Source organism: Aequorivita sinensis (assembly GCF_006346335.1).
Classification (GTDB): domain Bacteria; phylum Bacteroidota; class Bacteroidia; order Flavobacteriales; family Flavobacteriaceae; genus Aequorivita; species Aequorivita sinensis.
Map to the genome: position 1 here is coordinate 1 of NZ_VDMC01000002.1, position 461,373 is coordinate 461,373.

Genomic DNA, 461,373 nt, shown 5'->3' on the forward strand with positions numbered 1-461,373 from the left:
AACTGATTTCCTTTGTTCTTTAAAGAACTTGGCACTAATGATTATTAATTATTATAAAGACCCCGTAAGGTTCATATGTTTATAGAGTATATGTTTTGTTTAGCTTTCGACCCCGTTTGGGTCGAGTGTTTTTTTGAAACCTATTGTTATAAATATGTAATCCCTTCGGGATTTAAACTGATTACCTTTGTTTTTTAAAGAATTTGGAACCAAGGATTATTAACTATTAAAAAGAACCCGTAGGGTCCATATGTTTATAGAGTATATGTTTTGTTTAGCTTTCGACCCCGTTAGGGTCGAGTGTTTTTTTTGAAACCTATTGTTATAAATATGTAATCCCTTCGGGATTTAAACTGATTTCCTTTGTTTTTTTAGAGAATCTGGCACTAATGATTTTTAATTATTAAAAAGAACCCGTAGGGCTCAAATGTTTATAGAATATATGTTTTGTTTAGCTTTCGACCCCGTTGGGGTCTTATATTCACAATCTTGCTATATATTATAATTAAATAAACCTTTGACGATTATTCAACAACCTTCGCAGAAATATAAATGTTTTCTAATGGCCAATCGCCATCGTCTGCTTTTACATTTGAAATTTTTTCCACTACATCCATCCCTTTAATAACGTTTCCAAAAATGGTGTACTTTACATTTAAATGTGAGGTTGAAGACTTAGGGCCGTGGAATATAAAAAACTCATAAGGCGCTGTTCTGTGGTCAGGATTTTCACGGTATTCTTTAGCTCCAGAAACAGTTCCATATTGGTGAATTCTACCAGGAATAATTTCTGCGGGTAGTAAATACTCGTTGCCTATGGCAGCTCGTTTACGAGGTGTAGAAACTAAATCACTATTTCCACCCTGAATTATAAAATTAGGAACCACACGATGAAAAAAAGTTTCATCAAAATACTTTTCCTTTACTAAATAAATGAAATTTGCTCGATGTAAGGGAGTGTCTTTATACAGCTCAATTACAATGTCACCATATCTACTTGTGATTAAAACCTTCGTTTCAGGATTGGTTTTTCCGTATTCGGTTAAAAACTCAACTACGTTTTCATTTGTTATTTTTGGATAATCATTCTTTTTATCATTTTCAACTTTAGTTTCATCTTCAACTTCAACCTCTTTTTTGGTTTTAGTTTCAACTACAGTTTCAGTTGTCTTTTTCTTATCTTCACAACTTGCAAATATTACACAGCCAATAGCTAGATAGGCGAAGTAGACAATAAATTTCTTTTTCATTTAATTAAATATTTGATAAAATTGAAGATGTAATGTTCAAATTATTCATCTTCGTAGTTTAATAATTAATAGGTATTTTATAAATGAATTTCCGTGAGTTTGAAAAACGAATTGTAAAAGTAAGAAAAATGGAACTTCCAGGTGAAGCAGTGCAGTTTAAAATGGCGCCTGAAGAGCGATTAAAGGAGCTAAAAGAAACCGCTAGACTTAAAAATACTGCAAAAAAAGCCGGAGTAATGTCGTTGTTTTATCCTACAGAAAAGTTAGAAACACGTTTAATACTAATACTTCGGAAGACTTATAAGGGGGTGCATTCTGCACAAGTAGGTTTTCCTGGTGGAAAGCTTGAAGCTATAGACAATTCGTTGCAAGATGCTGCACTTCGCGAAACAGAAGAGGAGGTTGGAGTTTCTAGAAATACTATTTCGGTATTAAAAGAACTTACAGAAATTTATATTCCTCCGAGTAATTTTTTTGTGCAACCATTCTTAGGAATTACAACGGAGCCTCCAAAATTTGTAGCTGAAGAAAAAGAGGTTGAAGCTTTGATTGAAGTAACTTTACACGATTTTATGAATGATGAAAATATAATTACTCAAACACTATCCACTTCTTACGCTACAAGCATAAGTGTGCCAGCTTTTAATCTAAATGGTTATATAGTATGGGGTGCTACTGCAATGATGCTCAATGAGGTGCGAGAAATGCTTAAAAAAGCTCTATAAAAGCATATTTTAGTATATTTGCGTTTAATCAACTTGATTGTTAATAAGTGTATTGCAGTATAAAAGTAAACAGTCTATCAACTGTTTTCTGCAATTATTCATTGTTTGCATTTAACGAAACTGAACTGATAAATGAGTCTTTTTAAAAAGAACCCATTCGGGCATATAATTTTTTTTAAACTTTGGCTTATACGCATAGCTGGAGTTTTAACTCATAGACGTTTTAAAGGGTTTAATGAGTTAAAAATTCATGGAAGTGAGATTATAAAAGATCTTCCAGATACTAATGTCCTCTTTGTAAGTAATCACCAAACATATTTTGCCGATGTTGCAGCCATGCTTCACGTCTTTAATGCTAGTTTAAGCGGAAGAGAGGATAGTATTAAAAACGTTGGTTATTTATGGCGTCCTAAACTCAATATTTATTTTGTTGCAGCAAAAGAAACGATGAAGGCTGGATTACTGCCTAAGATTCTTGCTTATGCCGGATCGATTAGTATTGAAAGAACTTGGCGTGAAAAAGGAAAGGAAGTAAATAAACAAGTAAAAATGAGTGATGTTAGCAACATCACAAAAGCGCTAAATGATGGTTGGGTTATTACTTTTCCACAGGGAACAACAAAGCCTTGGAAGCCTATTCGTCGCGGTACAGCACACATTATAAAAAAGAACAAACCAGTAGTAGTTCCTATTGTAATTGATGGTTTTAGAAGGTCTTTTGATAAAAAAGGACTTCGGATTAAAAAGCGTGGTATCCTTCAAAGTATGGATATTAAAAAACCTTTAGAATTCGATTATGAAAACGATACCATTCAAGAAATAGTAGAGAAATTAGAGTACGCTATAGAGCAACATCCTTCATTTCTTAAAGTGATTCCTTCTGAAGAAATTCAGAGTGAAGAAGAACTTAACAAGGAAAGACAGTGGCGCTATTAAGAGAAGTTTTAGGTAGATATTTTTATAATTCTATTTTTTCTAACTCTTTATAATTCTTGTATAATCTTTTCATTAAGATACCATAAATAATTCTGTAGAATAATAGTATTAGTACTATCAGTACGGTTCCAATTAATATTTGGCTTAAAAAAAACATACTCATAAACCTTTCCTGAGTAACATTACTTAAACCAAAATCTTCAACTATATATTTGAAAACTATATCTTGGTTTAGGTAGTAATAAAAATTAACACAGATAAGTAATAATGCTGTAGCAGTCACATTGTAAATTACAAAGTACTTCACAGTTTTGCGTGCCCTTAAAATATTCTGCATCAGCTCCTTAACAGAGTCGGTTATCGATATTTTTCGATAATTTTTATAAAACAAATAGATAAATACTCCAAATACTGAATAATTGAGGATGTTTACAACAATAAGGGTATTGTTAATCCCAATATCATTATTAAACTTAGTGTTCGATTCTGGTACTAAGAATGATAAAATTGTCCAAAAAATAATTTCAGCGATACTGATATAGAAAATCCACTTCACAATGGAAGATGACCTTTTCAACAACATTTTATAAATATCGTTAAAACTCAAATGTGGCAAATCCTGCTCGCGGCTTTGCCATTGTTTTTTTAAAAGTTCTAATTCATCCATTATAATCTACGGATTTAAAATGCTTTTTAATTTTCCTTTTATTCTGTTCATCTTCACTCTTGCATTTACCTCACTAATACCTAGTGTTTCGGAAATTTCTTTATAATTCTTGTCTTCTAAGTAAAGAAAGACAAGCGCTTTGTCTATATCGTTTAAATCTTTAACAGCACGATACATTAATTTTAGTTGTTGTTCGGTAGTATCGTCATAAGGTTCGGAAGAAATTTTAAAACTAACTCCTTCAAAATCTTGTGTTTTTATGGTTCTTTTCGATTTTCTATAAAGTGTAATTGCTGTATTTAGAGCAACTCTGTACATCCAAGTGCTAAACTTACTATCTCCTCTAAACTTTGGATATGCACGCCATAATTGAATGGTTATTTCCTGAAACAGATCGTTGTGCGCTTCACTGTCGTTGGTGTATAACCTGCAAATTTTATGTACAATGTTTTGATTTTCCTCAATTTGAGTGACAAAACTATGTTCCAGCTCTTTGTTCAAAGTTATTTTGTTGGTAATAGGTTAGTATATGCTAGTTTAGCTTTGTTACAAAAGTCATAAAAATTAAATGAAGCATCCTAACAATTTGTAACTTTAATAAAAATTAAAACTATGAATATTCCTAAAACCAAAAAGCAGCGTATAATTGTGATAGGAGGCGGATTTGCTGGAGTTTCCTTTATAAAAAAGCTTAGGAATGAAAATCTACAAATTGTACTTTTTGACAGACATAACTACCATACTTTTCAGCCATTGTTGTATCAAGTTTCTACAGCTGGTCTTGAACCCGACTCTATAGCATATCCACTTCGGAAAATTTTTAGGAAAAATCTTGATTTTCACTTTAGATTAGCTGAGGTCGAACATATTAATACTGAAGAAAATACTATCTACACCTCAATAGGAAGTTTAACTTATGATTACTTAATAATTGCGACTGGTACGCGCACAAATTATTTTGGGAATGATAGTATAGCTGAAAACAGTATGCCGATGAAGACAGTTCCTCAAGCTTTAAATATCCGAAGTTTGATGCTACAAAATATTGAGAAAGCCGATATTACTACGGATGAAAAAGAAAGAAAACGGCTGCTAAATTTTGTGATTGCTGGTGCTGGTCCTACGGGTGTTGAGTTAGCAGGAGCTTTAGCCGAATTTAGAAAAGGTATTTTGGAGTTCGATTATCCCGATATAGACGAAAAAGAAATGAATGTTCACCTTATTGAAGGGCAGGATAGGGTATTGCCACCAATGAGTAAACAGGTTTCAAAGAAAGCACAAAAATTTTTAGAAAAACTTGGCGTTGAACTTCATTTAGAAACTTTTATTAGTAGTTATGATGGGAAAACGGTAACTACAAAAGATGGAAAAACCTTTGAAACTGCAACATTTATATGGGCTGCAGGGGTAACTGGAGCATTAATAAAAGGTATTGATGGAAAAGCTTTAATTGAAAAAGCAAATAGGTATAAAGTAGACGAATTTAATAAGGTTGAAGGTTTTGAAAACATTTATGCCTTAGGAGATATAGCATTAATGGAGACTAAAGACTTTCCTAAAGGTCATCCCCAAGTAGCCCAACCCGCAATCCAACAAGGAAAGAACTTGGGAGATAATTTTAAAAAAATGCTGAATGGCAAAAATATGAAACCTTTTAAATATAACGACAAAGGGACTATGGCTACCGTTGGAAGAAACAAGGCAGTTGTAGATATAGGGAAATTACACTTTGGAGGTGCAATAGCCTGGTTTTTATGGATGTTTGTTCACTTGTGGTTTTTAGTTGGCTTTAGAAATAGAGTGGTAACTTTTTTTAATTGGACCTACAGTTATATCAATTACGATAAAGCTGCCAGATTAATTATTAGGCCTTTCAAAAAATAAAATAACTTTAAAGAATTACTTAACTTTTACAGGAATCGGGCTTCCACTTGTTATCCATCTCCCTCCAACTTCTTTTATATTCACATCTAATGCATTTGAGGTTTCAACCTTTTTTATATTTACTTTCATTTCATCGTAAGTGTCAATGCTCTTTAGATTGACATTAAGTTGGTCGTAAGTATTAATGTCCACTAAACGTACATCCATTACATTATTTATAGGTTCAATTTCTTTGCTTTTGTTAGCATAAGCAGAAGGAATTAGATTCAAATCTTTCACTACGTTAAAAGTTAAACAAATTGCGATGATTGTTAAAATAGTCTTGGTGTAAGTATCTGTTTTCATAATTAATTAGATTAGGAGTTATTTTCTTAGCAATTTTTATATTTATCGTGTAATCCAACGCCTTTTTTAATTAATTCACTAGACTTATCTAGGCGTTTCTGTTGGGTTGCTTCTCGTTTAGCTTCACCGATATATTCAGCATATTCTCTTTGCCTACCAGGGGTTAGTTTGTTAAAGCTTTCTTTTAAGACTTTGTCAGTTGCCAATGCGCTTTTAAGTAAAAGAGGTATTGAAACATTTTTTTTCTTAACAGGCTTTATTTCTTTACCGGCCTTAGCGTTTTCAATTGCTTCTTCTACATATTGTAAAATGAGTTTGGGATTAATTTCATCATCTTGTTTAAAACGCCATTGCCTTAAGGCTTTAGTTACTCCTTCTTGGGCATTAATAAGGGTTTTAGCTTCATCCTTTAAAAACACACCTTGATGAAACCAAAGTGCTAAATGATTTTTGAAATCAGCCATAGCAACTACTAATTTTCCATTAAGGGTGTAAGTTGGTTTGCCCCATTTCACTTCTTCCTTCAATTCGGTTTGTTGAATAACACTGCGTAGAAGTTGAAGCTTATCTTTCCACTTTGTCTGTTTATGGATGAAAATATCTACTTTTTCTGAATCTGTTATTTTAAGATTGATTTAAACCGAAGATACAATAATTCTTTTTTTGTTCGGACTATGGATGATAGAAGCAAAACAACCATATCAGAAATTTGAATTTTACAAAATAGAATAAAGTATTAATTATAAACGTTTTAAGGATAATTCGTAGCTTGTGTGTTGATTATCAATTTAATGTGAATTTTTAAAATCTAAAAAGAAATTTGAATTACAATTGAGCTATGTTTTTTTACAGTTCAGATTGTTTTATTCAGAAATGTCGTGTGGAAAATTCATCTTTGAACCGTAAATCAAAATCCACCATTAGATGAAAGTTTCAGTAGTTTTTTTTCTAATAATTCTCTTTCCATTTTCCTTTTTTGCACAGAGTAAAATTTCGGGAATAGTAACCGATAAAAAAGGTGTTCCAATATTTGGGGCAAATGTTTATTTAACCGGAACTTATGATGGTACTACATCAGATCAAAATGGAAATTGGACATTTGAAACTACCGAAACTGGAGTACAAACCTTAACTGTATCCTATGTTTCATTTGAAACATTTACAATGATAGATGACGTTTCGAAACTAAAAAATCTTAAAGTTGTTCTGCGTGACGATGTAAATTCTTTAGAAACAGTAACAATTTCTGCAGGCTCCTTTTCAGCGGGTGATAATAGTAAAATTTCTGTTTTAAAGCCGATGGATATAGTTACAACAGCAAGTGCGGTTGGTGATTTTGTAGGAGCATTACAAACGCTTCCAGGAACTACAACCGTTGCTGAGGATGGACGCCTTTTTGTCCGTGGTGGAGATGCAGGTGAAACGCAAATCTTTATTGATGGAATTCGAGTTTTTACACCCTATAGCCCTACAACCAATAACATCCCAACTCGCGGAAGATACAGTCCCTTTTTGTTTGATGGCATAACATTTTCTACTGGAGGTTATTCTGCAGAATACGGACAAGCGTTATCCTCAGTCTTACTATTGAACACCATAGACGAACCTGTACAGGAAAAGACAAACATTGCTATTATGAGTGTTGGTGGAGGGGTAGGACACACCGAAAAGTGGGATAATTCATCATTGAGTCTGAATACATCTTATATAAATCTTGCTCCTTACATTGCTGTGCTTCCTGATAGAAACACTTGGGAAAAACCCTTTGAAACAGCTTCTGGAGAGGCTGTTCTTAGACAAAAAATTGGAGACGGATTATTAAAGGTTTATGGCGCTTTCGACTCTTCAAATTTTGAACTAACACAAGAAGATATTAATCAAGCAGAAGGCTTGTATTTTAAGTTGAATAATAAGAACTTCTATACTAATGCTAGTTACTCTGAAAAACTTAATAAAGGCTGGTCAATTTTTGGAGGTGGGAGTTATACATACGCAAATACAAAGGTAAACATCGATAAAGCACATATAAAGGATGTTGAAAATTCGGCACATTTAAAATTAAAACTCAACAAACGTTTTAGTAATTATTTCAAACTGAATTTTGGTGTGGAACAGTTTCTTACCGATTTTGATGAAAAATATAATGCGTCTGATTTTTCAGCAAATATTGGGTTTAAAAATAATGTGTCTGCCTTTTTTACCGAAGCAGATATCATTTTCTCACGAAAACTTGCATTAAAACTAGGAGTTCGTGGGGAGTATAGTGAATTGTTTAAGGAAGTTACATTTTCACCTAGAGCATCATTTGCTTTTAAAACAGGTAAAAATAGTCAGCTTTCATTAGCTTATGGAGATTTCTTTCAACAACCAGATAATGAAATTTTAAAGTTTACTACAGACGTAGAAGCTCAACACACCCAACACTACATACTGAATTATCAATATGCTGCAAACAATAGAATATTTCGTGCTGAGTTGTATAGAAAGCAATACAATAAGCTTGTAACATACAACGAAACCATTCCCGATGTAAATAGTTTATTTAATAATACAGGAAATGGCTATGCCCAAGGATTGGATGTTTTCTGGCGTGATAACGAAAGTATAAAGAATGTAGATTATTGGGTAAGCTATTCATATTTGGATACCGAAAGAAAATATAAAGACTACCCAATTAAGGCCACACCAAACTTTGCAAATACACATAATCTTTCGGTTGTTGCAAAATATTGGATTGACGATTGGAAAAGTCAGATAGGATTTAGCTATCAATACGGCAGTGGTAGAACTTACACCGATTTAAATTCGCCTGGCTTTCTTCAGAAAAAAACAAGAGATTATAACAGTGTAAGTTTAAACTGGGCGTATTTGTTATCGCAACAAAAGATACTTTATTTCTCCATAAACAATGCTTTCGCTTTTAAGAATGTGAATGGATATCAGTACGCAAATACTCCTGATGCCAATGGGAATTTTGCTAGAAGGAAATTACTTCCAGCAGCAGATCAATTCTTTTTTGTTGGTTTCTTTTGGACTATTAGTGAAGACGGGAAAAATAATCAACTAGATAATCTGTAGGAGTTTAATATTACAATTCAGTCAATGTAATCAACATTTCGGTTGTTTCATTTTTAAATAATAGAAGTATTAAATGAAATTTGAATAATAATAAAACTTTAAACCAAAACTAAAATATCAATTATGCAAAACGTACTCACTTACTTAAGTATAGTCTTAACTGCTTTTTTTATGCAGGTAGAGGCTCAAACAACTTCAACAGAAGTTTCGGAACCAACCAAATACCAACAAGGTATGCAAAAAGCATTTAAGATTTGGCAGGAAGATAAATCTTGGGAAGCAGCCAATATGTTTGAAAGAATTGCAACAGCAGAAACAGACAAATGGCTGCCGCCTTATTATGTAGCTCAAATAAATGTTATAAATAGTTTCACAGAAAAAGACGCAGCGAAGTTGAAAGCACAACTAGACAAAGCACAGAATTTTATTAATGATGCTACAGCTATATCAAAAGGTAATCCTGAATTATTAGTGCTGCAAGCACAGTTGTATACCGCCTGGATAGTGTTTGACGGGCAGCAATACGGAATGACTTATTCTCCAAAAGCGGCTGCGCTTTACAATCAGGCTTTAGCTATCGCTCCAGAAAATCCAAGAATGATCTTGGCTAAAGCTGAGTGGGATATAGGAAGTGCGAAATATTTTAATCAAACAATAGATACTTACTGCAAAGACCTTCAGCGAGCGATAGAACTTTTTGCTACTTTTAAACCCGAAGGAGAGTTCTACCCAACCTATGGTGAAGAAAGAGCAAAGCAAATTGTTGCAGAAAGCTGTAAGTAAAACTTTTCCTAATTTCAATATTATTAATTAACTGATATTCTTGTGTATAATTTTTAAAATAATCATTCAATGCGCATTTTTAAAGACATAGGGAAAGCATTTTTTGTAGGGACTATTGTGTTTATCATTCTTGTGATAATTCAACATATAAATGGACATTTCTTTAAAAATGGTCGTCAGCTGCTAATTGCTTTTTCGTACAACCAATTATATTCTGTAATTCTATATTTGGCTAATGCATACTATTTTGGGTTTTTACTCAAGACATTTCCCAATCAAGTCTTTAAAACTAAAAACCTTTTAAAAGGGCTTTTAGGAGGTGTTTTAGTTACATTAGTAGCGCTTTTTGTTATTCGAATAATAACACAAGTAGGAATAGAAGGAAAAGATTTTTCAGTATTTATTTCTTCTGAAAAGATTGATTACTATTATCTCTCATTCATTATTTCTGTAGTAATTACTGCAATATTTTATTCTTTTTATTACTATCGAAATAAACAGCAAACCATTGTAACCGAACAAAAATTAATTGCTGGAACAGCATCAGCAAAGTTCGATGCTCTAAAAAATCAATTAGATCCTCATTTTCTCTTTAATAGCCTGAACGTACTTACTAGTTTAATTGAAGAAAATCCAGAAGCAGCTACTCGTTTTACAACTTCGCTTTCAAAAGTATATCGCTATGTTCTAGAACAAAAGAATAAAGAGCTGGTTACCCTAGAAGAAGAACTAAAGTTTGCCGAACTCTACATGTCTCTTTTAGCAGTGAGATTTGAGGATAGCATCATTTTTAATACACCACAACATTTAAAAAATTCGCAAGCGAAGGTGGTGCCATTATCGCTGCAATTACTGTTGGAAAATGCTGTAAAACACAATCAAGTTATGCCATCGAAAAAACTTCATATTACTATAACAGAAAAAGATGGGGTTTTAATGATAACCAATAACATTCAGCCTAAGCAAGTTTTAAAACAAAGCACAGGTTTGGGGCTGCGAAACATTCGAGAAAGGTATGCGCTTCTTACTAAGCAACCCGTTACTATTAGTAAAAATAAAGAGGAGTTTAGTGTTGCAATACCAATATTAACAAAAAACTTTGAAGTTATGAATTCATCAAAAATATATATTTCAGAAAAGAAATTTAAACAAGCTCAAAAGCGAGTGGAGAAGCTAAAATGGTTTTATGTGCATTTAGCTATTTTCGTGTTTTTTATTCCAGTACTTATTTACTTAAATATAATTTCACATGCAGGATTTCCTTGGGCGTTATTTCCAATTTTTGGATGGGGATTTGGAGTAATAGGTCACGCATCAGAAACATTTAAATACAATCCGTTTTTTAGCAAGTCTTGGGAAGAAAGAAAAATTCGTGAACTAATGAGTAAAGATGAATAAAATACAATTCGTCGCCTAATATTGACGCTTCGGTGTTTTTCTCTTTATAGCGAGCTCAATATTCGGTACTTTTAAGATAAGGTTTAAAATTACAGTTATGGAAATAAATAAGGAAGATTATAAATATATCAAGGCAAAACGACGTGTAGAGGAAATGAAAAAGTTTTACACTAATGTTGCGATGTATGTTATTTTCATTTGTGCCTTAGCGGGACTAAATTACTATGTAAACGAATTTAAAAATCCTTGGTTTTTATGGGCTGCTTTTGGATGGGGAATCGGAATTTTTTTCCAAGCTATAAAAGTATTTAAATGGGCACCATTTATGGGTAAAGACTGGGAGAATCGTAAGATTAAGCAGTATATGGAAGAAGAGAAAAGACGAGAAAATAAAAGCGAGTTTTAATCATATTAAAAATGGAGGTCAAGAAAAGTTTATCCTATTTACGAGCAAAGAAAAAAGTTGAAACTTTAAAAGGATTCTATAGTCACCTTTTAGTTTTTGTAATGGTTAATATCATAATCCTTCTCTTTTCTGCTAATGTATTTAACAGCAAACCATTAGATTTCAAACATTGGAGTAATTACGCAATTGCTTTTTTCTGGGGTATAGGTCTAGTATCACATGCAATTTATGTATTATTTGAATTTAAATTTAATAACGTGTTATTGAAACGATGGGAAGAAAAGAAAATTAAACAGTTTTTAGAAGAGCAATAGCAAGTTAATTTTCAATTAGCATCAATCAAAATTAAAATAATAAATAAAACTAATTTTCAAAGGTGGCTAAGTAATTTTAGAGTGAAAACACGTAAATGAAAACGCTACAATTATCCACACAATTTTACGAAACTATATGAATGTAATAATTATTGAAGATGAAAAACCGTCAGCTCGTTATCTTCAACGTATGTTAGCGAAACAAGATGTAAATGTAAGTGAAATGCTACACAGTGTTGAAGAAGCAGTAGAATGGTTTAAGACTAACAAACATCCAGATTTAATTTTTTTAGACATTCAATTAAGTGATGGACTTTCTTTTGAAATATTTAATATTGTTGAGGTTAACAGTGCGATAATTTTCACCACAGCTTTTGATGAATATGCTTTGCAGGCTTTTAAGCTTAATAGCATAGATTATTTACTAAAACCTATAGATGAAGAAGAGTTACAAGCTGCCGTTAAAAAATACATGTTTTTAAAACCTTCAAATAAAAATCTACAAATCAATTTTGAGGATATTAAAAAGCTTCTTGTCAATCCAGTTGAACGCGAGTATAAAAAACGTTTTACAACCAAAATAGGGCAGCATATCAAAATGATTTTGGTAGATGAGATAGAGTGTTTTTATTCTGAAAATAAAGGAACTTATGCACACACTGTAGATGGGCGAGATTATCTTTTAGAAACAACTTTAGAACAGCTTGAACAAGAACTTTCGCCAGAACTTTTTTTCAGAATTAGCCGAAAATATATCATAAATATAAACTCAATCAAGGATATAATATCTTATACGAACTCTAGACTTCAATTGAAGTTAAATAGCTATAAAGAACAAGAAGTTGTTGTGGCACGTGAGCGAGTGAAAGACTTTAAACTTTGGTTGGAGTAAAATTCAAAAGCTATTTAATTCTATTCTCCTGAAACGATGACGGTAATAGCTTCGGAATAAATTTAACTAATAGCGGTAATAGCAAGCTTCCTCCCGGTAAGAGAAAAATAGTGAGTGAAGGTATAGACTTACAAATGTCTAATAACTGCTCTTTCACTTTATACTTTTCTTCTGCTGTTAGATCACGAATTGTTGAATGTCCAAGTAAAACAACTAATTCACCACTTTCCTCAAGTTCTCTAGCAAGTCTATCTTTATTTCTAAGAATTAGTAATTTAACCGTTGCAGAGGATTGTTTGTAGAATTGCTTTACAGGGTGTGAATATTCAAAAAGTAGAATTTTTTCCGTGTATTTTTCAGCAAAATTTTTAAGAGATAAAAGACTTCCTTTTAAATCGTTTTCAGAAAAATTCAAGGTGACTAATAATTGTTGTAAAAACTGATGTTCAGAGATATCCATAGTAAGATCTTCCCAAACAGTAAGACAACATAAGTCTAAGATAAACTGTTTTTCTAATGAGTTTTTATCACTGTTGAGGTAGTTTAAACTCTCTAAAAAAGTAGCCGCGCCACCTTCACTATAATCTATTATATAATCTGATGATGATTCAAAAAACTCTACTAATAACTTATCGTATTTTGTTTTTTCTTTTTTAGAAACTAAGGTGTAAAAACAAGCAGTTAAGGTAGTGGATTCTAATTCACGATAATAAGATTTCACTGAACTAGGATCTTTTTGCCAATGTTTAAATGCAAGAACATCAAGGTAGAGTAGGGCGTGGGTGAGTAAAGAAATTGTATTCTTCTTTAAAATAGTATTAACCGACTGTAATCGCGCTGTTAGTATATGTTCTAAAGTATTTGACGGACTTTGTGCTATAGAAAACATTTGAAAAAATCCTGTTTTCCCTTTTTCTAAATGATTATAAAACGTTAGAATACTTTTTATGGCATCGTCGTAATTGCCATTTTCGTTGTTTTGAAAATATTGAAAAAGTAAAGTATGGAAGAGATTAATTTTAGTAAGCTCTTCTTTAGTGTATTTTAAATGTCCAAGAGATTTTTTCGGAATAACAGAAACAGTAACACCATAAATAAATCCTGTTTGCTTTAAAGCTTCATAAAATTGATGGTTGTTCTTAAAAGCATCAACAAGCTCCTCCTTTTCAAATAGATTTAAGAATTTTAGTATCCAATCGGGTGCTGAAGGGTTCATCGAATTAATTATAGTTATTTTTGACTGTTCAAGCCTTGATTTTTTCTTGTTTCCCAAAAAATATCGCATTTTTGAAAATCAAGATTGTACATTTAGACCTAAGTTAAAATGAACAAGTAAAATTAATTAATAAAAACTTACTAAAAAGATGAAAAAATCAAAACTTTTTGCAGTTATAGGTGGCCTTGGAATGGTTGCATTATCTGCTTTTTTGATGTCGGCAGATCACATGGATGCTCCATCGGTAAAAGGATCTTCTGCAGATATAGCAGATTTTTACGCCTTTCAAGGTGAAAACAATAATAACTTTGTTTTTGTAGCTAATATTCAAGGATTACTGCCAGCGGGACAGGCTACCGAGCAAGCTGTTTTTGACGAATCTGTGCTAATAGAGTTTAATATAGACAAGGATAACGACCTTAAAGAAGATTTAGTTATTCAAGCTATTAAGCGTGGAGATTCTATGCATTTCTTTGGTCCAGCAGTTCCTGAGTATACGGGGGATGAAGGATTAAGAAGTACTATTTTAACCTCAAGCACAAGAAGAAGCGTAAAAATTTCTACTATAGATGATATTGAAGTTGCTGAAATAGATGGAATAAAACTATTTGCAGGACCTCGTGAAGATCCTTTCTTTTTTGATCTAAATAAGTACAACATTATTCTAGCAGGCGATGCAACAGAATTCAGTTCTCAAGGAACAGATTATTACGCAGGAAAAAATGTTTTAAGTGTAGTAATTGAACTTCCAAAATCAATGCTTCCAGGTGGTACAGTAGGGGTAAATCAATTTTCACCTGATACTCCAATGTATAATGTTTGGGTAGAGTCTAAAAGAAAGATTTAAAACGTGTTAATCAACAAAACAATAAACATGAAAACTTTAAAATATATAACGCTCTTTGCTGCATTAGGTTCCTTATTATTATTCACCCAATGTAAAGACGACGACGATAATATTATTATTAATGCTACTTGTTCCGATGGTGTAAAGAATGGGGATGAAACTGGAATAGACTGCGGTGGAAGTATGTGTGACCCTTGTGATGAAAGTGGTTTAGACTTTAGTGGTGTTTACATTCAGGAAGACCAAATGGGAAGGCCATCTATAAATACAATGTTTGGAACATTAGGTTATAGAGATACTTACAATGTAACGGTACCTTCAAAAATGCAAGTTGAATTTCAGAGTATGATGGAAAGTAAATTGTTATTATTAAACCCAAATTATACAACAAACGTATGGGGATTAGACGCAACTGCTTTTTCTACTTTGTTGTCAAACGATGTATTATGGTTAGCTGAAACAGGAGAAACTACTTATTCAAACGGTGTTGATATTTTAACAGGAAGAGCCTTAGGGGAAGATGTGATGAATACAACACTTCAATTAATTTATGGAGGTGCCGATGGTACAGAGAATCCAGGATTAACTGATGATGGAGTACCTTCCAATGATGCCCAATTCTCCAATAGCTTTCCTTATTTGGCTCCGCCATTTTAATAGAACTATTGTAAAACAAAAAAAGAGAACTCAAGTAGTTCTCTTTTTTTGTTTTATAAAATAGAAATGTTATTACTTAGCTATAGTTCCTAATGTGTACAATTGCGAAAGATTAGGCGTCTCACTACCGCCTTCTTCTTCTAAAGTTATACCAATAGCCTCAGATAAAGAAAAATCTGAAAATTTATATATTCCATCAGCAACGTTGTTTTGAAGGTTGATTAAACCAATGCTTGTTGCGGAAAAGGGTTCCATTTTGAGTGTCCAAACTTGATAAGCCTTCCCATTAGGAGGTGTAGGTAGGTTTTTAATATCTACATAAGCATTTCCTTCTTTTTGGTTTAGATATACCTTAGCAAAAGCGGTAGGTGCTACAGCTTGGTTACCTGCTAATGTATAAGTTTGAACATCTTTAGCACTTAAAATTTCAAGAACCTTATTACTTTCTTTTAATTGATTTTCTGTTTCAGAATTTTTGGTTTTTAAAACTGTATTCTGAACAGTAGCAGTTTGTAGAGCTTTATTCAAATCGTTATTTTGTTTAAGCATCCACAAAATTCCTCCCATAAAAAATATAGCAGCAGCCCATCCTAAAATAGCCGGTAGATTGCGTGGTTTTGATTTTTTGATATCAGAAGCTTTATTCTCGTTCATTTAGATGATAATTTAATTTCTGTAAAAGTACTCATATTGTCGAAACATAATTAAGTATAAAAACTCTTGTTTAAAAATGTTAAATAAATAGGGATGCTAATGTAAAGGTTGTAATAGAACTATTTTTTAATAGCTTTACAAGCACAAATAGTACAATTTATACATATTAATTAAAATCAACCCCCAAAAAAACATGAAAAAAGTTACAAGAAATTTATTTCTGGCAGCCGTCTGTTTGTTTTCAGGCAGTATGATTGCTCAGGATTTTTCAAAGACTATTTCCGACCAACTGAATCAATTTGTTGAGAAAGGAGAATTACTACCTGAAGATCTTCAATGGCAAGTTACAGACGAATCTAAAAGTCGTACAAGTGGAATTCAACACGTTTATTTCAGACAATTATTAAACGATATCGAGATTTACGGTACCGATTCTGGAATTCATACTTTACCAAATGGTGCTGTTATTTCACAAGACAGTAAATTTATTAAAAGTACTTCCGAAAAATTATTTGGAAATACACAACCAGGATTAACAGCTTCACAAGCAGTTCAGGCTGCAGCAATGCAATTAGGTTTTACGCTTAATGAGTCTTTAACCGTATTAGATAAAGCTAAAGGTGCTTCTAAAGAAACACTATTAAGTGATGGAGGTATTTCTTTAAGTCCTATCCCTGCAAAACTCGTGTATGCTATTACCGATGACAATCATTTGGTATTATCTTGGGATATTTCAATTCAAGAGAAAAGCCAACAAAACTGGTGGAGTTTAAGAGTTGATGCTACTACTGGTAAAGTTTTAGATAAAACAGATTGGATGGTTAGTTGTAATTTTGATCACGACCATAGTAATGACGTGAAAGAAGTGAACTTTAACACCAATTTATTTGACGTGCCTAACTATTCAGAATTAGTAGCGAAATCTACTAATACTAACTGTACTGAATGTTATGAGGCATTCGCTTTACCTATTGAAAGTCCATATTTTGGAAACAGATCAATAGAAGTTCAACCAGCACATCCTGTTGCTTCTCCTTACGGATGGCACGATACTGATGGAGTTCCTGGAGCAGAATATACAGTTACACGCGGTAATAATGCAAATGCTTACGAAGACGGTAATAACCCAGGATATCAGCCAAACGGTGGGCCAAATTTAGATTTTACAGGATATCCTTTTAGTCAAACTTATTCAAGCTCTAACCAATATGAAGATGCTGCAATTACTAATTTGTTTTATTTAAACAACATCATTCACGACGTAATGTATATGTACGGTTTTGATGAAGAAAGTGGAAACTTTCAAGAAAATAACTACGGTAATGGCGGTATTGGTGGCGACTCAGTAAATGCTGAAGCACAAGATGGTTCAGGTACTTGTAATGCAAACTTCGGAACTCCACCAGATGGAGGTAACCCAACAATGCAAATGTACATTTGTGGTGATAAAGATGGCGATTACGATTCATTAGTTGTAATACACGAATACGGACATGGTATTTCAAATAGATTAACTGGTGGTCCATCTGCTGCAGGGTGTTTGCAGAATTCAGAACAAATGGGAGAAGGTTGGAGTGACTTTTTTGGAGCTTTACTAACAATTTCTCCAGGTGATGTAAGTACAGACCCTAGAGCTGTAGGAACATACTTATTTGGTCAAGGACCAAACGGGGGAGGTATTAGAGATTATCCTTATAGTACTGATATGAGTGTGAATCCTCAAACTTATGATTTTATTAAAACAGCGGCTGTACCACACGGAGTAGGTTCTGTATGGGCACAAATGTTATGGGAAGTAACTTGGGCATTAATCGATGAACATGGTTACGATCCGAATCCATACAATTTTACTGGTGACGTAAACCAAGACGCAGGAAATGTTATGGCTATGGCTATTGTAACAGAAGGATTGAAGTTACAACCTTGTAGCCCAGGGTTTGTTGACGGTCGTGATGCTATTATTGCAGCAGATCAAGCTATATATGGCGGTGCAAATGAGTGCTTGTTATGGGAAGCTTTCGCAAAAAGAGGTTTAGGTTATAGTGCAGACCAAGGATCTTCAGGAAGTAGAAGTGATGGAACTCAAGCTTTTGATACACCTCCTTCAAGTGCTTCATTAAGCGTTTTAGAAGAAGTATGTGTTTCTTCAAATGTGATGACTGATTTAACTGGTGGTGCCCCAAGAGGTGGTGTCTATAGCGGACCAGGTGTAACAGATAACGGCGATGGTTCAACATTCAGCTTCGATCCTATTGCAGCTGGTGTTGGAGTTCATACAGTTACTTATACTGTTCAAGCTAGTAATTGTACAGTTGCATCGTCTGACACTGATACTATTGAAGTTCTTTCAGTTCCTGATGGACCAACTACTGTAGGAGCAACAAACGTTTGTATTGGTGAAGAAGTTACTGTAACTGCAACTCCTAATGATTCTTCAAACATCATTAGATGGTTTGACGCTCCAACAGGAGGAAACTTTTTACACGAAGGAACAACTTATACATTCACACCAACAGACGATAGCAATGTATATGCACAAGAAAGTGAACCAGGATTATTATCTAAATTGGTTATTTCTGAAATAAGCGTTGAGACTCCAGATAGATTTGAAATTCAAAATATTGGAGTAGCTACAGATTATGTAGGATATAAAGTTGCAGTTAGTGATCAACCATATACAAACATAAACACAGTTAATTCAATTGTAAGACCACTATTCCACATGGATGAAAATTCTGTAAGAGTATTTAGTGATGAAAGTGGATCTGATTATTGGGGTAATAATATTTGGTGGGGTAATTCTGGTACTGGATGGATTATAATTATTGATCCCGACGGAAACGTTGTAGATTCTGTTTTTTGGGGCTTTAGTGCTTCTCAAATTTCAAACCTCAACTTAACAATTGCTGGTTTTAACATTACTGCTTCCGATTTAGATTGGAGTGGTGCAGGTGCTGGCTTTATCAATGATTGTGGTTCTGATTCGTTTAGAAGACACGGAGATACAGATTCAGCAGCTGATTGGTCTGGAATATGCGAGCCTTCAGATTTTGGAGTTCCTAATTCTGATATTAATATTGGCCCAACAGGATGCCAAGCATTAAGAACTTTAACTGAAATTACTGCAGAAACTGAAGCGCCAGTTATTACTTGCCCTGCCGATGTGGAAGTTGAGGTACACCCAGGTACTCAGTTTACATTACCTGATTATACAGCCGACGCTGTAGTAACAGATAACTGTAGTTTAACTCCTACTATTACACAAAATCCTGCTGTAGGAACTATGGTAGATGCTGGGGTTACAACTATTACGTTAACTGCTACAGATGCTTCAGGAAATGAAAGCACTTGTACTTTTACAGTTACAGTAGAAGATACTTTAGGTGTAGATGAAAATGAGTTCTTTAATAATATTGCACTTTATCCAAACCCTACTTCTGGTTATATTACATTGGCTAATAAAACATCTGAGCAGCTTGTTAATGCTGTGATAACTGATGTTAAAGGAAGTGTTGTTAAAAACATCGATTTAAGTAAGTCTGGTGCAGAAACTTCTATTTCAATGGAGAATCTAGCTGCAGGAATGTACTTTATGAAAATTAACACCCAAAACACAAGTATTGTTAAACGAATAGTGAAGCAATAAAAATTTATAATTTCAATAGTTAAGAACCCGTGTCAAACTTGTTTGACGCGGGTTTTTTTCAATAACTTTGTCGCCCAAATAAACTTATAGAATGAGTAAAATTCTTTTCCTAGCAGGTAGTAATAGCAGTACATCTATTAACCATAAACTTGTAAGCTTTGCTGCAACTCACATCCCAAATCACAATACTGAAATTATTAAATTAACAGATTATGATCTGCCAATGTTTGGCGTAGACCTTGAACGCGAAAAAGGTTATCCTGTTAATTTAAAAATGCTTAACAACAAGATACAAGAGTCTGATGCTCTCGTAATATCAGTAAATGAACATAACGGAAATATTTCGGCTTATTTTAAAAATACGTTAGATTGGTTATCCCGTTTAGATAGAAAGTTTCTAGAAGGAAAAAAAGTATTGTTAATGAGTACTTCTATTGGCAAACGCGGAGCAGCTTCAGCTTTGGATTACACAAAAAATACACTTCCTCGCTTTGGGGCAAATGTAGTTGAGAGCTTTAGTTTCCCATCTTATTCTGAAAATTTTTCAGAACAGGAAAACACCATTACCAATGAAATTTTACTTTTAGGTTTTATAGACGTTATTCAAAACTTTGTACATCAAATTGAAATTTAATGCGGACTGTTAAGAAACTTTCTTTTTCTTTAACCGAAGCATCTAAACAAAGCTTCCTTCAATGGGCGCAGCAATATGATGAGGTTGTATGGTTAGACTCAAACAGCTATAAACAAGCTCACGAAAGCTATCAAGCTATACTTGCAGTTGACGCATTTACGGCGATAAAAACCGATGCTTATAATGCATTTGATAAACTAAAAGAGTATCAAACCACAACTCTCGATTGGATTTTTGGTTACCTTTCTTACGACCTTAAAAATGATGTAGAGCCGCTTCAATCCAATAACTTTGATGGCTTACATTTTCCTGACTTATATTTTTTTCAACCTAAAAAGCTTTTTCTTTTTACTGAAGAAAATGTTGAGGTTCATTATTTAAATATGGTCGATGATGAATTAGAATCTGATTGGAAGGAAATTTCAGAATTTCTACATTCATCCAAAAACACTAATCCTCATAAGGCTTTGGATATTAAAGCTCGTACAACTAAAGCTAATTATATCGAAAAGGTAGATAAATTTTTAGAGCACATAAAAAGAGGAGATATTTATGAAGCAAACCTATGTAAAGAGTTTTATTCTGAAAATACTGAAATAGACCCCTTAAATACCTTTATTGAACTCAATAAAATTTCAAAACCACCATTTTCCGTCTTTTTGAAACTGAATGAATTACATGCACTTTCAGCTTCTCCAGAACGATATATCAAAAGAAGCGGAAATACTATAGTCTCACAACCTATTAAAGGAACGGCTAAGCGTCTAGACAATGAAGTTAATGATTTGAATATGATAAAACAACTTCAAAATGATCCTAAAGAACGCAGTGAAAATATAATGATTACAGACCTTGTGCGTAATGATTTATCTCGAATAGCTCAGAAGGGTAGTGTAAAGGTAGAAGAGTTATGCGCTATTTATACATTTGAACAAGTGCATCAAATGATTTCTACAATTTCCTGTGAAGTGAGTTCAGAAACTGCTAGTGTAGATATTTTAAAAAATACATTCCCAATGGGAAGTATGACAGGCGCACCAAAAATTTCTGCAATGCAAATTATTGAAAGTACAGAAGATGCTAAACGCGGATTATATAGTGGTGCCATAGGCTATTTTACACCTTCAGGCGATTTCGATTTTAACGTAGTTATTCGGAGTATTCTATATAATTCTATTGAAAAGTATGTTAGCTTTTCGGTAGGAAGTGCGATTACAATAAATTCTATCCCAGAAAATGAATACGAAGAGTGTCTTCTGAAAGCAAAAGCAATGCGCTTGGTTCTTAACCCTCCCTTATAATCTTAGTTTATTAGCCTTTTAACTGATAAGTTTTGTTTATTAGTGTTTTAGCTTATAAAATACATTTATTAGTATTATGACTAATAAATTTGTATATTTGAATAAATTTATAATGAATGAAATATTCGGTTATATCTGGCGACATCATCTCTTCTACTAGTTTAACAGGGGAAGACCGCAAACTTGTAGAGGAAAAATTAAAGAATCTTCTAAAAGATTTAAAGGAAGAATTTAATGTATATGGTCGTATTATTAAAGGCGACTACATAGAATGTGTAGTGCCAAATGCATCGGAAGGACTACAAGTGGCTTTAGCTATAAAGAGTTTTGTAAAAGCAATTCCAATTGAAGTTAAAACCTATAAAACCTCCGACAGTAGAGTAAAACAATTTAAGATACACGGAATTCGCCTTGCTATAGGTTATGGTGAATTGAGTAGATATAGTCCTAAAGATGGAATTATTGATGGTGATGCTATTTACTTATCAGGACGCGAAATAAGTGGAGAAACGACCTATAATAAGGAGCGAATCGTTATAAAAAACACCTTGTTTTTTGCTTCAAAAGACGAGTCTTTAAATAAAAATTTCCAACCTTTACTAGCACTTTTAGACGTGTTAATAAGTAAAGCAACCTCTAGACAATGTGAGGTTTTATATTTAAAGCTGATGAATAATCAGGAAGATGATATTGCAAAACGTTTAGGTATTGGGCAGTCTGCAGTAAATCAACACTCGACCAGTGTAGGTTGGAATGCAATTGAAGAAGCTGTAAATTACTATAAAATGATAGTTACAAACTAAAACACTATGGGAATAAAGGAATTATTACTCCTCCAATTTATAGCGCATTTGTGTTTGGATTACTTTTTTCAAACTAATAAATTAGCTAAACAAAAAAACACAATAGGCTTTAAAAGTCCATTTTTGTATTGGCACGCTTTACTGTGCTTTGTATTATCATGGCTATTATCATTACAAGTTGAGTTTGTTTGGGCTGCAGCAATAATCACTGTAACTCATTTCTTAATTGATGGAATTAAACTCCATCTTAATAACAGTAAATATTTAGGTAGGTACGCTTTTTTCATAGATCAGGCTTTACACTTAATAATTTTAACAGTAGTAGTTCTTTTATTTGATAAATGGCAAGGAATAGATCCCTTTGTAAACACCTTTATAGATTTTAAATACCTATTAATAATAGCAGGATACTTGGTGTGTTTAAAACCTGCGAATATATTTATTAGAGAAGTGTTTAAAGCAACAGATATACAGGTCTCCAGCGATAATGAAATGCCCAATGCTGGAAAAGTAATTGGGGTGTTAGAAAGAATTCTAACGCTAACATTTATCATCGTTTCACAATATTCAGCTGTAGGGTTTTTAATTGCTGCAAAATCAATTCTACGCTATAGAAATGATGAAACGTTAAAAACAGAATACGTGCTTATTGGTACTATGTTGAGCTTCGGAATAGCAGTAATAGCAGGTATAATTATTAATTTATTTTTATTCATTTAAGTGCTAACTAACTTCAAAAAACATATCGAGGATAACTTTTCATTGTTAAAAGGGAAAAAAAATCTTATTGCTTGTAGTGGGGGAGTAGATAGTGTGGTTTTAACGCACTTAATCAAAAATCTAAACCTTGAAATCGCTCTTGCGCACTGTAATTTTTCACTCAGAGGAGAAGAAAGTGATGGCGATGAGCAATTTGTAGTAGCATTAGCTGAAAATTTAGATGTACCAATTTTTTCTGAAACATTTGACACTCATAAGTATGCGGATGAACAAAAGGTTTCAACGCAAATGGCAGCCAGAACTTTGAGATATAATTGGTTTGAAGAGATTTTATCCAATTTTAATTACGATTATCTACTAACAGCTCATCATCTAGATGACGATTTAGAAACTTTTTTTATAAATCTTTCAAGAGGAACGGGCCTAAACGGACTTACAGGAATTCCAAAAAAGAATCAGAAAGTAGTAAGGCCATTATTGAATTTTTCAAGAGAAGAAATAGTTAATTACGCTGAAGCAAATAAGCTTAAATGGCGAGAAGATAGTACCAATCAAAAAACGGATTATCTTAGAAACAAATTGAGATTAGAGGTTATTCCGCGATTTAAAGAAACTAATGAAAACCTCCTTAAAAACTTTAAAAAGACACAAGACAACCTAATTGCATCTCAAAATTTGATAGACGATTATATGTCATTGGTGTACAAACTTGTTATTTCCAAAAAATCTGATTCATACCATTTAAATATTCAAAAACTACAGGAGTTACCCCATACTGAAGAGTTATTATACGAATTGCTTAAGGATTTTGGTTTTACCGAATGGAATGATGTTTCCAACTTGTTAGATGCTCAAACAGGCAAACAAGTTCTATCTAAAACTCATAGACTTTTAAAAAATCGCGATGAATTGATTCTTACTGAAATTGTTATAAATCCCATAGATGAGGAATACTTAGTTGCTGAAGAGGGAATAAGCGCACCAATTAAATTAGAAATTGAGCAATCTATAGCTATTGGTGAAACAGAAAAGAATACTATTTATTTAGATGCCGAAAAATTGAATTTTCCATTGAAATTAAGAAAATGGAGGAAAGGAGATAGTTTCAAGCCTTTTGGAATGGGTGGATCTAAGAAATTGAGTAAATTTTTTAAAGATGAAAAGCTTTCAGCAACCGAAAAGGAGAAAATTTGGGTTCTTGTAGATAAAAATGAAGTAGTTTGGGTTGTAGGAAAAAGAATGGATGACACCTATAAAGTAACTCAAAAAACAGAGAAAATTATTAAAATTACTTACGTTACCTAAGTGCCTAAAAAGCGAAAATCTCGACTTGTGGTCGAGATTTTCTAACAAACCTAACTTTAGTAAACTTTATTTGCACTTTGAATATTTTCTATCCCCACAAAAAATATAATCAATGTGCATTATCCACTAATTCTATGATTCAAATATACAGCACGTTATTGTAATTTTATATACGTACTAACACGTATTTTTGTTTCTGACATTAATCATTACATATTGTAAACATAAATTGTAACTTTCCAATTATGAAAAATTCGATGAAAATAGGAGTGTTAACAAGTGGTGGAGATTCTCCAGGGATGAATGCTGCAATTAGAGCAGTTGTCCGTGCTTGCGAATATAAAGGTGTTAAATGTGTAGGTATTTACCGTGGATTTCAAGGATTGATAGAAGCAGATTTTAAGGAGTTAAATGCAAGATCGGTTAAAAACATTATTAATCGTGGTGGAACTTTTTTAAAATCTGCACGATGTAATGAGTTTAAAAATTCTGAAGGTAGAAAAAAAGCCTACGATAATCTCACAAATGAAAATATTAATGCTCTAGTAGTTATAGGAGGCGATGGAACATTTAAAGGTGCTACAGCATTTCAAAAAGAATTTGACTTTCCAATTGTTGGTATCCCTGGAACTATAGATAACGATATTAATGGAACAGATTATACAATTGGTTACGATACAGCTTTAAATACAGTTGTAGAGGCTATTGATAAAATTCGAGATACCGCTAATTCTCATAATCGACTTTTTTTGGTGGAAGTTATGGGACGTGATGCGGGAGATATAGCTCTTAACGCGGGAATCGGCGCCGGTGCTGAAGAAATATTGATTCCTGAACAAGATATGGGATTAGAACGTTTATTAGAATCGTTAGATAGAAGTAAAAAATCTGGTAAAACATCTAGTATTGTGGTAGTTTCTGAAGGGGATCAAATAGGGAAAAATATATTTGAATTAGCAGAAAATATCGAGAAAAACTTGAAGGATTACGAAGTAAGAGTTTCTGTCTTAGGGCATATTCAACGTGGTGGAGCGCCAAGTTGTTACGATCGTGTTTTGGCAAGTAGATTAGGAGTGGGAGCTGTAGACGCACTTTTAAATGGTGAATCTAATGTAATGGTAGGGATTGTTCATAATAAAGTAAAATTAATTCCTTTTGCTGAAGCAATTAAATCTAGTAATCAATTTGACGTAAGTCTTGTACGTGTGGCAGATATTATCTCTATATAAGTATTACTTTCTCGCATTCTATTTTTAAAAACTAAACAAATTCGCTAAATTAATTTTATATTAAATAAAAAAACTATGATAAAAACAGGAATAAATGGATTAGGCCGTATCGGTCGTTTGGTTTTAAGAGCAGCATCAAAAAAAAATGATATCGAGGTAGTTGCTGTTAATGATTTACTAGATATAGAGCATTTGGCTTATTTATTAAAATACGATTCAGTACATGGAAAATTTCCGGGAACTATAACCGTAGATAACAATTACCTAGTTATAAATGGCAAAAAGATTCGAGTTACTGCTGAAAAGAATCCTGAAAATTTAAAATGGAATGAGGTAGGAGCCGAAATTATTATGGATTGTACTGGGATTTTTAAAGAAGTAGATTCAGCTTCTGCTCATATTAAAGCTGGAGCAAAAAAAGTGGTTATTTCTGCACCTTCCAAAACTGCACCTATGTTTGTGATGGGAGTGAATCACAAAAGTGTAAAAGCTACAGATACAATCATTTCAAATGCATCTTGTACAACAAATTGCTTGGCGCCATTAGCGAAAATCATCAATGACGAATACGGAATTGAAGAAGCCCTTATGACTACTGTACATGCGGTAACTACTTCACAATCAACGGTAGATAGTGCCTCAAAGAAAAACTATCGTATTGGAAGAAATGCCTTAAACAATATTATTCCAACAACTACAGGTGCTGCAATAGCTGTTACTAAAGTAATCCCAGAACTTGAAGGGAAATTAACAGGGATGGCTTTTCGCGTTCCAACTACTGATGTTTCTGTGGTAGATTTAACTTTTCGCACCAAAAAATCTACAAACTACGAAGCCATAAAACAACTTTTCAAAAATGCTTCAGAGAATGAATACAAAGGACTTGTAAATTACACCGAAGACGAAGTGGTGTCTCAGGATTTTGTTTCAGACCCATATATTTGCACTTTTGATGCTAATGCTGGGATTGCGTTAAACGACAATTTTTTCAAATTAGTAGCTTGGTACGATAATGAATATGGGTATTCGTCAAAATTAGTAGATTTGACAGTTCATATTGCAACGCTATAAACTATGACCCTCATAACTGATGGTGGCTCGACAAAATGCGATTGGGTCCTGCTAGATAATTCAGGAAATGTACTCTTTAAAACTACAACTTTAGGTTTAAATCCAACGGTTGTGCCTAAAGAAGAACTTCTGTTTCGAATTTCTTCTAACGAAGCCTTAAAAAATGTATTTTCCCAAGTGGAAACACTTCACTTCTATGGAGCAGGTTGTGGTACCATAACTCCTAGAAGTATTTTAAAGGAAGTTTTAGAAGAGCTTTTTGTAAATGCAACTGTAAGTGTTTCAGAAGATTTAACTGCTGCGGTTTATTCTGCTACTTCAGTACCTGGAATTGTATGTATTCTAGGTACTGGCAGTAATAGCTGTTACTTCGACGGAAAAGTAATCCACTCACATATTCCTGCTTTAGGCTATATTTTAATGGATGAAGCTAGTGGTAATTATTTTGGGAAAAGATTGATTAGAGACTACTATTACAATAGAATGCCTGTCGAAATTGCATCAGAATTTGAAAAAAACTTCAATTTGAATGCGGACGACATCAAGATGAATTTATATAAAAAAGCAAATCCGAACACATATTTGGCTTCATTTGCCCAGTTCATTTTTAGTTCTTCTTCTCAAAACAATAACATAGAGGGAAATGATTTAGGTAAGGACAAAATAAACTCATATTTTTACGCTCTTATAAAAGAAGGAATTTCAAATTTTATAGAATGTCGTATTCTAAGTTTTGAAAATGCAAGAGAAGTGCCAATACATTTTGTTGGTTCAATAGCACATTTTTCAGAACAAATAATTAAAGAATGTTTTGACGAATACAATCTTGAATTGGGAAATATCGTACAACGACCAATCGATGGATTAATAGCGTATTATAAAAATAGAATTAAGTAAAAACACCAATCACCTATAAAATGCCCTTACCTGCGATAAATCCTACAAAAACAAATGCTTGGAAAGCCCTTGAAACCCATATTCAAGAAATAAAAAATAAGCAAATGCAGGATGTTTTTTTTAAAGAAACTACTCGTGCAGACCGTTTTAAAATAGAATGGAAGGACTTTTATGTAGACTACTCTAAAAATAGGGTTACAGACAAAACAATTTCACTTTTACTTAACCTAGCAGAAGAGGTAGGTTTAAAAGAAGCTATAATCCAACAATTTTCCGGAAAACCTATAAACCAAACAGAAGGTAGAGCAGTTCTTCACACAGCGCTTAGAGATTTAAATAATCTTAAACCTGAAGTGGCTAGTACACTTCAAAAAATGAAGGATTTTTCAGAAGAAATAATAAGTGGAAAGCATAAAGGATTTTCAGGAAAACCGATAACAGATGTTGTAAATATTGGAATTGGAGGCAGTCATTTGGGCCCGGAAATGGTTACTGATGCACTTCAATATTATAGAAATCACTTAAATATTCACTTTATTGCGAATATCGATGGGGATGATGTAGAGGAAGTCTTAAAAAAACTAAATCCTGAAACCACATTATTTATAGTAGTTTCTAAAAGTTTCACAACTCAAGAAACTATCGTAAACGCTACAGTTGTCCGAGATTGGTTTTTAAGAAGTGCCGTTGAAGAAAATATTCAAAGTCACTTTGTAGCGGTTTCTGCTAATATAAAAGGTGCAATAGATTTTGGAATTTCAGAAGATAATATTTTTCCAATGTGGGATTGGGTAGGAGGTCGTTTTTCTCTATGGAGTTCCGTAGGACTTTCTATTTGTTGCGCTGTTGGTTATCATAATTTTGAGGCTATTTTAAAGGGGGCTTCAGAAATGGATGACCATTTTAAAAATGAAGAATTCGACAAAAACATTCCTGTAGTACTTGCTTTATTGTCAATATGGTACAATAACTTTTTTAAAGTAGAAAGTGAAGCAGTTGTAGCATATTCTCAATATCTAAATAAACTTGTTCCTTACCTTCAACAGGCTATAATGGAAAGCAATGGGAAGAATATTGACAGAAACGGGGACAAGATTAACTACCAAACTGGAACAATAGTTTGGGGGAATGTAGGTAGTAACTCACAACACGCATACTTCCAACTTTTACACCAAGGGACCAAACTTATTCCTACCGATTTTATTGGTTTTTCAAAGCCTTTACTTGGTAATTTTAAAAACCACAATATTTTAATGGCTAATTATCTTGCTCAAACTGAGGCATTGTGGGAGGGTACATATAATAAAGAGGTTGAAAAGCCTTTTAAATTTTTCGAAGGAAATAAACCTACAAATTCAATTTTAATCAAGAAACTTACTCCAAACAGTCTGGGAAAACTTATTGCGATGTATGAGCACAAGCTTTTTGTTCAGGGGATTATTTGGAATATCTTCAGTTACGATCAATGGGGCGTTGAATTAGGTAAAACTGTTGCTAAGGGAACTCTAAGTTCTATAGAGAATAAAAATGCTACTGAAGTTAAAAATCCATCCACTCAAAATTTGATTAAAAAATTATTAGACTCTTAATTTAAAAAAAATAAAGGATTCTTTTTCCAAACTCACACACTTTTTATGGTTGTAAGTTTTTAATTGTGAGGGTTTTAAAGATTTTTATTATCTTACTTAAAAATCTATTTTAAAACCTTAAGCATATGCTCACAAAAGTTTACGGAAGTGCCGTTTTTGGTGTAGAAGCTACTACAATAACTGTTGAAGTTAATGTAGATAAAGGAGTTGGTTACCATTTAGTTGGACTACCAGACAACGCTATTCGTGAAAGTAATTATAGAATTGCAGCAGCGCTTCAAAATAATGGATATAAAATTCCAGGAAAGAAGTTAATTCTCAATATGTCGCCAGCAGATTTAAGAAAAGAAGGTTCGGCTTACGACCTAACTTTGGCTATGGGAATACTTATCGCTACAGAACAGATACAAGAACGGAATGCACTTTCAGATTTTATAATAATGGGAGAGTTGTCCTTGGATGGCAATTTACAACCAATTCGAGGAGCACTACCAATAGCTATTAAAGCAAAAGAAGAAGGTTTTAAAGGGATTATTTTACCAAATCAAAACGCAAAAGAAGCAGCTATTGTTGAAGGTTTGAACGTCTATGGAATCGATAACATTAAAGAAGTAATCGATTATTTCAATGAAGATATTCCATTAGAAAAAACTATAGTGGATATGGAAGCTGAGTTCTATAATCATCTAGAACACCCAGAATACGACTTTGCTGATGTAAAAGGTCAAGAATCTATTAAACGCTGTATGGAAATCGCTGCTGCTGGAGGACATAACATTATTTTAATAGGCCCACCAGGTTCTGGAAAAACTATGCTAGCCAAACGATTGCCAAGTGTATTGCCTCCTATGACACTTCAAGAAAGTCTCGAAACCACTAAAATACACAGTGTAGCTGGGCGAACTATGGAAAAAGGTGGGATTATGACTTCTAGACCTTTTCGCAGTCCTCATCATACGATTTCGGATGTAGCCCTTGTAGGAGGTGGGCAATATCCACAACCTGGAGAAATAAGTCTTGCTCATAATGGAGTGTTATTTTTAGATGAACTTCCTGAGTTTAAACGTGGAGTTCTCGAAGTAATGCGGCAACCTTTAGAAGATCGAGAAGTGACTATCTCTCGAGCAAAATTTACAGTTACCTACCCCTCAAGCTTTATGTTGGTAGCTAGTATGAATCCTAGTCCAGGCGGGTATTTTAATGATCCTGATGCCCCTGTGATGTCCTCACCAGCCGAAATGCAGCGTTATTTGAGTAAGATTTCAGGTCCGTTATTAGATAGAATCGATATACATATTGAGGTTACTCCAGTTCCATTTGAAAAACTTAGCGAAGAACGCCGTGGTGAAGCAAGTGTGGTTATTCGAGAGAGAGTTACTAATGCCAGGAAAATTCAGTCTCAACGCTTTTCTGATTTCGATAATATCCACTACAATGCGCAAATGGGAGTAAAGCAAATACGTCAGTTTTGTAAACTAGATGAAGATTCTTTAGGGCTGTTAAAAACAGCAATGGAAAAATTAAATCTATCCGCTCGAGCTTACGATCGAATTTTAAAAGTAGCAAGAACTATTGCCGATTTAGAAGCTTCTGAAAGAATAAACGGCAACCATATTTCTGAGGCAATTCAGTATAGAAGTTTGGATAGAGATGGTTGGTTTGGGTAAAAGATGACTGAGTGATTATGCTATTTTTTTTATTTAATTTTACTAAAGTCTAGATTTTAATTGTTGGTTCGTTTCTTGAACATAAGGTTTTAGTAGTACGTAGTAATAGGAATTAAATCAATTGATTAGGTGATTTTATTTTAAAATAATTTTCAGCTAATTGATGGAAATGTTTATATCCTAGGTATAATCTATTTATCTTGCACTAAACTTTCTTATTTATGAAAAATCACTTGCTATATATTTTTTCAGCTTTAATAGTAATTAGTTGTAATAACCCCTCAAATAAAAATTCTGAAATTTCTAAAACAGAAGTTGTATCAATGGAAAAATTTGAAGATCCATCATTTACACTAGCTGAAGCAAACAAATTAATTGAACTTCCTTTACATTGTGTTGCTACAGAATATCCTTATAAGCCTGGTGAAGTTTTAGAAAGTGAAGCAGATTTAGTAGAACCTATTAAGGTACATCCAATTTTTTATGGCTGCTTTGATTGGCATAGTGCTGTACATGGTTATTGGTCGATGGTTACACTTTTAAAGCAATTTCCAGATATGGACAAAGCCGAAGAGGTAAAGAATATTCTACAAGAGAAGATTACTGCAGAAAATGTAGCTACAGAGGTTGAGTATTTTAAAAAGCCTATCAACAGTTCCTTCGAAAGAACCTATGGTTGGGCTTGGCTATTAAAACTTGCGGAAGAATTACATAACTGGGATGATCCTATGGCTCGACAACTTGAAGAAAACTTAAAACCACTAGCTGATATTATTATTACTAGGTATAAAGAGTTTTTGCCGAAATTAAATTACCCAATTAGAGTAGGAGAACACTCGAATACCGCTTTTGGGTTAACCTTTGCTTACGATTATGCTAAAACAATAGGGGATGATGAGTTGAAACAACTTATAGAAAAACGAGCTAAAGACTTTTATTTAAATGATATAGATTGTCCTATTACTTGGGAGCCTAGCGGCTTTGATTTTTTGTCTCCTTGCTTAGAAGAGATAGATATTATGCAACGCGTACTTTCTAAAGATGAGTTTTTGAATTGGATAGATGCATTTTTGCCAGAATTGGCTAATGAAAATTATCAATTAAAAGTAGGAGAAGTAAGTGATAGAACTGATGGAAAATTAGTTCATCTAGACGGCTTAAACTTCAGTAGAGCGTGGGTTTTCTATGCCTTAGCTCGGGATTATCCAAAATACAAACACCTTAAAAATGTAGCTAATGAGCACTTAGCCTATTCTTATCCTAATTTGGTGGGGGATAGTTACGAAGGTGGACATTGGTTAGGAAGCTTTGCTATTCTTGCTTTAAATACGCTTCATAAATAGTAAGAATAATTCTGAGTTCAAATATTTTGGAGCTCTAAACTATTTACAAACATCCCAAAGCACATCAGTGGGAGTAGGGGCTTCAAATGTGAATTCTTCTTTTTGTACGGGATGAACTAAAGTTAGTTTTCTTGCGTGTAGATGAATGCTTCCATCGGGATTACTTCTGTCGAAACCGTATTTTAAATCCCCTTTTATCGGGCAACCAATAGAAGAAAGTTGTGAACGAATTTGATGATGTCTACCAGTTTCTAACTCAATTTCTAATAAGTAATAATTGTCTAGCTTCTGAATTAATTTATAATGAAGAATAGCTTTTTTACTTTCTGGAACTTCTTTTATGTGAGCATAAGACTTGTTTTGTTTAGGGTTTCGCTTCAAAAAATGGATTAAAGTATCTTCCGTTTTTGGTGGAGCGTTTTTCACAAGTGCCCAGTATATTTTTTGAGTTTCTCTTTTGGCAAACAGTTTATTTAAGCGGGTTAGTGCTTTTGATGTTTTAGCAAATAAAACAATTCCGCTTGTAGGTCTGTCTAATCGATGAACAACACCCAAATACACCGCTCCAGGTTTATTATACTTTTCTGCGATATATTCTTTTACCACTTCGGAGAGAGGCATATCTCCGGTTTTATCTCCTTGAACGATATCGCCAGGACGTTTGTTTATAACTATTAGGTGATTGTCTTCATATATAACTTGAAGATTCTCTTTAGTGCTGTGATTTTTTGAAGTTCCGATTATTAAGTAATTTTAGAATTCAACTTTTCAAAAATAAGGAAAAGAAAATTTACTTAGTTTGTAAAAAAATGAATAATAAATAAAATAACTGTGGTTATAGGACGCTCTTAAGCACTACCTTTGCGCCAAACTATTAAAATGGAATCTTTTAACGACTTTAACCTAAATAAACAACTACAATTCGCAATAGACGATTTAGGCTTTGAAAAACCTACACCTATTCAGGCACAATCGTATTCGGTTATTTTGTCTGGTACAGACATGGTGGGTATTGCTCAAACAGGTACTGGAAAGACTTTTGCGTATATGCTGCCTATTCTTCAAGAATTGAAATTCTCGAAGGATATACATCCACGTGTTTTAGTAATGGTTCCCACGCGTGAACTAGTAATACAGGTTGTTGAAGAAATTGAAAAGTTTGGTAAATACTCTTCTGTACGTGTGATTGGAGTTTATGGCGGTACAAACATAAACAGACAAAAAGAAGCTGTTGCCGAAGGTGCAGATATAATAGTTGCTACTCCAGGACGATTGTACGATTTAGTGATTAGCCGAGCATTACAGCTTAAATCGGTTAAAAAAATGGTGATAGATGAAGTAGATGTTATGCTTGATTTAGGTTTCCGTTTTCAGCTTACCAATATTTTGGAACTGCTTCCAAACAAGCGTCAAAATATTATGTTTTCTGCAACAATGACAGATGATGTGAATGTATTTATTCACGATTTCTTTATTGCGCCAACTACTGTTTCGGTTTCGGTAAGTGGAACTCCTTTAGATAATATTTCACAATACGCATATAAAGTTAAGAACTTTTACACCAAAGCGAATTTGCTAAAGCACATCCTTCAGGATGAAAAAGATTTTAAGAAAGTACTTGTTTTTGTTCCTAATAAGAAGAGTGCCGATTTACTTTTCGATATTTTAGATGAATTTTTTGGAAGTGAAGTAGCCGTAATCCATTCAAATAAAACACAGAATTACAGGCTGCGTTCTATAGAAAACTTTAATGACGAAAAGACGCGTATTCTTGTGACTACAGATGTTATGGCGCGTGGGCTTGATTTAGATAAGGTTTCACACGTTATAAATTTCGACACACCATTGTATCCAGAAAACTATATGCACCGTATAGGAAGAACTGGTCGAGCGGAGCAGAAGGGAACGTCAATATTGCTTTATACGGAAGATGAAAATGAAGCGAAACAAGCCATTGAGAATTTGATGGATTTGAAGATTACTGAATTAAATTTTCCTGAAGAAGTTGAAATATCAAAGCAGTTAACCTACGAGGAGCAACCTAAGGTTTTAGAAATAAACAACCCCAATAATATAGAAGAGGTTGGACCTGCATTTCACGAAAAAAAGGAGAAAAACAGAAAAGAAAACTTAGGAGGTTCGTACAAACGAATAATTAAGCAGAAATATAAAAAACCTAAAACTAGAGGTGATAAAAATTATAACAAGAGGAATAAACGTAAATAAGCTATAACTATTTATCGAAATAGTAAGTTTTGAGTAAATTCTAAAAGGAAAAATCCAACTCACCCATAATTAATTTTAACTGATAACAGAATACTAATTACGAATCCTCGATTAACTTGAACTCAGAATCCCGTAATCCGATTTTAATAATTTTAGCGTTTTTCTCCATATATGTTATTTGGGGTTCTACGTATATGCTTAATAAAGTAGCTGTTACTGAGCTATCTCCGTTTTTTTTAGCTTCCATTCGCTTTACAACTGCAGGTGTACTTATCTTCATAATTGCTAAGGCAATGGGTAAAAGTCTTGCTATAACGCGTAAACAACTATTAAATACCATTATCGTTGGATTTCTTTTTCTTTCCTTTGGAAATGGAGTAATTGTTTGGGCATTAAAATACGTAGATAGTGGTTTTGCTGCATTGGAAATTTCTGCTCAGCCCTTGGTTGTCCTTTTTTTAATGAGAATTTTACAAGGAAAAAAGATTAAACTCATGTCTCTTATTGGGGTGGGGCTTGGTATACTAGGGATAACACTATTGGTTACTCAACAACAGATAGTAACTCAAGAAGGTTCAATAGTTGGAATGATAATGATTTTTGCCTGTATGCTTAGTTGGGCATTTGGTAGCTTATTTGTGGGAAAAGCAGAGTTTCCTAAAAACTTCTTTGTAAATACAGGGTATCAGATGTTTACGGGTGGAATTACACTTGCAATAGCCAGTTTGGCTTTTGGAGAAGCTTGGCTCGCACCAAACGAATGGAGTATGCAAGTACAATGGAGTATGGTATTATTAATAATTTTTGGAAGTATTGTAGCTTTTACATCTTTCAATTATTTATTAAAATCTGTTTCCCCAGATAAAGTTGCTACATCTACCTATGTGAATCCTCTTATAGCTTTATTTTTAGGATGGTATTTTTTAGATGAAGAAATAACCTCGCAGTCTTTAATCGCAGCTGCAGTGTTATTAACCGGAGTTTATTTTATAAATACGGCAAAGACAACTGTTACATTACCACGATTTACTAGTAAAATATTTAATAAGCATAAAAAAGAAGAGTTTTAGTAACGTCATTCACAAGGTCTAAAACTCCCTTTGTAAAAATAAAAAAGTCAGAAAATAATTGAATCATCGATTATTTACTGACTTAATTTTTTAGAAGAAGGTTATAGGTTTTTCTTAAAAGTACTTCGTTCCTTATGCTGCTCTGGTGAATAGTCTTTCCAAAGTAATTGTACAGCAGTATTTTCTTTTAATTCAGGATTTGTTTCAACGGTATGAATTCCTTTTGAATTAAATAAATTTTGCATTTCTTCGAAAATAATGGCTGTAACCCCCTTACCTTGGTATTCTGGATCAATTCCAATTAAGTAAAATGCAGCGGTATCATTCTTTTTCTGAGCTTTCAATATATGAGTCCAACCAAATGGAAAAAGCTTTCCATTGGCTTTTTTCAAGGCTTTAGAAAATGAAGGCATTACTATTGAAAAGGCAATTAGTTTTCCAGTTTCATCCTTAATACAACAAATGTAATCTGGATGAATAAAGTTGAAATACTTTTTTTTGTAATAATCTATTTGATATTGTTGAATGGGTACAAATGTTTGAAGCGTATTATAGGTTTTATTCAATAATCCAAACATCTCATCTACATAAGGTAAAATTTCTTTTTTATCCTTAAAACGAATTACCGAAAGCTTATATCGATCACGTACAATTTTCGAAAACTTAGCAACTTTTTCAAAAATTGTTTCTGGGATTCTTAACCTATATTCTACCCAAGTCGCTTGTTTTTCAAAGCCTAGTTTTTCAAAATGTTCGGCATAATAGGGGTAGTGATACCAAGTAATCATGGTGTTCATTTCATCAAACCCCATTGTTAGTATTCCAGCTTTTTCCATATTGCTGAAACCAACTGGCCCCTCGGTGTATTCTAAGTTGTGCTCTCTGCCTTTTTCATAAACTCTTTCCAATAGCGCTTTGGTAACTTCAATATCGTCTACCATATCAAGCCAACCGAATCGGATTTTCTTTTTTCCTTGTTCGTTAACTTCAAGATGGTTTAAAATTACGGCTATACGTCCAACAACTTTGTTGTTCTTATAAGCAAGGTAATACCAAGATTCTGCATTTTTAAAAACAGGATTTTTAGCCTTATCTAGCGTTTCCATTTCATCTTTAATAAGAGGAGGAACCCAATGCTTACAGTCTTTATATAGTTTAAATGGAAAAGTGACAAATTTTTTAAGATCACTTTTTGAGGAAATTAATTGAGTAGTAATCATATTGATTAATGCTATTTTTTAGCCGTTATTATCAGGAGTGAAGTCGTCTAAACGCTTTTCTTTTTTCTCTTTCTTTTTATCCTTTTTAGATTTCAATTTGTCTTTGGCTTCATCTTCCAAATACTCATCTTGTTTATGCATATCAAATCTATATGCTGCACCAACACGACCATAAAACATAGAAGGAGTGTCTTTTAAGCTATAAGTAAGCGAAAGGTCTACGTGAAAATCTTTATTAACTAAAACTGCTGCTCCGCCACGTATTAGTTGATCTGAGTAGAAATCACTTTTAAATCCTTGGTTTTCTAGAAAGATAGAGAAATATCGGTTGGTAGCGTGTGTAAGGGTAACGATATATCCGTAGGTAGGATAATCTGTAGTAACACGATCTACAATTAAGTTTGTTACAAATACCCAACCTCCAATCCAGTTATTTTGGGTGGATAATACAAACTTAGGGCTTATAGTGTTATCGCGTGGGGGTACAAAAGGATTAACAACATCTTCATCTATATAATCAAAGTTTGCACCTACATAGAGTGCCACAGCAGGAATTAAATCTTCTACTTGAAATCTATTATTCTTTTTCCAGCTATAAAGATTTGGACCTTCTAGTACTTTTTTACGATACGGGTCATAAATAAGGTATTTTAAGCCTAACGTATTACTCTTAAAATTTGCGACACTTCTTTTTTCTTCGGGTGTAAAATTGGTATGAGTGATATTATTTGATTGAAAATCTCCTATAAAGCTCACTTCTAATCGTTCTTTCCAAAACCCATATCTGATAGAATAATCAATATTTAATCCATTAGTTTCGGTATTTAGAAGAGAGTGTTTTTCTTTTCCAAGGCTCATACCTGCTTCAAACTGAAGTACATTTTTACCCACAGCAAAAGCACCTTGTGATACACCTGGACGATTGGTATTTATCATTTCGGTGTACTGGCCAAATGAATATTGACTAATAATTGTCGTGATAAATAATGTAAATAAAAGCTTTATTCGCATAGTGAGTCAGGTTTAAATTCAAAGATAGAAGATTTTACCATTTATTTAATAATCTATATTCGTCTTTTTGCACCCCAATCCTTATTTTTGGAGACAATTTAGATTATTATGATTTCATTTCTTAAAACGATTTTAATCGTTCTATTGATATATTTCGGACTTAAATTTTTATTTAGGCTCGCTACTCCTTACTTAATGCGTTACATTTCTAAAAAAGCTAATCAAAAGTTTGAAGAGTTTTTTAATACAAATTCAACTGCAGCTTCTCATCAACAACGTGAAGGAGATATAAGTATCGATAAAATGCCCTCACGAAACTCTCGAACCGCTAATAAAGTAGGGGAGTATGTTGACTATGAAGAAGTAGAGTAAATTTGGTTACCTATTTCTTTCATAGCAACCACCTAATTATTTATTTTAACTTTCAAGTTTAGCGGAAAGCTCGAACCAACGTTCAGTTTTTTTATCTATTTCATCTATAATTTCCTGAAGTTTAATAGACTGCTTATCTATTTCTTCACCATCCCAATTTTCTGTTGCAAATTTATTTTGAAGCGTTTCTCGTCTGTTCTCTAAATTCGCTATTTCCTTTTCAAGTTTATTGTATTCCTTTTGCTCGTTATACGTTAGTTTAGCAGGACTTGAAGATTGTTTCCAATCTTTTTTTACTTTTGTAGCTGCTTCACTAGCCTCACGCTTCTCTTGAATATTGCTGTCTTCATAAGTCCTAAAATCAGTATAATTTCCAGGGAAATCTTCGACTTCTGCGTTTCCACGGAACACAAAAAGGTGATCTACAATCTTATCCATAAAGTATCTATCGTGGGAAACCACTAATAAACACCCAGGGAAATCTAACAGAAAACTTTCTAAAACATTTAAAGTAACTATGTCTAAATCGTTTGTGGGCTCATCCAGAATTAAAAAGTTTGGGTTTTTGATTAGTACCGTACATAAATACAGACGTTTTCTTTCACCACCACTAAGCTTTTCTACATAATCGTATTGTTTCTTAGGATCGAAAAGAAAACGTTCTAATAACTGCGAAGCTGAAATCTGTCTTCCTTTTTTAAGTGGAATATACTCCCCGAATTCGCGAATAACATCTATAACCTTCTGACCCTCTTTTATATTGATACCTGCTTGGGTGTAATATCCAAATTTAACGGTTTCTCCTATTACAACTTTCCCCGAATCTGGTTTTAAGGCACCTGTAAGGATATTTAAGAACGAAGATTTTCCAGTTCCATTTTTTCCAATAATCCCTACACGTTCACCACGGTTAAAATTATATTCAAACTTGTCTAAAATTTTCTTTTCACCAAAAGATTTTGAAACACTGTGAAACTCAACAACCTTAGTTCCCATTCGTTCCATATTTAGCTCAAGTTGAACTTGGTGGTCGTTTCTTCGCTTACTTGCACGTTCCTTTATATCGTGAAAGTCATCAATTCGACTTTTGCTTTTAGTTGTTCGCGCTTTTGGTTGACGACGCATCCAATCTAATTCTTTTTTGAATAGTTGTTTTGCTTTTCCAGTTTCGGTAGCTTCATTTTCTATTCTAGCATCACGCTTTTCGAGATAGTAGCTATAATTTCCTTTGTAGTTATAAAGTACTCCTTCATCAAGTTCTACTATTTCATTACATACGCGCTCCAAGAAATATCTATCGTGCGTAACCATAAATAGGGTGAAGTTTTCCTTTGCAAATAGATTCTCTAACCATTCAATCATTTCGAGATCCAAATGGTTTGTAGGTTCATCCATTATTAGCAAGTCAGGTGTGGTAAGCAGAGCGTTTGCCAGTGCTAATCGTTTTTTCTGTCCGCCACTAAGCTTGCCAACTTTAGCGTGTAAATCTTCAAGCTTTAATTTAAAGAGGATTTGTTTGTAACGTGTTTCGAAATCCCAAGCTTGATGTGCTTCCATATCGTCAAAAGCTTTTTGATAGGCTTCTGAATCGTTAGGGTTTTCTATTGCGTGTTCGTATCGCTCTATTATTTTAAGAATAGGGTTATCTGAAGAAAAAATAGTTTGCTCTACAGTAAGCTCAGGATTTAAATCTGGTTCTTGAGGGAGATAAGAAATTTTTAGTCCTTTTCTAAAAACAACATTTCCGGTATCGGCTTTGTCATTTCCAGCGATAATATTTAGGAGGGAAGTTTTTCCTGTTCCATTTTTGGCTACGAAACCTATTTTTTGCCCCTCGTTAATTCCGAAGGAAATATTTTCAAACAATACCCGCATCCCAAAGGATTTAGATATATTTTCTACTGAAAGATAATTCACAATTTTAATTTTTCACAAATGTAATGAAATAGCAGATAGGGTTTCATTTTTTGCAAGTCTATAAAACGCCAAACTAAGATAATAAAAGAATATTAAGATTCTTTTTTATTTTTAAGGTTGTTTTGATGAGATACTGTTGTAATTAACTTTCAGTTTCGATATTAACACCTATTTTAGTTATAAATGTAATAATGTTTCATTATTAATTGTGTTAGTTTATATTTGTTCATCAACACTCTAAGCTCTTTATGAAGTTTACATATATATTATTGTTTTTATTTTTGGTTATCTGTACTAGTTCATGTATTTCTACAAAGCAACTTACCTATTTACAGGAAAATCAGTCGAAAACAGACACCCTTTCAATTTTACGTAAAAGACCAGAACCTTACAGGCTGCAGATTAATGATCTATTAAGTATTCGCGTAAAAGCTTTAGATCAAGAAACAGTGGGTATATTTAATCCCATAAGTGATGCTAATCCCAATGCAACTGGTGAGGAAAAATTGTACTATGATGGTTTTGTAGTAAACGACCATGGTAACATTCGAATTCCAAGTCTTGGAGAAATAAATGTATTAGGTTATACAGTCGAAGAAGTGCGTGAAAAGCTCGAAGATAGACTGTTAAAAGATTACTTTAAAGCAGAAGCCAATGTTTTTGTAACTGTAAAATTAGCTGGTATTCGTTATACCATTAATGGAGAAATAGGAAGACCTGGTTCAAATATCATTTATCGCGACCAAGTAAGTATTATGGAAGCAATCGCAAATAGTGGTGATATTTTAATGACTGGCGATAAAAGTGATGTTGTAATAATAAGGCAGTATCCCGCAGGACAAAAAGTACATCATATCGATTTAACTTCTATTGATGCAATGAGCTCGGATTATTATTTTATTAAACCCAACGATTTAATTTTGGTTAATCCACTGCCACAAAAGTCTATTGGAACAGGCACAACGGGGTTACAGTCATTTACAACAATTGTATCCATTACCTCGGCGTTGATAACTACTATTTTACTTTTTACCAGATTATAAGTTATGAACGACGAATTTGAAATAAACGAATCTCACGCTACTTTTGATTTCAAAGGATTTTTAATACGACTATTGCGTCACTGGCCTTTGTTTTTAATTTCGTTAGCAATTGGATTCACAATAGCCTATTTTGTAAATATCCGGAAACAGCCAATTTATTTAATAGATAATGTAATTTCTATCAAAGACGATCAGAATCCATTTTTCACATCTAATACAAGCCTTACTTTTAATTGGGGAGGGACTACAGATAAGGTAAATACGGCTATAATTACTTTAAAATCAAGATCTCATAATGAAAAAGTAGTTGAGCGATTACAATATTATACCAACTATCTTAAAGATGGAAAATACGAGCAGATAGATGCTTATCAACAAACGCCATTTTATGTAAGTGTGGACACGGTAGGCCCACAAATGCTAGGTCATCAAATTCAAATAATTTTTAAAGACTCGGTAAATTTTGAGTTTAGCACTACTTTTCCTGAAAGTGGTAGTATTACAGTGCAAGACTACACTACTAAGGAGAAACAAAATATAGCAGTTACACCAGGTAGTTTCTCGAAAAACTTTAAAATAGGCACTCATATTAAACTTCCGTTTTTTAACGGAACATTTATGCCAAACCCTGAAGTAGGGGTGAACCCTGGTGTTAAATACTATATTTCGTTTGGTGATTTTGATGCTGTAGTAAGAAGATATCTTGGCATTCGCGTAGAACCAGAAAGCAAAGGTTCTTCGGTGTTGAAAATGAGGCTAACAGGTCACAACAAAATGCGTTTAGTAGATTATTTAAATACATCTGTGAGCGTGTTAAGTGAAAACATGTTAGAACGAAAGAACCTTTTTGCAACGAAAACTATAAAGTTTATTGACAGTAGTCTAGCTCAAAAATCGGAAGAATTATCTAATGTTGAAGATGAGTTAAATAGATTTAAAAATAAAAATGCCATTTTTAATCTTGAAGCTGAAGGGTCTGATATTACTGCTAAATTAAGTGAGTTAGATTTGCGTAAAGAATCAGTTAATCGAGAGCTAAATTATTACGAAACTTTAGAAAGTTACCTTATTAGTCGTTCCGACTATAGAGATGTGCCGGCGCCTTCGGTTGCAGGAATTTCTGAAGCGAGTATTGTAAGTGGTGTAAGCAGAATTGTAAATTTAGCGGAAGAACGAAATAAACTTCAATATTCATTTAAAGAAGGAGCACCTATATTCAGTGATATAGATCGAAAAATTGATGCAGTAAAATCAGTTTTACTCGAAAATATTCGTTCATCAAAAAGTTTAAAAAAGGAGGAGTTAAGATATATTAATGGTGAAATAGGTCGCAATGAAGGCAAAATCCGGAAGTTGCCTAAAGAACAACAAGATTTACTTAAAATTGAAAGACGCTATAACTTAAGTCAAGGTACTTACAATCTCTTTCTAGCAAAAAGAAGTGAAGCAGGACTGGTAAAAGCGGCAAACGTTAGTGATGTTATGGTAATCGATTCGGCCAAGGATACTGGTGGTGGGAAAATTGGCCCAAACACACAACTCAACTATATGATGGCAGCATTGTTGGGCTTGCTATTTCCATTTTTGATAGTATTTGCACGTTTTTTCCTAGATACAAAAGTAAATGGCATTGATGAATTAAAACGATTAACTCCAATTCCTGTATTAGGAGTTATTGGAAACAATCCAATAAAATCAAATTTAGCAGTAATTTCAAAACCAAAATCCTCAATTGCTGAAGCTTTTAGAGCTTTGCGATCGAGTTTGCAGTTTATCTATAGAAAACAAGGAATTAAAGGGTCAAAAACAGTATTAATAACAAGTTCTATTAGTGGTGAAGGAAAAACGTTTTGCTCTATAAATATGGCTACTGTTTTTGCATTAAGCGGCAAAAAAACTGTTTTACTCGGGCTAGACCTTAGAAAGCCTAAGATATATGGGGATTTTAACTTACATAATGAGAAAGGAGCAGTTAACTATCTTATAGGTGAGTCTGAAATTGATGAAATAATTCAAAACACAGAATTGGAAAACCTAGATATTATAACCTCAGGTCCAATTCCACCAAACCCGTCGGAGTTGTTAATCGATTCGCCTTTAGAGAGTCTTATAGAAACTTTAAAAGAAAGATACGACTACATTATTATCGACTCCCCACCTTTAGGATTAGTATCTGATTCCCTAGAGCTTATTAGATATGCGGATGCTACTTTGTATGTTGTAAGATTTAATTATACTCATAAAAACATGCTCACATTTGTAAATGAAAAGTATAAGTCTGGTGAAATTAAACATATAAGTATTGTACTTAATGACTATGTTGAGAAAGCAGGAAAAGGATATGGGTATGGTTACGGATATACATATGGCTATGGTGTAGATGGATATCATGAAAACGACAACAAGCCTTCACTTTCTGAAAAAATTAAGAAGACTTTAAAGAGGTAGTAACTCTTAATCTAAATTTTTCCTTTAATTTTGCAGTCTTAAAAATTTATCATAATTAAAACATTGTAAATGATTCAAAATCCCACAATTGCTGTTATTGGCCTTGGATATGTAGGTTTACCACTTGCTGCTGCCTTTGCTGAAAAATATAAAGTAATAGGTTTCGATATTAATGCAGAACGCATTTCGCAATTACAAAACGGAGAAGACCTTACATTAGAACTTTCTTCGGAAGCATTAAAAAACGTTTTATCCAAAAATGACGGCATTGGGTTAACAGTTACAGATAATCCAGCTGACATGGAAAGTGCAACTGTATATATTGTAACCGTACCAACTCCAACAAATAAATACAATCAACCTGTTTTAATTCCTCTAGAGCGCGCAAGTGAAACAGTAGGGAAAATATTGAAAAAAGATGATGTGGTTATATACGAGTCTACTGTATATCCAGGGGTTACAGAAGATATTTGTGTTCCTATTTTGGAAGAACATTCAGGATTGAAGTTCAATAAGGACTTTTACGCTGGTTATTCTCCAGAACGTATTAATCCGGGAGATAAAGAACATACTGTAACTAAAATTATGAAAGTTACATCAGGTTCTACACCAGAATCAGCAAAATATATCGATGAGTTATACGCTTCTGTAATCACGGCTGGAACACATCTAGCATCGTCTATTAAGGTAGCGGAAGCTGCAAAAGTTATTGAAAACTCTCAACGTGATATCAATATAGCATTCGTGAATGAGTTGTCTAAAATATTCCGTCTATTAGATATTAATACAAACGATGTTTTGGAAGCTGCAGGAACAAAATGGAATTTCTTAAAATATAGTCCAGGTTTAGTTGGTGGGCATTGTATAGGTGTAGATCCATATTATCTAGCACAAAAGGCTCAAGAAGAAGGGTATAACCCTGAAATTATTCTAGCTGGACGTCGTATGAATGACGGAATGGGACAATATGTGGCTCAAGAAGTTGTAAAGCTTATGATTCGTAAAGAATGTAAAGTTAAAAACGGAAATATCTTAGTTATGGGTATAACGTTTAAAGAAAACTGTCCCGATATAAGAAATACTAAAGTTATTGACGTAATTACTGAATTAGAAAAATATAACTTAAATATTGATGTTTACGATCCTTGGGCTAATCCAAGTGAAGTTGAAAAGGAATTTGGAATTTCAATGATAACTGATGCTTCTAAATTACAAAAAGATTATAACGCAGTTGTTGTAGCTGTTCCACATAATGAGTTTAGAAGTTTTGAAATTAAAAATCACATGTCTGAACCATGTGTGGTATTTGACGTAAAGTCTTTATATCCTAAAAACACCGTTGACGGCACTTTATAATGAAAGAAAACATATATCACAATAACGACTTATCTTCTTTTTCCTTTTTAGTTACTGGTGGTGCAGGATTTATAGGTTCGAACCTTGTAGCTTATTTGTTAGAGAGTAACGCAAAAAAAGTACGTGTATTAGACAACCTTTCTACAGGTTCCTTAGATAATCTTGCAGAGTTTAATGTTGACTCTCGTTTTGAATTTCTTGAAGGAGATATCCGTGATTTACAAACCTGTAAAGATGCTATGGATGGGATAGATTACGTTTCTCATCAAGCTGCTCTAGGGTCTGTACCTCGTTCTATCAATGATCCTGTTACTTCCAATGAAGTAAATGTTTCAGGGTTTCTTAATATGTTGGTTGCTCAGAACGAAAGTAAGACAGTAAAGAGATTAGTTTACGCAGCCTCTAGTTCAACTTATGGTGATAGTAAATCATTACCCAAGATTGAAGATAACATAGGAAAACCACTTTCTCCGTATGCAGTTACTAAATTGGTAAATGAATTATACGCAGACGTTTTTTATAAAACCTATGGCACACCAACAATAGGGTTGAGATATTTTAATGTCTTTGGACCAAAACAAAGTCCAACAGGCGCTTATGCAGCGGTAATTCCATTGTTTATGCAGGCATTAAAAGATGGGAAATCTCCAACTATGCACGGCGATGGTGAACAGACTCGTGACTTTACATTTGTTCAAAATGCTGTTCAAGCAAATGTTAGAGCATTTTTCGCTGAAGATAAAGCTGTAAACGAGGTTTTTAATATTGCATTTGGTGAAAGAACAAGCTTAAATCAATTATGGGATAAGCTGAAAAGTATTTCAGAAAAAGAAATTGAAGCAACTTATGGACCACCAAGAAGAGGGGATGTAAGAGATTCTCTTGCTAATATTGAAAAAGCAAATAATCTAATGAATTACAAGCCTTTATATTCAGTTTCTGAAGGACTTAAAATTACGTGGGAAGCATTTATGAAGCAGTAAGTTTCTCACTCATTAAATTATAAAATATTAAAGCTCCAAATTTCAAAATTTATTGTTTTGAAACTTGGAGCTTTTACTTTATAGCTATTTGTATTTATTTCTTTTTAAAGTCTAATGAAAGTGAATTAACGCAATATCGTTGACCTGTTGCAGTAGGGCCATCATTAAAAATATGTCCTAAATGGCTGCCACAACTAGCACAGAGTATTTCCGTACGAATCATTCCGTGTGTAGTATCTTTTACGTATTCTATTGATCCTTCAATAGAATCGTCGAAAGAAGGCCAACCACAATTACTTTCAAACTTATTGTTGCTTTCAAAAAGTGGGGTGTTACAAGCTCCACACACATAGGTTCCGTCTTCAAATGTCAGATTGTATTCCCCAGTTCGAGGAAATTCGGTCCCTTTTTCGCGTAGAATGTGATAGCGTTTGTCACCTAATTCTTTTCGCCATTCGGCTTCAGATTTACTAATTGGATATTTTTTTGAATTACTCATCTTTTGGAATAAATTTTAATGCAACGCCGTTAATACAATGTCTTTTACCAGTGGTTTCTTTTGGACCATCATTAAACACATGACCTAAATGACCACCGCAGGTAGCACAATGTTCTTCAACTCGTGTATAGCCTAGTTTTTTGTCGGTAGAAAAAGCAACATTACCTTTTATTTCTCTATCAAAACTTGGCCAACCTGTACCACTATCAAATTTATGTTCGCTTTTAAAAACTGCTGTTCCGCAACCTGCACAAACATAAACACCTTCTTCATCGTTGTTGTTCAAGTCGCTAGAAAATGCACGTTCAGTAGCTTCTTGTCGCAAAACACTATAGGCTAGGGGTGAAAGTTGAGCTTTCCATTCGGCATCGGTTTTTGTTACCTCAAACGGAATTTGTTGCTCCTCCTTACTTTTTTGAGCAGGAGAATTACAACTAATAAGTAATGAAGTCAATATTATTATTGAACTTAATAACTTCATCTTAAAATTCGATTTTTTCAACTTCAGAATCATCTATTTGCATAAGTTCTAATAAATCCTCCATCGATGGATTTGTTTTAGCAAACTCTGCAGGTACAACAGCAATTCGAAATGTTTGATTATCTAATACAGACCCATCGTTTAATGTAGAAAGGTCGAAATTACCCTCAATAATCATTTGAACATCTACAAATGTATTGGTAAAAATATACTGAATGATATCACCATTGTTATAAAATATGTTTTGTGGTAAAGGGCTCCAAACATCAGCCATAGTACCGCCACCAATTCCAGCTTGACCTTCATATCTATAAACCAGAACTACATCACTTTCATAAACTGTAAAAGGAAAACCTATATATGGTGAACTAAATATGTTATTTCCATTTTCATATTGGAAATCCACGGTTGTTTCAAAAACTTGAGCTAAAAAGTCTTGTCCGTCTTGTCCTGGAGGTCCTGGATCGCCTTCACAAGAAGTAAATAAAATGGTTGAAGACAGTGCTAAAAAGAGAAGTAAATTTTTCATAATGCTATATTTTAAGATTTCATATCAAAGTTTACAAAAGTCATTCCAACTTTATAAGGTCTATAAATATAAGGGCTTAAAACGTCTTCATATATTAAAGAAACAATAAAATTTTCATTTGTGGAACAATATTTGAATTTTAGAATTTTTTTATAATATTAATCAATTTTATATATCTAAATTTAACTCTTTAACATAACACTTATATTTATGATACTTAGAAAATCACTTATAACACTCTTATTAGGAGTAGTGGTTGTTGCTTGTAGCACCAATCCATTTACAGGAAAGCAAACATTGGCTTTGGTTCCAAATTCGCAAATTTTACCAATGGCTTTTCAGCAATACGATCAGTTTTTATCTGAAAATAAAGTTGTTAAAGGTACGGCAGATGCTAATATGGTTAAAAGTGTTGGTCAAAAAATGGCTGCGGCAGCAGAGCGTTATCTCAATGCAAATGGCTATGCAGGTTACCTAACAGATTATCGTTGGGAATACAATCTTATTGAAAGTAAAGACGTAAATGCTTGGTGTATGCCTGGTGGTAAAATTGTAGTTTATACAGGTATTCTTCCTGTAACTAAAACCGAAGCTGGACTTGCTGCAGTAATGGGGCACGAGGTTGCTCATGCCTTGGCAAACCACGGACAACAGCGTATGAGTGCTGCACAATTACAACAATTAGGAGCAGTAGCAGGAAATGTTGCCTTGGCTAATAACCCTGAAAATCAACAAATCTTTAATACCGCTTATGGTCTTGGAAGTAATTTGGGTGTAATGCTTCCTTTTAGTAGAAGTCACGAAACAGAAGCAGATCATATTGGGTTGATATTAATGGCAATTGCTGGATACGAGCCTATGGCAGCTGCACAACTATGGGAGCGTATGCAAGCTCAATCACAAGGAGCACCACCAGAGTTTTTAAGCACTCACCCTGCTAGTACTACAAGAATTCAAAATATTAAAGGTTGGGCTGCAAGTGCAAAAGCAGAAGCCAGAAAATTTGGAGTTACAACTTTTAAAAATTAGTATTTAAAATATTTCAACTTAATTAAAATCCCGTTTGTAGCGGGATTTTTTTATTAGTTTAGCGACTTATAAATTTAACCGAATATTTTTTATGCCATATTTACCTAAAGGAAGTAAAAAACTTTTGAATGCTTGGGCATTTTATGATTGGGCTAATTCGGTTTATAGTTTGGTAATTGCCTCGGCAATTTTTCCTATATACTACCAAGCATTATTTAAATCTGCTAATGTAGAGACTGTAAATGTTTTAGGAGGTGCTATCAGAAGCACTCCTTTAATTAGTTACACCACTGCAGCAGCATTTTTAATTGTCGCTTTAATTTCACCCATACTTTCAGGAATTGCCGATTATGTAGGTAATAAGAAGAGCTTTATGAAATTTTTCTGTTATCTCGGGTCTGTTTCTTGCATGGGACTTTATTTTTTTAGTATTGAAAATATTTACATTAGCCTGCTGTTTTATTTCTTCGGACTAATTGGCTTTTGGGGAAGTTTAGTTTTCTACAATTCGTATTTGCCAGACGTTGCATTTCCTGAACAACAGGACAGAATTAGTGCTAGAGGATATTCAATGGGATATGTAGGAAGTGTTATTTTATTGCTTTTTAATTTGGCAATGGTAATGAAACCTGAGCTTTTTGGATTTGGAGAGGGCGGTGAAGCAAGTATGAAAGCTATGAAATGGTCCTTTGTAACTGTGGGGATTTGGTGGATTGTTTTCAGTCAATATTCCTTTTATTTTCTTCCTAAAGGTAACAAAAGTGGAAAAAAGGTTAGTGCCCAAATATTTTTAAATGGATTTAAAGAATTAAAAGGTGTTTACAATTCCCTATCAGAAAATATTCAACTTAAAAGATATTTAGCGGCCTTCTTTGTTTATAGTATGGCGGTTCAAACAGTAATGTTGGTTGCCACGTATTTTGGAGAACAGGAAATAGCTTGGGGTGGCGATGATAATAAAACAATGGGGTTGATTGTAAGTATTCTTATAATTCAATTGGTAGCAGTAGGTGGAGCTACATTAACCTCACGTGCTTCAGAAAAATATGGAAATATCTTTGTGTTAATTTCGATTAATATAATCTGGGTTTTTATTTGTGTTGTAGCCTTTTTTATAGAATCTCCGACACAGTTTTATGTTACGGCCGGAGTTGTAGGTTTGGTAATGGGAGGAATTCAGTCGTTATCTCGCTCTACATATTCAAAGTTTTTACCTGAAACAAAGGATACAACTTCATACTTTAGTTTTTATGATGTTGCTGAAAAAGTTGGTATCGTAATAGGAATGATGATATATGGTTTTATAGACCAAATAACTGGGAGTATGCGTAACTCAATTTTATTTTTAGTTTTATTTTTTGTTACAGGAGTAATTTTACTCTTAAGAGTTCCAAGAAATAAAAACTTTTAAACAATTTTTGTTTAAGTTTGTCTCTATTATATTCCAAACAACCTACCGGATGAAGAAAATTAATTTTTTTAAAGTTGTACTTTTGGCATTACTTACTTTTCAATTTATTGCCTGTGAAGACGAGCCTCTAACTGGAGATTTTCCACAAGATGATGACACAAACGCTGAAATAGGCCAATTTAAAGCTTTAGTGGATGGCAATCAATTTATAGCAGCCACTACAGACGCTTCATTGTCATCAGAAAATGAATTGGTAATTACTGGAACAAAAGTTACTGGCGAAAAAATTAAACTTACGGTATTTAATGCTGCTGTAGGAGTTTTTGATTTAAGTGCAAATCAAAATCTAGGGTCTTACTATGATACTTCTATAAATGAAAGGCCATTTAATTCATCATTAGCAAATGGTGGTTCTGGAGAAATTGAAATCACTGAAATAAATACTCAAGAGTTAACTATATCTGGAACTTTTAAATTTGTTGGGTTTAGAGTAAAAGTGGATAGTAATGGCGAAACAGTTTTAGATGGCAATGGAGATCCTGTTTTAGAAAGCATTGATATTACTAAAGGAACCTTTAATGCCATTCCTTATGTTGACGGCGGAAGTGGAAATGGTGGAAACGGCGGAAATCCATTAGATGAATTCTTCGCAAAAGTTGACGAAGTTGGGTTTATAGCTGATAGCATTTCTGTTACAGAACCTATTGTTGCAAATACTAGAATGCTTAAAATTGAAGCATTTAACGATGAAGGAGCTTCTATACGAATAGACATACCAAAGTCCTTAGGAATAGGAACTCACAATATGGTGAATATATCAAACGGTACAGACTTAATTGGGCTTTACAATGCTGGTGGTGGTTCAGAGTTTTTAACTTCAAACCCGGGAACACTAACAATCACAGAGTTTGATTTAGAGTTAGGTATTTTAAAGGCTAACTTCTCCTTTAGAGCAAATGACCCATTAGGACAAGTTGGTGATGAAGTGCTAGTTACTGAAGGTAGATTAACTGCTCATTTTGAAGGAGTGCCTGGGGGTAACAACTTATTTAAGGCAAAAATAGGAGATGCATCGTATAATCCTTTAGATATTGAGGTAACTACTGATGTTGTTAACCAATATCCTACAATAACCATTACTACAAATATAGAAAGCCAACGTATGGTTTTAACCTTCCCTGCGACTATTTCAGAGGGTACTTATGCAATGGGTACAGAAGTAATTGAAGGAAATGAAATTGTTGGGACTTATACTCCTGAAGTAGGTACATCAATAGATTTTATATCAAATCCAGGTACGCTTACAATTAGTAATTATAACTATCAAGAAAATACAATTCAGGGAATTTTTACATTTAAAGCCAAGGACTTAAATGAAGTAGATCCTACAATCTACAATATTACTGAGGGTTCTTTCTATCTCGAACTAGAGTAATTTCTACATAATATTTTTTAAAAGTCGTTTTTATAATATTTAAAAACGACTTTTTTATTGGTGATTTTTGTGCTTGAACTTCTAAACTTATATCATAGACTGGCACAACTCTTGAATTACTATAGGTGGAAGACTGGAGATAGTTTGATTTTCAGGGTTTTTACGCAAAAAAGTTAAAAAAAATCAATAATAAGAATTGTGTTTGCTTTTAAAAGTGACACAATGTCCTAATACAATATATGGCTAAATCAAAATTCACATCAATAGACAAGTTGTCATTTCAAGATTTACATGAAGATTCTGAGTTCATTCCGTTAATGTCTGCTGAAGACGAAGACGCAATGCACAAGGAGGAACTTCCTGAAATACTTCCTATTTTACCTTTAAGAAACACAGTGTTGTTTCCAGGAGTTGTAATTCCAATTACTGCTGGAAGAGATAAATCTATTAAGTTAATTAATGAAACAAACAAAGGAAACAAGGTAATAGGTGTAGTTTCTCAAAAAGATGAAAATGAGGAAGAACCAGGTGTGTCTGATATCAATACCGTTGGTACAGTTGCTCAAATACTTCGTGTTCTTAAAATGCCTGATGGTAATACTACAGTAATAATTCAAGGTAAAAAACGCTTTGAAGTTGCTGAAGTTATAACTACAGAACCTTATATGACTGCTACAATTAGAGAAGTAGCAGAAGCAAGACCAGAGAAGGATAGCGATGAGTTTAATGCTATTATCGATAGCATTAAAGAAATGGCTTTGCAAATCATTAAGCAAAGTCCTAACATTCCAACTGAAGCTTCATTTGCAATAAAAAACATAGAAAGTCCAAGCTTTCTTATAAACTTTGTTTCATCAAATTTAAATATTGAAGTAGAACAGAAACAGGCGCTTTTAGAAATTAACAATCTAAAAGAACGCGCTTTGGAAACGCTTCGATATATGAATATGGAAATTCAAAAGTTGTCGTTGCGAAATGATATCCAAAGCAAGGTTCAGAGTGATATTAATCAGCAACAACGCGAGTATTTTCTTCAGCAACAAATGAAAACCATCCAGGAGGAATTGGGAGGTTCTTCTATGGAGCAGGAAATCGAAGAAATTCGCGAACGTTCTAAAGACAAAAAATGGAGTGAAGAAGTAAACAAGCACTTCCAAAAAGAACTTTCTAAATTACAGCGAATGAATCCGCAGGTTGCCGAATTCAGCATTCAGCGTAACTACTTAGACTTATTGCTTGAACTTCCATGGAATATATACAGTAAAGATAAATTCGATTTAAAAAGAGCTAGAAAAATCCTCGATCGCGATCACTATGGTCTTGACGATGTTAAAAAACGTATTATTGAATACCTCGCTGTTTTGAAACTTCGAAACGATATGAAGTCACCAATTCTTTGCCTTTACGGACCTCCAGGTGTTGGTAAAACATCCTTAGGAAAATCGGTAGCAGAAGCTCTAGGTAGAAAATATGTAAGAATGAGTTTGGGAGGACTACGTGATGAGGCAGAAATTCGAGGTCATAGAAAAACTTACATAGGCGCTATGCCTGGAAGAATTATTCAAAGTATAAAAAAGGCAGAAACAAGTAACCCAGTCTTTGTTTTGGATGAAATAGATAAGATTTCTGCAAGTAATCAAGGAGATCCTTCATCAGCTATGCTTGAAGTGCTTGATCCGGAGCAAAACAATGCGTTTTACGATAACTTCTTAGAGTTAGGCTACGACCTTTCAAAAGTTATGTTTATCGCTACGTCTAACAGTTTAAGCACCATTCAGCCAGCTTTATTGGATAGGATGGAGATTATAAATGTAACTGGTTATACTGTTGAAGAAAAAGTTGAAATTGCTAAAAGACACTTATTGCCAAAGCAATTAAAAGAACATGGATTAACTGGTGATTCTTTAAAAATCGCAAAACCACAACTTGAAAAAATTGTGGAAGGCTATACTCGTGAAAGTGGGGTTCGTGGTCTTGAAAAACAAATTGCTAAAATGGTGCGTTATGCAGCTATGAAAATAGCAATGGAGGAAGAATACGATGTAAAAGTAAGCAATGAAATAATTGTTGAAGTATTAGGTGCTCCAAAAATGGAACGTGACAAATACGAAAACAACGAAGTTGCAGGAGTAGTAACCGGATTAGCTTGGACTCGTGTAGGTGGTGATATATTATTTATAGAATCGGCACTTTCAAAAGGTAAAGGAGCATTAAATATGACTGGTAACCTTGGGAAAGTAATGAAGGAGTCTGCTACAATTGCATTAGAATACATTAAGTCTAATGCAGAAAAACTAGGAATAGATCCAGAGATTTTTGACAAATACAATGTTCATATTCACGTGCCAGAAGGAGCAACTCCTAAAGATGGCCCAAGTGCGGGAATTACAATGCTTACTTCTTTAGTGTCGTTATTTACACAAAGAAAAGTAAAGAAATCTATTGCAATGACAGGAGAAATTACGCTTCGAGGAAAAGTATTACCTGTTGGAGGAATTAAAGAAAAAATCCTTGCAGCAAAACGTGCTAGAATTAAAGAAATTCTTCTTTGTGAAGACAACAGGCGAGATATTGAAGAAATAAAAGATGAATATCTAAAAGGCTTAACCTTTCATTATGTGAAAGATATGAGCGATGTTTTAGAGTTGGCACTTACAGATGAAAAAGTAAAGAACGCTAAAACACTTTAAGGTAACCTAATAAAAGATGATTAATGTATTTTTGTTTTTATGCAAATGTGCATTAATCATCTTTGTTTTCTTTTCTTTGCAAAAATAAATTACACTTGCATTCGTTTAGACTTTAGTTACGGTAACTCACACTTATGACCCAAAAGGTTTTCTTGGTAATTTTTGTATTAATTTCTCAGCTATTAGAAGCTCAGGTGGGAGGTAAGGCGACTTATCAATTCCTGAATCTAGTTAATAGTCCAAGAATGGCCGCTCTAGGAGGTAAAGTTGTTACAAATTACGATTACGACCCGTCACAAGCATTGTTTAATCCTGCAACTATTAATGCAGAGATGGACAATCAATTATCGCTAAACTACACAAACTATATTGGTGATGTAAATTATGGAACAGCAAGCTACGCTTACCTTTGGGACAGACGTACTCAGGTATTACACGCAGGTGTTAGCTATGTAAATTACGGGAAATTTGATGGATATGATGAAGCAGGAACCCCAACAAATAGTTTTAGTGGTGGTGAAGTAGCTCTTTCTTTGGGTCACGCAAGAAATATTCCTTATACCGACTTTCACGTAGGATTAAATGTAAAGCTTATATCTTCAAAACTAGAGCAATACTCGTCATTTGGAGCTGCTGTAGATATTGGACTTATGTACGTTTATGAAGATTGGGACCTTCAAATTACTGGAGTTGCAAGAAACTTGGGGACACAAATCACCCCTTATCATGAAGAATACGAACCTTTACCTTTTGAGCTAATATTCGGAATATCTCAAACGCTAGAGCACATTCCCATTCGATGGCATCTTACTTTAGAAAATATGCAGCAATGGAATGTAGCCTTTTCTAACCCTGCTAGGGAACAAACCGACCTTGAAGGTAATGTTCAAAAAGAAAACATTAATTTCCTAGACAATGCATTTAGACATACTATAGTGGGAATCGAGCTATTTCCAGAAAGTGGGTTTAATATTAGGTTGGGATATAATTTCAGAAGAGGTGAAGAGCTTCGTATAGTAGATAAACGTGCATTTGCAGGAGTAAGTGCAGGTTTTGGTATTAAACTTAATAAATTTCGCTTAAGCTATTCATATTCCAAATATAGCGCTGCAGCTACATCTAGTTTCTTTGGATTAAATTTAGATCTTCAATAATGAAAAAAATTACTATTGCTATTGACGGTTATTCTTCTACAGGTAAAAGTACAGTTGCGAAACAACTTGCAGATTACTTAGGCTACATATATGTTGATAGCGGTGCGATGTATCGAGCAGTTACCTTATTCGCAATGCAAAATGGAATAATATCAAAAGAAAATTTTGATATTGAAAAACTTAAAAAATTACTTCCTTCAATTCAATTAGAGTTTAAAAAAAAACCAGATTGGAGTAAGGCACATATTTTTTTAAATGGGAAAGATGTGGAAAATGATATTCGAAATTTAGAAGTTTCAGAATTTGTAAGTCCTATTGCAACAATTCCAGAAGTACGCACTAAATTAGTGGCACAACAACAAGAAATGGGTTTGTTGAAAGGAGTAGTAATGGATGGTAGAGATATTGGTACCGTAGTTTTCCCAAATGCCGAACTAAAGATATTTATGAATGCTTCAGCTGAAAAAAGAGCTGAAAGAAGATATAAAGAACTTACAGATCGTGGCGACTCTGTTAAATTTAAGGATGTTTTAAGGAACATTGAAGAAAGAGACAACATTGATACTACTCGTAAGGATTCCCCGCTTAAAAAAGCTTCAGATGCCATCGAAATTGACAACTCTGATATCAATATAGAAGATCAATTTCATACAGTACTCCAATTAGCTAAGGATAGGATAGCAGGGCGTATTTAAATTACAACGGCGTACTTTTTCTGCTATTAAAAAAAATTTCTATTATTACACTTTCCAAAAACAACATAAAATGAGTTTTTTAAAAGAATTTAAAAACTTCGCCATCAAAGGTAATATGATTGATATGGCGGTTGGTATCGTTATAGGAACTGCTTTTAACAATGTAGTTAGCACTATAGTTAAAAAGGTTGTAATGCCTCCGTTATCCTTACTTACGGAAGGAGTAAAGCTTTCAGATAAGGAATACGTATTGCGTGAAGCTTCTGAAGCTTCTGATGAAGTTGCAATTGGTTATGGAGAATTAATGGAGGTTCTAATAGACTTTCTAATAATCTCTTTTACCATTTTTGTGATAATAAAGTTTATCAATCGTTTTAAAACGAAATCTGAAAACCCTAAAGATAAAACCGTAGAAACTCCTAAAAATATTCAACTCCTTTCCAATATTGAAAAGTTACTAGAAGAGCAAAACAGCTACATTAAGAATAAGGGAGCTAAGGACTAACTTTTCGTGCCGTAGCCTTACTAGAACTCGTTTTACCTACTTCTCTAAACTCAAAAGTGTAGGTGTCCTTATCTGTAGTTAAAATCTTAATTTGAATCGCTTTCTTTTCAGCTTGATTCTTAGGGTTTATTTTTTGTAGTACGTATTCACAATCGTTTATCCAACGTATAGAGGAGGTATCAGCTTTCCCTTCATAATAATCTATTTCTATAGAATCGTTACGTGTGATGGTAGTTTTAAAGACCTCAGTTCCTGAAAGTGCTTCGAATTCAAAGGTTCCTGTTTTAAAATTTGAGCAGTTACGCTCTTTTTCATAACAACTACTGAATAAAAACAGCGGTAATAAAAGTAGATAAAAACGCATTTTTAATTTTTTATGCGAATTTCCGAAAAATTACTGAGATGAATTAGTTTTGGTAGGCTTTAAAAGTTCCATCGCGATAAAATATCACAATTTTATCAATCTCTTTTCCCGAGTCAAGATTTTGCTCAACACTTTTTATTGATGAAACACTCTTCTTTTCATCATTCGAAGTGGTTGTCGAAAATAGGTCTAAACTTTTCTCACTCGTATTTGAAGGTTTAAGTTTTTGTTCTTCTTTCTCTTTAGAATTTTCTAAAGTAGAAGGGAAGCTTCCTTTTCCATAGAGCAACCAATTCATTTCAATTTCTGGAAATTCCTTCAATAATTTCATGACAAAATCTAAACTTGGCTTATTTCTACCCGATAATAAATGGGAAATGGTGGAGCGATTAAAATCCATTTTTTCAGCAAAAGCTGTTGCTGAAATACCGTAATATTCCAGAATTTTTTCAAGTCGTTTTACAAAATCTTTACTGTTTACCATTGTAACAAATATTGTATCAAAATAACTATTACAAATGTAAACTATTATTTTAAACTATGCTAATATGTGTCTATAAACCTTATTTTTACTTAAACTGAAGGTTTAAGTATAAGTACGTAACTAATTGATTATCTGATTTGTAGTTGTAGATTATAAGAGCTTAGTGTTCAGTGTGTTATAATTGAGGTCAGAAGACTGGAATTTGTTTACTGATGTAATAGACTTAGACTGCATCTCGTGTTTACTTTTGTAAACAATTCATTGTTTAACTTTGTAAACTTCAAAAATTACTATGGAAATAAAAGATTGGTATACCCGCAATTTTGAAAGTGCTTTAAGTGGTAGATATATTGCATTAAATCACATTAATCCAATATTGGAACTTTATAAAAAGGATTACAATATTACAGTTGTTGGTCAGTCAGAAAATGGTCAAGATATCCCCCTTGTGAAAATTGGAACTGGAAAAAAAGTTGTTTTGGCTTGGTCGCAAATGCACGGAAATGAATCTACCACCACCAAGGCTTTATTTGATTTTTTAAAATTTATAAATCAAAAACATTTTTATCAAACTGAAATTGAAAATTTCTTAAGTAGTTACACCTTATATATAATCCCAATTTTAAATCCAGATGGTGCGCAATCTTATACAAGAGTTAATGCAAACGACATTGACTTAAATCGAGATGCACAAAATTTATCACAAAAGGAAAGTAAGTGCCTTAACAGGCTCTTCAGTGAGCTAAAGCCTGAATTATGCCTTAATATGCACGATCAACGTTCTATTTTTGGCTTAAATACAGGAAAACCGGCTACTGTTTCCTTCTTATCACCTGCTGCAGATGAAAGTAGATCTCTTACAGAGGCAAGAAAATTGGCGATGGAGAAGATTGTAAAGATGAATAATTATCTTCAAAACATTATTCCTGGCCAGGTGGGAAGGTATGATGATAGCTTTAATGCAGCATGTGTAGGTGACACTTTTCAAAAAGCTGGTGTTGCTACTATACTTTTTGAAGCGGGGCACTTCGAGTTAGATTATGAAAGAGAAAAAACTCGTGAGTTTATATTTTATGCGCTTTTATCATTATTCGATATTATTGGTAATGAAAAGGAACTTATTGACTATGAGGATTACTTTAAAATCGGTGAAAATCAAAAAAATTATAATGACATTATTTTAAGAAATGTAAAAATCGAAACCGAAAAGAAGTCCATTGATATCGCAATTCAGTATAAAGAAGTGCTAAAAGGTGATAAAATTCGTTTTGAGCCTATAATAGATGCATTTGGCGATTTGGAAAACCGTAAAGGGCATAAAGAGAAAAATATAAAAAACAAAAATATTTTAACAAAAACCCAACAAAATTTAACAATTGGCACTCAAATTTCAGAATTATTTGATAAAAGTGATGAATTGATGATATTTTTTCAAAAAAAAGCTTCCATAATAAGGTAAAACTACCTAATTTCGCGAAAAAAATATACGAAAATGGGTAAATTCAAATTAGACGAAACGGATCACAAAATTTTAGATCTATTAATTGACAATACACGTATTCCTTTCACAGATATCGCTAAGAAGCTTGAAATATCTGCAGGTACTGTACACGTTAGAGTTAAGAAAATGGAAGATGCAGGAATAATCACAGGTTCTTCATTACAAGTAGATTATCAAAAACTGGGATACTCTTTCATTGCTTATGTTGGAATCTTTATTTTCAAAACCTCTCAAACACAATTTGTTTTAGAACGCATTAGTGAAATTCCATTTATCACAGTTGCTCACGTAACTACAGGAAAATTCAATATTTTCTGTAAAATTAGAGCAAGAGATACAGCTCACGCTAAAGAAATTATCTACGAAATTGACGATATAGAAGGTGTAAGTCGTACAGAAACAATGATTTCTATGGAAGAAAGCATTAATGATAAGAAGAGAATGTTACACTCTATCTTTAATGAGATGTAACCTTATTTAATAAACTGTATTAAAACCTTTACCGTTTGGTAAAGGTTTTTTTTTATTTCAAAAAGTAAGGAGTTGAAATTACTTAAGTTTTTCTAAATTTATAAAAATCAACAATTGAATATGAAGCTATTCAAACTCTTAAAGAATACCTATTTAAGTTGGGACAAAAATGATCCTTGGGCTAAAAGTGCGATTATCGCTTATTATGCATTATTCTCACTGCCTTCCTTACTGATTATTACTGTTCATTTTGCAGGCGTATTTTTCGGTCGAGAAGCGGTAGAGGGAAAAATTACAGAAGAAATAAGTGGCTTAATAGGAAAAGGAAGTGCAGAGCTAATTCAAACGATGATAATAAATTCAGCATTATCTGAAAGTTCTCTACTATTTATAATCTTTGGAGTAGGAGTTCTTATTTTTGGTGCTACCGGAGTGTTTTTTCAGCTTCAAAAAGCTTTGAATAATATTTGGAGTGTTCGCGCTCTAAAAAATAACATTTTAGATACCTTAAAACGAAGAGCAGTTTCTTTTGGAATGGTGCTAATTATAGGTTTATTGTTATTAATATCATTGGTATTAAGTACGGCTGTAAATGCATTAAGTGATTTAATTGGGAACTATTTGAACGAGTTTTCTACATTTTTTATAAAACTGCTGAATTTTGTTATTTCACAAGTTATAATAACCTCTTTATTTGCATCAATTTTTACGTTACTTCCAGATGTAAAAGTTAAGTGGAAAACCAATCTAATTGGTGCGTTTATGACGTCCTTGCTATTCTTAGTAGGAAAGTACTTAATAGGATTTTACTTTTCAGAGTCAGATCCAGCTTCAGTTTATGGTGCTGCAGGAAGTGTTGTTTTGGTTTTATTATGGGTGTATTATACTTGTTTAATATTATTTTTTGGTGCTGAATTTACCGTCAACTGGGCGCTTTATAAGAACATTAAAATTGAACCCAATGAAAATGCAACGCTATCATACGAATTAGAAATGCAGGAACTAAGAGAATATAAACGTAAAGTTGAGGAAGATAAAAAAAAAGCCTTAGCCTTAAAAAATAATACGAAGAAATGAGCATTGTCTATAAAGAAAAAAGAGGCTTTATTGAGCCTCTTTTTTTATAAATGTATTCTAAAAAGGATTACTCCTCCTCATCCATTTTTCTCTTATCTAACATTTCGCTAATTGGTTCGTTGAAGTCTGCTTCTTCGTAATCGTCTTCATCAAAATTAGCCATGGACACTTCAAGTCGAGAGCTTACTTTTACCAGATATATGGCATCCTCTGTTCTTACCTCAACCGCTTCAACTAATTCGTTTTTTGCGTTTTTAAAGGTAATAACATGGTCATCATCATACCCATCAGGGTATTTTTCAACTAATAAAGAAAGTATCTCGGGGGTCAACTTTCGGTAATCTACAATTATGCGCTTCATGTAATTTTTAATCTTTAAATTATGGGATAAAACTATTTAAAATATGATTACTTAAAAATGTTTTAAAGAATTTTTTTACAAATTTTTATAGTACTCGAAAGCTTTGTAAATCAATTCATTGTTAACAGTGCAATTGGTTTGATATGCACCAATGTCCTCTAAAAGTACAAAAAGAACCTTTCCGTTTCTGTTTTTCTTGTCAAACACCAGCAATTTAATGATGTTTTCAATGTCCATATTAGTGAATTCTACCTTTGAAAAATAATTTAAAATGCTTTTAGAAACTTCCTCTAAGGTGTTTTTTGAAAAATTATGTGTTTCCGATGAAATGTAAGTTGCTAAAATAATACCTATCGCAATAGCTTCTCCATGTAATAATGTTTTTTTCTCTGAACTTTCAAGAAAGTAGGATTCTATTGCGTGACCAAGTGTATGGCCGTAATTTAAAGTTTTTCTTAAATCCTTTTCAAAAGGATCTTTCGAGACAACTTCTTTTTTAATGTTTATAGAACCCCAAATTAATTTTTCAAACTCATCTTTATTGTACACATTTATAATCTTAACTTCATTCCAATATGCCTTACTGTGTATAACTCCGTGTTTCAACATTTCAGCAATCCCGGAAGTTAAGTGCTCTGAAGGTAGTGTTTTTAAGAACGCTGTATCAATAATCACCATTTCTGGAGAGTTGATAACTCCAATTTGATTTTTTAGATGTCCTAGGTCTATTCCGTTTTTTCCTCCTACTGAAGCATCAACTATAGCGAGTAGGGAAGTAGGTATATTAATAAAATTTACACCTCTATTATATGTAGATGCCACAAAACCACCTAAATCAGTTACCACACCACCTCCAAGGTTTATCATTAAGCTGTTTCTATCGGCTCCATTTTCTGAAAGTGTATTCCAAACATCCTCACAGGTAGAAATGTTTTTATACTTTTCTCCGACTGGTATCGTAATAATATAAGGAGTAAATTCAAAAATAGTCTTTTCTAAAAAGTAAGGAATGCAGTGTTTGCGCGTATTTTTGTCGGTTAGAATGAAGAGATTAGAAGGATTTGATTTCTTGATAAAATTATCCAAGGCTATCCAAGCTTCTTTGCTGTTGTAAATCAATTCTTTATCCTTTTTATTTGTAGACATTAATTTCTTGAATTTTATGGTGTAAACACAATTCAAATCTAAGTATATTTGTACACTTTATTTCCCCTTTTATGTCAACAAATTCTCTTTTCGATAATACGGAAACTGCATTTCAGTTAAAAAGCGATTCAGAACTAGAACGCGCTTATTTCCTGTTTAAAATGATTTCTAACGAACCTCTAGTAAAAATAGGTTCTGCGGTTACAAAGTTTGCATTAAATATAAACTTGCCTGTAGAAGGGTTAATACGTTCTACAGTATTCGACCATTTTTGTGGTGGTGTGAATGAATTAGACTGTATGCCTACGGTGGATAGACTGCAGGAGGTGGGTGTGTCTTCGGTACTTGATTACTCTGTAGAGGGTAAAGAGGAAGAGGAGCAATTTGAAGCAACTACTAAAAAAGTAATTGAACTAACAAAATTTGCCAAGAATAAGGAAGCAATGCCTTTTTCAGTATTTAAACCTACGGGTCTTGGAATGTTCAAAATTTGGCAAAAGCTTACAGAAAAAGAAGCTTTAACGAATGAAGAGAAAGATTTATGGAATAATATCGTGTCTAGATACGATAGAATTTCTAAGGTGGCTCACGATTGTAATATTCGTATTTTAATTGATGCTGAGGAATCTTGGATGCAAGACGCAGCAGATGATCTTTGCGAAAAGATGATGGAGAAATACAATAAGGAGCGACCAATTATATTTAATACTTTACAATGCTATCGTTGGGATAGATTAGACTATCTAAAAGGATTGCATAAACGCGCTAAAGAAAAAGGATTTAAGCTAGGGTTTAAGGTTGTTCGTGGCGCATATATGGAAAAAGAAAATGATCGCGCCCTTGAAAAAGGTTATAAAACGCCTATTTGTGAAAGTAAAAAAGCAACCGATGACAACTTCAATAATGTTTTAAAATACATTTTTGATAATCTAGATGATATCGAGTTGTTCGCTGGAACTCATAATGAATCCAGTACTTATATTGCAATGGATATAATGAAACAAAAAAGCATTTCTAAAAGTGATGACAGGGTTTGGTTCGGTCAGTTATTTGGTATGAGTGATCATATTTCATTTAATCTTGGTGCTGAAGGATATAATGTAGGAAAATACATTCCATTCGGACCTGTAAAAGATGTTATGCCTTACTTGATTCGTCGTGCTGAAGAAAACACATCTGTGGCTGGGCAAACTAGTAGGGAGCTTACTTTACTTAAAAAAGAAAAAGAGCGTAGAAACCTCTAAGAAATTAAAAAGCCTCTTAATTAAGAGGCTTTTTTTATGTTTTTATTATTTCTGAATTACTTCCGCTTTTGAAACAGTTGCCGTTTTATTGCAATTTTCAATTCTAATCTTTAGCGTTTTCTCTGAAAACTTCTTCTCAATTACATATTGATTACAGGAGTCTAAATTGGTGATACTTTGAGAGAATATTACATCTCCATCAATTAATAAATTAGATACAGCCGAAGTGTCCATTTTGTTTTCGCGAAGGACTCTCAAGCTTTCTTCGGTAAACGCTCGTTCTTTGTTGCGAATGTTTTTTAATGTCCGAGATTCTGGACCATAATCACAAGATGTCTTTTTTCCGCTTAAAATAAAAAACAATAAAAGTATTCCTAATAAGAACCCCCCTGAAAAATAGGCGAATCGGTGTGTTAATTTCATTTTATGGGATTAGAGTTTTGGTATGTGTATTTATTAAAGTAGAATTTTATATCTAAATTTAAAAAATCAATAAATTGATATCGCTATAAGACATATCAAACCAATCGGCAATTGCTTTGTTGGTTAAAATTCCGCGGTAAAAGTACAAACCATTTTTCAAACCGTTGTCAAAACGAACAGCATTTTCTAATCCACCACTTTCGGCAATTTCTAAAAGATAGGGGGTGAATATATTACTAATAGAAATTGAAGCGGTTTTCGGGTATCGTGCCGGAATATTAGGCACCCCGTAATGTATTACATTGTGCTTAATTATTGTTGGGTTATCGTGACTGGTAGTTTCTGTAGTTTCAAAACACCCTCCCATGTCTACGCACACATCTATCACTACAGCACCTTTCTTCATATTCTCCACCATATCTTCTGTTACAATAATAGGGGCGCGGTTGTGACCTCTAACGGCGCCTATCGCCACATCACAACGTCGTAAGGCTTTCATTAAATTCTTTGGTTGTATAGTAGAGGTGTATAATATACGACCAACATTGGTCTGAATTTTTCGAAGCTTGGTTATTGAGCTATCAAAAACTTTAACGTTGGCACCTAATCCAAGAGCAGATCGCACTGCAAACTCACCAACTGTGCCAGCACCGATAACTACAACTTCAATTGGGGGGACGCCGCTAATATTTCCGAAAAGTAAGCCGTTACCTTTTTTTGCGTTTACCATTAATTCTGCAGCTATAAGAACAGAAGCAGTTCCTGCAATTTCACTTAAAGCTTTAACTGCAGGGTAGGTGTGATCTTCGTCTTTTATAAATTCAAAGGCCAGAGCGGTAATTTTCTTTTTTGCAAGAGCGTCAAAATATGATTTTTGACGTGTTTTTAATTGTAGTGCAGATATTAAAACAGTTTTAGGTTTTATAAGCTCTAATTCGTCAAGAGTTGGTGGCTCGACTTTTAATACCATCGGGCATCCAAACACTTTTGTTTTATCTTCCGTAATCTGAGCTCCAGCTTCTGAGTAATCTTTATCTGTAAACCCTGCATCATCTCCAGCGCCTCGTTCAATCAAAACTTTATGCCCGTTGTTAACCATTGCATTCACGGCATCTGGTGTAAGACAAATTCTTTTTTCTTGAAAATAAGCTTCCTTAGGAATACCTATAAGGAGTTCACCCTTTTGTCTGGTTATTTCAAGGGTTTCCTCTTGAGGAATTAATTGAGCGTGTGTGAAAGGAGAAGTGGGATGAGACATAGTACTAGTTTAACCGTCTCAATTTACGAATAATTTTCATTTTTGATAAGGAAATTTCAATAGCAATTAGACTTCAGAAATTTATAAACTATAAGAAGTGAACTTAGTTATCAATCTTTAAAAATCTACTTCCGTCGTCATTTTTGGATAAGTAGACTTTTGTCGCATTTTCAGGTAGTAATGAAGAAATTTTTTCTGGCCATTCAATAAAAACGTAATCTCCAGTTTCAAAATATTCTTCAACTCCCATATCAAAAGCTTCTGATGGATTTTCTAATCTATAAAAGTCGAAATGATAAATTTGTATATCTTTAGCTTGATACTCATTTACTATTGAAAATGTTGGGCTTCCAACTGTGTCTGTGCAACCGAGTTGTTTTATTAATTCTTTAATGAGTGTTGTTTTACCAACACCCATTTTCGCAAAGAATAAAAATATATTATGTGGTGCCTTCTCAAGTAGCTGTTTAGCGACTTCAGCAATGTTTTCTTCAGTATAAACAATCTCCATTATAAATGTCTATTTATCGAGTCAAAAATAAATTAAGGAAAGCAATTGAACACCTTAATTTCATTTTTTTATTTAGGTGTAAATACAGAAAATGGAATTATCATCTCTTCTAAAGAAACACCTCCGTGCTGGTATGTGTTTCGGTAATAACTAACGTAATGATTGTAATTGTTAGGATATGCAAAAAAGTAATCTCCTTTAGCAAAAATAAACGAACTACTCATGTTTATAGTTGGTAAGCACAGTTTCTTAGGGTCTTTAGCTGCTAGGACTTCCTTGTCTTCATAGGTTAAACTTCTACCTGTTTTATAACGTAAGTTTAAACTAGTGTTTTTATCACCGATAACTTTAGACGGGTTTTTTACATTAATTGTTCCGTGGTCGGTAGTGATAATAAGTTTAAAACCTAAACGTGCAGCTTGTTGAATAACTTCTAATAAAGGCGAATTTTTGAACCAACTTTGGGTTAACGAACGGTACGACTTATCTGTAGAAGCAAGTTCCTTAATTACTTCCATCTCGGTTTTGGAGTGTGAAAGCATATCAACGAAATTATAAACTACTACAGTTAGGTCTTCGTCTTTGTGGCTTTTAAAATTTTCAACAAGTTTTTTTCCTTGTTTTAAACTTGATATTTTGTGGTAACTCCAATTTATATTTATTCCCAATCTTTTTAATTGTGCAGTTAGGAACTCTTCTTCCTTCATGTTTTTTCCACCTTCATCTGTATCATTTAACCATAAGTCTGGGTGAAGTTTTTCCATTTCACTAGGCATTAAACCTGAGAAAATGGCATTTCTAGCATATTGCGTAGCCGTTGGAAGAATACTGCAAAACAGTTCCTCTGAAGTTTTTTTGTAAATGTTGGCTACCGTAGGCTCGAAAGCTTTCCATTGGTCAAACCTTAGGTTGTCCACAACAACTAAAAGGGTAGGAGTGCCTGTTTTTAACTCTGGCTGTATTTTATCTCTAAAAAGTGTATGCGACATTACTGGTGCTTCACTTGTATCTTCAAACCAAGAAGGATAATTTTTATCTATAAACTTACAGAACTGATTATTGGCTTCAGTTTTTTGTGATTCTAAAATTTCAAACATCCCCGAATCTTCAATTCCTTCCAATTCTAATTCCCAGTAAACTAATTTTTGATAAAGATCTTTCCATTCATCAAAACTATTTACCATAGAAAGGTCCATCGCAATTTTTCTAAATTCTTGCTGATAGTTTGAAGTTGTTTTTTCAGACACTAACCTGCTGTGGTCTAAGTTTTTCTTAAGACTAAGAAGAATCTGATGTGGATTTACGGGTTTAATTAAGTAATCGGCTATTTTAGAACCAATTGCTTCTTCCATAATATACTCCTCTTCACTTTTTGTTATCATTACAATAGGAATCGAAGCTTGTTGTTCTTTAATTTCAGCTAAAGTTTCAAGTCCACTAAGGCCCGGCATATTTTCATCTAAAAAAACAATATCGAAAACTTGTTTTTTTATTTCTTCTAGGGCTTCCATACCGCTTTGTGCAGTAGTTACTTTATAGTTTTTATTTTCTAAGAAAAGAATATGTGGTTTAAGTAAATCTATTTCATCATCTACCCATAGTACTTTTATGTCGCTCATATATGTATATTTGTGTTGTTGCTCCTTTGCAATTAGCCTATATATTAATTATTATAAAAGATGCTAGCCTAGGAGTGTTGTTAAAATCAATTTGGTATAATTCTCACAAATTTGCGAAGAATCACTTCAAAAATAGCCCCGAATTGTGTCAAAAGAATATTGTAGCTATTAATTTAAAGTTAAAGTTTGAAAACCTTTCCCAAACTCAAGATTATAAACGATCCTATCTATGGTTTTATTACCATACCAAGTAAATTGGTTTTCGATTTGATAGAGCATAGATACTTTCAAAGATTGCGCAGGATTTCACAAATGGGTTTTTCCTATATAGTATATCCAGGAGCCCATCACACTAGATTTCATCATGCATTAGGTGCCATGTTTTTAATGCAGAAAGCTGTGCAAACCCTCAAGTCTAAAGGAGTTGATATTTCCACTAAGGAAGAAGAAGGGTTGTATATAGCTATACTTTTACACGATATCGGTCACGGTCCCTTTTCACATGCTATGGAAAACAGCATAGTAGAAAGTGTGAGTCACGAGCATATTTCACTACTGTTTATGGAAGCTTTAAACAGTGAGTTTAATAATCGTTTAGCTTTGGCTATTAAGATATTTAAAGATGAATACTCTCGTAAATTTTTCCATCAATTGGTATCTGGCCAATTGGATATGGACCGATTGGATTATTTAAAACGCGATAGTTTCTTTACAGGAGTTCCAGAGGGAACTGTAAATGCTCAACGTTTAATTGCAATGTTGAATGTAAAAAACGATGCTTTAGTTGTAGATGAAAAAGGAATATATTCGGTAGAAAATTTTCTTGTAGCAAGGCGTTTGATGTATTGGCAGGTTTATCTTCATAAAACAGGGATAGTTGCAGAACAACTTTTAGTTAGAGTTTTAAAACGTGCAAAACAGCTTACTGCACAAGGAGTTGAGTTGCATGCTAGTAAAAACTTACAGTTTTTCTTAAAGAATAACATAACCTTAGATAGTTTTTCGGAGGAGGTGCTCGATACGTTTTCTAAGTTAGATGATTACGATATTGTTTCAGCAATGAAGGTTTGGGTGGATAGTGACGACTTTGTATTAAAGAATTTATCTGCAATGCTACTTAATCGCGACTTATTAAAAGTAAAAGTTAAGTCGAAACCTTATTTGGATAAAAAAGTAAAAAGTAAAAGAGAGAAGTTGATGGATAAATATCAGCTTTCAGAAGAAGAAGCTGCATACTTTGTTTTCAGCGGTACGCTACAGAATCAGGCTTATAGTATGGAAAAGGAAACCATTAATCTATTGTTGAAAAATGGAAAAATTATAGATGTTGCAAAGGCTAGTGATCAGCTAAACTTAGAGGCTTTATCTAAGTCTGTGGTTAAGTACTATATGTGTTATCCAAAAAACAATACTGATAGCTATAGAGACTAAGCCCTTTTTTTCTATTTTTGCAGGAATGAAAATTAACAACCTATATTTAAATCATTTTATTAATGCTAATTTGCGGTTGATTATTTTCCGAAATTCGGTTGAAGAAAATCCACTCGCATTATGAAATTTACAGCAGCCCAAATAGCAGGAATACTTGACGGAACCGTAGAGGGAAACGACAGTGTAGAAGTTTCTGAATTATCTAAGATTGAAGAAGGTAGTGAAGGAAGCTTAACCTTTTTGGCAAACCCTAAGTATACGCATTTTATATATTCAACAAAGGCTTCGGTAACTATTGTTAATAATGATTTTGTTGCAACCGATAAAATTTCAACTACGCTTATCCGTGTTGAAAATGCCTATAATGCATTTTCTAAACTACTAGAATATTATAATCAGGTAAAGATGAATAAAACGGGTATTGAAAATCCTGTTTTTATTTCAGAAAGTGCCAAATACGGAGAGAACTTGTATTTAGGCGCTTTTTCATATATAGGTGAAAATGTTAGGATTGGGAATAATGTAAAAATCTATCCAAATTCATATTTAGGAGACAATGTGTCTATTGGCGATAATACTGTGATTTTTACTGGTGCAAAACTGTATTCAGAAACTAAAGTAGGCGAGTCCTGCGTTATTAATAGTGGCGTTGTTATTGGTGCTGATGGTTTTGGCTTTACTCCAAATGAAAAAGGGGAATATAAAAAAGTTCCTCAAACTGGAAATGTAATTCTAGAGGACAACGTAGATGTAGGTCCAGGAACGACAATAGATCGCGCTACATTAGGATCTACAATAATTAAGAAAGGGGTTAAGTTAGACAATCAAATTCAGATTGCTCATAATGTTACCATTGGAGAAAATACCGTTATAGCCGCTCAAACTGGAGTAGCAGGTTCTACCAAGATAGGAAAAAATTGTATTATTGGTGGCCAAGTAGGAATAGCTGGGCATATTGTAATTGGAGACAATGTAAAAATACAAGCTCAGAGTGGTATAGGAAGAAATGTAAAAGACAATGAAACCTTACAAGGCTCTCCAGCTCTAAGTTATGGCGATTTTAATAAAAGTTATGTATATTTTAAAAACCTTCCTAAAATAATGGAAAGGTTTAATATAGTAGAAAAAAAACTTGATAATGAATAAAAGTGTGGTAAAACAACGCACCATTGGTAAAGAGGTATCTCTTACTGGGGTAGGCCTACATACTGGCAAGGAAGTTACAATTACGTTTAAACCTGCACCTGAAAACCATGGCTATTCTTTTGTAAGAATAGATTTGGAAGGTCATCCTGAGATTGAAGCAGATGCCAATTTTGTAGTTAATACACAACGCGGAACCAATTTGGAAAAGCGAGGTGTAAAAATCCAAACTTCAGAACACGTTCTTGCTGCATTAGTAGGACTTGAGGTTGATAACTGTATTATGGAGCTTAACGCTTCAGAACCGCCAATTATGGACGGGTCATCTAAGTATTTTGTTGAAGCTATTGAAAAAGCTGGAATTGTAGAACAAGAAGCTGAAAGAGATGAGTATGTCGTAACTGAAGTTATTTCGTATGTAGATGAAGAATCAGGCAGTGAAATTATAGTTATGCCATCGGATGAATACCAAGTAACTACAATGGTAGATTTTGGCACTATGGTTTTAGGTACTCAAAATGCTTCATTAAAAAAGATTTCAGACTTTAAGGACGAAATTGCAAATGCACGAACTTTTAGTTTCCTTCACGAAATTGAAATGTTGTTAGAACACGGCCTAATTAAAGGTGGTGATTTAAACAATGCTATTGTATATGTAGATAAAGAGCTTTCTCCAAATACTATGGAAAAGCTTCGCAAGGCTTTTGGGAAAGATAATATCTCGGTTAAGCCAAATGGAATTCTAGACAACCTTACGCTTCATTATCCAAACGAAGCAGCTAGACATAAGTTGTTAGATGTTATTGGTGATTTAGCGCTGATTGGTACTCGAATTCGCGGGAAGGTTATAGCTAATAAGCCAGGCCACCATGTAAATACACAATTTGCTAAAAAGCTTTCAAAGAGAATTAAAATTGAAAGACGAAATAAAGTTCCTAAATTTGATATCAACCAACCACCAGTAAAAGATGTAAATGAAATAATGGCTATGCTTCCACATAGACCACCATTTTTATTGGTTGACAAAATTATGGAAATGACCGAAACAGGGGTGGTAGGTCTTAAAAATGTGACTATGAACGAACCTTTCTTCGTTGGTCACTTCCCAGGAGCACCAGTTATGCCAGGAGTTTTAATTGTTGAAGCTATGGCACAAACAGGTGGTATTTTAGCATTAAGCACTGTACCAGACCCTGAAAACTACCTTACATTCTTTATGAAAATAAACAATGTAAAGTTTAAACAACAGGTTAATCCTGGAGATACACTTATATTTAAATTAGAACTAATTACCCCTATCCGCCGAGGAATTGTACATATGCAAGGAAACGCTTATGCGAATGGTAAATTAGTTACAGAAGCTGAGCTTATGGCTCAAATGGTTAAAACAAAAAATTTATAAATGAACCAACCACTTGCATACGTCCATCCGGGCGCAAAAATTGCCAAAAACGTTGTGATAGAACCTTTCACAACAATCCATAATAACGTCGTAATTGGCGAAGGAACTTGGATTGGAAGTAATGTAACTATTATGGAAGGTGCACGTATTGGTAAAAACTGTAATATTTTTCCAGGTGCTGTAATTTCTGCAGTTCCTCAAGATTTGAAATTTAAAGACGAAGAAACAACGGCCGAAATTGGTGACGGAACTACTATTAGAGAATACGTTACAATCAATAGAGGTACAGTAGATCGCGGAAAAACCGTAATCGGTAAAAACTGTTGGATCATGGCTTATTGCCACATTGCTCACGACTGCATCGTTGGAGATAACTGTATTTTTAGTAATAACAGTACCCTTGCAGGGCATATTACAGTAGGCGATCACGTAGTATTAGCAGGAATGACTGCTGTTCATCAGTTTTGTATGATTGGTAATCACGCATTTGTTACAGGTGGTTCCCTAGTACGAAAAGATGTACCACCATACGTTAAAGCTGCTCGAGAACCACTTAGTTATGTGGGTATAAACTCGATTGGGTTAAGAAGAAGAGGATTTACTTCAGAAAAAATTACCGAAATTCAGAATATTTATAGACTTCTATATCAGAAAAATTATAACACCTCCCAAGCTACAGAAATTATTGAAGCTGAAATGGAGGCAACTCCTGAACGAGATGAAATCCTTCAGTTTATTAAAAATTCCAAGCGTGGAATTATGAAGGGATATTTCAATTCAAATTAATTCAAACAAAATTACAATCAATTAACCATAAATATAAATAATGGCTACTTCATCAGATATAAGAAAAGGACTTTGCATTCGTTATAACAACGATATTTACAAGATTATAGAATTCCTTCACGTAAAACCAGGAAAAGGCCCTGCATTCGTAAGGACTAAATTAAAAAGTGTAACTACAGGTAAAACCATTGATAACACTTTTTCAGCTGGTCATAAAATTGATGATGTTCGTGTTGAAACTCATAAATTTCAATATTTATACAGTGAAGGTGAAATGTATCATTTTATGAATACAGAGGATTATTCTCAAATTCAATTAATGAAAGGCATACTTGATACTCCAGAATTAATGAAAGAAGGAGAAGTAGTATCTGTACTTATAAATGCAGAAGACGGTGCGCCACTTTCAGTTGAAATGCCTGCGCATGTTGTTTTAGAAGTAACATCAACAGAGCCAGGTGTAAAAGGAAATACAGCTACAAACGCTACTAAACCAGCAATTGTAGAAACTGGAGCTGAAATTAATGTTCCATTGTTTATCAACGAAGGAGATAAAATTAGAATCGATACCGAAAAAGGTCAGTATCAAGAAAGAATGAAAGAATAAATTTTATTCATCTATTAAACTTCAAAAACAGTATTCATTAATTCTATAGCTAACTAAAAGTGAAATTTCCAACTCCACAAACTCTTGAAAATATAGCCATTCTTATCGGCTCTGATTACGTAGGTAGTCCTGATTTTCCAGTTTTTGGAATGAACGAGATTCACGTAGTTCAGCCTGGAGATATTGTTTTTGTAGATCACCCAAAGTACTACGATAAAGCACTACAATCGCAGGCTACAGTTATACTTATTAATAAAAAGGTAGATTGTCCTGTAGGGAAAGCACTATTAATTTCTGACGATCCTTTTCGAGACTTTAACAAGCTTACTCGTTATTTTAAACCTTTTACTAGTTCTAACAGTTTAATTTCAGAATCTGCTGAAATAGGTGAGGGAACAGTGATTCAACCCAATGTATTTATTGGCAACAACGTAAAAATCGGGAAAAACTGTTTAATTCATCCTAATGTTAGTATTTATGATAATACTGTAATTGGAAATAATGTTACGATTCACGCGGGTACTGTTTTAGGTGCTGATGCTTTTTATTATAAAAACCGTCCAGAAAACTTTGATAAATTATTAAGTGGCGGAAACGTTGTAATAGAAGACGATGTAGATCTTGGCGCACTATGTACTATAGACAAAGGAGTGACAGCATCTACCACCATAGGGGAAGGCTCAAAGCTCGATAATCAAGTTCACGTAGGACACGATACTGTTATTGGTAAACGCTGTTTAATAGCTGCTCAAGTTTGTATAGCAGGCTGTGTTTTGGTAGAAGATTTTGTAACACTTTGGGGGCAAGCAGCTATTACTAGTGGGGTGACTGTAGGTGAAAAAGCAATTATATCTGCACAAAGTGGTGTTAGTAAATCACTTCCTGGACATAAATCATATTTTGGTTCACCTGCAGAAGAATTTAGAAAAAAATATAAGGAATTGGCCATGGTTAAGCTAATTCCAGACATAATTAAAAAACTGGATAATTTGCCATGAGTAATAAAGCAAAAGAAATAGTTAGGGATTTTTATAATTCCGATTTATTAAAAGACGAAACAATTTTAGAGCGCTTTTTCCATCCTGATTTACAGTTGATATGGAATAGTGCTGATGGTCTTAATATTTTAAGTTATAACGACTTAAAAAACTTCTTAGGTGAGGTTAAGCGTTCTTATAACGATTTAAGGATTGAAATTAGTCATCTCTTAGCAGACGGGCCACACGTAACAATACGTTACAAGTATTATATCCGTACTATGGAAAATCCAGATGAAGAGTTAGGAATTGCTCATTTCATTGGGATTTGGGAAGTTAAAGACGATAAAATTTACAAAGGATATCAAGTTAGTCAGCCTGTTACCGAAAATGACGACACTACCGAAAGTTATCAAAAAGTTAAGGTTTAATAATTTTTAAATCCGTTGTCAAAAACTGTATCTTTGCAGGAATTCTGAATAAAATTCGAAAGGTTTATTTGAATTTAAATTATATATAACAATTACAAAATAGTTAAAAATGAGCGTTTTAGTAAATAAAGATTCAAAAATAATAGTTCAAGGATTCACTGGGAGTGAAGGAACTTTCCACGCTGAACAAATGATTGAATACGGAACTAATGTTGTTGGAGGAGTAACTCCAGGAAAAGGTGGACAAAAACATCTTGATAAGCCAGTATTCAATACAGTTGAAGAAGCTGTAAAAGAAACTGGTGCCGACACCACTATTATTTTTGTGCCGCCTGCATTTGCTGCAGACGCTATTATGGAAGCTGCTGATGCAGGTATTAAAGTAATTATCACAATTACTGAAGGTATTCCAGTAAAAGATATGATAACTGCTTCAAACTATATTAAAGACAGAGATTGTCGTTTAATTGGTCCTAACTGTCCAGGAGTTATTACTCCCGGTGAGGCAAAAGTTGGTATTATGCCAGGTTTCGTTTTCAAAAAAGGTAGTGTAGGTATTGTTTCAAAATCAGGAACACTTACTTATGAAGCTGCAGATCAAGTTGTAAAACAAGGTTTAGGAATTACTACAGCAATCGGTATTGGTGGAGATCCAATTATTGGGACTACCACAAAAGAAGCTTTAGAATTGCTTATTAACGATCCAGAAAGTGAAGCAGTTGTAATGATAGGTGAAATTGGTGGTCAATTAGAAATTGATGCAGCAAAATGGTATAAAGAAAGCGGAAGCAAAAAACCAGTTATTGGTTTTATCGCTGGTGAAACAGCGCCTGCAGGACGTACAATGGGACACGCTGGTGCAATTGTTGGAGGTAGTGATGACACTGCTCAAGCAAAGAAAAAAGTAATGCGCGAATGTGGAATGCATGTTGTAGATTCTCCAGCAGAAATTGGAAAGAAAGTAAAAGAAGTTTTAGGCTAATCTTTTCAACATATATATTAAAAAGCTCTGTGAAATTCACAGGGCTTTTTTTATGGTGAAGCCACTAGCTTTTGTTATATTTGAAACCCGCCTCTCGCGGTTATCTTGCAAGGTTTAAATAATCTTGAGGGTATATTAGATTAAATATAAATAGACCTTAATATGAAATTACTGGAAGGAAAAACAGCAATTATTACAGGCGGAAGCCGCGGAATTGGAAAAGGAATTGTAGAAGTATTTGCTAATCACGGCGCAAATGTAGCTTTTACCTATAGCTCCTCAGCCGAAGCTGCAAATAATTTAGCCGAAGAAGTTGCCAAATTAGGTGTTAAAGCTAAAGCATATCAAAGTGATGCCGCTTCTTTTACTGAAGCTCAAACATTGGTAGATGAAGTTTTAAAAGACTTTGGAAGTGTTGATATTCTTATAAACAATGCTGGGATTACTAAAGACAATCTTTTAATGAGAATCTCTGAGGAAGATTTTGATAAAGTAATCGAAGTAAACCTAAAATCCGTTTTCAATATGACCAAGGCTGTACAACGTACAATGCTTAAACAACGCCAAGGATCTATCATAAATATGAGCTCGGTTGTAGGAGTAAAAGGGAATGCAGGTCAAACAAATTATGCAGCTTCCAAAGCAGGGGTAATAGGATTTACAAAATCTGTAGCTATCGAATTAGGATCACGTAACATTCGTTGTAACGCAATTGCGCCTGGTTTCATCGAAACTGAAATGACGCAAAACCTAAATGAGGACGCAGTAAAAGGTTGGACAGACATGATTCCACTTAAACGTGGTGGATCTCCACAAGATGTTGCTAATGCTTGTGTGTTTTTAGCAAGTGATTTATCAGCATACATTACTGGACAAGTTCTTAATGTAGATGGAGGAATGCTTACTTAAAGAAAACCTTTTCGGTGGTAAAAATCAGTACCTTGAAATTATAAACTTGAAGCTAATTTAGTGACCACAGAAACCATATTTTATATTTTAATCGCCGGAGTAATTTCTATTGCTCTGGCGGTTTTTATGTATGGATATAAGGCCAAGCAAAAAGGATTATTGGCTTGGATTTTTGGCGCACTTAGATTTATTTCAATATTTTCAATTTTACTTTTATTAATTAATCCTAAGTTTAAAAGTGAAACTTATACCATCGAAAAGCCTAAACTCCCTGTATTAATAGACAATTCAGCATCTATAACTGAGTTAGAGCAAACAGAAAATGTTTCTATATTTCTTGAAAAATTAAAAAACAATAAAGAGTTAAATAATAAATTTGAACTTTCTTATTTTTCTTTCGGAAGCGATTTCAAAGAAAGCGACTCTTTAACTTTTAATGATAAGAACACCAATATTTCAAAAGCGCTTTCATCATCAAATGAAATTTTTAAAAATGAAATCGCCCCATTAATTCTTATTTCGGATGGAAATCAAACACTTGGGAGTGATTACGAATTTTCTTCTGCAACAAGTAAAAACCCTATTTATCCTGTTATTCTTGGGGATTCTGTACAGCATATAGATTTGAAAATATCGCAATTAAATACAAATCGTTATGCTTTCTTAAAAAATCAATTTCCAGTAGAAGTTATTGTCAATTACACAGGTCCAACACCTGTAAATACCGAATTTATTGTTAATCAAGGTGCTTCTTCTGTTTATCGAACTAATGTTTCGTTTTCCAATAATGAAACTTCGAAAACAATAAACTTTACGCTTTCTGCAAATTCAGTAGGACTTCAAAAATATTCAGCACAAATTTTTCCGCTTTCAGATGAAAAAAATAAAACTAATAACAGTAAGTATTTTGCTGTAGAAGTAATCGACCAAGCAACAAATGTTTTGGTAGTTAGTAATATAACACATCCAGACTTGGGTGCGCTTAAAAAGGCAATTACTTCAAACGAGCGCCGAACTATTACTTTCAAAAAGCCTTTTGAAGCTGTTTCAATTTTAAACGATTATCAATTGGTGATTCTTTATCAGCCAGATAGAAATTTCGCCACAGTATATTCTGAAATAGAAAAATTAAACAAAAACACTTGGGTATTCTCTGGATTGCAAACCGATTGGCATTTTCTAAATGCTGCTCAAAACAATTTTATTAAAGAAGCATCTACACAAACAGAAGATGTTCAAGCAAAAGTTAATAGCAATTACGGTACATTTGCGTTCGACGATATAGGATTTGACGATTTTCCACCCTTGCATACTGAATTTGGATCTTTGTCTGTAACTGTTTCAAATGAAGAAATGTTAGCGCAAACTGTAAGTGGAATTTCTAATGGCAATCCACTGCTGGCTACCATGGAACTAAATGGTAAACGCAACGCTATTTGGGATGGAGAAGGCTTTTGGCGTTGGAGAGCACGTAACTTTGTGAATAGTAATAGCTTTAAAGAGTTTGATGATTTTATCGGGAATATTGTTCAGTATTTAGCATCAAATAAACGCAGAACTAGGCTAGAAGTGTCTTCTGAAACTTTCTATTACAACAATAACCCTATTAAAATCTCAGCCCAATATTTTGATAAAAACTATGTATTCGACAATCGTGCTTCATTAAATATAAAGGTGAGAAACACTGAAACTGACGAATTGACGATTTTTCCAATGTTACTTCGTAATAATTATTTTGAAGTGGATTTAAACAGTCTTGTTGCTGGTGAGTACAAGTTTACTGTCTCAACTGCAGACGAATCGATTAAAAGCAGTGGTGATTTTACTATTTTAGATTTTAATGTAGAACAACAATTTTTAAACGCCAATGTTTCAAAATTGCATAGGGTAGCAGTAAACACTAGTGGAAAAGCATACTTCGCATCACAAAGCGATGCCTTGATAGAATTGTTGATTGCAGACACAAACTACCAAAATATTGAAAGAAGCGAACAAAAAGTAGTACCTTTGATAGATTGGAAATATCTTCTAGCACTTATCATTCTAGCGCTCGTTTCAGAATGGTTTATCAGAAAATATAACGGACTTATATAGAAACCCAAATACTTTTTAAAAATGGAAAAACTTCCCAAGTTAACAATACCTGTAATTGTAGGAATTGTATTATTTATTATTTTAATTTCAAAATCATCTGTTACCATTAGCTCTGGTCACGCAGGAGTATTATATCAAACTTTCGGAAATGGTGTGGTAACCGACGAACCACCATTAGGTGAAGGTTTTCATATTATAGCGCCTTGGAACAAGGTTTTTATATATGAGGTACGCCAACAAGAGCTTAGTGAAAAAATGCAAGTTCTTTCTTCTAACGGACTAGAAATAAAGCTAGATGCATCTGCATGGTATCAACCAGAGAGCAACGACATAGCGAAACTTCATCAAGAGAAGGGAGAAAACTATTTACAACGTGTAATTCAGCCAGCAATAAGAAGTGCGGCAAGAAGTGTTGTAGGTCGTTATACACCTGAACAACTTTATTCTAGTAAAAGAGATGCAATACAAGAGGAGATTTTTGAAGAAACTAAGAAAATTTTAGACAAACAATACATTCAATTAAACGAAGTATTAGTTCGTGATGTTACGCTTCCACCGGCAATTAAAGATGCTATTGAGCGTAAGCTTCGTCAAGAACAAGAATCTTTAGAGTATGAATTCCGTTTGGAAAAAGCGACTAAAGAAGCTGAAAAAGTAAGAATTGAAGCACAAGGTAAAGCAGACGCAAACGCAATTTTAAGTGCTTCGTTAACAGATAAGGTGCTTCAAGATAAAGGAATTGATGCAACTTTAAAACTTGCACAATCACCAAACTCTAAAGTTGTAATTGTTGGTTCTGGAGATAGTGGTTTACCTTTAATTTTAGGGAATAACTAAAATCAAATTGAGACCGATACATTCCACTTAGTTTGCAATGGGTAATGTACAAATGCTCAGCTTGTAGTTAAATGGAAATCTATCGAATGTAAATATTTAAAACCTTCCCATGTGGAAGGTTTTTTTATGGAACAATTTCAGAAAGGGTTATAAACATCGATATAACTAACATTGTTTTCCTAATTTTGAATTATGCTTACCAAGGTTATCCCTATAAAAGTAACAGAATATGAAAAACACGAAAATAACTTTCGGTATAATTAGCTTGATAATAGGAATCATCTTATTTATCCTCTTGGTAGATTTATTTTCTAAACCATCAAATCTTACAGTAGCTTTTGATCCTATCGGGAGTTTTCAAACATACTTTTTTAGCTTCGGCTTTACTTTAGGAGTAATTGGATGGATTATTGGAAGTGTATTACTTATAGGGTATTTAATTTTGTTTTACTTTATAGGAATATGGATAAGTAAAAAGATAGCAAAACAGTAAACTATCAAAACGATATGAAAACCACCCCAGAACATAACGAGCGTATAGCCAAAATGACTTTCGCTTCGGTTTACCCACATTATATTACAAAGGTTGAAAAGAAAGATAGAACAATAGAAGAATTACATCAAGTAATAGAATGGCTTACAGGGTATAATGAAAGCGATTTAAATAAATTTATTGAAGAAAAAGCAACTTTTGAAACCTTCTTTAAAAAAGCTAATCTTAATCCTAATGCCAACCTCATCAAAGGTATGATTTGTGGATATCGCATAGAAGAACTTGAAAATCCATTAACAAGACAAGTTCGTTACCTAGATAAATTGGTAGATGAGTTAGCTAAAGGCCGCAAAATGGATAAAATACTTAGGGTGGAATAATTTTTTTAAAAATCAATTTAACCTCTTAAAAAACTCATTTATGAATTCAAAAAAAATAAGTTTATCAATATTAACAGTTCTATTGTCTTTTGGAATTGGATTATATATCAATAATGTATTTGCGAATTTTCCAAAGGAGGATAATCTTACACTAACTAAAATTAATAAAATGGAAGATAACGATATGAAATTAGGTGCCTTTTCAGTTAGTCTGAATGTAAAGGATTTAAAGGTTTCAAAACAATTTTACGAAAACTTAGGATTTAAAGTCTTTGGAGGAAGTATGGAGCACAATTACCTTATAATGAAAAATGGTAATGCACTAATCGGCATTTTTCAAGGAATGTTTGAAGGCAATATTTTAACCTTTAACCCAGGTTGGGATGAAAATGCACAGAACTTGGAAAGTTTTGATGATGTAAGGGAAATTCAAAAAAGCCTTAAACAGAGTGGGGTAGCACTCTCTACAGAAGCAGATGAAAATACATCGGGCCCCGCAAGTATAACTCTTACAGATCCTGATGGAAATATTATTTTAATAGACCAACATCGATAGATTCACTAATTGGATAATAAAGACCTTCTAATTTAGAAGGTCTTTATTATATAGTTTATTCCGTTTTCTGAAAAGATTTTATAACTACCAGTCCGCAGATTAAAGCTACAGTAGTAAGGCTAAAGGCTAAAATTGTATTGCTGTAAATAAAATTCCCGATGGCAAATAGTGTACAGTAAACCCCTACAACCCCTGCAAAAAAGCCTAGAATTTTCATTCCAAACCCTTTAAACTTGGATTCATTTCCAAAAATTAAGCTATTAAAGCTATTTAGTGTTTCAGCATTTGACGGTTTTGTTAATAGCGTTACAAGTACCCATCCAATTGTGGTTATTACAACCCCAAGAACTAATTGCCAATGACCAGCAATTTCAATCATTGGAGTGTCCATTTTTCCATTAACAAAGAAAAAGGCAGCAATTAAAAATGAAATTAACATAGCGGCAATTTCACTATAGGGGTTTATTCTACTCCAAAACCATCTTAGAATAAACAATAATCCAGTACCTGCTCCAATAGAAAGTAATAAGTTGAAGCCATCACGAGCTTCTTCTAGAACAAGTGCTAATAAGCCTGCGAAAATCATCATCACCACCGTAGAAATTCTACCAGCAGCAACTTGCTCTTTTCCAGTAGCTTCTTTTCGAAGAAAACGTACATAAAAATCATTTACAACATACGAACTTCCCCAGTTTAAATGCGTCGAGATTGTGCTCATAAAAGCTGCAATTAATGATGTAATTACAATTCCTAATAAACCGGCTGGCAAGAAAGTTAGCATTGCTGGATAAGAAAGGTCATTTTTTACAAAATCAGGATCTAAATTTGGGAAGGCCGCCTGTAGGCTTTCTATATTTGGAAAAACAACGATGGATGCAAGACCGATGATAATCCACGGCCATGGTCTAAGTGCGTAATGTGCGATATTAAAAAATAGGGTAGCATAGGTTGCGTGTTTTTCATCTTTGGCGGCTAACATCCTTTGGGCAATATAACCACCACCACCTGGCTCCGCACCTGGATACCATACGCTCCACCATTGCACAGCTAGCGGAATTATAAGCAATGGGATTAATAACTCAGGTTTAGAAAAGTCTGGCAGCATTGCTGTTTTTGCTGCTACAGTTGGAGTAGCGAGTAATTTATCTATCCCACCAATTTCAGGCATATTTACTATGTAAACGGTAGCCCAAATACTTCCAACCATGGCGATTATAAATTGAACAAAATCTGTAAGTAAAACTCCTTTTAAGCCCCCAAAGGCTGAGTAAATAACTACTACCGGCGAAGCAATTAATAATACTTCATAGGAAGATAAACCGAACATAACGTGTCCAATTTTAATTGCTGCGAGACAAACGTTCGCCATAATTACAATGTTGAAGAAAACTCCTAAATAGATGGCTCTAAAACCTCTTAAAAAGGCGGCGCTTTTTCCGCTATATCGCAATTCATAAAATTCTAAATCGGTTGTAATCCCACTTTTTCGCCATAGTTTAGAGTAGAAAAATACGGTAAGCATTCCTGTTAGTAAGAAACTCCACCAAATCCAGTTTCCAAATACGCCGTCTTCACGAATAACCCCTGCAACAAAGTTTGGTGTATCTGCAGCAAAAGTTGTTGCCACCATACTAACTCCAAGAAGCCACCAAGGCATATTTCTATCGGAAAGAAAAAAGGATTTTGAATCTTTTCCAGCTTTTTTAGCTACAACTAGACCAATTGTAATAAATATTATAAAAAATGTAATTATAACGATCCAATCGATGGTGGTTAAGTGCATAATTTTAGTAAAATTGGTTGTTTTTAAACTTCGGTTAAAGTACTTATTTTGAAAGGCTTTTTAAAAGTTCGGTAATTTAAATATTCACAAGTTTTTAAACAATTCACAAAGTTCAATCATTGAACATTTCTTTTAAATAAATACCAAGCCAAATTAACATTATGGTTTTAAACCATTTATTGGAACTTTACATTTCATACTAAAAATTCTAATTTCTATTTCCTACCTTTAAAAAAATAATTGATTTTCTATGACGGCAAAACGTAGGAGTAAAGCGAAAACAACTAAAATAGAACCCAAAAGAGCCAGAAATTTATCTCCTGGTACTGTTAAGTATACTGGTAAAAAAGTCACGACAATTACAGAGTTAGATATAATTGATTACTCTAAGGATCATTATCATCGATTTAAAACAAATGATATTAATGAGGCTTTTAACTACGAAGATTCTACAAATATTACTTGGATAAATGTAAACGGACTTAGCAATACCGATGATATTATTACACTCGGGAACCATTTTGAACTACATCCATTAATTCAAGAAGATATAGTAAGTACATATCAACGTCCAAAAATTGATGAATACGAAGAATACTTGTTTATAGTATTTAAAATGCTTCATTACGACAATGATAGGCTTAACAATGAGCATATTAGTATGGTTATGGGGAAGGATTATGTGTTAACTTTTCAAGAAGCCGAAGGAGATGTATTTAGTGATTTGAGGGAACGTTTAGAACACGGTAAAGGTAGGATTCGTGGGGTAGGAGCAGATTATTTAATGTTTGCAATCCTGGACGCAGTTGTGGATAATTATTTTTCAGTTATTGAGTATTTAAGCAATAAGGTTGAGTTGTTAGAGGATAAGCTTTTCGATAAAAAAGAAGACCCAGATATTGCAGAGGAGATTCAACAACTAAAAAAGGAAATATTAAAAATTAGAAAAGCAGTCGTTCCTTTGCGAGAAGTTGTAAATAGATTAGAAAAAATAGATTACACCATTATAGAAGAGCGTACCAATAAATATATTCGCGATTTATACGACCATATAATTCAAGTTAATGAAAGTGTGGAAATTTACCGAGAGATGATTTGGAGTTTGATGGATATGTATATGACGACTATCAGTAACAAGATGAATGAAGTTATGAAGGTCTTGACAATTATGGCTTCTATATTTATTCCGCTTACCTTTATGGCAGGTATCTACGGAATGAATTTTGATAATATGCCAGAACTTCATCTTAGATATGGGTATTATTACCTTTGGGGGTTAATGATTCTTGTTTTTCTGGGCTTACTTTGGTATTTCAAAAGAAAAAAGTGGATATAATTGGCTTCTCTATTTCGATGAAATTTTAAAAATATTTTTATAAAATTAAAAAGACTATATAATGGAATTAATGACAGTTGGCGGTGGATGTTTTTGGTGTATTGAAGCAGTATTTGATCAAGTGAAAGGAGTAGAAAAAGTTGTTTCGGGTTATACTGGAGGGAATGCTCCTGGAAGACCAACCTATCGTGAAGTGTGTTCAGGTTTAACAGGTCACGCTGAAGTAGTACAAGTTAGTTTCGATCCTAAAGTAATTTCGTACGAAGATTTAGTAGTAATTTTTATGACGAGTCACGATCCAACAACCCTAAATCGTCAGGGGGCGGATGTAGGGACACAATACCGTTCGGTAATTTATTATCACAACGAAGCTCAAAAGGAAATTTTAGAAATTATAGTGAAGGAGATGTCGCTTTATTACACAAATCCCATTGTAACAGAAATAAGTCCGTTACAAACATTTTATGAAGCTGAAGAAGATCACCAAGATTATTATGCCAACAATCAAACTGCTGGATATTGTACAGCGGTAATTTCTCCAAAATTGGCAAGGTTACGTAAAATGCACAGTGATAAGCTTAAATAGAATTAAAAATCTAATTTTAAATTTCATTACTTAAAATTCCTTTAAACACTGAGGGTGAGGGTTTTTAGCTGCTCTTTTTTTGCTGTTATTCGTTAAAAATTCAAGCGTCAAAAGATATTATTTTGCATTGTGAAAAAAGGACGTAATTTTGCACCTTCTAAAAAAGGTAGAATTTATGATGGAGGTAACAGACGCACTAAAAGAAAAAAAAACTGATAAGGAGCTATATAGCTATCAAAAAGGGGCAATAGATCAAATTTTTGAAAAATTTGAAACCGCTCCAGACGATTATCACTTGTTGTATCAATTACCAACAGGTGGAGGTAAAACAGTTATCTTTTCTGAAATTGTCCGTCAATATCTTAAACTTCACAATAAAAAAGTTTTGGTGATGACTCACCGAGTGGAGCTATGTAAGCAAACTTCTGAAATGCTTACAAGTTTTGGTGTTGTAAACAAAGTTGTTAATAGTACTGCTAATCTTTCCGATCAAGCAAAATACAGTTGCTTTGTGGCAATGGTTGAAACCTTAAACAACCGTTTGAACGATGATAAACTTGATATTTCAGATATTGGATTAGTTATTATTGATGAGGCTCACTATAACTCATTTACAAAGCTTTTTAAATTCTTTGAAAAATCATTTATCCTTGGCGTTACAGCAACTCCATTAAGTTCTAATAGAAATCTTCCGATGAAGGATAACTATCAAGAACTGATTGTTGGAGAAAGTATTCAGTCGTTAATTGATAATGAGTTTCTAGCTCAAATTGAAGTTTTTCAATACAATATGGGGCTAACATCTTTGGAGATTGGTTCTAATGGTGATTATACTGTAAAATCATCAGATGATCTTTATTCTGGAGTAAATATGCTTGACCGTTTACTTGAGGCGTATAGAACGCATTCCAACGGTAAGAAAACGTTGATTTTCAACAACGGTATTAATACATCTATCCAAGTGTATTATCACTTAAAGGCAGAAGGTTTGCCTGTAATGCACTTAGATAATACAGCTACAAAAAAACAGCGAAAGCAAATTTTAAATTGGTTTCGTGAAACTCCTGATGCTATACTTACATCTGTAAGCATTTTAACTACAGGATTTGATGAACCATCGATAGATACAATTATTCTTAATAGAGCGACACGTTCTTTAACGCTTTACTTTCAGATGATTGGTCGTGGTTCGCGTATTTGGAATAATAAAACTAAGTTCTCGGTTATCGACCTTGGTAACAACTTTCAGCGATTTGGACCATGGGAGGCACCTTTAGATTGGCAGGCAATATTCAATTCACCTGACTTCTTTATGGATCGCTTAGTGAGCGATGAGGAATTAGAAAGTAACTTCCGTTACGAAATGCCAGAAGAGGTGCGCAATGAGTTTGCAAAGAGTGAGAACGTTTATTTTGATATTAAACAAACCTATCAAGACTCTGTAGCAAAAGGTGAATCTAGTAAGGTAATTTTAGAAAGATCTATTGAACAACACGCGCGAATTTGTGTAGAAAACAGTGAAGATGTTTACGACGCACTTGCTTTAGCGAAAATGTTAGGAGATGATATCGATTATCGAATTGAAAAGTATGCGCAGTGCATTAGTAAAAGTACAGGTAACTTCATTAGTTGGCTAAAAGAAGATTACCGTTTAAAATTTAGAAATTATCTTCGAGAGAACTTTGACGAAATCTTTGAAGAAATTCACGGGTATGCACCTGAAGAGTAAGAAGTAAATTAAAACTCTGAATTCTAAAAATCAAATTAGAATTCAGAGTTTTAATTTTTAGACTTAATATTGTTCACTTTCATTAGGGAAATCGCCGCTCTTTACGTCTTTACTATACTGAGTAAATGCATTTTTCATATCAGTATACAAATCTAAATACCTTCTAAGGAAACGAGGATTAAATTCGTGAGTCATTCCAATCATATCGTGAAGCACTAGAACTTGTCCATCAACGCCGCTTCCGGCTCCAATTCCAATAACTGGAATACTAATTTTTTCTGCTACTTGTTGTGCAAGCTTAGCTGGAACTTTTTCTAGAACTATTGCAAAGCATCCAATTCTTTCCAATAAAAGAGCGTCTTCAATTAACTTATCGGCTTCTTCCTCTTCTTTAGCGCGCACAGTGTACGTTCCAAATTTATAAATTGATTGCGGTGTTAACCCTAAGTGTCCCATTACAGGAATACCTGCGTTTAAGATTCGTTTTACCGATTCTTTTATTTCTTTTCCTCCTTCAAGCTTAACTGCGTGTCCGCCACTTTCTTTCATAATTCTGATGGCAGAGCGAAGTGCTTCTTTTGGATCGCTTTGATAGCTTCCAAATGGTAAATCAACTACAACTAAGCTGCGCTCAATAGCACGAACTACTGAAGCTGCGTGATATATCATTTGGTCTAAGGTTATGGGTAGGGTGGTTTCGTGTCCAGCCATCACATTACTAGCAGAATCACCTACTAAAATTACGTCTATTCCTGCACTATCTACAATTTTGGCCATGGTAAAGTCGTATGCAGTTAGCATCGAAATCTTTTCACCTTTCTTTTTCATATCCACCAAAGTTTTGGTGGTAATGCGTTTGTATTCTTTTTTAGCTATACTCATAGTTATATTGAAATTGAATGGTAAAAGTAATAAATTACGACATTAGAAACTTGGATTTTGGATTTGATAATTCCTGGAGTGTTTTTATATCAATATTAAATACTGTGAATTAACAATCGCTTACATTAACTTGTACTGCAAGACCTCCTTCACTAGTTTCTTTATACTTCGATGTCATATCTTTTGCCGTTTCCCACATTGTTGCAATTACCTTATCTAAAGGTACTTTTGCCTTGGCAGGATCACTGTTAAGTGCCATTTCACAAGCGTTTATAGCTTTAATTGCTCCCATTGCGTTACGCTCTATACAAGGAATTTGAACCAAACCAGCAATTGGGTCGCAGGTTAAACCTAGGTGATGTTCCATAGCAATTTCACTAGCCATTAAGCATTGATCTGGCGTTCCGCCCATAAGTTCGCATAACGCACCTGCAGCCATTGATGATGATACACCAATTTCTGCTTGACATCCACCTAAAGCCGCTGAGATAGTAGCTCCTTTTTTGAAAAGACTTCCTATTTCGCCAGCAGTTAATAAATATTTCTGAACATCTTCAAAATTTGCATCGTGGTTTTCAATCACCATATAATACATCATTACGGCAGGAATTACACCAGCACTTCCATTTGTTGGAGCGGTTACAACTCTACCTAAAGATGCATTTACTTCGTTAACAGCTAAGGCGAAACAGGAAACCCATTTCAGAATTTGTCGAAATTTTACTTCGGTATTTCTAATGGCATCTATCCATTCTTCAGCATTATTATATGTGGTGTCCCCAATAAGGTTTTTATTCATTTCGAATGCTCTTCGGGTAACATTTAGGCCACCAGGTAAAATTCCTTCAGTATGTGCACCCACATACATAGAGTCGAGCATTACGTCCCAAATTTCTTTTAAACCATTTGTTATTTCTGCTTCCGAACGCAATGATTTTTCATTCTCGAGAACTATTTCTGAAATACTTTTATTTTCAGATTTGCAGTATGCAGCTAGTTCCGCTCCGTTTTGAATAGGGAAAGGGAACTGTGCAAATTTCTCCATTTTTGCTTTTTCCTGCTTGCGCTCTTCTTTAACAGTAAATCCTCCACCTATGGAATAAAAAGAGGTAGATTCTTTCGATCCGTCTTTAAAGCTGGCATTAAAAGTCATTCCATTGGGATGGAATTCAAGAAACTTTCGATTAAAGATTATATTTTCTTTCGGGACAAACGGCACCTCTAACTCGTTGTTAAGTTTGAGCTTATTTTCCGAAGTAATAAAGTCTATCTCTTTATTTATATTTTCAATGGGAAATGTAACAGGGTCAAACCCCATTAAACCTAGCATTACAGCTATATCTGTAGCGTGACCTTTTCCCGTTAGTGAAAGCGAGCCATATAGATCTACAGTTAGCGATACTACCTCATCAAATTTATTATCATCTTTCAACTCCTCAACCCAACGCAATGCTGCGCGCCAAGGACCTAAAGTGTGGGAACTAGACGGCCCAACACCTATCGACAACATGTCAAAAACACTAATACTTTCCATAAATTTTATCTTGAGTCAAACCTAAGAAATTTTAAAACATTTAGCTAAACAGAAGACGTTAATTGTTAACAATTACTGCTTGAAATTGTTTTTTTCAGGTAAACCTACAAAAATAAAGATAAGACACGAGATAAGTGTTTTTATGCAGCTCCCTAAAATTTTTAATAGCGACTACCTAATGCAGGATTAGTGGGGGCATACTTTAATGAGTGGTAACCATTAAATAGACGGAGGCAAGAAATACTACAAGGTGAGGAGACTGTTATTTTGGGTTATAGATAAACTTTCTATAAATGTATTATGCTTAGAAATCAAGGAATTATAACCATTGGAAAAAGATTTTAAATAAATCTCAATTAAAAGCGGAATCGTTATCCGCCAATTCTAGTAGATTTCAACTTTTACTTTTTTGAAATTCGATAAAAAATAAATGACGCTAAAAATCCTATTACCGAGAAGATTGTCAACATCCAAAATACCTGCTGATGGCCTTTTTCACCAGGAGAGCCATCTAAAAAATACCCGATAGCGGGACCTGCAAAAACCTCAGGTGTATAACCTATAAAGGAAATAATTCCCACTGCAGTTCCTGTAAGCGTTAAAGGTATGTTGCCTTCTTTCATAACGGCGAAATAAAGAACACGAGCAGCGTAAACACCAACGGCTGTAACAATTATAGAAAGAAAGAACAATATATCTGTTTCTTGGTCTAAAATACCAGAGGCAAAAAGTAACCCTCCAAAAAATGAAAGTACAAATCCGATACACAGGTAAATGGAGGGACGAGAACGATCTGCCAGAAATCCGATTACAACACCTACAATAGGGCGAATAAATAATAAGAACGTACCTGTTTTGGCAGCATCTACTTCGCTATATAACATTACGTCCTTGGCATAGAGCGAAAATATATCGGTTATTTTATACCCTACATAGGCACATATTATAATAACCATAAGGAGCCAAACAGAAGGTAATTTTAGGACTGTTTTTATATTTTTAAAAGTGATTTTCTCATGGCTTGTCGCTTCAGTTTCCTTATCAATTTTTAAGAAAAACAATACTATTACTCCAATTATAGCAACCAGGGCCGAGGAGGTATATACTACATAGTGGAAGGCCTTTAATTGAACTTCAGACGATATTTCAGTTTCAGAAACAAACAGAGAAAACACAAATACACCAAGCAATCCAAAGAGTGCGCCTACTAATCCACGCCCTCCATCTAAAAAGCCAAATGCTTTTCCTTGACTGTCATTTCCACCCCAAACGCGGGTGGCTTTTATCATTGCCGACCAAAACAGAAAAATTGTTGTAAACCCCCAAAAACCATAAAGAATTATTAAAGTTTGAAAAGTAGGGGAGCTGGCATAAACAAGTCCGCCTAATGCTGTAAGTATTAAAGCTGTTCCCATCAATTTTCGAGGAGGAAATCTATCTGCTAAAGGACCGCCAAATAAATAAGAGAAGACTGCCACTATTCCATATACCGAAAAACAAAATCCCAATTCTGTGTTATTGATTTGAAAAACTTCAAGAACAGTAGCTCTAAAAACTCGTGCCAATACAAATGGTAAGATAAAGACAGCTTCCCCCGCAAGTATTAATAGGATAATATATGCTATATATTGTTTTGAAGGCTTTTTATTATTCAATTGTTTATTTTATAAAATTTGCTTCTTGTAAAAGTAGTGTATTTTAAAAAGAAGATGTTTTTATTGTAGTTAGAATAGAATTTTACCATTCTGATATGCTCAGGAAGGCAATTAAACCATTATTAATGACGGATTTAAATATATTTATGACATGATGGCAGTACAATTTGGTTGGCACAATCATTGACTTATAGAACTCGAAATTAAGAATACACAACATAAATAATAAACAACAAACAATACTATTATGAGTAAAATAATTGGAATCGACTTAGGAACAACAAACTCTTGCGTTGCCGTAATGGAAGGAAGCGAGCCAACAGTTATTCCTAATGCCGAAGGAAAAAGAACGACTCCTTCTGTAATCGCATTTGTGGAAGGTGGCGAAATTAAAGTAGGTGATCCTGCAAAACGTCAAGCTGTTACAAACCCAACAAAAACCATTAGCTCTATTAAGAGATTTATGGGGAATAAATATTCTGAGTCTTTAAAAGAAACAGAACATTCTGCATACAAGGTAGTAAAAGGCGATAACGATACAGCTCGTGTTGATATCGATGGCCGTTTATATACGCCACAAGAATTAAGTGCAATGATTCTTCAAAAAATGAAGAAAACTGCAGAAGATTATTTAGGACAAGATGTTACTCGTGCAGTAATTACTGTTCCTGCATACTTTAATGACAGTCAGCGTCAAGCTACTAAAGAAGCTGGAGAAATTGCTGGTCTTAAAGTAGAAAGAATTATTAATGAGCCAACTGCTGCTGCACTTGCCTACGGTCTTGACAAAAAAGGAACAGACCAAAAAGTAGTTGTGTTTGACTTTGGTGGTGGTACGCATGACGTTAGTATCCTTGAATTAGGAGACGGAGTTTTTGAAGTACTTGCTACTGATGGAGATACACACTTAGGTGGTGATGACGTTGACCAAAAAATAATCAATTGGTTAGCAGATGAGTTTAAGGCTGAAGAGGATTTCGATCTTCGTAAAGACCCTATGGCGTTACAACGTTTAAAGGAAGCTGCTGAAAAAGCAAAAATTGAACTTTCTTCTGCTGCACAAACAGAAATCAACTTACCTTATGTTACTGCTACTGCTAGCGGACCAAAACACTTGGTTAAAACATTGTCTCGTGCTAAGTTCGAGCAATTAATTGACGATTTAGTTAAGAGAACTATGGTTCCTTGTGAAACTGCAATGAAAGCTGCAGGTTTAAGCAAGAGCGATATTGATGAAGTAATTTTAGTTGGTGGTTCAACTCGTATTCCTGCAGTTCAGGAAGCTGTTGAAAAATTCTTCGGAAAAAAACCTCATAAAGGTGTAAACCCTGATGAAGTAGTAGCTGTTGGAGCTGCAATTCAAGGAGGTGTATTAACTGGAGATGTAAAAGATGTACTTCTTTTAGATGTAACTCCTCTTTCTCTTGGAATTGAAACTATGGGAGGTGTAATGACTAAATTAATTGAAGCTAACACTACAATTCCTACTAAGAAAAGTCAAGTATTCTCTACAGCTGCAGACAATCAGCCAAGTGTTGAAATTCACGTATTGCAAGGAGAGCGTCCAATGGCAAACGATAACAAAACAATTGGTCGTTTCCACTTAGACGGAATACCACCAGCACAAAGAGGTGTGCCACAAATTGAAGTAACGTTTGATATTGATGCTAATGGTATCATTAAAGTAAGCGCTACAGATAAGGCTACTAATAAATCTCAAGACATCCGTATCGAAGCTTCTTCAGGATTAACAGAAGAAGAAATCGCGAAGATGAAAGCTGATGCAGAAGCAAACGCTGAAAGCGATAAAGCTGCAAAAGAAAAAGTAGATAAGTTGAATGAAGCAGATGCAATGATCTTCCAAACTGAAAAGCAACTGAAAGAATTTGGTGATAAATTATCTGATGATAAAAAGAAACCAATTGAGGAAGCTTTAGAAGAATTGAAGAAAGCACACGCATCACAAGATTTAGTTACAATTCAACCAGCTTTAGATAAGATAAATGAAGCTTGGAAAACTGCTTCTGAAGAAATGTACAAAGCGCAAGCAGATGCTCAAGGTGCACCAACAGGTGATGCTGGAGCAGGAGCTGAGCAGGGAAGCAACACTGAAAACAGTGATGTGGAAGACGTTGACTTCGAAGAAGTAAAGTAAGCTGAGATCAATTTTCGCTCTAAGTGAAAATTTATCAATCGCTTATCCCAAGCATAGTCGAGGGATTTTTACAAGCAACATTATTTAAGCTTAATACAAAACCGCAACCTGAAAAGGTTGCGGTTTTTTGTTTTGACTAATTGAGGGGTATTTTAGTTATTAAGACAAATTAAGAAATAAATAGCAGAGTTATTGATCTTCTTAAAATTTTAGATAATTGTAATTAAAATGTGGGAAGGTGTTAAGTTTAGATTTCGAACAAACACACATAAAAAGAACGGCCCGTAAGGGCCGTTCAATTTTAAAGCTTTTTATTTTAACCAATTATTAAGCTTTAAGGTTACATACTTGGAAAGTGGGGGTTTCCAATAGGTAACCGGGGGCCAAAATATAATTTATTAAACACTATCCCAAACCAATTGATGATAATTTTTGAAAATTTAACTTTTAAAGGATTTGTATGTTTATATAGCAATCTCATTTATAAATTTTCGATTAACTTCATGGATTCCATCGAAAACTTTAATTTCTAGTCTGTTATTAAACAACTCGCTTCCTTTTAATTGCTCTTCGGTTTTTCTCGCTTCTGTAATGTATTCATCCTTATCACCATATAAGTAAATAACCCTAGTAGAAGGATTTAAAAATTCAAAATCAGAGACTTTCAGCTCTTTTGGAATTCCTCCCGAATGAAGGATTATTTTATCACAATTTATTTTTCTATTTGCAATCCAGCGTGAAGCAATTGAAACTCCTTGAGAATATCCTAAAACAATTAAATTAGGTATTTCTCTAGTTATTTCTTTTTTAAAAACAGCATCTATATAATTTAATACATTTTCAGTTTCTAGAATTGTATTTTCACGTGTAAGCCAAGAAGCGCCAACGTGTTTAAATTTTCTGTCTTGATAGTATTTTGAAGGAGCCTGTGGTGCTATTATGTAATTTTCTTCAGGATTCAACTCAGAAAAATATCTAATAAAGTATTTGCTTAAATACCCCAAACCGTGAAAAACTATCCAAACATTTTTAGTGTTGTCGGTTAAAGTATTTAAGGTTGAATAAGTGTTGACCGATTTGTAAGAAGCTTCTTTTTCAGTGCTCATTTGTTGTATTCAATTTTGTATTTTTACAAATGTAATTTAATAAGATGAAGTACACTAAAGATCAAATTTTAGCTATGTCCAAAAAAATGTGTGAAAACACATTAATGGAAACCTTGAATATAGAATTTACGGAAGTCGGAGATGACTTTTTAATTGCAAAAATGCCAGTAACTCCTAGAGTTCATCAACCTGACGGTGTTTTACACGGCGGTGCATCTGTCGCTTTAGCAGAGAGTGTTGGAAGTGCAGGAGCCTATTTCTTTTTAAACGCTGAAAACATCGTTGTTCGCGGAATTGAAATTGCAGCCAACCACGTAAAAAGTGTACGTGAAGGTTTTGTGTATGCTCACGCAAGTATTCTTCATAAAGGACGTACAACTCAGCTATGGCAGATAAAGATAACCAATGAAGAAGGCGATCTCGTTTCTCTTGTGAAACTCACAACTATAAGTTTACCAAAAACCAAATAATGGATTTTAATTTATTACTTGAGAAAATTTCAAATCATTATTTGAAGAAATTACCATTTGTAGTATACAGTAAACCAAATAGTAAAGCCTTATCAGCTCTTCTGCAAAAGAATGATTTCTTACACGAAATTAAAGAATTAAATAAAGCTGGATTTGTACTTTCGCCATTCAACTATCACAATTCTTCTTTTTTTATACCTGAAATCGAGTCAGAGATTTATGTTTCTGAATTTGTAAAAGAACCCTTTATAGCAGAAGTTACTTCAGTTTCAAACGATGAAAATGAGGAAGGTAATTATATTAAACTGTTAGAAAGCACAATAGAAGCAATTAAAAATGACATAGCAAGTAAAATTGTTATCTCGCGCTCAAAAAACGTAAAGCTTCAAAGTTTTTCTATTGATAAATTACTAAAACGTTTATTCTCAGCTTATCCTACGGCCTTCCGATATATTTGGTTTCATCCCAGAACTGGTTTGTGGTGTGGTGCTACGCCAGAAACACTTGTGAATTTAGATGATAATATGTTTACAACTATGGCTTTGGCAGGAACCCAACCATATATTAATGATGAGCCCGCAACTTGGAGACCTAAAGAAAAAGATGAACAACAGCAGGTAACCAATATGATTTTAGATAAATTAAAACCTGCGACTTCTTCATTAGAGATTTCTAAAACATATACCCATCGTGCTGGTTCGTTATTACATCTTAGAACAGACATAACGGGTAAATTAAATAATAATACAACGCTCACAGCTATAGCGTCTGCTCTACACCCAACACCGGCAGTAGGTGGCAATCCTAAAGAAATAGCACAAAAATTCATTTTAGAAAATGAAGGATACAATCGCGAATTTTACACAGGTTTTTTTGGTCCTGTATTCAACAATGGGACTTCGGCTAATCTTATGGTAAACTTACGATGTATGAAAATAGAAGATGCCGTTGCGCGTATATTTGTTGGTGGTGGAATAACATTAGAGTCTAATCCAAAAGAAGAATGGCAGGAAACTCAAAATAAAATGCAAACAATGTTACAAGTGTTGCAGCCAATGCTTTAAAATCTACAGTGTCTTTGTACCTTTACACTCCATGAAATTTACAAATAAAATCCTCGCACAAACCCTTATTCAATTATGTATGGATAAAGGAATTAATCATATCGTAATTTCTCCTGGGTCGCGTAATGCACCATTAACCATAGGTTTTGGAGAACATCCGGAATTTAAGTGCTTTAGTATAGTTGATGAACGTGCTGCTGCATTTTTTGCATTGGGAATGGCGCAACAATTAAAAAAACCAGTAGCTGTTGTTTGCACCTCCGGCTCAGCACTAATAAATTATTACCCAGCAATTACGGAAGCGTTTTATAGCGATATTCCGCTTATAGCTATTTCAGCAGACAGGCCTGCAGACCGAATAGATATAGGCGATGGACAAACCATTCGTCAGGAAAATGTTTTTCATAACCATATTCTTTACAGTGCTAACTGTACTGAGGGTGATGAATTTCAACAAAAAAATGAAACCGAAATAAACGTTGCCTTAAACACAGCAATTGAGTTATCGGGACCTGTTCATATTAATATTCCTTTTTCCGAACCTTTATACCAAACCGTTGACAAGCTATTAGTTTCACCACAAAATGTAAAAGCTAGGTTGGATAGTTTCGATTTATCAGAAGATTTAGCACCTTTTCAAACTAAGTGGAATAGTAGTAGTCGCAAAATGATTTTGGTTGGGGTTCTACCACCAAACAGTGTAGAGCAACGCTTTATCGAACATTTAGCAAAAGATAAAAGTGTTTTAGTTCTAACCGAAACAACTTCAAATCTTCATAATGAAAATTTTATTTCTGCTATAGATCAGCTTATAACACCATTGACAGAAGAGGATTTTAAAAATCTCCAACCGGAAGTATTATTGAGTTTTGGAGGAATGGTGGTTTCTAAACGAATTAAAGCGTTTTTGAGAAATTATACTCCAGAAGAACATTGGCACGTAGATTCAAAAAAAGCTTATGATACTTTCTTTGCTTTAACGCATCATTTTAAAACGCCAATAAATAAATTTCTTACTGAATTTCTTCCGAAAACAAATGCTGTAGATAGTGACTATCGGGAACAATGGTTATCGTTAAAATCTTATAGATTACAACGTCATAATATATATGAAACCCAAATTCCGTATTCAGATTTTATGGTGTTTTCTGAAATAATTAAACAGCTTCCACAAAATATTCAGTTACAACTAAGTAATAGTGCTACAATTAGATATGCCCAATTATTTAATTTACCAGCATCCTCAGAAGTTTTTTGTAATCGAGGAACTAGTGGAATTGATGGTAGTACAAGTACAGCAATAGGAGCAGGGTACGCTTCAAACTTGCCAACAATATTTATTACTGGAGATCTGAGCTTTTTCTACGATAGCAATGCATTGTGGAATAATTATATACCGAAGAATTTTAAAATTATTGTAATCAATAATGGAGGTGGAGGTATTTTTAGAATTCTTCCTGGTGAAAAAGATACTAAAGTATTTGATACTTATTTTGAAACCAAACACAATCTAACAGCCAGACATCTTTCAGAAATGTATGGTTTTAAGTATCAATCTATAGCTGAAAATGAAGAATTAAGTAAAGGAATTACTACATTCTTCCAAGCAGATAAAGGGCCTTCTTTGTTAGAGATATTTACGCCTTCGACTATCAACGATAATGTGCTTTTGGATTACTTTAAATTCATTGCCTAAGGCCAATTTATTACATTAGAATTTGTTAAGTTTTCCATAGTTTATTATATTTTTAATTTTCTTTAAAACACTACCTTTGCAGTTATGATAAAATTGGGTGAATACAATACATTAGAGATCCTAAGGGAAACCGAACCGGGTCTATATTTAGGTGATGACGAAGAAAACGTAGTTCTCTTGCCTCACAAATACAAACCAGAAGAATATGAAATAGGAGATGATCTCACGGTTTTTATATACCTTGATAATGAAGAACGTCCTATAGCAACCACTTTAGACCCATTTTTACAATTAAATACATTCGGATATTTACATTGTAGCGATGTTACCGAATATGGTGCGTTTATGGATTGGGGATTAGAAAAACAGTTGTTTGTGCCTTTTAAGGAACAAGCACGCCCAATGAAAAAAGGAAATTGGTATATCGTTTATTTATATATAGACGAAAAAACCAACCGCTTAGTTGGTTCAAGTAAAACAAACCATTTTCTTCAAAATGAAAACCTAACGGTTGAAGCCTATCAAGAAGTTGATATTTTAGTAACACATTTAACTGAAAAAGGAGCAAATGCTATTGTTAATGGTGTTCATAAAGGATTGATTTATATAGAAGACATTTTTGAAGATATCCGTACAGGTGATAAGCTAAAAGCATTCGTAAAGAAAATACGTCCTGACAATAAAATTGATTTAGTTCTTCAACAACCGGGTTATAAAAGCATAGAGCCTAACGCTAATTTTATTAGAGAAGAATTAGAGGCCGCAGGAGGATTTCTTCCACTTCACGACAAATCAGATCCAGACACTATTAAAAATATGTTGGGTATGAGTAAGAAAAGCTTTAAGAAAGCAATAGGAACGCTTTATAAAGACAAACAAATCATCATTAAAGATGATGGTATTGAGTTGAAATAAATCCTATTCAATTCAAATTTCTAGATAGGGTTGTAGATTTCAGTAAATAACTTAGTAATATCTACGCCCTAGTCTAAAAGGTGCACAACGTGCGCATATTCCGTGTGGAGGGCAAGTGTTTGCGTTTAAAAATCCACGGCTTGCTTCATAATATGCTTCGTTTTTAACTTTGGTAGATCCATCTGCACTATAACTGCTATTTCCGCCGTAAACTCCGTATTCTCTAGGGTCTAAAGATATTTTAAGATCCGATTCTACGTACCTTTGGTTTGTAATCATCGCATCAATCATACTTACCGGTTCGCGATAATTTTGTTTATTCAACTTAAAAGATGGGAGTCTTTTTAAACCTTTAGATCGAAAATCTCCTTCAAATAACAAGGAAGTGGTAGTTAAACTTTCAATTTCTGGAAGCTTAACAAAATCTAACTTATATTTATTGGTCTCGTAATCCAATTGAGCCGAAGCCAATAATGGGAATAATAATATAAGAAACAATAATTTTTTCATCGAAACAAAGATATCAAATTTTAAGCCAAGAATAAATAGATAATTTATCTACTAACTTAATCTTTAGCCAGTCTTTTTTATTCTGAAACGAACAATTAAAGCCTGATATTATATACTTATTTTTTTAGCAATTTTTTTTGCGATTGCGTCTTTATGAATAGTTATACTAATAGTTTTTAAACGCATATACGCTTCACTAAAATACACATATCCACCATTTGCAACTCTACTCTCGTCGTCTCCCCAACTGTTTTTAACTTTATAATATTTAGTGCCATTTTGATCGTGAAGGATTCCTGTGATATGCATTAAATGATCATCAGTAGTATTGTAATTTTCAAACTCCTGTTGGCGGTACTCCTGAGTTATCGTTTTTTCAGGAAATATAAAGCTTAGTGCTTTAAGTTTATTTTCATCATCTTCAGGAACAACTGCAATTCCTTCTTTAGATGAAAAGCTACGCTCGCTTACATCACAATCTAATTCTACAGTATATCCGTTTTCCAATGCATTGTCTAAGGTTGCTATCATTTCATCTAATGGTAAGTTGTAAAAACTGCCATTACTCCAGTTGTCAGGAACATTTAAAATAAAGTTTGAATAAAACGGAGCGTGAGTGAAACTAGTTAAACTTAAATAATCTTTTGGCTGAATCTTAGTCATTTCTAAGAAAGATTGTGGTGTATATTGTTTCCCTTCGAAGGTAAAACTGTTTACATTCTTACCGATATATATATCCAAAACAGCATCTATAGCTGCACGCCACTTACTACTTAATTCTCTTCCTGGGTTTTCTACGTAGGTTTTTAGCATGGCTTCCAATACAGCTGACATCTCGGCATGATTGTGTTTGCTTTCCCCGTCGGGCATTCCGTTAAAAGCTAATTGAGGTACTAATCCGTATTTTTCCACAGCATTCATTACGTCGTGAGCAAGTCCACCTTCCCCAAACTGTGCTTTTCCTTGTCTCATGATGTAGTTTTCAGACTTTAGGGGATAGGTATTACGTACCTGATACATTTCGCTTAAATCGATATGTTTCCCAGTTAGGCGAATTATTTCACTTTCTAAAAATGAAATACTGCTAAAACTCCAACAAGTTCCTGTAATTCCTTGACTTAATACAGGTGTAGTTTCAAGGTCGGTAACAGTTGTAAATTTGTATCTTTCTTGGGCGGATAGATTTAATGTAAATAGAATTACCAAGAGGAGTAGAAGGCTGCGCATTGTTTTATTTATTTGAGTATTATTTATTTGAGTATTTTGAGACATCTTTTCTTTGTGAACTCTATGTCTTTACGGTAAATTTGACACCGCAGAGGCGTAGAGCGCGCAGAGATTTTATGTTTAATTTCAAAGAAGATAGAAAATGATACTAAACAATATCTGCTATCTTTGAAAACAAAAATAATAATTATGAATACTCCCAATTGGAAAACAGCAAAAGAATATACCGATATAACCTATAAAAAATCTAATGGTGTTGCGAGGATAGCTTTTAACAGACCAGATGTAAGAAATGCATTTCGTCCTAAAACTACAGCCGAACTACTTGACGCTTTTCACGATGCGCAAGAAGATACATCAATTGGGGTAGTTTTACTTTCAGCTGAAGGTCCTTCCTCTAAAGATGGGGTTTATAGTTTTTGTAGTGGGGGCGATCAAAAAGCACGTGGCCATCAAGGTTATGTAGGTGAAGATGGATATCACCGATTAAATATTCTGGATGTACAGCGATTAATTCGTTTTATGCCAAAAGCTGTTATTTGTGTTGTGCCAGGTTGGGCTGTTGGTGGCGGACATAGTTTACACGTGGTTTGCGATTTAACGTTAGCAAGTAAAGAACACGCTATTTTTAAACAAACTGATGCCGATGTAACAAGTTTTGATGGTGGTTACGGAAGTGCGTATTTAGCTAAGATGGTAGGACAGAAAAAAGCCCGTGAAATCTTTTTCTTAGGAAGAAATTACAGCGCACAAGAAGCTTTTGAAATGGGAATGGTAAATGCTGTTATCCCTCACGCCGAACTGGAAGATACAGCTTACGAATGGGCGCAAGAAATACTTGCAAAAAGCCCTACATCTATTAAAATGTTGAAATTTGCAATGAACCTAACCGATGATGGAATGGTTGGGCAACAAGTGTTTGCTGGTGAAGCTACTCGTCTTGCTTATATGACTGACGAAGCAAAAGAAGGTCGTGATGCCTTCCTTGAAAAACGCAAACCTAACTTTGATAAAAAGTGGCTGCCATAGAATAATTTTTCTGAAGCAGTTAGCATTTAATTTATAGTACAGTTATATAAACGGATTTCAAAAGTATCGATTAAGAATAAATGGAATTTGTCCGAAATCATATTGAAGGTATATCAAAAATATCTGATGAGGATTGGCATTACTTTTCCTCAAGATTAATAGAGCGAAATTTTAGAAAGAAATCCGTTTTTTTAAAACTAGGAGAGATTGAAAACTACATTTCTTTTATTAAATCTGGGGTTGTACGATTTTACCTGCCAAAGGAATTTGTAGAAAAGGAGGTAACCTTTAGTTTTAGTTTTAAAAACCAATTTGTAAGCGCCTACGATTCATTTTTAACTAGAAAACCTTCACTTTATGAGCTGGAGGCTTTATCTGATACACATATGTATAGTATTTCGTACTCCGATTTACAGGATGTTTATGCAAATACTCAATTTGGAAATTTAATTGGAAGATTAACTGCTGAACGTCTATTTCTGTTAAAATCGAAACGCGAGCAATCTCTTTTAAATGAAACTGCTGAAGAGCGGTATTTAAAGCTATTTAAAAACCGCCAAGATTTTATCAAAGATATCCCGCTTAAATATATCAGTTCTTACATTGGAGTGACGCCACAAGCCTTAAGTCGTATTCGGAAACGTATTAATTGATTTAGGTTCATTGTTTGGCTTGGCTATTGCAAGTATGTTTGTAAAAAAAATAGCTAATGACAATATTGATATTTATAGTGGTACTTTGGTACGGAGGACTATTTTTCCAAACCTTCTTCTTACACCGCTATGCCGCTCACCAATCCTTTACAATGTCTAAACTAACCGAAAGAATAACTTTTGTGTTAACCTGGTTTTTTCAAGGATCAAATTATTTAAGTGCTTATGGTTATGGTGTTATGCACAGAATGCATCACGCCTATGCCGATACTGAGAACGATCCTCATTCGCCAAAATACGATGCCAGCGTTTTTTCAATGATGTGGCGCACTAAAAACATATACGCCGATATAAATGAGAAACGCATTGAGGTTGACGAAAAATTCACTAAGAATGTTCCACAATGGGAACGCTTTGACAGTTTTGCAAGTTCTTATTTCTCTAGAATTATCTGGAGTATATTGTATTTTGCATTTTTCTTTTACTTCGCAACAGCTTGGTGGCAATGGCTATTTTTCCCGGTAGCGCTGTTTATGGCACCTATTCACGGAGTAATCATTAATTGGTACGCACATATCTACGGATATGTTAACTTTAAATCTAAGGACACCTCCAAAAATCTTTTGCCTTTTGATTTTTTAATGATGGGTGAGGGGTACCACAACAATCACCACAAACACGCAAGTCGCGCAAATTTTGGAGGCGTTCGCTGGCACGAGGTTGATATTACTTATAAAATAATGCAGGTTTTACACGCCTTAGGAATTATAAAGATTAAACCTATTACCCAAGTGGTTAGAAGAGAAGTGTAACAACTTAAACGTTTAAATAAAACCCGCTTTCTATTTAATGGAAAGCGGATTTTTTATTTCCTATTTTAATTGTCACTGTAAATGGTTTGAAGTAGTAGGTTTTACAAAGCCTAAATGATATGATATTTGTTAAGAGTTTATTTTACTGAAACAATTGTTGTAATATATATGTAGTAATTGATACAATGTAATAATGCTAATACAAGAATATCTTTATTTGCGAAATTTTCAAACTCTTCTGTAGTATTAATATTATAATTGTAATTAAGGTTATTTAATTTAGTATCCATTTCGGCTACTAATAGTTCTCTTTTGTTCGTGTCGGTTAATATGAATTTATTGCTTGAAACTCCTTTAATTCGAAGTAAAAACTTTTCTTCTAATTCATTAAAATAAGTTTTTATTAAAATTCCATTCCAACTAAGTTTAAAATCTAATATAGTCTTTTTGTCGTCTTTTAATTCAACTTTAGAATTCCATATTCCTTTTGGTTTAAGTTGAAACTTATCACCATTAGAGATTATAATTTCTGCATTTGAATCATACCATTTGTTATACAGTAATTCTCCGATTTTTATATTGGCTGAAGTTAAAATAAAAGACAATGAGTTGTTCGAATTTGCTTTGTAATTTGCCATATTATGAATATTCTAAAATTTAATTATTAAAAGTGCGATTTTTAGCTTGACCTATAATTTCTTATAAAGCAATTCTCATATATTTTATACTGGGAAATTTTTAGGTTAACAATCAAATATAGGATATATTTTAAATTTTCAACAATATAAAGGAAAAGGAGTTGTTCAGCTACTTATTCACATTCATGAAAAAAAGCACCCAAAAAAACTCTTAGATGCTTTTTGAATCAATACTCATTATTTGCTCTAATAGGCGTCGTCGTGTACGTTTGCAACCGCCCGTCCGCTTGGGTCGTTCATATTTTTAAAACTTTCGTCCCAATCCAGGGCTACTTGACTACTACAAGCTACACTAGGCACGCTAGGTACCGTTAAAGCTGCGGCATCACTAGGATAATGACTTTCAAAAATAGTGCGGTAGTAAAACTCTTCCTTGCTAGTAGGAGTTTGTATAGGGAAACGATAATGAGCATTTGCCATTTGTTCATCTGTTACTTTATTGTTTACCATTTCCTTTAAAGAGTCAATCCAACTGTAACCTACACCGTCGCTAAATTGTTCTTTTTGTCGCCAAGCAACAGCTTCGGGTAACATATCGCCAAAAGCCTCGCGTAACACCCATTTTTCCATTGCTTGCTTTTCGTGAGAACCTCTTTTACCAGCAATTATCATTTTATCTTTAGGGTTTAGTCGCATAGCCACATCCATAAATTCTTTGTCTAAGAATGGCACTCGACCTTCGATTCCCCATGAAGCTAATGATTTGTTTGCACGTAAACAGTCGTACATATGTAGTTTGTCTAATTTACGCACATTTTCTTCATGAAAATCCTTTGCGGAAGGGGCTTTGTGAAAGTAAAGGTATCCACCAAAAATCTCGTCAGCTCCTTCGCCAGAAAGCACCATTTTTATTCCCATGGCCTTGATAGCACGCGCTAATAAAAACATAGGTGTAGAGGCGCGGATGGTAGTTATATCGTAGGTTTCCACGTGGTATATCACATCGCTGATAGCATCAAGCCCTTCTTGAATTGTAAAATTGATTTCATGATGTACAGTTCCTAGATGATTCGCAACCAATTTTGCAGCAGCCAAGTCTGGGGACCCCACTAGACCGACTGCAAATGAATGTAACCTTGGATACCAAGCCCCTTCGGTATCGCCAGATTCTATGCGTTTATCTGCATATTTTTTGGCTAGAGCAGAGGTAATGGAAGAGTCTAAGCCACCAGAAAGTAAAACACCATAAGGCACATCACTCATTAGCTGTCTCTTTACTGCAGCATCTAATGCATTTCTAAGATCTTCAATACTAGTTTCATTTTCTTTAACTGTTTCAAACTCCATCCAATCTCTCTTGTACCATCTCTTAATTTCACCTTCACGGCTATCTAAATAATGACCAGGAGGGAAGAGTTCAATTTTGGTACACGTGCCTTCTAGGGCTTTTAATTCTGAAGCAACATAAAAGGTTCCGTTTTGATCCCATCCCATATACAGTGGAATGACGCCCATGTGATCGCGAGCAATAAAATAATTATCATTTTCAATATCATAAAGTGCAAAGCCGAAAATACCGTTCATTTCGTCAAGAAAATCTGGGCCTTTTTCTTTGTATAAAGGCAAAATAACTTCACAATCACTTTTAGTTTGAAAGTCATAACCGTTTAATTGTTTTCTCAATTCGGTATGATTATAGATTTCGCCATTTGCTGCCAAAACAAGGTTTCCATCACTGCTATAAAGCGGTTGTTTCCCTGATATAGGGTCTACAATAGCAAGTCGCTCGTGAGCCATTATAGCTTTATCATTGGTAAATACACCGCTCCAATCCGGTCCACGATGACGAATAGTCTTTGCCATTGATAGTATTTGAGGTCTAAGTTCCTCAGAGGGCTCTTTTAGTTTGAATACACATACAATTCCACACATAATTTGAATATTTGGTTAATAGTTGAGTTTCGTGATGTTTGGTTTCCCCGATTCCGTTTGGATACCAATTTAGTTTTGCTTTAATTTTTTTTGACTTCCGAGTGGGGTGGAGTGGAGGCAAAAAAAAAGCCCGTCAGGTAAAAAACCTGACGGGCTATATATCGCGACAAGTTTTTGTTACGGCAGCTCGTTATTATTATTGTTGTTATTTAAGCTAACTAGTGACATAAACTTGTTTTTTTAATAATTATATTGCTAATGTATGATAAATTCTGCTAAAAACAATATTTCCATTGATTTAAATTAAAATTTAGGGGGATTTCCCTTTAGTTATAAATTATCTCAATTTTGGAAACTCAGTTGGATTTGCTTCGTGCATAATGCTATAAACTTTTTCATAAACATCTTCTACTGAAGGTTTGGAGAAGTAATCTCCATCGGTTCCATAAGGAGGACGATGATCTTTCGCTGAAAGAGTTTGCGGCTTGCTGTCCATATATCTATAACCTCCTTGTTCTTCAATAACTTGATTTAAGATATATGCTGAAGCACCTCCCGGAACGTCCTCATCAATAACTAAAAGCCTGTTAGTTTTTGCAACACTCTTAACTATGTCGTGATTAATATCTAGCGGAAGCAATGATTGAACATCGATGATTTCAGCATTAATTCCTGCTTGAAGTAATTCTTTAGCCGCTTCTTCAACTATACGTAATGTACTTCCATAAGACACTAAAGTTATGTCTGTACCTTCCTTAATAGTTTCTACAACTCCTATTGGAGTTTTAAGTTCGCCAAGGTTGTTAGGCATTTTTTCTTTTAAACGGTAACCATTTAAACATTCAATAACCAATGCTGGTTCGTCTGTTTCTAGAAGTGTGTTGTAGAAACCTGCAGCCTTGGTCATATCTCTTGGTACTAAGATATACATTCCGCGTAGTAAGTGGATTAAACCAGCCATTTGAGAGCCACTGTGCCAGATACCTTCTAATCTATGGCCTCGAGTTCTAACAATAAGTGGTGACTTTTGCTTACCATTTGTTCTGTAACGCGTAGTAACTAGATCGTCACTCATAATTTGAAGACAGTATAAAATGTAATCTAAATACTGAATTTCAGCAATAGGACGTAGGCCACGGAGTGACATTCCGATACCTTGACCTAAGATTGTAGCTTCGCGAATTCCTGCATCGGCAACCCTAAGCTTGCCGTACTTTTCTTGCATCCCTTCTAAACCTTGATTTACATCTCCAATTTCACCAGCATCTTCACCGAAAATTAGAACTTCTGGGTGTTTACTAAAAATAGCGTCAAAGTTGTCACGTAAAATTACACGACCGTCAACTTCTTCCGCATCATCAGAATATGTAGCAGGCACTTCTTTTACTGTTTTAGCATTTTCTTCAGCTTCAGAGTAAAGGTGGGCACTGTATTTTGGTTGAATTATTTCGAAGTAATTCGCAATCCAATCTTGTAATTGTTTCTTTTCAGGAGAATCTTCTTTTACAACGTAACGCAATGCTTTACGAGCTGCGCCTAGTATGTCTTTACGCAATGGACTTTTATCAGCCTCTAATTCGTTTTTAATCTTCTCGATGAAGTTTTTATTTGCACTGTTTTCCGCTAGGTTTCCTAATAATAAAACAGCTTCTTCCTGTTCTCTTTTTTGTGGATTTATAAAGGCATCCCAAGCCGCTTTCTTGCCGTCGCGTACTTGTTTTTTAATATCTTTTTCAATCTCAGAAAGCTCTTCGTCTGTTGCAATATCGTTGGCGATCATCCATTCGCGCATTTTTAAATTACAATCGTTTTTCGCTTCCCACTCTAGGCGCTCTTTACTTTTGTAACGCTCATGCGAACCACTAGTACTGTGACCTTGAGGTTGTGTTAGTTCTTGTACGTGAATTAATACAGGTACGTGTTCTTCACGAGCTATTTTAGATGCACGGTTGTAAACCTCTATAAGCTCTGGATAGTCCCAACCATTTACACGAATAATTTCATAACCCTTTTCAGTTTCGGTACGCTGAAAACCTTTTAGTATTTCAGATATATTTTCTTTTGTAGTTTGATATTTTGCGTGAACAGAAATTCCGTATTCGTCATCCCAAACACTCATTACCATTGGTACTTGTAAAACACCAGCAGCATTTATGGTTTCCCAAAAAAGACCTTCACTAGTACTTGCATTTCCAATAGTTCCCCAAGCTACTTCATTTCCATTTATAGAAAAGTTTGTTTTGTCTTCTAAGCCTTCAACATTTCTGAAAATCTTTGAAGCTTGTGCTAAACCTAATAGACGAGGCATTTGCCCAGCGGTAGGTGAAATATCTGCACTACTATTCTTTTGTTCTGTTAGATTTTTCCAACTTCCATCTTCATTTAAACTATGCGTAGCAAAGTGTCCACCCATTTGTCTTCCACCACTCATTGGATCTACAGTTATATCGGTATGTGCGTAAAGCCCAGCAAAAAACTGCTGAATAGTTAATTCGCCTATAGCCATCATAAAGGTTTGATCGCGGTAGTATCCACTACGCCAATCTCCTTTTTGAAATGCTTTTGCCCAAGCAAGTTGAGGGACTTCTTTACCATCTCCAAAGATTCCGAATTTAGCTTTACCAGTAAGCACTTCTCGTCGGCCAAGTAAACTACATTCACGGCTAGTTACAGCAATTTTATAATCGTTTATAACTGTTTCTTTAAAATCTTCAAAAGAAATCTCTGTATTTGTCTTAGGATCTGTCTGCATTACAATAAATTTTAGGAATTGCAAAAGTAGCAAATTTAGGGTGGTTTTACAACGCCATTTTGCTTAGTAGAAGTTAATTAAAATAGTGAATAATTGGTTTATTCTTTTTTAGTCTTGAATCCCTTAACAATCAGTAGTCTAAAGAGTAGTATAAATGGAAAACCGTGAAATAATACATCAAACCAATCTGCAGCCTGCATCCCATTCGCTCCTCCCGCTATCCATTTTAGCTTTCCCCAAAGATGTGGTTCGGGCATAAAAGGAGCTAAACCTAGAGTTAGACAAAGTAAAATAATTATACGCCAGTTGTTTAGGAAATCCATAGTATGAGTCTATAATTTATTATTTCTTGATTGAAGTAATCTTATACAATTTGTTCTTTTGAATAAAAACTTACTTTAATACCATTTTCTAGTAAATAGACCTAGTAGCGTTTGAGGGCTTAAGGTAACTATAAAGCGAACCTTTTCGTCATAGTGGGGGAGGTTAGGTTCAAATCCTAAACTTGAATAAAGGGGGAAGTAGAGTTCGAAATAATCTGCTACCAAACTCAATCTAATTCCACTATCAAAAACTGCGGTAGTACCACTATTTGAATTGTGAACTAACCCCACATCGCCATATGCATATATCCACTTCCAAATATTAGTACTAGTATTTGCTGTTACCATCCAACTATTTGCAAAAGCAGGTTCTAATTGTGATTTAAATCCACCTTCTGCAATTACTAATTGTTGACTAAAAAGTCCAGAATCTTCACTTCTTCCGTAGTAATTATAATCGAATAAATAATCACTAGGACGGTCTAGTGCGAAACTGAAAAAATCTTCATTCTCACGGGTATCGTTGAAAAGAAAAACCCCTGCAAAAAAACGTAAGTTTAACTGTCGATTACTTAGAAATAGCTTTCTATACTCCAAGTTTGCCGAAAGTTTACTGAATTTAGATGAAATTTCATAGTCCACTACAGACCTGAAATAATTAATAAGATTTGGATTTGAATAGACGTACTGAATATTGTAAACACTGTAATTTGGCTCTTGATCGGGATCATTAGGATCTTTATCCTTATAAACGTTAATGTTTCTAAGATTAATAAATTGCTTTTCATTATCTCTTAAATCATCGTTTCGAAAAGAGAAAGTGATATAGGGTGTGAATTTTTTATAGAACAAACCACGATCGTAGGAGTAGTAGTTTCCTGAAAAACCATAGCGCATTTTGTAAAGTTTGTCTTCATCTAAATATTGAATATAACTAACAGAAGCACCACCTACTAATTTCTTAGAACGAAAACCATATTGAGGTTCAAAACTAAAGTGAACTGGCTTAGGAAGCACAGTTTTGTTGTACAGTCTGATACCTGCAGATACTCCGTCGTACAAATTATACTCGAATATTGGCATAAAGAAAAACTGGGTGAAGCTAGGATCTTCTACATCTTGAAAAAGCCTAAACTGAATAGGCTTATTTAATAATCCATCTACCGTTTTATAATTGTTTCGACGATTATACTCAGGGATTTCTCCTTTGTGATTAAGGACTAACTTTTTAATATCCTTAGAAGGGATTGTAATCGTGCTTATGCTGTCAATTGGCTTAGTCCAAGTTTTATAAACAACATTATTATCGTTTAAGCCGTATAAACTAACGGGCAGTTTAGATTTTCTATTGTTTTTTATAGAAACTATAAGGGAATCGCCGTGTTTTTGAACTTTCTTAATTTTGAAATCTATAGTTTTTCGAGTGTTTGCAAAATCCTCAAAAAACCAATTAATAGGAAGGTCAGTTTTTTCAGATAGAAAAGTTTCGAAATCTGAAACTTTTACAGGTTTTAATCTATTTTGAATATAGAATTCCTTGAAGCTTTCACTAAGTATATTATCTCCTAAATAATCATTTAAATATTTGAAACCACTACCACCGTAATAGCCATTGGCAATATTCATATTAAATTTCAACAACGAATCTTTTGAAATAGTAAGTGGTTGTTGAATATTATTACGAGCCATATTTAAGTAGAGTAGCGGATACTGATCATTAAACTCAAGGTTTGCCGCGTGTGCCCAACGTATTACCCACCAATTACTTAAACTTCCAATTATTTTCATATTAGGGTAGTAGGTATCAACATACTCCATCATTAAATAAATCTGCAAAGCATCCTGTAACCAATAATCTTCTCTAGGATTAAAAATTAAAGTGTTGTCTATATAATGGCGGGTAATGGTTTTGAGATGTTCCATATCATATTCAAAACCATCAGGGAAAGGACTAATAAAACTTGGAAGTTGGTTTAAACCGTAAACGGGATTTGTTTTATAATCTGTCTCACTAACTACTATTTTTTCAAAAGGATATGGTCCAAGTTTATTGTGTAAAAATTGAGCGACTCTATCGATTACTAAAGCTTGAACAGGAGGGTTTACACGGCTGTTTTGAATATTTGTAACAATGCTAACTTTATCGGTTTCAATTGTTGTAAAACTTGGATTTTTTTCAATATATAAAACAGCGCTGTTGCGATCTTCCCCTTCTAAATGAATAGTTTTTTCTTTAGTAGAAAGGGTTTCAATTTCGACGTTTAAATCTGACGTTACATTGTATATCCTTGGGATATTTAAGTTTATAGAAATATGAGATGGAGTTAAATATAAATCATCTGTATTTTTATTGCTATAAATTTGCCATTCCCCATCGTAAACAGCAGGAGAAATGTACCAGTACCGCAGTTTGTAGTTGTTGTTTTTGTCTACTCCGTACCGCGTAAACTTATCGTCTGGCACTTTTACTGTATACGCTATATTGAAAGTATAATTATCACCTGGTTTAAGAGGTTTATCAGGAATTATTTTTAGAATATCTACTGCTTTATCACGTTGCCATTGTAGCGGAACAACCGAGTTGTTATAGATTTTGTGAATATCTGTTTTTCCTCGATTTTCTTTTTTCTCGAAGTGAAAAGCACTCTCATAATTGTCGGCAAAACGTTTACCTAGCGGTGTCGTTTTAGCAGAAAAACTATTCGCCCAATCGAAAAAGTAAATTTCATTTAATGTATCCTTAGAAGTATTATTATACGTCACCTTCTGTTCAATCGAAATCGTTTTATTAGAAGGGTTTAGCGTAGCATTAATATTTATTGTATGCTGTGCCATTGCTTGAATAGTCAAGCAAAAAAAAATACAGTATAAAATACTTTTTGCTATCAAGATATTTTAATGAATTTAAATTCTGAACTGCTAGAAGAATATCACAAATTATAAATACTTCCAGAGTTTTTATGGAAAATTAAAAGTTCGGACTTAAATTATATTCGTTATAGAATTCGTTTAAGATAACCAGTACTTCATCTTCAGTATCAACTAAATGAACTAAATCTAAATCTTCAACATTAATGTTTTTAGCGTCAACTAATGTTGTTTTAATCCATTCAAAAAGTCCGCCCCAAAATTCAGTGCCAACCAATATAATTGGGAACTTATCTATTTTGTGAGTTTGAATAAGTGTTAATGCTTCAAAAAACTCATCTAAAGTTCCAAAACCACCAGGCATTACAACAAAACCTTGTGAATATTTCACAAACATAACTTTTCTCACAAAGAAATAATCAAAGTCTATGCTCTTATCGCTGTCAATATATGGATTGTCGTGTTGTTCGAATGGAAGTGTAATATTAAGTCCTACAGAAGTTCCTCCTGCTAAATGAGCACCTTTATTTCCTGCTTCCATAATACCAGGACCACCGCCAGTGATAACACCATAACCGTTTTCAGTAATTTTCTTGGCGATATTTTCTGCTAGCTTGTAATATTTGTGATCTGGTTTAGTACGAGCTGATCCAAAAATAGATACACAGGGTCCAATACGACTCATTTTCTCGTATCCATTAACAAATTCTCCCATTATTTTAAAAATAGCCCAAGAGTCGTTTGTTTTTACTTGGTTCCAGTTTTTAGGTGTTAATTCGTTTCTCATTTATTGAATAGTATTTTAATGTTGTTAATAATTTATACTTCAAGCTATCAGGAATAATCCTCTAAAGTAACTCTTTTTTAAGGAATCGCGCAGTATAACTTTTTTTGTGATCTGCAATTTCTTCAGGAGTTCCTAAAGCCATTACTTTCCCACCTTTTCTTCCACCTTCAGGGCCTATGTCTATAATATAATCTACGGTTTTAATAACGTCGAGATTATGTTCTATAATTAAAACGGTGTTACCCTTATCAACTAATTTATTCAGTACTATCATCAATACGCGAATATCTTCAAAATGCAATCCTGTAGTAGGTTCATCTAAAATGTAAAAAGTATTTCCGGTATCTCTTTTTGAAAGTTCTGTCGCCAATTTAATTCGTTGCGCCTCGCCACCAGAAAGGGTTGTGGATTGTTGTCCGAGCGTTATATACCCAAGTCCAACATCTTTTATGGTTTTTATTTTTCGGTGTATTTTAGGGATATTTTCAAAGAAATCATCTGCTTCATTGATTGTCATCGCCAATACGTCATAAATAGATTTTCCTTTATAGCGAATTTCTAAAGTTTCACGGTTAAATCGTTTTCCTTGACAGGTTTCACATTCCACATAAACGTCTGGAAGGAAATTCATTTCTATCACTCTCAGTCCAGCACCTTTGCAAGTTTCACATCTACCGCCAGAGACGTTAAAGCTAAAACGTCCAGGCTTATATCCGCGAATCATTGCTTCTGGTGTTTTAGCGAATAGATTTCTTATTTCAGAAAAAACGCCTGTGTAAGTTGCAGGATTACTGCGTGGTGTACGCCCAATTGGGGACTGATTAATATCTATAACCTTATCAATATTCTCAAGTCCTTCAATCTTTTTGTAAGGCATAGGTTTTTTTACACCATTAAAGAAATGAGCATTAAGAATAGGGTAGAGAGTTTCGTTGATAAGGGTTGATTTCCCACTACCAGAAACGCCTGTTACGCCAATCATCTTTCCTAAAGGAAACTCAACAGAAACATTCTTTAAGTTATTACCTGTAGCGCCTTTCAGCGTTAATGTTTTTCCGTTTCCTTCTCTGCGCTTTTCTGGAATTTCTATCTTTCTTCTTCCGTTTAAGTAATCTGCAGTAAGGGTATCGTGTTTTTCAATTTCTTTTGGAGTTCCTTCTGAAACTATTTCTCCTCCGTATTTTCCAGCAGCAGGACCAATATCGATTACATAATCTGCGCTCTCAATCATATCTTTATCGTGTTCCACAACTATTACGGAGTTTCCAATTTCTCTTAACTGTTTTAAAGAATAAATTAAACGCTCGTTATCACGCTGATGTAGACCAATACTAGGCTCATCTAAAATATAGAGTACACCTACCAGCTGTGAACCAATTTGAGTTGCAAGTCGAATACGCTGTGCTTCTCCACCAGAAAGCGATTTTGAACTTCTGTCTAATGCCAAATAAGTTAGCCCCACATCAATTAAAAATTGAAGTCTAGAGCGTACTTCTTTTATAATTTCTGAAGCAATTTTTAGCTGCGTTTCTGAAAGGTTTTTTTCTAAATTTTTAAACCAGTCTGCCAACTCTACAATATCCATGTTGGCGAGTTCAGCAATATTTTTTTCATTTACTTTAAAGTAAAGTGATTCCTTGCGAAGTCGGGTTCCGCCACATTCTGGACAAGGTATTTTATCCATATATTCCTTAGCCCATCTTTTAAGCGAAGTAGATTCGTTGGCATCAAATGTATTTTGAATAAATGTTGCTACTCCCTCAAAATCTATTTTATAACTTCTTGTAATTCCAAGTTCCTTTGATTCTACTTCAAACTTTTCATTTCCCCCGAAAAATATGATATCCTTAGCTTTCTGAGGAATACTCTCAAAAGAATCGCTTAATTTGAATTTATATCTTTCGGCAATTAATTCTAACTGCTTAAAAATCCAATTACTTTTTTGCGGTCCGTGCGGAGCCAAAGCACCCTGTTTAATCGATTGTTTTGGGTTTGGTACAAGCTTATTTAGATTTACTTCATAAAGTTTCCCTAGCCCTTTACAATTCGGGCACATACCTTTTGGAGAGTTGAAAGAGAAATTATTCGGCTCGGGGTTAGGGTATGAAATCCCAGAAGTTGGACACATCAAAGAACGACTAAAATATCGCGCTTCATTGGTGTCGTTATCTAGAACAATCAAAACATCATCACCGTGATACATTGCTGTATTTATGGTTTCTGAAATTCGTTTGTCGTTATCTGTTTCTTTAACTGCTGTCTGCTCAGTAAAAGGTGGAACTTTTAGCCTGTCTATTACAATCTCAATATCGTGAGTTTTGTAACGGTCTAGTTTCATTCCTTTTACAATATCTCGCACCTCCCCATCAACGCGTACCTTTAAAAATCCTTGTTTAGCTATTTGTTCAAATAGTTCACGGTAGTGTCCTTTACGCGAACGGATCACAGGGGCTAGGATACTAACTTTTTTATTGGCAAAGTCCTCAAGTATAAGTCTCTTAATTTGTTCGTCGCTATAACTAACCATTTTTTGGCCAGTATTGTAGCTATATGCATCACTTGCACGGGCATAAAATAAACGAAGGAAGTCGTAAATTTCAGTAATTGTACCCACAGTAGAGCGCGGGCTTTTGCTTGTAGTTTTTTGTTCAATTGCAATTACAGGTGAAAGACCTTCAATTTTATCGACATCTGGACGTTCTAAACTACCTAGAAACTGTCGTGCATAAGCCGAAAAAGTTTCAATATAGCGGCGTTGCCCTTCAGCGTAGATTGTATCAAAAGCTAAAGAAGATTTTCCACTTCCCGAAAGTCCTGTAATAACAACTAATTTTTCCCTTGGAATACGAACATCAATATTCTTTAAATTGTGGACGCGTGCGCCCAAAACTTCTATAAAATCCTCATTTTTCGACATAGTTTGCAAAGGTACTATTTCACCGCAAATTAAAGACTTGTGATGCTTGAAATTTTTATTCTGAAGTACTTAGAAATCAAGTAATCAAAGACGTTGGATATCCTTGCCTGTAGGTAACTCAAATACCTCTAAATCGAAGTAGGGGATAGCTGCCAATAGGTGATCAAAAATATCCGCTTGAACATTTTCGTAAGTCACCCATCGCTTATCCTTACTGAAGCAAAATATCTCGATAGGAATCCCTTTGTCTGTTGGTGCCAAATGACGAACCATCAAAAATAAATCTTTGTTTATAATTGGGTTTTCGTTTAAATAAGCATCGGCATAATGACGAAAAACTCCTAAGTTCGTTTGATTACGGCCATTGATAAGCAATTCTTTATCAGCTTCATTTTGTGTGTTAAACTTAGAAACCTCCTTCTCACGGTGTTCTAGATATGGTTTAATTAGCTGAATCTTTTTGAATTTTTCAATATCTTCTGAAGACAAAAATTTTATGGAAGATTGCTTTATATAAATAGATCGTTTTATTCTTCTACCGTCACTTTCTTGCATTCCCCGCCAGTTTTGGAAAGAATCTGAAATTAAGCTATATGTAGGAATTGTAGTATAAGTATTATCCCAGTTCTGAACGCGTACAGTTGCAAGGTTTATTTCGGTAACATAACCATCAGCGCCAAACTTGCTAAAAGTAATCCAATCTCCAATTCGAACAATATCATTTACCGCAACCTGAATACTAGCTACAAAACCGAGTATGGTATCTTTAAAAATAAGTAAAATTACTGCCGAAGCAGCTCCAAGAGTTGTTAAACTGATTAATGAAAAACCAGTTAACATCTGTATGATATAAAATATACCAACTCCCCATGTAAATATCATCATTACTTGAACGTAACTCTCCATAGGTTTGTCCCTAAATCGTTCGGTACCTTGAAGATAGTTACGAGTGGTTCGTAGAATACTTCTAAAAATATAAATTAAAAGAATTACAGTAAGAACCTTAGTAATAACCAATAGAAGATTGGTTATTAGAGGAGATTCTATAAAGATTATAGGGATAAGGTTGTGTACAATTCCCAACGGCAGTACGTGCGCAATATACCTTGGGAAATTACTTTTAACTAAATAATCATCAAAAGTTGAAACAGTTTTATTGCTTAATGCTTTAAAGGTTTCTATGATTAACTTTCTAAAGACAATGTCAAGGAAATAGACTACTATCCAAACAACGATACAGTTTACAACAACGTTTAAGAAAATAGCCCATTGGGGATACATTCCTTCATTTATAAGGAAGTTCTGTAATAAGCAACTATATTCTTGAAGTGTATCTTGATTCATTATAAATATTTACGCTCAACATAAAAAGGTCCGAAAGGAAGTACTGAACACATAACTACAATAAACAAATCGGCAATAGACCAATTAAGTTTTTTGTACATATATATGGCACCACCAACATAAAGCACGAATAAGATTCCGTGCGCCATACCAACAATTTGTACCATTTCTGGCATATCCCAGATATATTTTAAAGGCATAGCAATACCTAATAATACTAAAAATGAAATAGCCTCCAAAGTGCTAATGAGCTTGAATGTTTTTACTGAAAGTTCCACTATACTTATTTTTTCGCAAAGATACATCTTGAAATCTGCTCTGCTAAACTTTAAGACTAATTTAAGTGAAGAATTGTTTATTCATTATTAGTATCTTTAAAAGAAAAAATAAATGCCCTTACTACTACAATCACCTACTGAAACAATTAAGCTTTCACTTCAACAATATTACGAGGAATTTCTAAGAATTTTACCCCGAATTGCATTGGCGATTTTGGTTATAATCCTTGGTGTTTTACTTGCTCAAATGTTAACGAGCTTCTATAAAAGACGTTTTCAGCAAAAATCTGAAGATCCGTTAATGTCGAAATTTTTGGCACAAGCGGTGAAAGTAATTTTAATTATTATAACTATAATGCTTGCACTTCGAGTTGCCGGATTAGATGATATCGCTACGGGATTATTAACTGCTGTTGGTGGTGGAGCAATTATTTTAGGGTTTGCATTTCAAGATATTGGTAAGAATTTTTTAGCTGGAATTATTCTGGCTTTTAACAGGCCGTTTAATATTAATGATACCATAAAAGTTGATGATATTTTCGGAAAAGTAAAGGAGTTGAGTTTTAGATATTCACATATAAAAACTTTTGATGGACGTGATATCTATATCCCAAATAGTGATGTGTTAACTAAACCAGTTGAAAATTATACAGCAGATGGTTTCTATAGAGTCGATTTCACAGTAGGTTTGGGGTATGAAGATGATATTGATGCTGCTAAAAAGGTAATCCAAGATGTTTTAGACAACAACAAAGAAATTGTCCGTGATGGTGAGCATGAAAACTTTGTTATTGAAGATGAGTTGGCCGCAAGTACTGTAAACTTAAAAGTATTCTTTTGGGTAGATACTGTTGATTATAGAAGGGCCTCAAGAATATTACGTGGGATGATAATTAAAGAAGTAAAAGTCGCACTTGCGGATAGAGACTTCAATTTACCTTCAGATGTTGTTGAATTAAAACTTTATAAAAACAGTCCTGATATTCCTTTTAAACTGAATAGAGGGGAGGAGGGTAAAACATCTAATTAAACAATAATTCTTATTCACAAGGCAAGGGGACATTCATTGTTTTATATTTCCTCGTGCTTCCAAAATTAAAATGCCACCATTCTGTACGGATATTTTTAAAGCCAAATTTGCGCATTCCTTCAAAAAGAAGCTTCCGATTTGCAAGCACTTCTTTGGGCAAGTTATAATTGTCTATATGTGCTTCTTTTCCGAAGTAATCGTAATCGCTTCCCATTTCAACATAACATCCGTCTAGGGTTTCTATCGTGATATCTACTGCGGCAGCTTTATTATGGATAGAGCCATTTCCATAAGGATTGCCAACATAGCCAGGGCGCGGGTATTTAGACCACATAAATTTCTGAACATCAAGTGGGCGGTAGCAATCGTAAATTTTAATACGGTATCCTTTTTCACAAAAATATTGATTAGCTAATAGAAGGGCTTCAGCAACCTCTGGTTGTAAAAGGCATTCTGCACAATCGTAAAGTGTTTCGCCAATAAAATTATTTGGAGTGGCATAACGGATTTCATAGTTGAATTCTGTGGAAAGATCTTTTAGATTAACTAACTTCTCTTGTGAATTCATTTTCACTGAAAAAACGAGAAATAAAAGTAAAATTACTGGAAGTTTCATATTTCAAATTTAAGTAGAAATTAATAACAATAGAAATTGCATTTGGTAACTTTGAAAAAAACATTAGACATGAATGATTTAGGAAAAAAATCCGCTCTAATTACTGGCGGTACAAAAGGAATTGGTTTCGGAATTGCCGAAGCATTACTCAAAGAAGGGGTTAATGTAGCAATTACAGGAAGAAATTTAGAAACAGCTGAAGAGGCTGCAAAAATGTTGAATGCACATGGAAACGACAGGGCTCAAGCTATAGGTTTACAAGCAGACGTAAGGAGTTTTGAAAGTCAAAAAAAGGCAGTGGAGACTGCGATTAAAGAATTTGGAGGATTAGATGTTGTTATTGCTAATGCTGGTTTAGGCCATTTTGGTTCTGTTGAAGAACTATCTATAGAACAATGGCAAGAAACAATAGACACTAATCTTACAGGACCATTTTTCACTTTAAAAGCAGGTTTAGAGCAACTGAAGAAAAACAAAGGTTATTATATAAGTATCTCAAGTTTGGCTGGAACTAACTTCTTTAAAGGAGGAAGTGCTTATAATGCAAGTAAATTTGGTTTAACTGGTTTTTCACAAGCAGCTATGCTTGATCTCCGCGATTATGGTATAAAAATAAGTACAATTATGCCTGGTTCTGTGTCTACGCATTTTAATGGAAATGAGCCTGATGAAAAAGATGCTTGGAAGATTCAGAAAGAAGATATCGGAAAGTTGGTGGTAGATTTATTAAAAATGAACCCTCGAACCTTACCGAGTAAAATTGAAGTAAGACCAACTACGCCACCTAGCAAGTAAAAGTTATTTTAACTATTTAAATAAAAAAGGCTGTTCATTTTGAACAGCCTTTTTTGTTGTTTAATCTTTACTTTCTAACATTAGTTATTAGAAAGTAATGCTAAGAATTTATCAAGGTTTGGTAAGATTACAATTCTTGTTCTTCTATTCTTTGCGCGACCTTCTTTAGTTTCGTTTTCGGTTAAAGGATGGAAACTACTACGACCAGCAGCAATTAGTTTTGCAGGATCTACACCGTAATTATCTTGTAATATACGAATTACAGCAGTAGAACGATCTACACTCAATTCCCAGTTGTCTTTAATATAAGCACCTGGCTTTACAGTTTGGCTGTCAGTATGACCTTCAACCATAACTTCTAACGCTGGTTCGCTGTTAATTACATTAGCCAAACGCTCTAATAGGGGATTAGCTTTTCTGTTAACACGTGCACTACCAGAACTGAATAATAGTTTATCAGAAATAGTAATCATTACTACTGTTTCATCAATATCAATTGTGATATCATCTTCTTCACCTTCACCAACTAATGAGTTGTCTAGGTTTTTCTTAAGATTGTGAGAAACAATAAGATTCATAGAATCTTTAAGTGTCTTAGCTTCGGCCAATTCTTGGGGATCTACATTGGCAAGAGCTTTTTTCATTTTTTCCTTATCATTTTCTGAAATCACAACACCTTCAAACTGCTGTAGGCGGTTGTTGTTACTGTCGGTTAATGATTGGATTTTAGAATTGTAGCTAGCAACACGCTCTTCAATTTTAGCGTATTTCGCTTCAATTTCTTCTTTTTCAAGTTGAGTTTTTGCTAAAGTAGAACGAGTATCATTGTATTGATTCTCCAGTTCTACATACTTTTTTTTCGATACGCAAGAGGTAGCAAATAATGCTCCCGCAAGCATGGTTAGTGCAATAGCTTTTTTCATTTTACTAATTTTTAATAGGTTTGTATGGGACAAATATATGTGCCAACACTACAAATAATTAGTTAATAAGTGCTATTGTTTTGTTAAAGAGGTATTAAAGGGTTTATAATACGTACCCTATAAGCCAGTAAAGTATAATAAATACTACAATTGTACCTATACAACCGCACTTACCTCCACCTATTTTTTTAGCACCCCAACCGGCAGCTAATATTCTAAGTAATTTTTTCATAACGTCTAATTTTTGGTTAATTTTTTATTCTTCTTTTTTGGTAGTCATTTGTAGTTTATTCTTTCCAAAATCCAATGTGCGAATAGGGAAAGGGATGTTTATTCCAGCTTCGTCAAAGTTTTTCTTAATCAGTTTAATCGCTTTGTGTTTTGCGGCTAATACTGGCTTCGGACTTTGGCTGTCTATCCAAAACCTAGTAATAAAGTTAATTGAACTATCTCCAAATTCATTAAAGAAGAATTCAACTTCTTCATGGCGGTTTTGTTCAAAGTTAGCAGAAATAATTTTAATTACTAAATCTTCTACTTCTTGTAAATCCTCTTCATAACCAACTCCGCATTCTACAGTGATTCGAGTTCTTTTGGTCCAGGAGTGATTAATAAAGCTGTTTTCCACAAACATTTTATTTGGAACAATTAAGTAATCATTATCTGTTTGTTTGAGCGTGACATTTCTTAAATCAATTTCTTCTACAAAACCACTGCGATCTTGAGTTTCTACAAAATCGCCTATCCTTACTTTGGGTTGAAACGACAGCATAAAACCTGATACAGTATTGCTTAAGGTTCCTTGTAAAGCAAAACCAATTGCCAACCCCATTACACCAGCACCAGCTAATATAGAGGTAAGCATTTTGTCAAGTTGTAAAACGCTTAATGCTATAAAAAATCCAATTAATAATACTACGGCGTAAAAAGATTTTGAGAGTACTTGTTTAATAGACTCGTCGCTTATTTTTCTAAAAAGAACATCGTGGGCAAATTTCCTAACGCCCTTCGCAATAAAATAAAATATAACCATTACAATAATGGCTACAGCCATATTGGGCAGTTTTAGAATAATCGCATCTAGCCATCCGTCAAGTTTATTCCATAAGTTTGAAACTGAATCGCTAACTGAAAAATTTTGTAGTGCCATATAGTTGTTTTATAGTAATGATGAAAGCATAAAAGTACCTAAAAGCCATAAAATAATGGATAAAACTCCTCCAATTAAAAAGAAATGTTTGAACTTATAGATACCCATACCGTAAATTAAAGTATTGGTTTGGTACCCCATAGGAGTGAAAAAACTGAAGTTGGCTCCAAATAAAACCGATAGTATAAAAGGCTTTAATGACAAATCTAATCCAACCCCTACAGCTATTGCTATAGGTGTCATAATTATTGCCGTAGCATTATTGCTAATTGCGCTACTCATTAACATGGTGATTAAAAAGATAAGGCCTATAACCACTAAATTCGACTGTCCACTTAAAACTGTAAGCAGTTGATCTGAAAGCCATTTGTCTGCACCTGTGTTGTTCATTGCGATACCGAGAGGAATCATTCCTGCAAGTAAAAAGATTACCTGCCAGTTTATACGATGATAAACATCGTTTAAATTTAAACAACGGGTTAATAGCATTAAACAAACACCGGTGATGGCACTAATTAAAATTGGTAAAATTCCACTGGCAGCTAAGCCAATTACTAGTAGTAAGATTACAAATGAAATATTTCTCTTTCGAATATTTACTGTTGGTTTGGCTTTATGTTCTTTTAAAACTGCAACATTCTCCAAATCGTAAAGTAGGCTCATTTCATTTTTTGGAATTTCAACCAAAAGTCTGTCACCAGGTTTTAAAGTGATTTGCTCGATATTCTTCCGGATTAATCTTTCCTTGGTGTTTCTAATATTCCTTCGCTTTTTTATTGCAATAGGAAGTGCACTATTAAAGGTTTGTTTTCTTAACTGTTTTAATGTTTTACCTATTAGTATAGAACCAGGCAGAATTAAAAGTTCTACAAAAGTCCATTCCTTCGAAATTTTACTTGTTTCTTTATCTTTTTCTTTGTCGGTTTGTTCGTCATCTCCTTTATCCTCTTCATCTTTATGAATACTTAAACCTTCAGCTTTTTTAAGTTCAGTAAGATTTTCTAAATCACACATTAAAACTAATCTATCACCTTCCTTTAAGGATATATATCTGCCAGGTGCATTAATGGTTTGTTTTCCTCTTCTTAGTTTTAATATTGAAATTTCTGGATTAGAATATAAAAAAGTGTCTTCTATAGTCTTGTCTATTAATTTAGATTCCTCGGTTATAGATACAGTTGTTACATAATCGTCCAATTCATATGCTTCTTGTAAACTTTCTTTAGAGTCGGAGGGAAGCCAGCGTGAACCTATAGTTATTACGATAATCCCTACAATTAAAAAAATAAATCCGAAAAAAGAGAATTCAAAAAAGCTAAAGCGCTCGGCGCCTAAATCCTTTGCAATAGCGTTTACTATAAGGTTTGTTGAAGTCCCCATAAGTGTACAGCTACCACCTAAAATACCTGCAAATGATATAGGTAGAAGTAACTTGGCCTTTGGAAGATTAAAGCGCTTAGCTAATTCTGAAATAATTTTAATAAATACAATTACTACTGCGGTTGTATTTATAAATGCAGATATCCCACCAGTAATAAGCATAAATACGGGGAGTAATAGAAAGAGTGGGAGTATGTGTAAATTTTTAAGAAAACGCGCTAGAGTTGCAATTACGCCGTTGTCTTCAAGGGCTAAAGCGATAATCATTAAGGAGAGCACTGTAATAGTTGCGGGGTTAGAAAAGCCCGAAATTGCCTCTTCTGGTTGTACTAATCCGGTAAGTGCTAATGTGGCTATTACCAACATCGCAATTTTATCTACTGAAAAAACTTCAAAGGCAAAAAGGATAATGGTAATTAACAGAATAGAAAAAACGAGTATTATTTCTGTTGTCATAAGACTTTTGTTATCGTTATAAAGATAACCTCAGAAACAATACTCGTTCTTTAGAAAATGTTAAAAATATTAGAGAACCAATATTTTTAAAGATTTTTTAGCCTAAATACTTTTTCAAGATGTGGCTTTTAGAAGTCTGACGCAAACGACGAATCGCTTTTTCACGAATTTGACGTACACGCTCACGACTTAAATCGAAAGTATCACCAATTTCTTGAAGTGTCATAGGTGGTTGCCCACAAAGACCAAAATTTAATTTAACAACATCCGCTTCACGTGGAGCTAAAGTGTCTAATGCGCGATTAATTTCAATACGAAGTGATTCGTGCATTAAATCTTTGTCAGGATTAGGACTTTCTCCAGAACTCAATACATCATAAAGGTTGTTGTCATTCTCTCCTTCCTGAAATGGTGCATCCATCGATAAGCTTCGCGTTGAGTTTTTCAAAGAACTCTTTACTTTACTTTCACTAAAGTCTAATTCTTTTGCAATTTCAGCCGCAGTAGGTACTCTTTCAAACTTTTGCTCTAGGTGAATAGAGGCTTTTTTAATTTTATTGATATCACCAATCTTGTTAAGTGGAAGTCTTACAACTCGCGACTGCTCCGCAATTGCTTGTAGAATTGCTTGTCTAATCCACCAAACGGCATACGAGATAAATTTGAAACCTCTCGTTTCATCAAATCTTTTAGCAGCTTTCACCAAACCAACGTTTCCTTCGTTAATAAGATCTGGAAGACTTAAACCTTGGTTTTGATACTGTTTTGCCACAGAAATAACAAATCGTAAATTCGCACGACTCAATTTATTTAGTGCGGCTTGATCACCTTCACGAATTCGTTGTGCCAACTCAACCTCCTCTTCAGCGGTTATTAAATCTATCTTACTAACATCCTGTAAATAACTGTTTAAAGATTTGGTTTCTCTGTTGGTAACCTGCTTCGTGATCTTAAGTTGTCTCATATATTCTCCTGTTTTTAATAATAACACGGCATAGTAAGACATTTTTGGGGATTTTCCAAATAGTTAACATAAGTTGTTAAAATTTGATGGTGTGATTTTTAATGTTTATCTTAATAAAAATTATGAATATGAAAGATATCTTAATCCCTATAACTGCCTTGTTGTTTACCTCAATTGCTTGGGCACAAAAGCCCACAGAGGTCCCAAAACCAAGTGATTACCCAATAGACTTATCTAATACAGCCGACTTGATAATATATATAATTATTCCAATCGTGTTTGTGGTATTAATTCTTTGGTGGAGAAAAAGGCAAAAACATAATAAATAAAATTTTACAATTTATTTCTTGTTTATCAAATAGCACACTAAATTTGGTGTAGTTGTTGTTATAGGCTAAGAAATTTTATATGCTATGTTAAAGAAAGTCTTATTTATTGGTTTAATTCTGTTTCACGGGGTTTTGTTTGCACAAATTGAATTCCCGAATAACAACAATGTTCTTTTTGAATCGTCGCAATCAACAATAGACAATCCAACAGGTTTTGAAATACCGGCTGTAAAAACACCTTCACTTACTAAAAATAATAAGTCTAATACTTTTAGTAATTCTGATTTAGGAAAAGAAAAAGAAAAGCAAATCGATATGCAAAATGGGGATGGGCTGATAGACTATACAGGTACAAACAAAGCCCCGAAGTATTTTACTAAAGATAAGGAAGCTAAACCAGAATACGGGAAGGATCAGTATTTAGGTGATTTTAAAACAACAGCAAAAAAAGCTACTATTATGTATCGCGATCACGAGTTTGTGGACGGAGATATGATAAGAGTATGGGTTAACGGACAAATTGAAATTGCTCACGTTAGATTGGAAGGAAGCTTTAGAGGCTTTGATCTTCCGCTTGAGGACGGATTTAATAAAATTGATTTCGAAGCTTTAAATCAGGGTTCTTCAGGCCCGAATACGGCACAAGTTAATGTTTACGATGAAATTGGAAACCTATTAGCTTCTTACGAATGGAATTTGCTTACCGGAAATAAAGCCACTACAATTATTGTGAAGCAATAATTTTTATTGAATAGTTGCCAAACATCCATTTTTAAAAGAAATATTACCGATTAAAGCGAATTTATTCATCATTGTATTTTAACTTTACAAGAGAAATACTATCAGATATGAAAAAAGTAATAATTACAGTTGATTATAACCCTAATTCTGAAAAAGTTGTAAATAAGGGTTACGAGCTAGCAAAAATGATGAATGCTGAAGTTTGTTTGCTTCATGTTCTTTCTGAAATGCGTTATTATGGAATGGAATATCAACCATTTATGGGATATGAAGGATATGCTTTTCCTGTAGATTACAACATTCAAGAAGAATTTGTAAAAGTTGCTGAAGATTATCTTCAACAAGCAAAGAGACATATAGGAGGCGAAAATGTTTCAACAAAACTGGTAGAAGGAGATACCGCAAATGAGATTTTAAAATATTCCAACGAATGGGGTGCAGATTTAATTGTTATGGGAACTCATAGCCACGGTACTTTAGAAAGAATCTTTCTCGGGACAGTGGCATCTAGTGTACTTGAAAAAACTAAAGTTCCAGTTTATCTTGTTCCTACCGGAGAAAAGTAGGAGGGAAGTGAATGCATTTAAAAGAGAAGGGTTTTTAATTAATGCATATTGGATACCATATTTCTTATGCAATCTGGTTTTGTAGCATTTAAATAAAGTTATCTTTGAAAAAATTCAATCTTGATTTATGGCATTAACAAATAACGATATAATGAAAAAATTGCGCGTAGCGCATAAACTTAGAGATGAAGATATCGTAAAAATCTGTGCATTAGTAGACTTCAAAGTAAGTAAAAGCGAACTTGGTGCAATATTTAGAAATGAGAACCACGAAAAGTATATGGAATGCGGCGATCAGTTTCTTCGTAATTTTTTAAATGGCTTAGTAATTCATTTACGTGGACCAATGCCTGAAAAGAAAAAACGACAAGCAAAACCTAGGGGTCAATCTAAGCCAAATCCTTAGAATATTTTTTTTAAATCTTTTCTTTCGTTAGGGATTTAGGTGTCAAAACACTGTAATTCTTTAACATACAATTAACCGTGAATGATTTCATAAATCGTTGTGTCTGAGTATTAATAAAATTATATTTGCAACGTCTTATACCCGCATCGGTTGATGACTATTTTTAAGATAAAAACGATTGAATTTTCACAACATATAATGAACACAGTAAAAAAATCTGAAACTAACAAACTAAAGAGGGTGCACCTGTATTACAAATACACAGGTTTCTATTCTTTTGTAGGGCAAAGTCTTAAAAAAGCTTTTATTCCAATAGTTTTAATTATTGCTGCATTATTTGCCGTAGATAGGTACTTAGTAGATTTTAGTGACCTTTTTACTTATGTTACTGAAACCTACGCGCCGATAAATATTTTGTTGGTCTTCTTGGCTTCAGAATCTTTACTTGGACTTGTGCCACCAGAAATTTTTATTGCTTGGAGTGATAAAATGCCTCAGCCAATACTTTATTTAACTTTATTAGCTGCATTATCATACATAGGAGGTATTATTTCATATTTTATTGGTAGATGGATTTTTACTCTTCCTAGAGTTTATGAATATATGGAAGGTAAAATGAAGAAGCACTTAAAGCAGATTCGCACATGGGGAGGCTTCCTTATAGTTGTTGGTGCTTTATTGCCTATACCGTATTCTATGACTAGTATGGCTGCAGGAATGATTCATTATAGCTTTAGAAACTATCTGCTGTTTGGATTACTTCGTTTTGTAAGATTTTATCTTTACGCTTTAGCTATTTTCAATTTGCTTTAATAAAAAACGAACTTTTATCATTCCTACCATTTCTGAAGTTTGGATTTGATTTAGATCTTTTTCCATAAAAGTTGTGTCCTTAGTTATTCCGAATCTTTTTCTGATTGAACCTTCTTTTGGTTTTAATTAAGCTAAATCTTAAGTCGTCATAAAATAAACTCAGTATTAGGATAATAGCTCCAATTATTAAATTGTTTGTCTTAAACCCTAAAGTTGAATAACAAAAGCCACCAAGTAAACCTCCCATAAAGAAAAACGAAATTATTACCATTCTAAGTTTTATATTCGATTTTACTTTTTGAATGTTAGGGTGCATTTTTGGAAAAAAAAGATGAGCCAATTCAATACCCAAATCGGTGAAAAGTCCTGTAAGGTGCGTTGTACGAACAATTTCGTTTGAAATTTTAGTCACAAAAGCATTTTGCATACCCATTGAAAACAGTAATAAACAAGCTATAGTATTTGGATATTGTATTTCGGTAGATTGAGCCAGGATAGCTGTTGTAACAAGAATTAGCGCTTCTGCTAACGTAGGTAACACAAAAACATTTATATTTTTAGTTTCTCTAAATTTTAAAATTAGAATACTAGAACAAAAAGATCCTAGAAGAAACGAAAGGATAAACAGCAAATAAATAGTTCCCTTCCAAAATTTTAAATTTTCTAATTCATATATAAATTGGGCAAAATGTCCAGTTACATTAGTAGTAAGCTCTTGAATGGCAAGAAACCCAGTAACGTTTACAATTCCAGCAACAAATGATAAAACAGTTGCAATTTGTAGGTTGTGCTTTAAAGTTCTGCTTTTGCCTTGATGCCTAAACATTATATTTTATTTTAAACTTTATAGTAAGCATTATAGGAATTATGTGAACAATTATGAATAAAACAAATTTAACGTTTTTGTTGACATTGAAACTTTGAAACCATACTCAATTTATGACCATTTCATTTTTTGTAATCGTATCGCATTTAAAATGGCTAGAAAAGCTACACCCACATCGGCAAAAACAGCTTCCCACATTGTAGCTATACCTCCTGCACCTAGAATTAAAACAATTAATTTTACACCAAATGCCAAAGCTATATTCTGCCAAACAATATGTCGAGTTGAACGACCTATTTTAATGGCTTGAGCAATTTTGGAAGGTTGGTCTGTTTGAATAATTACATCGGCAGTTTCTATAGCAACATCACTACCTAAGCCTCCCATCGCAATTCCAACATCACTTGTTGCGATAACAGGTGCGTCATTTATACCATCACCAACAAATGCAACTTTTGTGCCCGGGATCTTTTTTAATCTTTCAACCTCATCCAATTTATCTTCTGGTAACAACCCACCTTTAGCTTGATTTAATTTTAACTCTAGACCAACTCTGTCAGTAATTGAAGCTTTATCACCCGAAAGCATAATGATATTCTCAATTCCAACTTTTCTCAGGTTTATAATAGCTTCTTGAGCGTCATCTTTTAATTGATCTGCAACTATTACATATCCCGCAAATACATTATCTATTGCAATCATAACAATAGATTCTACAATAGATTCAGTTTCTTGAGGAACTTCAATATTATTCGAATTCAGTAAGGATTTATTTCCAGCAAGTATAGTTTTACCATTAACATTCCCCTTTAATCCCTTTCCAGCTATTTCAGTAACATTATTTGCTTGATATATGTTTTTATCATGCTCGTACTCCGTAATAGCTCTTGCTATGGGATGCGTTGACTGAGTTTCAATTGCAAGAAGATATTGCATCAATTCTTCCTCAGAATAGGTAAATGCCTTAATTGCACTGATTTTAAAAACTCCTTTAGTCAGGGTGCCTGTCTTATCCATAACTACAGTGTTTATCTTGGTAATCGCATCAAGAAATGAAGCTCCTTTAAATAATATCCCATTTCGAGAAGCAGCTCCTAGTCCTCCAAAATACCCTAAAGGAATAGATATTACCAAGGCGCAGGGGCATGAAATTACTAGAAATATTAAAGCTCTATATAACCAATCTTGAAACACATAGTCATCTACAAAAAAATAGGGTAGAAGCGTAACGCCTATAGCTAAAAAAACAACTATAGGAGTATAGATTCTGGCGAATTTTCTAATGAAAAGTTCAGTTTTAGATTTACGTGAAGTGGCATTTTGAACTAAATCTAAAATTCTAGATATTGAACTGTCGTTAAATAGTTTTGTGGATTCAATTTCGATAACGCCTTCAAGGTTAATACTTCCTGCATAAACTTTATCTCCTTTTCTAATTGCATCAGGTTTGCTTTCACCGGTTAGTGCTGCCGTATTTAATGAAGCCTTTTGAGAAACTAATTTACCATCTACGGGGATTTTTTCTCCCACGCGAATTTGAACTTTTTCACCTATTTCAACCTCTTCAGGGTTTACTGAGACATATTTGCCATTTCGATTTACTAAAGCTTCATTTGGGCGCACATCCAAAAGAGCTTTTATATTTCCTCTTGCTTTTTCAACTGCCGAATGCTGGAATAACTCTCCAACTGTATAAAATAGCATTACAGCAACACCTTCTTCGTAATGGCCAATGGCAAAAGCTCCGATGGTAGCAATGGTCATTAAAAAGAATTCTGTAAAAAAATCTCCTTTCATAATGTTGTCCCAACCTTGTTTCATTACTGGGAAACCCACTGGGATATAAGCTATTCCGTACCATACTAATCGAACCCAATTTTTAAAGAAAGCGGTGCCATAGTAATCCATTACAATACCTGAAATAAGAATTATAAAACTTATTATGGCAGGTAAATATATTTTGAAATTACTTTGGTGATTATCGGTATTGACATTATGGTTGTGACTGCAGCATCCTTCTTCACTTTTTAACTTATTATGAGCTAATTCCTTTTTCTTCATTGCATATATTTATTTCCAATTTTGAAATAAAAATTCATTTCGGCTATTTTTTAAGCCTAACAAATTCTATTACAAATAGCTTGGTATTTAAAGTGGCAATTTAGAAATATAGATAGTGCAACAGAAGTGCATTATTCAGGACACTTTTCGCATCTACCTTTTATCACGAGGTTGGCATCCTCAGCAGTATAGCCATCAGGAAGATTGATATGCGGGATTTTTCTATCGGTTAAGCAAACGGTTTCATCGCAAATATTGCAATAAAAGTGGAGGTGAAGATCAGTTTCTATTTGGCAATTACAACCTTGTTCGCATAAGGCATACTTTGTTGTGCCAGTGCCATCATCTATTTGATGAACAACACCTTTTTCTTCAAAAGTTTTAATTGTTCGATATAGCGTTGTTCTATCAGACTTATCAAAATAATTTTCCAAATCTGTTAAACTTTTAGCAGCTTCATTTTCTAAAAGAAAATTATAAACCAAAATACGCATAGCTGTTGGTCTAACGTTACTTTTTTGAAGTAATGATTCAATTTTTGCCGTTTTCATTTTAAAAAAAATCTTATAGTTTCTTGGCTGTTAAAAACTTATAAAAATAAGGTATTTGTTTGGTCTTTTAAGTTAATATGAGCTAAAAGTTATAACTTATAAATTGGTATTTTTGAAGTAGGTGAAATAACTATTTGCATAAAACAAACTTTCGGATGAACGAATTCAATTTTAAATCTTATTTGATTAACGCTGCAGCTATTTCTGAAGAACAAGCAACAGAATTATATGATAAACTTCAAAAGAAAAAGTATGAAAAAGGCTCTATTCTTTTGAATAAAGGTGCTATTTGTAGTAACTCGTTTTTTGTGGAAAAAGGTTTGCTTCGCTCGTATAGACTAGGAGACGACGGGAAGGAACACATTATTCAATTTGCACCTGAGAATTGGTTTATAGTTGATAGAAGTAGTGTTTATTTCAATGATCCTTCCGATAGTTTTATTGAAGCTGTTGAAGACACAGAAGTTGTATTATTGGAAGAAAATTTTTTTGCTAACGCTAATAAAATTAGTCCAGTGTTCGGTCAGTTTAATGATAAATTGTTGCACAATCATATCCGTCAAATGCAGAAACGGATTAATCTTTTATTAGGAGCAACTGCCGAAAGAAGATATCTGAGTTTTATTGAAATGTATCCAGATTTATTACTTCGTGTTCCACAATGGATGATTGCTTCATATTTGGGTATTACACCAGAAAGTTTGAGTAGAGTTCGTAAAGATTTAGCAAAAAGAAATTTTAAACCCAGCAAATAGCAGCAGTCAAGATCTTAGTTCGCAACATTCCATTTACTTCAAAAGTTTTTACAATTTCAAAACGATAAGAAGTTGGTTCAGTTCATTATACTAGATGTAATTTAAACTTATTGTTACTTATGTAAATACGATTATTGGTTTATAATTTTCCTATTTTTGATACCTACCAAATACAGCATTGGAAAAGAAAAAAGAAAAGAATAAAAAAAATAAGAAATACAGAGTTTTAAGAATTATAGGAAGAGTTTTCTTAGTTCTAATTCTACTGTTTATTCTTCTAGTACTATTTATCAGGAGTCCTTGGGGACAAGATATTATAGTACAGCGTGCTGTTAAATATGTATCCGATAAAACCCGTACCAAAGTTGAGATTGAAAAGCTTTTTATTACTTTCGATGGTAATATTATGCTTAAAGGCGTTTATCTAGAGGATAAAAAAGGAGATACATTAATCTATTCAAAATCTTTAGAAGCAGACGTACCGCTTCTTCCTATTATTCGCGGTAATGGTATAGGGGTGGAATATCTTGAATGGGAAGGGCTTCGCGCAAATATTATCCGGAATGATTCAATTAAAGGCTATAATTTTCAGTTCCTCGTAGATGCTTTTGCTTCGTCTGATACTACCGCAGTTAAAAATGAAACTGCTTCGGAACCTTTAAATATAATTTTAGGGAATATCAGTTTTAAAGATTTTAATGTAGTGTTTAATGACAGTGTATTGGGTATAAATAGCCAATTCAAAATAGGAGCATTAAGCCTAAAAATGAAAAAAACCGATTTAGAAAATATGGATTTTCGTGCTTCGGATGCTACGATTTCTAATGCTCATATTAAATATATTCAATCACCTGTTCCTCCAACACCACCATCAGATTCTCCTTTACCTTATATAGCTTTGGAGGAGTTTTCTCTGAAAAATGTTTTTGTAGATTATCAATCCTATGCCGATAGGATTGCTGCTAACCTAGAATTATCTGATCTGTTGTTAGAATTAGAAAAAGCAGATTTAAGTAATAATGAGATTGTTATTGGAGAATTCAATTTGAATAATTCAATTATTGATATTAACACCGAAACAGAAGTTAACGAGATTACTCAAAAGGCAGAAGAAATAAAGGAAGAAGTAAAAGCTGATATTCAAAAATTTGAGTGGCCCAATTTTAAATTTGCAGTAAATAGCATTGATTTAAAAGGTAATAACATCAGTTATTTTGTTGGTAACCATAAAGTGAAAAAAGATCATTTTAATTCCAATGCAATTGCGTTGCAAGACTTTAATTTAAAGGCAAATGATGTTTTTTTAAAGGATAAAAAGGCAGGTTTACAACTTAAATCTTTAACCTTTCAAGAAGGTTCAGGTTTTAATCTAAATGAATTAGCCTTAGATTTAGATATTACTGATACTGAATTAAACCTTGATAATCTAGGATTAGCGCTAAACAACAACAGGCTAAAGGGAAATGTACACCTAGACTATGTTTCTTTAGCAGATTTAATCGAGGTTCCAGACAAAACTAAAGTAGCTTTAAACTTCCCTGCATTTCAAGTAGACTTAAGAGAAGTATTTAAATTTCAACCAGAACTTCGTAAGAGTGAATATTTACGGACTTTAAGTAAAAAGTATATTTCAGGAAATGTACAAGCTTCAGGCTATTTATCTGCAATAACCTTCCCAAATATGAATGTTAATTGGGGGAATTCTACTCGAATTTCTGCTAATGGATTAATTGAGAATGTTATAAATCCAGATAATTTGAAATTTAATATTCCTCATTTTGCTTCAAATACTACGCGTACAGATTTAATTCAATTTGTAAGTGAAAAAGATTTAGGAGTAAGTCTACCAGAAAATATTTCACTTAATGGTAGTGCTAAAGGAAATTTAAAAGATGTTTACGCCAAAGCTAACCTAACCACTACACAAGGAGTTTTAGCTATAGATGGCCACTTTAAAAACGACTCGCAAATTTCTTTTGATGCCGATGTAGATATAAAAGAGTATAAACTAAATGAGCTTTTACAAAACGATCAATTAGGAACTCTTAGTTTAAACATAAAAACTAGTGGTACAGGTAATGATATAAACACTCTTGACGCAAAATTGGAAGCTGTTATATCTAGTTTTCAGTTTAATAATTATGCTATAAAAGATTTAGCTATAAATGGTAATATTAAAGATGGAAAGGGGAATGTGGTTTCAGCTTATAAAGATGAAAATATCAACTTAGATTTTAATGCTAACGTAATTTTAGATTCTATAGCAACAAATGCTAATGCGCATCTAAAAATTATTGGTGCAAATTTGAAGTCCCTTGGGTTAATGGATCGAGATGTTAGGACAGCTTTTACCTTAGACGCCGATTTTGATATCACTAAAGATGGTCTCGATGTTATTTCAACAATTGGAGATGGAGTAGTGGTATATGATAATAAAACGTACATATTGGGCGATGTATTGGCTACTGCTCACACTAGAAGCGATACTACTTCTGTATGGATTAATAATAAAATTGTTCAACTTAGTTTAGAGAGTAATACAAATCCAGAGTTATTTAGCAAAGCCATCAAGCGACATGTTTCCAGTTATTTTTCTAGAGACATTACCTTGTCTGATACCATAAGCAATCCTATAAAGCTTAATGCTAAAGGGCGAATAGTAGAAGCCCCTGTATTAAATGAAGTATTTTTAGTGAATGTTAAAAAACTAGATACAATTAAACTATCGGTTGACTTTGACGAAGCAGCACGAAAATTAAAAGCAGATATTCAAGCACCACATATTGTTTATGGAAGCAACGAGTTGGATAGTCTTTCATTCACAATGGATACAGATAAAGATAAATTTGTTTTTGACCTGGGCTTTAAAAATATAAAGGGTGGCCCCTTAGATATTCCTAAGACAAAAATTACAGGAAACCAGCAAGATAATGAGATGAATCTAAGCTTCAAGTCGGTATATAAAGACAGTACGCTTATTAATATTCAATCTCAAATTACAGGTACTTCAGAGCAGCTTAGATTTCATATAGTTCCTGAAGATTTAATACTCGATAGAAGTAAGTGGCTTACTCCTAAAGACAATGAGATTCTTATTAGAAAAGATAATTTAGAATTCAACAATTTCAAATTTTCTAAGGGCGATGAGATGGTCGAACTATCAAATAAACTGCCAAATGTGCCTGAAAATCACGCAGCAATTACATTTAATAACTTCAAACTAAGTGAGATTCTAAATTACTTAAATCCATCGGATGAAATTGCTAAAGGAAATTTAAACGGTAGTCTAATAACTATTAACCCATTTGGGGATATGGGGCTTTTGGCAGACCTTACCGTGGATAATTTAAATTTCTTAGATGTTGATTTAGGAACGATGACCATTGACGCCAAGTCGAAAGGTGAAAATAGTTACGATTTTAATCTAGCTTTAAAAGAAGGCGACGTCGATTTAGATTTAACGGGAGATTATATAGCAAATCAAAAAGATGCACAGATAGATTTAGATTTAGATATAAATGAGTTTAAAATGAAAGCGCTCGAAGGGTTTTCTTTAGGTGAAATTAAAAATGGTAAAGGAGGATTTTCAGGAAAGTTCAATGTAACCGGGAGTATAGCGGAGCCCAATTACAAAGGGAAGTTAATTTTTCATAATGCAGATTTTACTATAACAAAGTTAAATGCACCGTTTACACTTAATAATGAAACTTTGTCTATTAATAACGATGGGTTCTTTATGGATGGTTTTACTGTGCGTGATGAAAATCAGAATCAATTGGTTTTATCTGGAGAGGTTGGCACGAAAAACTTTATCAATCCAACGTTTAATTTGAAGATTAACGCAAAAGATTTTCAAGTATTAAACGCAACAAAGGATGATAATGGCTTTTTATATGGAAAGGCATCATTTAACGCAGATGCAACCCTAACGGGAGATATGCTAGTTCCAAAACTAGACGCCAATATAATTGTAAATGATGCAACTGACATTACTTATATATTGCCTTCGTCATCGGTGTCTATTGAAGAACGAGATGGAGTTGTAGTATTTGTAAATCGTGAAAATCGAGATGCAATATTAACGCAAACTGCAGAAAAAACAGCAACATTAACAGGGCTTGATGTTAGGGCATTTTTAACAATTGGGAAAGAAGCTAAAGTCAAAATCATAATAGATCAGGAAACTGGGGATAACTTTGAAGTTTACGGTGCTGGGGAATTCGATTTTACAATGAATCCTACAGGAAGAATGAATTTAAGTGGCGTTTATAATGTGGCAGGTGGTCATTATGAAATGAACTTATACAATTTAGTAAACAGAAGATTTGAACTTGCTCCTGAAAGTAGAGTAAGTTGGTCTGGAGATCCTTTCGATGCCAAACTAGACATCAAGGCTGTATACAATTTGAAAGCCTCTGCGTCGGCATTAATGGCGCCTATAAGTTCTGGAGCTGATCCTTCGGTGAAAAATAGGTATAAACAAGTATTACCATTTAGCGTATATTTAAATATTGACGGAGAATTAACTAAACCAATAATCGCGTTCGACCTTGATATGCCAGAGGATGAGCAGGGGGCAATAGGAGGACAAGTGTATGGAAGATTACAACAAGTAAATAGTCAAGAAGACGAATTAAATCGGCAAGTTTTTTCATTGCTAGTTCTCAATAGATTTTATCCAGAACCAGGAAGTGATGGTAGTGCTGGAGGTTTTGCCACTGTGGCAAGAGATAATTTAAACGACGCTATTTCAGATCAATTAAATAACTTTTCAAATAATTTATTAGGCGGATCTGGAATTCAATTGGATTTTGGACTAAACAGTTATACCGATTACCAAGGTGAAACCGCACAAGAGCGTACACAATTAGATATTGCTGCGCAGAAAAAACTCTTTAACGATAGATTAATAGTACGTGTAGGTAGTGAAGTTGACATACAAGGAAGCGGTTCAAATGAAGAAGAAGCCCCAATTATTGGCGATGTAAGTTTAGAATATTTAATCACCGAAAACGGCAGGTATAGATTAAAAGGATTTAGAAAAAATCAATTTGAAAATGTAGTTGATGGACAAACTATTGTAAGTGGAATTGCTTTAATTTTCACACAAGAGTTTAATAAGTTTGATGAATTGTGGCAAGCTATTTTAAATGGTGAAACCAAAAAGGAAAAGGCTGAAAAAGAAGCATTGGAAAAGGAAAAGGAAAGAATAGAAAAAGAAGAGGAAGAAATTAAAAAGAATATTGAAAATGAAGGGGAAGATGATAAAAACACTAATGATTCAAAAACTAAGGAATAAGTAAAACTGTAATACTTAAACTTAAGCCTCCTAATAGGTTGCTAAGCAAAGTTGGACTATGTATATCAAATTTAAAATAGTATTCATTTTAACATCGGCATTGCTCGTGCTTCAATCGTGTGCAGTAAAAAAGTACATACCTGAAGATGAAATGCTTTATACCGGTGCAACTGTGGAAATTAAATCGGATTCTATTATAAAAAATGAATCTCAACTAAAATCTGTTTTAGAAGAAGCTTTATTGCCTAAGCCTAATAAAAAGTTTTTGGGAATGCGTGTTGGGCTTCATTATTACTACAAAATGCAGAAAGAGAATCCGGGATTTATAAACCGATTTTTTTATAAACGATTTGGAGAACAAAAACCTGTTTATAAAAGTGATGTAAAACCTTATGAAGTTGAGGAAATTCTACTCAATCGTATGGAAAACAGAGGTTTTTTCTATAGTGAGATTACTTCGGAGTTTAAAGATAATGAGGAAAACAAAGAAGCTTCAGTAAAATACACAGTTAAAGCTCCAAAGGCATACACTATTGCTAGTTATCAATTAGATAGTATGCCACATCCTATTTATCCTGAAGTTAAAAAAAGTGTAGCCAAAACAAAGCTTTCCAAAGGAATGCGCTTCGACTTAGCTAATATGAAGATGGAACGTGAACGTATAGATAGAGAATTAAAACAAAATGGATATTATAACTTTAATTCAAGTTTTCTAATATTTGAAGCCGACACTAATCAGTATGACAAAAAACGATTTGATTTATTTCTCGGATTAAAAAAAGATGTTCCTAAAAAGTCTATTATTCCCTATAAAATTTCTAAAATTAATGTTTACGCTAACTATCACGTAGAAGACTCTATTGATAATGAGGTGGAGCGTTTCAATGAAAAAAATTATATAAACAGTTCAAGTTTCTTTAAATCAAAATACCTCGATCCTTTTATTACTTTGGAAGAAGGGCAATATTACAGTCCAGAAAACTCAAGAAATTCAGCAAGAAGACTTTCAACAATTGGAGCGTATAAGTTTGTAAATATTCAATATAAAGAACGAGATACTGTACATAATGACAGCTTGGGAATTTTGGAAGCCAATATATTTTTATCACCCTTAAACAAAAGAGCTCTACGTGTTGAATTGCAAGCAGTATCAAAATCCAATAATTTTTCTGGACCTGGAATAGCATTAACTTACAGTAACAGAAACCTTTTTAGTGGTGGGGAAACATTAAACACTACTGCTAGTTTTGGGTATGAAATGCAAGTAGGAGGTGGGAGCAGTAGTGGTAAAACAAGTGTAGATTTAGGTTTAAAGTCTGAATTGATTTTCCCAAGAGTGATTTTTCCAATTAAAATAGATAGCGACTTTTTTAAATACGATATACCTAAAACAAAGACAAGCATTAGTCTTGATTATTTAAGAAGAACACAACTTTATACTCTATTATCGGGTAGCGCACAATTTGGATACCTTTGGCAAGCAAATAGGTATGTAACTCACGAAATAATACCTATTTCATTAAACTACACAAAACCTTCAAATACTACTGAGGAGTTTCAAAACATTTTAGACGCAAACCCTTATCTAAAACGCAGTTTTGAAAAGCAATTTATTGCAGGCTTGAACTATTCATTTACTTACAACGGAATGGTAAATGCAACTAAAAAACATCAATTTTTTATTAATTCTACCTTAGATGTTGCGGGTAATACCATGAGTTTGTTTGCCAAAGAAATGGATAATGGTAAAAAAGGAATTTTAAATTTAGAATATGCTCAGTATGCAAAAGTTGATGCAGATTTTAGATATCATTTAAACTTCGGAAAAGAACAACTTATAGCTGCTAGATTATTCGGTGGATACGGGTATGCTTATGGGAATTCCGATATAATGCCTTATGTAAAGCAATACTACTCTGGTGGACCTTATAGTGTTCGAGCGTTTAGAATTAGATCTTTAGGACCAGGAACATATTCTGATGAGGGTAATTCTCAAACTAATTATTTCGATCAAACAGGAAACATTCGCATTGAAGCAAATATTGAGTATCGTTTTCCTATTATATCTTTCTTAAAAGGTGCTGTATTTGCAGATGCAGGAAATATATGGAACTCAGATCCTAATCCAGTTTACGAAGGAAAAGATAAATTTACCTCAAGTTTTATCAAAGAATTTGGAATGGGAGCAGGAGTAGGGCTTAGAGTTGATGTGCAAGGTTTTGTACTACGCTTTGATTTTGCCGCTCCTTTTCATGATCCATCAAAAAATAATGGATTCGATTTTAACGTAAAGGAAACTGTATTTAATTTCGGAATTGGATATCCTTTCTAGATTATAGCTTTTTTAAGTGAAAACAAAAACTTTTAGCATAAAGAATTAGGATTATTAATTAAATAGTCAGTCATTAATTATTTTAACACATTAATTATCCGTACCTTTGAAGCATTAGGGGGCAACTATAATTTAAAACCCCAGTAGGTATACCAATAACAATAATTTTTAATATATAATTCATTAAAAAGTCATCTGCCTACAGCGGATGGCTTTTTTTATTCTAAAAACACAAATGGCAAAATCGCAACAGACGTACAGTAAAAAAGAAAAAGAAAAAGCAAAACAGAAAAAGAAGGAGGAGAAACAAAAGAAAAAATTAGCTCGTAAAGCTGAAAAAACTCCAGGAATAGACTTTGTTTATGTAGACCATAACGGTAACTTAACTGATACGCCACCAGATCCTAGTATGAAGCCAGAAATTGAAGCAGAAGATATAATCCTTGGAATTCCACCAAAAGAAGAAGGGGATAGAGAAGCTTTTGACCCTGTAAGAAAGGGAAAGGTTTCTTTCTATGACTCATCGAAAGGATTCGGATTTATTATCGATAACGAAAACAACGAAAAGTACTTTACTCACGTAAGTGGAATTATTGACGAAATAACCGAAAATGATAACGTATCATTCGAGCTTGAAAAAGGTCAAAGAGGAATGAATGCTGTAAAGGTTACTAAAATTTAAAGCATTAAACTTCTTTCAAACAAAAAATCCCGCTTTTAGCGGGATTTTTCAATTATAGTCTAGTTAATTATTAACTAGTTAAGTCTTCAGCTTTATTTTTTAGCTGGTTGGTTTCACGTTGTGCAGCATTTTTAAGTTGATCGTACTTTTCAGAAATTGTATCTTCAACTTCGCCAGCTTTTTCTTTAATTCTTCTACCTGTATCAGTAGCTTTGTCTTTAAGTCTTTGCTTTTCTTCTGGAGTCATTTTGTTATACTTCCATAATGCAAATGCACCGGCAGCTGCACCTAAAACTGCTAATAATCCTTTTCCTTTATTGTTCATATCTTTTTATTTTTTTGTTTATGTGAAGATACGAGATTGGCGCACTATAACAATGTGATATTGTTGACTTTAATATAAATTTAATACTTAGCTTAAAATACTTTTAAAGTATTCCCAAATTTTTAAATTAAAAAGGTTTTTGAAGATTTACACTATGGTTTTTTGGGATTAAATACAGTTGAATTCTTTAAAAGAGAAACGTAAAAATTTAAGATAAGCATAATTACATTTTACAATGTTTCTCTAGCTATATTTGTTAAAAATTAAAAATATGTCTCGAAAGGAGTCTGAGAATGATATCTCAGTTGAAGAAAATAGTTTTTCTAGTGAATTTTCTGATAAAGAAAATAAAGCAATTAATCCTGATGAAATTGCCAAGTGTATTGCTATACTCGAATATTTGAATAACAATACCGATGAGATTTTTGAAATTCCAAAGGAACAACGTACTGCTTTAATAAAAGCTTCTGGGCAACTTTCAAGACCTAATCGAGATGAATTTTCACGTAGAAAGAAAGATGCCAAAAAAGCTCAGAAGCGTAAACTTGCAAATAAAGATAGAACTGCACGGAAAGAAACAGGCATACGAAGTGCTAGAGAGAATGTAGTATTTGTAGCGCCCAAACTTATACAAACCTCTGATTTGTCTTCAAAAGAAACCTTAGAGCTTGAAACGCCTCGTAATTGTTACGTATGTAAAACTCTTTTTACAAAAATGCACCACTTCTATGATACAATGTGTACCGAGTGTGGGGACTTTAATTATGCCAAAAGGTTTCAAACAGCCGATTTAACAGGGCAAATAGCAGTTTTAACAGGCTCAAGACTTAAAATCGGGTATCATATTGCATTGATGTTACTTAGGGCAGGAGCCACTGTTGTTGCAACTACTAGATTCCCCGCAGACTCTGCTTATCGTTTTGGTCAAGAAGAAGATTTTCACCAATGGTCTGACCGTTTAAAAATTCACGGGTTAGATCTTCGCCATATTCCTAGTGTTGAAATTTTCTGTAATTATATCGAGCAGAAATATGATAAACTCGATATATTAATAAATAATGCAGCGCAAACTGTACGTAGGCCAGCTGGATTTTATAAGCACTTGATGCCTAAGGAAGAAATGCCATTTGAAGACCACCCTCAATTTGTAAAAGATTTACTTCAAGACCACTACCATTGTTTAACCGAGTTAAAATCACTTACTGACGATATTGGCAAAGACCCGAATAAAAATTTACCTGTTACTTGGCACGGTTCAGAACCAGGAATTGGAATTAGAGCCTCGGCTAAACTTTCACAAATACCATATAGTTTTGATAATTCATTAAGCGCAAATGAAGTTTTCCCTGAAGGAAAATTAGATGCAGATTTGCAACAAGTAGATTTAAGGAAGACTAATAGCTGGCGATTAAGGTTAGGTGAAATTGAAACTACTGAAATGATTGAAGTGCAATTAGTAAACTCCATAGCTCCTTTTGTTCTTTGTAATCGTTTGGGTGAAATTATGAAGAAAGAAAATACTGGTAAAAAACACATTATCAACGTTTCAGCTATGGAAGGAAAGTTTCATCGCTTTTTTAAGGAAGACCGACATCCACATACAAATATGGCAAAAGCCGCACTTAATATGTTAACCCATACTGCAGCCGGAAGTCTTGCTAAGGAAGGAATTTATATAAACGCTGTTGATACGGGATGGGTAACAGATGAAGACCCTGTAGAGCTTGCAAAGCGAAAAATTGAACTACACGACTTTCAGCCTCCATTAGATATTGTAGATGGTGCAGCAAGAGTTATGGATCCATTGTTTGACGGGATTAACACTGGAAAACATTGGAGTGGGAAATTTTTAAAGGATTATAGACCAATAGACTGGTAAAGGATTAGTTCTATTTATCAACGGCGTGTCCCATGAGTTTATCGGGAACCTTTTTAAATCGAGAGGTTTTCAATACAATTAAATTTTAAAGTTTTAAAACTATGAGTAACGAACAACCAAATAATCCTTTACACGGAGTTAAGCTAGCCGATATTTTAGAATATCTAGTAGAATTTTATGGATGGGAGACCTTAGGTGAAAAAATTAAAATCAACTCCTTTAATAGTAACCCTTCCATTAAATCTAGCTTAAAATTTCTACGTAGAACTCCGTGGGCTAGAGAAAAAGTGGAGAATCTATACTTAAAAACAAAAAAGAACTCATAAATTATTTCTGTAAATTATATATCTTCTCAATTCGCTTTTTAGATTGAACTAAGACTTCAAAAGTAATATCGATGTAAAGATTTTTACTAGGTAATTCAAAATCATAGATGGTATAATTTCTAAGAAGACAGAAACCTATTACTTTATTCAATGAAGAATCTAATATTTATTACTTGTATTATTTTTTCGCTATCTCTTTCAGGACAAAATATTTCTAATGATGATGTGGTAGGAGTTTACAAGGAAAGGAGTAACGACCCTGTAGGTGGGGCAACTTTTATTTTTCTTCCAGATCACACTTATGTTATTGCATATTTCGGTGGTTTTCAAAAGGGAGTTTGGGAATTTAATGGAGAGAAGGTTACGCTTGTTAAAAGTACAGAACCTCAATTTGCTCTGTATGGCAGAAAATTGAAAAGTTTAAAAAATCAGACTCAAATAAATTTTTCAGTTGAAGCAGGTAATGCCGTGGTAGTAGGGCTAGATTCAAATGCAAAAAATAAACTGAAACCCGTATTTAACAATGAAGCAAATTGTTTTAATTATCCCTATATCTTTAAACAAGAAAAGAAAATACACCAACTTCAGGCTGCTCAAGTTTTAATGAAAAATGCAAATTCCTTTTCTAAAAACAATCTTTTTGCACACGTTTTTCACTTTATAATCCCCACTGATTATAATGACCTTATTTTAATAAACCTACCATCAGATTATACAGAGAAAGGTACTTTTCACGCTATATTTAACAATGGAATGTTATTTATAGGTTCTGACTCCAAAGGCATGGAGAAAAGACCTTTACATACTTTAAACGAAGAGGATTTGGCTATGATAAACTATTTCGTCAAAAAAACTTTAGTTCCAAATGAACTTACAATGTATAGTGAGTTTTTTCCATATTTTGAAAATCCTAGTTCAGAATTACTAGCACCTTATTATAAAATTAAGGTTTTCGACAGCTCCAAGGCAGACATCACTATAGAAAGTGAACCATTTTTTCACGCTAGCTGTGAAGATGATTGAAAATCACGTTTTAAGTTTTATTAAATTTTTAAAAGAAAGGAATTAAACTAGTTTCATAGTATGCATTCCAGACAATTAACTTTGCATTAATAAAATTTAAAAATGACATTCCTTATCTTTAACAAAAACGCAAAATTATGGCCAAAAAAGTAGCAGATTTATTAGTTGAGAACTTAGTTAATGCAGGTGTTAAACGTTTATACGCAGTTACTGGTGATAGTTTAAACCCCATTAATGATGCAATAAGAAGAGATGGAAGAATAGAGTGGATACATGTTCGTCATGAGGAAGCAGGTGCTTACGCAGCCTCAATGGATGCTGAGCTTGACGGTATTGGGTGTTGCATGGGAAGTAGCGGACCAGGACACGTGCATTTAGTAAATGGATTGTATGACGCCAATCGCTCTGGAAATCCGGTTATTGCCATTGCCACAACTATTAATACCGACAGAACAGGTTTGGAAAATTTTCAAGAAACCAATGTTGTCAAGCTTTTTGACGACTGTAGTAAATATTGTGTAATGGCTAATACTCCACAACAAGCGGCAAATGCCTTTCAAGCTGCAATTCAACATGCTGTACAACATAGGGGAGTGGCTGTAGTTGGTTTACCTGGTGATGTTTCTGAGGCAGAAGTAGATCATATAACTGTTGCTAATAAGAATTTTTATACCAATCCTATTATTATTCCAGGAATTGAAGAGATGGAAAAATTGGCGGAAGTTATTAATTCACATAAAAACGTAATGCTGTTCTGTGGATATGGTTGTAAAGAGGCTCAAGAAGAAGCTATGCAGCTAGCAGAAAAACTTAAAGCACCAATGGGATACAGCTTTAGAGGAAAAATATTTTTTGATAAAGTTTCAAATCCATACGCTGTCGGTTTAAATGGTCTCTTAGGAAGCAAATCTGGATTTAAAGCAATGCATGAAGCCGATTTGTTAATCCTGTTAGGTACGGATTTTCCATATACCGATTTTTTGCCTGAAGAAAATACAATCATTCAAATAGATGATAAACCCGAACGAATTGGTAGACGTGCTAAAGTTGATTATGGATTCGCTGGTAAAATAAAGGATACATTAGAGGTATTGCTTCCTATGCTAGATGAAAATACCGATGATGAGTTTTTAAAAGAAATGCAAAAATTACATGATGAGCAGGAAGAAAAATACGCTTCTTATGTAGAGGCGAAGTCTAAAGAAAAGAATATTCATCCAGAGTTTGTTGCAGCCGTAATTGATGAAATAGCAGCAGATGATGCAATTTTTACTGTAGATACGGGTATGTCTGCAGTTTGGGCTGCTAGATATATTAAAGGACAGCGTAATAGATACCTCACAGGTTCGTTTAATCATGGTTCTATGGCAAATGCAATGCCCATGGCTATTGGCGCGGGCCTTTCTAGACCCGACCGCCAAATTATCGCATTATGTGGGGACGGAGGTATAAGCATGCTGTTGGGAGATTTAATGACAATTAGTCAATATGAGATTCCTGTAAAAATTATAATTTTTAACAACCGCACTCTAGGAATGGTAAAATTAGAAATGCAAGTAGCTGGATATCCACAATGGCAAACAGATATGAAAAACCCAGACTTTGCTAAAGTTGCGGAAGCTATGGATATAAAAGCATGGAATGTTGAAGAATGTGAAAATGTTAAGGGAGCACTATTAGAAGCATTCGCACACAATGGTCCAGCTCTCGTTAATATATTTACAGATCCAGACGCGTTGGCCATGCCTCCAAAAGTGGAATTTAGTCAGATGAAAGGTTTTGCAACCACCATGGGGAAATTAATGTTAAACGGACAAGCCGCTGATGCTATTGATACGGCAAAATCTAATATGAAATACTTAAAAGAGTTATTTTAAAAAATATTAAATTTAAAATTCCCTTGTTTTATACGATTGTGTTCTTAATTCAATTCTATCAATAAATGTTGTAAGGATTGATTTTAGAACACTTTCTATTTAAGATTAATGTGACCTAAAATCAAATGTTAAAACGATCTCTAATAACAGTCTATAGTAATGTTTTTATAGCTTCAATTTTTAATTAGCGTATATGCATTTAAGGATGAGGCAATTAGTAACCATATAAAGTAAGGAGCTAATAATAGTGATAAAGATCTCATTTCTGGCCAGTAATAAAACATAAAGAATCCAACCACTACAGTAAGTGCTATAATAACAAGTAAAGCTGCTAAAATTTGATGGTAGTAAAAGAAAGTTGGATTCCAAACAATGTTTAAAGCGTAGTGTACAATTAAGGCTCCAATCAATAAATTTCTATTTTCTACTGAAGGCCATAAATATGCTAAATAGATACTAAAACAAATCATTATTACGGTCCAAGAAGCTCCAAAAACCCAGCCTGGAGGCGTCCACGGTGCTTTGTTAATTCCTTCATACCATTCAGATCTAGGGCCTTTACCCGCTAAAAAACTTCCAAGGCCGAGGGCTGCAAAATTTAAAATTAAGAATATTATAAGTCTATAAATCATTCTTGACTATTTTAATGTTATGTTCTTAGCGGTTAAGATAATAGTTTAGTTACTAAATATTTTTTATTTCGATAAGTTTCTTTCAAATGAGAATTTGATGAAGATAGCGTTTAAATGCGTTACAAGTTTCAGTACTCTAGTAAAAATGTTTTAGTAGTTTAATTTTAATTTACTTTATCTCTATAGAGTGGTGATAATTTTGCGCAACAGATAATAATGGTCTAGTCGTTGTATGGAAATAATTCTAGAGGATAATGCCATATACCAACTCGGTACAGCTATACTTATTGTTAAAAAATTAACCCGACAAACTATATTTAACCTGAACAAATTAATAGTGTTCTAAAGCATATTTTTTACCTCAATAGAACAGTAGAATCCATTTGATATTATTAATTTTAAACTTTTAAATTTATTACAAAATAATTTTTTCAATTACTTCTTATGATTAATAAAAGGCTAGAGAATCTGCGTCAACAAATAACTAAGTATCAATTAGATGCAGTTATTATACCTTCAACAGATCCTCATCAATCAGAATATGTTGCTAAACATTGGAAAGTAAGAGAATATTTTACTGGATTTACGGGTTCAGCCGGTGTGTTAGTTTTAAATCAAAATGATGCTGCACTTTGGACAGACTCACGTTACTTCCTTCAATTTGAAGATGAATGTAAAAACTACAATTTAAACTTACATAAACAATCGATACCTCATGCTCCAGAACACGTACAGTGGTTGTGTGATAGTTTAGAGGAAGAAGCTGTTATTGGCGTTGATTTTTTTCAATTTTCAAAAGCCCAAATCGATCATATAAAAGAAGTATCGAGTTCTAAAAATATTGAACTTAAAAACATTCCAAATCTAGTAGATGAAATATGGAAGGATAGACCCGCCTTGCCGAGTTTTCCAGTTGACATTCATCCATTAGAATACAGCGGAGAAACTACTGCTTCAAAAATTAAAAAAGTTCAAAACATAATTGAAACAGCGAAAGCAGATTATTATTTGTTTTCAAGTTTAGATGAAATTGCTTGGTTATTTAATATTCGCTCTAAAGATGTCGACTTTACGCCTTTAGTAACTTCTTACGCATTAGTTGGATTGGATAACACAATTATTTTTTGTGATAGAAACAGGTTTTCCCCTTCAGCTATTGAAGCATTTTCAAAATTGGATATAGAAGTATTAGACTATGATTTAGCTATTTCTGAATTTCAGAAATTAGATTCAAATAAGAAAATCATTACAGATTTATCGTCTCTTAATTATGCAGTTTTTAACGCTATACAGAGTAAGTTTTTATTTCAAAACTCAATAGCAAGAGAATTGAAAGCTATTAAAAACGAAATAGAGATAAGCGGTTCCAAAAACTGTATGGTAAAGGATGGGGTTGCACTTACGAAGTTTTTCATTTGGTTGGAAAATGAACTTGCAACACGAGAGATTTCTGAATATGAAATTGGAGAAAAACTAGAAAGTTTCAGGCAACAACAAGATTTATATACAGGTGAATCTTTTGCTGCAATTGTAGGCTATAAAGGAAACGGCGCAATCATACATTATACAGCACCAAAAGAAGGCTCTGCTATGGTGAAAAATGAAAATATTCTATTGGTAGATAGTGGCGCTCAATACAAAGATGGAACCACTGATATTACCAGAACTGTTTGGTTAGGAGGGACGCCAACTGAAGAATTAAAAACGGCCTACACATCAGTTTTAAAGGGATATATTACACTTGAGCAATTACAATTCCCTAAAGGAACTGTTGGGATGCAAATTGATGCATTTGCAAGATTCCATCTTTGGCAACAAGGCTTAAACTATCCACATGGAACAGGTCACGGAATTGGTAGTTTTGGGATGGTACACGAACCACCACAAGGTTTTACAACAAATCCTGCAACGAGTAGCGGGAGAACAGCACATTTACCAAATCAACTTACAACAATTGAACCTGGGTGTTATAAAAAAGGAGTGTTTGGGATTCGAATTGAAAATATAGTACTGTCTATAGCTAAACAAGAAACAGAATACGGAGAATTTATAGGATTTACCCCAGTTACATTATGCCCGATAGACAGACAACTAATTGATAAGACTTTACTAACCACTACAGAGATTGAATGGTATAACTCTTATCATAAAATGGTGTTTGAACAACTATCTCCTATGCTGAATACTAATGAAAAAGAGTGGTTAAAACGTATGTGTGAAGAATTATAATCCATCAAAATCTAACCAAAAAAATACAAAAGCCCTATCGATTTCAATTTCAAGCAACTGGGCTTAATATCTATTCCTTAAGCCAACTATCTATAATTTTATAAATCTGTTGTTGTTCTGAAACATCAAAACTCTTAATACGAGTTCTATGATCGCCTTGAGGGTTTACAAACTTAAATAACTCTCGTTTCTCAGCATTCTCCGACAACTCTATAGCTGTAGCACTCCAAGCGTCGTATTCGCCGTAAATGAATAGCATCTTTTCGGCCTTAGTGTCTAAGAAAGCTTTTATGTTTTGCATTGGCTTAGGATCGAAAGGTTTTGAGATGTTTTCAGGGAAAGCCCAATCAAAAGTGTATAGTTTATCGGTTTTTAAGTATTTTGCGAATGGGCTGGTTTCATAGGCATAAATTCCTTGTTGTGTTAACGCAGCCCAAAAATAGGGTTGTAAGTTTTCAACTGAACTTTCCTCAAAAAATCCGTAGCCTACAATATCAAATAAATGATCGTATATAGCCTCAACTGATGCTGTTTCTGTTGGAATATCATCAGTTTTTGTTCCCCATTGCCAGTGCGCAAAAGGGTATTCTAAAATTGAATATTCAAGAGCTTTATCTACACCAAACTCCCAAGACATTCCTTCTTCAGTAGCTTTAGTCTTTAATATTTCTAATAATGCTTCTTTATTCTTAAAACTAAGTTCTTGAAAGTTTTTGATTTTTGTCCTGTCTTCTTCTGTTCCTACATTCCTTAAGAATTCAAATATCCTTTCGTCTTCTCTATCAAAATTTAAAGGACCAACGTAACAAACACAGCCGTCAACATTTTTTGGAAAATAATATCTATGTGCCATTACAGTTTGACAACCTTTTGAAATTCCTGTTGAAATAAATTTTGCATTTGGATATAAGGCATTTCTAATTGCATTGATAATAGCAGCTTGATCTTTAGCGGCGTTTTCAATTGTTAGGGTATTCCAATCTATATCTTCAGGTCGAGAATTATTAAAATAACGATGTTCTATGGATATTTGATTGGCATTGTAATGAGTTGCTAATTCCCCTGCTTTTTCTGAACCAATTCCGTAGCCATTAAGTTCAACAATTACAGGTTGCATTGTATTTTCAAATCCTAAAAATACACGCTGTTTAAAGGTGCCTTTAGTTAAGTCGTTATGGTCTATTGGTTGTTCAAACCAAAGCTCATAATTTTCCTCAAAATGACTTACCACAGCTCTTTTTTCAATACTTACAACATTTTCTATAGAAGCTAATTTCTCAAAGTTTGAGACCTCTCTTAAAGTAGGTTCAAGGCTTGTCGAGGTTTTACAACCTACAAATAGAAGAACAAAAATTAAAAAATAATGATAGCGAATTGATTTCATAATAAATTCAATTTTAAAGTTTTAATATCGTCAAGTTAGTGTTATTCAATAATTTCGTAATTAACACTAAGTTTTCGTAAGGCTCGTAATGCAGAACCTGAGTTTTTATCGTCAACATCAATTTCTACTGGGTCACCTTCTAATAATATATCTGTAAGTTCCCTAGCCAAGGACTCATTGTGCTTTGATATTTCTGAAATACATTGAGCTATCGCTCTTCTATCGGGGCGTTGCGCATCGCAAGATATTAAGTTTAATTTCATGAGTTTTCAAAGCATTAAATGTCGATAAAATATTATTCAGCTTTACCTTTATTCAAAAGTATATCGTTGTTCTGCCGCTGAAGAAGCATTGAGCATTTCGTTAAATATTCTAATTGTATTAAAATTACGAGTAATTTCTCCAGATACTGCTAGTCCTGAAATTCCAGTTTCTAGGATTGCGGTTACATCTTCTAAGGTAATTCCTCCCACACCAATTATAGGCGTTTCTGTATTTAAAACATCAATAATTGCAGAATATCCATCTAATCCTAAAACTAGAGGTAGATTTTCCTTTGTTTCTGTAAATCTAAAAGGTCCTAGACTAATATAATCTGCTTCTTTTTCAATTAAGGCTTCGCAATCTTGTAAATTGTTTGCAGTACCACCGATAAACTGCCAAGTATATAAATGTTTTCTAGCAATAGTAGGGCAGGTGTCAGATTTTCCTAGATGTACTCCGTCTGCTTTAATCTCTCTAGCGATTTTATAATTGTCGTTTATTATTAATCTGGTCTGAAAGTGAGCTGTAATATCTCTTGCCTCTTGGGCTAGTTTTAATAACTTTTTATCAGAAATATTCTTTAAACGCAACTGTACCAATTCTGCCCCAGAAGTACAGGCCTTCTGGATATTTTCCAAATGCTCTTTAGGAGAATTCCCTTGAGATATATAATGTAATTTAGGTATCATAGCGTTTTTGTCAATATTTTATTAATCAAGATCGCCTTATCTCTTTTTGAAGATCTCTGTTCTTTTTTCTCTGTTCTTTTTTCTCTACTCTCTTCTCGCGACCATTTATTTTCAAGAAATCTCAATCTTTTTAGCAAACTCCATAAAGTGTGCTTCAAAGCGTTTTAACATTGGGTGTATTTTCTCTGTATACAATACATATTGACACCTTTTGATAGTTTGAGTAACGGCCATGATTGCGGTATAATCAGCTTTTTGAGCAAGAAATTCAGCATCATCAATACTTAATATCTTTAACTGAGAAGAACTAACTCCATTGGTTAAAAACAATTTATTTAATGTTTTAGGCGTAGAAATTAAAATATCTACACCCATAAAGATTTCAGATTTTTGAATATCAATATGAAGCTCCTCGTATCCAACGTAAACTCTTATTTCTTTGTGTTGTGTATATGCTTCAAAAGCTTCGAACATTTCCAATGCTTTTTCTTTGTTTTCTACCAAAACTATTGCTCTAGGAGCATCTCCCACGGTTTCAAATTTTAATTTCTGTAAAGTTGTTAGAATAAGTGTTGTTGTTTTTCCACTTCCTTTAGGAGCCGAGCAATAAACATTAGCACCACTTTTAATAACGGGAATGCTTTTTGTCTGAAATGGAGTAGGAGTAATTATTTCAAACTTTTCTAACTTCTCTTTTATTTCAGGGTTTAGTTTTTTAAAGGGCATAGGAAATAAAGACATGATAAATAGTTGAGATTTTACAATGCAACAAATATACTACCTAATGCCGAGTTATATTGAATCAGATGGGATAACTTAATTTTTATGACTATTGTTTTTAATACTTCCATTGCAGTCTGATTATTTAGTTGATTTTTTGAGAATTAAGATAAAAAACTATTAAAAATTAAAAATGTATTTTTGCCAAAAATATAATTATATGAAGTTCTACCCCACGCTTATAGTGATGCTAATTTTTACAACAACTACTTTTTCCCAAGTAGGAATTGGTACAGTTACTCCAAAGAGTGACTTGCATATTTCAAAATCATCTGTGGACGGAGGAAGTATTCAAATAGATGGAGGAATTAGATTAGGTGGAAGAAGTACAGCTGTAGGGAGTAAAGGTAAAACAGGGCAAGTATTGATGAGTGGTGGACCGACGGGGAGTGCTAAATGGGTCACTTTAGGTAAAACAGAAGGTTATACAACAAATTGCGGTGTTCCAAATAGTATTGCAACGATAAATATCACATTACCGGATGGAAGTAATGGAAATGAGGTAAATGTTACTAGTTTTCAAATGGCCACAGCCTTGAGTTCACTACCAGAAGGAGGGATAGTTTTGATTAGAACTACTACGTCAAATATTTACAACAATGTTAATACACGATTAACAATTCAACTTCCAACAGCAAACTCTGTTTTAAACAAACCCTTTGTAATTGCCTTTGACGGTCCAGTTAATTTTAATAATTCAATAAAACATAACAAAACAATTGAAATACTTGTGAAGGCAACTGAAACCAATTCATTTGTTTATGAATTAGGTACAGTTTCAACAAATAGAAAATTTTTTATAAATAAGTTTCCAGACAATAACAATTTAGATTACAAAATTTCTGAACTTGAAAATAATTCAGGTGAAACTCAACCTATATTATTAATGAATTCCTATACCATAACTGCCATTGATAATAAAACATGGTCTTTTACCAATAGAGATTGTTATATTCAGAATCCTAAATCTTAATTACAGGTAATAATACCTCCCAAACATTTTCAGCCAAAATCTTATGTCCTTCAGCTGTAGGGTGGATTCCATCGGCTTGATTTAGGTGTTTTACACCACCTACATTTTCTAAAATAAAAGGAATGAAAGCAATGTTATTCTCTGAAGCCAAATCAGAAAATATGGCTTTAAATTGGGTGGTGTATTCCGCTCCCATATTGGGTGGCATTTGCATTCCTGCCAAAACGATTTTTATTTCAGGATTCTTTGCTCTTACTGCATCTATAATTGCTTGTAAATTAGCTTTAGTTTCTGTTATTGGAAGACCACGCAGTCCATCGTTGGCTCCGAGTTCTAATACAAAAACATCAATATCTTGATTTAAAATCCAATCGATTCTACTCTTACCGCCGGCAGAAGTTTCTCCGCTTACACCAGAATTCACAACTTGATAATTTAGATCTAACGAATCTAATTTCTTCTGAATAATTCCTGGGAATGCGTCGTTTGTATCATCTAAACCGTACCCAGCGGTAATACTATCGCCAAAAAACATAATCGTTTTGCTAGATGTTTTTTCTGTAGTTTCAGTTTCAGTAGTATTGTTTTCGGTTGAATCTGTTGTGGCCTCAGTTTTTTTATCATTCCCACAGGAAATCATTACAAATGCCAGAAGGATATAACAAAACTTTAAGAGGTTTCGAGACTTGTAAAGGCTTGTATTTAAAAGGCTTTGTGTAATTTTGGACTTCGGCATATTGTTGCAGATAATTATAAAATTGAAATGACAAAGATATTAAAGATTAACGGGCTAGAAAAGACTTATACAAGTGGCTCAAAACAATTAACTGTACTTCAAAAAGTTTCCTTTGAAGTTGAAAAAGGGCAAACATTTTCAATTGTTGGGCCTTCTGGAAGTGGAAAAACCACCTTACTGGGATTAGCAGCCGGTTTGGACACACCTAACTCAGGAACAGTGGAATTATGTGGTTACGATTTAAGTGCTCTAAATGAAGATGAAAGAGCACAATTGCGAAACGAACAAGTAGGCTTTATTTTTCAAGATTTTCAATTATTACCAACCTTAACTGCGCTTGAAAACGTAAGTGTACCTTTAGAGCTACAAGGCTCCAAAAATGCCGCAAGTAAAGCGAAAGAATTATTAGAAAAAGTAGGTTTGGGAAAACGTGTCAATCATTATCCCTCACAACTATCAGGAGGCGAGCAGCAACGAGTAGCAGTAGCAAGAGCATTTTCCAACAATCCTTCTATTTTATTTGCCGATGAACCTACAGGAAATTTAGATGAAGAAACTGGTGAAAAAGTAATTCAGTTACTTCTTAACCTCAATGAAGAAGTAGGGACTACGCTTGTTATAATTACGCACGATTTAGACTTAGCCGCGAGAACTCAACAAATTTTGAAACTGAAAGGCGGAAAAATTTTAACCAATGAAAAAACAGCGGTAATTTGAAAAAGTCAACTTTAAAGTCAAATAGTAATCCTGCTTGGCTGTTTAAAATGGCTTGGCGTGATGCTAAAGCAAGTAGGGCGCGGTTGCTATTATTTATGGCTTCCATTATTTTAGGAATTGCCGCAGTGGTTTCAATACAGTTATTTAGTCAAAACCTTACCGATAATATTCAAAGACAATCGAAATCGTTGATGGGGGCCGATTTTCGTATTGATATAAATGAAGTTCCATCTGAGCGGGCACAGGAAATTATAGATTCTCTTCAACCAGACGCTTCGGAAGTAAGTTTTGTATCCATGGTCGCATTTCCTAAGAACGATGGTACTAAATTAGTTCGTGTGCGTGGCTTGCAGGGTGATTTTCCTTTTTACGGAAAACTTGAAACTGAACCGGTTACAGCTTCCACTTCATATAAAACTTCAGGTGGTGCATTAGTAGATGCTACCTTAATGTTGCAGTACAATCTTCAAGCTGGCGACTCTATTAAAATAGGAGAAATAACCTTACCTATAGCTGGTGCTTTAAATGCAATTCCGGGTAATACAGCAGTCTCAAGTTCTGTAGCGCCATTGGTAATTATTCCATATCGATTTATAGAAGCAACTAAATTGTTGCAATTTGGAAGCCGTAAACGTTATGAATTCTTCTATAATCAGCCCGACACCGATTTAGTTTTATTGGAAGAGCAATTGCAACCAATACTAGAAGAAGAAAATGCCGACTTAGACACTCATATTAGTACTAGCAGTAGATTAGGGAGGCGTTATGATAATGTAGGTTCGTTTTTAAACCTTACTGCATTTATTGCGCTCTTGTTAGGTTGTGTAGGGATTGCTAGTTCAGTTAACATCTACATTAAAGAAAAAATAAAAGCAATTGCCGTTTTAAAATGTTTGGGAGCCTCCAGAAAACAGAGCTTTTTAATTTTCTTGATTCAGATTGCAGGAATAGGATTATTAGGAGGAATTATTGGTACAGCAATAGGAGTAGGGCTTCAAGAGCTTTTCCCTATTGTTTTAAAAGAGTTTTTGCCTTTCGAATTAACTATAAGTATTAGTCTACAACCGCTCATTATAGGTGTTCTTTTAGGGGTTATAATGTCAGTTTTATTCGCTTTACTACCGCTATTGCGTACTTGGTATGTTTCACCATTAGAAGTATTACGAGTTAATGGAGATACTTCAAAACAATCTAGAAAGGCAAGTATTGTGGCCATTGCGGTGATTGTTTTATTCTTATATTCTTTTTCTTATTGGTTGCTTCGCGACTGGATGTTTGCATTGGCCTTTATCGGCGGAATCATGGTAACTTTTGGATTCCTTTCAGGGATAGCAATAGGAGCAATGAAATTGGTAAGAACCTTTTTCCCTAAAAGCGCAGGCTTTACTACTAGACAAAGCTTACTGAATTTATTCCGTCCCAATAATCAAACTGTAGTGCTGTTAGTAGCTATTGGGTTAGGAACTTTTTTAATTAGTACATTATATTTTACAAAAGATATTCTTCTAGATAAGGCTGAAATTGGTCAAACATCAGAAAGTGCAAATCTAATAACCCTCGATGTACAACCAGACCAAGTAGGGGAAGTGGTTAATACTTTTAAAGCAAATGGTCTACAGGTATTAAATAATATTCCGCTGGTTACTATGCGAATGCACAGCATAAAAAATGAATTGGTAAACAACCTTCGCACCGATAGTACAGCTCAAATAAGAGGATGGGTTTTAAATCACGAATTCAGAACCACCTACCGAAATAATTTAATTGATTCTGAAGAAATAGTAAAAGGGGAGTGGGTGCCTTTACAAAAGCCAAGGGAGATTGTTCAAATTTCAATTTCCGAAAATCTTGCTGAAGATGCTAATGTAACTATTGGAGATTCAATTGTTTTTAATGTTCAAGGTGTATTGATGCCAACTGTCGTAAAAAGCATACGTAAGGTGGATTGGGCAAATCTGCAACCTAATTTCACTATCCTTTTTCCGAGTGGTGTCCTAGAAGACGCCCCCCAGTTTTATGTATTATCTACCAACGCACCAACTGAAGCCAGTTCTGCTAAATTGCAACGAGACTTAGTAAGTAAGTTTCCAAATGTATCCGTTATAGATTTACGGCAGATGTTTACTGTAGTAGAAGATATTCTTAACAAGGTGTCTTGGATAATAAATTTCATGGCATTTTTTAGTATTCTTACGGGGATTATTGTTCTGATAGGTTCCGTCCGTACTAGTAAATATCAACGAATAAAAGAAAGTGTTTTATTGAGAACCTTAGGAGCAAAAAGCAAACAGATTTTAACCATTACTGCTCTAGAATATTTATTTCTAGGTATTTTAGGTAGTCTTTTAGGAATACTTTTGGCTTTGATAAGTAGTTTATTATTAGCAGTGTTTGTATTTCAAGAACCATTCACTCCTTCGCTAATCCCATTCTTGATTTTCTTACCTGGAATCTCTCTTTTAGTCTTAGGAATTGGCTTAAGCAACATTCGAGAGGTTTTAAGAAGTTCGCCATTGGAGGTTTTGAGGAAGAGTGGGTAAATAGTAGTTATTTTTTAAAGGATAGAGAGAAGGTTGCGGTTTGATAATTTAAGCAGAACTATAGACCTAATATGTTTTTTAAACCTGTCAGGTTTGATGCGCTTCTTTTGGTTTTATGAATTGTTCTTTACAATATTTCGAGAGTTTTTAAGCTCTGCGTCCTTTACGACTTTGCGGTAAAAAATCACAGCTGAGACGAAAAGGATAAATAAAACACTTAATTAACTAACTTAAATAAAGCTTGTAAGCTAAGTTATTTAAAGAGCCTTCTTCGTTTTCTTACACCAATAAACAACGATTCAAATTTGATAAGCAAGCCGTAGGAACCGCTTGTTGTTTTTCTCTATAGTTTGAAATGTTTTTAAATCATTCGATTGAAACTTTTTTAAGTGTGGTATTCGCATTAAAGGTTGGAAAATACATTAGTTCAATTTTTGCAGGATTCAGAGTGTAATTTCCTGAATATCTCGGCACCAGCTTCACTTCGAATTGGTGTTCTCCAACAGGCAAATAATCACAAAAAATTGTAGATTCGTTTTTAAAGTTTTCTCTGTGGCTTTCAAACCTATTTTTGCTTTGTGTACTGGCATAGGAGCATCCCCCTGGAATCGGAACGTTGATTAATACATAATCGGCATCTTTTTTAATATTCACTTTTACCAACAGAGTAACTTCTTCTCCTCCTTTCAATGTGTTGCTAGTTGTGTCTTTAAATTGGGTGCTTATCTCGAAATCACCTGTTCTTTTATCGGGATTGCCTTCCCAATAGGATTGATGACTTGTAAAGTAAATTGGAAAATCGCTGGTTTTTTTAATCGAAATGTTTTGATTAGGTGCCAAGGTGAAATCGAAAGGAAAAGTTTCAATGACCTTAGAGATATCACCTTTAATGATGAGTTTTGGGGTAGTGGGTTTTGTACCGCCTTGAATGAAATCGTCGAGAATCGTTTCTAGGATTTGAGCCGACTCAAAGGTGTTTCGCCAATATCCGGGCTGGCGTCTTTCAAAAAAGTAGTTTCTCATTTTCGAGAGGTCAGCGGTATGGTCTAAGGTGTCGGCTTTCAGTATTTTGTAGGTTAATAAAGTATTTTGGATGTTGTTGTTCAATATGTTTGAAATGTTTTTGGCATCTGAAAAATATACATTTCCGAAAAGAGTTGTTCTCCTATTTTGAAGGATCGAATCCAGTTGATATTCCATCCCGTGGACTTGTTGAAGCTCGGTGAGCATGAGTCGCTCATTAAATTGGATTTGATTCTTTTCTTCTAATTTTTCGATGTACTTGAGGTAATCCACTTGGGCATCAAACAAATTTAACGTTTTTAAAATTCGGTACGTCTCATCGAAGTTTGATATGGTCTCCAATCTCCAAATCAATTCTTGGACGGTTTTGGTTGGATTTAGTTTTACTGTGTAACCATTATCTTTTGCCAATGCTAAAGCCTCGAGCACTTGCAGACTGATCCAATAACTGTCTTTTGAGTTTTTCCACCATCCCCATAAACCTGAATGTTTTTGATTTTCTAGTAATCGTGAAATGTGCTTTTCGATACGTCTTTCATTTTTAAAAGGCTCTTCATTATAAGTAGCTAATTTTTTCTGCATCAAAAGCATTTTGAGCTTGGAGGCTATTTGCTCGTTGCAGAGGTATTTATAATTAATAACGTAATCCATTTCCTCATCAAGTATTTCTAAGATATCGGCTCGCGCATAAAGTCTAACCGTGCCATAATCGGGATGGAAGGATAAATCGATTTTTTTGTTATCTTCCAATACATAAAACTGACTTTTTGTTTGATGTAGCCCTTGGGGATATACCGGAATCTTTCTCAATTCCCCATCATAATATCCATCGGGTTTTTCTAATGTGTATTTCACCGAAATAGAATCCTTTGGAGCAATCATCAAGGTGTCGATAATAGCATTTTTAAAACGTTCTATTTTTGAAAATTGAACGATATCGTTCAACGAATAAGTAATGGTTGCTTCTTGCTCAGATTCTGTGTAATTGAGAGACTTCCCTATAGCATAAGTGGTGTCTTGCGCTACTAAAAATCTTGGAATAGCAATTTGTGCCATTAAAGGCTTATAGGATTTAATCGATTTTTTTGTTTGCCCTGATTGTTTATTTCCGTTCATGGCTAGATAGAAGGTTTCCCAATTTGTAATATCGTCTGGAAAAGTTACATTAAAACTGACTTTTCCGTTTATGTCGGTCTTAAGCTTTGGTTGCCAAAAAGCGTCATCCAAAAAATTTTGTCTCAACGAACTTCCGCCGAGTGTAGTTTCATAAAATGTGCTATCAAAATCTGCTCCTTTGTCTTGCAACTTCAGCGTTGAAAGCAAAGCCTCATCACTTAGGTCAATAATAACTACCCCATTGGCACCTCTTGCACCATACAAATTAGTAGCTTCCAATCCCTTTAAAATATTTATAGATGTAATTTGATCGCTATTTATTTTAGCGACATCTCCAGAATATATCATTCCGTTGATAATATATAATGGCTCGGTATCGCCTGATAAACTACCCACCCCTCTGATTGTTATTTCCGGTGCAGCCCCAGGTGTAATCTCCAATCCACTCGCTTTTCCAGCCAATGTTTGTTCAATGTCTAAGCCAGAAAGAGAACCCACAGAGCTTCTTGAAATAGAATAACCAGTTACAACAACTTCCTCTAGACTAGCTCCCGCTTCTAGCTGAATATCCATTCTATTTCCTTTGGGAATCATTTCTTGAGAATCGAAACCTACATAAGAAAACATCAACACTTCTCCCTCATTAATGAAGATGGTATAATTACCATCGAAGTCGGATTGAACACCTCGGGAGGTCCCTTTTACAATAATATTCGCTCCAGGCAATGGAAGACCAGAATCATCCATTATAGTTCCGTCCACCCTAATGCTGCCTTGAATACTAAAGTAATTTTGAAGCGTCGAATTAACTTGGTCTAAGCCAGCGGTTCTTGACTGTTCGTCCGATTTTCCTGAGGAAATAATATTTTTTAAAATTTCGTCAAGTGTTTCACTAAAAGCATCTTTTCTTAAGACTTCAGGTTTGTAGACTTTCAAGAAATTGAGGCCATTGATTTCCACAACGACATCATCTAGGATGTGATATTTTTTATCAGAATAAAAGAAAATCAGTTTGTATTTTCCTTTGCTGAGTTGATGGAATAAGCGGGATTCACCTGGATAGACTCTAACAAAATTTGTGTCATCTTGGCTGAAAATAAATATGTTTAAAAGGACTTCTTCTAAGTCCTCTTCATTTTCCATTTCTATGGATAACTTTCCAAAGCCCGGTGTGGTATTTTTTGAATTTTGAAAGTAGTCCCAAGTTGTTCGCGTTGTTCTAATAGAATTTTGGTAAAGATCATTAATTTTTTCCGGTGTCAAGACCAAATCGTGAAGACCTTGATGACTATTGTTATTAAACCTATTGTATAAACGTGTTGGAAATCGCGACTTATTGTAAGACCTCATTTTTATCATACCACCTTGAAAATCATATTCAAAATAAGGTTCATGAACAAACACATTTTTGATGCTATCACGCATTCTGAAAGTTACACTTCCAGAAACAGGTCCCGCCAAATTTTTGTAATTGTAACCCGAATTATTTGACAAGAGTTGTACGTTTTCGATATATTGAATGAAGGCAAATTTTTTGTTAAACGTATTCCGATAAGGAAAAATATATCGATAAAGCAGTCCTTGCTCTTGATTGCTCAATTTGTTTTTCGCTTTTTTCTGTTCAACATCTTCTATAGAAATGGTTTCATCTAGGCTGAATATCACTTTTTGATTTTGAGGAAAATACACGTTGTTTACGGTGAATGTGTTCTTGCTTGTTCGTAGTTTAACCTGATGATATCCCGGTCTAATATTAAAGGAATAAGGACGTTGATTGGTAGACCAATTGAAATAAACAGGCACGTTGTCTACGTAAATAACGTGGATTGGAATTGGTTTTCCATTTGAAAATACAAAGGGCGCAAACTGTGTAATGGAATCTTTAGGGTAAAATGAAGTTCGGTATATGTCATTTCCTGGATAAAGGAATTTGTAGTATTCAATGGTATCCAAACCTGCTTTGTTGTTCCAATATTTGAAATCTAGTTCGCCATTCTTGGCCTGATTCAATTTATTACTGTTTAAACTGAAAGTATTGATGATATTTCTGCTCTTCCTTTTTTTTCCTAAATAGGGTAGTTGGGGAGGGTGGTGCCCAAACTTTTTGGTCAGGGAATAAGCTGTGATATCAACGCCTTTTACAGGATTTCCTTTGTAATCGGTAACAGACAGTTCGATAGTGGAATTTTGGCCAGGATAGACCAAATTGGGTTGATCTACTTCAATAGTTAAAGCCTTGTCCTTGATGGGAACTGATATGTTCTCAGTTTTTACTTCTCCACCCCAAATATATTGTATCGCTATTTGATAATCTTCGAGAGAGTTCAGAGGTTCAGATACTTGAAGCTTGTCGCCATATCCAGATGAAAGCCTTTGGTTCTTTAAATATGTATTGTAGTTGAAAAACAGGTTTCTCGGATTGATAACCTCGAGTTTGATTGAATCCGCCGTCCGATTTCCCGAGATTTGAAGAAGCGAGGACTTATCCGAAATATTGTATTGCAACTCTTCATTTCCAGATTTTAAAATGTAAGTTGAATAGAATGGGTTCAGTTTTAATTTTAAAGGGGTTTCCCCCTCAAAAATCAAAGTTTCGTTGCCAAAATTGTCTTGCCCGAAAACTTGTGTTTTTCTATTTGTTGACAATCCGTTATACTTAAAAGTAATTTTGATGGAATCGCTTTTTAATTCAGCTTCTAAGCTTTCATCTAAATGGTAATAAGTCACACTTTCACTATTTAGTAGTAGCTCGTTGTCTGAGGTTAAGAGTTTTACGTCGAGTGCGTATTCAAAATTGGCAGGCGGGAACAGCGAATCTGAAATTTCGATTTTTGTTTCCGAAGATGGTTCTAACCTTTTTTCAACATAATCGAGGGTGTCTGATATAAAAAGATTATCCTTAAAATAGGATGTCGGTCTTTTGGGTCGTATTAAAATCTGAACTCGTGCATCTTGAAGTACCAATTCATTTTCATCGGTTGCTTTGATGTAAACTTCCAAAGGTTTGTTTCTGTATTGATTTTTTGTGGGCAATCGAAGGTGGAGTTGGTTTTTTGTCAACTCGTAATCTTCATAACTAAATGAATTTGAAATCAAAGTTTGCTCTTTCCTATTCTTGAGTTCAATAGCATAATGCGTGTCAAGTTTGAGTTTGAGGGAATCGTGTAGCAAGAATTGAAATTCATATCCCCCATTGTCATAGGGGTCTAATTTTGTTAAAGCTATATTTTGCCTATTTCCATATAAGGAAACCGATACAGGTTTATCGTGTGGTTTTCCTCTTTTATTAACCAAAAAACTTTTAAACTTAACGGTATCTCCAGGTTTGTATTTAGGTTTATTGAAAACCAAGTAGCCTTTATAGTTTTTTCTTTTAGAATAATAACAATGATAGTCATCAAAAAGACACGCTATTTTGTGATAGATTCTAACAAAAAAGTTTTCAGTCCTTCTGATAGTTCCTTGTGACCAACCATCGGCAATAGATTTTACGGCATCTACGGGCAAATTGACAACAAATTCTACAGGAGTCCAAACATATTTCAACGGAGTGCCGTACAAAACCCTTCTAGAATTTCTTCGGAAGGCAGAATTGTTGTAATTTCTATCTAAGTAGTAATAGGAGGTTTTACCTAAATATGTAATTTCAAGGAGCCCTCTTTTATTCGTCTTTTTTAATGAAAAAGACTGAATGTGATCGTTGAATTTTATCGACTTGTTTTTGATTTTTAAATCTGCATCACGAATTAAATGTCCATCCAAATCATAAAGTTGAATAACTAGGTCTTGATAATTATTTAACAAAAAAACTTCGAGATTCTGAACGGTAGCAATTTCGGTTTTTTGAATATTCTTGTCTAAATATGTTTTTAAATAATGTCCAGGTTTTAAATTTTTGTCGTAGCTGTCTCCGGTTGCGAAAGAATCAATTAAAGTATGGAAATACTCTGTTTCAATGTCGACGTTTTTTTTTGAATATATCTTTTTAGCTTCGTCCTCAGAAATGTTGAAAATATATGTAAATGCGCTATTTCTCCTACTTTCCAATAGCTTTTGTGCCGAGATAGAAGTGTAATAGCAACAAGTGGCGACAATAAGGATAAACTTCAGAATGACTTTAATGGTAAGACGGGGACTATCGCTATAATGCATTTTATAATATAAGTTACAATTTTTTTTGTCGAGAAATATACTCGATGGTTACCGACAAGATAAAAGTGATAGATGTATATTGAAAACAACTATCAGTGTTATCAAATATACCAAAAAATATTCGTGGAAATAATACCCCAAAGTTTTTTAAAACCCGTCTAATAAAACGTAGATATCCTCTATTTTCTTAACGAGAATTAAGCGAGGAAATATCTCACAGGTTATTGGTCTACAGCTTAAACTTATCAAGCGGATATGGAAGATCTCTATGGTCTATTGAACTTAGATTTCCGATATTTACCAATTCCCTAAATAACCATTTACTTACGTCAATGAATAACAAACATGTTTTTTATCCAAATCAAAGATATACTAGTAAAGGTGAGCCTGAATTAGGGGTAGGTATTTTAACGGAAACCAGTAACCGACTAGTAAAAATATATTTCCCGCTTTCCAATGAATATAGAGTTTATGCCATAGAAAGTGCTCCTTTGCGCCGTGTAGTTTTTAAACCCGGAGATACCATTGTTAATTCAAATAAGCAATCTATGCTTATTGAAAGAGTTGAAATGGAAAATGGACTTTATATATATTACGGTAAAGACATTAAGATTTCTGAAGCCGAGCTAGGTGATGTTACCGCAAATTATGGAGTGGATGATAGGCTTTTTATGGGAGATGTTGATTCACCCCGCGCCTTTGCATTACGAAGAGAAACCTTAGAACACGATTATAATAGAAGAATTTCTCCTGTTTATGGGTTTGTAGGCGGAAGAATAGATTTAATTCCACATCAACTTTATATTGCGCAAGAAGTGAGTTCTCGCTATGCCCGGCGTGTCTTACTTTCTGATCAAGTGGGACTTGGAAAAACAATTGAAGCCTGTCTTATAATTCACCGATTATTGATTAGTGGTCGAATTTCAAGAGTACTTATTCTCGTTCCTGAATCTTTAATACATCAATGGTTTGTTGAAGTATTGCGCAAATTTAACATGTGGTTTAATATCTTTGATGAAGCGCGTTGTGAAGCTCTTGACGAAGGTGCACCAGAGGGTAATCCATTTCTTGCCAATCAGTTAATAATCTGCAGTACAGAGTTTTTAGCAACTTCAGAAAAAAGAACTCGCCAAGCCCTAACTGCAAGTTGGGATATGCTTGTTGTGGATGAAGCTCACCATTTGGAGTGGTCTTTAGACAAGGTAAGCCCAGAATACGCTGTGGTGGAGCTGCTGAGTAAGGTGGCGAAAGGATTGTTGCTTCTTACCGCAACCCCGGAACAATTAGGAATTGAAAGCCATTTTGCACGTCTTCGATTGCTCGACCCAATTAGATATAACAATTATGAGGATTTTATAAATGAATCAAATGACCATAAAAACATTGCCACTATAGTTGAAAAACTTGATTTGAATAAAGCCTTAAACTCTAAGGAAACAATGCTTTTAGAGTCTCTTTTTTCCAAGGAACGTATACAGTCTGTGCTAAAGCGTGATGAATTAGCGAAGGATAATTTAATTGAGGATTTACTAGATCAACACGGTCCTGGGCGGGTGTTATTCCGTAATACCCGATCTGCTATGAGTGATTTTCCTAAACGGAAGGCACATTTAATTCCTCTTGAAGTAAAGGAAGACCAATCAAATTGGGTTGAACGGCTTACAAAAGAATTTGTTTACGATATAACTACAGAACATCAAATAGAGAAACAAGAGTTTCGGTTTAAGAACGACCCACGGGTGCTTTGGCTTTTGAATGTTTTAAAGGAAATTTCTCCCGATAAAACCTTATTAATTTGCAAAAGCAAAGAAAAAGTATTGGCTTTGGAGGAAGCATTAACAAAACGTGCCAATTTAAATGTAGCTGTTTTTCATGAAGACCTCACTATTGTACAACGAGACAAAAATGCAGCTTGGTTTACCGAAACAGATGGAGCACAAATTCTTCTTTGTTCAGAAATAGGGAGTGAGGGGCGGAACTTTCAATTTGCTAATCATCTTATACTTTTTGACCTTCCGCTACATCCAGAATTGTTGGAGCAAAGAATAGGGAGATTAGATAGAATCGGTCAAACTAAGGACATCAATATTTATATTCCATATCTTGTTAATAGTCCACAACATAAACTTGTAAGATGGTTTCACGAAGGCTTGAATGCATTTGAAAAAAATATAGAGATTGGTCATAAAATTTTTAAACTATTTGGAGATCGACTGCGTAATATTTGTAACTCCCATACCATCAAAGAGGCAGACCCAGAACTGGAAGCCTTAATAAATGATACAGCGATCTTTCAAAAGAAACTTCAAGAAAAACTTTCAAAGGGACGCGATAAGTTGCTTGAAATGAATTCATTTAGACCAAAGATTTCTAATGAAATAATAAAGCGAATTAAGCTAGAAGACCGTGACAAAACTCTTGAAACATACTTAACCAAGGTCTTCAGGTATTTCAAAATGGAAATGGAAGATTTAGCTTATCGAAGCTATTTTCTACATCCCGCTTCTGTAACTACCGAGGCTTTTTCGTCAATTCCGCGTGAAGGTATTGGAGTTACTTTCGATAGAAATCATGCTTTGAGTAGGGAAGACCTGAGTTTTCTAAGTTGGGACCATCCTATTACCACAGAGTGTATCGATATGGTGCTAACCTCTGGAATTGGAAGTGCTAGTTTTGGTATCCTTCGAAACTCTAATGGTCGCGGACTATTACTGGAGTTTCTCTATGTGTTAGAAACCTCAAGAAAGCTAGGCGTATCTATAGATCGTTTCCTTCCCAATACTCCAATACGTATTGTGGTAGACATTGATGGTAATGAAGTAACCCATAATTATCCTGCTGATTTTATCGACAAGAATTTGACTGCAGGCCAGATGGAACCTTTATTAGACAATGAAAATTTGGTAGAAACAATCCTACCCAAAATGATGGCGGCTGCCACCAAAATAGCTGCAACATACAGTTTAAAAAATAAAGAAAAAGGGCTTCAAAAAATGAACCTTACGCTTAACCACGAAATAGAACGATTAAGAGCATTAAAGAAAATAAATAACAACATCAGACAAGATGAAATTCAAAGAGCTCTTGATGAGCAGGAAGAACTGTCAATTCTTATTAAAAATGCAAGAGTTAGGATGGATGCAGTTCAGTTTATAATAATAGAATAGCGTAGTTAAAAGAAAAATATGGAAGCAAAAACAGAAAACCTGTACAATCACGTAGATTTCTTAACCTCTATATTTCCATATAGAAACTATAAAAATATTGATAGCCTTCAAAAAACAGCCACCTATATAGAGAAGCGACTTAAGGAAATGGGTTTACCTACAGCTAGGCAGAAGTGGGAAGCTAAAGGAAATATATATGAAAACGTTATCGCAACCTACCAACCTCAAAAATCAAAAAGATTTATTATTGGCGCTCATTATGACGTTTATAAAGAAATTGCTGGAGCAGACGATAATGCAAGTAGTGTAGCTGGTTTGTTAGAAATATCACGTATGCTAGCTGAAAGTAGTTTAACCTTAGATTACGGAATTGATTTTGTGTTTTTCTGCTTGGAGGAACCTCCTTTTTTTAAAACGGATAAAATGGGAAGCTATATTCACGCCAAGTCAATAGCAAAAACTAATAAGAATTATATCGGTATGATTGCTCTTGAAATGATTGGATATTATCGGGAAAATAAAATTAAGGATGAAAACAATTCATTTCACAAAAATCAATTGATAGTTTCTGGTATAAAAAGATTTGATTTATTTAATAGAAAAATCTCTCAGTTGTTAAAAGCGAATGGTACAATGGATTCTCGACGTATTTCTTTTGCAGAGCACTATCCAAATAACGGTCCTTCAGACCATCGCAATTATTGGCAATTTAATATTCCAGCTGTAATGGTGATTGGAACTGGAGGAGAAGGCAATCCAAATTATCACACAGCAACAGATACTATTGAAACGTTAGATTTTGAGATTATGACAAATGCGGTAAGTAGTATTGCGAATGCATTATTTAATATTGAGGGATAAGTTAAAATGTTATTTATATATTTAGATTAAACTATATTTAAATATGTTCTAAAATGTTCTGGGTGTGGCCTGTCTTGAGCTTTTTCTTGAAGGCTAACGAGCTTTAATTACAAGATTTTTAATTTATATTATTGAGTTCAAGAGTCTCGCAAACTCGATTTGGCTAAAAGTAAAAGTTGCTAGTACAGTTTTTTAAAATATTATTCTGAAAAATTTCTTTTACGGTGTTAATGAAACCCATCACGATTTTAAAGCTCCAACTTAGCAAATGGGAGAGGAGCGAGTAAGCACTTTTTAAGTAAATCTGTTTCGAGCGAAGTCGAGAGGAAATAAAATAGAAGTGAAATGTATGTAATGGTTTATAAAGTAAAGATTTGTTTTAACAATTCAACCCATTAGATTCTGATTTTATATGGAAAAATAATGTTAATAGTTATAAAAACAGCCAAATGCCAATAGAAAACATACCCGAAATTTATTTCAATGATTTAAAAGTAAATCCAGATGTGTTTGTCTACGATTTTAAAATGAACAATAATGTGGTGAAAAGCAAAGTCAATTTAAGTATGCACATGTTTAGCTTTTTACAAGTTGGAAAAAAACAGGTGCATTTTGCAGATACCGCAGTGGCCGTAAACAAAAATCAGTCTTTACTTCTTAAAAAAGGAAATTGGTTATGGACAGAATTATTGGATACCGATGCCACCTATTATTGCAAATTGTTGTTTTTTTCTGAAAATAAACTTTCAGAGTTTTATAACAAGCATGTAAATAATTTAAATACAAATAAAAATGAGGTTGGTTATTTTGTGATTGAAAATGATAGTTATATCATGTCCTATCTAAATTCTTTAAATACCATAAATGAAGCACCGGCTATCTTCAAGAACAATTTACTCTCGGTAAAATTTGAGGAATTGTTGCTGTACCTTATTAATAAATACGGATCTAAATTTGAATTATTTCTACACTCATTAATCTCAAAACAAATATCTCCGTTTAAAAAGGTTATTGAAAACAACGTGTATTCCAATTTAAAGTTAGAGGAAATTGCTTTTTTATGTCATATGAGTTTATCCACTTTTAAACGGCATTTTGTTAACGAGTATAATACGTCTCCCGGAAAATGGTTGCAGGATAAAAGGCTTCTAAAAGCTAAAGAAATTTTGAAAGAAGGCCAATTAAAAGCTTCCGATATTTATTTAGATTTTGGTTACAACAACCTTTCCAATTTTAGTATTGCTTTTAGGAATAAATTCGGATTCAATCCGAGTGAAATACCGTCGTAATTTTTAAACAACGCTACATCTTGACCTTTTTTCATAAGTTGTTGGGCTTATTTAGTAACTTGATAACGAAAACATCCACCTATATTTGTTTCATAATCAAAAAGATACTTAAACAAAACATTATGAACATTACATTAAAACAAGCAGAAAATGCCATTGCAGCAGCAAAACAAAAAGCAACAGAAATTGATACTAAAATGAATATTGCCGTTGTTGATGCAGGTGCAAATTTAGTAGCATTCGGAAGAATGGATGGAGCATGGCTAGGCTCATTGGATATTTCAATTAAAAAAGCCAAAACAGCACGTTATTTTGATATGAATACTGGAGTTGTTGGTGAATTATCTCAACCAGGTGGTTCTTTATATAACATAGAGCATTCGAATTTCGGATTAATAACTTTCCCTGGAGGTATACCAATTAAAAATGCTTCGGGCGACATTATTGGTGCTATTGGAGTAAGCGGAAGTTCAGTTGAAAATGATCATACCGTTGCAGAAGCTGGAGCAACAGCCATCTAAACTATTCCAATTAATATAGAAGAGGCAGTCTAAAAAGTCAGTTTTTATTCCAAATGTCATATTGAGCGCAGTCGAAGGCCTTTAGTTTTTAGAACATCAATACTTTCAATACACTCAGTTTGACATCGGACTATTACTTTTTAGACAGTCTCTGTTTTTTAATAATAAGCAGAAAGACAGTTTATTGAAACAAGCCATTAACAAGTGTAAAATATGAAAGCAGTACAACATATAGCCTATAGTAAAATTTCAGAAAACATAAAGATTTCTGATATTGAAAAGCCATCCAACAACAAAAATGAAGTGTTAATTGAAGCTTATGCAGCCAGTGTAAATCCACTAGATATAAAAGTGCTTACGGGGAAATTAAAAATGCGTAAAAACTATACTTTACCGGCTACCATGGGGTATGATGTAAGTGGTAAAATTATTGAAATAGGCGAAAATGTTACTAATTTCACTATTGGAGATGAAGTTTATGCCTATGTTGATAAGCAAGGCACTTTTGCAGAGTATGTTTCTGTAAACCAAGATATTGTAAGTTTAAAACCAAAAAATAAAACCTTTGAAGAGGCGGCAAGTTTACCATTGGTTAGCTTAACTGCAACCCAGGCCTTGCGTCGGGGCAAATTAAAAGGTGGTGATAAGATTTTAATCCATGCTGGCTCTGGTGGGGTGGGATCGGTGGCAATCCAAATGGCGAAAACCATGGGGGCGTATGTTTACACGACCACGAGCACCGAAAACGTTCAATGGGTTAAGGCATTAGGAGCAGATCGTGTTATCGATTATAAAACCGAAGATTATAAAGCCATTGTAAAAGATGCTGATATGGTTTTGGACACACTGGGGAAAGAGTATACCGAAGATGCCTTTAAAGTAATAAAAATAGGTGGAAAAGTAATAACTCTTGTGGGACCGGTTGACAAGGAAACTGCAAAGAGAATGAAATTGAACTTTTTTGCCAAAACTTATTTAGCATGGAAAAGAAGGAAAATAACAAAGCGTATTTCTGAAAAATCGGCGTACTACAGCCTCGTACTTTTACGTCCTAATGCGAGACAACTCAATGAAATAACCAAGTTGGTAGAGTCTGAAAAAATTAAAACTAATATCGAGAAAGAATATCCCTTAAACGATGCAGTAAGCGCTGTGCTTCACGTAGCAAACGGCCGCACCAAAGGAAAAGTTGTTATTAATATAAAATAAATTATTAGTATTCTGGCTTTATAGATAAGTTCAGTTATCCAATTTATTAATTTACTGCTCCACGTTCCAATTTTTCTTATGCTAACGAATGTTTCTGGGATTTTTACATAGTATTACATTAGCTTACGAATATTAATGAAACTTAGGTCGTAAAACGGCTGTTATATAAATGCTGACGATATAGACCTAAAGGCGCTATATCTGCATCTATGTAAAATAGAACCGAAAAAGTTCTAATCGCCGTTTTACTCATATATTATATTTGTACTATAATTTATATTATGTAAAATAGCATATTTTGCAACAGGTCTATTCCTCTTCAGATATAATTTTATTCAAAGTATTATCAATCTTCTTCCTTTCCGCCTTAGCTTTCATTTTTTCATCTTTCTCTAACTTCAGTTCTCCGTCACCTTTTATGTTTAATTCATCAGCCTTGTCGGTTTTACCAAAGTTTGACGACTTTCTATAATCATCTTGGAAATCTGCATGCTTCTTTTTATCACTCATAGCTCTATTGTTTGTTAATTTCAAAGTTTCCGTTGAAAGCAAATTTATCTTGTGACATTCTTTCACGCTTTTCTTTCAACTCTTGTTTTCTTAGATCCTCAGGTAAATCTTCAGGGTTGCCACCAAAATAACCAAAAGCTATCGCTGTAGTTACATGATAATCATCGGTAAAGCCGAATTCCTGTTGGGCTTTCTTAAAATCTACACCAGCCATTTGATGCACAGCAATCTCCATACTATTTGCTTGTTGGATAACATTTCCCATAAATAGTCCTAAATCGTGTAAGGCGTGAAAGTTATCCACGTCTCTATTATTCATGGTTTTTTTATATGCATTAATCCATAGTAACTGTGAATTCCCCGCCCAACTACTATTAAATTCGTCTAAGCAATTAAAAATTCGATCATACATTTCTGTACCTTTTAATCCCCATATTACACGCCATGGCTGGATGTTTGATGCGCTTGGTGCCCAACGACCAGCTTCTAGCAATATTTTCACTTGTTGTTCTGTAATTGGTGTATTAGCAAAAACTCTTGGACTCCATCTGTTTTTTATACTATCTGAAATTGGGTAATCGGTTGGTGTAGTTTTGTTTACTTTCATATTTTTAAAGATTTTCATTAAAAATAATCAGTTAGTGATTGTATAAAAAGGATTTAAAAAAGATTTAACGGAAATATTGTTTATTAACATATCAGTAGAACATTTTAATATGATTTAAACTTAATTTTGATGAAAAATTTTCGCTATGTTAGTATGGGGTGTATTTATTGCATTTATAATTTTGTTTCTAGCCTTAGATTTAGGTGTATTTAATCGTACTCCTCATGTAATCAAAACCAAGGAAGCTGCAATTTGGACTTCTATTTGGATAACTATTGCCTTAGGTTTTTCGGGGATTATTTTTTGGTTATTTTCTGAAGGGCTAGTTGATAACCCTACAGGCCTTACCCCAGAAAATGCAGTCCTTAAGTATATCACTGGATATTTAATCGAGCTGTCGTTAAGTATTGATAATGTATTTGTGATAGCTGTAATTTTCTCATCCTTTGCTATTCCTCAAAAATATCAACACGAAGTTTTGTTTTGGGGGATTTTAGGTGCTATAGTTTTTAGAGCCTTAATGATATTTTTTGGTGTAGCTCTCATCAATAAGTTTGATTGGATAATCTACGTTTTTGGTGCTTTCCTATTGTTTACAGCTTTTAGAATGCTAACTCATAAAGAGTCTGAATTCGATCCGAAAAAATCAAAAGTATTTCGATATATGAAAAAACTCTTTCCTATAAGTTATAAAATGGATGGGGATAAATTTTTTATAAAACGTATGGGAATACGAGCAGCCACTCCCCTTTTCGTGGCTTTAATAATCATTGAATTAACCGATATTCTTTTTGCTTTAGACAGTATTCCGGCAATACTTGCAATTACATCCGATCCATTTATTGTTTTTAGTTCCAATATTTTGGCAATTTTAGGATTGCGTTCTATGTATTTTTTAGTTTCTAGAATGTTGACGAAGTTTAGATTCATAAACTATAGCTTGGTTATTATTCTTGCATTTGTCGGTATTAAAATGCTACTATCATATAATGTAGAAATACCCGAATGGCTTTCTCTTGGTGTTATAGGTATATCTTTGGCTGGAGGTGTATTAGCATCTTTATTAATTCCAGATTCTAGTAATACAGTAATTAAGGAAGATTAATTTCACAAAAAGCTATTAAAAGTTTGGAATGGATTTTATGCTATTGTATCTTTAATATTCAAATTTTAAATAAATAAAATATGACTATCAATTTTGAATATCACGAGGTAACCGCCAGTCCAAGGTTAGAAGCTTTATTGACAGAAAGGTTAAATAAATTGGAATCTAAATACGACTCTATAGTAAGTGCAGATGTTTATTTCAAAAAAGAAAATAGCAGCAATCCAGAAAAAGGTAAAATTTGCAGTGTACGTTTAAGCGTGCCTGGCTCTAATATTTTTGCTGAAACATCAGCAGCATCATTTGAGGCCTCTGTAGCAAAGGTTTCAACAGAGCTTAGAACACAATTACAAAAGCGAAAAGATAAACTACAAGCACATTAAGAATATATAAATATGGGAGTAATAGCACGTGACGAAAATCAATTAACACTTATATACAGTAGTAATACACGTGTAGGTACACATACGTTGAGTTATCTTACAGGTATCGAAAAACCGTATTTAGCAATTGATATAGCAAAAACGAAAGTTGGAGATACCCAATGGGTAGAAATAGCAAAAGCTCTTGGAGTGAAAGTTGGCGACCTAGTAGACACTCGTGAGCTTGATCTAAATTCTGAAAACACTTCAGATTTTAATACAGAGGATTGGATAAAAATTATTCAAAGCAATGATTTTGTAATATCCAAACCAATTGCTATAAATGGGAATAGAACAAAACAAATTGAGAATCCAACAGAAATATTAGAGTTTTTTGAAGTTGAATCTGCAGGTTTGGAGCAAAGTCCTTCCAACGAAACTCCACCAAACATTCAACCTACTTCCGAAAACGAAAATTTTATAGAGTAATAAAATTAAATAACTGTTTTTATTAGTATTTAGGAATCTAGTCCTTTACACTAATAAAAACAGTTTTTTTATACCAATTTAAACTCGGTAACTGTTTACAACGAATACCTAATTATTCCGTTTTCTGCTTGATCAAATTAATTACATCATTTAGATTTCTGAGTTTTTCGAGATCTTCATTTTTTATTTCGATATCAAAAACATCTTCTACATCTAGAACAATATCAATTAAATGGGCTGAGTTGATATTCAATTCTTTTGTAAGATCACTTTCTCTACTAATTTCCATTTTAGAAACATCTTCTGGTAGGTAGTTCTTTATAATTGGTTCAATTTTTATATAAATTTCTTCTGATGTCATATTTTATTTATTTTTTTTGAAAATAACACAAGCGTTAACATCTCCAAACCCAAAACTCGCTTTGGCCATTATGTTAAATGTTTTGTAAAGAGTTTGTGTTGGAATTTTATCTATGGAAATATTCTTTAGTATTTCAGGGTGTATAGGTTCACAGTTATTATTTTGAAAAATAAATCCTTCTTTCATTTGTACTAATGCCGAAACTATTTCAATACTAGCACTGGCACCTATACAATGCCCTATTGCACCTTTTAAGGAATTTATAAAAGGAAAGTTATTTCCTTTTCTATTAAGTGCTTTACACCAACTTTCAATTTCGTCTGGGTCTTTAGAAGTTGCTGTTAAATGACCATTTATATATTCAATATCTCTTCCTTCAATTTTTGAATCATTTAAGGCTGCTTGTATACATTTTATAATAGCTTTATTATTAGGAGCTGTCATAGTTCCCTTACCTCTTTGTCCACCGTTATTAACGGCACCCCCTAAAACTTCTGCATAAATAGTGGCTCCTCTTTTTTCCGCACTCGTTAACGATTCTAAGAGGTATGCCCCTGCTCCACTACCCGGTATAAATCCATTTGCGGTTTCACTTAAAGGACCCGGAACTTTTTCGGGAGCATCGTTATATCTATAATTGGTAATTCTTAAGGCGTCAAAACCTGCCCAAATATATGGCCCATGATCACTAGTACTCCCACAAAGCATTTGCTTGGCTTTGCCAGTTTTAATTCTTTCGTAACCTAATAGTAGCGCCTCAGTACCAGTGGAACAGGCAGATGAATTTGTTGTAACAATATTCCCTGCACCAATTAAACCACCTAAATAAGCACTAATTCCGCTAGTCATTATTTGTTGAACGGTATTGCTACTTAACCTACGTGCGTTTTTATCATCTACTTTATGTATGCTTTCTCTAAACTTTTCTACGCTACTTACTCCGGTTCCGAAAATAATTCCTAAATCCCACAAAGGGTCATCATCAATTTTAGATGCTGAAATTTTTGCATCTTTTAGAGCGTCCATTCCTGCAATAATTCCATATAAAATACTACTACTTTTAAAATTTCGTAACTGTAATTCCGTAAGATATTCCCTCTTTTTTTCTTCAGTAACTTCAGGAATAGCACCTAAATGACAAGAAAACTTTAAATCTTCTAATTCAGAATAATAACGAATTCCAGAATTACCATTTTTTAAAGCTTTTGTAAAATCGGGCAGCCCCACTCCTATTGGGGAACAAACACCTAAACCAGTTATTACAACCCTATTATTCATACTTCTTTACCATTCCGCTTAATTCACCATTCGCCACTAGCTCCCCTTTTTCATTAAACATCTTAACCTTGCATTTTAATTTATTAAATCTAAAGTAAACCTTTTCAGAAACTACGTTTACTTTTTCTCCAGGAAACACAGGAATAAGAAAGTCAACTTGAGAACTGCTAAATGCAACAGAAGTTTTTACAGAAACCTCTTCTGAATTTAATAAATAAATTCCCAAACACACAAGCCCGATTTGAGCCATGCACTCTATTAGGATTACCCCTGGTGTTACAGGATTTTCTTTAAAATGACTTTGGTAAAAATATTCGTCCTTTTTAAAAGTATAATAGCCCTCGACCATTTCAGTAGAAATCATAGTGAGTTTGTCCACAAATAAAAACTCGGCTCCGTAAGGAAGTAATTTTATTATATTATCGCTCTTCAAATCTTATTTTTTAATTACCGAAGACTTTCGCCACCATCCACTTTTATAATAGTTCCATTTATCCACTTAGCTTCATCTTTGCAAAGTAAAAAAACCACATTTGCGACATCTTCTGCTTGAGTCATTCTTTTAAATGGATTTCTCATTTTACTCATTTCCGCTAATTTCTCACTACCTGGAATCATTTTAAAAGATGCTGTTTGTGTGGTACCTGCTTGAATACAATTGGATGTTAAATTAAGTGAAGCAAGTTCTACAGCCATGCTTCTCATTAAAGATTCTAAAACCGATTTTGCAGCTGAAACTGCTGCATAACCAGGCCAAACCCTAGTATTTCCTTCACTTGTAAAAGCTAAATTTCTAGCACTATCTGCAAATTTATTCTGTTGGATTAAAGCTTGAGTCCACTCGTACCAACTAGTTGCCATTGCATGTATTGTTATATCTAAATCTTGTTTGTCAAGATTAGTTCCATCGTGAGTCATAGCCTTTAAACTTCCTTTCGCAATACTATGTAATAACAGTTTCACACTCTTTTCCGGTAATTCAGAAATTATTTGATTTCTTACCTCTTTATTTAAAGCATCTTTATTAAAAGTTTTTATATCTACTCCAAACGCTTTTAATTTAGAAACTTCACCTTCAAATTCAGGTATGTTACTTTTTCTATCTCTATGAACAATACAAATATTCATACCTTCAGAAGCTAGTTTTATAGCACTTGCAAGACCTAAACCACTACTTCCACCTAAAATCACTGCCCATTGATTTTTTAAACTCATAGTCCCTTACCTTAAAACTTTAACAATATGCGCTGAGCAGAAAATCCTGGGCCAAAGCTTAACATAAGTCCATAGGATCCAGCTTCAGGATTTCGTGTCATAAATCTTTCTAGAACAAAAAGGACGGTGGCACTACTCATGTTTCCATAGAGCCTTAATACTTCCTTGGTATCGGTAATATTTTTCCCCAATTTACCAAAAAGTTCTTCCACAGTTTCTACAATTTTTCTACCTCCAGGGTGGAAAATAAGGTGGTCTATATTTTCAATTGCTAAACCATTCTTTCTTAAAAATGGGTGAATAATTTTAGGGAAGTGTTCTGCTATTTTTTCAGGTACTTCTTTATCTAGTATCATTTGTAATCCAGTATCTACAAGCTTAAATCCCATCATATCAGTTGCGTCATAGAAATGATACATTTCATCAGCAATTATCTCAGGCCCAGCATCCTCTTCACAAGAAGATAATAGAACACAAGCAGCACCATCTCCAAATATTGCGGTACTTACAATATTTGCCATTGAATAATCATTAATTTGAAAGGTGGCAGTTGGAGCTTCTATTGAAACTAAAGCTGCTCTTTTTCCCGGATTCGCTTTTAAAAAATTTCGAGCATAGATTATTCCAGAAACACCAGCAGCGCACCCCATTTCAGTTACGGGTAAACGCACTACATCATCCCTCATTTTAAGATCATTAATTAGATAAGCATCAACCGATGGAATCATAATTCCTGTACAACTTACGGTAATAATAAAATCAATATCAGTAGGCTTCCAATTTGCTTTATTTAGTGCTTTTTGTAGGCATTCTTTGCCCATCTTTTTTATTTCCTTAATGTAAATGTCATTACGAGATTCAAAACTGGGATTTTCAAATACTTCTACAGGGTTCATAATAGAATAGCGTTTGTCCACCCCTGCTCCTTCCATTATTTTCACTACTTTACGTTTGTATCGGTTATCTTGATCGCTCATCCAATTTTTAACTAGCTCAATAATCTCAGGTGTTTCTCTACCATGTTGAGCTACTTGAGTCGAAACTGTTTTGATTTTTACCATTATTTATTTTTATTTATAATCCATTGAAATCTGTAAGCCCAACACCAACGGATAGTACTTTTTTGATTTGGAATATGCCCTGAAAACCTAACTAGTTCATTTTTTTTAAAACCTCTTGCGATGGATATTAAACCGTCGTGTCTAGCCGTTTTTGTTTTCAGAAATAATTTATGTACCAATTTAAACAAATTAAATGCTAGTTTACTTCTTTCTAAATCATTTATAACTATCCCTAATCGTGACTTGACCAAAAACTTTTTTAATAACTTTTCTATTTCTTCATTTTTGAAGTGATGAAGAAATAATGTACATAAAACAATATCGCTTTCAGGTATTGCTTCTGTATTGTTTACGACATCCATATTAAGAAATGAAATATTTGAATAACCAACGCTTTTGGATTTGGCTATTTCTAATATGTTTTCATTGAAATCTATACCAATAAGCTTAAATCTTAAATTTTGCTTTACAGAATAATCAGCACATTTTCTTAGCATTTCTCCGTCGCCACACCCTATATCAATTATTGTAACGGCATTGTCTCTAGAGTGATTTTTTATTAACTTTTTAACCCCATCAATGGTAATGTGATTGCCCCCCAACCACTTGTTTATAGCTTTTAAGTCAAGCAGTAGATTATTCAATTCATCTCCTTGAAAATCCAAACTGTCCATCACTTCTTTTTGAGAAGATCTATTTTTATGGCTGAAACTAATCATTTAGTAGGATTACCATGTGTTTTTTTAATTAGTATAGGAATTATTGATGGAAATGTTTTGGCTACGGAAAATCCAATTTTTGAACTAAAATGGTTCATCAACAAAGTTTGAATGGCTCTTCCTGTTTTTAGTCTTTTTCCAAATTCATTATTCCATAATCGAGTGTAATTCACTTCTAAAATACCTCTGTTAAAACTATCTTTCTGCATTACTTCTAAAAATAAATTTGAAAATATTTGAGCACTTCTAATTGCCATTGCCATTCCGTTTCCACATAATGGATGAATTAATCCAGCACTGTCACCAATCATAAAGATATGATTTTCTACGGGTTTCTTTTTTTGAAAAGAAACTTGACTAATAGTTAATGATTTCTCGAAAATGGGTTTTGCAGTTTTATAAAACTCTTTTAGAAATGGGTTCTTACTCATTTCGTTACTCTGAAAAGCATCAATATCACCATATTTTTTAAATGCTTTAAAAGTGGTTAAATAACAAGCATTAACAGCATTAGTTTCGATTTTACTAAGGCCGCAATATCCGCCATTAAAATTGTGTAAAGCCACAGTATCGTCAGGAAAATCAAACTCATAATGACCCTTAACAGCAAGCCAAGGGGATTTTTGTAATATAAAATCTCTTTTTAAAAAAGAATCAATATTCGATCTTTTTCCAAATGCTCCCACAACAAATTCCGCTGTAAAGATTTCTTTATTCTGAGTAGAAACTTTAAAATTCCCATCTTGAAAAAGTATTTTCTCAACAGTATCAAATTTTATTTCTATTTCATTCTTTAAAGATTCAAAAATTAAATTATCAAAAGCGTAACGACTAATTCCGAAGCCACCTAATGGAAGATCAGTGTTAAGAGTTGTACCTTCTAAATTCGTGAGATTGAATCTTGTGATTTTTTTCGCTCCAATAGAAAAAGGATCAATGTTTAAGGAAGTTAGATATGGTAGAATTTCATTACTTACATATTCACCACACACTTTATGGTTTGGATATGTATTCTTTTCAATCAAACATATCTTTAAGTTATGATTAGATAAAGATAAAGCAGTGGTAAGGCCTGCAAGACCTCCACCAATTATAATTAAATCCCATTTATTCTTTCTAACCATAATATATCTAATAAAAATAAAAAATCCCGCTCCAATTATGGGCGGGATTTAAAATACTTTCAAATATTAATTATTCTCCAGCTTCGTTCTTTGCATCATTCTTCATTTTTTCATTTGGAACGATAGCAATGTTTACACGTCTGTTTTTAGCTCTTCCTTCTACAGTACTATTGTCTGCAATAGGAGTATCAGGTCCGAACCACTTAGTTGTAATTCTTCCAGAACCAAGTCCTTTTTGAGATACGAAATAATTGGTTACCGAATTAGCTCGATCTCTAGAAAGTGTCATATTAAAATCTCTTGGACCTGTACTATCAGTATGTCCTACTACCAAAATATTAGTATCAGGGTATTCCTTTAATACATTTGCCAATCTATCAAGAGTTTCTTGAGATTGAGTGTTTAAGTTATATTTGTTAGTAGCAAAATAAACACCACTGTTTTCATCAAAAGTAACTACAATTCCATCATCAACTCTTTCTACTTGAGCTCCAGGAATTTCCTCTTCAATTTTTTGTGCTTGTTTATCCATTTTGTTACCGATAATTACACCAGCACTACCACCAACTACACCACCAATTACTGCTCCTAGTTCGCTGTTTCCTCCTTTTCCAATATTATTTCCTAATATGGCACCGAGTACAGCCCCACCAGTAGCACCAATTACAGCGCCCTTTTGTTTATTATTTGCGTTTCTAGTTGCTTCACAGCTTCCTAAGCTTATTACTAGTGTAAATGCTAAAGCAACTAATGCGGTTTGTTTAAAAAAAGTTTTCATAAGTTTTTATTCGTTTATTTTAGAAAAGTTCATATTAATTTTAAATGGTTTACCATCAAGATTTACAGTTTGCTCCCAACGCATTGAATTTTCGTTAAGTTGAGTTAAGCGCAATCTATAACCAGCATTTGTATCTGATTTACCTTTGGCATTTGTAGGTTTAAGTAAGAAATCATACAACCCACTTGTTGGATCTATTTCTTGAATTGTAAAAATAAAGTTACGTTCACCAGTAGGACAATTAGAATTTTCGATATTGTATCTACCAGTATTATTGTTAGGGATAAAACGCCACATACTGCCTTCAAAACATTCTGCAGATGTGTCATTAAACATTGTAACGTTAAATGTACCAGACGAATCGTATGAAACTTCATCTAAATTCCAGTAACCTTTAATTACTTTACGAGATTCTTGTACTGTTTTTGGGGTACCGCAAGCAAAAGCGGTTGCAGCAACTAGTGCTAACATAATTAGTTTTTTCATAATTTTAAAATGTGATTTGTTTGTAAATAAATTGGTTAGAATAACACTATTTTCTAAATAGTCTAGAAAGTAGGGATAGCACTAGTAATACAATAAAAATCCAAAAAATAATCATTGCGATGTCAGTTGCACCATCTGCGATGCCCCCGAATCCAAAGATTCCAGCAATTATTGCTATTACCAAGAAAATAATAATCCAGCGTACCATATTGTTTAGTTTTAATGATTAGTATTTCACTAAAGTAAACAACAATTTTAACGTTTGTATTTCCTTTATCTAAAGTTTAACAGAGAGTGTTAAATGATTAATAAGATAATAAGTTAAATAGTTCTTTTTTAAATTTTCCTTTAGAAAGGTAACCTTTTTCAAGATTTGCGGCAAAAGGGATTGGTGTTTCTAAACTAGCCACACGTTTTACAGGTGCATCCAATTGTTCGAAACAATTCTCTGTAATTAAAGCTGAAATATCAGATGCTATTCCTCCAAACATGGAGTCTTCTTGAAGAATTATAGCCTTCCCTGTTTTCTTTACAGATTTATATATAGTTTCTGTATCTAAAGGCATAAGTGTTCGCAAATCTATTAGGTCTGCCTTAACTTCAGGGTTTTGCTCAAGAGTTTCAAGCGCCCAATGCACTCCTGCTCCATAGGTTATGATAGTAATATCTTCTCCTTCTTTTAGTAAGGCTGCTTTGCCTAATGGTAATGTAAAATAATCAGTAGGAACATCTTGTCGGATACTTCTATACAGTGCTTTATGTTCAAAGAAAAGGACTGGGTTTGGATCTTCAATGCTTGTTGCTAATAATCCCTTTGCATCATAAGGAAAAGCAGGGTATACAACTTTTAACCCTGGTGTATGTGTAAACCAAGCTTCATTTGTTTGACTGTGGAATGGTCCCGCACCTACTCCTGCTCCACAAGGCATTCTAATTACTACATCAGCTTTTTCGTTCCATCGGTAATGACTTTTTGCTAAATAATTAACTATCGGGTTAAATCCAGAACTAACAAAATCTGCAAACTGCATTTCTACAACTGCTTTAAAACCGTTTATTGAAAGCCCCATTCCCGTAGATACAATAGCTGATTCACATATAGGAGTGTTTCTAACTCTGTCTTTCCCAAATTGCTCTACAAAGCCTTCTGTGATTTTAAAAACACCACCGTATTCCGCTACGTCTTGTCCCATTATCACAAGGTTGTCGTGGCGTTCCATAGATTGTTTTAAGCCCTGAGAAATAGCGTCAATCAATCTAATATTTTCTTTTTCTGAATTTTCTTTAACCTCCTGATAATTAAATTCTTTATAAACATCATTTAACTCATTAGTTTCAGAAAATTCGATTACAGGTTCTGCAAAAGCTATCTCTAAATTTTCATCAATTTCCTGTTTAAATTCATCTTTAAACTCTTTAATTTTTTCTTCAGTAAGGATACCTTCAGCTAATAAATAGTTTTCAAAATTCACTAGTGGATCGCGTTCTTCCCACATTTCAATTAATTCTGAAGGAACGTATTTTGTACCACTAGCTTCTTCGTGACCACGCATTCTAAAAGTTTTAAATTCTAAAAGAACTGGACGAGGATTTATGCGCATGTCTTCAACTATACTTTTTAGCTTAGTATAAACTTCAAGAACATTATTACCTTCAATGATATGCGATTCCATTCCGTAGCCCACACCACGGTCTGCTATGTTTTCGCAATTGTACTGTTCATTTGTAGGGGTCGAAAGTCCGTAACCATTGTTCTCAACACAAAACAATACCGGAAGTTGCCATACAGACGCTACGTTTAATGCTTCATGTATATCACCTTCGCTCATTCCTCCTTCTCCTGAAAATACAGCGCAAACTTTCTTGTTGTTTTTTAATTTATTGGCTAATCCTATTCCATCAGCAACACCAAATTGAGGACCTAGGTGTGAAATCATACCAATAATGTGGAATTCTTGTGTTCCAAAGTGGAAACTTCTATCTCTACCTTTGGTAAAACCATTGGCTTTTCCCTGCCACTGTGAGAATAATCTATGTAAAGGAATCTCACGAGAGGTAAAAACCCCTAGGTTTCGGTGCATAGGTAAGATGTATTCATCTTTTTCTAATACAGAGGTTACTCCAATAGAAATTGCTTCCTGCCCTATTCCACTAAACCATTTTGAAATCTTTCCTTGACGAAGAAGAATTAGCATTTTTTCTTCAATTGTTCGCGGCTTTAACATAGCGCGATACAATTTTAATAATGTAGAGTCATCAAGACCTTTTCGGTCGTAATTATAGAATATTTGTGGAGTTGTTTCAGTTTTCATCTTAAAAAGTTATAACTATCAAAATTAGGAAAAAACCTGCATCTAAAAGGATTATTATAGCAAATTTTAACTTCGTATAAACTTTAACAATTTGGTATATTTGTAAATCTAAAATTCATTGAGAATTGTAAGAATTTTAAAGTAGCTTATAATAGTTATACAAAAATGTAGTTGATTATAAATTACAGACTTAGGCTTATTTCCTAAATCTTTAATTTCTAAACAATTAATAAATTCATTAAAAAATTGAAACTATGAATAATATACCAAGTGTTGATTTAGCTGATTTTCTTTCTGAAGATCCTAAAAGAAAACAAAAGTTTGTAGACGAAATTGGTTCGGCTTATGAAGATATAGGATTTGTTTCACTTAAAAATCACTTTCTTAGTGATAATTTAGTTGATGAACTTTATAAAGAAGTGAAAAGCTTTTTTGCACTTCCTGAAGAAACAAAAAAGAAATACGAAATTGAAGGTCTTGGTGGCCAACGCGGATATATTTCTTTTGGAAAAGAACATGCTAAGGGTAAAAAAGAAGGAGATTTAAAAGAGTTTTGGCATTTTGGTCAAGAACCATCTGTAGACGCCAATTTAGATGAAGATTACCCTGAAAACGTGCAAGTAAGTGAACTTCCAGACTTTAATCATACAGGAATGGAAGCCTACAGAATGCTTGAAAAAACTGGAATTTACGTACTAAGAGCTTTGGCATTATATATTGGAGTAGATGAGTTTTACTTCGATCATTGGGCTAATAACGGAAACAGTATTTTAAGGCCAATCCACTACCCTCCTATTACTGAAGAGCCAAAAGGAGCTGTTCGTGCAGGTGCTCATGGCGATATAAATTTAATCACACTTTTAATGGGAGCTTCTGCAGGAGGCTTACAAGTATTGAGAAAAGATGGAGAATGGATTGATGCAATCCCAAATGAAGATGAACTAGTAATAAACGTAGGTGATATGTTAGAGCGTCATACTAATAACAAACTTCGTTCAACTATACATCGCGTAGTAAATCCACCTCGTGAAGAATGGGATACACCTCGTTATTCTATTCCTTTCTTTATGCACCCTCGTAGTGATATGAAATTAAACTGTATGCCAGAGTGTATCGATGAAGATCATCCTAAAGCATATGAGGATATTACTGCAGGAGAGTTTCTTCACCAACGTTTGGTAGAAATCGGACTGATAAAAAAGTAGCCTTTTCGACTTCACTCAACACCCAATTTTTGATATTGAGAATAGCGAAATATAAATCTTAAACTTTACAATTTGAATTCTTTAGAAGACCAATTAAAAAACCTATTTCCAGATCACGAACCAGAAGACGTTCCTGAAACAGAGGAAGAATCAACAATTTGGTTACAAGACGAGCCTCTTATTTGTAAATACGAAAAACGAAAAGGCAAACCTATTACTATAATTGAAGGGTATAATGGTGCAGATTCGGATTTTAAAATACTTTCGAAAGAAATAAAGAAGCTTTTAAGTGTTGGTGGAAGTTTTAAAAATGAACAAATTATAATTCAAGGTGATTATCGCGATAAGATAATGAAGTTTTTGAAGGATAAGGGATTTAAAGTAAAACGTGTAGGAGGGTAACTGAAGTTTAAAGAAATCGACTTGAAGCACCTATTTTTTACACAGTTAACCACAAAGAATTAATATGCAACCAGAATCTATAAAATCTAGTGAATTAATATTAACACCTGAGGGTAAAATTTATCATTTAAATCTTGCTCCTTCCGAGTTAGCTCCAACAGTAATTACCGTTGGCGACCCAGGTCGAGTTGAAATGGTTTCAAAATACTTCGATTCTATTGAAGTAAAAGCTGAACATCGTGAATTTAAAACACATACAGGTAATTACAAAGGAAAACGTATCAGTGTTATTTCAACTGGAATTGGTCCAGATAATATTGATATCGTTTTTAACGAACTCGATGCTTTAGTAAACATTGACTTTGAAAATAGAACAATTAAAAAGAAACTTACTTCTCTCGATATTATTAGAATTGGAACATCTGGTAGCTTAACTGATGAAATTGAAGTAGATAGTTTCTTAATAAGTGCTATAGGTATTGGCTTAGATAATGTTATGCATTATTACAATGATATTGACACTATTTTTGAACGGGATTTTGCCCAAAAATTTATTGATCATACACAATGGAATCCAGATAATTCGGTTCCTTATGCTGTTAAGGCTGATAAAAGTTTATTAGAAAAATTATCTTCAGATAAAACTTTTAAAGGAATTACTATAACTAATGTAGGTTTTTATGGTCCACAAGGGCGTGTGCTTCGCGCTAGATTAAGAGATCAAAATCTTAACGAAAAACTTACTTCATTCCGTATAAATAAAAAGAAAATTACGAATATGGAAATGGAAACGGCAACGATGTATGGTATGTCTAAATTACTAGGTCATAGTGCTATTTCAATGAATGCAATTATCGCTAATCGCGCCACAGGTAGTTTTAGTAAAAACTCGTATAAAACTATCGATGAGCTTATTCAATATACTTTAGAAAAAATTGTACAATGAAAAATTTTTTAATCGGCGGTGTGCCGGAACACTTTAATTTACCTTGGTATATTGCATTGCGCGATAAGGAATTTCACAGGAAAGATATCAATTTGCGTTGGAAAGATTTTCCTGAAGGAACAGGCCATATGGTTCAAGCTTTACGTGATAAAGAAATTGATATGGCAGTAATTCTTACTGAAGGAATTGTTCGCGATATTATTAATGGAAATGACTGTAAGATTGTGCAGGTTTTTGTGAAATCGCCTTTACTTTGGGGGATTCACGTAGCCGCCAACTCAGAATATAACGCAGTGGAAGACTTAAAAGGTACCGAAGCAGCAATTAGTCGATACGGATCTGGATCGCATTTAATGGCTTATGTAAATGCCGAAAATCTAGAGTGGGATTTACAATCCGATTTAAAATTTAAAGTAATCCAAGATTTAAATGGTGCAATAGAAGGGTTGCCTAAAGGTAATGGTGATTATTTTATGTGGGAAAAGTTTATGACAAAACCGCACGTAGATAATGGCACCTTCCGATTAGTAGGCTTATCTCCTACTCCATGGCCAAGTTTTGTGATTGCTGTTAGAAATGATGTTTTAGAAAATGAAGCAGATTGTATTCAGGCTATATTGGATGTAATTAACAAGACTACAGCCAACTTTAAAGATTTACCAGAAATAGACGAAATAATTGCAAAACGCTATGGTCAGAAAATAGAAGATGTTCGTGAATGGTTATCATTAACAGAATGGTCTGATGTGCAATTAACATCGAAAGAACTTCAAAATATACAGCAAAAACTTTTTGAACTTCAGTTAATCAATTCTAAAGTTCAAGAAGACAGCGTGTTACATGAATTCTAAAAAAAATCTTAATATTTACGCAACCCAAAAGTAATACTTGCATCTTATTTATATAAAATCAAGTATTATGACAACTTTTTTAATCATTTTGGGAGCGTTGTTAGTTACAAACTTCTTGTTGCTACAGTTTAGTTGTAATGACGCAAATGCCGATACTGAAGTACCTGAGGAAGAATAGTAAGCTTCGATTCTTCTTTTAAGTTAACTATGTTTTCTGGCTATTTCGCTTAGTAAATTTTGTATTAATTTATAGGGCTTAATAAATTTTAGTCTACCACTCAATTGGACTTTTTCCAATTTCAATCAAATAATCATTTGCTTTACTAAAGTGTTTGTTTCCAAACCAGTAACCCCTGTTTGCTGCTAATGGAGATGGATGTCCGCTATTTAATACCAAATGCTTAGCACTATCGACTTTAGAGCCTTTCTTTTTAGCAGGTCCACCCCAAAGTAAAAAAACAATGCCTTCTTTTTCTTCAGAAAGTTTTTGAATTATAGCATCAGTGAATTTTTCCCAACCTCTTTTTTGATGACTACCCGCTTGATGTGCTCTAACAGTTAAAGTAGCATTCAACATTAAAACTCCCTGCTCTGCCCATCGAAGTAAATAGCCATTATTTGGAATCTCTTTACCAACATCTGTTCTAATTTCTTCAAAAATATTCTTTAAGGATGGCGGAATAGCCACTTTCTCCCCTACTGAAAAACACAATCCGTGTGCTTGACCATCTCCGTGATAAGGATCTTGACCTATAATCACCACCTTAACTTCGTTAAATGGTGTATGATTTAAGGCCGAGAATATTTGATTTTCAGGTGGAAAGCATTTCGATGTTTTATATTCATATTTCACAAATTCCATTAAATCTTTGAAATATGGTTTTTCGAATTCATCTTTTAAAATCGCCCTCCATCCAAGCTCTATTGTTATCTGCATTATACTTACTTTTGTGAACACAAAAATAAGATAACATATTCACGAATAGGTGGGGGTTTGAATTTTTTAATTATTTAAAAAATAAAAGAAAAAGCCTCATTTATCAATCTAAAACTTACTAATAGGTTTCATTCAATCGTTAGCGTTTTAGTTGTTTTGATGTATTAGAATTAAGAAAATCCCAAGAGTAATCTGTATGATTAAAATTGATAAAAAAACTTTAGAGGATCTTGAGTTTCCAACCGTTCTGAATCAGATTTCAGAATTATGTGTTACTGAACCTGGTCGGGAACAGGTTCTTTCAATAAGACCGTTTCAGGAATTTTCTGAAATTGAACCTGAATTATTGCGCTTAAAAGAATTCACGGTATCTTTTGAAGGCGATAATAAGATACCCAATCACGGTTTCGATCCTATTTTTAGAGAGCTTAAACTATTCAGTATAGAAAATAGTACTTTGGAGATTTCAGGCTTCAGAAAAATTCTTTCTATATCAGAAACTACTCGAATTTTATTAAAATTCTTCAAGAAATATGAAGAGTTTTACGTACACCTTAATGCTTTTTCTGAAGAAGTAAATTACACTTCAATTATTTCAGAAGAAATTAATAAGAAAGTTAATAAATACGGCGAGATTAAAGATGAGGCTTCTATCGAATTAGGGACAATTCGCAGGAGGTTAAATGTTGTAAAAGGAAAGATTAATTCTTCTTTTACTAAAGCACTTTCGCAATACTCACAAAACGATTATTTAGACGACATTCGTGAATCGGTTGTTGAAAATCGTAGAGTACTTGCAGTAAAAGCAATGCACCGTAAAAAAGTAAGAGGTGCAGTTTTGGGTAGTTCAAAAACTGGGAGTATAGTTTATATAGAGCCCCAAGAAACTCTAGAGTTTGCAAATGAGTTAAGCAATCTACTGTATGAAGAAGGAGAAGAAATTAAACGAATTTTAAAAGCATTAACTGAATTTGTTCGTCCGTATGCCGAGCTTCTAGCTAGTTATCAAGAATATTTAACTACTATGGATGTGCTTTATGCGAAGGCTAAGTACGCACTTAAAATAAATGGAGTCCTTCCTATTCTTACCTATAAGACTGAAGGAAATAATTCGGAGAAAAAGATTTCTTTACTGGAAGCGTATCATCCTCTATTGTTGATTTCAAATAATAAGAGGAAACAAAAAACTTACCCTCAAAGCATTGAATTAATTCCAGAAAAGCGGATTATCGTTATTTCCGGACCTAATGCAGGTGGGAAAAGTATTACGCTTAAAACAGTTGGTCTGTTGCAAGTAATGCTACAAAGTGGTATGTTGATTCCAGTAGAGCCACAAAGTGAAGTAAGCTATTTCAAACGTATTTTAACCGATATTGGAGATAATCAATCTATTGAAAATCACTTAAGCACTTATAGTTATCGTTTAAAAAAGATGAATTATTTTCTTAAAAAGTGTAATAAGAATACTCTTTTTTTAATTGATGAATTTGGTACTGGTAGTGATCCAGAATTAGGAGGTGCATTAGCAGAAACTTTTTTAGAAGTCTTTTACGAACGCAATGCATTTGGAATTATAACTACTCATTATACCAATTTAAAACTATTGGCAAATGAACTTCCTCATGCTATTAATGCAAATATGCAATTTGATAGTAGGTCTTTAGAACCTTTATATAAGTTACATTTAGGTGAAGCTGGAAGTAGTTATACTTTTGAAGTAGCTCAAAAAAATGGGATTCCGTATAGTTTAATAAATAAAGCTAAAAAGAAAATTGAGCGTGGAAAAGTAAGATTTGATAAAACAATTGCTAATCTTCAAAAAGAACGCTCAAACCTTAGAAAAACCTCTGAATCCCTAAAATCTGAGGAACAAAAAGCACGTATTGAAAGCAAACAGCTTGAAGAAATAAACGCTCGAGTACAAGAAAAATTAGAAAGCTATCAAGAATTATTCGACTCTAACCAAAAGCTTATAAGTCTTGGTAGAAAGGTTGATTCTCTTGCAGATAAATACTTCAATAATAAGAAGAAAAAACAGCTTATTGACGAGTTTATGAAGCTTGTTATGATTGAAAATAGCAAACGAAAAAAGCTTGCGCCTAAGGTGAAAAAAGCTGTAAAAGCGAAAAAACAAAAGGTAATTCAAGAAGTGGAGAAAAAGGTTGAAGTAATTCGAGAAAGAAAGAAAATCGAAAAAGAAGAAGCTAAAAAACTCCCGCCACCAAAACCAAAAGTTACTTTAAAAATTGGGGATAGAGTGAGAATGATAGAGGGAAGAGCAATAGGAACAATAGATACCATAGAAAAAAACAAAGCTTTTGTAAATTATGGGACTTTTACTACTAATGTAAGTTTAACTGAATTGGAGAAAGTATAATTATAAAAATTCCAAAACGTAAGCATCAAACTTCAAAAACGAACCTCTTAAAAATTAGGATTAGTTTTGAATTTGATTTAAGAGCTTATTAATAACGATTATGATTGAATCTCATAAAATAATTTTATTCGACGGTGTTTGCAATCTTTGCAACGGCGCGATTAATTATGTTATTAAACGAGATCAGAAAAACGTTTTCAAATTTGCTGCTCTTCAGAGTGAAATAGGACAAGAACTTACTGCAAAATTCAAAATTGATGGCTTAAAGGTAGATTCTATTATTCTCATTGATGGCGATAAACATTATGAAAAATCTACGGCAGCACTATATATAGCAAAACATCTTTCGGGTGCATATCCCCTACTTTTTGGGTTTATAATAGTTCCAAAATTTATCAGAAATGCCGTATACGATTATGTAGCTAGAAATAGGTATAAGTGGTTTGGGAAAAAGGATAAATGTATGATTCCTACAGCAGAGTTGAAAAATAAGTTTTTATAGGTTTCAAAGGATTAACTGTTAGTTTGCAACAATTGCGAAGTTATCAAAACCTGCAAAGTCTTCTTGACCATTTTGTTTAATCCATATTTTTAAAGAAACTGAATTTGTGCCAGGTGGGAGTATTTCTTCTATTACTCCACTATCTGACACTCCTCCAACGCCATTTTGTCCCTCAATTAGGGTTACTTCAGGTTGTGTGATACCATCAATAATTAAAGTGTAATAAGCGTTATCACCACCGTCATATTCAAAAAACTCATAATAAAAACTCATTGTCGCACCGTTAGAAGCATTTGAAATATCTATAGTCTCAAAAGTTAATGTAGCATAATCTGCAGTGCCATTTCCGTTTTCTGTATCGTTTAAATCCATTATGCCCAAGAAATTATTAGTTAATGTTGTAATTACATTAAAACCTCCATTAGTAGCATCAGTCACTCCAAAAAAACCTTTGCTACCATTATCAAAAAACGGAACATTTGATGTAAACCCCCAACTTGTATGGAGATCAAAGTTATGGTATAAGTTAACAAAAGCTAATGTGTAATTACAATGTACATCTTCCCAACCAGAGCCATTCCACATTTGCAAGCAATTTAAATCTTCAGTAAACACAAGTAAACCAACATCAGAAGTACTAGGATTAATATTATCTCTTGCTCCCACATCAGGTACACGAGGAGGCATAAATCCGCCAAAGGATACACCGTCCGAAGTACTACTTACTTCCAACATAGAGGCAGCTGAAGGGGTAGTTGTGCCAATACCAACTTGGGAATAAGATATCCCGGAAATTAATAAAATACTAAGCAAAAAAAGCAACCTCTCCATAACCAACAGATTTACAACATTAACAATGCAGTATTTCTAAATTATAGACTTAGAAAAATTTATGAGGAGTATGCTAATATAGAAATAAAATATACAACTTCAAAATGTAAAACGCTAATAATCAGAATGTTTATGAATCGTAGTCAAATGTTTCAGAAGGGTTTTTTCTAGCTTTATAGTTTAACATGCCTTCTCCCTTTGCAATTATACTACATACGGTTGCATCACCCGTAACATTTACGATTGTTCTAAACATATCTAGGATTCGATCGACAGGGAAAATTATAGCAATCCAAGCTGGATTTAAGCCAACCGATTCTAAAACAATTATAAGCATTACCAAGCCAGCACTTGGTACAGCGGCAGAGCCAATTGAGGCCAATGTAGCAGTAATTACAATAGTTAGTTGTTGCCCTATGGTAAGATCGATCATGTGTAATTGTGCAAGAAAGACTACTGCAACAGCTTGGTAGAGACAAGTTCCATCCATGTTTACAGTTGCTCCAATTGGTAAAACAAAACTGGTGATTTTTTTATCTACGCCTAAATTTTCTTCAACACATTCCATTGTTACGGGTAGTGTAGCAGCACTACTGGATGTTGAAAAAGCCAATGTTTGTGCTGGCGCCATCGCTTTAAAGAACCCTCTATATGGAATGCTTCGTACGAAAAGCTTCATAAAAAGAGGATAAATAATAAATATCATTAACATTAATCCTAAGAAAACAGTTAATGAATACCAACTAAGACCTTTAAATATTTCGTAAACTTTACCTATATCATCCCCCGCCATTTGGCTCACAACTCCTGCTAATAACGCAAATACGAAAAATGGAGCTGCTTGCATAACCAGGTCTACCATTTTTAGGAAAACCTCCATAGTCCCATCCATAAAGTCGGTTACAGGTTTTGATTTTTCGTTGGGAATTAACAGCAAACAAACTCCGAAAAATATTCCGAAGAATATTATTTGAAGCATTAAACCATTATTAGTAAGTGAGAAAAAGAAGTTTTCTGGCACTATATCTATTAGGGGTTGTAAAGGAGTACTTTCTTTGGTTTTTTTAGCTGTCTCTAATTTATCTGAAACTGATGCATCTTTTAATTCTCCTTTAGATAAGGTTGTTATTTCTTGTGCTCTTTCAAAAAAGGCTGGGTCTTGTAAGTAATTTATTCCATCCTTTATTTGATGCCCCTTAGAATCCGCCCAAAGCTCATAGCTTATACGGTTATCTATTCTACTTTGTTCATCTATCAATTTACCAGGCTTAATAGTATTTACAAGAATTAGCCCTAAACTCACAGCAAACAATGTTGTAAATAAATAAGCTAAAAGTGTCTTACCTCCCATTCTACCTAAGCTAGAAGGATCGCCAATATTTGCAACTCCAGTGATAATAGAAACTAATACTAATGGAACTGCAATTAACTTTAACAGGTTTATAAATATTTTACCAAATGGAGCAATCCAATCTAAAGTAAATTCACTCCATCCTAATTTACTGGAAAGTAATGCCCAAATTATACCTAATACAAGTCCGATTATAATTTTCCAGTGAAGTGCGATTTTTTTCATATTGAAGTTTTGATACTAGATTATTAACTGTGGTAAATTATTTAAAATAGACGGTTTACAAAATTCTAATTTATTTTTGAAATTTTATTCAACAACCAAAAATCAGCAATAACTAAAGCTGCCATTGCCTCTACTATAGGAACAGCACGAGGTACCACACAAGGATCGTGTCGACCTTTTCCCTCAGCAATTACCTTGTTCCCTTTGCTATCTATAGTTTCTTGTTTTTGCATAATAGTAGCAACTGGTTTAAATGCTACTCTAAAATAGATATCCATACCATTGCTTATTCCTCCTTGAATTCCGCCGCTTAAATTGGATTTTGTAGAACCATCGGAATTGAAAAGGTCGTTATGTTCACTTCCTTTCATCTTTGCACCGCAAAACCCACTGCCATATTCAAATCCCTTTACAGCGTTAATTGAAAGCATTGCTTTTCCCAACTCTGCGTGAAGTTTATCGAATACAGGTTCTCCTAATCCTGCTGGTACGTTTTCTATTACACAAGTAATTGTTCCGCCCACAGTATCACCATTTTTTCTGGTTTCTCTAATAAGCTCTTCCATTTTTTGAGCACTTTTCGCATCAGGACATCGAACTAGGTTACTTTCGATCTTTTTAAAATCGAGCGCTTGATAAGGTTTATCTATAAAAATATCTCCAACTGAAGATACAAAAGCGTTAATTTTAATTTCCTTAATTAGTTGTTTCGCAATTGCTCCGGCTACAACTCTACATGCAGTTTCTCGTGCAGACGACCGTCCACCACCACGATAGTCGCGATTTCCGTATTTTTTATCATAAGTATAATCGGCGTGAGAAGGTCTATATACGTCTTTTATATGGCTGTAATCCTTACTCTTTTGATTGGTGTTTTCAATTATGAACCCAATGGGAGTTCCTGTAGTTTTTCCTTCAAAAATTCCCGAAAGAAATTTTACTTCATCTTCTTCTTTTCGTTGAGTGACAATGGCAGATTGCCCAGGTTTACGCCGCTGCATTTCAGAATTAATTGCCTCGAAGTCTATTGAAATCCCTGCAGGACAACCATCTATCACCCCACCAATAGCCTCTCCATGAGATTCGCCAAAAGTGGTGATTTTAAAGATTTTTCCAAAAGAATTGCCCGCCATAGATTGGTTTTGAACAAATGTAAACTTTCGAATTTAATAATTCAAGGATTCAAAATTCAAAATTCAAGATTAATCATTTAAAAACTTGAATTACAGGTATATTTAAAATCTATTTGGTGTGAATTTACTTTAAAGCATTTTTAAGAATTGTAACTGGATGCAAAGCCTTACGACCTGTGCCATCAAAAATCTGATGCCTACAACTCGTCCCATTAGCCGAAATAATAGTTTCTTCGGTAGTTTTTCTAACAGCTGGAAAAAGTTTTAGCTCTCCTATTTGCATACTCATATCGTAATGTTCCTTTTCATAACCAAAACTCCCAGCCATCCCACAACAACCTGAAGTAATTATAGTTGGTTTGAAGTTTTCCGGGATGTTTAGTATATCAAAAGTTACTTTTTGGTTACTAAGGGATTTTTGATGACAATGTGAGTGAATTTTAATGTGTTTTTCTTCAGAAGTAAACATACTAGAAGAAATATTACCTCTTTCAAACTCACTAGCTAAGAATTCTTCTATTAAATAACTGTGTTTTGAAATATTTGTAGCTGAAGTTTTATCAGTTGCTAATCGGAGGTACTCATCGCGAAAAGAAAGAATTGCAGATGGCTCAATCCCTATTAAAGGAGTAGTTGCAGATATCTTTCCTTTTAGCTTATTTATATTCTTGTCAACCTCTTTTTTTGCTTCCTCTAAAAAGCCTTTTGAAAGTAAGGCTCTGCCGCTATCCAAGGTATCAATAATGTTAACTTTATAACCTAAACGCGATAGAAGTACAAACGAATCTACAGCGATGTCTGTATCCAAATAATTGCTAAACTCATCAACAAATAAAAATACCTCCTTTTGAATTAAAATTTTTTTATTTTTCTCTTTTAAAGATAGTTCAACTGTTTTACTTAAACCTTTGGTTGAAATTAAGGGTAGGCTTCTATTAGGATGAACTCCCCCAATATTTTTGATGAAACTGGAGGTCAAATTGTTTGAAAAAATCCAATTTGAAATTTTAGGAAACTTGGAGACTAATCTGTTTAACTGAGTGCTTTTTCCAAAGAGTTTGTTAGAAAATGAAACTCCATTTTCTTTGTTATATTGATATAAAAATTCTGCTTTTGCAGTACTTATATCTACATTACTAGGACATTCATTTGCACAAGCTTTACAGCTTAAACATAAATCAAATACCTTTTTTAAGTCTTCAGAATTGAATTTATTTACGGCCTTATTGTTAGTTAACACTTCTCTTAAAGCATTTGCTCTAGCCCGAGTGGTATCTTTTTCATTTTTTGTAGCATGATAACTTGGACACATAGCTCCGGCAGCTTCAGCGCTTTTTCTACAATCCCCACTGCCATTGCATTTTTCAGATAATCGAAGAATTCCCTCAGAATCACTAAAATCCATCAAGGTTTCGATTTTGGGTTCTACTCTATTCACTTCATAACGAAGCGATTCATCCATTTTAAGGGCATCTACAATTTTACCAGGATTAAAGGTGTTTTGTGGGTCAAATGCTTTTTTTACTTTTTTTAATAGGTCGTAATTCTTCTCTCCAATCATTAAAGGAATAAACTCTGCACGTACTATTCCATCGCCGTGTTCTCCCGAAAACGATCCATTGTATTTCTTACAAAGTAATGCAACCTCAGTGGTGATTTTTCTGAAATACTGAACACCTTCATCTTTCTTTAAATTTAATATAGGACGTAAATGCAATTCTCCTGCTCCTGCGTGAGCATAATAAACAGCTTGTTGATTATATTTTTTCATTAAAGCTGAAAACTCTTTTATGTATGCAGGTAGATCTTCCAAAGCCACTGCAGTATCCTCAATACATGCAACTGCTTTTCTATCACCGACCATATTCCCTAAAAGCCCTAGCCCGGCTTTACGAAGTTCCAAAGCCATAGTTATTTCATCACCTCTTAAAACTGGATTATGATAACTATAATTTGAATTTTTTAAGGAAGCCAACAAAGAGTTTACTTGGTTTTGAAGATCTTCCTCTGAATTACTCTTTAATTCTAATAATAAAATAGCCTTGGGATTATCTTTTACGAAGAAGCGATAAGGCTCATAAGTTTTATTGTTATTAGTGCAACTCAAAATAACATCGTCCATCATTTCGCAGGTGTGCAGATTGTGCTGCATTGTTACCACAACGTCGTTTAAACACGAATCGAGGGATTGATAGTGAGTAGCTATCATTGCTGTATGTATGGGCGGCAATGGTTCTAATTGAAGTGTAATTTCAGTAGTAAAGGCTAATGTTCCCTCGCTGCCACAAAGTAAATTACAGATGTTTATTTTATCTTCAAAGTCACCAAAAACAGATGTATTTATTAAACTATCTACTGCGTAGCCTGTATTTCTACGATGTATTTCAGGTTTTGGAAACTCTTTTCTTATTTCTTTTTGAACTTCTTTAGGAGATAATGCTTTATAAAGCTTTTTATAAATTTCACCTTCTAAGGAATTCAAATTTGTTTTAGCCTGAAACTCTTCTTTTGTTAGTGGTTCAAATATGACTTCGCTACCATCCGAAAGGATAGTTTTCAATTTTAAAACCTTATCACGAGTTGTACCGTATTGAATAGATGTTGTACCGCTACTATTGTTCCCAACCATTCCTCCTATCATACATCGATTGCTAGTTGAAGTGTTTGGTCCGAAGAAAAGGCCGTATGATTTTAAATATTGGTTCAACTCGTCTCTAATAACCCCTGGTTGAAGGGTAACTGTTTTCATTTCAGTATTTACTGAAATTATATTTGTAAAATGTTTTGAAACATCTACAATTATACCCTCCCCTACACATTGTCCCGCAAGAGAAGTTCCGGCTGTTCGAGGGATTAGTGAGATATTATTATTACTAGCGAAATTTACTAATTGATTAATTCCACGTTCACTAGTAGGATATGCTACTGCAAGCGGGATTTTTCTATAAACAGAGGCATCCGTTGCATATAGCATAGTATGTAGTGAATCAATGTTAAATTCACCATTAAATATCTTTTTAAAATCTTGGAGTTGCTTCTTCATATATTAATGTAAATGTAGAAAATTCCTTAACAAAAGTTTGTAAAATTTGAGATGTAGATTGGCACACTGTTAACTAAAAATAACTTGAAATACGTCTATTTTTGTAATGTTTATAACTAAAAAGCAAATTATGAAAAAAACAATTTTATTAGTATTCACAGTGTTTGCATTAGGTTTGCAAGCCAATGCCCAAGAAATAGCAAAAAACGCTATTGGTATTCGTTTAAGTGAAAGTGACGGTTTTGGTCCTGAAGTAAACTACCAAAGAGCTCTTGGCGAAAACAACAGATTAGAGTTAGGTTTGGCAGTTCACAGTAAGAAGTATTGGGACGCTGTAAAACTTACAGGAATTTATCAGTGGGTTTGGAATATTGATGGAGGTTTTAATTGGTATGCCGGACCAGGTTTAGGTGCTGGTGTAGTTAATTACGATAAAAAACATTGGGACTACGATAATAGATACGATGATTCTGAAGCTTTTGCATTTTTAACAGGAGATGTTGGTATAGAATATAGCTTTGATTTTCCATTGCTAGTTTCTTTCGATTTCCGCCCTCAAATTAACTTGGGATATAGAGATGACGTAAGCTTCGACGTAGGTATTAGTGCTCGTTATCAATTCTAAGAATTGTAAAATATTAATATAAGATGCCCCATTTATTGGGGCATTTTTATTTTCATGTAATAAGTAAATTATTATTCAATAGTTTCATAGGTCTTTACATTTTTATAACTTGTACAAAATGAGCATTATGGATACAAGTTATATAGATTTACATTGTCATCCTTCGCTAAAGCCTTATAGTAAAAGTTTTAAATATAAGCCCACAAAGCAAAATGCGCTTGATCCAAATCGCAAAAACTCTATATGGCACTATAGTCCTCCTAATTTCTTAGAGAAATTTGTCAATCGTTTGTTTACGTTAACCAAATTCACTCAAACCGACCTTACTTCCCTAGCCAAAACTAAAACGAAAATTGTAATAATTGCGCTCTACCCTTTTGAGAAACATTTTTTTGGAAAGGAAGTTATAGGGATTAAAGGGGTAACCGATGTTCTAGTAAACCTTGCAGCAAGTATTAGTCAGTCGCGGATGGATAATATTCGAAGTAATGAAAACTATTTTGAAGACCTAGTTGATGAGTATAATTACTATTTACAACTTCATAATCAGGTTCAAAAAATAGAGGGAAAAATATATACTTATCGCATTGTTACAAGTTTCCAAGACATAGAAGCCAATTTAACGCAGGAAACTGAGTCTAAGAAAATTATTAATATCATACTTTCTATTGAAGGAGGACATAGCTTCAACACAGGGCTAGTTATGGCTAAAAATACAGCCAACAAAAATGAAGTTCTAAAAAATGTTTTGGCTGTAAAAAACTGGAAACACCGACCATTGTTTTTAACACTTGCTCATCATTTTTATAACGAACTATGCGGTCACGCTCGCAGTATTTCTATTTCTTTATTAAAGAAAAACCAAAATAGAGGATTAAACTCTGGAATAACAGAATTAGGTTATGAAGTAATTGAACTATTACTCGATAATATGGAAGGAAAGAGGATACTTATAGATATAAAACACATGAGTACAGCTTCTAGAAAGGCTTATTACAAATTTTTAGACGCAAAATACGCTGCTGAGAATATACCTATAATTGCAAGTCACGCCGCTTGTAATGGGAAGCATTCAATTGTACAATGGGATAAAGTAGGTATAATTAACCATCGAGAATGGTTTGCAGATATTGATATTAATTTTTACGACAGTGAATTAATACGCGTTGCCAAAAGCAACGGAATATTTGGAATTCAATTAGACGAACGTCGAATAGGAAGTAAAAAGGAAATAAACAATAGTAAAGTCTATATTCCCAATAAGAGAAAACAACTCAAGAAAAAATCGCTATTAGTATGGAGACAAGTTGTGCATATAGCAGAAGTACTTGATGAGCAAAATCTATTTTGCTGGGGAATACAAAGTATCGGTAGCGATTTTGATGGAATTGTAAATCCAATAAATGGTCTTTGGACTGCAGAAAATATGAAAGATTTAGCTGAAGAAATGCTTAATCACGCTAAAGATTATCGTTCAAATAATTTAAACAACTTGAATGAGTTTAACAGAATTTCCGCAGATTCTATTGTTGCACGCGTGATGAACGAAAATGCAATGCTTTTTATAAAAAGGAACTACTAAAACTTATTTGTTTTGTTTCTGAAGAATAGCTTCTTTATATAGATTTTCGTACAAGGGAACAATTTTTTCTGTATCGAACACCATTGCTGCTTCAACAGCCTGTTTTTTGAATTTATTTAAAGTTTCATCCGATGACAAAATCTTTAAAGCATTCTCAGCCATTTCAGCAACATTACCAACATCACTTAAAAATCCGCTTACTCCATCAATATTAACTTCTGGTAACCCTCCAGTATTACTAGATACAACAGGAACTCCACAAGCCATAGCTTCTAAAGCAGCAAGTCCAAAGCTTTCTTTTTCTGATGGAAGTAGAAATAAATCTGTAAAACACAATATTTTATCCACTTCATTACTATTACCTACAAATAGAACTTTTTCTTCTATGCCTTTGTTCACACATAATTGTTCGCAGGCTTCACGTTCCGGACCTTCACCAACCATTATTAATTTTGAAGGAATTTTTTTCTGAATTCTATCAAATATTTCAATTACGTCGGTTACGCGTTTTACTTTGCGAAGATTACTAATATGCGATATAATACGTTCTTCTGGAAGTGCCATTAGCTCGCGCTGACAATCGGTATAAGTATTAATTTTTTTAGGAATTTCTATAAAATTAGGAACAACGTGAATCTCCTTTCTAATATCAAAAAGATGAAGTGTATCTTCCTTTAAACTTTGAGAAACCGAAGTAACAACATCACTATTATTAATGCTAAAAGTAACAGCTGGTTTATAAAAGGGATGGCTCCCCACCAAAGTAATATCGGTGCCGTGTAGCGTTGTTACCATCGGAATATGAATATTCTCCTCTGCTAACATTTTCTTGGCCATATACCCCGCGTAAGCGTGTGGAATGGCATAATGCACGTGCAAAACTTCAATTTTATGAAGTTTTACCATATCTACTAATTTGCTCGAAAGTGCAAGTTCATATGGTTGAAAATGAAATAAAGGATATTCTGGTACAGAAACTTCGTGAAAATGTATGTTTTTTGATAGCAACTCTAATCTAACAGGTTGTTTGTAAGTTATAAAATGTATTTCGTGGCCGTGTTCTGCAAGAGCTAAACCTAATTCTGTAGCTACAACACCACTTCCTCCGAAAGTAGGATAACATACTATTGCTATTTTCATAATTTTCTATTTTGAAACTAAATTAGACATAATAGAATTATTAAAGTTTATTTTTAATAATCAATAGCGTCGTAAATTGCTTCTTGAATTAAACTTCTTAAGTCACTTCTAATTAGTTTTCTGTTTTCTGAATCTGGAAAGGTTCTGTTTGATAAGAACACATATACTATTTCTTGTTCTGGATCTGCCCATGCGAAAGTTCCAGTAAATCCGCTGTGGCCAAAACTCGTCATGGAAACACAGCCACACGTTGGACCAACAGTTCCTAATTGAGGTTTGTCAAATCCAACCCCTCTTCTTACATTATCTTCACAATAATAACATGTGTTGAATTTATCTAAGACATCCGGATTGAAGAATCTAGTTCCGCCATAAAATCCTTTCCATAAAAACATTTGCATGATTTTAGCAACATCATTACTATTTGAAAATAATCCCGCGTGACCTCCTACTCCGCCAAGCATCGCTGCTCCTTGATCGTGTACATAGCCTTGAACTTTTTGTTTTCTAAAAATGTTGTCTTGCTCTGTTGGAGGAATCTCATTCTTAGAAAACTTTTTCAGCGGCTGGAATAAGGTATAATTAGCGCCTAACGACTCGTAAAGGTTTTCCTGCACAATGTTTTCAAGTGGTTTGTTATATTTTCTCTCTAAATATTCCTTTAGTATATAATATGGTAAATCACTGTATTTATATGATTTACTCGAGTTTAAATCACTTTCACGAATAGTTTTGTAAATCGTATCAATGTAATCACGTCTTAAGTATAGATTTTCTGCAACTTCAACATTGTAGTCTTTATCCGGGCTACTAGCGTAATATTTTGATGATACTCCTGTTTTTTCATCATTTAGCGTGTTTCTATAAAATGGAATCCAAGGTTTCAAACGAGCGTAATGTGAAAGCATTTGCTTTAAACTAACATTAGATTTATTAGTTTGTTTGTACTCTGGAAGCATTTCTGAAAGCTTGGTGTTTAACGTTAGTTCTTTACTGTCAACTAACTCCATCACTATCGGAAGCGTAGCTAAAATTTTGGTAAGAGATGCAAGGTCGTAGATATCAGTATTTTTTACTTCATTTTTTTTGTCGTAATCGTGATAACCAAAGCTTTTTTGATAAATTACTTTTCCCTTGCGAGCTACCAATATTTGAGCTCCAGGATACATACCTTGTTCAAGTCCAACATTGGCAAGCGAATCAATTTTTTTAAGTTTATAGCTATTTACCCCAACACTTTCAGGAGTTCCGTATTGTAATCTTCGCAATGATTTAGTTTGCATAAAGGTATTTAATGGAAAATCTTCTCCTAATGATACTGGAAGTTTACCTTTCCCATCTATAGCCCCAAAAATTAATTGAGCAGACAATTGCTGAGATATCTTACTATTTTGATAAGACATAATGACTCCTTCAAAATTAGCTGTGGTTTTAACATCTAGCATAGCGTAAGGTCGAGCAAATACGTCAAGAATTACAGTGTTTGTACGAGCAATTTCATACATCCAAACTAATTCCTTTTGGGTAAACTTATAGCTTTTCCAAGGGTTTTCATTGCTCTTGTGGAACCCGATTATAACATAATTATACTCTTTTAACTTCTGAATATAATCATCTAAACTATTAGCCTTTACCCAATGTACATTTCCATATTTCTTAAGTTCATTCAAGAAATCTTCACCTGAATCATCACCAAAATTTACATAAGCTATTTTTTTCTTCTGTAAATCTTTAATAGGAAGAATTGCGCGGTCATTTTTAATAACCGTAAGCGCATTACTCATTGCTTCTTCGTAAAGAACATCATCGTTTATAGAATTCAAATCTTCTAATAAATATGCTGTTTTAACAGGTTTATAGTTATTTAGCCCAACTTTATATTTGGCATAAAGAATTTTCTTAACAGAATAAGCCAAACGCTTTTCGGTTATGGTTTCATCATTATAAGAATTTATTAGAAAACTTACTGCCTTTGGAATATCTTCGGAAATAAGAAGAATATCATTTCCAGCTAAGAATGCTGCTAATTCAATTTCACCTGGCTTCTTAAAGTTTGAAGCACCTTTCATATTAAGTGCATCTGTAAAAATAAGGCCGTTGAAGCCCATTTCGTGTTTTAGAAGATCTGTTACCACCTTCGTAGAAAGTGATGATGGATAATTCATTTGTGGCTCTAATGAAGGTACATTTAAGTGTGCAATCATTACACTGTTTAGGCCTTCATTAATTAATTTTCTATATGGGTATAACTCTAAAGTGTCTAATCTTTCTCTTGAAAAGTCAATAGTAGGCAGGGTTTTATGGCTATCCATATCGGTATCGCCGTGACCTGGAAAATGCTTTGCACTTCCCATAACGCCTGCACTCTGCATTCCTTTCATAAAAGCAAGAGCTTTTTCGGTAACATTGTCGCGGTCTTCACCAAATGAACGATTGCCAATTATAGGGTTTTCAGGGTTTGTATTAATATCAACTACGGGAGCAAAGTTTATATGTACTCCAAGTCGTTTAGAATGTTCACCGATTCGTTTCCCTACTTTTTCAACAATTTTATTGTTCGTAATCGCTCCTAATGTCATATTCCAAGGAAAAGCATAGGTAGAATCTAAACGCATTGATAACCCCCACTCTGCATCCATACCAATCATAAGTGGTACTTGGGCAAGTGCTTGAAATTCATTATTCAACTTTGCTTGACGCATTGGTCCTCCTTTAGAGAAAATTACGCCACCTAGATGATACTCAGTTATGAGGTTTTTTATTTTATCTGTTTTTGATTTAGGATCGCTAGAAAATATATCAGCCATAAAAAGCTGACCAATTTTTTCTTCTAAAGACATATTATCATAGATGCTATCAACCCATTTTTTTTGATTTTGAAAATCTTTTTTAACAATTAACGGATTGATTTCTTGTGCTATTGTCGGGAAACAAAAGCATAAAAAAATGCAGGCAAGAAAAAACTTATTCATAGCTACAAAAAAGGTTTAAGATAAAAATCGTGCATGCCAACTTTCAGATGCGGGGACTTCCCAATTCTCAAGGTATTCTGCTTTAGTATTTACAAGATTATTGAAAACTACAGTGTTTTTTGAAACAGATTTATCTTTAGCCATCTTTCTAAAATCTGTAAGCGGTTTATGAGCAATATATTCGCCAGTATAGAAAGTAACGTTCATTTTATCAAGAAGATCTACATCAAACTTTTCCTCTAAGGATTGTATAAAATGAACAGAAGCATCAATACTACAACCAGATGCTGAAGCATTTGCTTGGTTAAGCCCTAACACAATAAATCGGTTGTATTTAATTTGAAGTCCTGCTTCAAGTTCGGCACCGTGAGCAGTCCATTTTGTAAGGAAATCGTTTGTAAGCTCTGTTATTTTGGCAACTTCGTCGTCGCTCAATTTTCTATTCGCCTGATAAATCCAAACTCTGGAATCATCTGGCAGATTTGTAAAATCTGTTAACATTATTGGAAAATTAAAGTGATTAATTAGAATTACAAACAAATCATTCACCAAGTATTCATGGAGAAGATAGTGTTGGAATTCAACTATTATTAATGGTGATTGTTTATTCGGAAAACTTATAGGTCTTCCGCACTTGCAATCATTTCTGCAACGTCCATTACTTGTACGCTGTCTTCAGCATTCTTGGCTTTTACACCATCGGTCATCATTACCATACAGAACGGACATCCAGTAGCAATTATTTCAGAAGAAGTTTCTAAAGCCTGTTCTGTTCGCAAAACGTTTACATCTTTGTCGCCAGCTTCAGGTTCTTTAAACATTTGAGCTCCACCAGCACCACAACACATGCCTCGTTTTTTATTTCGTTTCATTTCCACCAATTCCATCTCTAATTTTTCGAGAAGTTCTCTAGGCGCTTCGTACTCATTATTAGCACGTCCTAAATAACAAGGATCATGGAAAGTGATTTTTTTACCTTTAAACTTCCCGCCTTCTACTTTTAATCTTCCTTCTTTTAGTAATGATTTTAAGAATTGAGTATGGTGCATTACCTCGTAATTACCACCTAATTCTGGATATTCATTTTTTAAGGTATTAAAACAATGCGGACAAGTAGTAACGATTTTCTTTACACCATAACCATTTAAAACTTCAATATTGGTCATAGCCTGCATTTGGAACAAAAATTCGTTTCCTGCTCTTTTTGCAGGGTCGCCATTACAGCCTTCTTCAGTTCCTAAAACAGCAAAATCTATATTAGCTTTGTTAAGAAGTTTTACAAAGGCTTTAGTAATTTTCTTTGCACGGTCATCAAAGCTTCCAGCACAACCTACAAAAAAAAGAACTTCTGGTTGTTTCCCTTGAGCCGCATATTCCGCCATTGTAGGCACTTTTATTTGTTCACTCATTATATTGGTCTTATCTGTTAATTATTAAATGACAATTGGCGTTTACAACTGCATTTAATTATTTCTCTAACTATTTTTTAGTCTTCAAAAACTTCAATCGTTACTTCTTTTTCAACTAAGTCGGTAAATTTTCCTTTGTAACGGGTGGCTTTAACTAGATGGTTATCCACCCAATGGTAATTGCCACCACGTGGTTTCCCCATTAACATACTGTGATATTTAAAACCGTGTTTTTTTAGCCAGGTTTCAGTTATTTCACGATGTGCTTCTGTACGGGATGTGAAAAAGCAAATAATATGACCTTCATCATACCATTTGTTTAAGGTTTTTAAAGCGTCGGGAAAAGGTTTACAGGTCGCCATTCGTTCAGGTTCCTCGTTTGGGATATCGTCTGTAATGGTTCCATCAATGTCAATTAGGTAGTTTTTTACACCTTCTGGAAGAATTGGGCTCACGTGTTCACCTTTTTCAATCTTCTCACTCAACATTTTATCTACTTCTCCTTTCTTCATCCTAACTTTTATTTACTTCTCATCTTTCCAATTAAGTCTGTCCATTTGGTTGTAAGGCCAAGGCGCTCCATTGTTTTCGATGTTTGTCATTGCCACATTCAATTCAGCAGGTGCAGACGACTGCTCCATTACTAGGTATTGACGCATTTCCATTATGATACTTAATGGGTCGATACTTACTGGGCAAGCTTCAACACAAGCGTTACAAGTTGTACAAGCCCATAATTCTTCACGAGTTATATAATCGTCTAATAATTGTTTACCGTCGTCTTTAAACTCACCATTCTTATCTATATTTTTACCTACTTCCTCCAATCGGTCACGGGTATCCATCATAATTTTACGAGGTGATAATTTTTTACCGGTATTATTTGCTGGACATTCATCTGTACATCTACCGCATTCGGTACACGTATATGCGTTAAGGAGTTGAATTCTACTTAAATCCATTACATCACTAGCTCCAAATTTTGAAGGTGCTTCTGTAGCGCCTTCAGCTGGTGCTGCAAATGGATCGATATTAGGATCCATCATCATTTTCACTTCATTGGTAACAGATTCAAGGTTTTTAAATTTACCTTTAGGGACTACTTTTCCGAAATAAACATTAGGAAAAGCAAGCATAATATGAAGGTGCTTAGAAAAGTATAAGTAATTTAAGAAAGCTAAAATTCCTAAAATGTGTAACCACCAAGCGGCGCGCTCTATAATATGAAGCGTTCCTTCTGGAGTGCCACTAAACATAGAAGCTACGTATTTAGAAACCACATTTCCGTTATTCATTTCTTGAAACGGAACATCTGTTGCATTCATTACAAGAAATAAAATCATCAATACCATTTCAAAGTAAAGAATAATATTTCCATCACTCTTAGGCCATCCTTTCATTTCAGATTTCCAAAATCTGCGGATTTTAATAATGTTTCTTCGTATCCAGAATACTATAACAGAAACTAAAACTAAAAGCGCTAATATTTCAAAAGAGCCGATTAAAAATCCGTAAAAACTTCCTAAAGAAGAGAAGATTCGATGTGTACCAAAAATTCCATCGATAATAATTTCAAGAACTTCAATATTGATAATTATGAATCCAATATAAACTATAATATGAAGGAAACCAGAAATTGGTCTAACTGTCATTTTAGACTGTCCAAGTGCAATGCGAAATACATTTGCCCATCTTTCACTTGTATGATCAGAAGCGTCTACTTTCTGACCTAACTTAATATTGCGAATTACTTTTCGAATGTTAAGGGTAAAATAACCTATACCCGCCACTAAGGCAATGATAAAGAGAATGTTTGGAATGTATTGCATGATTATTTGTCTGGGTTGTCTGGTTGCTCGTATTCTTTATTTTTTCTTCCGAAAATAGAAATGTGAACGTATCGTTTAGGATTTAATTTTACATCTTGAAGAAGTTGCTCAAGCTGTCTTGAAGCACCTTCTAAATTCTCGTATAACTTATCGTCATTTAATAATTTTCCTACAGATCCTTCTCCATTGTCAATTCCAGCAACAATTTTATCCATTCTATCAACCATATCTTGCAAATCTCTCACTAACTTACCTGTTTCTAATTGAGATAGTGAGTCTGTTAGTTGCGAAAGGTTATTTGCAGTTCTATCAAGATTGGTGAAAGTATTATCTAATTTCCCTGTATTGTTTCCAAGGACTCTATTTAATTTTTCTGAAACACCTGCAAAAGAGTTTAGGGTCGTATTAAGATTTACAATTGCTTCTTGTAGATTATTACGTGTGTTCTCATCAACAATTGCATTTACATTTAACAATAGTGTATCTACAGTGGCTAGTGTATTGTTAACTTTTCTTTCTAAAGGGCCTAAGGCTTTGGTAACAGCGGTAAGCATTCCATCTTCCACGTCACCTTTTAATGTGTCACCACTTTTTGCTACATACTCATCATACTTTGGAAAAATACCTAGGTTTTTACCTCCTATTAATCCAGAGCTGTAAATTCTAACAATACTATTTTTTGAAAAGTCGAAGTCTTTTTCAACTGTAAATTTCACTACTAAGCCACCTTTGGAGTTAGCGAAAGTAATATTTTGAACTTTACCTACTGTAAGACCATTAATGGTGACAGGAGCGGATTGTGCAAGACCTTCAACATTGTCGTATTTCACATAGAATTCACGATGTTTTTCAAGTAAGTTGGTGCCTTTTAAAAAGCTATATCCAAATATCAATAGCAATATGGCGCCTATGGCAAGAATTCCGGTTTTTACTTCTTTGGATAGTTTCAAGTGTGATGTTTTTTGTTAGCAACAAATTTAAGCGATAAATATAAAGAAAGCACACTAATTTGCTTTGGATTTTAACACTTCTGAAACATTAAGCTTTTTGCCCTTTTTAAAAGCTACGATATATGCAGAGGGAAATCCTTTTTGTTGAGCAAAGGTTTTCATTACTTGAATCTTGTTGTAGTCTGAAGTATTTCCGTAATAAAATTTAAATAATCCACCTTCTTTATCGCGTTCAACATCTTTTAAACCTTTGAAATTATTAGGTCTTGGATCTAATTTTTTGCTAGTAGCCGCCAATTGTACTTTAAAGGTTATTCCTTCAAAAATGTCTTCTTTAGTAGTTTCTATGGCTTTTTCTACTTCTAACTCCTTTACCTCGGGATGTTTTATTTTATCATCGGAAATCGAAAGACTGTTGATATAACTTTTAATGGCATTACCAATTTCTCTGGCCATTTCAGTTTGACCCTTAGTTGAATTTAAATATGCTCCTTCAACCTTATTAGTTAAAAATCCAGTTTCAATAAGCACACTAGGCATATAAGTATTGTGTAGCACCCAGAACCCAGCCTGCTTTACACTTCTATCTTTGCGCTTTAGATTGTTAATGATATTATTTTGCACCAAACTGGCTAATAGAATACTTTGATCAAGATACTCCTCTTGCATTAAAACCATTCCTATAAGTGATTCAGGTGCATTAGGGTCGAACCCACCATACTTCTCTTCATAGTTTTCCTCAAGATAAATTACTTCATTTTCTTTTTTAGCAACCTCAAAGTTTGCTTGACTCTTATGTAAGCCTAAAACGAAAGTTTCTGCTCCGTATGCATCAGAATGGTGTGCATTACAATGTACCGAAACAAAAAGATCGGCATCCGCTCGATTAGCAATTGCAGCACGTTCACGTAATTCAACAAAAACATCTGTTTTACGAGTGTAAATTACTCGTACATTAGGGAGTTTTTCCAATTCAGAACCTACCTTTAAAACTATATTCAGGGAAATATCAGATTCTTTATACCCACTACCCGGTTTTCCTTTGTTACCGTGGTCGTGACCTCCGTGACCAGCATCCAATACTACTACAAAAGGTTTGATAGGGTTTTCTGCAGCAGAAGCTGTAAAATTGAAAAATGAAATGCTTATTATTAATACGAAAGAAGAAATTAGTTTCGTTATCATATTTTTATAAAGATTGTTATTGTTAATTACGTCTAAAACGGTTTGTTTTACGATAGATTTTCAAATTTTTCACATTAAAATTTATCGTTTACATTATAACGATAATATTATGAATCATTATATTAAACCCTATTAATTTTTGGTTGTAAGTTCTTTTTCCTAAAATTTTCATTTAAAAAAACCTACCCCAAAAAATATGTTTATTTTTGACCGTTTCAAATTCTGAGCCAAAATTACAAAATAATAGCATCAGCGCATTGCAGACCAATAGTCAATACTTAACAATTTTCTTAACATTTCTGCTTTTTAGCAGTTCTATTTTGCATGCACAAGACATACCGTCTAATAAAAGTGCTAAACTTCCTAATTCTAATATTCAAGATACGCTCTCAGTAAACTTAAAACCTATAGTTGAAGAGATAAATGAACAAGCTCAGGATACCGTTAAAACTGATACTATAAAACCGCCCAAAGAGACCTTGACAGATATAGTTGATTATTTCGGGGAAGATTATGTATTTCTAAATAGAAAAGAGAATAAAATCTATATGTATAACAACGCTTATATCAAATATGAAGATATGCGTATAGATGCTGGTTTAATTATCCTAGATTACAATAAAAATGAAGTTTATGCCAAAGGAATTGATAGCGCTGGCGTTTACAGTCAGCGACCTGTATTTGTTCAAGGCGCGAATAAAGTAGAACCTGATAGCATTAGATATAATTTTAATTCTGAAAAAGCTCTAGTTTATAATAGCCGCACAGAACAAAGTGGATTTAGAGTAATCGCAGAAGTGACTAAGAAAGTAAACGATTCAGTAGTTTACCTTCGAAATGTAAAGTTTACTACATCAAAAAACATCGAGGATCCCGAATATTACTTTTATACTCGAAAGGCTAAGTTTGTGCCTAAGAAAAAGATTGTAACAGGATTAACCAATATGTACATTGCCGATGTACCTACTCCTGTTGGTCTTCCATTTGCCTATTTTCCGTTATCTGAAGATCGTACTTCAGGATTTATACTTCCTGCTTTTGGAGAAAACAACAGTCGTGGATTCTTCTTACAAAATGGAGGGTATTATTTTGCAATCAACGATTATTTAGATTTCACAATTACTGGTGATTATTATACTAACGGAAGTTATGCCTTGCGTGGAGAGTCTTCGTATGTTGTTAAATATAAGTACCGAGGTAATTTAAGTGCGCGTTACGAAAATCTGGTTCAAGAAGAACGCGGCTTTCCAAATTTTCAACAAAGCAGTATATACAACATTCGATGGACACATACTCAGGATCCTAAAAGCAATCCTAGTTCGAGATTTTCAGCTTCCGTAAACTTAGGAAGTAGTAAATATTTTACTCAGTCTATCAACCAGACTAACAATGCGAGTGCGTTAGTAAACACATTAAGCTCTTCTATTTCGTATGCAAAAACATTTGAGGGAGATCCACAAGTAAACGTGACATTGGCAGCTACACACTCTCAAAACACCAATACCAATCAGATTTCAATGTCGTTGCCTAATTTGAACGCAAGTGTTTCTAGAATTTATCCTTTTGCTCCTAAAAACGGAACTAAAAAAGGAATTATTCAGAATATAAATTTTCAATACGACCTGACTGCCGAAAATAGAATTCAAACCGTAGATTCACTTTTCTTTAAACCTGAAATGTTTAATAGTGCACAGATTGGAGCGCAACACAGCATCCCTATTACTACTAACTTTAAAATTTTTAAATATTTAAGTGCATCTGCTGGTACAAATTTCCGTGAAACTTGGGTTATGAAGAGTACTCGACAACGCTATGATCAAAATGCGTTTGATGGTCGTGGAGGAATTGTAAAAGACACTGTTTCTGGCTTTGAAAGCTATAGAACTTACAACTTCTCGACAAGTTTAGGTACTACCTTATACGGACTTTTCAATTTTGGAAACAACAAGAAAATTCAAGCTGTTCGACACGTTGTTCGTCCATCTTTAAGTTACAATATAAATCCTGCTTTCGACAGGTATTACGATGAGTTTATTATACCTGAAACAGCAGAAGAAGCTGCAGGACAAATTCATCAGTATTCACGATTTGAAAACACGTTATACGGTCCTCCTAGCAAAGTGTATTCTAGCAGTATAGGAATGTCTTTAAGCAATACTTTTGAAGCTAAAGTACGTAACCGCGACACTACTTCTATTGAGCCTAAAAAAGTGATATTACTAAATAACCTGAATTTTTCAACAGCTTACAACTTAGCAGGAGATTCACTTCAATGGAGTCCAGTGCAGTTTTCCGGAAACATTCCAATTATTCCAAAGTTAGATTTAAACTTCAGCGGAACCTTAGATCCATATGCTTTAGACAATAATAACAATAAAATAGATGTCTTTAATATTGACAATGGCGGAAGCTTATTTAGGCTTACCAATGCTAATATCAGTATTAATTATTCGTTTTCTAGTAGAGATTTTCAGTCGAAAACTAGAGATACAGACAAAATCGAAAATGAAACCTTTAGGAATGGTGGGCGTCCTGATGATCTTTTTGGGGATGCGGCAAATATCTATGATGGAAGAATATACGACAATGATGATGATGACACCGATAAAACAAATGTAGATTGGTATAACTATAAGATACCTTGGGATATGCGTTTTGCTTATACAATTACTTACGGAAATGCACGTAGACAAAATGAAATTTCGAGCCAGTCGTTTATGATGAGTACCAATTTAGAACTCGCCCCGCGTTGGACAGTTGGAGTCTCTTCTGGTTACGATTTTAAAAATAAAGGTGTAACCTTAACCCAGTTCCGATTCCAACGTGATTTGGAAAGTTGGCAAATGAGTTTTAATTGGACACCAATTGGAAGTATCAACACTGCTTGGTATTTCTTTATAGGAATTAAATCGTCAATGCTTAGCGATATTAAATACGACAAGCGTAGAGAAAGCGATAAGCGATTATAGCCTCATATTTGGGTTTTAAAGCTGATACAATTATAAATTAATTATATACCAGCGGCTTTTTGTGATATAAAGCTTAAGTCGCCTTAAATTTTAGTTATGAAAAAAATAATAAACACTTCAAATGCACCTGCCCCTATCGGCCCATATAATCAAGCCGTTCTTAGTGGAAGTATGCTTTATACTTCGGGACAGATAGCAATTAACCCTAAAACAGGAGAGTTAGAGACAGATGATATAAAGTCTGAAACTAAACTAGTAATGGAAAATTTGAAAGCTATTCTAACTGAAGCAGGAATGACTTTTGAAAATGTTATTAAGTCTTCAATTTTTATAAGTGATATGCACAACTTTGCAGCTATAAACGAGGTTTATGGTACTTATTTCAATGAGGAAACAGCACCAGCTCGCGAAACAGTAGAGGTAGCGAACTTACCTAAATTCGTAAATGTTGAAATTTCTGTGATTGCTTGCAAATAAGCAGTGATAGAAGTTAAATCAATTTAATAATATTAGAGTAGCTAATTTTAATAATTGGTTACTCTAATCTTCCTGCTCAACCTTTGTAGCTTGAGGTTTTATAGTTTCAGAGTTATTATTTTCCTCTTCGTCATCTTCTTTTTTAACCTCAGACTCTAATTGCATTTTCTTATTGAATAGCTTCTGATAAAGTTCTCTAAAGGTATTGAAATCTACTGAATAAGAGATACCTGTACCCTGCTCGAATATTTGATCTTCACCAATAAATTGAAGATCTGCTTGACGGTTAAAGAATTTCATTCTCAAACTTCCATCTTCATTTATCAACCATTGAACTTCAATATCTCCTGCCACAGCACTTTCATTAGCTCCCCCTACTGGTACTCCTACTTTTCCGTTAATTAAAACGCGTTCGCTAATTTCTGTAGAAAGTGTAAGGCCAATACGGTCGGCTGTTTCTTGATCTGGAGTTCTTGTTCCCACAGAATAATCTAAACCTACACGAAATTTGCCGTCCTCATCTGCAAATAGGTCATTTACTAATCCAGAAACTCTATCTGCAACTGTCCCGGCAAAAGCATTAGTGCCTGCATAATTATCACTTACAAATGATCCCGAAGCGAGTAAAAATAATGCCTGTTGTTGTTTCTGCTCCTCATTTTGAAGTTTGTATTGCAACTCACTTTTAAGCGTAGAACTTACTCTTGGGAAATCGATGTTAAACTTAAGTTCAGGATGTGCTAGTTGACCTAATAAATCAACATAAACTTCTACAGGAATTTTAGTGTTTATAGCTGGGTTATCAAGCAATACAGATGGATTTGCTTCTGTTTTATATACAGCGCTCAAATTCAAGTTTGCTTTTTCGGGAGCTCCATTCCAAGTAATATTACCACCGGGAACAACACTAATGTTTCTTTGTATAATTCCACCGTACCTAAAATCATATTCTCCTTTATATACTTGGAAATCTCCATACATCTGGAATTTCCCATTTGTATTTATTTCAATAAGTAGAATTCCTGCACCTCGACCTTTTAAAGTAGAATTGTTCACTTTATCAACAACAACTTCAACTTCTGCATTGTTGTTAATATCGAGATCGAAATTTAAAGAAAGCCCTTTAATAGATTCGGTAACGACTGTTTCACCTTCAATTCTGGCTTGTTTTTCTTTAGGTGATAGGAAATACACAAAGGAGTCGTCACTTATAGATTCTGTTTCACTAATAGGTATTTTAAAAGTGGTTCCTTTTTCAGTAGTAGCTGCAACATCAATAACCAATTCGTCTATAGGTCCTGTAATATCTGCTCTACCTCGTATAAATGCAGTACCATAGTAAAGAGCGTCTTCATCTGGTGGTGTATCTAATACTAACAACCTATCTGGTGCTTCAAAATGTAAATCTAATTCCCAATCTCCAAAATTATTGTGTTTTGCATTACCATACATTATACCTTCTGTTCCATATTTTGTGTCTTTAAATTTAGAACGGGACATTTCTAATTTTCCTTTTGTGACTAATATTTCAGCATCGTCTTCTATGTTGAAATCAGTATTTAGTTCAGGAACTTTTAAGCCACTTTTTTCTAAAATAAAGCGACCATTAATATCTGGAGATTTGTAGTTTCCTGAAACTTTTGCACTACCTGTAATAAAACCTCTAATATCGGTTAGTACATCCCCTCCAAATGGGCTAAACGCCTGCATATTAAACTGATTTAAATCCACATCCATTCGAATTTGTGGATACTTAGTTGCAACGTCAATTTCACCTATAGCGCTAATAGATTTTATGTTATCATTTGTTAGCGAAGTGTTTATGTTGTATTTGGTTAAATCTTTATTTCCGTCAATATTCAGATTTAAATCTCCAAAAGGAATTTCATTTACGATTACATTATCTATAGTTACTGAACTATTAGGGTAATAAGCACCATCTTTTTGAAGGAAATCAAAACGTCCATTCATATTTCCTTGAAGTCGTAAACTGTCAATTTCTGGTGTGATATTACCTATATTTACATCATTGAAACGAACTTTAATGTCTTTATAGGTCGAATCTCGTAGTACACCCGCTAATTGGATCACCTCATTATTATGGTTTAATACTAAGGAGTCAATTCGCATTTCATTAAAGTTATCATCAAATACAACTTTGTTTAATCTATTGTTGTTTTCGTTGATATACCAAACGTTGTTTTTATAGGTAATGTCAGATTTTTTAACTCCTATAACCGATTTTCCTGCAGGATTAATTGTGTGATATAATGACAGGTTAAAATGGTCTTCTTTCTTTGGTCCTCCTTTAAATTCTGAACGAACATACATAGTGTCGTTCATTGTTTTATTAATTACATTGAATGGCTTAATATTATAAAAACCTGTATAAATAGAATCAGATTCTATATACGTGTTATATAGAGGGTTATCGTTATCTATTTGAATGTTTAGTTTACTTATGTAATTATTGAATAATATAAGTTCGGGAGAACGAAAATCGAGTTTAAATTTTGATTCGTCTGAGTAAACTGAACCTTTCATGCGGGTATTATCACCCAATTTTAACTGAGGAACAAAAATGTCTACAATCTTATTGTGGACTACAAATTCATAGTCAATGTACTGATTGGTAGTAACCTCTTGCGGTATGTAATTAGCGTATATACTTGCGATACCATTTTGAAAAAGATTAGGAATATCTGCTATTAAAAATTCCCCTGATATTTCTCCGTTTAATATATCTGGTGAATTAATTTCAATAGTTCTAACAGGACTATTAAAGGTTGATGCAATAGTAAAATCATCGAAATAAAAATAGTCACGTTCATTTTGGTAAAATGTTTGACTGAAATTAATAGTACCCACAACATCATCTATCGTTCTACCATCCATATCTACAACTACATTACCAGTAAATACAGAAATACTATCTCGCTTAATTAAGTTAAGTTTATTTAATTCTGCATATTCTATATTAGCCTCAAAGTCAAGATGGTTTGTTTCTTTTGATGCGTCTATCAATCCTTTAAAGTCTAATTTAAGGTTTGGGTCGTCTATGGTTAATTCGCCATTAAATAGTGGATTTTTAAAATTTCCAGAAACATCAATATTCTGATAGTTATAATTTTCAAAAGAAAATGATGATATTTTACCTGATATCTCGGTGTTTACAGTTTTTTCATTAAACCCTCGCCCATCAAAATTTAGGTTTCCTGTCATTTTTCCTAAGGAAGAAGTTTTTGCAATCTTACCTAGGTTAAACCCTTTAAAAACAACATTTCCTTTGTAATAAGCATTTTCTATATAAGTGATATTTCCAATTTTTAAATTAAGCTTAGCACTACCAATAGCACTTTGTAGATTACTAATAGTATTGAGTTCATCCCCAACTATTGAAGTATTTCCAACTAAAATAAAATTACCTGCAGGCTTTAACTCAACAGGAATTACATTTCCTAATACATTTGGCATAAACCGTCTTAAATCATAATAGTTTGTTGAAATATTATGATTATCAGCTATTATCACGTAATTCCCTTCCGGATCTAAAATATTTTTAAACTTATAATCTCCGCGTATATCAGTGTCGCTTGTTTGAAATTTAAGGTTATCCGCACTGAAATCGTTTAAGGTTCCGGTTAAATCCACGTCAAGCAGAATCAACTGATCAGGGCCAAATTCATTATAGAAACCATTTAGGTCATTGGTAGATAATTTTGAATCTTTAAGATTGGCAGTAATTACAACATCATTTACAAAGTCTGCCATTCCGTTTTTAGAGTAATCCAAATCGACATCACCAATTAAAAGTGATTCTGAAGTTTCTAACGTGAGGTTTTTTAAGGTGATATTAGTTTCAGTATATGAAAAATCTGCTTGCATATCCAAAATTGTAATCCCCCTTTCAGCAACTAGTGAAAGCTCTTTGATGTTTGCTGTAACATCAACATCGTGGATATTAAAATTATTAGCGAGAAGATTTACGCCATTAAGAACAAATACTTCAGGGTTTTCGAGGTTTTCGTCGGTGATTTTTATTCTACTGTTTTTCAACCTTACATCATTACTAAATAGCTCAAAAGGTGATTTCGGTTCTTTTCCTGTATTAAATTTTTTTGAAAAAATAGATAGGTTATCATTATCCTCTCCTTTGTATGTTTTAACATATAGCTTTGCACGGTCTAATACAATATCACCAAAACCAAGTCTTCCCTTAATTAAGTTACTGAAACTAATAACATTGGTTTGAAGCTCCTTGCTGTAAATTAATGTATCTTTATGATGATCAGCTATATATACATCTCTAATATCAACTTCTCCTTTCCAGTTAAGTCCGAGTCGATTAATAGTAATATCTGTACCGTAAGTTTCGTTTAGTGAAGTAGTAACTTTTTTAGCAGCATAAGTTTGAACCGAAGGAATTGAAAAAATAATAATAACAAGCACAATTAGTAATGCAATGATTACAAAGGCACGAACTATTATTTTCCTAAGTTTTTTGATACGCTTTTAAAGTTTTAATTTTACAACCAATAAATATACCCTTTTGCTTTGACAGAAAAAGAATGTTACATCTTAGGAATCGAATCCTCTTGTGATGATACTGCTGCTGCGGTAATCAACAACGGAAAAATACTCAGTAATGTTGTTGCTACACAAGCTATTCACGAACAATACGGTGGTGTTGTTCCTGAACTTGCTTCGCGTGCACATCAGCAAAATATTGTTCCCGTAGTTCACGAAGCTTTACGCAAAGCAAATATCGACAAAAATCAGTTATCTGCCATTGCTTTTACACGTGGACCAGGACTTATGGGGTCATTACTTGTAGGTACCTCATTTTCAAAATCTTTGGCATTAGGATTAGGTGTTCCTTTGATAGATGTCAACCATATGCAAGCACATATATTGGCTCATTTTATTAAAGCTGAAGGACAATCAGCACCAAATTTCCCTTTTTTAGCAATGACTATTAGTGGTGGACATACCCAAATAGTAAAAGTTACCAATTATTTTGAAATGGAAGTTATTGGCCAAACTATAGATGACGCTGTTGGTGAAGCTTTCGATAAAAGTGCCAAAATACTTGGACTACCCTATCCTGGTGGTCCTTTAGTAGACAAGTATGCACAGGCTGGAAACCCTAAAGCCTTTAAGTTTCCAAAGCCAAAAGTTGGTTTAATGGACTTTAGCTTTAGTGGACTAAAAACATCGGTACTTTATTTTGTAGAAAAGGAAGTTGCTAAAAACCCTGATTTTATTTCTGAAAACATAGAAGATATCTGTGCTAGTTTACAATTTACTATAGTTGATTATTTAATGGATAAACTTAAGAACGCTGTTAAGAAGACGGGGATTAAGGAAATTGCAATTGGTGGGGGTGTTTCTGCAAATAGCGGGATTAGAACTGCTTTAAAAGAAGCCGAATCTAAATACGGTTGGAAAACGCACATTCCAAAATTTGAATTCTGTACTGATAATGCTGCTATGATTGCTATAGTTGGAGAATTAAAATACAAAAATCAAAATTTTGCTGAAAACAATGTGATAGCTTCAGCACGAATGAAATTTTAAAATTATCTCCAAAACGATATTGTTTTAAGTTTTCAGTAAAAAGTATAAGCAGAATTAAATATCTTTTAAATGCAATTATTCTACAATCCAACCATCTCTAGTTCTGATAAAGAAATATCTTTCGATAAAGAGGAAAGTCGTCATATAGTAAAGGTTTTACGCATGAAAGAAGGTGATATTTTTAAAATAACCAATGGAAAAGGTGTTTTCTTTGATGCTGAAATTATTAACGCAAATCCCAAAGGTTGTACAGTTAACATACTTTCTACAGAAAAGCAAGCGCAACTCCCGTACCAACTTCATTTAATTGTAGCACCTACCAAGCTTAACGACCGTTACGAATGGTTTTTAGAAAAGGCTACTGAAATTGGAGTAACTGAAATTACCCCAGTTATTTGTCATCATAGTGAACGTAAAGTTATTAAACCAGAACGCTATGAGAAAATATTACAAAGTGCAATGAAGCAATCTTTGAAAGCCTATTTACCTACTTTGAATGAAGCTATTTCGTTTAAGGATTTTATAGATTCTCAAACCACTTCAGATGAATTAAAGTGTATAGCACATTGTGAAGATGATCCCACAAGTAAGAAATCATTAAAATCTGTATTAGTACCCAATAAAAATACTTCTATTTTAATTGGTCCCGAAGGTGATTTTTCTCCTGAGGAAATAGAAATGGCCAAAAATGCAGGATATATTCCCGTTGCATTAGGCGAAAGCAGACTACGAACAGAAACTGCGGCTATAGTAGCTTGTCATAGTGTAGCGTTTATAAATGAATAAAAAAACCTAACAGATTTACAGTCTAATAAATTCTTATTTTTTACTTTAATAAATAGTCGCAGAACCGCCAATTATAAAGTAAAAAGCGCTTTATAAAACTGAGGGAGTAAACCTGTTAGGTAAAAGTTAGACTTGTTTTAAAATACTGGGAATTAGAATATTAAATATAATTATACATAAAGTACTTTCTTTTTATTTTTATTGTTTTGTCAATTTTTGTAACTATAACTTACATTATAATGCAACATAATTTAATTACGTGATGGTATTGTTTACTTATTTGTATTTTTGACGGCTATGCGACTAATAGTTTTATCATTTTTACTCTTCATTTGCACAACGACTATTCAAGCTCAAGAAATTGCAGTCTTGCAATATGGAGGTGGTGGCGATTGGTATGCAAATCCTACATCATTACCTAATTTGATTAAGTTTTGCAATGAAAATATCAATACAACCATTAACGAAAAGCCTAAAACCGTAACTCCAGCTAGTATTGATATTTTTGATTATCCTTTCGTGCATATTACAGGCCATGGTAATATCTTCTTCTCTGCAGAGGAAGCTGAGAATTTAAGAAATTACTTGTTAAGTGGTGGTTTTTTGCACATAGACGATAATTATGGAATGGATACTTATTTGCGAAAAGAGATTGTTAAGTTATTTCCTAACAAAGAATTAAAAGAGTTACCTACTAACCATCCATTATTTAATTACCATTTTAAATTCCCAAATGGAATGCCTAAAATTCACGAACACGATGGTTTAAGACCTCAAGCATTCGGATTATTTGAAAGAGACAGACTTTTACTACTCTACACCTATGAAACAGATTTAGGGAATGGTTGGGAAAATCCTGAAGTGCATAATGATCCTCAAGAAATAAGATTGAAAGCACTGCAAATGGGTGCAAACATTATTAAATACGTTTTTGAAAATTGATATATCGTACCTAATAATAGCCTTCTATCTATATAATAATCCCACAATCAATCTATCAATTATCATCTTAAATACTTAACAAACATTTAATTTTTCACAATTTGTTTTATAGTATATTTACCGTGTGAAAGTCACCGCAAGAGCAATTACACTAGGTATTTTAAGAGCACTAGCCGTATTGGTTGGGATCTGTATTTTGTTTTGGATTTTACACAAAATTCAGGCGCTTATCCTATATATCGGGTTAGCAATTGTGCTTTCACTAATTGGCCGACCCGTTGTAATTTTCTTAAAAGACAAACTAAAATTCACCAATACATTAGCTTCAATAACTACTTTATTACTGATTATTGGAGCATTCAGCCTTGTACTAAGTATTTTTATCCCTATTATAATTGAGCAAGGAAAGCATATTTCACAAATAAATTTTGATGAAGTTAAACGCGATTTAAACGAACTTAATATTCAGGCAAGTGATTATTTAGGCGTAGATCATTTTCAATTAGTGGAAGCTGTTAAAAGGACATCGTATGCAAAAAATATGGATGTAGAAATTATACCAAGCTTCGTAGATATACTCTTTGGAAATATTGGTTCCACTGTAATAGGATTATTTTCAGTATTATTTATTCTATTTTTTCTACTTAAGGACGAGGGATTGATTGCACGATCTGTATTGTCTTTCGCAAAAAATAAGAATGAAGCAAGATTTAAGAGGATATTGATTAAAATTAAAGAATTATTATCAAGGTATTTTATTGGAATTGTATTTCAAATTTTAATCCTCGCATTATTCTACTCTGTACTTTTATTATACATAGATATAAACGACGCTATTGCTGTTGCTCTAATTTGTGCTTTTTTAAACATTATTCCGTATTTAGGTCCTTTAATTGGTTGGGGGTTGATGTTACTTGTGGTAGTTTCCAATAATTTAGCAGCAGATTTTTCGTCAGAATTATTACCACAATTAATCATTATTACGGTTGGATATTCCATTGCGCAAATATTTGACAATTTTATATCACAACCTGTAATTTTCGGTCATAGCGTACGATCGCATCCTTTAGAAATTTTTATTTCTATAATTATGGCTGGGTTTATTTTTGGTATACCGGGAATGATACTTGCAGTACCTACTTACACTGCAATAAAAGTTATAGCGAAAGAATTTCTTTCTGAGTATAAAGTTGTAAAACGCCTAACAAGAAATCTATACTAATTGTTTAATAAGTCAATTTTAAATACCGAAGTTCAAGATTTCATAAGAAATTTTGAAGGGGAGATTTCTAAACTTGCTTTCAGCGGAAGTCCATTTGAAACTGTTAGTATTCAAGAGTTGCTTCAGCAAATTGAAAGTCGAAGTAGAATAGAAAAGAAATTACCTACTTGGTTTTCTACCCGAGATATATTATACCCTCCAAAATTGAATTTGGAGCAAACGTCATCTGAAATTACTTCAGAATATAAAGCTTCTTTAGTGAAAGGAGAATTAATCGCGGACATTACGGGAGGGTTTGGTGTGGATAGTTATTATTTTTCTGAAAAGTTTCCTGAGGTTCATCACTTTGAGTTAAATGAATCTCTTTCAGAAATAGTGCGTCATAATTTTCAAGTTTTAGGTAGAAATATAAAGTGCTTCAACGAAGATGGATTAAAAACAGTATTAAATAAGAAGTACCCGGTGATTTATGCCGATCCTTCACGTCGTCACGATAGTAAAGGAAAAGTTTTCTTTTTAAAAGATTGCCAGCCTAACATTCCAAACAATATTGATGAAATTTTAAGCAACTGTGAAGTGTTTCTTCTAAAGACCTCCCCGATGCTTGATATTACAGTTGGATTAAACGAATTAAAAGACGTTTCAGAAATACATATAGTTGCAGTTGAAAATGAAGTAAAAGAGCTTTTATGGCTTCTAAAAGAAGGAAAAGATTCTGTGTTAAAAATTAAAACTATAAATTTCACAAAAACCGAGCTTGAAGAATTTAGTTTTAATTGGAATGAAACTGCCAAAGCAGATTACAGTTTGCCACAGGAATATTTATATGAACCTAATACAGCAATTTTAAAAAGTGGTGCATTTGATTTGATTTCAGAAAAGCTCAATTTAAATAAAATTGAAGTCAACACCCATTTATATACCAATGATCATTTAATTGATTTTCCTGGAAGAAGGTTTAAAATTGAAAAGGTAGTTCCTTATAATAAAAAGAAAATTAAATCGGCTTTAGCGTTCAAGAAAGCAAATATCACCACAAGAAACTTCCCGGAATCAGTTGCAACACTTCGTAAGAAATGGAAGCTCTCTGATGGAGGTAATATTTACCTATTTTTCACAACCAATTTGGAAGGTAAAAGAGTAATGATTGTATGCTCTAAGGTGTAGGACAAGATTTTTTAATTTTTTTTCATTGGCATCTGCTTGATTTCAAATCAATTAAAAATTATCTAAAAAAAAAAGCTCATTTTTGTTTGTGGGAATTAATAAGAAGGCATATATTTGCACTCGCATTTCAGGATGCAAGTTCATAAAAAAATTGGAGAGGTGCCGGAGTGGTAACGGAGCAGATTGCTAATCTGTCGACGGGTAACCGTCGCCAGGGTTCGAGTCCCTGTCTCTCCGCATTGACTCGAAAAACTAAAGTTCTTTGTTTATACTGATATTAGTTTTTAAAGTTAGAAATGTTAAAGTTCGCGAGAACTTTTTCGGGGTGTAGCGTAGCCCGGTTATCGCGCCTGCTTTGGGAGCAGGAGGTCGCAGGTTCGAATCCTGCCACCCCGACAAAAAGCCGGACAAGTAATATTGTTCGGCTTTTTTATTTTTTATTGGTCGCGTAGCTCAGCTGGATAGAGCATCTGCCTTCTAAGCAGACGGTCCCAGGTTCGAATCCTGGCGCGATCACACTCAATCCCCTATTAAGGGGATTTTTTGTTTCCAATAATTTCTATTAAATTTTATTCAGGATACTCAACACGCAAATGATAAATATTGTTGAGCTTTTTCTTTAAAACCTTTTTGATTGTTTCAATTTCCTTAAAAGTAATATCGGCATTTAGAAACTGTCCTTGCGCCATTTGATTATTAATAATCTTTTCTACAAACTCATCAATAATGGTTGAAGAAGGCTCTTTTAAACTCTTACTAGCAGCTTCTACACTATCTGCCATCATTAAAATTGCAGTTTCTTTTGAAAAAGGAATAGGACCTGGATAGGTAAAGTCTTCTATATTGGCTTCTCCCTGTAGCTCTTTTTCCTTTTTATAGAAATAATAGACCAAACTAGTACCGTGATGGGTTCTAATAAAATCAATTACTCTGTCTGGTAAATTATTTTTTCGTGCTATTTCAATACCCTTAATTACATGGTCAATAATTATTTTGGCACTCTCTTGAGGGTCTAACTCGTTATGAGAGTTTATTGAATTGGCCTGATTTTCAGTAAACATTGTAGGATTTAACATTTTACCTATATCGTGGTATAACGCCCCTACCCTTACCAACATGCTATTAGCTCCAATTTCGTTTGCAGACGCTTCGGCAAGATTTGCGACATTCAATGAATGGTGAAATGTTCCTGGTGCCTTATTCGACAGCTCTTTTAAAAGTTTTGAATTTGTATCACTGAGTTCTAAAAGTGATACATCTGAAACTAGTCCAAATATTTTCTCGTAAAAGTATATTAATGGATGGGCAAATAGTGTCGCTAAGCCACATAGTATAAAATACTGAAAACTTTGCCACTCTAGAGCTTGGACATTTCCTTCTTGAATTACAAAAAAGGCAAAATAACCAATTATGTAAATCAAGGTTATTTGACCTACTGAAATAAATAAATTAACTCGCTTGTAAAGTTCAGAAACAGTAAGAATTGTCACAATCCCCGCAATGAATTGTAAAAACATATACTCAAAACTATTAGGAACAATAAAGCCTAATAATAATATGGTTAAAACATGTACAAACAATCCAACACGTGGATCGAAAAAAGCTTTCAGAATTAATGGTAAAATACAGATTGGTACTATGTAAACATAGTCCGAATGCACTTTCAATACTAAAGTGGTTAAGAAAACCATTAAAAAGATATTGAAAAATATAAATGTAACTTTGGTGTTGTTGTTATATATATAAGGTCTATATTTTTTCAGGAATAGGAATAGCATTAAAAATACTAATGACACCAATATGGTATATCCCACCAAAAGCCAGAGGTAGTTATTCTTACTCCAAATCTGACTTTCAAATTCAGCTTTTAGAGAATTCAAAATTTGAAATTTTTCTCCTTCAACAACCTCTCCTTTAGCAATCACTCTTCCTCCCTTTTCAATAATTCCTCTATTAGGGTTCAGGGCTTTTATTTCAGATTCAATTGCAGCTTCGGTTAATTTGGAATTCAATTTTACATTAGGCTCTAATACATCGTTTAATATATTATAAAGTAAAGCTTGAGAGTCTTCAGTGTTATTCTTTTCAACTAATTGTCTTACGCTATTGTTTAATTTTTCTTTCTTAAATAGTTGAGAATAGTTGTGTTCTTCAATTTCATTTCCATTTTTCAAATAAATAAGACGATTATCTTCGTAATTAAATATTTCATCGGTAACACCATTCTTATATATTTGAGAAATAAACCTTTCCCCTATTTGTTCAATTTTATTTTTTGGGGTTTTATGCAGACTATCTACATATCTTAACGCGAGTTCTTTTTTAAAGTCTTCAATTACATTTGGTTCTATCCTGCTATTGTATTCAAAATACGGAATAGCTTTAGCTCTAATTTCTTCTTTTTCTTTTTTTAGACTATCCTCAGCTTTTTTAATTGTAAAACTAAATGGAGCATATAAGTTCTCATATTGCCATGGCTTTCCTTTTTGGAAATTGTATTTAAACTGTCCACCCTTAGGAAGAAAGTAAATTACTAAGAGTGTGGCAAAAAGGAATAGAAAAACCTTATAAATAAGAGATTGGTTTTTCGCGAACAAAGAAAAATAGTTCTTCATATATTGATTACTTATAGTAAAGGTATAAATAAGGAATGAGTTATCCCAAAACCTATACCTGCAAAGATTGATTTTTAAGATTGAAATCCGTAATTTCGCAGTCCTTATTTTTAATATTAAAAACAGTAATATGAGCAATAAAGTAGTAATAGTTTCGGCAGTAAGAACCCCAATTGGAAGTTTTATGGGTAGCCTTTCATCTCTAACTGCAACTCAATTGGGATCTGCAGCAATAAAAGGAGCCATAGATAAAATTAACCTTGATCCTTCTTTAGTACAAGAAGTATATATGGGTAACGTGGTACAAGCTGGTGTTGGCCAAGCTCCTGCTAGACAAGCTGCTTTAGGTGCAGGTCTTCCGGATAGCGTACCAAGTACTACAGTAAACAAAGTATGTGCTTCAGGTATGAAAGCTGTAATGCAGGCTGCCCAAGCAATCGCTTTAGGTGATGCAGAAATTGTTGTGGCAGGTGGAATGGAAAGTATGAGTAATATTCCTCATTATGTGCATATGCGTAACGCTACAAAATTTGGACCAGCTACATTAACAGATGGTATGCAAAAAGATGGTCTTGTAGATGCTTACGATCACAACGCAATGGGAACTTGCGCAGATTTATGTGCTACAGAATATAATTTTTCTCGTGAAGATCAAGATGCATTTGCTGTACAATCGTACGAGCGTTCTGCAAAAGCTTGGTCTGAAGGTAAATTTAATGAAGAGGTTGTGCCAGTTGAAGTTCCACAACGTCGTGGCGAACCAGTTGTAGTTTCGGAAGATGAGGAGTATAAGAACGTAAAGATGGATAGAATTGCATCGCTACGCCCTGCATTTACTAAAGATGGAACTGTTACTGCAGCCAATGCTTCTACAATTAATGATGGTGCTGGAGCAATGATTTTAATGAGTGAAGCTAAAGCAAAAGAATTAGGTCTTACTCCTTTAGCTTACATTAAAGGTTATGCCGATGCTGCTCACGAACCAAAATGGTTTACAACCGCTCCTGCAAAAGCGCTTCCAAAAGCAATTGCAAAAGCAGGGATAGATATTAAAGATGTAGATTTCTTCGAATTTAATGAAGCATTCGCAGTTGTTGGACTTGCAAATATGAAAATATTAGGTCTTAACGATAGTAATGTAAACGTTAATGGAGGTGCTGTTTCTTTAGGTCACCCACTTGGATGTAGCGGTGTAAGAATTTTAATTACACTTCTTAATGTTTTAAAACAAAACGATGCAAAAATTGGTGCTGCAGCTATCTGCAATGGTGGTGGTGGTGCTTCTGCAATGGTAATTGAAAGAATCTAAACCGTACTTCAATATATTCTGAATGGATTACGGGATCTGTAATTTAAGCATAGTTCCTCTTCGGGCCGAAGCTAGTGATGCTAGTGAAATGGTTACGCAGGTGCTCTATGGAGAACATTTTAAGGTTTTAGAGTCTCGCAAGAAATGGAGCCGAATCCGTTTAGCTTTTGATAAATATGAAGGTTGGATAGACAATAAGCAGTTTTTAAATATTTCAGAAGCAGATTATTTAAATTTTGATAAAACCAACTTGAAGCTTTCTTCAGATTTAGTTGATTTTGTGACTACTTCTGAAAATCAATTATTTTCAATTTGCTTAGGAAGCAATGTTTCTGCAGCTGAGTATTTAAATCATCATTTTGAAGGAAAAGCAATTATAAAATCTCTTCCAAAAGAACATTTAGTTGAAACCGCCCTACTCTATTTAAATAGTCCGTATTTATGGGGAGGTAAAACACCTTTTGGAATTGATTGTAGTGGTTTTACTCAAATGGTTTACAAACTAAACGGTCAAAAATTATTAAGAGATGCTAGTCAACAAGCCACGCAAGGTGAAGCTTTAAGCTTTATAGAGGAAAGTGAACCAGGAGACTTAGCTTTTTTTGATAATGACGAAGGAAAAATTACTCACGTGGGGATTATTATGAAAGACAATTATATTATTCACGCTCACGGAAAAGTGCGTATTGATAGAATTGATCATAGCGGAATATTTAATTACGACGTTCGTAATCATACTCACAAACTAAGAGTTATAAAACGTATAATATAAATTATGTTTTATAGAGGGTAGTGAAATTCAATTAGTATAGCCCTTCTTTTACAATAGGATATGATAATTAAAAACCCTCTGAAATTTCAGAGGGTTTTGCTTTAATATATGGAACTAACTTATCTTACTTTTCTAAAGTAGCAAGTTTAGCTTTCATTTTTTGATAATTTGCATCATCCGCCAATTGTCCGTAAATGTTCATCAATGTTCTAACAACATCTGGATTATTAGGGTTTAACTCCATTGCTTTAGTAAGGTATGGAACAGTTGCTCTATAAATATCAGCACGTTGTTCTTTAAGCTCATCATAACGAATGTTATCAGCTCTTGAATTTCCTAAACTATTCATTTCTTCAACTAAAGCATCTTCAGTAGATAATTTCAATACAGCAATATTAATTAGAGCAGCCTCGTAATCAGGTTTCAACTCTAAAGCTCTGTTGTAATGCTCTAACGCTTTATCAGTATCTCCTAATTCTGCACTAGCCACACCCATATTGAAGTAAATCTCTGGATTGTCTGGATCAGTTGCAGCAATTTGGTTCATGATTTGGTTATATCGAGTAATATCACCCATTTTATAACTCATATCAGCTTCGGCTCTCATAAGATAGATATCATCTGGGTTTTCTTCTCTAGCAGCTTTCATTACTGAAGTAGCTTTGTCATTATCTCCTTGTTCTAAGTAGATAAGTGTCATATTACGAAGAATTTCACCTTTTCGAGATGCAGTAACTCTAATTTCAGGCTTGATATATTGACCACTTTTAAGCGCTAGGCTTCTTGATTGCTCAGTTTCGAAAGGAATTACTTCACCAGTTTCTTTATCAGTAGCAACAAATTCCTTGGTTTCACCAGTATAACCAGCATCCAATAGCATTTGATAGTACTTTAAACTTGAATCATAATCTTTTGCATTTACCGCATTACCAGCAGCAAAATAAAGATCATCCATATCCTTACTTACTGTATAACTTGTATACAGTTTCTCTGTCGCCAACTCGAAATTACCAGCATTTTGGTCTTTAATTGCACCATTAATTAATCCAGCACGAAGATTCTGAAGTGAAGCTGCTAATTGTGATTCTAACTTAGGATCTAACTCCAATGCTTTAGCAAATGCATCTGCAGCACCTTTTAAATTAGAATAATCGGTAGCTACACCATTACCTAATAAGGCATTACCACGTGTAGCATAGAACTGAGCTTTCATATCATTATCTACAGTTCCTAAAAGAGGTTCAGCTTCGTTTAAATAAGCTAAAGCTTCTTTAAAATCATTGGACTTTAATGCCTTTTCAGCCTTTTTTATTTCTTTTTTTTGTCCAAATGAAATAGCAGATACAAAAGCAAGCCCTGTTATTAAAATTCGTTTTTTCATGTGTTAATTTTTATTCGTTATTTTCGGTTTGTGTGTCGTTATTATCAAGAGTAGTGCCATCATTGTTATCATCAACAATTTCTAACTCATCCTCGTCTTCATCTTTCATTGCTTTTGCAACTGCAGCAATGGCGTCATCTTCTCTAACTTTTATTAAACGAACACCTTGCGTAGCACGTCCCATAACTCTTAGGTCGGAAACTGCCATACGAATTGCGATACCAGATTTATTGATAATCATTAAATCATCCTCATCTGTCACATTCTTAATTGCTACTAATTTACCGGTTTTTTCGGTAATATTAATAGTTTTTACACCTTTTCCGCCACGGTTAGTAACTCTATAATCGTCTATTAATGACCTTTTACCGTAACCGTTTTCAGAAACTACTAATATATCGGAGTCACCATGGTTAACAGCAATCATTCCAACCACTTCATCATTTTCATCTCCTAGAGTAATTCCGCGAACACCAGATGCATTTCGTCCCATAGGACGGGTTTTCTCTTCTTCAAAACGAATTGCTTTTCCTGAACGAACTGCTAACATTACTTGGCTATCACCAGTTGTAAGTTTTGCTTCTAAAAGCTCATCGTCTTCACGAATGGTAATGGCGTTAATACCATTTGCTCTAGGTCTTGAATATTGCTCTAAAGGAGTTTTCTTAACTTGTCCTTTTTTAGTAGCCATAATTACATAATGGCTATTGATGTATTCTTCATCTTTTAAATCTTGAGTACAGATAAAAGCTTTTACTTTATCATCTGGACCAATATTTATTAGATTCTGAATAGCTCTACCCTTAGATGTTCTTGTCCCCTCAGGGATTTCAAATACACGCATCCAGAAACATTTTCCAGTTTGTGTAAAGAACAACATATATTGGTGATTTGTACCAACAAATAAATATTCTAAGAAATCTTCATTTCGAGTAGATGAAGCTTTTTGGCCTACCCCTCCTCTATTTTGAGTTTTGTATTCTGAAAGTGAAGTTCGCTTAATATAGCCGGCATGAGAAATTGTAATTACCACCTGCTCGTCTGCGATTAGATCTGTAATACTTACATCTCCTCCTGCATATTCAATTACTGAACGACGTTCATCGCCATATTTAGCTTTAATTTCCTCAAGCTCTTCTTTTATAATTTCCATTCTACGTTCTTTACGAGCAAGAATGTCTTTGTAATCTTCAATTGTTTTCATTAACTCTTCGTACTCACTGCGCAATTTGTCCTGCTCCAGTCCAGTTAATTGACGAAGACGCATTTCAACAATAGCCTTAGCTTGAATTTCAGAAAGCTTGAATGCTTCAATAAGCTTTTCTCTTGCTTCATCAGCATTAGAAGACGCTCGGATTAGTCTAATTACTTCATCGATATTATCTGATGCAATAATTAAACCTTCCAAAATATGTGCGCGCTCCTCAGCTTTGCGAAGTAAGTATTCTGTACGTCGTACCACCACCTCGTGACGGTGTTCAACGAAATAATGAATTAATTCTTTTAAATTTAATAATTGTGGTCTTCCTTTTACTAGTGCAATATTGTTTACACTAAAGCTAGACTGCAATGCTGTATACTTATATAATGTATTAAGAACGATGTTTGGGATAGCATCACGCTTCAATATATAAACAATGCGCATTCCTTTTCTGTCACTCTCATCACGGATATTGGCTATACCCTCAATTTTCTTTTCGTTTACCATATCAGCGGTTTTCTTAATCATTTCCGCTTTGTTTACTTGGTAAGGAATTTCAGTGACAATTATACACTCTCTACCATTAACTTCCTCAAAAGTTGCTTTTGCACGCATAACTACACGTCCGCGACCTGTATGGAAAGCTTCACGAACCCCTTCGTATCCGTAAATTATTCCTCCTGTAGGAAAGTCTGGCGCTTTAATATACTGCATTAACCCATCGATGTCTATATCGTTATCTTTTATATAGGCAATGGTTCCATCTACAACTTCAGTTAAGTTATGTGGAGGCATATTTGTTGCCATACCTACGGCAATTCCAGAGGCACCATTAATCAATAGTCCAGGAACTCGTGTAGGTAAAACAGTAGGTTCTTTTAATGTATCGTCAAAGTTTAATTGATGATCTACAGTTTCTTTATCGATATCAGCAAGCATATCTTCAGAAATCTTCTGCATTCTTGCTTCTGTATAACGCATTGCAGCTGGACTATCACCATCTACAGATCCGAAGTTACCTTGACCGTCTACCAATAAATAGCGCAAACTCCATTCTTGAGCCATACGCACCATTGCATCATATACAGAGGTATCACCGTGTGGGTGATATTTACCTAGTACCTCTCCTACAATTCTCGCAGATTTTTTATGAGCCCCTGTTGCTCTAATACCTAATTCGTGCATTCCAAACAAAACCCTTCTGTGTACAGGCTTCATTCCATCACGAACATCTGGCAGTGCACGTGACACTATGACCGACATCGAATAATCGATGTAGGCAGATTTCATTTCATCTTCAATGTTTATAGGGATCACTTTCTCACCTTCCGTCATAAAAAATAGAATTAATTATCGTTATTAAACTAATGGAGCAAGATACGCATTTTCGCAGGTTTAACAGGGGTTATTGGTATGGTTTATTCACGAATTTATTAACAAATTTAGGCCTGTTAATCGTTAATAAGTATCGTGAATTATCTTTTGAAATTCCCTTTATATTTTGTCCTTTTACTAAAACGATATTAAAGAGGAACAGTATTTGCCTTAATTTGGTTAATTTAGTACCTAAAAGAAGAGAGGATTTAAAATATGGATGATAATTTTTCACCTAGAGTTAAAGATGTAATTGCATACAGCAAGGAAGAAGCCTTACGTTTAGGCCACGATTTTATAGGCACAGAGCATTTAATGCTTGGCCTTTTAAGAGATGGTAACGGTAAGGCGGTAACTATACTTAATGCACTTACCGTAGATCTTAACCACTTAAGAAGAAAAGTAGAGATATTAAGCCCAGCAAACCCGGGCGTGATTACAAATACTAACGACAAAAAGAACCTTCATCTCACCCGCCAAGCGGAAAGAGCATTGAAGACAACGTTTTTAGAAGCTAAGCTTTTTCAAAGCAATTCTATTAATACTGCACATTTGTTACTTTGTATTCTTAGGAATGAGAACGACCCTACAACCAAATTATTAAACAAGATGAAAGTTGATTATGACGGGGTAAAAAATCAATTTAAACTTATGATTACAAATGATGACGAATATATAGACACACCAAGTGCTGATGCTTTTCCAAATGACGATAATGATTCACCACAGGATGGTGGCAAGGAGAATTTATTTACAGGTTCTTCAGCTAAATCGAATAAAAAATCGAAAACTCCAGTATTAGACAATTTTGGTAGAGACCTAACCGCAATGGCGGAAGAAGGAAAACTCGACCCTGTTGTAGGCCGTGAAGATGAAATTCAACGCGTTTCCCAAATATTGAGTAGAAGGAAGAAAAACAACCCTTTACTTATTGGTGAACCAGGTGTTGGTAAATCTGCTATTGCTGAAGGTTTAGCACTTAGAATTATACAAAGAAAAGTTTCAAGAATTCTTTACGATAAAAGAGTTGTTACTTTAGATTTGGCTAGTCTTGTTGCTGGAACCAAATACCGCGGTCAGTTTGAAGAGCGAATGAAAGCTGTAATGAACGAACTTGAAAAGAATGACGACATTATTCTATTCATCGATGAGATTCACACAATTGTGGGTGCAGGTGGAGCTACAGGTTCGTTAGACGCTTCAAATATGTTTAAACCAGCATTAGCTCGTGGAGAAATACAATGCATTGGAGCAACTACTTTAGATGAATACAGACAGTATATCGAGAAAGACGGGGCTTTAGAAAGACGTTTTCAAAAAGTATTGGTTGAACCAACTACTGTTGAAGAAACAATCGAAATTCTCGAAAATATTAAAGATAAATACGAGTCGCATCACAATGTAACCTATACTCAAGATGCAATTGAAGCGTGTGTAAAGCTTACTAATAGGTATATGACGGAGCGTTTCCTTCCAGACAAAGCAATTGATGCTTTAGATGAGGCTGGGTCACGTGTTCATATTACCAATATTCATGTTCCAGATAGAATTTTAGAACTTGAAAAACAACTAGAAGAAGTTCGCGAACTTAAAAACACTGTAGTTAAAAAACAGAAATACGAAGAAGCGGCAAAACTTCGAGATGACGAGAAAAATCTTGAAAAAGAACTCGCTACGGAACAAGAAAAGTGGGAAGAAGATTCAAAACTTCACAGAGAAACTGTTTCTGAAGACAATGTTGCTGAAGTAGTTTCTATGATGACTGGTGTACCAGTAAATAGAATTGCACAGACCGAAACAACCAAATTAGCCGCCCTACCTGATAGAATTAAAGGTAAAGTTATTGGTCAAGACGAAGCTGTTTCTAAAGTTGTGAAAGCAATTCAAAGAAACCGAGCAGGATTAAAAGATCCAAACAAACCTATTGGGTCATTTATTTTCTTAGGTCAAACAGGAGTCGGTAAAACCCAACTTGCAAAAGTATTAGCACGAGAGTTATTCGATTCTGATAATGCTTTGATTCGTATTGACATGAGCGAGTATATGGAGAAGTTCGCTATTTCTCGTTTAGTTGGAGCACCTCCAGGATACGTTGGTTACGAAGAAGGTGGTCAGCTTACCGAGAAGATTAGAAGAAAACCCTATGCTGTTGTGCTTTTAGATGAAATTGAAAAAGCCCATCCAGATGTATTCAATATGCTTCTACAAGTTTTAGATGATGGATATTTGACAGACAGCCTTGGTAGAAAAATTGATTTTAGAAACACTATTATCATTATGACTTCTAATGTTGGTGCCCGTCAGATTAAAGATTTTGGTCAAGGTGTTGGTTTTGGTACTTCTGCAAAGAAGAGTCAAGAAGAAGCACATACTAAGAGTGTTATTGAAAACGCTTTAAAGAAAACTTTTGCGCCAGAATTCTTAAACCGTATTGATGATGTTATGGTGTTTAACGCTCTTGAAAGAGAGGATATTCATAAAATTATTGATATTGAATTGAACAAATTATTCTTACGTATTTCAGATTTAGGTTACGACCTGAAGTTAACTGAAAAAGCCAAGGATTATATTGCTGACAAAGGTTTTGACAAACAATATGGAGCGCGTCCTTTAAACAGAGCGATTCAAAAGTATATAGAAGATGCCCTTGCTGAAGAAATCATCAACAGCAATTTAGATGAAGGCGATTCTATAATTATGGATCTTGATGAAAGTAAAGATGAGCTTACTATAAAAATTAATAAGCAAAAGAAGACCACCGAGTCGTAAAATAAGGTGGCTTTAAATAATAAACTCTTCGCTGATAAATCAACGAAGAGTTTTTTTATGTAATAAATTCAAATTTTTACTACTTACTTTAAAACTTTAAAAGACTTCTTGGTGTCTCCAAATCCATTTGCTAAAAGTACATATAAACCGTTTTGGTAGGCTGATAGATCTACAGTAATTGAGCCATTTCCGTTATTATTTATATTACTCAACAGTTTGCCGGACAAATCAAAAACCTTTACACTTTTCACATTCTGTGTGTTACTTAAGATGCAAGTATTACTGTTCAATTGTTTTGTAACAACTACTTCTTCCAAATAGTTTTTTGTCACACCAAGATGAATTGGAATACAATCTTGAATAGAGTCTAAATTAGCATAAAAAACTTCTGTATCTTTAAAAAAACAGCTAAGCTCTCCTACTTCATTAATATTTGGTTTCCCTCCGGGAGCATTTATTAACGATAAAGACCCTACACCTTCAACCCAAATAGCATTATTGTTACTAGTAGTATTCCCCGGCGCAGGTGAAAAATAATAATGCTTATAATTGTTTCCATCTTGTAAAGGTCTTGCTATAATAGAATCCACTACAAAAAGCCCTCCATCACGTGGAAAAGGAGTGACAGGGTTTTTCATATCAAAAACATCTCCTTCACTCAATGAAAAATCATATAACAGATACTCATCACTAGGTTCAGAGGTGGCAAACTTTATGTATACTTTTTGGGTTGCTATATCTTCACGAAGTAAAAATGTGCGGGATATATAATGGTATCCATCCAAAATCTTATAATTCTTACCATTCACAATAGTATCACCATCAGTATAATAGGCGTCTGTTAAGCATCCAGAAAAGCAAGTTGTAAAATGCCATTCATTAATATTATCTAACAAAGGCTTATAACTCTGGGCAAATACAGAAGTATTTAAAATTAAAAAAACAAGAATTGATAATTTACTTTTCATAATTCAGTATTTGGTTATATGCTTGCGTTATATTAATCAAATATTATTTCAGAATCAACATCTAAAGATTGAATGAATGCAATCGTTGCATGAATATCGTCTGCCATAATTCTATCGTTCTCAATAAAAGGTACAATAGAACGATATGGCTTTAAGAATGATTCAATAAATGGAGATGAAGATTTTGGTTCTCTAAACTTTAAAGCTTGAGAAGCGTTCATCAATTCAATGGCTAAAATGGTTTCTAAGTTTTCAATTACACGTAAACATTTAGTTGCTCCATTAGCCCCCATACTTACGTGATCTTCTTGACCATTAGATGAAACAATAGAATCTACTGAAGCTGGAGCTGCCAATTGTTTATTTTGGCTTACTATACTTGCAGCAGTATATTGAGGAATCATAAGACCACTGTTTAATCCTGGGTTATTAACTAAGAAAGCTGGTAAATCTCTTAGTCCCGAAACCAATTGATAAGTTCTTCTTTCAGAAATATTCCCTAGTTCAGACATTGCAATTGCTAAATAATCTAGTGCTAATGCTAATGGTTGACCGTGAAAGTTACCGCCAGATATAATTAAATCGTCTTTTACAAAAATGTTTGGATTGTCGGTAACTGAGTTTATTTCAGTTTTAAAAGTTTTGTTTACGAAATGAATTGTGTCTTTTGTGGCTCCGTGTACTTGAGGGATACAACGGAAAGAATATGGATCTTGAACGTTTTTCTTTTCAGATACTCCTATTTCACTACCTTCTAAAAAGTCTAAAATTTGCTCCGCAGTTTTTACTTGTCCTCTATGCGGTCTTACCAAATGCACAAGAGCGTTATATGGACTCATATTACAATCAAACGCATCTATAGAAATAGCACTAATTAAATCGGCTAAATAGGATAATTTGTAACTTTTAAGTAAACAGTACACCCCATAAGCACTCATAAATTGAGTTCCATTTAACAATGCTAAACCTTCCTTAGCTTGTAACTTTATAGGTTCCCAATTAAATTTTTTCAAAATCTTTTCAGAAGCCAAACGCTCTCCACCATAATAAACTTCTCCTTTCCCTAATAAAGGTAGAGATAGATGTGCTAATGGCGCTAAGTCTCCTGAAGCTCCTAAACTTCCTTGATTATAAATAACAGGTAAAATATCGTTATTATAAAAGTCGATTAATCTCTTAACGGTTTCTAACTGAACGCCACTATAACCATAACTTAAGGATTGTATTTTCAACAAAAGCATAAGTTTAATTATAGGTTTTGGAACAAATTCCCCTGTACCACAAGCGTGACTCATTACGAGGTTTTCTTGTAGTTTTGAAAGGTTATCAGAGGTGATTTTCACATTACACAATGAACCAAAACCAGTATTTATACCGTAAACAGGAGTCTCGTTATCCTTTATTTTGTTTACTAAATATTCACGGGATTTATTAATATTAAGTTGGGCTTCTTCAGAAAGATCAAGCTTTTTATGATTATCTAATATATCCTTAATTAACTCTAAGTCAAGAATTTCAGAGCTGATGTAATGTGTGTCTTGCATTATAATTGTTTTGTTTTCACAAAAATACTGATTTTTGCCCGCCTTACCACCTTTTCTATCTTTCAAAAGCCCTAATTTTGTAAGTCATAACTTTAAAATATTATAAATGAAAAAATTAAGTTGGATTATTATAGCGCTTTTCATCGTTTCTTGTAATACTGAAGAAAAACCTACTTATACCGTTATTAATGGTAGCGTTACAAATAACACTGGTGAAACAGCATTTGTTCGTGGCAATGGTTTTGAATCAAGAGTGCCAATCTCTGAAACGGGGAGTTTTGTAGATACTTTAAATATAAAAAAAGATGGGTTTTATGAACTCTATGTTGGTCGCGAACGCACTGAAATATATTTAGAAAGAGGTAAAAACCTATCGGTAACTTTAAATTCAACAGAATTTGATGAAAGCTTAAAATACACTGGAGATTTAGCGGATATTAATAATTTCTTGGCTGCAAAATATCTTTGGAATGAGCAAAATGTAGATTTAAAAGAGTTATTCTCTAAGGATGAAAATGCATTTTTAAAACAAATAGATGAAAACCAGAAAAGTTTAGATTCTCTTTTTAAGGAGAGTAAAATCGCTAATGATAACTTTAAGAAAAGCTTAGCTGAAGAAGACAAATATGCGCGAGCCATTATGATAGAAAATTATAAGAGTGGGCATCGTCATTTCTCTGGGAATAAAGAATTTGAAGTTTCAAAAGAATTTTACAATGAACTTAAAGACATAAACTTTAAAGACACTTTAGCTTTTAGAAATTCTGCAGCGTATCAAAACTTACTTCAAGTACATTACAACAGATTAGTTTCAGAAGAAGCTTCACAAAATACAGATGCGAACGAAACTATTCTTTTCTTAAATAAAATAAACGAAGCTCTTCCAAACGGATATGCTAAGGACAGAATGATGAGTTCTTATTTACAGTTTGGCCTTAAAGCTGATGATAACCTAGAAGAAGCTTATAATATTTATAAGAACAGTAATCCGAATCCTGAGAATTTAGCTAAGCTTACTGAGCAATACAACAAATTAAAAGTAATTACTAAGGGTAACCCCTCTCCTACTTTCAACTATGAAAACCATAAAGGAGGCACTACATCTTTAGAAGATTTAAGAGGTAAATATGTTTATGTGGATGTTTGGGCAACATGGTGCGGACCTTGTTTACGTGAAATTCCTTTCCTAAAAGAAGTTGAGAATGACTATGAGGATAAAAACATCCAATTTGTAAGCATTTCTATTGATGAACCAAAAGACTACGACAAGTGGAAAAGTATGGTTACTGAGAAAGAATTAGTAGGTATTCAACTGATGGCAGATAACAATTGGAAATCGAAATTTGTTGTGGATTACGCTATTCTTGGAATCCCTAGATTTATTTTGATTGATACCGAAGGAAATATTGTTTCAGCTGATGCGCCTAGACCTTCAGACCCTGAATTAAGAAAAATATTTGATGAGTTAATTTAAAAAGAATTTACCTAATTATATTAGACCACGAATAGAAGATTCTAATTATATCTGAATCTAATATTCGTGGTTTTTTATTAGTTGTTTTCCCCTTCAGATTGGTCTTTTGCAAATAGCATCATATATGCTTCACCTATATTATTAATAATATCATTTGCCATAACAGCTTCATATCCCATTTGATTTACAGCTAGATCTCCTGCAAATCCATGCATATATACCCCAAACACACATGATGTTAATGGATCATAGCCCTGAGATAATAATCCTGTAATAACACCGCTAAGCGCATCTCCACTACCTGCCGTAGCCATACCCGGATTCCCTGAGCTATTTAAATAAAGAGTATCACCAAAAATTGTAATTGAATGAGCTCCTTTTATTACAACTAAAACCTCGTGTTTCATTGAGAACTTCTTTACTTTCTCTATTTTATCGTAATCATCTTCCCACTTACCAACAAGCCTTTGTAATTCACCAGGGTGTGGCGTTATAATTGAATTTTTAGGAAGAAGTTTTAGCAATTCTTTATTTTCGGCAATTAAATTTATAGCATCAGCATCTATTACCATTGGTGAATTAAAGTTCCTAAATAGGTTTTTTAATGCTTCAACTGTGTGTTCTCTTTTCCCGATACCCATTCCAACTCCAATCGCAGAGGGTTCAAAGTCAACATTAATTTTACTTATAAATTCTTCTTCTATATCTGTAGCAACCATTGCTTCAGGCACTGTAGTTTGTAGAATAGAATACCCACATTTAGGAATAAAAGTAGTAACCATACCGGCTCCAATTCTAAAAGTTGCAGCTGTTGAAATAGCAGCAGCTCCAATTTTGCCGTAACTTCCAGCAACAATCAACGCGTGACCATAAGTTCCTTTATGTGCAAATCGTTCACGATGTTTGTATAAGTTTTGTGCTTCAGGCTTAGAAATTATTTGGGCTAATGGCTTCGTATTTACAAGAAACTCTCTATCTAATCCAATATCTAATAAGTCAAAACTAGGAGCAAATTGAGCTGTTTCAGGTAAAAAGAAAGCAAGCTTTGGAGTTTGAAACGTTAGCGTATGGTTTGCTCTTAAAACAGCATCTTCATCCTTTAAAGCTGTATTAGGAAACAGACCACTTGGGATATCAATAGCTAATTTAAAAGCAGGAATAGCATTTAAATGTTGAATTAATTTCTTTACCCATCCGTCTGGACAACGGTTTAGACCAATTCCGAAAATAGCATCTACTATTATATCCTCAGGATCAATTTCTGGGAAATCATTTTCACCCTTCATTAAAATTGGCCAATCCTTGGTTACATTTTTAATTAAATCATAATTGTAAAGAAAGCTTTTAGAACGTTTATCGCTACAATTAACCACATACACTATAACATTATAGCCGGATTCAATCAATAATCTACCTAAAACCAAGCCATCCCCACCATTGTTACCAATTCCGCAAAAAATATGAATTGGTACAGAAGCACCATTTAAACGTTCGTGAAACCAATTAAAAATTTGAGCGCCTGCTCGCTCCATTAACTCTTCGGTGGTAATTTGTTGTTGCTCTAAAGTAATTTTATCTGCTTCGTATAATTGTTCTGCTGAGAATATTTTCATATAATATTATAGTTTCATCTTTAGGTTATAGGTATTTCTAAGCCATAAATATAATACCCAAAACCAGAGGAGGTCAAGTTTTCTTCAAATATAATAACATTATTTCCTATTGTTGAAAATACGTTTATAACTAATTGAGAAATGCATCAGTATAGGCTTGTTATTTTATAACTTTAAGAAAAACACATTATGGAAACTCGTGATAGTTTACTGCTTTTAATGCGTCCAGAAATTTCTTCAGCTAAAGTCAATCCTCAAATGTCTGATGATGAATGTTTTCAAAACAAAACAATTAGACCAATTATCAAACTACAAGGCGATTTGCTACTAGCTGTATTTCGCAATTATATTGCCAAGCATAAAAATGTGTTTTATGATCTCAACATCGAAAAAAAACTTGAATACATTGATAACTCCATCAATAAGGATATTAAGTTTCGAAACTCTCTAAAAGGAATTATTATCGGACAATTTACCTTAGATGAATATCAAAAATATATTCAAAATTCATCCGCATTGAATAAGCGAATGATGGATATTGTGAAGGAAAGGATAAAAAGTAATATTCAATTATTAGAATTTGAATATGCTTAAATAATTAATCTGGTATAATAAAAAAGCGCTTCATTTAGATTTGAAGCGCTTTCAATAATATTTTACACAACTTTGTGCTGCCTAATAATTAAGCATGCTCCATCATTCGTTTCGATTTTCTATATAAATAATTTGGATAAATTGTTCGTTTAGCAAAACGGTTTAATTTGTCGCTATTTACCATTTTTATATAGATCGATCTAGTTACTCCAAAGAATTCATAAGTACTACCATCTAAGTAAGTAATTTCTAAAAGCATTCCTTTGTGTTGAAAATCAGCGATTCCAGCGTTTGTAACAGTATCGGTAAATTCTTCTAGGTTTGCAGCTTTAGTTTCTGGTGCTATGCTTACTAAAAAATGATACCCGTCGATAATTTTACGGGAATTTAACTCTGCTTCTTCACGTAGTGGATCACCTTCTTGAAATTTATCGGGGTGCCACTCTTTTACTAGATTGCGGTAACTAGTTTTTAAAGCCTTTAATTCTATCTCTTTTTCAACTCCAAAGAGTTTTTTGTATTCGTTTATGCGTTTCATATGCTCGCTATTTTTGCGGCCGCGAAAGTACGGCTTAATATCTTATAATTAGCATTTTATAAAACTTCATTTTATAAATCTATAATTGAGATGAAAAGTCTAAGGTTAAAACCTGTAAACTAAAGAATATAAATTCTTACTTTTTTCTTTTTAAGTCGGCTGTTGTTTAATTTATTAACTAAATCATTCGCTAGCTCTAATGGCACAGCTACAAAGGCACAGTCTTGTTTTAATTCAATATTCCCCAACTCTTCTTGACTTATATTTCCTTGCTTTATAAATAGGCCCGCAATATCGCCTTTAGATATTTTGTCTTTTCTTCCTCCTGAAATAAAAAGCGTTTCCAGTTGTTGTTGAACTTGCGAATTAACTCTAGGGATTTCTATTGGATCTGTTTTTTCAATAAAATCAGGTAAAAGCTGATTTTTCCATTTTAGCACATAAGCTGTACCCTTCTCATTTACTCTAGCTGTTCTACCGTTTCTGTGTGTAAACTCAACAGCCGAATGCGGAAGCTCATAATGTATAATGTATTTTAACTCTGGAATGTCAATTCCTCTTGCAGCAAGATCGGTAGATACCAGTATCTGACTAGTTCCATTTCTAAATTTTATAAGAGCTCTTTCTCTATCCTTTTGTTCCATTCCCCCTGAAAAACAAGTATGGCTTACCCTATTATCATTAAGAAAATCACTAACCATATCGATACTTTCGCGAAAGTTGCAAAAAATAATTCCTGGTTGATACCCCAAATACTTTACAAGATTCAATAAGGTTTGAAGCTTATTTTTTTCTTCAGAAACCACAGTTTTAATTGAAAGTTTTGGATCTGAAGTTTCAGTTAAAAAATCTAAAACAATTGGATTGATTAAATTCACAAACTTTGGAACTCCAACTCCTTGTGTTGCAGATGTTAGAATACGTTTACTTACACTGTTTAATTCACTTAAGATTTCACTCATTTCACTTTCAAATCCTATCTCAAGAGATTTGTCGTACTCATCTAAAACTAAAGTGTTTATACTTGCTTTAGAAAAGCGGTCATCGTCAAAATGATCTAAAATTCTACCAGGTGTACCAATTAATATTGCCGGGGTATGTTTGAGTTCTATTTTATCTTTACTCTTCGACCTGCCTCCGTAAACTGCATTTACTTTAAAGCCTGAACCCATATTTCTGACTACCTGCTCAATTTGAATAGCCAATTCTCGTGTAGGAACCACAATTAATGCTTGAACTTCTGGATTATCTACATTTAAACCATCTAAAATAGGCAATAAGAAAGCCAAGGTTTTACCTGTACCCGTTGGGGATAAGAGGATTGTATTTGAATTGGTATTTATTGTTTCAATAGCTTTCTCCTGCATAGGATTTAAAGCTGAAATGTTCAGCTTTGCCAGAATATCCTGTTGGTCTTTTATCTCGTTTGCCATTATTTCTTTTTCTGCTTTTTCTTTGTTGGTGCTTCTTCCTTTGGCGCTGCAATAGTAGTTTGAGAGAGTTGATGAGCAAGAACTTTATCAATTAATTCCTCTTTGGTCAAATGATGAAATACAGTGCCTATTTTCTCTCTAAACTCAGGTGAGATTGTTCGGTTTGGTTTTGTTTTAAAAATTTTCTTAGCCCATAGCAAAGTGTTGTTTTCTTCAGTGCTTTGGGCGTCAGGCTTTTTCATTTCGTTAAAAACAATCCCTAATTCTTCTTCAAACTCAGGAATTTCAAACACTTCTTCTTGTTGTAAAATAGTAACCGAAAGCCCCTTTGCTCCCGCTCTAGCTGTTCTACCACTTCTGTGAACGTAAGTTTCATAAGTATCGGGTAAGTGATAATTTACAACGTAACTAATTTCTTTTACATCAAGTCCTCTTGCCGCAAGATCTGTTGCAACAAGTATATCGATATGACCTTCTCTAAACTGTCCCATTACTCGATCGCGAATAGGTTGTGAAAGACTTCCGTGTATAGCTCCTGACGAAAATTTATTTATAGCTAAATTCTTTGCTAGTTTATTTACAGCAGCTTTAGTTTTACAAAATATAATTCCTCGTTCTCCTTCTTTCGAACTTAAAAAGTGAAGCAGAATATCAAGCTTTTCTATAGGTTCTACTACTAAAAACTGATGCTCTATGTCTTGATGCCCCATGGTTTCCATATCCGCCTCAATATGAACTACGTTTTTGTTCATATAGTTTTGAACTAACTGTTTTATAGTTCCAGGCATGGTAGCAGTAAACAATAACGTTCTTCTATTCTTTGGAGTTTCCTGAATGATTAAATCCAAATCGGTTTTAAGTGCACTTACCATCTCATCCGCTTCATCTAAAACTAAATACGAAGTATTTTTTAGATCAATGGCTTTTCTGTTTATTAAGTCTACCAAACGTCCTGGAGTGGCAACTACAATATGAGTTGGGGTTTTCAAACGCTCTATCTGAGGTTTTATAGGAATACCACCACATACTGAGGCAATACTAATTTCAGGGCTATGTGAGCTAAAAGAAACTAAATTAGTGTGTATTTGTTGACCTAGTTCTCGTGTAGGTGCAAGAATGACTACTTGTATATTATTTTTTTTGGAATCTATAAGTTGCAAAAGAGGTAATCCAAATGCAGCAGTTTTTCCAGTCCCCGTTTTTGCTAGTGCAACAACGTCTTTATCTTGACTCAAGATTAATGGGATTGTTTTTTGTTGAATATTTGTTGGTACAGTAATATTTAATTCGGCTAGACTTTGTTGTAGTTTAGTATTTATTCCTAAATCGGAAAATGTATTGGGCATATAATTATTTTCGGCAAAGATACTTTGGGTTTTCTTGGTAAGCGGTAATTCTTGCAGTAAGTTAACAGTTTAATAGTGAATTACTCTATTTTACAGAGAACCTTTCAAACGCAACTTTCTTTATTCCACAATCAGTCTCGAAATACTTAATTGCTTTAAACTCGAATTTATAATAGAGTTCTACTGCAGGAATGTTTTTAGCCGCTGTTTCTACTTTAAAAGAATAGAATTTATAATTGTCAAGTACAAAATCCAATAACGCTCCAGCAATCCCTAGTCTAAAAAAATTTGGATGAACCACTAAGCTATTGATTTCAATAAAGTTTTCTAAAAGTTCTAATTCAATAACGGCAGCTAACTTTTCATTTTTAAAGTACCCGAAAAATAAATTCTCACTATTTTGATAACTTCCTAAAGTTCTTTTTAAAGGAGGAAAATCATCTACTTTTAAAAGTTCAGCCTCAACGACATAAGAATGGTGAAAAATATTTTGAATTAGACCAGCTACCTCTAAATTATTGTTATTTAATCTCTTTATCATTTATAAAGTTAGTTAAATTCAAACACCTAAATGATTCTATTTTTGAAATATACTGTTAAAGAGACTTCAGAATCTACTCTCAATCCTTCTTAAAATACTTATCGCGAAACCAGAATGAAACACGAACTAATAATATTAATACAGGAACTTCCACTAAGGGCCCAATAACTCCAGCAAAGGCTTGTCCTGAATTCAAACCGAAAACCGCTATGGCAACTGCAATAGCCAATTCAAAATTATTTCCAGCTGCAGTAAAAGCTACTGAAGCAGTCTTGTCATAACTTGCTCCTAATGCTCGTGTAAAGAAGAAAGAAATAATAAACATCAAGGAAAAATACAATAATAAGGGAACAGCTATTATAAGTACATCCATCGGTATTTCTACAATTAATTCACCTTTCAATGAGAACATCACTACAATTGTAAATAATAAAGCAATTAGTGTTATTGGTGAAATTGCGGGTATATATTTCTTTGAATACCATTCTTCACTTTTTGCTTTTACCAAGATAAGTCGGCTTAAAATCCCTAAAACAAATGGAATCCCGAGATAAATTGCTACACTTTCAGCTATTGTAGCTATTGATATATCTACTATTGCGCCTTCAAATCCAAAATAAGGAGGTAGAATAGTTATAAATATCCAAGCGTAAAAACTATAAGCAAACACTTGAAAAATACTGTTTAAAGCGACTAATCCTGCTCCATATTCACTACTGCCTTCTGCAAGATCATTCCAAACTAAAACCATTGCAATACAGCGAGCCAAACCAATCAAAATGACTCCTACCATATATTCGGGATAATCTCTTAAAAAAGTAATGGCAAGAATGAACATCAGAACGGGAGCGATAATCCAATTCAGAAATAAAGATATAGACAGAATTTTAGTGTCCTTAAATACCTTTGGAAGCAATGCGTAGTTCACTTTTGCTAAAGGTGGATACATCATTAATATTAAACCTATGGCAATAGGAATGTTTGTAGTTCCGCTACTCAATGAATTAATAATATCTGGAAATGATGGGAAGAAGTAACCCAATCCAACACCAAATGCCATAGCTACGAATATCCACAAAGTTAGGTTTCTGTCTAAAAAACTCATTTTTTTTGATGCCATTCCTTTATAATTTTATTTGAGTGAAAATGTAGAATAATTCAGTTGCAATTTGCAAACTCCTTTCTCTGTATTTCTCAGTTGCTAGTGGGGTATTATCATACGCTTTAGGGTCCTCAAAAGTAATTGGGATTCGAATTTCTGCACCTGAAACAAATGGACAAGCTTCGTTAGCTGAGTCGCAAGTTATAATTGCTGCAAATTTAGATTTCGGATTGAAATCATCTTCCAATGTTTTCGAAAAACCAATAATTGGATGAGAATTCTCTCCGTATTTAATACTATAAATAGGATTCTCCCCTTCTGATATTACACGAATTTGAAAACCTGAAATTTTTAATGTTTCTACTACCTTAGGATAAAGTGCTGTGGCTTCTGTTCCCGCTGAGTAACTGAAGAATTTATTTATGTTAAAATAACAAGCAATTGCTTGCGCCCAAATTTGAGCAAAATGACTTCTGCGTGAGTTATGGGTGCAGATAAAATTAAGACGGATACTTTCATTATTTAAAACTTTTAATTGAATATAATCAACTAAAGGTTGTAAACTTGTTTGTCGCTCTTTACTGATACTAGCTGTATTTAAAGAACTAATTGTTTTTTCAATTTCTGAAAACAACACTAATTTATTGTTCATTTTCTAAGGTTATTTTATAGGTAAAAATCTCGAAATAAAATACTTAAAAGATATTTCGTTTTCTTCTTTATTTATATATCGCAATATTACGATTAATAAATAAGTGATAAAAGAAATTTTTAAAATTTAATAAATTTTATTTGAATGAAATGTGGCCTGAATGAGGTTGAAGAATGATTCCTTCTTAAGTTTTAGCGCTATATATTTTTGGCTTTAAGATTTCTTATCCCCTCATAAACGACTATTCCCACTGCATTAGCAAGATTTAAACTTCGAATATGTGGGCTGTAAATTGGTATATTATAAAGTAAATCCTGATTTTTTGAAATAACTCTTTCAGGTAAACCTGTTGATTCTTTTCCGAAAATCAAGAACATATCATCTTTAAAATCTATCTCGCAGTATTCTTTTGTACCGTGACTTGAAAAATAAACAAAGTTTTTACCCTTATTTTTCGAATAAAATTCATCGATACTTTCATAAATATGAACGGTGATATGCTTCCAATAATCAAGTCCAGCTCTTTTTAAACGCTTATCATCTATTTCAAATCCAAATGGTTTTACTAAATGTAAATTCGACCCAGAACCCAAGCTCAATCGTCCAATATTACCAGTATTTGTAGGTATTTCAGGTTCAAATAAAACAATGTTAAATCCCATTCTTAAAGTTACTTTAGATAATTAAAGTGTAAAAATAGGTTTACTAGACGATTTATAATTATTTGAAGAAACTATTTTTACTAGCCTTGACAAAACTGCATGGGAAGAAGTTTATTTTGTGAATTCAAATTGAATATTTTTAGGCATAATATGAAGTGCTTGAAAGTCGTGAATAACTTTAATTTGATGCCATACGTTTTGCGGTATGATTAAACTATCACCCTGTTCTAAATAATGTTCGTTTTCTGAAAAATTAATGATGCACTCCCCTTTTCTTACCACCACAACCGATTCGTCTGTTGCTTGATGTTTAGGTAATAGTTGCCCACCCTTTGCAGACATCTGCTTTATTATAAATTTTTCACCTTCTTCAATTAACTTTACTAAGGGATTACTTACATTGGACATAACCTATTAATTTTTATATAAATAATATTCCATAAAGATAAATAATTGAAACTGCTTCATTCAAAATTTATATCTGTAAAGTACTCTGTAACAATTAAATAAAATGGTAAAAGCAAGTATCAATTGTTACAACCTAAAATAATTTATAAAGTGTTGTAACTATAACCCCTGGACGGTCTTTTAATTGAATAGCTAACAATTGTTTTTCATCAATTACTTTCATGTTAAATGGAGGCAGCAACAAATTAATTCCACTCTGATTTTTCAGCCTAATTCCTTGTCCTGATATTATATCTTTATTAGGAATGAATTCTCCCTCGGGTAGATGTTCTGTTAAAACAACATATTTATAAGCGCCTAGCTTACTTACTATTTGTTGTACTTCGGAATTCGATAAATGCTGAAGTACTTGCCTAAGCAACACACAATCAGCTAAGGGTAAGTTATCAACAGCAACATCTAAGCAATAAAATTCTAAGTTTTCTGCTTTAAAAAGTGATTTGTTACGTTGAATTAACGCTTCAACAATATCTACTCCTATATATTTTTCAGTTTGTTTAAATAATTCTTTCCCTATATTAAAATCACCGCAACCTAAATCACAAACTGTGATAGGTGCTTCAAAAGAATTTAGAAAAGAAGTTACCACATCAATATATGGATTTACTAAATCTGGGTGATGTGAACCTTCTCCTGAATAAAAATCAGTGTTATTATTTCCCCAAAGCTTCTTTTCATATACCTGAGTCATCGCTGCTTTGGTGGGCCATGGCTTTTTTATTTTCTTATTTTCCTTCTTCAAAATAGATAAGTTAATTCAGCATATTACTTTTTAAAACTCCAATTTAATCTATAAAAATTGATTTATAAACAGGTTATAGTTTCTATATAAAAACTTAAAAGAATTTAGCCTACACGATAAAAAGAAACGCCATCAACAAAATTATCAATGTTAACTTACATTGCATTTAATTTTATTGATGGCGCTTATAGCGGTCCTAATTCTGAAATTAAAGTCGATACTTATATAGTCTCACTATTTAAAACTTAATCAGAGTAATTATTTTTTAATAAACTTTTTTGTTACAGGTCCATTCTGAGTGTCTAACTGCAATAAGTAAATTCCATTTTGTAAATGACTCAAATCAATTTGGTTTGTGAATTCATTGAATTGCTCTAGTTTTTTTCCTGAAATATCAAAAATTGTAAGGCTATTTGCTTCCTCTAATCCACTCAAGTTTAAAACACTTTCTACTGGATTAGGATAAATGTTCCATGAAGTAGCACTCACATCTTGTACACCAAGAGGAGCATAATTTATTGAAATATCGTCGAAAAATGCACTACCCGAAAAATTGTCGTGTGCAAATCTTAAATCATCAATATTGTACAATAATGCACCTTCGTGTTTAAGCTCTCCATTCAAGTAGTAAGATACTACTTCTCCCTCTCCAGAAATTGCAATATCATACCAAGTATCTTCTTGCCAGTTTCCAATTTCTGTAACGATGAATTCATCTCCTGCATTCTCTAGTATTAGGATTCTTCCGTCGTAAGAGAAATAAATTTCTAAAACTAATTTTTCGTCCACAATGCTACCACATTCTAATGCAAAAATAGATGAGTTAGCTCCTGGTGGATTCGCAACATTTATGCTATAACTCATAGAAAAATTTGTTCTGTCTAAAGGTGTATCTAAAGAGTGAAAAGCTCCCATAATAGGTAATGGTTGCGAAGATGCTTGTGGATCGTGATTAATCTTTAAAGATCTTTCTCCAATTTTGGCCAATTCATCTGTAATTATCTGTAGTTCGGTTCTTTCACCATTTCCAAGTCCTGTTGTTGTCCATCCTTGCTGTCCGTCAATATTACCTAAAGTATACCCCTCTTCAGCCTCGAAGGAAAAGTATTCTTGAGCATTAACTAGAGAGACGTTGAGAATAGATACTAATACTAATAAAGTGTAAAATTTTTTCATGATATTTTTTTTGATTTAGCTAACAAACTTAATATTTTTCAATTTGCTCTTAAAATTGTTATAAGGGTTATTTCAACTTTTAACAGTATTCAAATAAGTTTGTATTATTAAAGTTTTAGAATTCTAAATTAAGGGTATGATTTAGATGATAAGATGTGTAAATAAGTCTTTATTTCCATTTAAATATTGATAGGTATATTTTTTGGAATTTAGTTTTTCTTCAATGTGTAATAAGTCTTTCTTATTTTGCAATTCAATTCCTACTACCACTGGTCCAATTTCCTTGTTGTTTTTTTTGGAATATTGAAAATAGGCTATATCATCATTAGGGCCTAAAATTTGATTCATAAATTCTCTTAAAGCTCCTGGACGTTGTGGAAACTGTAATAAAAAATAATGCTTTAAGCCTTCATATAGAAGTGAACGTTCCTTTATTTCTTCGGTTCTTGTAATGTCGTTATTGCTACCGCTTATCACACAAACCACATTTTTCCCTTTAATTTTATCTTTATAAAAATCAAGAGCAGAAATAGTTAATGCACCAGCAGGTTCTACGATTATTGCCTCTTCATTGTACAGCCGTAGTATAGTTGTGCAAATTTTCCCTTCAGGAACAAGAATAATATCGTCTAAAGTGTCCTTACAAACTTTAAAAGTTTTATCGCCTACCCGTTTAACCGAAGCCCCATCAACAAATTTATCTATTTCCTCTAGGGTTGTATTCGTGTTTTTTTCAATAGAATTTTTCATAGAAGGAGCTCCGGCAGGTTCTACTCCAATAATTTTTGTTTGCGGACTCAACTTTTTAAAAACTGTGCTTACACCAGCAGCTAGTCCTCCTCCACCAATTGGTAGAAATAAATAATCTATAGCATTTTCTGAGTCATCCAATAATTCTAAACCAATAGTCCCCTGCTCTGCCATTACTTTTTCATCATCGAATGGATGAATAAAAATCGCATCATTTTTATCACAAAAACGACTAGCTTCCTCAAATGATTCATCAAAAGTGTCACCCTTTAATACTATGGTAACTTTATCTTTTCCAAAGAGTTTTACTTGTTTAGTTTTTTGAAGTGGTGTTGTTACGGGCATAAAAATCGTCGCGCTTATATTTAGTTTATTACAAGCATAAGCAACTCCTTGTGCGTGGTTTCCAGCACTTGCACAAACTACTCCTTTTGGTTTTTCATTTTTGGTTAACGAAACTATTTTGTTGTATGCTCCTCTTAATTTATACGAGCGTACAGGTTGCAAATCTTCTCGTTTTAAGAAAACCTGAGCGGAAAATTCCTCGCTCAAGTTTTCATTTTTCATTAATGGGGTGTGAACCGCAATGTTTTTTATACGTTCTCTAGCTTCGTATATTTTTTCTAATAGCTCCATTATTGTTTTGGTCTTAATTTTCTTACTTCTAATCCGGTTTGCCACAACTCGCTGTTTTTCATCACGTTTAATTCTTCTTCCAATTTTGTGCGATAATCAGGTTTGCTATTGGCTTCAATAACTATCTCAGCTTCTTTTCCTGAAACAACACTGTCATACAATTCATTTAAAACTGGTTCAGTGGCTTCGCGAAACTTTCCTTTCCAATCCAACGCACCACGTTGTGCCGTGGTTGAACAATTTGCGAACATCCAATCCATTCCGTTATCAGCTATTAGGGGCATTAAACTTTGAGTGAATTCTTCTACTGTTTCATTAAATGCTTCACTAGGGGAATGTCCGCGCTGGCGAAGAACAGTATATTGTGCCTCAAAAATTCCAGCAACAGCTCCCATTAGAACTCCGCGCTCTCCAGTTAGGTCGCTATAAACTTCTTTCTGAAAAGTTGTTTCAAATAAATACCCAGAACCAATTGCAATTCCTAAAGCTAAAACTCGCTCTTTCGCGTTTCCTGTTGCATCTTGAAATACCGCATAACTAGAGTTTAAGCCCTGCCCGTTTAAAAACAAACTTCTAAGTGAGGTCCCAGAACCTTTTGGTGCGACTAAAACTACATCCACATCTTTCGGTGGTACTATGCCTGTTTTCTCGTGAAATGTTACCCCAAATCCGTGAGAAAAATATAACGCTTTTCCTTTAGTTAAGTGTTTTTTTATCCCATCCCAGGCCTGGATTTGTCCAGCATCGGAAAGTAAATTCATTACTATTGTAGCTTTCTCACAAGCTTCTTCTACTTCAAATAATGTTTTTCCTTCTTCCCAGCCATCTGCTAATGCTTTTTTCCAACTTCCAGTACCTTTACGTTGTCCTACAATTACATTTACGCAATTGTCTTTTAAATTTAGGGCTTGTCCTGGACCTTGTACTCCATAACCAATTACCGCTACCGTTTCATTTTTTAATACTTCTTGTGCTTTATTAAGTGGAAACTCATCCCTTTTTACTACGTTTTCTAGTACTCCTCCAAAATTTATTGTTGCCATTTTTTCTGTATTTGTTATTCGTTATTTATGTCTCCTCGAGCCAAGTTTAAAGGCTCGACCAGACATCTATTAATCTGTTTATAATTTGTGATTTGATTCTTCTAGTTCTTTTAGATATGTACTAAACTCTTTCATCGGTTTAGTAACCGCCACTCTTCCAGAGCGTGCAAACTCAAGTACTCCATAAGGTTTCAAGTTTTCGAATAACAATTGAGTTTCTGCTACGTGCCCAGTTTTTTCAATAACCATAAATTGTGGATCAACGGTTAGTATTCTAGCATGATGTTCTCGGATTACTTTTTCAACATCACCATTGGTTAAGCTTGCTGTTTTAATTTTGTACAAGGCAATTTCTTGATGTACTACTTCCGAATCTTCGTGTACAAAGGCTTTAAACACATCGATTAATTTTTCCAGCTGCCCGACAACTTTATCGACCTGCTCTCTAGTTGTTCTTAAAACTATGGTATATCTAAACACTCCTTTCACTTCCGATTCTGAAGCTGTAATACTATCGATGTTTAAATGTCTACGCGTAAAGATTATCGTGACGCGATTCATCATCCCGATACTATTCTCTGTAAATACTGATACTGTATATGTTTTTTTCATTTCTTTTTAGTTTAATCGCACTTCTGAAACTGAGGCACCAGTGGTCATCATTGGGAAGACATTTTCTTCCTTTGCCACCATTACTTCCAATAGGTAAGATCCGTTGTGATTTAACATTTTTAATAATCCATTTTTTAAATCCTTTCGGGCTTCAACTTTACTCGCTTCAATACTATAAGCCTGAGAAAGTGCTACAAAGTCCGGACTTACCATATTTGTGAATGAATAGCGTTTTTCAAAAAACATCTGTTGCCATTGACGCACCATTCCTAAAAAACGATTGTTTAAAATGATGACTTTTAGATTGACATCACTTTGCATAATGGTGCCTAATTCTTGCAATGTCATTTGAAAACCACCATCCCCAATTATCGCTACCACAGGTTTATCCGGCGCGCCGAATTTTGCTCCTATAGCCGCGGGAAGTGCAAAGCCCATAGTCCCTAATCCACCAGAGGTTACGTTGCTTTTAGTTTTGTTGTATTGATAATACCTAGCGGTCATTATTTGATGTTGCCCGACATCGGTAACTACTATTGCTTCTCCGTTGGTAAGTTCAGAAAGCATTTTAACTACTTCATCCATTTTCAATTCTTCTGAATGATCTTCTTTTGCACTTTCCTGAAGAGTTTCAACTTCTATTTTTTTAGCATCTCTAAACTCTTGTAACCAAGAGGTATGTTGCTTTGCGTCAACTAAATCAATTAAAATTCTTAAGGCTTCCTTTGCATCGGAATGTACAGCCACATCCGCTTTAATTATTTTATTCAATTCGGCAGCATCGATGTCAATATGAACCACTTTTGCTTGATTGGCATACCTTGAAACATCACCAGTAACTCTGTCGTCGAAACGCATTCCGATAGCAACTAGCACATCGCATTCATTTGTTTTAATATTAGGAGCGTAATCTCCGTGCATTCCTAAAAATCCGACGTATTGCGGGTGGTTATTAGGAAATGCTCCTAGCCCCAAAAGTGTTGATGCCACTGGAATTCCAGACTTTTCAGCAAACTCCAGCAACTCTTCTTCTGCATTAGAAAGCATTATACCTTGACCAATAAGTAAATAAGGTTTTTTGGCTTCATTTATTAATTTCGCGGCTTCTTCAACAACGGACTTATTTAACTTAGGTCTTGGATAATAACTACGGATATTTGTGCATTTTTTATAATCGAAGTCTGTTTCGCTAAACTGCGCATCCTTGGTTATATCTATTAATACAGGACCAGGACGGCCAGATTGAGCGATATAAAATGCTTTGGCAATTGCCTCAGGAATGTCTTCGGCTTTAGTTACTTGGCAATTCCATTTGGTTATTGGCATAGAAATACCCACTACATCAGTTTCTTGAAAAGCATCCGTTCCCAAAAGATGTGAAGCCACTTGTCCTGTAATACAAACCAAAGGAGTTGAGTCTATCATTGCATCGGCTAAACCTGTGATTAAATTGGTAGCTCCAGGTCCAGAAGTTGCGAAAACCACACCTGTTTTCCCTGAAGTTCTCGCGTATCCTTGTGCTGCGTGAATCGCGCCTTGTTCGTGACGCACTAAAATATGATTCACTGTACTTTCATAATCATACAAAGCATCATATATCGGCATTATGGCTCCTCCTGGATAACCGAAAATTGTATCAACTTGCTCGACTAATAACGATTCTACTACAGCCTGCGCACCTGTTAATTTTGTTAAGTTCATTTTCCTTTTTTAAGTAATTATTAATCCGTTACACATCCTGTTGAAGCACATGAAACACATTTGGCATATTTGTATAAAACTCCTTTAGTTGCTTTGAGGTTTGGACGTTTCCATTCTTCCTTTCGTTTGGATAACTCCTCTTCACTTACTTTTAAATGAAGTGTATTATTTTTTGTATCAATAGTGATAGAGTCTCCATCCTTTACCAAAGCAATAGTTCCTCCGTCATAGGCTTCAGGGGTTATATGGCCAACTACAAATCCATGTGTGCCCCCTGAAAATCTTCCATCGGTAATTAATGCCACATCTTTTCCTAATCCTGCACCCATAATAGCGGAAGTTGGTTTTAACATCTCTGGCATACCAGGACCACCTTTTGGTCCGCAAAAACGGATTACTACTACATTGCCAGTTTTTACTTCTCGCGTTTTTATACCTGTAATAGCTGCATATTCATCGTCATAAACTTTGGCTGTACCTTCAAAATAACTCCCTTCATTCCCGCTGATTTTTGCCACTGATCCTTTTGAAGCGAGATTTCCGAAAAGAATTTGTAAGTGTCCCGTAGGTTTTAATGGATTATTTAAGGAATGAAAAACATCCTGACCTACAGTTAAATTTGAGACATCTGCTAAGTTTTCAGCAACTGTTTTTCCTGTAACCGTCAAGCAATCGCCGTGTAGTAAATTATTTTCCAATAAATATTTCATCACCGCTGGAACTCCGCCAACTGCGTGTAAATCCTCCATTAAATATTTCCCACTTGGTTTTAAATCGGCTAAAACTGGAACTTTATCACTTATTCTCTGAAAATCAGTTAAGGTTAGTTCGATATCTACTGAATGTGCCATAGCTACCAAATGAAGAACTGCATTGGTAGATCCGCCGAGCACAGTAACCATTGTTATTGCATTTTCGAATGCATTTTTGGTCATTATGTCCTTTGGTTTGATGTCCTTTTCTAGTAAAATTCTAATTGCTTTTCCCGCGTCTAAGCACTCTTGGTTTTTTTCTACACTTAAAGCAGGGTTGGATGAACTATAGGGCAAACTCATTCCCAAAGCTTCGATAGCCGAAGCCATAGTATTGGCAGTGTACATCCCGCCACATGCACCAGCTCCTGGACAAGCATTTTGTATTACACCTTTAAAATCTTCTGGCGTTATGGTGTTATTGAATTTCTTTCCTAATGCTTCAAATGCTGAAACTATATTTAAAGATTCGCCCTTCCATTTCCCTGAATGAATACTTCCGCCATAAATCATTATAGATGGACGATTCAACCTTCCCATTGCCATAACAGAACCTGGCATATTTTTATCACAACCTACAACAGCTAAGACTGCGTCGTACCATTGTGCACTCACCACAGTTTCTATTGAATCTGCTATAACATCTCGTGAAACCAAAGAGAATCGCATTCCGTCTGTCCCGTTTGAAATTCCATCACTTACGCCAATAGTATTGAAAATCAAACCGACTAAATTCTCTGCTTTAACTCCAAATTTCACGGCTTTTGCAAGATCGTTTAGATGCATATTGCAAGTATTACCCTCATAACCAGTACTTACAATCCCTACTTGAGCTTTTTGCATATCTTCCTCAGTAAGTCCGATACCGTAGAGCATCGCTTGTGCAGCAGGTTGCGACTCGTCTTGCGTTATGGTTTTGCTGTATTTGTTAAGTGATTTCATTAGTAAACTGAACTTAAAGTTTTATGAGATTTCCTTACCAATTTTGAATAGGCTTCTTGTATTTTTTTGCCTAGTGAATCATTCCAATTCAGTGGAAATTCTCTCTCATCAACCGAAGCAATTCCTATTACTTCAGCTGCTGTTCCACAATAAAAAGCACTATCTGCTTCAGCTAATACTTCAGGAGTATAGAGGCCTAATTTTACTTCCATTCCTAGTTTTTCTGCTAATTCCAATACGGTTGCACGTGTAATTCCTGGAAGAATATTTCCTAATTGAGGGGTGTATAACACACCATTTTTTTCGAAGAATAAATTTGCTCCTGGTCCTTCAGCTAAGTAACCATCGCTATCTAATAATAATGCTTCATCAAAACCTTTGTCTTTTGCTTCGTTGGTTGCAAGAATTGAGTTTACGTAATGTCCGCAAACTTTAGCATCAATTTTTATAGATTGTGGATGAGGACGACAATAAGAAGATACTGTTAAACGCAATTGTTTATCTCCTAAATAAGCGCCCCACTCCCAAGCGCAGATCACAACTGAAACTTTATTAGGTCTAGAGAGTGACATATTTGGATCACAAAAAACTAATGGTCGAACATAAGCATCAGTTAAATTATTTTTTTCTAATAATTCATAAGTGGCATCTATTAAATCTTGAACTTCATAATTAAAAGGAATATTGATTAGTTCTGCTGAATTTTTTAATCGGTCATAATGCTCTTTTGCTTTGAAAATACTTGTGCCATCTGTTGTGGCATATGCACGAATACCTTCAAAAACACCATAACCATAGTGCATTGTTTGACTGTATAAGTCGGTTGAAGCTTCATTGGCTCTTACGAATTGTCCATCGAGATAAATAACTGTGTTTTCGTTGTAATACATTTTATATGATTTTTGTTTTTAATTTTTGGAGAAAAAAAAAGCCTTTCTCAAAGTGAATGAGAAAGGCTTAAAATTGGATATACCAGCCAGACTCACTCAAGGGAGCGAATAATAATGCTGATAATAATAATGTTAGTGTATTTTTTCATGATTCGAATTTGTGTTAAATTAAAAAAGCCTTTCTCAACCGAATGAGAAAGGCTTAAAATTGGATATACCAGCCTGACTCACTCGAAGGAGCGAATAATAATGCTGATAATAATAATGTTTGTATTTGTTGTCATTTAGTAATCTTAGTAATAAAAAAAGCCTCCTGATTTCTCGGGAGGCTTTTTAAATATATTGAGTATATACTATAACCTTCCCATTGCAGATGTGATAATCACATTTACAATAATAATAGAAGAAATAATATTTAGATTGTTCATAGTTTCTTTTAATTGCGTGACAAATGTAGATAAATATTTTAGTTCTCAAAATTTATTTTTTTAAAAAACATTTTTTGAACCTTAAAAGACAAGTATTTAAAAATGTTTCAAACAAAAAAAGGAGACCATATAAATGATCTCCTTTTGTACTTTTACTATTCTATCTGTTAAGACAGTATATAAAATTTAGTCTAAAACTTCTACGTTAATAGCGTTTAAACCTTTTCTTCCTTCTTGTGTATCAAAAGAAACTTTATCGTTTTCTCTAATTTCGTGAGTTAAACCTGAATTGTGAACGAAAATTTCTTCACCTGATTCTAATGTAATAAATCCGAATCCTTTAATCTCGTCGAAAAATTTTACTGTACCTTCTTGCATTTTAATTTAATTTTAAATTGTTATTAATTTTTACAATAAACATCCTGTATAAAACTTGCGTTAACTAAAATGCACTCTGCACTTTGGATAAGTAAACACTATTAAAAAGTAATTGTAAAAATTTAATTGGAAAGAAGAGTAAAAACTCGAAATATACTAATTGCACTAAATACTAAAACTATGTAGGTGTTTTATTGAGCTGCAAATATACATCCCTTTTCCACACTCACCTAATTATTTATCAATTATATTTATTTATTTTGATTTAGTTAAATTATATTTCTCTTTATAATATGCTAAAATTGGAGGAAAAGGTCCAAATTTATGTTGCTCTGGAGAAAAATCATCGGCCCATGGTCCATAAGGTGTAGATACTGGTTTTAGCTTTACATCAGGGAAATCATTTTCTTTATTACTCTTAGCTGGTCGGGGCTTACTATTTATGTACCCAGCAACATGATAAGCTTCTTTATCACTTAGTTTTGGATTATCTCTTGAAGCTTCTTCAAAAGGCATATTGGCCTTTATAAAACCTGCCGCGGTTAATACACGATGCATTCCTGCTCCATCGTTATAACTATCATCACCCCACAATGGAGGGAATTCATAACCCAAACTAAAATCAGCTTTTTTCACTCCTTGCCCATCCTCTTGATGACAAACCATGCATTGCTTATTGTAAATTTCCTTTCCGTATTCTAAGTCAACGGCTTCATTTGGAATTTCAATTGTAGTATAACCTTTGTAATCATCCATTATATCTTTAGGCATTCCCTCTCCAAGCCAATCCATATAGGCAACCATTGCTTTCATTTCTCGTGTTTCTTTATCTAACTTTTTACCATTCATACTACGCTCGAAGCATCCATTAATTCTATCTTCAATAGTTCCAACCGCGTTAGACCGACCACGAAAAGTGGGGTAACGACTAGTAACTCCAGCCCATGATGCAGATCCAGCTTGGTTCCCCGATTGTAAGTGACAACTTGTACAAGAAAGATTATTACCTGAAATTCTCATCGCAATATCTTCAGCTTGCGGTCCTAAATACTTTTGAGTTTCTGATAAGAGTTGATATCCATATTGTATTTCTTTAGAAATAAATCCAAGTGCCATCTCCTTTTCTACATCCTTAGGTTGCCATTTTGATTCTTCATCAGTTAAAATTGAGAAAACCTCTGGTTTATTAACGTATACTAATATTCCTGTAAATACTAATAAAATAGATACGATAAAGAATAAAAGAGATTTAGAGAGCTTGCCTATCTGTCGCTTTATTTCTTTCCTTTTTAATTTATGTTTAATATAATTAGTCGTTTTTTTCAAAAGGTTAGATTTAGAGTTTAGTGATAATCTGCTATGGTAATGTTTTACTTAATTTTAAAATGAATTGAGATTAATTCTCGCTTAGAGCTATTATCTTAAAGTTTAATTTATCATCTTCTAACAAGGTGTATTCAAAAATAGCCTTTCCGTACACGTGACCATCTTCAAAATCTGCAATTATCCATTTGTCCCCTAAGAGTTGGATGTTATTATAGTGCATAGTCCCTCCTAATACTGCATCCATTGGAATTAAATCTTTATTTTCTCTAAGCGCCTGTTTAATATGTTTTCCAGGATCCTCTACCCCTAGTTCTAAAAGTTTTCTCGAATCCGTTTCTGGATAATACCACTGTGGAGAATCAGTATTTTCAGTAACAGCTATTTTTGCTGTAAGAACTTCTGTTAATGAGTCATTTTGAATCTGTAAACTGTCAATTCGATTTTGTAAAATCGAATCAGAGCTTCTATAATTATTACAAGCTATTAGAGTTAGTAGCAGAAATGATAAAACTATTATTTTCGCCTTCATTACTTCATATATGATTGATTTGTCAAAAAAGATTAAACCTTATATCAAAAGAAACCTTTATTGATTTCGAACTAATTTACAAGGAATTAAACTATCAAAGTGATTCTTTTAAAAAGTTTTAACAAAAGAATTAACTAACTCACTATTCCAAAAAATATGCAATCTTGATGACAGTGTTTACAGTTAAGTTGAATAAAACTTTTAAATAAATTGTGAATTAGTAATGTGACAAATAATTAAGATTGGGGTTTATACTTGCAATGAATGGTTGGATAACCTTACCGATAATCCTATTAAACTAACGATTCATTTAAGTATTTATTCACCTAAAGAAGGATGTATAAATATAAAATTCTAAAAGCTATTAATTAATATCAAAATAGTTATAACTACATAAAAATCAATAGGGTTATTCCTAGTATTAAAATAATATTTGTTATCAAAAATGAAATCAAATAAAGTTCCAATTTATCATCCTTAATCCATTTTAAAACAAGTAAAATTACACTTGTAATTCCCGTCATAAATGAGATGGTTATAAATGTTGTTAGTAAGTTGATTTCTCTATAAGTATCAGTTAAAAAATGATTACCACGAAGTCTAAAATCTAAAAGTAAATTCAAAGTGATTATTAATACAAATAATGTAAGTAGGTGAAAGAGGGTTTTAAGGATTTTTACTGGCAATATGTGTGAATTTATTTAATATTACTTTCTAAATATAGCATTTTAATTTTTTAGATTTCTAATTTATTTTTTAAGAAAATCCTGAGGTTTTCATGGGTATAAAAAGAATTCAATAAACACTTAATTTACCTTATATTGAATTAATAGATTAAGAAACACCCTCACTTCGCACTCATTATCAACAAGTAGAGATTATAATGAACAATGATGTACTCTGTTCTATTTATATCGGTTCTAAATTATTATATTTGCACTTCGAAAAAAAATTCTATGAAAAAATTACTTTTAGCAGTAGCAACTATTTCTTTGCTAGTTGCCTGTGGAAACGACAACAAAAAGAATGAAAATTCTGCAACAAAAGAATCATCAAAAGATCAAGTTGTAAATATTTACACTCACCGTCATTATGAGCCGGACCAAGATATCTTCAAAATGTTTGAAGAAAAAACGGGCATTAAGGTAAAGGTGATTAATGCAAGTGCAGATGAGTTAATTCAGAAAATGAAGATGGAAGGAAAACAATCTCCTGCTGATGTATTAATAACTGTGGATGCAGGGAGATTAAGTCGTGCTAAAGGGGAAGGTTTGCTTCAGAGTATTAATTCTGATATACTAGAAAATACAATACCAGCGCATTTACAAGATGTCGATAATCAATGGTTCGGGTTAACGAAAAGAGCTAGAATTATTGCTTACGCCAAAGATAGAGTGAAACCAGAAGATCTTTCTACTTACGAAGATTTAGTAAATGAAAAATGGAAAGGAAAAATATTGGTTAGATCTTCATCTAACATTTACAACCAGTCTTTATTGGCATCTATAATTGCTAATAACGGTGAAGAAGCTGCACAAACTTGGGCAGAAGGAATTGTTGCAAATATGGCTCGTTCTCCAAAAGGATCAGATAGAGATCAAGTAAAAGCTGTAGTGGCTGGTGAAGGTGATTTGGCTATAGTAAACTCATATTATATTGGTAAAATGCTAAACTCTCCTGATGCAGAAGAAGTTAAAACAGCACAACAAATTGGTTTGTTTTTTCCAAATCAGGGTGATAGAGGAACTCATATAAACGTAAGCGGAGCGGGAGTTGCTAAGTATGCCCCAAATAAAGAAAATGCAATTAAGTTTATCGAGTTTTTAATTAGTCAGGAAGCGCAACAAGTGTTTACTGAGGCAAATTATGAATATCCAGTGTTAGAAAGCGTAGAGCCTGTTAATGATATTAAGGCTTGGGGAGATTTTAAAGAAGATAATTTAAGCCTAAACAAACTAGGTGAAAACAACAAAAAAGCAGTATTGATTTTTGATGCAGCAGGGTGGAAATAATAACGAAGCTTTCTCTTTAAAAACGAGAATTAAAAGGCTAAAGAGAGATGTAAACAAATGGTCAGTATTTACACTGGCCATTGTTTTTTTCTTAGCCTTACCCATTATATTCATTGGTGTAGAGCTATTTTCTGGTCCTGGAGAAACTTGGGGACATATAGTAGAATACCTTTTACCCGACTATATATGGAACTCTTTGTATCTCGTTTTTATATGTAGTATTCTCGTTTTGATTTTTGGAGTGTCGTCTGCGTGGTTTGTATCGCGTTACGATTTTCTTTTCCGAAAGCAAATGGAATGGCTACTTATACTACCGTTGGCTATTCCTTCCTACATTGTGGGTTATGCTTACGCTGGAATTTTCGACTATGGTGGAAGTTTGGACTTATTATTACGCCAACTTGGCTTGGAGTTTATCCGTATCGATATTATGAATAGAGCTGGGCTTGCATTTGTATTAAGTATTTCATTGTTTCCGTATGTTTACGTAAGCGCAAGAGCTTTTTTCTTAAATCAAGCTAACAACCTGCTAGAAGCTTCTAAAATGTTAGGGGTTGGAGAGCGTAAAACATTTTTCAAATTAATGCTACCCCTCGCCCGCCCTGCTATAGTTGCTGGTTTGGTTTTGGTATTAATGGAAGTGCTCAATGATTATGGGGCAGCCAAATACTATGGTGTAAATACTTTTACTACTGGTATATTTAGATCTTGGTTTTCGTTGGAAGAACCACAGACAGCAGTGTATTTATCGGCTTTATTAATCTGTTTTATTTTCGCATTAATCCTTTTTGAAAAATGGCAGGTAAGAAAGATAAAATTTACCTCTTCAAAAACTAATAGCACCCAAATTCAGCGAAACGAAGCTAAAGGTGCAGTACAGTGGATGATTTTTTTAGTTGTATTTCTTCCTATCCTTTTAGGTTTTATTTTACCTGTAGCCCAATTGATATATTGGGCAGTTATTACAGCGTCTACAGTATTTGATATGGAATTTGTTATGATTTCACTTCAAAGCTTTGCTATTGCTATCGCCTCGGCTATAATAACTGTTTTATTTGCTCTAATTCTTATTTATTTTTCAAAATGGAGTACGCTTAGTACAATTAAAAATATTTCTAGAATTGGAGTTTTAGGCTATGCTATTCCAGGTGCAGTAATTGCTATAGGAATAATGATTCCTACTTTAGCTTTAGACAAATGGTTAATTAATATGTTGGGTAAATTCGGAATAGATACTGGATTAATCATCAACGGGACATTGCTTGCGTTACTATACGCTTATGCAGTTCGTTTTTTAGCCGTTGCCTATAATCCTATAGATTCAACAGCGTTAAAGGTTGATAATTCTATTCCAGATTCATCAAAAGTTTTAGGAGTTGGAAACATAAGAACCTTTTTTAAGATTGATTTTCCTTTGATAAAGACGGGAGTGTTTAGTGCTGTAATATTGGTTTTTATAGATGTAATGAAAGAGTTACCTTTAACATTAATACTAAAACCTTATCATATAGACACTTTAGCCGTAAAAGCTTTTGAATATGCTAGTGATGAGATGGTGATGGAGGCCTCTATCCCTTCTCTTTTCATTATCTTTACAGCTATGATTCCTGTGATATTTTTAAATAAATTATTGATTAAAAAATAAACATGCTAACAATAAACTCTCTTTCCAAAAGCTTTGACAAGGGTAAAACTTACGCCCTTGAGAATGTGTCTTTCAATTTGAAAGCTGGACAAGTATGTGCCATAGTTGGAGAGAGCGGTAGTGGAAAAACTACCTTAGTGCGTTTAATTGCAGGTCTTGAAAGACCAGATCACGGGAGTATTGCGATGAATGATAAAATTATTGCTTCTCTAGATAAATTTATACAGCCGGAAAAAAGAAAAATTGGATTGGTTTTCCAAGAATACGCGCTTTTTCCACACCTAACAATTTTGGAAAATGTTTTATATGGAATTTCCAAAGTTAGAAACAAAAAGAAGAAAGCACAAGAGATGCTCGATTTGGTCGGTTTAAGTGATATGGGGAAACGTTACCCGCATCAATTATCTGGCGGACAACAGCAGCGTGTAGCTTTAGCAAGAGCACTAGCGCCAGAGCCTTCGTTATTAATATTAGACGAGCCTTTTAGTAATCTTGATACCATGTTGCGTACTCAACTGAGAAACGAGATTTTCGAAATTATTAAAAAAACAGAAGTTACTGTGTTATTCGTTACCCACGATACCCAAGATGCCCTTTCAGTTGCAGATGAAATTTTAATTCTTCAGAAAGGAAAAGTAATTCAAAAGGATGTAGCGGCAAATCTATATGTCAAGCCAAATACTTTATACGTAGCTTCATTATTTGGAAGTACTGTACATATCAATAAAAATTTACAGAATGCTTTCCGCTGTCCTTTAAAACAAGATTGCTGTCACGCTATTCGCAACGAGAAAATTATAGTAAGCCCCTCCTCTGCTGAAGCCGATTGTGAATACATTACAGCTGCCCAAGTGATTAAACAAATTCAATTAGGTGATTCTACACAATTGGTTTTAAAACTTGAATCTGGGGAGCAATTAACTGTAATGACACAAGATAAAAATATTGCAGATACTATTTATGTAGGGTTCAATTCTAAAGATATTTTAGAATTTGAGCAGGAGTAATTATTTTGCTCTACAAGTTTAAGTCTATTACTTTTAAATTCCGATTTCGGGTTTTCTCATAGAATCTCTTAATCGAATTTGTAAAACACAAAAACGGTCTGAGAAAAACTCAAACCGTTTTTTATTTATACTCTAAAAGAGAATTTTATTTAATTCTTAAAAACCGTTTCACCGTCTTTAGTTAATTCCAATTTTTCACCTTTTCCTCTTAATTCGTAAGTATCGTTTTTATACCAAATTCCAGATGCTGCTTTCTCAGCAACTAGGTCGATTTGTTCTCCACCATTAAGGTATGCTTTAACCGTTCCTTCGGTATTGTTGAAGGTTAGATCTAGTGTTTGGCCTTTGTCATCCTTTAAGGAAGATTGTACAATATCATCTTGGTGTTCGAAAACAATCTCATCCCCTTTTTTTAATTGGATATCATTGCCCTTTCCTCTTAACTCATAATTTTCATTTTTGTACCAAAATCCAGATGCTGATTTCTCCTGTTGCAAATCGATCGTCTCTCCATCAAAAACAAGAGTTGCCGTTCCTTTTGTATTATTAAATACAATTTCTAATTCTTCACCATCTTTATTTACAGTAGTCGTTGTAACAAAATTATCCGAAACTTGCTCAACGGTTTCTTTTACTTCAACGCTTTCCTGTTGAGGCGCGTCTTTACAAGAGATTAAAGCTAATGCTGAAAACATGGTGATTGTTAAAATATTCTTTGTCATTTTTTAATTTAGTTTTTAAAATTAAGTTTTATTTCTGCCCATATAGTTTGCAAATACTCTGCCAAAACCATACAATTCCATAATGTATTTTTATAAAATAAAAAACGGTCAGAGTTTGATACCTGACCGTTTAAATTAACTTAATTAGAGTGTAATCTATTTATAACTTAAGCTTGTTTTGTAAATTGTACATCTACAACCATTTTTACTTTGTCAGAAACAACGATGCTTCCTGCTTCAGTAACAGCGCTCCAAGTTAAATTGAAGTCTTTTCTGTTAATAGTACCCGTCATTTCAAATCCAGCTTTTGTTTGTCCGTAAGGATCTACAGCCACACCGTTTAATTCTGCATCCAAAACAACTTCTTTTGTGATGTCTCTAATCGTTAAATCCCCTACTAATTTATCACCATCGAATGATTTTGAAACAAATTTCAATTCTGGAAATTCCTCTGAATTGAAGAAATCGTCAGATCTTAAATGTGCATCTCTATCCTTGTTTTTTGTGTTGATAGATGCTGTTTTTGCGGTAAATGTAAATTCTGCATTTTTAAAGTCGTCTCCATCCGTTTTTGCAGTTGCTTCAAAATCTTCGAAGTGTCCTGTAACGGTTGAAATCATCATGTGCTTTACTTTGAATGCTATTTCTGAATGTGCGCTGTCTAATGACCAATTTGTGTTCTTACTCATTTTGTTATGTTTTAAAATTATTAATTCGTTTTTTTTAATCTGTTTACTTTTTTGATATCCAGTTATCTAAAGAATACTTCCCTGCGCCAATTAATGCTATGGAAATATATATTGCTGCATAAAGAAGAGGTAGTTCTTGTCTACCAAAGCCATCATTAGCATGTACTATAAATGCTGCAACGAGCATTGTAATAGCTAATGGGATAGCTGCAAGTCTAGTACTTAAGCCTATGATTAATAGAATAGCACATAATACCTCTGCAAAAACGGCTAGTGCTAGGGAGGCCGATGCTCCTACACCTATAGGATCTCTGAATTGAATTGGTTCTCCACTAAAAAAAGCTTCAAACTTACCTAAACCATGTGTTAACATAAAAGCACCACCTACTACTCTTAGTACTAATAATGCTATACTAATATTTGTATTAGTAACTCCTGAATTTAAAGATTTTATTAGAATTGCTCGCATCTTAAATGGTTATTTTAATACGTCTTGAATATCCTCTAACTTCTTGAACATTGCAGCAGCAAATGGACATAAAGGAGTAATTTTTATATCTTTCTCTCTAGCCATTTCTACAATTTTATAAAGCAATTGCTTACCTATGTTTTTTCCTTTAAACTTTGGATCTACTTCGGTATGGTCGATGATAATGTGATTATCTCCTGCTACTGAATACGTCATCAACCCAGCTCTTTCATCGCCTTCTCGGGCCATAGCATAACCCTTATTGTCTAATTCTTTAATTGTAATTTCCATGTTTTTAATATCTAAAAAGTTAGTTATTACATTGTCATTGGTACGTCCATAAGCAATACACGGGCATCGTCTGTTGCTTTTACATTAATGCTTTCTGTATCCCAAATTCCCATACCATCTCTTTTAGAAAGTTTTTCACCATTAATTTCTACTTCACCTTCTAAAATGAATGCATAAACACCATTTTCTTCTCTTTTAATCTTGTACTCGTCAGATTTTCCTTTTTCAAACTTTCCAATATGGAACCAAGCATCTTGATTGATCCAAACTCCTTGATCGTCTTCATTAGGTGAAAGCACTTGATAAAATTCATTCTCCTTTGCAATATCTCTAATTGAGATTTGATCATACCTAGGCTTTACTTCTCTTTCTTTTGGAAAAACCCATATCTGAAGAAACTTTACTTCCTTATCTTTATTCTTATTGTATTCAGAGTGTGTGATTCCTGTTCCAGCACTTAAAACTTGAACATCTCCTTCTTTAATTACTGCCACGTTACCCATACTGTCTTTATGCTCTAAATCACCTTCTAATGGTATAGATATAATTTCCATATTGTCGTGTGGGTGAGTTCCAAATCCCATTCCAGCTGCTACGGTATCATCGTTTAATACACGTAACACACCAAAGTGCATTCTTTCTGGATTGTGATAGTTTGCGAAGCTAAATGTATGGTGTGAGTTTAACCAACCGTGATTAGCGTGTCCTCTTGTTTCTGCTTTGTGAATTACTGTATTCATAGTATATATATTTTTATTTGGTAAATGATTAAATCCTACTTGTTGCATCAATTTATCGTAAGTCGATTTTATATTATTGTTTTTACCTGCTTTAAGTGCTTGGGGAGCAATCGCGCCAACAGCACCAGTTAACAAAACATTTTTTATAAACTTTTTACGATTCATAGTATTTGCTTTAAGTTTGGTACAAAGATATAACCCTTTATAAGTGTGGGGAATATGAAAAAAAGGGATAGCCTTATGAAAATCCGATATTTACCTTAAAAAGACAAAAACAATGTAGTGATTACACTATTTGACATAAAAATACTATGTGCTATCTGCTACAAATTACAACTTTCAGTTAGGATAGGAAAGTGCTATAAGAATCTCTTAACAAACTAATATTTAATTCTGATTAACCTTGAAGTCTGAAGGAGATACTTTGGTGTTCTTTTTAAAGAAGGCACTGAAGTTTGCCGGAGCATTAAACCCTAACTCGTATGCAATTTCTTTAGTTGTTAAATCGGTAAAACAAAGTAATCTCTTTGCTTCTGTAATTATTCTAGCTTGAATATATTCTTTAGCTGTTTTGCCTATTCTAGATTTAATGGTACGATTTAAATGATCTGGAGTTATATGTAGTTCATTAGCATAAAATGTAGTAGAGTGTTCTTTTTTATAACTTTTCTCCACCCCTTTTTTAAAGGCTCTTATCAAATTATCTCCTGTACTATCAACATCAGATTCTATTGGATTAATAGAACATATATTGTTACACTCTATAAGTAACAACTTCAAAAATGCACCAATAGACAATAATTTCATGTTTTTCTCACTGTTGAATAATTTGAAAATTTGATTGGTATAGTTGGTTATTGTTTCAAATTGTTCTTCAGTTGGAATTAATGGTGGGCTTTGACCGTAATTATTAAAGAGATTTAAACTATCAATAAAAGAAAGTCGAATTAAATTTTCAACTAAAAATTGATTCGAAAATGTCATCGCATAACCATACGATTTTTCAGTTTCAACAACTTGATGTACTTGCCCTGGAGCAACAAAGAATAATTGTTTATCACCTAAGTCGTAAGTATTAAAATCGATTATATGTCTTCCTCTAGCTTTCTTAACAATTAATACAGTATAGTAATCATGTCTATGAGGAACGTCCACTTCCCCATTTCTTCTTGTGTAAATATCTTCCATTCTTGATATTCCAAAACTCACGCTGTGCTGATTGATATTTACATTCTGATATGTTTTTACGCTATCCATTGGAGTATTTTCTACACAAGTTAAATTTTAAGAGACTTCTTCAAAAGTACAATTTTGTATTAAGTCTATAATATTGATTTATGTTTTTGGAGATTTTTTTATGCTTCTTTTTACTAACAAGATTCCCCAAGTAGTTAAAACAAATGGTGCAGTAAGCGTTATTATTCCTGTTGCTCCTAAACCAATATTCACTAATGAAGAGAAAATAATAGCTATTGAAATCCAAATAAAATCACTCCATTTTTTACCAAAAAGCGCAATTGCACAAAGTATGGCATTATATCCCATAAGTCCGGCGTTAATGCTGATTGCAGGTTCTGATAATATCAATGCTGTTAAGGAACCTAAAACAGCGGCATACACTGCATAAGCAGCCATCAATTTGTTGTTTACCAAAATTGCTAGTAGAAAAAAGAGTCCTGTTATTGTGTTTTCTTGAAACATCACTTGCCCAAAACTATTACTTACTGCCGTAACAAAGTTAAATGTGGTTTCACTTACTGCTGAAGATGAAATCAACGGATATTGAAAAACTAATTTCAGAAAATAAATAAGAAACCAAGTTACAATTACAAAGGGTGATGTAAACGGAGGAATGTGCTTTTTTAAGAAATTCATAAATAGAGTTGACAAAACTGAACCCAACACAAGTGCAATAGCAGTAATTAAATTAAACTCAAAAAAGCATAGTACTGCAATTCCAGTAAGCGTTCCATTAAATCCGTAAAGTCCATTTTTAATATCATCTTCGGAGTATTTTAAAGATTGCGCTGTAATAGTACTGATAATAGTTCCGATAAGGGCTGCTAATCCCATTATCCAGGAATTGTAAAAGATTCCAATAATAAATAAGATTCCAGAGTAAATATTATTTTGAAATATTACCTGACCTATACCCCGTAGAATTGAATCTATAAACTTCATTTACAATTGCCGTATTTACTTTTATGGACGAATATAGCTTTATAACTAAAATCCTGATTGTTTTTTTAAAAATACTAATGTAATTTTAATGAACTCAATTTTAAAAAAATAAATATCAATAGATTCTATATAAAAAGAAAAACACCTAAAACAATTTGGATCCCCCAGTTCCAAACCATTCTAAGTGTTTAGAATAAATACTAAGTTTAGTATTACAATTTACGTCTATAGCGCATTATCAATTTCATTTTGAATTTGTCTCCAATCGTAAAAATGAAAAGATTTTCCGTTTGTCATCGCTACGAGCATGCCCTTAGGAAAGTGTTCTCCTAAATTTACATTAGTTGCCTCTGCCCCATCACATTCATCTGTAGAAACAGAAACGGAAGAAATAAGGTTATGAGTGTGTTTATCTTTTGAAGCACCTTCACGTGGATATACTAAAAACTTGTTTGCTTGCTGATCTGAAACCAATATATATCCTGTTCCTTTTCCGGTAGTGTAAATTGCAATTCCCTCGTGATCTCGTTTTGCATCTTCTTGACCAAAAAATGACAATTGAGTATTATCATTTAAATCTGGATCGGCGTAATATTTACGAATTCCCGTGGTTTCATCAGAGTAATACACAAATCCCAATTCATTATCTACGGCTATAGCTTCAATTTCTTTCCTTCCACTATATTCTCCAAATTCTCTTACTTTCATACCTTTTACCACCTTATTTTCATCGGTAGAAAGTTCGTATTGCCATAGATAACTCCCAGATGGCCCTGACTTTCTTCCTACTATGGCATACACTTGAGAGGTAGAATCGGTAGTTTTTGTGTATAATGAAATTCCCATAGGCTCATTGTGTCCTTTACCTTTTTCATTTTCAAAAACTTTAATTCCTCCATCGTCAATTGGCGTTAGATCGGGTAATCGAAAAACTCGAATACTGTTTGCCTTACGTTCGGTAAGTACAGCAATATCAATTTTTTCTCCTCCCCAATTGTAACCATAAGCGATATCAACGTTGTTCGGACGTTTTAAATTAAGAACTTTATTGATAATTTTTCCATCTAAGTCATAAGCATACAGCCCTCCATTCATATCCTTATCGGTTCCTAAAACAATACTTTTCTTAGGATCTGTAGGATGAATCCAAATAGCAGGGTCATCTGTATCATTTGGTGTTTGCTCGGTTATAACAATAGGTTTAAGTGAATTTAAATCTGTAATTTCAGCTTTATTCTTACAAGAAATTAAACTGGAAAATCCAAAACCTAATAGTATAAATCTATTCATTATTTTTATCATCTTATTTCTTTTTTAAATGCATTGTGTGTAATATTTCCGCACTGTTTTCATGTGCTTTTATGGTCTTAATTTCTATGGAATCTCCATTAACTGTAAAGCTCATAAAACCTGGTTCTGCTTTTGAAAAAATGGTGCCTTCCCGTGTTCCTGCTGGGCGCGTTTCACTTCCTCCACCAGACAAAAACTGAGTCGTAAACCTACCCTTTGGTTTTATAATTTGTAAGTCGTGCTCATGACCACAGATATAAGCATCTACTTCTAAAGAATCGAATAAATCTACAAACTGACTTTCAAAATCTTTAGTATCCTTAGCCTCTTTACGCTTTCCACCACTATACAAAGGATGATGACCTACAACGACCTTCCAAGCAATGCTTTCATCTTTTGTACTCAACGTTTCAATAAGCCATTTTTTTTGCTCTTCAGTACCTTGAAATTCAAGATGTGGATACTTTTCAGTTTTACCTTGATAGCTTTGAATAAACGGGCTCGTATCCATTACCACTAAAAGTAACTTTTTTCCGTCGTTTAATTCAAAAGTTTTACTGTAATAAGGAGCCGGCATATTCCAACGACGACTGATATCGGAATATGCTATTTGCGCATCAATATTTCCTCTATGATCGTGGTTTCCTAAGGCAGCATACCAATCAATATAAAGTGATGGATGCGTATAAATATTATTAAATGAAGCATGCCAATGTTCGTCATAAATACTTGCTACACCATTTGGATAAAAATTATCGCCAACCGTAACAATAAATTCTGAATCTAACATTAAGGCGGCGTTTCCCAATTGTTTAGCAACTTCTTTTTGATAGTATTCGCCTACGCGACCAAAATCGCCAAGAACTAAAAAGTTTAAATCTTCATTTTCATTTTTAAGCTCCGGAATAAAGTCGCCTTTATATCCAGCCGTTAGCTTTGATTCTATAAATGACTCTTGCCCAAACATGGTTTGCAGCAAAAGAAAGAAAATAATAAAGTGTAATTTTTTCATGATAATTTTAATAATAACATAATTTTACAAATCGAATTTTAACCCTAAATTAAATTTAGGAAGGTAGTATTCCGCTTGCATGGTACGCTCTGAAACTCCTTGGTAATAGCGTAATGGTTGATTTGTCAAGTTATTTGCTTCAGCAAAAACACGTAGATTTTCTGATAGTTTATACGAAGCATTGGCATCTAAGAAAAATTGTTTGTCGTAGTATCTGTCTTCAAATTCATTCCCTCCTAATTCATCTATATAATCAGAGCTGTAATTTGAAGAAACGCGAATTGAAAACTTATCGTTATCCCACGAAAGTGAAGCATTAAGCATATGAGGAGCAGTACCAGGTAAATCTATTCCTTTTCTTTCTTCACCATCTTCGTTTGTAATTCCCTTCGTTTTAGACTTCGTTAATGTATAGTTTACGTAAACCCCTAAAGATTTAAAGAAATCCACTGGTATGAAATCTAATTGTCTCTGAAGCGCCACTTCAAACCCATATACATCTACATTATCACCATTTCTTGACTGAACAAAATCCCAAGTTTCACCATTTGAAATAGGATTTGATTGGTTTGGAAAATCTAATGCAAATTTTTCTTGGGTGTATTGTGAATCACTTGCAGTATAAATGAAGTTTTTCATATTCTTATAAAAAACGCCTCCAGATAAAATCCCTACAGACTTGAAGTATTTATCCACCATTAAATCAAAATTAGTAGCATTTGTAGCATCTAGTTCTGGATTTCCTGCTGAAATTTCATTGTCTTCAGTATTTACATTAACATAAGGTGCCAATGAATAGTAGTTAGGACGCGCCAATGCTGTTGAAACTGCTGCTCTTAATATTAAATCTTTTTGGATGTCATATTTGATAGCTAAACTCGGCAAGATGTCTGTGTAGGAGTTTGTATTAGAAATTTGTCCTACTAGCTCCTCTTCTTCCTTAACATAATTTCCCGTATAGTCAATATTAGTATGTTCAACTCTTACACCAGTAATAATCGAAAACTTATCGGATAAATCTTGATCCCAACGAAGGTAAACTGCAGAAATACGCTCTTTAGCATTATAGTTTGCAGACAAATATTCTGAAGGATCTAATTCGCCTTCAAATAAACTAACATTTGTTAGATTTAAATTTCCCAGAAAAGATTTATCTACAAAAAATCCAGGAAAATCGTTCGGTCCTGCTTCCCAATTACCACCTCCGTAGTAACTAAGTGGAAGATCTGCTAATGTTCCGAAAGTTGTTATTGGTTCGTACTCGTAAAAGATATTATCTCTTTTCTTCTCTTTGATTCGCAAACGAAGTCCAGTTCTTAATCGTCCTTTTTGTCCATCCACTACAGAAAATGGAATACGAATGTTCACCTTTGCTCCAATTTCTTTTTCTTCAGTAAAATTGTGATTTTCTGATAATTGATTCATCTTGAAAGTATCAAGACCATCACCTGAAGCATTTACTAACGGAAAGTTTAAATCACTTAAATCTTGACTTAAGTCCAAACCTTTCGACTGAAAACTTAAATAACGCTCATTAGGTCTATCCTCACTAGCTGTCGCATAATTTACTTGCCAGTCTAAATCTAACTTAGAGTTAATTAAGTGTTGACCACCAATCGAATAATTTTGAACACGTTGATCTTCTAAACGCGTGTTTTTATTACGATTATTATCAATTCCTCCCTTTGTCTCTCTACGAATATCTCCTGTAAATCCAGTTATATTATCTTGGTCGTCATATAGAGGTTTAATTTTTCTGTAACGAACTCTATATCTATTTTCTCTATCATCTCTCCCATTGTACATGGAATTAAGAAAAAGCGTATTGTTTGAATCTAGATTATAATCTAGTGCTAAAGCAAAACTTCTTCTTACACGTTGCACATCGTACTTTCGGATATCCTTTTCACCTATATATACCTGTCCTTTCTCACCCTCTTTCCATTCAGCTTCAATATTATCAGAACCGAAATTGTTGTTATTATAGGAAGCACTAAAAACTGCTCCTAATTTATTGTCGAAAAAACGATTCCCGTAAACCAATCCTGCGGTGTAATTTCCTTTTTCACGAATTGGAGCATAGCCACCTGCTAATGTTGCTGAAATTCTTTCTCCATTTGGAGAAGCTCGAGTAATCAAGTTTACCGAACCTCCAATAGCATCGGCATCCATATCTGGAGTTAGTGTTTTGTTTACTTCAATAGTAGAAATCATATCGGAAGGAATTAAATCCATCTGAACGTTTCTGTTATCGCCTTCAGCAGAAGGAATTCTATCGCCATTTAATGTCACCGAATTCAACTCTGGCGCTAATCCTCTAATAATTAAATTTCGTGCTTCACCTTGATCGTTTTGAACGGTGATACCAGGAACACGCTTTAAAGCATCCCCAACATTTGCATCAGCAAACCTCCCTACTTGGTCTGAAGATATGACATTAGTAATATTTTGATTATTTTTTTGTTGGCTTAACGCTTTCGCTTGACCTTTAAGTCGTTCTCCAGTAATTATAACTTCATCCAAACTTTCTAAATCGGAAGACATTATAAAGTCTAACCTTGAGTTTTTCCCTATTTCAACTTTAGCTTCCAAAGTATGAGGTAAAAAACCTAAATATTGAACCGTAACTTGGTAAGTTCCTTCAGGAACATTTAAAAACTCATAATACCCTATTTGGTTTGAAATAGTATATCGTTGTCCACTATCAAGAGTTACAGTAGCTCCTGGTAGTGATAAATTTCCTTGTTTATCAATAATTTTACCTGAAATAACTCCACTGCTTTTTTGTGAAAATGCACTAAATGCAATAAAGAGTGAAAAGAATAAAATTGTAATTTTTTTGGTCATTTGATTTATTGTTTTATTTATTATTGCCGCCAAAACTACCTATCAAATGTTACCTCTATGTTATACAATTGTTTCCATATTAAGAACATAATTTGTTGTTGAACGCAGCTGTATTATTAGCAAAAAAGGGTACCGTTTTCATTTTACAATTATATCTTTAGGCCTTTAAAAAAACCGATTTATTTCAACAAAAACTCCAATGAATAAAGCTGAACGAATTAAAAACTCAACAACTACAATTTTTAAAGCTGTATTTCCTAATACCACAAATCATTACGACACTCTTTTTGGTGGAACGGCAATGCAAATGATGGATGAAACTGCATTTATTGCTGCTACCCGATTTAGCAGACAACAGATGGTAACTGTAAGCAGTGATAAAATAGATTTTAAAAAGGCGATTCCAGCAGGAACTATTGTTGAATTAGTTGGATATATTACCCATGTGGGAAACACTAGCTTAAAAGTTAGAGTAGATATTTATGTTGAAGAAATGTATTCAGATTATAGAGAAAAAGCGGTCTCTGGAGAATTTACCTTTGTGGCAATAGATGAGAACAAAAAACCAGTAAAAGTTATTTAAGAATTGCTACACAGAGAGTAATTGTTACAAAATTCTTTTACTCTTTTGCAATCTTCATTTCGTTATTGATTATTTGAGCGACTGCTTGTCTGTATTTTACAGGGTTTGAAGCCTTCTTAATGGCTTTATACGTTTTCTGTGGATTGGAAGTAGATTGTGAAAAGTATTCCCAAAAGCCCAACATTTTCATTTTAATTGGGGTTGGTCCAGATAAATATTCGTCGTACTGCTTATATATTGTGTCGTGAAACTCAGAAAAAATGGCCCATCTGTTTTCGGGATATTCGGTAGTATTGTTTTTAATCATACTTGGTAAAAAAGGATCGGCTATTAAGCCACGACCAATCATGAAATGGTCAAGTGTTGGGAAGCGTTCTTTAATAGCTTTATAAGCTGCAACACTAGTAATATCTCCATTGTAGTACAACTTATGCTCAGTGCCAGTTAAACATCTTTCAAAAGCATCTAAATCTACAGGACCTTTGTAAAGTTGTTTTCCAATTCTAGCGTGAATTGCAATATTTTTTAGCGGATATTTATCTAAAATTGGAAAAGCATCAAGTATTTCTTCTGCATGTTCATATCCCATTCGCATTTTCATTGAAACTACAATATCAGTTTCATTATGTGCTCGGTGTAAAATTTCATCAATTTTTGAAGGATTACATATTAAGCCCGAACCCATTCCAGATTTTGTAACCATAGGATAAGGACAGCCTAAATTCCAATTCAATTCTTTATAACCCAAACTTTGCACATACTTCACAACAAAAATAAATTCGTCTGCATCATTGGTCATCACTTGAGGAATAACCGTTACAGTTTTGTTGTTTTCAGGTTCTAAATCGTTTTGATAAGATTGTTTGATTTTTAGCTTTCCATTCAACCTTATATAAGGTGCGTAAAATGTGTCAATACCTCCAAAATAATGATTGAAAGCATTGCGAAACCTGAAACTTGTAAATCCTTGTAAAGGGGAAGAAAGTAATGTAGAAGCCATCTTATTATTTAGTGGAGTAAAGATATAACAATTGATGTGTGGTTTTTGCCATCGGTTTTCAAAATTTTCTAATAAAAAACACGGGCAGAATACCCGTGCTTTTAGATGAAAAGCTTTTAATTGAAGCTTAAGTAGCAATGTTAATTTTAAATCTATTTCACGAATTTAGAAGAATGCCACTGATTATTCATTTTTAAACGCACTATGTACATTCCAGAATTTAATGCTGAAATGCTTATAAACTCTTTATTGTTGTTTAAGTTTTCAGTTAGTACTAAACTTCCTGAAGCATTATAGATTTCAACCTGCTCCATAGAAGCCGAACTTTGTAAATTCAAGGTATTGCTCTGAATAAAGTGTGTAAATGGAGTTTCTTTAAACTTTCCTATACTCAATACATTATTAGTTTTAAGATTATCTATAAACATATCTTCAAATAGGAAAGCTTCTAAAGCATACTCATCAATTGCTTCCTGTGAACCCCAAAGCGTATCTTGATGGATTTCTATTCCATTTGCATAATATGTAATTGTTTGATTTGTGTAATTGAATTTCAGTTTTATCTCGTTAAACTGTCCTACATTTATTGGAGCCATTGCTATTGGCACTGGGTTAACCACATTAACTTGCGCTGGAAAAACATATTCTTCTTGAATAATGATAAAGGCAGCATATTCATCATTAGACATAATTTTCCAGTAAAATGTTGTATTCCCTCCTGGTGCATATATGTCCATAGAAATTTCTAAATCATCTTGTACAGGAAGTGCTTCTGTGAAATTCCAATCTGCGAAAATTAAAGGCTGATTAGAATCGTAAGTCATTTTTAAAGAATTTTCACCTTCAGAAGCATTTTCACTTGAAACAAAGAAATAGTTTGATGTATCTGAATTTTCTTGCCATCCATTAATTCCGTCCACTAATTCTCCGGGAGTATAACCTTCAGATGTTTCAAATGATGTTTGTTGGGATTGAGCCGAAATTGCTGCCATTACTAAAGCAGCAACTAATGTAATTTTTTTCATAAATTTTCAATAAGTTAGATTTTAAAATGCAAGTATAATCTTATTCCAAATTAATTGCACACCCCACTCTAAAGTTTTTGGAATAAGCCGAATTTTCTATAACATATATGAAAAGTGAAGTAAAAAATTCTTTTAGCGAAGTGAATTCCTATAACGCTTCTTTAATGAGTATTTTTGTCTACTCTACTATTTATCAAAAAATATGCAGCATTTTAAAGAAACCACCAAAAAGAAAGAAAAATCACAGCCAAAAGTTACTATGCTGCAAGCATTCAAGACCATAATTTGGCCAAGACGAAATTTAGTTTTTATAGGTTTAATTTTAATCGTTCTAAGAAGTTTGTCAGGATTAGTCTTGCCCTGGCAAAGTAAAGTGTTACTAGATGAGGTTGTACCCAATAAAGATTTATCTCAACTCTATACCTTAATTGCCATAGTAATTACCGCAATAACCGTTCAGGCATTAACCTCATTTTTACTTACTAGAATACTTAGCGTTCAAGCCCAATATTTAATTAGTGAATTGAGATCGAAAGTTCAAAAAAAAGTACTTTCCTTACCAATTAGTTTTTTCGACAACACCAAATCTGGAGCCTTAGTATCTAGAATTATGACCGATGTTGAAGGAGTAAGAAACCTCATAGGAACAGGTCTAGTACAATTAGTTGGGGGTTCGTTTACTGCAATAGTCTCCTTGATTATTCTAATAAAGTTAAATGCCTGGATGACACTATTTGTGTTTGTCCCTTTATCTATATTCGGTTTTATTGCTTTAAAAGCCTTTAAATTTATCCGACCAATTTTTAGAGCACGAGGCAAAATTAACGCCGAAGTTACTGGTAGATTGACAGAAACCCTTGCAGGAGTTCGTGTGATAAAAGCATTTAATGCAGAGGAACAAGAGAATATTGTTTTTGAAAGAGGCGTTGAAAAACTATATCAGAATGTAAAAAAGAGTTTAACAGCCACTGCTCTTATGACAAGTTCTTCTACCTTCTTAATTGGAGTAGCCACAACAGGAATAATGGGAATTGGAGGTTATTATATGATGATTGGCGAAATGACTACTGGAGACTTCCTATTCTTCACATTAATTCTTGGGTTTATGATTGCGCCAATTATCCAAATGAGCAATATTGGAAGTCAGCTAACCGAAGCTTTAGCCGGTTTAGACAGAACGGAAGAGCTAATGAATAAGATGGCAGAAGAAGACAATCCTGAAAGAAACATTCAGTTAGAGACTTTAAAAGGTGATATAGAATTTACCGATGTTTCATTTTCATATGAAGAAGGAAAACAAATATTGCACAACATTAATTTTAAAGCACTAGCAGGTTCTGTTACAGCTTTAGTGGGAAGTTCAGGCTCTGGAAAATCGACAATAGCAGGGCTTTCAGCTACTTTCTTAACGCCACAATCTGGAAAAGTCACTATCGATAATCAAGATTTATCACAAGTTAAATTAAGTAGTTACCGTCAGTATTTAGGTGTTGTTTTACAAGATGAGTTTTTGTTTGAAGGCACTATTCGTGAAAATATAATGTTCCCAAGGCCCAACGCAACAGAAGCTGAATTGCAAAATGCGGTAAAAGCAGCCTATGTAAATGAATTTACCGATAGATTTGAAGATGGCTTAGAAACTTTAATTGGAGAAAGAGGTGTAAAACTTTCTGGTGGACAAAGACAGCGTTTAGCCATTGCTCGAGCTATTTTGGCAAATCCAAAAATCATCATTCTGGATGAAGCTACATCTAGTTTAGATACTCAAAGTGAAGCATTAATCCAAAAGAGTTTAGCCGAACTAATTAAAGATAGAACTACCATTGTTATTGCTCACCGCCTTAGTACGATAAGAAAAGCAGATCAAATTTTGGTAATTGAAGCAGGACATATTGTTGAACGAGGTACTCACGAACAATTAATTGCAAAAGAAGGTAGATACTATGAACTGTATACCTACCAAGCAAAGATTTAAAAGTTTTAATTTAAGAGTTTTAGCAAGAAGATAATTGCATGATCTTTAGCGATATACTGATAAAAATAATCTAATTAAACCCCAAAAAGTCAAATTGCTAATGGGGTTTAATTAATTGAGGAGATAAAAGCCTAAGCTTAATGCCAAATATAATAATTAATTTCAATTATCCTAAAAAAAATCTTCTCCCTATACTATCAAATTATTTTTTCAACATTCTAACCTCTTCTCGATCTAAAATATTCTTATAAAAAAATTAGAAATTTTATAAAAATTATTTCGCTTCCTAAAATTTTCAATTTCCTATTTTAAGTATTTAATTTATTCTACTTGCTCATCGTCAGATTCAGTATATTTAGCTAAAAGTTTATTGGAAACCTTATATGTTGCGGCATAGGTAAGCCCTTCTTGACGGGATTTAAAAGTTAAAAATGCTTTTTTATACCATTTTGGATCTGTAGCTTTCTTTTTAAAATCGTCGTGTGCTGCATTTTCAAATTCTTCGCCATTGAGCCAAGTATGTATGCTATAAACGCCAAGACCAAAATGCTCTAGACGCTGAAGAATAACTTCAAAATCTGATTCAGAAAAACGATGAATAGTATCTTTATCATCTCCTTCATTCATATTTTTGAAATCTGTAAAAATATTTTTTTCTAAAAATTCGGTTTGTTCCATTGTTGGTTATGTATATGAATTGTTGTGATTATTTATTTTATAAAGATAAGCTTATTAGAATTTAGGATTTGAAATTATAATTGTGTTTTTCGCTTCTACTTACTCACTCTATTTCAGTTCGTAAAAATTTCGCTTTCCCATTTTAATTTTGGTTTCCCCTTTTAAGTCAATACTCATAAATGGATCAGTCATTTTTTGTTCATTAATTTGAACAGCTCCGCTATTAATAAGTCTTCTAATATTCGATTTACTCAACTCCCTATTTAACTCAGAACATAAATCAAGTAAATTAATCGTGCCATTCTCGGTTTGAAATTTATTTAAGTCAACAGGCTCGAATACCTTTTCTTGAAAATTTTTATTCTGAAATTGATTACTAAAAAAAGCTTCTGCCTCTTCTGCTGCAACTTCATTGTGGTATTGTGTAATAATATTTTTAGCAATCAACTTTTTAATGTTCATCGGGTTCTCCCCTTCCTCCATGCTTTTCATAATAGATTCTATCTCTTCTACAGAAAAGTCTGTGGCTAACTCCAAAAACTCATTAATCAAATGGTCTGAAATTGACATCGTTTTTCCAAACATATCGTTGGGAGAGTCAGTGAGCCCGATGATATTATTTAGAGATTTACTCATCTTCTCATTTCCGTCTAGTCCTCTTAACAAAGGCATACACATTACAGTTTGAGGACTCATTTGGAATGTTTCCTGCAATTGCCTTCCCATAGTACAATTAAAAAGCTGGTCTGTTCCTCCCATTTCGATATCTGCTTTAATTTTCACCGAATCGAAGCCTTGTAGAATTGGGTAAACAAGTTCGTTCATTGCAATAGGAGTATTTTCAGAAAAACGCTTATTGAAATCATTTCTGTGCATTAATTGAGCAACGGTAACCTTAGATAGTATCTGAATTACTTCTGTAAACTCAAGCTTATCTAACCACTCTGAATTAAAAACTATTTTAGTTTTTTCAATGTCCATAATTTTGGATAACTGATTGAGGTAAGTTTCAGCATTGTGTTGCACTTCATCAACGCTCAGTGGCATTCTACTTTTATTTTTCCCCGTTGGATCTCCAATACGGGCAGTAAAACTTCCTACCAAAATCACAATTTGGTGTCCTAAATCTTGAAATTCTCTTAGTTTTTTTAAGACCACGGCGTGTCCCAAATGCAAATCTGGAGCAGTGGGGTCGAAACCAAGCTTAATTATTAACTTGCGATTTTCCTTTTCGGCTTGTTTTAATTTTTCCTCCAATCCATTTTCTGGGAGAATAATTTCAACATTTTGTTTTAGTCTTTCAATAGTTTCCATTTTTTCTTAAATAAAAAAGCCCGAGCATTTGCTCGGGCTTTAGATTATAATATAGTGTTTTTAACTTCTTAAATTTTATTTAAAACATATATATAGCCATTCCGAGCAGATATTATTTGGTAATAATAAGTGCTGAAATAAGGCAGACGTAATATGTTATTTAAAGTTTTCATTCTCGATTACAAAATTAAGTCTTAATATTATGCTGAACAAATAAATTTAGCTAGACCAATAATTATGTGCTACTTACATTATTAGTAATCACTTTTAATTATTTCATCCATACAGTATTCTGCAACTGCAGTAATAGTTAGAAAAGGATTTACTCCAATGCTTGCAGGGACCAGGGCGCCATCGGTTATATACAAGTTTTCATACCCTTTAACTCGACCATATAGATCGGTTGTTTTACCTAATACAGCACCACCTAGTGGATGATAACAAATATCTGGACCATAACCACCTTTCCATAACAAACCAGAAGGAGTTCCACCGTTTGCTTTATTCATCTTTTTTATAAAATACTTGGCGTTTTTTACAGTATGCTTGTAATTTTTCTTTTCCCAATTAATTATGATGTCATTAATCTCTGGATTATATGAAATACTTCCTGGGGTTGGCACTTTGTTAATTATTAAATACAGAGCCGTATATACCTCCATTCCCATTGGTAAAGGAGAAATTTCAGCAAAAAATGAATGTTTTTCATCTTCCCAATTGTCAATCCCCGAAACTGGAATTGTAGATTGTTTAACCCCCGTACCTGGTCGGAAATTGCTATAGGTAGCCTCATTTTCTACTCTATTAAAGAGCGTATTTACCATATTTCTTCCAGTCATCACATTTCCATTATTCCCCCAATATTCTCCTAAACTAGGGTCAAAATTGTTCATTTTGCCTTTGTATTTTGAAGCTAATAATAGTTTTGTAGTACCAAGACTTCCAGCGTTTAGGAATAGTTTTTTACAGTTTATAGTTTTCTTTTCAACCACTTCGCCTTCGGTATTAAGAACATTTACATAAACAACATATCCTTTCTCCGTTTGCTTAAAATAATCAACCTGATGAAGATCTTGAATGCTCAGCAATCCAGTATTTAGACCTTTCTTTAAATAGGTTTTTTCAAGACTTTGTTTCCCGTGGTTATTTCCGTAAATCACTTCTTTTGCAAGGGCAGACTTTGGTACTTCTCCTGCTTCTTCTTTCTTCATATAATCGAAAGAGTAAACATTAGGAACTCGTATAGTCTTAAATCCAGCTTTCCTTGCTTCACTTTCACCTACTCTCGCAAATTTATAATAGGGAGTTTCATTGTAATATTCATCCGAAATTTGATTTACATCTAATTCTTTTTGTGCTAATGGGAAATAAGTATTCCAAAATTCTTCGACATCTAAATCTGGAAATATTTCTTTAAAATATTCTTTTTTAGGCTGTACGGCCATTCCTCCATTTACCAATGAGCCTCCTCCTACGCCTCGACCAGCATAAACCTTAACATTTTCAAAATCCATACGATCCAGAACACCGGTAAATTTTTTATTAAATCTAGAAATGTTCATCATTGGGGCTTGAGTGGATTTTCTAAGCCAAGTAGAATTGTTTTTGGGAGTAATTAAGTTTGAAAATGGCTTGTATTTACCTCCCTCTTTTTCCCAATTTAATCCCATTTCTAACATCACCACCTTTTTCCCTGCTTGGGTAAGGCGCAACGCAGCTACTGCTCCTCCATATCCTGAACCAATCACTAGGTTTTCGATATATTCTTTTGTATTTGTTGTCATTAATTCACTTGCTAAAACACTAGGAACCATAAGCCCCATACTTAACCCTGAGGTTAGTTTTACAAAATTTCTTCTCTTCATTATAATTCAACCGATTTCTAGTGGTATTAATTTTTATGTTTTCTGAGCGGTTGCCAACGCTTGATATGCGACTAATATACAAATGATAAAAAAGCTAAGAGATAAGAAAATTCTGAAAATATTCTTAATTATTTCTTGAGGACGGAAATTATAGACTTTTAAAGAAAACGTTTTTGATCATTAAGAAGAATAATAAAAGGTATGTCCCATAATCCACCACTCAACTTCTTTACTAGTTATAAAAAAACCTAACAGAATTTTCACCTTCACTGTTTTGCAATAGTCAAGAAATGAAACCTGTTAGGTTATAATAATTTTATTGATTGAAAATGAAGTAATTTAGAAGACTATCTTATTTGTGAAATAGATTTAATTTCTAAAACTAAACTTCAGTCTAATCACAAGTACCATCCGTGCTACAGCTTTGACCTTGTGTAACTTCTAATTTTGTTTCTGGATTAAGTTTTCTCCATTCGTCAAATGCAACTTCCAAATTTTCTAAGAATGCCTGAGGTGGCTGCGCTCCAGAAACTCCATATTTTCTGTCAAGAACAAAAAACGGAACTCCCTGAACTCCTAGCTGTCTAGCTTCTTGAATGTCTTGATTAAATAAAGAAGCATATTTCTCATCGCTTAAAGCTGCTTTTACGTCTGCTTCACCTAGCTCTAATTCCTTTCCTATTTGAACTAAAGTATCAATATCAGCTATATTTTTACCCTCTGTGAAAAATGCAAGAAATAGTTTTTCTTCTGCTTGATCTCCTAAACCTTTAGTTTTGGCAAATTGAATAAACTTATGAGCGTTTAATGAATTCACCATTACTGCTTTATCAAAATTGTATTCTAAGCCAACCTTTTTCGCGGAAAGGGTAACGTTATCTAACATTCCTTTTACTTGCTCTTGGCTCATTCCTTTATTTTTAACAAGATAGTCTTGGTAGCTATCTTTTGGTTCCTCAGGAATTCTAGAGTCTAATTGGTAACTTTTCCAAACTACCTCAAGTTCATTTTTATGCTCGAATTGTTCGAGTGCTGTTTCAAAATTTCTCTTCCCGATATAGCAAAAAGGACACATTACATCACTCCAAATTTCTATTTTCATTTTGTTTTCCATAATTTATTTAAGATTTTAATTCACTTATTTCTTTCTTACTCCTTCGCAATAACTTAGCCTAAAGCTTTCAATAAAGCAATAAGTTCTAATAAAAGCCTATATGTCGGTTCAACCAATACTTCATTACAAAAGTATCTGCCAAAAGCATAGCCAATTATTAGAAGTGCTTTAATACCTGGGCAGTACCAATACCTAATTCATGTTTATAACCATTTCGCTTTAAAGCAGTTTCAATAGCACCTACAGTTGCGAGTAAATCTGCTTTGTTTACTGAGCCCATATGGCCAATTCTAAAGTAAATGTTTTTTAATTCTGGCAATAGACCTCCTGCTAATACTATACCATTATCACCCACTATTTGTAAAAATGCTTTAGCATCCATATTCTTGGGATATAATGGAGCTGTTAATGTGTTTGCTGCTGTTTCATCATTCTTAGACAATAACTCCAAGCCTAAAGCTTTGATAGCTTCACGCATAGCTTTTCCTGCTCGTTTATGACGATTAAAACGATTTTCTAATCCCTCGTTCAAAATTAACTTCAAACTTTTTTCTAAAGCAATGATAAGGTTTACCGGAGGCGTCCCAAAATATGAGGCCTGCCTGTTTTCGTAAGCTTGCATTATGGGTAACCAGTTTGTCCAATCGGAATAATAGTTTGAAACTGGACTTTTACGATTTTCAAAAGTTTTGATAGCATTTTGAGATGCTACCACAAGAGCAAGTCCAGGAGGAATTCCTACTGCTTTTTGAGATGCGGTTACAACAACATCTATTCCCCATTCTTCTTGCTTAATTTCCTCACCCGCTACCGAGCAAACTCCATCGAGAATTGTCAATACATTGTATTTTTTTCCTAATGCTCCTATGCTTTTAGCATCGTTTAATACCGCAGTGGAAGTATCGACGTGAGTAAATGCTAGAATTTTATAATTATTGGATTTTATTTGCTTCTCAATATCATCTATAGGGACAATATGGCCCACTTCGGATTCAAGAATATCTACATCGGCTCCATAGCGTTTTAAAATCTCAGCATATCGAAGCCCAAAGTATCCTGTAGAAACTACTAGCACTTTATCGCCAGCTTCAACTAAATTGGCTGCCGCCATATCCATAGCAAGTGTCCCTGTTCCAGCTACAATAAATCCTTGTCCAGAAGGACACTGACAAACATCTTTTAACAACTTTAAACTGTTTGCAAATACAGCTATAAAATCAGGGTCAATATGACTAAGTGTAGGAATAGCCATAGATTGTAAAACTTCATTTTCAAACTCTATTGGCCCCGGAATCATTAATAACTTCCTTGAATTCATATACTTTGTTTAAATTTTTTTCTGTAATTAATATAAAATAATTTACATGATGAGATATACCATTAAGTAATTATTAACCTTATATACCCTGAAGGAAACAACATAGAATTTCTTGATTTACGATGTACGGTTTTGGATTCAGAATGAAAATTAGAAATAAACCAATAATCACAGCAAGTTCAAAAGAAATTCTATTGAATGTCGTTAGTATAAATCAATAGAATAAACATATTCTTTTCCTCTTCAAATAATAATGTAAGCAAGGGTTCTTAAAACCTATTTCAACTCATACCGCAATAATCTCAAGGCATTTAATACAACTACCAAAGTTGATCCTTCGTGGAAGACAACTGCTGGTCCAATGGCTATGGTTCCCATAATTGTTAATGGAACCAATATAACCACCATTCCCAAACTGATTATTAAGTTTTGTTTAATGATGCTTTTTGCTTTTCTACTTAAGCCAATTGCAAAAGGAAGATTATCTAATTTATCCGCCATTAGTGCTATATCTGCGGTTTCTAAAGCTACATCAGACCCTGCTGCTCCCATGGCAATTCCTACTGTACTTTTTGCCATTGCAGGGGCGTCATTCACACCATCTCCAACCATAGCCACACCTCCACTTTCTTCTTCTTTAAGTTTTTCTATTGCAGTTACTTTATCTTCAGGAAGTAAACTCCCCAACGGATCGGTTATTCCTATAATTTTTGCAACTGCATTAGCTACTTTTTGATTATCGCCCGTAAGCATAACCATTCGCTTAATACCTATTCCTTTTAAAGCGGTTAAGGTTGAAATCGCTTCAGGGCGGGCCACGTCCATGGCCGCAATAATACCTAAGTACTCATTCCCTTGATGAACAATCATAGCTGTATTTCCTTCTAATTCAAGTTCAGCCATTTTTTGATCTATTTCCTTAGGTACTGCATTTCCTGTTAATTCTTCAAATAGTCTGCGGTTACCAATATGAACAAGACCACCATTCCAATCGGCTTGAATTCCTCTTGCGGTTAAGGCTTTTAAATTTTCAGCTTTCGGAATATCAATATCTCCTAATTCTTTATTTCCTCCATCAACTATAGCTGCCGCTAATGGATGATCACTCAGTGCTTCTACAGCCACAGAAACTTTTAATAACTGTTCTCTACTTATATTACCAAAAGGAATAGCGTGTGTTAGTTTAGGCCTACCTTCGGTGAGGGTTCCTGTTTTATCAAATGCAATTGCACTAACTCCGCCTAAGTCTTCAAGAGGACGACCCCCTTTAATCAATACTCCTTGCCGAGCAGCTCTCGCAATTCCAGCCAATACAGCGCTTGGTGTTGAAATAGCCAAGGCACACGGTGAAGCGGCAATTAAAACTGACATTGCTCTGTAAAAACTCTGCTCGAAAGTTTCGTCTATTACAACAAAAGCAAATAGTAAAATAATAACTAAAATTAATACCGAAGGCACATAGTATTTTTCAAAATTATCTGTAAGATGTTGTGTAGGCGATTTTTGAGTTTCGGCCTCTTTCACCAAATAAATTAATCGCGAAAGTGTACTGTCTTTAGACTCCTTAAGAACTTTAATTTCTAGAGCTCCACTGCCGTTAATTGTACCTGCGAAAACTCGATATTCAGGCAATAAGTTTTTAATTTCGATGTCATCTTTCCAGCTATCGCTTGGGAGTTTGGTTATTGGCATACTTTCTCCTGTAATTGAAGCCTGATTTACTGCACTCGTTCCTTTTGCTACTACTCCATCAGCCGCGATAGTTGAATTTGGTTTTACCACAATTATGTCTCCAACCTTCAGCTCTTCAATGTGGACTTCTTTCAGTTCACCATTTTGTTTTAAAAGTGCGGTTGGAGGCGCTAAATCGGAAAGAGCAGAAATAGACTTTCGCGCTCTTTTCATAGCGTAATGTTCAAGAGCGTGTCCTAAACTAAACAGGAATAGCAATAAGGCACTCTCGCTCCACTTTCCCAATGCAGCAGCACCAATAGCTGCAAAAAGCATCAAAAAGTCAATTTCAAATTTTCCTTTTGATAAACCAAAAATGGCAGAAGAGAAGGTAAAAACACCACCGAATATAGCTCCGATAATAAAAATCGGAGTTACAATGGATTCAGAAACGCTAGAGATAAATGATAAGACAACCCCTGTAACCCAAAATACTCCACTGATTATTGCGAAATAGAGTTCGGTGTTTTCTCCTAAAAAATTGAGGTTAGAATGACCGTGCTCACTATTTTCCTGATGTGAATCCTTACTGGCATCTTTCATATTACTTTTGATTTCCTCGTTTTTATAAACTTAAATATACCTTTTAAATTTCCTTATGCTGTAAAAAAGTATAATGACTGTTGATTATAAGGTTTTAAATGGTAAAACTTTAGTTTTATCAAGCTATTGCTGTTTCTCTTAAGAAAGAAATTAGTTTTGTGTTTCTTAATTAGTTTTTGAAGTTGTATGTTCCTCGAGATAATAATTATCCTCAGAATTTATTGGTCTAAAATCCTGATTAGTGAAAGGAGAAGTTTCAGGAAGTTTTACAACATTAAATTCAAATCCCACTGCTATATGGCACTTATTACACGTATTTGTAAGTGAGATAAAATTTCTTTTAAAAGCTTCTGAATCCTTTTCATCAATAGCTTTTTCAATGTTTTCTAAAGGTGCATTTAACATTCCTATCATTTCACTTTCTTTTCGACCAGCTTGATACTTCTGAATGTCTTCAATAGCTTCTTCTAATTCGTGGATTTCAAAATCGGCGAGATCCCAGTTTTCATTTTGTCCTGCAAACCACAATTTAGCGTGATGTGTTTGTATAGAACCCATAAAATCTCCAAAACCTGGTTTATAAGCGTCTGCAAGTTTACTTTCTAAATTGTTTATGCGCTCTTCCAATTCTTTTGTATTATCTGCTTGCTGATTACAGGCTAATAAAGATAAACTCAATCCAATTAAAAGTAAATGTTTCATTTATAGAAGTTTTATTTATTGTTATCAAAATGATTTTAGTAATCTATTTCCCTTAGAAATTACTCTTAGTTCAAATTACATCATTTTGATATATAATCAAATTTTAAGCATCTAGAAATCTACTAAATAGATTGATTTTAAATATGAAAGGGATGGGGATAAAAGATATACTCCTTCTCTTTAAAAATTAATCAATCTTATTGTTAAACTGCCTACGATAATTTGCGAGTTATTCGATGAGAAATTCGAATGAATTGACTATTTAACCATTCTTTCCTAGAAGTACCTATAAAATCAATTTTTTATTTCTTGTTGAGAATTAATATCCTAATCGCGAAAAAAATTGGAGTTGCAATTAATAATATTGGAAATAAAGGTGTGAGATAGTTGTTGAGGTTATTTTCTACTTCAAGTCCGTCTAATAGAGACAATACTGTGACTGTAAAACATAAAAGCGCTATCAATAATCCTACTATTCGAAGCATTAGTGTTGCTTGCTTATAGTTATACCTAGCATTTTTATCATTAATTTCAGTGGGATAATTAAAAATCCAAGGATATTGATTGAGTTTAAATACTGCGATAGTGATTATACCACAAATTATTGGACTCGTCCAAAGCAAATTTTTTGTTCCAAATCCATTTTCATCTTTTGAAGGCCAATTAAAGTGAATAGGAATCTTTTCAGGTAGTTGATTGTAAAAATATCCTATTAAAATTGCTGACCCTATTATTAGCAGAAATGTAAAAACTTCAATAGACTTATCAATTGTAGTTTTCTCGATTTTAATTTTTGGACGCGTCATTTAAATAATTCAATTTTAAAAAAAGAAAACTTTGATTGCATGAATTTGATATGTGTTTGTAAGGCTTATTAGAATAGCTAGAGTTATAGTTGTTATTTAACTTCTTACTAATTTATTACTAAAATAACATTTTATGGAGTAAATTAAATTTAACTTTATAGAAATCGCTTTAAATAATTAAAAAAAATAAAATGGAAAAGTTGTTTAGTATATCTAATTCCGAAGTTATTAGTATTGTAATAAGTGCCATAGCTGTTTATGTAGCTGTTATCATTTATACTAGAGTTTTTGGAAAGCGGAGTTTTAGTAAAATGTCAAGTTTTGATTTTGCAATGACGGTAGCCATTGGTTCTTTAATTGCTTCTACAATTCTTACTTCTAGTATTTCTATTTCTGAAGGAGTTTTAGGACTATTGATAGTTTATATATTACAATTAACGGCAGCTTATTTTCGGAGATTTGAGTTTTTTGCCAATACTATAGACAACACTCCTTTACTGCTAATGGATGGTTCTAATATACTTCATAAAAATTTAGCAAAGGCTAGAGTAACAGAGGGAGATTTACGAGCAAAACTTCGCGAAGCAAATGTGCTGGAATTATCTCAAGTGCGAGCTGTAATATTTGAAACTACAGGGGATATAGCTGTGTTACATACCGATAAAGAATCACAAGAAGTTGAGTCTTGGCTTTTAAAAGATGTGATGAAATAAATTTCACGATAAATTTTTGTTTGAAAATACAACCGATTAATATGAATCTTAATTTATTTTTTTGAAACTATAATGACTCTAGCTGTTAGTTTTTCAGTAACCAAATTGTATTTATCGGTTATATATTCAATGGTTTTAGAAGTATATATAAACACGTGTGTGGGATCATTTCGGTAATACCAATTAGCGAAGTCTATATCTATGGTATACAAATGTGTCATTATATAAAGTCGTCCTTCTGGCTTTAATATTTTTAAAAGCATTTCAATTTCTTGCTTAGGATTGTAAAAATGTTCGAAAACTTCACAACTAAAAATGTAGTCATAACTATAATTGACGAAATCTTCATTAAGATTAAAGTACGGGTCATGAAGAATTACCTGATACCCATTATCCATAAGTTGTTTTGAGATTACAGGGCCTGTTCCGCAGCCGTAGTCCAAACCAAGTTCCTCTGGACTTTGATTTTCTAAAATAGCAGTTGTAATTGGCGAAGTAAATTTTTGGTAACCAGGATTATCTATATCGTTGTTGTGTTCTTTATAACGCTCCTTCTCTTCTTCACTATTTAAATAATACTTTTTATGCTTAACATAGGCGCCACAACAATCACAAATAAAATAAAATTCATCTACCTTATTGTGTAGTGTCGTATTGCAAAGTGTACATTCCATTTAGCAAATTTTATAATTAACTAAATCTTGCGAGATTCAACGGATAAATTCGAAATTCAACAATTTACACAATTATTTTCACACCATATAGAAAGAAATTAGACACATAGCAATCTGAAGAATACCTTAAGTTTAATGTGACCGATATCTTCAATTATTTTATAAATAATTCATCAAACCTCTTAACTTAATTCAGTCATTTTCTTTCCAACGTGGGTCATTACTTCACCAAATTCTTTTGAAGGACTAAATTCAATTACCTTTAAATCTTCTTGAACAATTGCAGTATGTCCATTTGGTAAATAATAAACATCACCCTCCGAAAGAATTTCCTCCTTTCCATTGTCGTATTTTACGAGTAAATTACCACTTAACACATAACCCCAATGCGGACAATGACAGCTGTTATTATCCAAACCATTAAGTAAAGGTGTAAAATCCGTTCCTTTAGGTAACTCGTTAAAACAAACGGACATTCCTCCTAAGTTTTCTATTGTTCTCATTACAGTACCTGGTCCTTCCATTGTTACAGGAATATTCTTTTTGTTGATTTTCATGGCTATTCATTTATTGGATTAATATTATTAATCACGTGAGTACTACAAACAAAATTGTAGCATCACAGCGAATTAATTTTATATAATATGGGCACTAACTTATTGAGGAATTTTGCACTAGGAAAGGAGAAAAAGCAATTTGCTTATTTCAAATATATTGAAATTATTTTGTTTTTTTATAAACTTTTAGCCTAAAAATTACTGTTTATCAGATATTTACCTTGAACATTACTTATATATTCAATTTTATTTAAAAGTTGAATTTACCTAATCTGACTTGTTCATACAAATTTTACAACAGATAAATTCGTTTCGAAATTGATCTTCCATTTTGATTTTTATACATCTTTTTTGGTTCTCAAAAATTAAAATTTTTGGTGTGAAAATACTTTCCAAAACAATTTAGACTTTATAAATGATGACCTTTTTATAGTTTTTCGATAGTTGGTTGTAATGGATAATTATTGAATACCATTTTCAGTTTGAACCAATTTTTAACCAATAAATTCAATCACTATGAATAATCAAGCCAATTTTCTTTTAATACGTCACATTGCAGGCTCTAAGAAAGGACAAGTAGAAAGCTTCACTATTTCCAAAAACCTAGAAGTTAAAATAGGACGAGGATTAGATAACGATGTAAGTTTTGATCCAGTTAAGGAAGATACTATTAGTCGAAATCACTGCCATATATCTCAAGACAGTGAAAACCCTGAACGTTTCTTCATTTCTGATAGTCAGAGTAAGAATGGGACGTTTGTAAATGAAGTTCTCATTACAAAAAAGACCGAACTATTTGCTGGGGATATTATAAAGCTTGGAAAAGAAGGCCCATCATTTGAATTCGACCTTGATCCTCGTCCAAAACTGCATATAAAAAGCACTCGAGTTATAGACACAACCGTAGCAAAAGAAACCAAAGTTCATACTACTACTAATTTGCCAAAAGCTACTTCAGAAAAAAAACAGCCGAAAAAAGATGGTGTTGGAAAAAATACTATGCAGCATATGATTCGCGAATCTGAAAAGAAAAATAAGACCGGCCTTCTAATCACATTAACTGCTATTTTATTGTTAGTTTCAACTGGAGGATATTTATTATATCAAAAACAGAGCGTTAAGGAAATTGTTCACGTTAGAGAACCAAAAACCACCTTCACTCCTACCGAAATTGCCAAGGCAAATAATGAAAAAGTAGTTTATATAGAATTTGCTTGGAAACTCACGAATACTGAATCTAGTGAAGAAATGTATCACGTTTATTATCCTGTTATAAAGGATAAGCAAATTATTGGACACAGAGGTGCATATTTTCAAAATCAACAAGGACAAATCGAGCCTTTATTAGTTACAAAAGGTGACTATTTAAAAGGATTTGGCAATACTCAAGGCATAGAACTTGACATTATTGCGAGTTCAGGTATGGGCAGTGGCTTTGTTATAGACGAACGCGGGTTTATTGCAACAAATCGACACGTAGCTACTAGTTGGCTTACAAGGTTTCAATTTCAAGAATACGCTTTCCCGGGAGTACTAATGGAGACAGATAAAAACGGACAATTCGCACCTTCTTGGGAGAAACAAGTAACAAGAGAAATGGTAGGTAGCTGGGTTCCTGGGAATGATAGAAAATACACTGGGATAAATACTTATTTAGATGTAACATTTGCCAATAATTCACAAAGAACACCAGCACAGATTGTCCGAATTTCCTCTACTCACGACATCGCTATGATTAAAATTGATTTACCTGAATCTTTACCTAAAGTAGAACTTTATGATAATTATAATGAAATTCAACCCGGTGATCCTGCCATTGTTATGGGATATCCAGGGCTTGCACCTAACCAATTAGTGCTTAAGCGCTCACAAGATTATTTTAATTCCAATCCAAATATTTCAACGGTACCAGTTCCCACTATAAGTACAGGAAATGTAGGAAGAATGGTTCGTGGAAGTGAAAGAAATGAAAAAATTGATGATTATCGGTCTTCCTTAGGTGACTATTACCAGCTTACTATCAACTCTACAGGAGGAGGAAATAGCGGTGGACCTATGTTTGATGATAAGGGACGTGTAGTAGGTGTATATAGCGCCGGAACAACAGATGGAAGAGGAAATGCTATTAGTTTTTCAGTTCCGATTAAGTATGTAATGGAATTAATGGGCCGTCAGCAGGTTATTAAATAACTTCTTTAAAACGACAAACATTAGGTACTTACTTTCACCTTTCCACTAATTCTATTTTAATATGGTGATAGCAAGTAACTGGCAATTAACAAAAATAATTATGAGGTTTTTCTTTTCAAATAATAAAAATAAGGTTGCTAATTCCACTGTAAAAAACATTAGAAATAGTGGAAGTTTTTGCAATGTCTATACTGTTTCAGAAACTGGTCCTGTACGTGACCACAACGAAGACTCCATTGCATATTCTTATCCCGAAAACAACCAAAAAAATCTAATTGCTGTAGTAGCAGATGGTATGGGCGGACATAATGCAGGTGATGTTGCTAGCAAGATGGCGTGTGATATATTGCTCGAATATTGTTTAAAATATTGGGAAAAATATACTCCAGAAAAATTGTTGCAAAAAGCATTTAAAAATGCACATAAAGAAATAGTTGAAACTGGCGAAGGGAATCCAGAACAACAAGGAATGGGTACTACTGCAACTTCAGTGATAATACAGCGTAATGTTTGTTATATCGGCCATATTGGTGATAGTCGTATTTATCTTTTACGTAATGGAAGCTTAACACAATTAAGTAAAGACCATACACTAGTTAACCAGATGTTTGAAGATGGTGATATTACATTGCAAGAACGGGATAATCATCCAATGAAAAATGTGCTATTGCAGGCCTTAGGAACTACAACAAATATACAACCTCAAATTACATCCAATGGCTGGAAAGTATTGGAAGGTGACCGGATTTTTATGTGCTCTGATGGAGTAACAGATGTATTTAGTGATGGTGACATAAAAGATTTGCTTTCAATGAGCCAAGCAGAGTTTGTTTTGGAGTGTTTAAGTTGTACTGCCATAACTAGAAATGTATCAGATAATTTTTCCGCATTGCTCATAGAGATCACTTCTATAAATCGAACCAATCCTTCAAAAACTAAAGAACAAAATGTAATATTATGAGCATACTAGGTAGTCAATATGAGGTTATTCAAAAGCTTGGTGAAGGCGGAATGGGTGTTGTTTATCTCGCAAGAGATACTATGATTCAAAGATTAGTTGCCATTAAGCAGCTTCATCGCGATGGGGGTTCAGAGGACGAAAGTTTAGGTGAACGATTTCAAGCCGAAGCACTAGCGTTAGCAAAACTAAATCACCCTAATATTACTCACCTCTATTCATTTATTCCAAAGGAAGATACCTATTGGATGATTATGGAATATGTTGAGGGAAAAACCCTGGAAGATTGGTTAAAAATTCATCAAAAAATCACACATCAACTCGCAGCTAGTATTGCGGTGCAAATTCTTGATGGTTTAGAACACGCACATCGCAAGGGAATTATTCACCGAGATATAAAACCTGCTAATGTGATGATTAATGAAGATGGAGAAGTTAAAATCATGGATTTTGGAATTGCCAGAATCCGTAATGCCCAACGAATTACCAGTCACGGTAAGTCTGTAGGAACCTTAGAGTATATGGCTCCAGAACAAATTCAAGGCCACGAGGGAGATGAACGTATTGACGTTTATGCTGTAGGTAATATTTTATACGAAATGTTAAGCGGTAGTACACCGTTCCAAAGTGACACCGATTATCGATTGATGAAAGATAAGTTAGAAAAACAAGCTGAATCCATAATACAATATAATCCTACAGTCCCTGTCTCCTTTGAAAAGATCATTTTTAAAGCCCTTCAACGCAATCCTAATAAGAGATACAAATCGGCATTGGAAATGAAAATTGCCATTGAAAAAAATCTTGGTTCCTCTCTTTTAGATCAATCTACACTTACCGAAGTGCTACAAGCATCTCAGGTTTTTACTGAACCTCAAAAAGGAAGTGAAATAATATCTGTAAATAATATTTTAGCTCGTGCAAAATCCATCTCAGGAAGGTTTAAGGTGCCAAAGGCAACCAAAGTAAACAAGTCATTATTATTACTGGGAGTCTCTGTTTTATTTTGTGCAATTTTATTGATTTGGGGTGGTGGTACAGATAAGGAAATAATTGCAGAAGAAACTCCTGAGGCGTCTGAAGTAACCTGGACAGAACCTGAGGAAAGCCCTCAAGAAGTGGTATTAAACCAAGCTTCTAGCGAATTTGAAGAAACACCAAATGATATGTACAAGCGTATTATTAAAAATACAGAAGTAATTCCTGAAGCTAAAGAAGAAATAAAAAAAGATATCAGCCAACCAACGAATCGTAAACCATCAAATCCGCCAAAAAAAAAGAGTGAACCAAAACCATCAACTATTCCTGAAAAAACAGAGAAGAAAGAAAGCAAGGTTGAAAAACCAGTAATTCCAAACACTCCCGTTGATGTTCCTGCAGGAAAAATTATTAGTATTACCTTAAAAGAAGATTTAAGTTCGGAAGAAAAAGAGCGAGATGGAAAACAAATCCGACTTATTTGCAATGAAGATGTTGTTGCCGAAAATAGAGTAATTATTAAAAAAGGAGCCGAAGTTACAGGAAAGATTGTCGATGTTGTTGAATCGACACATAGTAGAAAAAAAGCTTTAATTGGTTTTGTAATTCAATATGTAGAAGCCGTTGATGGTAGTAAAGTTAAATTAAAATCTAGACGCTATCGTTTATATGCCGATACCCCTGGGATTCCTGTGAAATATAAAACTGGTGAAATATTTGAAGCAAAATTAAGAGGTGGCAGAGTGCAATAGATAAATTAAAAGCACAATCTTTATGTCTATGTCGTTACCAATTCCAATGCATATTATTGGTGTTTAAAACATTTGTGCTTTGTTTGTTTCTTAAGCTCCTTCTTTAAAAAGTGTGTTTGTTACTATTACTGCACCACCTCTAAAATGGAATACCCCAAACTCCCCTTCTCCAATTTAATCTGGGTTGTTATCCTTTCTTTTAAGGCACTTACGTGTGAAATCACTCCAACCGACTTATCGCCTTCATTTTGCATTTTCTCAAGAATCGTAATGGCTTGATCTAAGGTTTCAGGATCTAAAGTTCCAAAACCTTCGTCTATAAACAAGGATTCAATTTTTACGTTTCTAGCAGCTATATCAGACAAAGCAAAGGCCATTGCCAAGCTCACTAAAAATGTTTCTCCTCCTGATAAAGTGCGAACAGAACGACGAGCGTTCCCCATATACTTATCAAAAACCTTAAGCGTATCACTTTTTTCTGCTTCTTCAGGTGTTGGGATATCTAGTAAATAACGATCACTAAAATCTGAAAGACGCTTGTTGGCAAAACCTATAAGCTGCTCTAAAGTGAGATCCTGAACAAAATTTGAAAACTTGTTTCCAGTTGCATCCCCAATTAAATCGTTCATAGATTTCCAAAGAGCCAAATCTTTCTTTAAAAGGTTTAATTCGTCAATTACTTTTTGTTGACGCTTCTTGTTATTTTCATCGTCTTCCAAGCTTTGGGTTAACTTCCCAATACTAATAGAAAGTGTATCCCAATGATTTTTAGACTCTTCAAACAAGGAAGTTAAAGCTTCGATTGAAAGCTTAGTATCATCTTTATCAGTCAATTCTTTTATCCTTTTTACCAACTCATTTTCTTTTACAGAAATACTTGTGTGGCGTTCTTTAAGCTCATTTTCTCGTTTTCTAATCTTATTAGCTCGATCTTCTTGTATAATTGATTTTCGCAATACTTCGATATTTTCTAAGCCTTCCTTTACAAGTATTTGTTTTAAATCTGCTTCCCTCTTAGATTTCTCTGAAGTTGTGTTTTTTATTTTGTCATTATTTTCCTGAAGCTGTTTAGCAATTGCCAAGATGTTGGAAACAGCTTGTGTGAGTTGAGTTGATAAAGTATTGGATTCTTTATTGATATCCTGCCCTTTATAGAGTGAACTTCGCTCTTTATTTAGATTTAAATATTGTTTTAAAGCAGTTTCCCATTGATTAAGACTCGTTCCAATATCCTTTAAAACTTCAGCTGCCTGAAAAGCATTTTTCGATGCCTCCATTTGCTTAATGGTTTTAGCTAATGCCATTCGTTTGCTTTTAAGAATTTTAAGGTCGTCCTTATAACTCCAGTCCAAACGATCTGCTAGATTTGAAAGCACTTTCAAATTAGTTGCTTCTTCCTTCTTTAGAACTTCTATATCATTGGTAATATTCGTGATTTCCTTTAAATGATATTTATTCTTTTCGTTTAAAGCAATTAATAAATCAGATTTGGTTTTAAGTGAATCCTTCTTTTGCTTTAGTAGCTCTTCCTTGGCGTCAAAGTACGGCTCCTCAGAAGCGTATGGGTGGTGTATGGAGCCACAAAGTGGACAAGGCTCCTCTGGGTTCAATTGTTGACGGTATTCCTCTAAACTTTGATGTTTGCGCTGTTGCTCTAATTTTTTCTCTAAAATTTCAACATCCTTTTTTAAATCAATTACATCTTTTTCTTGAGAAGTTATAGCATTGTTATCATGCTCTAGTTTTTCCTTTATCGATTTAAGTTTGTCATTCTGACCTTTGATATTAGTTTGAACTTTTAGTAACTGTTCTTTTTTAGTGAGGAATTCTCCAGCTTTCTCGTGATTTTGTCGAGCAGATTCTAAGGTATTATTTAACTCTTCTATACCTCCAACTCCTGAATTATCAATGCTTTCATTTATAGATTTCTCAAAAGCAGTAAACTGTGACTTAAACTGCTCAGGATTATCTGCATTCGAAAGTGAAAAGCCTAATTGTTTTATATTACGAACGTAGTTATTCAGCTGACTTTTATAGAGATTGGCTTCTCCATTTTTCTTTTCTTCTTCATTTTGTAAGGCAGCAATTTTTCCTCGGAATGCTTCCAGTTTACTATTAGCATTTTCTACATCAACCGCTTCAAAAATCAATTCTGATACTTTATGCAAATAAGTTTTCTGTAACGACTCGGCTTCTTCCTTAGATTCCCGTAGTCCTTTTGTATATTCTTTAAGCTGATTTTCTTCTTTAACGATTAAATCAAACTCTCTTAAATTAACTGCGTATTTAGATAGTTTCTCGTGATTCTCTAATTCAACTTTAAAAGGCTTAAAAATTTCAACATCCTTTTTAAGTTCGGCTTTATCGACTTCAAGTTGTTTTTGTTCTTTTTGTGTATTTTGAAGTTCTTGCCTAGTTTTTATTTTTTCGGCTGCATCTTGGTAAGCCTTCTCAATTGCGGGTTTAGTTTTAATTAATGTTTTTAATTCATTTTTCTTCTCTGCAATAACTTCGGGACTTAATAATTCAATTCCTTCAAGGCCAGCTTTTTTAAGTTCAATCTTTTTTTCAACTGACTTATACCGGAAATAAACAGCTTTTCCAATTTCACGATAGGATTTAGCTCCAGTTATATCTTCCAACAACTTGTTTCGCTCATTGCGCGGCGCTTGAAGCAATTTACTAAACTCCCCTTGCGATAATACCATAGCTTTAACAAACTGCTCGTAGCTTAAACCTATAATAACATTGTTTTTTTCAGGGGTTTTAGTGCCAGATTCTAGAATATGTCCAGTAGCAACCTCTACCAATTCCTGTTTTCGGGCATTTAAATTATTGTTTCTATTGCGTTCTATAGACCAATGGCTGCGATATTCCTTCCCATTTACTCGATATTCAACTTCTGCATAGCAACTCTTCATATTTCGAGTCATAATCCCCCCATCGTCTTCCAAAATTGAATTACTCACATTTTTATCAACACGAGCAATTCGATTATAAAGGGCCAAAGTTATTACATCTAATAATGTTGATTTTCCAGACCCTGTAGGTCCGGTAATAGCAAAAAGTCCAGCGTCTGCTAATATCCCCTCCCCAAAGTTAATTTCGTGCTCCCCTTTGAGGGAATGTATATTTTCAAATCGTATTTTTAGAATTTTCATAGCCTATAGATCCAATTCTTCTAAAATTTCACGGAAAGCATTCCTTAATTCTTCCGTGTTTTCCAAACCACTTTGTAATTCAAGTTTCTTTTCAAACATCTGCATTGGCGTTACATCGGCCACGTCTGTTCCTACCTCAAAGGCATCACTAGCACCTCTAATTTTGTTTCTGAAATTTAAACGGGATTTTACAACTTCTATATTCGAATTAAACTGAGAATTGATAAGTGCCTCAAAAGCTTGACGCCTTTCTAAACTTTCAACCTCTTCGTTTACGATAATTTCGGCTAATGAAGTTAAGGTGGTTTCTTCAGAGTATGATTTTAGTTTTTCTTCCACCTCCTGCAAACTACCTTCAAAAGTTACAAGGTTTCTGTGTTTCGGAATAGGAACAATTTCAACGTTTTCTATCTCATTATTGACTACAGTAATCACGTTAATCTGCTTGCGATCTTCCTTTTCAGAAAAACTTAGCGGTACGGGAGAACCACAATAATAAATGTTTTGTTCGCGAGAAATTACCTGCGACTTATGAATATGTCCTAATGCGACATAATCGGGTATTTCTCCAAACATATTTGCCTCTACACCTGCTTGATTCCCTATTTGAATATCGCGTTCACTTTCCGAAAGTTCACTTCCTTGTACATATAAATGGCCCATTACAATAAACAATTCATCAGAATAGTTTTGTTGGTAAAAATAATTGACGTTGGAAAAATAAACTCTTAGTCCAGATTTTATCTGTTCGATTTTAGTGGCATAGCTTTCCCCTGCAGCCGACTTTCGAATATCTCTATCTTTTAAAAACGGTATGGCAGCTACTACAACTTTTTCGTTGTTCTTTTCTACGGTTACAAACATGTCCTCTACTCTTTCTGTAGCACCGCCAACAACTGTAATATCGAATGCCTTTAGTAATTCGGCTGGAGCGTTTAAAACTGCTGAGGAATCGTGATTACCTCCTGTAATAATTATTTTACAATCTAGGTTGATTAACTTCTTTAGTAAATCATAATACTGTTTAAATGCTGCTTGTGAAGGATTAGCTTGGTCGAAAACATCACCTGAAACCAACAGCACATCTATATCTTCAGATTTTATATAATTTATTAACCATTCAAAAAACAGGTCTAAATCTGCAGTTAAATCAAATTTAAGTAGTTGTTTTCCGATATGCCAATCGGAAGTGTGGAGAATTTTCATGCCAATTTATTATTGTGAAATATCCAAAGATATGATTTTTAAAAAGTAGAATTTAAAGAAATCGATTTCATCTTTAAATGTTAAAAAATCATTTAAGAATAAATACTAATCCAAATTAAAAATGAAGAAAGAATTTTCCGAAAATTATTATTCAGGACAGTTCAGTATTAACATGGTTGAATGTTTTAAGCTAAAAATATATTAGCTGTTATTTTGATAAATTGTCAAACTACCATTAACATTTCTTGTTAAACTACAATTAAAAAGTTTTAATAATTGATAATCTATTATAAATTAGAGCAATACTAACTCAAAAACTACAACTTATGTTACGATGGATTATTATTTTTCTAGTTATTGCAATTATAGCTGCGATCTTTGGATTCGGTGGAATTGCTGAAGGAGCAACTGATATTGCTCAAATCATTTTCTATATTTTTCTAGTGCTATTAGTATTATCGCTATTATCCAGGTTATTTAAAAAATAATTCAGGAAAAAAGTTTTTACTAATAATTTAAAAAAATAAAGCTATGAGAATTGAAGCCTACTTAGCCTTTAGAGGCAGTTGCCAAGAAGCATTTAATTTCTATAAAGATATTTTTGGTGGCGAAATTAAGAATACTGAAACCTATGAAGATAAAGAAATCGACATTCCAGGAAATTATCGTTCTAAGTGGCAACACGCAGAACTTCGTGGGAAAAATTTTACGATTCTAGGATACGATGCAGCTCCAGACACTCCACTCACCGATGGTACTAATATACATCTTGGAGTTGATATGGATTCAGCAGAATCGGCAGAATCGGCATTCGATCAATTATCTAAAGGAGGAAGAGTACATACTTCGTTCCAAGAAACCTCTTGGGGCGCTCACTATGGAAGATGTACAGATAAATATGGAATTAGTTGGATGATAAATTTTAAAGAATAATACAACTAAGTTTTAAATTTATAAAAACCCTAACTTTAATAAGTTAGGGTTTTTTACTTAAAGCAATACTTCAATGTAAAGTTTATGCTTTTAATGAAGCCATATCGATTACAAAACGATATTTTACATCTGCCTTAACAACACGATCATAAGCATCATTTATATCTTTTATATCAATCATTTCAATATCTGAAACAATATTATGCTCTCCACAAAAATCGAGCATTTCTTGGGTTTCTTTAATTCCACCAATCAATGATCCTGAAATTCGTTTTCTTCCTCTAATAAGCGCTCCTCCATGGAAAGGTTCTAAGGGCTCAATTGCACCAACCAAAACCATTGTAGCGTCATTCTTTAACAAGGAAATATACGGATCCATTTTATGTCCAACAGGAATAGTGTTAAGAATAAAGTCAAATGATTGTTTTTGCGCTTTCATTGCTTCAGCATCTTTACTAATTAGCACCTCGTGAGCACCAAGTTTCTTTGCGTCTTCAATTTTAGATGGCGAAGTAGTTATCATCACCACATGAGCACCTAATGCATTAGCAAACTTAACACCCATGTGACCTAAGCCACCCAAACCAATTACTCCTACCTTATCCCCTTTTTTAACATTCCAGTGCTTTAAAGGCGACCATGTAGTGATTCCAGCACATAAAAGTGGTGCAGCAGCAGCAGGATCTATATTTTCAGGAATATTTAAAACAAATTCCTTGTCCACAACTATCTCATTAGAATAACCTCCAAAAGTTCTTTGACCTTGAATATGTTTATCCTCACTATTGTATGTATATGTAGCCCCCTTTTCGCAGAATTGTTCTAAATCATTTTTACATTGATTGCATTCTTGGCAAGAATCTACCATACATCCAACACCTACCAAATCTCCAACTTTAAATTTCTTTACGTTTTTCCCTACAGCAGAAACGCGACCTATTATTTCGTGACCTGGAACTACTGGATATTTTGATCCACCCCATTCATTTCTAGCCGTATGTATATCACTATGGCAAACCCCACAGTAAGTAATATCTATCTTAACATCGCTATCACCTACTGGCCTACGCTGTATTTCAAGAGGTTCTAATGGTTTATTTTCTTCCTTTACACCGAAAGCTTTTGTTGCTAATGTCATTATATATTTAGATTTTAAATGTAGAATAATACGCCAACAGATAGTTAGCCGTAACAAGTGTAAAAGTACCTACAGAAACTTGAATTTTGGGTTAAGGTGGTGTTAATAATGTAACCAAGGATGACAGTAAGGGCAGTAAATATAAGAACTAATCTAACCAATCTACTTTCCCATTTTCAATGTTATAAATAGCGCCAATAATTTTAATTTCGCCAGCGTCTTCCATTTCTTTTAGAATTGAGCTGTTTTTTTTAATGTTATCGATAGTATTATTGATATTACTTTCGCAGACTTTAGCAACATACTCGGCATTAGCAGAGGTCTTATCACCATCGTAATCCACATTATCTACAGCTGGTTGAATTTTCTCTAACATAGATGTTATGTTTCCAAGTTTTACATTATCTACAGCCGCTCGAATAGCACCACAATGATTATGACCTAACACAACAATTAATTTTGAACCTGATACTTTACACGCAAACTCCAAACTACCCAACATATCTTCATTAACAAAATTCCCAGCTACACGAGCCACAAAAAGATCGCCTATACCTCTATCAAATATTTCTTCTACTGGAATTCTACTATCCAAACACGATAGAATCACAGCTTCTGGATACTGACCTCCGGCACTGTTTTTAACTTGTTTAGAGTAGTCTCTAGCGGTAAGTTCATTGTTCACAAACCTTTCATTACCATCCATAAGAGAATTTATTATTACATCTGGTGTTAAGATATCTTGTTTTGCTTTACTCATTACATCACCTACCAACTCTACTGAAGGTTCTTCAGCTTCTAAATGAGCAACTGGTTGATTTGTTTTTTGTTCTTGTTTACAACATGTAAAAGTCATAATAATAAATGCTAATACAGAAATTCTAAATGTTACACTCATAATAATTTGACTTTTGGGTTATCTAATCAATCGATGAAGAAAGCGACTAAATAAATGTTATTTTTTTGAATATTTTATAAATCTGAAGGGATATTCCTATAAAAATAAAGTAAATCATTAACAATAACGACCAATATTATGAAAAATGGAATCCTACAAGTAGAAAATACGTAGTAACACGTAGGAGATTTTCAAAGTTCACTTCAATAAATATGTTACAATTGAAGATTATAGCATTCAGGTACTTACAAAAAGTAATTAAATCAGTAAAAAGGGAAGGTGGTAGGATAAAAAAAACTGAGAAATAAGAAGTTATGTTATCAACAAAATGCTGCTAACTATATTATTGATTCACCATTTAAATCTGTGGTTAAAACATCACTCATATAATCAAAGAATGGACGAAGTAGTAAATAGTGGTTAAGGAGTTTATCTTTAAAGTCCTTAGCAAAAACTTCTTCATCAGTAAATTTATGTGTAACGAAAAAGCTTTTAAGCCTGATTAAATCTATATTTTCATCATCTTTATTAAAACCTTTTGGAGCTGTTTTAACTGCATTTTCTTGATTGAAACCACCAAATGCCTTTTTAAATTCTTTTCTGGTTAGTATTTCACGAATTTCCTGAGAATCTAATTCAAATTCTTTTCTAATTCTAAATAAATCTTCTTTTTCTGGAGAAAAGAATCCTCCAGCCATATAACTATTACCTGGTTCTAGCCTTAAATAGTAGCCACCTCTTCTATGAGCTCCTGCTCTACTAAAGCTAACACTGCGATGAACATTATAAGGGGTTTTGTTATTACTAAACCGAACGTCTCGATTTATTCTGAACACTTTTACTCTTGCAATCTCGTCGGTTACATTCAAGTTATTCTCTACTACAGAATAAAATTCTTTTAATAGCTTTTCATTCGCTAAATATTCTTTTTTATTTTCCTGCATCCATTCGCGGTTGTTATTTCCTTTTAGCTTCAAAAGAAACTCAAATGCAGATTTCGGGATAGTTGGATTCATCAGTAAAAATATTTAAAAGATAAAGGTACTGGTGTAAAACAGAAAATCCACCCCTAGGAGTGGATTATTCATAAATATATAACTAAAATAACACTTATTATTTCTCACCCATAGCTTCAGCTACAGCAGCAGAAAGTCTTTTGTAAGTTCCATTCTCCAAACGCTCGCGAATTGAAGAGAAAGCTTCTAAAGTTTCATTAATATCTTCCATTGTATGTGAAGCCGTAGGAATCATTCTTAAAAGAATTAATCCTTTTGGAATTACAGGATAAACAACAATAGAACAGAAAATTCCGTAATTTTCGCGTAAGTCTTTTACTAAAGCCATCGCTTCTGGAATACTTCCTTTTAAATATACTGGAGTTACACAGCTTTGCGTTGTTCCAAGATCAAATCCTCTTTCACGAAGACCACCTTGTAATGCGTTTACATTCTCCCATAGCTTTTGTTTTAGCTCCGGCATAGAACGTAGCATATCTAAACGCTTTAAAGCTCCTTCTACAAGAACCATTTGCAATGATTTAGCAAACATCTGCGAACGAAGGTTATATTTTAAGTAATTGATTATTTCTTGATCACCTGCAATAAAAGCACCAGTACTAGCCATAGATTTTGCAAAAGTTGCAAAGTAAACATCTATACCATCCTGAACTCCTTGCTCCTCACCTGCTCCAGCTCCAGTTTTACCTAAAGTTCCAAAACCGTGAGCATCGTCTACGAAAAAGCGGAAGTTATATTTTTCTTTAAGCGCGATAATTTCTTTTAATTTACCTTGCTCACCACGCATACCGAATACACCTTCAGATATAAGAAGAATCCCTCCTCCAGTTTTTTCAGCAACCTTTGTAGCACGTTGTAAATTCTTTTCGATACTTTCCATATCGTTGTGCTTGTAAGTAAAACGCTGTCCTAAATGAAGACGAACTCCGTCAATAATACAAGCGTGAGCATCCACGTCGTAAACAATTACGTCGTCCTTAGACACTAATGCGTCAATGGTAGAAACCATACCTTGGTAACCAAAGTTTAATAAGTACGCAGCTTCTTTATTTACAAACTCAGCAAGTTCTCTTTGTAGTTGTTCGTGAAGATCGGTATGACCACTCATCATCCTTGCTCCCATTGGGTATGCAGAACCCCATTTAGCAGCTGCTTCAGCATCTACTTTTCTCACTTCTGGATGGTTGGCAAGACCTAAGTAATCATTAATACTCCAAGTGATTACATCTTTGCCTTTAAATTTCATTCTATTAGAGATTGGACCTTCTAATTTTGGGAATACGAAATAGCCTTCTGCTTGATCAGCCCATTTTCCCAACGGACCTTTATCTTTATAGATTTTATCGAATAGATCTCTCATCAAAATTTCTGTTAAAATGCGGGACAAAATTAATTAAATTATAATAAGATTCTAAGATTTGGACCGGAGATTTTCAGTATTGAGAATAAAGGATATAAAAAATCCCAAATACGAATCGCATTTGGGACATTTAAAGGTTTATTTATAGAAATTAGGGGAGATTAATTTTAATTTCACGTATTATTTTACGTATTCTATTTGTTCAATTAACTCAGACTCTGTATCAAAGAACCCTTGCTGATTCATCCAGTCGTCGTTATAAATTTTACTCATATATCTTGAACCGTGATCAGGGAAGATAACTACAATATTACTATCCTCATTAAATTCACCTTCTTCGTCTAATTGTTTTAAGCCTTGCATTGCTGCTCCACTTGTATATCCAACAAATAGGCCTTCAGTTTTAGCTAGTTCACGTGCTGTATGTGCACTGCTTTCATCGGTTACTTTTTCAAATTTATCAATTTTATCAAAATCTGTAGCTGTAGGAATTAAGTTTTTACCTAATCCCTCAATACGATATGGATAAATTTCATTCGAATCAAATTCTCTAGTTTCGTGGTATTTCTGTAACACTGAGCCATAAGCATCAATACCTATAACTTTAATTTCTGGGTTTTGTTCTTTTAAAAACTTTGCTGTTCCCGAAATTGTTCCACCGGTACCACTACAAGCAACCAAATGAGTGATTTTTCCTGCAGTCTGCTCCCAGATTTCTGGGCCAGTAGTTTTGTAATGTGCTTCAATATTTAACTCATTAAAATATTGATTGATATACACAGAACCTTCAGTTTCGTTATGTAATCTTTTGGCAACTTCGTAATATGATCGCGGGTCGTCTGCACTTACATTTGCTGGGCAAACATAAACCTTGGCACCCATTGTTTTAAGCATATCAATTTTATCGGCAGATGACTTTGAACTAACAGCCAAGATACACTTGTATCCCTTAATGATGCTCACCATTGCCAAGCTAAACCCTGTGTTACCACTAGTAGTTTCAATAATAGTGTCACCTGGTTTAAGTATTCCTTGCCTTTCTGCTTCCTCTATTATATGTAGTGCTATTCTATCTTTGCTAGAATGTCCTGGATTGAACGCTTCAACTTTCGCGAAATAATTACCCTTCATATTATGGGTAATTTTTTTAAGCTTTATTAATGGTGTGTTACCTATTAAATCTAACACATTATCGTAAGCTTTTATTTCTTCTTTCATAAAAAGGATGTTCGTTATAAAACAACTCAGCTCTAAAAAACCAAGTTTTAAAAACTCTGCAAAGTTAAGGAAATAATTTTACTACTCCTTAATTCCTTCTAAATCTAGTAAAAACGCATAGTCCATAGCCACTTCTTTTAAAGCTTCAAACCTTCCCGAAGCCCCACCATGACCGGCATCCATATTAGTTTGCATCAATAAGATATTGTTGTCTGTTTTCATATCCCTAAGCTTAGCAACCCACTTTGCTGGTTCGTAATACTGAACTTGGCTATCGTGTAATCCAGTTGTAACAAGCATATTTGGATAATTTTTAGCTTCAACATTATCGTAAGGAGAATAACTTTTTATGTAATTGTAATACTCCTCAATATTAGGATTCCCCCATTCATCATACTCCCCTGTCGTCAGTGGAATTGAGTCGTCTAGCATCGTGGTTACAACATCAACAAAAGGTACCGAGGCTATAACCCCATTGTATAAATCTGGGGCCATATTAACGATAGCTCCCATCAATAATCCTCCTGCAGAACCTCCCGAAGCATATAAATGTTCTTTTGAAGTATATCCTTCTTCAATTAGATACTTAGATGCATCAATAAAATCTGTAAATGTATTTTTCTTCTTTAGCAACTTTCCATCTTCATACCATTGTCTTCCCATATATTCGCCACCGCGAACATGAGCGATTACATATATAAAACCTCTATCTAAAAGACTTAAGCGCACTGTTGAAAAGTACGGGTCTATGGTTGCCCCATAAGAGCCATAGCCATAAATAAGCAATGGGTTTTTACCATCTTTTTTTATACCTTTTCTGTAAATAACAGACATCGGTATTTTGGCTCCATCTGCAGCAGTTGCCCATAGTCGTTCAGTATGATAATTATCCTTATCAAACTTCCCTCCTAAAACTTCAGTTTCTTTTAAAACAGTTTTTTCTTTAGTTTCCATATTGAAATCTATTATGGAAGCTGGAGTGTTTAAAGAATTGTATCCGTAACGTAGAATCTTGGTATCGAATTCGGGGTTTTGAGTCGTAAAGGCAGTGTAAGTTTCACTGCTAAATGGAAGGTAATAATCTACTTCATCTTTCCATTTTTTAATTCTAATTTTTGTCAATCCATCACTACGCTCACTTATTACCAAGAAATCTTTAAAAATATCGATATCCTCAAGTAACACATCATCACGATGGGAAATCATATCTACCCAGTTCTCTTTGGTAGTTTTGTTTTCCGAAGTCATCATCAATTTAAAGTTAAGCGCTTTATCTTTATTTGTAAGCACATACCAATTATTTCCATAATGGGAAATATTGTACTCTAAGCCTCTTTCTCTAGGTTGAAAAACTTTAAATTCTCCTAGAGGCTTATCTGCTTCTAAAATTCTGTACTCTGAAGTTAATGTGCTATAAGAACCAATTACAATGTACTTTCTAGATTTAGTTTTATACACGTAGGTTCCAAAAGTTTCATCTTCTTCGGTGTAAACAAGTTCATCTTTAATAGGGTCATCACCTAAAGTATGGCGGTAGATTCTATCGGCACGAAGTGTGTTTTCGTCTTTTCTAGTATAAAAAAGTGTTTTATTATCACTTCCCCAAGTAGCACCTCCAGTTGTAAGAGGAATACGCTCGGTAAGAATTTCACCAGTTTCAAGGTTTTTTATAAAGATGTCGTATTTTCTTCTACTTAAGGTATCCACTCCAAAAGACACAAGTTTATTGTCTTCTGAAACATTTATTCCTGAAAGGTTGTAATAAGAATAGCCCTTTGCCATTTCATTTACATCAAAAAGAATTTCTTCCTCGGCATCCAACGAACCTTTTTTACGGGTGTAAATTGGATAATCCTTACCTGTTTCGTATCTGGTTATATAGTAATATCCATTCAATTTATATGGAACAGACTCGTCGTCTTCCTTAATACGCGCTTTCATTTCTTCAAAAAGATCTTCTTTGAACTTTTTGGTATGTGCCGTCATTGCATCGTAATACTCGTTTTCTTTATTAAGATAGTCAATAACTTTTTCGTCTTCTGGATTGTTTAACCAATAGTAGTTATCTATGCGAGTATCGCCGTGAGCTGTTAATTCCTTGACTACTTTTTCGGCTTTCGGGGCAGTGATTTTCATATTTTTCTCTGAAGTTTCTTGGTTTTTACAAGCAACAGCAAAAGTAAGACAAGCGAATGAAACAATAATAGAATTTTTCATAATTGAAGGTTGTTGAATAAACTTACAATGTAGTAAATTTGCGGGAAACTAAAATACACTAATTATGTTTGGAGATTTAATGGGAATGATGGGTAAATTAAAAGAAACCCAGGCTAAAGTTGAAGAAACTAAAAAAAGATTGGACACAGTACTAATTGATGAAAAAAGTAACGACGGACTTTTAAAAATCACGCTTACGGCTAATAGAAAAATAAAATCTATTGAAGTAGATGACAGTTTGTTAGAAGACAAAGAGCAATTAGAAGACTATCTAATACTAACGCTTAATAAGGCGATTGAAAAAGCAACAAACGTTCACGAATCAGAAATTGCTGCAGTTGCTAAGGATGGAATGCCAAATATTCCTGGAATGGATATGTTTAAATAAATAATTTGCTAAACTTTTTATAAAATAGAATGTAACTTTTAAAATATTCCAATTTTCCCGATATTGAAAGCTTAAACTTTAAACCTTAAACACCTAATTATGTTTGAACTTAAAAAAAGCGGTGATAAATATCACTTTGTTTTAAAAGCTGGTAACGGACAAGTTATACTTTCAAGCCAAATGTATGCTTCTAAAGCATCTGCTATGAATGGAATTGAGTCTATTCAAAAAAATTGTCAAAACGAAGACAGTTTTGAAATGAAGACGGCTAAAAACGGAAAAATCCACTGGAATATTAAAGCGACTAACGGTCAGATTATAGGCTCTAGCCAAATGTATTCCTCTGAAAGTGGTGCAAAAAACGGAATAGAATCTGTTCGAAAAAATGCTCCTGGAGCAGAGGTTAAGGAAGTAGAATAACTTTCTTTTTAGAATAAGATTTAATCACGAAATCACGGATATTTAAATATTAATATCCGTGATTTCGTGTTTTTTGCTTTAGTGAAGTGAAATTATTTTGTTTTTATCCAATTCTAAGTATCACCTCCAGTAATTATTCGCTGCGGCGATTGTAGCAAATTCAGTAGCGACAACTTGCCCTACAGAAATTAACATAGCCGCATCTTCAGAATAGATTGGACGTAATTTTTCTCGAATTGCTGAATCAGGTTGGGTGGCTTTAATTACCAATCTTGCCATTTTTACTGCAAGTTGTCTCCCCTCTTCTGGAGTTTTCGTAATAAGTGAGTTTCCTGGCACCATTTCAAATTGTTCTGACATTTTCAATAATTTTAATTAATCAATCTTTTAAGTTTAAGTTTAATTTTTTATTTAAGTTTCTTTAGCGCTAATCATTTTTACTCCTAATTTCACTAATTCTTTCTTTTGAAATTTAAAAGTAGCGGCATCTAATGGTTGTGATGCGTCTTCAATAAAAAAGCACTCAAACCCTTCTTCCATAGCATCTTTCACAGAATAATACACACAAATATCGGCAGCTAAGCCGCAGAAAAACAATTGGGTAGCTCCTTTTTCTTTTAAATACCCTGTGAGTCCAGTTGATTTTAAATGACCATTATCGTAGAATGCACTGTAACTATCGATATTCGGGTCGGTACCTTTTCTAAAAATGGTTTCCCAACTATCAGTTCTAAGATCTGGATGAAACTCTGCACCTACGGCGCCTTGAACACAGTGGTCTGGCCATAAGGTTTGCTTTTTACCAAAAACTTCAATCTCTTCGAAAGTCTTTTTACCTTTGTGATTTGAAGCAAAACTAATATGATTCTGTGGATGCCAATCTTGTGATGCGACTACTAAATCAAATTTATCCTGTATGCCGTTGATAATTGAAACGATCTTATCTCCATCGGGAACTGACAATGAGCCTCCAGGTATAAAATCATTTTGAACATCAATAACTATTAGTGTTTTCATAATTTAAGACTTATGTGCTGCAATTAACTTATCACGTTGCGATTTTAGCGCTTCACTTAAACCCACCTTATATATATGTGGGTTTTCAAAACGTTTGTATTCGGCTGGTAATAACTTTAGACGTTCCTTAGTAAATGCAGCTATTTCGTTTATTGTTTTTTTGCCTATTGTACTTTCCCCATTTACCATTACAGGTTTTAATAAAGCCTCGTGTTTAAAATCTTGCAAATCCATTTCCTTATTAAAATCAAATGGGTGGTACATTCTTTTAATTTTATCTTCTGAAGCAATTCCAATAGCATCTGCTCCTAAAAACATTTCATTATCATCAATCATTCTATACACTTGTTTTTTACAAGGCAAGGATACTTTAATGATGTTTTCTGAAACTTTTATTCTTGGATCACCATTAAACTCTGAAAGTTTATATACACCACCTAATGATGCATCTGGTTTACCAGTAACCAGATTAGTTCCCACTCCAAATATATCGATAGGGGCATCTTGCTCATTCAAACTTTTAATTACATATTCATCTAGTTGATTAGAAGCTACTATCTTTACATACTCCAGTCCTGCTTCATCAAGTTGCTTACGTGCCTTTTTAGCTAAATAGGCTAAATCCCCACTATCTAATCGCACTCCCATCAACCTATCTCCTCTCTCTTCCATTTCTTTCGCTACGGTTATAGCGTTTGGAATTCCACTTCTTAATGTATTATAAGTATCCACTAAAAGCACACAGTTTTTAGATCGTATTTTTCCGAAATCTCGAAATGCCTGAAGTTCATCTCCATAACTTTGAATAAAAGAATGTGCCATAGTCCCAGAAGCTGGAATATTGAAATCCTCAGCCGCTTTTACATTACTAGTGCTATTAAAACCACCAATTGCTGCAGCTCTTGTTGCAAAATATCCTCCCGTAGCGTGCGCACGACGTAAGCCCATATCAAGTAATACCCTATCACCGGCACTGTAGCGAATTCTACTTGCCTTTGTTGCTATTAACGTTTGGAAGTTTAAAATGTTAAGCAATACAGTTTCAATAATCTGAATCTCTATAATATTACCTTCAACTTGTAAAATCGGACTCGTAGGAAAAACTATATCACCTTCACTAATTGAATTTATGTTTCCTTGAAATTTATAGTTTTTTAAATACTCGAGAAAATCATCTTCGAAATCGTGTGTCTTTAAATATTCAATATCGGCCTCCGTAAAACGTAAATTTTCAAGGATTTCAAGGATATTTTGAAGTCCCGCAAAAATCGTGTATCCACCTTTAAAAGGGTTGCTTCTAAAGTAATAATCAAACACAGCTGTACTATCTGGTTTGGTTTTGAAATAAACCTGAGCCATTGTCAGTTGATATAAGTCGGTATATGATGCTGAAATATTTAGCATAAGTTGAATTTTATTATGAATAATTATTTATCGTTTCTAAAAACCTTGAGTGCATTTGGTCGGTATAATCTAAATGAGTAACGATTCTAAGTTTCCCCTGCCCCATCGCACTTATTTTTATATTCTTCTGAAGCAAATCGGCCATAAATTTTTCTTCTGAAATCGCTTCAGAAAGATAAAAGATAACAATATTTGTTTCAGTAGGCTCCACACTCTTTACAAATGATTGTTTTGACAGGACTTCCGCTATTTCTGAAGCCTTCTTATGATCTTCCCCTAAGCGTTCCAAATGATTGTCTAAAGCGTATATTCCAGCGGCTGCCATAAATCCAATTTGCCTCATTCCTCCTCCTAAAACCTTGCGGACACGCATTGCTTTTTTCATTATCTCTTTATTACCGAGTAGCACACTTCCTATAGGCGTTCCTAAGCCTTTACTTAGGCAGACAGAAATAGTATCAAACACTCTTCCATAAGCTTGAGGATCTTCATTTTTAGTTATTAAAGCATTCCAAATTCGCGCTCCATCCAAATGAAAACCTAAATTGTGCTTATCACATACTTGTTTAATTTTTTCAATTTCTGAAAAGTTATAGCAGGCACCGCCACCTTTATTCGTTGTATTTTCTAAACAAACCAATGTGGTTAAGGGACTGTGATAAAAATCTGGAGGATTTATACTTTCTTCTACTTGTTGGGCTGTTATCATGCCTCGGTGTCCGTCAATCAATTTGCAAGAAACACCGCTATTAAAAGAAGCACCGCCTCCTTCATAATTATATACATGAGCCCATTTATCTGCAATTAATTGCTCTCCTGGTTGTGTATGCATTTTAATAGCTGCTTGGTTTGCCATACTTCCTGTAGGAAAAAATAACGCAGCATCCATCCCGAACAATTCCGCTAGTTTTTGTTCCAATTTGTTAACTGTAGGATCCTCTTTGTAAACATCGTCTCCAACTTCAGCATTCATAATGGCCTGCATCATTTCCTTTGTAGGCTTTGTTACGGTGTCACTTCTTAAATCTATTATCATATTATAATTGTGAAATTCTTGGGTTCAATTAGCAATCTTCAGAAAAGTATAAAATTAGCCGAAATATATATCCTACTCACGAAGTTAATGGTATTTTTGTTGAAATTCTTAATTATTATATGACTTCAACAGACCAAATAAAAGACCTTAAGACACGGTTAGATGCCTTGAGGCGCTATCTTTGACATTGATGGCAAAAACATAGAAATTACAAACGACGAAGAAAAAACTTTTGACCCCAACTTTTGGAATAACTCTCAGGAAGCAGAAACTTTTATGAAAGTACTACGAACCAAAAAGAAATGGGTTACTGACTACGAAACAGCAAAATCACTTACTGAAGAAGCTGAAATCCTTTTAGAGTTCTATAAAGAAGGTGAAGGTACTGCTGAAAATGTTGACGCTATTTTTGAAAAAGCCGAAAACGCCATCGAAGACCTTGAATTCCGTAATATGCTAAGCGAAGAAGGCGATGATATGAGCGCTGTACTGCAAATTACCGCAGGAGCAGGTGGAACAGAAAGTTGCGATTGGGCACAAATGCTTATGCGTATGTACTTAATGTGGGCAGAAAAGAATGGTTTTAAGGTAAAAGAGCTCAACTTTCAATCTGGTGATGTTGCTGGAGTAAAAACTGTAACCCTAGAAATTGATGGTGAATATGCCTTTGGATGGTTAAAGAGTGAAAATGGTGTACATAGATTAGTTAGAATTTCACCATTTGATAGTAATGCCAAAAGACATACAAGTTTTGTAAGTGTTTACGTATATCCACTTGTTGACGATAGTATAGAAATTGATATAAACCCTGCCGATATTTCTTGGGATTTCGCACGTAGTGGCGGAGCTGGAGGTCAAAATGTTAACAAGGTTGAAACAAAAGCTATTCTTACTCACCACCCTAGTGGGATTATTATTCACAATAGCGAAACCCGTAGCCAATTAGAAAACCGTGAAAAGGCTATGCAAATGCTTCGATCGCAATTGTACGAAATTGAGCTTCGCAAACAACAAGCTCAACGTGCCGAAATTGAAGATAGTAAAATGGCAATCGAATGGGGTTCACAAATTCGCAATTACGTTTTACATCCCTATAAATTAGTAAAAGACGTTCGTACAGGACATGAAACAGGAAATACAGACGCTATATTAGATGGTGAGATTGACGGTTTCTTAAAAGCCTATCTAATGATGACTGGACAGGAAGAAAAGTCGGACGAATTATAAGAATTAAATTTCTATAGAAATCTCATTATAGAAAAAAAACAAAGGGAACAAGATTTGAATCTATGTTCCCTTTGCAAATCATATTCCTTCTGCTAGCATTACCTATCTCGAAGTTTTACGGGTATAATCTCAGCTGTTAATTAAAACTTTAAGCACCCCGATATGATGTTTAGTAAAAGTATGAAATTAATTTGAAATAAATACTATATATCAAAACATTTAACGTATTAAATAAATTATAATCTTCTTTTTCGTTTCTTTCCTACAAAATCGAAAACCCATAAAGACATTAAGAGAACTAAAAATATTGCAAAAACAAATTGTGCAGGTTCTATTGGTCCATCTCCAATGCCTATAAATCCTATTACGCCGAACACAATAGATAAAATAATAAATATTGCTTTCCAGTGAAGCATGATAAAAAAAGGAGGTTTGATGTTAATATTAAATATGCTCCTTAAAGATAACAAAATATTAACATAAATACACAATAATTTAACATTTGTTTTAATGAATTACCATAAAATTGTTTGTTGAATAGTGAAACTCCCCATTAACCCCATATCCTTCAATAGAAATTTGATAGGTTCCAGGAATATCTGAGGTAAAAAAACTATCAATAAAGCCATCATTTAGCCTTTCAATTTGCGAATTCCATATTAGCTGTACTCTATAATCTGGAATTCGAGAAAGCTTATTCGCTCCTGATTGGTAATTAGGTTTATAATATTCCTTCTCTGCCACTGCTGGAATTAAATCGAAAACTTTTATACTTTTATCTGTGCTATTCGGTGTAAAATCACCTTTTATAGTTTCAACAGCTATAATCCCGCTGTAAATTTTTGGTCCATATCTATACGGTTCTGTAATCACTCTTACACTTTTAATTTGGCGGGGATTGTAGTTAATGAGATCTTCATTATTTATTATTTCAATTCCGTCTAACAAAACCAAAGGTGGAATATCATTAAATTTTGCAATTCTATTAGGATCATAAGCGTTGTAAATGATAAACCTGCCATTTTCTTCGTTTCCACGAATTGCTGCAAGTGTAATAACTTCTACAAAGGTTTCTCTTAAGGTAGAAAAGCGAGTATAATCGTCTAAATTATATACCGTTCCTAAGTTGTTATAAAATCTTGAAGTGGTTTTATGTGGTTTCATACTATCTCTTTTGGTTTCGAAATAGGCATTTTCAATTTGTAATTGCACACTTCTTTCTTGTAACCAATTCTTCAATTCAGGATTTAAACTCAAAACCCTCCTTTTAAAGCCATTTAATTTCAAATGTTTTTTATCAATATTTATAGTGTAATTTTCTTTTCTTGAATCTTTAGAGCTCAATTGAATTATTCCTTTATCAGAACTGTAGCCTTCTGATACTGAAAAGAAAAATCGCCCGTTTGCATCAGTAGATGTACTTTTAAAAATGAAATCTTCTCCAGGTATCGTTAATGAAACTATTTTATTTTTAACAGGAACATTTCCATCATTGTTTAAAATAGTACCAGAAACTAACTCTCCCCGTACCTCGGGTATATGGAAAACATCGGAAGAGTTCTCTTTAACCGATTCAGATGTTTTTCCTGAGATTTCTATTGGATTCAGTTTTCTGACAGATAAAACAAAATTGCCATTTATTTCATTCGAGATTCCTTCTAATTTTAAACTCACCTTTTCACGAGGGCCATAAGTAGCTTTATCCGATACAATTTTAATTTGCTGATTACTTTCATCCGAAGTAGAAACTCTGCTGAATTTTGTAGAAAAATTTAAGTGAATAGAATCTGAAGCATTCTTCACTTTATCCATTTTCATAAATGTATTTATTACGTAAATCGTTTTTAAAGCATAAGCATCTAACCTGTTATTTTTAGAGAAATTTGTATAGGAAATAAGTCTATAAATTCCAGATTTCAAAGTTGCAGGAATAAAGAAATCTCCATTAGCTCTTCCGTTATAAAGTTTTAATTTATGATGAAAAACAACCGAATCGTTTTCATTTCGCATAGAAACATACACTACTTTGCTCAGTTTACTTTTCTTACTTGCTTCATTTAAATTTAAAGTGCTGTATTGCAATAATTCCCCAGCTAATAGTATGTTAGAATTAATTGTAAGCGCTAATTTTTCTTTAGGAAAAACATTAGGCTCTACCGACAAATCTTGGTTCGGGATTTGTGAAAAAGTGGCGTTTCCCAAAAGAATGAGTAATATTATAAATATGCTTTTTTTCATAATTAATCTATCCAAAAATCAGGTCTTACATTAGAAGAAAAATAAGTACAAACACTACATTCAGGTTGAACAACTCGATATATTAAAGTAGTACTCATTGAAAGGACTTGATAGTCATTATAAGTAATAAGTTGATATAGTGCTTCGCGTTCATTTGGGTCGTCATCCAAGACAGTAGCGTCGTTATAATCTAATGTTAAAACCTCACAATCCACAAAATACGGCGGCTCTTCAAGACCAACATCTTCGTAGTTAAAATAAATCCTTTTAGATGTCATTGATGAGGCTTCAAAGAAACCTATTACTTTAGTGTCTAGATTATCTTCTGAAGTTATATTACCTGCCACATAACCAGGTTGACTCTGTGAAAGCAAACTCTCAATGCTGCCTAGCTCTTTAATTACTTTATAAAATGTAAAAGCTTCAACGCTCTGTACGTACTGCTTTACCAAGATACTATACCGAGTTTGCATTTTGGCATCATTTTTAGAAAGGTATTTCACTGGAAATCTATTGACTCTATTATCGTTAAGTTCGGTAGTGGAAGTTTGTATGATTCCTGTTGAATACTCGGTAGTATAACATATTTCTTCAGGTTCTCTAGGCGTAAGGATAACTTCATAAGTACCACGAGTAAAATCGTAATTCACAATTTCGGCATAATACGGGGATGGATTTGGTGCAACAATTTTATAAGTTTCCTCGTATTCATACCTAAAGTACTTTGCGCTTCCTGTAGGATCTTCTGTGTTCACCAGAACATGAGCCCCATCTTTATTTTCTGCTGTATTAACTACGCGTTCTGTATAAACTTCAGTCATTTCAACTGATGGCGGGAGAACAACTTCAGAAGAAGAATATCGTTTCCCGTCCTGGGTGATTATACTTAATGTATATGCAACATTAGGCTCAGCTTTAAATGGCATCTCCGAAACGTAATAATTTTCAGAAGCGTCCCATATAAAATCAAAGGTGCTCCCAGTATTTGTATTGACTACAACAGTTGCATTGTTTTCAAATAATATTTCAGGATTCTCTAAAGTTGTTGTCTTGCTTAGTTTTACGATTTGAGGTTTAAATTCATCAGTAATTGTACTTTCCACAACTAAAACACTTTCAAAATCTACTGTCTCAATTTCATACGGCTCAGTACAAGCCCATAGATTTAAAAATATGGCGAAAAGAACGATATATAATAGGTTTGCTTTCATAATTCCTAAAACTTAAAGTTATATGTTATTGTAGGAACTGGTATCGAAAAAATAGAAGTTTTATACGCTTTAATTTCTCCCGCTTCATTTACAAAAAACACTGAATACGGATTATTTCTACCCAATACATTATAAACTGAAATATTAATAAAGCTATGTGCTAGCTTATTTAGTTTATGATTCCCTTCTATGTTTACGCCTAAATCTAATCTGTAATAATTTGGAATTCGAAATTGATTTCGGTCGCTGTATAAAACTTGTTCTTCTCCTGCAAAAACATAACGCCCTATTGGATATGTAATTGGTCGGCCAGTTTGGTAAGTAAAGTTTCCAGAAAAACTAAAACGCTTAGTTAATTTATAATTGGCAACAATTGAAAAGTCGTGAGGTTTGTCATAATTAGCTGAAAAAAACTCGCCATTATTTACACGCTCTTGCATAAGTTGGCTATCTAATTTCACTTGTGAACGAGAGTAACTATAACCAACATATCCATTAAACCTTCCACTATTCTTTTTTACTAAAAATTCAACTCCATACGCTTTTCCTTCACCTTGCAGTAACTCGGTTTCCAATTCATCATTCATTATTAATTGTGCGCCAATTTTATAATCTAATATGTCGGCCATTGTTTTGTAATACCCTTCTAGACTAAACTCAATGTCTTTTTCTGATAGGTTTTTGAAGAAACCTAAGCTGTATTGATTTGCACGTTGAGGCTCGATATTTAAATCTGAAAGCTTCCAAATATCTGTAGGCGATTGTGTGGTATTGGTAGATAGTAAATGTAGATATTGAATGGTTCTATTAAATCCAGCTTTCACTGAAAAATCGTTTCCTAGTAAATATCTTGCTGAAAATCTATATTCTAAGCCTCCGTAGGTTTTGATAGATTCATTATTGCCGAATTCTTTAACCTCTTCTATTGAGCTATCACTTTTAGGAACCCCAGAAGAATAAATATTTTGAGTTGCAGGGCCTAACGCTGAATAAAAAGAATAGCGCAACCCTAAATCTAGAAGAAACTTTTTATTCACTTCAAACAAATCGGCTAGATAAATTGCAGACTCTAACCCTTTCTCTCTGTCTATACTTTTAGCCAGTACATCAGAGTTTTCACCAATAGGATTAATATTTCCAGGGTCTATAGCATACAATTTACTGCTTAAACCGTAACTCAATCTGTGCTTATTATTAAGCTTATAATTGAAGTTTAACTTCGCTTGATACTCGTTTAACTGATAATCAAATTCAAAATCTTGATTGGCATCAGCCTCATAATTTACTTCGTATTGATACTGACTATTTACTAAAATAAGTTCAGCTTTACTCTTTTCACTAAAGGCATGATTGTATTTTAATGAAATCAATCGGTTAGAATAATCAAAAATTGAATCGGAAGTTATGCTGAATCGATCTTTACTGAAATAAACTGTCCCTTGAATTGAATTATCATTATCTATATTGTGTTTATATTTTACAATTCCATCGTAAAAAGAAGCTTCGCTATTTTTTAATTTATCTTCATCTAGACTTCTTAAAATCCAATCGGAGTACGTAGCTCGAAACCCGGCTATTAATGAAGCTTTTTCTTTTACCACAGGTATTTCAAGCGCGAGGTTGGCGGTTATAGGCCCTATAGACCCTTCTCCAGCAAACTTTTCCATATTACCCGATTTGGTTTCTATATCAAAAACTGAAGAAAGTCGGCCACCGTATTCAGCTGGAATACTAGCCTTATAAATTTCCATGCTTCCCGTTGTAAAAGGGTTTACTGCCGAGAAGAACCCTAAAAAGTGAGAAGGATTGTATAAAACAGCATCGTCTAATAAAATTAGATTTTGATCTGAACGTCCACCACGAACATTAAACCCACTAGACCCTTCACCAGCGGTTTTAATTCCTGGCATAGTGGTAGCTACTTTTAAAACATCACGCTCTCCTAATACCAAGGGAATTGTTTTAATCGACTCAATGTCTATATTAGTTACACCTACAACAGCATCGCGAACATTGGCATCTTTATTAGACTTTACCACCACTTCTTCTAATGATTCGGTGTTTTCGAGTAATTCGATATTAAGCGAACCATCTCCATACATAATTACATCTTGACGTATTTTTTCGAACCCTAATAAGTTTGTTTCTAACTTATTTAAACCATAAGGAAGCCGAATACTATATTTTCCTTCAGAATCAGTAATAGCATATTTACTTCTATCTACTGTAGAAATTGAAAGATTTGCAAGAGGTTCCCCTGTATTAAAATTTTTAAAAACTCCTGAGAGTACATATGTGTTATTAGAAGTATTTGGGCGTTGTTTCCCTATAGTTACCATTTTTCTTTTGTGAACAGTATGACTATTGGCATATTCTTCTTGAAAAATAGGAGCGTTGCTTTTGACTTCTATCGAATTTTCTTTCTGTGTCACTTCATTGAAAAAATCTGGAGGCAATTCAGTATAGACATAGGTATTATTAAGAAGAATAACTTTGTTATCCTTAAGCACGTAATTGATGTTTGTGTTACTAAAAAGTCCTTCTAAAACCTCTCTTAAAGATTCATTTTTAAAAGTTTTTGTTACATAATATCCCTTCAGCCAAGTTTCTTCAAAATAGAATTCTTTATTAGAAATTGATTCCACTTTAAGAATGGCTTCTTTTAATGGTGAATTATTAAACGTAGCTGTAATATTCTGTTCGGTTTGACCAAACAAGCCTACAGTGGAAAGTAATAGCATAAGAATTGCCAGGAAATTAATTTGCATAAAGCGCGGCTTCAATATTTAAATTTTAGAGGGTTTTGAGAGTCCTTCTATATGTGTTATAAGTTTAATCATAAAATTATCTGGGTTAGACTTATAGAGTTTTTTATAACTTTTATAATATTTTCGGATATCATCCTCTCTTTCCGGCAAGGCTCTTCGCAAGTCTTTAATCGAATTTATTACCATGTAGTTTCCACCTACCTTTAACAAGTAATAATTGTTTATAGAAAATTGATACTGAACTCCACTATTTAATGCCTTATCTTTTTTCCTTTTACTGTGTTTAATGTAAAGCTTGAACTGGTTTCCGAGATAAGCCTCTTCAAAAAAACCATTTCCAGGTAACGGTAAGTTTATATCTACTAACTTCACAAAATTCCGGTTGTAAATTGAAAAGGATGTGACAAAATCTGGGAAAAGTTTTACATTGAAAACACTTAGTTTACCTTCAGAATGAGTAATAAGATTATCCTCTAACAAATCGTATTTCAACAATACATTGCTGTAAAACTCGCCATTATAGCTTACCGCTCCTCTTACATAATCATAACCTTTAAAGTATCTATAAGTTCCATTAGTATTTAAGAAAAGGTCGGTAAATTCTGTCCCGTTAAATAATCCAGTGTTTTCTACACCAATAATATTATCATAGGTTTCATAAACTTTACCTTCTGCAACCGTTTGAGCATGTATAAAATGAGTTGTAAATAAAAGAATAGAAGTAACTGTAATTGTTATTTTCAAAATTGGATATATGACTTATAAATTCACTTTAAAATTAACAAAAAAACTATACTCTCACTCAAATTTTAAGATAATCGTAAAACCCAATTAAGATTAATGGGGATATTTCTATAAACCCTTGACCACTAATAAAGTATCATCAAACGATAATTATAAATAATCTGGAATTAATGTAACCTAAAAGTTTTAATGGCATCAAACCAATACTAACAATTAAAGGTTAAATCTAAAATCAGACACTATGAAAACACTATCGATTATTAAGACACTTGCTATAATAGTATTTACCTTCATTACTTCTATTAGCATTTATGCCCAAGAAACTCCACAATTAAATGATGCCGAAATTGCAAATGTTGCGGTTGTAGCTAACCAAATCGACATCGATTATGCAAAACTTGCTATTGCCAAATCAAAAGATGCAGCCGTACGTGAATTTGCAAATACCATGATTAACGATCACCAAGCAATTATAGATCTTGCTGTAGAACTTGTTACTAAACTTGGCGTTAATCCTAAAGACAATCCTGTAAGTAAGTCCTTGTTAAACCAAGCCGATGAAACCACTAAAAAATTAAAGTCGGTAAAAGGAAAAGCTTTTGACGAAGCATACATAAATAATGAAGTGGCATATCACAAAACAGTGATTGATGCTGTAAATACATTGTTGATTCCTCAATCTCAAAACACAGAGCTAAAGGCATTACTTAAAACTGCTGTTCCAATCTTGGAAACACATTATCATCATGCTAAAATGGCCCAAAGTAAAATTCTTAAAAAATGAAAGCTCTTAAAATCTTTTCGCTAAGAAAAACTGTATTAGTTTTAGGAACAACGATGATTTTTCTATTGTTTTCTAGCTTAAGTACTACTGAATCTAATTCAAACACACCTACAAGGCATGTAGTTAATATTTATCAGATGAAATTTGTCCCAGAAAAAATTCAAGTAAAAAAAGGTGATATAATAGAATGGGTTAATAAAGACATCGTTCCTCACGACGTAACAGAAATCAATAAGAAATGGGCTTCTAAAACATTGAATAAAGGAGATTCTTTTTCAAAAAAGATTACCTCTAATTTTGATTATTTCTGCAGTATACATATTGTAATGAAAGGTTCGGTAAGTATTAAGAAATAGCACTCCTTAGTTCAAAAGAAGCTCATAGTTGAAATTGTTTCCTTATTCCGCAATAAGTTTCTTTATTTTAAAAATGTTTAAAATCTTAAGGAGTTTTAATTTCTCCAAATCCAATGTACCTTTACTGCAAACTTTATTATGAAAGCAGCCAGCCTAAAGGAAATCAAAACCGAACTTAATCATCGTTCTACTCAAGAACTACTAGAACTTTGCCTTAGGCTTTCTAAGTTTAAAAAAGAAAATAAAGAGCTACTCACTTATTTATTATTTGAATCTGCTAATGAAGAAGCTTTTATAAGAAGTATAAAAACCAAGATAGATGAAGATTTTGAGAGTATAAACACTAAAACCTTCTATTTTATTAAAAAAAGCGTTCGGAAAATCCTAAGAGAGATTAAAAAGTTTATTCGCTATTCTCAGAACAAAGAAACTGAGGTTGAATTATTGCTTTATTTTTGTCATAAACTAAAAGATTTTAAACCCTCTATTAAACGAAATACAACACTTATCAATCTTTATAATAGACAAATTGAATACATACAGAAAAAAGTATCTACCCTTCACGAAGACTTGCAGTATGATTATGAAATGGAAATAGAAGAGCTACTAAACTCAGATTTTTAATTCAATTTGAACTTTTATTTCTATTATTTTTACAAAACATTAAAATATTAAATCCTAAAGAAAAAATGACCACTCTATATCACAACCCACGATGCAGTAAATCTAGACAAGCATTGCAACTTCTTGAAGAAAAAGGGGAAACCATTAATGTTGTAAAATATCTTGAAGACATACCTTCAAAACAGGAGTTAAAACAAATTATAGAATTGCTAGGTATTAAACCAATTGAACTTGTGCGCACTCAAGAAAAGGAATGGAAAGAAAATTTTAAAGACAAAGATCTTTCAGACGAGCAGATTATTGATGCTATGATTAAAAATCCAAAACTAATTGAAAGACCTATAGCTGTAAAAGGTACAAAAGCAGTAATCGGTAGACCACCAGAAAATATCCTAGAGTTACTTTAATCTAGGTCCTCTATAGTTTAACATTAACGGGCTTTTCAGCGGGTATTATTAACAGAAAATTAGCAGAATTCAATTCTAACAATACTATTTTCGTGAGTTAATTTTTTAACTCTACTCATGAAATACTTATTGCCCTTTTTATTTTTAATTATTAGCTATAATGCAGTAGCTCAGTCCCCTGAAAAAAAACAAGTTACAATCAAAGGAACCATTCTTGAAGAAGGTACAAACTACCCTTTAGAATATTCTACTGTTTCTTTCATAAATAGAGAAGGTAAAACTGTAACAGGTGGCATTACCGATTTAGATGGAAACTATAAAATTGATGTTCCAACTGGAGTTTATACAGTGAGGTTTGAATTTATTTCATATAAAACTAAAGAATTAAAAAATCAAAATTTTACAAAAAACACCACACTTCCTACAATAAAACTTGATTTAGACGCAGCAAGTTTAGACGAAGTAGTTGTGCGTGCCGAAACAACAGAGGTACAAATAAGGCTAGACAAAAAAATATACAATATCGGGAAAGATCTTACTGCGGGAGGTGCTTCAGTGAGTGACGCACTAAACAACGTACCATCTGTAACTGTAGATGTAGATGGAGCAATCGCACTAAGAGGAAATGAAAACGTTCGTATTCTTATAAATGGAAAGCCTTCTGCTATTGCTGGTTTTGGCTCTACCGATGCCTTACGCCAATTACCTGCTGAAGCTATTGAAAGAGTTGAAGTTATTACTTCTCCTTCGGCTCGTTATGACGCAGAAGGAACTGCAGGTATTCTAAACATCATTCTTAAAAAAGAAAAAACGTTAGGTGTTAATGGTTCTATAAGTACTACTATAGGTGTACCTACAAATAGTAATGCCTCTGGAAACATAAATATTAGAACCAACAAATTCAATATTTTTAACACTACAGGTGTTTATTACAGAAAAGCTCCAGGAAAAGCACATTTCGATAATAATTATTTTTCACGAAATTTTATTGATGGTGATGGAAATCCTGTAACTGTTGACCCAACTTTCGATCAAGTTATTGAACGCAGAGATTACGACAGGATGGGTAAAGGTTTTAACACCAACCTAGGTATAGAGTACTTTATTAACGACAAATCATCAATCACTGCAAGTGGATTCTACAGAAAAGGAACTGGAGATGATGTTACAACCAACAACACTCTTAACAGAAACAACAATGAAACTGAAGAGAAAATAAGAAGAATTGAATACGAAGGAGAAGACGATTCTAACTATCAATTCTCTTTGAATTATGTAAATAACTTTAATGACAACGGACATAAACTAACTGCCGATTTTCAGTATGATTACGGAAAGGACGATGAAAATTCATTAATTACTGAAGATCGTTTATTCCCAGAATTTATTACACTTCCTTCTGAGAATATTCTTCAAAAAAGAACAGATAGAGAATACTTAGCACAAGCGGATTATGTATTACCTATAGGTGAAAATGCACAATTTGAAGCGGGATACCGTGGAAGTTTTGAAGAAACAATCACAGATTACACCTTATTACAAGAAGACGGTATTTCTGGTGTTTATCACAGAAATGATAGCCTTTCTAATATTTTCAACTACGAAGAAAATGTACACGCTTTCTATACTCAGTACGGAAACAAGTTTGGAAAGTTCTCTTTTCTATTAGGTTTACGTCTTGAAAACACCCAACTAAAAGGTAGTGTAGATGCTGAAAATGTTGATACAAATTCACCTATTAACCTAAACTTCGACAAGGATTACACAGGGCTTTTCCCTACAGTAAACTTAACTTACGAGTTAGGTGATCGTGAAAATATTACACTTGGTTACAACAGACGTATTAACCGTCCAAGACACTGGTTTATCAATCCTTTCCCTTCTCGTTCAAGTGAAGCAAACGTATTCCAAGGAAACCCTAACCTAGACCCTGCCTACTCTAGTGCATTCGATTTAGGATATTTAAAGAGCTGGAAAAAGCTAACATTATCGAGTTCTGTTTACTACCAACACGAAACAGATTCTTTTGAAAGAGTTCAAGAAGAAACTGGAGAAACTACAAGTAATGGAATTCCAATTATCCGTACCCTTCCTATTAACCTTTCTACTAACAAAAGATATGGTTTTGAAGCAGGTTTATTATACAACCCTAATAAGTGGCTTACACTTAACGGAAGCTTTAATTACTTTATGTTTAAGTCTGAAGGATTTTTCAACGGTGTAGATTACGGAACAGAAGATGTTAGTTATTTTGGAAGATTTAGCAGTAAGGTAAAATTACCTGCGAAAATCGAATGGCAAACAAATGCTTTCTACCGTGGTCCAAGAAATAATTCTCAAACAGAAAGCGACGGAATCCTATCTGTAGATATGGCTATTAGTAAAGATATCATTAATGACAATGGAACTTTATCTTTAAATGTTAGTGACTTACTTAACACACGTAAAAGAAATAGTTTAACTACTACAAGCTCATTTACTAGTGAAAGTGAATTTCAGTGGAGAGCTAGACAAGTTAATTTAACCTTCACCTATCGCTTCAACCAGAAGAAACAACGTCAACGTCCTAACGGAGGCAGTGGCGGTGGATTTGACGAAGGTGGGTTTGAAGGATAACCTCTAACTTCCAAGTCTAATACAATAAAAAAGGGAACCAAATTGGTTCCCTTTTTATATGGTGTAAGTTCTAATTAGCTTATAATATATGCATTCTACTATTCAATTAATGGTTATCTAATTCACTTTTAATATGTAGAACAAAAAAAGGGAGCTATTTTAAAGCTCCCTTTTAATTATATTGTATAGAAAAACTACTTATTTAATTGTTTGTTTTTCTTTTCTTCACGTTTATTTTTAAAATTCTCTTGAAGTGCACCACCAATCCAATAAGGAAGTATTCCCATCAAAAAAATCATCAACCAAAATCCGATGGTAACTACAGTCATAACAGCGATGAATCCTAAAAATTGCTCAAAAGTAAACATGGTATATTATTTTTAATTGAAAGTTCAAAGATAGTACGTTTTTTTTTAAAACAACAACAAAACTTTTAGTTTTATTCACAGGAAATAAACAGCTGTGCGGGTTGACCAACTTTTTGCTTTTCGTTATCTTTGCGGCAGTTTTAACCCCCTTATTCGATAGGGTTAAAATAAATTCAAAATCAAGTACTTAAGGAGTTAGTTGTAACTCTGCTATTTTAAATAATAATTAATTCATTATAAACATTATTACAATGCAGTATAGAATAGAGAAAGACACTATGGGCGAGGTAAAAGTACCTGCCGATAAACTTTGGGGCGCACAAACAGAGCGTTCATTCGAAAATTTTAAAATTGGCCCACGTGCTTCAATGCCTCTAGAGATAATCTACGGCTTCGCATATCTTAAAAAGGCAGCAGCATACACTAACTGCGAACTTGGAGTTCTTCCTGAAGAAAAAAGAGATCTTATTGCTACAGTTTGTGATGAAATTTTAGCAGGAAAACACGACGATCAGTTTCCATTAGTAATTTGGCAAACAGGAAGTGGTACGCAAAGTAATATGAACGTTAATGAAGTAATTGCAAACCGCGCGCACCAATTAGCAGGTAAAACGATTGGTGAAGGAGAAAAAACACTTCAGCCAAATGACGATGTAAACAAATCGCAATCATCAAACGATACTTTCCCAACGGGAATGCACATTGCGGCTTATAAAAAGTTAATCGAAACAACAATTCCAGGTGTTGAGCAACTTCAAAAGACACTTGCTAAAAAAGCAGACGACTTTAAAGATGTTGTAAAAATTGGTCGTACTCACTTTATGGATGCTACTCCTCTTACCCTTGGACAAGAGTTTGGTGGATATGCAGCACAATTAGCACACGGAATTAAAGCACTAAAAAACACGCTTCCACATTTAGCTGAACTCGCTTTAGGAGGTACTGCTGTTGGAACTGGATTAAACACACCAAAAGGATACGACGTAAAAGTTGCAAAATATATTGCTGACTTTACAGGTTTACCTTTTGTTACTGCTCAAAATAAATTTGAAGCTTTAGCGGCTCACGACGCATTTGTAGAAAGTCATGGTGCATTAAAACAATTGGCGGTTTCATTAAACAAAATAGCTAATGACGTTAGAATGCTTGCTAGTGGACCTCGTAGTGGAATTGGAGAAATCAACATTCCTGCAAACGAACCAGGTTCTTCTATTATGCCAGGAAAAGTAAACCCTACACAATGTGAAGCTTTAACAATGGTTTGCTCTCAAGTAATAGGTAACGATATGGCAATTGCCGTTGGTGGTATGCAAGGTCAATTTGAACTTAACGTGTTCAAACCAGTTATGGCTGCAAACTTTTTAGAATCTGCTCAACTTATTGGAGATGCTTGTGTTTCATTCGATGTAAATTGTGCACAAGGTATTGAACCGAACCACGAAGTTATTAAAAGACAATTAAATAACAGCTTAATGCTTGTTACAGCCTTGAACACAAAAATTGGTTACTACAAAGCAGCAGAAATCGCTAATACAGCTCACAAAAACGGAACAACTCTTAAAGAAGAAGCAGTTAACTTAGGTTATACCACGGCTGAAGAGTTCGACCAGTGGGTAAGACCAGAAGATATGGTGTAGTATTCACTACAAACACCCTAAGTTTTAAACAACAAACCCCGCATTATTTGCGGGGTTTGTTTTTAGGCTTAAACCATTTTTGAAATGGTATGGTTTTATTTAGCTAGTCTATCTTTAACAAATTCAATTTGTGTTTTTCCGTGTGGTGTTGGCACCCCGTTTTCGTCTAAACTCACCATTATAATTTTTTCAATACTAATAATTACTTCGTGATTCATTTTGTTACGAACCTCGCAGGCAAGCGTTAATGAAGTTCTTCCAAAAGATTTCGGCTCTAGCCCTATTTCAATGATATCACCTTTTTTGGCAGAACTCACAAAGTTTATTTCACTCATAAACTTGGTTACTGTTCTCGGGTTTTCTAACTGTATAATTGCATATAAAGCCGCTTCTTCATCAATCCATTCTAGTAAACGACCGCCAAACAAGGTCCCGTTTGGATTTAAATCTTCTGGCTTAATCCATTTTCGTGTGTGAAAATTCATTCTTTAATATAATTTAGGTTGGTTATTTAAATAAACCTACAAATCAAATCTAGTAGGCTTTTATTTTTTGATATATACTGTTTTCCTATTTACGAATTCTTTTATTCCATCGGCACTTAGCTCTCGTCCGTAACCACTTTCTTTAATTCCACCAAAAGGTAAACGCGGATCACTTTTTACTAATTCATTTATAAAAACAGCACCTTCATCAAATTTATGGATAATCTTCTCTGCATCTTCTATATTCTCAGTAAATAGCGAAACTCCTAAGCCAAATTGAGAATTATTAGAGAGATCAATCGCTTCTTCAATAGTTTTAAATGTAGTAACAGACAAAGCAGGCCCAAAGGTTTCTTCCTTAAATACCGCCATATTTTCGGTGACATTTGTCAAAACAGTTGGTTCAAAATACGCACCTTGTCGCTTACCTCCTACTACAAGCTTCGCTCCAGACTCAATAGAATCATTTACTTGCTTCTCAATATCTTTCGCCAAGTCCTCTCTAGCTAAAGTTCCTATATAAGTTTCTTGGTCTAAAGGATCTCCACTTTTTAATTCTCTAACCTTAACAACTAGTTTCTCAACAAATTCTTCAGCAATAGATTCATCTACAATCAATCTTTTTCCGGCTATACAACTCTGCCCGGTATTTTGAAAACGTGCTTGAACACAAGTTTCCAAAGTCTTTTCAATATCACAATCTTTCATTACAACTAATGCGTTGCTACCCCCTAATTCTAGTACTGTTTTTTTAATGTTCTTACCTGCTAGGGATGCAACCGAAGATCCTGCTGGCCCACTTCCAGTAAGCGTAACAGCTTTTACTTTTTTATTTTCAATTATTTCTTCTACGGCATCACTTCCTATTAATAATGTAGTAAAACAGTTGTCTGGAAAACCAGCTCGTTTAAATATCTTTTCAATATTCAAAGCACTTCCAAATACGTTAGAAGCGTGTTTTAAAACACAGATATTTCCAGCCATAAGAGCAGGAGCGGCAAATCGGAAAACTTGCCAAAACGGATAATTCCACGGCATTACAGCAAGAACTACACCTAAGGGTTCATAGCTCACATAACTTTTATAGGCATCGGTTTTAATTACTTTATTTTGAAGTTGATTTTCGGCATTCTCAGCGTAATATTCGCAAACCCATGCACATTTTTCAACCTCTGCTTCTGCTTGAGAAATAGGTTTTCCCATTTCCAAAGTCAGCATTTCAGCATATTCGCGCTTATTAGACCTCATTTCTGCAGCCGCTGCAAGCATTATTTTTTGGCGTTCATTAAATGGAACTTCTCGCCAGCTATAAAAGCGTTTATCCGCTTTGTCTATTATTTCAGAAACTTCCTTTTTGCTGTGATTTTTATAGGAATTTAATTCATCTCCATTATATGGATTTTTGGAAACAGTAACGGTCATTGTTTTTATTTTAAAAGTATTGAAAACATAGAGAATGAGTAAGCGATTAAGACTATTTTAACGAGAAAAATATTGAAAATAAAGCATTCAAACTTTCATTACCTTTGCGCCTATTATAATACATTTGTGAAAAATCAATTATTAAGAATAATATTAAAAAATTTATCAATATCTCTATCTAAAGCTATGCCTTAGGATAAAGAAATAAAAACATTTTTAAAATGAAAAACACTGCACTTACACACATACACGAACAATTAGGCGCTAAGATGGTGCCATTTGCAGGTTATAATATGCCTGTTTCATACGAAGGAGTAAAAGCTGAGCACGAAACTGTGCGAAATGGAGTGGGTGTATTTGATGTTTCGCATATGGGCGAATTTTTAATTACAGGTCCAAAAGCCTTGGATTTAATTCAAAAAATAAGCAGTAACGACGCTACTAAACTTGAAGATGGAAAAGCACAATACTGCTACTTTCCAAATGAAGAAGGAGGTATAGTTGACGATTTAATTATTTACAAAATTAAAGACGAAGAATATTTACTTGTAGTAAATGCATCTAATATCGACAAAGATTGGGCTTGGATAGAAAAACACAACACTATGGGTGCCGAAATGAGAAATATCTCTGATGATTATTCACTTTTAGCTATTCAAGGGCCGAAAGCAATTGAAGCCATGCAATCGTTAACTTCAGAAGATTTGAGCGCTATTAAATTTTACAACTTCAAAGTTTCTGATTTTGCTGGAATTGAGCACGTAATTATCAGTGCTACTGGTTATACTGGAAGTGGTGGATTCGAAATTTACTGTAAAAACAGTGAGGTTGAACAGATTTGGAATAAAGTTTTTGAAGCTGGAAAAGAGTACGGTATCAAACCAATTGGTTTGGCTGCCCGTGATACACTTAGATTAGAAATGGGCTTCTGCTTATACGGAAATGATATAGATGAAACAACTTCTCCATTAGAAGCTGGATTGGGATGGATTACAAAATTCACTAAAGACTTTATCAATTCTGACAATCTGAAAAAAGAAAAAGAAGAAGGTGTAAAAAACAAACTTATTGGTTTTGAATTAATAGACCGTGGAGTTCCTAGACAAGGGTATGAAATTGCCGATAAAGATGGAAACATCATCGGTAGCGTTACTAGTGGAACAATGGCACCTTCGTTAAATAAAGCGATTGGATTGGGATATGTAACTGTAGAAAACAGTGCTCCAGAATCTGAAATATTCATTCAAATTAGAAATAAACCAGTTGCAGCAAAAGTTGTTAAAACTCCGTTTTACAAAGGTTAATGTTGGATTATCAAGCAATTTTAGAAGAAATATATTCATCACTTAAAAAAACTAAAGATACTGGTGAGGTAGCTAGCTATATCCCAGAATTGGCTAAGATTCCAAAAGACAAGCTAGGAATTCACCTACAGTTAATTACGGGAGAAGACTATGCTGTTGGCGATGCTTTGGAAAAATTTTCAATTCAAAGTATTTCTAAAGTATTCTCTTTATCAAAAGCATTTCAGCTAGTTGGAAATAAAATTCTTACTCGTGTTGATGTAGAACCTTCGGGGAATCCATTTAATCATCTTTCTCTTTTGGAACTTGAAAATGGAATTCCTCGAAATCCTTTAATCAATTCGGGGGCGATTGTAGTGGCAGACATTTTGCTTTCAAATTTAAAAAACCCAAAAGAAGATTTTTTAAACTTTGTTCGCGAATTAGCTCACGACGATTCCATTAGCTATAATGAAAAAGTTGCAGAGTCTGAAAGAGAAACAGGTTTCAATAATTTTGCAGCTGCCAACCTTTTAAAGTCCTTTGGAAACCTTGAAAATGATGTTGATGATGTATTAGATTTCTATTTTCATCAATGTTCAATAATGATGAATTGCAAACAACTTACAAACGCTTTTTTCGTTTATGCCAATAGAGGAAAGTGTTTAAAAAACGTACTACACTTAACTCCTAGTCAGGTAAAACGAATTAATGCAATTATGTTAACCTGCGGTTTTTATGATGAAGCAGGCGAATTTGCCTTTGAAGTTGGATTGCCAGGAAAAAGTGGCGTTGGTGGCGGAATAGTGGCACTTCTACCCCATTGTTTTACAATCGCAACCTGGGCACCAGCCTTAAACCCACAAGGAAATTCATATTTAGGAATGCAGGCATTAGAGCAGTTTACCACAAAAACAAAGCTTTCTATATTTTAAAAAGAAGTTGAAGCGGAATTTAATGAGGAAAAAAGAAGGAAAAGAACGTATTTTAATTCTTGGAGGTAGCGGTTTTATAGGTTATGAAATTTATAAAGAACTTCTCTCCTATTACGAAGTGTATTGTACTTATTGTAAGCAAGAAGGCGCTTTTTCTGAAAATCAAGTTTTCTTTAAATACTGTGTGGAAGAGGATTCCTTATTTTTATTGCTAAATGAAATAAAGCCTACTGTAATAATTTCGGCAATTTCTGGAAATTATAAGAAACTGTTTGACGCCTATCAACAAATGGTGAACTACACCTTGCTTCACGAGGATTGTTCAGTTTTATATATTTCTTCAGCAGAAGTTTTCGATGGAAAATTTTCACATCCATCGTATGAAAATGATTTAACACTCTCTGAAACTCCTTCAGGGAAGTTTAAAATTGCAATTGAAAAGTTGTTATTAGAAACTATTCCGCAGCAAACCGCAATTTTAAGGCTGCCAATGGTGTTAGGGGTTAATTCACCGGAAGTAGTTCATTTACGTCAGTGTATCCGACATAAGGCTACATATGAAGTTTTCCCGAATCTTATAATTACTACAACTACTATAGATAAGGTGTGTCAGCAAATTCACTATATCGTTAATCACTCATTGGTGGGAATATTCCATTTATCGAGTAATGACATGGTACATCACGAAGATCTCATCAGAGAGATAACTTTAAAAATTAGTGATAAAATGCCTATCTTTAAAAGTGTATTTAGCAGTAATGAAGACCGCTATAACGCAATTCTTCCAAAGGTAAATCAATTACCTGAACCCTATCAAATAGCTGTATCAGAAGTAGTTGAAGAATCTGGTTTAAACGAAGAGATTATGTCTATACGATAAAATACTGTACATTGATTTTAAATTAAAATTACAACTATGAAAGCATTATCAGAAAATGAAATATTAGAAAAGCTTAAAGAATTTGAAGGCTGGGAATATATTGAAGGAGCCCTTCACGCAATTTTCGAATTTGAAAATTTTAAAGAGGCTTTTACTTCAATGACAAGAATAGCTTTTGAAGCTGAAAGATTGAACCATCACCCTGAGTGGAGTAATGTATACAATTCGTTAGAAATCTATTTATCTACTCACGATGCAGATGGTGTAACCGAAAAAGATTTTGAGCTTGCTCGAATAATTGATGAACTTATTGGTTAGAAATTCCAAATCTCAAGCACCAAATTCCAGATAATAATTCAAAAAATAAATATCAAAATTCAAAGTCAAGACCTTTTGCTAGTTGAATTTTGAAAGTTAGAATTTATTTATTATTTGAGTTTTTGAATTTTGGAATTATTTATATTTGAAGTATTAATTTTTCGATTCATTCTTATGGTGAATTAATTAAAACACAATTTAAAGAAGTAAAGAAATGGGAAGAGCTTTCGAATTTAGAAAAGCAAGAAAAATGAAGCGATGGTCTGCGATGTCCAAAGCTTTTACTCGTATTGGAAAAGATATTGTAATGGCTGTAAAAGAAGGAGGCCCTGATCCAGATTCCAATGCTAGACTTCGTGCAGTAATACAGAATGCCAAGTCTGTAAACATGCCTAAAGACAATGTAGAGCGCGCTATTAAAAGGGCGAGTGACAAAAGCTTAGGCGATTACAAGGAAGTTCTTTTTGAAGGATATGCTCCACACGGAATTGCAATTTTAATTGAAACAGCTACCGATAACAATACTAGAACTGTTGCAAATATTCGCAGTTACTTTAATAAATGTGACGGTAGTTTAGGAACTTCCGGTTCTGTATCGTTTATGTTTGATCACACTTGTAACTTCCGTATAAATCCTGAAGGAATGGATATTGAAGAACTTGAGCTAGAGTTAATAGATCACGGTCTTGAAGAAATTTTTGAAGATGAAGATGGTATTTTAATTTACGCGCCTTTCGAAAGTTTCGGTGCAATACAATCGTATTTAGAAGATAAAAATATAGAAATTCTTTCTTCTGGGTTTGAACGTATTCCACAAGTAACCAAAAAATTAAATGCCGAAGAAGTTGCCGATGTAGAAAAACTTCTTGAAAAAATAGAAGAAGATGATGACGTTCAAAACGTTTATCACACCATGGAAGAATCTACTGAAGAATAATTTTTTCCATATAAATTAAACATTAAAAAAGTCGAGAGCACTAAAATTAATAGCGTTCTCGACTTTTTTATAACTAATTGATAAAACTAAAACATCAATTAAGGTGTTTTATTTAAGACAACTCAGGCTCCTTCCCTACCACGCCGTCAAAGTATTTTCTAAGGTGAATCATATCTGCATCTAAATCTCCTGTTGGGTAAAAAGGTTCATTAATAGTTACTGTTTTCTTACCCCAATCAAAAGGAACACATATAATAGGAACGTTTGCTTTCATAGCGATATAATAGAATCCCGTTTTCCATTCTTCAACTTTTTTACGAGTTCCTTCGGGTGCTAACGACAATCGAAATTCATCCTTCTTTTCGAAAATTTCTGCTATCGCTTCAACTTTATTCTGCCCAGGAGTTCGGTCTAATGCAGCCCCACCAGTCCATTTAAAATACCAACCAAATGGCCACTTAAAAAGTTCTTTCTTGGCTATATAATTAATCTGAACCTTGGTTATTCTTCTTATAAATAAACCAATATAGAAATCGTGCCAACTAGTATGTGGTACAACAATAATAACGGCTTTTTTAACTTTTGGGTCAAAGGCACCGTCAATCCTCCATCCCATTATTTTATAAAAAACAAATTTTGCAATTCCCATATACAGGTGCTAAAGTAAGGTTACATTTTTAAGTATAATTCTTTCAATTTTTCTGAGGTAACAATAGATTGCCATTCTTCACCAAAAGCATTTTCCCAAAGTGGTACCATGCCCATAGCAACGTTAATCATTGTTTCCATTTGTTCATCAGTGAGGTTTGCACATACACCTTGAGGAATTTCTATTCCGTGTTTTTCAACCATTTTCTTGAAAAGAACAACATCTTCACCGTAATATTCTTCCAACTGATTAAATACTATACAATTTCCGATGCCGTGTTTAGTTCCTAACACATAACCTAGCCCATAACTCATTGCGTGAGCTACACCCACCTGAGAGTAAGCTATACTCATACCACCGTGCCATGAAGCCATCATAAGCTTAGCGCGAGATTCTGCTTCAGAAAGTGAATCTTCTTTTAAGAAAATCTCCATACAAAGGTCGTAAGCCTTTTCGCCATAACTCTGACTAAAAGCATTTAAAAAAGTTCCATTCAACGATTCTACACAGTGTATAAAGCAGTCCATTCCTGTATAAAACCACTGATTTTTAGGAACTCCTTGAGTGAGTTCGGGGTCGAGTATTACTTGATCGAAAGGAGTGAAATCGCTGTTAATTCCGAGCTTACGAACAGGCCCTGTAAGCACTGTTGTACGAGAAACTTCGGCTCCTGTTCCAGAAATAGTTGGAATTCCTACGTGGTAAACAGCCTTTTTCTTAACTAAATCCCATCCTTGATAATCGGCTGCGCTACCTTTATTAGTAAGCATAATTGAAACAGCTTTTGCTAAATCTAACAGGGTTCCTCCTCCTATTCCAATAATTCCAGAAGGCAAATTGGTAAATTCACTTCTAATGTCTTTCACCAGTTTATCAACTTGAGAGGTTTTAGGTTCTTCAGCTGCTGAAACAAAGATTAATTTATCATTAAATCGGAGGTTGATTCGGTCTATAAACTCAGTATTTGCTTCAAAAACATCATCTATTAAGTATATAAATGGAGCCTTGTCTTTTTTATGAGAAGAAAGAATTGTAGTTAACTGATCAAAACATCCTTCTCCAAAGACTACTTTCGGCACCATTGGGAAGTTTCTAAACTTATTGTTTACGCTAACTTGTTTATTTTCTAGTAGGAGTTTATTGGCTCTAGCTAAATCTTCTGGGGTATCTATTTCAACTCCTGAAGTATTTGAAATAGCCATTTTTATATTTTTCCCATATTCTAAGTATCGGATGCATTCAATTTTTTCTGCGGCTTCCAATGAGCGCATTGGCAATCGGTAAAAATCGAGTATTGCTTGTTTTCTAAAAGCGTAAATCCCTTTATGTTTATAATATTGAAGCGCTACATTTTTATCTCTAGGATATGGAATTGGAGAACGTGAAAAGTAAAGTGCGAAATTATCTTTATCTACAATTACCTTCACAGTGTTTGGATCGTTGATTTCTTTCCAATCGTGGATTTCAGTCATTATAGAAGCTAAGTCGATCTTCTCGGCATCAGGGCCATCAAAAACGGCTAGAACTTTTTCTAAAACCTCACTATTTGTAAATGGTTCATCACCTTGAACATTCACAACAATATCGATATCCATATTTTCAACCGCTTCGGCAATTCTATCACTACCACAGTCGTGTTCTTTAATACTCATTATGGCTTTTCCGCCATAACTTTCAATTTCCTGAAATATAATGTCACTATCGGTAACTACATATACTTCATCGAAAAGGTTTGTAGCCTTTGTAGCCTCATAAGTTCTTACAATTACAGGTTTTCCACCTAAATCTTGCATTAATTTACCAGGAAATCGGGACGCACCATATCGTGCGGGAATCATCGCTATTACTTTCAAATTGGAAGTTTTTTAAAATGAAATCAAAAATAAGAAGTTTATGTTCGTGGCAGATGTTTTTTACGAAGCTTTTTATAAAATCTGAAAATTATAAAAAACAAAAACACCACTAACACAAATGCTAAAATAGGTAAGAATATGGAAACCACCGCCATAACAACAGAAGTTCCTGTCTCCACAGTAGTTAAAACTGGATTTGCTATTCCGCCTGTTGTTGTACTTGAAGTAAGCCTTACCGCAGAAGTATTTCCTTTTATGGCAGCTGCAGTTCCTCCTCCTGCAATAATTGCTAAAGCCCAAGTAATCACCGGACTCAAATCTGTAACTGTAGCAACCATTACCGCAGTACCAGCTAAAGTTGCAAGTGGCAAAGCTATTGTATCTAGTAAATTGTCTATCCAAGGAATGTAGTACCCGAAAATTTCGAATAAGGTTGCAACACCCATTGTTATAACTGCTGTAAGGCTTCCTGCCCATTCCCAACTCTCATTTAGAGTAATAATGTCAAAGTATCCAGCCAAACTTAATACTAATAACGGCAAGAAAACCCGAAACCCAACAGCTGCTGCAAGGCCGACCCCTAAAAAAGCACTTAATATAATTTCAAAAGTTTCCATTTTTAATAATATCTAAAGTTCTTGAAATCAAATCACAAACACTAAATTACAAACATCAAAAACTTAATTTCTATTTCTGAATTTATAATTTAAAACACTTCATCCTCAAAAAACTCATCCTTAAAGCCTATCAAATACAATTTATCCTGTGCTCTAGTAACTGCGGTGTATAGCCATCGTAAATACTCTTTATCAACACCATTAGGCAGGTATGGCTGTTCTACAAAAACCGTTTTCCACTGTCCACCTTGCGATTTATGACACGTGATAGCATAACTAAATTTCACTTGTAAGGCATTAAAGTACTTGTTTTTCTTTACAGCTAAAAATTTCTTGTATTTAGAGCTTTCATTTGCGTAATCCTTCATCACTTCTTGATAGAGCTTATTAGACTCATCATAGGTTAAGGAAGGAGATTCAGATGTTAGCGTGTCTAACAATAACACAGTTTCAATAGGTTTCATATTTGGATAATCAACCATTCGCATTTTTACTTCAGCGAAACGGAAACCGTATAATTCTTTAAAAGCGAAAATTTCTAATACTTCAACAATATCTCCATTAGCTATAAATCCGGCTTCACTAGTATTATCTACCCAAAAATAATTATTCTTCACCACCATTAAGTAATCCCCTGCTGATAATTCGGAATCTTGAAATAAAATTCGTTCGCGAATACTTTGATTATAAAGGTTTGCACGTTTATTTGAACGTACAATTATTACTGTATCTTCATTTCCTAAGGCTGAATAACTATCGTTAATAGCATCCATAATTTCCTGCCCGTCTATTGGGCGAATTACATCTGGGAAACTCTCACCAGAAAATTTAAATGCTTCGTAAAGTTCATCGTCTAGTCGTTCACGAATTTTTGTTGCATTTTCTAAAATACCACTATCCTTTTGTTGTCTTACAACTTCGTCCAGTTCTATCGAAATTACTTCTCTATCGTATTGCATCTCCAACACTCGTGCATCCAAAGCTGGGCTTATAGAGAGGTGTACAGGAGGCAACTGGGCAGAATCACCAATTAACAATAGCTTACAGTTAGCTCCACTATAAACGTATTGCATTAAATCGTCTAAGAGAGAACCATTTTCAAAGAGTTTAGAATCCTGATTAATATCGGGAATCATTGAGGCCTCATCTACTATAAATATGGTATCGCGATGTTTGTTTTGTTGTAATGTAAAAGAAACAGAGCCTTTATTACTTTTAGGAAAGTATATTTTTTTGTGGATTGTAAACGCTTGTTTCTTGGAGTAATTACTAATAACCTTAGCAGCTCTTCCTGTTGGTGCCAAAAGTACCGCTCGCTTTTTAACCTTTGAAAGATTTTTTACTAATGCACCTACTATGGTAGTTTTCCCTGTTCCTGCATATCCTTTGAGCAAAAATGTTTCATTTTTGTTCGTACTTAGCACGAATTTTGCCAACAATTGCAGCGCAATATCTTGTTTTGGAGTTGTATTGTGTGGAAAATCGCTTTTTAAAAAATTGTAATATTCTGATACATTCATTGTTCACTACTATCATTGAGAGTTTCAAAGATAGGTATGATTTTTTGGCAATATACTTTTACGAACAAAAAAAAATTGTAGATTTGCGATAGACCTTTAAATAAATCAACATTTAATATTATCAATAATGAAATCAGTAATTCAGATTGTTCTTTGGATTGTAATCGTGTTCCTTGGTTGGAAATTATGGAGCTCTATTATGGGACCTGTAGAATTTAATAAAATTAAAGAAGAGCGTTATGCCAAAGTAATTAAAAACTTGAAAGATATTCAGGCTGCAGAGCTTGCACACAAAGAAATTACTGGGAACTTTACAGGAGACTGGGACAGTTTGGTTAGTTTTATTGATACTGCAAAATTTGCAATTACTCAACGTCGTGACACCAGTTATGCCGATGTTGCTAAAAACAAAGCTTTTGGTATTGAGTCAGGATATTTCATCGAGAAATCATTGATTGACACTTTAGGATTTATGCCTGTTAAGGACTCACTCTTTAAAAATTCAGATAGATACAAAACTATGATGAATGTACCTGTAAAAGGTGTAAACGCAAAGTTTGATCTTAAATCTGGAACTATCGTTAAAAACGACGCATCTTACTCAGTGTTTGAAGCTAAAGTTTCTAAAGATGTAATTTTAGGCGACTTAGATAAAGACCTTTTAATTCAGGAAAAACAAACACAATCTGTAGATGGTGTAAACGGTCCTGATATTAAAGTAGGATCATTAGAAGATGTTAATACTTCTGGAAACTGGCCGAAAATTTACGATGCTGGAACAGACAGATAACATACAAGACAATTTACAATATAGACTGTCCGTTCAAGTTTCTTTGAACGGGCTTTCTTTTTTGGTTACAAATCCCAAAAGTGAGGAAACTGTTTTCTTTATCGAAAAAACGTTAGACTACAGTACCACTCCAGAAGAATTGTTAATGGATATCGAATCCATTATGTCACAAAACAACATTTTAAATTCTTTATTTTCCGAAGTTACAGTGGTTTACTCCACTCCTATCTACAGTCTTGTTCCTGCGCCTATTTTTGATGAAACAAAAGCTAGTGAATACCTGAAATTTAATTCAAAGATTCTAGCGAACGATTACATGGCTCACGATGTAATAGAAAAACACGACATTGTGGTGGTGTATGTTCCGTTTATGAACATCAACAACTATTTTTTTGAAAAGTACGGGAGTTTCAATTACTACCACGCTACTTCAATTATGTTAAAGGCTATTTTAGAAAAGGAAAAGTATTCCCTTCCAAAAATGTTTCTACATTTTCAAAAAAACAATTTCGACTGCATTGTTTTAAAAGATGGTCAGCTTCAACTTTGCAACAGTTATAATTATAGAACTCCAGAAGACTTTATTTACTACACGCTTTTCTGTATGGAGCAATTAAAGTTAAATCCTGATACCATACCAGTAACACTTTTAGGTGAAATTGATGAGGAAGATGACAATTATAAAATTGCATATACCTACATTCGAAACATCGACTTTGCCAAAACAGAAGCATCAAAAATTAATTTAGATTCAGAGATTAATACACACCGTCATTTTATCTTACAAAACACCTTATAATGCGAATAATTTCAGGAACTCATAAAGGAAGAAGATTAACCGCTCCCAAAAACCTTCCCGTTCGTCCTACAACGGATTTTGCTAAGGAGGCACTTTTTAATATTCTTAGAGTTCGTTATTATTTTGATGAACTAAACGTGTTAGATTTATTTGCAGGAACTGGTAATATCAGTTTTGAGTTTGCATCGCGTGCTGTGCCTAATATTACCTCTGTAGATGCACATCAAGGGTGTATTCAATATATAAACAAAGTATCAGAAGAATTTGAATTTCCTATAAATGCTATTAAATCTGATGTTTCTAAATATTTAGAATCGGCATCAGGGAAATTTGATGTGATTTTTGCAGACCCACCTTACGACTTTGAGGTTTCAGATTTAGAAAATATAGTGAAAGCTGTTTTCGAAAAAAATCTCTTAGCTGAAGAAGGGGTTTTAATCATTGAACATTCAAAAATGAATGATCTTTCTAAAAAAAATAACTTTACTGAAGCTAGAAAATACGGTGGTAATGTATTTAGTTTCTTTAGTTAATACCACCCTAAGAATTTAAATATTAATTGCTACTGCCCTCTAAAGAAAATCACCGTACTCAAGGTTTTTACAAGCGTAGCAATATCTAGAAACAAGCCTTTGTGTTTAATATAGTAAAGGTCGTATTGGAGTTTTTCTAATGCATCTTTATCAGAAGAACCATACCTTGCGTTAACTTGTGCCCATCCAGTAATTCCCGGTTTTACAACGTGTCTTACTTCATAAAAAGGGATACATTCTTGTAATTTTTCTACAAAAAAAGGACGCTCCGGTCGAGGTCCTATAATCGCCATATCACCTTTAATTACATTTATAAATTGTGGGATTTCATCTATTCGCGAACGGCGTAAAAACCTTCCAAATTGGGTAACCCGACTATCTTTAGCTTTGGCAAACTGTGCACCTTCACTTTCGGCATTAATTACCATACTTCTAAATTTATAAATCTCGAAGTGCTCCCCATTTTTCCCAACTCGAGTTTGGGTATAAAATAATGGGCCGCGATTCGCTAGAAGATTTCCTATTAATATAAAAGGCAATATTACAAGAGCACAAAGCAATCCTAAAATTGAAAACAATAACTCTAAAATCCTACTAAAAAAGAGATACAATTTATTCTGATTACTTCGGCTAAATGGAAAATACCTATAAAAATCTCTATCTACATATTGTACTGGAATTCTTTGAGTAAGCTCTTCATAAACTTGGTTATAATCCCTAATCGGCACATTATTTTTTAACAACGAAATAAGTTGATTGTTAAGTGCTACTGAAATTCCATAAGACAACGGAGTAGCCACAACTATTTCTGAATAGTTCTTATTCAGTTTTGAAGGTCTTAAATCTTCGAGTTTATAGGCATCAATCTGCAAGTGATCTAAATTAATTTTGTTCGATTCATCTGTGTTGTAATATCCTATCACTCTATAATTTGGATCAGATTTGTGAAGCGATTGAACAATCGCATCTATATCCTTGGCGTGTGCAATTAGGATAACATTTTTATTAAATCTCGGAGATGTTATTAATGCTATGTACGCGTATCTCCAAAGAAGTAATGCTATATTAATCGCCAAAAAGAAATACACTATTTGCAGGCGATTATTGGGAAGCATTGGAGTATAAAACGGTGTAAGTAAATAGAACAACACCGTAATTGAAGTTGTCAATAAAACATTCTTAACAACAACATCTAGTTTACTTGCTTTCTGCAGATTATAGAGTTCGAAAATGGTTGCAAATACTGTCAGATAAATAGCTAGAACTATAGACCAAATCCAATTATCACTTGAAACTTTAAAGTAATCGAATTCAAAAATAAAACCAACTAAGTACAGTCCAGATATTACGAATACAATATCAAGAATACGCAGCAGTATTTTTCTTTCAGATATTACAAAATGAATATTATTCTTAGACATTAATGATTGGTATTGTTGGTAATTTGAGCCTTTTTGAAAGCTTCAAAATTGAGTATAAAACGCATTATTTTACGCATTCCATCATTTTCACAATTATAATTAATAATTATCAATTATTACTAGCAAAACTATAGCTTTTAATACCGAATCTAGCGTTTTTGAATAAAAACATAACTATTCATTGTCCTAATACAGAGTTCCATTTATGCTTGATAACCTGCCAATCAAGCGCTTCAATTTTTGAGCGAGCATTGTTGCTTAAAGTATTTACTAAAACTGGATTTTCTCTTAGTTTATTTATAGCATTTACAAAAGCAGCAGGACTATTGGGAGGAATTAAAATCCCATCTATTTCGTGATCAATTAAAAAGGATAGCCCACCAACATTGGTAGAAATAACCGGTAGCCCTAGAGCCATAGCTTCCATTACGCTAACTGGCATATTATCAAAGTTGGTTGTATTGATAAAAATGTCATAGTCTTTGGAAAGTGCTATCCACTCTTTCTTTTTTAGCATTCCTGTAAAAGTTATTGGCAGGTTTAGCTCAGCAGCTACTTTTTTACAACGTGTTAAAGAACCGTCTTTGTCAGGACCCACCATACACAGTGATACTTCTACACCTTGTTTAAGTAATAATTCTACAACCTCCAATGCCAATAAAGGATTATATATCTCAGAAAACGAACGTACCCAAAGTAGTTTTGCCGTTACTTTATTTCGCTGTAGAAATTTATAGTTTTCAATTTCAAGAGTATTTGGAATGTGGGTAAGATTATGGATTCCATAAGTTTTAAACTGCTCCGCTAAATACTGCGATGGTACTACATTGGTAAGTGCATTATTAAAAAGCTGTTTACTTAATCTTCTACTGTTTTGTAGTCTATTTGGTAGGTTTCCACCGTGTAAAATAGGGATATACGGAATCTTTAAAAACCTACATAGACCTCCAATAATTACAGCGTAATAAAAATTTTGAGTACTATAAGTGTCGATTAATGCTATATCTATAGTTTTTCGATGGCGAATAGTTTTAGAAACCATATCCAACAATCTCGAAACTTTATTTAGTTTTGAAGATGATGCATAAACCTCATAACCTTCCTCTTGAAATTTTATAGACAATAGATCAATCGCAGTTGGGGGCTTACCATGAGCTGCTAGTTTATTTCCTATGTAGAGCAGGTTTTTTTTTGGAATCATAATCAATATTCAATAAAGATAAAGCGTAAATAAATGCTGGTGCAGCAATACGCATAGAGGAGTGAGCAATTGTAAGCCCCCAGAAAATAAGAAAAGGATAAAAGTAAATGTTTTTCCTACCATTTAATTTTGTGACTAAGGGTGCAAATATCAGTACTAATAATGCAAAGATCCCTAAAACACCATGTTCTGATAGCATCCGAGAAATTTCATTATGTGTTGGTATTGAAATACCTAATTCTTCTTTAAAATGAGATTTTACTCTACCTACTCCCACTCCTAAGAAAGGATTATCTTTAAAAGCTTCAATTTCGGTAACTAATAATTCAGCTCTTCCTGTTGTTATATCTGATTTCTCCCGTCCTAAAGCATCCTCATTTGCATATCGGTTTTCAATAAGTCCGCCGGTTTGAAAAATAGCAAAAGCCCATACCGATAGTGCAGCGGCTATTAAAAAAAGCATCTTTAAACTTATTTTTGCTTTGTACTTTAAATTTGTAGAAAAATATAGAATTACAACAAAAGCAATAGACATAACTACAGCTACAATAACCCCACCTCTCGAAAAAGTCAATAAAGCTCTATACCCCATCAAAACCAAAAACAACATCATAACTCCCTGTACTAATGTGTTTTTATAAGGGATTAAAAGTCGTGTAAGTAAGATAAACACTCCTAAACCTAAAATAGTTGCAACTTGATTAGGTCCATAACCACCAGATACAGCAGAATTTGAAGCAGTATTAGTTATAACTTCACGAATATCAGGGGAGTATAAAATGATATAAGTAGTCATACTAATTATCGGATAAATAATATAATCTAACACTTTCAACAACTGATTAAAGCTTATTGTTCTCCCAAAAATGAAAACTGAAGCGACAGCTAAACAAATTGGTCCGCTGAGATTAAATAAAACTGATTTTCTGAAGTCCATATCATATGATATAATGTCATATGAAACTAAAATACCAGGTATTAAAAGTAGAAGATAGATAAGGTAAGGGTAAGAATTTCTTTTAAAACCTAAAAAAAACATTCCTAAAAGAGAAAACCATATTACAGAATATTTTCCTACTTCATAGAAAACATATGACTTTGTCATTCTTAAAAAAACCTCAGCCCCTGTAAAATAAGCACACGCTAATAATACGTTGAACGCTTTATTTTTTTTCTGAATAATCTGCCAAGTAAAATACCCAAAAATTAAAGCCAAATATAAAAGCATTGCATTTCGATTAATCGATGCAATAACTCCTATACCTACGTGAAGGAGTATAGCGCTTAAAGGTTTAATATTTTTAAACAGTCTAATCTTGATGATAAAAGTATTTTAAGGAGTTGACTTTTTTAAAATTTCTGTTTTAATTCTATGGCGATAATTCTCAAAGGTAAAATCTTTAGCAACTTTATAAGCTTTTGAAGCTTTTACTTTTAATACATTCTCTTCAATTTTTAAAATATCCAAGACTAATTCTCTTAATGCGTCAGCTGTACAAGGATCAACTACAAATCCGTTTGATGAATTAACATATTGTGTAATACTTGATACCGAAGAAACGATTGGCAAACATCCAAAATTCATTGCTTCTGCTATAACCTTAGGAAAACCTTCGGAAGCAGTACTTGGTAGCATTAAAAAATGAGATTTCTTATAAATTTCAAAAACTTGAGCACGGTCTAAAAATCCGTGAAATACAGCAGGTAATTGCAGTTCTTCGCATTGCTTTTTATACACTTTCATTTTTTCGCCATTTCCAATAAAATGAATCGTATTTACATTCTTCTTATTTTCCAAACTTCCAAATGCATCAATAATACGTTGTACTCCTTTTGCATCTTCCAACCTCCCAACAAAACAAAATGTATATGGAGGTTTAAAAACCTTTGCATTGGTTATTTGCAATCCAATTAGGCGTTCTTCTCCTGTGAGACAAGGGTTCTCAAAGCTTATACAATGGCTTTCCTGCTGGGGCCATCCGCCATTGATAGTAACTTTTCTGTGTTGTTTTTTCAACATCCACCGTTGCAATGCATAACCAAAGGGTGGTTTATCCTGATTCCAATTCCCTGCATATTTATACCAGCCTTTTTTTTTACTGAAAAGTGATAAATACGGTATCAAAAAAACACCTATTCCTGTAGGAGTACGTAACTGAAATACATCAACTTGTTGTAACACCTTATTTACAGAATTTATTACTGATGGAACATTAGCAATAATTTTAAGCTTCTCTCCTATTCCTTTTCCGCCAAGAGGCTTCATGGGGATGAATTTAATTTTAGAAGAAGTATAAGGCAAAGAACTGGGTGGTGGCATTTCAGGGTGTAAAAAAGCTAGATGATAAATTTCATCAAAATCCTGAGCCAAATGATTTAATTCACTAATCGTTGGCCCCCATCCCACAATAGTTCCATCAGGCAATTTGTAATGTTCAGTATGCGAGATTATAGCGAGTTTCAATAGTTCTTTTTTCTTAGTTCTTGCTTCTAGCTTCTAGCTTCTAGCTTCTAGCTTCTAGCTTCTAGCTTCTAGCTTCTATTATCTAGTCTCTAAAATGTGTTATTAACCTTATTATTCTTTCAAAATTGTAAGATATTTTTTAATTACTTTATCCCAAGTATAGTTTTGCGACCAGCTTTTCGCGCCTTGTGAATATAAGTCATAGTTATTTAGAATTTCTTCCAGAGCATCAGCCAGCTGATTAATATTTTTATTATTAATTAATTTACCTGAAATTCCATTATTTATAGCGTCTTCTATACCACAGTCAAAGGATCCAATTGCAGGAACCCCAAGGGCGTTAGCCTCAAGGATTGCTATACCAAAGCCTTCAGCATCGCCTGTCTTAGTGGTTTCGCTTAACATTATAAAGACATCTGCTTCTTGTAGAAGTTCAAGTTTTTCTGTTTCAGAAACTTTTCCGAAGAAAACCACTGAATCTTCTACTTTTAAGTTCAGCGCTAGTTTTTCCAGTTTTTGTTTTTCCGTAGGAATTCCAACAATATGGTATTTTAAATCGGGGTATTTTTTTAAAAGCAAAGGCATAGCATTAATGATATTGTGCTGCCCTTTTCGCTTGGTAACGTTACCAACCGTAATTAACACCGGTACGGGTTTGGTATTGGTTTGTAGAATTGTAGGTGATTTTAATTGAAATCCGTTAGGGATAACAACGATATTGTCTAATTTTAGGTGAGCAATTAAAGACTTGGTATAATTACTTACTGCTACTATTTTATCAAATCTTTTTAGAGATAGTTCTGTAAGTTTTCGAAGGAAAATATTCGGAAGTTTAAGTTCACTACCATGGATAATCGCTACAAAGTTTTTATTAAAAAATAATGAAAGGAAGGCTCCTAACCATAAAGAAAACTTACCTGAACATACAATCAATTCACTATTCTTAGCTAGTGCGATTGCAGCTTTTACTCGAGCTATATAACTAAGGAAAACTAGATCTTTTCTTGGAATACGTTTAACTTTAAAAGGAAGGATTTTATCGTATTCGTTTTCAGATTCTGTGTTTTTAGAGCGATAATCACAAAGCAAGTTTACCTCATAGCCATTCCCTTGTAATCCCTTAGCTAAATTCAAAGCGTGATTACCAATCCCCCCCGGTTGAGGCGGAAATTCGGAAGTTAATATGAGGGTTTTTGTCATTAATTTTAAAAATAGTTTTTCTTAATCAAATTTCAAGCACAAAACTATAAAAGTAGCAATGTCAGTTACATTTACAATATCCAAATTCTATATTAAGGACTTAAAACCATACTGCATCTAGAGTCTAGAGTCTAGATTCTCAAGTCTCAAGTCTCACCTCTCACGTCTCACCTCTCACGTCTCACGTCTCACGTCTATCATCTCACGTCTAACCTCTCAATCATCTCCCCTTCTCTAAGTTTCTTCGATGCCAATCGCCAGGATATTATTACTTGAATTAGTATAAATGGTAATAGAAATACAGAAATTAACGCACCCAGGATTAGCATTTTTTTGTTTTTCTTATAGCGGTATGGAATTATTGATAGCGGTACACTTTTAAAAAGTGCCAATACAGCTCTTTTGCGACCAAAGTATTTTCTGAAAAAATATAATACACTAGGGATAGGACGTGGTGCAAATAGTGTTTTGGGACGAAAAGCATCCCAACTTCCCATTTGTCTTAATCCTCCAGTAGCAGCTTTTACATCAATACAAGAGGCATGAGGATTAGAAATACTTTTATAACCGTTTAGGTAGGCTCTTAATCCAAACTCACCATCGCCCATACGTTGCTTTTCAAATTGACGATCAAACAATCCTATTTTTTCAAAAACAGATTTATAAAGCATTGCATTCCCTGTAGCAAATTGTGAGGCTACGGAAAAAAATGAACGTTCTTTGGGAACAGAACTTCCTTCTGGGTAAAAAACTCCTGCAGATATATCTGCCTTAAAAAAGTCCAAACATCGCAAATGATTTTCAAGCCAATCAGGCTCTATCCTAACATCATCTTCTGAAAGGGCGATAATTGTCCCTTTGCTTTTCTTAATTGCTGAATTTCTAGCCAACCAAAGTGCAGGTTCAGATTGTTGTATGTGACGTATATTTAAGTTAAAGCCTTTGCAGAAATCCTCTTGAAACGGTTTCGACTGATCTATTATTAATATTTCAAAATGCTTATAGGTCTGTTGTTCAAAGTCTTTAAGAACGTCTTTTAAGTATTCATAGCGGTTTAAGGTGGGAATTACTACACTCACTAAAGGCTTGTTAGATACCAATTTAGAATCAAAGGAAAACCAATTTTTATAAACTATAGGTTGCTTTAGATAATTACTTCTTACTGTATTATAAGACTTTTTAAAAGCTGTAATTTCATTAATCGGATTATTAAAAGAAAACAACCGAATCAGCAGCACATAAAAAGCCCAAGCGGGGTGAAAATATTTTCGGATAAATCGGTATTCATCTTCTAAAGGCAACTTTTTAAACGACGTGTAGGTTTCTGCTGTACCAATATATCCTTTGTTTATGGCCTGCCAGCTAAGATCGTAAGCTCTTGCTTGCTCACTTTTAAAGCCAAAATCAGGGGATAACTTATCGAGAATTTCACTAGGTAGTTTCTCTGGAAGTGGAAAAACAGAGCTACCGTCCTTTTTGCAAAGTTGGAGGTAATGGGTAGGTTGGAGGTATTTAAGTAATAGAAAATGCATTATTCTTTAGTGGATTTATTATTGAAAAATGAATCAATAAAAACTTCTGTAAAAAGCTTAGCACCTTTTTTATTCACATGACTAGGATCACTAAACAATTTCTTATCATTTATTACATTCGAGAAATTATAATACTTCGGAAGATGGTTAGATATTATTTCAAAATTACCTTCAGGTCTATATATTGGTGAAGTAAAATAAATAACTTCAATGTTAATTGCATTACAAATTTTGTTGATTTCTAAAAAATGAGAGTTTGGCGTATCTACTAATGAAAACTTATAGGGCTCATCTTTTTTTAATGTACCGGTAGATTCTGTATATCCCTTAGACTCTGAGTAGTCTAGACCTTTATTTAAACTACTTAACAAAACATTTCGATATCCTAACCGAGAGTCAAACATTAAGTATCTATAAAAAGGTAAATATTTAAAAAGTTGATATTCTTTTCCATAGGGCTTAAAATTCTCATAAACCTCATCATCAACCATATAAGGAATCCAACTCAGTTGCCCTGTCTTATCTGGTTTTTCTGTGTTGTACGAATGATCTACTTGTATAAATATCCTTTCTGTATAATTATGTTTTAAATATTCTTTAATAGCGACTTTTATTTCCAAAGGACCAGATGCTTGAATAGCTAAATTTAGCCCTCTTTTCCCTGTTTTTTCATGAATAATATTCGGAATCACATAATTATTTGCTCTAGAGGACCCAAAAACAATATAGTCTAAGTTTTCGTTTTTGAGGTCATGTATCCACATTACTTTATTCCTATAGGCTCCATTTTGATACACCCAACTATACAAAGAATCCAACAAGTACATAGAGCCAACTAAAATAGAGGCCAAAACAATTATGTATTTTATAAATTTTCTCATTAAAATTGAAAGTATATAAAGTCTTGAGCTATAGAAAAACTTCCAAAAACTAATATCATTATAATTACGACACCAACCTTAATATAGCTTGGTTTAGCTGAACATAATGGAAATTCACTATTTCTTGAAAACCACTCTATCCCCAATAAAATTAAGATTAACGGTAAAAGTTCAAAAGAGAACCTCTCTAATCTTAGCATTTCGATACTAAAATCACCTTTAAAAATTCCCTCAATATATTCAAATGCAGTTTTTATAGAATTGGCCCTGAAAAACACCCACCCAAATAAGGCAATACAATAAGTTAAAAATAGAGAAGTTATTTCTCTAAACGTCGGAAAAACACTATTAGCAGCAATTGTATCCGTATTAACTCTATTCTTATTTGAAAGTAATAAAGGAATAAAAAACAATGCATTTATCGCTCCCCATACTATAAAAGTCCAATTGGCTCCATGCCAAAATCCGCTGACTATAAAAACTATAAAAACATTCCTAATTTGTTTAGTTCGTGTAACTCTACTTCCACCTATTGGAATATATACGTAATCGCGAAACCATGTAGTTAATGAAATATGCCATCTTCGCCAAAACTCAGCTATATCTCTAGAAAAGTACGGATACCTGAAATTAACCATTAATTTAAAGTTAAATAAACGTGCTGTTCCTATAGCAATATCTGAGTAGCCTGAAAAATCACAATATATCTGAAAGGAAAAATAAATAACACCCAAAATTAGAGTCGCACTTGAAAAACTAGTGTGATTTGCAAAAATTTCATTCGCGAATTGAGCACAGTTATCTGCGATAACTATCTTTTTAAATAGCCCCCATATAATTTGTTTAACACCAATGATCGCTTCATCTTTATTAAATTCTCTTTTCTTAAAAAACTGAGGTAAAAGATTGGTAGCTCTTTCAATAGGACCTGCTACTAGTTGAGGGAAAAAAGCAACAAAAGCAGCAAACCCTATAAAATCCCTAGTTGGCTCTAGTTTTTGCCTATAAATATCGATTGTATAACTAAGTGTTTGAAATGTATAAAATGATATCCCTACAGGTAAGATTATTGAGAGCGAATTAGGTTGAATTGTTCCACCAAAAAATGTAAAAGCTGTAGTAAAATTGTCAATGAAGAAATTGTAGTATTTGAAAAAACCTAATAAACCCAAATTCACTAACAAACTGAGAAAAAGAAGCAATTTCCTACTTTTCAGATTACTTGTTTTATCCATTTGAAGCCCAATTGAATAATCTACAATCGAGCTAAATAATAATAGTGATAAAAATCGCCAATCCCACCATCCATAAAAAACATAACTAGCCACCAAAATAAGTATATTTTGGTATTTGAGCTTTTTATTAAATACAAACCAATATAATATAAATACTATTGGTAAAAACAACGCAAAATCAATAGAATTAAATAGCATCTAATCTCTCAAACTAATTATATTATTATCGATTAATAATTTGTAGAAACCTTTTAAAGTCAATTTACTTTTCCATAAATTTCTATTGTCTTTCTGTAGCTTTATAAATTCGTCTTCAGTTAATGCCTCATGAAATTGTTTTACCTTTTGCGCTACTTTGTGTCTATCTTTATACTCTACCCACACGACATGTTTTTTCCACGAAATGGTTTTATCTAAGGGTAAAGAGCAGTCTGTATTTATAAATACAGGAATTCGCCCCATGGCCAAAGCTTCATAAAACCGAATGGAAAAATTTCCTGCACCTCTTACACAAACTATATAGGGAGAGTTTTTAAGATTATCATAAAACTCTAAAGTGGTGGAATGAAAGTCTTTATTATTGGTAACTCCAGCTCGATATTTATTTCTTAAAATAAAGTTTGTTGTAACTACATCCGAATTTTGTAAAACATTCAAAACCGATGCTCTTAAATAAGAGGTGGAAACAATTTGCTGAGGCTCATTATTAGATATTCTAAAGTGATATTTCAAGTTTCTGAGTGTAGTTTTCACAATCTCTTTTACTGCATTTAAACGCGACAAATTTGCTTGACCACAAAAACCGACAACAGCTTTTATCTCATAAGGTCTAAGAAAAACTTTTTTAGTATCGTAGTATTTTTTTAAAGGATCTTCGATAAACGGCGGAATTGTATACTCATTATCCTTAAACTTACTTTTATAACCTCCAGAACGTAGTAAAACTAAATTATTAAAACTGGGAACTTTAACTCCAAAATCCCCAACAGTTACAGCAACAACCATCTTGTTTAATATTGCACAGTTTTTGACAAAATCAACTGCAAGATTTTCCTTATTTGTTTTTAGATAATAGTTCCACGCCATGGTCAGAATAACTAAATCCGCCTCTTCCAATTTATCAGTGAACTCAAAATCTTTTTCTGAAACCCCATAGACTTGTATTCGCTCAGCATCGGTAAAATCATCACCTTTAATAAATGGTTTTAATAAAGGGAATACCTGTCCTCTTGAAGATTTATCATAATGAGATTTTGGGTAATATAATTTCAATTTAGATTTTCTTAAATTATAATGTTTGACTTTTTATTAATCACAATGGACTCCAAGTAAGCACTAAATCTACAGAGAAGTTCCTTGTGCGCTCTGTGGCAAATCTTCGCTTTTTGTGGTTACCCCATAAAACTCCAAAAACTCCCTTTGCTGTTTCTGTACATGAAACTCTTCTCTCACTCGATTCACAGCATTTTGAGTTATTTTTGATTTTTCATGATCTGCCATTAAAAGTACTTTCTTAATTTGTTCTGCCAAAAGATAAGGCGAATATTTAGGCACTACCCACCCCGTTTTACCATGCAATACATTTTCCGTCAACCCCTCTGCATTACTAACAATACATAATTTCCCCATTGCCTGGGCTTCTAACACAGCATTGCAAAACCCTTCTTGAATACTGTATTGAATATAAATACTAGCTTCTTCCAATTCCCTCTTCACCTCAGCCTGCGGCAACTTCCCTAAAAACTGAACGCTATCTTTAAGCCCAAGCTGATAGGCTGCAAAAGCTATGCGTTCATATTCTTTTCCTTCACCAATTATCTTGTAAGTAAAGTCAACTCCTTCTTCTTTAAGTATAGCTAAAGCTTCTAAAGTAGCCACCAATCCTTTTTTCCAGTGAAGACGCCCCGTTGTCATAAAAACTGGAACATCGAGTTTATGCTCATCCTCTTTAGAGGTTTTAAACACATTAACATCGATAGCAGGTGTGATTTTTTCTACGGGTACATTTTTAGAGAGCCCGTATTTTAAAGCAAGATTTAGAAGATCATCGGAAATAGAGTGTACCTTATCTACATGTTTCCATAGAAGCCTATAGCAATTAGGATTTTTAACGGGATATACAGCAATATCAAATCCTCTAAAGCTTACCGCCATTTTAGCACCTATTGCCTTAGCCACTGTTTCACTCCCTAAGGCCATTGTAGCAAACCCAAAGTGTAACCAATCTAATTTTGCTTTAAGTAAGTGAGCATTGAGATACACCTTTTTAAAAATTTGCAACCATGCTGTACCCTCAGAGCGCTCCAATTTCACAAATCGTATTACCGTGGATACGTATGGCAAAAGCAATACCAACTCTTTTATAAAGAACCATAGTTGCAGGAATGGGTTCTTACTTACTCTCGGGCTAACTATAACGGGACAAATTGTAAATTCATCGTTTATAACCTGACAAAATAAGCACACCTCTACTCCATTCTCCTGAAGCCCTCGAATTTTGGATTGAAAGAAAGTTTCTGAGTAACCAGGGGGTTGAGAAAGTACAATTCCAATTCGCATGACTAAGCTTGAATTCGTGGGTATAAATTACAGTTAAAAATGTTTAGCAAATTATTTATTTCATCTAGTTCTTCTACCGTAAATTTTGAGGAGTCTTTCCCTTCATTTATAATTTCGCTTTTGGGATGTGTTTTAGATGAAGGACGCTGATACTCTTTTTCTATATTAGGTAAAGGTTCTATATTAAATTCATCACATATCTCAAGAAACAGATCTAAGTCATTACGTAAATCCTCATGTTTTACAATCCGATGTTTATATTGATATGGCTCCAATATTTGTAAGGGCAATACATTCTCCAAACACCACCGCACCGTAAGTATTTGCAAAGGAGTAAAAGCTTTAGTGTCTTCAATAAGGTCGAATTTAAAATTTTCTTTTACCACTTGAACTAAATCTTTTTGTTGCTTGAAGTGCTCTAAATTATATAGCCATGGAAACTTAACCCGTTGTTGTGAAGCGAGAACATCGTAGGGATTTCTAATGATATGTATAAGGGGCACCTTAAAATTTTCATTTAAGTATTTAGCCGAAAGATTAGCTCTTACAAATTTGATAATGTACTTCTTAGGAATAAAAGGCCACAAGTGCATTTTGTATTTCCTATTACTTATCTGCCCTATCCAATCACTATCTACTTGGTTGTTTAATACTTTTTTTAAATAACGATTAGCGTCAACAGAACTTGCTTCAGTCCGAAGCCATTTATCGCAAATTAACTTTCCTTTCTTAGTATTAAATTCATGCTCTGGTTCAAAAAGCATTCTATAACGGAACTGCCTAGCGATTACTTCACTTAACCAACTAGTCCCACTTCTAGCTGAACCAACAATAATAATATGTTTATTGAACCTACTCACTATTACTTTGTATTTTTTAAATATACTTTTTCATAAGATGATATTTCATTCTGTACTGAAAAATTTGCTTTTATATTTTTTATTCCTTCTATAGAAAGTCTTTTCATTTCTTCTTTATTTGTAGCCATCCTCTTAAGATTATCTACCAAGCTATTAGGATTATCTAAATCAAATATATACCCACCACCTTTTGATAGAATGTATCTTGCACCACCTCCAGAGTCTGAAGATAACACTGGCAATCCACAAGCTAATGCTTCTAATATAGACACAGGTAACCCTTCTTGATAGGAAGCCAACACAAACAAATCCATCTCTCTATAAACTTGAGGTATTGTCACATTTTCTAAAAATCCATGAAAATGAACCCGCTCCTTTATATTGTTCAATTCTATAAAGTCATCTAGTTTTTTTCTGTATTCTTTATCTTCCTTACCATATAAATGCAATACTATATTATGTGGTAAATTTTTCAGTGCTTTTATTATAAATAGCTGATTCTTATTATCTCCAATATTCCCTACACAAACAACCTTAAATGTAGTACGTTCAATTGGTTCTAAAGGCTTAAACACTTTTGTATCAACCCCATGTGGAATGAAGGAAATTTTATGCCTTAAAAGCATTGATTTAAAAAATCGAGTTTTCATTTCGGGGTTATCATACGCTATATGGCTAGACAACAAACTTTTCAACATCCAACGCTTAGACCAAGCATTATTCTTTTTAGTATATAGATATTTAACTCCTGCTAATCTACATGCAAGAGCTTCTATATAATTAGATTTATAGTCCCAAGAGTGTAGTACATCAATTTTATAATCTTTTAAGATTTTCCGGAATTTTAATATATCAGATGATTTTTTTCCTGTCCAAGTAAATTGTATCCATTCGTCATTCAAAATATCATTCGGAATTGCTTCTGGAAATTTTTCAATGCATATATAAGGATCAAAAATATCTCTATCAATATTTCTAAACAAAGACAACAAGACATACTGACTTCCAGCCGTTTTAAAATTTGGAATCGTATATAGAATCTTGATTTTTGACATTTTGTTTATTAGCTATCTGTAATTTTCTATTGTGTATGTGTGTTTCTCGCAGAGACCGCAGAGGACAACGCAGAGGCCGCAGAGTTTTAAATACTCTCAGCGTACTCCGTGCGTCTCAGCCCACTTCGTACTTCCAACTTCCTACTTCTAACTTCCTACTTCTAACTTCCTACTTCTAACTTCCTACTTCATTCTTCCACCAAACCGCCAATGTAAGCAACATACTCACTGGATGCGAATATTTTACCCGATCATCTGTGCTAAACTTATTATAAAATCGCGTTATCAATTCTTTTGGGAGGAAGGGATGCAGGTTTTCACCAAAGATACGTTCTTGAAGCTTTTCATCATTTTCCATTCCCAAAAATTGTAGCTCCCAATTACGTTGAATATAAGGTTTTCCCAACTTTGCATTAATAACCCGTTTGGCTTTATCTACAATGCGATACGGTAAGTTATGTGGAACCTTGTTTTTATGATAATCATAGAGGTTATACGGTCTTTGAGCTTGCCAAGTAATCCTTGCTACTTCTGGGCTTTGTTTTTTTAAATAGGCTATTTGTATTTTTCTACCGGCTAAGTACTCCTCTGGAATAGTACAGATAAATTCCGCCATCCTATTGTCATAATAAGGAGCTTCAAAAGGATTTGTGGCTTCAAAAATGGCAAAGCCCAGATTAGTCCATCGCACTGCGCGAGTACTGCTATAATACGCACGAGCTTTAGCACCTACATCGTCTATTTTAAGTCCGTTCCATATTTCCTTGGTGCGTTGCCTAAGATATTCCATAAACTCGCCTTCTAACTCCCATTCCAGCCATAAGGCTTCGGCTAACTCTTGTCCGCCTTTTACTATAATCTTCTTTAACATCCATTCCTCTGCATCTTCTTCCCTTAGATCTTTGGGTGCTACGGCATCAAAAAGCACATCACCCCAATGGCCTAAAGTGAATACACCATCCATTTTTCTAAACTCATCAATAACCGCCATTTGTCGTGGATGGGTAAATTCAGTGCCGTACTTTAAAAGCTTCGCTAATTCATCAACCTTATCCCACAGATAACCATTAGGAATGGTCAAATCTCGGTACTCATATCCTAATTCTTTAGCAATTTGCCTTGAAATCGCGCCTTCTTTATAACCGTTGTGAAACGAATAACTATAGGAAATTACGGGGTTGTTTAGTTTGGAGTAAGCAACTGCTTGCGTCCTGCTATCCAATCCTCCAGAAAGTGGAAGCAATACAGTTCTATCCCCTGCTTGTTCTTTGCAGATGGTATGGAATAGGTCTGTGAATTCTGAGACTGCTTGGTCAAATGAAATATCCCGCGGCTTGTAATACCATTCAAACCAAGGCTTGCTATCTACCCAATATCCTTCATCGTCAATGGTGTTGATTGTTCCAGGGGGGAGTACTTTTTCATCTTTCCAATAGGTGTCTGTGCCGAGGAAGTAACTAGTGGCTGCAAATATGCAAATGGCTTTTTTATCTAACTCGTGAGGCGCACGGATTTTTACGTATTGAGGATGGGTAGGAAGTATTGAGGTTTTGATAGTTTTCATTGAGATTTTGGCTTTTAGGTTTCACGCAGAGAACGCGGAGGAAACGCAGAGAACGCAGAGAGTTTTCGAATCATTCCTTAAAGTTATTAACCAATCGATGAAGACCATCCTTCAAATATTTGGAATTAAAGTTAATCAGCAAACCTACTGGTTTATTATATAGTTTCAAATAAGTAATCAGTTGAGAATAATGAACAGGAGCTAAAATCTCTACCGATTTAACTTCGATAATGACAGTTTTTTCAACCAACAAATCCAATCGATAGCCTGTATCAAACGCAAAATTTTTATATTTTAAAGGCACTCCAACTTGTGATTCTACCTCGAGTCCAGCTTCTCTAAGATCCATTTCGAGACATTTTTCATATACGTTTTCTAATAATCCCGGGCCCAGCGCAGAATGTAGTTTGAAAGCCGTATCGATTATCTTTCCTGTAATGGCATTAATTTCCATATTTATTCAAATTGAAAAGACTAATATACAATTATTTCCTCTCCGCGCCCTCCGAGTGAAACCAACGCAGTATCCACTATTCCCCCCATAATAACATTAATTTCCATATCAATTATTCCTCTCTGCGTACACCGCGCTACTCTCAGCGCCCTCTGCGTGAAACCTATGCAGTACTTCATTATAAAGCCTTTCCATCCCCTCAATCATCCTCTCTTCATTATGCTGCCTCTCCACCTTCTTCCGAGCAGCAAATCTCACCGCCTCAATTTTCTCCAAGGACAACTCTCTAAAGTTCATTACCGCTACCGCCATAGCTTCAGGATTTCGAGTTGGGACTAGCCACCCATTTACTCCATTCGCTATCAACTCAGGAATGCCACCGCAATCGGTGCTTACTACCGGCAAGCCAATTGCCATAGCTTCTACTACTACATTTGGGATACCTTCTTCTAAGCTAGGCATTAATAATAAAGAAGATGAACGCATTAAATCGAAAACTTGACTTTGAGATATAGCTTCTGTCAAGCTCACATCACCTTTTAATCCTAAATCAGCAATAAGGAACTGTAACTCTTCATTTCCCGCACCTCCAATTATAGTATAATGAAAAGGAACATTTTTATCTTTTAATAGCTTACAAGTGTGTAGCGCATAATCGTAACCTTTAATCCAATGTGGCCTCCCCACGGATAGCAATTGTAACGAATTTAAAACCGTATATTTTTCAGCAAACGGGGTGATTTCTAGCGGTAACCCTGTATAAACTACTTTATCAATCTTTGAGCTGTCATTCCAAATCTTATCTCCATTACGTGAAATAGCTTTCGAAACAGAATGAAAACCTGCCATTTTAGGGTACCAATGCTGTAAATAGCTAAAATTGTTATCGTTAACAAAAGGACGAACATTAACATGAAACCCCAACTGACTTAATACTACTGGTGTAGTTTGAGCAGATAGCACTTCTTCAAACCAAGGTATTACCGAAAGCCACTGCAAATGAATAACATCGGGCGCTATTTTTTGAAGTACAAATCTTAGATTCTGTTTGTGTAGTTCATTACGACGTCCTAAAGCTATTTTTTTTAAAGTTTTATAAACAAACTTTATAGAGCCCGATTGTAAAGCATATTGTAATGTTGTTTTTACAAATCGAATTTTGCTTTGATTACTTCCAAGTGGTATATAGTTTACTTTTTCTAGCCTATTGGGAAGGGTTTCATTAAAACCTAAAATATAAACTTGATGTCTCTCCGTCAATCCTTGCGCTAAACGATTGATAAACGACCTTGTTTTAAAACTGCCATCGAAGATAATTATGTTTAAAGGCTGCGTCACAACGAATTGTTTAATTGTTTAAACGTCGATACAACAGATTCCACAAGTTGTATAGGCTTTGGATTTATTTTAATAAAAAAATACTTCCTCCCTTTTTTAAACTTCCTGACTTGCTTTTCCGTAAACATTAAATTCTCTTTAAAATAATGTTTTAGCTCCTTACGGCTCATTCCCGAGTTGTTAACAACATCCCGTAATAATAGTTTTAAATCTTCAACTTTATTGCCTGATAAAAACACATCAGGATGGTCACTAAAATTAGTGAACTTTTTTATAAAATCTTCCGCATCATAAGCATGATAATGCAAGACATTACCCTTTACAACCCTTTTTGGGGATGTACCATCTATATGTTTATATCGATGTACATTATGTGGAATTAGATTTGCAGCAACACGAATAGCAGATTTCCCCATGGTATGTCCATACCACCAAGGAAACTTCTGATTTAATTTAGTAAATGGATTTCTTATTGATAGGTAGAATACTTGTTTATTTACTTTAAAATTAGATTCTTCCGCAAAAACATTATTATATCTTTCCTTTTGCTGAAGAACTTCCAATGTTCTAAAATCAACCAATTCGGTATCATTAGGGATGGTATTAAAAAATGATTTTAAATCTGATTGGTTTTGAAAGTCTGTACAAATTAATTCATCTGCATCTATAGATATAAGCCAATCGATACCTTCTTCCTTACATTTTAATTGAGCATCATAGGTGTTTAAACATTGTCTCGCTGTATGGTGTTCTACTGCTTGTGAAGTAAACTTTTTTAAATAAGACAAAGAAACATACTTATCTACAGCAACGGAATTTGAAATCTGTACAAAGTTTAAATCGGCAATACTTTCTTTTCCATTATCTGAAGTGTTGTCGAAATAAACAAAAGCTTTATCCACCCCAATTGTCTTATGATAAAGCAGATTATTTCGCAATAAGCGAACTTCATTTTTAACGGTAATGACTAAAGCTATTTTCACAAGAATTAAAGTAATTGAATTCGATAATAAATATATAGGTTATGAAGAGCCTTTAAAACTAATTGCTATACTTTTCTTTAAAAAGCGAAACTTCTTCTAAAATTTTTTCCTTGGCAACTGCACTTACTTTTATATCACTTAAATATGGCTTTGTTTTCAATATTTTTTTAAGCTGAAAAACAAAGAGCTTATTTTTTATCGACTCCTTTAAACTATTGTGATTATATAATCTATGTAATTTATTTATTTCGATTGATAGTGAAAGTGATTGACTCCAATCCTTCCATTTAAAGTTATTAAATGATTCAAAAGAAGAAACTGGAATCCAGGGTATTCTATAAGCATCTGCTACAATTGCACCATGCATAGCTTCACAGATTAATACTTCTGAAGCATTAATATCTTCAATAATCGATTCAACAGAGTTACGAGGATCAATATAATTAATTCCTAAACGCTCTACAGCTCTTTTATAAGAATGGTTAGCAACACTAAAGTGTGGTATATAAGAATAAGAGTGTTTTTTAATTGGATTATTAAAAGGAAATACTTTAGGTGTTAATATTGCGGGATCTGTAATAAATTTGGCATTATTTAAAAGTGCTGAACTTAATGGACCTCTTACAAATATTGTTTGGAAATTTAAATTTGGCTTTTGATCAACTCCATGGGCACCAGCCCCAAATACAATAATTTCAGAATTAGGATAGTATTTTTTGGCAGCCCTTAATATAGTTCCGATTCCAAAAAACACTCGATTATCATTGTCATCAAAAAAATTTGGTAAAAAATGTTTCCAAATATGGACATTTAGTTCATCCCCAAAATTTGAAGTCCCATCAGGTGGTTTAAAATAATGTAATTTCATTCTATATATTATTTTAAATAAAATAACCCATTGTTCATTTTATGATTATTTAAAATTAACTTCCAATAATTTATAGCCCACCCCAGTAACTCTATACAGAATACCAAAAAGCAATAACTTTAGTATAGTTATTCTATATTCTTTAAATGTTTTTAAAAACAGAAACTTAAAACTATAATTTATACCATTCTTTAAACTCTTGTTCTTAAACGAATTACTTAATTGTCTCATTCCCATTTTAACCAAACTTTTATTAGTCTTCTCATTTAAATCTAAAGATTTATCTGTTAAAAGACTGTGTGCAATTTTTAATTTATAACGAGACTTGTTTTTTAATTCATTTAGTCGTTTATCGTGAATTCTTAATTGCACTAAAACATCTTTATTAACATAAGGAGTCATGCCTTTATTTAAAGCTTTAATATGAAAAACATAATCATCTCCCGTTATTAATTCTTCATCAAATCGTAGGTTGTAATGAATTAAACATTCTTTTTTCCAAAGGGGAGAATTTACACCCCACCCAATTTTTTTTATAATAAAATCATTAATTGGGTCATCACTCCACAATTCGTTATTCCAGAATTCTTTAGTTGGTTTTTCTTGTAAATTAAAAAACTGTGATTGACTAATTGTGAAATCGTAACTCCCAGAATTAATATTTTTTAAATCTATTTCTAACTTTTGAGGATGCATTAAATCATCACTATCAAAAAAATTGATATACTCCGCTCTACTTTGCTCAAAGCCATAGTTTCTTGCTGCCGAGGGGCCTTTAGGCAAATGCGAAGGCTTCTTAAAGTATTGTATGCGGTTATCAGCTTTACTAAATCCTTTTATTACCTCTTCCGAATTATCTGTACTCCCATCATCCACAACAATACACTCCCAGTTTTTATAAGTTTGATTTTGTATAGAAACAAGAGTCTCACCGATAAGGTTGGCTCGGTTATAGGTTGGAATTATAATGCTGATTAACGAATTATTTATCAAAGTTATATGGATATTGTTACACCTACAGTAAAAGTGAAAACTATTTAATTGTTTTAATTATAATACTTGGTTTTTTTAAAACTTTAAAAAATCCTACTTTTAAAAATGAATAATTTATAATCTTAATTCTTAATTTAACAAGTCTTAAGGTCTCTGAGTAGAATTTATGTTTTAGACATCGTTTTATATACAGATTTATATAATTGAATAAATATTTTCTAATTTCAAAATCTTTAAAAGTATCTGTAATTGGTTTTTTAGCATATAAATCAACAATTTTAGAAATTGCAATTACTTTATTTACAAGTTTAAATTCTGTTATTTTACTTCTCTTACCGTCTGCTTCGTTTCTATATAAGTAAAGTACTTGATTAATTATCTCTAGCCTTGGACTCGAAATTAACAATCGAGAAAAAAATTCCCATTCTTGGCTTATTTTTAACTCTACGTCAAATAAGGGCTTATTATCTAAGTATTGTTTATTGAATAAAGGTCCATTAGTTCCAAAGACTAAATTTCCTTTTATATGTTCCAAAAGTGCAACATCAGTTTCATAAAGTTTCCACTTTTTCACATATGTTAGATTCTTCTCATCAATTATCTCAGCTCCTTCACATACAACAAAATCTACATTGTACTCAGAAATCACTTTTACTTTTATTTCCAGTTTTTCAGGCAACATCAAATCATCACTATCAAACCACTGAATATACTCCCCCTTACTCACCTCAAATCCATAATTCCGAGCCGCATTCCCTCCAGGCAATCTATCTTTTGGTCTATGGTGATATTGAAAACGAGTATCCTTGGCCTTATATACTGTCATCACCTCATCTGTATTATCCGTACTCCCATCATCCACCACAATACACTCCCAGTTTTGGTAGGTTTGTGCTAATACCGAGTCTAGCGTTTCACCAATAAGGTGCGCGCGATTATAGGTTGGAATAATAATAGAAACTAAGGGACTGGAACTTGGCAAGGTATAAAGCTGTTTATTATCAAAAATAAGAAAAAGGTTAAGCTAAGCAACAAAATAAAAGCCTCAAATTCTAAAACATCTGTTTTAAAACTTGAGGCATAAATTTTAAACTAAATTCGAAGGCGGTTATCCCTCAAATGCATTAACAATATCCATAAAGCTATCTACTTTTAAAGCTGCACCTCCAATTAGTCCGCCATCAACATCGGCTTGAGAGAAAATTTCAACAGCATTGTTAGGTTTTACACTACCTCCATATAAAATTGAAACTTTATCTGCGATATGTTTTGAGTACTTTTCCGCTATAGTTTCTCTAATAAACTTATGTATTTCTTGTGCTTGCTCTGGACTAGCAGTTTCTCCTGTACCAATAGCCCAAACTGGTTCGTAGGCTATAATAATATTCTCCCAAGCTCCACTAGAAACATGGAAGAGTCCTTCTGTAAGTTGATTTTTTACTAGATTAAAATGATTTCCGCTTTTTCTATCTTCAAGCTCCTCTCCTATACAGAAAATTACAGTCATTTCATTTTTTAAAGCTGTATTTACTTTTTCTGCTAGCAACTGGCTATCTTCATTAAAATAAGCACGACGCTCACTATGACCTAATATAACAGTGCTTACTCCAACGCTTTTAAGCATTTTTGCCGACACCTCACCTGTAAAAGCACCTTCTTCACTTTGATGCATATTTTGAGCAGCAATCGATACAGGATGTTCGCGCATAGAAGTAAATGCGTGACTTAAATTGGTAAAAGGAGGGGCTATCATTACCACTACATCTTCTGGAAAAACTTGTTTTTTAAGATCTACTAAAAATGTTTCAGTCTGTGCTAAATCATTATTCATTTTCCAATTCCCAGCTACTATTTTCTTTCTCATTATCGTATATGTTTGGTATTTTGTATTTTCTTTTGGTAAAACTATTTTTTAAGTTTAATTCAAATTTCTAAATTCATAATTCTGCATTCATAATTCATAATTATCTACTGTCTACTAATTTTCGGGTCTAGCCAGCCGTAAATTATATCTACAAAAATATTGATTATTATAAACAATGTCGCAATTACTAATACTGCGCCCATTATTACGGGTAAATCTAAGGTGTTTAAAGCGTTTACAATTTCTTTTCCTAATCCGTTCCAGCCAAAGATGTATTCCACGAAAACAGCTCCTGCGAGCATAGAAGCAAACCAACCAGAAATAGCCGTAACTACCGGGTTTAGTGAGTTTTTTAAAGCGTGGCGTTTAATGATTTGATAAAACGAAAGTCCTTTAGCTTTTGCAGTGCGTATGTAGTCTTGATTTAAAACTTCCAACAAGGAATTTCGCATTAACTGACTAACAACTGCAAGTGGACGAATACCTAATACTACGGCAGGTAAAATCAAATTTTTCCACTGAATGTATTTACCATTACCAAAATCGTCAACTTCATACAGGCTTCCTGTCATATTTAAGTTTGTGTATTCGTGTAGCAGAAATCCGAAAATCCAAGCGAATATAATCGCACTAAAAAACGAAGGGACACTCATTCCTAAAGTGCTTACCAATTGAATCATCTTATCGATAAATCCATCCTTGAACAACACTGAAATAATTCCCAAAAGCACTCCGATAAAAATTGCAATTACAATGGCTGAAACTGCAAGTATAAAGGTGTTTGGGAGGGTTTCAGCAATTACCTGACTTACTTCTTTTCCATTTTTTTGAAAAGATTCGCGTAAATAAGGCGTTTTAACTACAACACTTGTATTTCCTACGTTGAACAAATGAGTAGCATTGTACTTTCCTTTTTTTAGAAATGTATAATCATCAGGATTATTACTGTGAAATGAAACGGGTGATAAATCGTTTAAATACCGTACATATTGAACAGAAACAGGTTGATCGAAACCGTATTTCTTTTTAACGATTGCAACTTGTTCGGCGGTTTCATTTTGACCCAACATCATTCTTGCTGGATCACCAGGAAGTATTGTGAAAAGTAGGAAAATAACAGTAACAACCCCAAAAAGTGTCAATACTGCATAACCCAACTTTTGAAGAATATACTTTACCACTAACCTTGATTTATTTGGTCCATCGTTTTAACCTCGTAGATAAAGTCGTCTCCAAAAAGAATTTTTGCATACTCTTCTATCGTCTCTGTAAAACCAGCTTCTTTTCTTCGTTCATTAACAGTTTCAGGCTTTTCGATAGGCCAAATAAAAGAACCTCTTGCATCGTCATAGCTCATTCCCTGCGTACCGTAAACTTGTGGTTTCCCTTCTAGCATTAAATACCTGTCTTCCATCATAGCTGCAGCGGTCTTTGGAATTTCACCTGCATCAGCTGCTTTTTTTACAAGTGGCAAATAATTTGGAATTTTATCAGGATTATGCTGAAGTACATTCCAAGCTACTAAACTAGACTCCTCTCCCACTACTGATTTTCCTGGATATCCTTTTTCAATAAAATATTTCTCTACAAAAATCATATTAACGCTATCCAAAACCTTTTGCATTTCTGAAAGATCGCCGCTGTATTCAGCTTCAGTCAATCCCATACTTTCACCAAGTTGCTTTCTTTCTTCCAAAGATCTAGTTTGCATTAGGCGTCTGTATTTTTGATCTAAGTTTCCTATGCTATCAAGTCGCTGTTTTAATGATAAATCCAATTTAGGTTTTGAATTTTCAACTACAGGTAACTCTAGCTTATGAGCGTCATTCCAATGAAGTTTTTGCTTTATCGTTCCCTTATCCAATTCTAAGATTCCTGGATTACTTCTTACAATAGTCTTTAAAGTAGTTTCATCGCAGAAATAAAACTTGAAGTTTAGTTTGTAAGTATCCGTTAGGCTTTCAGTCATTTCTTGTGAAGAAGCAGATAGTCCAATTACATTATAACCGTTTTTAATAGCTCTATCTGTAATTTCTTTTACAGAAATATAACCGTCTTTTTCAGTGTTTGTCAAGCTATAAGCTACAATTACAATAAGATTTTCTTCATTTAAGAACTGATCGGTAAAGTCTTCGCCATTTCTTTCCATAGTAAAGTCGTGAATTGGCGGTACATAACCTTCCTGAATCATTTTAGTTTCAGTATTCACTAATTCTCCATCAACCTGTGGGTATTCCCCGTTTGTAACGATAGTTTTTTCTTCACCATTAATATTAAAAGTCCATTTATATTCATAAATAGGACCTGGAGCACCTTCTGGAACAGTCATTCCATCCTTAATATTTGCACCAATTTTATAAGGTCTGAAGTCAATAATGGGAAGGTGTTGTAATACGTGATAAGTAATGGCCATACACCCTACAAAAGTTGCGAAAATGATGATGCTACGCGTGCCTTCAGCAAAAAATGGTTTGATGTATTTACGCCCTATAAAAAGAATTATAATTAGAACTAAAAGAATAATGTCTTTGTAAAACGATTCCCAAGGAGTTAAAGGAATTGCATCTCCAAAACATCCACAATCTGTTACTTTGTTGAAATAAGCCGAATAAAAGGTAAGAAAAGTGAAAAACACTATCATTAGCATTAATGCCCATAGCGTAAACTTTTTTAAATACCCTAAGAGAAGCGCTACACCTACTAGCACCTCAAAAATCACAACGAAAATTGCAATTAGTAATGAATAAGGCACCAAAAACCCAAGGTCTAAAACGTCTGGGGCAAAGTAGTCTTGTAGTTTAAAAGCAAACCCAATAGGATCGTTAAGTTTCACCAAGCCGCTTATAATAAACAAGGCTCCAACCAATACTCTAGATATTCCAACTAATATTTTCATTTACTTTATTTTAATTAAATTAACTTTAGATATATATATAAAATTTGTTTTCTTAATTAATATCATTATATCTTAAACAAATAAAATCCAAAATTTTAAGCACCAAATTCCAAAACTAAATTATTTTAAAATTTTTGCTCTCTTCTCTCTATTCTCTACCCTCTACTCTCATTTTCATTTAAATGAATTAGCGCAAAAATTGCATAATTTATCATATCCTGATAATTCGCATCAATCCCTTCCGATACTAAAGTTTTCCCGCTATTGTTTTCAATTTGTTTTACGCGAAGTAATTTTTGAAGAATCAAATCAGTTAACGAACTCACTCTCATATCACGCCAAGCTTCGCCATAATCGTGATTTTTGTCCATCATCAGTTGTTTGGTTTCGGCAATGTGTTTGTCGTAAAGTTTTACAGCCTCATCTACTAATAAATCAGGTTGATCTACAACACCTTTTTCAAGTTGGATAAGCGCCATAATCGAGTAATTTACAATTCCGATAAACTCACTCGTTTGACCTTCGGCAATTTTTTGTTCTTTATTTTCTTGTAATCCGCGAATGCGTTGTGCTTTAATAAAAATTTGATCGGTAAGTGAAGGAAGTCGAAGAATTCGCCATGCACTTCCGTAGTCGTGCATTTTATTGATAAACAGCTCCCTACATTTTTCTACTTGTTCGCTGTATTGTTTTGATGTCTTTGCCATTCGTAAATTGTAAGATTTTGCGTAAATTTCGGGTAAATAAATCAATTTAGAAAATTGCAGACCCTTAATTGCCGCGGCAAACTCATAGACCTTAGCATCCCAAAAGTCATGGGAATTATAAACGTTACTACCGATTCGTTTTATGACGGTGGAAAAACGACTACTGAAAACGATATCCTAAGTCAAGCCGAAAAAATGCTTTTGGATGACGCAACATTTTTAGACATAGGCGGTTACAGTACCCGACCTGGTGCAAATGAAGTTACAGAAGCTGAAGAAATTAAAAGAGTTACCGAGGCAATAAACCTTATTCTTAAGAAGTTTCCTGAAGCATTAATTTCAGTGGATACTTTCCGAAGTGAAGTAGCAAAAAAAGCTGTTGAAGCAGGAGCCGCAATAGTAAACGACGTTTCTGGTGGAACTTTAGATTCAGAAATGTACTCTATTGTAGGAAAATTAAAAGTGCCTTATATTTTAATGCATATGCGGGGTACTCCTAAAACAATGAGTTCACTTACCGATTATGAAAATGTAACTATTGAAGTTATAAAAGACCTTGCGTCAAAAATTGCCTTAGCTCGTGCAGAAGGCATAAACGATGTGATTTCCGACCCTGGATTTGGTTTTGCAAAAACACGAGAGCAAAATTTTGAAGTTTTAAACAACCTTGAACTTTTCCAAAACCTCGAAATTCCACTTTTATCGGGAGTTTCTAGAAAATCTTTTATTTACAAAACGCTAGACACCACTCCAGAACATGCCTTGAACGGGACTACTTTTGTAAATACCGTTTCACTTATGAAAGGAGCATCTATTTTAAGAGTTCACGATGTGAAAGAAGCTGTGGAATGTGTAAAGCTTTGGTGTGCAATTAATGGAGTTGAACATTACTGATAATTAGACAAAATTATCCAGGTTTTCTGTAATGAAGTATTATAAATTTTCTAACTTTCAAAATGTACTTAAGACTGAAACATAAAATCAATTTTTAAAGTACTTTTACAAAAAATACAGCCCTTTGGATTTTCTGGATATTCGAATTTTAGACATTGTAGATATAGTACTGGTTGCAGTGCTATTATACTATATCTATAACCTAGTGAAAGGCACTGTTGCCATCAATATTTTGGTGGGTATAATTATAATTTATACCATCTATGTTGTAACTCAACTTTTAGAAATGGAGTTACTCAGCCAAATATTAGGAGGATTTTTAGGTGTTGGGATGTTCGCCTTGGTAGTTGTTTTCCAACCTGAAATTAGGAAGTTCCTTTTAATGCTTGGCTCTACAAATTTTAAAGCCCGCCGGAAGTTTTTCCAACGATTTAATTTTTCTTCTGCCGATTCTGGTCCTTTTATAGACATCGATGCTATTGTAAAAGCTTGTAAAAAAATGGCAACCACCAATACGGGGGCTTTAATTGTAATTCAGCGTAACAATAGTTTAGATTTTGTAAAAAACACCGGAGACAAAATGAATGTTGAAGTTAATCAGCCTATTATAGAAAGTATTTTTTACAAAAATAGCCCCTTACACGACGGCGCTATGATAATTGAAGAAAACAGGATTACGGCAACACGTGTAATTTTACCAGTTTCCAACGACCGTACTATACCTTTGCGATTTGGATTGCGACATCGTGCAGCTGTGGGTATTACCGAAAAAACAGACGCTGTTTGCCTAGTTGTTTCGGAGGAAAACGGCCAAATTTCTTATCTAAAAGACGGTGACTTCGTGCTTTACGAAAACACTGATGATTTGAAAAAACTTCTGAAAAAAGATTTAAGCTAAAAAGCAAAATCTAAGTATAAAATAAAAAAGCAGGCCTATAAGCCGGGTTCTGTTACTACTTCGATTAAATCAAAATAGCACCTTATCATTTATCTAGACGTTTCGTTACCGAAACGCTCAATCTGTCTACCCTCCTGCATCGGGCGGGTACCCTTATCCGAAAACGGAACGCAGGTTTACGTGACATTTCACCGCATAGAGTTTACCTGGTTTCACTACAGCATTATCTGTACATACTTTCTGTTGCACTTGTCCTAAAATTCTTACTCGCGCAAGAATAGTGACGGCTGTTAGCCGCTATGCCTCCCTGTGGTGCCCGGACTTTCCTCCCTCCCGATTAAAATCGGGACGACGATAAGGCGGCCTGCTGCGCAAAAGTACTCCAATGTTAATAAATATGAGAAAATACGAGCATCTATTTTTTTAAAACCCGATACACATCTTTATATTTGCTACCAAGTCATAATTTACAATTCAGAAATTTAATACTGAATTTTGAAAACGACTATACTAACTATGGAACACTTCATTGTATCAGCCCGAAAATACCGCCCTGCAACTTTTAAAGATGTAGTTGGGCAACAGGCCATTACCAATACTTTGGATAACGCCATAGAAAACAACCACCTAGCACAAGCATTACTTTTTACGGGACCAAGAGGTGTTGGTAAAACTACTTGTGCGCGTATTCTTGCCAAGAAGATTAACCAAGACGGCACAGAAAAAGAAGATGAAGATTTCGCTTTCAATATTTTTGAATTGGATGCAGCTTCAAATAACTCGGTTGATGATATTCGTAATCTAATAGACCAAGTACGCATTCCACCACAAGTTGGAAAATACAAGGTTTATATTATAGATGAGGTTCATATGCTGTCTTCAGCAGCTTTTAACGCGTTTTTAAAAACTCTTGAAGAGCCGCCAAAGCACGCTATATTTATACTTGCTACTACCGAAAAACACAAGATAATTCCTACCATTCTCTCTCGTTGTCAGATTTTCGATTTCAGAAGAATTGGGGTGAACGATATTAAAGGTCACTTAGCCGATGTAGCCAAAGCTGAAGGAATAGACGCAGAAGATGATGCCCTTCACATTATTGCTCAAAAAGCAGATGGTGCACTACGTGACGCACTGTCAATTTTTGATAGGGTAGTAAGTTTTGCAGGAAAAAACCTAACGCGTGAAGCTGTAACCGAAAACTTAAATGTTCTTGATTATACGTGGTATTTTCAAATCACCGATTTGCTATTGCAAAATAACATTCCACAAGTTTTAGTTACTTATAATGATATTCTCGCAAAAGGGTTTGACGGTCACCATTTTGTAATGGGGCTTGCATCTCACTTTAGAGACTTGATGGTTTGTAAAAATCAAGAAACAATACAACTCCTTGAAGTTGGAGAACAAGTAAAGGAAATGTACCTAGAGCAGTCTAAGAAAACAAGCGCTCAATTTTTGATGGATGCTATAGAAATCGCTAATACCTGCGATTTAAAGTATAAAAACAGTCAAAATCAGCGACTCCTTGTTGAACTCTGCCTAATGCAACTTGCTTCCTTGACTTTTCAGGGCGAAAAAAAAAACTCTAGTAGCGGGCAACGCTTCGTAATAGCTCCCTCCTATTTTAAATCGGAAGAATTTACTTCAAAGAGAATAACTTCTGCTGGAAGTATTACCCCTAAGCCGTTTAGGAAAATTGAAACTGTCAATACAATTCAACAGGAAGTTGCATCTTCTCAAGCTGAAAAAAGTCAACCTAACGTTCAGGAACCTACTTCAAATATTTCTTCTGTAAATGTAAAGGCTGAAACTACAACTAAAGGAGAGGCAGCCACAACTCAAGAAGTAGCACAGCCTAGTATAGCAACTAAACGAAATGAAAGAAAAGTTTCTGCATTATCGTTAAAAAGCATTCAGAAGAAACAAGAGTTAAAACAGGAATTAGAAGCCAATCAACCTAAAGAGGAAGATCTCCCGGTGAATAATTTTACCGAAGAAGAGATGCTTAAGTATTGGAATAAATACACCAAAAAAGTGGAAAAAGACGGGAAATTTAACCTGCTTTCTCACTTAACAATGGGTACCCCAAAATTGGAGGGAGCGATAATTCATCTTGAATTTCCAAATCATACCATAAAAACTGAAGTTGAACGCGCTAAATACGATTTACTTGGGTATTTGCGTGAAAAACTTCAAAATTATGAGGTAGATTTAGATATTACAGTAAACGAAACCACTGAAAAGCGTTATGTTTACTCAACACGAGAGAAATTCGAGAAAATGAAGGAAATGAATCCTGCTTTAGAAAGACTTAGACAGGAGTTTGATTTAGATATATAACTAGAGTAAATTCAAAAAACAATTAGGTAGCTATTTAATACATTAGCGATAGATTTTAATTGACACCATTCTTTATACTTGGACAATTAAAATCTTAATACCATAAACTTGAAACGATTAAGATAATATGTTAGGCTTAAAACTTCCCACAGACCCTCGCTGGGTAAATATTGTTGAAAAGAACATAGAAGACATTCTTTCAGATCACGCTTGGTGCGAACAAAAGGCAGCATCTACAGCTGTTTCTTTAATTGTGAGTTTCCCTGAATACACAGAGCTTACAAAAGAGATGATTGCTTTGGTAAAGGAAGAAATCAGCCATTTTAAAATGGTTCACGATAAAATTTTAGAAAGAGGCTGGGTTTTAGGTAGAGATAGAAAAGATGATTATGTTGTTCAGATACTAAAGTTTTTCCCAAAAGGCGGGAGCCGCACCACACAACTCGTTCATAGACTATTGTATGCTGCACTTATTGAAGCTAGAAGCTGCGAACGTTTTAGATTATTAAGTGAAGAGCTTGAAGACAAAGAACTGGCCGAATTTTACAGAAAACTAATGGTTAGTGAAGCAAATCACTATACAATGTTTCTTGGTTTTGCACGTCAATACGGTGATAGAAAAGAGGTTGATCAAAAATGGAACGATCTTCTTACCTATGAAGCTGAGGTAATGAAAGACTTGGGAAAGCATCAATCCATTCACGGATAAATAACTTAGACCCCCTTCCCAATGAAAATCGAAAGAAGAAGGAAATTAATTAAATACAGAGATGTTTTAGACCAACCTATTCGATTTAATCCCTTTGTGTTTAGTAGAATGTTTATTCTCTGGGCTTTATTAGGGCTTATTGGAGGCGTTATTTCTGGGGTCTATTGGGTGGTTTTAATGTATCTAACCGACTTTTTAGCAGTATATCAAGGATGGCTTGTAATTCCTGTTATGGCTATTTGTGGGCTTCTTGCAGGGTTAATTATCTACTTTATTGGCGACCCTGGCGAAATGGAACTTATGGTTAATAACATTCGTTTCAAAAAAGGAAAGTTAGACCCTAAAAACAATCCTTCAATGATATTATCATCGCTGCTGTGTGTAGCCTCGGGAGGAAGTTTGGGCCCAGAAGCACCTTTGGTACAGGTTACAGGTTCCACAGGATCTTGGATGGGAAAAATTTTCAGATTAAAAGGTGAAGAGCTGCGCTCCTTAAGCATTGCAGGGATGGCATCGGGATTTACTGCCTTATTTGGCGCTCCCCTTGGAGGTAGCCTCTTTTCTTTAGAAATACTCCACCACAAACACGCCGTAGAATATTACCAAGCAATAATACCAGCACTTGTTGCCAGTGGATTTAGTTATATCATTTTTGCTATAATCGTGCAATTAGGATGGGGACCAATGTGGAATCTACCTGCCTACGAAATGGAAACTTTTTTCGATTTTGGATGGGCTGTCTTATTTGCAATTATGGCAACTATAGTGGGGTGGATGTTTATTTTTTGTACTAAGTTTTTTAAAACTCTTTTCAAAAAATTAAGATCTCCTATTTACATTAAAACCTTAATCGGAGGTATTCTTTTAGGGGTAATTGCTTATTATATTCCGCTTACTAGATATTTCAGCCACTTTGAAATCAATGAATTACTTGAAGAAAATGGTACGTTACAATTTCTTGGAGCAGTTCTTATTTTTAAAATTGTAGCTATTTCTATTACAGTAACTTCAGGATGGCGTGGAGGTTTTATTATTCCTTTGTTTTTCTGCGGTACAGCTTTAGGGTTACTAATTCACAGCATTTTCCCTTCCATAAGCCTTTCGTTAACTATTGTAAGTTGTATGGCTGCTATAAACTCTTGTGTAACTCGCACCCCAATGAGTACAACTATTCTACTCGCTACATTAACAGGGTTCACATATTTTATTCCAATACTTTTTGCGAGTTTAACCGGCTATTTTCTAGCGCCTCGTATTCCTTTTATTGGAGCTCAAATGGAAGAGAAAGAAAAGAGAGCTATTAAAATAAAAAAGCATAACAATAAATAATATGAATAAAAAAAACCATTGGGAGACAGTTTACGAAACTAAAACTCCAGAGCAAGTAAGTTGGACACAAGAGGTTCCTAAAACTTCATTAGATTTTATTCAATCGCTAGAATTAAAAAAAACTGCAAAAATTATAGACGTTGGTGGCGGTGATAGCAACTTGGTAGATCATCTACTTAAAGCTGGTTTTGAAAATATTACTGTTTTAGACATCTCAGAAAAAGCACTCAATAAAGCGAAAAAAAGACTCGGTGATAAGGCAGAGAAAGTAACTTGGATTGTAAGTGATATCACAGAGTTTGAGCCAGAAACTACTTACGACCTTTGGCACGACAGAGCAGCTTTTCACTTTTTAACCAATGCTGAACATATTGAAAAGTACAAGCAAACGATTAAAGAATCGGTAAATAGCTATTTAATAATTGCAACTTTTTCAGAAAATGGACCTTTAAAATGTAGTGGACTTGAGATTACTCAATACAGCGAGGAGAAATTAAGCTCGGAATTTGCTGAAGATTTTGAAAAAATTAGCTGTCTAAACGAAGACCACAAAACTCCCTTCGACACACTTCAGAATTTTACATTTTGTAGTTTTAAAAAACGATAGCTTAAGCCAACAGCCACTTAAAGATACGAGATGAAAAAGGTCCTTCTATTTATAGCTCTTGTTTTAGCAACTTTGGCTGTAAATAGTCAGACTTCTAAAAAAGTATTATTTATTGGGAATAGCTATACAGCTGCTAATAATCTGCCGCTTATGGTAAGCGAAATGGCCAATAGCACCGGGGATATTCTAATTTACGATTCCAATACTCCGGGTGGATTTCGTTTTATGGATCACGCATCTAATAGTACCACTCTTACCAAAATAAGTTCAAATAACTGGGATTACGTTGCCCTTCAAGGACAAAGTCAAGAAACTTCTTTGAGTCAGTCGCAGATGGAAACAGAAGTATTTCCCTATGTAGAACAATTAGTCAATGCCATAAGAACAAACAACGAATGTTCACAACCGCTGTTTTATATGACCTGGGGGCGTAAAGATGGAGATGCTCAAAATTGCGCTATAAGACCTTGGGTATGTACATACGAAGATATGGACGACTTAATTAGAGCTACTTATATATACTTAGCTGAAACCAACCAATCTGAGTTAGCTCCTGCAGGGGCTGTATGGCGATATCTTAGAGAAAACCACCCCAATATTCTACTGTACTCCAGTGATGGCTCACATCCGTCCTTAGCAGGCTCATATGCTGTTGCGTGTGCTTTTTATGCGATGATTTATAAAAAAGACCCAACTTTTATTTCTTGGAATTCTAGCTTAGATGAAAATCAAGCTAATACCATTAAAGCCGCGGCTAAGACAATTGTTTTTGATGAAATCGCTAATTGGGATTTTACAGAAAACCCCGTAGCAGATTTTACGGAAGAAATAATCGGAAGTGAAGTATCATTTACTAATACTAGCAGTAATTTCCATTCAATCTATTGGAGTTTTGGCGATGGATACAATTCCACCGAAACTAATCCAGTTCACACATATACTGAAAGTGGAGTTTATAATGTTTCACAAACCGTTACTTATTGTGGTAAATCGGATACCAAAACAAAAACTATAGAGATTTCAATATTAAACATCGATAGGTTTAAAAAGGAACAAATATCTATTTATCCGAATCCAGCCACAGATAAACTATTTGTTAATCTCGATAAAAACTATCAGGAAATTGATGTTTCAATTTTTGATGTTTCAGGAAAAATTTTATTCAACAGAAAATTAAAAAACAAAAGTAGTTTAACGCTTAACCTTAGCGACTTAGATAGCTCTACTTATATCTTTAATTTAACAACAGAAAGTTCTAAATTTGTAAGAAAACTAATAGTTAAATAGTGTAAATATTATTTCCCATTGTCAAATTTCCACGATGAGCTTTAAGCTTAATCCTAATTTTCTGCAGCAATTTTTTCGTTGTAAAGACTTTTCACTATACCGTCACTAAGTCCTATTTTAGGCACATACATACTCTTAGCTTTACTCCATTTCATGGCAGATAAATAGATTTTTGTAGCAGGAATTACCACGTCGGCACGATCTGGATTCATATCTAATTCTGTAATACGCTCCTCGTAGGTAAGAGATTTTAATGTTTTATAATATGAAGATAGGTAAATATAGCTAAGTGGCTTCCCAAGCTTTTTGCCACTCTTTTTAAAGATAGTATTGATGTTTCCTCCACTACCAATCATTAAAATCTTTTTATAATCTTTGGTCTCTTGTTTAATCCAAGCCTCCATTTGCTTCCAAACATCTTCAACTACGAGGTTTTCTAACAACCGAACTGTTCCTATTTTAAAACTTTGCGAAGTAACCGTTTTTCCATTGGCAAAAATAGTTAGCTCTGTACTCCCTCCTCCAACATCTACGTAAAGGAAAACTTTATCGTCTTCAATTAGTGTTTTTAAATCTGTAGAAGCGATAATTGCAGCCTCATCATTACCGTCAATAATGTCGATTACAATTCCGCTTTTCTCTTTAATCGTTTCAACTATTTCAGAGCCATTGGAAGCTTCACGCATCGCTGAAGTAGCACACGCTCTATAACGTTTTATTCCGTGCGTTTTCATCAACAGACTAAATGCCTTCATTGCATCTAGCATTCTTACGGCATTTTTATCAGAAATCTTTCCATCAACAAAAACTTCCGCACCTAAACGAATAGGCACGCGAACCAATGATGTTTTTTTAAATATCGTATCTTTTCCCTTCTGCTCAATTACAGTAACTACCAGCAAACGTATAGCGTTACTACCAATATCTACTGCTCCGTATTTTTCTATGTTTAACAAATTAATTTACTTCAAGTTTGTTTAAATAATAATTGTACATTTTGAATTGAGAACGAACTGGAGGCTTGTTGTTTCTTCTATAAGCATTGTCATTTTTCACGCTAAACACTCTAGCTTTAACATTATCACTCCACCCAATTTCAAAATTTTCTAAAATTTCATTTTTAATGTCAGGGTCGTATATCGGACAACTCACTTCTACCCTGTTATCTAAGTTTCTTCCCATTAAATCAGCAGAAGAAATATACACCTTAGTATCTCCGGCATTTTCAAAAATAAACAATCGCGGGTGTTCTAAATATTTACCAACAATACTTATTGCTTCAATATTTTCACTCATTCCTTTCACACCTGGAATCAAGCAGCAAATACCACGAACAATCATTTTAATTTTAACTCCTGCTCTGCTCGCTTCGTAAAGCTTGTCTATCATGGCATAGTCCGACAGACTGTTGAGCTTTAATTTAATCCCGCTAGGTAAGCCTGCTTTTTTATTTTTAATTTCAGTATCGATTAAATTATATAAAGCTTTTCGAGTGTAATGCGGCGACACGATAAGATGTCTATATTTTTTTACCTGATAATTGACTTCAAAAAAGTCGAAAACCTTATTTATCTCTTTGCATATCTTTTGATTGGCAGTAAACAAAGTATAATCGGTATAAAGTTTTGCTGTAGATTCATTGAAGTTTCCTGTACTCAAGATACCATAACGAACTGTTTTGTTGTTCTCTAGTCTTTCTACCAAACAAGTTTTACAATGCACCTTTAGACCTTTTACTCCAAAAATCAACTTGATATTTTCACTTTGAAGTAATTCAGCGTATTTAATATTTGCTTCTTCATCAAATCTCGCTTGCAGCTCTATTTGTACTGTTACGTCTTTCCCATTTTTCTTAGCATTTATAAGCGAACTAGCAATATGCGAAACTTCTGCTAAGCGGTAAATTGTGATTTTAATAGATTTCACTTTTGGATCCAACGCAGCTTCACGTAAAAACTTAATTACATACATAAATGTTTGATACGGAGCATGAAGAAGATAATCTTTTTCAGCAATTCTATCGAACAAACTACCTTGTAAGCTCAGTCCTGGTATTGGAAGCGGTTCTGTTTTTTCGTATTGAAGATCGGGCCTTCCCAATCTAGGGAAATTCATATAGTCTCGTCTGTTGTGATAACGCCCTCCAGGAATAATACTGTCGGTTTTATCAATTCCCATTTTATCTAGTAGAAACTGTAAGGACTTTTTATCAATACTTTTATCGTACACAAAGCGAACTGGATCCCCAGCACTTCTATTTTTTACACTTTTTGAGATTTTTTCAATAAAACTGCGACTTAAATCGCTATCTATATCCAACTCAGCATCACGGGTAATTTTAATCATATGAGCCGAAATTGTCTCATATTTAAAAATATTGAAAATGTTGTTTAAACAATGACGAATTAAATCGTCTAGAATAATAACATATTGATTATCTCCTTCCTTTGGAAGCTCAACAAAACGATTAATAGTTCGTGGAATTTCAATTAAAGCATAGTTGTGTTTAGCCTCAAAAGTATCATCCTCCTTGCTCATCACCATTGTTACAGCTAAGTATGCAGCATCATCACGAAGATTGGGGAATTCATCAACTTCACCAATCATAATAGTCATCATCGCCGGGCTAACGTATCTCACAAAGTATTCTGAAATAAACTTACTTTGCGAAGGTGATATTTCGGTCTCGTTAATAATAAATATATTCTCTTTTCTAAGTTTCGTTTGAATTTTACTTAGAATCTCGAGACTTTGAGCCTGCTGATCGATTACCGTTTGCGTAATCACCTCCAAAAGCTCCTTGGCTGAATACCCTCCAAGAAAGCTTTTCCCTGTCTTACCAGCTTCTACAATACGTTTTATAGTAGCATACCGAACCTTAAAGAACTCATCTAAGTTATTAGAAAATATACCTAAAAATCGAAGTCTTTCAATTAAAGGTAACTTTTCATCATTTGCCTCTTGCAACACTCGAGCATTAAACTGAAGCCAGCTTAACTCTCTATTGTAATATTGATTACGATTAGTTTTATTAGTATCTGTTTTTCCTGTCATTACTTAAGATCTCGTGGAAATATTGTTTTAATTGTTTTACCTCTGGTAATGTCTTTCCATTTTTTTTCATCAAACTGCAACATTACAAAACCACAAGTTGGAACATTTTCTATGTATTTATCACCTAACATATTTACTATAGATGTTAAGGCGTGATTATGCCCCACTAACATCATAATGTCTAAATTATCATCGAACGACTTAATAATTCGCATAACACTCTGACCGCTAAAATCGTAAAGACTATGATTGGTTTCAAAATTTGCATCATCAATATTGAAAGCGTCTTTAAAAAATTGAGCCGTTGAGAGTGTACGAGTAGCGTCACTGCTAACAATTTTTTGAGGAGGCTTAACTTCTTTCGCAACTTTTTCTGAAACTAGTTTTCCATCGCGTTTACCACGCCCTTTTAAAGGACGCTTATGGTCTTGTAAATCGTGTTTCCAGGATGATTTTGCGTGTCTTACTATGTAAAGTGTTTTCATTGCGTTTTATTAATTCTAGGTTTTGGATGGCAATCAGAATATCGCTGGCCTCCTTAATTCTATTCCCTCATTTAAGGAGCTAACCTCTCAATCACCCAATCGTTGTCTTTTAATCTATATCGAATTCTGTCGTGCAGCCTATTCGGTCTACCTTGCCAGAATTCTATCGATATTGGCTTTACTAATATTCCTCCCCAATTATCTGGTTTTGGAACTTCTTCTGTTTCATATTTCTTTTCGAGTTCTGCCAAATTTTTCTCTAAAACTTCTCGAGATTCCACTACTTCACTTTGATGTGAAACAACTGCTCCTAGCTGACTTCCCTTTGGTCTAGAATGAAAATAATTTGTTGAATCTGCTTCTGAAGTTTTCTCAGCAGTTCCTTTAATTATAATTTGTCGTTCCATATTTGGCCAAAAGAAAGACAAGGAAACCTTGTTGTTATTTGCAATAGCCCTACCCTTTTCACTTTCGTAATTAGTGTAAAAGTAAAAGCCGTATTCGTCGTATTTTTTCAGTAAAACTACTCTTCCTTTTGGGAAACCATCGGTTCCAATAGTATTTACCGTCATTGCATTAACTTCATCTACACCACCACTGTTCTGCACCTCATAAAACCATTTACGGAATTGTTGCATCGGGTTTTCATCTACCGAATTTTCGGATAGCTCGCCCTTTTCATAAGATTTTCGGTAGTCGTGAAGCTTTTCGGCCATTTCTCAAGTTTTAACGCAAGTTAAGAGTTTTAAATATTCTTTGAAATAGCAGTTTATTAAATATGTATTAAATATTTTCCAGTAGAAAAGATTCAAAAGTGAATTTAAACGAAAGGTTAAAGCCTAACTAGTAAGAAAAAGTAAATTAAAACTGAAAGGATTTTCCATCTTCAGCTAATTCTACATTATCAAATACCTCTTGAGCCTCCTTACGGAAAAGTTCAAGCTTCCCATAACGGCCTGAATAATGACCGAGAATTAATGTCCCAACGTTTGCTTTTCGCGCAATAACAGCAGCCTCCTTAGCGGTGCTGTGCTTGGTTTTTTCAGCAAGATGATAGTGTTCATCCAGAAAGGTTGATTCGTGATACAAAAAAGTTGCTCCTTCAATTTGAGGAACCATTTCTGGATTATATTCTGTATCACTACAATAGGCATACGATTTTGGTGCAGGTGGATCGAAGGTAATGTCTTTGTTTGATATCAACTTACCATCTCTATTCTCCACGTCGAAACCTTGTTTGATTTTGTTGTAATAACTTAAATCGATATTCAGTTCTCGAGCAGCATCCACATTTAACTTTCGGTCTTCCAGTTTTTCTTTGAAAAGGAATCCATTGGTATACACTCTATGTTTTAATGGAATTGTTTCCACCGTAACTTTATCATCTTCATAAATTAACTGTGGCGTAGTCTCTTCTAGTTCGTGGAAGTACAAAGGGTAATTTGTATATGCTTTCCCCAACTTAAGAAGCAATAATATAGACTGTTTTATGCCTTTGGGGCCGTAAATATGTAATTCAGCTTCTCTTCCTAATAGTAAAAAAGTTGAAATTAGTCCTGGTAAGCCAAAAAAGTGATCGCCGTGTAGGTGTGATATAAAAATATGACGAATACGCGAAAATTTAACCCTATATTTTCTTAATTGCATCTGGGTTCCCTCCCCACAGTCAATTAAAAACAAATGCCCCTTAATCTCCAAAATCTGCGCTGTTGGGTGCGTAGAAGCAGTTGGAGTTGCTGAATGGCATCCTAGGATAGTTAATTTCAAAATTGGATTTTTAAAAAATTATTGTTTCTCGTATCAGAAGCTTTACGAGTAATCAGCTCAGTTTAGACTAGAAACCGAGGTCGCGCTCAATCTCTTCCATTTCAACGATATCCTCAGCTTCCTGAAGTGTTGGCACTACAACTAATTCGTAAGGAACTTCATCTATATCAATGGCATCGTTTACAATAACAAAGGAATAGTTTGTTTTGCGATGAAGGTTTGATGTTTTTAAGAATTGTAATAATTCTGGCAAGGATAAAGAGTCATACTTCAATAAGTTCAAAACCACATTCTGACCCTTGTACTTTGAAGGAACTTGACTCTCAATAAATGAGGCAAAATCTATTATATCATCCTTCTCATCTTCAAGGACAACAAAATTTGGATGATTCTCAATCTTCATTATGTTTAATTTTTGAGGCTAATAAATAAATTACAGCCATACGGATGGCTACTCCATTTTCTACTTGACCTAATATAATAGATTGCTTGCTATCTGCAACATCACTTGTGATTTCCACACCGCGATTAATTGGCCCTGGGTGCATTACTACAATTTCCTTATTTAAAGAATCGAGCATCGCTTTATTAAGTCCGAATTGTTGTGAGTATTCTCGAGCTGTTGGGAAATAACTAATATCCATACGCTCGTTTTGAACACGAAGCATATTTGCTACATCACACCACTCTAACGCTTTACGCAAATTAGTTTCCACCTCTACGTTTAATTTTTCTATATATTTAGGGATAAGTGTTTTAGGACCACACACCTTAACCTTTGCTCCAAGCTTTTGAAGTGTAAAAATATTCGACAATGCAACTCTAGAATGAAGAATATCACCTACAATAACTACCTTTTTTCCTGCAACATCACCTAACTTTTCACGAATAGAGTAGCTATCTAATAGGGCTTGAGTTGGATGCTCGTGTGCTCCATCTCCTGCATTAATAATGCTAGCATTAACGTGCTTAGATAAGAATATTCCTGCTCCTGGATTTGGATGACGCATTACCACCATATCAACTTTCATAGAAAGAATATTGTTTACGGTATCAATAAGCGTTTCTCCTTTGGCAACAGAAGAACTCGAAGATGCAAAATTTATAACATCTGCAGAAAGTCTTTTTTCAGCAAGCTCAAACGAAAGTTTCGTACGCGTACTATTTTCGAAAAAGAGGTTGGCAATGGTAATGTCTCGAAGCGATGGCACTTTTTTAATAGGTCGGTTAATAACCTCTTTAAAATGATCGGCCGTCTCGAAGATGAGTTGAATATCGGCTTCGGTTATATATTTTATTCCCAGTAAGTGATTTACACTTAGTTCCATTGTTTGGTTTTCGGTTATCTGTTATCGATTATCTATTGGCACTTGTCTTTTCTACACTAGTCACTTACCATTCTCCTCTCTCTACTCTCTTCTATGTTCTATGTTCTCTACTCTTTGCTCTCTCTCCCCCTTAACTCTTAACTAAATAAACAGCGTCTTCGCCTTCATTTTCTTTCCAGCACACTTTTACTTTTTCCCCATTAATCGCATCTACTTGTCTTCCTCTATAATCGGGTTGAATTGGTAAATGACGGCTAAAACGGCGATCTATAAGTGTTAGTAATTCAATTTCTAATGGCCTTCCAAAAGATTGCACTGCGGTTAATGCAGAACGAATACTTCTTCCAGTAAAAAGCACATCGTCTATAAATACAACGTTTTTATCTTCAACTATAAAATTAATTTTGGTTTTATTTGCTTCTAACGGCTTACCACTTCTTCGGAAATCATCTCTAAAGAAGGTGATGTCTAGATAACCAAGTTGAATGTTTTTTATTTTATATTCAGTTTCCAACAAGGTTTTAAGTCTTTCAGCTAAAAAGACTCCTCTAGGTTGTATTCCGATAAGTACTGTTTTGGAAAAATCGTCGTGCTTTTCAATCAATTGGCAAGCCAAACGGTTAAGCGCAATATTAATCTCGGTTGCGTTTAGTAACACTTTTTGGCTCATAGGAAAGTCTGAATTAGATTCAGCAAACAAAAATACAGAATTATTTATTTAAAACTAAAGAATTTATTTTCGTTTAAAACCAATAAATCGTAAACTTTTGAAACTATTCAATTTACTGCATAAAAAAACCTGTCTTATATAAGACAGGCTATTTTGTTTTAATAAGAAAACTCGAAATTATTTAGCGTATGGATTCAAGATAACATCAATCCTTTCACGAAGATCTAACAAATGAATCTTACTCATTCTATCTGTAGTTCTACCTAAAGCTCTTCTAATATCATTATCTAAAGCTATAAGCTCTGCTCTTGCTACCGAACGAATGTCACTTAAGTTAACATCAACTTTTGTTCTATTTCTACCTTTTTGCTCATTCGACATTAAATACGAAAGTCTATTGATGTAAACTCGCTGGAGATTTCTTCTGTAGGTATCTATAGGCGCAGCAGTTTTAAGCTCTTCGAAAATTCCTTTCCGCAAGTCTTCCATCATCTCTAATAATGAATAACTGTTTTTTCCATTAATAGATTCGTTTTCAATAATTCGAGCCAATCTTCCAAAGTCAAGAATATCATTTAGCGTTCTTTCTTGCATCTTTCTAATATTCTCAATACTTCCATCGAATTGGATTTTATTGAAGATATCATCATCCAACAACCATTCTGGAGTTGCAAATAGTTGTTCTTGTAAAAATGCCAAACTTTCTTCTTGTTTATCTTTTGCAACGTGCGTATAAACTGCACCCTCCTGATCGTAGGTTTTATAGTATTCGTAAACACCACCAATATTTGCTGTTACGTGCCCCATATACCTATTAAATTGAGCAACTACTTGATTGTACATTTCTGAAAGATCATCGTAGTTTTTACCATCTTCTCTGGTGTATTCAATAAGTTTTGGCACGAGTAATTTCAGGTTTGAAATACCGTACATACTCGCTTTTACAGCATCGTCACCCAAATCTTCAGTTTGACTACTAGGATCTATCACACCTCCCGACTGTTGTTTTCCAAATCGATACATAGGGTCAGCAGCGTGTTCTAAAATCCAAGAATCGAGAGTTTCTTTTTCCTCTTCAGCAGTTAGGTGTGGCAATGGTCTATATCCCCAATTTATTGCATACTTATCATAAACACCAATATTTGGCATTAGTGCTACATCTCCATCCCCTGGCTGAGCAATATAATTGAAACGCGCATAATCCATAATTGAAGGAGCTGTTCCGTACTTTTTAGTAAAATCTACAGAACGCAGTGAATCTACAGGGTAAGCAACACTACTTCCCATATTATGTGGCAATCCTAAGGTATGACCAACTTCGTGAGAAGAAACAAAACGGATAAGTCTACCCATAATTTCATCTTTAAAAGCTACACCTCTGGCGTCTGGATTAATTGCAGCAGTTTGCACAAAAAACCAGTTTCTCAATAATGTCATAACGTTGTGATACCAATTAATATCACTTTCCAATATTTCACCACTACGCGGATCACTTACGTGAGGCCCGTTTGCGTTTGGTATAGGAGACGCCAAGTAGCGCACCACCGAATAACGCACATCTTCTGGAGACCATTCTGGATCTTCCTCAACTGTTGGCGGATCTTTTGCTATTATAGCATCTTTAAAGCCTGCAGCTTCAAAAGCCACTTGCCAATCTTCAATGCCTTGTTTGATATATTTTCTCCATTTTACTGGAGTAGCTCTGTCGATATAATAAACAATTTGTTTTTTAGGAACTACTAGTTCTCCTCTTTCAAATGCTGCTCTATCTTCATCTCTTACTTCTAAACGCCATCTGTCAAGATATTTAACGGTTTTACTTTCATGGTTTTCCAATCCATAATCAGTTTGTCCACGAGCAAACCATCCAACGCGTTCATCAAAATAACGACGTTTCATTGGCTCTTTAGGCAGTAGCACCATACTGTTATTCATTTCAACAGAAATTGAACCTACAGCTGAATTGCTAGGCGGCTCTTTTGCCGCGTATGTTTTTACGTGACGAGACTCTATGTTTAATGGATAAGATTTAATTGTTTCGATATACGAACGCTCCTTATCCATAGTGGTAATTTTATACCTATCGCGATAATGCTTTGGCATCCCTAGCGGTCTAACGTCACTTTCAAAAAGCTTATTCACCTGAACTACAGTAGATGTACTGTCTTTACCTAAAGCCTTTACGTCGAATGTAAAAACAACAGGTTCAAAGTTTGAGTTTACAACAGCCTCATATATAGGAAGTGAATCGGCCGCAAATATTTGATGCGAAACAACGCGTAACAACACCTTGTTTGGTTTCTTTTCCCATCGAAGGACTTGGGTATTTGTTTTTCCTCCACCAAAACCAATATTAGTCGCGGTTTTAGCGATTCGGGTAACCATTAACATTTCTCTTCCAAAAAGAGAATCGGGAATTTCATAAAAAAAATCTTCTTTTACAGTATGCACTTTAAACAAACCATCGTCCGTTTTTGCATCTTTCGTTATAACCTTGTCATAAGGCTTGATTGAAGATTTGTCTTTTTCTGTTTTTGCATCGGCGCTATCTGCTTTTCCGTTTATGGCTTTTTTAGGAGCAGCACACGAAAGGATAAACAGTAACAAAAGTGGGGTAAGGGCTCTTATTTTCATATTAAAATTTAAAAAATTTGAAAATAGTCAATTTTAATATATTGGGAAATCTTTTCAGTAACAAAAGCATTAAAAGTGATAGAAACAGGCTATAACAAAAAAAGCCTTCTGTTTCCAGAAGGCTTTTTATTAGCTATAAATGCAACGATTATTTTTTACCGTCCATTTTATCTTTAAGGGCTTGAAGTGCAGAGTTTGCATCACCTAAAGTTGGTTTTGCTTCTGCTTCAGCTGCTTCTTGTTTTTTCACAGCGTCTTTTACAATCTTAGCCTCTTCTTCTTTATGAATACTCATATGTGAAGCAACCACTTTCTTGAATTCTTTGTTGAACTCAATAATTTGGAATTCAGCCTCATCACCTTTTTTCAACATTGTACCATCTTCTTTTTCAAGGTGACGGTTTGGAATGAAAGCAGTAATATCGTCATTGAAGTTTATTGTAGCTCCTTTATCTACCATTTCGTCAATAGTAGCAGTGTGCTTAGTACCAACTGCAAATTCAGCTTCATACTTATCCCAAGGGTTTTCTTCAGTTTGTTTGTGACCTAAACTTAGTTTACGTCCTTCAACATCTAACTCAAGAACAACAACATCTAGCTCATCACCAATGTTAGTGAATTCGCTTGGGTGCTTAATTTTCTTAGTCCAAGAAAGGTCGCTAATGTAGATAAGACCATCGATACCTTCTTCTAACTCAACGAATACACCGAAGTTAGTGAAGTTACGAACAATACCTTTATGGCGTGAACCTACAGGGTATTTAGTAGTAATATCAGTCCATGGATCTGGAGTCATTTGCTTAATACCAAGGCTCATTTTGCGCTCTTCTTTGTCCATAGTAAGAACAACAGCTTCAACCTCATCACCAACATTTACGAAATCTTGTGCGCTACGTAAGTGAGTAGACCAAGACATTTCGCTAACGTGGATAAGACCTTCAACACCTTCAGCTACTTCAACAAAAGCACCGTAATCTGCAATAACAACTACTTTACCTTTTACTTTATCTCCAACTTTTAACTCATCACCAAGAGCTTCCCATGGGTGAGGGTTAAGTTGCTTAAGACCTAATTGGATACGTGTTTTATCTTCATCGAAATCAAGAATTACAACGTTCAATTTTTGATCAAGTTCAACGATCTCATTTGGATGGTTGATACGAGACCAAGAAAGGTCTGTAATATGTACAAGTCCATCAACACCTCCAAGGTCAACAAATACTCCGTATGAAGTGATGTTTTTAACAACACCTTCAAGTACTTGTCCTTTTTCAAGCTGCCCGATGATTTCTTTTTTCTGCTCTTCAATATCTGCTTCGATAAGCGCTTTGTGAGAAACAACAACGTTTTTGAATTCGTGGTTAATTTTAACAACTTTGAATTCCATTGTTTTACCAACGTAAACATCGTAATCACGGATAGGCTTAACATCAATTTGAGAACCTGGTAAGAAAGCTTCGATACCGAAAACATCTACGATCATACCACCTTTTGTGCGGCATTTTACGTATCCATTTACGATTGTACCTTCGTCGTGAGCTGCATTTACGCGATCCCACGCCTTGATAGTTCTTGCTTTACGGTGGCTAAGGATAAGCTGACCTGTACTGTCCTCACGAACATCGATCAACACTTCTACTTTATCACCAACTTTTAAATCTGGATTGTAACGGAATTCGTTTAATGAAACAACACCTTCACTTTTCGCGTTGATATCGATAATTGCATCACGGTCTGTAATGTAAACTACCTTACCTTCAACAACTTCATCATCAAGTGTGTCAACGAAATTCTCAGCTACTAATTTCTCGAATTCTTCTAGTTTACCATCGTCGATAGGATCAATTCCTTCTTCGTAGTTGTGCCAGTTAAATTCTTCTAGGAATTTTTCAGGGTTGCTTTCTTTTAATGAAACTTCCCTTTGAGGCTTTGTAGATGCCTCGTTTTGAGTTGCAGTATCTTCTACTTGCACTTCTTCTTTGTTTGCTTTATCAGCCATTTGTTTGTGAAATTGATTTCTAAACTTCTAAAATTAAAATTAGAATGTTTTAAAAATCAACGTTTTGTATTCTGCGCTGTTACAAGATTTTAATGCGACTATCCCACAGAAGGGTTCTTTTTGTTTTGTTTCAATTCCTCTTAATCTTGACTCGTCGCTAAGCGGGGTGCAAAAATAATGTTTTTCTTTTGAAAATCAAAAGGTTTAGTCACAGAAAGTTAGAATTTTAGACTTTAGCTTAAAAGAAACAAAGTCAACACCCTATAAGCATGCCGATTCAAGGCAAAAACACAAGAGAACAGCTACATTACTTAAAAAATCTGATTTTCAGAATAGCCTACTATATTGAATAGATGAAGTGATTAAACCCCAATCAAACCTCATCGCATCCAGAAAATATTACAAGAGCTAAAACAGCAAGCCTTGCCCGCCTTCGTCAGTTCTTAAATCCTCGTCGTCTGAATCTTTATTAGTTTTTGAATCCCCACTATCTGAAGTCATTTTTTCTTCATCAACAACATACATTTCCTTAGCATCTCGAGGTTTTGGCAAATCGTATGGCAAAGGCTCCATAGTATTAATTTCTAAAACCTTTTCCTTAGTTAACTGATTCCCCATTGCAGTTATTCCTTTAACAGCAATAAATTCTTCTAAATTAACCTCAAGATTTTCATCTCGCTCCTGCCCTCTCTTCTTTACAAAAACCACTTCAGCCATAGGACGGTAATCGGTAAAGATTTTCTCTAAATACGAATCAGGATGATCTGTAATAATGGTTTCTTCTTTGTCTGGGTTTTCAATTAGGAATCGTTTTACGTAGAATAATTCTTTTTCACCTTCCCAATAAATAGCGCTTAACGGTTTCTTAGGATCCCATTTTTCAAGCACAATCATATCGCTATCAAAACGCAATGTTAAGTCTGGAACAACAGTCTTAACAACACCTTTTTGATTCACAATTAGCAATCGGTCTTCTTTTCTAAATTCACCTAAAAGTTCTCCACGCTCATCGACATTTAATCGCTGTACAGAATCGTCAAACCAAATTTTTCTCGGTTTTAAGGTAGAAAGCCCTTTCTCTTTCAGCTCAATTTTTTTAATTGAATATTTGGAAACAATATTTCCTTTAGAATTTCTTCCTTTTACCAATTGATCGGCAAAATCAAAGTCGAATTTTAATTTCTTTATACTACCTGTCTGACGTAAATAGATTGTCACCAATTCGGCTTCACCGTTTGGGTTTGCGGTAAAATACAACACCTTAGAACCTTTCGCTCCATTGGTCATATCATATTCTTTGTCGCGGGTAATTGACGTAACAGCAAAACGCTTAACATAACTCGAGCCACGAGCTCCGTCGCGGTAAATCATATTGTATATGGTGCGTTTATCTTTCTTTTTAAATACAGCAACGTGAATAATATTTTTACCAACAAAGGTCTTGGAATCCACTTTTGTAACCATCATTGTACCATCTTCGGTAAATACAATAATATCGTCTATATCACTACAATCGGTTACGTATTCATCGCGTTTTAAACTTGTACCCACAAAACCTTCTTTGCGATTTACATATAGCTTAGTGTTGCGAATTACAACCTTGGTCGCTTCAATATCTTCAAAAGTTCTTATCTCTGTTTTACGCTCTTTACCCTCACCATAATCCTTTTTCAATCGCTTAAAGTAATCGATTGCATATTCTATTAGGTTGTCTAGGTGATGTTTTATTTGAGCAATACTAGCTTCAAGCGCATCAATTTTTTGCTGTGCCTTATCGATGTCGAATTTAGAAATTCTTTTAATTCGAATTTCTGTTAATCGAACAATATCTTCTTCGGTAACAGCGCGTTTTAAGTGTTTTATATGAGGTTGTAATCCTTTGTCTATCGCCTTGATAACCCCTTCCCATGTTTCTTCCTCTTCAATATCGCGGTAAATTCTATTTTCAATAAAAATACGCTCTAATGAAGCAAAATGCCATTGTTCTTCTAATTCAGATAACTGAATTTCCAACTCACTTTTTAGCAACTCAACCGTGCGGTCGGTACTTAAACGAAGCATTTCAGAAACTCCAACAAAAAGAGGTTTGTTGTCTTCAATTACACATCCTAAAGGCGAAATTGAAGTTTCACAGGCTGTAAACGCATATAGCGCGTCTATAGTTTTATCTGGAGAAATTCCACTAGGTAAGTGGATTTGAATTTCAACTGCAGCAGCCGTATTATCCTCTATCTTTTTAATTTTAATTTTTCCTTTTTCATTCGCCTTTAAGATAGAGTCAATTAGCGATGATGTATTTGTTCCGAAAGGAATTTCAGTAATTATTAATGTGTTTTTATCAAGTTGGTTTATACGGGCACGACTTCTAATTTTCCCTCCGCGTAAACCATCGTTATAATTGGCTACATCCATTATTCCCCCTGTAGGGAAATCTGGATATATTTGAAACTTTTTCCCTTGTAAATGCTTTATAGAAGCATCGATTAATTCAAGGAAGTTATGTGGAAGTATTTTTGTTGAAAGACCAACTGCAATTCCTTCTCCTCCTTGATTTAAAAGTAGTGGAAACTTTACAGGTAGATTGATTGGCTCTTTTCTACGACCATCGTAAGAAGCTTGCCACTTTGTAATTTTTGGGTTGTAAATAACATCTAAAGCAAACTTTGAGAGTCTAGCTTCAATATAACGAGAAGCAGCAGCACTATCGCCCGTTAGGATGTTACCCCAGTTTCCTTGAGTGTCTATTAGCAGGTCTTTTTGACCAATTTGCACCATGGCATCTGCAATACTCGCGTCCCCGTGTGGGTGGTACTGCATAGTATGCCCAACAATATTTGCCACCTTATTGTAACGCCCATCATCCAAATCTTTCATAGATTGCATAATACGGCGTTGCACAGGCTTAAATCCATCTTCAATTGCAGGTACGGCACGTTCTAGGATTACGTAACTAGCGTAGTCCAAAAACCAATCGCGATACATTCCAGTTACTTTTTTTATAGTATCTCCGGAAGTATCGTCGTTTACGCCTAAATAATCTGGACCTGTAATTTCTTCTTCGTTATTGTCGAGTTCGTCACTCATTTTTATATGCTGTATTCTTTATTTTATATTTTCACTCAGCGCTCTCTGCGTCTTGCGGTAAACTTTCACCTAAGAGGCCGAAAGAACAATAAGGTGTATTTTTTAATAAGGACGCTATTAAGCGTGTTCTAAATAAATTATTCTTCTACTCTATCCAATTCCACTTTCAAATTATCGATAATAAACTCCTGTCTATCCGGTGTGTTTTTACCCATATAAAATGAAAGTAATTCTTCAATACTCATAGACTTATCTAGCATTACTGGATCTAAACGAATATCGTTTCCAATAAAATGCACAAATTCGTCTGGCGAAATCTCCCCCAAACCTTTAAATCGTGTAATTTCAGGCTTTGGCTTAAGTTTTTCTATAGCATTTACTCTTTCTTCTTCTGAATAACAGTAAATAGTTTCTTTCTTATTTCTAACACGGAAAAGTGGTGTTTGCAATATATACAAATGTCCTTCTTTAATCAACTCAGGAAAAAACTGAAGGAAAAATGTAATCAGCAATAAACGAATGTGCATCCCATCCACATCGGCATCCGTTGCAATTACAATATTGTTATATCGCAAGTCCTCCATGGAATCTTCGATATTCAACGCTGCTTGTAGTAAGTTAAACTCTTCGTTTTCATACACAATCTTCTTGGTCATACCATAAGTATTCAATGGTTTTCCTCGAAGTGAGAATACGGCTTGAGTATTTACATCGCGACTCTTTGTAATACTACCACTTGCAGAATCCCCCTCTGTAATGAACAGCGTAGACTCTAGATTTCTTTCATTCTTTATATCTCCCAAATGCACACGGCAATCGCGTAACTTTTTATTGTGAAGACTCGCTTTTTTAGCTCTATCCTTAGCGAGTTTTCTGATACCACTAAGCTCTTTACGCTCTCTTTCAGCTTGAACTATTTTTCGCTGAATAGCATCTGCCGATTCAGGGTTTTTATGTAGAAAATTATCGAGATTAGTTTTTACGAAATCGTTGATATAGGTTCGCACAGTTGGCAAATCGCCACCCATATCGGTAGAACCGAGTTTAGTTTTTGTTTGACTTTCAAAAACAGGCTCCATAACCTTGATACTAATTGCCGAAACGATTGACTTTCGCACGTCACTAGCATCGTAATTTTTGTTGTAAAACTCACGAACGGTTTTTACAATAGCTTCACGGAAAGCAGCCAAATGCGTACCTCCTTGCGTGGTGTTTTGTCCGTTTACAAAACTGTGATATTCTTCGCTGTATTGCGTTTTACTATGTGTTATAGCTACCTCAATATCATCACCGCGTAAGTGAATAATTGGATACGCCATATCTTCTTCACTAATAGTTTCCTGAAGAAGGTCTTTTAATCCATTTTCGGAATAGAATTTTTGTCCGTTAAAATCTATTGTTAATCCAGGGTTTAGATAAACATAGTTTTTGAGCATTTTCTCAACATACTCTGTACGGAATTTAAAATTTTTGAAGATTGTTTCATCCGGAATAAAAACCACTTTGGTCCCTTTTCTTTTTGATGATTCTTCTATCTCCAAATCATTTGTAAGCTCTCCAAGTGAAAACTCTGCAGCTTTCATTTGGTTATCTCGAACAGATTCTACTTTAAAAAATGAAGAAAGGGCATTCACGGCTTTAGTACCTACCCCATTCAATCCAACAGATTTCTTGAATGCACGGCTATCGTACTTACCTCCGGTATTCATTTTTGAAACTACATCAATCACTTTTCCTAGCGGTATTCCACGACCATAATCGCGAACTCTCACTTCTTTTTCTTTTATGCGAACCTCGATAGTTTTTCCCGCGCCCATAACAAACTCATCAATAGAGTTGTCAAGCACTTCTTTTAGAAGGATGTAAATTCCGTCATCTGGCGAAGATCCATCACCAAGCTTACCAATATACATCCCGGGACGCATACGAATGTGTTCTTTCCAATCGAGGGAGCGTATGTTATCTTCGGTATATTGTGTTTCGGCCATAAAAATTTTGTGTAGGGTTGCTAATATAAATATACGTGAGCACTTGTGAAACCAATACTTCGGAAAGTAATTAACAATAAAATGTATATTATTGTTAGTAATTAGTTTTTAGCCACTAATGCGCAAATATATTTTATACTTCTGAATAACATAACACTTATTTTAATTAAAAACAATAACATATTTTTTCCTAATCGAAAACTTTTACAGACTGCTAAACTTTTGTAAAGAATTCGGGGCTATGTTGATTGCTAGCATTTATTTTTATAACTTCATAGGCCTAATCTAATAACACAAATGGAATTTATAGATTACTACAAAATTCTTGGGCTCACAAAAAGTGCTAGTGAAGCCGATATTAAAAAAGCATATCGAAAACTCGCTCGAAAACATCATCCTGATTTAAACCCAAACGACAAGTCGGCCGAGCAAAAGTTTAAGCAAATAAACGAAGCCAATGAAGTGTTGAGCGATCCTGAAAAGCGCAAAAAATACGATCAATATGGAAAAGATTGGCAACACGCTGATTCCTATGAAAAAGCTAGACAACAACAAGGTTCACAGGGATATAGCAATCAGAGAACTTATACTAGTGGCGGACAAGGGTTTGATGAGAGTCAGTTTTCAGACTTTTTTGAATCGATGTTTGGCGGCGGTGGATTTAGTGGCGGTGGACGCAGACGAACAGCTCAATTTAAAGGTCAAGATTTGAATGCTACACTGCGATTAAATTTAACCGATATTCTTCAAGATCAAAAACAAACCATAAGTGTAGGAGATAAAAAAATTAGACTTACAATCCCTGCAGGAGTTGAAGACGGACAAACAATTAAAATTAGAGGTTATGGCGGTGAGGGAATGAATGGAGGTCCTAAAGGTGACCTATACATCACCTTCGAGATATTCAATAACACCCGATTTAAAAGACTCGAAAGCGACATTTATGCCACCGAAAACATTTCGTTGTACACTGCGCTTCTAGGCGGTGAAATAACCATAGAAACATTAAGTGGAAAAGTAAAATTGAATGTTAAGCCCGAAACTCAAAACGATACTAAAGTAAAACTCACAGGGAAAGGACTTCCTAAATACAAAAAGGACGGACAATTTGGAGATCTATACATAACATATAAGGTAGAACTTCCTAAAAACCTATCAGCAAAAGAAAAAGAACTGTTTACCGAACTTTCAAAACTGAGATAATGGCACGAGAAAAATACATACTAGTGGAACAATACTGCAAACACTCAAATATTGAAGACACTTTTATTAATAGACTTCACGAATACGGTTTGATTGTATTTGAAGAAAAGCAAAATGACCTTTTTATAGATGAGAACGATATTTCAGAAATCGAACGTATGTTTAGATTGCACAACGATTTGGGGATAAATTTTGAAGGACTTGACGTTATAAGACGAATGCTTAATCGAATGGATAAGATGGAAAAAGAAATGGATTTACTTCAGAAAAAACTCCGTTTATACGAATAGTTTCTTCAAGAAATAAATCCATCTATATTTTGATTCTTAAGCAAATAGATGAGATAAATTCAACTCACTGCTTAAATCATTTTCAGTTTTAAACATTAAATCGGAAGTGCATAATATCGCCATCTTTAACGATATATTCCTTCCCTTCTACGCCCATCTTTCCAGCTTCTTTTACTTTGGCCTCACTACCGTATGCTACGAAGTCTTCATACTTAATAACTTCAGCTCTAATAAATCCTTTTTCAAAATCTGTATGGATTACTCCCGCAGCTTGTGGTGCTGTTGCCCCAACAGGAATAGTCCAAGCACGAACTTCCTTTACACCTGCAGTGAAATACGTCTGAAGGTTTAATAGTTTATAAGCGCTTCTAATTAGTTTTGCTGAACCTGCTTCATCAAGACCTAAATCTTCTAGGAACATTTGACGCTCTTCAAAAGAATCTAATTCGGTAATATCGGCTTCAGTACCAACTGCTAAAACTAACACTTCTGCGTTTTCATTTTTTACAGCTTCACGAACTTGTTCAACATAAGCATTTCCATTTACTGCAGAGTCTTCATCAACATTACACACATACATTACTGGTTTGTCTGTAATAAATTGAGAGCCCTTAATATATTCTTCTCTTTCGTCTTCAGTTAAATCGATAGCACGAACAGATATACCGGCTTCCAAACCTGCTTTTACTTTTAATAAAGCTGCCTCTTCTTTTTGAGCTTCTTTATTTCCAGTACGAGCTGCACGTTTTACTTTTTCAAGTTTTTTATCTACAGTCTCTAAATCTTTTAATTGAAGTTCGATATCGATAGTTTCCTTATCACGGATAGGGTTTACATTACCGTCAACGTGCACAATATTATCATTATCAAAGCAACGTAAAACGTGAAGAATAGCATCGGTTTCTCTAATGTTACTCAAAAACTGGTTTCCTAATCCTTCCCCTTTACTCGCTCCTTTTACCAGTCCTGCAATATCAACTATTTCAACAGTTGCTGGAAGCACACGTTCTGGTTTTACCAATTCTTCAAGTTTCAATAACCGTTTATCCGGTACATTTACTACTCCAATATTTGGTTCAATTGTACAGAATGGAAAATTCGCACTTTGCGCCTTGGCATTAGACAAACAATTAAATAGAGTGGATTTTCCAACATTTGGCAATCCTACGATACCTGCTTTCATTTATTATATTTTTTTAGGGTAAATCAAGAAAAATTCAATTTTGATTTACGAAGGTGCAAATATACATCTTCAAAGCAGACTTTCAATAATTGATTTCAAATGGTTTTTAAAAAAAGTTTATGTTTTATTTCACTAAACTTATAGCCTATATCAGCAACTATTCATTTAATTTTACTCAATAACCTTTAATACCAATACTATGAAAAACGCAGTAATGAGTCTTGCTTTAGCCATTCTAACACTTGCTGGAGTTCAAGCTCAAGAAAACAAGACAGTAAAACAGGAGTCAACAATTAAACGTGTAGTTACTAAAAAAGGAAGTGAAGTTGAAGTAAAAGAAGTTAAAGAAACGGATACTGAAAGCGGCGCCGTAATTGTGAGTGACGACAATCAAACTAATCAGGAGTTTAGAATTGAAAGTAAAAAAAATCGCGACAATAAATTACTTACAGATGAATTGAGTACCGACGAGAAAAATGAATTGCTAATCCTTGAGAATAAAAGAAAACAAGAGGAAAAGCTAGAAGCTTCTATTAGACAACAGAAAGAGTTAGCTGCACAAAAGAGAAAAGAATTGGAACAAATTCAATTACAAAAAGAAAAGGAATTAGCCGAAAGAAGAGCTAAACTTGAAGCAAGACCAAAAAGAATGTCTAAGCTAAAAAAAAGTAATTAGGCAGCACCTTATAAAACAACTTATATAATTTCCAATTTATGGTACTCATGGTAAGGATAGTTTAAAATAGTATTCCCAAAAGTCGGTTTTCGTCAAGATTGTGAAATGATTATCAATGTTTTAGGTTTTTTTAACATTTTATGATTGTACTTTTGAATAAATCAATACAAATAACAAACAACCATTATGAAAAAAGTATTAACAATTATAGCGTTAGCAGCATTTACTACAGTTTTTGCTCAAGACAATAAGAACAAAAAACAGGAAACTATTACTACTAAAACCGCAGTTAAAAGCGAAAAAGGTGTAGATGTTTCAACTAAAGCTGTAACTAAAACTCAAAAGCAGGCAATTTCATTATCTGAAAAAGATGCCAATAGAACGAATCAAGAAATGGTAGTTCAACCTGCAACAATTAACACTGAAGTTAATTACGGTTATGAAGGAAATAGATTTAAATTCATAAATCAGCGAGATAAGGATGGTTACAGAATGATGACTGTTAAAGACAATGCAACTCACGAAGAGTATGCTATTATCAAGCCTACTTCAAAGAATGGATACTACATCATGTCTCAAAACGGGAAATCATCTTTCGGATATTTTAATGATGATGGTGATTTTGTTGTAGAGAAATACGATACCGATAAAGATGCGGTAGTTTCTGTAATCTATCGATTAAATGAAACTGGTGGTATAAAGCCAATGAAGAGTAATTCAGTAAATATCCAACAACAGGATAAATAGAATATAACTCCTCAATTCTAAAAAATGCCCTTTAAAACATAATTTAAAGGGCATTTTTCTTTATATAGATTATCTCAATTCTAATTTATCTGGAAGAACACAATTTTAAATAAACAAAAAAAGCAACCTATTGGGTTGCTTTTTCATTTAGAATCAAGAAATTTTACTCTTTATGCATAAACGCTTGTTTTGCCAATAGTTCCTCTTCACTTTCTACGTGATCGTCGTCAGGAATACAGCAATCTACAGGACAAACAGCAGCACATTGCGGCTCATCGTGGAAACCTTTACATTCGGTACATTTATCTGGAACTATGTAATATATCTCGTCGCTAACTGGTTCTTGGGTTTCATTTGCATTAACCTGTTTACCGTTTGGCAGTACTACATCACCATCTAGATCAGTACCATCGGCATAACGCCAATCGTCTGCTCCTTCGTAAATAGCTGTATTAGGGCATTCTGGTTCGCACGCACCGCAGTTTATACATTCATCTGTTATTATAATTGCCATGGTATTTACTTTTTTTAACTTTGTGCAAATTTAACGCCTATTAAGGGCAACTCCAAACTAAGTATGCAATTAAAAGATAGAATTAACGCTTTTACAGCTTTAGGTAAGTTTCTTAGAGAAATAAACATTGAATCTACACAAGAGCGTCCAGAAATAAACAACCTTAATATTGAAAGTATTCTAAAAAGAGCTGAAGCCGAAAACGGTTGGTTTACTCAGGAAAATATACACTTTGCACTTAATAGTTGGGGCAATGCTCTTTCCGAAGAAAACTTACAACAATGGATTTCTAATTATAAAATAGAATCGGTGGAACCAAAAACCGTTGCTATTATTATGGCTGGAAATGTTCCACTTGTAGGGTTTCACGATTTCCTTTCAGTATTAATTACAGGAAATAAAGCATTAGCTAAACTTTCATCAAACGACAAAACGCTTCTGCCTTTCATTGGGCAAATTTTAATTTCAATCGAACCTAGATTTAAAAATTATATTGAATTTACTGACGAACGATTAACGACATTTGATGCTGTAATCGCAACAGGAAGCAATAACACCGCTAGGTATTTTGATTACTACTTCGGAAAGTATCCTAATATTATTCGTAAAAACAGAAATTCAGTTGCTGTATTAACTGGAGAAGAAACAGAAGAAGATCTAAAGAACCTCGCTGATGATGTATTTAGATATTTCGGACTTGGTTGCCGGAATGTTTCAAAAATATACATTCCAGAAGACTATGATTTCGAGCCATTTTTTAAAGGAATGTATAGCTGGAAAGAAATAATCCATAATCACAAATACATAAATAATTACGACTACAACAAAGCTGTTTATTTAATGGACAGCTTTCCACTGCTGGACAATGAGTTTATGTTATTAAAAGAAGATTCAGGCTTCTCCTCTCCTATCTCAGTACTTTTCTTTGAAAAATACACTTCAAAGTACGCTGTGAAAAAAATACTAGAAACTGAAGCAGATAATATTCAATGCGTGGTTACTAAAGCAGGATTACCAAACGAAATTCCATTTGGAAAGGCTCAAAATCCTGAATTATGGGATTATGCAGATGGTGTGGATACAATCGATTTTTTATTGAAATTATCTGAATAAATTTCAAGTAGATACAACATTTTTAGGGTTGTATTTTGCACTTTTGCATTATAAGCTTTTAGTAAATGTAGTTTAGGCAAAACACATTAATAGATTTATTTTGAATGTTTTACAACCCTATATTTACTATCTCAAATTTACTAATTAAATGAAGAAACATAACTTTAGTGCAGGTCCGTGTATTTTACCACAACCCGTTTTTCAAAAAGCTTCTGAAGCTGTCTTAAATTTTAATGATTTAGGTCTTTCAATATTAGAAATATCGCATAGGAGTAAAGATTTTGTGGAAGTTATGGAAACCGCCCGAAATCTAGCCTTAGAACACCTCGGACTACAAGAAAAGGGATATAAAGCCTTATTTCTACACGGTGGTGCAAGTCTTCAGTTTCTAATGACGGCATACAATCTCTTAGAAAACAAAGCTGCTTACTTAAATACAGGAACTTGGAGTGATAAAGCTATAAAAGAGGCAAAGGTTTTAGGAGAAGTAGTTGAAGTAGCTAGTTCAAAAAATGAGAATTTCAATTTTATCCCGAAAAACTACAGCATACCTTCAGATGTAGATTATTTTCACTGTACAAGTAACAACACCATCTTTGGTACACAATTGCAAAGTTTCCCCGAAACTAATGCGCCTTTAGTATGCGATATGAGTAGTGATATCTTTTCTCGTCAGTTAGATTTTTCAAAATTTAGTTTAATCTATGCGGGAGCCCAAAAAAATATGGGGCCTTCAGGAACTACTTTGGTTGTTATAAAGGAAGACATTCTAGGTAAAGTTTCTCGAGCTATACCATCAATGCTTAACTACAAAATGCATATTGAAAAAGACAGTATGTTTAACACCCCTGCTGTTTTTCCAGTTTATGTATCAATGTTAACGCTACAGTGGTTAAAAGATTTAGGAGGCATTTCGGCAATTGAGAAAGTGAATAATCAAAAAGCTAAAATCCTTTATCAAGAAATAGATCGAAATCCTTTATTTGATGGGTTTGTGGTCAACAAGGAAGATCGCTCTAAAATGAATGCCACTTTTAATATTAAGAAACCAGAATTAAAAGACTCCTTTGATAGCCTAATTCAAGAAGCTGGAATAAGCGGTATTAACGGACATCGAAGTGTTGGGGGGTATCGCGCATCCATGTACAACGCCATGCCATTAGAAAGCGTAGAGCTATTGGTCGAGGTAATGAAGGATTTTGAAAAGCGCGCCTAATTCTAGAGCGAACAGAGGAATTAACGATTATAAACTCAGTAAAATATTTAAATGAAAATATTAGCGAACGACGGAATATCACAAAGCGGAATAAAAATTTTAGAAGCAGAAGGTTTTGAAGTCTTAAAAGTACACGTAGCTCAAGAACAGCTCCAAAACTACATTAATGAACATAAAATTGACGTGCTTTTAGTTCGAAGTGCAACTAAGGTAAGAAAGAATTTAATAGACAATTGCCCGTCTCTAAAAATTATAGGTCGCGGTGGTGTGGGCATGGATAATATTGATGTTGATTATGCTCTTAAAAACGGTCTAGATGTAATAAACACTCCAGAAGCATCATCTGGCTCTGTTGCCGAACTTGTTTTTGCCCATCTATTTGGAGGAGTAAGGTATCTACACGACTCTAATAGAAACATGCCTTTAGACGGCGACAGCAGGTTTAAAGAAATGAAAAAGAATTATGCAGGAGGGAGAGAACTGCGCAACAAAACCCTTGGTATTATTGGTTTTGGAAGGATTGGTCGTCAGGTTGCAAAAATAGCTTTAGGGTGTGGGATGAAAGTTATTGCAAGCGATTATGAAGTTGGAGAAGCCGATATAACTTTAGAATTTTACGACGGTCAAGAAGTAACCCTAAAAATTAAAACCGCTCCAATTGATAAATTATTAAAAAACAGTGATTTCATCAGCTTACACGTACCTTCTCAATCAGAATATTTAATCGGGAAGAATGAAATAGCAAAAATGAAAGATGGTGTAGGAATTATAAATGCTTCACGTGGAGGGATACTTGATGAAAACGCCCTTTTAGACGCTTTAGAAGATGATAAAGTATCCTTCGCAGCTTTAGATGTTTTTGAAAACGAACCTACTCCTTCAATTAAAGTTCTTATGAACGAAAAAATTTCACTTACCCCACATATTGGTGCGGCTACAAATGAAGCGCAAGATAGAATTGGAATAGAGCTCGCAAATCGAATTATTTCGATATTGAAGAAATAAGTTAAACATCACTTAAAAATCAATGAAGTAAGCTCTGTTTTTATAATACCAGTCTATTTTTACTTAACTTTACTTGAATTAATCATTTGTAAATAACCAAATTTTAAAAAAAGATCATGTCAGGAATTTTAGATTTATTGAATAGTGACCTCGGAAAACAAATTGTAGGAGGCATTAGTAAAGAAACACACCAACCAGAAGATAAAACAGCATCGGTAGTTGCAATGGCAATGCCAATACTAATGGGTGCTATGAAACGCAATGCAAATACCGAAGGCGGTGCAGCAAGTTTAATGAATGCTTTAAACAACAAGCACGACGGAAGTATTCTAGATAATTTAGGAAGTCTATTTAGCGGTGGTGTAAATGAAGAAGTAAAAAAAGATGGCGACGGAATTTTAGGCCATGTATTAGGAGGGTCTAAAGACACTGCCGTACACGCTTTATCACAAAAATCAGGTTTAGATTCCAGTTCTGTGATGCAAATTTTACAGGTTGCAGCACCTATTTTATTAGGTTATTTAGGAAAGCAAAAGCAGCAACAAAATGTAAATTCAAATTCTGGAATTGGAGACTTACTAGGTGGCCTAATGGGCGGCGGAAGTGGACAATCTCAACAACAATCTATGATAGAATCGTTACTCGATGGAAATAACGACGGAAGTGTTATTGATGATATTGCAGGAATGGTTCTTGGTGGTGGAAGTCAGAAAAAAGGGGGCTTAGGCAATATTTTAGGTGGTTTCTTCGGAAAATAAATTAGATTTTATAACTATTAAAAATACCGTGCTTTCTAATAAGTTACGGTATTTTTTTTAAATCATAGTTAAATCCCTTTAGCTTTGTTTTACAATGATTAACTTTGCAAAAATCATAATTCTATGAAAAACCTATTACTCATATTTGCTTTTTCGCTCGCAATTTTAAGTTGTGGAACTGGAAACAAAGCAATTGACAACTCTTCTACGGATACTACTGAGAGTGATACAATACGTATTGCTAACGATAGTTTGGAATACGAAATAATGATTATTGAGCCTGGTTTCGACTCTTGGCTTATTTCACAACCAAAACCAGGGCATTACGGACAATCTTTTTTAGAATCAAAAAACAGACTTTTTGTTTCAGAATATAACAGTCGCGTTTTACAACCTCAAAATTATTCTAGAAATCTATACACTGAACAAATAAATTACGATACAGCAGTAGATTATGGGTATGAAGTAAACTATTTACTGTATAACTACTTCGTTTATTTTCAGCAGAAATACAATCAGAAATTTATAGGAGGAAGAAATTGAAAAAGCTTAAAGTACGTTGGAATGTTGAATCCAACACCCAACTATATATAATTTTTTTAGTTTTTGCCATTACCGGAAGTTCTGCCGCAAAACTAGCTGCACCTGTCACTGAGTTTTTTGGAATTTCAAAGGAAATGGGTTGGTATGTATATTGGCCGTTTAGAATATTAATTATATTCCCTATCTACCAAGTGCTTTTAGTGTTCTTTGGTTGGATTTTTGGTCAGTTTAATTTCTTTTGGACATTTGAAAAGAAAATGCTTCGCAACTTAGGTCTCGGATTTTTAATTAAGGAATGAGTTTTTTTAAGAATCAAATAACGCAATTTCTTACAGCAACAATCTTCTCGATTGCTTTGATGCTTCCTGCTGCAATTCAATTTGCGCACAGTTTCGAAGGTCATAAGCACGAAGTATGTACAGATGTATCGTCACATATTCACGAAAAGCAACTAGACTGTTCGATATTTGATTTTCACTTTTCAATCTTTAATTTTAATCCTCAAGAATTACCTGAGGTTGTAACTATTCACAGTTTCCAAAACACGGAAACTTTATATATTCTTCCTAAAATTGAAGGCGAGTACGCTGCGTACTACCTAAGAGGTCCTCCTCTACACTCTTAATTACCTAGTTACACACTTTTATTAAATCAATTTTAAATTCAAGGAAGGCTATTATCTGCTCTTGACAAATATTTATGCTTTTTAGAGTATAGATAGTTGGAGCAGTTAATAAACCTTATCCCCAACTATTTTTAAGAAATGAAAAATATTTTATTTTTTGTTGCTGCTCTTATGCTATACACAGCAGCAAACTCACAAAACTCCTTAACTGGAACAATTATATCAAAAAACTCAAACGAACCTTTATTAGCCACTGTGTATATCCCACAACTCGAAAAAGGGACTACCTCGGATTTTGATGGCAATTATATCGTAAATAATATACCTGAAGGAAACTATAACGTAGTTTATTCGGCATTGGGGTATGCTACTGTCTCGAAGAAAATACTATTTACAAAAGGTAAAACCATTACGAAAGCTATTCAGCTAGAAGAAAGTGCTGTTGAAATGGAAGAGGTAATCATCTCTACACCTTTCCACAAATTACAAAGTGAAAATGTGATGAAAGTAGAACGTGTATCTACCGAATCATTAAATGCTTCAGGGGCTGTAACTCTTGCAGAAGGCATAAAAAACATAGCGGGAGTTGATGTAATTTCTACTGGTGTAGGAATTGGAAAACCCGTTATTCGCGGTTTGAGCTCCAATCGAGTTCTTACTTATACACAAGGCGTTCGCTTAGAAAACCAACAATTCGGGGATGAGCACGGACTCGGAATTAATGAAGCAGGAATTGAGAGTGTTGAAGTAATTAAAGGCCCTGCCTCACTTTTATACGGAAGCGATGCCTTAGGGGGTGTTCTATACCTAAATCCTGAAAGATTTGCACGATCTGGAGAAACTCACGGAGATTTAAACAGTACTTATTTCTCAAATACCTTAGGAACTTCTACAAACTTAGGAGTAAAAACTTCTGGTGAAAAACTAAGCTTTTTAGCTCGTGGCTCGTACTCTTCATTTAGCGATTATAAAACAGGGGCAGATTATCGCGTTACAAACTCTCGTTTTAACGAAAAGGATTTCAAAACTGGATTACAGTATTTAGGGAGTAAATTTAAATCTACTGTTAGATATAACTACAACCGTTCCAACATCGGAATCCCTGAAGAAATCGGAGAGCAAACACAATCAAAAGATTTAGAATTGCCTTTTCAAGAAGTAGATAACCATATTGTAAGTTTAGACAATACTATTTTCTTCAACAACTCTAGTTTAGATGTAAAAGCAGGATACTTGTTTAACGACCGTAGAGAGTTTGAAGATGATCAATCGACTGCGGCATTAAGATTAAAGTTAAGTACATTTAATTACGATGTAAAATACCACCTTCCAGAATTAGGCAACTTTGAAACTATTGTTGGTTTACAAGGGATGTTTCAAAACAACAAAAATGAGGGTGAAGAAATTTTAATTCCAGATGCAAAAACTACTGATATCGGTGTTTTCGCTACAACTCACTTTCACTTAGACCAAATTGACATACAAGCTGGAATTCGATTTGATTCAAGAAAAATTGACAGTGAAGCTGCGCGAAATCCTTTAGAAGAAGATTTCATTCCTGCTTTAGATAAAAATTTCAATAGTTTCGCTGCGGCACTTGGGGCGAAGATAAATTTATTCGAAAAAATTTCAGCTCGGTTAAACCTTGCTAGTGGATTCCGCGCGCCAAACTTAGCCGAATTAACGTCAAACGGTGTACATGAAGGGACAAATAGATTTGAAAGAGGAAATCACAATTTAAACAGTGAACAAAACTTTCAAACAGACCTTGCCATAGAATATAGAAATGAGCACATCGAAATTTTTGCAAATGGATTCTACAATGCTGTAAACGATTATATCTTTATTTCTCCTACAGATGAAGTTATTGATGACACTCCTGTTTACGACTACTTACAAGATAACGCCTCGTTATATGGTGGAGAATTCGGATTTCACTTGCACCCACATCCATTAGATTGGCTTCACTTTGAGAGCAGCTTTGAGACCGTAACAGGGAAATTAAAGAATGATAATTACCTACCACTCATTCCGGCAAATTCACTTCGAAATACCTTTAGAGTAGAATTTCAAGATGGAAAATCTAGAAAATCAAGTTCGGTGTTTATAACGCTAAAAAATACTTTAGACCAGAAAAACACAGGAGATTTTGAAACAAGAACTGGTGGATATTCACTATTAAGTGCTGGTATTGAGAGTAGTTTTAAACTCAATAATGTCATGCTAAAATTGGCTGTAAACGGTACAAATTTAACCGACAAAGAGTACGTTTCGCACCTATCTAGATTTAAGCCAGACGGAATTTTAGATATAGGAAGAAGTGTGAATATAAAACTGAAAGTAGAAATATAGAATTTAAAAAGATGTAGTTAGAGCGCAATAGCTATGAAATGTATAATTTCAACTGCGCTCTAACTACATTAATTATTCATCAACTCTAATTTCGATAGTTTGTGGTGCTGGTTGCTTTTTCCATACAAAAGTATACAACCACATAAGTGTAAATGTTGGAACTATATCGGTAAATGGTAGAATTTCTTCCAAGAACACAACAACAGAAGCTAATTTACCTTCATTACCTTTATACATTTTAGACATTTGCTTGGCAGCCAACGGTGCCCAGATCATATCCAAAAATGGACCTACCACAGGAATAGCCATGGTTGACATCCCTATTAAATCATAAAGTATTCCTTGGCGGAGAAGTTTATATTTTTCGTCTTTCATTATAAGTAATTTTTGTTTCTATATCTAAAACAAAAAACATTCCAAAATATTACTCAAACGCCAAAATACTTCTTTATAAGCTAGTTAACCTTTTAATTACTTTATGAAAGATCGTGACTTATCAGTTTAAGGAATTCGTTTCGAGTTTCAATAGCTTCAAATTGGCCTCTAAAACCAGAAGTAGTAGTTACACTATTCTGCTTTTGTACTCCTCTCATCATCATACACATGTGTGAGGCTTCAATAACCACAGCAACTCCTTTAGGTTTTAAGGTGTTGTTGATACATTCTAAGATATCATGAGTTAACCTCTCCTGAACTTGAAGTCTTCGTGCAAAAACATCTACCACTCTTGGAATTTTACTCAAGCCGACAATATGTCCATCAGGAATGTAAGCTATATGTGCTTTCCCGAAAAAAGGCAGAATATGATGTTCACATAAAGAATAAAGTTCAATATCCTTTATTATTACCATATCGTGATATGATTCTGCAAACATTGCACTTTTTAAAATTTCAGCAGGATCTTGATGGTTACCCGACGTTAAAAACTGAATTGCTTTTGCAGCGCGTTCAGGGGTTTTTACAATTCCTTCACGGTTAACATCTTCTCCTATTGAAGTTAAAATTTTACTGTAATCCTCAATCAAATCTTCGGTTACAGGTTGATCATATTCTTCAAAATATCTATAGGTGGCCATTTATTATATGTTTAATTATTGAAAATCAAAAATAAACACATATGTCCGAATAAAAACAATATTCCCAATGAGATTGTATTATAGCGTCATAAATAGTACTTTCACATTTTAAAATTTTGCGATGATTAAAGCTCAAAACATTCATAAATACTACGACAATTTACACGTTTTAAAAGGAGTTAATCTTCATATTAAAAAAAGTGAAATTGTATCAATTGTAGGTGCTTCAGGTGCAGGTAAAACTACATTATTACAGATTTTAGGTACTTTAGATGCTTTTGATAAATCACAAAGTAAATTAGATATAAACGGTGTGGATATAGGTTCACTTTCTGGGAAAAAATTAGCTAAGTTTCGCAATGAAAATTTAGGGTTTATCTTTCAATTTCATCAGTTACTTCCTGAGTTTACCGCTATAGAAAATGTATGTATTCCTGCCTTTATAAAAAACACACCTAAAGCTGAGGCAATAAAAAGAGCTAAAGAATTACTTTCATTCTTAGGGCTTTCGCACCGTGAAGATCACAAGCCGAATGAACTTTCTGGTGGAGAACAACAACGTGTAGCGGTAGCAAGAGCTTTAATAAATAATCCTGCTATAATTTTAGCAGATGAACCTAGTGGAAATTTAGATACCGAAAGCGCAGAAAACCTTCACAACTTATTCTTTAAATTAAGAGATGAATTTGGACAGACATTTGTAATTGTTACTCATAACGAAGAGCTTGCTAATATGGCCGATAGAAAATTGGTAATGCAAGACGGAGTAATACTTACTTAAAATTATACGCAATAAAGTATATCAATGAATAAGGCGCAGCTTAAAGAATTTCTCGACGAAAAAGTTATTCTCTACAATAACCCAGATTTTATTGAAAGTGACCCCATACAAATTCCGCATTTATTTACGTTAAAAGAAGATATTGAAATTGCAGGGTTTTTAGTTGCTACTATAGCTTGGGGAAACAGAAAGAGCATCATTAATAACGGGCATCGTTTAATGGATATAATGGGCAATTCGCCTTACGACTTCATAATGAATCTAAATGAAGACGATTCAGAAAAGCTTGATGGATTTGTACATCGCACTTTTAATAGCGACGATTTGTTCTACTTTTTAAAATCACTTCAAAACATTTATAACAACCACGGCGGATTGGAGCGTGTTTTTGCAAAATATTCCGAAGAAGATTCTGTACAAACTGCTATACATCAGTTCAAGAAAGTATTTTTCGAACTTCCACATCTTCCTCGTACGCAAAAGCACGTTAGCGACCCTTTAAAAAATTCTGCCGCCAAACGAATAAATATGTTCTTACGTTGGATGGTAAGAAATGACCATGCTGGTGTAGATTTTGGAATTTGGAATAGCATCTCCCCTTCCCAACTTTCTTGTCCGCTAGATGTGCACAGTGGCAATGTAGCAAGGAAATTAAAGCTTTTAAAACGAAAACAAAACGACGGTAAAGCATTGGCCGAACTTGATGCTTCCCTTAGAAAGTTAGACCCAAAAGATCCCGTTAAATACGATTTCGCGTTATTTGGACTTGGAGTTTTTGAACAATTTTGACAAGCAATTTACCCCTTTGCTAAGCCTTGTTTTTTCTTGATTTTTTAATGTGAAAAATTGTATATTTACGTTTAATTAAAAAATGTCATTTATTTGATGTTTTTAACAAAGTACACAAAGTCTTGATAGAACCTCGAATTCCTATTGATGAAGAACAACGTCTTGAAGCAGTGCGGTCTTATGACTTATTAGACACCTTACCTGAAAGAGACTTTGACAACCTTACATTAGTTACTGCTACTGTTTGTGATGTGCCTATTTCCTTGGTTACTTTAGTAGAATCCGACAGAAATTTTTTGAAATCGCATTACGGGATTCCCTTTAATGAGAGCCCAAGAAGCACCTCTTTTTGTGGCCACGCCATATTAGATGAGTCTAGTATTTTTATAGTTGAAGACGCTAGAAAAGACCCTCGATTTGTAGATAATCCGCTTGTTACCGAAATGAATGCTATTTTTTATGCTGGCGTTCGGCTAATAAACTCCGATGGGTATCCTTTAGGTACTTTGTGCGTTTTCGACACTAAACCTCGTAAACTTACTTCCAAACAGAAAAAGGCGCTAATCGCTTTAGCGTTTCAGGTGGTTAATCTCTTTGAAGCCAAAAAGCGAAATAGAGAATTGATGGTTATTCAAAATGAATTGAAGGAGAAAAACGAAGAACTTAAAAACTTCGCAGGAATGGTTTCTCACGACATGAAAATGCCACTCGCCAATATGATAATCACTTCGGATATGCTTCGCAGTAAATACGGTCAATACCTCGACGACCAAGGCAAGCAATATTTGGAATATATAAAGCAATCTTCTTTTACTTTAAGTGAATACATCACAGGAATGCTTGAACATTACGAGAGTGACAAAACAGCTTCCCTAATTGAAGAAGTTTTTGACAGTCACGATCTTTTAGAAGATATTATCGAACTTCTTAATATTAATTATGACTGTGAAATAAATCTTCCTGAAGAAAATATCGAGATGAAGGCCAATAGAGCTGCCTTAGAACAGATTACATTAAATTTAATCACCAATAGTCTAAAATATAACGATAAAGAAACAATAGTAATAGATATCAATTGTTGGAAAGAAAGAGGCTATTACTATTTTACAATCACCGATAATGGTGTAGGGATTGAAAAAGAAAAGCTCAAAAGCATTTTCAACCTTTTTGAAACTGTGGGCGAATTAGACCGTTATGGAAAAAAAGGGAACGGGATTGGCCTTTCTACGGTTAAAAAGTTAGTGAATAAATTAGGGGGTGATATCGAGGTTACCTCAGAAAAAGGAAAAGGAACAACTTTTAAATTTTACATTAAAAAAACGAAAAAGAAGACCCCTAAACAACTAAAGGAAAAATAAATGGTTTTAAGCTAGTAATCTAGTTGTTATTAAGTTCCGTTTTTTATCTTTGAATTTATAATTTTAGGAATGCAGTTTAAACACCCAGAAATTCTTTACGCTCTTTTCCTGCTGCTGATACCGATATTTATTCATCTTTTTCAACTTCGGCGATTTCAAAAAGTAGCGTTTACCAATGTTGCTTTTCTAAAAAAAATAAACATACAAACCCGTAAAAGTTCGCAGCTAAAAAAATGGCTGACACTTTTAATGCGTCTATTGGCAATGGCTGCACTTATTTTTGCCTTCGCACAACCTTTTACAGCTTCAAAAACTACTTTAAAAAACGAAAAAGAAACGGTAATCTATATAGACAATTCGTTTAGTATGCAAGCAAAAGGAAATCAAGGCCCACTGCTTGAACGCGCTTTACAAGATTTGTTTGAGAATTCTGCATCTACTGAAAAACTAAGCTGGTTTACCAATAATACTCAACGAAAAAACACTTCGGCTCAAGACTTTAAAAACGAAATTCTCTCTGTAACATACTCGCAAAATCAACTCACTCCCTCTCAAGTATTACTGAAGGCAAATCAGCTCTTTTCTAATGAAAAAGATGTAATTAAAAGATTGATCTATATTTCAGACTTTCAACAAAAAGAAGCTTTTCCTACTATTTCAGACGACATAATTGTAGATGCGGTACAGTTAAAACCTGTGAAACACTCAAATATCGCTATCGACAGCGTTTATATCACTTCAAAAAATGCTTCTGCTATTCAGTTACAGGTAAAAGTTTCAAAATCTGGGGATGATTTTTCAGAGGCTCCAATTTCACTGTATGACAATAACAAATTGGTTGCAAAAACTGCAGTTGACTTCTCAACTAGCAAAAATGGTACGGTTACTTTCGACATAGATAATTCAGAAGAATTTACTGGAAAGCTTCAGGTTGCCGACCCTAATTTAACTTTTGACAACACACTATTCTTCAATATCAACAAACCAGAAAAGATTAAAGTTTTAGCCATTAATGAAGCGAACGGCAATTTTTTAAAACGCTTGTTAGAAAAAGAAGAATTCCAATTTACCCAACAAACGTTTAAAACCCTTAATTACAACGAAATTCCTAGTCAAAATTTTATAATTTTAAACGAGTTAGAAGAGATTCCAGCTTCATTGAGTACTGCTTTAAAATCGTTTAGCGATAACGGCGGGAGTATTCTTATAATTCCTAATCCGGAAGTCGATGTAAACAGTTATAACAATCATCTATTAACCCTTGGGTTTGGAAGTATCTCCACAGTAAATTCACAAGAGAAAAAGATTTCAAACATAGTTTTTTCACACCCCTTATTTAAAGATGTTTTTGAAAAAGAAGTAACAAATTTTCAATATCCTAAGGTTGGTTCATTTTATACTATTTCAACCAATGCTACCCCTGCGATAAGGTTTGAGGACAACCAACCATTTTTACTTCAAAAAAACAAAACGTATTTATTTACTTCAGCAATAAACAAGGAGAATTCAAATTTTCAAAACTCGCCATTAATCGTTCCAACGATCTACAATATGGCCTTACAAAGTTTACCCCTTCCACACCTCTATTATACTATTGGTGAACAGAATTCAGTTGCAGTACCTGTAAAACTAGGACAAAACGAAATTTTAAAAATAAAAGATAGTATAAGTCAGTTTATTCCATTGCAGCAAACAAAAGCTAATTATGTTTTAATCACTACTACTGAAGAGCCTACAAATGCTGGAAACTATCAAATTGTAAAGGAAAACGAATCTTTAAAAAATATAAGTTATAATTATAGCCGAAGCGAAAGTGATCTACTCTATTTAAATCCAGACGAATGGAATGCTGTAAATGTGTACAGCTCTATAGACAATCTCTTCGAATCGATAACAGAAGCAAATTCAATCAACAGTTTTTGGAAATGGTTTGCTATTTTTGCACTGCTCTTTTTGCTTTTTGAAATGCTAATCTTAAAGTTTATCAAATAGAGAGAAAAAAGAAATTAATCTTAATATATGAAGATACTACTTAAATCCGCAACTATTATTGATGAAGCTAGTAAGCATCACTTAAAGAAACGCGATGTATTAATAGAGAATGGTACAATTTCTAAAATTGCCGCTAAAATTCCTTCTTCGGAAAAGGTTAAGGAAGTTTCATTGAAAAATCTTCATATCTCACAAGGATGGTTTGATAGCAGTGTTTCTTTTGGAGAGCCAGGCTTTGAAGAGCGCGAAAACGTTGAAAACGGATTAAAAACAGCAGCATATAGCGGGTTTACAAGTGTAGCTGTTAACGCCAACTCATTTCCTGTAACCGATAGTAAAGGGCATATAAAATTCCTAAAAAGTAAAGGCGAAGGAAATGCCGTTAGCCTCTACCCTATTGGTGCACTTACAACCGGCAGTAAAGGAGTGGATTTGGCCGAACTATACGATATGCAAAATGAAGGTGCAGTAGCTTTCTACGATTATAAGAATCCAATTTCTAATGCCAATTTGCTTAAAATCGCGTTGCAGTACACACAAAACTTTGACGGACTAGTACAATCATTTCCATTTGATAAATCGGTGGCTAAAAACGGGGTGGTTAACGAAGAAGAAAATAGCACTAAACTTGGCTTAAAAGGTCTTCCTGCTCTTTCTGAAGAACTTCAGGTTATTCGTGACTTGTATCTTTTAGAATACACAGGTGGAAAACTTCACATCCCGACAATTTCTACAAAGAAATCGGTAGAACTAATTAGAGCAGCCAAGAAAAAAGGACTAAATGTAAGCTGTAGCGTAAGTATTTTCAATATAACATTAACCGATGATGTTTTGGAAGAGTTTGACACAAACTTTAAACTACTCCCTCCTCTTCGAACAAATGAAGACACTAAAGCATTAATTAAAGGTTTAAAAGACGGAACTATTGACGCTATTACAAGTGACCATAATCCAATAGACATAGAGCACAAAAAAGTAGAATTCGACCACGCTTACTTTGGAAGTATAGGCCTAGAATCTTGTTTTGGCGCAATTAATTCAGTTTTAGGAGTAGAAGATTCTGTTAAGAAACTTACAGGCCTAAAAGATGAATTTAAAATAACATCAGAAGCTATAGAGGAAAGTAATACCGCTTCAATTACATTGTTTAATCCAGATGATAATTGGGTGTTTTCTGAAGAAAATATACTTTCTACTTCCAAAAACGCAGCACTTTTAGGACAAAAACTCAAAGGAAAACCTTACGGAATTTATTCAAATAACCAGTTGATTTTAAATAAATAATGAAGACTTCTCCTCCAGGCAAATCAACTGCTATGATTGCCTATGCTCCCTTTGTAGGATTTATAATTGCTTATTTTATAAATCGCGATGAAAATCACAAATTTCCTACTTGGCATATAAAAAACATGTTCGGCTTGGTTTTGCTATTTATATCATCCCTGGTTATACAATCGCAAATTGACACAAAAACTGGCGATATTATATGGTTTGTGACCTTTGTACTTTGGATTTACAGTTGGATTATGGCTTATAAAAACCAAAAAAAAGGAATCCCTTTTTTAAGTGAGAAATTTCAACAATGGTTTACGTTCTTAAATTGAAACTATTGGTTATCTTTAGCTTATCATAAATTTATAATTAAATTTTTATATTATGGAAAAAGCTTCAGATGATGGTAAAACAGTTGCAATTATCTCATATATCACTCTAATAGGCTGGATTATTGCACTTATAATGAACAACGGTAATAAAACTCCGTTAGGAACTTTTCACGTTCGCCAATCGTTAGGAATTATGTGTGTGGGTGTGGTGTTTGCAATAATTTCTGGTTTTTTAGACTTATGGATTCTTTCATCCATAGTGAATATTGGAGTTTTAGTACTGTGGATTCTTGGATTAGTTAGTGCTGTACAAGGTGAAATGAAACCCGTGCCGCTATTAGGTGAACAATTTCAAGAATGGTTTAAAGGAATCTAAATTATTTAAAACAATATTTAAACAGACCTTTTCTTCTGAAGTACTTTCAGATTGAAAGGTCTTGCTTATTTTTGCAACTTATGGAAAAACAAACTTTACTTTTAGAACACAACTATAGACCCGCTAAAAACACTTCGGGAAAGGCACCAGTAATTATAATGCTACACGGATTTGGAAGTGATGAAAACGACTTATTCTCCTTCGCTTCTGAACTTCCAGAAAAATATGCAATCATCTCTCTAAAAGCACCTATAAAACTTGAGCCATATGGAAATGCTTGGTACAATATCTATTTTGATAACGACCAAGGAAAATTTAGTGATGACGTACAAGCCATTAGCTCGAGAGAATTGGTTGCAAAATGTATCGATAGTGTAGTTGAAAAATACAATGTAGATGAAAAGAATGTAACCCTACTTGGTTTTAGTCAGGGAACAATTTTGAGTTTTGCGGTAGCTTTAAGCTATCCAGAAAAAGTGAAAAATGTTATCGGATTAAGCGGTTATATCAACGAAGAAATATTAAAAGAAGGCTATAAAAGCAACGATTTTAGTCATCTAAACGTCTATACTTCTCACGGAAGCGTAGACCAAGTTATTCCCGTTCAATGGGCGAGAAAAACAGAGCCGTTTCTAAAAAATTTAAATATAAACTGTGCTTATTCAGAATATCCTGTTGGCCACGGCGTAGCCCCACAAAATTTCCACGACTTCAAAACTTGGCTAGAAAAGGTTAGTTGAGAAGTTGGAAGATGGAGGTTGGAAGTTAGAAGTTGGAGGTTGGAGGCTAGACGTTAAGTCTCGGCTCTTGGTTCTGGTGGTGAGAGATGAGAGATTAGTTGGTAGTTGATAATTTTTAGGTTGTAGTGAAAGGATAAATTTCAAATGCCAAATCCCAAAATCGTAAATCATCTTTCATAATTCTGCATTCTGAATTAACAATTAATAAGAGATGGGAGATTTGAGATGCTAGAGGTTAGACACTGATTCTAGTCTTTAGCCTCAAGTTTCTTTCTCTTGTGAAAAGTACAAAGTGAAGAATAAATTCTAAACAACAAATTCCAAAATCATAAATCTTCATTCATAATTAATAAGAGACGGGAGATTCGAGATTCGAGATTTGAGACTTGAGACGCTAGATGCTAGAGGCTAGATTCTAGACGTTAAGTCTTGGCTCTTGATTCTAGTGGTGAGAGACGAGAGATTAGTTGGTAGTTGGTAGTTTTTAGATTGTAGTGAAGGGATAAATTTCAAGTGCCAAATCCCAAAATCGTAAATCATCTTTCATAATTCTGTATTCTGAATTCATAATTAATAAGAGACGGGAGATTTGAGATGCTAGATGCTAAATGCTAGACGTTAAGTCTTGGCTCTTGGTTCTAGTGGTGAGAGATGAGAGATTAGTTGGTAGTTAGTAGTTTTTAGATTGTAGTGAAGGGATAAATTTCAAGTGCCAAATCCCAAAATCATAAATCTTCATTCATAATTCGGCAATCTGAATTCATAATTAATAAGAGACGGGAGATTTGAGATGCTAGAGGTTAGACACTGATTCTAGTCTTTAGCCTCAAGTTTCTTTCTCTTGTTAAAAGTACAAAGTGAAGAATAAATTCTAAACAACAAATTCAAAATTCCAAATTACAAAATCATAATTCATAATTCTAAATTCCTAATTCCTAATTCCTAATTCTGATATAGAAAAGATGCTATTGGAGTAAGGTCTAGATCGCCGTTTTCTTTGAAGTAATATTCTAAAATCATCTCACCCCAGAATTTACCATCCGTAAAGTCGGCTTGAATCCATTTGTGGTTTAGGAATTTTACTTTATTTATCTTCATATCCCCATTCATACCTTCAAAAGGCACCAATGGGTTATTCCCTTTCTGTAGATTGAAATCGTAGATTTTCTCAGAAATCATAGTCTCCACATCAGCAGCTTCATACCCTAACCTTTCTAAATAGGTCATTGCATTCTCATTTCCTTGCAAGGTGAAGTAATTAAGATTGTGGTTTTCAAGACTAAGTACTTCTAAAGAATCTTCAGCTTTGTTTGCTCTTTCTCTAAGTTCTTCGATTTTGTTTTCTTGTCTTTCAAAAATTTTCTTCTGATTCATATACTGAAAAAGAATCAACAGTAGAACAAATAGAAACAGGTACAAATAAATATTCTTTCTCATGTAATTATATATTAATCTTTAGTGTATCGTAAGCCAAATGAACGTTTTTAGGAAGTTTCTTTTCTACTTCTTCATGAAAACCCATTATATGACTGATATGTGTAAAATACGTTTTTTCTGGTTTTATTTTTTCAACAAACTCTAGTGCTTCCGTTACATTAAAATGCGAATAGTGAGGTTCTTCGCGTAGCGCGTTTACTACCAAAACCTTAGTTCCCTTCACTTTTTCAATTTCTTCGTCGGATATCGTTTTTACATCGGTTAAATATGTAAAATCTTCAACGCGAAATCCTAATACTGGAAGCTTATCGTGCATCGCTTCAATAGGAACAACTTTTTTCCCTCCAATGGTAAAAGGTGTATTCTTATCTATTTCAATTGCTTCAATACTTGGAGCACCTGGATATTTATTTTCTGTGGCAAAAATATATGCGAATCGTTCGCGAAGGGATTTAAAAACACGCTTATCCGCGTAAAAAGGCATAGTGCCATGTCTAAAATTAAAGGGGCGAATATCGTCTAAGCCTGCAGTATGGTCACTGTGTTCGTGAGTGATAAGAATACCATCTACTTTGGAAACATTTTCTCGAAGCATTTGATATCTGAAATCGGGCCCACAATCAATTACAAAATTATAATCATCCCAAGACATTAACGCAGAAACTCTTAAGCGTTTATCCTTGGGATCTTTACTTAAACAAACCTCGTGTTTACTCCCAATTACAGGGATTCCCTGAGATGTTCCAGTTCCTAAAAATGTAACCGTGATTTTAGATTTCATTCCCGCAAAAATAATAGTATTTTTTTTGTTTACCTATTGTATTTACTACCTTTGTTAATAAGAATTAATAGAACATACTATGCCGGAATCCATACTAGGAGATAAGGAGTTTGAGAACATACCATCCATTAGAAGCAAAGCTTTAAGAATAAACCTTAATGAAAATATTTACGGCACTTTCGCTGAAATTGGTGCTGGACAAGAAACTGTTCGAAACTTTTTTAGAGCTGGAGGTGCATCGGGAACTGTAGCTAAAACAATGTCGGCATACGACAAAGATTTTAGCGACGCTATTTATGGTGTTGAGGAAGACGGTAGGTACGTTACAGAGTCTAGACTACAAAAAATGCTTACACACGAATTCGATCTTATTGAAGAACGAATCGATCGTGTAAAACATCCCAATAGACTTTTCTTTGCTTTTGCAAACACTGTGGCAACAATAGATTTTGCTAAAAAATATAAAGGCCACGGTTGGGTAGGTCTTCGATTTCAAATAGACCCTACCGAACCTTATAATGAAATCACACTTCATATTCGCTTTCACGAAAATGATGCACAATTGCAACAAGTAACCTTGGGAAAACTTGGAGTAAACCTTATTTACGGCGCATATTACAAATACGATGAGCCTAATAAACTTTTACGATATTTATACGACCACATCGATCAAGATAAAATTGAAATAGATACGATAAACTTTTACGGTCCACGTTTTGAAAGTGTAGATAATAGGTTGATGAGTTTGCAGCTTATTAAAAATGGAATGACCGACGCTGTTATGTTTGATGCTAGTGGATATAACGTGTTACCCGCTAAAATTCTTTATAAGAAAAACATTCTAGCCCTACGTGGAAGTTTTAGACCTGTAACCAAGGTAAACATCGATATGTTTAAGCATTCTTATGAAATGTTTTTAAATGAAAACAGAGTTGATAAGAATAAGACGGAGGTGATTTTTGAAATTACACTTTCTAATTTACGTGCCGATGGAGAGATTGATGAAGAAGACTTTATGGATAGAGCAAAACTACTTTGTTCGTTAGGCCATACAGTTATGATTTCAAACTTTCAGGAATACTACAAGCTGGTTGAATATTTCGCGCGTTACACCAAATTGCGAATGGGTCTAGCGATGGGCGTAAGTAATTTGATTGATATTTTTGATGAAAAATACTATCGTCACTTAAGCGGGGGAATTCTTGAAGCTTTTGGAAAATTATTCTTTAAAGACCTTAAGGTTTATTTATACCCAATGAAAGATTCTGAAACCGGGGAGTATATAAATAGTGAAAACCTAAAAGTTCATCCACGAATGAAGGAGTTGTACAAATTCTTTAAATACAACGGAAAAGTTGTAGATATTAAAGATTACAATCCAGAACACATGGATATTTTTTCAAGAGAAGTCTTACAGATGATTGAAGAAAACAAAGACGGCTGGGAAGAAATGTTACCAGCCGGTGTCTCTGAAACTATTAAGAAAAAGAGATTATTTAACTATAATCCCCATTCCGAAGAAATAAAAGATTAATCTTCCAGGATTTGAGCTGCGTGATCTTTAGTTTTTACTTTATCAATTACGCGCTCTATTATACCTTCTTCATTAATTATGAAAGTTTTGCGGTGAATACCATCGTATTCTCTCCCCATAAACTTTTTTGGACCCCAAACTCCAAATCCATTAAGCACCTCTTTATTTTCATCGGCTAATAGAGGAAATGGCAATTTGTACTTTTCTTTAAAATTTGTTTGACGCTTTTCACTATCGGCGCTTACTCCTAAAAGCTCGTAACCTTGATCTTGTAGCGCTTGATAATTATCTCTCAAATTGCAAACCTCTGCCGTACAACCAGGTGTACTAGCTTTTGGATAGAAAAAAACCACCCATTTTTTACCTTTATAATCCTCAGACGATATAGGATTTCCACTTTGATCGTTAACTTTAAAATTTGGCGCCTTATCGCCGGCTTGTAATGTTTTCATTATCCTTATTTTTGTATAAAAGTACTTAAAATGACAAAGAAAGAAAAGGTTGAATTCGTTATAGATACGTTAAACAACCTTTACCCACAAATACCTGTACCGCTAGATCACAAGGATCCGTACACATTATTAATCGCGGTATTGCTATCGGCGCAAAGCACAGATGTACGAGTTAATCAAATCACACCCTTGCTGTTTGAAGTTGCCGATAATCCGTACGATATGGTTAAACTCTCTGTTGAAGAAATAAGAGAAATAATTAAACCCGTAGGGCTATCTCCTATGAAATCAAAAGGAATACACGGTCTTTCTCAGATATTGATTGAAAAATACAACGGTGTAGTTCCGGCAGATATAGAATTATTAAAAACTTTCCCAGCCGTAGGACATAAAACTGCTAGCGTTGTTGTAAGCCAAGCGTTTAATATTCCAGCGTTTCCTGTAGATACACATATACACAGACTAATGTATCGCTGGGGCTTTTCTAACGGGAAAAATGTAGTGCAGACTGAAAAAGATGCGAAGCGGTTATTTCCTAAAGATTTATGGAATAAACTTCACCTTCAAATGATCTGGTATGGAAGGCAATACTCCCCTGCTCGCGGATGGAACTTAGACAAAGATATCATCACAAAAACAATTGGCAGGAAATCGGTAATTAACGAGTATTGGAATAAGAAAAAGAAGTAAATATTATACTGTTTTTCAGATTCAACTTCAGCGTAAATTTTGAGAAGATTGAAATTCTAAGACATAAAAAAACCCTGAAATTTTTGTTTCAGGGCTTTTCCAAAGTTTAGTTAAGAAGTGCTTCAAACTTCTTGTTTTGGTAATCTATAACACTTAAAGCCATCGAATAATCCAGAAGAAATTTTATGGTTTCTTCTTTTGGAACGAGATTTTTATTCACGTCGTCCACACGTGATATTTTAGAGTAAAATTTTTGCATAGATTCTTGTTGTTTAATGGTTTATTCCCAAATAACGCAACAAAAATCATATTATTGTATCAATTGGTTAATATAATATTATGTTTATCAATTACTTTCCTCAAATTTATCAGGGCATATCGCATTCTACCCAAGGCAGTATTAATGCTAACACCCGTTTGCTCGCTAATTTCCTTAAAGCTCATGTCTTTATACATACGCATAATTAAAACTTCTTTTTGATCTTCAGGAAGTTCTTCAATCAATCTTCGGACATCATCTTCTACCTGTCCTTTAATAATTTGTTTTTCAACATTTAAAGAACTGTCACTTAAAACAGAAAAAATATTGAAATCATTATTATTCTCGAATTTAGGCATGCGATTGCTTTTTCTGAAATGGTCTATTACCAAGTTATGTGCTATTCGCATAACCCAGGGAAGAAATTTTCCTTCCTCATTATAACCACCTTTTTTAAGTGTTTTAATAACCTTAATAAAAGTGTCCTGAAATATATCTTCAGATATATCTCTGTCGTAGACCTTTGAATAAATAAAGCTGTAAATTCTTTGTTTGTGACGTGTTATTAACTCGCCAAGTGCAGATTCATTACCCTTAATATAAGCGCTTACCAAAAACGCGTCAGTGTTCGTTTGTTGCTTCATACCAATACTTACTAAATAAATAAACAACAATGATTTGGTTGTTTAATAAAATGTTTATTTGTTAAAAGTAAAGGTCAGCTATAGGCAATAATTTATAATTAAGACGTTGTAAAGCGTAAATATAACAACATTCGCTTCACAAAAGCAAAAAAATGCTTAAAATTTTCTATAATAAATAATAATATCGGCAAAAGTGTGTTGCTTAAACCTATATAGTATCTTTGCAATCCCGATAGCAGGTGGAAATAAAAAAGAAAGATATTACATTGAAAACAGAAACTGTAGATACTAAGAACAACATCCTTATTCAAGGGGCAAAGCTTCACAATCTAAAAAATATAACGGTTGCTATACCCCGTAATAAACTGGTGGTTATTACCGGACTTTCTGGAAGTGGTAAATCCAGTTTGGCATTCGATACGCTTTACGCTGAAGGGCAACGCCGCTATGTAGAAAGCCTTTCGAGTTATGCTCGTCAGTTTTTAGGAAGATTGGACAAGCCTAAAGTTGATTCTATTAAAGGTATTTCTCCTGCCATTGCCATTGAACAAAAGGTAAATTCAACAAATCCAAGGTCTACCGTAGGTACTTCCACCGAAATTTATGATTACCTTAAATTACTTTACACGCGAATTGGGAAAACAATTTCTCCAATTTCAGGAAGAGAAGTAAAAAAGGACACCACTTCCGATGTAATAAAATTTATCAAGACCTTTTCAGAAGGCGAAAAATTATTGCTCCTTGCTCCTGTTCATCTTGAAGAAGGACGAACAATGGAAAATAAAATTCAAGCCCTAGCGCAACAAGGTTATGCTCGTGTAAAGGTTAAAGATGAAGTGATACGCATAGATGAGTTGAAATCTTTTCCAGAGAAAATTGATGTTGTTGTAGATCGCGTTATTACAAAAAATGAAGAAGATTTTTACAACCGTCTTGCCGATGCAGTTGAAATAGCCTTTTTTGAAGGTAAAGGTGAACTGTATATCGAGGAGCTATCTTCTAAAAAAATCACTGAATTTAACAATCGTTTTGAAGCTGATGGAATGTCGTTTATGGAACCCAACGCTCACTTGTTTAGCTTTAACAATCCTTATGGCGCTTGTCCCGTTTGTGAAGGTTATGGCGATGTAATTGGGATAGACGAAGATTTAGTAATTCCAAATACTGCTCTTTCTGTTTACGAAAATGCTATTTTTCCTTGGCGAGGTGAAAGCATGAGCTGGTATCGAGATCAGTTGGTAAATAGCGCTTATAAATTCGATTTTCCTATTCACAAACCTTGGTTTCAACTTACTGATGAACAGAAACAATTGGTTTGGAAGGGGAATAAACATTTTGAAGGCTTAAACTCATTTTTTTCATTTTTAGAATCGAAGAGTTATAAAATTCAAAATCGAGTAATGTTATCACGTTACCGAGGAAAAACGAAATGTGCTACTTGTAAAGGAAAACGACTTCGGCCTGAAGCTAGCTACATAAAAATAAACAATACTTCAATTCAAGAATTAGTTGAACTACCACTTGATAAGCTTGCCAATTTCTTTAAAAATCTTGAATTATCAGAATACGATGCTAAGGTAGGAAAGCGCTTATTATTGGAAATTAACAATCGCATTAGCTTTTTAAGAGATGTTGGTTTAGGCTACTTAACTCTTAATCGTAAATCGAATACACTTTCTGGTGGAGAGTCGCAACGAATAAACCTCGCTACATCCTTAGGAAGCAGCTTGGTAGGTTCGATGTATATATTGGATGAACCTAGCATCGGATTACATCCAAAAGATACAGAAAGGCTTATTGTAGTTTTGAAGGCATTACGCGATTTAGGAAATACGGTGATTGTAGTAGAACACGATGAAGATATTATGAAAGCCGCCGATCAGATTATAGACATCGGCCCTGAAGCTGGAACATTTGGAGGTGAAGTGGTGGCTCAAGGAAATTATAAAGAGATACTAAAATCTGATTCGCTTACTGCAAAATACCTCAATGGCGAGATGGAAATTGAAGTTCCGAAGAAACGCCGGACGTCCAAAAATAAAATTTCTATTACCGGCGCTAGACAGAACAATTTAAAAAACATCGATATTACCTTTCCGCTCAATGTTTTTACAGCGGTAACTGGTGTTTCTGGAAGTGGAAAAAGCACCTTGGTTAAAAAAATACTATACCCTGCCCTACTGCGTGAAATTGGTGGTTATGGTGAAAAACCTGGTCAGTTTTCAGAAATTACAGGGGATTTCAATACCATAAAAAGTATAGAATTTATAGATCAAAACCCAATCGGTCGTTCTAGCCGAAGTAATCCAGTTACCTATATTAAGGCGTACGATGATATTCGAAATCTCTTCGCCTCACAAAAACTATCGGACATACGCGGATTTAAACCAAAACATTTCTCATTTAACGTAGATGGCGGTCGATGCGAAACCTGTAAAGGTGAAGGGGAAGTAACTGTAGAAATGCAGTTTATGGCCGATGTACATTTAGTATGTGATACCTGTAATGGCAAGCGCTTCAAAAAAGAAGTCTTAGAAGTTACATTTCAAGATAAAAATATAGACGATGTTTTAAGCATGACGGTTGATGATGCTGTAGCCTTTTTTGGCAAACATGCACAGTCAAAAATAGCTGCAAAACTACAGCCACTACAAGATGTTGGACTTGGGTACGTTCAATTAGGACAAAGCTCTTCTACCCTTTCAGGAGGAGAAGCGCAACGTATTAAACTCGCTTCATTTCTGGTAAAAGGAACTTCAAAAGAAAAAACTGTATTTATTTTTGATGAACCTACTACGGGGCTGCATTTTCACGATATTAAAAAGCTACTCGCTTCCTTTTATGCTTTATTAGAAAAAGGACATACAGTAATTGTTGTAGAACACAACCAAGACCTTATTAAATGCGCCGACTATATTATAGACCTGGGTCCTGAAGGAGGAGAAAATGGAGGACAAATTGTAGCTCAAGGCACTCCAGAAGAGGTAGTAAAAAGCAAAGAATCATTTACAGCTGCATATTTAAAAGAGAAGCTATAATTTCTCTAATTTGGCATACTATTTGAAATTAAACCAACAGAAACTTTTAGTTTTTGGTTGGTTAGTTTTAAAAACCCGTTGCAAATGGTAATTCATTTCAGCGGGTTTTTTTGATCAATAAAATACAAACTGAAGAAAATCCCCCCTCCCAACCACTTCTCTCTGTTCTCTTCTCTCTGTTCTTTTCTCTTTGCCCTCCCTCAAACCACATCTGATAATCAACACTTTAAAACTTTGGCACGGTCGTTGAATAATCTAGAACGTACCGAACTACCAAAGAACTTAGAGAAAGTACAAACCTTTAAATCTTTACCTTATGAAAAACTTAGCACTTATCTTCAGCATACTTTTTATGGGATTATCTGCTACTGCAGCATCTCCAGAAAGTGAAAACAATATTAGAAGAAGTTATGACGGCAACGCATACATCTTCGTAGAAGGCGATGTAGAGTTTTCTGTCTTCCCAGATGGACAATTCGATTTCGTTTATATCGGACCTCAAAAAGGTTCTAATGTAACTATAACCTCCCGAAACGTTAATATAAGTTTCAACTCAGGGTATAATTATGACGCTTATGTTCAGTACGACGATTATGGAGCGGTAATTCAGGTAGAAAATGTACCTATTTACTACGACGAATACGGACGTATTATTCAAGCAGGGAATGTAGATATTCGTTACAACAACCGACGTTTAGTACGAGTAGGTGGCTTACACGTAATATATAACCATTACGGTCATTTTTCACATGTAAGTGGATATATTAACCCTTACAACAGATATTACGTTTACCGTCCGTGGCATGTTTATTATGCTAGACCACTCTATACACACTGTGTGGTTTACGACAGACCTTATAGAAGATACTATAAGCCTGTACGTTATAGTTACCACGAGCATATAGTGTATTACAAAAAGAGAGATAAAGTAGCTTACCACAACGGGCGTAGAGATTTTTATCGCCCAGGAAGCCGTGTGTACGATAAAAGAGGAAGAGCGTCTATTAATAAAGACTTCAACCCAAGTAGAGAAAACACTATGATTTCTAACAATACTAGAGTTAAAAACTCGGTTAGAAATAACGATAGATCAAACAATGCTGTACGTTCAAACACAAGAAGCAATACAGTAACAAGAGATGTAAGCACTTCAAGTAGAGGTGCCGTAAAAACTGATAGAAACGTTAGAAATGGTAGCGTAAATGCTAACAGTAATCGCAACAAGAAAAGTGTTTTAACTCGTACAAATAACAACACACCTGTTAAGAGTTCGAACACTAGAACGAGAAGCGTGGAGCAAAGGAATACTCCTAGAACTGTAAAGAGTACTAGAAGCAATACCAGTAGAGCTACAACAGTTTCACAGAATAGAAACAGTACAGTTAAAACACAAACTAGAAATGTTTCAACAAATAAAAGTAATAGAACAGTAACTAGAAATAAATCTCAAGCTCCTACGCGCACCACAACAAACCGTAGTACTTCAGTAAAAAAATCTAGTGCACCTGCTCCTAGCAGAACAAAAGCAAATACCTCAAGAGGAAGTTCTTCAAGAGAATCTAATTCTAAAGGATCTAGAGGAAGAGGTTAAAAATAGTTTTTTGGTTGGTTTGTTAACCCCTCGTGATTCACAAAACGTGAAACTCGGGGGGTTGACTTTTTTAATTCAGAATTAAAAAATTCAGAATTCAGAATTCAGAATTATGATTTGGGTATTTGGAATTTGGTGTTTGGAATTTGGAAGTTAGAAATTAGATGTTAGAAGTTAAAAACTAAAATCTAGACTAACTTCTCATACCTCCTTTTAATTCAGAATTAAAAATTATGGACTACGATTTTGGAATTTGGAATTTGGAATTTGGAAGTTAGAAGCTAGAAGTTAGAAACTAGAAACTAGACTTCGGTCTAGCATCTTAAATCTCACGTCTCAAATCTTTTATGAATTATGATTTTGGAATTTGGAATTTGTTATTTGGAGTTTGTTATTTGGAGTTTGTTATTTGGAGTTTGGAAGTTAGAAACTAGAAGTTAGAAACTAGAAACTAGACTTCGGTCTAGCGTCTTAAATCTCACGTCTCAAATCTTTTATGAATTATGATTTTGGAATTTGGAATTTGGAATTTGGAATTTGGAATTTGGAAGTTAGAAACTAGAAGTTAGAAACTAGAAACTAGACTTCGGTCTAGCGTCTTAAATCTCACGTCTCAAGTCTTTTATGAATTATGATTTTGGGATTTGGAATTTGTTATTTGGAGTTTGTTATTTGGAGTTTGGAAGTTAGAAGCTAGAAGCTAGAAGTTAGAAACTAGACTTCGGTCTAGCATCTTAAAACTCACGTCTCAAATCTTTTATTAATTATGCTTTTGAGATTTGGAAATTGCTATTTGTTATTTGGAATTTGGAGTTTGGTGTTTAGTGTTTGGAATTTGTTATTTGGAATTTGGAAATTAGAAGTTAGAAGTTAGAAACTAGACTTCGGTCTAGCGTCTCAAATCTCACATCTCAAATCTTATTAATTAGGAATTATAGATTACGATTTTGGTATTTGGAATTTGTTATTTGGAATTTGTTATTTGGTGTTTGGTATTTGGAGTTTGGTATTTGGAATTTGGAATTTGGAAGTTAGAAACTAGAAGTTAGAAACTAGAAACTAGACTTCGGTCTAGCATCTTAAATCTCACGTCTCAAATCTTATTAATTATGCTTTTGGAATTTGGTATCTGGAATTAATCTTCTTCAACCAACTACCCTCTCACTACTAGAAGTTAAAAGTTAGAAATTAGAAGTTAGAAAACAGAATCAAGACTTCAATCTAGCGTCTCAAATCTCACGTCTCAAATCTTTTATTAATTATGCTTTTGAGATTTGGAATTTGTTATTTGGAGTTTGTTATTTGGAATTTGAAATTTGATTCTTCTCTCCCAACTACAAACTATCTACTACAAACTAAAAACTAAGGATTTCCACCATCGGCAAACTGGACTTCGTATAGGTTTCTATAGAAACCGTTTTCGTTTTCTAGGAGTTCGTGGTGGGTGCCTTCTTCAACAATTTTACCAGCATCCATAACGATAATTTTATCGGCTTTTTTAATTGTCGCTAATCGGTGAGCGATTACAATAGAAGTACGGTCTTTTGTGATTTTATCGGTGGCTGTTTGAATCAGCTCTTCAGAATAGGTGTCTACAGACGAAGTGGCTTCATCGAGCACCAAAATACTTGGTTTGCTTACATAAGCGCGTAAGAACGAAATTAACTGTCGTTGCCCCGAAGAAAGCATACTTCCTCGTTCTTTTACGTTGTAGTGATAACCCCCTGGTAAACTCTCTATAAACTTGTGAACCCCGATTTCTTTAGCTGCAGCTATAACCTCATCTTCGGTGATGTTTGGATTGTTGAGCGTAATATTGTTGTAAATAGTATCCGCAAAAAGGAAGACATCCTGAAGTACAACAGCTATCTGACTCGTTAAAGAAGCTAAGGTGTACTCTTTTATATCGATATTATCAATTTTAATCACTCCGCTATTTATTTCGTAAAAACGATTTAGCAGATTGATAATTGTAGATTTTCCTGCTCCTGTTGCTCCCACTATGGCAACGGTATCCCCTGGATTCGCTTTAAAAGAAATACCTTTTATTACTTCTTCCCCTTCAATATAACCAAAATGTACATCAACAAATTCTATTTCACCCTTAGTGTTGGTGTAGTTTATAGTTCCATTGTCTTCTATATGCGATCTGGTATCTAAGATCCCAAATACGCGGTTTGCAGCCACCATTCCCATTTGCAGGGTATTGAATTTATCGGCAATTTGCCTAAGCGGTCTAAAAAGCATTTCGGCATACTGAATAAATGCCGTTATAATACCTAGGGTTACAGCTCCTCCTCCAATAACATTTAATCCACCGTACCAAACTACAAGACCCGTTGCAATTGCACCTGCCATTTCCGCAATAGGGAAAAATATAGAGTTATACCACACGGTACGAATCCAAGCTGTTCGGTGTTTTTTATTAATTTCCTGAAAGCGTTCGTATTCTGTTTTTTCTCGAGTGAAAATCTGTACAATCTTCATCCCTGTGATTCGCTCTTGAACAAAGGAGTTTAAATTGGCTACTTGATTACGAACATCTTCAAAAGCTACTTTCATCGCTTTTTGGAAGACGCGAGTCGCATACAAGATAAAAGGCAATACAATAAACACTATAAGCGATAATCGCCAACTTTGTGTAAGCATAAACCCTGCAATAACTAGCATTTTTAGTAAGTCGCTAATTATCATAAACAAGCCTTCGCTAAAAATACTGCTTATGGTTTCTACGTCGTTTACCGCGCGAGTAGTAAGTCTTCCCACCGCACTTTTATCGAAGTACTGCATTTTAAAGCTAGTCATTAATCGGAAAAGCTTTTGTCGCATATCCCGAATAACACTTTGTCCGAGCCAGTTGGTGTAAAAGATAAAAGCAAATTGAAACACCACTTCCAAAATTAGCACCACTAGCATTAGAATAACGTAGGTCATAAAGCCTTCGCTATCTTTTGGTACTATCGAATCGTCTATAGCTAGTTTTAAAAGGTAAGGACGCAGAACCGCCAAACCAGACATAACAATTGCAGCAAAAGCAACAAATATGAAGATGCCTCGGTAGGGTTTAGTAAAGCTCATTAATCGTTTAAAGAGCTTAAAATCGAATGCGTTGCCTTTGTTTTCTGACACTAGTTACTTACTTGATTTATTTTTAAAATTAACGGTTGAAGTCTTTAGCTATAGACCGTTTGTAATGCGCTAATTTGGATTTAAATACCTCGCCTAAAAATTAGATTTTATGCGACTTGCAAATTTAGGGCTTTTGGATGTATTAGACCAAGATAAAGTTTTGTTGGTTTGGGGTGAATTGAAAAAAAGCACTATCACCATAAAAACTCCAAATTGAACATTTATTGGCTTAACGCAAAGCAGATTCTAAAAGGTTTTGAAGAGATAGTTGAATAAAAAAGATTTGAAATTTATTAAATTTAGTAAGAGTAATTATACTTAATGATGAAGAGTTTGATAAAAACAAGAAAAAACTAGCTTCTATAAATGGATAATAACTTATCTATTAAAATTTTTGAATTATAATTTTCAATAACAAACTCTCTCCCCTCTTTCCCCATTTTTTTAGCCTTTTCAGGATTTTTAATTAGTAATTCTATACAATCAGCAAAAGCTTTAACATCATTTTCCTTAACAACAAATCCAGTTTTATTTGGCACTAACCCATATTTCATACCACCAACATCCGAGACAATTACAGGCAACTCCATGGCCTGAGCTTCTTGAATAACCAATCCCTGATTTTCTGCTCTACCATCAACTTTATTATAAATACCTGGTAAAATAAAGGCATTACAGTCATTAAAAACATCAATAATATCTTCCTGAGTCATAGCTCCTAATATCTCTACGGTATTTGAAAGCTCTAATCTATCTATTTCTATTTCAAGTTGAGTTTTAAGCTCACCACTACCTATAATTTTTAGTGATATACCATCAAAACCTCTGCTTATAAGCTCTTTAATTATGGTTGGGAGAAGCATAGCCCCTTTAAAAGGTACAAGTCTTCCACAATAAACTAACTTAAAACCACCTAATGACTTTAATTTTGATTCTGTTTTTCTAAATAAGGAACTGTCTAATCCAACAGGTAATATAGAGACATTAGTCAAACTTGAATTAACCTTATCTAAAATTTCTTTTGTATATATTGTGTTTACTGTAAAATGATTCGCCTCCTCAAATAACATTCTATACTGTAATTTATATGCTTCAGTTTTTGATGGGTTTATGTCATAGCCATGAAAAGAGACTACTAATTTAGCATCCTGTAAAAATCCTTCTCTTTTATATCTTGCAATACTTTGAGCATTATTTGCGAAATGAACATGAACAACATCAAATTTTTTATTCAACACAAAAAATTTTCGATTATAAAACGTTTTAAGATTTATAGCCTTTTTACCGTATTTAGAATAGTTTAAAGTTTTAAATAAAAGTTTCCAATTTATGTTAGAAAAGTTTTTAATCATTATTAATAAAAAGCTACGCAGCTTCTTAAGCTTACCATTTGGTGGTTTTTCTCTATAAACAACTTTATCTAATAAGTTATATCTAATAATACTTTTATGTAATTTTTGGGGGATTGTCTTTTGGTAGGAATATATATAAACGGAATGCCCTTTATCTATAAGGGAAGTAATCTGATTAACAATAAATGTTTCAGATACCGTAGGAAAAACACCGACAACAACAGCTATATTTAATGACTTTACATTACCCATTAATTATTTTAACAACCAAACTTTTATTGTATCCCTATTTTTTTTATAATCTGAAAATTTAGTTAGCAGCCTACTTAGGTTCCTGAAATATTCTTTAGCTAGCTCTTTCTCTTCAAAGGAACCATTAATTCGATTTAGAGTTTGCCTAGTTATATCCTTTTTCATCATGCGGTAGGCACGTTTATAAAAATCAACTTTTCCATACTCTTTGTTGTTTAGGGCATCGGTGTAAATACTTACCACAAAATTAGATTCGGAAATGGCCTTACGAATTCTTTGCACATAACCAAGATTCATCCTTCCTTCTGGCATCCAATGTTGAAAATATAGTCTTTCATCGTACCACATTTTATATCCTAGTAATCGCAATACGTAAGAATATTCTGTGTCACCTCCCGAACTTAGTGAATCTCCTTTTCTACAAGTAAGCAAGGGTTTAAAACCTAAGTTATTTAATTCTAACCAATGGCTTTTTCGTATCACCATTCCTGCGCCATATAAACAACCTTTCTTATTTGTTATATCACCACTTTCTGTTCCTTGCTTAGAAACTGCAAAATACTTTGCATAAGTATCAAACCACTTCGGTCTTTCTTTTTCAAAAACTGCTTCACACCACCCTCCTAAAGCACCAATTTGCGAATCTTTTTCCATGATATCAAAAGCAGTTTGCACATAGCTGTCACAAAGCCAATTGTCATCATCGCAAATTAAAAGATATTCATATTTTGCTTTAGCATAACCTAATTCTTGAGCATAAGACTTCCCAGGTATTGGCTGACTGAAAGAAGTGTATTCTATCGTTGAAACACCATTATCTCGCCACCAATTATCTGCAAAATCTCTTGTGCCGTCTGAAGAATTATTATCTACCAACACTATTTCGACAGGGCAATGACTTTTTTGCATAGCCAGATGCCTTAAGGTTTCTGCTAACCTAGCCTTACCATTATAGGTGCATATTATAATTGAAACCCCTTTTTGCATTTTAAATCCTGTTTAATACCCTTTTAAAGCCATTCTCAAAGACTTTTTTAACAATTGAAATGATTTATAAATCCTCCCTTTATTAGCTCTAAGTTCTTTTGAATTTTGACTCGCTTCTACTTTTCTTTTACCAAACTTATAAGGTATCTCTTTTAGTTTTTCATAATCGTTCTGCAACAAACTATTTTTATAATCCATAAAAATAGGAACAATATCTTCTCTGTTTTCCAAATCGAAATTCTGATTATAAACCGCTATACTCGGAAAATTTTCCATCTTATAATGGCTATAATGAAAGAAAGCTACTGGAGTAGTTTTATCGTTCACATAGTACTTTTCACCACTACTTATAATTTTTCGTTCATGCAGATTCCAATTGGCTACATTATAGCCCAAATGCCTTAAAACATATACTTTATCTAAAAAAGCAGGAGCATAACCTAACCATATCTGATCGTAAAAATAACCATTCTTTAAATCATGAAATCCATAGGCTTGCACCCTTTTGTCCCACCATTTAATAAATGATTTGATTGGTTCTGTATTATTTACTGCTAGAAATCCAAGATTATAAATACCTGTACGCATCAAATCTTTGTCTTGTGGATGCCCTATTTCGCCAGTTGGAGAACAGATATGTGGTGTTAACACCATTTCATTTTCTTTCAGTGCATCAAAAACATGAGTAAAAGTTGAGAAAACCTTAATATCTGGGTCTATATACAATACGGTATTGTAGCTATTATTAAAGAAATGTGTAAATAGCTTTGGTTTTACCACAGTACAGATTTCGGCAATGTTATAGGTGTCTTTTATACCTGCAACCAATTCAGGAAATAATTTATGGACCCATAAAATGGTATCAGCACCTAAGCTCTCATAATTTATGCTTGCATTAGGCTCATCAAGTATAGCTATACAAAAAGTTACATCTGGATGATGTTTTTTAAAGGACACTGCCAATGTCTTAGCATGCGCTAAATAATTATTAGCACAAATGGTAAAAGCTAGTTTCATTAAATATTATATATTAAAGAAATCGTTTAATTTTTTTTAATCCTTCCCTCCTATTTTCAAAACTATAACTTAAAAGAGACACATCATTTTTAAAAATATTAGCTACTTTTTTTTGTCTGCTATTGGTATAAAAATTTGAATAATGACTATACCTTTTAGTTTTGTTTTTATGCAGATTAAAAGTTTTGTTTATAGAAAGGTGTTCTAAAACAAGAGAAATATCGTTTTCAAAATTTTCAAATCTACCAATAAAATCAGGTTTGAACTTTCCTTCAAAATCAAAAAAATCTGTTTGATTTAAAAGATGGTCCCCTAAATACTTCTCAGTAGATCTATCGTTTAAAATTTCAGCAAATTCGTTTGATTTATTTAAGTAGTTATTGAAGCTTCCTTTAATACCAGAATATTTTTGCATCCATAGATAGTCAGAATAAGTTCTGTCCCAAGGATTTCTAATAAATGTAAATTTAAAATAAGTATTCCATTGCTCTTCTGTTACAAGACCCGTTTCTAATAATTGTTTAGAAGTAGCATGTTGCATATGCAATTTACGTATCGGGCACCAACCAAATAAACGTTCATAATCTGGTGGTGTAACTTTAAATTTAACTCCTGGATGAAAAAACTCATTTATACTTGTACCAGCTGTCTTTGGTATATGAATAAAAATACATTTAAGTTCGTGTGATATCATATAAACGATTTTTTATGCAATACACACTTTACAAACCAAACATCTGTTCTAGACTCAAAAATTTCTCTTTGAATATGGTCAAAAACTATTTTAAATCCACAAGCGAGCAATTCATTTTTAAAACTTTCCATTGTTCCATGCTCTTCCTGACTTTCTACTTGTTTTCCTTCAGAATAATTCCAAATATCACTAGTATCGGGTACTATATCAATAGTTAACAACAACTCTCCTCCTTTTTTTAATAATTTTGAAGCTCGTTTAAGCATTTTTAATCGAATACTCCTAGGCATGTGTTCAATAACGGAAACGGAATAAATACAATCAAACCTTTTCAAAGTCCTAACTTTTGTAAAGTCTTGATGCTTAGAATCTATAGTTTTATTAAATATGCTGTAGTCTAAATAGCCCCATTCGTTCCAATTATCTTTATCCTTTAATAATCGTACAGTAGGATGCAGATCAACTGTGGTAACTCTCATTCCCATATCGGTTAAACATAAAGGCACTGGACAAACTCCTGCACCAATATCCAACACTTTAATGTCTTTCTTGTCTTCTAACTGCTCAACAATCCAAGTATACTCAAAAACCCTTGGATAGTGTGCTGTATAAAATCCGAAGTTATGTCTTGAAACATCTACAATATATTGTAGTAAGTCCGGTCGCTTAACTTCTTTAAACGCTTTATTTAAATTTTCAGAAGTAATATCCCTTTGATGTTTATTTTCGTGGAGTGTACCCACTATAACAGAAACATCCCTATACTTTTTCACTATTGCGATTTCATTAAATTTGTTATACTGTGCAACTTCATCAAATATAGAGTTATGGAAATGTGTAATGGTAGAATTAAATTCAGGCTTATCATTATAAGCTCCTATTATAACTCGGTTATTAGCTTTAGAAACTAAACCATAAACAATATTTTTAAAGCTAGTCATATCACTTTGATGTATCAAAACATCAAAACACATAGTAATATCCACATTCTCGATAGAACTATCGGTGATAGGTAACATTTTAAAATTCCAATCTGGTCGTTTTTCTTTCCCTATTTTAATTGCTTCGATGGATACATCTAAACCCAAGTAATTTTCAAAAGGCATTTCCTTCATTAACTCAAGATCTCCACATCCAACATCTATATAAGAAGATTGCTCTTTACCATAAGTCAAGTATCGTAAAAGTTTCTTTTTTTCTTCTAGTATTTTTCCCCGAGAGCCCACTCCACTCCCTAAGTCTGGACAAGTATAATAACGAAAATTCCAAAAAAGAGAATTGCTTAGATTATCTACTAAATTGGAGTTAACCCTATCATTAATAAGTTCTATTGCTTCTTTTACAACTACCCTATTTTTAGGTTTAATTTGTAAATGCTCATTTATTTCATTATGAAAATGTATAATTTTCGGATCTACTTCAATTGGATTATTTATATGAATTGGATAGTTCCATTCAATATCAAGATGCGTTACTTTTTTTCCTAAACTTGCCATAGCTAACGCAAAACCAACTTGATCTGCATGTTTACTATATGTATCTGTAAATATATCTTTTTGTTCAATACACAGATTTGCGTAATGTATCCATTTAGGAGCTAAACTCTTTAAGAAGTCTTTAGATATAATATATAAACCTCCGTTACAGTTATTCCAATCCGTCAATTGTTCTTCATTTAACGGAAACGTGCTTTCTGTCTTTTCAATTTCTAAATTGTTTTTCGCAAAGATGCTTTGTAGTATATCAAAAGGCGGATTAGGAAAGTCAACCACTTTAGCATAAACCTCGTCTGTTAATGATATTCCATTCAAGTCAACTACTGCTGTATCACAATCCATTAAAAACACATAATCAAAATCGTCTTGATTTGTAAATGTTTCTAATTGCACTAACTTATTACAGTACTTATTTCTAACATCAAAAGACTTACTATTTACAATATTAATTTGTTTAGATTTTAAAAAGGATAAGAATTCGTTAGTCACATCAGATACTAAATGAACATAGATAGTTTTAGGCTTAATCCCAATATGCAATAAGCTAGTTAACCAAATGTAACATTGAACCTCCATTATAGGATTGTAATCTAAAACACAAGAAAATAAGCTTTTATTATTCATTAATTATCGTATAAATATTTGGTAGATTTTAATTGAGAGTAAAAAAAATTTAAATCATCTTGGCTAAATAAATTTTCCCAACTATTAATTTTAGCGTCATTGGGTTTTAGCCCTACTTTATCTTTAATAGGATCAATTTTTCTTTTGAAAAATATTTTTTCTGAATAATATTTTAATGGGAAATATTTTTTACAAATTTCTTCGTAAACATTTTCCGGGTTGTTTTTTAAATCTTCAAACCTTAAAAACAATATATTATTTCCAGCCTGCCTTTCCCACTGTAAAATATGATCCTCCCAATGTTGAATGATATTTATATCTAATTTTTTTTTCTGTCCAGGCCCACCTAACCAATCAAGGTCTTTACGTAAAAACTCAGAAAATGAGATACCATGCCATTCTTTATTATAAAATTTTGAATTCCATAATGAAGCAATTACAGCTCTTCCATCTCTATATATGTAAATTGACTTATTTGCCACTTTTGTTTTATCAGGAAAAAAATGTGAGCCAAATAATTTGTGGTAAGGTTCTCCCTCTTCTAATAATAGTTTATTTGACCAGTGCCCATAATAAATAGCACCTTCGGAAGATAAATCTTCATTACTATAGAAATTCTTAGCTAAAAAATTTTCTAAAAAATGTGTCCCACTTCTAGGGTGTGAATATATTTTTATATAATCTTTCATTTAATTAATATTCCAATTACCCAAAAACTGAACAGGTGCATGTCCTGTTTCAATTCCTGTAATACTAATAATACTTATGTTAGAATTATAGAGATAAATCTCACCTCTAGAATTACATTCTTTTATTTCATTAACAGCAACTCCAATGCTATAAGTGCCTTGTCCTAATATTAGGTTTTCTATTTCACCTTCAATAATAACTTCACCTGTTTTACTAAAAACAGAATCTGAAAAAACAGAAAAAAAATTAGCTACTTGTTTTGTTTCTTTATCAATAAATGAATAATTAACAAAATATTTTTTTACTTGCTCCTTAACTTTTAGTTTAAGTTGAAAAGTATATTTATAGTTATGTTTTAAAATTAAAAATCCATTTTCAGCATCTATACAATTAAGGCTATCATTTAATATTTTAAAATCTTTAATCTCAATTAAACCATTACCTCCAATTATACTATCACCATTCTGAAATAATTGATAATACCTTTCTATACCATCAGATACATTCAAACCTCCTATTACTTCAGATCCGTTTTTCATTAGAAGTATCTTATTTGCAATTCTTGAAACTTGCGGCATAGAGTGTGAAACAAAAATTACGGCAGTACTTTTCAATAATTCACCTATTCGCGTTAAACACTTCATTCTAAAACCAACATCCCCAACTGCTAAAACCTCATCTATAATCAACACATCGGGTTCCATTTGTGCGGCTACTGCAAAGCCAAGTCGCACTTTCATCCCGCTACTGTAATTCTGAACAGGCATATCAATAAACTCCCGTATTTCGGCAAAGTCTATTATTTTATCAATCTTTTCGTCTATTTCTTTTTTTGTGAATCCAAGAATAGCCCCGTTGTTATAAATGTTTTCTCTACCGCTAAGAATAGGGTTAAAACCAGCACCAAGCTCTATTAAAGCGCCTACTCTCCCCCTAATGGTAACCTTTCCTGCATCTGGATTTATAAGTCCGTTAAGGATTTTCAACAAAGTAGATTTCCCTGCGCCGTTATGGCCAATAAGTCCGAGACATTCCCCTCGCCTTAACTCGAAGCTAATATCCTTCACCGCCCAAAATTCCTTTGGCCGCAGCTCTCGTTCGTTTTTGTTTCCAGATAAACCAGAAGCCAAATCCTTCACCCCATACCACAAGCTAGTTTTAAGATCCTTACAAAACTTTTTAGAGAGGTTTTCTACTTTTACTAAAATTTCACTTTCGTTCATTAGATGGTGGTTGGTCGTTGGTTGTTGGTTGTTGGTTGTTGGTTGTGAAAAATAGCAATATACTTTTCAAACTTCAACTTTCTATCACTTTTTATATCTAATCAATTTCAAAATTTTCAATCTCTAAGCAATCACTCCATATTAGAGACGAACAATGCACAGGAGTTTAGAGTTTAGAATCTAGAGTTTAGAGTCTAGAACCTAGAATCTAGAATCTAGAATCTCGCATCTCACGTCTCACGTCTCACATCTCGCGTCTAAAAAATCACGCACTCATTCGTTCCACTAAAATTGGAATTGAAATTCTATAGAAAATTAATGCAATAAAAAACAAAGGAATGCAGCAGGCGATTACGATTAAAAAATAAGTGAGGTACGCGGGAGGCATTCCAACAGCAAAATCGCGAGCCGTTAAAATAATTGGTGTAAATGGGTTCCATTCCATTACGGTCTTCATAATTCCACTTTTGGGAATTGCATAAACTACTGGAGTTACATACATTAAAAACTGCAATCCAAAAGTGATCATTCTGCCTATGTCTTTATACAACATCCCTAAAGGGGTGATAAATAAGCCTAATGTAGTTCCAAAGAAAATACCTGCAAATAACACAAAAGGGAAAAGTAAAAGGCTCCAATTGAAACCTACCCCGTAGAAAAAGATGAATAGCAGCAGCAATATTACTTTTACCGAGCTATTAAAGAGAAGTTTTAAAATCCCCGACATCACCAAAGCTTCTTTAGGGAAATTAATTTTCGATAATATTCCTTTGGCGCTATTAGTACTACTTATTGGCGAGTTGATTGCTTCGGTAATTACGGACCACAACAGCGTTCCTGAAAAAGCATATACTGGATAAGGTATTCCTGTATCGGTTAATTGTACCGTACCGGAGCTATTCAGAAAAATCCAAACAAATGCTGTAGCTAGTGGTGTTACAAACGCCCATATTATCCCGAGATAACTCTGTCGATATTGTGCTTGTATGTCTCTTTTTGCTAATTGGAATGACAAGAAACGAGACCGACGAATATCTTTTAAGCTTTCCACTAAAAGCTTCCCGAGATGTAAATTGTTTTCTTTTTGGTAAACTTTGGTTTCCAAGAATAATTATTTAGACAAGAAATATTTTAATGTAGCTAATATAGGTATTTAAAAAGAAAACTATTGGGATTGCAATACTAGATATTTTAACGATTATAGCGCTAATAAAGAATAAAAGTAACGTATGTGTCTTAATATAAATTTTAAGAGAAGTTTTCTGGGTTAATCGATTATTGTCATATAACGAATATCATCAGAACCAGGGTGATTTTGTATTGCACCATTACGTGTTAGTCGCCATTGTAGCCTAAGCGTGGTTGGTTGACCTACTGTTACAGAAACAGGTATCATAGCATGAGAAACTTGATATTTATCCCCTGAAGTAGAAGATAAGGTAGTTGCTCGAGAAATTTCAACAGCATCATTATTATTAACGGTAATTTGGCATTCTGCTTCCTTATTGTTTCCATTTTGCTTTCCACTTAAAAAATAAGACACATAAACTACAGGAGTACGAGGAATAAAAGATATAACCATATTAGGAATATTGCTGAAATTGCCATCATGACATGTTGCATTATCAGTACCAATAACAGGCGGAATATTGTTATTTGTCCCCTTTACTCCAATATGCGTCCACCTATTCCCATACCAGTAATAGAAACCTGGGCCAGTAGTAGTATTGGTATTATAAACCAATAATCCCTCAGTGCTACCTCCTGTTACAGGAGCAATGTTGTTTAAATCGATAATATTTACTTTGGGGATTAAAATCCCTTTATTGGTGCTGTTAACATCTAAAATAGCACCACCCCCAGGAATTGCAGTGTTTATACCAATATTGCCATTGTCATTTATACGCAATCTTTCCTGGCCTCGCGTAGATAAACCTAGTGTATTGAAATCCGGTTTAAATATTCCAGTACCTGGATTTGAAGCCCAACTATATATTGGCTCAGCAGCCGTTCCATCTGTAAAAGCTCTTAAACGACCACCGCTAGTCTGACTTGTTTCTGTAGTAATCTCAAAACGCCTAAGGCCTCTCGTTCTAAAATTTAAAGCGACATTATCAGTAGTCCCTATAAAGTTTAATAATGAAGTAGTCCCAGAGTTTCCCGTAATTTTCCAATCGTCGCTAGCTTCAGAGCTTATGGCTAAACGCTCCCATTTAATACCAGTCCAATAGAAAAACCCTTTTCCCGTAGAAGAATTAGTATTATAAACCAATAAGCTTTCGGTAGCGCCACCATCAATCGGAGCTATTGTGTTGAGGTTTGCAATATTTACGCGGGGTATCAAAACCCCTTTATTTGTGCTAGTTACGTCTAATATAGACCCACCTAAAGGATTCGTAGTATTTATCCCCACCTGAGCGACAGCTTGAGAAACAAATAATACAGAAAATAATAAGAGAAATGATTTTTGGAGCGTGAAGTACAGCTTCATATGGGATATAGTATAAAAGGAGATTAAAATATTTTTTTTGCGGGGAGCGAACAAAACTAAGAAAGATAGACGTGATTGTCAAGTTTTAGCTAAGTTTTTGACATTCCATCAATTGCACTACAATGAATCTTGCTTAAGAGTAGTAAATATAGAATAAAAAAATTTTATAAGTGAAGAAATTACTATTCAGCTATTAGTTGGTAGGGTGGCCATTTTTCTCTGTTGCAGTGCAGTTTAAAGGAAATGGTACTAGTAAAAGAATTTAACTGAAAAATTTTCTCTAAAATCCTTCTGGCGTTGCAACTGTTTCAGTAGTGTTTCCTCCCATATTAACCTCTATCCTGTCACTCCAATTTTTAGTGATAAAATCATTTTTATAAATAGTTACATCCATATAAATATCAGTATTCATGGGCCAAAACCTATAACTTCTACTATTTTGTACAAACCCTTTTATCCACCATTCTCCATTGTATACATAAGCATAAAACTGATGTCCTTCCATAAATCTATTACTGTTATTAGCCTCAGATCTAAACGAAACGTTTGTGGTTTGATCAAGATGAATTAAAAGGTAATAGCCGTGAACTGCAAGGGTGTACTTTTCTGCACTTATTTTGGTATTGTAACCACCTCTTAAGCCATATTCAGAAACATCTCTAAACAAAAACTTGATATAGTTTAAAGGACCATAGGAGCTCGTTCCAATATCGTATTTTACTATTTTAGTTTCATTATCTTTAACTACTAGTAGTTTTGAACTTGTAACATTTAAATCTCCCCCAGGGTTTTCTAGATAGAGTTTATCTTTTACCAAAACATCGCCTATTACATCAAGTGTGGCATTAGGGTTTGGGTTGTTAATTCCAACCTGCGAGAACACCCCAAGACTTTGAATAAATAAAAAAGCTAAAAGAAAATAATGATTTTTCATATTTAATTATTTAAAGACCTATAGGTGCGGGAGCCGATCCTATACTAAAACCATAAAGATTTGCTGTAATTGGAGGAAGTTCTTTAAAATAGTTTCTATCAAATACTATCAAACTCACGTAATACACTATACTATCATTATTGTAACTATCTCTTTCTCTATTTCTTATTTCTAAATGCCACGTGCCTCCTTGCATAAAAGTTCTAGAAACAAAATAGCCTAGACGCGTGTAGTTGGAACCTGTTCGACCTTTTACAATTGGTTGACCTTCATACCTAAAATTGGCAATACCTACAATGTATTTAGATGCATCGTATTGAAGATTTACATTGTTAACATTATCTCTATTTAAATTGTGAAATCTATAGTTAATAATATTAACTGGAGCCACGCTAATTGATTTTACATCTAATTTGGCTACTTCCCCTGGAGGATTGGAATTGCTCTTCCTCAACAATAGATTAAGGTTAGTGCTTTCAGTATTTACACTCTCTAAATTTTCCAACTTAAAATAATTTTGAATTAAAAGTGAGCCTTCAACATCTAATTCATACCCTAGGGTAGGTGTGTCTGTACCAATTCCCACTTGAGAATAACCGAGATAGGTTATACAGAATGCAAATAGAAAAACAATAATTTTTATCATATTAATCGATAATTGGGGAGGCTGCCTCCTTAGTGGTTGCACCATTCATTTCAATAATTTGGTCTGGAAATTCCTTGGCTATATTTCTTGTAATTAAAATAGTGTTTATCGTCCAAGTTCCATTTACAAAACCATCTGTTGTTGCAGATGGATAGTCAGCTCTAATTCGCCACGTTCCAGTAATAGGGTCTACAACTGTAGAAACTGCTGGAATTGCAAAATTCCCAGGGGTACCATCCATAACAAGTTCATGACTAAAATATGCTGATATTACTATCATACCATATTTTGAAGCCTTTATATTTGTATTAAAGTCACTTACCCAATCTCTTCTCACATTGGTTAACTTGTATTCTTGAAAGTAGGCTAAGGAATTACCTGCGTAGGTGGTATTTAGTTCTTTAACTACCTCACCTTGATTTTGAGTCAACAAATAGGGTACGTCCAAATCTTGAATTACGCCCAAATTTTCAATATTAATTGCACCATTTATAGTAGTATTTCCAGCCACCTCTAAGGTGGTTCTAGGGGTAGTGGTATTGATACCTACTTGTGCAAAAATTGGTAATGATAGTAAGCAAGAAATAAATAGTAGAATATTCTTTTTGAAGATGAGGATACGCTTCATGCAGTTAAGTAGTTGGGGATAAAATAGTTATGATATTTTATAAAAAAATCAGTCTTATTACAAACAAACCTATAAAAAATTCGGTAATATTTTAAGGTTTTATTAAGAATTTTTATAAAAGACTGAGAAGTCATTAAAGGGTTGTATAGGAGGGATTTGTTAACGAGGAGATTAGCGATTGTATTATAATAATATAAATATTAACCGCACCAAAACTCTTTATTTATCTAATAGTTTAAGGATAATTCTGAGTAAATTCCATTTCTTGATAAGGCTGTATTTATAGCTTTAAAAATAAAATCCCTGCAAAGATGACTATTGCAGGGGTAATTAAATAAGCAAATATTAATTAGCTTGACTATGACGAAGTATTTTACGATTGAATGAACTTAATCTCTAGAAATTAGCTCTTTTCAAGATTAATGATAATTCTCTAAAAATGAATTAATCTCTCTTTACCTTATCTTTTCCTGTTAATTGTTTTACGGTTTTAGCTACTTCTTCTTCACTTGCTAATTCTTGCTGATTATTATTATTTATGGAGTTTTGTATTTTCTTTACATTATCAAACCTTTTGTCTTCTTTTTTCATTTTCGCTTCTTTTATTTTAAGCAAACTAGGACCTACAGGAAGTCTTAATCCTATATGTTTAGATGTAATTTCTCCCCTAGCGTTTATGTCATCCGCACGATTAGCAACAATCTGCCAAGAAAAACTCACATTACTACTTCCATTACGAAGTTCTTTAACTGTAAAACCATCTATTGACTTGTCAGTGACATAAACTCCATTACATTCACCTTCCAAAGTGATATAAACTTTTAACGGATGCTTATCATCAACATGGAGAGCATTTTTAAGTATTGGATCTATTTTTATGTAAGCTATCCCATTATTTAACTTTCCTACACCGAAATCCTGAAAGAGAATCTCCGGCGCTTCAGGTGAAAACATTATTCGAGGCACCCCATTAGTATCATTAATTAAAGTCGAGTTAGTCCCATTCCCTACTATTTTAAAATTTGTTCCATTATTCCCTTGGTTGTTTGTACTATATTTCATACCCGCATAAGCATAACTTGGTGTTCCATTTTCATTTCCTCCAGAAAAGTAGCCTCCATAATAGCTATCTGCATTTCCTTGAGTCCCATCCGGGCTAACATTATCAAAACCTGCAATTTGCGCATAAGCTCTATTATTTGGTGTAAAAACATCACTATCTGTATCTAAAGTAAACACACCTGCAGCATTCCCTCTATTTTCATTAGTTCTTCTTCCTTCTCCTGCATAAGCGTATATTCCATGCTTAGAGCCAGAACCTGATACTCCTGAACCACCAGTAGTGTAAATTGATAAACTATTAGAACCACCGATTATTCCAGTGCCAGCGGAATGACTATTCACTCCCCAAAAACCATTTGACACTGTATCATCGGTAAATCCAACAACTGCGTCCGCACCGAAAAAAGTATTATCGCTGTAAACAGGCCCATCAAGTCCATAAAAACTAAAACCAAGACCATCCAAACTTTCACCATAAACACCTACACCCCCATAACTATTAACTCCATAAACTCCATATCCATTACCAATATTTTGCCCATACACACCTCTACCTGAACCACCACTAAATCCTCCAATTGCAGTACCATTTATATAGTTAGTACCCACATTAAACTGATGACCAGCATTAACAGGTGAAGCATTAAAACCAATACTTACTTGGCCGTCATTTTCAAACCTCATTCTACTCGAATTGAAGGTAAAAACTTCGAAATGAACATTATCCGTTGTACCTATAAAATTTGTACCCGGCACAGTACCCGCATTCCCTGTTAGCTTCCAATCATCACTAGCATCTGAAGTTGCTGCAATTCGCACCCATCTACTTCCGTCATTAAAATAATATCCTGGAGAAACTCCATTAGTGCCAGTAGTAGTTGCAGTGTTATAAACTGCCATCCCTGCTAAGTGAGCGGATAAAGGAGCTACATTATTAGTTGCAACAAGAGCTACCCTAGGCAAAAGCAATCCTCCAGGAGTAGTTGACGCATCTATCTCTAATAACGCATTGGTATTTGGGTTTGTAGTACCTATCCCCACTTGAGAAAAGGCAGTTATCGTTAGGAATGAAAAAAAATAAAATAGGATTACTTTTCGAAAGGTGTAGTGTTGATTCATCCGTAATTGAAATTTTAAGTTTATACTTAAGTTATGTTGTATCAGAATTTTACAACAATAACAAACATAAAAATAAAATACCTATTTATCATTGATTTTTGAAAAATTTCCATCGTTAATCAATATAAACAACAATAACTTGACATATTCCCACTATAAATATTAAATTATGTGATAAACATCAAAACAATCTAGGAAGTTTATTCATCTGGTGAGATTAAAACAGCATTTAAAATTACACTCTTATTACTCTTTAAATTAGAATTTTTAATACTGTCAATACTTCGTTTATACGTTAAAGTACTTTGATTAGTAATTGGCTCTAAGGATAGAAAAGTTTCCTTACGCAAAGAGTCGTTATCGACAATATTACTGCTTGAAATTCTTGAATGAAAAGTTTTTTCTACTGTTGTAGCAGCCGGATTAATTAGAACTGGCGTAAGAGTTAAATTCCTTGTACTTGTTTTAGACGAATTTTCTTCACTTTGATTATTAACTTGATCATAATTTTTTTCTTGAGTTATTCCAATTGCTGAATAAAACAAGCAACTTATAATAAATATTAATTTTATTGCTTTCATATTATCGTATAATAGTAATATTAAAAATCATATCCGGATAAATAACAAAACCAGTGTTATTAGACACGACAAAGCGAACTCCATTTGTTCTTATCTCTATATTGTGAATCGTTATATCGTCATAAATAGGTGAAGTCCAATTTCCTTGAATATTTACAAATGCAGATGCGCTAGTTGTAAGTCCTGTTAAATTCACTGTTATTGAAATTACATCGCCAGGATTTAAAGTCGTCCCATTTATAGTAGCATATCTATTAATTTGGTTTACATTCCCTAAGCTTCCACCCCAAACTGGAGTACTTCCCGGACCATTTGAAACCAAAACTCTTCCTGCATCTCCCGCCTGATTTCCAGGCATAAACGCACCATTAATCCTTAAATTTCCATCCACTTCTAGCTTCTCAGATGCATTTGCTCCTGAACCAATTCTCATATTTCCACTTGAAGATACTCTCACTCGCTCATTACCATTTGTTGAAAACCCTAGCGAATTTGCTCCTACCCTATAAATTCCAGTATCAGTATCTGAAGACCAAGAATAAACAGGTAATGCCGCAGTACCATCTGTCATAGCTCGTAATTTCCCACGATTGGTCGCATTGCCACTTGAAATTTCAAAAGCTTCTGCGTTAGAGGTTCTAAATCTTAAATTAGTTGCATCTAAAGTTCCTATAAAATTATTAGTAGCATTTAACCCGTTATTCCCTGTTAAAGTCCAGTCATCGTTTGGAACTGAAGCATCAGCTATGCGCACCCAATTTACTCCATTATTAAAATAATAACCAGGAGTAACAATGTTTGGAGCAGTACCTGCTGTAACAGTATTATAAACCAACATCCCTGCAACATGTGCAGAAAGTGGTAAAAAACTATCAGTTGAGGAAAGCGCTACACTTGGCAACAATAAACCACCCTCCGCTCCCGGGGAAGAATGAACTTCTAAAACTGCATTAGTGTTTGGATTAGTAGTACCAACCCCTACTTGAGCTATTGTGTTTTGATAAAATAATACGAATAGGAATATGAGCCCAAAGATCCCCACCTTTTGGAAGTATATTTTCATAATAAAGCTTTTTCAAGGGTTACCCCCTAATTCATAATTGGTTAAAACATCAATGAATTTACAATATATAGTTGACTTTATTGATTTTTTAATGTTAAATAAACGTGTTTACTAAGAAAACATAAATTATAAGCACTTATACTTATTAAAACCGTAAAATCATTTTTGCAAAATATACCAAAGTTTAAAAGCATCAAAACCTCTGAAATGATAGGTTGGGTGTTGGTCTTTAGTCTTTAGTCGTTAGTCTTTAGTCGGTGGTCGTTAGTTGTTGGTAGAGAATCGTTTTTAATGTCATTTCAATTATCCACTACCCCTGTGTCCAGATTCTAAATTCTCGGCTCTCTTATCTCCCCACTAAACACTTTCGCATCCAGAATTTATCCTACGTCTTACGTCCTACAGTCCTACGTCAATAAGCACCCCTCACCACTTTCGCATCCAGAATTTATCCCACGTCTTATGTCCTACAGTCCTACGTCAATAAGCACCCCTCACCACTTTCGCATCCATAATTTATCCTACGTCTTACGTCCTACAGCCCTACGTCAATAAACACCCCTCACCACTTTCGCATCCAGAATTTATCCTACGTCTTACGTCCTACAGTCCTACGTCAATAAGCACCCCTCACCACTTTCGCATCTAGAATTTATCCCACGTCTTACGTCCTACAGTCCTACGTCAATAAACACCCCTCACCACTTTCGCATCCAGAATTCATCCTACGTCTTACGTCCTACAGTCCTACGTCAATAAGCACCCCTCACCACTTTCGCATCCAGAATTCATCCTACGTCTTACGTCCTACAGTCCTACGTCAATAAACACCCCTCACCACTTTCGCATCCAGAATTTATCCTACGTCTTACGTCCTACAGTCCTACGTCAAAAAAAAACCTCTCAAATCCTTAATAACATTTCATTTTCATCTTCATTTTAGTTTTCGTAATTTCGTACCTCCAAAAAAAATCAGACTTAAATACATAAAATGAGCAAATACGACGTAATAGTTTTAGGAAGTGGGCCAGGTGGTTATGTTACTGCCATCAGAGCTTCACAATTAGGTTTAAAGACCGCTATTGTTGAAAAAGAAAGCCTTGGAGGCGTATGTTTAAACTGGGGCTGTATTCCTACAAAAGCACTTTTAAAAAGTGCACAGGTTTTTGACTACCTAAAACATGCAGATAGCTATGGCCTTAGCGTAAAAGAATTTGACAAAGATTTCGGAAAAGTTATTGAAAGAAGTCGTGGCGTAGCTGATGGAATGAGCAAAGGTGTTCAGTTTTTGTTGAAGAAAAACAAAATTGACGTTATCAATGGTTTCGGAAAGCTAAAAGCTGGAAAGAAAGTTGACGTTGACGGAAAAGAATATTCTGCAGATCATATTATTGTTGCTACTGGTGCGCGTTCACGCGAATTACCTAACCTTAAGCAAGATGGCAAAAAGGTTATTGGTTACCGCGAAGCAATGACTTTAGAAAAGCAGCCTAAAAGTATGATAGTAGTAGGAAGTGGTGCGATAGGTGTTGAGTTTGCACATTTTTACAATTCTATGGGTACCGAAGTTACTATCGTTGAATATTTACCAAACCTAGTACCTCTAGAAGATGAAGAAGTGTCTAAACAATTTGAGCGTTCATTTAAGAAAGCTGGAATTAAAGTAATGACAAATTCTTCTGTTGAGAAACTTGATACTTCTGGTAAAACTGTAAAAGCTACTGTAAAAACTAAAAAAGGTGAAGAAACTTTTGAGGCAGAAATAGTTCTTTCTGCTGTGGGTATCGCATCAAATATTGAAAATATCGGACTTGAAGACGTAGGTATTGTAACCGATAAAGGGAAGATTATGGTAAATGATTTTTACCAAACTAACATTCCTGGTTACTATGCTATTGGTGATGTTATTCCTGGTCCTGCCCTAGCCCACGTTGCTTCAGCAGAAGGTATTACTTGCGTTGAAAAAATTGCTGGACACAATGTAGAACCAATAGACTACGGAAACATTCCAGGGTGTACATACGCTAGCCCAGAAATTGCAAGTGTAGGTATGACCGAAAAACAAGCCAAAGAAGCGGGTTACGAAATTAAAGTTGGTAAATTCCCATTCTCTGCAAGTGGAAAAGCTAGTGCTTCAGGTAATAAAGACGGATTTGTTAAAGTAATCTTCGACGCTAAATACGGCGAATGGTTAGGTTGCCATATGATTGGTGCTGGTGTAACCGATATGATTGCTGAAGCTGTTTTAGGTAGAAAACTTGAAACTACAGGATACGAAGTATTAAAAGCAATCCACCCACACCCAACAATGAGTGAAGCTGTAATGGAAGCCGTTGCAGATGCTTATGGTGAAGTGATTCACTTGTAATCTTTGGATGGAAGATAGATGCTAGATGTGAGATTTGAGATGGTGGATGATGAAATTTATAATCTTTTAAAAATTAAAATGTAATAATAATTAAAAAGGGCCGGACTTAAAAGTCTGGCCCTTTTTTTATGATGATGATTTAATATAAAATTCACTTCAATTTACACCCTAAAACCTAGTCTATAATTGTAAGATATCTATTATGTGATTGGTCTGATGAGGGGTGATTATAAATGACAGAAAGAGCTGATCCTTCTCTATACCATTGCACACTAAATTTAATTTTTTCACCGGGAGTCACTTCTAATGGATACATTGGAAGTGAGGCATTGTAGAATTCACTACTATTTGACGCTCTAATTTCAAGTCCTGGAATTGGGCTGCCATTTACTAGAATTCGGAATTTAGCAGATGCTAATAAATATCGACGCCCGGTAGCATTAAAGTTTAAGTAAATTAATGGGCTAGAAGGAGTAATTTCTATATCTAATTCATCAAAAGTATCCCAAGAGGAATTTTGCCGATGAATATTAGATTTTCCAATTGCATGAAATTTTCTCGCAACCTGTTTTTCTATAGTGGCATATCCTAAAACTGTCCATTTTCTAAGAGATTTACTGTATTGTAAGGTTACAGATGAGTTTTTCCCTTTTAAATTCAAATTACTTTCATTTGGACATAAAATTCTTAAAGGATTTGCCGTTTTATCATTTACAATTGTCATATCATAAGCTGTACTATTTATCAATCGTACAATTTGACCATCGGCACCTGAAATTGGCTTAATACTCTTTATCGAAAAAGCTCCAGTAGGACCTTCAATTAGGTATTGGGAATAAGGCACTTCTCCTAAATCAATATTTTCACTAACACCGTCATTTATTTTAAGTGGAGCTACACTTTCTCTCAAAGAAATTCCACCGTTAACATCGAGTGTAGTTGTTGGATTAGTATTGTTAATCCCTACTTGCGAAAAAGCAGAAACTGAAATAAAAAACGCTGAAATAACAGTTAAGACAATTCTGTTTTTCATAGTAAAGTTGTTGATCATGACGTCAAGTATGTTTGCTTTAAGCGCGCGAAAATACTATATTTTTCATAATCGAATGAATAAAACAAAATGATTAACCTAAACTTAAAATCTAAGTCGTGAGATTTGAGATTTGAGATTTGAGATTTGAGATTTGAGATTTGAGATTTGAGATTTGAGATTTGAGATTTGAGATTTGAGATTTGAGATTTGAGATTTGAGATTTGAGATTTGAAAAACGGTAACTAGTTACCGTTTTTCAAATCAATATAAAGCTCCTTCCCCTCCTTTAGGGGAAGGTGGCTTTCAAATCGTAAAACGATTTGAAAGTCGGAAGGGGTCAGATTAGCCAACGGTTTCAAAAGTAAGACCACCAGTTCATGGCTCAAGCGTCACAACTTAAGATTCATGCTCCTGTTCCCAAATCTATTTAATTTAATAATGCTAAGCATATTCTTTTTAGTCTTCTCAAAAAACTAAAATCTACCAATCACCAATCATCTTCTAAAGTCTTTCTTCCAAAAAACTTTGTAACGCTAGCTCATAGCTCTGCAATCCAAAACCTACTATTATCCCTTTAGCATGGGGTGAGATGTAGCTTTTATGACGAAAGTCTTCTCTAGAAAAAGTATTGGAAATATGCACTTCTACTACTGGAGTTGTAATTGCTCTTACGGCATCGGCTATACCTACTGAAGTATGTGTATAGGCAGCCGCGTTTAGAATAATACCGTTGTAACTGAAGCCCACTTCTTGAATTTTATCAATTATTTCACCTTCAATATTAGACTGAAAATAAGAAATCTCAAGATTTGCATATTTCTTCTGAAGTCTCTCTAAAAATTCAGTAAACGACTCGTTTCCGTAGATATCGTTTTCTCTATTTCCGAGCAAGTTTAGGTTCGGCCCGTTTACAATGATTATTTTCATACCGTAAATATAGAAAATTAAAGAAAGAGCAATAAATTCTTATTCATAAAACAAAATGAACAGGAATTAAAACGAATACCCAGCAGAAATTTGCAAGACGTTATTGGTGCTTTTAACGTCATTAGATGTACGATGGTATCCAAGAACTACCCCTTCCTTTTCATTTACATTAGACACTCCAATAACATACCGCAGCTGAACAAATACCCCTAAATCTAATCGATATTCTGCACCTATTCCAAGTCCGAAATCGAAATTACTTATTTCGTCTTTTAAATCGTTTTTTTGAACGGTAGATCTACCCAAAAATCCTGAGGAGGTAATTTCATTTTTCGCAGAAACAAGATACCCTAGCTGTGGCCCTCCCATTACGCTAAAATTATCTATTAGGTAATACTTTGCCATTAGCGGCAGATTAACGTAATTGAGATTTGTAATTATCCTTGGACCATCTGTAGCCATGGTATTATGCTCAGAACCTTGAGCAGAAAATAAGATTTCAGGTTGAAAAGTTAAATTTGTTACAATTGGAAATTCTGCTAAACCACCTAGATGAAACCCAAACACTCCTTTAGTATTATTGGTAAAATCACCTCCAACATTAGCAAAATTAACTCCTCCCTTTACTCCTAACCTTAATTCAGATTGTGCTTTTACCGAAATAGAAACAAACAAAAGCAAAAACGAAAAAGCGAATATTTTTTTCATAATAATTAGATTTTTTTTAATATATACTTCACCTCGTAAATTCTAAATACAATATAGCTAATTAAGTTTAAAATGTATAACCCGCAGAGATTTGAAACACGTTGTTTTCAACGTTTAATCTATAATCATCTTCTGGATCGTACTTTTCAGGCTCACTAATTTCCATTAATCCTTTAGTAAATCTCAAGCTAAAAAAGACACCCATTGGAAGTTTATAGCTTACACCACCCCCAATTCCAAAGTCAAAAGTTTTTGTATAATCGGAAACATCACTCTCTACTCCACTCTTAGTTTGCTCTGCATTTACAAGAAAGCTTGGCACAGGCCCTAATTCTACACTAAGCCCGTGAACTATGTGATATTTTGCCATAATTGGAACATCAATGTAGCTCAAGTGTGTTTCCGTACCAAAAAACTCGCTTCCTTTTTGGGAATAGAGCACTTCTGGCTGAACTGAAAATTTTTCCGAAAGTGGAATTTCTGCTAATCCCCCAATATGAAGCCCTACCCGTGTATCGAATCCTGTAAATGAATCTCCAGTAAAAGTCGATAAGTTTACCCCAGCTTTTACACCATAGGTTATCCCTTGAGCACTAGCCGTAGCAATTGACACTACCGATAGTACTGTAATTAGTAATAGTTTTTTCATGTGTTGGTTGTTTATATTAATTTATCTAATCTACACATAAAAAATATAAGATTACTTATGAATTGTACAAAACAAAAAAAGCAGGAGATAACACCTCCTGCTCTTTTAAAAAAATATAATTTGGTTAGAAAGAATATCCTGCTGATACTTGGAATACGTTACTTTGGTTTGAGCCTGAATAATCGTCAATGTCATTAACATCTAATAAACCTTTGTTATAACGCAAACTAAAGAAAACACCCATATTTAAACGGTAAGTCGCTCCAATTCCGAAGGCTGCATCAAAGCTTTTAAAAGCGTCTTTTATATCCTCGTCACTATCATCACTTGCATTAACTAACACTCCAAAAACAGGCCCTGCTTCAGCGCTTAAGCCTTCGATTATATAAAATTTTGCCAACACAGGTACACGTATGTAATCTAATTTAAGCGCATTATCCCCTAGTCCCCAGCTCCAATCTGAACCTTCAGAAGAATATAATAATTCTGGTTGAAGGGCAAATTTTCCTTTTAATGGAATTTCAGCTAATGCTCCTATATGGAAGCTTGTTCTAGAACCTAGACTGCCAACACCATAGCTATCCCCTCCTAAAGAGGCTACGTTTAGACCTAGTTTTGCACCTAAGCGAACTTCTTGAGCTTGAGCAGTGGTACAGGTTAATGCTACTACTGCGATAAAAAGTAGAATTTTTTTCATAATTGATTGATTTAGTTTAAAAATTAATAGTTAAAATTTTTAATTTAATATTTCAATAGACATTTTCCCTTGCAACATTACTTCACTTCTTCAAAAATGTATACACAAACCTATGTATCTAACTAAGGCTTAACAAGTCCTATTTAGAATTCGGGGGTTTTCGGTTAGAATTTGGTAATAGAAGGAGACATATACTGTAAAATACAGAAAATAAGAATATTAGCAGCGTAGGTGTTAAATTCAAAGTGCTTTTTAGATATAAAAAAACCACCCAAAATGGGTGGTTTTAAATTGTATTAATAAGATTCTAAGTTATTAGAATGAGTATCCTGCTGATAATTGGAAAACACTGTTGTTTACTTTATCATCACCAGAATCGTTAATATTTGATAATCCGTGGTTATAACGTGCTCCAAAGAAAACTCCCATTGGAAGTCTATAAGATACACCGGCACCTAGACCGAAATCTATACTAGAGATATCTTCTATATCACCTTCATCTTTTACAGTTACTCCACCAATTGTGCTTTCAGATTCTGCTTTAGAAGATGCAAGAAAACCAATTTGTGGACCAGCTTCAATTGCAAATCCCTCAGCTACATAAAACTTAGCCATTACAGGTACCTGAATATAGTCTAGTTTAAGGTCTGATCTGAACAAATAATCAACACCCGCTTCTGTGCCGCTTTCTTCATACTTAGCACCTTGAGCAGAGTATAAAACCTCTGGCTGAACTGAAAATCTTTCAGTAACTGGAATTTCTACTAAAGCACCAATATGGAAACCTGTTCTAGAATCAGCATCGTCGATATCACCACCTAAGTTAGCGAAGTTAACACCACCTTTTGCTCCTAAACGCACTTCTTGCGCTTGTGTCGCAGTTACTGATAACATTATAGTTGCTGCAATAAAAAATAACTTTTTCATATTTATTTGTTTTTTTAGTTAACACTTCAAAGGTCATAAATTAGTCATTTCACATCCTAATTTTTAATTTTCTTTTAACTGAAAACTACCAAACTTTAGCGGTTTTTATGAAATCGTCTTAATGTTTATACAAAAAAACCACCCTGAATGGGTGGCTTGTGTTATCTATAGTCTAATTCTACCTATAGGAAGGAATAACCAATGGTTAGCGAAATATACTTATGTCTTCCGCTTTCTAACTGGTAATCGGTAACATTTGTAATTCCTAGGTTAAATCGACCTTCAATTCTAATTCCATACGGGAAATCGTATCCCATACCCATTACAGCAGAAATATCGGTATCATTTCCAACTGCTTTAATACTAGTATTATCAATAACGGTTCTTAAGTCATCTTTTAATAAAATTCCAACTTGTGGTCCTACTTGTATATAAAGTGGCTGATCATCTACAAGGTAATACTTTAAAACAACAGGTACATTTAAATAAGTTAATTCAAACTTTCCGCTATCCGTAAATTTAGCTCCTTGTTCAGAATACAATGCATCGACTTGCATCCCAATTCTATCTGAAAATTTTATACCTGCAAAAACTCCTACAACAATCCCTTCTGTATATTCTAAATTAAGTGGTTCTAAGCCATAAATATTCGAGAAATTTATCCCCCCTTTTACTCCAAGATCAAATTCTTGTGAATAAGAATTTACTCCAATAAATAAGATGATAACTGCAACTATCAGTTTTTTCATATTAATTCGGTTTAGTTTTAAAGAAAACAAATATATAGTATATCTAACAATCTAAAATGCTTTTACTTTAATTGTTAATATGGTTTTCAACAAATTGTTTTACGGTATTGGTATTTTAAATTGGTTACCAAAAATAATAGCTATTATAAAAAAAGCCACCCTTAAAGGATGGCTTCTATATTTTTATGTTCATGGTATCTACAGGAAAGAGTATCCTAGTGCAAGAGAAAACACTGTATTTTTTCCTTCAAAACCATCGGTTTTTGAAACATCAGACAATCCAAAATTGTACCTAGCATCTAAACGAACGCCAAATGGAAAGTCGTATCCAGCTCCTACAATTCCAGAAACGTCAGTTTTTTCAGCATTTGCCTTAATAGAATTAGCCCCTAAAACATCTACATAAATATCATCATCCAAAATAAACCCAAATTGCGGTCCTGCCTGAATATTTAAACCCTGTACTAAGTAGTATTTCAATACAACGGGTACGTTTACATAGTTCAAGTCGAATTTTCCATAATCAAACTCCGCTCCTTGTTGTGAATACAGAACATCTGCCTGAATCCCAACTTTGTCGGTAAATTTTATTCCAGCAAAAATACCTGCTTGAAAACCAGTTTTACTGGATAAATCATTAACATCTGAGATATTCGCAAAGTTAGCCCCAGCTTTAATCCCTAAATCAAGGTTTTGGGAAAAAGCAGTAGCTCCCATAAAAAGTGCGCAAAACGCAATCATTAATTTCTTCATAGTGTAAAGTTTTGATTTGTTAATTAAAACGACAAGTTATCTTTAATCTTATACATATTAAAATATTTAGAATTTTGTTAACTATTATAATTAGTAGTAATATAGCACTATGAACTGGCAAAAAACTCTAAAAGATTATCAAAATTACCTCCGCTTAGAACGTGGACTTTCAGATAATTCTATAATTAATTATTCGTTAGATGTTAAGAAACTAATGCGCTGGTTAGAAAAAAATGAAATAAAGACTTCTCCTATTTCTATTTCTGAAGAAACGCTTCAACAGTTTATATATGACGCAGCAAGAACAATAAACCCTCGTTCACAGAGCAGGTTAATTTCAGGTCTAAAAGGCTTTTTTACGTATTTAATTTTTGAAGATTATCGAAATACTAATCCTTTAGAATTAATTGAAGCTCCAAAGCTGGGAAGAAAACTTCCTGATACTTTGGCCATTGAAGAAATTGACTCTCTTATAAGTGCAATTGACTTAAGTTCTAAACAAGGAGAGCGCAATCGTGCAATATTAGAAACACTTTACGGCTGCGGACTTCGTGTTTCAGAATTAACAAACCTTAAAATATCCGATTTGTATTTTGACGAGGGCTTTATTAAAGTCACGGGAAAAGGTGATAAACAGCGTTTAGTCCCTATTAGTCCTATCACAGAAAAATATATAACCATTTACCAAAAACAAGTACGAGTTCATCATAAAATAGACCCTAAGGATGCCGATACGCTTTTTTTAAACCAACACGGCAGGCAGCTTACACGGGCCATGATATTTACCATTGTAAAGCGTTTAGCTGAAAAAGCAGGAATAAAAAAAACCATTAGTCCGCATACTTTTAGACACTCCTATGCTACTCACCTTTTAGAAAACGGTGCCGATTTACGTGCAATTCAACAAATGCTAGGACACGAAAGCATTACTACTACCGAAATTTACACTCATATTGACCGAAAACACTTGACTGAAGTTATCAATAAATTTCACCCTAGAAGGTAGGTGGAAATTATGATGATATTTCAATTACGAAAGAACTTTTTTTTCTGAATTCATAAGGTTAAAAAACTCCCAAACAGCTACATTTTTTTTCTTTTCCTACAATCCTTTTGTATTTTGAAGGTGAAACTTAAAAAGAAAAAAAATATATATGAAGACATTAAAATTCAGCAATGGTGATACTATGCACGCCATTGGATTAGGAACTTGGAAATCAACTGGAAATGAGTTGAAAAAGGCGATAAAAGACGCTATTTACGCAGGTTATAGACATATAGACACCGCTACAAATTACGGCAATGAAGCAATTATTGGAGAAGCATTAGCTGAGATATTTGCAGAAGGTAAAATATATCGCGAAGATGTATTCATTACTTCAAAATTATGGAACGACTCTCACGCAGAAGGCCAAGTAATCCCAGCCTTGCAAGATTCACTTAAAAAACTTCAACTGGATTTCTTAGATTTATATTTAATCCATTGGCCAGTAGCCTTCAGAAATGGAGTTGAATTTCCTAAGAAACCAAGTGATTATCTTACTCTTGAAGAAGCTCCCTTAATAGAAACTTGGAAACAAATGGAAGAAGCCAAGAAAAACGGACTAGCAAAGCATATTGGAGTTTCCAATTTTAGCGTTAAGAAGTTAAAAGACCTGATTTCTAAAGCAACAATAAAACCCGAAATGAATCAAGTGGAACTTCACCCGCTGCTCCAGCAAAACGAATTATTGGAGTATTGTAAAAGTGAAAACATTTTGCTTACAGCATACTCACCACTAGGTTCGGGAGACCGTATTTCAGCAATGAAAGCCGAAGACGAACCAAATATGTTTGATATAGATGTTTTAAAAGAAATTGCCAAGGATAGAAGCGCTACTGTACCACAAGTACTAATTGCCTGGCATAATCACAGAGGCTGTGCTGCTATCCCAAAATCTACAACCAAAGATCATATAATTTCGAATTTTAAATCGGCAGATGTGGAACTCAGAGATTCTGACATGGAGAAAATTGCCAAATTAGACCGCCATTACAGATACATCAATGGAAAATTCTTTGAAGAAGAATCTAAGGGATATGTAAATCTTTATGATGAATAAGGACTAATAGATTTCAACAAAAAAATAAGCCGCAATGTTCATTGCGGCTTATTTTATATATAGTTTAATCTTATTTACTTCGCTATATTAACTGATCGTGTTTCACGGATAACAGTTACTTTCACTTGACCAGGATACGTCATATCCGTTTGGATTTTTTGTGAAATTTCAAATGATAATTGTGCAGCTTTCTCGTCGCTTACTTTTTCACTTTCAACCATTACACGAAGCTCACGTCCTGCTTGGATGGCGTAGGCTTTATTAACCCCTCCAAAACCAAAAGCGATATCTTCTAAATCCTTCAAACGCTGAATGTAAGAGTCTAATACTTGTCGTCTTGCTCCAGGTCGTGCACCGCTAATAGCGTCACATACCTGAACAATAGGAGATAGTAAACTTGTCATTTCAATTTCGTCGTGGTGAGCACCAATAGCGTTGCAAACCTCAGGCTTTTCACCGTATTTCTCAGCCCATTGCATTCCTAAAAGTGCGTGAGGCATTTCTGTTTCCGTTTCTGGCACTTTCCCTATATCGTGCAATAATCCAGCTCTTTTAGCAAGTTTAGCATTTAAACCAAGCTCTGCAGCCATTACTCCACAAAGTTTTGCAACCTCACGTGAGTGATGTAATAGGTTTTGTCCGTAAGACGATCGATACTTCATACGTCCAACAGCCTTAATAAGCTCTGGGTGTAAACCGTGGATTCCTAAATCGATAACTGTACGCTTACCAACTTCAATGATCTCTTCTTCTATCTGCTTGGTTGTTTTCTGAACAACCTCTTCAATACGTGCAGGGTGAATGCGTCCGTCTGTTACAAGTTTATGCAGTGATAGACGTGCAATTTCCCTTCTTACTGAATCAAAACAAGAAAGAATAATTGCCTCAGGAGTATCGTCTACTATAATTTCAACCCCAGTAGCTGCTTCAATAGCACGAATATTTCGACCTTCACGACCAATAATTCTACCTTTTACATCATCGCTTTCTAGGTTAAATACAGAAACGCAATTTTCAACTGCTTCTTCTGTTCCTATACGTTGAATAGTATTGATAATGATTTTCTTTGCCTCTTGTTGAGCAGTCATTTTGGCCTCTTCAACAGAATTTTGAACAAAAGCCATAGCTTGAGTTTTGGCTTCGTCTTTTAGGCTTTCCATTAACTGAGCTTTAGCCTCTTCAGCAGATAAGCTACTGATTACCTCTAATTGCTCTACTTGACTGCGGTGAAGTCTATCTACTTCACTTTGTTTTTTATCTAGAACTGAAATTCTCTCGTCAAACTCTTGTTGTTTTGACTGAAGTTCAGCGTTTAATTTCTTCGATTTTGCTAGTTCGTTAGAAACTTGCGATTCCTTATCACGTACTCGTTTTTCAGTGTCAGAAATCTTTTTATCACGGCTTAATATTACTTTCTCATGTTCTGCTTTAAGTTCTAGAAACTTCTCTTTCGCTTGTAATATTTTGTCTTTTTTTATGCTTTCTGCCTCAGATTTTGCTTCTTTTAATATTGCTGCAGCACTTTTTTTAGCTCTTGATAAAACGTGGGATGCGTTATTTCTCTCCAGTATTTTTGCAATAAAAAAACCAATCGCTATCCCAACGATGGCACTAATTATTATAGTTACTATATCCATTTATTTGTTGATTTTTATATAAAAAAAAAGCCTACATCAATACATTAGTTTTGAATAAACTCCTTAAAAAAATGTTTAGGGCTAACAAGCTGATCAAGAATCCGCTCGAAGACGGCCCGCTTTTACAACTTTAACTCACCCTTTTTTAAAGAATTCGTGTTGAGTTTACCAAAAATAATATTAATGTAGGCAGTTACCTTATTTAATTAAAAGAACGTTACGATAGTTGCTCCTCCAGGATTTGATTTAAAGCCCTTAGCCTTTCTTCTGCTTCCTTGGTTTCACTAGATCTATCTATTTGTTTTTGCTCTACCTGGGCAGCAAACTGGAGGGCGCTCATTGCTAACACATCCTGTTTGTCACGCACGGCATAACTTTGCTCGAACTTCTTAATCATTTCTTCTATCTTCTTCGCCGCCAATCTCAACCCCTCCTCCTGCGAAGGATTGATAGTCAAGGGATAAACCCTGTCTGCTATCGATAGTTTTATTTTTAATTGTTCTGACATTGTTATATTATTCGGAAAGTTGGGCAATACATTGATCTATTTCCCGAACTAAAGCGTTTATCTTGAGTTTCGTTTCTCGTTTATGTTGGTCACTGCCAAGCATTGAGTTTGCGAGTTTTAATGAATTGTTTTTTTCGGTTAAAGCTTCAATTTCTTGTTCAAATTGCTGCTGTTTTAACTTTAAATTGATTATCTCTTCTTCCAATTGAGCATTGGCAGTTTTTAATTTCTCGTGCTTGTTAAGCAACTGACCCACTCTATTCTCAAGAGAATCAACAATTTCAGAAAGATTACTCATTAAAATTTTTGTTCAATACTTCTTTCACAAAGTTAGCATACCCTTGCTAAAACACAAACAGTTTTCTGTTATTTTTTCAGTATTTTATAATGATAAACCAAATAATTGTGGTATCACAAAGAAATTTGCAAAACTATCTTTGATAATCAACCTATTGCAGTTCGCTATCTATGCAAATTCTAAACAAAAGGTTATTAACAATTAAACTCTTAAGGCCTAAGTTTATCTCGATCATAAGCAACCTGGTTACTTTCCTCCGCAAATTCTAATACAAAATACAAAACTCTATACTTAAAGTGATTTTTCACTAGGACACACCTAAATCTTTTGTTTTTAAGTTTTTATAAATATACAACAATCAATTTTTAGATCTGGATTAAGCGCATTAATTCTTTCTATAAAGAGTTATTTTGTAATAATTTAATCAGACTTTAATAATTATTGCAAGAAATAAGGATTCAAATTAAAATAGAATCAGCATACATATCGTTAATTAAGTTGTTGTCCCTTTTTTATTCCTAACGTATTATTATTTTTACACTATGAAAAAAATTTTATCGTTACTCCTACTTATCGGGAGCTTTACTTATGCCCAAAACAATTTTCCTAAAAATTATTTTTCAAACCCATTGGATATAAAAATGATCCTCTCTGGAAGTTTTGGTGAGCTTCGTTCTAATCATTTCCACAGCGGTTTAGATATAAAAACGCAACAACGCGAAGGGATGCCAGTTTACGCCCCTGCAGATGGGTATGTAAGCAGAATTAAAGTTAGTCATTACGGGTATGGAAAAGCGCTATATATTTTACACCCTAATGGATACACCACGGTTTATGGACATTTAAGAAGCTATGCAGGAGAAATTGAAAAACATGTAAAGGAAACCCAGTACGCAAAAGAATCATTCGAAATAGAACTTTTTCCTGACAAAAATTTCTTAGCTGTTAAAAAAGGAGACTTAATTGCATATACAGGAAACACAGGAGGTAGCGGCGGCCCACACTTACATTATGAAATCCGTGATGCCTCACAAAGACCGATTAATCCACTTCATTTTGGTATCGATATTCCAGATTCTAAAGCTCCGTTATTAATGGGTGTTTTCGCTTATACAGTAGATGAAGATGGACACGTAAATCAAAGTCAAAATAGAACTAAATTAAGACTGATTAAGCAAAAAGATGGCACCTATAAAACCGAAGGCATTAAAGCTTATGGCAAAATCGGGTTTGGAGTAACTACCTACGACCAGTTTGATGGAGCTTCAAATAAAAACGGTAGTTATAGAATTCAAACAAATTTTAATGGTTCTGAAAAATTTGAAGTTACCTTCGATAAGTTTTCATTCTCTGAAACTCGCTACCTCAACAGGTATATAGATTATGAATACTTTGAGACAAATAAAAGTAGAATTCAAAAGCTTTTTAGAGAAAAGAATAATCCATTAAGCGTAATCACCTACGAAGACGATAATGGATATGTAACGGTAAAAGATAGTTTACATTCAATTTATACCATTAGCATCAACGACTTAAAAGGAAATACAACTTTTGTTACAATTCCAATTGAAGGGGCTAAAATGGATATCCTCGATCCGAAAAACAATAAGGTTACCGACGATTATATCAATGCAGATCACGCTACTTCAATTACAAAGGGTAAATTCAGCATTTATATTCCGGCTAATAGTTTATACGAAGACACTTATTTAGACATTCGCGCCGATGGAGATACATTAATATTTCACGAAGATATTGTACCAATTCACACCAACATCACCTTATCGGCAGATATTTCGTCTTATAGAGAAGAAGACAAAGACAAGCTTTATTTAGGTAGATTAAACACCAAGGGCGAACCTTATTACACTTCTACCAGTAGAAACGGCGATAAACTTGTAGCCAAAACAAGAACATTTGGAAAGTACATCATTGCATCAGATACAATTCCACCTGAGATAGAGCCTGTTAATTTTTCAGAAGACAAATGGATAAGCAATGAGAATTTTCTAAAAATTAAAATCAAAGATGACTTAAGTGGTATTAGCTCGTATAGAGCTACCATCAACGGAAAATTCATTTTAACAGAATATGATTATAAATCAGACGTTCTAGTTTATAATTTTAACGACAATGTAAACTTAGAAACTGAAAATAATTTGAAACTTATAGTGATTGATAATGTAGGAAATAGTGCTACATTTGAAACAAAATTTTTCAGAAAACACCCCTAATTCAAGCTTTTGAAAACAATAAAACTATCGCTCACACTTTTCTTTTTATGTTTTGCAACCGTTGTGTTTGCTCAAAAATCGATTGTAAAAGGAATTATTCTTGACGAAAACAACTTTCCCGTAGCTGGGGCAAATGTAACCCATAACGACACTGGAACTATTTCAGATTTTAATGGGTTCTACTTACTTAAAGTACCATCAAATCAAGATGTTACTATCGTTTTTTCGCATGTAAGTCATAAAAAAGTACAAGTAACCGTGAACCTTTCTCCAAATGAGGATTACGAGTTAAACCCTGTAATGAACACTACTATTGAGCAAATAAGTGAAGTTGTAATTTCGGGTAGAGAAAACAAACGCGTTGAAGGGGTAACTACTATTTCACCAGAGGTAATTCGTAAAATGGTAGGTGCAAATGCGGGTGTTGAAAACCTTCTAAAATCACTTCCAGGTGTAAATGGTAATGACGAATTAAGTACTCAATACGCTGTTCGTGGTGGTAATTACGACGAAAACTTAGTTTATGTTAATGAAATTGAAGTTTATCGTCCTTTCTTAATTAGAAGCGGGCAACAAGAAGGGTTAAGCTTTGTAAATAGTGACCTTACGAGCAATGTAGATTTCTCAGCTGGTGGATTTCAAGCAAAATATGGGGATAAACTTTCTTCTGTTCTAGACATTACCTATCGCCGCCCAGTAAATTTTGGTGCTTCCATAGAAGCTAGTTTATTAGGAGCTAGTGGTTCTGTAGAAGGGGTTTCAAAAAATGGTCGTCTATCAGGTATTTTCGGAATTCGCTACCGCGACAACAGTCTTTTTGTTCAAGCAAAAGAAACAGAAACCAATTACAGACCAAAATTCGCAGATGCCCAAACATATCTTACTTATAAATTCAGCAATAAATTTGAACTTGGATTCTTAGGTAATATATCAATTAACGAATACAATTACAGACCGCTAACAAGACAGACTAACTTCGGTACAATTTCCGATCCTATTGCGCTACTTGTGTTTTATGAAGGTCAAGAAGAAGATAGATACAACACTTATTTTGGAGCTTTAAAATCAACTTGGGTTGTTTCAGATAATTACACAGCTAAGTTCATCGGATCCGTTTATCAAACTACTGAACAAGAATATTACGACATCCTTGCCGAATATCGTTTAGGTGAAGTAAACACAGACCTAGGAGGAGAAGACTTAGGACAAGTAGAGTTTACAAGAGGTATTGGCGGGCAACTTACTCACGCTAGAAACGACTTGGATGCCTTAATCCTTAACTTCGAACACAAGGGGAATTTATCTATTGAAGATAACAATATTGAATACGGAATAAAATACACTCACGAGGATATTCGCGACCGTGTAAACGAATACGAAATTATCGACTCGGCTGGGTTTTCAATTCGCCCACCTATTTTCCCTCCTAACAATCAACCTTACTCTCCAGATACTTCGCCAATTGTTCCTTACACAAACGTAAGAGCAATGAATGATACGCAAATAGACCGTATATCTGGTTATGCTCAATGGAGTAGAAAAACTACTCTTGGAGGTAGCGACCTTTGGTTAAATGCAGGTGTTCGTGCGCACAATTGGACCGTAAGCGGACAAAACATTACAAGTACATCACAAACTGTATTTAGTCCTCGAGCACAGGTTTCTTTAAAACCAGATTGGGAAATGGATATGCTTTTCCGTCTTTCGGGAGGTATGTACCACCAACCACCGTTCTATCGCGAGTTAAGAGATTCAACAGGAACTGTACGTCCCGGAGTTAAGGCACAAAAATCTGTACACATTGTATTTGGAAACGATTACAGCTTCAAAATGTGGGACCGCGAATTTAGATTGAATTCTGAAGTATATTACAAACACCTAGATAATGTTAATCCATATACGTTAGAAAACGTTCGTATTCGATATCGTGCAAACAACAGTGCTGTTGCTTATGCTTACGGTTTAGACGTACGTCTGGCAGGAGAATTTGTTCCAGGGACAGAAAGCTGGTTGAGTTTTGGATATTTAAAAACAGAGGAAAACATTAACGACAAAGGGTATATTTTCCGTCCTACAGATCAACGCCTAAAATTTGGTATGTTGTTTCAGGACTACGTAAAAGTTATTCCATCGCTTAAAATGTATCTTAACTTGACGTACAACACTGGACTTCCAGGTGGTTCCCCAAGTTATGCCGACCCTTATAACTATCAAACGCGTTTACCAGATTATAAGCGTGCCGATATTGGGGTTAGCTACGTAATTGTAGATGACACGAAGTTAAGAGATAGTGGGTGGTTAAAACCATTTAAGGAACTTTCGGTTGGAGCAGAAATTTTCAATATATTCGATGTTCAAAACTCAATTACAAACACTTTTGTAAGAGATGTTTATAGCAAACTTCAATACGCTATTCCGAATTACTTAACACCGAGAATTTTTAATGTGAAGCTTTCAGCGAAGTTTTAAGCTCGAGAACGCTGCCTTTTACGCTTTCTCAGCTTTTTGCTGTTTTTCTTTTTCTGAAAATTACGACTGTACTTCAGCATAGTTTCATAGGTTTCTGAAGAGCTTTTATTGTAGAGTTTAGCATACTCATCGGCCATAATCTTAACCATAGTTTTTGAAGGCCAGAGTCTGCGGAAGTTGTTCATTCGCTTTTCAAAACTCATAGGTTCAAATCTCATTCTATTCAAATCAATTAAATAGAATTCGTATTTGTTATTTCCTACATCGGTAATTAAAGTATTCCCAGGGGAATGATCTAAAAAGTTTACTCCGTTTTCGTGTAGTTTAAAAGTGAATTGGGTAAACTGTCGTAATATTTCTTCCCGATTTTCAAACTTCGGTTTATGAATTAAAACTCGAAAATCGAAATCGTAATCGAGGTGTTTACTTATATAATAGCTCTGTTTTAATCCAAAAGAAAAAAACTCTATATATGCTACAGGTGTTGGCGTTCCAATTCCGAAGTTAGCTAATTTAGAAGCGTACTCAAAAGAGCGTTTTGCCTTACTTTTTCTAAAGAATTGGTATATTATAGACTGAAAGAAATTAGGTGTTTTAAAACTCTTAATATTGAATACAACACCATTTAATTCTATTTTTTTTATAACATTGCGCTCACCTTTGGTTACATACTCCCCTACTTTTTCAAATTGATAAAGTGCGTCTTTCAATGCAGGTTGCAAGTGTGAATATTTTGGATTGATTACGAAATTCTCGCGCATTTTTAATATTTATACAGTCAAAAAAGGTATTTTGCGAAGGTAATTTAAAATCTTTATCCCGTGCTTATGCTGTGGGATTTTATACGAAAATACAAACTTTACTTTAAGGCGATGTTCAAAATTTGGCAAAGAAGACGAAGTCTAACAAAGTAATACACTATGAAGAAAATACTAATCATACAAAACAAACGTATTGGCGATGTGCTACTGAGCTCTGTTATTGCTAATAATATTAAAAAAGTATTTCCTAATAGTGAAGTTTCCTTTTTTGCTTACGATTATACTATTGGTGTACTTGAAAACAACCCAAATATCGATCGTATATTTTCAATAAACCAAAAAGAGCTTAAGCGTCTGCCCAAACTTTTTGAAACTGCTTTAAAAATTAGAGAGCAGAATTACGATATTATCTTCGACCCTTATGCTAAGTTTCAAAGTAGAATTATTTGTCTTACAAGCAAAGCTCAGTACAGAGTTGGCTTCAAAAAAGCACATAAAAAACTAAAACTTCCTTTTTATACGCATCCAATAAATTTTAAAAAGAAAGCCACATTGCCTTGCGGAAGAGGGATTGAGGATAGAGTTAACTTAGTACATCAAGTTTTTCCATTGGCAGAACCTGACTATGTACCAAAAATATATTTAAGCGAAATAGAGAAATCCGAAAATAAATTACAAAACATTAGTGGGCCTGTTATAATGTTTGGGGTTTTAGGAAGCACGCCAAATAAATCTATGCCCTACGAGTATATTGTTGAGCTTATAGATTTTGTCACCAAAAACTATAAGGCTACCATCCTTTTCAATTATGCACCTCATCAAAAAGAAGAAGCTTTAAAAATATACAATGCGTGTGCGCACAAGGAAAAGATAAATATGGAAATTTATGAATATAGCATTCGTGGCTTTGCAGTATTAATGAGTCAATGCGATATGTTAATCAGTAATGAAGGAGGCAGTGTTCACATAGCAAAGGCGGTAAACAAACCAACTTTCACAATATACTCACCTTATATAGATAAAGATGCTTGGAATAGTTTTGAAGATGAAGTATTCCATCAATCCATTCATCTACTAGAAGAAGTTCCAGACCTATTTAAAAGCTTTACTCCAGAAGAAAGAAGGTCGATTGAGAAAAACCCTCAAGAGCTTTACAAGGAATTAAAATCTGAAATGATTCTCAAAAAGTTGAAGCCCTATTTAGCGCATCACCTTTCTGATGTAAAAGTCTAGTTAGTTTCTACTTTTTCCTTTAAAACACTTTCAGGAGCATCAGTCTTTAGAATTCCGTATTTCGTCCAAACTCTTTTTTCTTGTTTTGTAATACGTCTTATAGCTTTGTTTTTTACAAACATGTCTTTAGTAACATACCCTCGAGCGTGATCTAAATGTAAGGTTACTGTGCTATATCGAATTTGAAGGGGTTTTATTCCGTAGTTCATTAAGCGCTCGCCCATTTCACGGTCTTCCCCACCGTATTGCATACGTTCGTCGAATCCATTTACTGCAATTACATCCTTACGCCACCCTGAAGCATTGTTACCATCCCAAGTAGCACTAGTAGGAGTAAACGTATTTAGAAAATCTTCTTTAAAACCATAAGAAGTAAGTTTGTTTATCTTGAATGTTTTCTTCAATCCTTGTTTTAATAACCATTTTGCATTAAAACAACGTTGCAGTTTTATATCTTCTCTTGTAATTTTTTTAGAAATACTCATGGTAAGTTTGAAGTAACCCGCAGAAAGAAAACATCCTGTACGACTTAAGCCAAGGTGTGTAGAAACTAAATCGTTTCTTGGAATACAATCCCCATCTGTAAAAATGAGGTACTCCCCTTTTGAAGCTACAATTGCTTTATTGAGAATTTTTGTTTTTTGAAAACCGTGGTCTTCTTGCCAAACGTGTGTGATTTTTAAAGGAGAATTCTCTTTAAAGGAATCAATCATTCTTTTGGTTTCGTCTCCCGAACCATCGTCGGCAATAATAATTTCAAAATTCTTTTCAAGTTGTTGCTCAAATCCCCAAAGTGCTTTTTGTAACCATTCAGGTTGATTGTAGGTACTTACAATAACCGAAACATAAGGCGAATCATCATCATTTTTTACAATGCCGTAATTGGTCCATTTTTTATTTTGATTACGTGTAACCTTACGTATTGCTAAATTCTTTTCAATAGACTCTTCGTTCTTATACCCTCTTGGATGATCAAGATGTAAAACAACCGCATTGTAGCGAATCTGTTTACTTTTAATTCCATAATTCATCAGTCTTTCGCCAAGTTCACGATCCTGTCCGCCGTATTGCATACGTTCGTCAAAACCATTTATAGCAACAATATCTTTCTTCCACCCGGAAGCATTATGTCCATTCCAACTAGCATTAGTAGGAGTTAAAGCATTTAAAACCTTAGCTTTTACAGAACCAGAGTAAAGTTTGTTGTTTTTAAATGAAGATTTTAATCCGTGTTTTTTAAGCCACTTTACATCAAAACATCTTTCGGTATAAATATCTTCTTTGGTAATTTTCTTTGAAATTTCCATTGGCAGCATAAAATATCCACCTGACAGAAAATATCCTTCTTCACGATATTTTACGTGTTGTTCCACAAAATCTTTTCGCGGAATACAGTCGCCATCGCTCATAATAATATACTCGGTACTACACTGCTTAATGGCTTTATTAAGAATTTCAGACTTCTGAAAACCTTTGTCTTCGTGCCAAACGTGAACGATTGGATAGAAAACCTCTTCTTGCATTTTTTCTAGCAATAGCCGTGTTTCATCGTCTGAACCGTCATCTGCAATTACAACTTCAAACTGTCTATATGTTTGATTATTATAACCGTACAGCACTTTTGTCAACCATTCGGTAGAATTGTAAGTGCTAATTATTATGGAGGTGTTAAGCTGCTTCATTTATGCAAAGATAAAGTTATTTAGGAAGTTGGCGCACAAAACAAAAAGTAGTAATTTCGAAATGTATTTTAAATCTTTAGCTAAAATTAAAAAACTGCGATTTTACGAAGAAATAATTAATTATTTTTCGTGAAATTCTGCTGAGAAAATATGCCGAAACTAACTGTAATCATACCTACTTTCAACGAAGAAGCCTATCTTGAAGACGCCTTGTTTTCAGTAGCTTTTGCCGATGAAATTATTGTTGTAGATTCATATAGCACAGACAAAACCCCAGAAATAGCTAAGAAATATGCCACTAAGTTTCTACAACGAGCGTTCGACAATTTTTCAAGTCAGAAAAACTTCGCATTAAAAGAAGCAACTGGAGATTGGATTCTATTTATTGATGCCGACGAGCGCGTAACGCATTCTTTGGAAGCCGAAATTTTAGAAACTATACAAAATCCGGAACACGGCGGATATAAAATTAATTTTCCGCATTTTTATATGAATCGTTTTCTCTATCACCACAGCGATGATGTATTGCGATTAGTAAAGCGGGAAGGAGCAAAATTCACAGGTTCGGTCCACGAAAAATTACACTGTAACGGAAGCATAGGAAAATTAAAAAATAAAATGCTCCATTTTACCTACAAGGGACTGGATAATTATATTCAAAAAAAAGAATCGTACGCCTGGTTTCAAGCACAACAACAATTTGACAAAGGGAAAAAAGCAACTTGGCTTCACCTCTTTATAAAACCTACTTATCGATTTTTTAGATCGTTTGTATTAAAGGGAGGTTTTCGAGACGGGGTGCCAGGACTTACAGTTGCCGCTGTAAATGCATACGGAGTTTTTGAAAGG

General features: G+C 33.9%; 405 protein-coding genes, 3 tRNA genes, 2 other RNA genes and 2 pseudogenes (1 of these 412 only partly in view). 182 read left to right on the forward strand and 230 right to left on the reverse strand.

Annotated features, from left to right (window positions below):
• Positions 1–524: 524 nt before the first annotated feature.
• Positions 525–1,250, reverse strand: coding sequence for a peptidylprolyl isomerase (locus FHP04_RS03020; RefSeq protein ID WP_139854446.1), 726 nt, complete (start codon positions 1,248–1,250; stop codon positions 525–527).
• Between the two features lie 83 nt (positions 1,251–1,333).
• Here FHP04_RS03020 and FHP04_RS03025 point away from each other — a divergent pair, with 83 nt between their 5' ends.
• Together FHP04_RS03025 and FHP04_RS03030 are read left to right on the forward strand one after the other, a co-directional pair.
• Complete coding sequence (locus tag FHP04_RS03025) at positions 1,334–1,975, forward strand: NUDIX hydrolase (protein ID WP_139854448.1); 642 nt, start codon at positions 1,334–1,336, stop codon at positions 1,973–1,975.
• Positions 1,976–2,107: 132 nt separating this feature from the next.
• Positions 2,108–2,911, forward strand: a complete 804-nt coding sequence (locus FHP04_RS03030; RefSeq protein ID WP_139854450.1) for a lysophospholipid acyltransferase family protein — start codon at positions 2,108–2,110, stop codon at positions 2,909–2,911.
• Between the two features lie 22 nt (positions 2,912–2,933).
• Here the strand turns inward: FHP04_RS03030 and FHP04_RS03035 are convergent, their stop codons facing one another.
• Together FHP04_RS03035 and FHP04_RS03040 are read right to left on the reverse strand one after the other, a co-directional pair.
• A complete protein-coding gene (locus FHP04_RS03035) occupies positions 2,934–3,578 on the reverse strand; it encodes a hypothetical protein (protein WP_139854452.1) in 645 nt (214 codons plus the stop codon).
• A 6-nt stretch (positions 3,579–3,584) separates the two neighbouring features.
• A complete protein-coding gene (locus tag FHP04_RS03040; RefSeq protein ID WP_139854454.1) occupies positions 3,585–4,079 on the reverse strand; it encodes an RNA polymerase sigma factor in 495 nt (164 codons plus the stop codon).
• 111 nt (positions 4,080–4,190) lie between these two features.
• Here FHP04_RS03040 and FHP04_RS03045 point away from each other — a divergent pair, with 111 nt between their 5' ends.
• Complete coding sequence (locus FHP04_RS03045; protein WP_139854456.1) at positions 4,191–5,462, forward strand: NAD(P)/FAD-dependent oxidoreductase; 1,272 nt, start codon at positions 4,191–4,193, stop codon at positions 5,460–5,462.
• Between the two features lie 15 nt (positions 5,463–5,477).
• Here the strand turns inward: FHP04_RS03045 and FHP04_RS03050 are convergent, their stop codons facing one another.
• The gene (locus FHP04_RS03050) at positions 5,478–5,807 is read right to left on the reverse strand and encodes a hypothetical protein (RefSeq protein WP_139854458.1); all 330 of its coding nucleotides are present in this window, start codon (positions 5,805–5,807) and stop codon (positions 5,478–5,480) included.
• A 26-nt stretch (positions 5,808–5,833) separates the two neighbouring features.
• Complete coding sequence (locus FHP04_RS03055; protein ID WP_317129554.1) at positions 5,834–6,442, reverse strand: YdeI/OmpD-associated family protein; 609 nt, start codon at positions 6,440–6,442, stop codon at positions 5,834–5,836.
• A 289-nt stretch (positions 6,443–6,731) separates the two neighbouring features.
• Between FHP04_RS03055 and FHP04_RS03060 the strand changes: the two genes are divergently transcribed.
• From FHP04_RS03060 to FHP04_RS03085, 6 genes are all read left to right on the forward strand, one after another.
• Positions 6,732–8,885 (forward strand): TonB-dependent receptor, encoded by a 2,154-nt coding sequence (locus tag FHP04_RS03060; RefSeq protein ID WP_139854462.1) that lies wholly within the window; start codon positions 6,732–6,734, stop codon positions 8,883–8,885.
• Positions 8,886–9,008: 123 nt separating this feature from the next.
• Positions 9,009–9,668, forward strand: coding sequence for a hypothetical protein (locus tag FHP04_RS03065; protein ID WP_139854464.1), 660 nt, complete (start codon positions 9,009–9,011; stop codon positions 9,666–9,668).
• 69 nt (positions 9,669–9,737) lie between these two features.
• The gene (locus FHP04_RS03070; protein ID WP_139854466.1) at positions 9,738–11,066 is read left to right on the forward strand and encodes a 2TM domain-containing protein; all 1,329 of its coding nucleotides are present in this window, start codon (positions 9,738–9,740) and stop codon (positions 11,064–11,066) included.
• 97 nt (positions 11,067–11,163) lie between these two features.
• Complete coding sequence (locus FHP04_RS03075) at positions 11,164–11,472, forward strand: 2TM domain-containing protein (protein ID WP_139854469.1); 309 nt, start codon at positions 11,164–11,166, stop codon at positions 11,470–11,472.
• Between the two features lie 11 nt (positions 11,473–11,483).
• The gene (locus tag FHP04_RS03080; protein ID WP_139854471.1) at positions 11,484–11,786 is read left to right on the forward strand and encodes a 2TM domain-containing protein; all 303 of its coding nucleotides are present in this window, start codon (positions 11,484–11,486) and stop codon (positions 11,784–11,786) included.
• A gap of 136 nt (positions 11,787–11,922) precedes the next feature.
• Complete coding sequence (locus FHP04_RS03085; protein WP_139854473.1) at positions 11,923–12,678, forward strand: LytR/AlgR family response regulator transcription factor; 756 nt, start codon at positions 11,923–11,925, stop codon at positions 12,676–12,678.
• Positions 12,679–12,688: 10 nt separating this feature from the next.
• Here FHP04_RS03085 and FHP04_RS03090 read toward each other — a convergent pair whose 3' ends face one another.
• Positions 12,689–13,894, reverse strand: a complete 1,206-nt coding sequence (locus FHP04_RS03090; protein ID WP_158319110.1) for an LETM1-related biofilm-associated protein — start codon at positions 13,892–13,894, stop codon at positions 12,689–12,691.
• 148 nt (positions 13,895–14,042) lie between these two features.
• Between FHP04_RS03090 and FHP04_RS03095 the strand changes: the two genes are divergently transcribed.
• Complete coding sequence (locus FHP04_RS03095) at positions 14,043–14,741, forward strand: DUF4331 family protein (RefSeq protein WP_139854478.1); 699 nt, start codon at positions 14,043–14,045, stop codon at positions 14,739–14,741.
• A 27-nt stretch (positions 14,742–14,768) separates the two neighbouring features.
• Positions 14,769–15,398, forward strand: coding sequence for a DUF4331 family protein (locus FHP04_RS03100; protein ID WP_139854480.1), 630 nt, complete (start codon positions 14,769–14,771; stop codon positions 15,396–15,398).
• Between the two features lie 72 nt (positions 15,399–15,470).
• Here FHP04_RS03100 and FHP04_RS03105 read toward each other — a convergent pair whose 3' ends face one another.
• Positions 15,471–16,052, reverse strand: a complete 582-nt coding sequence (locus FHP04_RS03105) for an anti-sigma factor (protein WP_139854482.1) — start codon at positions 16,050–16,052, stop codon at positions 15,471–15,473.
• 193 nt (positions 16,053–16,245) lie between these two features.
• On the opposite strand from FHP04_RS03105, the gene FHP04_RS03110 reads away from it, so the two are divergent.
• The 12 genes from FHP04_RS03110 (at position 16,246) to FHP04_RS03165 (ending at position 32,257) form a co-directional block, all read left to right on the forward strand.
• A complete protein-coding gene (locus FHP04_RS03110; protein ID WP_139854484.1) occupies positions 16,246–19,698 on the forward strand; it encodes a M36 family metallopeptidase in 3,453 nt (1,150 codons plus the stop codon).
• Between the two features lie 91 nt (positions 19,699–19,789).
• Positions 19,790–20,332 (forward strand): NADPH-dependent FMN reductase, encoded by a 543-nt coding sequence (locus FHP04_RS03115; protein ID WP_139854486.1) that lies wholly within the window; start codon positions 19,790–19,792, stop codon positions 20,330–20,332.
• On the forward strand, positions 20,332–21,633 hold the full coding sequence (gene pabB, locus FHP04_RS03120) for an aminodeoxychorismate synthase component I (RefSeq protein ID WP_139854488.1): 1,302 nt from the start codon (positions 20,332–20,334) through the stop codon (positions 21,631–21,633). Before FHP04_RS03115 ends, pabB begins: the two co-directional genes overlap by 1 nt.
• 116 nt (positions 21,634–21,749) lie before the next feature.
• The gene (locus tag FHP04_RS03125) at positions 21,750–22,436 is read left to right on the forward strand and encodes a fumarate hydratase (protein WP_139854490.1); all 687 of its coding nucleotides are present in this window, start codon (positions 21,750–21,752) and stop codon (positions 22,434–22,436) included.
• A 6-nt stretch (positions 22,437–22,442) separates the two neighbouring features.
• Entirely contained in the window at positions 22,443–23,156 is a 714-nt protein-coding gene (locus FHP04_RS03130; RefSeq protein WP_139854491.1) for a DUF3307 domain-containing protein, read from the forward strand.
• Complete coding sequence (gene tilS, locus FHP04_RS03135; protein WP_139854492.1) at positions 23,157–24,461, forward strand: tRNA lysidine(34) synthetase TilS; 1,305 nt, start codon at positions 23,157–23,159, stop codon at positions 24,459–24,461.
• Positions 24,462–24,706: 245 nt separating this feature from the next.
• Entirely contained in the window at positions 24,707–25,690 is a 984-nt protein-coding gene (gene pfkA / locus FHP04_RS03140) for a 6-phosphofructokinase (protein WP_139854493.1), read from the forward strand.
• Between the two features lie 75 nt (positions 25,691–25,765).
• The gene (gap, locus tag FHP04_RS03145; protein WP_139854494.1) at positions 25,766–26,761 is read left to right on the forward strand and encodes a type I glyceraldehyde-3-phosphate dehydrogenase; all 996 of its coding nucleotides are present in this window, start codon (positions 25,766–25,768) and stop codon (positions 26,759–26,761) included.
• 3 nt (positions 26,762–26,764) lie between these two features.
• Positions 26,765–27,658, forward strand: coding sequence for an N-acetylglucosamine kinase (locus FHP04_RS03150; RefSeq protein ID WP_139854495.1), 894 nt, complete (start codon positions 26,765–26,767; stop codon positions 27,656–27,658).
• 20 nt (positions 27,659–27,678) lie between these two features.
• Positions 27,679–29,247, forward strand: coding sequence for a glucose-6-phosphate isomerase (gene pgi / locus FHP04_RS03155; protein ID WP_139854496.1), 1,569 nt, complete (start codon positions 27,679–27,681; stop codon positions 29,245–29,247).
• A gap of 125 nt (positions 29,248–29,372) precedes the next feature.
• Entirely contained in the window at positions 29,373–30,914 is a 1,542-nt protein-coding gene (locus tag FHP04_RS03160; protein ID WP_139854497.1) for a YifB family Mg chelatase-like AAA ATPase, read from the forward strand.
• Between the two features lie 221 nt (positions 30,915–31,135).
• Positions 31,136–32,257 (forward strand): DUF2891 domain-containing protein, encoded by a 1,122-nt coding sequence (locus FHP04_RS03165; protein ID WP_139854498.1) that lies wholly within the window; start codon positions 31,136–31,138, stop codon positions 32,255–32,257.
• A gap of 39 nt (positions 32,258–32,296) precedes the next feature.
• Here the strand turns inward: FHP04_RS03165 and FHP04_RS03170 are convergent, their stop codons facing one another.
• Positions 32,297–32,998: an RluA family pseudouridine synthase gene (locus tag FHP04_RS03170; RefSeq protein ID WP_139854499.1), complete on the reverse strand. Its 702-nt coding sequence runs from the start codon at positions 32,996–32,998 to the stop codon at positions 32,297–32,299.
• Between the two features lie 138 nt (positions 32,999–33,136).
• Between FHP04_RS03170 and FHP04_RS03175 the strand changes: the two genes are divergently transcribed.
• Together FHP04_RS03175 and FHP04_RS03180 are read left to right on the forward strand one after the other, a co-directional pair.
• On the forward strand, positions 33,137–34,483 hold the full coding sequence (locus tag FHP04_RS03175; RefSeq protein ID WP_139854500.1) for a DEAD/DEAH box helicase: 1,347 nt from the start codon (positions 33,137–33,139) through the stop codon (positions 34,481–34,483).
• Between the two features lie 116 nt (positions 34,484–34,599).
• Complete coding sequence (locus FHP04_RS03180) at positions 34,600–35,553, forward strand: EamA family transporter (protein WP_139854501.1); 954 nt, start codon at positions 34,600–34,602, stop codon at positions 35,551–35,553.
• Positions 35,554–35,654: 101 nt separating this feature from the next.
• On the opposite strand, the gene FHP04_RS03185 is transcribed toward FHP04_RS03180, so the two are convergent.
• Both FHP04_RS03185 and FHP04_RS03190 read right to left on the reverse strand, forming a co-directional pair.
• Positions 35,655–36,773 (reverse strand): GNAT family N-acetyltransferase, encoded by a 1,119-nt coding sequence (locus FHP04_RS03185; RefSeq protein ID WP_139854502.1) that lies wholly within the window; start codon positions 36,771–36,773, stop codon positions 35,655–35,657.
• Positions 36,774–36,791: 18 nt separating this feature from the next.
• Positions 36,792–37,784, reverse strand: a complete 993-nt coding sequence (locus FHP04_RS03190; RefSeq protein WP_139854503.1) for a transporter — start codon at positions 37,782–37,784, stop codon at positions 36,792–36,794.
• A 108-nt stretch (positions 37,785–37,892) separates the two neighbouring features.
• Here FHP04_RS03190 and FHP04_RS03195 point away from each other — a divergent pair, with 108 nt between their 5' ends.
• Positions 37,893–38,156, forward strand: a complete 264-nt coding sequence (locus tag FHP04_RS03195; RefSeq protein WP_221442672.1) for a DUF4834 family protein — start codon at positions 37,893–37,895, stop codon at positions 38,154–38,156.
• A 45-nt stretch (positions 38,157–38,201) separates the two neighbouring features.
• Here FHP04_RS03195 and FHP04_RS03200 read toward each other — a convergent pair whose 3' ends face one another.
• Entirely contained in the window at positions 38,202–40,073 is a 1,872-nt protein-coding gene (locus FHP04_RS03200) for an ABC-F family ATP-binding cassette domain-containing protein (protein WP_139854504.1), read from the reverse strand.
• Positions 40,074–40,321: 248 nt separating this feature from the next.
• Between FHP04_RS03200 and FHP04_RS03205 the strand changes: the two genes are divergently transcribed.
• From FHP04_RS03205 to FHP04_RS03220, 4 genes are all read left to right on the forward strand, one after another.
• Positions 40,322–41,116, forward strand: coding sequence for a polysaccharide biosynthesis/export family protein (locus FHP04_RS03205; protein ID WP_139854505.1), 795 nt, complete (start codon positions 40,322–40,324; stop codon positions 41,114–41,116).
• Between the two features lie 3 nt (positions 41,117–41,119).
• A complete protein-coding gene (locus FHP04_RS03210; RefSeq protein ID WP_139854506.1) occupies positions 41,120–43,564 on the forward strand; it encodes a GumC family protein in 2,445 nt (814 codons plus the stop codon).
• 72 nt (positions 43,565–43,636) lie between these two features.
• Complete coding sequence (locus FHP04_RS03215) at positions 43,637–44,920, forward strand: nucleotide sugar dehydrogenase (protein WP_394344268.1); 1,284 nt, start codon at positions 43,637–43,639, stop codon at positions 44,918–44,920.
• Complete coding sequence (locus tag FHP04_RS03220; protein WP_139854508.1) at positions 44,920–45,903, forward strand: SDR family oxidoreductase; 984 nt, start codon at positions 44,920–44,922, stop codon at positions 45,901–45,903. The genes FHP04_RS03215 and FHP04_RS03220 overlap by 1 nt, the downstream gene beginning before the upstream one ends.
• 94 nt (positions 45,904–45,997) lie before the next feature.
• Here the strand turns inward: FHP04_RS03220 and msrB (FHP04_RS03225) are convergent, their stop codons facing one another.
• From msrB (FHP04_RS03225) to FHP04_RS03235, 3 genes are read right to left on the reverse strand one after another with little or no spacing between them, the layout of a single operon-like run.
• Positions 45,998–46,402, reverse strand: coding sequence for a peptide-methionine (R)-S-oxide reductase MsrB (gene msrB, locus FHP04_RS03225; protein ID WP_139854509.1), 405 nt, complete (start codon positions 46,400–46,402; stop codon positions 45,998–46,000).
• A complete protein-coding gene (gene msrB / locus FHP04_RS03230) occupies positions 46,395–46,883 on the reverse strand; it encodes a peptide-methionine (R)-S-oxide reductase MsrB (protein WP_139854510.1) in 489 nt (162 codons plus the stop codon). The genes msrB (FHP04_RS03225) and msrB (FHP04_RS03230) overlap by 8 nt, the downstream gene beginning before the upstream one ends.
• Position 46,884: 1 nt before the next feature.
• On the reverse strand, positions 46,885–47,412 hold the full coding sequence (locus tag FHP04_RS03235) for a collagen-like protein (RefSeq protein ID WP_139854511.1): 528 nt from the start codon (positions 47,410–47,412) through the stop codon (positions 46,885–46,887).
• Between the two features lie 210 nt (positions 47,413–47,622).
• Here FHP04_RS03235 and FHP04_RS03240 point away from each other — a divergent pair, with 210 nt between their 5' ends.
• The 7 genes from FHP04_RS03240 to mscL all read left to right on the forward strand — a co-directional run bounded on the left by FHP04_RS03240 (position 47,623) and on the right by mscL (position 56,331).
• Positions 47,623–48,441, forward strand: coding sequence for a M48 family metallopeptidase (locus FHP04_RS03240; RefSeq protein ID WP_139854512.1), 819 nt, complete (start codon positions 47,623–47,625; stop codon positions 48,439–48,441).
• Between the two features lie 91 nt (positions 48,442–48,532).
• Positions 48,533–49,852: an MFS transporter gene (locus FHP04_RS03245; protein ID WP_139854513.1), complete on the forward strand. Its 1,320-nt coding sequence runs from the start codon at positions 48,533–48,535 to the stop codon at positions 49,850–49,852.
• A gap of 49 nt (positions 49,853–49,901) precedes the next feature.
• Positions 49,902–51,287 carry a DUF6252 family protein gene (locus FHP04_RS03250; protein ID WP_139854514.1) on the forward strand — a complete coding sequence of 462 codons (1,386 nt, stop codon included), beginning with the start codon at positions 49,902–49,904 and terminating at the stop codon, positions 51,285–51,287.
• Between the two features lie 239 nt (positions 51,288–51,526).
• Positions 51,527–53,977 (forward strand): endopeptidase La, encoded by a 2,451-nt coding sequence (gene lon, locus FHP04_RS03255; protein ID WP_139854515.1) that lies wholly within the window; start codon positions 51,527–51,529, stop codon positions 53,975–53,977.
• A gap of 134 nt (positions 53,978–54,111) precedes the next feature.
• Positions 54,112–55,131, forward strand: a complete 1,020-nt coding sequence (gene porQ, locus FHP04_RS03260) for a type IX secretion system protein PorQ (RefSeq protein WP_139854516.1) — start codon at positions 54,112–54,114, stop codon at positions 55,129–55,131.
• A complete protein-coding gene (gene cmk / locus FHP04_RS03265) occupies positions 55,131–55,826 on the forward strand; it encodes a (d)CMP kinase (RefSeq protein WP_139854517.1) in 696 nt (231 codons plus the stop codon). Before porQ ends, cmk begins: the two co-directional genes overlap by 1 nt.
• A 70-nt stretch (positions 55,827–55,896) precedes the next feature.
• Positions 55,897–56,331: a large-conductance mechanosensitive channel protein MscL gene (gene mscL, locus FHP04_RS03270; RefSeq protein WP_139854518.1), complete on the forward strand. Its 435-nt coding sequence runs from the start codon at positions 55,897–55,899 to the stop codon at positions 56,329–56,331.
• On the opposite strand, the gene FHP04_RS03275 is transcribed toward mscL, so the two are convergent.
• Positions 56,321–56,695, reverse strand: a complete 375-nt coding sequence (locus FHP04_RS03275; protein ID WP_139854519.1) for a DNA topoisomerase IV — start codon at positions 56,693–56,695, stop codon at positions 56,321–56,323. The two genes, mscL and FHP04_RS03275, sit on opposite strands and share 11 nt — an antisense overlap.
• Positions 56,696–56,738: 43 nt before the next feature.
• Positions 56,739–57,179 carry a helix-turn-helix domain-containing protein gene (locus FHP04_RS03280; RefSeq protein WP_139854520.1) on the reverse strand — a complete coding sequence of 147 codons (441 nt, stop codon included), beginning with the start codon at positions 57,177–57,179 and terminating at the stop codon, positions 56,739–56,741.
• A 292-nt stretch (positions 57,180–57,471) separates the two neighbouring features.
• Between FHP04_RS03280 and FHP04_RS03285 the strand changes: the two genes are divergently transcribed.
• The 3 genes from FHP04_RS03285 (at position 57,472) to FHP04_RS03295 (ending at position 60,228) form a co-directional block, all read left to right on the forward strand.
• A complete protein-coding gene (locus tag FHP04_RS03285; RefSeq protein WP_139854521.1) occupies positions 57,472–58,638 on the forward strand; it encodes a M14 family zinc carboxypeptidase in 1,167 nt (388 codons plus the stop codon).
• 33 nt (positions 58,639–58,671) lie between these two features.
• Positions 58,672–59,151 (forward strand): Lrp/AsnC family transcriptional regulator, encoded by a 480-nt coding sequence (locus FHP04_RS03290; RefSeq protein WP_139854522.1) that lies wholly within the window; start codon positions 58,672–58,674, stop codon positions 59,149–59,151.
• A gap of 120 nt (positions 59,152–59,271) precedes the next feature.
• Positions 59,272–60,228, forward strand: coding sequence for a YihY/virulence factor BrkB family protein (locus tag FHP04_RS03295; protein WP_139854523.1), 957 nt, complete (start codon positions 59,272–59,274; stop codon positions 60,226–60,228).
• A gap of 67 nt (positions 60,229–60,295) precedes the next feature.
• Here the strand turns inward: FHP04_RS03295 and FHP04_RS03300 are convergent, their stop codons facing one another.
• Both FHP04_RS03300 and aroB read right to left on the reverse strand, forming a co-directional pair.
• Entirely contained in the window at positions 60,296–60,589 is a 294-nt protein-coding gene (locus tag FHP04_RS03300; RefSeq protein ID WP_139854524.1) for a hypothetical protein, read from the reverse strand.
• Positions 60,590–60,664: 75 nt separating this feature from the next.
• Positions 60,665–61,735, reverse strand: a complete 1,071-nt coding sequence (aroB, locus tag FHP04_RS03305) for a 3-dehydroquinate synthase (protein WP_139854525.1) — start codon at positions 61,733–61,735, stop codon at positions 60,665–60,667.
• A gap of 71 nt (positions 61,736–61,806) precedes the next feature.
• Between aroB and FHP04_RS03310 the strand changes: the two genes are divergently transcribed.
• Positions 61,807–62,979, forward strand: coding sequence for a proline dehydrogenase family protein (locus FHP04_RS03310; protein ID WP_139854526.1), 1,173 nt, complete (start codon positions 61,807–61,809; stop codon positions 62,977–62,979).
• 45 nt (positions 62,980–63,024) lie between these two features.
• On the opposite strand, the gene FHP04_RS03315 is transcribed toward FHP04_RS03310, so the two are convergent.
• The 4 genes from FHP04_RS03315 to porX form a co-directional block, all read right to left on the reverse strand.
• Positions 63,025–63,402: a hypothetical protein gene (locus tag FHP04_RS03315; RefSeq protein ID WP_139854527.1), complete on the reverse strand. Its 378-nt coding sequence runs from the start codon at positions 63,400–63,402 to the stop codon at positions 63,025–63,027.
• Positions 63,403–63,460: 58 nt separating this feature from the next.
• Positions 63,461–64,660 carry an alanine dehydrogenase gene (locus FHP04_RS03320; protein WP_139854528.1) on the reverse strand — a complete coding sequence of 400 codons (1,200 nt, stop codon included), beginning with the start codon at positions 64,658–64,660 and terminating at the stop codon, positions 63,461–63,463.
• Between the two features lie 103 nt (positions 64,661–64,763).
• Complete coding sequence (tsaE, locus tag FHP04_RS03325) at positions 64,764–65,171, reverse strand: tRNA (adenosine(37)-N6)-threonylcarbamoyltransferase complex ATPase subunit type 1 TsaE (RefSeq protein WP_139854530.1); 408 nt, start codon at positions 65,169–65,171, stop codon at positions 64,764–64,766.
• Between the two features lie 68 nt (positions 65,172–65,239).
• Positions 65,240–66,790 (reverse strand): T9SS response regulator signal transducer PorX, encoded by a 1,551-nt coding sequence (gene porX / locus FHP04_RS03330; protein WP_139854531.1) that lies wholly within the window; start codon positions 66,788–66,790, stop codon positions 65,240–65,242.
• A gap of 186 nt (positions 66,791–66,976) precedes the next feature.
• Here porX and FHP04_RS03335 point away from each other — a divergent pair, with 186 nt between their 5' ends.
• The 14 genes from FHP04_RS03335 (at position 66,977) to FHP04_RS03400 (ending at position 79,818) form a co-directional block, all read left to right on the forward strand.
• The gene (locus FHP04_RS03335) at positions 66,977–68,221 is read left to right on the forward strand and encodes an HD domain-containing protein (protein WP_139854532.1); all 1,245 of its coding nucleotides are present in this window, start codon (positions 66,977–66,979) and stop codon (positions 68,219–68,221) included.
• A 120-nt stretch (positions 68,222–68,341) separates the two neighbouring features.
• Positions 68,342–69,367, forward strand: a complete 1,026-nt coding sequence (gene lpxD / locus FHP04_RS03340) for a UDP-3-O-(3-hydroxymyristoyl)glucosamine N-acyltransferase (protein ID WP_139854534.1) — start codon at positions 68,342–68,344, stop codon at positions 69,365–69,367.
• Positions 69,360–70,766 carry a bifunctional UDP-3-O-[3-hydroxymyristoyl] N-acetylglucosamine deacetylase/3-hydroxyacyl-ACP dehydratase gene (locus FHP04_RS03345; RefSeq protein WP_179951768.1) on the forward strand — a complete coding sequence of 469 codons (1,407 nt, stop codon included), beginning with the start codon at positions 69,360–69,362 and terminating at the stop codon, positions 70,764–70,766. Before lpxD ends, FHP04_RS03345 begins: the two co-directional genes overlap by 8 nt.
• Complete coding sequence (gene lpxA / locus FHP04_RS03350) at positions 70,767–71,552, forward strand: acyl-ACP--UDP-N-acetylglucosamine O-acyltransferase (protein ID WP_139854537.1); 786 nt, start codon at positions 70,767–70,769, stop codon at positions 71,550–71,552. It begins immediately after the preceding gene.
• Positions 71,553–71,592: 40 nt separating this feature from the next.
• Positions 71,593–72,159, forward strand: a complete 567-nt coding sequence (gene efp, locus FHP04_RS03355; protein WP_139854538.1) for an elongation factor P — start codon at positions 71,593–71,595, stop codon at positions 72,157–72,159.
• 59 nt (positions 72,160–72,218) lie between these two features.
• On the forward strand, positions 72,219–73,157 hold the full coding sequence (locus FHP04_RS03360) for a UDP-3-O-(3-hydroxymyristoyl)glucosamine N-acyltransferase (RefSeq protein WP_139854540.1): 939 nt from the start codon (positions 72,219–72,221) through the stop codon (positions 73,155–73,157).
• A complete protein-coding gene (locus FHP04_RS03365; RefSeq protein ID WP_139854541.1) occupies positions 73,154–73,567 on the forward strand; it encodes a nuclear transport factor 2 family protein in 414 nt (137 codons plus the stop codon). Before FHP04_RS03360 ends, FHP04_RS03365 begins: the two co-directional genes overlap by 4 nt.
• A gap of 109 nt (positions 73,568–73,676) precedes the next feature.
• Complete coding sequence (sucD, locus tag FHP04_RS03370; protein WP_139854542.1) at positions 73,677–74,549, forward strand: succinate--CoA ligase subunit alpha; 873 nt, start codon at positions 73,677–73,679, stop codon at positions 74,547–74,549.
• Between the two features lie 162 nt (positions 74,550–74,711).
• Entirely contained in the window at positions 74,712–75,458 is a 747-nt protein-coding gene (gene fabG / locus FHP04_RS03375; protein WP_139854544.1) for a 3-oxoacyl-[acyl-carrier-protein] reductase, read from the forward strand.
• Between the two features lie 60 nt (positions 75,459–75,518).
• Complete coding sequence (locus tag FHP04_RS03380) at positions 75,519–77,552, forward strand: YrzE family protein (protein WP_139854545.1); 2,034 nt, start codon at positions 75,519–75,521, stop codon at positions 77,550–77,552.
• A 21-nt stretch (positions 77,553–77,573) separates the two neighbouring features.
• Positions 77,574–78,389: a prohibitin family protein gene (locus tag FHP04_RS03385; protein WP_139854547.1), complete on the forward strand. Its 816-nt coding sequence runs from the start codon at positions 77,574–77,576 to the stop codon at positions 78,387–78,389.
• Between the two features lie 229 nt (positions 78,390–78,618).
• Positions 78,619–78,882: a hypothetical protein gene (locus tag FHP04_RS03390; RefSeq protein ID WP_139854549.1), complete on the forward strand. Its 264-nt coding sequence runs from the start codon at positions 78,619–78,621 to the stop codon at positions 78,880–78,882.
• A gap of 14 nt (positions 78,883–78,896) precedes the next feature.
• Positions 78,897–79,262 carry a DUF2200 domain-containing protein gene (locus FHP04_RS03395; RefSeq protein ID WP_139854551.1) on the forward strand — a complete coding sequence of 122 codons (366 nt, stop codon included), beginning with the start codon at positions 78,897–78,899 and terminating at the stop codon, positions 79,260–79,262.
• A gap of 184 nt (positions 79,263–79,446) precedes the next feature.
• Positions 79,447–79,818 (forward strand): VOC family protein, encoded by a 372-nt coding sequence (locus FHP04_RS03400; RefSeq protein ID WP_139855016.1) that lies wholly within the window; start codon positions 79,447–79,449, stop codon positions 79,816–79,818.
• Between the two features lie 55 nt (positions 79,819–79,873).
• Here the strand turns inward: FHP04_RS03400 and FHP04_RS03405 are convergent, their stop codons facing one another.
• The gene (locus tag FHP04_RS03405; RefSeq protein WP_139854552.1) at positions 79,874–81,601 is read right to left on the reverse strand and encodes a sodium:solute symporter family protein; all 1,728 of its coding nucleotides are present in this window, start codon (positions 81,599–81,601) and stop codon (positions 79,874–79,876) included.
• Between the two features lie 250 nt (positions 81,602–81,851).
• On the opposite strand from FHP04_RS03405, the gene corA reads away from it, so the two are divergent.
• From corA to FHP04_RS03420, 3 genes are all read left to right on the forward strand, one after another.
• The gene (corA, locus tag FHP04_RS03410) at positions 81,852–82,937 is read left to right on the forward strand and encodes a magnesium/cobalt transporter CorA (RefSeq protein WP_139854554.1); all 1,086 of its coding nucleotides are present in this window, start codon (positions 81,852–81,854) and stop codon (positions 82,935–82,937) included.
• Between the two features lie 61 nt (positions 82,938–82,998).
• Positions 82,999–83,523: a peptide-methionine (S)-S-oxide reductase MsrA gene (msrA, locus tag FHP04_RS03415; RefSeq protein WP_139854556.1), complete on the forward strand. Its 525-nt coding sequence runs from the start codon at positions 82,999–83,001 to the stop codon at positions 83,521–83,523.
• Positions 83,524–83,698: 175 nt separating this feature from the next.
• Entirely contained in the window at positions 83,699–85,252 is a 1,554-nt protein-coding gene (locus tag FHP04_RS03420; protein ID WP_139854558.1) for a DEAD/DEAH box helicase, read from the forward strand.
• A 63-nt stretch (positions 85,253–85,315) separates the two neighbouring features.
• On the opposite strand, the gene panB is transcribed toward FHP04_RS03420, so the two are convergent.
• The 3 genes from panB to FHP04_RS03435 form a co-directional block, all read right to left on the reverse strand.
• Complete coding sequence (gene panB / locus FHP04_RS03425) at positions 85,316–86,134, reverse strand: 3-methyl-2-oxobutanoate hydroxymethyltransferase (protein ID WP_139854559.1); 819 nt, start codon at positions 86,132–86,134, stop codon at positions 85,316–85,318.
• A gap of 109 nt (positions 86,135–86,243) precedes the next feature.
• Positions 86,244–87,668, reverse strand: a complete 1,425-nt coding sequence (locus tag FHP04_RS03430; RefSeq protein ID WP_221442674.1) for an L-serine ammonia-lyase — start codon at positions 87,666–87,668, stop codon at positions 86,244–86,246.
• Positions 87,669–88,069: 401 nt separating this feature from the next.
• A complete protein-coding gene (locus FHP04_RS03435; RefSeq protein ID WP_139854563.1) occupies positions 88,070–89,323 on the reverse strand; it encodes an MFS transporter in 1,254 nt (417 codons plus the stop codon).
• A gap of 247 nt (positions 89,324–89,570) precedes the next feature.
• Between FHP04_RS03435 and dnaK the strand changes: the two genes are divergently transcribed.
• Positions 89,571–91,478, forward strand: coding sequence for a molecular chaperone DnaK (dnaK, locus tag FHP04_RS03440; protein ID WP_139854565.1), 1,908 nt, complete (start codon positions 89,571–89,573; stop codon positions 91,476–91,478).
• 464 nt (positions 91,479–91,942) lie between these two features.
• Here the strand turns inward: dnaK and FHP04_RS03445 are convergent, their stop codons facing one another.
• Entirely contained in the window at positions 91,943–92,584 is a 642-nt protein-coding gene (locus FHP04_RS03445) for an alpha/beta hydrolase (RefSeq protein WP_139854566.1), read from the reverse strand.
• 44 nt (positions 92,585–92,628) lie between these two features.
• Here FHP04_RS03445 and FHP04_RS03450 point away from each other — a divergent pair, with 44 nt between their 5' ends.
• The 4 genes from FHP04_RS03450 to FHP04_RS03465 all read left to right on the forward strand — a co-directional run bounded on the left by FHP04_RS03450 (position 92,629) and on the right by FHP04_RS03465 (position 96,729).
• Complete coding sequence (locus tag FHP04_RS03450; RefSeq protein WP_139854567.1) at positions 92,629–93,054, forward strand: PaaI family thioesterase; 426 nt, start codon at positions 92,629–92,631, stop codon at positions 93,052–93,054.
• Positions 93,054–94,118: an isochorismate synthase gene (locus FHP04_RS03455; RefSeq protein ID WP_139854569.1), complete on the forward strand. Its 1,065-nt coding sequence runs from the start codon at positions 93,054–93,056 to the stop codon at positions 94,116–94,118. Before FHP04_RS03450 ends, FHP04_RS03455 begins: the two co-directional genes overlap by 1 nt.
• A 31-nt stretch (positions 94,119–94,149) precedes the next feature.
• Positions 94,150–95,814: a 2-succinyl-5-enolpyruvyl-6-hydroxy-3-cyclohexene-1-carboxylic-acid synthase gene (menD, locus tag FHP04_RS03460; RefSeq protein ID WP_139854571.1), complete on the forward strand. Its 1,665-nt coding sequence runs from the start codon at positions 94,150–94,152 to the stop codon at positions 95,812–95,814.
• Positions 95,815–95,898: 84 nt separating this feature from the next.
• Positions 95,899–96,729: a CvfB family protein gene (locus FHP04_RS03465; RefSeq protein WP_139854573.1), complete on the forward strand. Its 831-nt coding sequence runs from the start codon at positions 95,899–95,901 to the stop codon at positions 96,727–96,729.
• 51 nt (positions 96,730–96,780) lie between these two features.
• On the opposite strand, the gene FHP04_RS03470 is transcribed toward FHP04_RS03465, so the two are convergent.
• Both FHP04_RS03470 and FHP04_RS03475 read right to left on the reverse strand, forming a co-directional pair.
• Entirely contained in the window at positions 96,781–97,239 is a 459-nt protein-coding gene (locus FHP04_RS03470) for a hypothetical protein (protein WP_139854575.1), read from the reverse strand.
• 108 nt (positions 97,240–97,347) lie between these two features.
• Entirely contained in the window at positions 97,348–98,466 is a 1,119-nt protein-coding gene (locus FHP04_RS03475) for a C1 family peptidase (protein ID WP_139854576.1), read from the reverse strand.
• Between the two features lie 189 nt (positions 98,467–98,655).
• Here FHP04_RS03475 and FHP04_RS03480 point away from each other — a divergent pair, with 189 nt between their 5' ends.
• The 3 genes from FHP04_RS03480 to FHP04_RS03490 all read left to right on the forward strand — a co-directional run bounded on the left by FHP04_RS03480 (position 98,656) and on the right by FHP04_RS03490 (position 100,960).
• Positions 98,656–99,495 (forward strand): 1,4-dihydroxy-2-naphthoyl-CoA synthase, encoded by an 840-nt coding sequence (locus tag FHP04_RS03480; protein WP_139854577.1) that lies wholly within the window; start codon positions 98,656–98,658, stop codon positions 99,493–99,495.
• Between the two features lie 80 nt (positions 99,496–99,575).
• A complete protein-coding gene (locus FHP04_RS03485; RefSeq protein ID WP_139854579.1) occupies positions 99,576–100,148 on the forward strand; it encodes a Crp/Fnr family transcriptional regulator in 573 nt (190 codons plus the stop codon).
• A gap of 56 nt (positions 100,149–100,204) precedes the next feature.
• The gene (locus tag FHP04_RS03490; protein ID WP_139854580.1) at positions 100,205–100,960 is read left to right on the forward strand and encodes an acyl-CoA desaturase; all 756 of its coding nucleotides are present in this window, start codon (positions 100,205–100,207) and stop codon (positions 100,958–100,960) included.
• A 137-nt stretch (positions 100,961–101,097) separates the two neighbouring features.
• Here FHP04_RS03490 and FHP04_RS03495 read toward each other — a convergent pair whose 3' ends face one another.
• The 9 genes from FHP04_RS03495 to FHP04_RS03535 all read right to left on the reverse strand — a co-directional run bounded on the left by FHP04_RS03495 (position 101,098) and on the right by FHP04_RS03535 (position 114,826).
• The gene (locus tag FHP04_RS03495; RefSeq protein ID WP_139854582.1) at positions 101,098–101,598 is read right to left on the reverse strand and encodes a hypothetical protein; all 501 of its coding nucleotides are present in this window, start codon (positions 101,596–101,598) and stop codon (positions 101,098–101,100) included.
• A gap of 246 nt (positions 101,599–101,844) precedes the next feature.
• Positions 101,845–103,530, reverse strand: coding sequence for an asparagine synthase B (gene asnB / locus FHP04_RS03500; RefSeq protein ID WP_139854584.1), 1,686 nt, complete (start codon positions 103,528–103,530; stop codon positions 101,845–101,847).
• A 337-nt stretch (positions 103,531–103,867) separates the two neighbouring features.
• On the reverse strand, positions 103,868–106,282 hold the full coding sequence (locus tag FHP04_RS03505) for an alpha-ketoacid dehydrogenase subunit alpha/beta (protein ID WP_139854586.1): 2,415 nt from the start codon (positions 106,280–106,282) through the stop codon (positions 103,868–103,870).
• A 98-nt stretch (positions 106,283–106,380) separates the two neighbouring features.
• Positions 106,381–106,605, reverse strand: coding sequence for a hypothetical protein (locus FHP04_RS03510; protein WP_139854588.1), 225 nt, complete (start codon positions 106,603–106,605; stop codon positions 106,381–106,383).
• 75 nt (positions 106,606–106,680) lie between these two features.
• On the reverse strand, positions 106,681–109,440 hold the full coding sequence (locus tag FHP04_RS03515) for a metalloprotease (RefSeq protein ID WP_246051387.1): 2,760 nt from the start codon (positions 109,438–109,440) through the stop codon (positions 106,681–106,683).
• 133 nt (positions 109,441–109,573) lie between these two features.
• A complete protein-coding gene (locus tag FHP04_RS03520) occupies positions 109,574–110,260 on the reverse strand; it encodes an LOG family protein (protein ID WP_139854591.1) in 687 nt (228 codons plus the stop codon).
• Between the two features lie 61 nt (positions 110,261–110,321).
• Positions 110,322–113,177 carry an excinuclease ABC subunit UvrA gene (uvrA, locus tag FHP04_RS03525; protein WP_139854593.1) on the reverse strand — a complete coding sequence of 952 codons (2,856 nt, stop codon included), beginning with the start codon at positions 113,175–113,177 and terminating at the stop codon, positions 110,322–110,324.
• An 84-nt stretch (positions 113,178–113,261) separates the two neighbouring features.
• Entirely contained in the window at positions 113,262–114,521 is a 1,260-nt protein-coding gene (locus FHP04_RS03530; protein ID WP_139854595.1) for a mechanosensitive ion channel family protein, read from the reverse strand.
• Positions 114,521–114,826: a DUF3817 domain-containing protein gene (locus FHP04_RS03535; RefSeq protein ID WP_179951769.1), complete on the reverse strand. Its 306-nt coding sequence runs from the start codon at positions 114,824–114,826 to the stop codon at positions 114,521–114,523. The genes FHP04_RS03530 and FHP04_RS03535 overlap by 1 nt, the downstream gene beginning before the upstream one ends.
• Positions 114,827–114,911: 85 nt before the next feature.
• On the opposite strand from FHP04_RS03535, the gene FHP04_RS03540 reads away from it, so the two are divergent.
• Positions 114,912–115,829, forward strand: coding sequence for a mechanosensitive ion channel family protein (locus FHP04_RS03540; protein WP_139854597.1), 918 nt, complete (start codon positions 114,912–114,914; stop codon positions 115,827–115,829).
• A 10-nt stretch (positions 115,830–115,839) separates the two neighbouring features.
• Here the strand turns inward: FHP04_RS03540 and FHP04_RS03545 are convergent, their stop codons facing one another.
• A complete protein-coding gene (locus FHP04_RS03545) occupies positions 115,840–116,445 on the reverse strand; it encodes a M15 family metallopeptidase (RefSeq protein WP_139854599.1) in 606 nt (201 codons plus the stop codon).
• Positions 116,446–116,514: 69 nt separating this feature from the next.
• On the opposite strand from FHP04_RS03545, the gene FHP04_RS03550 reads away from it, so the two are divergent.
• Positions 116,515–117,240 (forward strand): SDR family oxidoreductase, encoded by a 726-nt coding sequence (locus tag FHP04_RS03550; protein WP_139855018.1) that lies wholly within the window; start codon positions 116,515–116,517, stop codon positions 117,238–117,240.
• Between the two features lie 80 nt (positions 117,241–117,320).
• Here the strand turns inward: FHP04_RS03550 and FHP04_RS03555 are convergent, their stop codons facing one another.
• The 5 genes from FHP04_RS03555 to FHP04_RS03570 all read right to left on the reverse strand — a co-directional run bounded on the left by FHP04_RS03555 (position 117,321) and on the right by FHP04_RS03570 (position 122,113).
• On the reverse strand, positions 117,321–118,163 hold the full coding sequence (locus FHP04_RS03555) for an OmpA/MotB family protein (RefSeq protein WP_139854601.1): 843 nt from the start codon (positions 118,161–118,163) through the stop codon (positions 117,321–117,323).
• Positions 118,164–118,266: 103 nt separating this feature from the next.
• Positions 118,267–118,395, reverse strand: a complete 129-nt coding sequence (locus FHP04_RS14770) for a hypothetical protein (protein ID WP_260402625.1) — start codon at positions 118,393–118,395, stop codon at positions 118,267–118,269.
• Between the two features lie 24 nt (positions 118,396–118,419).
• Positions 118,420–119,313 carry a mechanosensitive ion channel family protein gene (locus FHP04_RS03560; protein WP_139854602.1) on the reverse strand — a complete coding sequence of 298 codons (894 nt, stop codon included), beginning with the start codon at positions 119,311–119,313 and terminating at the stop codon, positions 118,420–118,422.
• 9 nt (positions 119,314–119,322) lie between these two features.
• Positions 119,323–121,149, reverse strand: coding sequence for an SLC13 family permease (locus FHP04_RS03565; RefSeq protein ID WP_139854604.1), 1,827 nt, complete (start codon positions 121,147–121,149; stop codon positions 119,323–119,325).
• A 97-nt stretch (positions 121,150–121,246) separates the two neighbouring features.
• Complete coding sequence (locus FHP04_RS03570; protein ID WP_139854606.1) at positions 121,247–122,113, reverse strand: sigma-70 family RNA polymerase sigma factor; 867 nt, start codon at positions 122,111–122,113, stop codon at positions 121,247–121,249.
• 128 nt (positions 122,114–122,241) lie between these two features.
• Between FHP04_RS03570 and FHP04_RS03575 the strand changes: the two genes are divergently transcribed.
• The 5 genes from FHP04_RS03575 (at position 122,242) to FHP04_RS03595 (ending at position 124,968) form a co-directional block, all read left to right on the forward strand.
• On the forward strand, positions 122,242–122,442 hold the full coding sequence (locus FHP04_RS03575; RefSeq protein WP_139854608.1) for an adenylosuccinate synthetase: 201 nt from the start codon (positions 122,242–122,244) through the stop codon (positions 122,440–122,442).
• Between the two features lie 84 nt (positions 122,443–122,526).
• The gene (locus FHP04_RS03580; protein ID WP_139854610.1) at positions 122,527–123,183 is read left to right on the forward strand and encodes a hypothetical protein; all 657 of its coding nucleotides are present in this window, start codon (positions 122,527–122,529) and stop codon (positions 123,181–123,183) included.
• A gap of 107 nt (positions 123,184–123,290) precedes the next feature.
• Positions 123,291–123,749, forward strand: a complete 459-nt coding sequence (locus FHP04_RS03585; RefSeq protein WP_139854612.1) for a universal stress protein — start codon at positions 123,291–123,293, stop codon at positions 123,747–123,749.
• Between the two features lie 127 nt (positions 123,750–123,876).
• The gene (locus FHP04_RS03590) at positions 123,877–124,155 is read left to right on the forward strand and encodes a DUF1456 family protein (RefSeq protein WP_139854614.1); all 279 of its coding nucleotides are present in this window, start codon (positions 123,877–123,879) and stop codon (positions 124,153–124,155) included.
• Positions 124,156–124,353: 198 nt separating this feature from the next.
• On the forward strand, positions 124,354–124,968 hold the full coding sequence (locus tag FHP04_RS03595) for a YqaA family protein (RefSeq protein ID WP_139854616.1): 615 nt from the start codon (positions 124,354–124,356) through the stop codon (positions 124,966–124,968).
• A gap of 79 nt (positions 124,969–125,047) precedes the next feature.
• Here FHP04_RS03595 and FHP04_RS03600 read toward each other — a convergent pair whose 3' ends face one another.
• The 3 genes from FHP04_RS03600 to FHP04_RS03610 form a co-directional block, all read right to left on the reverse strand.
• Positions 125,048–125,794, reverse strand: a complete 747-nt coding sequence (locus FHP04_RS03600) for a YoaK family protein (RefSeq protein WP_139854617.1) — start codon at positions 125,792–125,794, stop codon at positions 125,048–125,050.
• Between the two features lie 111 nt (positions 125,795–125,905).
• The gene (locus tag FHP04_RS03605; protein WP_139854619.1) at positions 125,906–127,855 is read right to left on the reverse strand and encodes a heavy metal translocating P-type ATPase; all 1,950 of its coding nucleotides are present in this window, start codon (positions 127,853–127,855) and stop codon (positions 125,906–125,908) included.
• Positions 127,856–127,986: 131 nt separating this feature from the next.
• Positions 127,987–128,406, reverse strand: a complete 420-nt coding sequence (locus tag FHP04_RS03610) for a Fur family transcriptional regulator (protein ID WP_139854620.1) — start codon at positions 128,404–128,406, stop codon at positions 127,987–127,989.
• Positions 128,407–128,561: 155 nt separating this feature from the next.
• On the opposite strand from FHP04_RS03610, the gene FHP04_RS03615 reads away from it, so the two are divergent.
• The 4 genes from FHP04_RS03615 (at position 128,562) to FHP04_RS03630 (ending at position 137,474) form a co-directional block, all read left to right on the forward strand.
• Entirely contained in the window at positions 128,562–129,161 is a 600-nt protein-coding gene (locus tag FHP04_RS03615) for a Crp/Fnr family transcriptional regulator (protein ID WP_139854622.1), read from the forward strand.
• A 178-nt stretch (positions 129,162–129,339) separates the two neighbouring features.
• A complete protein-coding gene (locus FHP04_RS03620) occupies positions 129,340–134,460 on the forward strand; it encodes a translocation/assembly module TamB domain-containing protein (RefSeq protein ID WP_139854624.1) in 5,121 nt (1,706 codons plus the stop codon).
• 58 nt (positions 134,461–134,518) lie between these two features.
• A complete protein-coding gene (gene tamL, locus FHP04_RS03625) occupies positions 134,519–136,792 on the forward strand; it encodes a translocation and assembly module lipoprotein TamL (protein ID WP_139854626.1) in 2,274 nt (757 codons plus the stop codon).
• Between the two features lie 235 nt (positions 136,793–137,027).
• The gene (locus FHP04_RS03630) at positions 137,028–137,474 is read left to right on the forward strand and encodes a cold-shock protein (RefSeq protein ID WP_139854627.1); all 447 of its coding nucleotides are present in this window, start codon (positions 137,028–137,030) and stop codon (positions 137,472–137,474) included.
• A 70-nt stretch (positions 137,475–137,544) separates the two neighbouring features.
• Here the strand turns inward: FHP04_RS03630 and FHP04_RS03635 are convergent, their stop codons facing one another.
• Entirely contained in the window at positions 137,545–137,799 is a 255-nt protein-coding gene (locus FHP04_RS03635) for a YtxH domain-containing protein (protein ID WP_139854629.1), read from the reverse strand.
• Between the two features lie 271 nt (positions 137,800–138,070).
• Here FHP04_RS03635 and FHP04_RS03640 point away from each other — a divergent pair, with 271 nt between their 5' ends.
• The 4 genes from FHP04_RS03640 to FHP04_RS03655 all read left to right on the forward strand — a co-directional run bounded on the left by FHP04_RS03640 (position 138,071) and on the right by FHP04_RS03655 (position 142,904).
• Positions 138,071–139,678 carry an SDR family NAD(P)-dependent oxidoreductase gene (locus FHP04_RS03640; protein WP_139854630.1) on the forward strand — a complete coding sequence of 536 codons (1,608 nt, stop codon included), beginning with the start codon at positions 138,071–138,073 and terminating at the stop codon, positions 139,676–139,678.
• A gap of 101 nt (positions 139,679–139,779) precedes the next feature.
• Complete coding sequence (locus tag FHP04_RS03645; protein WP_139854631.1) at positions 139,780–140,004, forward strand: VF530 family protein; 225 nt, start codon at positions 139,780–139,782, stop codon at positions 140,002–140,004.
• Between the two features lie 150 nt (positions 140,005–140,154).
• Positions 140,155–141,027, forward strand: coding sequence for a hypothetical protein (locus tag FHP04_RS03650; protein WP_139854632.1), 873 nt, complete (start codon positions 140,155–140,157; stop codon positions 141,025–141,027).
• A 137-nt stretch (positions 141,028–141,164) separates the two neighbouring features.
• Positions 141,165–142,904: a thiamine pyrophosphate-dependent enzyme gene (locus FHP04_RS03655; RefSeq protein ID WP_139854633.1), complete on the forward strand. Its 1,740-nt coding sequence runs from the start codon at positions 141,165–141,167 to the stop codon at positions 142,902–142,904.
• Positions 142,905–143,077: 173 nt separating this feature from the next.
• Here the strand turns inward: FHP04_RS03655 and FHP04_RS03660 are convergent, their stop codons facing one another.
• Complete coding sequence (locus tag FHP04_RS03660; RefSeq protein ID WP_139854634.1) at positions 143,078–143,536, reverse strand: TspO/MBR family protein; 459 nt, start codon at positions 143,534–143,536, stop codon at positions 143,078–143,080.
• 444 nt (positions 143,537–143,980) lie between these two features.
• Here FHP04_RS03660 and FHP04_RS03665 point away from each other — a divergent pair, with 444 nt between their 5' ends.
• Complete coding sequence (locus FHP04_RS03665) at positions 143,981–145,765, forward strand: aminopeptidase P family protein (protein ID WP_139854635.1); 1,785 nt, start codon at positions 143,981–143,983, stop codon at positions 145,763–145,765.
• A gap of 70 nt (positions 145,766–145,835) precedes the next feature.
• Here the strand turns inward: FHP04_RS03665 and FHP04_RS03670 are convergent, their stop codons facing one another.
• The 4 genes from FHP04_RS03670 to FHP04_RS03685 all read right to left on the reverse strand — a co-directional run bounded on the left by FHP04_RS03670 (position 145,836) and on the right by FHP04_RS03685 (position 148,843).
• Entirely contained in the window at positions 145,836–147,149 is a 1,314-nt protein-coding gene (locus FHP04_RS03670; protein WP_139854636.1) for a S28 family serine protease, read from the reverse strand.
• Between the two features lie 41 nt (positions 147,150–147,190).
• Positions 147,191–147,412: a hypothetical protein gene (locus tag FHP04_RS03675; protein ID WP_139854637.1), complete on the reverse strand. Its 222-nt coding sequence runs from the start codon at positions 147,410–147,412 to the stop codon at positions 147,191–147,193.
• 48 nt (positions 147,413–147,460) lie between these two features.
• A complete protein-coding gene (gene thiE / locus FHP04_RS03680; protein WP_139854638.1) occupies positions 147,461–148,102 on the reverse strand; it encodes a thiamine phosphate synthase in 642 nt (213 codons plus the stop codon).
• 111 nt (positions 148,103–148,213) lie between these two features.
• A complete protein-coding gene (locus FHP04_RS03685; protein ID WP_317129547.1) occupies positions 148,214–148,843 on the reverse strand; it encodes a DEAD/DEAH box helicase in 630 nt (209 codons plus the stop codon).
• Between the two features lie 199 nt (positions 148,844–149,042).
• Here FHP04_RS03685 and FHP04_RS03690 point away from each other — a divergent pair, with 199 nt between their 5' ends.
• Positions 149,043–149,855: a hypothetical protein gene (locus FHP04_RS03690; protein WP_139854639.1), complete on the forward strand. Its 813-nt coding sequence runs from the start codon at positions 149,043–149,045 to the stop codon at positions 149,853–149,855.
• On the opposite strand, the gene FHP04_RS03695 is transcribed toward FHP04_RS03690, so the two are convergent.
• Entirely contained in the window at positions 149,845–150,591 is a 747-nt protein-coding gene (locus FHP04_RS03695) for an arylesterase (RefSeq protein ID WP_139854640.1), read from the reverse strand. The genes FHP04_RS03690 and FHP04_RS03695 overlap by 11 nt on opposite strands.
• 27 nt (positions 150,592–150,618) lie before the next feature.
• Here FHP04_RS03695 and FHP04_RS03700 point away from each other — a divergent pair, with 27 nt between their 5' ends.
• Positions 150,619–151,308 (forward strand): ABC transporter ATP-binding protein, encoded by a 690-nt coding sequence (locus FHP04_RS03700; protein ID WP_139854641.1) that lies wholly within the window; start codon positions 150,619–150,621, stop codon positions 151,306–151,308.
• Positions 151,309–151,355: 47 nt separating this feature from the next.
• Positions 151,356–153,848, forward strand: a complete 2,493-nt coding sequence (locus FHP04_RS03705) for an ABC transporter permease (protein WP_139855020.1) — start codon at positions 151,356–151,358, stop codon at positions 153,846–153,848.
• Positions 153,849–154,214: 366 nt separating this feature from the next.
• Here the strand turns inward: FHP04_RS03705 and FHP04_RS03710 are convergent, their stop codons facing one another.
• Entirely contained in the window at positions 154,215–160,139 is a 5,925-nt protein-coding gene (locus tag FHP04_RS03710) for an alpha-2-macroglobulin family protein (RefSeq protein WP_139854642.1), read from the reverse strand.
• A 332-nt stretch (positions 160,140–160,471) separates the two neighbouring features.
• On the opposite strand from FHP04_RS03710, the gene rapA reads away from it, so the two are divergent.
• From rapA to FHP04_RS03735, 5 genes are all read left to right on the forward strand, one after another.
• Positions 160,472–163,306, forward strand: a complete 2,835-nt coding sequence (gene rapA / locus FHP04_RS03715) for an RNA polymerase-associated protein RapA (RefSeq protein ID WP_139854643.1) — start codon at positions 160,472–160,474, stop codon at positions 163,304–163,306.
• 18 nt (positions 163,307–163,324) lie between these two features.
• Positions 163,325–164,167 carry a M28 family peptidase gene (locus tag FHP04_RS03720; protein WP_139854644.1) on the forward strand — a complete coding sequence of 281 codons (843 nt, stop codon included), beginning with the start codon at positions 163,325–163,327 and terminating at the stop codon, positions 164,165–164,167.
• Between the two features lie 449 nt (positions 164,168–164,616).
• Positions 164,617–165,456 (forward strand): helix-turn-helix domain-containing protein, encoded by an 840-nt coding sequence (locus tag FHP04_RS03725; protein WP_139854645.1) that lies wholly within the window; start codon positions 164,617–164,619, stop codon positions 165,454–165,456.
• A gap of 122 nt (positions 165,457–165,578) precedes the next feature.
• A complete protein-coding gene (locus FHP04_RS03730) occupies positions 165,579–165,977 on the forward strand; it encodes a GlcG/HbpS family heme-binding protein (protein ID WP_139854646.1) in 399 nt (132 codons plus the stop codon).
• A 213-nt stretch (positions 165,978–166,190) separates the two neighbouring features.
• Positions 166,191–167,186 carry an NADP-dependent oxidoreductase gene (locus tag FHP04_RS03735; RefSeq protein WP_139854647.1) on the forward strand — a complete coding sequence of 332 codons (996 nt, stop codon included), beginning with the start codon at positions 166,191–166,193 and terminating at the stop codon, positions 167,184–167,186.
• A 309-nt stretch (positions 167,187–167,495) separates the two neighbouring features.
• Here the strand turns inward: FHP04_RS03735 and FHP04_RS03740 are convergent, their stop codons facing one another.
• Positions 167,496–167,696, reverse strand: a complete 201-nt coding sequence (locus FHP04_RS03740) for a hypothetical protein (protein ID WP_139854648.1) — start codon at positions 167,694–167,696, stop codon at positions 167,496–167,498.
• 4 nt (positions 167,697–167,700) lie between these two features.
• Positions 167,701–168,303, reverse strand: coding sequence for a nitroreductase family protein (locus FHP04_RS03745; protein ID WP_139854649.1), 603 nt, complete (start codon positions 168,301–168,303; stop codon positions 167,701–167,703).
• A 145-nt stretch (positions 168,304–168,448) separates the two neighbouring features.
• Here FHP04_RS03745 and FHP04_RS03750 point away from each other — a divergent pair, with 145 nt between their 5' ends.
• From FHP04_RS03750 to FHP04_RS03760, 3 genes are all read left to right on the forward strand, one after another.
• Positions 168,449–169,408 (forward strand): TerC family protein, encoded by a 960-nt coding sequence (locus tag FHP04_RS03750; protein ID WP_139854650.1) that lies wholly within the window; start codon positions 168,449–168,451, stop codon positions 169,406–169,408.
• A gap of 80 nt (positions 169,409–169,488) precedes the next feature.
• On the forward strand, positions 169,489–169,791 hold the full coding sequence (hpf, locus tag FHP04_RS03755; protein ID WP_139854651.1) for a ribosome hibernation-promoting factor, HPF/YfiA family: 303 nt from the start codon (positions 169,489–169,491) through the stop codon (positions 169,789–169,791).
• 12 nt (positions 169,792–169,803) lie between these two features.
• The gene (locus FHP04_RS03760) at positions 169,804–170,259 is read left to right on the forward strand and encodes an arsenate reductase family protein (RefSeq protein ID WP_139854652.1); all 456 of its coding nucleotides are present in this window, start codon (positions 169,804–169,806) and stop codon (positions 170,257–170,259) included.
• Between the two features lie 112 nt (positions 170,260–170,371).
• Here FHP04_RS03760 and FHP04_RS03765 read toward each other — a convergent pair whose 3' ends face one another.
• The 11 genes from FHP04_RS03765 to FHP04_RS03815 form a co-directional block, all read right to left on the reverse strand.
• The gene (locus tag FHP04_RS03765; protein WP_139854653.1) at positions 170,372–170,620 is read right to left on the reverse strand and encodes an acyl carrier protein; all 249 of its coding nucleotides are present in this window, start codon (positions 170,618–170,620) and stop codon (positions 170,372–170,374) included.
• Between the two features lie 3 nt (positions 170,621–170,623).
• The gene (locus FHP04_RS03770; RefSeq protein ID WP_139854654.1) at positions 170,624–171,898 is read right to left on the reverse strand and encodes a beta-ketoacyl-[acyl-carrier-protein] synthase family protein; all 1,275 of its coding nucleotides are present in this window, start codon (positions 171,896–171,898) and stop codon (positions 170,624–170,626) included.
• Complete coding sequence (locus FHP04_RS03775) at positions 171,891–172,331, reverse strand: 3-hydroxyacyl-ACP dehydratase FabZ family protein (RefSeq protein WP_139854655.1); 441 nt, start codon at positions 172,329–172,331, stop codon at positions 171,891–171,893. Before FHP04_RS03775 ends, FHP04_RS03770 begins: the two co-directional genes overlap by 8 nt.
• A 14-nt stretch (positions 172,332–172,345) precedes the next feature.
• Positions 172,346–173,113, reverse strand: coding sequence for an SDR family oxidoreductase (locus FHP04_RS03780; RefSeq protein WP_139854656.1), 768 nt, complete (start codon positions 173,111–173,113; stop codon positions 172,346–172,348).
• A gap of 11 nt (positions 173,114–173,124) precedes the next feature.
• On the reverse strand, positions 173,125–174,174 hold the full coding sequence (locus tag FHP04_RS03785; protein ID WP_394344265.1) for a type III polyketide synthase: 1,050 nt from the start codon (positions 174,172–174,174) through the stop codon (positions 173,125–173,127).
• A complete protein-coding gene (locus tag FHP04_RS03790) occupies positions 174,174–174,893 on the reverse strand; it encodes a methyltransferase domain-containing protein (protein ID WP_139854658.1) in 720 nt (239 codons plus the stop codon). Before FHP04_RS03790 ends, FHP04_RS03785 begins: the two co-directional genes overlap by 1 nt.
• Positions 174,890–176,017, reverse strand: coding sequence for an NAD(P)/FAD-dependent oxidoreductase (locus FHP04_RS03795; protein ID WP_139854659.1), 1,128 nt, complete (start codon positions 176,015–176,017; stop codon positions 174,890–174,892). Before FHP04_RS03795 ends, FHP04_RS03790 begins: the two co-directional genes overlap by 4 nt.
• Positions 176,018–176,087: 70 nt before the next feature.
• Entirely contained in the window at positions 176,088–176,795 is a 708-nt protein-coding gene (locus tag FHP04_RS03800; protein ID WP_139854660.1) for an OmpA family protein, read from the reverse strand.
• A 6-nt stretch (positions 176,796–176,801) separates the two neighbouring features.
• A complete protein-coding gene (locus FHP04_RS03805; protein ID WP_139854661.1) occupies positions 176,802–177,281 on the reverse strand; it encodes a lipocalin family protein in 480 nt (159 codons plus the stop codon).
• A gap of 46 nt (positions 177,282–177,327) precedes the next feature.
• A complete protein-coding gene (locus tag FHP04_RS03810) occupies positions 177,328–177,489 on the reverse strand; it encodes a DUF1328 family protein (protein ID WP_139854662.1) in 162 nt (53 codons plus the stop codon).
• 97 nt (positions 177,490–177,586) lie between these two features.
• On the reverse strand, positions 177,587–179,593 hold the full coding sequence (locus FHP04_RS03815; RefSeq protein ID WP_139854663.1) for an alpha-ketoacid dehydrogenase subunit alpha/beta: 2,007 nt from the start codon (positions 179,591–179,593) through the stop codon (positions 177,587–177,589).
• Positions 179,594–179,847: 254 nt separating this feature from the next.
• Between FHP04_RS03815 and FHP04_RS03820 the strand changes: the two genes are divergently transcribed.
• From FHP04_RS03820 to FHP04_RS03835, 4 genes are all read left to right on the forward strand, one after another.
• Positions 179,848–180,798 (forward strand): isopenicillin N synthase family dioxygenase, encoded by a 951-nt coding sequence (locus FHP04_RS03820; RefSeq protein ID WP_139854664.1) that lies wholly within the window; start codon positions 179,848–179,850, stop codon positions 180,796–180,798.
• Between the two features lie 72 nt (positions 180,799–180,870).
• Positions 180,871–181,200 carry a translation initiation factor gene (locus FHP04_RS03825; protein ID WP_139854665.1) on the forward strand — a complete coding sequence of 110 codons (330 nt, stop codon included), beginning with the start codon at positions 180,871–180,873 and terminating at the stop codon, positions 181,198–181,200.
• 64 nt (positions 181,201–181,264) lie between these two features.
• Complete coding sequence (locus FHP04_RS03830) at positions 181,265–182,146, forward strand: nucleoside phosphorylase (RefSeq protein ID WP_139854666.1); 882 nt, start codon at positions 181,265–181,267, stop codon at positions 182,144–182,146.
• Entirely contained in the window at positions 182,143–182,997 is an 855-nt protein-coding gene (locus tag FHP04_RS03835) for a substrate-binding domain-containing protein (RefSeq protein WP_139854667.1), read from the forward strand. Before FHP04_RS03830 ends, FHP04_RS03835 begins: the two co-directional genes overlap by 4 nt.
• A 271-nt stretch (positions 182,998–183,268) precedes the next feature.
• Here the strand turns inward: FHP04_RS03835 and ung are convergent, their stop codons facing one another.
• Complete coding sequence (gene ung / locus FHP04_RS03840; protein ID WP_139854668.1) at positions 183,269–183,934, reverse strand: uracil-DNA glycosylase; 666 nt, start codon at positions 183,932–183,934, stop codon at positions 183,269–183,271.
• Between the two features lie 196 nt (positions 183,935–184,130).
• On the opposite strand from ung, the gene FHP04_RS03845 reads away from it, so the two are divergent.
• Together FHP04_RS03845 and FHP04_RS03850 are read left to right on the forward strand one after the other, a co-directional pair.
• Positions 184,131–186,311, forward strand: coding sequence for an endonuclease MutS2 (locus tag FHP04_RS03845; RefSeq protein WP_139854669.1), 2,181 nt, complete (start codon positions 184,131–184,133; stop codon positions 186,309–186,311).
• A 100-nt stretch (positions 186,312–186,411) separates the two neighbouring features.
• Complete coding sequence (locus FHP04_RS03850; protein WP_139854670.1) at positions 186,412–186,813, forward strand: thiol-disulfide oxidoreductase DCC family protein; 402 nt, start codon at positions 186,412–186,414, stop codon at positions 186,811–186,813.
• Positions 186,814–186,831: 18 nt separating this feature from the next.
• On the opposite strand, the gene FHP04_RS03855 is transcribed toward FHP04_RS03850, so the two are convergent.
• The 4 genes from FHP04_RS03855 to FHP04_RS03870 all read right to left on the reverse strand — a co-directional run bounded on the left by FHP04_RS03855 (position 186,832) and on the right by FHP04_RS03870 (position 193,396).
• A complete protein-coding gene (locus FHP04_RS03855; protein ID WP_139854671.1) occupies positions 186,832–187,644 on the reverse strand; it encodes a hypothetical protein in 813 nt (270 codons plus the stop codon).
• A 130-nt stretch (positions 187,645–187,774) separates the two neighbouring features.
• Positions 187,775–189,220, reverse strand: coding sequence for a dicarboxylate/amino acid:cation symporter (locus FHP04_RS03860; RefSeq protein WP_139854672.1), 1,446 nt, complete (start codon positions 189,218–189,220; stop codon positions 187,775–187,777).
• Positions 189,221–189,285: 65 nt separating this feature from the next.
• Positions 189,286–190,353 (reverse strand): chorismate synthase, encoded by a 1,068-nt coding sequence (gene aroC / locus FHP04_RS03865; protein WP_139854673.1) that lies wholly within the window; start codon positions 190,351–190,353, stop codon positions 189,286–189,288.
• A 124-nt stretch (positions 190,354–190,477) separates the two neighbouring features.
• Complete coding sequence (locus tag FHP04_RS03870) at positions 190,478–193,396, reverse strand: FAD-binding and (Fe-S)-binding domain-containing protein (RefSeq protein WP_139854674.1); 2,919 nt, start codon at positions 193,394–193,396, stop codon at positions 190,478–190,480.
• Between the two features lie 130 nt (positions 193,397–193,526).
• Between FHP04_RS03870 and FHP04_RS03875 the strand changes: the two genes are divergently transcribed.
• Positions 193,527–194,021, forward strand: a complete 495-nt coding sequence (locus FHP04_RS03875; protein WP_139854675.1) for a hypothetical protein — start codon at positions 193,527–193,529, stop codon at positions 194,019–194,021.
• Between the two features lie 127 nt (positions 194,022–194,148).
• Positions 194,149–195,603, forward strand: a complete 1,455-nt coding sequence (locus FHP04_RS03880; protein ID WP_158319111.1) for a membrane dipeptidase — start codon at positions 194,149–194,151, stop codon at positions 195,601–195,603.
• 3 nt (positions 195,604–195,606) lie between these two features.
• On the opposite strand, the gene bshA is transcribed toward FHP04_RS03880, so the two are convergent.
• The 8 genes from bshA to FHP04_RS03920 all read right to left on the reverse strand — a co-directional run bounded on the left by bshA (position 195,607) and on the right by FHP04_RS03920 (position 205,088).
• Positions 195,607–196,743 (reverse strand): N-acetyl-alpha-D-glucosaminyl L-malate synthase BshA, encoded by a 1,137-nt coding sequence (gene bshA / locus FHP04_RS03885; protein WP_139854677.1) that lies wholly within the window; start codon positions 196,741–196,743, stop codon positions 195,607–195,609.
• 53 nt (positions 196,744–196,796) lie between these two features.
• A complete protein-coding gene (locus FHP04_RS03890) occupies positions 196,797–199,715 on the reverse strand; it encodes a glycoside hydrolase family 3 N-terminal domain-containing protein (RefSeq protein ID WP_139854678.1) in 2,919 nt (972 codons plus the stop codon).
• Positions 199,716–199,730: 15 nt separating this feature from the next.
• Positions 199,731–200,216 (reverse strand): ABC transporter ATPase, encoded by a 486-nt coding sequence (locus FHP04_RS03895; protein ID WP_139854679.1) that lies wholly within the window; start codon positions 200,214–200,216, stop codon positions 199,731–199,733.
• 116 nt (positions 200,217–200,332) lie between these two features.
• The gene (locus FHP04_RS03900) at positions 200,333–201,124 is read right to left on the reverse strand and encodes a (Fe-S)-binding protein (protein ID WP_139854680.1); all 792 of its coding nucleotides are present in this window, start codon (positions 201,122–201,124) and stop codon (positions 200,333–200,335) included.
• Positions 201,125–201,201: 77 nt separating this feature from the next.
• A complete protein-coding gene (locus tag FHP04_RS03905) occupies positions 201,202–201,636 on the reverse strand; it encodes an LNS2 domain-containing protein (RefSeq protein WP_139854681.1) in 435 nt (144 codons plus the stop codon).
• Positions 201,637–201,648: 12 nt separating this feature from the next.
• The gene (locus FHP04_RS03910) at positions 201,649–202,953 is read right to left on the reverse strand and encodes a (Fe-S)-binding protein (RefSeq protein WP_139854682.1); all 1,305 of its coding nucleotides are present in this window, start codon (positions 202,951–202,953) and stop codon (positions 201,649–201,651) included.
• A 2-nt stretch (positions 202,954–202,955) separates the two neighbouring features.
• Positions 202,956–203,903, reverse strand: a complete 948-nt coding sequence (locus tag FHP04_RS03915; RefSeq protein WP_139854683.1) for an MlaD family protein — start codon at positions 203,901–203,903, stop codon at positions 202,956–202,958.
• 54 nt (positions 203,904–203,957) lie between these two features.
• Positions 203,958–205,088: an N-acetylmuramoyl-L-alanine amidase family protein gene (locus FHP04_RS03920; protein WP_139854684.1), complete on the reverse strand. Its 1,131-nt coding sequence runs from the start codon at positions 205,086–205,088 to the stop codon at positions 203,958–203,960.
• A gap of 206 nt (positions 205,089–205,294) precedes the next feature.
• Here FHP04_RS03920 and FHP04_RS03925 point away from each other — a divergent pair, with 206 nt between their 5' ends.
• Both FHP04_RS03925 and FHP04_RS03930 read left to right on the forward strand, forming a co-directional pair.
• Positions 205,295–208,057: a putative LPS assembly protein LptD gene (locus FHP04_RS03925; protein WP_139854685.1), complete on the forward strand. Its 2,763-nt coding sequence runs from the start codon at positions 205,295–205,297 to the stop codon at positions 208,055–208,057.
• A gap of 96 nt (positions 208,058–208,153) precedes the next feature.
• Entirely contained in the window at positions 208,154–208,534 is a 381-nt protein-coding gene (locus FHP04_RS03930; protein WP_139854686.1) for a RidA family protein, read from the forward strand.
• 63 nt (positions 208,535–208,597) lie between these two features.
• Here the strand turns inward: FHP04_RS03930 and FHP04_RS03935 are convergent, their stop codons facing one another.
• Entirely contained in the window at positions 208,598–212,983 is a 4,386-nt protein-coding gene (locus tag FHP04_RS03935; protein ID WP_246051388.1) for a translocation/assembly module TamB domain-containing protein, read from the reverse strand.
• A gap of 105 nt (positions 212,984–213,088) precedes the next feature.
• Here FHP04_RS03935 and tsaD point away from each other — a divergent pair, with 105 nt between their 5' ends.
• The 8 genes from tsaD to FHP04_RS03975 all read left to right on the forward strand — a co-directional run bounded on the left by tsaD (position 213,089) and on the right by FHP04_RS03975 (position 218,744).
• On the forward strand, positions 213,089–214,111 hold the full coding sequence (tsaD, locus tag FHP04_RS03940; RefSeq protein ID WP_139854688.1) for a tRNA (adenosine(37)-N6)-threonylcarbamoyltransferase complex transferase subunit TsaD: 1,023 nt from the start codon (positions 213,089–213,091) through the stop codon (positions 214,109–214,111).
• Positions 214,112–214,180: 69 nt separating this feature from the next.
• Positions 214,181–214,897, forward strand: coding sequence for a 16S rRNA (uracil(1498)-N(3))-methyltransferase (locus FHP04_RS03945; protein WP_139854689.1), 717 nt, complete (start codon positions 214,181–214,183; stop codon positions 214,895–214,897).
• Positions 214,898–215,194: 297 nt separating this feature from the next.
• Entirely contained in the window at positions 215,195–215,839 is a 645-nt protein-coding gene (locus tag FHP04_RS03950) for a DUF4159 domain-containing protein (protein ID WP_139854690.1), read from the forward strand.
• A 124-nt stretch (positions 215,840–215,963) separates the two neighbouring features.
• Positions 215,964–217,061 carry an AI-2E family transporter gene (locus tag FHP04_RS03955; RefSeq protein WP_246051389.1) on the forward strand — a complete coding sequence of 366 codons (1,098 nt, stop codon included), beginning with the start codon at positions 215,964–215,966 and terminating at the stop codon, positions 217,059–217,061.
• Complete coding sequence (locus tag FHP04_RS03960) at positions 217,062–218,228, forward strand: THUMP-like domain-containing protein (protein ID WP_139854691.1); 1,167 nt, start codon at positions 217,062–217,064, stop codon at positions 218,226–218,228.
• Positions 218,229–218,381: 153 nt separating this feature from the next.
• Positions 218,382–218,465 (forward strand) — tRNA-Ser (locus FHP04_RS03965).
• An 84-nt stretch (positions 218,466–218,549) separates the two neighbouring features.
• A tRNA-Pro gene (locus tag FHP04_RS03970) sits at positions 218,550–218,624 on the forward strand.
• 46 nt (positions 218,625–218,670) lie between these two features.
• Positions 218,671–218,744: transfer RNA gene (locus FHP04_RS03975), tRNA-Arg, on the forward strand.
• A gap of 53 nt (positions 218,745–218,797) precedes the next feature.
• On the opposite strand, the gene FHP04_RS03980 is transcribed toward FHP04_RS03975, so the two are convergent.
• Positions 218,798–220,843, reverse strand: a complete 2,046-nt coding sequence (locus FHP04_RS03980) for an HD family phosphohydrolase (protein WP_139854692.1) — start codon at positions 220,841–220,843, stop codon at positions 218,798–218,800.
• A 130-nt stretch (positions 220,844–220,973) separates the two neighbouring features.
• Here FHP04_RS03980 and FHP04_RS03985 point away from each other — a divergent pair, with 130 nt between their 5' ends.
• Entirely contained in the window at positions 220,974–222,152 is a 1,179-nt protein-coding gene (locus FHP04_RS03985; protein WP_139854693.1) for an acetyl-CoA C-acyltransferase, read from the forward strand.
• A 22-nt stretch (positions 222,153–222,174) separates the two neighbouring features.
• Entirely contained in the window at positions 222,175–222,924 is a 750-nt protein-coding gene (locus FHP04_RS03990; RefSeq protein ID WP_139854694.1) for a C40 family peptidase, read from the forward strand.
• A 124-nt stretch (positions 222,925–223,048) separates the two neighbouring features.
• Here the strand turns inward: FHP04_RS03990 and FHP04_RS03995 are convergent, their stop codons facing one another.
• Both FHP04_RS03995 and gyrA read right to left on the reverse strand, forming a co-directional pair.
• On the reverse strand, positions 223,049–224,305 hold the full coding sequence (locus tag FHP04_RS03995; RefSeq protein WP_139854695.1) for a tetratricopeptide repeat protein: 1,257 nt from the start codon (positions 224,303–224,305) through the stop codon (positions 223,049–223,051).
• Positions 224,306–224,315: 10 nt separating this feature from the next.
• Positions 224,316–226,841 (reverse strand): DNA gyrase subunit A, encoded by a 2,526-nt coding sequence (gene gyrA / locus FHP04_RS04000; RefSeq protein ID WP_139854696.1) that lies wholly within the window; start codon positions 226,839–226,841, stop codon positions 224,316–224,318.
• Positions 226,842–227,096: 255 nt separating this feature from the next.
• Between gyrA and FHP04_RS04005 the strand changes: the two genes are divergently transcribed.
• Positions 227,097–229,649 carry an ATP-dependent Clp protease ATP-binding subunit gene (locus FHP04_RS04005; RefSeq protein ID WP_139854697.1) on the forward strand — a complete coding sequence of 851 codons (2,553 nt, stop codon included), beginning with the start codon at positions 227,097–227,099 and terminating at the stop codon, positions 229,647–229,649.
• A gap of 83 nt (positions 229,650–229,732) precedes the next feature.
• Here FHP04_RS04005 and FHP04_RS04010 read toward each other — a convergent pair whose 3' ends face one another.
• Together FHP04_RS04010 and hutH are read right to left on the reverse strand one after the other, a co-directional pair.
• Complete coding sequence (locus FHP04_RS04010; protein ID WP_139854698.1) at positions 229,733–230,617, reverse strand: T9SS type A sorting domain-containing protein; 885 nt, start codon at positions 230,615–230,617, stop codon at positions 229,733–229,735.
• Between the two features lie 32 nt (positions 230,618–230,649).
• Positions 230,650–232,161, reverse strand: coding sequence for a histidine ammonia-lyase (gene hutH, locus FHP04_RS04015; RefSeq protein WP_139855022.1), 1,512 nt, complete (start codon positions 232,159–232,161; stop codon positions 230,650–230,652).
• Between the two features lie 106 nt (positions 232,162–232,267).
• On the opposite strand from hutH, the gene FHP04_RS04020 reads away from it, so the two are divergent.
• The gene (locus tag FHP04_RS04020) at positions 232,268–233,635 is read left to right on the forward strand and encodes a TlpA family protein disulfide reductase (protein ID WP_139854699.1); all 1,368 of its coding nucleotides are present in this window, start codon (positions 232,268–232,270) and stop codon (positions 233,633–233,635) included.
• Between the two features lie 77 nt (positions 233,636–233,712).
• Here the strand turns inward: FHP04_RS04020 and FHP04_RS04025 are convergent, their stop codons facing one another.
• Positions 233,713–235,248, reverse strand: a complete 1,536-nt coding sequence (locus tag FHP04_RS04025) for an NAD(P)H-hydrate dehydratase (protein WP_139854700.1) — start codon at positions 235,246–235,248, stop codon at positions 233,713–233,715.
• 189 nt (positions 235,249–235,437) lie between these two features.
• On the opposite strand from FHP04_RS04025, the gene FHP04_RS04030 reads away from it, so the two are divergent.
• Positions 235,438–235,842: a glyoxalase gene (locus FHP04_RS04030; protein ID WP_139854701.1), complete on the forward strand. Its 405-nt coding sequence runs from the start codon at positions 235,438–235,440 to the stop codon at positions 235,840–235,842.
• Positions 235,843–235,930: 88 nt separating this feature from the next.
• On the opposite strand, the gene FHP04_RS04035 is transcribed toward FHP04_RS04030, so the two are convergent.
• The 20 genes from FHP04_RS04035 to FHP04_RS04130 form a co-directional block, all read right to left on the reverse strand.
• Positions 235,931–236,380: a KTSC domain-containing protein gene (locus FHP04_RS04035; protein WP_139854702.1), complete on the reverse strand. Its 450-nt coding sequence runs from the start codon at positions 236,378–236,380 to the stop codon at positions 235,931–235,933.
• A gap of 119 nt (positions 236,381–236,499) precedes the next feature.
• Positions 236,500–237,813 (reverse strand): DEAD/DEAH box helicase, encoded by a 1,314-nt coding sequence (locus FHP04_RS04040; protein WP_139854703.1) that lies wholly within the window; start codon positions 237,811–237,813, stop codon positions 236,500–236,502.
• Positions 237,813–239,159, reverse strand: a complete 1,347-nt coding sequence (locus FHP04_RS04045) for a DEAD/DEAH box helicase (RefSeq protein WP_139854704.1) — start codon at positions 239,157–239,159, stop codon at positions 237,813–237,815. The genes FHP04_RS04040 and FHP04_RS04045 overlap by 1 nt, the downstream gene beginning before the upstream one ends.
• Before the next feature lie 85 nt (positions 239,160–239,244).
• Positions 239,245–239,700, reverse strand: coding sequence for a GNAT family N-acetyltransferase (locus FHP04_RS04050; protein WP_139854705.1), 456 nt, complete (start codon positions 239,698–239,700; stop codon positions 239,245–239,247).
• 79 nt (positions 239,701–239,779) lie between these two features.
• Positions 239,780–240,820 carry an ACR3 family arsenite efflux transporter gene (gene arsB / locus FHP04_RS04055; RefSeq protein WP_139854706.1) on the reverse strand — a complete coding sequence of 347 codons (1,041 nt, stop codon included), beginning with the start codon at positions 240,818–240,820 and terminating at the stop codon, positions 239,780–239,782.
• Positions 240,821–240,824: 4 nt separating this feature from the next.
• Entirely contained in the window at positions 240,825–241,454 is a 630-nt protein-coding gene (locus FHP04_RS04060; RefSeq protein WP_139854707.1) for a low molecular weight phosphatase family protein, read from the reverse strand.
• A 197-nt stretch (positions 241,455–241,651) separates the two neighbouring features.
• Positions 241,652–242,116, reverse strand: a complete 465-nt coding sequence (locus FHP04_RS04065) for a tRNA (cytidine(34)-2'-O)-methyltransferase (protein WP_139854708.1) — start codon at positions 242,114–242,116, stop codon at positions 241,652–241,654.
• A gap of 111 nt (positions 242,117–242,227) precedes the next feature.
• Positions 242,228–242,524 carry a cupin domain-containing protein gene (locus tag FHP04_RS04070; protein WP_139854709.1) on the reverse strand — a complete coding sequence of 99 codons (297 nt, stop codon included), beginning with the start codon at positions 242,522–242,524 and terminating at the stop codon, positions 242,228–242,230.
• Between the two features lie 133 nt (positions 242,525–242,657).
• Entirely contained in the window at positions 242,658–243,329 is a 672-nt protein-coding gene (locus tag FHP04_RS04075) for a class I SAM-dependent methyltransferase (protein ID WP_246051395.1), read from the reverse strand.
• A gap of 255 nt (positions 243,330–243,584) precedes the next feature.
• Positions 243,585–244,502: a T9SS type A sorting domain-containing protein gene (locus tag FHP04_RS04080; RefSeq protein ID WP_139854710.1), complete on the reverse strand. Its 918-nt coding sequence runs from the start codon at positions 244,500–244,502 to the stop codon at positions 243,585–243,587.
• Positions 244,503–244,643: 141 nt separating this feature from the next.
• Positions 244,644–245,888 (reverse strand): threonine ammonia-lyase IlvA, encoded by a 1,245-nt coding sequence (ilvA, locus tag FHP04_RS04085; RefSeq protein ID WP_139854711.1) that lies wholly within the window; start codon positions 245,886–245,888, stop codon positions 244,644–244,646.
• On the reverse strand, positions 245,888–246,931 hold the full coding sequence (ilvC, locus tag FHP04_RS04090; protein ID WP_139854712.1) for a ketol-acid reductoisomerase: 1,044 nt from the start codon (positions 246,929–246,931) through the stop codon (positions 245,888–245,890). The genes ilvA and ilvC overlap by 1 nt, the downstream gene beginning before the upstream one ends.
• A gap of 78 nt (positions 246,932–247,009) precedes the next feature.
• A complete protein-coding gene (ilvN, locus tag FHP04_RS04095; RefSeq protein ID WP_139854713.1) occupies positions 247,010–247,543 on the reverse strand; it encodes an acetolactate synthase small subunit in 534 nt (177 codons plus the stop codon).
• Between the two features lie 6 nt (positions 247,544–247,549).
• Positions 247,550–249,244 (reverse strand): biosynthetic-type acetolactate synthase large subunit, encoded by a 1,695-nt coding sequence (ilvB, locus tag FHP04_RS04100; protein WP_139854714.1) that lies wholly within the window; start codon positions 249,242–249,244, stop codon positions 247,550–247,552.
• A 20-nt stretch (positions 249,245–249,264) separates the two neighbouring features.
• Entirely contained in the window at positions 249,265–250,938 is a 1,674-nt protein-coding gene (gene ilvD, locus FHP04_RS04105; protein ID WP_139854715.1) for a dihydroxy-acid dehydratase, read from the reverse strand.
• On the reverse strand, positions 250,938–251,828 hold the full coding sequence (locus tag FHP04_RS04110) for a branched-chain amino acid transaminase (protein WP_139854716.1): 891 nt from the start codon (positions 251,826–251,828) through the stop codon (positions 250,938–250,940). Before FHP04_RS04110 ends, ilvD begins: the two co-directional genes overlap by 1 nt.
• A gap of 614 nt (positions 251,829–252,442) precedes the next feature.
• A complete protein-coding gene (locus tag FHP04_RS04115) occupies positions 252,443–252,634 on the reverse strand; it encodes a cold-shock protein (RefSeq protein ID WP_139854717.1) in 192 nt (63 codons plus the stop codon).
• A 255-nt stretch (positions 252,635–252,889) separates the two neighbouring features.
• On the reverse strand, positions 252,890–253,960 hold the full coding sequence (locus FHP04_RS04120) for a c-type cytochrome (protein ID WP_221442694.1): 1,071 nt from the start codon (positions 253,958–253,960) through the stop codon (positions 252,890–252,892).
• A gap of 70 nt (positions 253,961–254,030) precedes the next feature.
• Positions 254,031–254,489, reverse strand: coding sequence for a hypothetical protein (locus FHP04_RS04125; protein WP_139854718.1), 459 nt, complete (start codon positions 254,487–254,489; stop codon positions 254,031–254,033).
• A 389-nt stretch (positions 254,490–254,878) separates the two neighbouring features.
• Positions 254,879–255,112 carry a hypothetical protein gene (locus tag FHP04_RS04130; RefSeq protein WP_139854719.1) on the reverse strand — a complete coding sequence of 78 codons (234 nt, stop codon included), beginning with the start codon at positions 255,110–255,112 and terminating at the stop codon, positions 254,879–254,881.
• A gap of 333 nt (positions 255,113–255,445) precedes the next feature.
• Here FHP04_RS04130 and FHP04_RS04135 point away from each other — a divergent pair, with 333 nt between their 5' ends.
• From FHP04_RS04135 to FHP04_RS04145, 3 genes are read left to right on the forward strand one after another with little or no spacing between them, the layout of a single operon-like run.
• Complete coding sequence (locus FHP04_RS04135) at positions 255,446–256,501, forward strand: Fe(3+) ABC transporter substrate-binding protein (RefSeq protein WP_139854720.1); 1,056 nt, start codon at positions 255,446–255,448, stop codon at positions 256,499–256,501.
• Positions 256,482–258,146, forward strand: a complete 1,665-nt coding sequence (locus FHP04_RS04140; RefSeq protein WP_139855025.1) for an ABC transporter permease — start codon at positions 256,482–256,484, stop codon at positions 258,144–258,146. Before FHP04_RS04135 ends, FHP04_RS04140 begins: the two co-directional genes overlap by 20 nt.
• A 2-nt stretch (positions 258,147–258,148) precedes the next feature.
• Positions 258,149–259,153: an ABC transporter ATP-binding protein gene (locus tag FHP04_RS04145; RefSeq protein ID WP_139854721.1), complete on the forward strand. Its 1,005-nt coding sequence runs from the start codon at positions 258,149–258,151 to the stop codon at positions 259,151–259,153.
• A 149-nt stretch (positions 259,154–259,302) separates the two neighbouring features.
• Here FHP04_RS04145 and FHP04_RS04150 read toward each other — a convergent pair whose 3' ends face one another.
• The 10 genes from FHP04_RS04150 to FHP04_RS04195 all read right to left on the reverse strand — a co-directional run bounded on the left by FHP04_RS04150 (position 259,303) and on the right by FHP04_RS04195 (position 269,394).
• Positions 259,303–259,875 (reverse strand): MliC family protein, encoded by a 573-nt coding sequence (locus FHP04_RS04150; RefSeq protein ID WP_139854722.1) that lies wholly within the window; start codon positions 259,873–259,875, stop codon positions 259,303–259,305.
• A 167-nt stretch (positions 259,876–260,042) separates the two neighbouring features.
• Positions 260,043–260,564, reverse strand: coding sequence for a YceI family protein (locus FHP04_RS04155; protein WP_139854723.1), 522 nt, complete (start codon positions 260,562–260,564; stop codon positions 260,043–260,045).
• Between the two features lie 43 nt (positions 260,565–260,607).
• Positions 260,608–261,033 (reverse strand): DoxX family protein, encoded by a 426-nt coding sequence (locus FHP04_RS04160; protein ID WP_139854724.1) that lies wholly within the window; start codon positions 261,031–261,033, stop codon positions 260,608–260,610.
• A 9-nt stretch (positions 261,034–261,042) separates the two neighbouring features.
• Entirely contained in the window at positions 261,043–261,381 is a 339-nt protein-coding gene (locus FHP04_RS04165; RefSeq protein ID WP_394344269.1) for a GNAT family N-acetyltransferase, read from the reverse strand.
• A complete protein-coding gene (locus tag FHP04_RS04170) occupies positions 261,351–262,064 on the reverse strand; it encodes a pirin family protein (RefSeq protein WP_139855026.1) in 714 nt (237 codons plus the stop codon). Before FHP04_RS04170 ends, FHP04_RS04165 begins: the two co-directional genes overlap by 31 nt.
• 387 nt (positions 262,065–262,451) lie before the next feature.
• On the reverse strand, positions 262,452–263,321 hold the full coding sequence (locus FHP04_RS04175; RefSeq protein ID WP_139854726.1) for an AraC family transcriptional regulator: 870 nt from the start codon (positions 263,319–263,321) through the stop codon (positions 262,452–262,454).
• Between the two features lie 78 nt (positions 263,322–263,399).
• Positions 263,400–264,245, reverse strand: coding sequence for an urea transporter (locus FHP04_RS04180; RefSeq protein WP_139854727.1), 846 nt, complete (start codon positions 264,243–264,245; stop codon positions 263,400–263,402).
• Between the two features lie 225 nt (positions 264,246–264,470).
• Positions 264,471–265,547 (reverse strand): phytase, encoded by a 1,077-nt coding sequence (locus FHP04_RS04185; protein ID WP_246051390.1) that lies wholly within the window; start codon positions 265,545–265,547, stop codon positions 264,471–264,473.
• A 1-nt stretch (position 265,548) separates the two neighbouring features.
• Positions 265,549–266,547 carry a metallophosphoesterase gene (locus FHP04_RS04190; protein ID WP_139854729.1) on the reverse strand — a complete coding sequence of 333 codons (999 nt, stop codon included), beginning with the start codon at positions 266,545–266,547 and terminating at the stop codon, positions 265,549–265,551.
• Between the two features lie 24 nt (positions 266,548–266,571).
• Complete coding sequence (locus FHP04_RS04195; protein WP_139854730.1) at positions 266,572–269,394, reverse strand: TonB-dependent receptor; 2,823 nt, start codon at positions 269,392–269,394, stop codon at positions 266,572–266,574.
• A 199-nt stretch (positions 269,395–269,593) separates the two neighbouring features.
• On the opposite strand from FHP04_RS04195, the gene FHP04_RS04200 reads away from it, so the two are divergent.
• Complete coding sequence (locus FHP04_RS04200; RefSeq protein ID WP_139854731.1) at positions 269,594–269,977, forward strand: acyl-CoA thioesterase; 384 nt, start codon at positions 269,594–269,596, stop codon at positions 269,975–269,977.
• A gap of 37 nt (positions 269,978–270,014) precedes the next feature.
• Here FHP04_RS04200 and FHP04_RS04205 read toward each other — a convergent pair whose 3' ends face one another.
• Positions 270,015–270,977, reverse strand: coding sequence for a tRNA dihydrouridine synthase (locus tag FHP04_RS04205; RefSeq protein ID WP_139854732.1), 963 nt, complete (start codon positions 270,975–270,977; stop codon positions 270,015–270,017).
• A gap of 152 nt (positions 270,978–271,129) precedes the next feature.
• The gene (locus FHP04_RS04210; RefSeq protein ID WP_139854733.1) at positions 271,130–272,002 is read right to left on the reverse strand and encodes a T9SS type A sorting domain-containing protein; all 873 of its coding nucleotides are present in this window, start codon (positions 272,000–272,002) and stop codon (positions 271,130–271,132) included.
• Positions 272,003–272,204: 202 nt separating this feature from the next.
• Between FHP04_RS04210 and FHP04_RS04215 the strand changes: the two genes are divergently transcribed.
• The gene (locus tag FHP04_RS04215) at positions 272,205–273,977 is read left to right on the forward strand and encodes an ABC transporter ATP-binding protein (protein WP_139854734.1); all 1,773 of its coding nucleotides are present in this window, start codon (positions 272,205–272,207) and stop codon (positions 273,975–273,977) included.
• 321 nt (positions 273,978–274,298) lie between these two features.
• Here FHP04_RS04215 and FHP04_RS04220 read toward each other — a convergent pair whose 3' ends face one another.
• From FHP04_RS04220 to FHP04_RS04255, 8 genes are all read right to left on the reverse strand, one after another.
• The gene (locus FHP04_RS04220) at positions 274,299–274,655 is read right to left on the reverse strand and encodes a hypothetical protein (RefSeq protein ID WP_139854735.1); all 357 of its coding nucleotides are present in this window, start codon (positions 274,653–274,655) and stop codon (positions 274,299–274,301) included.
• 108 nt (positions 274,656–274,763) lie between these two features.
• Entirely contained in the window at positions 274,764–275,969 is a 1,206-nt protein-coding gene (gene tyrS, locus FHP04_RS04225; RefSeq protein ID WP_139854736.1) for a tyrosine--tRNA ligase, read from the reverse strand.
• A 254-nt stretch (positions 275,970–276,223) separates the two neighbouring features.
• Positions 276,224–277,834, reverse strand: a complete 1,611-nt coding sequence (locus FHP04_RS04230) for a GMC oxidoreductase (RefSeq protein WP_139854737.1) — start codon at positions 277,832–277,834, stop codon at positions 276,224–276,226.
• Positions 277,835–278,228: 394 nt separating this feature from the next.
• Positions 278,229–278,936 (reverse strand): DsbA family oxidoreductase, encoded by a 708-nt coding sequence (locus FHP04_RS04235; RefSeq protein WP_179951771.1) that lies wholly within the window; start codon positions 278,934–278,936, stop codon positions 278,229–278,231.
• Between the two features lie 169 nt (positions 278,937–279,105).
• Positions 279,106–280,266 (reverse strand): pyridoxal-phosphate-dependent aminotransferase family protein, encoded by a 1,161-nt coding sequence (locus FHP04_RS04240; RefSeq protein ID WP_139854739.1) that lies wholly within the window; start codon positions 280,264–280,266, stop codon positions 279,106–279,108.
• Between the two features lie 276 nt (positions 280,267–280,542).
• Complete coding sequence (locus FHP04_RS04245) at positions 280,543–282,540, reverse strand: heavy metal translocating P-type ATPase (protein WP_139854740.1); 1,998 nt, start codon at positions 282,538–282,540, stop codon at positions 280,543–280,545.
• Between the two features lie 165 nt (positions 282,541–282,705).
• Positions 282,706–283,242, reverse strand: a complete 537-nt coding sequence (locus tag FHP04_RS04250) for a hypothetical protein (RefSeq protein WP_139854741.1) — start codon at positions 283,240–283,242, stop codon at positions 282,706–282,708.
• A gap of 302 nt (positions 283,243–283,544) precedes the next feature.
• On the reverse strand, positions 283,545–284,048 hold the full coding sequence (locus tag FHP04_RS04255; RefSeq protein WP_139854742.1) for a DUF1648 domain-containing protein: 504 nt from the start codon (positions 284,046–284,048) through the stop codon (positions 283,545–283,547).
• Positions 284,049–284,239: 191 nt separating this feature from the next.
• Between FHP04_RS04255 and FHP04_RS04260 the strand changes: the two genes are divergently transcribed.
• Positions 284,240–284,761, forward strand: coding sequence for a DUF421 domain-containing protein (locus FHP04_RS04260; RefSeq protein WP_139854743.1), 522 nt, complete (start codon positions 284,240–284,242; stop codon positions 284,759–284,761).
• A 53-nt stretch (positions 284,762–284,814) separates the two neighbouring features.
• Here FHP04_RS04260 and FHP04_RS04265 read toward each other — a convergent pair whose 3' ends face one another.
• Together FHP04_RS04265 and FHP04_RS04270 are read right to left on the reverse strand one after the other, a co-directional pair.
• Positions 284,815–285,435: a class I SAM-dependent methyltransferase gene (locus FHP04_RS04265; protein WP_139854744.1), complete on the reverse strand. Its 621-nt coding sequence runs from the start codon at positions 285,433–285,435 to the stop codon at positions 284,815–284,817.
• A gap of 182 nt (positions 285,436–285,617) precedes the next feature.
• Complete coding sequence (locus tag FHP04_RS04270; protein ID WP_139854745.1) at positions 285,618–285,992, reverse strand: cupin domain-containing protein; 375 nt, start codon at positions 285,990–285,992, stop codon at positions 285,618–285,620.
• 516 nt (positions 285,993–286,508) lie between these two features.
• On the opposite strand from FHP04_RS04270, the gene FHP04_RS04275 reads away from it, so the two are divergent.
• The 3 genes from FHP04_RS04275 to FHP04_RS04285 all read left to right on the forward strand — a co-directional run bounded on the left by FHP04_RS04275 (position 286,509) and on the right by FHP04_RS04285 (position 290,870).
• A complete protein-coding gene (locus FHP04_RS04275) occupies positions 286,509–288,182 on the forward strand; it encodes a trypsin-like peptidase domain-containing protein (protein WP_139854746.1) in 1,674 nt (557 codons plus the stop codon).
• A gap of 100 nt (positions 288,183–288,282) precedes the next feature.
• Positions 288,283–289,143: a PP2C family protein-serine/threonine phosphatase gene (locus FHP04_RS04280; protein ID WP_158319112.1), complete on the forward strand. Its 861-nt coding sequence runs from the start codon at positions 288,283–288,285 to the stop codon at positions 289,141–289,143.
• Positions 289,140–290,870 (forward strand): serine/threonine protein kinase, encoded by a 1,731-nt coding sequence (locus FHP04_RS04285; protein ID WP_139854748.1) that lies wholly within the window; start codon positions 289,140–289,142, stop codon positions 290,868–290,870. The genes FHP04_RS04280 and FHP04_RS04285 overlap by 4 nt, the downstream gene beginning before the upstream one ends.
• Before the next feature lie 125 nt (positions 290,871–290,995).
• Here FHP04_RS04285 and FHP04_RS04290 read toward each other — a convergent pair whose 3' ends face one another.
• Together FHP04_RS04290 and FHP04_RS04295 are read right to left on the reverse strand one after the other, a co-directional pair.
• Positions 290,996–294,031 (reverse strand): AAA family ATPase, encoded by a 3,036-nt coding sequence (locus FHP04_RS04290; RefSeq protein WP_139854749.1) that lies wholly within the window; start codon positions 294,029–294,031, stop codon positions 290,996–290,998.
• Positions 294,032–294,034: 3 nt separating this feature from the next.
• The gene (locus FHP04_RS04295; RefSeq protein ID WP_139854750.1) at positions 294,035–295,237 is read right to left on the reverse strand and encodes an exonuclease SbcCD subunit D; all 1,203 of its coding nucleotides are present in this window, start codon (positions 295,235–295,237) and stop codon (positions 294,035–294,037) included.
• 326 nt (positions 295,238–295,563) lie between these two features.
• On the opposite strand from FHP04_RS04295, the gene FHP04_RS04300 reads away from it, so the two are divergent.
• Together FHP04_RS04300 and FHP04_RS04305 are read left to right on the forward strand one after the other, a co-directional pair.
• On the forward strand, positions 295,564–295,725 hold the full coding sequence (locus FHP04_RS04300; RefSeq protein WP_139854751.1) for a DUF1328 family protein: 162 nt from the start codon (positions 295,564–295,566) through the stop codon (positions 295,723–295,725).
• Positions 295,726–295,768: 43 nt separating this feature from the next.
• Positions 295,769–296,170, forward strand: coding sequence for a VOC family protein (locus tag FHP04_RS04305; RefSeq protein ID WP_139854752.1), 402 nt, complete (start codon positions 295,769–295,771; stop codon positions 296,168–296,170).
• A gap of 82 nt (positions 296,171–296,252) precedes the next feature.
• Here FHP04_RS04305 and FHP04_RS04310 read toward each other — a convergent pair whose 3' ends face one another.
• From FHP04_RS04310 to FHP04_RS04335, 6 genes are all read right to left on the reverse strand, one after another.
• Positions 296,253–297,308, reverse strand: a complete 1,056-nt coding sequence (locus FHP04_RS04310) for an NAD(P)-dependent alcohol dehydrogenase (RefSeq protein WP_139854753.1) — start codon at positions 297,306–297,308, stop codon at positions 296,253–296,255.
• Positions 297,309–297,456: 148 nt separating this feature from the next.
• Entirely contained in the window at positions 297,457–298,206 is a 750-nt protein-coding gene (locus FHP04_RS04315) for a carbonic anhydrase family protein (protein ID WP_139854754.1), read from the reverse strand.
• A gap of 338 nt (positions 298,207–298,544) precedes the next feature.
• On the reverse strand, positions 298,545–299,222 hold the full coding sequence (locus tag FHP04_RS04320) for a DUF2461 domain-containing protein (protein WP_139854755.1): 678 nt from the start codon (positions 299,220–299,222) through the stop codon (positions 298,545–298,547).
• 97 nt (positions 299,223–299,319) lie between these two features.
• Positions 299,320–300,582, reverse strand: coding sequence for an aminotransferase class I/II-fold pyridoxal phosphate-dependent enzyme (locus FHP04_RS04325; RefSeq protein WP_139854756.1), 1,263 nt, complete (start codon positions 300,580–300,582; stop codon positions 299,320–299,322).
• 180 nt (positions 300,583–300,762) lie between these two features.
• Entirely contained in the window at positions 300,763–301,800 is a 1,038-nt protein-coding gene (locus tag FHP04_RS04330) for a PLP-dependent cysteine synthase family protein (protein WP_139854757.1), read from the reverse strand.
• Between the two features lie 81 nt (positions 301,801–301,881).
• A complete protein-coding gene (locus FHP04_RS04335; protein ID WP_139854758.1) occupies positions 301,882–304,017 on the reverse strand; it encodes a S9 family peptidase in 2,136 nt (711 codons plus the stop codon).
• Positions 304,018–304,081: 64 nt separating this feature from the next.
• Between FHP04_RS04335 and FHP04_RS04340 the strand changes: the two genes are divergently transcribed.
• Both FHP04_RS04340 and FHP04_RS04345 read left to right on the forward strand, forming a co-directional pair.
• The gene (locus FHP04_RS04340) at positions 304,082–304,405 is read left to right on the forward strand and encodes a YbaB/EbfC family nucleoid-associated protein (RefSeq protein ID WP_139854759.1); all 324 of its coding nucleotides are present in this window, start codon (positions 304,082–304,084) and stop codon (positions 304,403–304,405) included.
• Between the two features lie 99 nt (positions 304,406–304,504).
• Positions 304,505–304,825 (forward strand): YegP family protein, encoded by a 321-nt coding sequence (locus FHP04_RS04345; RefSeq protein ID WP_139854760.1) that lies wholly within the window; start codon positions 304,505–304,507, stop codon positions 304,823–304,825.
• Positions 304,826–304,945: 120 nt separating this feature from the next.
• Here FHP04_RS04345 and FHP04_RS04350 read toward each other — a convergent pair whose 3' ends face one another.
• Genes FHP04_RS04350 through FHP04_RS04365 form a run of 4 tightly spaced genes read right to left on the reverse strand, consistent with a single transcriptional unit; the run spans position 304,946 to position 308,282 of the window.
• Positions 304,946–305,185 carry a hexameric tyrosine-coordinated heme protein gene (locus tag FHP04_RS04350; protein ID WP_139854761.1) on the reverse strand — a complete coding sequence of 80 codons (240 nt, stop codon included), beginning with the start codon at positions 305,183–305,185 and terminating at the stop codon, positions 304,946–304,948.
• A 51-nt stretch (positions 305,186–305,236) separates the two neighbouring features.
• The gene (gene pncA, locus FHP04_RS04355) at positions 305,237–305,842 is read right to left on the reverse strand and encodes a bifunctional nicotinamidase/pyrazinamidase (protein WP_139854762.1); all 606 of its coding nucleotides are present in this window, start codon (positions 305,840–305,842) and stop codon (positions 305,237–305,239) included.
• A gap of 3 nt (positions 305,843–305,845) precedes the next feature.
• Positions 305,846–307,246, reverse strand: coding sequence for a nicotinate phosphoribosyltransferase (locus tag FHP04_RS04360; RefSeq protein ID WP_139854763.1), 1,401 nt, complete (start codon positions 307,244–307,246; stop codon positions 305,846–305,848).
• Positions 307,247–307,259: 13 nt separating this feature from the next.
• Entirely contained in the window at positions 307,260–308,282 is a 1,023-nt protein-coding gene (locus FHP04_RS04365) for a threonine aldolase family protein (protein ID WP_139854764.1), read from the reverse strand.
• Between the two features lie 119 nt (positions 308,283–308,401).
• On the opposite strand from FHP04_RS04365, the gene prfB reads away from it, so the two are divergent.
• Positions 308,402–309,509, forward strand: a protein-coding gene (prfB, locus tag FHP04_RS04370) for a peptide chain release factor 2 (protein WP_139854765.1) whose coding sequence is annotated in 2 segments (ribosomal slippage) — positions 308,402–308,464 and positions 308,466–309,509 — 1,107 coding nt in all. Because the reading frame shifts where the segments join, the coding sequence is not laid out codon by codon here.
• A 507-nt stretch (positions 309,510–310,016) separates the two neighbouring features.
• On the opposite strand, the gene FHP04_RS04380 is transcribed toward prfB, so the two are convergent.
• Genes FHP04_RS04380 through FHP04_RS04395 form a run of 4 tightly spaced genes read right to left on the reverse strand, consistent with a single transcriptional unit; the run spans position 310,017 to position 316,470 of the window.
• The gene (locus FHP04_RS04380; protein ID WP_139854766.1) at positions 310,017–311,747 is read right to left on the reverse strand and encodes a hypothetical protein; all 1,731 of its coding nucleotides are present in this window, start codon (positions 311,745–311,747) and stop codon (positions 310,017–310,019) included.
• Between the two features lie 2 nt (positions 311,748–311,749).
• The gene (locus FHP04_RS04385; RefSeq protein ID WP_139854767.1) at positions 311,750–312,958 is read right to left on the reverse strand and encodes a DUF4249 domain-containing protein; all 1,209 of its coding nucleotides are present in this window, start codon (positions 312,956–312,958) and stop codon (positions 311,750–311,752) included.
• 5 nt (positions 312,959–312,963) lie between these two features.
• The gene (locus tag FHP04_RS04390; protein WP_139854768.1) at positions 312,964–315,726 is read right to left on the reverse strand and encodes a carboxypeptidase-like regulatory domain-containing protein; all 2,763 of its coding nucleotides are present in this window, start codon (positions 315,724–315,726) and stop codon (positions 312,964–312,966) included.
• An 18-nt stretch (positions 315,727–315,744) separates the two neighbouring features.
• Entirely contained in the window at positions 315,745–316,470 is a 726-nt protein-coding gene (locus FHP04_RS04395) for a hypothetical protein (protein WP_139854769.1), read from the reverse strand.
• A gap of 241 nt (positions 316,471–316,711) precedes the next feature.
• Between FHP04_RS04395 and FHP04_RS04400 the strand changes: the two genes are divergently transcribed.
• The 5 genes from FHP04_RS04400 to FHP04_RS04420 all read left to right on the forward strand — a co-directional run bounded on the left by FHP04_RS04400 (position 316,712) and on the right by FHP04_RS04420 (position 321,257).
• A complete protein-coding gene (locus tag FHP04_RS04400; protein ID WP_139854770.1) occupies positions 316,712–317,254 on the forward strand; it encodes a DUF4142 domain-containing protein in 543 nt (180 codons plus the stop codon).
• On the forward strand, positions 317,251–317,610 hold the full coding sequence (locus tag FHP04_RS04405) for a plastocyanin/azurin family copper-binding protein (protein WP_139854771.1): 360 nt from the start codon (positions 317,251–317,253) through the stop codon (positions 317,608–317,610). The genes FHP04_RS04400 and FHP04_RS04405 overlap by 4 nt, the downstream gene beginning before the upstream one ends.
• Positions 317,611–317,748: 138 nt before the next feature.
• Positions 317,749–318,234: a hypothetical protein gene (locus FHP04_RS04410; protein ID WP_139854772.1), complete on the forward strand. Its 486-nt coding sequence runs from the start codon at positions 317,749–317,751 to the stop codon at positions 318,232–318,234.
• Positions 318,235–318,299: 65 nt separating this feature from the next.
• Positions 318,300–318,641: an arsenate reductase (glutaredoxin) gene (arsC, locus tag FHP04_RS04415; protein ID WP_139854773.1), complete on the forward strand. Its 342-nt coding sequence runs from the start codon at positions 318,300–318,302 to the stop codon at positions 318,639–318,641.
• Positions 318,642–318,758: 117 nt separating this feature from the next.
• A complete protein-coding gene (locus FHP04_RS04420; RefSeq protein ID WP_139854774.1) occupies positions 318,759–321,257 on the forward strand; it encodes an outer membrane beta-barrel family protein in 2,499 nt (832 codons plus the stop codon).
• Between the two features lie 194 nt (positions 321,258–321,451).
• On the opposite strand, the gene FHP04_RS14615 is transcribed toward FHP04_RS04420, so the two are convergent.
• On the reverse strand, positions 321,452–321,625 hold the full coding sequence (locus FHP04_RS14615; protein ID WP_165148063.1) for a hypothetical protein: 174 nt from the start codon (positions 321,623–321,625) through the stop codon (positions 321,452–321,454).
• A gap of 251 nt (positions 321,626–321,876) precedes the next feature.
• On the opposite strand from FHP04_RS14615, the gene fumC reads away from it, so the two are divergent.
• Entirely contained in the window at positions 321,877–323,262 is a 1,386-nt protein-coding gene (gene fumC / locus FHP04_RS04425) for a class II fumarate hydratase (RefSeq protein ID WP_139854775.1), read from the forward strand.
• A 95-nt stretch (positions 323,263–323,357) separates the two neighbouring features.
• Here fumC and FHP04_RS04430 read toward each other — a convergent pair whose 3' ends face one another.
• The gene (locus FHP04_RS04430) at positions 323,358–323,747 is read right to left on the reverse strand and encodes an acyl-CoA thioesterase (RefSeq protein ID WP_139854776.1); all 390 of its coding nucleotides are present in this window, start codon (positions 323,745–323,747) and stop codon (positions 323,358–323,360) included.
• A 60-nt stretch (positions 323,748–323,807) separates the two neighbouring features.
• The gene (locus FHP04_RS04435) at positions 323,808–325,169 is read right to left on the reverse strand and encodes an NAD-dependent succinate-semialdehyde dehydrogenase (RefSeq protein ID WP_139854777.1); all 1,362 of its coding nucleotides are present in this window, start codon (positions 325,167–325,169) and stop codon (positions 323,808–323,810) included.
• Between the two features lie 221 nt (positions 325,170–325,390).
• On the opposite strand from FHP04_RS04435, the gene gcvT reads away from it, so the two are divergent.
• From gcvT to FHP04_RS04460, 5 genes are all read left to right on the forward strand, one after another.
• Entirely contained in the window at positions 325,391–326,473 is a 1,083-nt protein-coding gene (gcvT, locus tag FHP04_RS04440; RefSeq protein ID WP_139854778.1) for a glycine cleavage system aminomethyltransferase GcvT, read from the forward strand.
• Entirely contained in the window at positions 326,473–327,387 is a 915-nt protein-coding gene (locus FHP04_RS04445) for a glutaminase (protein ID WP_139854779.1), read from the forward strand. The genes gcvT and FHP04_RS04445 overlap by 1 nt, the downstream gene beginning before the upstream one ends.
• 22 nt (positions 327,388–327,409) lie before the next feature.
• Positions 327,410–328,267 carry a sugar nucleotide-binding protein gene (locus tag FHP04_RS04450; protein ID WP_139854780.1) on the forward strand — a complete coding sequence of 286 codons (858 nt, stop codon included), beginning with the start codon at positions 327,410–327,412 and terminating at the stop codon, positions 328,265–328,267.
• 36 nt (positions 328,268–328,303) lie between these two features.
• The gene (locus tag FHP04_RS04455) at positions 328,304–328,585 is read left to right on the forward strand and encodes a 4a-hydroxytetrahydrobiopterin dehydratase (RefSeq protein WP_139854781.1); all 282 of its coding nucleotides are present in this window, start codon (positions 328,304–328,306) and stop codon (positions 328,583–328,585) included.
• Between the two features lie 214 nt (positions 328,586–328,799).
• Positions 328,800–329,522, forward strand: a complete 723-nt coding sequence (locus FHP04_RS04460; RefSeq protein WP_139854782.1) for a YebC/PmpR family DNA-binding transcriptional regulator — start codon at positions 328,800–328,802, stop codon at positions 329,520–329,522.
• Positions 329,523–329,634: 112 nt separating this feature from the next.
• Here FHP04_RS04460 and FHP04_RS04465 read toward each other — a convergent pair whose 3' ends face one another.
• The 5 genes and pseudogenes from FHP04_RS04465 to FHP04_RS04480 form a co-directional block, all read right to left on the reverse strand.
• Positions 329,635–330,171 carry a 1-acyl-sn-glycerol-3-phosphate acyltransferase gene (locus FHP04_RS04465; protein ID WP_139854783.1) on the reverse strand — a complete coding sequence of 179 codons (537 nt, stop codon included), beginning with the start codon at positions 330,169–330,171 and terminating at the stop codon, positions 329,635–329,637.
• 20 nt (positions 330,172–330,191) lie between these two features.
• Positions 330,192–331,253: an iron-containing alcohol dehydrogenase family protein gene (locus FHP04_RS14685; protein WP_246051396.1), complete on the reverse strand. Its 1,062-nt coding sequence runs from the start codon at positions 331,251–331,253 to the stop codon at positions 330,192–330,194.
• Positions 331,254–331,301: 48 nt separating this feature from the next.
• Positions 331,302–332,009: pseudogene (kdsB, locus tag FHP04_RS14690) on the reverse strand (3-deoxy-manno-octulosonate cytidylyltransferase); the annotation flags it as partial.
• Between the two features lie 53 nt (positions 332,010–332,062).
• The gene (locus FHP04_RS04475; RefSeq protein ID WP_139854784.1) at positions 332,063–332,641 is read right to left on the reverse strand and encodes a DUF4126 domain-containing protein; all 579 of its coding nucleotides are present in this window, start codon (positions 332,639–332,641) and stop codon (positions 332,063–332,065) included.
• A gap of 89 nt (positions 332,642–332,730) precedes the next feature.
• On the reverse strand, positions 332,731–334,161 hold the full coding sequence (locus tag FHP04_RS04480) for an ATP-dependent DNA helicase (RefSeq protein WP_139854785.1): 1,431 nt from the start codon (positions 334,159–334,161) through the stop codon (positions 332,731–332,733).
• Positions 334,162–334,288: 127 nt separating this feature from the next.
• Here FHP04_RS04480 and FHP04_RS04485 point away from each other — a divergent pair, with 127 nt between their 5' ends.
• The 3 genes from FHP04_RS04485 to FHP04_RS04495 are packed head-to-tail and all read left to right on the forward strand — an operon-like array spanning position 334,289 to position 336,283.
• The gene (locus FHP04_RS04485) at positions 334,289–334,951 is read left to right on the forward strand and encodes a hypothetical protein (RefSeq protein ID WP_139854786.1); all 663 of its coding nucleotides are present in this window, start codon (positions 334,289–334,291) and stop codon (positions 334,949–334,951) included.
• Positions 334,932–335,750 (forward strand): DUF3822 family protein, encoded by an 819-nt coding sequence (locus tag FHP04_RS04490; RefSeq protein WP_158319113.1) that lies wholly within the window; start codon positions 334,932–334,934, stop codon positions 335,748–335,750. The genes FHP04_RS04485 and FHP04_RS04490 overlap by 20 nt, the downstream gene beginning before the upstream one ends.
• The gene (locus FHP04_RS04495) at positions 335,750–336,283 is read left to right on the forward strand and encodes an RsmD family RNA methyltransferase (protein ID WP_139854788.1); all 534 of its coding nucleotides are present in this window, start codon (positions 335,750–335,752) and stop codon (positions 336,281–336,283) included. Before FHP04_RS04490 ends, FHP04_RS04495 begins: the two co-directional genes overlap by 1 nt.
• Before the next feature lie 29 nt (positions 336,284–336,312).
• Here FHP04_RS04495 and FHP04_RS04500 read toward each other — a convergent pair whose 3' ends face one another.
• From FHP04_RS04500 to FHP04_RS04610, 23 genes are all read right to left on the reverse strand, one after another.
• Positions 336,313–337,704, reverse strand: coding sequence for a sugar transferase (locus FHP04_RS04500; protein WP_139854789.1), 1,392 nt, complete (start codon positions 337,702–337,704; stop codon positions 336,313–336,315).
• A gap of 178 nt (positions 337,705–337,882) precedes the next feature.
• Entirely contained in the window at positions 337,883–338,905 is a 1,023-nt protein-coding gene (locus FHP04_RS04505; protein WP_139854790.1) for a glycosyltransferase family 4 protein, read from the reverse strand.
• Entirely contained in the window at positions 338,868–340,010 is a 1,143-nt protein-coding gene (locus tag FHP04_RS04510) for an O-antigen ligase family protein (RefSeq protein ID WP_158319114.1), read from the reverse strand. Before FHP04_RS04510 ends, FHP04_RS04505 begins: the two co-directional genes overlap by 38 nt.
• Positions 340,011–340,238: 228 nt before the next feature.
• Entirely contained in the window at positions 340,239–341,369 is a 1,131-nt protein-coding gene (locus FHP04_RS04515) for a glycosyltransferase (protein ID WP_139854792.1), read from the reverse strand.
• Positions 341,370–341,480: 111 nt separating this feature from the next.
• Complete coding sequence (locus tag FHP04_RS04520; protein ID WP_139854793.1) at positions 341,481–342,569, reverse strand: glycosyltransferase family 4 protein; 1,089 nt, start codon at positions 342,567–342,569, stop codon at positions 341,481–341,483.
• Positions 342,570–342,766: 197 nt separating this feature from the next.
• Positions 342,767–344,101, reverse strand: a complete 1,335-nt coding sequence (locus tag FHP04_RS04525) for a glycosyltransferase family 2 protein (RefSeq protein WP_139854794.1) — start codon at positions 344,099–344,101, stop codon at positions 342,767–342,769.
• A complete protein-coding gene (locus tag FHP04_RS04530) occupies positions 344,101–344,982 on the reverse strand; it encodes a hypothetical protein (protein WP_139854795.1) in 882 nt (293 codons plus the stop codon). The genes FHP04_RS04525 and FHP04_RS04530 overlap by 1 nt, the downstream gene beginning before the upstream one ends.
• On the reverse strand, positions 344,982–346,415 hold the full coding sequence (locus FHP04_RS04535; protein ID WP_139854796.1) for an MBOAT family O-acyltransferase: 1,434 nt from the start codon (positions 346,413–346,415) through the stop codon (positions 344,982–344,984). The genes FHP04_RS04530 and FHP04_RS04535 overlap by 1 nt, the downstream gene beginning before the upstream one ends.
• Positions 346,416–347,489 carry an exostosin domain-containing protein gene (locus FHP04_RS04540; RefSeq protein ID WP_139854797.1) on the reverse strand — a complete coding sequence of 358 codons (1,074 nt, stop codon included), beginning with the start codon at positions 347,487–347,489 and terminating at the stop codon, positions 346,416–346,418.
• A 69-nt stretch (positions 347,490–347,558) separates the two neighbouring features.
• Entirely contained in the window at positions 347,559–348,776 is a 1,218-nt protein-coding gene (locus FHP04_RS04545; RefSeq protein ID WP_139854798.1) for a glycosyltransferase family 4 protein, read from the reverse strand.
• Positions 348,777–348,778: 2 nt separating this feature from the next.
• Positions 348,779–349,636: a sulfotransferase domain-containing protein gene (locus FHP04_RS04550; protein WP_158319115.1), complete on the reverse strand. Its 858-nt coding sequence runs from the start codon at positions 349,634–349,636 to the stop codon at positions 348,779–348,781.
• Between the two features lie 2 nt (positions 349,637–349,638).
• Positions 349,639–350,691, reverse strand: a complete 1,053-nt coding sequence (locus tag FHP04_RS04555; protein ID WP_139854800.1) for a glycosyltransferase family 4 protein — start codon at positions 350,689–350,691, stop codon at positions 349,639–349,641.
• A gap of 175 nt (positions 350,692–350,866) precedes the next feature.
• Positions 350,867–352,255, reverse strand: coding sequence for an asparagine synthase-related protein (locus FHP04_RS04560; RefSeq protein WP_139854801.1), 1,389 nt, complete (start codon positions 352,253–352,255; stop codon positions 350,867–350,869).
• 70 nt (positions 352,256–352,325) lie between these two features.
• A complete protein-coding gene (locus FHP04_RS04565) occupies positions 352,326–352,709 on the reverse strand; it encodes a GxxExxY protein (protein ID WP_139854802.1) in 384 nt (127 codons plus the stop codon).
• Between the two features lie 108 nt (positions 352,710–352,817).
• Positions 352,818–354,047: a glycosyltransferase family 4 protein gene (locus FHP04_RS04570; RefSeq protein WP_139854803.1), complete on the reverse strand. Its 1,230-nt coding sequence runs from the start codon at positions 354,045–354,047 to the stop codon at positions 352,818–352,820.
• The gene (locus FHP04_RS04575; RefSeq protein ID WP_158319116.1) at positions 354,044–355,030 is read right to left on the reverse strand and encodes a glycosyltransferase family 2 protein; all 987 of its coding nucleotides are present in this window, start codon (positions 355,028–355,030) and stop codon (positions 354,044–354,046) included. Before FHP04_RS04575 ends, FHP04_RS04570 begins: the two co-directional genes overlap by 4 nt.
• A gap of 58 nt (positions 355,031–355,088) precedes the next feature.
• Positions 355,089–355,898, reverse strand: a complete 810-nt coding sequence (locus tag FHP04_RS04580; RefSeq protein WP_139854805.1) for a polysaccharide pyruvyl transferase family protein — start codon at positions 355,896–355,898, stop codon at positions 355,089–355,091.
• 45 nt (positions 355,899–355,943) lie between these two features.
• Positions 355,944–356,891 carry a glycosyltransferase family 2 protein gene (locus FHP04_RS04585; protein ID WP_158319117.1) on the reverse strand — a complete coding sequence of 316 codons (948 nt, stop codon included), beginning with the start codon at positions 356,889–356,891 and terminating at the stop codon, positions 355,944–355,946.
• A 40-nt stretch (positions 356,892–356,931) separates the two neighbouring features.
• The gene (locus FHP04_RS04590; protein ID WP_158319118.1) at positions 356,932–357,873 is read right to left on the reverse strand and encodes a glycosyltransferase family 2 protein; all 942 of its coding nucleotides are present in this window, start codon (positions 357,871–357,873) and stop codon (positions 356,932–356,934) included.
• Positions 357,874–357,999: 126 nt separating this feature from the next.
• The gene (tpiA, locus tag FHP04_RS04595; protein WP_139854808.1) at positions 358,000–358,755 is read right to left on the reverse strand and encodes a triose-phosphate isomerase; all 756 of its coding nucleotides are present in this window, start codon (positions 358,753–358,755) and stop codon (positions 358,000–358,002) included.
• A gap of 104 nt (positions 358,756–358,859) precedes the next feature.
• Positions 358,860–359,936: an ABC transporter permease gene (locus FHP04_RS04600; RefSeq protein ID WP_139854809.1), complete on the reverse strand. Its 1,077-nt coding sequence runs from the start codon at positions 359,934–359,936 to the stop codon at positions 358,860–358,862.
• Positions 359,936–361,651: a BT_3928 family protein gene (locus FHP04_RS04605; protein WP_139854810.1), complete on the reverse strand. Its 1,716-nt coding sequence runs from the start codon at positions 361,649–361,651 to the stop codon at positions 359,936–359,938. The genes FHP04_RS04600 and FHP04_RS04605 overlap by 1 nt, the downstream gene beginning before the upstream one ends.
• A 155-nt stretch (positions 361,652–361,806) precedes the next feature.
• The gene (locus FHP04_RS04610; RefSeq protein ID WP_139854811.1) at positions 361,807–362,358 is read right to left on the reverse strand and encodes a DUF1599 domain-containing protein; all 552 of its coding nucleotides are present in this window, start codon (positions 362,356–362,358) and stop codon (positions 361,807–361,809) included.
• A gap of 108 nt (positions 362,359–362,466) precedes the next feature.
• Between FHP04_RS04610 and folP the strand changes: the two genes are divergently transcribed.
• Together folP and cdaA are read left to right on the forward strand one after the other, a co-directional pair.
• Complete coding sequence (folP, locus tag FHP04_RS04615; RefSeq protein WP_139854812.1) at positions 362,467–363,252, forward strand: dihydropteroate synthase; 786 nt, start codon at positions 362,467–362,469, stop codon at positions 363,250–363,252.
• 124 nt (positions 363,253–363,376) lie between these two features.
• The gene (gene cdaA, locus FHP04_RS04620; RefSeq protein ID WP_139854813.1) at positions 363,377–364,150 is read left to right on the forward strand and encodes a diadenylate cyclase CdaA; all 774 of its coding nucleotides are present in this window, start codon (positions 363,377–363,379) and stop codon (positions 364,148–364,150) included.
• 22 nt (positions 364,151–364,172) lie between these two features.
• On the opposite strand, the gene rnpB is transcribed toward cdaA, so the two are convergent.
• An RNA gene (rnpB, locus tag FHP04_RS04625) (RNase P RNA component class A) lies at positions 364,173–364,521 on the reverse strand.
• A gap of 145 nt (positions 364,522–364,666) precedes the next feature.
• On the opposite strand from rnpB, the gene FHP04_RS04630 reads away from it, so the two are divergent.
• The 5 genes from FHP04_RS04630 (at position 364,667) to FHP04_RS04650 (ending at position 370,425) form a co-directional block, all read left to right on the forward strand.
• Positions 364,667–366,493, forward strand: a complete 1,827-nt coding sequence (locus FHP04_RS04630; protein ID WP_139854814.1) for a DNA polymerase III subunit gamma/tau — start codon at positions 364,667–364,669, stop codon at positions 366,491–366,493.
• 127 nt (positions 366,494–366,620) lie between these two features.
• Entirely contained in the window at positions 366,621–367,202 is a 582-nt protein-coding gene (miaE, locus tag FHP04_RS04635) for a tRNA-(ms[2]io[6]A)-hydroxylase (protein ID WP_139854815.1), read from the forward strand.
• A 21-nt stretch (positions 367,203–367,223) separates the two neighbouring features.
• A complete protein-coding gene (locus FHP04_RS04640; protein WP_139854816.1) occupies positions 367,224–368,531 on the forward strand; it encodes a chloride channel protein in 1,308 nt (435 codons plus the stop codon).
• 1 nt (position 368,532) lies between these two features.
• The gene (locus FHP04_RS04645; protein ID WP_179951772.1) at positions 368,533–369,138 is read left to right on the forward strand and encodes a class I SAM-dependent methyltransferase; all 606 of its coding nucleotides are present in this window, start codon (positions 368,533–368,535) and stop codon (positions 369,136–369,138) included.
• A gap of 30 nt (positions 369,139–369,168) precedes the next feature.
• Positions 369,169–370,425 (forward strand): T9SS type A sorting domain-containing protein, encoded by a 1,257-nt coding sequence (locus FHP04_RS04650; protein ID WP_139854818.1) that lies wholly within the window; start codon positions 369,169–369,171, stop codon positions 370,423–370,425.
• Positions 370,426–370,478: 53 nt separating this feature from the next.
• Here the strand turns inward: FHP04_RS04650 and FHP04_RS04655 are convergent, their stop codons facing one another.
• The 12 genes from FHP04_RS04655 to FHP04_RS04710 form a co-directional block, all read right to left on the reverse strand.
• The gene (locus FHP04_RS04655; RefSeq protein WP_139854819.1) at positions 370,479–371,381 is read right to left on the reverse strand and encodes a Ppx/GppA phosphatase family protein; all 903 of its coding nucleotides are present in this window, start codon (positions 371,379–371,381) and stop codon (positions 370,479–370,481) included.
• 1 nt (position 371,382) lies between these two features.
• On the reverse strand, positions 371,383–373,479 hold the full coding sequence (gene ppk1, locus FHP04_RS04660; protein WP_139854820.1) for a polyphosphate kinase 1: 2,097 nt from the start codon (positions 373,477–373,479) through the stop codon (positions 371,383–371,385).
• Positions 373,479–373,964, reverse strand: a complete 486-nt coding sequence (locus FHP04_RS04665) for a SixA phosphatase family protein (RefSeq protein WP_139854821.1) — start codon at positions 373,962–373,964, stop codon at positions 373,479–373,481. The genes ppk1 and FHP04_RS04665 overlap by 1 nt, the downstream gene beginning before the upstream one ends.
• 71 nt (positions 373,965–374,035) lie before the next feature.
• Positions 374,036–374,680 (reverse strand): pyridoxamine 5'-phosphate oxidase, encoded by a 645-nt coding sequence (pdxH, locus tag FHP04_RS04670; protein WP_139854822.1) that lies wholly within the window; start codon positions 374,678–374,680, stop codon positions 374,036–374,038.
• Between the two features lie 145 nt (positions 374,681–374,825).
• Positions 374,826–375,731: a ribonuclease Z gene (locus FHP04_RS04675; protein WP_139854823.1), complete on the reverse strand. Its 906-nt coding sequence runs from the start codon at positions 375,729–375,731 to the stop codon at positions 374,826–374,828.
• A 67-nt stretch (positions 375,732–375,798) separates the two neighbouring features.
• Positions 375,799–376,134: a ribonuclease Z gene (locus FHP04_RS04680; protein ID WP_139854824.1), complete on the reverse strand. Its 336-nt coding sequence runs from the start codon at positions 376,132–376,134 to the stop codon at positions 375,799–375,801.
• Positions 376,124–377,059 (reverse strand): aspartate carbamoyltransferase catalytic subunit, encoded by a 936-nt coding sequence (locus FHP04_RS04685; RefSeq protein ID WP_139854825.1) that lies wholly within the window; start codon positions 377,057–377,059, stop codon positions 376,124–376,126. The genes FHP04_RS04680 and FHP04_RS04685 overlap by 11 nt, the downstream gene beginning before the upstream one ends.
• Before the next feature lie 130 nt (positions 377,060–377,189).
• Positions 377,190–377,729 (reverse strand): bifunctional pyr operon transcriptional regulator/uracil phosphoribosyltransferase PyrR, encoded by a 540-nt coding sequence (gene pyrR, locus FHP04_RS04690; RefSeq protein WP_139854826.1) that lies wholly within the window; start codon positions 377,727–377,729, stop codon positions 377,190–377,192.
• Positions 377,730–377,906: 177 nt separating this feature from the next.
• On the reverse strand, positions 377,907–380,363 hold the full coding sequence (locus FHP04_RS04695) for a zinc-dependent metalloprotease (RefSeq protein ID WP_139854827.1): 2,457 nt from the start codon (positions 380,361–380,363) through the stop codon (positions 377,907–377,909).
• A gap of 148 nt (positions 380,364–380,511) precedes the next feature.
• Complete coding sequence (gene rpsA, locus FHP04_RS04700; RefSeq protein WP_139854828.1) at positions 380,512–382,362, reverse strand: 30S ribosomal protein S1; 1,851 nt, start codon at positions 382,360–382,362, stop codon at positions 380,512–380,514.
• Positions 382,363–382,770: 408 nt separating this feature from the next.
• Positions 382,771–385,446 (reverse strand): DNA gyrase/topoisomerase IV subunit A, encoded by a 2,676-nt coding sequence (locus FHP04_RS04705; protein ID WP_139854829.1) that lies wholly within the window; start codon positions 385,444–385,446, stop codon positions 382,771–382,773.
• A 137-nt stretch (positions 385,447–385,583) separates the two neighbouring features.
• Positions 385,584–387,434, reverse strand: coding sequence for a DNA topoisomerase IV subunit B (locus FHP04_RS04710; RefSeq protein WP_139854830.1), 1,851 nt, complete (start codon positions 387,432–387,434; stop codon positions 385,584–385,586).
• 297 nt (positions 387,435–387,731) lie between these two features.
• Here FHP04_RS04710 and FHP04_RS04715 point away from each other — a divergent pair, with 297 nt between their 5' ends.
• Entirely contained in the window at positions 387,732–388,637 is a 906-nt protein-coding gene (locus tag FHP04_RS04715; protein ID WP_139854831.1) for a DnaJ C-terminal domain-containing protein, read from the forward strand.
• A complete protein-coding gene (locus FHP04_RS04720; protein ID WP_139854832.1) occupies positions 388,637–388,927 on the forward strand; it encodes a chaperone modulator CbpM in 291 nt (96 codons plus the stop codon). Before FHP04_RS04715 ends, FHP04_RS04720 begins: the two co-directional genes overlap by 1 nt.
• An 88-nt stretch (positions 388,928–389,015) precedes the next feature.
• Here the strand turns inward: FHP04_RS04720 and ychF are convergent, their stop codons facing one another.
• Complete coding sequence (ychF, locus tag FHP04_RS04725) at positions 389,016–390,110, reverse strand: redox-regulated ATPase YchF (RefSeq protein ID WP_139854833.1); 1,095 nt, start codon at positions 390,108–390,110, stop codon at positions 389,016–389,018.
• Positions 390,111–390,309: 199 nt separating this feature from the next.
• Between ychF and FHP04_RS04730 the strand changes: the two genes are divergently transcribed.
• Both FHP04_RS04730 and FHP04_RS04735 read left to right on the forward strand, forming a co-directional pair.
• Positions 390,310–390,786 (forward strand): hypothetical protein, encoded by a 477-nt coding sequence (locus FHP04_RS04730; protein WP_139854834.1) that lies wholly within the window; start codon positions 390,310–390,312, stop codon positions 390,784–390,786.
• Positions 390,787–390,972: 186 nt separating this feature from the next.
• Complete coding sequence (locus FHP04_RS04735) at positions 390,973–391,533, forward strand: hypothetical protein (protein ID WP_139854835.1); 561 nt, start codon at positions 390,973–390,975, stop codon at positions 391,531–391,533.
• Between the two features lie 163 nt (positions 391,534–391,696).
• Here the strand turns inward: FHP04_RS04735 and FHP04_RS04740 are convergent, their stop codons facing one another.
• Positions 391,697–392,047, reverse strand: coding sequence for a 4Fe-4S dicluster domain-containing protein (locus FHP04_RS04740; RefSeq protein WP_139854836.1), 351 nt, complete (start codon positions 392,045–392,047; stop codon positions 391,697–391,699).
• Between the two features lie 63 nt (positions 392,048–392,110).
• On the opposite strand from FHP04_RS04740, the gene FHP04_RS04745 reads away from it, so the two are divergent.
• The 8 genes from FHP04_RS04745 to FHP04_RS04780 all read left to right on the forward strand — a co-directional run bounded on the left by FHP04_RS04745 (position 392,111) and on the right by FHP04_RS04780 (position 399,659).
• On the forward strand, positions 392,111–393,160 hold the full coding sequence (locus tag FHP04_RS04745; RefSeq protein WP_139854837.1) for an acyl-CoA reductase: 1,050 nt from the start codon (positions 392,111–392,113) through the stop codon (positions 393,158–393,160).
• A 148-nt stretch (positions 393,161–393,308) separates the two neighbouring features.
• A complete protein-coding gene (gene serC, locus FHP04_RS04750) occupies positions 393,309–394,376 on the forward strand; it encodes a 3-phosphoserine/phosphohydroxythreonine transaminase (protein ID WP_139854838.1) in 1,068 nt (355 codons plus the stop codon).
• A 51-nt stretch (positions 394,377–394,427) separates the two neighbouring features.
• Complete coding sequence (locus FHP04_RS04755; RefSeq protein WP_139854839.1) at positions 394,428–395,381, forward strand: D-2-hydroxyacid dehydrogenase; 954 nt, start codon at positions 394,428–394,430, stop codon at positions 395,379–395,381.
• Positions 395,382–395,497: 116 nt separating this feature from the next.
• A complete protein-coding gene (locus FHP04_RS04760; protein ID WP_139854840.1) occupies positions 395,498–396,139 on the forward strand; it encodes a DUF937 domain-containing protein in 642 nt (213 codons plus the stop codon).
• Positions 396,140–396,262: 123 nt separating this feature from the next.
• Positions 396,263–396,682, forward strand: a complete 420-nt coding sequence (locus FHP04_RS04765; RefSeq protein WP_139854841.1) for a DUF6146 family protein — start codon at positions 396,263–396,265, stop codon at positions 396,680–396,682.
• Positions 396,679–396,981 carry a DUF6787 family protein gene (locus FHP04_RS04770; protein ID WP_139854842.1) on the forward strand — a complete coding sequence of 101 codons (303 nt, stop codon included), beginning with the start codon at positions 396,679–396,681 and terminating at the stop codon, positions 396,979–396,981. The genes FHP04_RS04765 and FHP04_RS04770 overlap by 4 nt, the downstream gene beginning before the upstream one ends.
• Positions 396,978–397,307, forward strand: a complete 330-nt coding sequence (locus tag FHP04_RS04775) for a hypothetical protein (protein ID WP_139854843.1) — start codon at positions 396,978–396,980, stop codon at positions 397,305–397,307. The genes FHP04_RS04770 and FHP04_RS04775 overlap by 4 nt, the downstream gene beginning before the upstream one ends.
• A gap of 138 nt (positions 397,308–397,445) precedes the next feature.
• A complete protein-coding gene (locus FHP04_RS04780) occupies positions 397,446–399,659 on the forward strand; it encodes a TonB-dependent receptor (RefSeq protein WP_139854844.1) in 2,214 nt (737 codons plus the stop codon).
• A 72-nt stretch (positions 399,660–399,731) separates the two neighbouring features.
• Here FHP04_RS04780 and FHP04_RS04785 read toward each other — a convergent pair whose 3' ends face one another.
• Both FHP04_RS04785 and folE read right to left on the reverse strand, forming a co-directional pair.
• Complete coding sequence (locus tag FHP04_RS04785; RefSeq protein WP_139854845.1) at positions 399,732–400,034, reverse strand: hypothetical protein; 303 nt, start codon at positions 400,032–400,034, stop codon at positions 399,732–399,734.
• Between the two features lie 101 nt (positions 400,035–400,135).
• Complete coding sequence (gene folE / locus FHP04_RS04790) at positions 400,136–400,735, reverse strand: GTP cyclohydrolase I FolE (protein WP_139854846.1); 600 nt, start codon at positions 400,733–400,735, stop codon at positions 400,136–400,138.
• Positions 400,736–400,856: 121 nt separating this feature from the next.
• Between folE and FHP04_RS04795 the strand changes: the two genes are divergently transcribed.
• The 8 genes from FHP04_RS04795 to FHP04_RS04830 all read left to right on the forward strand — a co-directional run bounded on the left by FHP04_RS04795 (position 400,857) and on the right by FHP04_RS04830 (position 408,375).
• Positions 400,857–401,516: an ABC transporter ATP-binding protein gene (locus tag FHP04_RS04795; RefSeq protein WP_139854847.1), complete on the forward strand. Its 660-nt coding sequence runs from the start codon at positions 400,857–400,859 to the stop codon at positions 401,514–401,516.
• A gap of 24 nt (positions 401,517–401,540) precedes the next feature.
• Complete coding sequence (locus FHP04_RS04800) at positions 401,541–402,305, forward strand: TIGR02757 family protein (RefSeq protein ID WP_139854848.1); 765 nt, start codon at positions 401,541–401,543, stop codon at positions 402,303–402,305.
• A 122-nt stretch (positions 402,306–402,427) separates the two neighbouring features.
• On the forward strand, positions 402,428–403,663 hold the full coding sequence (locus tag FHP04_RS04805) for a sensor histidine kinase (protein ID WP_139854849.1): 1,236 nt from the start codon (positions 402,428–402,430) through the stop codon (positions 403,661–403,663).
• A gap of 69 nt (positions 403,664–403,732) precedes the next feature.
• The gene (locus FHP04_RS04810; protein WP_139854850.1) at positions 403,733–405,655 is read left to right on the forward strand and encodes a BatA domain-containing protein; all 1,923 of its coding nucleotides are present in this window, start codon (positions 403,733–403,735) and stop codon (positions 405,653–405,655) included.
• Between the two features lie 27 nt (positions 405,656–405,682).
• Entirely contained in the window at positions 405,683–406,939 is a 1,257-nt protein-coding gene (locus tag FHP04_RS04815; protein WP_139854851.1) for a dihydroorotase, read from the forward strand.
• Positions 406,939–407,259 (forward strand): hypothetical protein, encoded by a 321-nt coding sequence (locus FHP04_RS04820; RefSeq protein WP_139854852.1) that lies wholly within the window; start codon positions 406,939–406,941, stop codon positions 407,257–407,259. The genes FHP04_RS04815 and FHP04_RS04820 overlap by 1 nt, the downstream gene beginning before the upstream one ends.
• Positions 407,260–407,311: 52 nt before the next feature.
• Positions 407,312–407,635, forward strand: coding sequence for a DUF4870 domain-containing protein (locus FHP04_RS04825; protein ID WP_139854853.1), 324 nt, complete (start codon positions 407,312–407,314; stop codon positions 407,633–407,635).
• Positions 407,636–407,715: 80 nt separating this feature from the next.
• The gene (locus tag FHP04_RS04830) at positions 407,716–408,375 is read left to right on the forward strand and encodes an alpha/beta hydrolase (RefSeq protein ID WP_139854854.1); all 660 of its coding nucleotides are present in this window, start codon (positions 407,716–407,718) and stop codon (positions 408,373–408,375) included.
• Positions 408,376–409,317: 942 nt separating this feature from the next.
• Here FHP04_RS04830 and FHP04_RS04835 read toward each other — a convergent pair.
• Positions 409,318–409,749, reverse strand: a complete 432-nt coding sequence (locus FHP04_RS04835) for a hypothetical protein (protein WP_246051391.1) — start codon at positions 409,747–409,749, stop codon at positions 409,318–409,320.
• Positions 409,750–409,816: 67 nt separating this feature from the next.
• The gene (locus FHP04_RS04840; protein ID WP_139854856.1) at positions 409,817–410,593 is read right to left on the reverse strand and encodes an MBL fold metallo-hydrolase; all 777 of its coding nucleotides are present in this window, start codon (positions 410,591–410,593) and stop codon (positions 409,817–409,819) included.
• 79 nt (positions 410,594–410,672) lie between these two features.
• Here FHP04_RS04840 and FHP04_RS04845 point away from each other — a divergent pair, with 79 nt between their 5' ends.
• Complete coding sequence (locus tag FHP04_RS04845; protein ID WP_139854857.1) at positions 410,673–412,127, forward strand: TonB-dependent receptor; 1,455 nt, start codon at positions 410,673–410,675, stop codon at positions 412,125–412,127.
• Here the strand turns inward: FHP04_RS04845 and bcp are convergent.
• Entirely contained in the window at positions 412,124–412,579 is a 456-nt protein-coding gene (bcp, locus tag FHP04_RS04850) for a thioredoxin-dependent thiol peroxidase (protein WP_139854858.1), read from the reverse strand. The two genes, FHP04_RS04845 and bcp, sit on opposite strands and share 4 nt — an antisense overlap.
• Before the next feature lie 30 nt (positions 412,580–412,609).
• On the opposite strand from bcp, the gene FHP04_RS04855 reads away from it, so the two are divergent.
• Positions 412,610–413,269 carry an endonuclease III domain-containing protein gene (locus tag FHP04_RS04855; RefSeq protein WP_139854859.1) on the forward strand — a complete coding sequence of 220 codons (660 nt, stop codon included), beginning with the start codon at positions 412,610–412,612 and terminating at the stop codon, positions 413,267–413,269.
• Positions 413,270–413,375: 106 nt separating this feature from the next.
• On the opposite strand, the gene FHP04_RS14620 is transcribed toward FHP04_RS04855, so the two are convergent.
• Both FHP04_RS14620 and FHP04_RS04860 read right to left on the reverse strand, forming a co-directional pair.
• Positions 413,376–413,528 (reverse strand): hypothetical protein, encoded by a 153-nt coding sequence (locus tag FHP04_RS14620; RefSeq protein ID WP_165148262.1) that lies wholly within the window; start codon positions 413,526–413,528, stop codon positions 413,376–413,378.
• 59 nt (positions 413,529–413,587) lie between these two features.
• The gene (locus FHP04_RS04860) at positions 413,588–414,172 is read right to left on the reverse strand and encodes an RNA polymerase sigma factor (protein ID WP_139854860.1); all 585 of its coding nucleotides are present in this window, start codon (positions 414,170–414,172) and stop codon (positions 413,588–413,590) included.
• Positions 414,173–414,438: 266 nt separating this feature from the next.
• Here FHP04_RS04860 and uvrA (FHP04_RS04865) point away from each other — a divergent pair, with 266 nt between their 5' ends.
• Positions 414,439–417,210, forward strand: a complete 2,772-nt coding sequence (uvrA, locus tag FHP04_RS04865) for an excinuclease ABC subunit UvrA (RefSeq protein ID WP_139854861.1) — start codon at positions 414,439–414,441, stop codon at positions 417,208–417,210.
• A 316-nt stretch (positions 417,211–417,526) separates the two neighbouring features.
• Positions 417,527–418,801 (forward strand): hypothetical protein, encoded by a 1,275-nt coding sequence (locus FHP04_RS04870; protein WP_139854862.1) that lies wholly within the window; start codon positions 417,527–417,529, stop codon positions 418,799–418,801.
• A gap of 1,362 nt (positions 418,802–420,163) precedes the next feature.
• Here the strand turns inward: FHP04_RS04870 and FHP04_RS04875 are convergent.
• From FHP04_RS04875 to FHP04_RS04950, 16 genes are all read right to left on the reverse strand, one after another.
• Positions 420,164–421,930, reverse strand: a complete 1,767-nt coding sequence (locus tag FHP04_RS04875; RefSeq protein ID WP_139854863.1) for an ABC transporter ATP-binding protein — start codon at positions 421,928–421,930, stop codon at positions 420,164–420,166.
• A 353-nt stretch (positions 421,931–422,283) separates the two neighbouring features.
• Positions 422,284–423,534 (reverse strand): glycosyltransferase, encoded by a 1,251-nt coding sequence (locus tag FHP04_RS04880; RefSeq protein WP_139854864.1) that lies wholly within the window; start codon positions 423,532–423,534, stop codon positions 422,284–422,286.
• A 3-nt stretch (positions 423,535–423,537) separates the two neighbouring features.
• Positions 423,538–424,521, reverse strand: a complete 984-nt coding sequence (locus FHP04_RS04885) for a glycosyltransferase (RefSeq protein ID WP_139854865.1) — start codon at positions 424,519–424,521, stop codon at positions 423,538–423,540.
• Between the two features lie 12 nt (positions 424,522–424,533).
• Positions 424,534–425,538, reverse strand: coding sequence for a glycosyltransferase family protein (locus FHP04_RS04890; protein WP_139854866.1), 1,005 nt, complete (start codon positions 425,536–425,538; stop codon positions 424,534–424,536).
• A gap of 13 nt (positions 425,539–425,551) precedes the next feature.
• On the reverse strand, positions 425,552–426,232 hold the full coding sequence (locus tag FHP04_RS04895; protein WP_139854867.1) for a sulfotransferase family 2 domain-containing protein: 681 nt from the start codon (positions 426,230–426,232) through the stop codon (positions 425,552–425,554).
• Positions 426,229–428,352 (reverse strand): methyltransferase domain-containing protein, encoded by a 2,124-nt coding sequence (locus FHP04_RS04900; protein WP_139854868.1) that lies wholly within the window; start codon positions 428,350–428,352, stop codon positions 426,229–426,231. Before FHP04_RS04900 ends, FHP04_RS04895 begins: the two co-directional genes overlap by 4 nt.
• On the reverse strand, positions 428,352–429,041 hold the full coding sequence (locus FHP04_RS04905; RefSeq protein ID WP_139854869.1) for a sulfotransferase domain-containing protein: 690 nt from the start codon (positions 429,039–429,041) through the stop codon (positions 428,352–428,354). The genes FHP04_RS04900 and FHP04_RS04905 overlap by 1 nt, the downstream gene beginning before the upstream one ends.
• Positions 429,042–430,265 carry an ABC transporter ATP-binding protein gene (locus FHP04_RS04910; protein WP_139854870.1) on the reverse strand — a complete coding sequence of 408 codons (1,224 nt, stop codon included), beginning with the start codon at positions 430,263–430,265 and terminating at the stop codon, positions 429,042–429,044.
• Between the two features lie 265 nt (positions 430,266–430,530).
• Positions 430,531–431,370 carry an ABC transporter permease gene (locus tag FHP04_RS04915; protein WP_139854871.1) on the reverse strand — a complete coding sequence of 280 codons (840 nt, stop codon included), beginning with the start codon at positions 431,368–431,370 and terminating at the stop codon, positions 430,531–430,533.
• A 162-nt stretch (positions 431,371–431,532) separates the two neighbouring features.
• Positions 431,533–432,756, reverse strand: a complete 1,224-nt coding sequence (locus FHP04_RS04920; protein WP_139854872.1) for a hypothetical protein — start codon at positions 432,754–432,756, stop codon at positions 431,533–431,535.
• 280 nt (positions 432,757–433,036) lie between these two features.
• On the reverse strand, positions 433,037–433,690 hold the full coding sequence (locus tag FHP04_RS04925; RefSeq protein ID WP_139854873.1) for a hypothetical protein: 654 nt from the start codon (positions 433,688–433,690) through the stop codon (positions 433,037–433,039).
• 10 nt (positions 433,691–433,700) lie between these two features.
• Positions 433,701–434,336, reverse strand: coding sequence for a hypothetical protein (locus FHP04_RS04930; protein ID WP_139854874.1), 636 nt, complete (start codon positions 434,334–434,336; stop codon positions 433,701–433,703).
• A 1-nt stretch (position 434,337) separates the two neighbouring features.
• Positions 434,338–434,964, reverse strand: coding sequence for a hypothetical protein (locus FHP04_RS04935; RefSeq protein ID WP_139854875.1), 627 nt, complete (start codon positions 434,962–434,964; stop codon positions 434,338–434,340).
• A gap of 444 nt (positions 434,965–435,408) precedes the next feature.
• Entirely contained in the window at positions 435,409–437,145 is a 1,737-nt protein-coding gene (locus FHP04_RS04940; RefSeq protein ID WP_139854876.1) for a hypothetical protein, read from the reverse strand.
• A gap of 200 nt (positions 437,146–437,345) precedes the next feature.
• Positions 437,346–437,726, reverse strand: coding sequence for a hypothetical protein (locus FHP04_RS04945; RefSeq protein ID WP_139854877.1), 381 nt, complete (start codon positions 437,724–437,726; stop codon positions 437,346–437,348).
• Position 437,727: 1 nt separating this feature from the next.
• Positions 437,728–438,789 (reverse strand): hypothetical protein, encoded by a 1,062-nt coding sequence (locus FHP04_RS04950; RefSeq protein ID WP_139854878.1) that lies wholly within the window; start codon positions 438,787–438,789, stop codon positions 437,728–437,730.
• A gap of 991 nt (positions 438,790–439,780) precedes the next feature.
• Between FHP04_RS04950 and lpdA the strand changes: the two genes are divergently transcribed.
• The gene (lpdA, locus tag FHP04_RS04955; protein ID WP_139854879.1) at positions 439,781–441,157 is read left to right on the forward strand and encodes a dihydrolipoyl dehydrogenase; all 1,377 of its coding nucleotides are present in this window, start codon (positions 439,781–439,783) and stop codon (positions 441,155–441,157) included.
• 175 nt (positions 441,158–441,332) lie between these two features.
• Here the strand turns inward: lpdA and FHP04_RS04960 are convergent, their stop codons facing one another.
• The 8 genes from FHP04_RS04960 to FHP04_RS04995 all read right to left on the reverse strand — a co-directional run bounded on the left by FHP04_RS04960 (position 441,333) and on the right by FHP04_RS04995 (position 447,600).
• Positions 441,333–442,190: a hypothetical protein gene (locus FHP04_RS04960; protein ID WP_139854880.1), complete on the reverse strand. Its 858-nt coding sequence runs from the start codon at positions 442,188–442,190 to the stop codon at positions 441,333–441,335.
• A gap of 501 nt (positions 442,191–442,691) precedes the next feature.
• Entirely contained in the window at positions 442,692–443,117 is a 426-nt protein-coding gene (gene aroQ / locus FHP04_RS04965) for a type II 3-dehydroquinate dehydratase (protein ID WP_139854881.1), read from the reverse strand.
• A gap of 66 nt (positions 443,118–443,183) precedes the next feature.
• Positions 443,184–443,825 (reverse strand): porin family protein, encoded by a 642-nt coding sequence (locus FHP04_RS04970; protein ID WP_139854882.1) that lies wholly within the window; start codon positions 443,823–443,825, stop codon positions 443,184–443,186.
• Between the two features lie 67 nt (positions 443,826–443,892).
• Positions 443,893–444,474, reverse strand: coding sequence for a porin family protein (locus tag FHP04_RS04975; protein WP_139854883.1), 582 nt, complete (start codon positions 444,472–444,474; stop codon positions 443,893–443,895).
• 124 nt (positions 444,475–444,598) lie between these two features.
• Positions 444,599–445,171 (reverse strand): porin family protein, encoded by a 573-nt coding sequence (locus FHP04_RS04980; protein WP_139854884.1) that lies wholly within the window; start codon positions 445,169–445,171, stop codon positions 444,599–444,601.
• A 315-nt stretch (positions 445,172–445,486) separates the two neighbouring features.
• Entirely contained in the window at positions 445,487–446,098 is a 612-nt protein-coding gene (locus FHP04_RS04985; protein ID WP_139854885.1) for a porin family protein, read from the reverse strand.
• 182 nt (positions 446,099–446,280) lie between these two features.
• Entirely contained in the window at positions 446,281–446,847 is a 567-nt protein-coding gene (locus tag FHP04_RS04990) for a porin family protein (protein WP_139854886.1), read from the reverse strand.
• Positions 446,848–447,045: 198 nt separating this feature from the next.
• A complete protein-coding gene (locus FHP04_RS04995; protein WP_139854887.1) occupies positions 447,046–447,600 on the reverse strand; it encodes a porin family protein in 555 nt (184 codons plus the stop codon).
• Between the two features lie 109 nt (positions 447,601–447,709).
• Between FHP04_RS04995 and xerD the strand changes: the two genes are divergently transcribed.
• Both xerD and FHP04_RS05005 read left to right on the forward strand, forming a co-directional pair.
• Positions 447,710–448,606 carry a site-specific tyrosine recombinase XerD gene (xerD, locus tag FHP04_RS05000; RefSeq protein ID WP_139854888.1) on the forward strand — a complete coding sequence of 299 codons (897 nt, stop codon included), beginning with the start codon at positions 447,710–447,712 and terminating at the stop codon, positions 448,604–448,606.
• Between the two features lie 148 nt (positions 448,607–448,754).
• Entirely contained in the window at positions 448,755–449,702 is a 948-nt protein-coding gene (locus FHP04_RS05005; RefSeq protein WP_139854889.1) for an aldo/keto reductase, read from the forward strand.
• Between the two features lie 74 nt (positions 449,703–449,776).
• Here the strand turns inward: FHP04_RS05005 and rny are convergent, their stop codons facing one another.
• The 4 genes from rny to FHP04_RS05025 all read right to left on the reverse strand — a co-directional run bounded on the left by rny (position 449,777) and on the right by FHP04_RS05025 (position 452,145).
• Positions 449,777–451,339, reverse strand: coding sequence for a ribonuclease Y (gene rny, locus FHP04_RS05010; protein WP_139854890.1), 1,563 nt, complete (start codon positions 451,337–451,339; stop codon positions 449,777–449,779).
• A 56-nt stretch (positions 451,340–451,395) separates the two neighbouring features.
• Positions 451,396–451,504: non-coding RNA, 6S RNA (ssrS, locus tag FHP04_RS05015), on the reverse strand.
• Positions 451,505–451,556: 52 nt separating this feature from the next.
• The gene (locus FHP04_RS05020; RefSeq protein WP_139854891.1) at positions 451,557–451,847 is read right to left on the reverse strand and encodes a cell division protein ZapA; all 291 of its coding nucleotides are present in this window, start codon (positions 451,845–451,847) and stop codon (positions 451,557–451,559) included.
• Between the two features lie 7 nt (positions 451,848–451,854).
• On the reverse strand, positions 451,855–452,145 hold the full coding sequence (locus tag FHP04_RS05025; protein ID WP_139854892.1) for a hypothetical protein: 291 nt from the start codon (positions 452,143–452,145) through the stop codon (positions 451,855–451,857).
• A 542-nt stretch (positions 452,146–452,687) separates the two neighbouring features.
• On the opposite strand from FHP04_RS05025, the gene FHP04_RS05030 reads away from it, so the two are divergent.
• Positions 452,688–454,379 (forward strand): M23 family metallopeptidase, encoded by a 1,692-nt coding sequence (locus FHP04_RS05030; RefSeq protein WP_139854893.1) that lies wholly within the window; start codon positions 452,688–452,690, stop codon positions 454,377–454,379.
• A gap of 9 nt (positions 454,380–454,388) precedes the next feature.
• Positions 454,389–456,848 (forward strand): TonB-dependent receptor, encoded by a 2,460-nt coding sequence (locus FHP04_RS05035; RefSeq protein ID WP_139854894.1) that lies wholly within the window; start codon positions 454,389–454,391, stop codon positions 456,846–456,848.
• Here FHP04_RS05035 and FHP04_RS05040 read toward each other — a convergent pair.
• Positions 456,845–457,609, reverse strand: a complete 765-nt coding sequence (locus tag FHP04_RS05040; RefSeq protein WP_139854895.1) for a lipopolysaccharide kinase InaA family protein — start codon at positions 457,607–457,609, stop codon at positions 456,845–456,847. The two genes, FHP04_RS05035 and FHP04_RS05040, sit on opposite strands and share 4 nt — an antisense overlap.
• Before the next feature lie 159 nt (positions 457,610–457,768).
• On the opposite strand from FHP04_RS05040, the gene FHP04_RS05045 reads away from it, so the two are divergent.
• Positions 457,769–458,842, forward strand: coding sequence for a glycosyltransferase family 9 protein (locus FHP04_RS05045; protein WP_139854896.1), 1,074 nt, complete (start codon positions 457,769–457,771; stop codon positions 458,840–458,842).
• Here the strand turns inward: FHP04_RS05045 and FHP04_RS14695 are convergent.
• A complete protein-coding gene (locus FHP04_RS14695) occupies positions 458,839–459,717 on the reverse strand; it encodes a glycosyltransferase family 2 protein (protein WP_246051397.1) in 879 nt (292 codons plus the stop codon). The genes FHP04_RS05045 and FHP04_RS14695 overlap by 4 nt on opposite strands.
• A pseudogene (locus tag FHP04_RS14700) lies at positions 459,706–460,524 on the reverse strand (glycosyltransferase family 2 protein); the annotation flags it as partial. The gene FHP04_RS14695 and the pseudogene FHP04_RS14700, both read right to left, overlap by 12 nt.
• Positions 460,525–460,674: 150 nt before the next feature.
• Between FHP04_RS14700 and FHP04_RS05055 the strand changes: the two are divergent.
• Positions 460,675–461,373, forward strand: partial view of a glycosyltransferase family 2 protein gene (locus FHP04_RS05055; protein ID WP_139854898.1) — the 5' portion only. Its footprint extends 39 nt past the window's final position; only the first 699 of its 738 coding nucleotides appear in the window; it begins with the start codon at positions 460,675–460,677; its stop codon lies beyond the right edge, outside the window.

Excerpts from the sequence above, each read along its gene's own strand:
- FHP04_RS03020 (WP_139854446.1), bottom strand. The coding sequence starts at position 1,250 with ATGAAAAAGAAATTTATTGTCTACTTCGCCTATCTAGCTATTGGCTGT.
- FHP04_RS03025 (WP_139854448.1), top strand. The coding sequence starts at position 1,334 with ATGAATTTCCGTGAGTTTGAAAAACGAATTGTAAAAGTAAGAAAAATG.
- FHP04_RS03030 (WP_139854450.1), top strand. The coding sequence starts at position 2,108 with ATGAGTCTTTTTAAAAAGAACCCATTCGGGCATATAATTTTTTTTAAA.
- FHP04_RS03035 (WP_139854452.1), bottom strand. The coding sequence starts at position 3,578 with ATGGATGAATTAGAACTTTTAAAAAAACAATGGCAAAGCCGCGAGCAG.
- FHP04_RS03045 (WP_139854456.1), top strand. The coding sequence starts at position 4,191 with ATGAATATTCCTAAAACCAAAAAGCAGCGTATAATTGTGATAGGAGGC.
- FHP04_RS03050 (WP_139854458.1), bottom strand. The coding sequence starts at position 5,807 with ATGAAAACAGATACTTACACCAAGACTATTTTAACAATCATCGCAATT.
- FHP04_RS03060 (WP_139854462.1), top strand. The coding sequence starts at position 6,732 with ATGAAAGTTTCAGTAGTTTTTTTTCTAATAATTCTCTTTCCATTTTCC.
- FHP04_RS03065 (WP_139854464.1), top strand. The coding sequence starts at position 9,009 with ATGCAAAACGTACTCACTTACTTAAGTATAGTCTTAACTGCTTTTTTT.
- FHP04_RS03070 (WP_139854466.1), top strand. The coding sequence starts at position 9,738 with ATGCGCATTTTTAAAGACATAGGGAAAGCATTTTTTGTAGGGACTATT.
- FHP04_RS03075 (WP_139854469.1), top strand. The coding sequence starts at position 11,164 with ATGGAAATAAATAAGGAAGATTATAAATATATCAAGGCAAAACGACGT.
- FHP04_RS03080 (WP_139854471.1), top strand. The coding sequence starts at position 11,484 with ATGGAGGTCAAGAAAAGTTTATCCTATTTACGAGCAAAGAAAAAAGTT.
- FHP04_RS03085 (WP_139854473.1), top strand. The coding sequence starts at position 11,923 with ATGAATGTAATAATTATTGAAGATGAAAAACCGTCAGCTCGTTATCTT.
- FHP04_RS03090 (WP_158319110.1), bottom strand. The coding sequence starts at position 13,894 with ATGAACCCTTCAGCACCCGATTGGATACTAAAATTCTTAAATCTATTT.
- FHP04_RS03095 (WP_139854478.1), top strand. The coding sequence starts at position 14,043 with ATGAAAAAATCAAAACTTTTTGCAGTTATAGGTGGCCTTGGAATGGTT.
- FHP04_RS03100 (WP_139854480.1), top strand. The coding sequence starts at position 14,769 with ATGAAAACTTTAAAATATATAACGCTCTTTGCTGCATTAGGTTCCTTA.
- FHP04_RS03105 (WP_139854482.1), bottom strand. The coding sequence starts at position 16,052 with ATGAACGAGAATAAAGCTTCTGATATCAAAAAATCAAAACCACGCAAT.
- FHP04_RS03110 (WP_139854484.1), top strand. The coding sequence starts at position 16,246 with ATGAAAAAAGTTACAAGAAATTTATTTCTGGCAGCCGTCTGTTTGTTT.
- FHP04_RS03115 (WP_139854486.1), top strand. The coding sequence starts at position 19,790 with ATGAGTAAAATTCTTTTCCTAGCAGGTAGTAATAGCAGTACATCTATT.
- pabB (WP_139854488.1), top strand. The coding sequence starts at position 20,332 with ATGCGGACTGTTAAGAAACTTTCTTTTTCTTTAACCGAAGCATCTAAA.
- FHP04_RS03125 (WP_139854490.1), top strand. The coding sequence starts at position 21,750 with ATGAAATATTCGGTTATATCTGGCGACATCATCTCTTCTACTAGTTTA.
- FHP04_RS03130 (WP_139854491.1), top strand. The coding sequence starts at position 22,443 with ATGGGAATAAAGGAATTATTACTCCTCCAATTTATAGCGCATTTGTGT.
- pfkA (WP_139854493.1), top strand. The coding sequence starts at position 24,707 with ATGAAAAATTCGATGAAAATAGGAGTGTTAACAAGTGGTGGAGATTCT.
- gap (WP_139854494.1), top strand. The coding sequence starts at position 25,766 with ATGATAAAAACAGGAATAAATGGATTAGGCCGTATCGGTCGTTTGGTT.
- FHP04_RS03150 (WP_139854495.1), top strand. The coding sequence starts at position 26,765 with ATGACCCTCATAACTGATGGTGGCTCGACAAAATGCGATTGGGTCCTG.
- pgi (WP_139854496.1), top strand. The coding sequence starts at position 27,679 with ATGCCCTTACCTGCGATAAATCCTACAAAAACAAATGCTTGGAAAGCC.
- FHP04_RS03160 (WP_139854497.1), top strand. The coding sequence starts at position 29,373 with ATGCTCACAAAAGTTTACGGAAGTGCCGTTTTTGGTGTAGAAGCTACT.
- FHP04_RS03165 (WP_139854498.1), top strand. The coding sequence starts at position 31,136 with ATGAAAAATCACTTGCTATATATTTTTTCAGCTTTAATAGTAATTAGT.
- FHP04_RS03175 (WP_139854500.1), top strand. The coding sequence starts at position 33,137 with ATGGAATCTTTTAACGACTTTAACCTAAATAAACAACTACAATTCGCA.
- FHP04_RS03185 (WP_139854502.1), bottom strand. The coding sequence starts at position 36,773 with ATGATTACTACTCAATTAATTTCCTCAAAAAGTGATCTTAAAAAATTT.
- FHP04_RS03190 (WP_139854503.1), bottom strand. The coding sequence starts at position 37,784 with ATGCGAATAAAGCTTTTATTTACATTATTTATCACGACAATTATTAGT.
- FHP04_RS03195 (WP_221442672.1), top strand. The coding sequence starts at position 37,893 with ATGATTTCATTTCTTAAAACGATTTTAATCGTTCTATTGATATATTTC.
- FHP04_RS03205 (WP_139854505.1), top strand. The coding sequence starts at position 40,322 with ATGAAGTTTACATATATATTATTGTTTTTATTTTTGGTTATCTGTACT.
- FHP04_RS03210 (WP_139854506.1), top strand. The coding sequence starts at position 41,120 with ATGAACGACGAATTTGAAATAAACGAATCTCACGCTACTTTTGATTTC.
- FHP04_RS03220 (WP_139854508.1), top strand. The coding sequence starts at position 44,920 with ATGAAAGAAAACATATATCACAATAACGACTTATCTTCTTTTTCCTTT.
- msrB (WP_139854509.1), bottom strand. The coding sequence starts at position 46,402 with ATGAGTAATTCAAAAAAATATCCAATTAGTAAATCTGAAGCCGAATGG.
- msrB (WP_139854510.1), bottom strand. The coding sequence starts at position 46,883 with ATGAAGTTATTAAGTTCAATAATAATATTGACTTCATTACTTATTAGT.
- FHP04_RS03235 (WP_139854511.1), bottom strand. The coding sequence starts at position 47,412 with ATGAAAAATTTACTTCTCTTTTTAGCACTGTCTTCAACCATTTTATTT.
- FHP04_RS03240 (WP_139854512.1), top strand. The coding sequence starts at position 47,623 with ATGATACTTAGAAAATCACTTATAACACTCTTATTAGGAGTAGTGGTT.
- FHP04_RS03245 (WP_139854513.1), top strand. The coding sequence starts at position 48,533 with ATGCCATATTTACCTAAAGGAAGTAAAAAACTTTTGAATGCTTGGGCA.
- FHP04_RS03250 (WP_139854514.1), top strand. The coding sequence starts at position 49,902 with ATGAAGAAAATTAATTTTTTTAAAGTTGTACTTTTGGCATTACTTACT.
- lon (WP_139854515.1), top strand. The coding sequence starts at position 51,527 with ATGGCTAAATCAAAATTCACATCAATAGACAAGTTGTCATTTCAAGAT.
- porQ (WP_139854516.1), top strand. The coding sequence starts at position 54,112 with ATGACCCAAAAGGTTTTCTTGGTAATTTTTGTATTAATTTCTCAGCTA.
- cmk (WP_139854517.1), top strand. The coding sequence starts at position 55,131 with ATGAAAAAAATTACTATTGCTATTGACGGTTATTCTTCTACAGGTAAA.
- mscL (WP_139854518.1), top strand. The coding sequence starts at position 55,897 with ATGAGTTTTTTAAAAGAATTTAAAAACTTCGCCATCAAAGGTAATATG.
- FHP04_RS03275 (WP_139854519.1), bottom strand. The coding sequence starts at position 56,695 with ATGCGTTTTTATCTACTTTTATTACCGCTGTTTTTATTCAGTAGTTGT.
- FHP04_RS03280 (WP_139854520.1), bottom strand. The coding sequence starts at position 57,179 with ATGGTAAACAGTAAAGATTTTGTAAAACGACTTGAAAAAATTCTGGAA.
- FHP04_RS03285 (WP_139854521.1), top strand. The coding sequence starts at position 57,472 with ATGGAAATAAAAGATTGGTATACCCGCAATTTTGAAAGTGCTTTAAGT.
- FHP04_RS03290 (WP_139854522.1), top strand. The coding sequence starts at position 58,672 with ATGGGTAAATTCAAATTAGACGAAACGGATCACAAAATTTTAGATCTA.
- FHP04_RS03295 (WP_139854523.1), top strand. The coding sequence starts at position 59,272 with ATGAAGCTATTCAAACTCTTAAAGAATACCTATTTAAGTTGGGACAAA.
- FHP04_RS03300 (WP_139854524.1), bottom strand. The coding sequence starts at position 60,589 with ATGAAGCGCATAATTGTAGATTACCGAAAGTTGACCCCCGAGATACTT.
- aroB (WP_139854525.1), bottom strand. The coding sequence starts at position 61,735 with ATGTCTACAAATAAAAAGGATAAAGAATTGATTTACAACAGCAAAGAA.
- FHP04_RS03310 (WP_139854526.1), top strand. The coding sequence starts at position 61,807 with ATGTCAACAAATTCTCTTTTCGATAATACGGAAACTGCATTTCAGTTA.
- FHP04_RS03315 (WP_139854527.1), bottom strand. The coding sequence starts at position 63,402 with ATGAAATTAACACACCGATTCGCCTATTTTTCAGGGGGGTTCTTATTA.
- FHP04_RS03320 (WP_139854528.1), bottom strand. The coding sequence starts at position 64,660 with ATGTCTCATCCCACTTCTCCTTTCACACACGCTCAATTAATTCCTCAA.
- tsaE (WP_139854530.1), bottom strand. The coding sequence starts at position 65,171 with ATGGAGATTGTTTATACTGAAGAAAACATTGCTGAAGTCGCTAAACAG.
- porX (WP_139854531.1), bottom strand. The coding sequence starts at position 66,790 with ATGAGCGACATAAAAGTACTATGGGTAGATGATGAAATAGATTTACTT.
- lpxD (WP_139854534.1), top strand. The coding sequence starts at position 68,342 with ATGAAATTTACAGCAGCCCAAATAGCAGGAATACTTGACGGAACCGTA.
- FHP04_RS03345 (WP_179951768.1), top strand. The coding sequence starts at position 69,360 with ATGAATAAAAGTGTGGTAAAACAACGCACCATTGGTAAAGAGGTATCT.
- lpxA (WP_139854537.1), top strand. The coding sequence starts at position 70,767 with ATGAACCAACCACTTGCATACGTCCATCCGGGCGCAAAAATTGCCAAA.
- efp (WP_139854538.1), top strand. The coding sequence starts at position 71,593 with ATGGCTACTTCATCAGATATAAGAAAAGGACTTTGCATTCGTTATAAC.
- FHP04_RS03365 (WP_139854541.1), top strand. The coding sequence starts at position 73,154 with ATGAGTAATAAAGCAAAAGAAATAGTTAGGGATTTTTATAATTCCGAT.
- sucD (WP_139854542.1), top strand. The coding sequence starts at position 73,677 with ATGAGCGTTTTAGTAAATAAAGATTCAAAAATAATAGTTCAAGGATTC.
- fabG (WP_139854544.1), top strand. The coding sequence starts at position 74,712 with ATGAAATTACTGGAAGGAAAAACAGCAATTATTACAGGCGGAAGCCGC.
- FHP04_RS03385 (WP_139854547.1), top strand. The coding sequence starts at position 77,574 with ATGGAAAAACTTCCCAAGTTAACAATACCTGTAATTGTAGGAATTGTA.
- FHP04_RS03390 (WP_139854549.1), top strand. The coding sequence starts at position 78,619 with ATGAAAAACACGAAAATAACTTTCGGTATAATTAGCTTGATAATAGGA.
- FHP04_RS03395 (WP_139854551.1), top strand. The coding sequence starts at position 78,897 with ATGAAAACCACCCCAGAACATAACGAGCGTATAGCCAAAATGACTTTC.
- FHP04_RS03400 (WP_139855016.1), top strand. The coding sequence starts at position 79,447 with ATGAAATTAGGTGCCTTTTCAGTTAGTCTGAATGTAAAGGATTTAAAG.
- FHP04_RS03405 (WP_139854552.1), bottom strand. The coding sequence starts at position 81,601 with ATGCACTTAACCACCATCGATTGGATCGTTATAATTACATTTTTTATA.
- corA (WP_139854554.1), top strand. The coding sequence starts at position 81,852 with ATGACGGCAAAACGTAGGAGTAAAGCGAAAACAACTAAAATAGAACCC.
- msrA (WP_139854556.1), top strand. The coding sequence starts at position 82,999 with ATGGAATTAATGACAGTTGGCGGTGGATGTTTTTGGTGTATTGAAGCA.
- FHP04_RS03420 (WP_139854558.1), top strand. The coding sequence starts at position 83,699 with ATGATGGAGGTAACAGACGCACTAAAAGAAAAAAAAACTGATAAGGAG.
- panB (WP_139854559.1), bottom strand. The coding sequence starts at position 86,134 with ATGAGTATAGCTAAAAAAGAATACAAACGCATTACCACCAAAACTTTG.
- FHP04_RS03430 (WP_221442674.1), bottom strand. The coding sequence starts at position 87,668 with ATGGAAAGTATTAGTGTTTTTGACATGTTGTCGATAGGTGTTGGGCCG.
- dnaK (WP_139854565.1), top strand. The coding sequence starts at position 89,571 with ATGAGTAAAATAATTGGAATCGACTTAGGAACAACAAACTCTTGCGTT.
- FHP04_RS03445 (WP_139854566.1), bottom strand. The coding sequence starts at position 92,584 with ATGAGCACTGAAAAAGAAGCTTCTTACAAATCGGTCAACACTTATTCA.
- FHP04_RS03450 (WP_139854567.1), top strand. The coding sequence starts at position 92,629 with ATGAAGTACACTAAAGATCAAATTTTAGCTATGTCCAAAAAAATGTGT.
- FHP04_RS03455 (WP_139854569.1), top strand. The coding sequence starts at position 93,054 with ATGGATTTTAATTTATTACTTGAGAAAATTTCAAATCATTATTTGAAG.
- menD (WP_139854571.1), top strand. The coding sequence starts at position 94,150 with ATGAAATTTACAAATAAAATCCTCGCACAAACCCTTATTCAATTATGT.
- FHP04_RS03465 (WP_139854573.1), top strand. The coding sequence starts at position 95,899 with ATGATAAAATTGGGTGAATACAATACATTAGAGATCCTAAGGGAAACC.
- FHP04_RS03470 (WP_139854575.1), bottom strand. The coding sequence starts at position 97,239 with ATGAAAAAATTATTGTTTCTTATATTATTATTCCCATTATTGGCTTCG.
- FHP04_RS03475 (WP_139854576.1), bottom strand. The coding sequence starts at position 98,466 with ATGCGCAGCCTTCTACTCCTCTTGGTAATTCTATTTACATTAAATCTA.
- FHP04_RS03480 (WP_139854577.1), top strand. The coding sequence starts at position 98,656 with ATGAATACTCCCAATTGGAAAACAGCAAAAGAATATACCGATATAACC.
- FHP04_RS03485 (WP_139854579.1), top strand. The coding sequence starts at position 99,576 with ATGGAATTTGTCCGAAATCATATTGAAGGTATATCAAAAATATCTGAT.
- FHP04_RS03490 (WP_139854580.1), top strand. The coding sequence starts at position 100,205 with ATGACAATATTGATATTTATAGTGGTACTTTGGTACGGAGGACTATTT.
- FHP04_RS03495 (WP_139854582.1), bottom strand. The coding sequence starts at position 101,598 with ATGGCAAATTACAAAGCAAATTCGAACAACTCATTGTCTTTTATTTTA.
- asnB (WP_139854584.1), bottom strand. The coding sequence starts at position 103,530 with ATGTGTGGAATTGTATGTGTATTCAAACTAAAAGAGCCCTCTGAGGAA.
- FHP04_RS03505 (WP_139854586.1), bottom strand. The coding sequence starts at position 106,282 with ATGCAGACAGATCCTAAGACAAATACAGAGATTTCTTTTGAAGATTTT.
- FHP04_RS03510 (WP_139854588.1), bottom strand. The coding sequence starts at position 106,605 with ATGGATTTCCTAAACAACTGGCGTATAATTATTTTACTTTGTCTAACT.
- FHP04_RS03515 (WP_246051387.1), bottom strand. The coding sequence starts at position 109,440 with ATGGCACAGCATACAATAAATATTAATGCTACGCTAAACCCTTCTAAT.
- FHP04_RS03520 (WP_139854591.1), bottom strand. The coding sequence starts at position 110,260 with ATGAGAAACGAATTAACACCTAAAAACTGGAACCAAGTAAAAACAAAC.
- uvrA (WP_139854593.1), bottom strand. The coding sequence starts at position 113,177 with ATGTCGAAAAATGAGGATTTTATAGAAGTTTTGGGCGCACGCGTCCAC.
- FHP04_RS03530 (WP_139854595.1), bottom strand. The coding sequence starts at position 114,521 with ATGAATCAAGATACACTTCAAGAATATAGTTGCTTATTACAGAACTTC.
- FHP04_RS03535 (WP_179951769.1), bottom strand. The coding sequence starts at position 114,826 with ATGTATCTTTGCGAAAAAATAAGTATAGTGGAACTTTCAGTAAAAACA.
- FHP04_RS03540 (WP_139854597.1), top strand. The coding sequence starts at position 114,912 with ATGCCCTTACTACTACAATCACCTACTGAAACAATTAAGCTTTCACTT.
- FHP04_RS03545 (WP_139854599.1), bottom strand. The coding sequence starts at position 116,445 with ATGAAACTTCCAGTAATTTTACTTTTATTTCTCGTTTTTTCAGTGAAA.
- FHP04_RS03550 (WP_139855018.1), top strand. The coding sequence starts at position 116,515 with ATGAATGATTTAGGAAAAAAATCCGCTCTAATTACTGGCGGTACAAAA.
- FHP04_RS03555 (WP_139854601.1), bottom strand. The coding sequence starts at position 118,163 with ATGAAAAAAGCTATTGCACTAACCATGCTTGCGGGAGCATTATTTGCT.
- FHP04_RS14770 (WP_260402625.1), bottom strand. The coding sequence starts at position 118,395 with ATGAAAAAATTACTTAGAATATTAGCTGCCGGTTGGGGTGCTAAAAAA.
- FHP04_RS03560 (WP_139854602.1), bottom strand. The coding sequence starts at position 119,313 with ATGGCACTACAAAATTTTTCAGTTAGCGATTCAGTTTCAAACTTATGG.
- FHP04_RS03565 (WP_139854604.1), bottom strand. The coding sequence starts at position 121,149 with ATGACAACAGAAATAATACTCGTTTTTTCTATTCTGTTAATTACCATT.
- FHP04_RS03570 (WP_139854606.1), bottom strand. The coding sequence starts at position 122,113 with ATGAGACAACTTAAGATCACGAAGCAGGTTACCAACAGAGAAACCAAA.
- FHP04_RS03575 (WP_139854608.1), top strand. The coding sequence starts at position 122,242 with ATGAAAGATATCTTAATCCCTATAACTGCCTTGTTGTTTACCTCAATT.
- FHP04_RS03580 (WP_139854610.1), top strand. The coding sequence starts at position 122,527 with ATGTTAAAGAAAGTCTTATTTATTGGTTTAATTCTGTTTCACGGGGTT.
- FHP04_RS03585 (WP_139854612.1), top strand. The coding sequence starts at position 123,291 with ATGAAAAAAGTAATAATTACAGTTGATTATAACCCTAATTCTGAAAAA.
- FHP04_RS03590 (WP_139854614.1), top strand. The coding sequence starts at position 123,877 with ATGGCATTAACAAATAACGATATAATGAAAAAATTGCGCGTAGCGCAT.
- FHP04_RS03595 (WP_139854616.1), top strand. The coding sequence starts at position 124,354 with ATGAACACAGTAAAAAAATCTGAAACTAACAAACTAAAGAGGGTGCAC.
- FHP04_RS03600 (WP_139854617.1), bottom strand. The coding sequence starts at position 125,794 with ATGTTTAGGCATCAAGGCAAAAGCAGAACTTTAAAGCACAACCTACAA.
- FHP04_RS03605 (WP_139854619.1), bottom strand. The coding sequence starts at position 127,855 with ATGAAGAAAAAGGAATTAGCTCATAATAAGTTAAAAAGTGAAGAAGGA.
- FHP04_RS03610 (WP_139854620.1), bottom strand. The coding sequence starts at position 128,406 with ATGAAAACGGCAAAAATTGAATCATTACTTCAAAAAAGTAACGTTAGA.
- FHP04_RS03615 (WP_139854622.1), top strand. The coding sequence starts at position 128,562 with ATGAACGAATTCAATTTTAAATCTTATTTGATTAACGCTGCAGCTATT.
- tamL (WP_139854626.1), top strand. The coding sequence starts at position 134,519 with ATGTATATCAAATTTAAAATAGTATTCATTTTAACATCGGCATTGCTC.
- FHP04_RS03630 (WP_139854627.1), top strand. The coding sequence starts at position 137,028 with ATGGCAAAATCGCAACAGACGTACAGTAAAAAAGAAAAAGAAAAAGCA.
- FHP04_RS03635 (WP_139854629.1), bottom strand. The coding sequence starts at position 137,799 with ATGAACAATAAAGGAAAAGGATTATTAGCAGTTTTAGGTGCAGCTGCC.
- FHP04_RS03640 (WP_139854630.1), top strand. The coding sequence starts at position 138,071 with ATGTCTCGAAAGGAGTCTGAGAATGATATCTCAGTTGAAGAAAATAGT.
- FHP04_RS03645 (WP_139854631.1), top strand. The coding sequence starts at position 139,780 with ATGAGTAACGAACAACCAAATAATCCTTTACACGGAGTTAAGCTAGCC.
- FHP04_RS03650 (WP_139854632.1), top strand. The coding sequence starts at position 140,155 with ATGAAGAATCTAATATTTATTACTTGTATTATTTTTTCGCTATCTCTT.
- FHP04_RS03655 (WP_139854633.1), top strand. The coding sequence starts at position 141,165 with ATGGCCAAAAAAGTAGCAGATTTATTAGTTGAGAACTTAGTTAATGCA.
- FHP04_RS03660 (WP_139854634.1), bottom strand. The coding sequence starts at position 143,536 with ATGATTTATAGACTTATAATATTCTTAATTTTAAATTTTGCAGCCCTC.
- FHP04_RS03665 (WP_139854635.1), top strand. The coding sequence starts at position 143,981 with ATGATTAATAAAAGGCTAGAGAATCTGCGTCAACAAATAACTAAGTAT.
- FHP04_RS03670 (WP_139854636.1), bottom strand. The coding sequence starts at position 147,149 with ATGAAATCAATTCGCTATCATTATTTTTTAATTTTTGTTCTTCTATTT.
- FHP04_RS03675 (WP_139854637.1), bottom strand. The coding sequence starts at position 147,412 with ATGAAATTAAACTTAATATCTTGCGATGCGCAACGCCCCGATAGAAGA.
- thiE (WP_139854638.1), bottom strand. The coding sequence starts at position 148,102 with ATGATACCTAAATTACATTATATATCTCAAGGGAATTCTCCTAAAGAG.
- FHP04_RS03685 (WP_317129547.1), bottom strand. The coding sequence starts at position 148,843 with ATGTCTTTATTTCCTATGCCCTTTAAAAAACTAAACCCTGAAATAAAA.
- FHP04_RS03690 (WP_139854639.1), top strand. The coding sequence starts at position 149,043 with ATGAAGTTCTACCCCACGCTTATAGTGATGCTAATTTTTACAACAACT.
- FHP04_RS03695 (WP_139854640.1), bottom strand. The coding sequence starts at position 150,591 with ATGCCGAAGTCCAAAATTACACAAAGCCTTTTAAATACAAGCCTTTAC.
- FHP04_RS03700 (WP_139854641.1), top strand. The coding sequence starts at position 150,619 with ATGACAAAGATATTAAAGATTAACGGGCTAGAAAAGACTTATACAAGT.
- FHP04_RS03705 (WP_139855020.1), top strand. The coding sequence starts at position 151,356 with ATGGCTTGGCGTGATGCTAAAGCAAGTAGGGCGCGGTTGCTATTATTT.
- FHP04_RS03710 (WP_139854642.1), bottom strand. The coding sequence starts at position 160,139 with ATGCATTATAGCGATAGTCCCCGTCTTACCATTAAAGTCATTCTGAAG.
- rapA (WP_139854643.1), top strand. The coding sequence starts at position 160,472 with ATGAATAACAAACATGTTTTTTATCCAAATCAAAGATATACTAGTAAA.
- FHP04_RS03720 (WP_139854644.1), top strand. The coding sequence starts at position 163,325 with ATGGAAGCAAAAACAGAAAACCTGTACAATCACGTAGATTTCTTAACC.
- FHP04_RS03725 (WP_139854645.1), top strand. The coding sequence starts at position 164,617 with ATGCCAATAGAAAACATACCCGAAATTTATTTCAATGATTTAAAAGTA.
- FHP04_RS03730 (WP_139854646.1), top strand. The coding sequence starts at position 165,579 with ATGAACATTACATTAAAACAAGCAGAAAATGCCATTGCAGCAGCAAAA.
- FHP04_RS03735 (WP_139854647.1), top strand. The coding sequence starts at position 166,191 with ATGAAAGCAGTACAACATATAGCCTATAGTAAAATTTCAGAAAACATA.
- FHP04_RS03740 (WP_139854648.1), bottom strand. The coding sequence starts at position 167,696 with ATGAGTGATAAAAAGAAGCATGCAGATTTCCAAGATGATTATAGAAAG.
- FHP04_RS03745 (WP_139854649.1), bottom strand. The coding sequence starts at position 168,303 with ATGAAAGTAAACAAAACTACACCAACCGATTACCCAATTTCAGATAGT.
- FHP04_RS03750 (WP_139854650.1), top strand. The coding sequence starts at position 168,449 with ATGTTAGTATGGGGTGTATTTATTGCATTTATAATTTTGTTTCTAGCC.
- hpf (WP_139854651.1), top strand. The coding sequence starts at position 169,489 with ATGACTATCAATTTTGAATATCACGAGGTAACCGCCAGTCCAAGGTTA.
- FHP04_RS03760 (WP_139854652.1), top strand. The coding sequence starts at position 169,804 with ATGGGAGTAATAGCACGTGACGAAAATCAATTAACACTTATATACAGT.
- FHP04_RS03765 (WP_139854653.1), bottom strand. The coding sequence starts at position 170,620 with ATGACATCAGAAGAAATTTATATAAAAATTGAACCAATTATAAAGAAC.
- FHP04_RS03770 (WP_139854654.1), bottom strand. The coding sequence starts at position 171,898 with ATGAATAATAGGGTTGTAATAACTGGTTTAGGTGTTTGTTCCCCAATA.
- FHP04_RS03780 (WP_139854656.1), bottom strand. The coding sequence starts at position 173,113 with ATGAGTTTAAAAAATCAATGGGCAGTGATTTTAGGTGGAAGTAGTGGT.
- FHP04_RS03785 (WP_394344265.1), bottom strand. The coding sequence starts at position 174,174 with ATGGTAAAAATCAAAACAGTTTCGACTCAAGTAGCTCAACATGGTAGA.
- FHP04_RS03790 (WP_139854658.1), bottom strand. The coding sequence starts at position 174,893 with ATGATTAGTTTCAGCCATAAAAATAGATCTTCTCAAAAAGAAGTGATG.
- FHP04_RS03795 (WP_139854659.1), bottom strand. The coding sequence starts at position 176,017 with ATGGTTAGAAAGAATAAATGGGATTTAATTATAATTGGTGGAGGTCTT.
- FHP04_RS03800 (WP_139854660.1), bottom strand. The coding sequence starts at position 176,795 with ATGAAAACTTTTTTTAAACAAACCGCATTAGTTGCTTTAGCATTTACA.
- FHP04_RS03805 (WP_139854661.1), bottom strand. The coding sequence starts at position 177,281 with ATGAAAAAACTAATTATGTTAGCACTAGTTGCTGCAACCGCTTTTGCT.
- FHP04_RS03810 (WP_139854662.1), bottom strand. The coding sequence starts at position 177,489 with ATGGTACGCTGGATTATTATTTTCTTGGTAATAGCAATAATTGCTGGA.
- FHP04_RS03815 (WP_139854663.1), bottom strand. The coding sequence starts at position 179,593 with ATGAAAACTGAAACAACTCCACAAATATTCTATAATTACGACCGAAAA.
- FHP04_RS03820 (WP_139854664.1), top strand. The coding sequence starts at position 179,848 with ATGAATAATATACCAAGTGTTGATTTAGCTGATTTTCTTTCTGAAGAT.
- FHP04_RS03830 (WP_139854666.1), top strand. The coding sequence starts at position 181,265 with ATGCAACCAGAATCTATAAAATCTAGTGAATTAATATTAACACCTGAG.
- FHP04_RS03835 (WP_139854667.1), top strand. The coding sequence starts at position 182,143 with ATGAAAAATTTTTTAATCGGCGGTGTGCCGGAACACTTTAATTTACCT.
- ung (WP_139854668.1), bottom strand. The coding sequence starts at position 183,934 with ATGCAGATAACAATAGAGCTTGGATGGAGGGCGATTTTAAAAGATGAA.
- FHP04_RS03845 (WP_139854669.1), top strand. The coding sequence starts at position 184,131 with ATGATTAAAATTGATAAAAAAACTTTAGAGGATCTTGAGTTTCCAACC.
- FHP04_RS03850 (WP_139854670.1), top strand. The coding sequence starts at position 186,412 with ATGATTGAATCTCATAAAATAATTTTATTCGACGGTGTTTGCAATCTT.
- FHP04_RS03855 (WP_139854671.1), bottom strand. The coding sequence starts at position 187,644 with ATGGAGAGGTTGCTTTTTTTGCTTAGTATTTTATTAATTTCCGGGATA.
- FHP04_RS03860 (WP_139854672.1), bottom strand. The coding sequence starts at position 189,220 with ATGAAAAAAATCGCACTTCACTGGAAAATTATAATCGGACTTGTATTA.
- aroC (WP_139854673.1), bottom strand. The coding sequence starts at position 190,353 with ATGGCGGGCAATTCTTTTGGAAAAATCTTTAAAATCACCACTTTTGGC.
- FHP04_RS03870 (WP_139854674.1), bottom strand. The coding sequence starts at position 193,396 with ATGAAGAAGCAACTCCAAGATTTTAAAAAGATATTTAATGGTGAATTT.
- FHP04_RS03875 (WP_139854675.1), top strand. The coding sequence starts at position 193,527 with ATGAAAAAAACAATTTTATTAGTATTCACAGTGTTTGCATTAGGTTTG.
- FHP04_RS03880 (WP_158319111.1), top strand. The coding sequence starts at position 194,149 with ATGGATACAAGTTATATAGATTTACATTGTCATCCTTCGCTAAAGCCT.
- bshA (WP_139854677.1), bottom strand. The coding sequence starts at position 196,743 with ATGAAAATAGCAATAGTATGTTATCCTACTTTCGGAGGAAGTGGTGTT.
- FHP04_RS03890 (WP_139854678.1), bottom strand. The coding sequence starts at position 199,715 with ATGAATAAGTTTTTTCTTGCCTGCATTTTTTTATGCTTTTGTTTCCCG.
- FHP04_RS03895 (WP_139854679.1), bottom strand. The coding sequence starts at position 200,216 with ATGTTAACAGATTTTACAAATCTGCCAGATGATTCCAGAGTTTGGATT.
- FHP04_RS03900 (WP_139854680.1), bottom strand. The coding sequence starts at position 201,124 with ATGAGTGAACAAATAAAAGTGCCTACAATGGCGGAATATGCGGCTCAA.
- FHP04_RS03905 (WP_139854681.1), bottom strand. The coding sequence starts at position 201,636 with ATGAAGAAAGGAGAAGTAGATAAAATGTTGAGTGAGAAGATTGAAAAA.
- FHP04_RS03910 (WP_139854682.1), bottom strand. The coding sequence starts at position 202,953 with ATGCAATACATTCCAAACATTCTCTTTATCATTGCCTTAGTGGCGGGT.
- FHP04_RS03920 (WP_139854684.1), bottom strand. The coding sequence starts at position 205,088 with ATGATAACGAAACTAATTTCTTCTTTCGTATTAATAATAAGCATTTCA.
- FHP04_RS03930 (WP_139854686.1), top strand. The coding sequence starts at position 208,154 with ATGAAAAAAATAATAAACACTTCAAATGCACCTGCCCCTATCGGCCCA.
- FHP04_RS03945 (WP_139854689.1), top strand. The coding sequence starts at position 214,181 with ATGCAATTATTCTACAATCCAACCATCTCTAGTTCTGATAAAGAAATA.
- FHP04_RS03950 (WP_139854690.1), top strand. The coding sequence starts at position 215,195 with ATGCGACTAATAGTTTTATCATTTTTACTCTTCATTTGCACAACGACT.
- FHP04_RS03980 (WP_139854692.1), bottom strand. The coding sequence starts at position 220,843 with ATGAAGAACTATTTTTCTTTGTTCGCGAAAAACCAATCTCTTATTTAT.
- FHP04_RS03985 (WP_139854693.1), top strand. The coding sequence starts at position 220,974 with ATGAGCAATAAAGTAGTAATAGTTTCGGCAGTAAGAACCCCAATTGGA.
- FHP04_RS03990 (WP_139854694.1), top strand. The coding sequence starts at position 222,175 with ATGGATTACGGGATCTGTAATTTAAGCATAGTTCCTCTTCGGGCCGAA.
- FHP04_RS03995 (WP_139854695.1), bottom strand. The coding sequence starts at position 224,305 with ATGAAAAAACGAATTTTAATAACAGGGCTTGCTTTTGTATCTGCTATT.
- gyrA (WP_139854696.1), bottom strand. The coding sequence starts at position 226,841 with ATGACGGAAGGTGAGAAAGTGATCCCTATAAACATTGAAGATGAAATG.
- FHP04_RS04005 (WP_139854697.1), top strand. The coding sequence starts at position 227,097 with ATGGATGATAATTTTTCACCTAGAGTTAAAGATGTAATTGCATACAGC.
- FHP04_RS04010 (WP_139854698.1), bottom strand. The coding sequence starts at position 230,617 with ATGAAAAGTAAATTATCAATTCTTGTTTTTTTAATTTTAAATACTTCT.
- hutH (WP_139855022.1), bottom strand. The coding sequence starts at position 232,161 with ATGCAAGACACACATTACATCAGCTCTGAAATTCTTGACTTAGAGTTA.
- FHP04_RS04020 (WP_139854699.1), top strand. The coding sequence starts at position 232,268 with ATGAAAAAATTAAGTTGGATTATTATAGCGCTTTTCATCGTTTCTTGT.
- FHP04_RS04025 (WP_139854700.1), bottom strand. The coding sequence starts at position 235,248 with ATGAAAATATTCTCAGCAGAACAATTATACGAAGCAGATAAAATTACT.
- FHP04_RS04030 (WP_139854701.1), top strand. The coding sequence starts at position 235,438 with ATGGAAACTCGTGATAGTTTACTGCTTTTAATGCGTCCAGAAATTTCT.
- FHP04_RS04035 (WP_139854702.1), bottom strand. The coding sequence starts at position 236,380 with ATGAAACGCATAAACGAATACAAAAAACTCTTTGGAGTTGAAAAAGAG.
- FHP04_RS04040 (WP_139854703.1), bottom strand. The coding sequence starts at position 237,813 with ATGGCAAACGAGATAAAAGACCAACAGGATATTCTGGCAAAGCTGAAC.
- FHP04_RS04045 (WP_139854704.1), bottom strand. The coding sequence starts at position 239,159 with ATGCCCAATACATTTTCCGATTTAGGAATAAATACTAAACTACAACAA.
- FHP04_RS04050 (WP_139854705.1), bottom strand. The coding sequence starts at position 239,700 with ATGATAAAGAGATTAAATAACAATAATTTAGAGGTAGCTGGTCTAATT.
- arsB (WP_139854706.1), bottom strand. The coding sequence starts at position 240,820 with ATGGCATCAAAAAAAATGAGTTTTTTAGACAGAAACCTAACTTTGTGG.
- FHP04_RS04060 (WP_139854707.1), bottom strand. The coding sequence starts at position 241,454 with ATGAACAATAAATTAGTGTTGTTTTCAGAAATTGAAAAAACAATTAGT.
- FHP04_RS04065 (WP_139854708.1), bottom strand. The coding sequence starts at position 242,116 with ATGGGATTTAACATTGTTTTATTTGAACCTGAAATACCTACAAATACT.
- FHP04_RS04070 (WP_139854709.1), bottom strand. The coding sequence starts at position 242,524 with ATGTCCAATGTAAGTAATCCCTTAGTAAAGTTAATTGAAGAAGGTGAA.
- FHP04_RS04080 (WP_139854710.1), bottom strand. The coding sequence starts at position 244,502 with ATGAAAAAATTTTACACTTTATTAGTATTAGTATCTATTCTCAACGTC.
- ilvA (WP_139854711.1), bottom strand. The coding sequence starts at position 245,888 with ATGGAGCTATTAGAAAAAATATACGAAGCTAGAGAACGTATAAAAAAC.
- ilvC (WP_139854712.1), bottom strand. The coding sequence starts at position 246,931 with ATGGCAACAATAAATTTTGGAGGAGTACTAGAAAACGTAGTAAAAAGG.
- ilvN (WP_139854713.1), bottom strand. The coding sequence starts at position 247,543 with ATGAAAAAAACATATACAGTATCAGTATTTACAGAGAATAGTATCGGG.
- ilvB (WP_139854714.1), bottom strand. The coding sequence starts at position 249,244 with ATGAACTTAACAAAATTAACAGGTGCGCAGGCTGTAGTAGAATCGTTA.
- ilvD (WP_139854715.1), bottom strand. The coding sequence starts at position 250,938 with ATGAAATCACTTAACAAATACAGCAAAACCATAACGCAAGACGAGTCG.
- FHP04_RS04110 (WP_139854716.1), bottom strand. The coding sequence starts at position 251,828 with ATGTATTACAACGAAAACACAGTTATTTATCTCGATGGACAATTCGTA.
- FHP04_RS04115 (WP_139854717.1), bottom strand. The coding sequence starts at position 252,634 with ATGCAAGAAGGTACAGTAAAATTTTTCGACGAGATTAAAGGATTCGGA.
- FHP04_RS04125 (WP_139854718.1), bottom strand. The coding sequence starts at position 254,489 with ATGAAGGCGAAAATAATAGTTTTATCATTTCTGCTACTAACTCTAATA.
- FHP04_RS04135 (WP_139854720.1), top strand. The coding sequence starts at position 255,446 with ATGAAAAAATTACTTTTAGCAGTAGCAACTATTTCTTTGCTAGTTGCC.
- FHP04_RS04140 (WP_139855025.1), top strand. The coding sequence starts at position 256,482 with ATGCAGCAGGGTGGAAATAATAACGAAGCTTTCTCTTTAAAAACGAGA.
- FHP04_RS04145 (WP_139854721.1), top strand. The coding sequence starts at position 258,149 with ATGCTAACAATAAACTCTCTTTCCAAAAGCTTTGACAAGGGTAAAACT.
- FHP04_RS04150 (WP_139854722.1), bottom strand. The coding sequence starts at position 259,875 with ATGACAAAGAATATTTTAACAATCACCATGTTTTCAGCATTAGCTTTA.
- FHP04_RS04155 (WP_139854723.1), bottom strand. The coding sequence starts at position 260,564 with ATGAGTAAGAACACAAATTGGTCATTAGACAGCGCACATTCAGAAATA.
- FHP04_RS04160 (WP_139854724.1), bottom strand. The coding sequence starts at position 261,033 with ATGCGAGCAATTCTAATAAAATCTTTAAATTCAGGAGTTACTAATACA.
- FHP04_RS04170 (WP_139855026.1), bottom strand. The coding sequence starts at position 262,064 with ATGAATACAGTAATTCACAAAGCAGAAACAAGAGGACACGCTAATCAC.
- FHP04_RS04175 (WP_139854726.1), bottom strand. The coding sequence starts at position 263,321 with ATGGATAGCGTAAAAACATATCAGAATGTAAATATCAATCAGCACAGC.
- FHP04_RS04180 (WP_139854727.1), bottom strand. The coding sequence starts at position 264,245 with ATGAAGTTTATAGATTCAATTCTACGGGGTATAGGTCAGGTAATATTT.
- FHP04_RS04185 (WP_246051390.1), bottom strand. The coding sequence starts at position 265,547 with ATGATAAAAATAATGAATAGATTTATACTATTAGGTTTTGGATTTTCC.
- FHP04_RS04190 (WP_139854729.1), bottom strand. The coding sequence starts at position 266,547 with ATGAAAAAATTACACTTTATTATTTTCTTTCTTTTGCTGCAAACCATG.
- FHP04_RS04195 (WP_139854730.1), bottom strand. The coding sequence starts at position 269,394 with ATGACCAAAAAAATTACAATTTTATTCTTTTCACTCTTTATTGCATTT.
- FHP04_RS04200 (WP_139854731.1), top strand. The coding sequence starts at position 269,594 with ATGAATAAAGCTGAACGAATTAAAAACTCAACAACTACAATTTTTAAA.
- FHP04_RS04205 (WP_139854732.1), bottom strand. The coding sequence starts at position 270,977 with ATGGCTTCTACATTACTTTCTTCCCCTTTACAAGGATTTACAAGTTTC.
- FHP04_RS04210 (WP_139854733.1), bottom strand. The coding sequence starts at position 272,002 with ATGAAAAAAATTACATTAGTTGCTGCTTTAGTAATGGCAGCAATTTCG.
- FHP04_RS04215 (WP_139854734.1), top strand. The coding sequence starts at position 272,205 with ATGCAGCATTTTAAAGAAACCACCAAAAAGAAAGAAAAATCACAGCCA.
- FHP04_RS04220 (WP_139854735.1), bottom strand. The coding sequence starts at position 274,655 with ATGGAACAAACCGAATTTTTAGAAAAAAATATTTTTACAGATTTCAAA.
- tyrS (WP_139854736.1), bottom strand. The coding sequence starts at position 275,969 with ATGGAAACTATTGAAAGACTAAAACAAAATGTTGAAATTATTCTCCCA.
- FHP04_RS04230 (WP_139854737.1), bottom strand. The coding sequence starts at position 277,834 with ATGAAGAGAAGAAATTTTGTAAAACTAACCTCAGGGTTAAGTATGGGG.
- FHP04_RS04235 (WP_179951771.1), bottom strand. The coding sequence starts at position 278,936 with ATGAAAATAGAAATTTGGAGTGATGTAATGTGTCCTTTTTGCTATATC.
- FHP04_RS04240 (WP_139854739.1), bottom strand. The coding sequence starts at position 280,266 with ATGAATTCAAGGAAGTTATTAATGATTCCGGGGCCAATAGAGTTTGAA.
- FHP04_RS04245 (WP_139854740.1), bottom strand. The coding sequence starts at position 282,540 with ATGAAAGATGCCAGTAAGGATTCACATCAGGAAAATAGTGAGCACGGT.
- FHP04_RS04250 (WP_139854741.1), bottom strand. The coding sequence starts at position 283,242 with ATGAAACATTTACTTTTAATTGGATTGAGTTTATCTTTATTAGCCTGT.
- FHP04_RS04255 (WP_139854742.1), bottom strand. The coding sequence starts at position 284,048 with ATGACGCGTCCAAAAATTAAAATCGAGAAAACTACAATTGATAAGTCT.
- FHP04_RS04260 (WP_139854743.1), top strand. The coding sequence starts at position 284,240 with ATGGAAAAGTTGTTTAGTATATCTAATTCCGAAGTTATTAGTATTGTA.
- FHP04_RS04265 (WP_139854744.1), bottom strand. The coding sequence starts at position 285,435 with ATGGAATGTACACTTTGCAATACGACACTACACAATAAGGTAGATGAA.
- FHP04_RS04270 (WP_139854745.1), bottom strand. The coding sequence starts at position 285,992 with ATGAAAATCAACAAAAAGAATATTCCTGTAACAATGGAAGGACCAGGT.
- FHP04_RS04275 (WP_139854746.1), top strand. The coding sequence starts at position 286,509 with ATGAATAATCAAGCCAATTTTCTTTTAATACGTCACATTGCAGGCTCT.
- FHP04_RS04280 (WP_158319112.1), top strand. The coding sequence starts at position 288,283 with ATGAGGTTTTTCTTTTCAAATAATAAAAATAAGGTTGCTAATTCCACT.
- FHP04_RS04285 (WP_139854748.1), top strand. The coding sequence starts at position 289,140 with ATGAGCATACTAGGTAGTCAATATGAGGTTATTCAAAAGCTTGGTGAA.
- FHP04_RS04290 (WP_139854749.1), bottom strand. The coding sequence starts at position 294,031 with ATGAAAATTCTAAAAATACGATTTGAAAATATACATTCCCTCAAAGGG.
- FHP04_RS04295 (WP_139854750.1), bottom strand. The coding sequence starts at position 295,237 with ATGAAAATTCTCCACACTTCCGATTGGCATATCGGAAAACAACTACTT.
- FHP04_RS04300 (WP_139854751.1), top strand. The coding sequence starts at position 295,564 with ATGTTACGATGGATTATTATTTTTCTAGTTATTGCAATTATAGCTGCG.
- FHP04_RS04305 (WP_139854752.1), top strand. The coding sequence starts at position 295,769 with ATGAGAATTGAAGCCTACTTAGCCTTTAGAGGCAGTTGCCAAGAAGCA.
- FHP04_RS04310 (WP_139854753.1), bottom strand. The coding sequence starts at position 297,308 with ATGACATTAGCAACAAAAGCTTTCGGTGTAAAGGAAGAAAATAAACCA.
- FHP04_RS04315 (WP_139854754.1), bottom strand. The coding sequence starts at position 298,206 with ATGAGTGTAACATTTAGAATTTCTGTATTAGCATTTATTATTATGACT.
- FHP04_RS04320 (WP_139854755.1), bottom strand. The coding sequence starts at position 299,222 with ATGAATCCAACTATCCCGAAATCTGCATTTGAGTTTCTTTTGAAGCTA.
- FHP04_RS04325 (WP_139854756.1), bottom strand. The coding sequence starts at position 300,582 with ATGAGAGATCTATTCGATAAAATCTATAAAGATAAAGGTCCGTTGGGA.
- FHP04_RS04330 (WP_139854757.1), bottom strand. The coding sequence starts at position 301,800 with ATGAAAGAAGAAATAAAAGCTTACGATAATGTGTTAGATTTAATAGGT.
- FHP04_RS04335 (WP_139854758.1), bottom strand. The coding sequence starts at position 304,017 with ATGAAAAATTCTATTATTGTTTCATTCGCTTGTCTTACTTTTGCTGTT.
- FHP04_RS04340 (WP_139854759.1), top strand. The coding sequence starts at position 304,082 with ATGTTTGGAGATTTAATGGGAATGATGGGTAAATTAAAAGAAACCCAG.
- FHP04_RS04345 (WP_139854760.1), top strand. The coding sequence starts at position 304,505 with ATGTTTGAACTTAAAAAAAGCGGTGATAAATATCACTTTGTTTTAAAA.
- FHP04_RS04350 (WP_139854761.1), bottom strand. The coding sequence starts at position 305,185 with ATGTCAGAACAATTTGAAATGGTGCCAGGAAACTCACTTATTACGAAA.
- pncA (WP_139854762.1), bottom strand. The coding sequence starts at position 305,842 with ATGAAAACACTAATAGTTATTGATGTTCAAAATGATTTTATACCTGGA.
- FHP04_RS04360 (WP_139854763.1), bottom strand. The coding sequence starts at position 307,246 with ATGCTAAATATTTCAGCATCATATACCGACTTATATCAACTGACAATG.
- FHP04_RS04365 (WP_139854764.1), bottom strand. The coding sequence starts at position 308,282 with ATGATAATAGATTTAAGAAGTGACACCGTAACAAAGCCTACAAAGGAA.
- FHP04_RS04380 (WP_139854766.1), bottom strand. The coding sequence starts at position 311,747 with ATGAAAAAAAGCATATTTATAATATTACTCATTCTTTTGGGAAACGCC.
- FHP04_RS04385 (WP_139854767.1), bottom strand. The coding sequence starts at position 312,958 with ATGAAAGCAAACCTATTATATATCGTTCTTTTCGCCATATTTTTAAAT.
- FHP04_RS04390 (WP_139854768.1), bottom strand. The coding sequence starts at position 315,726 with ATGCAAATTAATTTCCTGGCAATTCTTATGCTATTACTTTCCACTGTA.
- FHP04_RS04400 (WP_139854770.1), top strand. The coding sequence starts at position 316,712 with ATGAAAACACTATCGATTATTAAGACACTTGCTATAATAGTATTTACC.
- FHP04_RS04405 (WP_139854771.1), top strand. The coding sequence starts at position 317,251 with ATGAAAGCTCTTAAAATCTTTTCGCTAAGAAAAACTGTATTAGTTTTA.
- FHP04_RS04410 (WP_139854772.1), top strand. The coding sequence starts at position 317,749 with ATGAAAGCAGCCAGCCTAAAGGAAATCAAAACCGAACTTAATCATCGT.
- arsC (WP_139854773.1), top strand. The coding sequence starts at position 318,300 with ATGACCACTCTATATCACAACCCACGATGCAGTAAATCTAGACAAGCA.
- FHP04_RS04420 (WP_139854774.1), top strand. The coding sequence starts at position 318,759 with ATGAAATACTTATTGCCCTTTTTATTTTTAATTATTAGCTATAATGCA.
- FHP04_RS14615 (WP_165148063.1), bottom strand. The coding sequence starts at position 321,625 with ATGTTTACTTTTGAGCAATTTTTAGGATTCATCGCTGTTATGACTGTA.
- fumC (WP_139854775.1), top strand. The coding sequence starts at position 321,877 with ATGCAGTATAGAATAGAGAAAGACACTATGGGCGAGGTAAAAGTACCT.
- FHP04_RS04430 (WP_139854776.1), bottom strand. The coding sequence starts at position 323,747 with ATGAATTTTCACACACGAAAATGGATTAAGCCAGAAGATTTAAATCCA.
- FHP04_RS04435 (WP_139854777.1), bottom strand. The coding sequence starts at position 325,169 with ATGACCGTTACTGTTTCCAAAAATCCATATAATGGAGATGAATTAAAT.
- gcvT (WP_139854778.1), top strand. The coding sequence starts at position 325,391 with ATGAAAAACACTGCACTTACACACATACACGAACAATTAGGCGCTAAG.
- FHP04_RS04445 (WP_139854779.1), top strand. The coding sequence starts at position 326,473 with ATGTTGGATTATCAAGCAATTTTAGAAGAAATATATTCATCACTTAAA.
- FHP04_RS04450 (WP_139854780.1), top strand. The coding sequence starts at position 327,410 with ATGAGGAAAAAAGAAGGAAAAGAACGTATTTTAATTCTTGGAGGTAGC.
- FHP04_RS04455 (WP_139854781.1), top strand. The coding sequence starts at position 328,304 with ATGAAAGCATTATCAGAAAATGAAATATTAGAAAAGCTTAAAGAATTT.
- FHP04_RS04460 (WP_139854782.1), top strand. The coding sequence starts at position 328,800 with ATGGGAAGAGCTTTCGAATTTAGAAAAGCAAGAAAAATGAAGCGATGG.
- FHP04_RS04465 (WP_139854783.1), bottom strand. The coding sequence starts at position 330,171 with ATGGGAATTGCAAAATTTGTTTTTTATAAAATAATGGGATGGAGGATT.
- FHP04_RS14685 (WP_246051396.1), bottom strand. The coding sequence starts at position 331,253 with ATGGTGCCGAAAGTAGTCTTTGGAGAAGGATGTTTTGATCAGTTAACT.
- FHP04_RS04475 (WP_139854784.1), bottom strand. The coding sequence starts at position 332,641 with ATGGAAACTTTTGAAATTATATTAAGTGCTTTTTTAGGGGTCGGCCTT.
- FHP04_RS04480 (WP_139854785.1), bottom strand. The coding sequence starts at position 334,161 with ATGAATGTATCAGAATATTACAATTTTTTAAAAAGCGATTTTCCACAC.
- FHP04_RS04485 (WP_139854786.1), top strand. The coding sequence starts at position 334,289 with ATGAAATCAGTAATTCAGATTGTTCTTTGGATTGTAATCGTGTTCCTT.
- FHP04_RS04490 (WP_158319113.1), top strand. The coding sequence starts at position 334,932 with ATGCTGGAACAGACAGATAACATACAAGACAATTTACAATATAGACTG.
- FHP04_RS04495 (WP_139854788.1), top strand. The coding sequence starts at position 335,750 with ATGCGAATAATTTCAGGAACTCATAAAGGAAGAAGATTAACCGCTCCC.
- FHP04_RS04500 (WP_139854789.1), bottom strand. The coding sequence starts at position 337,704 with ATGTCTAAGAATAATATTCATTTTGTAATATCTGAAAGAAAAATACTG.
- FHP04_RS04505 (WP_139854790.1), bottom strand. The coding sequence starts at position 338,905 with ATGATTCCAAAAAAAAACCTGCTCTACATAGGAAATAAACTAGCAGCT.
- FHP04_RS04510 (WP_158319114.1), bottom strand. The coding sequence starts at position 340,010 with ATGACAAAGTCATATGTTTTCTATGAAGTAGGAAAATATTCTGTAATA.
- FHP04_RS04520 (WP_139854793.1), bottom strand. The coding sequence starts at position 342,569 with ATGACAAAAACCCTCATATTAACTTCCGAATTTCCGCCTCAACCGGGG.
- FHP04_RS04525 (WP_139854794.1), bottom strand. The coding sequence starts at position 344,101 with ATGCATTTTCTATTACTTAAATACCTCCAACCTACCCATTACCTCCAA.
- FHP04_RS04530 (WP_139854795.1), bottom strand. The coding sequence starts at position 344,982 with ATGAGAAAATTTATAAAATACATAATTGTTTTGGCCTCTATTTTAGTT.
- FHP04_RS04535 (WP_139854796.1), bottom strand. The coding sequence starts at position 346,415 with ATGCTATTTAATTCTATTGATTTTGCGTTGTTTTTACCAATAGTATTT.
- FHP04_RS04545 (WP_139854798.1), bottom strand. The coding sequence starts at position 348,776 with ATGCGAATTGGAATTGTACTTTCTCAACCCCCTGGTTACTCAGAAACT.
- FHP04_RS04555 (WP_139854800.1), bottom strand. The coding sequence starts at position 350,691 with ATGTCAAAAATCAAGATTCTATATACGATTCCAAATTTTAAAACGGCT.
- FHP04_RS04560 (WP_139854801.1), bottom strand. The coding sequence starts at position 352,255 with ATGAAAACTATCAAAACCTCAATACTTCCTACCCATCCTCAATACGTA.
- FHP04_RS04565 (WP_139854802.1), bottom strand. The coding sequence starts at position 352,709 with ATGGAAATTAATGCCATTACAGGAAAGATAATCGATACGGCTTTCAAA.
- FHP04_RS04580 (WP_139854805.1), bottom strand. The coding sequence starts at position 355,898 with ATGAAATTACATTATTTTAAACCACCTGATGGGACTTCAAATTTTGGG.
- tpiA (WP_139854808.1), bottom strand. The coding sequence starts at position 358,755 with ATGAGAAAGAAAATAGTAGCTGGGAATTGGAAAATGAATAATGATTTA.
- FHP04_RS04605 (WP_139854810.1), bottom strand. The coding sequence starts at position 361,651 with ATGAAAATATTAGTTGGAATATCTAGAGTATTGGTTGGAGCCTTGTTT.
- FHP04_RS04610 (WP_139854811.1), bottom strand. The coding sequence starts at position 362,358 with ATGGCAAAGACATCAAAACAATACAGCGAACAAGTAGAAAAATGTAGG.
- folP (WP_139854812.1), top strand. The coding sequence starts at position 362,467 with ATGGGAATTATAAACGTTACTACCGATTCGTTTTATGACGGTGGAAAA.
- FHP04_RS04630 (WP_139854814.1), top strand. The coding sequence starts at position 364,667 with ATGGAACACTTCATTGTATCAGCCCGAAAATACCGCCCTGCAACTTTT.
- miaE (WP_139854815.1), top strand. The coding sequence starts at position 366,621 with ATGTTAGGCTTAAAACTTCCCACAGACCCTCGCTGGGTAAATATTGTT.
- FHP04_RS04640 (WP_139854816.1), top strand. The coding sequence starts at position 367,224 with ATGAAAATCGAAAGAAGAAGGAAATTAATTAAATACAGAGATGTTTTA.
- FHP04_RS04645 (WP_179951772.1), top strand. The coding sequence starts at position 368,533 with ATGAATAAAAAAAACCATTGGGAGACAGTTTACGAAACTAAAACTCCA.
- FHP04_RS04650 (WP_139854818.1), top strand. The coding sequence starts at position 369,169 with ATGAAAAAGGTCCTTCTATTTATAGCTCTTGTTTTAGCAACTTTGGCT.
- ppk1 (WP_139854820.1), bottom strand. The coding sequence starts at position 373,479 with ATGACAGGAAAAACAGATACTAATAAAACTAATCGTAATCAATATTAC.
- FHP04_RS04665 (WP_139854821.1), bottom strand. The coding sequence starts at position 373,964 with ATGAAAACACTTTACATAGTAAGACACGCAAAATCATCCTGGAAACAC.
- pdxH (WP_139854822.1), bottom strand. The coding sequence starts at position 374,680 with ATGGCCGAAAAGCTTCACGACTACCGAAAATCTTATGAAAAGGGCGAG.
- FHP04_RS04680 (WP_139854824.1), bottom strand. The coding sequence starts at position 376,134 with ATGAAGATTGAGAATCATCCAAATTTTGTTGTCCTTGAAGATGAGAAG.
- FHP04_RS04685 (WP_139854825.1), bottom strand. The coding sequence starts at position 377,059 with ATGGAACTAAGTGTAAATCACTTACTGGGAATAAAATATATAACCGAA.
- pyrR (WP_139854826.1), bottom strand. The coding sequence starts at position 377,729 with ATGAGCCAAAAAGTGTTACTAAACGCAACCGAGATTAATATTGCGCTT.
- FHP04_RS04695 (WP_139854827.1), bottom strand. The coding sequence starts at position 380,363 with ATGAAAATAAGAGCCCTTACCCCACTTTTGTTACTGTTTATCCTTTCG.
- rpsA (WP_139854828.1), bottom strand. The coding sequence starts at position 382,362 with ATGGCTGATAAAGCAAACAAAGAAGAAGTGCAAGTAGAAGATACTGCA.
- FHP04_RS04705 (WP_139854829.1), bottom strand. The coding sequence starts at position 385,446 with ATGAGTGACGAACTCGACAATAACGAAGAAGAAATTACAGGTCCAGAT.
- FHP04_RS04710 (WP_139854830.1), bottom strand. The coding sequence starts at position 387,434 with ATGGCCGAAACACAATATACCGAAGATAACATACGCTCCCTCGATTGG.
- FHP04_RS04715 (WP_139854831.1), top strand. The coding sequence starts at position 387,732 with ATGGAATTTATAGATTACTACAAAATTCTTGGGCTCACAAAAAGTGCT.
- FHP04_RS04720 (WP_139854832.1), top strand. The coding sequence starts at position 388,637 with ATGGCACGAGAAAAATACATACTAGTGGAACAATACTGCAAACACTCA.
- ychF (WP_139854833.1), bottom strand. The coding sequence starts at position 390,110 with ATGAAAGCAGGTATCGTAGGATTGCCAAATGTTGGAAAATCCACTCTA.
- FHP04_RS04730 (WP_139854834.1), top strand. The coding sequence starts at position 390,310 with ATGAAAAACGCAGTAATGAGTCTTGCTTTAGCCATTCTAACACTTGCT.
- FHP04_RS04735 (WP_139854835.1), top strand. The coding sequence starts at position 390,973 with ATGAAAAAAGTATTAACAATTATAGCGTTAGCAGCATTTACTACAGTT.
- FHP04_RS04740 (WP_139854836.1), bottom strand. The coding sequence starts at position 392,047 with ATGGCAATTATAATAACAGATGAATGTATAAACTGCGGTGCGTGCGAA.
- FHP04_RS04745 (WP_139854837.1), top strand. The coding sequence starts at position 392,111 with ATGCAATTAAAAGATAGAATTAACGCTTTTACAGCTTTAGGTAAGTTT.
- serC (WP_139854838.1), top strand. The coding sequence starts at position 393,309 with ATGAAGAAACATAACTTTAGTGCAGGTCCGTGTATTTTACCACAACCC.
- FHP04_RS04755 (WP_139854839.1), top strand. The coding sequence starts at position 394,428 with ATGAAAATATTAGCGAACGACGGAATATCACAAAGCGGAATAAAAATT.
- FHP04_RS04760 (WP_139854840.1), top strand. The coding sequence starts at position 395,498 with ATGTCAGGAATTTTAGATTTATTGAATAGTGACCTCGGAAAACAAATT.
- FHP04_RS04765 (WP_139854841.1), top strand. The coding sequence starts at position 396,263 with ATGAAAAACCTATTACTCATATTTGCTTTTTCGCTCGCAATTTTAAGT.
- FHP04_RS04775 (WP_139854843.1), top strand. The coding sequence starts at position 396,978 with ATGAGTTTTTTTAAGAATCAAATAACGCAATTTCTTACAGCAACAATC.
- FHP04_RS04780 (WP_139854844.1), top strand. The coding sequence starts at position 397,446 with ATGAAAAATATTTTATTTTTTGTTGCTGCTCTTATGCTATACACAGCA.
- FHP04_RS04785 (WP_139854845.1), bottom strand. The coding sequence starts at position 400,034 with ATGAAAGACGAAAAATATAAACTTCTCCGCCAAGGAATACTTTATGAT.
- folE (WP_139854846.1), bottom strand. The coding sequence starts at position 400,735 with ATGGCCACCTATAGATATTTTGAAGAATATGATCAACCTGTAACCGAA.
- FHP04_RS04795 (WP_139854847.1), top strand. The coding sequence starts at position 400,857 with ATGATTAAAGCTCAAAACATTCATAAATACTACGACAATTTACACGTT.
- FHP04_RS04800 (WP_139854848.1), top strand. The coding sequence starts at position 401,541 with ATGAATAAGGCGCAGCTTAAAGAATTTCTCGACGAAAAAGTTATTCTC.
- FHP04_RS04810 (WP_139854850.1), top strand. The coding sequence starts at position 403,733 with ATGCAGTTTAAACACCCAGAAATTCTTTACGCTCTTTTCCTGCTGCTG.
- FHP04_RS04815 (WP_139854851.1), top strand. The coding sequence starts at position 405,683 with ATGAAGATACTACTTAAATCCGCAACTATTATTGATGAAGCTAGTAAG.
- FHP04_RS04820 (WP_139854852.1), top strand. The coding sequence starts at position 406,939 with ATGAAGACTTCTCCTCCAGGCAAATCAACTGCTATGATTGCCTATGCT.
- FHP04_RS04825 (WP_139854853.1), top strand. The coding sequence starts at position 407,312 with ATGGAAAAAGCTTCAGATGATGGTAAAACAGTTGCAATTATCTCATAT.
- FHP04_RS04830 (WP_139854854.1), top strand. The coding sequence starts at position 407,716 with ATGGAAAAACAAACTTTACTTTTAGAACACAACTATAGACCCGCTAAA.
- FHP04_RS04835 (WP_246051391.1), bottom strand. The coding sequence starts at position 409,749 with ATGAATCAGAAGAAAATTTTTGAAAGACAAGAAAACAAAATCGAAGAA.
- FHP04_RS04840 (WP_139854856.1), bottom strand. The coding sequence starts at position 410,593 with ATGAAATCTAAAATCACGGTTACATTTTTAGGAACTGGAACATCTCAG.
- FHP04_RS04845 (WP_139854857.1), top strand. The coding sequence starts at position 410,673 with ATGCCGGAATCCATACTAGGAGATAAGGAGTTTGAGAACATACCATCC.
- bcp (WP_139854858.1), bottom strand. The coding sequence starts at position 412,579 with ATGAAAACATTACAAGCCGGCGATAAGGCGCCAAATTTTAAAGTTAAC.
- FHP04_RS04855 (WP_139854859.1), top strand. The coding sequence starts at position 412,610 with ATGACAAAGAAAGAAAAGGTTGAATTCGTTATAGATACGTTAAACAAC.
- FHP04_RS14620 (WP_165148262.1), bottom strand. The coding sequence starts at position 413,528 with ATGCAAAAATTTTACTCTAAAATATCACGTGTGGACGACGTGAATAAA.
- FHP04_RS04860 (WP_139854860.1), bottom strand. The coding sequence starts at position 414,172 with ATGAAGCAACAAACGAACACTGACGCGTTTTTGGTAAGCGCTTATATT.
- FHP04_RS04870 (WP_139854862.1), top strand. The coding sequence starts at position 417,527 with ATGAAAAACTTAGCACTTATCTTCAGCATACTTTTTATGGGATTATCT.
- FHP04_RS04880 (WP_139854864.1), bottom strand. The coding sequence starts at position 423,534 with ATGGGTAATGTAAAGTCATTAAATATAGCTGTTGTTGTCGGTGTTTTT.
- FHP04_RS04885 (WP_139854865.1), bottom strand. The coding sequence starts at position 424,521 with ATGCAAAAAGGGGTTTCAATTATAATATGCACCTATAATGGTAAGGCT.
- FHP04_RS04890 (WP_139854866.1), bottom strand. The coding sequence starts at position 425,538 with ATGAAACTAGCTTTTACCATTTGTGCTAATAATTATTTAGCGCATGCT.
- FHP04_RS04895 (WP_139854867.1), bottom strand. The coding sequence starts at position 426,232 with ATGATATCACACGAACTTAAATGTATTTTTATTCATATACCAAAGACA.
- FHP04_RS04900 (WP_139854868.1), bottom strand. The coding sequence starts at position 428,352 with ATGAATAATAAAAGCTTATTTTCTTGTGTTTTAGATTACAATCCTATA.
- FHP04_RS04905 (WP_139854869.1), bottom strand. The coding sequence starts at position 429,041 with ATGAAAGATTATATAAAAATATATTCACACCCTAGAAGTGGGACACAT.
- FHP04_RS04910 (WP_139854870.1), bottom strand. The coding sequence starts at position 430,265 with ATGAACGAAAGTGAAATTTTAGTAAAAGTAGAAAACCTCTCTAAAAAG.
- FHP04_RS04920 (WP_139854872.1), bottom strand. The coding sequence starts at position 432,756 with ATGAAGCTGTACTTCACGCTCCAAAAATCATTTCTCTTATTATTTTCT.
- FHP04_RS04925 (WP_139854873.1), bottom strand. The coding sequence starts at position 433,690 with ATGAAAAATCATTATTTTCTTTTAGCTTTTTTATTTATTCAAAGTCTT.
- FHP04_RS04930 (WP_139854874.1), bottom strand. The coding sequence starts at position 434,336 with ATGATAAAAATTATTGTTTTTCTATTTGCATTCTGTATAACCTATCTC.
- FHP04_RS04935 (WP_139854875.1), bottom strand. The coding sequence starts at position 434,964 with ATGAAGCGTATCCTCATCTTCAAAAAGAATATTCTACTATTTATTTCT.
- FHP04_RS04940 (WP_139854876.1), bottom strand. The coding sequence starts at position 437,145 with ATGAATCAACACTACACCTTTCGAAAAGTAATCCTATTTTATTTTTTT.
- FHP04_RS04945 (WP_139854877.1), bottom strand. The coding sequence starts at position 437,726 with ATGAAAGCAATAAAATTAATATTTATTATAAGTTGCTTGTTTTATTCA.
- FHP04_RS04950 (WP_139854878.1), bottom strand. The coding sequence starts at position 438,789 with ATGAAAATATACTTCCAAAAGGTGGGGATCTTTGGGCTCATATTCCTA.
- lpdA (WP_139854879.1), top strand. The coding sequence starts at position 439,781 with ATGAGCAAATACGACGTAATAGTTTTAGGAAGTGGGCCAGGTGGTTAT.
- FHP04_RS04960 (WP_139854880.1), bottom strand. The coding sequence starts at position 442,190 with ATGAAAAACAGAATTGTCTTAACTGTTATTTCAGCGTTTTTTATTTCA.
- aroQ (WP_139854881.1), bottom strand. The coding sequence starts at position 443,117 with ATGAAAATAATCATTGTAAACGGGCCGAACCTAAACTTGCTCGGAAAT.
- FHP04_RS04970 (WP_139854882.1), bottom strand. The coding sequence starts at position 443,825 with ATGAAAAAAATATTCGCTTTTTCGTTTTTGCTTTTGTTTGTTTCTATT.
- FHP04_RS04975 (WP_139854883.1), bottom strand. The coding sequence starts at position 444,474 with ATGAAAAAACTATTACTAATTACAGTACTATCGGTAGTGTCAATTGCT.
- FHP04_RS04980 (WP_139854884.1), bottom strand. The coding sequence starts at position 445,171 with ATGAAAAAAATTCTACTTTTTATCGCAGTAGTAGCATTAACCTGTACC.
- FHP04_RS04985 (WP_139854885.1), bottom strand. The coding sequence starts at position 446,098 with ATGAAAAAGTTATTTTTTATTGCAGCAACTATAATGTTATCAGTAACT.
- FHP04_RS04990 (WP_139854886.1), bottom strand. The coding sequence starts at position 446,847 with ATGAAAAAACTGATAGTTGCAGTTATCATCTTATTTATTGGAGTAAAT.
- FHP04_RS04995 (WP_139854887.1), bottom strand. The coding sequence starts at position 447,600 with ATGAAGAAATTAATGATTGCGTTTTGCGCACTTTTTATGGGAGCTACT.
- xerD (WP_139854888.1), top strand. The coding sequence starts at position 447,710 with ATGAACTGGCAAAAAACTCTAAAAGATTATCAAAATTACCTCCGCTTA.
- FHP04_RS05005 (WP_139854889.1), top strand. The coding sequence starts at position 448,755 with ATGAAGACATTAAAATTCAGCAATGGTGATACTATGCACGCCATTGGA.
- rny (WP_139854890.1), bottom strand. The coding sequence starts at position 451,339 with ATGGATATAGTAACTATAATAATTAGTGCCATCGTTGGGATAGCGATT.
- FHP04_RS05020 (WP_139854891.1), bottom strand. The coding sequence starts at position 451,847 with ATGTCAGAACAATTAAAAATAAAACTATCGATAGCAGACAGGGTTTAT.
- FHP04_RS05025 (WP_139854892.1), bottom strand. The coding sequence starts at position 452,145 with ATGAGTAATCTTTCTGAAATTGTTGATTCTCTTGAGAATAGAGTGGGT.
- FHP04_RS05030 (WP_139854893.1), top strand. The coding sequence starts at position 452,688 with ATGAAAAAAATTTTATCGTTACTCCTACTTATCGGGAGCTTTACTTAT.
- FHP04_RS05040 (WP_139854895.1), bottom strand. The coding sequence starts at position 457,609 with ATGCGCGAGAATTTCGTAATCAATCCAAAATATTCACACTTGCAACCT.
- FHP04_RS05045 (WP_139854896.1), top strand. The coding sequence starts at position 457,769 with ATGAAGAAAATACTAATCATACAAAACAAACGTATTGGCGATGTGCTA.